Annotated in this window: 406 protein-coding genes and 1 riboswitch (2 of these 407 cut by a window edge); of the genes, 173 read left to right on the top strand and 233 right to left on the bottom strand. The window is 71.4% G+C overall.

What is annotated here, in order from left to right; genetic code table 11:
- Positions 1-92, bottom strand: partial view of an ABC transporter permease gene (locus tag HNR30_RS31255; protein WP_181613631.1) — the start only. The gene continues 721 nt to the left of window position 1, outside the view; 92 of the gene's 813 nt are visible here — the first part of the coding sequence; it begins with the start codon at positions 90-92; its stop codon lies off the left edge, out of view.
- Between the two features lies 1 nt (position 93).
- Complete coding sequence (locus tag HNR30_RS31250) at positions 94-1,020, bottom strand: ABC transporter ATP-binding protein (RefSeq protein ID WP_220134165.1); 927 nt, start codon at positions 1,018-1,020, stop codon at positions 94-96.
- Between the two features lie 170 nt (positions 1,021-1,190).
- Here HNR30_RS31250 and HNR30_RS31245 point away from each other — a divergent pair, with 170 nt between their 5' ends.
- From HNR30_RS31245 to HNR30_RS31225, 5 genes are all read left to right on the top strand, one after another.
- On the top strand, positions 1,191-2,201 hold the full coding sequence (locus tag HNR30_RS31245; RefSeq protein WP_181613629.1) for an ATP-grasp domain-containing protein: 1,011 nt from the start codon (positions 1,191-1,193) through the stop codon (positions 2,199-2,201).
- Between the two features lie 8 nt (positions 2,202-2,209).
- Positions 2,210-2,434, top strand: a complete 225-nt coding sequence (locus HNR30_RS48380; RefSeq protein WP_181613628.1) for a LuxR C-terminal-related transcriptional regulator — start codon at positions 2,210-2,212, stop codon at positions 2,432-2,434.
- An 11-nt stretch (positions 2,435-2,445) separates the two neighbouring features.
- Complete coding sequence (locus HNR30_RS31235; RefSeq protein WP_181613627.1) at positions 2,446-4,080, top strand: FAD-binding dehydrogenase; 1,635 nt, start codon at positions 2,446-2,448, stop codon at positions 4,078-4,080.
- A gap of 70 nt (positions 4,081-4,150) precedes the next feature.
- Positions 4,151-4,453, top strand: a complete 303-nt coding sequence (locus HNR30_RS31230; RefSeq protein ID WP_181613626.1) for an ArsR/SmtB family transcription factor — start codon at positions 4,151-4,153, stop codon at positions 4,451-4,453.
- A gap of 2 nt (positions 4,454-4,455) precedes the next feature.
- Positions 4,456-5,328, top strand: a complete 873-nt coding sequence (locus HNR30_RS31225) for an SRPBCC family protein (RefSeq protein ID WP_181613625.1) — start codon at positions 4,456-4,458, stop codon at positions 5,326-5,328.
- On the opposite strand, the gene HNR30_RS31220 is transcribed toward HNR30_RS31225, so the two are convergent.
- The 5 genes from HNR30_RS31220 to HNR30_RS31200 form a co-directional block, all read right to left on the bottom strand.
- Complete coding sequence (locus tag HNR30_RS31220; RefSeq protein ID WP_181613624.1) at positions 5,309-6,709, bottom strand: chlorohydrolase family protein; 1,401 nt, start codon at positions 6,707-6,709, stop codon at positions 5,309-5,311. The genes HNR30_RS31225 and HNR30_RS31220 overlap by 20 nt on opposite strands.
- 16 nt (positions 6,710-6,725) lie before the next feature.
- Positions 6,726-8,501: a vWA domain-containing protein gene (locus tag HNR30_RS31215; protein ID WP_312894765.1), complete on the bottom strand. Its 1,776-nt coding sequence runs from the start codon at positions 8,499-8,501 to the stop codon at positions 6,726-6,728.
- Between the two features lie 52 nt (positions 8,502-8,553).
- Positions 8,554-9,618, bottom strand: a complete 1,065-nt coding sequence (locus tag HNR30_RS31210; protein ID WP_181613623.1) for an AAA family ATPase — start codon at positions 9,616-9,618, stop codon at positions 8,554-8,556.
- Between the two features lie 159 nt (positions 9,619-9,777).
- Positions 9,778-10,998, bottom strand: coding sequence for an NAD(P)-dependent malic enzyme (locus tag HNR30_RS31205; RefSeq protein ID WP_181613622.1), 1,221 nt, complete (start codon positions 10,996-10,998; stop codon positions 9,778-9,780).
- 121 nt (positions 10,999-11,119) lie between these two features.
- Positions 11,120-11,389, bottom strand: coding sequence for a hypothetical protein (locus HNR30_RS31200; RefSeq protein ID WP_181613621.1), 270 nt, complete (start codon positions 11,387-11,389; stop codon positions 11,120-11,122).
- Between the two features lie 136 nt (positions 11,390-11,525).
- Here HNR30_RS31200 and HNR30_RS31195 point away from each other — a divergent pair, with 136 nt between their 5' ends.
- The gene (locus HNR30_RS31195; protein ID WP_181613620.1) at positions 11,526-17,651 is read left to right on the top strand and encodes an nSTAND1 domain-containing NTPase; all 6,126 of its coding nucleotides are present in this window, start codon (positions 11,526-11,528) and stop codon (positions 17,649-17,651) included.
- Positions 17,648-19,681 carry an MBL fold metallo-hydrolase gene (locus tag HNR30_RS50370; RefSeq protein WP_181613619.1) on the top strand — a complete coding sequence of 678 codons (2,034 nt, stop codon included), beginning with the start codon at positions 17,648-17,650 and terminating at the stop codon, positions 19,679-19,681. The genes HNR30_RS31195 and HNR30_RS50370 overlap by 4 nt, the downstream gene beginning before the upstream one ends.
- A gap of 1,127 nt (positions 19,682-20,808) precedes the next feature.
- Here the strand turns inward: HNR30_RS50370 and HNR30_RS31185 are convergent.
- Positions 20,809-22,479, bottom strand: a complete 1,671-nt coding sequence (locus HNR30_RS31185) for an acyl-CoA dehydrogenase family protein (protein ID WP_181613618.1) — start codon at positions 22,477-22,479, stop codon at positions 20,809-20,811.
- A gap of 30 nt (positions 22,480-22,509) precedes the next feature.
- Between HNR30_RS31185 and HNR30_RS31180 the strand changes: the two genes are divergently transcribed.
- Positions 22,510-23,262, top strand: a complete 753-nt coding sequence (locus HNR30_RS31180) for a PaaX family transcriptional regulator C-terminal domain-containing protein (protein ID WP_181613617.1) — start codon at positions 22,510-22,512, stop codon at positions 23,260-23,262.
- Here the strand turns inward: HNR30_RS31180 and HNR30_RS31175 are convergent.
- The 3 genes from HNR30_RS31175 to HNR30_RS31165 are packed head-to-tail and all read right to left on the bottom strand — an operon-like array spanning position 23,252 to position 26,484.
- On the bottom strand, positions 23,252-24,298 hold the full coding sequence (locus HNR30_RS31175) for a hypothetical protein (RefSeq protein WP_181613616.1): 1,047 nt from the start codon (positions 24,296-24,298) through the stop codon (positions 23,252-23,254). The two genes, HNR30_RS31180 and HNR30_RS31175, sit on opposite strands and share 11 nt — an antisense overlap.
- A gap of 54 nt (positions 24,299-24,352) precedes the next feature.
- Positions 24,353-25,741, bottom strand: a complete 1,389-nt coding sequence (locus tag HNR30_RS31170) for a glutamate-cysteine ligase family protein (protein ID WP_181613615.1) — start codon at positions 25,739-25,741, stop codon at positions 24,353-24,355.
- Between the two features lie 35 nt (positions 25,742-25,776).
- Positions 25,777-26,484: an SDR family oxidoreductase gene (locus HNR30_RS31165; protein ID WP_181613614.1), complete on the bottom strand. Its 708-nt coding sequence runs from the start codon at positions 26,482-26,484 to the stop codon at positions 25,777-25,779.
- Positions 26,485-26,586: 102 nt separating this feature from the next.
- Between HNR30_RS31165 and HNR30_RS31160 the strand changes: the two genes are divergently transcribed.
- Positions 26,587-27,435 (top strand): helix-turn-helix transcriptional regulator, encoded by an 849-nt coding sequence (locus tag HNR30_RS31160; protein WP_181613613.1) that lies wholly within the window; start codon positions 26,587-26,589, stop codon positions 27,433-27,435.
- On the top strand, positions 27,416-28,435 hold the full coding sequence (locus HNR30_RS31155) for a zinc-dependent alcohol dehydrogenase family protein (protein WP_181613612.1): 1,020 nt from the start codon (positions 27,416-27,418) through the stop codon (positions 28,433-28,435). The genes HNR30_RS31160 and HNR30_RS31155 overlap by 20 nt, the downstream gene beginning before the upstream one ends.
- 24 nt (positions 28,436-28,459) lie before the next feature.
- On the opposite strand, the gene HNR30_RS31150 is transcribed toward HNR30_RS31155, so the two are convergent.
- Positions 28,460-28,945 (bottom strand): carboxymuconolactone decarboxylase family protein, encoded by a 486-nt coding sequence (locus HNR30_RS31150; protein ID WP_181613611.1) that lies wholly within the window; start codon positions 28,943-28,945, stop codon positions 28,460-28,462.
- A gap of 19 nt (positions 28,946-28,964) precedes the next feature.
- On the opposite strand from HNR30_RS31150, the gene HNR30_RS31145 reads away from it, so the two are divergent.
- Positions 28,965-29,726 (top strand): SDR family NAD(P)-dependent oxidoreductase, encoded by a 762-nt coding sequence (locus tag HNR30_RS31145; RefSeq protein ID WP_181613610.1) that lies wholly within the window; start codon positions 28,965-28,967, stop codon positions 29,724-29,726.
- Here HNR30_RS31145 and HNR30_RS31140 read toward each other — a convergent pair.
- Complete coding sequence (locus HNR30_RS31140) at positions 29,723-30,793, bottom strand: class I SAM-dependent methyltransferase (protein ID WP_181613609.1); 1,071 nt, start codon at positions 30,791-30,793, stop codon at positions 29,723-29,725. The two genes, HNR30_RS31145 and HNR30_RS31140, sit on opposite strands and share 4 nt — an antisense overlap.
- A gap of 268 nt (positions 30,794-31,061) precedes the next feature.
- Here HNR30_RS31140 and HNR30_RS31135 point away from each other — a divergent pair, with 268 nt between their 5' ends.
- On the top strand, positions 31,062-31,667 hold the full coding sequence (locus HNR30_RS31135; protein WP_312894764.1) for a response regulator transcription factor: 606 nt from the start codon (positions 31,062-31,064) through the stop codon (positions 31,665-31,667).
- On the opposite strand, the gene HNR30_RS31130 is transcribed toward HNR30_RS31135, so the two are convergent.
- From HNR30_RS31130 to HNR30_RS31105, 6 genes are all read right to left on the bottom strand, one after another.
- On the bottom strand, positions 31,608-33,620 hold the full coding sequence (locus tag HNR30_RS31130; protein WP_181613607.1) for a prolyl oligopeptidase family serine peptidase: 2,013 nt from the start codon (positions 33,618-33,620) through the stop codon (positions 31,608-31,610). The two genes, HNR30_RS31135 and HNR30_RS31130, sit on opposite strands and share 60 nt — an antisense overlap.
- Positions 33,617-35,311, bottom strand: a complete 1,695-nt coding sequence (locus HNR30_RS31125; protein ID WP_312894762.1) for an ATP-binding cassette domain-containing protein — start codon at positions 35,309-35,311, stop codon at positions 33,617-33,619. Before HNR30_RS31125 ends, HNR30_RS31130 begins: the two co-directional genes overlap by 4 nt.
- Positions 35,312-35,568: 257 nt before the next feature.
- A complete protein-coding gene (locus tag HNR30_RS31120) occupies positions 35,569-37,185 on the bottom strand; it encodes an ABC transporter ATP-binding protein (protein ID WP_181613606.1) in 1,617 nt (538 codons plus the stop codon).
- 107 nt (positions 37,186-37,292) lie between these two features.
- Complete coding sequence (locus HNR30_RS31115; protein ID WP_181613605.1) at positions 37,293-37,424, bottom strand: SapB/AmfS family lanthipeptide; 132 nt, start codon at positions 37,422-37,424, stop codon at positions 37,293-37,295.
- On the bottom strand, positions 37,396-39,906 hold the full coding sequence (lanKC, locus tag HNR30_RS31110) for a class III lanthionine synthetase LanKC (protein WP_181613604.1): 2,511 nt from the start codon (positions 39,904-39,906) through the stop codon (positions 37,396-37,398). Before lanKC ends, HNR30_RS31115 begins: the two co-directional genes overlap by 29 nt.
- A gap of 68 nt (positions 39,907-39,974) precedes the next feature.
- Positions 39,975-41,036, bottom strand: coding sequence for a sensor histidine kinase (locus tag HNR30_RS31105; protein WP_181613603.1), 1,062 nt, complete (start codon positions 41,034-41,036; stop codon positions 39,975-39,977).
- A 173-nt stretch (positions 41,037-41,209) separates the two neighbouring features.
- Here HNR30_RS31105 and HNR30_RS31100 point away from each other — a divergent pair, with 173 nt between their 5' ends.
- Entirely contained in the window at positions 41,210-42,187 is a 978-nt protein-coding gene (locus tag HNR30_RS31100; RefSeq protein WP_181613602.1) for an aldo/keto reductase, read from the top strand.
- Here HNR30_RS31100 and HNR30_RS31095 read toward each other — a convergent pair.
- Both HNR30_RS31095 and HNR30_RS31090 read right to left on the bottom strand, forming a co-directional pair.
- Entirely contained in the window at positions 42,184-43,446 is a 1,263-nt protein-coding gene (locus tag HNR30_RS31095; RefSeq protein ID WP_181613601.1) for a hypothetical protein, read from the bottom strand. The genes HNR30_RS31100 and HNR30_RS31095 overlap by 4 nt on opposite strands.
- 80 nt (positions 43,447-43,526) lie before the next feature.
- Complete coding sequence (locus HNR30_RS31090; protein ID WP_181613600.1) at positions 43,527-46,022, bottom strand: M14 family zinc carboxypeptidase; 2,496 nt, start codon at positions 46,020-46,022, stop codon at positions 43,527-43,529.
- A gap of 118 nt (positions 46,023-46,140) precedes the next feature.
- Between HNR30_RS31090 and HNR30_RS31085 the strand changes: the two genes are divergently transcribed.
- Complete coding sequence (locus HNR30_RS31085; RefSeq protein ID WP_181613599.1) at positions 46,141-47,034, top strand: glycoside hydrolase family protein; 894 nt, start codon at positions 46,141-46,143, stop codon at positions 47,032-47,034.
- A 129-nt stretch (positions 47,035-47,163) separates the two neighbouring features.
- On the opposite strand, the gene HNR30_RS31080 is transcribed toward HNR30_RS31085, so the two are convergent.
- On the bottom strand, positions 47,164-48,150 hold the full coding sequence (locus tag HNR30_RS31080) for a sulfotransferase family protein (protein ID WP_181613598.1): 987 nt from the start codon (positions 48,148-48,150) through the stop codon (positions 47,164-47,166).
- Between the two features lie 66 nt (positions 48,151-48,216).
- On the opposite strand from HNR30_RS31080, the gene polX reads away from it, so the two are divergent.
- The 3 genes from polX (at position 48,217) to HNR30_RS31065 (ending at position 52,607) form a co-directional block, all read left to right on the top strand.
- The gene (gene polX / locus HNR30_RS31075) at positions 48,217-49,902 is read left to right on the top strand and encodes a DNA polymerase/3'-5' exonuclease PolX (protein ID WP_181613597.1); all 1,686 of its coding nucleotides are present in this window, start codon (positions 48,217-48,219) and stop codon (positions 49,900-49,902) included.
- A gap of 37 nt (positions 49,903-49,939) precedes the next feature.
- Positions 49,940-50,986: a sulfite oxidase gene (locus tag HNR30_RS31070; protein WP_181613596.1), complete on the top strand. Its 1,047-nt coding sequence runs from the start codon at positions 49,940-49,942 to the stop codon at positions 50,984-50,986.
- A gap of 130 nt (positions 50,987-51,116) precedes the next feature.
- Entirely contained in the window at positions 51,117-52,607 is a 1,491-nt protein-coding gene (locus tag HNR30_RS31065; RefSeq protein ID WP_181613595.1) for a WS/DGAT/MGAT family O-acyltransferase, read from the top strand.
- Here HNR30_RS31065 and HNR30_RS31060 read toward each other — a convergent pair.
- Entirely contained in the window at positions 52,545-53,090 is a 546-nt protein-coding gene (locus HNR30_RS31060) for a TetR/AcrR family transcriptional regulator (RefSeq protein ID WP_312894761.1), read from the bottom strand. The genes HNR30_RS31065 and HNR30_RS31060 overlap by 63 nt on opposite strands.
- An 89-nt stretch (positions 53,091-53,179) precedes the next feature.
- Between HNR30_RS31060 and HNR30_RS31055 the strand changes: the two genes are divergently transcribed.
- Together HNR30_RS31055 and HNR30_RS31050 are read left to right on the top strand one after the other, a co-directional pair.
- Entirely contained in the window at positions 53,180-53,743 is a 564-nt protein-coding gene (locus HNR30_RS31055) for a TetR/AcrR family transcriptional regulator (RefSeq protein WP_181613593.1), read from the top strand.
- Positions 53,740-55,236, top strand: a complete 1,497-nt coding sequence (locus tag HNR30_RS31050) for an MFS transporter (RefSeq protein WP_181613592.1) — start codon at positions 53,740-53,742, stop codon at positions 55,234-55,236. Before HNR30_RS31055 ends, HNR30_RS31050 begins: the two co-directional genes overlap by 4 nt.
- On the opposite strand, the gene HNR30_RS31045 is transcribed toward HNR30_RS31050, so the two are convergent.
- Together HNR30_RS31045 and HNR30_RS31040 are read right to left on the bottom strand one after the other, a co-directional pair.
- Positions 55,233-56,153, bottom strand: coding sequence for an alpha/beta hydrolase (locus HNR30_RS31045; RefSeq protein ID WP_312894760.1), 921 nt, complete (start codon positions 56,151-56,153; stop codon positions 55,233-55,235). The genes HNR30_RS31050 and HNR30_RS31045 overlap by 4 nt on opposite strands.
- Before the next feature lie 24 nt (positions 56,154-56,177).
- A complete protein-coding gene (locus HNR30_RS31040) occupies positions 56,178-58,265 on the bottom strand; it encodes an alpha-galactosidase (RefSeq protein ID WP_181613590.1) in 2,088 nt (695 codons plus the stop codon).
- A 92-nt stretch (positions 58,266-58,357) separates the two neighbouring features.
- Here HNR30_RS31040 and HNR30_RS31035 point away from each other — a divergent pair, with 92 nt between their 5' ends.
- Both HNR30_RS31035 and HNR30_RS31030 read left to right on the top strand, forming a co-directional pair.
- Positions 58,358-59,278, top strand: a complete 921-nt coding sequence (locus HNR30_RS31035; RefSeq protein WP_181613589.1) for an aldo/keto reductase — start codon at positions 58,358-58,360, stop codon at positions 59,276-59,278.
- A gap of 72 nt (positions 59,279-59,350) precedes the next feature.
- Positions 59,351-60,193: an EamA family transporter gene (locus HNR30_RS31030; RefSeq protein WP_181613588.1), complete on the top strand. Its 843-nt coding sequence runs from the start codon at positions 59,351-59,353 to the stop codon at positions 60,191-60,193.
- A 109-nt stretch (positions 60,194-60,302) separates the two neighbouring features.
- Here HNR30_RS31030 and HNR30_RS31025 read toward each other — a convergent pair whose 3' ends face one another.
- The 3 genes from HNR30_RS31025 to HNR30_RS31015 all read right to left on the bottom strand — a co-directional run bounded on the left by HNR30_RS31025 (position 60,303) and on the right by HNR30_RS31015 (position 63,639).
- Positions 60,303-61,904, bottom strand: a complete 1,602-nt coding sequence (locus tag HNR30_RS31025) for a monocarboxylic acid transporter (RefSeq protein WP_181613587.1) — start codon at positions 61,902-61,904, stop codon at positions 60,303-60,305.
- The gene (locus HNR30_RS31020) at positions 61,901-62,203 is read right to left on the bottom strand and encodes a DUF485 domain-containing protein (RefSeq protein ID WP_312894759.1); all 303 of its coding nucleotides are present in this window, start codon (positions 62,201-62,203) and stop codon (positions 61,901-61,903) included. Before HNR30_RS31020 ends, HNR30_RS31025 begins: the two co-directional genes overlap by 4 nt.
- Positions 62,204-62,481: 278 nt before the next feature.
- Complete coding sequence (locus tag HNR30_RS31015) at positions 62,482-63,639, bottom strand: trans-sulfuration enzyme family protein (RefSeq protein ID WP_220134163.1); 1,158 nt, start codon at positions 63,637-63,639, stop codon at positions 62,482-62,484.
- A gap of 11 nt (positions 63,640-63,650) precedes the next feature.
- Here HNR30_RS31015 and HNR30_RS31010 point away from each other — a divergent pair, with 11 nt between their 5' ends.
- Positions 63,651-64,658 carry a LacI family DNA-binding transcriptional regulator gene (locus tag HNR30_RS31010; RefSeq protein WP_181613585.1) on the top strand — a complete coding sequence of 336 codons (1,008 nt, stop codon included), beginning with the start codon at positions 63,651-63,653 and terminating at the stop codon, positions 64,656-64,658.
- On the opposite strand, the gene HNR30_RS31005 is transcribed toward HNR30_RS31010, so the two are convergent.
- The 12 genes from HNR30_RS31005 to HNR30_RS30950 all read right to left on the bottom strand — a co-directional run bounded on the left by HNR30_RS31005 (position 64,621) and on the right by HNR30_RS30950 (position 73,818).
- Positions 64,621-66,096 carry a sodium/solute symporter gene (locus HNR30_RS31005; protein ID WP_181613584.1) on the bottom strand — a complete coding sequence of 492 codons (1,476 nt, stop codon included), beginning with the start codon at positions 66,094-66,096 and terminating at the stop codon, positions 64,621-64,623. The two genes, HNR30_RS31010 and HNR30_RS31005, sit on opposite strands and share 38 nt — an antisense overlap.
- Positions 66,093-66,455 carry a hypothetical protein gene (locus HNR30_RS31000; protein WP_181613583.1) on the bottom strand — a complete coding sequence of 121 codons (363 nt, stop codon included), beginning with the start codon at positions 66,453-66,455 and terminating at the stop codon, positions 66,093-66,095. The genes HNR30_RS31005 and HNR30_RS31000 overlap by 4 nt, the downstream gene beginning before the upstream one ends.
- A gap of 11 nt (positions 66,456-66,466) precedes the next feature.
- Complete coding sequence (locus HNR30_RS30995) at positions 66,467-67,204, bottom strand: LytR/AlgR family response regulator transcription factor (RefSeq protein WP_181613582.1); 738 nt, start codon at positions 67,202-67,204, stop codon at positions 66,467-66,469.
- A gap of 33 nt (positions 67,205-67,237) precedes the next feature.
- Positions 67,238-68,410, bottom strand: a complete 1,173-nt coding sequence (locus HNR30_RS30990; RefSeq protein ID WP_181613581.1) for a sensor histidine kinase — start codon at positions 68,408-68,410, stop codon at positions 67,238-67,240.
- Positions 68,410-68,811 (bottom strand): HIT family protein, encoded by a 402-nt coding sequence (locus HNR30_RS30985; protein WP_312894758.1) that lies wholly within the window; start codon positions 68,809-68,811, stop codon positions 68,410-68,412. The genes HNR30_RS30990 and HNR30_RS30985 overlap by 1 nt, the downstream gene beginning before the upstream one ends.
- On the bottom strand, positions 68,808-69,968 hold the full coding sequence (locus tag HNR30_RS30980) for an acyl-CoA dehydrogenase family protein (protein ID WP_181613580.1): 1,161 nt from the start codon (positions 69,966-69,968) through the stop codon (positions 68,808-68,810). The genes HNR30_RS30985 and HNR30_RS30980 overlap by 4 nt, the downstream gene beginning before the upstream one ends.
- A gap of 9 nt (positions 69,969-69,977) precedes the next feature.
- The gene (locus HNR30_RS30975) at positions 69,978-70,400 is read right to left on the bottom strand and encodes a protease inhibitor I42 family protein (protein ID WP_181613579.1); all 423 of its coding nucleotides are present in this window, start codon (positions 70,398-70,400) and stop codon (positions 69,978-69,980) included.
- Positions 70,397-71,332 (bottom strand): YihY/virulence factor BrkB family protein, encoded by a 936-nt coding sequence (locus tag HNR30_RS30970; protein ID WP_181613578.1) that lies wholly within the window; start codon positions 71,330-71,332, stop codon positions 70,397-70,399. The genes HNR30_RS30975 and HNR30_RS30970 overlap by 4 nt, the downstream gene beginning before the upstream one ends.
- Before the next feature lie 5 nt (positions 71,333-71,337).
- Positions 71,338-71,937, bottom strand: coding sequence for a DUF3618 domain-containing protein (locus HNR30_RS46985; RefSeq protein ID WP_220134162.1), 600 nt, complete (start codon positions 71,935-71,937; stop codon positions 71,338-71,340).
- Positions 71,934-72,326: a phage holin family protein gene (locus tag HNR30_RS30960; protein ID WP_181613577.1), complete on the bottom strand. Its 393-nt coding sequence runs from the start codon at positions 72,324-72,326 to the stop codon at positions 71,934-71,936. Before HNR30_RS30960 ends, HNR30_RS46985 begins: the two co-directional genes overlap by 4 nt.
- Positions 72,327-72,394: 68 nt before the next feature.
- Positions 72,395-72,775, bottom strand: coding sequence for a hypothetical protein (locus tag HNR30_RS30955; protein WP_181613576.1), 381 nt, complete (start codon positions 72,773-72,775; stop codon positions 72,395-72,397).
- Positions 72,776-73,020: 245 nt separating this feature from the next.
- Positions 73,021-73,818 (bottom strand): class I SAM-dependent methyltransferase, encoded by a 798-nt coding sequence (locus HNR30_RS30950; RefSeq protein ID WP_220134161.1) that lies wholly within the window; start codon positions 73,816-73,818, stop codon positions 73,021-73,023.
- 363 nt (positions 73,819-74,181) lie between these two features.
- Between HNR30_RS30950 and HNR30_RS30945 the strand changes: the two genes are divergently transcribed.
- From HNR30_RS30945 to HNR30_RS30935, 3 genes are all read left to right on the top strand, one after another.
- Positions 74,182-76,959, top strand: a complete 2,778-nt coding sequence (locus HNR30_RS30945) for an SNF2-related protein (RefSeq protein WP_281389848.1) — start codon at positions 74,182-74,184, stop codon at positions 76,957-76,959.
- Positions 76,960-77,070: 111 nt separating this feature from the next.
- The gene (locus HNR30_RS30940) at positions 77,071-77,868 is read left to right on the top strand and encodes an SWIM zinc finger family protein (protein WP_312894757.1); all 798 of its coding nucleotides are present in this window, start codon (positions 77,071-77,073) and stop codon (positions 77,866-77,868) included.
- Between the two features lie 73 nt (positions 77,869-77,941).
- The gene (locus tag HNR30_RS30935; RefSeq protein WP_246379785.1) at positions 77,942-79,018 is read left to right on the top strand and encodes a phosphotransferase; all 1,077 of its coding nucleotides are present in this window, start codon (positions 77,942-77,944) and stop codon (positions 79,016-79,018) included.
- Positions 79,019-79,022: 4 nt separating this feature from the next.
- Here HNR30_RS30935 and HNR30_RS50365 read toward each other — a convergent pair whose 3' ends face one another.
- From HNR30_RS50365 to ctaD, 10 genes are all read right to left on the bottom strand, one after another.
- Entirely contained in the window at positions 79,023-79,649 is a 627-nt protein-coding gene (locus tag HNR30_RS50365; RefSeq protein WP_181613573.1) for a VOC family protein, read from the bottom strand.
- 189 nt (positions 79,650-79,838) lie between these two features.
- Positions 79,839-80,768 carry a diacylglycerol/lipid kinase family protein gene (locus HNR30_RS30925; RefSeq protein ID WP_181613572.1) on the bottom strand — a complete coding sequence of 310 codons (930 nt, stop codon included), beginning with the start codon at positions 80,766-80,768 and terminating at the stop codon, positions 79,839-79,841.
- A gap of 59 nt (positions 80,769-80,827) precedes the next feature.
- Positions 80,828-83,572: an immune inhibitor A domain-containing protein gene (locus tag HNR30_RS30920; RefSeq protein ID WP_181613571.1), complete on the bottom strand. Its 2,745-nt coding sequence runs from the start codon at positions 83,570-83,572 to the stop codon at positions 80,828-80,830.
- 87 nt (positions 83,573-83,659) lie between these two features.
- Entirely contained in the window at positions 83,660-86,038 is a 2,379-nt protein-coding gene (locus tag HNR30_RS30915) for an immune inhibitor A domain-containing protein (RefSeq protein ID WP_312894756.1), read from the bottom strand.
- Between the two features lie 153 nt (positions 86,039-86,191).
- Positions 86,192-86,530: a fumarate reductase subunit FrdD gene (frdD, locus tag HNR30_RS30910; RefSeq protein WP_181613569.1), complete on the bottom strand. Its 339-nt coding sequence runs from the start codon at positions 86,528-86,530 to the stop codon at positions 86,192-86,194.
- Positions 86,530-86,892, bottom strand: coding sequence for a succinate dehydrogenase/fumarate reductase transmembrane subunit (locus HNR30_RS30905; RefSeq protein WP_181613568.1), 363 nt, complete (start codon positions 86,890-86,892; stop codon positions 86,530-86,532). Before HNR30_RS30905 ends, frdD begins: the two co-directional genes overlap by 1 nt.
- Complete coding sequence (gene sdhB / locus HNR30_RS30900) at positions 86,889-87,650, bottom strand: succinate dehydrogenase iron-sulfur subunit (protein ID WP_181613567.1); 762 nt, start codon at positions 87,648-87,650, stop codon at positions 86,889-86,891. The genes HNR30_RS30905 and sdhB overlap by 4 nt, the downstream gene beginning before the upstream one ends.
- The gene (frdA, locus tag HNR30_RS30895; protein ID WP_181613566.1) at positions 87,647-89,377 is read right to left on the bottom strand and encodes a fumarate reductase (quinol) flavoprotein subunit; all 1,731 of its coding nucleotides are present in this window, start codon (positions 89,375-89,377) and stop codon (positions 87,647-87,649) included. Before frdA ends, sdhB begins: the two co-directional genes overlap by 4 nt.
- Before the next feature lie 3 nt (positions 89,378-89,380).
- Positions 89,381-89,617: a hypothetical protein gene (locus HNR30_RS30890; protein ID WP_181613565.1), complete on the bottom strand. Its 237-nt coding sequence runs from the start codon at positions 89,615-89,617 to the stop codon at positions 89,381-89,383.
- A gap of 12 nt (positions 89,618-89,629) precedes the next feature.
- Complete coding sequence (gene ctaD, locus HNR30_RS30885) at positions 89,630-91,336, bottom strand: aa3-type cytochrome oxidase subunit I (RefSeq protein WP_312894755.1); 1,707 nt, start codon at positions 91,334-91,336, stop codon at positions 89,630-89,632.
- Positions 91,337-91,507: 171 nt separating this feature from the next.
- Here ctaD and HNR30_RS30880 point away from each other — a divergent pair, with 171 nt between their 5' ends.
- Entirely contained in the window at positions 91,508-92,335 is an 828-nt protein-coding gene (locus HNR30_RS30880) for a hypothetical protein (protein WP_181613563.1), read from the top strand.
- Here HNR30_RS30880 and HNR30_RS30875 read toward each other — a convergent pair.
- Complete coding sequence (locus HNR30_RS30875) at positions 92,322-93,209, bottom strand: TIGR01777 family oxidoreductase (protein ID WP_220134159.1); 888 nt, start codon at positions 93,207-93,209, stop codon at positions 92,322-92,324. The two genes, HNR30_RS30880 and HNR30_RS30875, sit on opposite strands and share 14 nt — an antisense overlap.
- Before the next feature lie 49 nt (positions 93,210-93,258).
- Here HNR30_RS30875 and HNR30_RS30870 point away from each other — a divergent pair, with 49 nt between their 5' ends.
- Entirely contained in the window at positions 93,259-94,119 is an 861-nt protein-coding gene (locus tag HNR30_RS30870) for an alpha/beta fold hydrolase (protein WP_181613562.1), read from the top strand.
- 29 nt (positions 94,120-94,148) lie between these two features.
- Here the strand turns inward: HNR30_RS30870 and HNR30_RS30865 are convergent, their stop codons facing one another.
- The 3 genes from HNR30_RS30865 to HNR30_RS30855 are packed head-to-tail and all read right to left on the bottom strand — an operon-like array spanning position 94,149 to position 96,456.
- Positions 94,149-94,631: a DUF2690 domain-containing protein gene (locus tag HNR30_RS30865; protein ID WP_181613561.1), complete on the bottom strand. Its 483-nt coding sequence runs from the start codon at positions 94,629-94,631 to the stop codon at positions 94,149-94,151.
- Between the two features lie 56 nt (positions 94,632-94,687).
- Positions 94,688-95,836, bottom strand: coding sequence for a sensor histidine kinase (locus tag HNR30_RS30860; RefSeq protein ID WP_181613560.1), 1,149 nt, complete (start codon positions 95,834-95,836; stop codon positions 94,688-94,690).
- Positions 95,833-96,456 (bottom strand): LuxR C-terminal-related transcriptional regulator, encoded by a 624-nt coding sequence (locus HNR30_RS30855; protein ID WP_181613559.1) that lies wholly within the window; start codon positions 96,454-96,456, stop codon positions 95,833-95,835. Before HNR30_RS30855 ends, HNR30_RS30860 begins: the two co-directional genes overlap by 4 nt.
- Before the next feature lie 132 nt (positions 96,457-96,588).
- On the opposite strand from HNR30_RS30855, the gene HNR30_RS30850 reads away from it, so the two are divergent.
- The gene (locus HNR30_RS30850; RefSeq protein WP_181613558.1) at positions 96,589-97,782 is read left to right on the top strand and encodes an aspartate aminotransferase type Ic; all 1,194 of its coding nucleotides are present in this window, start codon (positions 96,589-96,591) and stop codon (positions 97,780-97,782) included.
- Between the two features lie 35 nt (positions 97,783-97,817).
- On the opposite strand, the gene HNR30_RS30845 is transcribed toward HNR30_RS30850, so the two are convergent.
- Together HNR30_RS30845 and HNR30_RS30840 are read right to left on the bottom strand one after the other, a co-directional pair.
- Positions 97,818-98,234: a hypothetical protein gene (locus HNR30_RS30845; RefSeq protein WP_181613557.1), complete on the bottom strand. Its 417-nt coding sequence runs from the start codon at positions 98,232-98,234 to the stop codon at positions 97,818-97,820.
- A gap of 80 nt (positions 98,235-98,314) precedes the next feature.
- The gene (locus HNR30_RS30840; RefSeq protein WP_181613556.1) at positions 98,315-98,824 is read right to left on the bottom strand and encodes a hypothetical protein; all 510 of its coding nucleotides are present in this window, start codon (positions 98,822-98,824) and stop codon (positions 98,315-98,317) included.
- A 101-nt stretch (positions 98,825-98,925) separates the two neighbouring features.
- Between HNR30_RS30840 and HNR30_RS30835 the strand changes: the two genes are divergently transcribed.
- Both HNR30_RS30835 and HNR30_RS46980 read left to right on the top strand, forming a co-directional pair.
- Entirely contained in the window at positions 98,926-100,287 is a 1,362-nt protein-coding gene (locus HNR30_RS30835; protein ID WP_181613555.1) for an FAD-binding oxidoreductase, read from the top strand.
- Between the two features lie 48 nt (positions 100,288-100,335).
- Entirely contained in the window at positions 100,336-102,444 is a 2,109-nt protein-coding gene (locus tag HNR30_RS46980) for a serine/threonine-protein kinase (RefSeq protein ID WP_312894754.1), read from the top strand.
- 24 nt (positions 102,445-102,468) lie between these two features.
- Here HNR30_RS46980 and HNR30_RS30825 read toward each other — a convergent pair whose 3' ends face one another.
- Positions 102,469-102,717, bottom strand: coding sequence for a hypothetical protein (locus HNR30_RS30825; RefSeq protein WP_181613554.1), 249 nt, complete (start codon positions 102,715-102,717; stop codon positions 102,469-102,471).
- 117 nt (positions 102,718-102,834) lie between these two features.
- On the opposite strand from HNR30_RS30825, the gene HNR30_RS30820 reads away from it, so the two are divergent.
- The 8 genes from HNR30_RS30820 (at position 102,835) to HNR30_RS30785 (ending at position 111,419) form a co-directional block, all read left to right on the top strand.
- Entirely contained in the window at positions 102,835-103,071 is a 237-nt protein-coding gene (locus tag HNR30_RS30820; RefSeq protein ID WP_312894752.1) for a DUF6343 family protein, read from the top strand.
- 77 nt (positions 103,072-103,148) lie between these two features.
- Positions 103,149-104,342 carry a serine/threonine-protein kinase gene (locus tag HNR30_RS30815; RefSeq protein WP_312894751.1) on the top strand — a complete coding sequence of 398 codons (1,194 nt, stop codon included), beginning with the start codon at positions 103,149-103,151 and terminating at the stop codon, positions 104,340-104,342.
- Positions 104,343-104,450: 108 nt separating this feature from the next.
- Complete coding sequence (locus tag HNR30_RS30810; RefSeq protein ID WP_181613553.1) at positions 104,451-104,912, top strand: hypothetical protein; 462 nt, start codon at positions 104,451-104,453, stop codon at positions 104,910-104,912.
- A gap of 37 nt (positions 104,913-104,949) precedes the next feature.
- Positions 104,950-105,582, top strand: a complete 633-nt coding sequence (locus tag HNR30_RS30805) for a TetR/AcrR family transcriptional regulator (protein WP_181613552.1) — start codon at positions 104,950-104,952, stop codon at positions 105,580-105,582.
- A 14-nt stretch (positions 105,583-105,596) separates the two neighbouring features.
- Positions 105,597-107,129: an acyl-CoA carboxylase subunit beta gene (locus tag HNR30_RS30800; protein WP_181613936.1), complete on the top strand. Its 1,533-nt coding sequence runs from the start codon at positions 105,597-105,599 to the stop codon at positions 107,127-107,129.
- Positions 107,126-108,976: an acetyl/propionyl/methylcrotonyl-CoA carboxylase subunit alpha gene (locus HNR30_RS30795; protein WP_181613551.1), complete on the top strand. Its 1,851-nt coding sequence runs from the start codon at positions 107,126-107,128 to the stop codon at positions 108,974-108,976. Before HNR30_RS30800 ends, HNR30_RS30795 begins: the two co-directional genes overlap by 4 nt.
- Positions 108,973-109,749 carry an enoyl-CoA hydratase-related protein gene (locus tag HNR30_RS30790; protein ID WP_181613550.1) on the top strand — a complete coding sequence of 259 codons (777 nt, stop codon included), beginning with the start codon at positions 108,973-108,975 and terminating at the stop codon, positions 109,747-109,749. Before HNR30_RS30795 ends, HNR30_RS30790 begins: the two co-directional genes overlap by 4 nt.
- Before the next feature lie 2 nt (positions 109,750-109,751).
- Positions 109,752-111,419, top strand: a complete 1,668-nt coding sequence (locus HNR30_RS30785; protein WP_312894750.1) for an acyclic terpene utilization AtuA family protein — start codon at positions 109,752-109,754, stop codon at positions 111,417-111,419.
- Positions 111,420-111,435: 16 nt separating this feature from the next.
- Here the strand turns inward: HNR30_RS30785 and HNR30_RS30780 are convergent, their stop codons facing one another.
- The 3 genes from HNR30_RS30780 to HNR30_RS30770 form a co-directional block, all read right to left on the bottom strand.
- A complete protein-coding gene (locus HNR30_RS30780) occupies positions 111,436-112,101 on the bottom strand; it encodes a lamin tail domain-containing protein (RefSeq protein WP_181613548.1) in 666 nt (221 codons plus the stop codon).
- Between the two features lie 74 nt (positions 112,102-112,175).
- The gene (locus HNR30_RS30775) at positions 112,176-113,051 is read right to left on the bottom strand and encodes an ROK family protein (RefSeq protein WP_181613547.1); all 876 of its coding nucleotides are present in this window, start codon (positions 113,049-113,051) and stop codon (positions 112,176-112,178) included.
- Complete coding sequence (locus tag HNR30_RS30770) at positions 113,048-113,542, bottom strand: ArsR/SmtB family transcription factor (RefSeq protein ID WP_181613546.1); 495 nt, start codon at positions 113,540-113,542, stop codon at positions 113,048-113,050. The genes HNR30_RS30775 and HNR30_RS30770 overlap by 4 nt, the downstream gene beginning before the upstream one ends.
- A gap of 56 nt (positions 113,543-113,598) precedes the next feature.
- On the opposite strand from HNR30_RS30770, the gene HNR30_RS30765 reads away from it, so the two are divergent.
- The 6 genes from HNR30_RS30765 (at position 113,599) to HNR30_RS30740 (ending at position 117,898) form a co-directional block, all read left to right on the top strand.
- Positions 113,599-114,477, top strand: a complete 879-nt coding sequence (locus HNR30_RS30765; protein WP_181613545.1) for a S41 family peptidase — start codon at positions 113,599-113,601, stop codon at positions 114,475-114,477.
- 40 nt (positions 114,478-114,517) lie between these two features.
- Complete coding sequence (locus HNR30_RS30760) at positions 114,518-115,315, top strand: GNAT family N-acetyltransferase (RefSeq protein ID WP_181613544.1); 798 nt, start codon at positions 114,518-114,520, stop codon at positions 115,313-115,315.
- A 68-nt stretch (positions 115,316-115,383) separates the two neighbouring features.
- Positions 115,384-116,385 (top strand): phosphotransferase family protein, encoded by a 1,002-nt coding sequence (locus HNR30_RS30755; protein WP_181613543.1) that lies wholly within the window; start codon positions 115,384-115,386, stop codon positions 116,383-116,385.
- Positions 116,386-116,439: 54 nt separating this feature from the next.
- Complete coding sequence (locus HNR30_RS30750; protein ID WP_181613542.1) at positions 116,440-116,643, top strand: hypothetical protein; 204 nt, start codon at positions 116,440-116,442, stop codon at positions 116,641-116,643.
- A 62-nt stretch (positions 116,644-116,705) separates the two neighbouring features.
- Positions 116,706-117,557 (top strand): helix-turn-helix domain-containing protein, encoded by an 852-nt coding sequence (locus HNR30_RS30745; RefSeq protein ID WP_181613541.1) that lies wholly within the window; start codon positions 116,706-116,708, stop codon positions 117,555-117,557.
- A 77-nt stretch (positions 117,558-117,634) separates the two neighbouring features.
- The gene (locus HNR30_RS30740) at positions 117,635-117,898 is read left to right on the top strand and encodes a hypothetical protein (RefSeq protein ID WP_181613540.1); all 264 of its coding nucleotides are present in this window, start codon (positions 117,635-117,637) and stop codon (positions 117,896-117,898) included.
- Here the strand turns inward: HNR30_RS30740 and HNR30_RS30735 are convergent.
- The 6 genes from HNR30_RS30735 to HNR30_RS30710 form a co-directional block, all read right to left on the bottom strand.
- Positions 117,871-118,509, bottom strand: coding sequence for a TetR/AcrR family transcriptional regulator (locus HNR30_RS30735; RefSeq protein WP_181613539.1), 639 nt, complete (start codon positions 118,507-118,509; stop codon positions 117,871-117,873). The genes HNR30_RS30740 and HNR30_RS30735 overlap by 28 nt on opposite strands.
- A 28-nt stretch (positions 118,510-118,537) precedes the next feature.
- On the bottom strand, positions 118,538-119,722 hold the full coding sequence (locus HNR30_RS30730; RefSeq protein WP_246379602.1) for a bifunctional glycosyltransferase family 2/GtrA family protein: 1,185 nt from the start codon (positions 119,720-119,722) through the stop codon (positions 118,538-118,540).
- Positions 119,723-119,813: 91 nt separating this feature from the next.
- Positions 119,814-121,187: a sensor histidine kinase gene (locus tag HNR30_RS30725; protein ID WP_312894749.1), complete on the bottom strand. Its 1,374-nt coding sequence runs from the start codon at positions 121,185-121,187 to the stop codon at positions 119,814-119,816.
- Positions 121,184-121,879: a response regulator transcription factor gene (locus HNR30_RS30720; RefSeq protein ID WP_181613537.1), complete on the bottom strand. Its 696-nt coding sequence runs from the start codon at positions 121,877-121,879 to the stop codon at positions 121,184-121,186. The genes HNR30_RS30725 and HNR30_RS30720 overlap by 4 nt, the downstream gene beginning before the upstream one ends.
- Before the next feature lie 41 nt (positions 121,880-121,920).
- Complete coding sequence (locus HNR30_RS30715; protein ID WP_181613536.1) at positions 121,921-123,402, bottom strand: phytoene desaturase family protein; 1,482 nt, start codon at positions 123,400-123,402, stop codon at positions 121,921-121,923.
- 50 nt (positions 123,403-123,452) lie between these two features.
- A complete protein-coding gene (locus HNR30_RS30710) occupies positions 123,453-124,343 on the bottom strand; it encodes a LysR family transcriptional regulator (protein ID WP_181613535.1) in 891 nt (296 codons plus the stop codon).
- A 70-nt stretch (positions 124,344-124,413) separates the two neighbouring features.
- On the opposite strand from HNR30_RS30710, the gene HNR30_RS30705 reads away from it, so the two are divergent.
- From HNR30_RS30705 to HNR30_RS30690, 4 genes are all read left to right on the top strand, one after another.
- Entirely contained in the window at positions 124,414-125,427 is a 1,014-nt protein-coding gene (locus HNR30_RS30705) for a YeiH family protein (RefSeq protein WP_181613534.1), read from the top strand.
- A gap of 74 nt (positions 125,428-125,501) precedes the next feature.
- Entirely contained in the window at positions 125,502-126,422 is a 921-nt protein-coding gene (locus tag HNR30_RS30700) for a pseudouridine-5'-phosphate glycosidase (protein WP_312894748.1), read from the top strand.
- Between the two features lie 31 nt (positions 126,423-126,453).
- Entirely contained in the window at positions 126,454-127,380 is a 927-nt protein-coding gene (locus tag HNR30_RS30695) for a carbohydrate kinase family protein (RefSeq protein ID WP_181613532.1), read from the top strand.
- 63 nt (positions 127,381-127,443) lie between these two features.
- The gene (locus HNR30_RS30690) at positions 127,444-129,267 is read left to right on the top strand and encodes a hypothetical protein (RefSeq protein WP_181613531.1); all 1,824 of its coding nucleotides are present in this window, start codon (positions 127,444-127,446) and stop codon (positions 129,265-129,267) included.
- Positions 129,268-129,271: 4 nt separating this feature from the next.
- Here HNR30_RS30690 and HNR30_RS30685 read toward each other — a convergent pair whose 3' ends face one another.
- The 6 genes from HNR30_RS30685 to HNR30_RS30660 all read right to left on the bottom strand — a co-directional run bounded on the left by HNR30_RS30685 (position 129,272) and on the right by HNR30_RS30660 (position 138,539).
- Entirely contained in the window at positions 129,272-132,526 is a 3,255-nt protein-coding gene (locus HNR30_RS30685) for a helix-turn-helix transcriptional regulator (protein WP_312894747.1), read from the bottom strand.
- A 61-nt stretch (positions 132,527-132,587) separates the two neighbouring features.
- Positions 132,588-133,022, bottom strand: a complete 435-nt coding sequence (locus HNR30_RS30680; protein WP_181613530.1) for a GNAT family N-acetyltransferase — start codon at positions 133,020-133,022, stop codon at positions 132,588-132,590.
- Positions 133,023-133,044: 22 nt separating this feature from the next.
- Entirely contained in the window at positions 133,045-134,181 is a 1,137-nt protein-coding gene (locus HNR30_RS30675) for an acyl-CoA dehydrogenase family protein (RefSeq protein ID WP_181613529.1), read from the bottom strand.
- Entirely contained in the window at positions 134,168-135,079 is a 912-nt protein-coding gene (locus tag HNR30_RS30670; RefSeq protein WP_181613528.1) for a hydroxymethylglutaryl-CoA lyase, read from the bottom strand. Before HNR30_RS30670 ends, HNR30_RS30675 begins: the two co-directional genes overlap by 14 nt.
- Positions 135,076-136,986 (bottom strand): acetyl/propionyl/methylcrotonyl-CoA carboxylase subunit alpha, encoded by a 1,911-nt coding sequence (locus tag HNR30_RS30665; protein ID WP_220134158.1) that lies wholly within the window; start codon positions 136,984-136,986, stop codon positions 135,076-135,078. Before HNR30_RS30665 ends, HNR30_RS30670 begins: the two co-directional genes overlap by 4 nt.
- Positions 136,986-138,539: a carboxyl transferase domain-containing protein gene (locus HNR30_RS30660; protein WP_181613526.1), complete on the bottom strand. Its 1,554-nt coding sequence runs from the start codon at positions 138,537-138,539 to the stop codon at positions 136,986-136,988. Before HNR30_RS30660 ends, HNR30_RS30665 begins: the two co-directional genes overlap by 1 nt.
- A 47-nt stretch (positions 138,540-138,586) precedes the next feature.
- On the opposite strand from HNR30_RS30660, the gene HNR30_RS30655 reads away from it, so the two are divergent.
- The 10 genes from HNR30_RS30655 to HNR30_RS50360 all read left to right on the top strand — a co-directional run bounded on the left by HNR30_RS30655 (position 138,587) and on the right by HNR30_RS50360 (position 146,944).
- Entirely contained in the window at positions 138,587-139,183 is a 597-nt protein-coding gene (locus tag HNR30_RS30655) for a TetR/AcrR family transcriptional regulator (RefSeq protein WP_181613525.1), read from the top strand.
- Between the two features lie 75 nt (positions 139,184-139,258).
- Positions 139,259-139,711, top strand: coding sequence for a PadR family transcriptional regulator (locus HNR30_RS30650; protein ID WP_181613524.1), 453 nt, complete (start codon positions 139,259-139,261; stop codon positions 139,709-139,711).
- On the top strand, positions 139,712-140,686 hold the full coding sequence (locus HNR30_RS30645; protein WP_181613523.1) for an ATP-binding cassette domain-containing protein: 975 nt from the start codon (positions 139,712-139,714) through the stop codon (positions 140,684-140,686).
- Positions 140,683-141,537: an ABC transporter permease gene (locus tag HNR30_RS30640; RefSeq protein ID WP_181613522.1), complete on the top strand. Its 855-nt coding sequence runs from the start codon at positions 140,683-140,685 to the stop codon at positions 141,535-141,537. The genes HNR30_RS30645 and HNR30_RS30640 overlap by 4 nt, the downstream gene beginning before the upstream one ends.
- A 114-nt stretch (positions 141,538-141,651) precedes the next feature.
- Complete coding sequence (locus HNR30_RS30635; RefSeq protein WP_181613521.1) at positions 141,652-141,981, top strand: hypothetical protein; 330 nt, start codon at positions 141,652-141,654, stop codon at positions 141,979-141,981.
- A 184-nt stretch (positions 141,982-142,165) separates the two neighbouring features.
- On the top strand, positions 142,166-142,873 hold the full coding sequence (locus HNR30_RS30630; RefSeq protein ID WP_181613520.1) for an ABC transporter ATP-binding protein: 708 nt from the start codon (positions 142,166-142,168) through the stop codon (positions 142,871-142,873).
- Complete coding sequence (locus tag HNR30_RS30625; protein WP_181613519.1) at positions 142,870-143,568, top strand: ABC transporter permease; 699 nt, start codon at positions 142,870-142,872, stop codon at positions 143,566-143,568. The genes HNR30_RS30630 and HNR30_RS30625 overlap by 4 nt, the downstream gene beginning before the upstream one ends.
- Complete coding sequence (locus tag HNR30_RS48360; RefSeq protein WP_246379600.1) at positions 143,559-144,860, top strand: sensor histidine kinase; 1,302 nt, start codon at positions 143,559-143,561, stop codon at positions 144,858-144,860. Before HNR30_RS30625 ends, HNR30_RS48360 begins: the two co-directional genes overlap by 10 nt.
- Before the next feature lie 93 nt (positions 144,861-144,953).
- On the top strand, positions 144,954-145,547 hold the full coding sequence (locus tag HNR30_RS30615) for a response regulator (RefSeq protein ID WP_181613934.1): 594 nt from the start codon (positions 144,954-144,956) through the stop codon (positions 145,545-145,547).
- A gap of 395 nt (positions 145,548-145,942) precedes the next feature.
- The gene (locus HNR30_RS50360; protein WP_181613518.1) at positions 145,943-146,944 is read left to right on the top strand and encodes a helix-turn-helix transcriptional regulator; all 1,002 of its coding nucleotides are present in this window, start codon (positions 145,943-145,945) and stop codon (positions 146,942-146,944) included.
- Positions 146,945-147,460: 516 nt separating this feature from the next.
- Here HNR30_RS50360 and HNR30_RS30605 read toward each other — a convergent pair.
- Complete coding sequence (locus HNR30_RS30605) at positions 147,461-150,355, bottom strand: S8 family serine peptidase (RefSeq protein ID WP_181613517.1); 2,895 nt, start codon at positions 150,353-150,355, stop codon at positions 147,461-147,463.
- A 203-nt stretch (positions 150,356-150,558) separates the two neighbouring features.
- Positions 150,559-151,929, bottom strand: a complete 1,371-nt coding sequence (locus tag HNR30_RS30600; RefSeq protein ID WP_181613516.1) for a hypothetical protein — start codon at positions 151,927-151,929, stop codon at positions 150,559-150,561.
- A 194-nt stretch (positions 151,930-152,123) separates the two neighbouring features.
- On the opposite strand from HNR30_RS30600, the gene HNR30_RS30595 reads away from it, so the two are divergent.
- Entirely contained in the window at positions 152,124-154,343 is a 2,220-nt protein-coding gene (locus HNR30_RS30595; RefSeq protein WP_181613515.1) for a thiamine pyrophosphate-dependent enzyme, read from the top strand.
- Positions 154,344-154,346: 3 nt separating this feature from the next.
- Here the strand turns inward: HNR30_RS30595 and HNR30_RS50355 are convergent, their stop codons facing one another.
- On the bottom strand, positions 154,347-156,008 hold the full coding sequence (locus HNR30_RS50355; protein ID WP_181613514.1) for an LLM class flavin-dependent oxidoreductase: 1,662 nt from the start codon (positions 156,006-156,008) through the stop codon (positions 154,347-154,349).
- 157 nt (positions 156,009-156,165) lie between these two features.
- On the opposite strand from HNR30_RS50355, the gene HNR30_RS30585 reads away from it, so the two are divergent.
- Positions 156,166-157,383 (top strand): MFS transporter, encoded by a 1,218-nt coding sequence (locus HNR30_RS30585; protein ID WP_181613513.1) that lies wholly within the window; start codon positions 156,166-156,168, stop codon positions 157,381-157,383.
- 9 nt (positions 157,384-157,392) lie between these two features.
- Here the strand turns inward: HNR30_RS30585 and HNR30_RS30580 are convergent, their stop codons facing one another.
- Together HNR30_RS30580 and HNR30_RS30575 are read right to left on the bottom strand one after the other, a co-directional pair.
- Complete coding sequence (locus HNR30_RS30580; protein WP_181613512.1) at positions 157,393-157,950, bottom strand: helix-turn-helix domain-containing protein; 558 nt, start codon at positions 157,948-157,950, stop codon at positions 157,393-157,395.
- A complete protein-coding gene (locus HNR30_RS30575; protein WP_181613511.1) occupies positions 157,950-158,588 on the bottom strand; it encodes an alanyl-tRNA editing protein in 639 nt (212 codons plus the stop codon). Before HNR30_RS30575 ends, HNR30_RS30580 begins: the two co-directional genes overlap by 1 nt.
- 68 nt (positions 158,589-158,656) lie before the next feature.
- On the opposite strand from HNR30_RS30575, the gene HNR30_RS30570 reads away from it, so the two are divergent.
- Together HNR30_RS30570 and HNR30_RS30565 are read left to right on the top strand one after the other, a co-directional pair.
- Positions 158,657-160,282, top strand: coding sequence for an ABC transporter transmembrane domain-containing protein (locus HNR30_RS30570; RefSeq protein ID WP_220134157.1), 1,626 nt, complete (start codon positions 158,657-158,659; stop codon positions 160,280-160,282).
- Entirely contained in the window at positions 160,279-162,006 is a 1,728-nt protein-coding gene (locus tag HNR30_RS30565) for an ABC transporter ATP-binding protein (RefSeq protein ID WP_181613509.1), read from the top strand. The genes HNR30_RS30570 and HNR30_RS30565 overlap by 4 nt, the downstream gene beginning before the upstream one ends.
- Here HNR30_RS30565 and HNR30_RS30560 read toward each other — a convergent pair.
- From HNR30_RS30560 to HNR30_RS30550, 3 genes are read right to left on the bottom strand one after another with little or no spacing between them, the layout of a single operon-like run.
- A complete protein-coding gene (locus tag HNR30_RS30560) occupies positions 161,973-163,091 on the bottom strand; it encodes a magnesium and cobalt transport protein CorA (RefSeq protein WP_181613508.1) in 1,119 nt (372 codons plus the stop codon). The two genes, HNR30_RS30565 and HNR30_RS30560, sit on opposite strands and share 34 nt — an antisense overlap.
- Entirely contained in the window at positions 163,079-163,555 is a 477-nt protein-coding gene (locus tag HNR30_RS30555; protein WP_181613507.1) for a nuclear transport factor 2 family protein, read from the bottom strand. The genes HNR30_RS30560 and HNR30_RS30555 overlap by 13 nt, the downstream gene beginning before the upstream one ends.
- Before the next feature lie 7 nt (positions 163,556-163,562).
- Positions 163,563-164,417, bottom strand: coding sequence for an amidohydrolase family protein (locus HNR30_RS30550; RefSeq protein WP_312894746.1), 855 nt, complete (start codon positions 164,415-164,417; stop codon positions 163,563-163,565).
- A gap of 58 nt (positions 164,418-164,475) precedes the next feature.
- Here HNR30_RS30550 and HNR30_RS30545 point away from each other — a divergent pair, with 58 nt between their 5' ends.
- On the top strand, positions 164,476-165,195 hold the full coding sequence (locus HNR30_RS30545) for a M50 family metallopeptidase (protein WP_181613506.1): 720 nt from the start codon (positions 164,476-164,478) through the stop codon (positions 165,193-165,195).
- Here the strand turns inward: HNR30_RS30545 and HNR30_RS30540 are convergent.
- On the bottom strand, positions 165,158-165,694 hold the full coding sequence (locus tag HNR30_RS30540; RefSeq protein WP_181613505.1) for a hypothetical protein: 537 nt from the start codon (positions 165,692-165,694) through the stop codon (positions 165,158-165,160). The genes HNR30_RS30545 and HNR30_RS30540 overlap by 38 nt on opposite strands.
- A 104-nt stretch (positions 165,695-165,798) precedes the next feature.
- Between HNR30_RS30540 and HNR30_RS30535 the strand changes: the two genes are divergently transcribed.
- Positions 165,799-167,496, top strand: coding sequence for a serine/threonine-protein kinase (locus tag HNR30_RS30535; protein WP_181613504.1), 1,698 nt, complete (start codon positions 165,799-165,801; stop codon positions 167,494-167,496).
- A gap of 4 nt (positions 167,497-167,500) precedes the next feature.
- On the opposite strand, the gene HNR30_RS30530 is transcribed toward HNR30_RS30535, so the two are convergent.
- Positions 167,501-168,889 (bottom strand): MFS transporter, encoded by a 1,389-nt coding sequence (locus HNR30_RS30530; RefSeq protein ID WP_220134156.1) that lies wholly within the window; start codon positions 168,887-168,889, stop codon positions 167,501-167,503.
- Positions 168,890-168,967: 78 nt separating this feature from the next.
- Between HNR30_RS30530 and HNR30_RS30525 the strand changes: the two genes are divergently transcribed.
- A complete protein-coding gene (locus HNR30_RS30525) occupies positions 168,968-170,341 on the top strand; it encodes an aldehyde dehydrogenase family protein (protein WP_220134155.1) in 1,374 nt (457 codons plus the stop codon).
- Here HNR30_RS30525 and HNR30_RS30520 read toward each other — a convergent pair.
- From HNR30_RS30520 to HNR30_RS30500, 5 genes are read right to left on the bottom strand one after another with little or no spacing between them, the layout of a single operon-like run.
- A complete protein-coding gene (locus tag HNR30_RS30520; RefSeq protein WP_181613502.1) occupies positions 170,313-171,263 on the bottom strand; it encodes a winged helix DNA-binding domain-containing protein in 951 nt (316 codons plus the stop codon). The two genes, HNR30_RS30525 and HNR30_RS30520, sit on opposite strands and share 29 nt — an antisense overlap.
- 7 nt (positions 171,264-171,270) lie before the next feature.
- On the bottom strand, positions 171,271-173,286 hold the full coding sequence (locus tag HNR30_RS30515; RefSeq protein ID WP_181613501.1) for a transglutaminase TgpA family protein: 2,016 nt from the start codon (positions 173,284-173,286) through the stop codon (positions 171,271-171,273).
- A complete protein-coding gene (locus tag HNR30_RS30510; RefSeq protein ID WP_181613500.1) occupies positions 173,283-174,362 on the bottom strand; it encodes a DUF58 domain-containing protein in 1,080 nt (359 codons plus the stop codon). The genes HNR30_RS30515 and HNR30_RS30510 overlap by 4 nt, the downstream gene beginning before the upstream one ends.
- Position 174,363: 1 nt before the next feature.
- Positions 174,364-175,359, bottom strand: a complete 996-nt coding sequence (locus tag HNR30_RS30505) for an AAA family ATPase (protein WP_220134154.1) — start codon at positions 175,357-175,359, stop codon at positions 174,364-174,366.
- A 7-nt stretch (positions 175,360-175,366) separates the two neighbouring features.
- Positions 175,367-177,547 carry a fibronectin type III domain-containing protein gene (locus HNR30_RS30500; RefSeq protein ID WP_181613499.1) on the bottom strand — a complete coding sequence of 727 codons (2,181 nt, stop codon included), beginning with the start codon at positions 177,545-177,547 and terminating at the stop codon, positions 175,367-175,369.
- A gap of 145 nt (positions 177,548-177,692) precedes the next feature.
- Here HNR30_RS30500 and HNR30_RS30495 point away from each other — a divergent pair, with 145 nt between their 5' ends.
- Positions 177,693-178,889 (top strand): hypothetical protein, encoded by a 1,197-nt coding sequence (locus tag HNR30_RS30495; protein WP_181613498.1) that lies wholly within the window; start codon positions 177,693-177,695, stop codon positions 178,887-178,889.
- Positions 178,886-180,661: a hypothetical protein gene (locus tag HNR30_RS49525; RefSeq protein ID WP_281389847.1), complete on the top strand. Its 1,776-nt coding sequence runs from the start codon at positions 178,886-178,888 to the stop codon at positions 180,659-180,661. The genes HNR30_RS30495 and HNR30_RS49525 overlap by 4 nt, the downstream gene beginning before the upstream one ends.
- Positions 180,662-180,665: 4 nt before the next feature.
- Here the strand turns inward: HNR30_RS49525 and HNR30_RS49520 are convergent, their stop codons facing one another.
- Positions 180,666-180,800, bottom strand: coding sequence for a hypothetical protein (locus tag HNR30_RS49520; RefSeq protein WP_281389846.1), 135 nt, complete (start codon positions 180,798-180,800; stop codon positions 180,666-180,668).
- Between the two features lie 63 nt (positions 180,801-180,863).
- Here HNR30_RS49520 and HNR30_RS30480 point away from each other — a divergent pair, with 63 nt between their 5' ends.
- Together HNR30_RS30480 and HNR30_RS30475 are read left to right on the top strand one after the other, a co-directional pair.
- Positions 180,864-184,115 carry a coiled-coil domain-containing protein gene (locus HNR30_RS30480; protein WP_181613497.1) on the top strand — a complete coding sequence of 1,084 codons (3,252 nt, stop codon included), beginning with the start codon at positions 180,864-180,866 and terminating at the stop codon, positions 184,113-184,115.
- Between the two features lie 96 nt (positions 184,116-184,211).
- A complete protein-coding gene (locus tag HNR30_RS30475; protein ID WP_312894743.1) occupies positions 184,212-185,504 on the top strand; it encodes a threonine/serine exporter family protein in 1,293 nt (430 codons plus the stop codon).
- On the opposite strand, the gene HNR30_RS30470 is transcribed toward HNR30_RS30475, so the two are convergent.
- Positions 185,498-186,682, bottom strand: a complete 1,185-nt coding sequence (locus HNR30_RS30470) for a citrate/2-methylcitrate synthase (RefSeq protein ID WP_181613496.1) — start codon at positions 186,680-186,682, stop codon at positions 185,498-185,500. The genes HNR30_RS30475 and HNR30_RS30470 overlap by 7 nt on opposite strands.
- Before the next feature lie 59 nt (positions 186,683-186,741).
- Between HNR30_RS30470 and HNR30_RS30465 the strand changes: the two genes are divergently transcribed.
- Positions 186,742-187,959, top strand: a complete 1,218-nt coding sequence (locus tag HNR30_RS30465) for a hydroxymethylglutaryl-CoA lyase-like TIM-barrel protein (protein ID WP_181613495.1) — start codon at positions 186,742-186,744, stop codon at positions 187,957-187,959.
- Here the strand turns inward: HNR30_RS30465 and HNR30_RS30460 are convergent.
- The 4 genes from HNR30_RS30460 to HNR30_RS30445 are packed head-to-tail and all read right to left on the bottom strand — an operon-like array spanning position 187,907 to position 195,613.
- Entirely contained in the window at positions 187,907-189,223 is a 1,317-nt protein-coding gene (locus HNR30_RS30460; RefSeq protein ID WP_181613494.1) for an NAD(P)/FAD-dependent oxidoreductase, read from the bottom strand. The genes HNR30_RS30465 and HNR30_RS30460 overlap by 53 nt on opposite strands.
- A gap of 35 nt (positions 189,224-189,258) precedes the next feature.
- Positions 189,259-190,518: an MFS transporter gene (locus tag HNR30_RS30455; RefSeq protein ID WP_181613493.1), complete on the bottom strand. Its 1,260-nt coding sequence runs from the start codon at positions 190,516-190,518 to the stop codon at positions 189,259-189,261.
- 41 nt (positions 190,519-190,559) lie between these two features.
- Positions 190,560-194,489: an AAA family ATPase gene (locus HNR30_RS49515; protein ID WP_181613492.1), complete on the bottom strand. Its 3,930-nt coding sequence runs from the start codon at positions 194,487-194,489 to the stop codon at positions 190,560-190,562.
- Positions 194,489-195,613, bottom strand: coding sequence for an exonuclease SbcCD subunit D (locus HNR30_RS30445; RefSeq protein ID WP_181613491.1), 1,125 nt, complete (start codon positions 195,611-195,613; stop codon positions 194,489-194,491). The genes HNR30_RS49515 and HNR30_RS30445 overlap by 1 nt, the downstream gene beginning before the upstream one ends.
- A 106-nt stretch (positions 195,614-195,719) precedes the next feature.
- On the opposite strand from HNR30_RS30445, the gene HNR30_RS30440 reads away from it, so the two are divergent.
- Positions 195,720-197,210 (top strand): alpha/beta hydrolase family protein, encoded by a 1,491-nt coding sequence (locus HNR30_RS30440; protein ID WP_181613490.1) that lies wholly within the window; start codon positions 195,720-195,722, stop codon positions 197,208-197,210.
- Here the strand turns inward: HNR30_RS30440 and HNR30_RS30435 are convergent.
- A complete protein-coding gene (locus tag HNR30_RS30435; RefSeq protein WP_181613489.1) occupies positions 197,183-198,109 on the bottom strand; it encodes an alpha/beta hydrolase in 927 nt (308 codons plus the stop codon). The two genes, HNR30_RS30440 and HNR30_RS30435, sit on opposite strands and share 28 nt — an antisense overlap.
- 182 nt (positions 198,110-198,291) lie before the next feature.
- Between HNR30_RS30435 and HNR30_RS30430 the strand changes: the two genes are divergently transcribed.
- Entirely contained in the window at positions 198,292-199,734 is a 1,443-nt protein-coding gene (locus HNR30_RS30430) for an LCP family protein (protein WP_181613488.1), read from the top strand.
- Here HNR30_RS30430 and HNR30_RS30425 read toward each other — a convergent pair.
- The 4 genes from HNR30_RS30425 to HNR30_RS30410 all read right to left on the bottom strand — a co-directional run bounded on the left by HNR30_RS30425 (position 199,731) and on the right by HNR30_RS30410 (position 204,105).
- Entirely contained in the window at positions 199,731-200,981 is a 1,251-nt protein-coding gene (locus HNR30_RS30425) for a hypothetical protein (RefSeq protein ID WP_181613487.1), read from the bottom strand. The genes HNR30_RS30430 and HNR30_RS30425 overlap by 4 nt on opposite strands.
- 24 nt (positions 200,982-201,005) lie before the next feature.
- On the bottom strand, positions 201,006-201,986 hold the full coding sequence (locus tag HNR30_RS30420; protein ID WP_181613486.1) for an enolase C-terminal domain-like protein: 981 nt from the start codon (positions 201,984-201,986) through the stop codon (positions 201,006-201,008).
- A 13-nt stretch (positions 201,987-201,999) separates the two neighbouring features.
- Positions 202,000-203,283: an MFS transporter gene (locus HNR30_RS30415; RefSeq protein WP_312894742.1), complete on the bottom strand. Its 1,284-nt coding sequence runs from the start codon at positions 203,281-203,283 to the stop codon at positions 202,000-202,002.
- Between the two features lie 114 nt (positions 203,284-203,397).
- Complete coding sequence (locus tag HNR30_RS30410) at positions 203,398-204,105, bottom strand: TetR/AcrR family transcriptional regulator (RefSeq protein WP_181613485.1); 708 nt, start codon at positions 204,103-204,105, stop codon at positions 203,398-203,400.
- A gap of 99 nt (positions 204,106-204,204) precedes the next feature.
- Between HNR30_RS30410 and HNR30_RS30405 the strand changes: the two genes are divergently transcribed.
- Both HNR30_RS30405 and HNR30_RS30400 read left to right on the top strand, forming a co-directional pair.
- A complete protein-coding gene (locus HNR30_RS30405) occupies positions 204,205-205,626 on the top strand; it encodes an MFS transporter (RefSeq protein ID WP_312894741.1) in 1,422 nt (473 codons plus the stop codon).
- A 110-nt stretch (positions 205,627-205,736) separates the two neighbouring features.
- Positions 205,737-206,855, top strand: a complete 1,119-nt coding sequence (locus tag HNR30_RS30400) for a class I SAM-dependent methyltransferase (RefSeq protein WP_181613484.1) — start codon at positions 205,737-205,739, stop codon at positions 206,853-206,855.
- Here the strand turns inward: HNR30_RS30400 and HNR30_RS30395 are convergent.
- Both HNR30_RS30395 and HNR30_RS30390 read right to left on the bottom strand, forming a co-directional pair.
- On the bottom strand, positions 206,837-207,964 hold the full coding sequence (locus HNR30_RS30395) for a VWA domain-containing protein (RefSeq protein WP_181613483.1): 1,128 nt from the start codon (positions 207,962-207,964) through the stop codon (positions 206,837-206,839). The two genes, HNR30_RS30400 and HNR30_RS30395, sit on opposite strands and share 19 nt — an antisense overlap.
- On the bottom strand, positions 207,964-210,375 hold the full coding sequence (locus HNR30_RS30390) for a DUF5682 family protein (protein ID WP_181613482.1): 2,412 nt from the start codon (positions 210,373-210,375) through the stop codon (positions 207,964-207,966). Before HNR30_RS30390 ends, HNR30_RS30395 begins: the two co-directional genes overlap by 1 nt.
- A 139-nt stretch (positions 210,376-210,514) precedes the next feature.
- Between HNR30_RS30390 and HNR30_RS30385 the strand changes: the two genes are divergently transcribed.
- A complete protein-coding gene (locus HNR30_RS30385) occupies positions 210,515-211,711 on the top strand; it encodes an RNA-guided endonuclease InsQ/TnpB family protein (RefSeq protein ID WP_181613481.1) in 1,197 nt (398 codons plus the stop codon).
- Between the two features lie 38 nt (positions 211,712-211,749).
- Here HNR30_RS30385 and HNR30_RS30380 read toward each other — a convergent pair whose 3' ends face one another.
- Genes HNR30_RS30380 through HNR30_RS30370 form a run of 3 tightly spaced genes read right to left on the bottom strand, consistent with a single transcriptional unit; the run spans position 211,750 to position 215,500 of the window.
- Positions 211,750-212,817, bottom strand: a complete 1,068-nt coding sequence (locus HNR30_RS30380; protein WP_181613480.1) for an ATP-binding protein — start codon at positions 212,815-212,817, stop codon at positions 211,750-211,752.
- Positions 212,814-214,133: a DUF5691 domain-containing protein gene (locus HNR30_RS30375; RefSeq protein WP_181613926.1), complete on the bottom strand. Its 1,320-nt coding sequence runs from the start codon at positions 214,131-214,133 to the stop codon at positions 212,814-212,816. The genes HNR30_RS30380 and HNR30_RS30375 overlap by 4 nt, the downstream gene beginning before the upstream one ends.
- Positions 214,133-215,500: an SWIM zinc finger family protein gene (locus HNR30_RS30370; RefSeq protein WP_181613479.1), complete on the bottom strand. Its 1,368-nt coding sequence runs from the start codon at positions 215,498-215,500 to the stop codon at positions 214,133-214,135. The genes HNR30_RS30375 and HNR30_RS30370 overlap by 1 nt, the downstream gene beginning before the upstream one ends.
- An 85-nt stretch (positions 215,501-215,585) precedes the next feature.
- Between HNR30_RS30370 and HNR30_RS30365 the strand changes: the two genes are divergently transcribed.
- From HNR30_RS30365 to HNR30_RS30355, 3 genes are all read left to right on the top strand, one after another.
- Positions 215,586-215,984 carry a cupin domain-containing protein gene (locus HNR30_RS30365; protein ID WP_181613478.1) on the top strand — a complete coding sequence of 133 codons (399 nt, stop codon included), beginning with the start codon at positions 215,586-215,588 and terminating at the stop codon, positions 215,982-215,984.
- Positions 215,985-215,996: 12 nt separating this feature from the next.
- Positions 215,997-217,529 carry an aldehyde dehydrogenase family protein gene (locus HNR30_RS30360; RefSeq protein ID WP_181613477.1) on the top strand — a complete coding sequence of 511 codons (1,533 nt, stop codon included), beginning with the start codon at positions 215,997-215,999 and terminating at the stop codon, positions 217,527-217,529.
- A 111-nt stretch (positions 217,530-217,640) separates the two neighbouring features.
- On the top strand, positions 217,641-218,933 hold the full coding sequence (locus HNR30_RS30355) for a CehA/McbA family metallohydrolase (RefSeq protein ID WP_181613476.1): 1,293 nt from the start codon (positions 217,641-217,643) through the stop codon (positions 218,931-218,933).
- On the opposite strand, the gene HNR30_RS30350 is transcribed toward HNR30_RS30355, so the two are convergent.
- The 5 genes from HNR30_RS30350 to HNR30_RS30330 all read right to left on the bottom strand — a co-directional run bounded on the left by HNR30_RS30350 (position 218,930) and on the right by HNR30_RS30330 (position 226,008).
- Positions 218,930-219,991, bottom strand: coding sequence for a J domain-containing protein (locus tag HNR30_RS30350; RefSeq protein ID WP_181613475.1), 1,062 nt, complete (start codon positions 219,989-219,991; stop codon positions 218,930-218,932). The two genes, HNR30_RS30355 and HNR30_RS30350, sit on opposite strands and share 4 nt — an antisense overlap.
- 64 nt (positions 219,992-220,055) lie before the next feature.
- On the bottom strand, positions 220,056-221,075 hold the full coding sequence (glnII, locus tag HNR30_RS30345) for a glutamine synthetase (protein WP_181613474.1): 1,020 nt from the start codon (positions 221,073-221,075) through the stop codon (positions 220,056-220,058).
- Positions 221,076-221,184: 109 nt separating this feature from the next.
- On the bottom strand, positions 221,185-222,273 hold the full coding sequence (locus tag HNR30_RS30340; protein ID WP_181613473.1) for a calcium:cation antiporter: 1,089 nt from the start codon (positions 222,271-222,273) through the stop codon (positions 221,185-221,187).
- 91 nt (positions 222,274-222,364) lie between these two features.
- Positions 222,365-225,301 carry an AAA family ATPase gene (locus tag HNR30_RS30335; protein WP_312894740.1) on the bottom strand — a complete coding sequence of 979 codons (2,937 nt, stop codon included), beginning with the start codon at positions 225,299-225,301 and terminating at the stop codon, positions 222,365-222,367.
- Between the two features lie 11 nt (positions 225,302-225,312).
- Positions 225,313-226,008 (bottom strand): hypothetical protein, encoded by a 696-nt coding sequence (locus tag HNR30_RS30330; RefSeq protein ID WP_181613472.1) that lies wholly within the window; start codon positions 226,006-226,008, stop codon positions 225,313-225,315.
- A 183-nt stretch (positions 226,009-226,191) separates the two neighbouring features.
- Here HNR30_RS30330 and HNR30_RS30325 point away from each other — a divergent pair, with 183 nt between their 5' ends.
- The gene (locus HNR30_RS30325) at positions 226,192-226,470 is read left to right on the top strand and encodes a carboxymuconolactone decarboxylase family protein (protein ID WP_181613471.1); all 279 of its coding nucleotides are present in this window, start codon (positions 226,192-226,194) and stop codon (positions 226,468-226,470) included.
- A gap of 9 nt (positions 226,471-226,479) precedes the next feature.
- Here the strand turns inward: HNR30_RS30325 and HNR30_RS30320 are convergent, their stop codons facing one another.
- Both HNR30_RS30320 and HNR30_RS30315 read right to left on the bottom strand, forming a co-directional pair.
- On the bottom strand, positions 226,480-226,923 hold the full coding sequence (locus HNR30_RS30320) for a flavodoxin family protein (RefSeq protein WP_181613470.1): 444 nt from the start codon (positions 226,921-226,923) through the stop codon (positions 226,480-226,482).
- Positions 226,920-227,582, bottom strand: coding sequence for a PQQ-dependent sugar dehydrogenase (locus tag HNR30_RS30315; protein WP_312894739.1), 663 nt, complete (start codon positions 227,580-227,582; stop codon positions 226,920-226,922). Before HNR30_RS30315 ends, HNR30_RS30320 begins: the two co-directional genes overlap by 4 nt.
- 78 nt (positions 227,583-227,660) lie before the next feature.
- Between HNR30_RS30315 and HNR30_RS30310 the strand changes: the two genes are divergently transcribed.
- The 3 genes from HNR30_RS30310 to HNR30_RS30300 are packed head-to-tail and all read left to right on the top strand — an operon-like array spanning position 227,661 to position 229,418.
- Positions 227,661-228,416, top strand: coding sequence for an SDR family NAD(P)-dependent oxidoreductase (locus tag HNR30_RS30310; protein WP_181613468.1), 756 nt, complete (start codon positions 227,661-227,663; stop codon positions 228,414-228,416).
- Between the two features lie 30 nt (positions 228,417-228,446).
- Entirely contained in the window at positions 228,447-228,911 is a 465-nt protein-coding gene (locus HNR30_RS30305) for an RrF2 family transcriptional regulator (RefSeq protein WP_246379596.1), read from the top strand.
- A gap of 51 nt (positions 228,912-228,962) precedes the next feature.
- Positions 228,963-229,418 (top strand): carboxymuconolactone decarboxylase family protein, encoded by a 456-nt coding sequence (locus HNR30_RS30300; RefSeq protein WP_181613466.1) that lies wholly within the window; start codon positions 228,963-228,965, stop codon positions 229,416-229,418.
- A gap of 139 nt (positions 229,419-229,557) precedes the next feature.
- On the opposite strand, the gene HNR30_RS30295 is transcribed toward HNR30_RS30300, so the two are convergent.
- Entirely contained in the window at positions 229,558-230,775 is a 1,218-nt protein-coding gene (locus tag HNR30_RS30295) for an ABC transporter ATP-binding protein (RefSeq protein ID WP_181613465.1), read from the bottom strand.
- Between the two features lie 146 nt (positions 230,776-230,921).
- Between HNR30_RS30295 and HNR30_RS30290 the strand changes: the two genes are divergently transcribed.
- Positions 230,922-231,995 carry a LacI family DNA-binding transcriptional regulator gene (locus HNR30_RS30290; RefSeq protein ID WP_246379594.1) on the top strand — a complete coding sequence of 358 codons (1,074 nt, stop codon included), beginning with the start codon at positions 230,922-230,924 and terminating at the stop codon, positions 231,993-231,995.
- Positions 231,992-232,459: a nucleoside deaminase gene (locus HNR30_RS30285; protein WP_181613463.1), complete on the top strand. Its 468-nt coding sequence runs from the start codon at positions 231,992-231,994 to the stop codon at positions 232,457-232,459. The genes HNR30_RS30290 and HNR30_RS30285 overlap by 4 nt, the downstream gene beginning before the upstream one ends.
- Here the strand turns inward: HNR30_RS30285 and HNR30_RS30280 are convergent.
- Complete coding sequence (locus HNR30_RS30280; RefSeq protein WP_181613462.1) at positions 232,450-232,941, bottom strand: glutathione peroxidase; 492 nt, start codon at positions 232,939-232,941, stop codon at positions 232,450-232,452. The two genes, HNR30_RS30285 and HNR30_RS30280, sit on opposite strands and share 10 nt — an antisense overlap.
- A gap of 192 nt (positions 232,942-233,133) precedes the next feature.
- Between HNR30_RS30280 and HNR30_RS30275 the strand changes: the two genes are divergently transcribed.
- Together HNR30_RS30275 and HNR30_RS30270 are read left to right on the top strand one after the other, a co-directional pair.
- On the top strand, positions 233,134-233,541 hold the full coding sequence (locus HNR30_RS30275; RefSeq protein ID WP_181613461.1) for an aggregation-promoting factor C-terminal-like domain-containing protein: 408 nt from the start codon (positions 233,134-233,136) through the stop codon (positions 233,539-233,541).
- A gap of 314 nt (positions 233,542-233,855) precedes the next feature.
- Positions 233,856-234,455 carry an aggregation-promoting factor C-terminal-like domain-containing protein gene (locus HNR30_RS30270; protein WP_246379592.1) on the top strand — a complete coding sequence of 200 codons (600 nt, stop codon included), beginning with the start codon at positions 233,856-233,858 and terminating at the stop codon, positions 234,453-234,455.
- A gap of 231 nt (positions 234,456-234,686) precedes the next feature.
- Here the strand turns inward: HNR30_RS30270 and HNR30_RS30265 are convergent, their stop codons facing one another.
- Complete coding sequence (locus tag HNR30_RS30265; protein WP_181613460.1) at positions 234,687-235,340, bottom strand: TetR/AcrR family transcriptional regulator C-terminal domain-containing protein; 654 nt, start codon at positions 235,338-235,340, stop codon at positions 234,687-234,689.
- Between the two features lie 65 nt (positions 235,341-235,405).
- Between HNR30_RS30265 and HNR30_RS48330 the strand changes: the two genes are divergently transcribed.
- Positions 235,406-236,386, top strand: a complete 981-nt coding sequence (locus HNR30_RS48330) for a DUF998 domain-containing protein (protein ID WP_246379590.1) — start codon at positions 235,406-235,408, stop codon at positions 236,384-236,386.
- Between the two features lie 220 nt (positions 236,387-236,606).
- Here the strand turns inward: HNR30_RS48330 and HNR30_RS30250 are convergent, their stop codons facing one another.
- The gene (locus HNR30_RS30250; protein WP_312894738.1) at positions 236,607-237,248 is read right to left on the bottom strand and encodes a TetR/AcrR family transcriptional regulator; all 642 of its coding nucleotides are present in this window, start codon (positions 237,246-237,248) and stop codon (positions 236,607-236,609) included.
- A gap of 83 nt (positions 237,249-237,331) precedes the next feature.
- Here HNR30_RS30250 and HNR30_RS30245 point away from each other — a divergent pair, with 83 nt between their 5' ends.
- Positions 237,332-238,450: a ferritin-like domain-containing protein gene (locus HNR30_RS30245; RefSeq protein ID WP_181613459.1), complete on the top strand. Its 1,119-nt coding sequence runs from the start codon at positions 237,332-237,334 to the stop codon at positions 238,448-238,450.
- Positions 238,451-238,776: 326 nt separating this feature from the next.
- Here HNR30_RS30245 and HNR30_RS30240 read toward each other — a convergent pair whose 3' ends face one another.
- Entirely contained in the window at positions 238,777-239,571 is a 795-nt protein-coding gene (locus tag HNR30_RS30240) for an SAM-dependent methyltransferase (RefSeq protein WP_181613458.1), read from the bottom strand.
- A 29-nt stretch (positions 239,572-239,600) separates the two neighbouring features.
- Positions 239,601-242,342, bottom strand: a complete 2,742-nt coding sequence (locus HNR30_RS30235) for a DUF7825 domain-containing protein (RefSeq protein ID WP_181613457.1) — start codon at positions 242,340-242,342, stop codon at positions 239,601-239,603.
- 567 nt (positions 242,343-242,909) lie between these two features.
- On the opposite strand from HNR30_RS30235, the gene HNR30_RS30230 reads away from it, so the two are divergent.
- Both HNR30_RS30230 and HNR30_RS30225 read left to right on the top strand, forming a co-directional pair.
- Positions 242,910-244,604: an ABC transporter ATP-binding protein gene (locus tag HNR30_RS30230; RefSeq protein ID WP_181613456.1), complete on the top strand. Its 1,695-nt coding sequence runs from the start codon at positions 242,910-242,912 to the stop codon at positions 244,602-244,604.
- Entirely contained in the window at positions 244,601-246,424 is a 1,824-nt protein-coding gene (locus HNR30_RS30225) for an ABC transporter ATP-binding protein (protein WP_181613455.1), read from the top strand. The genes HNR30_RS30230 and HNR30_RS30225 overlap by 4 nt, the downstream gene beginning before the upstream one ends.
- Here the strand turns inward: HNR30_RS30225 and HNR30_RS30220 are convergent.
- The 3 genes from HNR30_RS30220 to HNR30_RS30210 are packed head-to-tail and all read right to left on the bottom strand — an operon-like array spanning position 246,421 to position 247,412.
- Positions 246,421-246,729, bottom strand: coding sequence for a hypothetical protein (locus HNR30_RS30220; RefSeq protein WP_181613454.1), 309 nt, complete (start codon positions 246,727-246,729; stop codon positions 246,421-246,423). The two genes, HNR30_RS30225 and HNR30_RS30220, sit on opposite strands and share 4 nt — an antisense overlap.
- Before the next feature lie 17 nt (positions 246,730-246,746).
- The gene (locus HNR30_RS30215) at positions 246,747-247,076 is read right to left on the bottom strand and encodes a DUF202 domain-containing protein (RefSeq protein ID WP_246379588.1); all 330 of its coding nucleotides are present in this window, start codon (positions 247,074-247,076) and stop codon (positions 246,747-246,749) included.
- A 6-nt stretch (positions 247,077-247,082) separates the two neighbouring features.
- Positions 247,083-247,412 carry a YidH family protein gene (locus HNR30_RS30210; RefSeq protein ID WP_181613453.1) on the bottom strand — a complete coding sequence of 110 codons (330 nt, stop codon included), beginning with the start codon at positions 247,410-247,412 and terminating at the stop codon, positions 247,083-247,085.
- A 56-nt stretch (positions 247,413-247,468) separates the two neighbouring features.
- Here HNR30_RS30210 and HNR30_RS30205 point away from each other — a divergent pair, with 56 nt between their 5' ends.
- The 3 genes from HNR30_RS30205 to HNR30_RS30195 are packed head-to-tail and all read left to right on the top strand — an operon-like array spanning position 247,469 to position 251,521.
- Positions 247,469-249,289 (top strand): vWA domain-containing protein, encoded by a 1,821-nt coding sequence (locus tag HNR30_RS30205; RefSeq protein WP_181613452.1) that lies wholly within the window; start codon positions 247,469-247,471, stop codon positions 249,287-249,289.
- Positions 249,286-250,638: an extracellular solute-binding protein gene (locus HNR30_RS30200; protein WP_181613451.1), complete on the top strand. Its 1,353-nt coding sequence runs from the start codon at positions 249,286-249,288 to the stop codon at positions 250,636-250,638. The genes HNR30_RS30205 and HNR30_RS30200 overlap by 4 nt, the downstream gene beginning before the upstream one ends.
- 4 nt (positions 250,639-250,642) lie before the next feature.
- Complete coding sequence (locus HNR30_RS30195; RefSeq protein ID WP_181613450.1) at positions 250,643-251,521, top strand: DUF3500 domain-containing protein; 879 nt, start codon at positions 250,643-250,645, stop codon at positions 251,519-251,521.
- On the opposite strand, the gene HNR30_RS30190 is transcribed toward HNR30_RS30195, so the two are convergent.
- A complete protein-coding gene (locus tag HNR30_RS30190) occupies positions 251,518-251,889 on the bottom strand; it encodes a DUF8711 family protein (protein ID WP_246379587.1) in 372 nt (123 codons plus the stop codon). The two genes, HNR30_RS30195 and HNR30_RS30190, sit on opposite strands and share 4 nt — an antisense overlap.
- A 34-nt stretch (positions 251,890-251,923) precedes the next feature.
- On the opposite strand from HNR30_RS30190, the gene HNR30_RS30185 reads away from it, so the two are divergent.
- On the top strand, positions 251,924-252,532 hold the full coding sequence (locus HNR30_RS30185; RefSeq protein WP_181613449.1) for a maleylpyruvate isomerase N-terminal domain-containing protein: 609 nt from the start codon (positions 251,924-251,926) through the stop codon (positions 252,530-252,532).
- A gap of 528 nt (positions 252,533-253,060) precedes the next feature.
- On the opposite strand, the gene HNR30_RS30180 is transcribed toward HNR30_RS30185, so the two are convergent.
- From HNR30_RS30180 to HNR30_RS30155, 6 genes are all read right to left on the bottom strand, one after another.
- Entirely contained in the window at positions 253,061-254,296 is a 1,236-nt protein-coding gene (locus HNR30_RS30180; protein WP_246379586.1) for an ABC transporter substrate-binding protein, read from the bottom strand.
- A 66-nt stretch (positions 254,297-254,362) separates the two neighbouring features.
- Complete coding sequence (locus HNR30_RS30175) at positions 254,363-255,463, bottom strand: branched-chain amino acid ABC transporter permease (protein WP_181613447.1); 1,101 nt, start codon at positions 255,461-255,463, stop codon at positions 254,363-254,365.
- Between the two features lie 47 nt (positions 255,464-255,510).
- Entirely contained in the window at positions 255,511-256,398 is an 888-nt protein-coding gene (locus HNR30_RS30170) for a branched-chain amino acid ABC transporter permease (RefSeq protein ID WP_181613446.1), read from the bottom strand.
- Positions 256,395-258,236, bottom strand: coding sequence for an AMP-dependent synthetase/ligase (locus HNR30_RS30165; protein WP_181613445.1), 1,842 nt, complete (start codon positions 258,234-258,236; stop codon positions 256,395-256,397). The genes HNR30_RS30170 and HNR30_RS30165 overlap by 4 nt, the downstream gene beginning before the upstream one ends.
- On the bottom strand, positions 258,233-258,997 hold the full coding sequence (locus tag HNR30_RS30160; protein WP_181613444.1) for an ABC transporter ATP-binding protein: 765 nt from the start codon (positions 258,995-258,997) through the stop codon (positions 258,233-258,235). The genes HNR30_RS30165 and HNR30_RS30160 overlap by 4 nt, the downstream gene beginning before the upstream one ends.
- Positions 258,985-259,770, bottom strand: coding sequence for an ABC transporter ATP-binding protein (locus tag HNR30_RS30155; RefSeq protein ID WP_181613443.1), 786 nt, complete (start codon positions 259,768-259,770; stop codon positions 258,985-258,987). Before HNR30_RS30155 ends, HNR30_RS30160 begins: the two co-directional genes overlap by 13 nt.
- Before the next feature lie 120 nt (positions 259,771-259,890).
- On the opposite strand from HNR30_RS30155, the gene HNR30_RS30150 reads away from it, so the two are divergent.
- Positions 259,891-260,148, top strand: a complete 258-nt coding sequence (locus tag HNR30_RS30150) for a ubiquitin carboxyl-terminal hydrolase 14 (protein ID WP_181613442.1) — start codon at positions 259,891-259,893, stop codon at positions 260,146-260,148.
- Positions 260,149-260,209: 61 nt separating this feature from the next.
- Here HNR30_RS30150 and HNR30_RS30145 read toward each other — a convergent pair whose 3' ends face one another.
- From HNR30_RS30145 to HNR30_RS30125, 5 genes are all read right to left on the bottom strand, one after another.
- Complete coding sequence (locus tag HNR30_RS30145) at positions 260,210-262,594, bottom strand: ATP-binding cassette domain-containing protein (RefSeq protein WP_181613441.1); 2,385 nt, start codon at positions 262,592-262,594, stop codon at positions 260,210-260,212.
- Positions 262,595-262,642: 48 nt separating this feature from the next.
- Positions 262,643-263,044 (bottom strand): VOC family protein, encoded by a 402-nt coding sequence (locus tag HNR30_RS30140; protein WP_246379583.1) that lies wholly within the window; start codon positions 263,042-263,044, stop codon positions 262,643-262,645.
- A 74-nt stretch (positions 263,045-263,118) separates the two neighbouring features.
- Positions 263,119-264,708 (bottom strand): cation:proton antiporter, encoded by a 1,590-nt coding sequence (locus HNR30_RS30135; protein WP_312894736.1) that lies wholly within the window; start codon positions 264,706-264,708, stop codon positions 263,119-263,121.
- Positions 264,709-264,741: 33 nt separating this feature from the next.
- On the bottom strand, positions 264,742-265,956 hold the full coding sequence (locus HNR30_RS30130; protein WP_181613440.1) for a CapA family protein: 1,215 nt from the start codon (positions 265,954-265,956) through the stop codon (positions 264,742-264,744).
- 65 nt (positions 265,957-266,021) lie between these two features.
- Positions 266,022-267,293 (bottom strand): hypothetical protein, encoded by a 1,272-nt coding sequence (locus tag HNR30_RS30125; RefSeq protein WP_181613439.1) that lies wholly within the window; start codon positions 267,291-267,293, stop codon positions 266,022-266,024.
- Positions 267,294-267,528: 235 nt separating this feature from the next.
- Here HNR30_RS30125 and HNR30_RS30120 point away from each other — a divergent pair, with 235 nt between their 5' ends.
- From HNR30_RS30120 to HNR30_RS30105, 4 genes are all read left to right on the top strand, one after another.
- Complete coding sequence (locus HNR30_RS30120; protein ID WP_181613438.1) at positions 267,529-269,496, top strand: ATP-dependent DNA helicase; 1,968 nt, start codon at positions 267,529-267,531, stop codon at positions 269,494-269,496.
- A 192-nt stretch (positions 269,497-269,688) separates the two neighbouring features.
- Positions 269,689-270,651 carry an RNA polymerase subunit sigma-70 gene (locus HNR30_RS30115; RefSeq protein WP_181613437.1) on the top strand — a complete coding sequence of 321 codons (963 nt, stop codon included), beginning with the start codon at positions 269,689-269,691 and terminating at the stop codon, positions 270,649-270,651.
- A gap of 80 nt (positions 270,652-270,731) precedes the next feature.
- Positions 270,732-271,130 (top strand): hypothetical protein, encoded by a 399-nt coding sequence (locus HNR30_RS30110; RefSeq protein WP_181613436.1) that lies wholly within the window; start codon positions 270,732-270,734, stop codon positions 271,128-271,130.
- Positions 271,131-271,160: 30 nt separating this feature from the next.
- Positions 271,161-271,586: a nitroreductase family deazaflavin-dependent oxidoreductase gene (locus HNR30_RS30105; protein WP_181613435.1), complete on the top strand. Its 426-nt coding sequence runs from the start codon at positions 271,161-271,163 to the stop codon at positions 271,584-271,586.
- 231 nt (positions 271,587-271,817) lie between these two features.
- Here the strand turns inward: HNR30_RS30105 and HNR30_RS30100 are convergent, their stop codons facing one another.
- A complete protein-coding gene (locus HNR30_RS30100) occupies positions 271,818-272,303 on the bottom strand; it encodes a hypothetical protein (protein WP_181613434.1) in 486 nt (161 codons plus the stop codon).
- Positions 272,304-272,425: 122 nt separating this feature from the next.
- Here HNR30_RS30100 and HNR30_RS30095 point away from each other — a divergent pair, with 122 nt between their 5' ends.
- Complete coding sequence (locus HNR30_RS30095; protein WP_181613433.1) at positions 272,426-275,827, top strand: ATP-binding protein; 3,402 nt, start codon at positions 272,426-272,428, stop codon at positions 275,825-275,827.
- Here the strand turns inward: HNR30_RS30095 and HNR30_RS30090 are convergent.
- The 7 genes from HNR30_RS30090 to HNR30_RS49510 all read right to left on the bottom strand — a co-directional run bounded on the left by HNR30_RS30090 (position 275,790) and on the right by HNR30_RS49510 (position 281,277).
- Positions 275,790-276,545: an SGNH/GDSL hydrolase family protein gene (locus HNR30_RS30090; protein WP_181613432.1), complete on the bottom strand. Its 756-nt coding sequence runs from the start codon at positions 276,543-276,545 to the stop codon at positions 275,790-275,792. The two genes, HNR30_RS30095 and HNR30_RS30090, sit on opposite strands and share 38 nt — an antisense overlap.
- A complete protein-coding gene (aroQ, locus tag HNR30_RS30085) occupies positions 276,542-276,967 on the bottom strand; it encodes a type II 3-dehydroquinate dehydratase (RefSeq protein WP_181613431.1) in 426 nt (141 codons plus the stop codon). The genes HNR30_RS30090 and aroQ overlap by 4 nt, the downstream gene beginning before the upstream one ends.
- The gene (gene aroB / locus HNR30_RS30080) at positions 276,964-278,034 is read right to left on the bottom strand and encodes a 3-dehydroquinate synthase (protein ID WP_181613916.1); all 1,071 of its coding nucleotides are present in this window, start codon (positions 278,032-278,034) and stop codon (positions 276,964-276,966) included. The genes aroQ and aroB overlap by 4 nt, the downstream gene beginning before the upstream one ends.
- 20 nt (positions 278,035-278,054) lie before the next feature.
- Entirely contained in the window at positions 278,055-278,558 is a 504-nt protein-coding gene (locus HNR30_RS30075) for a shikimate kinase (RefSeq protein ID WP_181613430.1), read from the bottom strand.
- Positions 278,555-279,736 carry a chorismate synthase gene (gene aroC, locus HNR30_RS30070; RefSeq protein WP_220134152.1) on the bottom strand — a complete coding sequence of 394 codons (1,182 nt, stop codon included), beginning with the start codon at positions 279,734-279,736 and terminating at the stop codon, positions 278,555-278,557. The genes HNR30_RS30075 and aroC overlap by 4 nt, the downstream gene beginning before the upstream one ends.
- A gap of 47 nt (positions 279,737-279,783) precedes the next feature.
- Positions 279,784-280,428 carry a prepilin peptidase gene (locus tag HNR30_RS50350; protein ID WP_181613429.1) on the bottom strand — a complete coding sequence of 215 codons (645 nt, stop codon included), beginning with the start codon at positions 280,426-280,428 and terminating at the stop codon, positions 279,784-279,786.
- 126 nt (positions 280,429-280,554) lie between these two features.
- The gene (locus tag HNR30_RS49510) at positions 280,555-281,277 is read right to left on the bottom strand and encodes an SseB family protein (protein ID WP_181613428.1); all 723 of its coding nucleotides are present in this window, start codon (positions 281,275-281,277) and stop codon (positions 280,555-280,557) included.
- A gap of 90 nt (positions 281,278-281,367) precedes the next feature.
- Here HNR30_RS49510 and HNR30_RS30055 point away from each other — a divergent pair, with 90 nt between their 5' ends.
- Positions 281,368-281,811 carry an RpiB/LacA/LacB family sugar-phosphate isomerase gene (locus tag HNR30_RS30055; protein ID WP_181613427.1) on the top strand — a complete coding sequence of 148 codons (444 nt, stop codon included), beginning with the start codon at positions 281,368-281,370 and terminating at the stop codon, positions 281,809-281,811.
- A gap of 300 nt (positions 281,812-282,111) precedes the next feature.
- Here the strand turns inward: HNR30_RS30055 and HNR30_RS30050 are convergent, their stop codons facing one another.
- Positions 282,112-283,275 carry an MFS transporter gene (locus HNR30_RS30050; protein ID WP_181613426.1) on the bottom strand — a complete coding sequence of 388 codons (1,164 nt, stop codon included), beginning with the start codon at positions 283,273-283,275 and terminating at the stop codon, positions 282,112-282,114.
- A gap of 72 nt (positions 283,276-283,347) precedes the next feature.
- Between HNR30_RS30050 and HNR30_RS30045 the strand changes: the two genes are divergently transcribed.
- Complete coding sequence (locus HNR30_RS30045; protein WP_220134151.1) at positions 283,348-284,373, top strand: ROK family transcriptional regulator; 1,026 nt, start codon at positions 283,348-283,350, stop codon at positions 284,371-284,373.
- Between the two features lie 26 nt (positions 284,374-284,399).
- Here HNR30_RS30045 and HNR30_RS30040 read toward each other — a convergent pair whose 3' ends face one another.
- The 10 genes from HNR30_RS30040 to HNR30_RS29995 form a co-directional block, all read right to left on the bottom strand.
- Positions 284,400-285,035, bottom strand: coding sequence for a hypothetical protein (locus HNR30_RS30040; protein ID WP_220134150.1), 636 nt, complete (start codon positions 285,033-285,035; stop codon positions 284,400-284,402).
- Entirely contained in the window at positions 285,032-285,595 is a 564-nt protein-coding gene (locus HNR30_RS30035; protein WP_181613424.1) for a TetR/AcrR family transcriptional regulator, read from the bottom strand. The genes HNR30_RS30040 and HNR30_RS30035 overlap by 4 nt, the downstream gene beginning before the upstream one ends.
- Before the next feature lie 33 nt (positions 285,596-285,628).
- On the bottom strand, positions 285,629-286,627 hold the full coding sequence (locus HNR30_RS30030) for an aldo/keto reductase (RefSeq protein WP_181613423.1): 999 nt from the start codon (positions 286,625-286,627) through the stop codon (positions 285,629-285,631).
- Between the two features lie 34 nt (positions 286,628-286,661).
- Positions 286,662-286,982, bottom strand: a complete 321-nt coding sequence (locus tag HNR30_RS30025; protein ID WP_181613422.1) for a plasmid stabilization protein — start codon at positions 286,980-286,982, stop codon at positions 286,662-286,664.
- 56 nt (positions 286,983-287,038) lie between these two features.
- Positions 287,039-288,142, bottom strand: coding sequence for a barbiturase (gene bar, locus HNR30_RS30020; RefSeq protein WP_181613421.1), 1,104 nt, complete (start codon positions 288,140-288,142; stop codon positions 287,039-287,041).
- Complete coding sequence (locus tag HNR30_RS30015) at positions 288,126-289,049, bottom strand: carbamate kinase (protein ID WP_312894735.1); 924 nt, start codon at positions 289,047-289,049, stop codon at positions 288,126-288,128. The genes bar and HNR30_RS30015 overlap by 17 nt, the downstream gene beginning before the upstream one ends.
- 66 nt (positions 289,050-289,115) lie before the next feature.
- Positions 289,116-291,008: a beta-galactosidase gene (locus tag HNR30_RS30010; protein ID WP_181613420.1), complete on the bottom strand. Its 1,893-nt coding sequence runs from the start codon at positions 291,006-291,008 to the stop codon at positions 289,116-289,118.
- Between the two features lie 13 nt (positions 291,009-291,021).
- Positions 291,022-291,855: a carbohydrate ABC transporter permease gene (locus HNR30_RS30005; RefSeq protein WP_181613419.1), complete on the bottom strand. Its 834-nt coding sequence runs from the start codon at positions 291,853-291,855 to the stop codon at positions 291,022-291,024.
- On the bottom strand, positions 291,852-292,796 hold the full coding sequence (locus HNR30_RS30000) for a carbohydrate ABC transporter permease (RefSeq protein ID WP_181613418.1): 945 nt from the start codon (positions 292,794-292,796) through the stop codon (positions 291,852-291,854). The genes HNR30_RS30005 and HNR30_RS30000 overlap by 4 nt, the downstream gene beginning before the upstream one ends.
- A 1-nt stretch (position 292,797) precedes the next feature.
- Positions 292,798-294,015, bottom strand: coding sequence for an ABC transporter substrate-binding protein (locus tag HNR30_RS29995; RefSeq protein WP_181613417.1), 1,218 nt, complete (start codon positions 294,013-294,015; stop codon positions 292,798-292,800).
- A 117-nt stretch (positions 294,016-294,132) separates the two neighbouring features.
- Between HNR30_RS29995 and HNR30_RS29990 the strand changes: the two genes are divergently transcribed.
- From HNR30_RS29990 to HNR30_RS29975, 4 genes are read left to right on the top strand one after another with little or no spacing between them, the layout of a single operon-like run.
- Entirely contained in the window at positions 294,133-295,314 is a 1,182-nt protein-coding gene (locus HNR30_RS29990) for an ROK family protein (protein WP_181613416.1), read from the top strand.
- A gap of 10 nt (positions 295,315-295,324) precedes the next feature.
- Positions 295,325-297,052 carry a DUF2264 domain-containing protein gene (locus HNR30_RS29985; RefSeq protein ID WP_181613415.1) on the top strand — a complete coding sequence of 576 codons (1,728 nt, stop codon included), beginning with the start codon at positions 295,325-295,327 and terminating at the stop codon, positions 297,050-297,052.
- A 49-nt stretch (positions 297,053-297,101) separates the two neighbouring features.
- Complete coding sequence (locus tag HNR30_RS29980; protein WP_181613414.1) at positions 297,102-298,070, top strand: GNAT family N-acetyltransferase; 969 nt, start codon at positions 297,102-297,104, stop codon at positions 298,068-298,070.
- 5 nt (positions 298,071-298,075) lie between these two features.
- Entirely contained in the window at positions 298,076-298,720 is a 645-nt protein-coding gene (locus HNR30_RS29975) for an alpha/beta fold hydrolase (protein WP_181613413.1), read from the top strand.
- Here the strand turns inward: HNR30_RS29975 and HNR30_RS29970 are convergent.
- The 3 genes from HNR30_RS29970 to HNR30_RS29960 are packed head-to-tail and all read right to left on the bottom strand — an operon-like array spanning position 298,717 to position 302,651.
- The gene (locus tag HNR30_RS29970; RefSeq protein ID WP_181613412.1) at positions 298,717-300,315 is read right to left on the bottom strand and encodes a serine/threonine-protein kinase; all 1,599 of its coding nucleotides are present in this window, start codon (positions 300,313-300,315) and stop codon (positions 298,717-298,719) included. The genes HNR30_RS29975 and HNR30_RS29970 overlap by 4 nt on opposite strands.
- 32 nt (positions 300,316-300,347) lie before the next feature.
- Entirely contained in the window at positions 300,348-301,415 is a 1,068-nt protein-coding gene (locus HNR30_RS29965) for a hypothetical protein (protein WP_181613411.1), read from the bottom strand.
- A 51-nt stretch (positions 301,416-301,466) separates the two neighbouring features.
- Entirely contained in the window at positions 301,467-302,651 is a 1,185-nt protein-coding gene (locus HNR30_RS29960) for a pyridoxal phosphate-dependent aminotransferase (protein WP_312894733.1), read from the bottom strand.
- Between the two features lie 25 nt (positions 302,652-302,676).
- Between HNR30_RS29960 and HNR30_RS29955 the strand changes: the two genes are divergently transcribed.
- Genes HNR30_RS29955 through HNR30_RS29925 form a run of 7 tightly spaced genes read left to right on the top strand, consistent with a single transcriptional unit; the run spans position 302,677 to position 308,814 of the window.
- Complete coding sequence (locus HNR30_RS29955) at positions 302,677-304,386, top strand: alpha/beta fold hydrolase (RefSeq protein ID WP_181613410.1); 1,710 nt, start codon at positions 302,677-302,679, stop codon at positions 304,384-304,386.
- Positions 304,383-305,255, top strand: coding sequence for a DUF418 domain-containing protein (locus HNR30_RS50345; RefSeq protein WP_181613409.1), 873 nt, complete (start codon positions 304,383-304,385; stop codon positions 305,253-305,255). The genes HNR30_RS29955 and HNR30_RS50345 overlap by 4 nt, the downstream gene beginning before the upstream one ends.
- Entirely contained in the window at positions 305,215-306,006 is a 792-nt protein-coding gene (locus HNR30_RS29945) for a carbon-nitrogen hydrolase family protein (protein WP_181613408.1), read from the top strand. Before HNR30_RS50345 ends, HNR30_RS29945 begins: the two co-directional genes overlap by 41 nt.
- A 10-nt stretch (positions 306,007-306,016) precedes the next feature.
- A complete protein-coding gene (locus tag HNR30_RS29940; RefSeq protein WP_312894732.1) occupies positions 306,017-306,463 on the top strand; it encodes a hypothetical protein in 447 nt (148 codons plus the stop codon).
- The gene (locus HNR30_RS29935; RefSeq protein WP_181613407.1) at positions 306,460-306,846 is read left to right on the top strand and encodes a UCP033725 family protein; all 387 of its coding nucleotides are present in this window, start codon (positions 306,460-306,462) and stop codon (positions 306,844-306,846) included. Before HNR30_RS29940 ends, HNR30_RS29935 begins: the two co-directional genes overlap by 4 nt.
- A 43-nt stretch (positions 306,847-306,889) precedes the next feature.
- Entirely contained in the window at positions 306,890-307,375 is a 486-nt protein-coding gene (locus tag HNR30_RS29930) for a sigma-70 family RNA polymerase sigma factor (RefSeq protein ID WP_181613406.1), read from the top strand.
- Positions 307,372-308,814, top strand: a complete 1,443-nt coding sequence (locus HNR30_RS29925) for a hypothetical protein (protein WP_181613405.1) — start codon at positions 307,372-307,374, stop codon at positions 308,812-308,814. The genes HNR30_RS29930 and HNR30_RS29925 overlap by 4 nt, the downstream gene beginning before the upstream one ends.
- Positions 308,815-308,821: 7 nt before the next feature.
- Here HNR30_RS29925 and HNR30_RS29920 read toward each other — a convergent pair whose 3' ends face one another.
- Together HNR30_RS29920 and HNR30_RS29915 are read right to left on the bottom strand one after the other, a co-directional pair.
- Entirely contained in the window at positions 308,822-310,300 is a 1,479-nt protein-coding gene (locus HNR30_RS29920; RefSeq protein ID WP_181613404.1) for a carboxyl transferase domain-containing protein, read from the bottom strand.
- The gene (locus HNR30_RS29915) at positions 310,297-311,508 is read right to left on the bottom strand and encodes a CaiB/BaiF CoA transferase family protein (RefSeq protein ID WP_181613403.1); all 1,212 of its coding nucleotides are present in this window, start codon (positions 311,506-311,508) and stop codon (positions 310,297-310,299) included. Before HNR30_RS29915 ends, HNR30_RS29920 begins: the two co-directional genes overlap by 4 nt.
- A gap of 89 nt (positions 311,509-311,597) precedes the next feature.
- On the opposite strand from HNR30_RS29915, the gene HNR30_RS29910 reads away from it, so the two are divergent.
- Both HNR30_RS29910 and HNR30_RS29905 read left to right on the top strand, forming a co-directional pair.
- Positions 311,598-312,140, top strand: a complete 543-nt coding sequence (locus HNR30_RS29910) for a uridine kinase family protein (protein WP_181613402.1) — start codon at positions 311,598-311,600, stop codon at positions 312,138-312,140.
- A gap of 67 nt (positions 312,141-312,207) precedes the next feature.
- Positions 312,208-314,154 (top strand): ligand-binding sensor domain-containing protein, encoded by a 1,947-nt coding sequence (locus HNR30_RS29905; RefSeq protein ID WP_181613401.1) that lies wholly within the window; start codon positions 312,208-312,210, stop codon positions 314,152-314,154.
- Here HNR30_RS29905 and HNR30_RS29900 read toward each other — a convergent pair.
- The 6 genes from HNR30_RS29900 to HNR30_RS29875 are packed head-to-tail and all read right to left on the bottom strand — an operon-like array spanning position 314,139 to position 323,001.
- A complete protein-coding gene (locus HNR30_RS29900; protein WP_181613400.1) occupies positions 314,139-316,112 on the bottom strand; it encodes a PQQ-binding-like beta-propeller repeat protein in 1,974 nt (657 codons plus the stop codon). The two genes, HNR30_RS29905 and HNR30_RS29900, sit on opposite strands and share 16 nt — an antisense overlap.
- A gap of 40 nt (positions 316,113-316,152) precedes the next feature.
- Entirely contained in the window at positions 316,153-317,250 is a 1,098-nt protein-coding gene (locus HNR30_RS29895; protein ID WP_181613399.1) for a DegT/DnrJ/EryC1/StrS family aminotransferase, read from the bottom strand.
- Positions 317,247-317,963 carry an amidohydrolase family protein gene (locus tag HNR30_RS29890; RefSeq protein ID WP_181613398.1) on the bottom strand — a complete coding sequence of 239 codons (717 nt, stop codon included), beginning with the start codon at positions 317,961-317,963 and terminating at the stop codon, positions 317,247-317,249. Before HNR30_RS29890 ends, HNR30_RS29895 begins: the two co-directional genes overlap by 4 nt.
- Positions 317,960-318,610 carry an amidohydrolase family protein gene (locus tag HNR30_RS50340; protein WP_181613397.1) on the bottom strand — a complete coding sequence of 217 codons (651 nt, stop codon included), beginning with the start codon at positions 318,608-318,610 and terminating at the stop codon, positions 317,960-317,962. Before HNR30_RS50340 ends, HNR30_RS29890 begins: the two co-directional genes overlap by 4 nt.
- Before the next feature lie 10 nt (positions 318,611-318,620).
- The gene (locus HNR30_RS29880; RefSeq protein WP_181613396.1) at positions 318,621-320,585 is read right to left on the bottom strand and encodes a PQQ-binding-like beta-propeller repeat protein; all 1,965 of its coding nucleotides are present in this window, start codon (positions 320,583-320,585) and stop codon (positions 318,621-318,623) included.
- Positions 320,575-323,001, bottom strand: a complete 2,427-nt coding sequence (locus HNR30_RS29875) for a ligand-binding sensor domain-containing protein (RefSeq protein ID WP_181613395.1) — start codon at positions 322,999-323,001, stop codon at positions 320,575-320,577. The genes HNR30_RS29880 and HNR30_RS29875 overlap by 11 nt, the downstream gene beginning before the upstream one ends.
- Positions 323,002-323,076: 75 nt before the next feature.
- On the opposite strand from HNR30_RS29875, the gene HNR30_RS29870 reads away from it, so the two are divergent.
- The 3 genes from HNR30_RS29870 to HNR30_RS29860 are packed head-to-tail and all read left to right on the top strand — an operon-like array spanning position 323,077 to position 326,425.
- Positions 323,077-323,796: an amidohydrolase family protein gene (locus tag HNR30_RS29870; RefSeq protein WP_181613394.1), complete on the top strand. Its 720-nt coding sequence runs from the start codon at positions 323,077-323,079 to the stop codon at positions 323,794-323,796.
- On the top strand, positions 323,793-324,512 hold the full coding sequence (locus HNR30_RS29865) for an amidohydrolase family protein (protein ID WP_181613393.1): 720 nt from the start codon (positions 323,793-323,795) through the stop codon (positions 324,510-324,512). The genes HNR30_RS29870 and HNR30_RS29865 overlap by 4 nt, the downstream gene beginning before the upstream one ends.
- Positions 324,509-326,425, top strand: a complete 1,917-nt coding sequence (locus HNR30_RS29860) for an NHL repeat-containing protein (protein ID WP_181613392.1) — start codon at positions 324,509-324,511, stop codon at positions 326,423-326,425. Before HNR30_RS29865 ends, HNR30_RS29860 begins: the two co-directional genes overlap by 4 nt.
- A 35-nt stretch (positions 326,426-326,460) precedes the next feature.
- On the opposite strand, the gene HNR30_RS29855 is transcribed toward HNR30_RS29860, so the two are convergent.
- The 5 genes from HNR30_RS29855 to HNR30_RS29835 form a co-directional block, all read right to left on the bottom strand.
- Complete coding sequence (locus tag HNR30_RS29855) at positions 326,461-327,300, bottom strand: dihydrodipicolinate synthase family protein (protein ID WP_181613391.1); 840 nt, start codon at positions 327,298-327,300, stop codon at positions 326,461-326,463.
- 11 nt (positions 327,301-327,311) lie between these two features.
- Positions 327,312-328,178, bottom strand: coding sequence for a carbohydrate ABC transporter permease (locus HNR30_RS29850; RefSeq protein WP_181613390.1), 867 nt, complete (start codon positions 328,176-328,178; stop codon positions 327,312-327,314).
- Positions 328,175-329,029, bottom strand: a complete 855-nt coding sequence (locus HNR30_RS29845) for a carbohydrate ABC transporter permease (RefSeq protein WP_246379573.1) — start codon at positions 329,027-329,029, stop codon at positions 328,175-328,177. The genes HNR30_RS29850 and HNR30_RS29845 overlap by 4 nt, the downstream gene beginning before the upstream one ends.
- Positions 329,030-329,103: 74 nt before the next feature.
- Positions 329,104-330,357: an ABC transporter substrate-binding protein gene (locus HNR30_RS29840; protein ID WP_181613389.1), complete on the bottom strand. Its 1,254-nt coding sequence runs from the start codon at positions 330,355-330,357 to the stop codon at positions 329,104-329,106.
- Positions 330,358-330,445: 88 nt separating this feature from the next.
- Entirely contained in the window at positions 330,446-331,567 is a 1,122-nt protein-coding gene (locus HNR30_RS29835; RefSeq protein ID WP_246379569.1) for a DegT/DnrJ/EryC1/StrS family aminotransferase, read from the bottom strand.
- A 62-nt stretch (positions 331,568-331,629) separates the two neighbouring features.
- Between HNR30_RS29835 and HNR30_RS29830 the strand changes: the two genes are divergently transcribed.
- Complete coding sequence (locus tag HNR30_RS29830; protein ID WP_312894731.1) at positions 331,630-332,832, top strand: hypothetical protein; 1,203 nt, start codon at positions 331,630-331,632, stop codon at positions 332,830-332,832.
- Between the two features lie 12 nt (positions 332,833-332,844).
- On the opposite strand, the gene HNR30_RS29825 is transcribed toward HNR30_RS29830, so the two are convergent.
- The 5 genes from HNR30_RS29825 to HNR30_RS29805 form a co-directional block, all read right to left on the bottom strand.
- Positions 332,845-333,900 carry a dihydrodipicolinate synthase family protein gene (locus tag HNR30_RS29825; RefSeq protein ID WP_181613387.1) on the bottom strand — a complete coding sequence of 352 codons (1,056 nt, stop codon included), beginning with the start codon at positions 333,898-333,900 and terminating at the stop codon, positions 332,845-332,847.
- Positions 333,900-334,904, bottom strand: a complete 1,005-nt coding sequence (locus HNR30_RS29820; protein WP_181613386.1) for an NAD-dependent epimerase/dehydratase family protein — start codon at positions 334,902-334,904, stop codon at positions 333,900-333,902. The genes HNR30_RS29825 and HNR30_RS29820 overlap by 1 nt, the downstream gene beginning before the upstream one ends.
- Positions 334,905-334,966: 62 nt before the next feature.
- The gene (locus HNR30_RS49505) at positions 334,967-335,839 is read right to left on the bottom strand and encodes a Gfo/Idh/MocA family protein (RefSeq protein WP_181613385.1); all 873 of its coding nucleotides are present in this window, start codon (positions 335,837-335,839) and stop codon (positions 334,967-334,969) included.
- A gap of 101 nt (positions 335,840-335,940) precedes the next feature.
- Positions 335,941-336,321, bottom strand: coding sequence for a hypothetical protein (locus tag HNR30_RS29810; RefSeq protein ID WP_181613384.1), 381 nt, complete (start codon positions 336,319-336,321; stop codon positions 335,941-335,943).
- Positions 336,318-337,841, bottom strand: coding sequence for an AbeC-like domain-containing protein (locus tag HNR30_RS29805; protein WP_181613383.1), 1,524 nt, complete (start codon positions 337,839-337,841; stop codon positions 336,318-336,320). The genes HNR30_RS29810 and HNR30_RS29805 overlap by 4 nt, the downstream gene beginning before the upstream one ends.
- A gap of 342 nt (positions 337,842-338,183) precedes the next feature.
- Between HNR30_RS29805 and HNR30_RS29800 the strand changes: the two genes are divergently transcribed.
- Complete coding sequence (locus HNR30_RS29800; RefSeq protein WP_181613382.1) at positions 338,184-339,017, top strand: hypothetical protein; 834 nt, start codon at positions 338,184-338,186, stop codon at positions 339,015-339,017.
- Positions 339,018-339,053: 36 nt separating this feature from the next.
- On the opposite strand, the gene HNR30_RS29795 is transcribed toward HNR30_RS29800, so the two are convergent.
- The 3 genes from HNR30_RS29795 to HNR30_RS29785 are packed head-to-tail and all read right to left on the bottom strand — an operon-like array spanning position 339,054 to position 343,270.
- Positions 339,054-340,868, bottom strand: a complete 1,815-nt coding sequence (locus tag HNR30_RS29795; protein WP_181613381.1) for a hydantoinase B/oxoprolinase family protein — start codon at positions 340,866-340,868, stop codon at positions 339,054-339,056.
- Entirely contained in the window at positions 340,855-342,885 is a 2,031-nt protein-coding gene (locus tag HNR30_RS29790; protein WP_181613380.1) for a hydantoinase/oxoprolinase family protein, read from the bottom strand. Before HNR30_RS29790 ends, HNR30_RS29795 begins: the two co-directional genes overlap by 14 nt.
- Before the next feature lie 16 nt (positions 342,886-342,901).
- Positions 342,902-343,270, bottom strand: coding sequence for a hypothetical protein (locus HNR30_RS29785; RefSeq protein ID WP_181613379.1), 369 nt, complete (start codon positions 343,268-343,270; stop codon positions 342,902-342,904).
- Between the two features lie 94 nt (positions 343,271-343,364).
- Here HNR30_RS29785 and HNR30_RS29780 point away from each other — a divergent pair, with 94 nt between their 5' ends.
- Entirely contained in the window at positions 343,365-344,027 is a 663-nt protein-coding gene (locus tag HNR30_RS29780) for a thymidine kinase (protein ID WP_312894730.1), read from the top strand.
- 13 nt (positions 344,028-344,040) lie between these two features.
- Here HNR30_RS29780 and HNR30_RS29775 read toward each other — a convergent pair whose 3' ends face one another.
- From HNR30_RS29775 to HNR30_RS29765, 3 genes are all read right to left on the bottom strand, one after another.
- Positions 344,041-344,571 carry a PepSY domain-containing protein gene (locus HNR30_RS29775; RefSeq protein ID WP_181613377.1) on the bottom strand — a complete coding sequence of 177 codons (531 nt, stop codon included), beginning with the start codon at positions 344,569-344,571 and terminating at the stop codon, positions 344,041-344,043.
- Positions 344,572-344,609: 38 nt separating this feature from the next.
- Complete coding sequence (locus HNR30_RS29770; RefSeq protein ID WP_181613376.1) at positions 344,610-345,269, bottom strand: DsbA family oxidoreductase; 660 nt, start codon at positions 345,267-345,269, stop codon at positions 344,610-344,612.
- A 61-nt stretch (positions 345,270-345,330) separates the two neighbouring features.
- On the bottom strand, positions 345,331-346,503 hold the full coding sequence (locus HNR30_RS29765) for an amidohydrolase family protein (protein WP_181613375.1): 1,173 nt from the start codon (positions 346,501-346,503) through the stop codon (positions 345,331-345,333).
- A 60-nt stretch (positions 346,504-346,563) separates the two neighbouring features.
- Here HNR30_RS29765 and HNR30_RS29760 point away from each other — a divergent pair, with 60 nt between their 5' ends.
- Complete coding sequence (locus HNR30_RS29760) at positions 346,564-347,067, top strand: MarR family winged helix-turn-helix transcriptional regulator (RefSeq protein WP_181613374.1); 504 nt, start codon at positions 346,564-346,566, stop codon at positions 347,065-347,067.
- A gap of 69 nt (positions 347,068-347,136) precedes the next feature.
- On the opposite strand, the gene HNR30_RS29755 is transcribed toward HNR30_RS29760, so the two are convergent.
- On the bottom strand, positions 347,137-348,033 hold the full coding sequence (locus tag HNR30_RS29755) for a hypothetical protein (RefSeq protein ID WP_181613373.1): 897 nt from the start codon (positions 348,031-348,033) through the stop codon (positions 347,137-347,139).
- Positions 348,034-348,137: 104 nt separating this feature from the next.
- Here HNR30_RS29755 and HNR30_RS29750 point away from each other — a divergent pair, with 104 nt between their 5' ends.
- Entirely contained in the window at positions 348,138-348,386 is a 249-nt protein-coding gene (locus HNR30_RS29750) for a hypothetical protein (protein WP_181613372.1), read from the top strand.
- A 31-nt stretch (positions 348,387-348,417) separates the two neighbouring features.
- On the opposite strand, the gene HNR30_RS29745 is transcribed toward HNR30_RS29750, so the two are convergent.
- A complete protein-coding gene (locus tag HNR30_RS29745; protein ID WP_181613371.1) occupies positions 348,418-349,266 on the bottom strand; it encodes a helix-turn-helix transcriptional regulator in 849 nt (282 codons plus the stop codon).
- Between the two features lie 138 nt (positions 349,267-349,404).
- Here HNR30_RS29745 and HNR30_RS29740 point away from each other — a divergent pair, with 138 nt between their 5' ends.
- Together HNR30_RS29740 and HNR30_RS29735 are read left to right on the top strand one after the other, a co-directional pair.
- The gene (locus HNR30_RS29740; RefSeq protein ID WP_181613370.1) at positions 349,405-350,184 is read left to right on the top strand and encodes an NAD(P)H-dependent oxidoreductase; all 780 of its coding nucleotides are present in this window, start codon (positions 349,405-349,407) and stop codon (positions 350,182-350,184) included.
- Positions 350,185-350,378: 194 nt separating this feature from the next.
- Positions 350,379-350,882 carry a pyridoxamine 5'-phosphate oxidase family protein gene (locus HNR30_RS29735; protein ID WP_220134148.1) on the top strand — a complete coding sequence of 168 codons (504 nt, stop codon included), beginning with the start codon at positions 350,379-350,381 and terminating at the stop codon, positions 350,880-350,882.
- Between the two features lie 93 nt (positions 350,883-350,975).
- Here HNR30_RS29735 and HNR30_RS29730 read toward each other — a convergent pair whose 3' ends face one another.
- Positions 350,976-351,926 carry a zinc-binding dehydrogenase gene (locus HNR30_RS29730; protein WP_246379566.1) on the bottom strand — a complete coding sequence of 317 codons (951 nt, stop codon included), beginning with the start codon at positions 351,924-351,926 and terminating at the stop codon, positions 350,976-350,978.
- 68 nt (positions 351,927-351,994) lie between these two features.
- Between HNR30_RS29730 and HNR30_RS29725 the strand changes: the two genes are divergently transcribed.
- Positions 351,995-352,645, top strand: a complete 651-nt coding sequence (locus HNR30_RS29725; RefSeq protein WP_181613369.1) for a TetR family transcriptional regulator — start codon at positions 351,995-351,997, stop codon at positions 352,643-352,645.
- Between the two features lie 341 nt (positions 352,646-352,986).
- On the opposite strand, the gene HNR30_RS29720 is transcribed toward HNR30_RS29725, so the two are convergent.
- On the bottom strand, positions 352,987-353,670 hold the full coding sequence (locus tag HNR30_RS29720) for an SRPBCC family protein (RefSeq protein WP_181613368.1): 684 nt from the start codon (positions 353,668-353,670) through the stop codon (positions 352,987-352,989).
- 74 nt (positions 353,671-353,744) lie between these two features.
- On the opposite strand from HNR30_RS29720, the gene HNR30_RS29715 reads away from it, so the two are divergent.
- The 4 genes from HNR30_RS29715 (at position 353,745) to cydB (HNR30_RS29700) (ending at position 357,498) form a co-directional block, all read left to right on the top strand.
- The gene (locus HNR30_RS29715) at positions 353,745-354,566 is read left to right on the top strand and encodes a polysaccharide deacetylase family protein (protein WP_181613367.1); all 822 of its coding nucleotides are present in this window, start codon (positions 353,745-353,747) and stop codon (positions 354,564-354,566) included.
- 16 nt (positions 354,567-354,582) lie between these two features.
- Entirely contained in the window at positions 354,583-355,131 is a 549-nt protein-coding gene (locus tag HNR30_RS29710; RefSeq protein WP_181613366.1) for a hypothetical protein, read from the top strand.
- Between the two features lie 157 nt (positions 355,132-355,288).
- Positions 355,289-356,629: a cytochrome ubiquinol oxidase subunit I gene (locus HNR30_RS29705; protein ID WP_181613365.1), complete on the top strand. Its 1,341-nt coding sequence runs from the start codon at positions 355,289-355,291 to the stop codon at positions 356,627-356,629.
- Positions 356,630-356,631: 2 nt separating this feature from the next.
- Positions 356,632-357,498, top strand: a complete 867-nt coding sequence (gene cydB / locus HNR30_RS29700; protein ID WP_181613364.1) for a cytochrome d ubiquinol oxidase subunit II — start codon at positions 356,632-356,634, stop codon at positions 357,496-357,498.
- On the opposite strand, the gene HNR30_RS29695 is transcribed toward cydB (HNR30_RS29700), so the two are convergent.
- The 5 genes from HNR30_RS29695 to HNR30_RS29675 are packed head-to-tail and all read right to left on the bottom strand — an operon-like array spanning position 357,482 to position 361,908.
- Positions 357,482-358,219, bottom strand: a complete 738-nt coding sequence (locus HNR30_RS29695; protein ID WP_181613363.1) for an ABC transporter ATP-binding protein — start codon at positions 358,217-358,219, stop codon at positions 357,482-357,484. The genes cydB (HNR30_RS29700) and HNR30_RS29695 overlap by 17 nt on opposite strands.
- Entirely contained in the window at positions 358,212-358,937 is a 726-nt protein-coding gene (locus HNR30_RS29690) for an ABC transporter ATP-binding protein (RefSeq protein WP_181613362.1), read from the bottom strand. The genes HNR30_RS29695 and HNR30_RS29690 overlap by 8 nt, the downstream gene beginning before the upstream one ends.
- Entirely contained in the window at positions 358,882-359,853 is a 972-nt protein-coding gene (locus tag HNR30_RS29685; RefSeq protein WP_181613361.1) for a branched-chain amino acid ABC transporter permease, read from the bottom strand. Before HNR30_RS29685 ends, HNR30_RS29690 begins: the two co-directional genes overlap by 56 nt.
- The gene (locus tag HNR30_RS29680) at positions 359,837-360,703 is read right to left on the bottom strand and encodes a branched-chain amino acid ABC transporter permease (protein WP_220134147.1); all 867 of its coding nucleotides are present in this window, start codon (positions 360,701-360,703) and stop codon (positions 359,837-359,839) included. The genes HNR30_RS29685 and HNR30_RS29680 overlap by 17 nt, the downstream gene beginning before the upstream one ends.
- Positions 360,700-361,908: an amino acid ABC transporter substrate-binding protein gene (locus tag HNR30_RS29675; protein ID WP_181613359.1), complete on the bottom strand. Its 1,209-nt coding sequence runs from the start codon at positions 361,906-361,908 to the stop codon at positions 360,700-360,702. Before HNR30_RS29675 ends, HNR30_RS29680 begins: the two co-directional genes overlap by 4 nt.
- Positions 361,909-361,996: 88 nt before the next feature.
- Between HNR30_RS29675 and HNR30_RS29670 the strand changes: the two genes are divergently transcribed.
- Positions 361,997-363,019 carry a LacI family DNA-binding transcriptional regulator gene (locus HNR30_RS29670; RefSeq protein WP_181613358.1) on the top strand — a complete coding sequence of 341 codons (1,023 nt, stop codon included), beginning with the start codon at positions 361,997-361,999 and terminating at the stop codon, positions 363,017-363,019.
- An 83-nt stretch (positions 363,020-363,102) separates the two neighbouring features.
- Here the strand turns inward: HNR30_RS29670 and HNR30_RS29665 are convergent, their stop codons facing one another.
- The 14 genes from HNR30_RS29665 to HNR30_RS29600 all read right to left on the bottom strand — a co-directional run bounded on the left by HNR30_RS29665 (position 363,103) and on the right by HNR30_RS29600 (position 377,277).
- A complete protein-coding gene (locus tag HNR30_RS29665; RefSeq protein WP_181613357.1) occupies positions 363,103-363,543 on the bottom strand; it encodes a hypothetical protein in 441 nt (146 codons plus the stop codon).
- Between the two features lie 62 nt (positions 363,544-363,605).
- Positions 363,606-364,655, bottom strand: coding sequence for a leucine-rich repeat domain-containing protein (locus HNR30_RS29660; RefSeq protein ID WP_181613356.1), 1,050 nt, complete (start codon positions 364,653-364,655; stop codon positions 363,606-363,608).
- A 68-nt stretch (positions 364,656-364,723) separates the two neighbouring features.
- Positions 364,724-367,072, bottom strand: coding sequence for an aerobic carbon-monoxide dehydrogenase large subunit (cutA, locus tag HNR30_RS29655; RefSeq protein ID WP_181613355.1), 2,349 nt, complete (start codon positions 367,070-367,072; stop codon positions 364,724-364,726).
- Entirely contained in the window at positions 367,069-367,560 is a 492-nt protein-coding gene (locus HNR30_RS29650) for a (2Fe-2S)-binding protein (RefSeq protein WP_181613354.1), read from the bottom strand. Before HNR30_RS29650 ends, cutA begins: the two co-directional genes overlap by 4 nt.
- Positions 367,557-368,381: an FAD binding domain-containing protein gene (locus HNR30_RS29645; RefSeq protein ID WP_181613353.1), complete on the bottom strand. Its 825-nt coding sequence runs from the start codon at positions 368,379-368,381 to the stop codon at positions 367,557-367,559. The genes HNR30_RS29650 and HNR30_RS29645 overlap by 4 nt, the downstream gene beginning before the upstream one ends.
- Complete coding sequence (locus HNR30_RS29640) at positions 368,378-369,733, bottom strand: uracil-xanthine permease family protein (protein ID WP_181613352.1); 1,356 nt, start codon at positions 369,731-369,733, stop codon at positions 368,378-368,380. Before HNR30_RS29640 ends, HNR30_RS29645 begins: the two co-directional genes overlap by 4 nt.
- Positions 369,734-369,864: 131 nt before the next feature.
- The gene (locus HNR30_RS29635; RefSeq protein ID WP_181613351.1) at positions 369,865-370,074 is read right to left on the bottom strand and encodes an RNA-binding S4 domain-containing protein; all 210 of its coding nucleotides are present in this window, start codon (positions 370,072-370,074) and stop codon (positions 369,865-369,867) included.
- 9 nt (positions 370,075-370,083) lie between these two features.
- Complete coding sequence (locus HNR30_RS29630) at positions 370,084-370,902, bottom strand: PIG-L deacetylase family protein (RefSeq protein WP_181613350.1); 819 nt, start codon at positions 370,900-370,902, stop codon at positions 370,084-370,086.
- On the bottom strand, positions 370,899-371,930 hold the full coding sequence (locus tag HNR30_RS29625; protein ID WP_181613349.1) for a sugar phosphate isomerase/epimerase family protein: 1,032 nt from the start codon (positions 371,928-371,930) through the stop codon (positions 370,899-370,901). Before HNR30_RS29625 ends, HNR30_RS29630 begins: the two co-directional genes overlap by 4 nt.
- Positions 371,927-372,838, bottom strand: a complete 912-nt coding sequence (locus HNR30_RS29620) for an ABC transporter ATP-binding protein (RefSeq protein ID WP_181613348.1) — start codon at positions 372,836-372,838, stop codon at positions 371,927-371,929. The genes HNR30_RS29625 and HNR30_RS29620 overlap by 4 nt, the downstream gene beginning before the upstream one ends.
- Positions 372,835-373,794, bottom strand: coding sequence for an ABC transporter ATP-binding protein (locus HNR30_RS29615; RefSeq protein WP_181613347.1), 960 nt, complete (start codon positions 373,792-373,794; stop codon positions 372,835-372,837). Before HNR30_RS29615 ends, HNR30_RS29620 begins: the two co-directional genes overlap by 4 nt.
- Positions 373,787-374,629, bottom strand: coding sequence for an ABC transporter permease (locus tag HNR30_RS29610; protein WP_181613346.1), 843 nt, complete (start codon positions 374,627-374,629; stop codon positions 373,787-373,789). The genes HNR30_RS29615 and HNR30_RS29610 overlap by 8 nt, the downstream gene beginning before the upstream one ends.
- 6 nt (positions 374,630-374,635) lie before the next feature.
- Positions 374,636-375,607 carry an ABC transporter permease gene (locus HNR30_RS29605; RefSeq protein ID WP_181613345.1) on the bottom strand — a complete coding sequence of 324 codons (972 nt, stop codon included), beginning with the start codon at positions 375,605-375,607 and terminating at the stop codon, positions 374,636-374,638.
- On the bottom strand, positions 375,604-377,277 hold the full coding sequence (locus tag HNR30_RS29600; protein ID WP_181613344.1) for an ABC transporter substrate-binding protein: 1,674 nt from the start codon (positions 377,275-377,277) through the stop codon (positions 375,604-375,606). The genes HNR30_RS29605 and HNR30_RS29600 overlap by 4 nt, the downstream gene beginning before the upstream one ends.
- Positions 377,278-377,401: 124 nt before the next feature.
- Here HNR30_RS29600 and HNR30_RS29595 point away from each other — a divergent pair, with 124 nt between their 5' ends.
- Entirely contained in the window at positions 377,402-378,562 is a 1,161-nt protein-coding gene (locus HNR30_RS29595) for an ROK family transcriptional regulator (RefSeq protein WP_181613343.1), read from the top strand.
- On the opposite strand, the gene HNR30_RS29590 is transcribed toward HNR30_RS29595, so the two are convergent.
- A complete protein-coding gene (locus HNR30_RS29590; protein WP_181613342.1) occupies positions 378,559-380,148 on the bottom strand; it encodes a PucR family transcriptional regulator in 1,590 nt (529 codons plus the stop codon). The two genes, HNR30_RS29595 and HNR30_RS29590, sit on opposite strands and share 4 nt — an antisense overlap.
- A 109-nt stretch (positions 380,149-380,257) precedes the next feature.
- Here HNR30_RS29590 and HNR30_RS29585 point away from each other — a divergent pair, with 109 nt between their 5' ends.
- The 4 genes from HNR30_RS29585 to HNR30_RS46965 are packed head-to-tail and all read left to right on the top strand — an operon-like array spanning position 380,258 to position 386,267.
- Positions 380,258-381,142: an oxamate carbamoyltransferase subunit AllH family protein gene (locus tag HNR30_RS29585; RefSeq protein WP_181613341.1), complete on the top strand. Its 885-nt coding sequence runs from the start codon at positions 380,258-380,260 to the stop codon at positions 381,140-381,142.
- A gap of 49 nt (positions 381,143-381,191) precedes the next feature.
- Positions 381,192-382,538, top strand: coding sequence for an AllF/FdrA family protein (locus HNR30_RS29580; RefSeq protein ID WP_181613340.1), 1,347 nt, complete (start codon positions 381,192-381,194; stop codon positions 382,536-382,538).
- Positions 382,535-383,914, top strand: a complete 1,380-nt coding sequence (locus HNR30_RS29575) for a YlbE family protein (protein ID WP_181613339.1) — start codon at positions 382,535-382,537, stop codon at positions 383,912-383,914. Before HNR30_RS29580 ends, HNR30_RS29575 begins: the two co-directional genes overlap by 4 nt.
- Before the next feature lie 58 nt (positions 383,915-383,972).
- A complete protein-coding gene (locus tag HNR30_RS46965; RefSeq protein WP_246379563.1) occupies positions 383,973-386,267 on the top strand; it encodes a serine/threonine-protein kinase in 2,295 nt (764 codons plus the stop codon).
- Here the strand turns inward: HNR30_RS46965 and HNR30_RS29565 are convergent.
- Positions 386,231-387,028 (bottom strand): alpha/beta hydrolase, encoded by a 798-nt coding sequence (locus HNR30_RS29565; RefSeq protein ID WP_181613338.1) that lies wholly within the window; start codon positions 387,026-387,028, stop codon positions 386,231-386,233. The genes HNR30_RS46965 and HNR30_RS29565 overlap by 37 nt on opposite strands.
- A gap of 70 nt (positions 387,029-387,098) precedes the next feature.
- On the opposite strand from HNR30_RS29565, the gene HNR30_RS29560 reads away from it, so the two are divergent.
- The 3 genes from HNR30_RS29560 to HNR30_RS29550 all read left to right on the top strand — a co-directional run bounded on the left by HNR30_RS29560 (position 387,099) and on the right by HNR30_RS29550 (position 390,135).
- The gene (locus HNR30_RS29560) at positions 387,099-387,731 is read left to right on the top strand and encodes a TetR/AcrR family transcriptional regulator (protein ID WP_181613337.1); all 633 of its coding nucleotides are present in this window, start codon (positions 387,099-387,101) and stop codon (positions 387,729-387,731) included.
- A 316-nt stretch (positions 387,732-388,047) separates the two neighbouring features.
- Complete coding sequence (locus HNR30_RS29555; RefSeq protein ID WP_181613336.1) at positions 388,048-388,863, top strand: MOSC domain-containing protein; 816 nt, start codon at positions 388,048-388,050, stop codon at positions 388,861-388,863.
- Between the two features lie 12 nt (positions 388,864-388,875).
- The gene (locus tag HNR30_RS29550; RefSeq protein WP_312894728.1) at positions 388,876-390,135 is read left to right on the top strand and encodes an MFS transporter; all 1,260 of its coding nucleotides are present in this window, start codon (positions 388,876-388,878) and stop codon (positions 390,133-390,135) included.
- A 127-nt stretch (positions 390,136-390,262) separates the two neighbouring features.
- Here the strand turns inward: HNR30_RS29550 and HNR30_RS29545 are convergent, their stop codons facing one another.
- Both HNR30_RS29545 and HNR30_RS29540 read right to left on the bottom strand, forming a co-directional pair.
- Positions 390,263-391,813: a bifunctional 3'-5' exonuclease/DNA polymerase gene (locus HNR30_RS29545; RefSeq protein ID WP_181613335.1), complete on the bottom strand. Its 1,551-nt coding sequence runs from the start codon at positions 391,811-391,813 to the stop codon at positions 390,263-390,265.
- Between the two features lie 52 nt (positions 391,814-391,865).
- Complete coding sequence (locus tag HNR30_RS29540) at positions 391,866-393,356, bottom strand: metallophosphoesterase family protein (protein ID WP_181613334.1); 1,491 nt, start codon at positions 393,354-393,356, stop codon at positions 391,866-391,868.
- 114 nt (positions 393,357-393,470) lie between these two features.
- On the opposite strand from HNR30_RS29540, the gene HNR30_RS29535 reads away from it, so the two are divergent.
- Positions 393,471-393,863 (top strand): hypothetical protein, encoded by a 393-nt coding sequence (locus HNR30_RS29535; RefSeq protein ID WP_181613333.1) that lies wholly within the window; start codon positions 393,471-393,473, stop codon positions 393,861-393,863.
- A gap of 3 nt (positions 393,864-393,866) precedes the next feature.
- Here HNR30_RS29535 and HNR30_RS29530 read toward each other — a convergent pair whose 3' ends face one another.
- Positions 393,867-395,510 (bottom strand): serine/threonine-protein kinase, encoded by a 1,644-nt coding sequence (locus tag HNR30_RS29530; RefSeq protein ID WP_181613332.1) that lies wholly within the window; start codon positions 395,508-395,510, stop codon positions 393,867-393,869.
- 19 nt (positions 395,511-395,529) lie between these two features.
- Positions 395,530-397,074, bottom strand: coding sequence for an FAD-binding oxidoreductase (locus HNR30_RS29525; protein WP_181613331.1), 1,545 nt, complete (start codon positions 397,072-397,074; stop codon positions 395,530-395,532).
- Between the two features lie 25 nt (positions 397,075-397,099).
- Here HNR30_RS29525 and HNR30_RS29520 point away from each other — a divergent pair, with 25 nt between their 5' ends.
- The 4 genes from HNR30_RS29520 to HNR30_RS29505 all read left to right on the top strand — a co-directional run bounded on the left by HNR30_RS29520 (position 397,100) and on the right by HNR30_RS29505 (position 400,536).
- A complete protein-coding gene (locus HNR30_RS29520) occupies positions 397,100-397,639 on the top strand; it encodes a TetR/AcrR family transcriptional regulator (protein ID WP_181613330.1) in 540 nt (179 codons plus the stop codon).
- Complete coding sequence (locus tag HNR30_RS29515) at positions 397,602-399,083, top strand: glycerol-3-phosphate dehydrogenase/oxidase (RefSeq protein ID WP_181613329.1); 1,482 nt, start codon at positions 397,602-397,604, stop codon at positions 399,081-399,083. The genes HNR30_RS29520 and HNR30_RS29515 overlap by 38 nt, the downstream gene beginning before the upstream one ends.
- Positions 399,084-399,208: 125 nt before the next feature.
- On the top strand, positions 399,209-400,123 hold the full coding sequence (locus tag HNR30_RS50680; protein WP_181613328.1) for a sucrase ferredoxin: 915 nt from the start codon (positions 399,209-399,211) through the stop codon (positions 400,121-400,123).
- A gap of 101 nt (positions 400,124-400,224) precedes the next feature.
- Complete coding sequence (locus HNR30_RS29505) at positions 400,225-400,536, top strand: WhiB family transcriptional regulator (RefSeq protein WP_181613327.1); 312 nt, start codon at positions 400,225-400,227, stop codon at positions 400,534-400,536.
- 110 nt (positions 400,537-400,646) lie between these two features.
- On the opposite strand, the gene cydB (HNR30_RS29500) is transcribed toward HNR30_RS29505, so the two are convergent.
- The gene (gene cydB, locus HNR30_RS29500; protein WP_181613326.1) at positions 400,647-401,642 is read right to left on the bottom strand and encodes a cytochrome d ubiquinol oxidase subunit II; all 996 of its coding nucleotides are present in this window, start codon (positions 401,640-401,642) and stop codon (positions 400,647-400,649) included.
- An 8-nt stretch (positions 401,643-401,650) separates the two neighbouring features.
- Positions 401,651-403,027, bottom strand: a complete 1,377-nt coding sequence (locus HNR30_RS29495; RefSeq protein WP_181613325.1) for a cytochrome ubiquinol oxidase subunit I — start codon at positions 403,025-403,027, stop codon at positions 401,651-401,653.
- A 123-nt stretch (positions 403,028-403,150) separates the two neighbouring features.
- On the opposite strand from HNR30_RS29495, the gene HNR30_RS29490 reads away from it, so the two are divergent.
- Complete coding sequence (locus HNR30_RS29490; RefSeq protein ID WP_181613324.1) at positions 403,151-403,501, top strand: hypothetical protein; 351 nt, start codon at positions 403,151-403,153, stop codon at positions 403,499-403,501.
- 192 nt (positions 403,502-403,693) lie between these two features.
- On the opposite strand, the gene HNR30_RS29485 is transcribed toward HNR30_RS29490, so the two are convergent.
- Together HNR30_RS29485 and HNR30_RS29480 are read right to left on the bottom strand one after the other, a co-directional pair.
- Positions 403,694-403,927: a DUF397 domain-containing protein gene (locus tag HNR30_RS29485; protein WP_181613323.1), complete on the bottom strand. Its 234-nt coding sequence runs from the start codon at positions 403,925-403,927 to the stop codon at positions 403,694-403,696.
- 85 nt (positions 403,928-404,012) lie between these two features.
- Positions 404,013-404,903, bottom strand: coding sequence for a Sco1979 family transcriptional regulator (locus HNR30_RS29480; protein ID WP_181613322.1), 891 nt, complete (start codon positions 404,901-404,903; stop codon positions 404,013-404,015).
- 142 nt (positions 404,904-405,045) lie between these two features.
- On the opposite strand from HNR30_RS29480, the gene HNR30_RS29475 reads away from it, so the two are divergent.
- On the top strand, positions 405,046-405,492 hold the full coding sequence (locus HNR30_RS29475) for an ATP-binding protein (RefSeq protein WP_181613321.1): 447 nt from the start codon (positions 405,046-405,048) through the stop codon (positions 405,490-405,492).
- A 55-nt stretch (positions 405,493-405,547) separates the two neighbouring features.
- Here HNR30_RS29475 and HNR30_RS29470 read toward each other — a convergent pair whose 3' ends face one another.
- Together HNR30_RS29470 and rsgA are read right to left on the bottom strand one after the other, a co-directional pair.
- Positions 405,548-406,177, bottom strand: a complete 630-nt coding sequence (locus tag HNR30_RS29470) for a phosphoribosyltransferase (protein WP_181613320.1) — start codon at positions 406,175-406,177, stop codon at positions 405,548-405,550.
- Positions 406,178-406,196: 19 nt separating this feature from the next.
- Positions 406,197-407,297, bottom strand: a complete 1,101-nt coding sequence (rsgA, locus tag HNR30_RS29465; RefSeq protein WP_181613319.1) for a ribosome small subunit-dependent GTPase A — start codon at positions 407,295-407,297, stop codon at positions 406,197-406,199.
- Between the two features lie 208 nt (positions 407,298-407,505).
- Here rsgA and HNR30_RS29460 point away from each other — a divergent pair, with 208 nt between their 5' ends.
- Both HNR30_RS29460 and HNR30_RS29455 read left to right on the top strand, forming a co-directional pair.
- Positions 407,506-408,228: a zf-HC2 domain-containing protein gene (locus HNR30_RS29460; protein WP_181613318.1), complete on the top strand. Its 723-nt coding sequence runs from the start codon at positions 407,506-407,508 to the stop codon at positions 408,226-408,228.
- Between the two features lie 10 nt (positions 408,229-408,238).
- Entirely contained in the window at positions 408,239-408,787 is a 549-nt protein-coding gene (locus tag HNR30_RS29455; RefSeq protein WP_181613317.1) for a YciI family protein, read from the top strand.
- A gap of 202 nt (positions 408,788-408,989) precedes the next feature.
- Here HNR30_RS29455 and glyA read toward each other — a convergent pair whose 3' ends face one another.
- The 4 genes from glyA to HNR30_RS29435 form a co-directional block, all read right to left on the bottom strand.
- Positions 408,990-410,240 (bottom strand): serine hydroxymethyltransferase, encoded by a 1,251-nt coding sequence (glyA, locus tag HNR30_RS29450; protein ID WP_181613316.1) that lies wholly within the window; start codon positions 410,238-410,240, stop codon positions 408,990-408,992.
- 15 nt (positions 410,241-410,255) lie between these two features.
- A riboswitch (ZMP/ZTP riboswitch) is annotated at positions 410,256-410,336 on the bottom strand.
- Positions 410,337-410,341: 5 nt separating this feature from the next.
- Positions 410,342-411,283, bottom strand: a complete 942-nt coding sequence (locus HNR30_RS29445; RefSeq protein ID WP_181613315.1) for a YihY/virulence factor BrkB family protein — start codon at positions 411,281-411,283, stop codon at positions 410,342-410,344.
- Positions 411,284-411,337: 54 nt separating this feature from the next.
- Positions 411,338-411,712 (bottom strand): YccF domain-containing protein, encoded by a 375-nt coding sequence (locus tag HNR30_RS29440; protein ID WP_181613314.1) that lies wholly within the window; start codon positions 411,710-411,712, stop codon positions 411,338-411,340.
- A gap of 33 nt (positions 411,713-411,745) precedes the next feature.
- Complete coding sequence (locus HNR30_RS29435; protein WP_181613313.1) at positions 411,746-412,540, bottom strand: TIGR03084 family metal-binding protein; 795 nt, start codon at positions 412,538-412,540, stop codon at positions 411,746-411,748.
- 156 nt (positions 412,541-412,696) lie between these two features.
- On the opposite strand from HNR30_RS29435, the gene HNR30_RS29430 reads away from it, so the two are divergent.
- The 7 genes from HNR30_RS29430 (at position 412,697) to HNR30_RS29405 (ending at position 421,705) form a co-directional block, all read left to right on the top strand.
- Positions 412,697-413,533 carry a hypothetical protein gene (locus tag HNR30_RS29430; RefSeq protein ID WP_181613312.1) on the top strand — a complete coding sequence of 279 codons (837 nt, stop codon included), beginning with the start codon at positions 412,697-412,699 and terminating at the stop codon, positions 413,531-413,533.
- 65 nt (positions 413,534-413,598) lie between these two features.
- Positions 413,599-413,682, top strand: coding sequence for a putative leader peptide (locus tag HNR30_RS50675; RefSeq protein WP_311132608.1), 84 nt, complete (start codon positions 413,599-413,601; stop codon positions 413,680-413,682).
- A 109-nt stretch (positions 413,683-413,791) separates the two neighbouring features.
- A complete protein-coding gene (locus HNR30_RS29425; protein WP_181613311.1) occupies positions 413,792-415,474 on the top strand; it encodes a nitrite/sulfite reductase in 1,683 nt (560 codons plus the stop codon).
- A 136-nt stretch (positions 415,475-415,610) separates the two neighbouring features.
- Positions 415,611-416,339 carry a phosphoadenylyl-sulfate reductase gene (locus HNR30_RS29420; RefSeq protein WP_181613310.1) on the top strand — a complete coding sequence of 243 codons (729 nt, stop codon included), beginning with the start codon at positions 415,611-415,613 and terminating at the stop codon, positions 416,337-416,339.
- A gap of 236 nt (positions 416,340-416,575) precedes the next feature.
- Complete coding sequence (locus HNR30_RS29415; RefSeq protein ID WP_312894725.1) at positions 416,576-417,280, top strand: sirohydrochlorin chelatase; 705 nt, start codon at positions 416,576-416,578, stop codon at positions 417,278-417,280.
- 154 nt (positions 417,281-417,434) lie between these two features.
- A complete protein-coding gene (locus HNR30_RS29410; RefSeq protein ID WP_181613308.1) occupies positions 417,435-421,016 on the top strand; it encodes a CHAT domain-containing protein in 3,582 nt (1,193 codons plus the stop codon).
- Positions 421,016-421,705, top strand: coding sequence for a hypothetical protein (locus tag HNR30_RS29405; protein ID WP_181613307.1), 690 nt, complete (start codon positions 421,016-421,018; stop codon positions 421,703-421,705). Before HNR30_RS29410 ends, HNR30_RS29405 begins: the two co-directional genes overlap by 1 nt.
- On the opposite strand, the gene HNR30_RS29400 is transcribed toward HNR30_RS29405, so the two are convergent.
- The 3 genes from HNR30_RS29400 to HNR30_RS29390 all read right to left on the bottom strand — a co-directional run bounded on the left by HNR30_RS29400 (position 421,702) and on the right by HNR30_RS29390 (position 423,639).
- Positions 421,702-422,352, bottom strand: coding sequence for a hypothetical protein (locus HNR30_RS29400; protein ID WP_181613306.1), 651 nt, complete (start codon positions 422,350-422,352; stop codon positions 421,702-421,704). The genes HNR30_RS29405 and HNR30_RS29400 overlap by 4 nt on opposite strands.
- Positions 422,349-422,828: a SigE family RNA polymerase sigma factor gene (locus HNR30_RS29395; RefSeq protein ID WP_181613305.1), complete on the bottom strand. Its 480-nt coding sequence runs from the start codon at positions 422,826-422,828 to the stop codon at positions 422,349-422,351. The genes HNR30_RS29400 and HNR30_RS29395 overlap by 4 nt, the downstream gene beginning before the upstream one ends.
- A gap of 88 nt (positions 422,829-422,916) precedes the next feature.
- The gene (locus tag HNR30_RS29390; protein WP_181613304.1) at positions 422,917-423,639 is read right to left on the bottom strand and encodes a DUF1707 SHOCT-like domain-containing protein; all 723 of its coding nucleotides are present in this window, start codon (positions 423,637-423,639) and stop codon (positions 422,917-422,919) included.
- Positions 423,640-423,738: 99 nt separating this feature from the next.
- Here HNR30_RS29390 and HNR30_RS29385 point away from each other — a divergent pair, with 99 nt between their 5' ends.
- Together HNR30_RS29385 and HNR30_RS29380 are read left to right on the top strand one after the other, a co-directional pair.
- Entirely contained in the window at positions 423,739-425,085 is a 1,347-nt protein-coding gene (locus tag HNR30_RS29385) for an ankyrin repeat domain-containing protein (RefSeq protein ID WP_181613303.1), read from the top strand.
- Positions 425,086-425,232: 147 nt separating this feature from the next.
- Entirely contained in the window at positions 425,233-426,255 is a 1,023-nt protein-coding gene (locus HNR30_RS29380) for a glycoside hydrolase family 19 protein (protein WP_181613906.1), read from the top strand.
- 52 nt (positions 426,256-426,307) lie between these two features.
- On the opposite strand, the gene HNR30_RS29375 is transcribed toward HNR30_RS29380, so the two are convergent.
- Positions 426,308-427,894 (bottom strand): cellulase family glycosylhydrolase, encoded by a 1,587-nt coding sequence (locus HNR30_RS29375; RefSeq protein ID WP_220134145.1) that lies wholly within the window; start codon positions 427,892-427,894, stop codon positions 426,308-426,310.
- 242 nt (positions 427,895-428,136) lie between these two features.
- Here HNR30_RS29375 and HNR30_RS29370 point away from each other — a divergent pair, with 242 nt between their 5' ends.
- Positions 428,137-430,584 (top strand): glycoside hydrolase family 3 N-terminal domain-containing protein, encoded by a 2,448-nt coding sequence (locus tag HNR30_RS29370; protein ID WP_312894724.1) that lies wholly within the window; start codon positions 428,137-428,139, stop codon positions 430,582-430,584.
- A 552-nt stretch (positions 430,585-431,136) separates the two neighbouring features.
- Here the strand turns inward: HNR30_RS29370 and HNR30_RS29365 are convergent.
- Both HNR30_RS29365 and HNR30_RS29360 read right to left on the bottom strand, forming a co-directional pair.
- A complete protein-coding gene (locus HNR30_RS29365; RefSeq protein WP_181613302.1) occupies positions 431,137-432,186 on the bottom strand; it encodes a maleylpyruvate isomerase family mycothiol-dependent enzyme in 1,050 nt (349 codons plus the stop codon).
- A complete protein-coding gene (locus HNR30_RS29360; protein WP_181613301.1) occupies positions 432,186-432,746 on the bottom strand; it encodes a sigma-70 family RNA polymerase sigma factor in 561 nt (186 codons plus the stop codon). Before HNR30_RS29360 ends, HNR30_RS29365 begins: the two co-directional genes overlap by 1 nt.
- A 115-nt stretch (positions 432,747-432,861) precedes the next feature.
- Between HNR30_RS29360 and HNR30_RS29355 the strand changes: the two genes are divergently transcribed.
- Positions 432,862-434,370: a family 20 glycosylhydrolase gene (locus tag HNR30_RS29355; protein ID WP_181613300.1), complete on the top strand. Its 1,509-nt coding sequence runs from the start codon at positions 432,862-432,864 to the stop codon at positions 434,368-434,370.
- On the opposite strand, the gene HNR30_RS29350 is transcribed toward HNR30_RS29355, so the two are convergent.
- Genes HNR30_RS29350 through HNR30_RS29335 form a run of 4 tightly spaced genes read right to left on the bottom strand, consistent with a single transcriptional unit; the run spans position 434,340 to position 439,220 of the window.
- Positions 434,340-435,143 (bottom strand): ATP-binding cassette domain-containing protein, encoded by an 804-nt coding sequence (locus tag HNR30_RS29350; protein WP_312894723.1) that lies wholly within the window; start codon positions 435,141-435,143, stop codon positions 434,340-434,342. The two genes, HNR30_RS29355 and HNR30_RS29350, sit on opposite strands and share 31 nt — an antisense overlap.
- Positions 435,140-436,792, bottom strand: a complete 1,653-nt coding sequence (locus HNR30_RS29345; RefSeq protein WP_220134144.1) for a dipeptide/oligopeptide/nickel ABC transporter permease/ATP-binding protein — start codon at positions 436,790-436,792, stop codon at positions 435,140-435,142. The genes HNR30_RS29350 and HNR30_RS29345 overlap by 4 nt, the downstream gene beginning before the upstream one ends.
- A complete protein-coding gene (locus HNR30_RS29340; protein WP_181613298.1) occupies positions 436,789-437,730 on the bottom strand; it encodes an ABC transporter permease in 942 nt (313 codons plus the stop codon). The genes HNR30_RS29345 and HNR30_RS29340 overlap by 4 nt, the downstream gene beginning before the upstream one ends.
- Positions 437,727-439,220 carry an ABC transporter substrate-binding protein gene (locus HNR30_RS29335; protein ID WP_181613297.1) on the bottom strand — a complete coding sequence of 498 codons (1,494 nt, stop codon included), beginning with the start codon at positions 439,218-439,220 and terminating at the stop codon, positions 437,727-437,729. Before HNR30_RS29335 ends, HNR30_RS29340 begins: the two co-directional genes overlap by 4 nt.
- 67 nt (positions 439,221-439,287) lie before the next feature.
- Here HNR30_RS29335 and HNR30_RS29330 point away from each other — a divergent pair, with 67 nt between their 5' ends.
- Together HNR30_RS29330 and HNR30_RS29325 are read left to right on the top strand one after the other, a co-directional pair.
- Complete coding sequence (locus HNR30_RS29330) at positions 439,288-439,899, top strand: TetR/AcrR family transcriptional regulator (RefSeq protein WP_312894722.1); 612 nt, start codon at positions 439,288-439,290, stop codon at positions 439,897-439,899.
- On the top strand, positions 439,896-442,064 hold the full coding sequence (locus HNR30_RS29325; RefSeq protein ID WP_181613296.1) for a glycoside hydrolase family 3 N-terminal domain-containing protein: 2,169 nt from the start codon (positions 439,896-439,898) through the stop codon (positions 442,062-442,064). Before HNR30_RS29330 ends, HNR30_RS29325 begins: the two co-directional genes overlap by 4 nt.
- On the opposite strand, the gene HNR30_RS29320 is transcribed toward HNR30_RS29325, so the two are convergent.
- A complete protein-coding gene (locus HNR30_RS29320; RefSeq protein ID WP_181613295.1) occupies positions 442,024-443,139 on the bottom strand; it encodes a family 1 glycosylhydrolase in 1,116 nt (371 codons plus the stop codon). The two genes, HNR30_RS29325 and HNR30_RS29320, sit on opposite strands and share 41 nt — an antisense overlap.
- Before the next feature lie 112 nt (positions 443,140-443,251).
- On the opposite strand from HNR30_RS29320, the gene HNR30_RS29315 reads away from it, so the two are divergent.
- The gene (locus HNR30_RS29315; protein WP_181613294.1) at positions 443,252-443,680 is read left to right on the top strand and encodes an OsmC family protein; all 429 of its coding nucleotides are present in this window, start codon (positions 443,252-443,254) and stop codon (positions 443,678-443,680) included.
- A gap of 44 nt (positions 443,681-443,724) precedes the next feature.
- On the top strand, positions 443,725-445,839 hold the full coding sequence (gene glgX, locus HNR30_RS29310) for a glycogen debranching protein GlgX (RefSeq protein ID WP_181613293.1): 2,115 nt from the start codon (positions 443,725-443,727) through the stop codon (positions 445,837-445,839).
- A gap of 1 nt (position 445,840) precedes the next feature.
- Here glgX and HNR30_RS50335 read toward each other — a convergent pair whose 3' ends face one another.
- Complete coding sequence (locus HNR30_RS50335) at positions 445,841-446,788, bottom strand: NADP-dependent oxidoreductase (protein WP_181613292.1); 948 nt, start codon at positions 446,786-446,788, stop codon at positions 445,841-445,843.
- A 73-nt stretch (positions 446,789-446,861) separates the two neighbouring features.
- Here HNR30_RS50335 and HNR30_RS29300 point away from each other — a divergent pair, with 73 nt between their 5' ends.
- On the top strand, positions 446,862-447,410 hold the full coding sequence (locus tag HNR30_RS29300; protein ID WP_246379557.1) for a TetR/AcrR family transcriptional regulator: 549 nt from the start codon (positions 446,862-446,864) through the stop codon (positions 447,408-447,410).
- A gap of 195 nt (positions 447,411-447,605) precedes the next feature.
- On the opposite strand, the gene HNR30_RS29295 is transcribed toward HNR30_RS29300, so the two are convergent.
- A complete protein-coding gene (locus tag HNR30_RS29295) occupies positions 447,606-448,268 on the bottom strand; it encodes a GntR family transcriptional regulator (RefSeq protein WP_181613290.1) in 663 nt (220 codons plus the stop codon).
- Between the two features lie 47 nt (positions 448,269-448,315).
- Here HNR30_RS29295 and HNR30_RS29290 point away from each other — a divergent pair, with 47 nt between their 5' ends.
- Entirely contained in the window at positions 448,316-449,161 is an 846-nt protein-coding gene (locus HNR30_RS29290) for a fumarylacetoacetate hydrolase family protein (RefSeq protein WP_181613289.1), read from the top strand.
- A gap of 197 nt (positions 449,162-449,358) precedes the next feature.
- On the top strand, positions 449,359-450,153 hold the full coding sequence (locus HNR30_RS29285) for an SDR family NAD(P)-dependent oxidoreductase (protein ID WP_181613288.1): 795 nt from the start codon (positions 449,359-449,361) through the stop codon (positions 450,151-450,153).
- Positions 450,154-450,169: 16 nt separating this feature from the next.
- Here the strand turns inward: HNR30_RS29285 and HNR30_RS29280 are convergent, their stop codons facing one another.
- Complete coding sequence (locus HNR30_RS29280; RefSeq protein ID WP_181613287.1) at positions 450,170-450,955, bottom strand: DUF4253 domain-containing protein; 786 nt, start codon at positions 450,953-450,955, stop codon at positions 450,170-450,172.
- Positions 450,956-451,055: 100 nt separating this feature from the next.
- Between HNR30_RS29280 and HNR30_RS29275 the strand changes: the two genes are divergently transcribed.
- On the top strand, positions 451,056-451,643 hold the full coding sequence (locus HNR30_RS29275; RefSeq protein ID WP_312894721.1) for a L,D-transpeptidase family protein: 588 nt from the start codon (positions 451,056-451,058) through the stop codon (positions 451,641-451,643).
- A 4-nt stretch (positions 451,644-451,647) separates the two neighbouring features.
- Here the strand turns inward: HNR30_RS29275 and HNR30_RS29270 are convergent, their stop codons facing one another.
- On the bottom strand, positions 451,648-452,043 hold the full coding sequence (locus HNR30_RS29270; RefSeq protein ID WP_181613285.1) for a hypothetical protein: 396 nt from the start codon (positions 452,041-452,043) through the stop codon (positions 451,648-451,650).
- A 144-nt stretch (positions 452,044-452,187) separates the two neighbouring features.
- On the opposite strand from HNR30_RS29270, the gene HNR30_RS29265 reads away from it, so the two are divergent.
- From HNR30_RS29265 to HNR30_RS29255, 3 genes are read left to right on the top strand one after another with little or no spacing between them, the layout of a single operon-like run.
- Complete coding sequence (locus tag HNR30_RS29265; RefSeq protein ID WP_181613284.1) at positions 452,188-452,898, top strand: pyrimidine reductase family protein; 711 nt, start codon at positions 452,188-452,190, stop codon at positions 452,896-452,898.
- Positions 452,882-454,012: an ATP-dependent DNA ligase gene (locus HNR30_RS29260; RefSeq protein WP_181613283.1), complete on the top strand. Its 1,131-nt coding sequence runs from the start codon at positions 452,882-452,884 to the stop codon at positions 454,010-454,012. The genes HNR30_RS29265 and HNR30_RS29260 overlap by 17 nt, the downstream gene beginning before the upstream one ends.
- Positions 454,013-454,038: 26 nt before the next feature.
- The gene (locus HNR30_RS29255; protein WP_181613282.1) at positions 454,039-454,395 is read left to right on the top strand and encodes a hypothetical protein; all 357 of its coding nucleotides are present in this window, start codon (positions 454,039-454,041) and stop codon (positions 454,393-454,395) included.
- On the opposite strand, the gene HNR30_RS29250 is transcribed toward HNR30_RS29255, so the two are convergent.
- Positions 454,379-455,080, bottom strand: a complete 702-nt coding sequence (locus HNR30_RS29250; protein ID WP_181613281.1) for a purine nucleoside phosphorylase YfiH/LACC1 family protein — start codon at positions 455,078-455,080, stop codon at positions 454,379-454,381. The genes HNR30_RS29255 and HNR30_RS29250 overlap by 17 nt on opposite strands.
- Positions 455,081-455,129: 49 nt before the next feature.
- Between HNR30_RS29250 and HNR30_RS29245 the strand changes: the two genes are divergently transcribed.
- The 3 genes from HNR30_RS29245 to HNR30_RS29235 are packed head-to-tail and all read left to right on the top strand — an operon-like array spanning position 455,130 to position 459,423.
- Positions 455,130-456,557 carry an aldehyde dehydrogenase family protein gene (locus HNR30_RS29245; protein WP_312894719.1) on the top strand — a complete coding sequence of 476 codons (1,428 nt, stop codon included), beginning with the start codon at positions 455,130-455,132 and terminating at the stop codon, positions 456,555-456,557.
- A 7-nt stretch (positions 456,558-456,564) separates the two neighbouring features.
- The gene (locus HNR30_RS29240; protein WP_181613279.1) at positions 456,565-457,428 is read left to right on the top strand and encodes a tetratricopeptide repeat protein; all 864 of its coding nucleotides are present in this window, start codon (positions 456,565-456,567) and stop codon (positions 457,426-457,428) included.
- Positions 457,429-457,446: 18 nt separating this feature from the next.
- Complete coding sequence (locus HNR30_RS29235; RefSeq protein WP_181613278.1) at positions 457,447-459,423, top strand: acyl-CoA dehydrogenase family protein; 1,977 nt, start codon at positions 457,447-457,449, stop codon at positions 459,421-459,423.
- Here the strand turns inward: HNR30_RS29235 and HNR30_RS29230 are convergent.
- Positions 459,420-459,624: the 3' end of a class F sortase gene (locus HNR30_RS29230; RefSeq protein WP_181613277.1), read on the bottom strand. It continues 473 nt past the right edge of the window; the window shows 205 of its 678 coding nt (coding positions 474-678); its start codon lies beyond the right edge, outside the window; the stop codon is at positions 459,420-459,422. The genes HNR30_RS29235 and HNR30_RS29230 overlap by 4 nt on opposite strands.

Below are 459,624 nucleotides of genomic sequence, written 5' to 3'. Positions count from 1 at the left end.
AGGGAGTACTCCCGGTACAACACCGCGGTCAGGTCGGCGGCCTTGGCGGTCCTGGCCGGGGGCGTGTTCTGGAAGGTCAGCCTGGCGGCCATGTCACCCCTCGTTGTCGGTCATGCGGAGGAAGACCTGCTCCAGCGAGTCGGAGGCGGTCGAGACTCCGGAGATCGCCACCGCGTGGTCCTGGCAGTGCCTCGACAGCCCGGCCAGCACGTCGGGGGCCCTGGCTCCGTCGATGCGCACCAGCGAGTCCTCGGCGGTGGCCGCCAGGCCGGCCGCCGCGGCCCAGGCGGCCACCGCCCTGACCGCGTCGGGGTGCTCGACCGTGACCAGCAGGTGGGTGCTGCCGAACTCCTCGACCAGCTCGCGCGGCTTGGCGAAGCGCACCACCTTGCCGCGGTTGATGACCATCACGCGCTGGCTGTTGCGTTCCACCTCGTCGATGTGGTGGCTGGTCCACAACACCGTCACGCCGTACTCCTCGCGCAGCCACCGCACGAACCTCTCGACCTGCCGGCGGCCGGGCACGTCGAGCCCGGCCGAGGGCTCGTCGAGGATGAGCAGCTGCGGGATCGTCAGCAGCGCCCGCACGAGTTGCAGCCGCTGGCGCTGGCCGCCCGACAGCTGGAAGCAGAAGGTCTGCAGGTGCTCGGTGAGCCCGAGGTAGTCGGCGATCTCCAGGGCCCAGGGGCGTACGTCGCGCCACCGCAGGCCGCGGAAACGCGCGGCGATGCGCAGGTTGTCGAGGGCGGGCAGCATCATGTCGAACGGTCCGGACTGGTGCATGGCGCCGACGCCGCTCTTGGCGACGACCGGCTGGCGCACCGGGTCGGCGCCGAAGACCCTGACCTGGCCGGAGGTGGGCGCGGTGACGCCGCAGATCATCTTGATCAGGGTGGTCTTGCCCGCGCCGTTGGGCCCCAGCAGGCCGATGGTCTCGCCCTCGGCGATCTCGAAGGAGATCCCGTCCACCGCGGGCCGCTCGCTGCGCCGGTAACGTTTGGTCAGCTCCGTTGCGGTCACCACGTCACCACTCATGGTCGAGTATGTGCCGCTCGCGTCGGGGGCGGACAACCCCACAAACGTGGGGCTCCCGAGAACTAGCTACATGTCCTCTATATGCCGAATGACAGAGAAGCGATTGTCTGTCCGGTCCGCGACGATGACCATCGGCACATGGATGAGGTCGGCGCTTGAGCAGCTCTCCGTACACCGTGTACCTGCCCGCCGGTCCTCCCGGCGTCAGCTGGTCCCTGCCCCAGGGGGTCCGTGACACGGTTGCGTTACCCTGCGTCGTCCTGGCCGACCGGGCGGGCTTCTCGGAGTTCGCCGTGCTCCAGCGCGCGCTGCGCGTGGTGGGCGTGCCGAGCGTGCGCATCGACGCGGGCTCGGCCGGCGCGTCGCGGGTGTCGGGCCGGGTGCCCGGCGACGTGATCGACGTCGACGGGCGCGTCATCGTGCCCACGGTGGTGTGGGTGCGCCACTTCACCCCTGAGGCGATCCCCGTGGGAGGGGAATCCTGGTGCGCGTGGATCGGCCAGCTGCCCGCCGTCCACCTGCCGGGCGGAGCTCCGGGACGGCTGGCCCAGCTGGCCGGGGCCGTACGGCGGGGCGTACGGGTGCCGAGCACGATCGTCACCACCGATCCCCCCGGCGCGGCGCGGGAACTGGGGTGCGGCCGGGTGGTGGTCAAGGCGCTCGGCGAGCACTTCGCCGAGGTCTCGCCCGGCGTGCTGGAGGCGGCCTTCCCCCGCATCGCGGCCCCCGGCGACCTGATGCCCGCCGACCGGCCGGTGATCGTGCAGGAATACGTCGAACACGAGGAGGAGCTCAGGGTCTACCACCTCGGCGGGGAACTGCGGGCCTTCCTCGTCGGCAAGTCCGCGCCCGAGGCGATCTGGCGCGACGAGGCGTCCGTGACGGTGCGCCCCGCGCACGTCCCCCCGGACGTCGCCACGGCCGCCCGCGTGCTCGCCGCGGACTGGGGGCTGCGCTACGCCGCCTTCGACTTCCTGCTCACCAGGGCGGGCCCGGTCTTCCTGGAGGCCAACGCCGACGGTGACTGGCGCTGGTTCGAGGCCAGGGCCGGATGCGAGAGCGTCTCCCTCGCCGCCGCGTCCATGCTCCGCGACCTGCACGACCGGTCGTCCGCGCTCGACCTGACGGGCTTCCTGGCACTGAGAACCTTCCGTGGAGGGGAGTAGGGCTGCAGATGGATCACGAGCTCAACGAGCGGGACTTCCTCTTGATCGTCATGCTGGCCAGGGGCTACACCACCACGCGGATCGCCAGGGAGCTGCATCTGAGCAGGTACACGGTGGCGGAGCGGATCAGCAAGCTGCTGGAGCAGTTCGCCTGCAGCAACCGCAGCCAGCTGGTGGCCTACTTCTACGCCCACCGGCTGTTGCACGTGGGGATCTGGCCACCAAGCGTGTAACGTGCGCATTTGTGCACGCGGACGTCATAGTCGTCGGGGCCGGCCTGGCCGGCCTGGTGGCGACCCACGAACTCACCCGGCGCGGCAAGCGCGTCGCCCTCGTCGACCAGGAGGGCCCCGCCAACCTGGGCGGGCAGGCCCACTGGTCCTTCGGCGGGCTGTTCTTCGTCGGCTCGCCCGAGCAGCGCCGCATGGGCGTGAAGGACTCCGTCGAGCTGGCCTGGAACGACTGGCAGGGCAGCGCCGGGTTCGACCGGCTCGACGACGAGGACTCCTGGGCGGTGCGGTGGGCACGCGCCTACGTCGAGTTCGCCGCCGGGGAGAAACGCTCCTGGCTGCAGGGCCTGGGCCTGCGCTGGCTGCCGACGGTGGGCTGGGCCGAGCGCGGCGACCTGCGGGCCGACGGGCACGGCAACTCGGTGCCGCGTTTCCACGTCACCTGGGGCACCGGACCCGGCGTGCTGGAGCCGTTCCTGCGCTTCGGCGAGCTGGTGACCTTCCACCACCGTCACCGCGTCGACGAGCTGATCGTCAGCGGTGGAGCGATCCAGGGCGTGCGCGGCACCGTGCTGGCCGAGGACCACGCGCCGCGCGGGGTGGCCACCAGCCGCGAGCCCGCCGGCGAGTTCACCCTGGAGGCCCCGGCGGTCATCGTGACCACGGGCGGCATCGGCGCCAACCACGATCTGGTGCGCGCCTACTGGCCCTCCCGGCTGGGCACTCCCCCGGACGACATGATCACCGGCGTGCCCGCCTACGTCGACGGCCGCATGCTCGACATCGCCGCCGAGGCCGGAGCCCGCCTGGTCAACCGCGACCGCATGTGGCACTACACCGAGGGCCTGCGCAACTGGGATCCGATCTGGCCCGGCCACGGCATCCGCATCCTGCCAGGACCCTCGTCGATGTGGTTCGACGCGCTCGGCAACCGCCTGCCCGACCCGTGCCTGCCCGGCTACGACACCCTCGGGACGCTGCGCCACCTGCGCACCACCGGCCACGACCACTCGTGGTTCGTGCTCACCGAGCGCATCATCGCCAAGGAGTTCGCCCTGTCGGGCTCGGAGCAGAACCCCGACATCACCTCCAAGGACCGCCAGGCGTTCCTGCGCTCACGCCTGCTGGGCAAGGGCGCCCCCGCTCCGGTGGAGGCCTTCAAGCGGCGCGGCGCCGACTTCGTGGTGGCCGCCACGCTGGAGGAGCTGGTCGAGGGCATGAACAAGCTCACCGACACGCCGCTGCTCGACGCCGAGCACCTGCGGCGGCAGATCGTGGCGCGCGACCTGCAGATCGCCAACCCCTTCAGCAAGGACTCCCAGGTCCAGGGCATCCACAACTCGCGGCGTTACCTCGGCGACAAGCTGGGGCGTACGGCCACGCCGCACCGGATCCTGGATCCCGAGGCGGGACCGCTGATCGGCGTGCAGCTTCGGGTGCTGACCCGCAAGTCGCTCGGGGGCATCCAGACCGATCTCGACTCCAGGGTGCTCGACGCGTCGGGCCGGGCGATCGACGGGCTGTTCGCGGCGGGGGAGGTCGCCGGGTTCGGCGGCGGCGGGGTGCACGGCTACAACGCGCTGGAGGGCACCTTCCTGGGCGGGTGCCTGTTCTCCGGACGCCAGGCGGGCCGCGCCGCGGCTCGCTGACGGGTCCGTGAGCCGCCCGGCGACGGCGGGCGGCTTGGCTTCTATATGCCACATCGGCTATATTGCCCATATGGCATCTACGTTCGAGGTGCTGGCGGAACCGCGCCGCAGGGAGATCCTCGACCTGCTGCGCGGCCGCGAGCGGCTGGTCGGCGAGCTGGCCGACAGCCTCTCGCTCGCCCAGCCGACCGTCTCCAAGCACCTGAAGGCGCTGCGCGAGGCAGGGCTGGTCGAGGTGCGCCACGACGCGCAACGGCGCTGGTACCGGCTGCGTCCCGAGCCGCTGGCAGAGATCGACCGGTGGCTGGAGCCGTACCGGCAGTTGTGGTCGTCGAGCCTCGACGCGCTCGAACACCACCTGGACAGGAGTTGACCATGGAAGCGACCCTGCACACCGTCAACGGCGATCCGGTGCTGCGCCTGGAGCGCCGGCTGGCCCATCCGCCCGCCAAGGTGTGGCGGGCGGTGACCGATCCGACCGAGATGGCCCACTGGTTCCCCGCCTCCGTCGAGGCCGAGCAGCGGCCCGGCGCCGCCATGCGTTTCAGCTTCCCCGGCGACGACGAGGTCACCCACGGCGAGGTGATGGAGGTCGACCCGCCCAAGGTCTACATGTTCCGCTGGGGACACGACGTGCTGCGCATCGAGCTGATCCCCGAGGGCGAGGGCTGCCTGCTGGTCTTCACCCACACGCTGGGCGGGGGCGCCACCGGCAGGCTCGGCGCGGGCCGTACGGCGGCGGGCTGGGACACCTGCCTGGCCGCGATGCTCGCCCGCCTCGACGGCCGCGACGCACCGGAGGAGCGCGACCCGCTCGGGCCGATGGAGCACTACATCGAGGCGTTCGGGCTGGCCGAGGGCACGGTCACCCGCACCGGCGACGGTTTCGAGCTGGCCTTCGCCCACGACATGGTGTGGCGCTCCGCCGAGCGGATCTGGGCCCAGGTCGTAGGGCAGGCGCCAGGCGAGGTCCTGGAGCGCGACGAGCCGCGCCTGCTGGTCTGCGCCCTGTCGCACGACGGCCTGCCCGCCGGGACCGTGCGCTGGGAGATCGTCTCCGATCCCGAGCTGGGCGTGCGCGTCGAGCGGGTCCAGACCGTGCCCGCCTCGCTCGCGTCGCTGGTGCCCGCTCTGCTGTCCGGGGGCCAGGTCGGGCAGGAGCTGCTGTTCGCCGCGGTCATGGGCGATCCCGGCCGCCCCTGGCCGCAGGAGCGTTACGAGCGGCTGGTCAAGCAGTACTCGTCCTGAACGACGGCGGGAAGAGCGTGTCCGGGTCCCTGCGCAGGTGGTCGCGCGTGGAGTAGGCGGCCTTCATGCGGTCGAAGTAGGCCTGGGCCCGCTCGCGCAGGTCCTCGGCGCCGGGGATGACCCGGTCGCGCATGACCACGCGGCCGTCGATCACGACCGTCGTCACGTCCGCGCCCGAGCAGTTCATCAGCAGGGTGCGGATGGGGTCGTCGACCGGTCCTGTGCGGGGCCCCGACAGGTCCACGACGATCAGGTCGGCCTTGGCGCCGGGGGCCAGCCTGCCGAGGTCGTCGCGGCCCAGCGCCCTGGCGCCGCCGAGGGTGGCCGCCCGGTAGTAGTCGGCCGCCGCCCCGGCGTCGAGTCGTCCGGTGACGAGCTTGGCCAGGTTGTTGCCGTAGTCCATGTTGCGGATCATGTCGGGCGGGAAGGAGTCGGTGCCCAGCGCCACGTTGACGCCCGCGGCCCGGTAGGAGTCGAAGTCGTGCAGCGCGTCGCCGTACCTGACCGAGGTCAGCGGGCAGTGCGCGATCCCGGCGATCGCGGCGAGCCTGGGCACGTCGCTCGGTTCGATGTAGCGGGCGTGCGGCACGATCAGCCGGTGGTTCAGCAGGCCGCTGTCCTCCAGCGCGTCGACGGGCTGCCTGCCGAGCAGCCCGGCCTCCCTGGGGCTCTGCATGCAGTGCAGGCGCACCAGGCAGTCGAGTTCCTCGGCGGCCTCGGCGGTGGCGCGCAGGAGTTCGGGGGTCAGCGTCTCGATCCGGCAGGGCAGCAGCGCGCCGCGCAGCCGCCCGCCGTAGGCGCCGTCGAAGTCCTTGACGAAGCGCACCGCGTCGGCCAGGCCGCGTTCGCCGTTGGCCGGTTCCCAGAGCACGCGCCCGCCGGTCACCGGCACGCCGGAGCGGTAGCTGGGGCCCAGGTACATGCGCAGGCCCAGCCGCCCGGCGATCTCGGCGACGCCGGCGAACTCCTCGTAGGACTCCGCCCAGGCGCTGTGGGTCTCGGCGGCGATCGGCATCGCGGTGGTGATGCCGTTGCGGATCAGCTGGGTCAGCGCGTATTCGCGCATGAACAGCGTGTCCTCCAGCGGGAAGACGGCCTGCCTGCGGTGCAGGGCGTAGTCGTCGGACCAGGCCAGGCCGCTGGAGTCGGCGTGCCAGGTGTCGAGGATGGCGTGGTCGATGTCGGCCAGCGCGTCCAGATCGATGAAACCGGGACCGATCAGGGCGTGCCCGGCGTCGATCACCTCGTCGGCCTCGCCGTCGTACGGCCCGCCGGCGTGGACGACCTCGTCACCCTCCAGGACGACGCAGCCGTCGCGGTGGATGACGTGGTCGTCGCCGTCGTGTCCGACGACGAAGGAGGCCTTCAGGAGAATCCGCATAAATAGTGGTATACCACTACCTCATGTGAAAGACCGGTCCCACCGCCCGGAAGGGCAGCCTCGCCCCCTCGGGGACGAGGAAGGCGTGCTCGCGCCTGATCCTCAGCACGTCGCACTCCCCGTCGGTGATGACCAGGATGGGGCCCGCCGCGGGGAAGTCGTCGGCATGCTCCAGCAGGTGGACACCCGGCTGCAGGACCGTGCCTCCCCTGCCGCGCACCCGCACCTTCGAGGCGATCTCCTCGACCGGAAGGTACCCCGCGTCGTAGGCGGCCGCGTCGCAGAAGACCACGCGCGCACGCGGCACGTCGCGGGCGACGGCGTAGGAGGCTATGGCGCCCAGCGCCTTGCCCAGGAGCCGGGCGTTCATGGAGCCGGAGGTGTCGAGCACCACGCCGAAGGTGGCCTGGCGCACGAGCTCCTCCGGGCGCACCCAGCCGGGGCGCGGGATGCCGGGCGTGGACGACTGCCGGCGCGAAGCGCGCGCGTAGGAGCGGCGGCGCTCCGGCGAGGGCACGTGCTCGTCGAACCAGCGCGCCAGCCGCGCGTCCCACGGCAGCGGCGGCTGGTCCAGGGCGCGGATCTCCTGCTCCAGCCCCGACGGCAGCAGCCCTCTGCCGCTGGAGTGGTGGTAGGACAGGCCCGTGCCCAGGGCCCGGCGGTAGAACTCGTCCAGGTCGACGTATCGCCCCGGCGCCCCGGTGTGCGGCAGCGGGTGGCCCAGCACGTCGCCCAGGCCGCGCCCGCGCAGCGTGGCGAGCTTGCGCAGCCGCCTCAGGTCCACGGTGATCAGGTCGTAGACGGCCTCGGCCGACTGGGCCGCCAGGGTCCTGTCGTGCAGCAGCCCCTCGGGCATCTCCCCCACGCCCATCTCGACGAGCCAGCCGTTGATCACGTAGTCGCAGGCGATGTTCCAGTAGTACGGGTCGCGCCCGCCCACCCGCTCGCCGTGCCGCAGCGCGGCGTGCAGCATCTCGTGCGCCAGGACGAACCGCCACTCCTCCATCGACAGGCGGATCAGCGGGTTGACGTAGATCTCTGCGGCCTCGGCGTTGACCGCGGCGACGGAGATGTCCCAGCCGCGCGCCAGCTCGACGTCGGCCACCAGCGTCATGCCCGCGGCCAGCGCGCCGAGCAGCGGGTAGGAGGAGACGAACCAGCGCAGCGCCAGATCCCACGGACCGTCCACATGGCCTTCCGCGGACACGCGCGGCGTGCCCGCCTTGTCGAGCGCGGCCGTCGCGGCCCTGGCCACCCCGCGGGCGAAGGCACTCTGGTAGTCGCGGTACTTCGCGCTCTTCTCGTCGCCGATCGCGAAGTCCGGAAGGCCGATCGGGGCGAACTCGGCGGGCAGGCCGAGGCGGCGCCAGCGCTCCGACAGCGTGGTCTCGTCCTCCGGCGGCAGCTCGACCGGCAGTGGCGCGGGGCAGCGGCCCAGCTTGAGCGTGCGCAGGAACCGGTCGACCGCCACGCAGCAGGCGGCCCGGTAGGCGGGGTCGGGACCCAGGTCGTTCGGCAGGCAGGTGCGCGGGTCGGCGTGACCGAACCCGAGATGGAGCAGGAGGTGGGCGAAGACCCACGCCCACTCCTCGGCCTCGGCCCTGCGCCTGGGGTGGTACTTGACGTCGCCGTCGGCCTCGACGACCGCCCAGGTGTCCTTGTCGAGCTCGCCGTCGGCGGCGGGCCCCAGGCAGGCGCGAACGGCCGACAGCAGGGGGTGCGCGGTGACCATGCCCCAGCCCTTGCGCAGTTCGGCCTGCCAGGGATCGACCTTGGCCTTGCCCCTGCTCACGACGGCCCGCTCAGGACGACTCTGCTCACGACGATTCGCGCAAGGGCTCTGCTCACGACGACCTGGCCTCGATCAGGCGGGGCAGGTCGCGGCCGACCTCGACCAGGAACCAGGTGGGCAGCGCGGGAGCGCCGTTGTCGTCGTTCCTGATGACCAGCTGCGCGCACTCCAGCGAGATCTCCGCCAGCTCCACCAGCAGCGTCTTGGCGCGGAAGGCCAGGTCGCGGCCGCGCTGCGAACCGCCGCGCTTGTCGGCGGGCAACTCCTTCATCAGGCGGGCACGCAGCGTCTCGGCCAGGAAGTAGAGCAGGTCGCGGTCCTCGGGACGGCGCGGCCAGGGCGCCTCGCCCTTGAGGACGGCGTCGAGGTCGTAGGCGTGCCGCACGGTCTTGACGTAGGCGCGGAAGGCCGAGGCGTGGCCCGTGGTGAGCGTGCCGAACGCCAGCATGGCCAGGGTGTCGTCGTCGATGCCCTCGCCGTAGGAGTGCATGACGTCGGAGAGCATGTGCCAGGCGCGGGGCGAGGAGAAGGGCTCCTCGGTCTTGGGCGGCGCGCTCCACAGGTGATCGGGGCGCTGCACCAGGTACTCCACGATCCACGGGTGGATGCCGTTGTCGACGGCCCAGGTCAGCCAGTCACTGGCCGAGGCGCGCAGGTGCACGTGGACCAGGCGGTTGACCAGCGCCGAGGCCATGGGCCTGGCCAGCGCGTTGTCGGTCGCGCGGTTGCCCGCGCCGATCACGACCGACCCCTCGGGCAGCTCGTAGGTGCCGATGCGGCGGTCGAGGATCAGCGAGTAGAAGGCCTTCTGCACCTCGGGGGCCGAGGCGTTGAGCTCGTCGAGGAACAGGCAGTACGGCTCGGCGCGGGCGATCGACTCGGGCGGGGCGAACCTGCTGCGCCCGTCGATCAGCTCGGGCACGCCGATGAGGTCCTCGGGGGCCAGCTGCGTGCCGAGCAGGGTGACGCACTCCAGGCCGAGCGAGGCGGCGAAGTCGCGCACCAGCGAGCTCTTGCCGATGCCGGGCGCGCCCCACAGGAACACCGGACGCACCACCGCGACGTGGAGGAGCACGCCGGGCAGCTGCGCCGGGGTCACGGTGACGGTTGCCTGCATGGGGTCAAGGGTGACGAATCACCAGGTCGATGCGCATCCCGTTTTTCGCCTCCTGACGCCCCGGCAACAAGATCACCATCCTGAACGACACCACCACGGGCGGCTCGACCGTGGACCTCTACCCGACCGTCCAGAGCCCTGCCTCGGCCCTGCGGGCGGTCATGGGCGCGGCTCCTCCGTGCAGGGGAAGCGGGCCACCCCGTCGATCCGGGCCTGGTCGGCGACGGCGGCGGAGACGGCGGGAACGACACGCGGGTCGAACGGCCCCGGGATGATGTAGTCCGCCGACAGGTCCTGCCCGACCACGGCGGCCAGCGCGTCGGCGGCGGCGATCTTCATCCCCTCGGTGATGGCCGACGCCCGCGCGGCGAGCGCGCCGCGGAACAGCCCGGGGAAGGCCAGCACGTTGTTGATCTGGTTGGGGAAGTCGCTGCGCCCGGTGGCGACGACGAGAGCGTGGCACCGCGCGACATCAGGGTGGATCTCCGGCGTCGGGTTGGACAGCGCGAACACGATGGCGTCCCCGGCCATCGAGGCGATCGCCTCCTCCGAGACGGTCGCGCCGGACAGGCCGATGAACACGTCGGCGCCGGCCAGGGTGTTCTCGATGGGCCCGGTGTGGCCTCGGCGGTTGGTGACCTCGGCCAGCTGAGCCTTGTAGGGGTTGAGGTCGGTCCGTCCGGTGTGGACGATCCCCTTGCTGTCGCACACGGTCACGTCGACGGCGCCCGCGTTGATCAGCATGCGGCTGACGGCGATCCCCGACGCTCCCGCGCCGGCGACCACCACGCGCAGCTCGCCCAGCGGCCTGCCCTTGAGCCTGGCCGCGTTGCGCAGGGCCGCGAGCACGACGATGGCGGTGCCGTGCTGGTCGTCGTGGAAGACCGGGATGTCGAGCAGGCCGCGCAGCCGCTCCTCGATCTCGAAGCAGCGGGGGGCGCTGATGTCCTCCAGGTTGATGCCGCCGAAGGACGGCGCGAGCCGTACGACCGTTTCGACGATCTCCTCGACACCGGTGCAGTCCAGGCAGATCGGCACGGAGTCGACGCCGCCGAACTCCTTGAACAGCAGCGACTTGCCCTCCATGACGGGCATGGCGGCCGACGGGCCGATGTCGCCCAGGCCCAGGACGGCGGTGCCGTCGGTGACCACGGCCACCACGTTCGGCACCCAGGTGTAGTCGTGGACGAGCTCGGGCCGCTCGGCGATCGCGGTGCAGACCCTGGCCACGCCGGGGGTGTAGGCCAGGGACAGGTCGGCGGTGTCGCGGACGGGGACGGACGCGCGGGTCTCGAGCTTGCCACCGCGATGGAGGCGGAAGGCGGGGTCGTCGTCGAGCGTCACCAGTGGGCCGGCATCGACGTGCAGGTCTGCGGACATGGAGTCTCCTGGGGGATGGTCTGGCGGGGCCGCATTCAGAGAAATCGCACCCGACACCGCTTGCGGAGATATCAGCTCATGCCATCGTAAAAAGCCGAAACCCGCACCAGACAACCCCTAGTCACCCCGCGAACGCGCCCCCCACCAGCTCGTCGAAGTGGTCGAGCGCCTCCGCGGCCCGGTCGATCCCGCGCAGCGGCCCCCGCTCCACCAGGTGCTCCTCCGCGTACAACCGCGCCACCAGCGCCTTGCGCGTGCCGTACCCGGCCCGCTCCTCCCACCTGGCCTGCTCCAGCAGCAGCGCCGCCGCGTACACGTCGGCCATGAACTGGGCCAGCGGGAACAGCCGCGCCTCGGCGGTCACGGACCCGGCCAGACACTGACGTCTCACCGGTTGCGGTACCGAGGTGAAACAAATCCGGCTCCACACACGATCAACTATCCCAGGCTCCTTGCGCCGCTCGTTGATCACGGAAAGGGCACAAGTTGTGACACACAGCCATTCCGCGTCCTCTGTGTTCGGGGCAATGACTCATCTCCAGGCCCATCATGAAGCGGAGCTCCTGGTCGCCGAGGCCGCCAGTCGGGTGTGCGCTGACGATTTGATGGTGCTTCGTGCGTGTCACCCCGAGTTCAGACAGGTGATTCTTCGCCATGCTGGCCCCGATCTGCGCCGGTTCAGCCGGGCAACCGCGCAAGCGCTGGCCGGGGTGCTCCGTGGTAGCGACCGCAGGCGGCGGACGTCCCTTGTCGACGCGCTGACGCAGACAGTCGCCTTTGCCTTCGCCAACCACGACGGCCTCACCAAAGAAGACTGCATCGCCCTGCTCGACGCCCACACAGCACCTGTGGTGCTGGCCCGGGCCCCGCACATCGCCGAGGCCCTCCGGGCCTGCCGCACGACACCCACATCCCTGATCATGCTGGTCCTCGCCAATGTCTATCGAAAGGACATGCCACTGGCTGGCCTGGCCCTCGCGCTGATGGCCGGAACCACCGGCCCGATGGGGACGGCAGTGGCCCCGGCCTGGGGACACCTGCGACGAACCCACCCAGAGCTTCCCCAGATGCCCTTGTCCATCGGAGAACTACGCGATATGCAACCCCTGATCCCGCCAGCCGCCGGTTCGGAGCCGGAAGCGGTGGTGCCCCCTCGCCCCCCTCGGGCAGCGCCGCTCAGGATGGAGCTTGACACACTGCAGCGAACCTTCCAGGCCGCCGCCGAGGCCGCCGACAGCGCCCGTCGGGCACTGTCGGGTGGACGCCGCCCCCAGGTCGCCGACCTCGACCTGATGCGCCGGTGCGGCGACTCATTCGACCTGCTACGGGAGAAAGTGGAGAATGAGCACGACACGGCGCTGGCCGACGACACGCTCGACGCCCTCGACCAGGTGATCACTGAGCTGGAAGTCTCCGCTTCCAGGGATGCCTTCCAACGGGCGCTGGTGAGCCTTCAGGGCCCTGCACCCCTGGAGCCCGTGCTTCGTGAGGTCCGCGAATACGCCGCGGCGGACTCGCCGATCATCGGTGTGCTGGCGGAGTTGATCCGTCTGTCGGCTGATCCCTCCTCCGGCCAGGGAAGCGGCGCGCTGATTCAGCGTTTCTGCTCCGAAGCGCCGACCTCATGGCTTCCCCTGTTGCCCAATCTGCATTACCTCCGTGTACCGGAGGCGCTTCCGGCCTCTGCTTCTGATGGCTCCTCCGCCGATGCAGTTTCCGGCGACGATTCCGGCTCTGACGGATACGAGCCCGCTCCGCCGGACGATCCCCCAACTCCGCCTCCCGGCCTTGAGGAGATCGCCGCGGAATCGGATGACGGCCTCGGAGCTCTGGACGCGCTGATCACCACATCGATCAGCGCCGAACAGGCCCTGCCAGCAAAGACCCTACACCCTGGCCCTCACGGCGACACGGCCTCCGAGTCGACGTCCGTCCCGGCCCTCGAAGCCACACCCAGCCCGGAACCTGCCACAGCACCCGATGCCCCTCCAGGCCCGGCACAAGCCGAGGAAGATATTGCCTCACACGACCCGGCGCCCACCGCACCCCCTGCTTCAAGCAACTTGACCCCTCCCGCGACACCCGAGGTTTCGTCCAGCCTGGCGCCCGCCTCGACAGCCGACCGAAGCGCCGAGCCGGGCGAGGCCGGATCTCTCGAGGAAGACGCCGTCGAAGCTGAAGCAGCAGCCCTTCGGGCCGGCCGATTCGGGCTGGCCGCCTGGGTCCGAGCGTCAACCGGACGGCCGCAGGCGGAAGTCGACGCTCGACGGTGCGCCGCCATCGCCGGGGAGCTGGCCAGATTCTCCGGAGGCCTGTCGGCTGCCTTCGCCGAATCCGCGTCGGGCCTGTCCATGAAGGCCTTGGCCCACGACCCGGCCGGGCAGTTGCTGGCGTGGGCGGCCTCGCTGCGCAGCGGACTGATCCACCCCACCCCCGAAGCCGCGGAACTGCTGGAGAGCCTTTCCCCCGCGCTGTCCTCCTCCCCCGGACTTCTGGCGCTGCGCGATGGCTTCCTGCGGGTCGCCCAGGCCGGCGCCTACCTCACGCCTGGTATGTCCGGTTGGATGTCCGACGCCTCCCACGCGGAGACCAGGCGCCAGGAGGCCTCAGCCTCCGCCGCCAAGATCTTGGAGGAAGGACCAACCCACAAGATCAAGTTCGCGCTAGCCACGGACGTGTGGAAGTTCCTGCTGTCCAGCGAGACGTCCAGCCTGCACCGGCTGCTCTGCATCGCGGCGCAGGACGATGCGGAGCAAGCCAAGGAGGCCACGCAGAGCTTGGCCCGGCTGCGTTCCGGCGGAGGCATCGCGCGGCTAGTGGACGAGACAACCGGCCTCCGGGCTTCCAGTAGGTACGGCAGCCGTATCAACTACGGGGCCCGGACTAAGCTCGTCGACAAGATCGACAAGGCGCTGGGGCACGTGGCTGACTGGGTGACCGCCATCAGTGAGGTGGAGGCCGCACGGACCGACGACGCGGGTGTGGCCTGGGTCGTCCGGCAGCTGACCGAACTGCGAGAGACGGTATCGGACAACAGGGACCGTGCCCTTGAGGAGCTCAAAGCCCTGGCCACCACCGGGGATCCCGTTCTGGCCGCTGCCGTTCAGTCGGCAGGCAAGCTGGTCGAGAACGCCCTCGCCATGCTGGACGGCCGCCGGCCGGTCCGTTCCGAACCGGCTGTCATGCACCTTCTCAACGGTGACCTGCTGCTGGCGCCGGCCGTACTATTCCGGGCGGACTCCCTGGAACCAGCGAGTCCGCCCGCTCCGGAAGCTGTGCTTGCACTCTGCTCTCCGGGTAACCGTGACTGGCGGACGGCCTTCGAGGTGCGAGCGCGCAGGGGTGACCATGAGGGCACCCGTGTGCTGCTCACTGTGCTCGCCCAAGAGGACTCCCACCTGGCCGCAGAGCTCCAGCGCAGAAGGGAGATCTTGGTTGAGGAGGCCCGCGTTCTCCGCTCCGCACGAGTAGAGGGAGTACGTGACCGCCTGGCCGAGTGGCGACGGGACGGAGTGATCGGCGAGAAGGAGGCTGCCCGATTCTCCGCCCGGCTGCGTGGCCTGAACAGCGACGACCGTGACGACTTCGGAACCGTCTCCGCCGAGCTCGACCTCGTCGAAAGCCAAGCCGACGAAGTCCGGGACCGCGAGATCGCCGCCGAGCTCGCCGCCCTAGATCGGCACAGCGCCGGCAACGCCGATGTGGCCAACGCCGCCCCCAGAATCCGCGCTATGATCGAGAGCGGCGATCTCACCACCGCACGCGAGTTCATCGCCCAGGCAAGGGCCGGCAGGTCGCTCCCGGAGACCACCCTCGTTGTGGACCGGCTGGCGCAATTCTTCCCTGCCTTTCCCCAGGTCTTCGACGAGCTGTCGGTCCGCCGCGGCAGGCACCACGACGCCACTGAAGCGCGCGAGGGAATCCAGCGCCTGAGGCACGCGCTGCAGAGCGGTGGCGAGCTCAGCGACCTCGACCTCACCGCCGCTCTGACCCGCACCGGACTCTCCCTGCGGGAGGTCGTGGGAAACCGTCGCGGCGTGGCCGAGAATGGGCTGCGTACCTGGTACGCCCTCTCCCAGAGTCCCAAGGGCGCCAGCAACTTCACCTCAGCCATCACGGCGGTCCTGCGCATGATCGGCCTGGAAGGAGAGCAAATCCCCCAGCCGCCGGAGCAGAACCGGCAATGGATCACGCTGAGCCCTGTTAAAAGGATCGGCGACCCTCTTCTTCCCGCCTTCGGTTCCCGGATGAGTACGGCGGGAGACCGGCTCAGGCTGCTCCTGGTGTGGAAGCCCTCGGGTCCCCAGCAGGTGACCGAGCTACTCAAGGACCAGCCCGAGGACCAGACCATCCTGGTCTTCTACTTCGGTGTACTGGGTGTCGCCGAGCGCCGCGAACTTGTCGCCCTCACCCGGCGGAGGCCCACCCCGGCGGTGGCCTTTCTCGACCACGCCGCGATCGCGTACCTCGCCTGCCTGCCCCACGCCGACTGGGCGACCACCGTCAGCCTGCTGGCTCCGTTCACCTCCTCCAACCCCTACGCGCCGACCGGCGAGGTGCCCGAGGAGATGTTCTACGGCCGCCAGGACCAACTGCGGGAGGTGACGGCGCGAACCGGCTCGTCTTTCGTGTTCGGGGGGCGCCAGCTTGGCAAGTCTGCCCTACTCCGCAAGGCCGAGAGGAAGCTCCGGGAAACCGACGCCAACCGCCGGGTCATCTCCGACATCATCCAGAACATCGGCCGGGTGGCGCCCGTCTCCGCTGTCTGGCCGATGCTGGCGGGCAAACTCGCGGATGCCGAGGTGCTACCTCGGGCGGCCTCCTCTCTCTCGGAGCCCAAGGAGATCTGCCACAGGGTCCGCGAATGGATCGAGCAGGACCCGGCCCGACAGCTCCTCATCCTCCTCGACGAAGCGGACGAGTTCCTCAACAAGGACGCCCGTGACGCCTCCTTCGCCAACGTGATCGCCCTGCGGAACCTGCGCGCCGAGACCGATGGCAGGGTCAAGGTGGTCTTCGCGGGCCTGCACCAGACCGCCCGGTTCGAGAGTTTGCCCAATCAGCCGCTGGCCCATCTCGGTACTCCGATCGCGGTGGGCCCCCTCGACCCTCAGGACGCCTACAATCTGCTGGTCAGGCCGATGACGGCGCTCGGTTTCCGATTCCCACCACGGCTGGCGGCCCGTGTCATCGCCGAAGCCAACAACGCCCCCGCACTCATCCAGCTCTTCGCCGACGCCCTGCTGACGCGGCTCCGGCGCCACTCTCCACCGCAGGCTCTTCCGTATGACATCACCCGCGAGGACGTGGACGCCGTATGGCGGGACCAGAAGCTGGCACGGGGTTTCCGTGACCGCTTCGAGTGGACTCTAAATCTTGACAAAAGGTACAAAGTGATCGCCTACACCGTAGCGTTTCACACCCTGTCCGCGGATACCGACGTCAGTCTGACCGCCGGAGAACTGCGCAGCGAGTGCCAGAGCTGGTGGCCTCGGGGGTTCGGCGACGCTACCAGCGACGGTTTCCGCGGCCTGCTCGAGGAGTGCGTGAACTTGGGAGTGCTGTCGGCCGAGGGCGAGCGCTACCGGTTGCGCACCCCGCACATCCTGACGCTGCTCGGCGGCGCCGAGGAGGTGGAGTCGGTTCTCCTGCAGGCCGAGAACTTCGACCTGCCGGACTCCTTCGACGCGCAGTCCTATCGGGACGCCTACCGGACCAATGGTGACCGTTCGCCGCTGACCAGCGGGCAGGTCAACAGGCTGCTCAGCCCCCAGAACGTCCTTCACCTGATCGCCGGCTCTCCGGCGCTGCAGATCGACAGAGTTGAGGCCGCCCTGGAAGAGGCCTCCACCAGGCATCGGCAGGCACGCACCCTGCGGGTAGGCGCCAACTTGACGTTCGACGGCGCCGTCCAGCGCGCGGCCCAGCACACCGACCACACCGTCGTGATAGTGGACCTCACGGGCGAACCACACAAGAAGGTGATCGCCATGATCCGTCAGGCGGCTCGAGCGATCTCGATGCCCAGTCTGGGCACGCTGTCCATGGCTCTGGTCACGCCCCCCGAGCATGCTTCGGAATGGCTGACCGCCAGCCGTGCCGCTCACCCCGGCGTGTCCGCCCCCGGGCAGCTGGTCGAGCTTCAACGCTTCAACCGGCCCGGCATCAAACAGTGGATGCATGAGGCCGGGCTCGGATTCCAAGACGAGTCCAGTCAGGACACCTTGCTGCGGATCACTGGTGGCTGGCCTTCACTGATCAGCCGGGTAACCAACGAGCTCGCCCGGCCAAACTCCGACCGCGAGCAGGCGTTGGAACGGTGCCGGGCGTACCTGGAGCGACATCCGGCGGAGTTCGTGCGCTCCACCGGGGTACTCTCCGGCCAGGCCATCGCCGCCGCCTGGGCCACCTTGGTCGAGTGGTCCGAGGTCACCACCCCCGACACCTTGGCGGAAGTGCTCGCCATGACCGGGGCGGACGACGCGACGCACCCGCTCTACCCGGCAAACCTTCAGCAGGAGGGATTCATCGCCGCCTCTGATCTGGTGGAGGTGCTCAGAATTCTGGGAGCCCTGGTGGTGCTGCGCGACGGCATGATGCAGCCAGAGCAGGTCCTGCTGAGCGCGACCCGCAGGATGGGGACGACAGCGTGAACGCTGAACCTCTGGCCTCCATCTTGCGTGAGGCGGCCGTCGTCTTCCTGTCCCGGCCAGGCCTAGCCGGCACGAACGCCGACCCCGACGAGTTCGCCGAGCAAAACCGCAAGGTCATCTCGCACGCGCTGGCCACCGTGCCGGCCTTGCGCAGCCGGGTCTCCGCGTCTTTGTGCACCTCTCGCAGGCCTGCCGACGAGCAGGCGTTGGCCACCGTCGTCCTGTCACCACAGGATGACATGGCCGTCGCGGGCCTGCGCCTGGCGGAGATCCTGACCAGGGAACAGGCGGCTCGGCAGTCTCAGCGCAAACGATTTGCGGAGAAGGCCAAGGACTATCAGGCGCGCCTGGAGACAGCGCGAGGCCGTGAGCGTAACGCCGTCGCCGAACTCGCCCAAATCTCCTCCGCGCTGGCCGAGGTGGAGAAGCGCTCGGAGGAGCTCGACACCCAGGTAGCGGCGCTGCAGCGGCGTCTGGCCGATCCTCGGAGCCTCGCCTCCGCCTTGCTTGGGATTCTCCACCGGGAGTCCTCGCGCGAGGAGACATCGGAGGATCGCGACCCGCGCAACACCGTCGCAGACAAGGTCGCGCCCCTGAGAGGGGAGCAGGCAGCGGCTGCGGCTGGTATCACGCCGGAGGCCCTGTACACCGCGCTCCAGAACCTGATCGCGCCCCGGCTCCCCTCCCGACCTCGAGCAGTCGCCCAGGTTCGAGAACGTCACCTGCGCGTACGTCCGCTGGGCGGGGCGCGGGAGATCGGCGGGTCCTGCATGCTAGTGGAGGCGGGCGGCACCCGAATTCTCATCGACGCCGGGCTTCGGCCCGGTGAGAACGCCGGACCTCCACGGCGCATCGGCATCGCGCTGGAAGGCCACCTTGATGCCGTTGTGGTCACGCATGCCCACACCGACCACTCGGGATTCGTGCCTGCCCTGGCGGAGAAGCTCCCTGGCCTGCGCGTGATCGCCACGCCGGAGACCTGCGCGCTGATGCCGAGGATGTGGGCCGACTCCGCCCGGCTGATGAGCCGTCGTGAGGAGCTTCACCGGCAGTGGGGCTCCGAAGGCGAGGCGCTCTACGGCAGTGACGCGGTCCAGATCGCGACGGAACGATGTGAAGACCTACCTGTTGGCATCTCCCGGACGATCGGTGACTTGAGTGTCGAACTGTTCCCGGCCGGGCATATCCTCGGCGCGGCCGGGGTGGTGCTCGGAGCCGGTGACCAGCGAGTGGTGATCACCGGCGACATCTCCGGTTTCCGCCAGGAGACTGTCGACGGCTACAGCATCCCGGAGTCGGCGCGCGAGCCCGACCTGCTGATGCTGGAGTCGACGTGCTGCTTCGAGGAGCACACGTCGCGGGAGACCCGCGTCAGCGACCTCCTCCGCGCGGTCGAGGATGTGCACGCCGGGGGCGGCAGAATTCTCATTCCGGCCTTCGCGTTGGGCCGGGCCCAAGAGCTCGCCCTGCTGATGAGCAAACACCTTCCGCACGTTCCGGTCCTGGTGGACGGGATGGCCGCCGACATCTCGGCCGCCTTCGAACGCATCACACGAGACCGCGCGAACCCCTTGCGGATTCTCGACGGTCGGGTCCGGCGTGCCCAGCGGCCGGCCGACCTCTCCGTCTTCACCCAGGGCGTTGTGATCACCACCTCGGGGATGCTGACCGGGGGGCCTGCGATCGCCTGGGCGCAGGAGATCCTTCCCGACCCCCGGAGTGCCCTGTTCCTGTCGGGATACCAGGACGAGGAATCAGCCGGGGCACGCCTACTCCAGCTCTCCGAAACTCAGGCGCCCACGGTGACAATCAACGACCGGGGGTTGAAGAAGGACCTCCCGCTTCGGGCACGCGTTCAGATGATGCGCTTGTCCGCACACGCGGACAAGCGAGGACTACTGGAGATCGTGGACGAGGTACGCGCACGTGAGGTCATGTTGGTCCACGGACTCGCGCACCGGCAGCGGGAGTTCGCGAAGATCCTCGACGTCCGGGGACACGTCTGTGCGGACACCAGCGACTGGCACTAGTTCGCGTCCTGGCTTGCGGGGGGTTCTGGCGCCTGCGCGCCACCATCCGAGCCGTGCACCTTGCCACGTGTCGACCTCGTCGGCCTTCCAGGAGGCTCCATCCACAGAGGACGAAACGAACCTTCCCCGAGACCGCTTCGGCGCTCCGCCGCTTCGCCAACCGCTCGTGCGGCATCCGTAGAGCGAGGTCCTAACGGCCGCGCTGAATGCCGTCCACGTCGAGCGTGCGAACCGAGGACGTCACCGCCGCCCGCACTGGGCGACGTCGAGGCCGTCACGAAGGCACATCAAGATCACCCGCCTGCGTACAGGGTCGGCCAACGAACAGAGGGTGGTCCTAGGCACCAGGTTGACCCACACCTGCCAAGGTCCTCCAGGCAAGGCGCCGTTCTCCCGAGCGATCACCATTCCCTCACCGCACTCACTTTTCCATGCCGGGCCAGAAGGGTCCGCCAGGCCAGCTCAGCAGGCCGATCGGATTGCCGACCGTGGACAACAGGCCAGCTCTTTGGGGCCAGCGTCCCGCGATTCAGGTGAGCCGTTCGAAGGACATCCGGAGACGCCCTGCGAATGGTTCGTGTCCGCGAACTCGAGATGCCACCGTGTCACACCCCGGCCATACGCCCACACCACGCCGACTTAAGCCGCGGCGTCCAGCGGGCGGCGTTCTTCTCCAAGGCCTGCTCGCCATAGGAGATCGAAGTCCGGGCACAGGTCGTTTCGGAGCGCGATGGCGATCAGCATCTCCTTGTTTGTCTCGAACATGCCAGAGCAGGTGCCTGCCACCCTCGCGCGGGATCATGCCTTCCCCCAGACCCTCCCTGGCCTTGTCACCCTGTTCCTCAACCAATCGGTCAGAGCCTGCCCTGTAGGGGTGGTCCGCGCTGTCGGCGTCGGTGTGTTTGAACGGGATCAGGATCGGCGCGGCGAGTCTGGCGAGCCGAGCGATTCCGTCCGAATCTCGCGCTTGTCCGTCATTCGCACCTGCCCGACGAGGTCCGGAAGCGGCCACGGGCTACAAGATCGGGGCACAACTCAACTGTTCGTAGCTCTCAGTAGCGTGTGGAGAAACGACGTAGAGTCCGGCCCTGCCCCAGCGGAACCGGGCCGGATTTGATGATCTAACATCAGCCGATGAATGCACCCGAGAGAAGGTCGTCGAAGCGCTCAAGCTCCCCCGTCGGCCAGTCGAGACGGCGCAGAGGACCATGATCAACCAAGTGCTCCTCCGCGTACAACCGCGCCACCAGCGCCTTGCGCGTGCCGTACCCGGCCCGCTCCTCCCACCTGGCCTGCTCCAGCAGCAGCGCCGCCGCGTACACGTCGGCCATGAACTGAGCCAGCGGGAACAGCCGCGCCTCGGCGGTCACGGGGTCGAGGCCGGACCAGACGGTGATCGCCTTGCGCAGGTCCTCGACGCGCTCCCGGACGATGCCGTCGGGCGCCGCCCGCTCGATGCGCTCCAGGAACGGCTCGTGGGCGTTCTCCTTCAGCATCGCCCGCCGTACATCCAGGCAGAGGATGTTGTCGCCGCCCTCCCAGATCGGGTTGACCTGGGCGTCGCGCAGGATGCGCGCCACCGGCCACTGCTCGATGTAGCCGTTGCCGCCGTGCACCTCGATGGCGTCGCTGGCCGCGGTGACGCCGAGGCGGGCGGCGCGCAGCTTGATGATCGCGGGGGCGAGGCGCAGGCGGGGCCCGCACAGGCCGTCGAAGACGAGCGCCTGGGCGGCCTCGACCTCGACGATGAGCTCGGCGAGCTTGCGCCGCATGAGCGGCTGGTCGATCAGCCGCCTGCCGAACGCCTCGCGGGTGGAGGCGTAGCACAGCGACTCCACGAGAGCCCGGCGTGCGGCGCCGGCGCCCATCATGGCCACCCCGAGGCGGGAGGCGTTGGTGAGCTGCATCATCGTGCCCAGGCCCGATCCCGAGCCCTCGCCGGCGAGCAGGAACGCCTCGGCGCCGGTGAACTCGACCTCGGCGGAGGCGACCGAGCGGGTGCCGAGCTTGTCCTTCAGGCGGCGGATGCGTACGGCGTTGCGGGTGCCGTCGCGGCGGTCCCAGAGCACGAGGAAGGGCTTGATGTCGCCGGAGGGCAGCCGGGCGAGCACGACGAAGGCGGAGCCGTTGGCGTTGGAGGCGAACCACTTGAAGCCCGTCAGCGACCAGGCGTCCCCGTCGGCGACGGCGGAGGCCTCCAGGGCGGCCAGGTCGGAGCCGCCGGTGCGCTCGGTGAACATCTGGGCCGCTTCGCCGGAGTAGTAGCCGTTGGCGAAGATCTCCCTGACCCGGTCGCGGACGTCGGCGGGCGCGTGTTTCTCGGCGAGCGAGACGACCATGTCGCCGCCGGTGCCCAGGGCGCAGCCCATGCCGATGTCGGCCTGGTCGAGCAGGTAGGTCCAGGCGGCGCCCATCGCGCGCGGGTCGGCGCCGTGCGCGGAGGCTTCGGCGGCGAAGGCGGGCGAGGTGAAGTTGTCGGCCATGAGGGCCGAGCGCGCGGTCTCGAAGGAGGGCGGCATGACGACCTGTGAGATGTCGCGCCCCCACTTGTCGTACTTGTCGAGGCGCGGCGGGTTGCGGTCGGTCTCCTCCGCGCATTCGGCGATGAGGCCGCCGATGAGCGCCCCGAGCCGGTCGAGGTGCCCGGCGGCCCACTCGTAGCCGTCGCCCAGGTAGCGGCGCATGAGCAGTTGCAGGGAGGGGTCGCACTGCCACCAGTTGCGCCCGGTGGCGCCCTGGTAGTGCTCGGTGGCGTAGCGATCGCTGTGGTCGAAAGGTTCGACGAGATACCGTCCCATGAAGCGAGTGTTACATATACTCGACACGCGATGGAAGAGCGTAATACTTCACTGAGCGCCCGGTCGGCCGTGCTGAGCGCGCTGCTGGGCTGCCATCCGCCGCGGCTGCCCGCGCGGCAACTGGTCAGGCTGGGCGAGCTGTTCGGCATCGCCGAGGGCACCGTGCGCGTGGCGTTGTCGCGCATGGTCGCGGCGGGGGACCTGGTGCAGGCCGACGGCCATTACACGCTGTCGGAGCGGCTCCTCGATCGGCAGGCCAGGCAGGACGAGAGCCGCGAGCCGCACGTCAAGCCGTGGGACGGTTCGTGGGAGATCGCGATCGTCACCGCCGAGCGCCGCGCGCCAGCCGACCGGGCGGCGCTGCGCGACACGATGAACCGGCTGCGCATGGGGGAGCTGCGCGAGGGCGCCTGGATGCGCCCGGCGAACCTCCGGCGCGAGATCCCGGCGGTGGTCAGGGCGCAGTGCACCCTGCTGGCGGGCAGGCCCGACGGCGACCCGACCGCGCTGCTGTGGGATCTGGGCGGGTGGGCCGACCAGGCGCGTGCCCTGGAGCAGGCCCTGGCCCGGGCGGCCAGGCCGCTCGCCGATCATCCCGTACGGCCGGGCGCCCTGGCCGAGGGTTTCGTGCTGTCGGCCGGGGTACTGCGGCACCTCCTGGCCGACCCGCTGCTGCCGCAGGACCTCCTGCCTTCCGGCTGGCCCGGCGACGAGCTGCGCACCCGCTACGACGCGTTCGACCGGGCCTACCGCGAAGTCCTGCTCAGGCACCTCACAGGCTGACCCCGAAGATCGCCCGCCGGTTGCGGAACTCGGTGACGCTCCACAACCGCCCGTCCTGGACGGTCAGGTCCTCCGGCCCGATCACCCAGGGGCGCGCCTTCGACGGGCTGCCCGCCTTGCCGACCACCAGCCTGCCGTTCTTCTGGTGGCGCATCGCCTGGCTGAGGTACCAGGTGTCGTTGTGCGACACCGCGCCCTGCACCATCTCCACGCCCATGGTGTACGCGTCGAGCGGCACCCCCGAGGCGAGCTGCCCCGACGGGGCGAGCTGCCAGCGGGCGACCCTGCCGGTCGTCTCGCCCTCCTTGTACTCCCCCGAGGCCAGCGTGCCGTTCCCGCGGTCGACGCCGACGAAGGAGAAGACCGCCGCCCGCTTGGTCACCAGCTTCCAGGAGTCGGTCTGCGGGATGACGTACCGGTAGCCGAAGGCGTGGAACCTGCCCAGGTGGCGCCCGACGCGCGCGGCGTCGCCCAGGTCGTTCTGCGCCGTGCGGAGGTCGAGCAGGTTGTTGAGGTCGAAGACGCGCAGCCCGCGCGTGGTGTCGGCGACGTAGAGCAGGTCGCCGACCCACCCGCAGCCGCCCGCGTGGATGTCGATCGGCCCGTAGGAGCCGTCGGGCAGCGCCTCGACGAGCAGGCAGTGCTGGTAGCGCAGGGTGCGCGGGTTGAGGAAGGTGACGCGCACGCCCCGCTCGCCGACCGTCACCGGGGGCTTGTAGTACCAGGTCACGGCGAAACAGGGCACGCCCACGCTGCCCGAGTCGTCGCTGCCGGTCAGGCCCTGCGGGTACCAGTCGGGCGTGTCCTCGTCCTTGGGGTCGAAGGCGTACCAGTCGACGGGCTTGGGGGTCATGGTGCCGATGAAGCCCGGCGCCCCCTTGCGGACCGCCGCCCGGTTGCCGCGGGCCAGGACCGCCTCGACCGCCGTCGCCCCGATCTCCCCGGCCAGCTTGGCCGCACCTTCGGCGAGCGTCCCCGTCGCCCGCCCTAAGGTGAACGGCGCCTTGTCGGTCGCCGTGATGCCCGTCGCCGTCATCGGTCCTCCCATGGTGTCGTTGGTTGGACGGGCGAGGGGCACGATAAGTTGCGCCTAGCGCCACATGTGAACCGGGACCCCCGACAGCACCAGCTCCCGATATTTTCGGACCAGCTGTCCGGCGTCGCCCTCGAAGTCGCGCTGCCACGAGGCCCCGGTCCTGCCCAGCCGTACTCTCTGCTCGATGACGCCCAGCGCGCTGTCCACGTCCGACGGGACCACCCCGGCTTCGAGCAGCGCCGCCCTGGCCTCCGGCAGCAGCCGCAGGATCAGGTCGGAGGCCAGCGTCTCGCCGGGCATGTCGGGCCACGACAGCTTGGCCGACAGGCCGTGCATCGCCGCCCGGTAGAAGTTCTGGTAGGCCTCGGCGAACTTGTAGGCGGTCAGGTCGCGCTTGGACCAGGCCAGCGTCAGCCCGAGCAGGAAGGCCGCGTTGGCCGCCATGTCGGCGCAGGTCGGCCCGGCGGGCAGGGCGCGCATCTCGACGCGCAGGTGGCCGCCGTCGGCCGGGTCGTACACCGGGCGGTTCCACTGCCAGATCGTGCCCATGTGCAGCCGCAGCTCGGCCAGGTCCTCGGGAGAGGCGTCGGGCGTCTGCTGCGGCATCACCGGCTCGTAGTCGCGCACCGCCCGCTCGAACAGCTCCAGCGGCGAGTGCACCCAGTCGGAGCCGAAGGTGACCCGGCCGTCGCGGCGGTAGGCGCGCGAGACGTCGCGGTCGTCGGCCGCCTCCTCCATGAGCGCGATGCGGGTCTCCTCCCACAGCTGCCTGCCCAGGAACAGCGGCGAGTTGCCCGCGCACGCCAGCACCGGGCCGATGGCCAGCTGCGCGGCGTTGAAGGTGGCCGCGAAGTCTTCGGGGTCGACCCGCAGGTGCAGCTGCCAGGAAGTGTTGGCGGCCTCCAGGATGATGTCCTCGACGACCAGCTCCAGGTCGTCGATGCGCACGATGAACGGCTCCAGCCGAACCCTGCGCATGCCGCGCGCCAGCGCCCGGTAGCGGCTCTCACCGGTGATGGCGTGGGGGGTGAAGTCGCCGGTGCCCAGCGTCGGCAGGATGCCGATCGGGACGGCGCCGCCGCCGAACCCGGCCGCGGTGCCGTCCACCAGGGTGATCATCTCCTGCAGTTCGTCGCCGAGCGCGCGAAAGGGCCTGCCAGCCAGGGGGACGGGGGTCAGGTTCGCCTCCACGTTGAAGCGGCCGAGCTCCAGCGTCAGCCGCTTGTCCGCGGCCGCTTCGAGCAGCTCGGCGTTGCGCGGCAGCGGGTCGCCCTGCTGATCGATCAGGAAGAACTCCAGCTCGGCGCCGACCGTGGCCGCGCCCTTGCCGAAGCCCGGCCGTTCCAGCATCTCGCGCAGCACCGTCAGCTGGTGTTCCAACCGTTCCGCGAAGGTCGCATAGTCCTGCTCGGAGAATCGCTCTTTATCCAGTTGCTCGCCCATGCCTCCTCTCTGACCTCACAGGAGGCTTCAACACCTCACCAGGGCAAAGCTCCATCGTCCGACTGGTATGAACCTGTTGGCCCGTCCGCGTCGAGGGTGGCCAGCCGTACGGCTGTAGCGGCCCCCTGCTCGGCGCTGCGCGGCCCCGAGTGGTGGTTCAGGTCGGTGGCGCAGTAGCCGGGGTCGGCGGCGTTGACCTTGACGGCGGTGCCGGCCAGTTCCTTGGCGTACGACACGGTGACCATGTTGAGCGCGGCCTTGGAGGAGTTGTAGGCCATGAAGTTGCTCAGGTAGGTGGGCGACTCGGTGTCCAGGGCGAGGGTCATGGAGCCCAGGCCGCTGGAGAGGTTGACGATGCGCGCCGCCTCGGCCTTGAGCAGCAGGGGCAGCATGGCGTTGGTCACGGTGATCACGCCGAACACGTTGGTCTCGTAGGTCTGCCGCACGGTCTCCGCCGGGGTCGCGCTCGGCCGGAAGTCGTCCTGCCAGGTGAGGATCCCGGCGTTGTTGACGAGGATGTCGAGCGCGCCGTGCTCCTCCTCGATCCACTTGGCCGCCGCCTGCACGCTCGCCGGGTCGGTGACGTCGATCCTGACGTACGGCTGGCCGAGGCGCTCGGCCGCCTCCCTGCCGCGCTCGGCGTCACGCGCGCCCACGATGGCGGTGACGCCCTGCTCGGCCAGCAGCCGCGCGATCTCGAATCCGATGCCCTTGTTGGCGCCTGTGATGAGTGCTGTCGTCATGGGGCCAACGGTGCTCGCGCGCGCCGAAGGCCGGGAGAGACCTGCCGAGACTGGGACCGGCGGTACCACCCTCATCCGGCCGAAAAGGCGGAAGATGGAGGCATGAAACGGGACGAGCTCGCCGCATTCCTCCGCAGCAGGCGCGAACGCCTCACCCCCCAGGAGGCCGGCCTTCCTGGAGGCGAACGCCGCCGCACGCCCGGCCTGCGCCGCCAGGAGGTCGCCCAGCTGGCGGGCATCTCGATCGACTACTACATCCGCCTGGAGCAGGCCCGCGGGCCGCACCCCTCGCGCCAGGTGCTGAACGCGCTGTCCAGGGCGCTGATGTTGTCGCAGGACGAGCGTGCCCACCTGTTCCTGCTGGGAGGCCATCCCGTCGGGCCCAGCAGGCGCAGCAACGAGGTGCCCGCGAGCATGCTGCACCTGCTGTCGTTCCTGGAGGAGGTGCCCGCCTACGTGCTGGACGCCGCCTACAACATCGTCGCCTTCAACCCGCTGGGCAGCGCCCTGCTGGGCGACCTGGAGATGTCGCCGGGCAACGACCTGAACGTCATCCGCTGGTGCTTCCTGTACGCCCACACCGACCATTTCGAGAACGAGGACCAGCTGGCCTTCGCCCGCGCCTCCGTCGCCGACCTGCGGGCCGCGCACGGGCGCTATCCCGACGACCCGGAGATCAACGCGCTGGTCACCGAGATGATCGCGCTGAGCCCGGCGTTCGCCCGGCTGTGGGCGGAACACGAGGTCGAGCTGCGCCGCAACCAGAACAAGCGGCTCGTCCACCCGAAGGTGGGACAGATCGATGTGATCTGCCAGATGATGCCGGTGCCCGACCGCGACGACCTGCGCCTGGTGCTCTACACCGCCGAACCGGGATCACCCTCCCACCTCGCCTTGCGCCGGCTGAGGGAGCTGACTCTAAGCTCTCAGGATGCGCGCAGTGATCTATGACCGGTTCGGCGGCGACCTGGAGGTGCGCCAGGTGCCCGACCCCTCCCCGGCCCCGCACGGAGCGGTGATCCGGGTCAGGGCGACGGGCCTGTGCCGCAGCGACTGGCACGGCTGGCACGGCCACGACTCCGACATCACCTCCCTTCCCCACGTGCCCGGCCACGAGCTGGCAGGAGTGGTGGAGGAGGTCGGCTCCGAGGTGCGCGCGTGGCGGCCGGGTGCGCGGGTGACGGTCCCGTTCATCTGCGCCTGCGGTTCCTGCGCGTCGTGCGCCATGGGCGAGCAGCAGGTCTGCGAGCGCCAGACCCAGCCGGGCTTCCACCACTGGGGTTCCTTCGCCGACCTGGTCGCGATCGACCACGCCGACCTCAACCTGGTCGCCCTGCCCGACGAGATCTCGTACGGCACGGCGGCCTCGGTGGGCTGCCGCTTCGCGACGGCCTTCCGGGCGGTGACGCAGGTCGGCCGGGTCCGTCCCGGCGAGTGGGTGGCGGTGTACGGCTGTGGCGGGGTGGGCCTGTCGGCGGTGATGATCGCGGCGGCGGCCGGAGCGCGGGTGGTGGCGGTCGACGTCAACGCCGAGGCGCTGCGCCTGGCCGGGGAGGCCGGGGCGGTCCACCTGGTCGACGCGGGTGACGCGCCCGCGCGGGTGATGGAGCTGACCGGGGGCGGCGCCCACCTGTCGCTCGACGCCCTGGGCAGCGCGGCCACCGCCTCCGCCTCCATCGAGAGCCTGCGCAGGCGCGGCCGCCACGTGCAGGTCGGGGTGCTGACGGGCGGTCCGACGGCGTTGCCGATGGGGCGGGTGCTCAGCTGGGAGCTGGAGATCCTCGGCAGCCACGGCATGGCCGCTCACGCCTATCCGGCGATGCTGGAGCTCATCCTGGCGGGCACGCTGCGGCCGGACCGGCTCATCACGCGCACGATCGGGCTGGAGGAGGCGGGCAAGGCGCTGGCCGAGCTGGGCTCGGTGCCCGGGGTGACGATGATCGTCCCCTGAGCCGCGTGGGTCACCACCGGGCTATCACTCCAGCTGCACGCGGAAGGTGGTCAGCACGCGCGAGAGCATGTCGTAGTGGGCGACGAGCATGACCAGCTCGATGCGGCCGGTCTCGTCGTAGCGCTCGCACAGCTCGGACCAGGTCTCGTCGGTCAGGTCGCCGTCGGCGTGCAGTTCGTCGGCGGCGCGCAGGATCAGCAGGTCCCCGGGGGTGAGCCCGGCGCCGTCGTGCCGTACCGAGGAGATCTCCTCCTCGCTCAGCCCGGCCTCCCGCGCGAGCCGCACATGATGGGCCCACTCGTAGGCGCAGTCCCGGTTGCGGGCGGTGCGCAGGATGGCCAGCTCGCGGTCGCGGGCGGGCAGCGTGCCGTACAGCAGCGCCCCGCCGAAGCCGAGCCAGGCCTCGAAGAGCTTGGGGTGCCTGGCCAGCGTGGTGAAGACGTTGAGCGGGTTCTTGGCGGCGAATCCGGTGCGTTCTGCCGGAGGGAGGGGCTCCACACGGGGTTGCATGGTCGCTATCGTCGCGCACATGAGCGGTCGCTTGGTAGACAGACGCATCCTGGTCGTCGGCGCGGGCACCCGGCCGAGCGACGAGCCCGATCCCCCGGTCGGCAACGGCAGGGCGATCGCGGTGGCGGCGGCGCGCGAGGGCGCCCACGTGATCTGCGCCGACGTCGACGAGGCGGCGGCCGGGCAGAGCGCCGAGCTGGCCCGCAAGGAGGGCGGCACGGCCGAGGTGATCACGGCCGACCTGGCCGACGCCGGGCAGTGCGAGGCGCTGCCGGGCCGGGCGGGGGCGATCGACGGGATCGTGCTCAACGCGGGGATCGGCGCCGGTTTCGCGCTGGCCGGGACGAGCGCCGAGGAGTGGGACCGCGTCTTCGCGGTCAACCTCCGCGCGCACTTCCTGATCTGCAAGGCGGCGCTGCCGCTGCTGGGCGAGGGCGGCTCGATCGTCTTCATCGGCTCGGTGGCGGGCCTGCGCCCGGGGAGCCTGATCCCGGCCTACGACGCCTCGAAGGCCGGGCTCGTCGGGCTGACCAGGCACGTGGCGCTGGAGGGCGCGGGGCTGGGCGTGCGCTCGAACCTGATCGCGCCAGGCCTGATCGACACGCCGCTCGGCCGCGAGGCCTCCCGCCACTGGAAGCACCGGGGCAGGGTGCGCGTCCCGATGGGCCGTCAAGGCACCGCCTGGGAGGTGGCGAGCGCGGCGGTCTTCCTGCTGTCGCGGGAGGCTTCCTACATCACCGGCCAGGTGCTGGCCGTCGATGGCGGCCTCACCCTGGTCTAGAGCTTGTGGATCTTGAGTTTGTCGCCCCACCTGGCGACGGCCTCGTCGTCGGCGAAGGCGATGGCGCGCATCATGTTGCCGCCGTCGCTGCGGCGCACGTTGCGCTCCAGGCGTTCCTTCAGCTGCGGCGACAGGCGCGTGGTGCCCGCCTCGACGGTGTCGCCGTAGTGCGGGGCGTAGGCGACGCCCGCGAACCCCGTCCGGCGCAGCAGGGCCGGCAGGGTCCGGCTGGAGTAGAACATCAGGTGGTTCTTGGTGAAGCCGCTCCACGTGGAGCCGTAGGCCTTCAGCAACAGTGACCTGGCGTTGACGGTGAGGATCATCAGCACGCCGCCGGGGGCGAGCAGCCGGCGGAAGGTCGCGAAGTCCTCCAGCGGCCTGGGCAGATGCGCCAGGACCGACCACAGGGTGACGACGTCGAAGCCGCCCGCGGCGATCTCCGGCACGTCGCCGGGGGCGCCGAAGTAGGCCTTGGCCTTCTGCAGGCGCTCGTTGGCCTGCTGGACGGAGTCGGGCGACAGGTCGACCCCGACCGCGTCGAAGCCGCGCTGCTCGGCCAGTTGCAGGAACAGGCCGGCGCCGCAGCCGAAGTCCAGCAGGCGGCGGCCGGTGCCGTCGTCGAAGACCGGGGTGAAGCTCTCCATGACCAGGCGGTAGCGGCGCTGGCGGTTCTCGGCGTAATCGCCGGTGAGGAACTTGCTGTAGCTGTTGGCGTACAGGTCGCCCAGGCGTTCCGGGCGCACGTTCGGATTGCGGTAGAGGAATCCGCAGGAGGGGCAGCGCACGACGTGGTAACGCCAGCCCTTGCCGCCGGTGGGCTCGAACAGCGGCTGCTGGCGCGATTCTCCGCACATCATGCAGCTCAGGAACTCCTCGATCTCGCCGAGGGGAATACGTTTTCTGTAGTCGTCCAGGGAGATCACCGGCGCTCTGCGCAGCAGTAGCCGCCACTGGAACTCGCGGACCTGGCGTTCACCCGGCCGTACGTAGACACGCTGGCCCCACGGGACCTTGTCGTAGCGCGTGCCGTAGAGCAGGCGATAAACGGTCCGACGCGGAGAGATCATGCGCAGCACCTCACAGGGGAAGGAGGGGCCCCCGATATGCCCGGTATCGCGGAGACTATGCCATATCCCGTCGCGAGACGACCCCTGACTCCCTCTTTCCGGTCACCCGAATTTCGGTTCCGCATGGATTTGTCGACTCCACAACTCCACTCCCTATTGCCCAATTCGCCATTTATAGACGTATTGACGGTAATCACTGGCTTTTCAATACTTGACAGGCTAGTCAGGAGTTAGCCCCATCAGTACTCGGCGAAACCAGAGGACCCCAGTGATCCGCACGTTGCTCGCAGAGGACATGGAACTCGTCCGTGGCGCCATCGTCGCCCTCCTGTCGTTCGAGGACGACATCGAGGTGGTCGCCGAGGTGGACAGGGGCGACCGCGTCCTGGCGGCGGCCCGCGCCAGCAAGCCCGACGTCGCCGTGCTGGACCTGTCCATGCCCGGCAGGGACGGTCTCGAGGCCGCCAGGGAGCTCCACGAGGAGCTGCCGGGCTGCGGCGTGCTGATCCTCACCGGCATCGGCACGCCAGGCATGCTCAAGCGCGCCCTCGACGCCAACGTGGGCGGGTTCATGGCCAAGGACGCCCCGCCCGGCCAGCTGGCCGACTCCATCCGCAAGGTCGCCGGCGGCGGCCGGGTGGTCGACTCCACCCTGGCCATCGCCGCCATGACGACGCCTCAGGCGCCGCTGTCCGCGCGCGAGCTGGACGTGCTCGCCGCCTCGGCCAAGGGCTCGTCCGTCGGCGAGATCGCCAGGCAGCTCTTCCTGGCCCACGGCACCGTCCGCAACCACCTCAGCCGCACGCGCATGAAACTAGGCGCCCGCAGCAGCGTCGACGCCGTCCGCATCGCCCGCGAGGCGGGATGGATCTGACAACCCGGTGTGGTGCGCCAGGAAGGCGAGCGCGTCCGCGGCCAGCTCGACCGACCGGCTGACGGCGCGCGCGCCGTGCCCCACGTCCGGCTCGTGGCGCAGCAGCACCTCACGGGCGCCCGACCACTGGAGGGCGGCGCACATCTTCCTGGCGTGCAGGGGGTCGACGCGGGTGTCGCCGCCGGAGACGGTGAACAACACCGGAGGGTACGGCACGCCCCGCTCCACCCGGTGGTAGGGCGAGTAGCCCATCAGCCAGGCCAGCTCCTCGGGGATCTCCGCCGAGCCGTACTCCCGGCGCCAGGCCGCACCCAGGCCCGAACGCTCGTAGCGTGCCATGTCGAGGATCGGCGCGGCGCACACGGCGGCGGCGAACAGCTCGGGACGCTGGGTGAGCATGGCGCCCACCAGCAGGCCGCCGTTCGACTCCCCCCACAACGCCAGCCGGTCGGGGGTGGTCCAGCCGTCGGCGACGAGCTTCCCGGCCGCCGCGGCGAAGTCGTCGAAGCTGTTCTGCTTGCACTCCCGCATGCCCTGGCGGTGCCACTCCTCCCCCTCGTCGCCGCCGCCCCTGATGCCGGCCACGGCCAGCACGCCGCCCGCCTCCACCCAGGCCAGGGAGTCGGCCGCGTAACCGGGCAGCAGGGTCAGGCCGAAGCCTCCGTACCCGGCCAGCAGGGTCGGGCGCGGCCCGCCGCCGGAAGGGCCTGCCACGACGATCATCCGGACCTGGGTGCCGTCGGCCGAGACGCAGGTGAGCTGGCGGCTCTCCACCCCGGAGGGACGCGTCCCGCCCGCAGGCGCGGCCCACAGATCGGCGCGGCCGGTGCGCGCGTCGTAGCGCCACACCGCCGGCGGGGAGACCGCGTCGGTGTAGGTGAACCAGGCCTCGTGCCCGCCCTCGGGGCGCACGGTCAAAGGTCCGACCGCGCCACGGCCGGGCAGGGCGACCTGGCCGAGCGGCCCGCCCGTGGCCAGGTCGTGCACGCCGATCTCCGCCACCGCGTGCCGTACCCGCGAGACCAGCAGCCGCCCGCCGGACAGGATGGTGAAGCCGCGCAGCACCGAGTCCGGCTCCTCGGCGACGAGCTCGCGCCACCGCTCCGGGGCCTCCAGGTCGGCGACGCACAGGCGGCCCCTGGGCGCCTCGTGGTCGGTCGCCACGTACAGCAGCCCGTCGAGGCCGACCACCGCCGCGCTCCTGGCCAGGCCCGCCTTCTGGACGAGCCGCTGCTCGCCGGTCGCCATGTTGATCAGCCACAGCTCGTTCGGCGCGGCGGGTCCGGGTGCGGCCGAGACGGTGAGCCAGTCGCCCGCCGGGCTGACACCCAGACCGTAGGTGGCTTCCGCCGCGACGCCGAACAGCGGCGTGTCCCTGCCGTCGCCGACCGTGTGCAGATAGACGCCCTCGCGGAAGCGCACGTAGCAGAAGGCCCGCCGTCCCGGCAGCCACGCCACCGGGGAATACCGGCAGCCGCCGATCGGGCCCTCCACGGCTTCCCCCGTGGCCGCGTCCATGACGTGCAGCTCGGAGCGCTCGTCGCCGCGGCGCGACAGCTGGTAGGCGACCAGCGCGCCATCGTGGTCGGGCTGCCACTCGTCGAGCGTGGTCACCCCGGACGGGTCCAGCCGCATCGGGTCCAGGAGCACCCGGTCGTCGCGCAGGAGGACGGGATGTTCCTCGTACGGCATGCGCCGCGTGGTGAAGCAGTGCCCGCCGCGCCACAGCGGAGGGCTCACCGTGCCGACCCTGCCCAGCTCGCCCAGGCGCTCACGGAACCGCTCGCGCCAGGGCAGCGCCTCGGCCCGCGCCCTCCAGAGCTCCTCCTGGGCGGCCAGCCACGCCCGCGTCCGCGGGCTGTCGTGCTCCTCCAGCCAGCGGTAGGGGTCGTGGACGAGGTGGCCGTGAAGGTCGTCCACGATCGGCAGGCGCTCGGCGTCCGGATAGGTCATGAGGATGGCTCCCAGTGTGCGACGAGTTCCGCGTAGCCGGCGGCCGAGCGGACGAGCTCCTCGTGACGCCCGATCCAGGCGCCTCCGTCGAGGAGCAGGACCCGGTCGGCGCGCCTGGCCGAGCTGATGCGGTGGGCGATGACGACGAGCGTGCCGCCGCGCTGGGCGAAGGCCGCCTCCACGCGGGCCTCCGCGGCCTGGTCGAGGTGGCAGCAGGCTTCGTCCAGGATCACCAGGCGGGCGGGTGACAGGTAGGCCCTGGCCAGGGCGACCAGCTGGCGCTCCCCTGCGGACATGGCCCTCGGGTCCAGGTCGGCGTGCGGGAGGCCGGGGGCGCCCAGCTCGGCCAGGGCATGCCGGATCTCCTGCGGGGTGGCGTCGGGGGCGAGGTAGGTGAGGTTGTCCTCCAGGGAGGCGCTGAAGACGTAGGCCTCCTGGGGGATGAGCACGCGGTGCCGGGGGTGCACCTGGCCGGCCGGTGTGCCGCCCAGCTCGACCGTGCCCTCGCCCGGGGTGAGCAGGCCGGCGATGAGGGCGGCGAGGGTGGACTTGCCGGTTCCGCTCGGCCCGACCACGGCCAGGTGCTCGCCTTCCGGCAGGTCCAGGGTGAGGTCGCGGATCACGGGCTCGGCATGCGGGCCGTACGCGAAGGTGACCCCTCGCAGGGCGAGCTCGACCCCCTCGGGTGCGCGGCCCGACAGCGGCAGGGGGGACGGCGGGGCGGGGTGGGACGACGCGGGGTGGGACGACGCGGGAGGCGGCGATGAGGGAAGCGGCGGCGGGGAGTGGGTGATGCGGCCGAGGGCGGCGTGCAGGCGGACGCCGCTCACGCCGACGCCCTCCATCAGGCCGCCGAGCGCCGGGGCGAGCGACTGGGTCAGGTAGGCCAGCGCCCCCACCACCACGCCCGCCTCCACGTCACGCGCGACCGCCAGCACCAGCACCACGGGCAGCCAGGCGCCCACGGCGAGCGCCGCCGTCCTGGCGGCCAGCACCCTGGCTACCCCCTGCGCCGCCTCCGCCTGAGCCCCGATCCGCCGATCCGCCTCCGCCTCCATCGCGCTCTCTGCCCCGCAGGCGGTGATGTCGCGCAGGCCGTGGCAGAGAGAGGTGATCGTCTCGGCGCTCGCCTCGTCGGCCAGCAAGTACCGCGCCTGCCTCCGCGCCAGAGCAGGCAGCGACAGGGCGAACACCGCGACGCCGGTCGCGAACGGCAGCAGCACGGCAGGAGCCAGCGACGGCGCCAGCGTCACCAGCCCGGCGCCCGCGCTCACCAGCGTGAACGCGAACCCCCTGAGGACCGTGACCAGCGCGGCGAAGGCGTCTCTGGCCAGCTCGACCTGCAACGTGGCGCGGGCGAGGGCGGCGCTGTCGGGCGGCGGGCCGTGGAAGGCCCTGGTCGCCTCGCCGAGCACGCCGTCGACCACGCGGTGCAGCAGGTCGTCGCGGAACGGCTCGGCGATGTCGGCCACGGCCAGGATCACCTGGCGTGCCGCCAGCGCCGCGGCGAGCCAGGCGGCGCCGAGCACCGCCAGCCAGCCCAGGCCGGTCATGGGCTTGCCGGCCAGGAACCCCTGGTCGATCGCTCCGGCCACGGCATGGCCGATGAGGAACGCGGGCGCCGTCTCGACGACCGACCACGCGGCGACGCGGCCCAGGGCCGAGGGCCGCCGCCTGAGCGCCGCCCGCACCAGCCCCCACCGCCCACCGCCCCCTGCGCCGCCCTCCCGGCCCAGGGACCCGTCCCGGGAAGCTCCGCCCTGGGAAGCCTCGCCCCGGAGAGCCCCGGCCGAGGCAGCCCCGGCCGACGAAGCCCCAACCGAGGCAGTCCCGGCCGAGGCAGTCCCGGCCGACGGAGCCCCAGCCGACGGAGCCCCAGCCGACGGAGCCCCGGCCGACGGAGCCCCGCCGCGGATGTCCGTGGCCGCGACGGCTCCCGGCTCGCCCGTCACAGGGTCCCCTCCGCGAACACGGCCCGGTAGTCCGGGTCCTCCCACAGTTCCCCGTGCGGCGCCGCGGCCCGGATGCGCCCCTCCTGCACCCAGACCACCCGATCCGCCCGCGCGGCAGTCGTGGCGCGGTGGGCGACCACGAGCCGGGTCCGCCCGCCGTACTGGCCGAACAGCGCGTCGCTCACCCGCCGCTCCGTCACCGTGTCCAGGCTGGAGGTGGCGTCGTCGAGGACGAGCAGCCGCCGGGGCGCGGCCAGGGCGCGGGCCAGCCCGAGCCGCTGGCGCTCGCCGCCGGACATGGGCGTGGCGGTGAGCGGCGTCATGAACCCCTCGGGCAGCAGCCTGACGAACGTGTCGGCCTGCGCGGCACGGGCGGCGCCGCCGAGGTCGGCCCCGCCCATGCCGATGGCGGCGCCCACCGTCTCCCCCAGGAGGACGGGCCGCTCGAAGGCGTAACCCACCGCGGCCCGCAGGCTCTCACGGCTCAGTTCGGGAAGCGGCACGCCGTCGATCAGCACGGTGCCGTGTTCGGGGTCGCGCAGCCGCCCGGCGAGCTCGGCCAGCATCGTCTTGCCGGCTCCCGAGCGGCCGACCAGCGCCACGCAGGATCCTCCTGCCACCACCAGGTCACCGGCGGGGATCCCGCGGAACTCCAGCGTCCCGGGGCCGGGCGGCAGCTCGCGGGTGCCGTGGGCCATCGGCGGCACGGCGAGCACCTCGGCGACGCGGGAGGCCGCGGACCTGGCCCTGGCGAGCTGCCCGACATACCCGAGCGCCCCGCCGAGCGCGGAGCCGAGGACGGCGTAGCGCGCGGCCGCGTACAGCTCCCCCACCGTGAGCTGTCCAGCGGCCAGCAGCCACCCTCCGGCGGCCAGCACCGCCACCTCCAGCACGGGCGTCATCACCCCGGCGCGTACTCCGGCGGCGGCGGTCGCCCGCCACAGGGCCAGCCCGTGGGCGCGCAGTTCCGGCAGCGGCGCGAGGACGCGCTCCGCCTCGCGCCGGGCGGTGCCGGCGGCGGCGATGGTGCGCGCGCCGGTCAGCGCCTCGGCGAGCCGGGCGGCGATCCGTCCCTGGACCTCCTGGTAGGCGCCCGACAGCGCGCCTCCGGTGCGCAGGAAGGCGCGCAGGATGAGCACGATGGCCACGATCCCCGCGCCGAGCGCGAGGGTGAGCCTCGGGTCGATGAGGGTCAGGGCGATCAGGGCTCCGGCGGTGGGCACGACGAGCGCCACGGCGCTCACCATCGCCTCGGGGGCGCGGCCCGCCTCGTCGGCGTTGAGCCCGGCCCGCAGGGTCAGCTCTCCGGGAGCGTGGGTTCGCATCAGGGTGCCGGCGTCCAGCACGTGGCGGACGACCGCCCGCCGGATCCAGGCGGCGGCCCGCGCGCCGGTGAGGCCTCTGGCCAGGACCGCCAGGCATTCGCAGCCGATGACGACGGCGACCGCCGCGATCAGCCAGCCGGGCGCTCCGCCGGTGTCGATGGCGCGTCCGATCAGGTACGGCATGGCCAGTTCCGCTGCCGCCCCGGCGACGGCGGCCAGGGCCAGGAGGACCGGCCATGGCCCGCTGTGCCGTGCGGCGCCCGCCATCAGGCGATCCCCGTCACGCATGGTGGTCCCCGTTGGGCGAGTGGTCCCCGTCACGCATGGTGGTCCTCTCCCGGGGCGCCGGGACCCGGGTCCCGGCGCCCTCAGGTCGTTCGTTCATCGGCGACGCATCAGTGGCACAGAGCGACACTGAGGTTGCTCGGCTTGCCGGAGTTGCACGTGAGAGCGGTGAGCGTGCTGCCGCCACTGGCGACGTCAGTGCTCGTAGGAGCCTCAAGGCCCTGCAGGTCGAGGAGAACCATCGTTCGACACCTCCTTTCCGTGGTCGAGGAAGGGCAGTCCCGCCCGCGGTTCGGCGTGCAGTGACGCCAGTGCGAGCAGGACCCCCGCCGTACCGGTGGCGAGGTCCATGGACAGCCGCAACAGCTGGTCGCCGGGGAAGGCGAGGCCTCCCGCGTACGGCAGGGCGTGCCAGCGCAGCCCTGCCTCTCCGGCGCCGAAGGCGGCGATGATGCCGGCCCGTCCGGTGAACAGGCCGGGCTGGACGAAGTAGCCGGAGCGGGCGACGAGGCGCAGCCGGTCGAGTGCGTCGTCGAGCTCGTCGTCGTGCCGGTGCGCGAGGTAGCGCTCCAGGACGAGCGCGATGCCGGCGGATCCCTCGTCGAGGTAGGGCAGCAGCCGCCAGCCCTGGTTGACCTGGAGCGAGCCGTCGTCGGCCGCCTTGCAGCGCCGCAGGTCCTGGCGCAGGGCGGTGGCGGCCAGGTCGAGGAGGTGCCGGTCGCCGGTGCGTTCGTAGGCGTGCAGGAACAGCAGCGCCGGTCCCGCGGAGCCGTACATGAGCCCGGCGCGGGGGTGGCCGCCGCCGCTGGTCTCCGGCACGTCGTCGGGGCCGCCGAGTCTGTCGGCGCACAGCTCGACGGCGCGGGAGGCCGCGTCGTCGAGCCCGAAGTGGTACAGGACGAGGCCGATTCCGGACAGCCCGGAGAACAGGGCGCTCTCCAGGCGTTCCCATTTCTCCTTGCGGCAGATGTCGAGGAGGTCGAGCGCGTCGTTCCGGTGCCCGAGCAGGTCCAGCACGTAGGCCACGCCGTACAGGCCGTCGTAGAGTCCGAGGCTCCAGCCCGGCTTCGGGGCGCGGGCGCGTTCGAGCAGCCATTCCTGGTGGTCGGGCGGGCAGCCGGCGCGGAGCTGGGCGTAGAACACCCCGGCGGCTCCGTTGGCCAGGCACAGCCCCCTGCCGGGCTGGAACTGGGCGATGTCGCCGGGGAAGAGCCGGTCGTCGCGCCCTGGGGTGGCGCTGGCGGCGATGGCGCGCTGGAGTGCCTGGCGTACCTCCGGCCAGGGGGCCTGGCCGGGCAGGGCGGGCGGCGACCAGGCGTGCTCCCCGGCGATGATGGCGACGTCCCGCTCGACGCGGGCGCCGGGGAAGACGTCGGTGACGATCTGTCCCAGGTGCTCGGCCTTGCCGCGGTGGAGCGGCTGCATGATCGTGCACTGCGGGGCGAAGAGTCCCAGGCGCAGGCAGGCCATGGCGTACCTGTCGACGTCGGCGCCCTCGTGGCCCTGGGGGGCGACGAAGGCGGGGTGGGCCAGCGCGGCCCTGGCGCCGTCGCTCTCCAGCGTGGCGACCTCGTAGTCGATGAGCACCACGCGCCCGTCCTCGGTGAGCAGGACGTTGTCGGGGTGCAGGTCGCCGAAGACGACGCCGCGTTCGTGCAGCATCGCGACGGCCGCCTCGACCTGGCCGGAGACCTCCATCGCCCAGGCCGCGTAGCCGGCCCGTTCCTCCTCGGTGCAGGTGGCCCACGTCAGCGGGAAGCGGCGGACCAGGCGGCGCTGCAGGGTGACGCCGTCGACGAACTCCATGACCAGGAAGCTGTGCTCGCCGACGGTGAAGTGGTCGAGCAGCTCGGGCACGACCGGCAGGCCGGCCAGGCGCTCGAGGATGTCGCGCTCGTGGGCCAGGCGCGCCACGGCGTCACGGCCCGCGGCGTCGAGGCCGGCGTGCGGCCTGGCCTCCTTCAGGACCACCTGCCGCCCGGTGCGCCCGTCCCTGCCCAGGTAGACGCCGCCGCCGTTGGAGAAGTGCAGGACCTGCTCGATCGTGTACGGCAGGCCCTCCATGGTGACGGAGTTCCTGGCCTCCAGATGGGGCGCGAGGAAGGCCGGCAGCGTCGTCCAGGGCGGCACGGTGAAGACGGCCTGCCGCACGTCGGGCACCAGGCGGCCCTGGCCGTCCTCGACGGCCAGCACCCGCTCGCCGCTGTCGGACAGGCAGTGGCGCTCGGCGAAGCCTCCATAGCGCACGTACAGCGGCCCGTCGCCGTAACGCAGGTCGGAGAGAATGTAGGGTCCGCGTATTCCGCGGAGCAATTCGTCGAGGTCTTTCAGGACGAGTTCCAGCTGCGCCTCGTCGGCCGGGTAAATGGTGACGAGTTTCCCGCTGGAGGCGCGCGAGGCGGCCTTCGAGCCGAGCATGACCAGCACCGGGAGACCGCGCAGGAATTTGAAGGCGATGCCCCGGGTGACGCAGTACTCCCATACGGCGGCCAGGGCCTGCTCCGCGTCGTCGGCACGGGCCGACACGTGGATCTTCCAGCCCTGGGGCGGGAGCGGCCGGCCGGACTCGGGTGCGAAGTACACCCAGGTGTCGGTCTCGAAGCGGTTCCAGCCCTCCGGCAGCGGTCTCCGTGCGGCGGCGAAGACGGCCTCCTCGACGTCGCCGCGCGGGACGTCGTAGAAGAGCGCGTCCGCCAGGCAGTAGAGCTCGTACTGATCTGTCACGCCAGAAGAATGACAAATATCTCCACCGCGTCGCTAGTTACGAATTTCACGTTCCGCCGGAGAGATGTTCACGGCGTTTCGTGCGTCTGCCCAAAAGCCTTTGGACGCGGTTTTGTGGCGACGGTGGCACGCAGCAGGAAAAGGCCGTCGTTCGTTCTGTGCGTCTCCAGGGAGCCGCCTATTTCCGCCATTCTTTCCCGGAGGTTGCGCAATCCCTGGCCGGTCCCGTCGCCGGAGGCCCGCAGCCGGTCGTTGACCAGGGTCATCCGGATCACGTCGTCGCACTCGGCCACGTGGATCTCGCACGCCCGTGCGGAGGCGTGGCGCAGGATGTTGGTCACGCCCTCGCGCAGCACGTCGGCCAGCACCCAGGAGATCTCTTCCGGTACTTCGTCGCAGGCCGCCTCGACCACGCAGCGGGCGCCGCTGGCCTCCAGGATGGTACGCGCGGAGCTGAGCTCGGCCTCCAGGCGGACCATGCTGCGGCCGTGCGCCACCGATCTGACCTCGGCCGTCACCCCTCTGACGAGGTCGAGGGCCTCGTCCAGTTCAAGCTGCGCCTTGGGGTCGCCGGTCTCCACCAGCCGCTGCACGAGCTCGATCTTGAGCACCAGCACCGCCAGGCGATGCCCGACCAGGTCGTGCAGGTCGCGGTTGAGCCGCCTGCGTTCGTCCTCGACCGCCCTGCAGACCTCGTCGGCGCGCACCAGGGCCAGGAAGTGGGCACGCGCGGCGAGGCAGACGACCACGTACTCGGCGACCACCAGGGCGGGGACGCAGACCGCCCACACCGCGATCCGGTCATCCTCCGACCAGGGGGTCAGAGCCACCAGGGCGGGGCCGCCGGCCACGGCCGCCACCCACAGCGGCCCGCTGCGCCTCGACTCCGCCAGCAGCAGCAGGCTGACGGCCATCAGGCTCACCACCGAGATCCACGCGCTGCCCAGCAGCACGATCGCGGCGGCCGTCACCGTGAGCTGGCCTGCCACCGGCCACCAGGCGACCCCGCTGCGCCTGACCGCCTGAAGGACCGTTCCCGCGTGCAGGCCGATGAGGAGCGCCAGGGCCACGACCACGATCCACCCCTGGGAGGCGGGGGCCTCCAGCAGCACCAGCCCCCCGAGTGCCACGCAGCCGCTGACGATCGCGAGGGCGCATAATCGCAACGGTGACCACGACGCGACCACTGAGCAGAGCCGGACACGTCGCATAACCTGCGCCCTTCGTCAGCGTGAATCCCGCATGCTCATCCCCCACACTCCCGCAATCAATCGCCACAACCATCCCACCTAGGATGAATCGCATGGAATACACGCGACTTGGTAGCACCGGTCTGAAAGTTTCCAAGATCTGCCTGGGCATGATGAGTTACGGCGACCCCGCCAAACTCGAGTGGTCCCTCCCGGAGGAGCAGGCCGAACCGCTGGTCAAGCGGGCGATCGAGGCCGGCATCACCTTTTTCGACACCGCCGACGTCTACAGCGCGGGCACCAGCGAGGTGATCACCGGCAACGTGCTGCGCCGCCTGCTGCCCCGCCGCGACGACTACGTGCTGGCCACCAAGGTCTTCTTCCCCGTGCGCAAGGGCGTCAACGAGGGCGGGCTGTCGCGCAAGCACATCATGGCCGCCATCGACGCCTCGCTTGACCGTCTGGGCACCGACTACGTCGACCTCTACCAGATCCACCGCTGGGACCCCGAGACCCCCGTCGAGGAGACGATGGAGGCCCTGCACGACGTGGTCCGTTCGGGCAAGGCCCGCTACATCGGGGCCTCCTCCATGGCCGCGTGGCAGTTCTCCAAGGCGCAGTACACCGCCTCCGCCAACGGCTGGACACGCTTCGTCTCCATGCAGAACCACTACAACCTGCTCTACCGCGAGGAGGAGCGCGAGATGTTGCCGCTCTGCCTCGACCAGGGCGTCGGCGTGATCCCGTGGTCGCCTCTGGCTCGCGGCGTGCTCGCGCGCGCCGGTTCCTCCGACGCCGGTACGGCACGCGCCACCAGCAAGGACGCCGGCCGCATCGAGTACCTGTACGGCAAGGACGCCGACCAGCCGATCCTCGACCGTGTGGCGCAGGTGGCCCGCGAGCGGGAGCTGCCGGCCGCCCAGATCGCCCTGGCCTGGCTCCTGCACCAGCCGGGCCTCAGCGCCCCGATCATCGGCGCGACCAAGGACCGCCACATCGACGACGCGGTCGCCGCGGTGGGCGTCTCCCTGTCGGACAAGGAGCTGGCGTTCCTGGCCGAGCCGTACACGCCGCGCGAGGTGCGCGACTAGTTCCCCTTGGCCAGGAGCGCGCCGATCGCGGTGCGCAGCGACGGCGCCGTGGCGTCGCCGAACGGGCCCGACGGGTAGTCCACCACCCAGACGTGAAGCATCTCGGGGGTGCTCGGCATCTTGGTGGTGCCCGCCGGGCACCCGCCGGAGGCGTCCACCACGGCGACGCCTCCCGCCGGCTTGGAGCACAGGTTGTCGTGGGCGTGCCAGCGGGTCAGCGAGCCGCCGACCTGCGGTCCCGGCTTTCCCGGCGGCATGATGAACATCGCGCCCAGCAGGATGTCGCCGCCGCCGGGCTTGCGGTAGAAGACGAGGGACTCGGGGCGGGTGGGGTCGAGCTCGCGGTCGTCGATGATCCAGGCGGGCTTGGTCATGTGGAGCACGCCGCTGGTGTCGATGGACAGCTGGAAGCCCGCCTTGCGTGCCGCGGCCAGGGTGGGCCAGCGGGCGGGCACCTCGCGTGCCGTACGGGCCACCAGGTCGTCGGCGGCGGCCCGCTCGGCCTCGGTCGGCGGCGGGCCGGTGGGGGTGTCGTGATGGTGCTCGCCGCCCGTCTGCCCGTCGGCCGCCTGGCCCGCCGGAGCGGCCTGCTCGTGCTGGTGGGCCGGTGCGGCCTGAGCCTGCGCGTCTCCGGCGCCCGCCGCGACGGGGGCGGCATGGCCTGCGTGGCTGTGTCCGGCGAAGGCGGGCAGGAAGGCGGCGCCGACGGCGAGCGCCACCACGCCCGACAGCAGTCCGGCACCCGTCAGCCGCAGCGACCCGTCGGCGGCGGAGGGCTGAGGCGTGGCGGGCTGTGGCGTGGCGGGCTGAGGCGTGGCGGGCTGAGGCGTGGCGGGCTGAGGCGTGGCGGGCTGAGGCGTGGCGGGCTGAGGCGTGGCGGGAGCGGCGGCAGGGACAGCGGCGGGGGCGCGGTCCGCCAGGTAGGCGCACCCGCTGACCACGGCCAGTTCCAGCAGCGTGGCGAGCACGTCGGGCACGCCCAGCGGCTCGCTCCGCCCCGGCGGCAGCCCGATGGTGCGGCTGAGCGCCCATACCACGGCCACGGCCGCGTTGCCCGCCAGTCCTGCCAGGAACAGGGCGCGGCCGGGCCGCAGCAGCACCGCGAGCGCCCACATCAGTTGCGCCCACCCGACGGCGGCGAAGAAGGCGCCGTGGGCGACGCTCATGGCGAAGTGGTCGGCCAGCACCGCGAAGTGCACGGCTCCGGCGCCGGCCGACAGGACGGCCAGCGCCACGGGCGCGGAGGCACGTGAGCTCATAGGTCGTCCCTACAGCAGAACCAAGCGCTTGACCAGATCCCGGGCGGCCCCGATGCGTGCCGACCGCCCGGGATCCGCCGTTACGGCGTGGTGGCCGGCTGCCCCGAGGTCACGGCGCTCCAGTACAACGCTCCCGCGACCTGGGCGAACAGGCCCTTGGGATGGTTGCGGAACATCGGCTCGGTGCCGAACGCCACGACCGCGGCCCCGCGCTCGTCGAGCCCGCTGATCACCGCGGCCTGGCCGCGAGCCGCCTCGGGACCGCCGCTGCCGTCCTCGTTGGCCCGCCAGTGGCCGGAGACCAGCGGCCCCTCGGTGCTGTACGACTGCTCGGCCTTCACGCCCGCGCCCAGGCCGGTGAACCAGCGCGGGGCGTACACGAACGAGAAGGAGCCGTCGGCCATGCGGACCACCCCGTTGCCGTCGGTGTTCCCGGTGACCGGCGTGGCCTGCAGCAGCCCGGCGTCGGTGTTGAAGCGGGTGCCGGTCGAACCGCGCGTCACGACGCCGCCGGTGGCGAGGTAGGCGTCGAGTGCGGTGCGGGCGGCCGGGTTGAGCTGGGCGTAGGTCAGGCCGGAACCGACGTAGAACACGTCCGTCGTGCTCCAGTCGTAGCCCGCGTTGAGCAGGGCCGCGTTCACCGGGGTGACCTGGAATCCCATCTCGCGCAGGGTGAACAGGTCGTCGGCCGAACCGGCCGCGGTGATGCGGACCGGCGCCAGTGCCGTACCGCCCGCCGTCCCTCGAGTGAAGCGCACGCCGTAGCGGTCGGCGACCGTGCGGGCGGCGGCGCGCGCGGAGGACGGCACGACGGCGGAGCCGTCCTTCCAGGCGACGGCGACGCCCTGCCGGAGCAGGTCGTTCAGTGCCTGGACGTCCTTGCCGTCGGCGAGCTCGAGCGCCAGCGGGCCGCCGCCCGGCGGCACGGAGCCGGTGGGCGAGGCGGCGGCGACCGGCGCGGAGACCACCCGCAGGCGGTTGTCGGTCACCGGCTGGACGGTGGCGCCCCACAGCAGGCCGTGGCTCCAGCCGGAGATGTCGTACATGGCCCCGACGCGCGGGCTGATGTCCTGCCCTGCCTCCAGGATGACGTTGGCCAGGCCGCGCTTGGGCTGGCGCATGTCGACGACGTAGGTGCCCGCGGGGTAATTGGCGCCGCCCGCGCGGAAGGGCAGCAGCGCCCTGCCGACCCGCACGTCGTTGGCGACCAGGAAGTCGACCAGCCGCGCGGCGGCGGGGCCCGGGCCGGGGATGATGTAGGCGCGCGGGAAGGTGGTGCTGTAGACGTCCTCGGGACCGAAGCCGGGCACGATGTCCAGCGGGACCGTCCTGTGCGGCTCGCCCGCGGCGCCGCGGCGGAACCACTCGGCCTGATCCTTGATCAGCTTGTCCGCGTTGGCGGCCACGTGCCGGTTGGTGCCGCGGATGGCGGTGGCGTGGATGTCGGTGTTGATCCGCGACCTGCGCTGCAGCTCGGCCACCGGCAGGGTGTTGTAGGCGTTGTTGTTGACCTGCAGCGGCACCTCGATCGTCTGGGCGATGACCGCTCCGTGGAAGGGCGCGTACTGCGGGGTGAAGATGGGCGGCCAGTCGTCCCAGCCGTCGACGTAGTCACGGAAGGGGATCTCGACGGGGTTCACGCCGTCGGCGGCCGGCGTGTAGCCCAGCCCGTTGATGGCCGACTCCAGGTTCAGGCCGTTGGCCCAGGTGTTGGTGATGAACAGGTCGTACTCGTAGTTGGCGCCGTGCGGCGGCGTGGTCGGCTCGACCAGCGTGCCGTTGACGTAACCGTGCAGGTCCAGCACGGCCACCGGCTGGACGTCGATCATGATCTGCCGCATCGCGCGCACCTCGGGCTGCGAGACGGTGACGAAGTCGCGGTTCATGTCGAAGCCGTTGGCGTTGGCGCGCGTGTTGGCGATGCGCCCGTCGGGGTTGGCCACGACGTTGAAGTACAGGCGCGCCGACTTCAGCAGCTTCACCACGGCGGGGTCGGTGCTGGTGGCCAGCTCCTCGATGACCCGCAGGGCGCCGTCGACGCCCTCGAACTCGTTGCCGTGGATGCTGGAGTTGTAGAAGACCGGGGCCTTGTAGCCGCGCGGCGGGCGGTGGCCCTCCTCGATGAGGCGGCGGCCGAGCTCCTGCTTCCAGTCGTCGGCGGCGCTCTCCGGCGCGGTCACGGTCACCAGGTAGAGGTCGCGGCCCCCGGCGCTGCGCCCGATGACCTCGGCGCTGACGCGGTCGCCGAGCGCCTGGAGGGCGTTGAGCCTGCCGGCGATGGCGTGGTAGGGCGTCAGGCCGAGCTTGATGGCGGCGTCGCCGGGGTTCTCCGGCGGGATGGGCAGCGTGGTCCTGCGCGGGTAACCGCGGTCGTGCCGGAGGGTGACCGCTCCCTGCGATGCGGACCTCTCCGTCGCGGCGAGCGCGGACAGGGGCTCCTCGATCAGCGCGGCGATCTCGTTGCGTTCCGGGCCGTTGCCGGGCTCGCGGTGCTTGGGGGCGGGGTCGGCGGAGGCGGCGGTCGCGGGTGTCAGCAACAATGCGGCGGATAACAGGGTGGTGAAGATGCGACGCATGGTCGAGAATCGCACGCATTGTCGGCCGCGTCCATCAGGGCACTCGCCGATCAAATTTCCTGTAAAATCACTAGGAAATAAAGGAAACAAGTCGAGCGGGAAGGCCTACCCTCACGCCATGCCGATCTCGAGATATCTGCCGTCACCAGAACGCTCCACCGTGGCGATCGCCCCGGCCGTGGCCGGGCAGGGGCACTGGGCGGGCGCGCCCAGTGCCGTCGCCACCGACGAGGGGATCCACCTCGCCTACCGCCTGCGCCGCCCGATCTCCCAGGGGCGCGGGCACGCCGTCGTCGTCGCCCGCTCCACCGACGGCGTGCGCTTCGAGCCGATCCTGACCGTCACCAGCGACCAGATGGACACCGAGTCGCTGGAGCGCCCCTGGCTGCTGCGCACTCCGGAGGGCCGGTGGCGGCTCTACCTGAGCTGCGCCACGCACGGCACCAAGCACTGGCGGGTGGAGGTGCTGGAGGCCGGCTCGCCCGACGCCTTCGACCCCGCCCACCGCAGGACCGTCCTGCCCGGCGACCCCAAGACCGGGGTCAAGGACCCGGTGATCGTACGGCGCGGCGACACCTGGCACCTGTGGGCCTCGTGCCACCCGCTGACCGACCCCGAGGAGGCCGACCAGATGGTCTCCGACTACGCGACCAGCACCGACGGGCTCACCTGGACCTGGCACGGCACCGCGCTCAGCGGACGGCCCGCCACCTGGGACTCGCGCGGCGCCCGGGTCAGCGCGGTGCGCTTCACCGAGGACGGCGTGCTCGCCTTCTACGACGGGAGGGCCAGCGCGGCGGAGAACTACGAGGAGCGCACCGGGGTCGCGCTGGGCACCGACCCGGCGTCGCTCACCCCGGTGGGCGACGCCCCGGCCGCCGCCTCGCCGCACGCCGGGGGCGGGTTGCGGTATCTGGACATCGTGGATCTGGCCGATGGCGGGGTGCGGTTGTACTACGAGTTCACGCGGCCCGACGGGGCCCACGAACTCCGCACGGAACTCCGCGCCTGACGCCCGTCCGGGGGACTTGGGGCCGGAAACGGGCATCTCGTCTCCGGCCCGGTCGAAAGGTCGCGTCTCCGCCCCGGACCGGCGTCTCGCCTCCAGCCCGGGGCGGAAGGTCTCGGCCCCGGCCAGCCCCTACGTCGTCTCCTCCCCCAACCGGCCGTTGCGGGCCTGGCGCTGGCCCGGCGGGCGGGCGCCGACCAGGCCCCCGGAGCGGCGCCTGGGCCGCACCCAGTCGCCGAACTCCTCCCCGGTCACCTCCTGCAGCACCTCGATGTCCGCCGCGAAGTACGGGATCAGCGCCCGCCGCTGCTCCCACGTCAGCGGGCGCCGCGCCGGGCCGCGCCGCTGCAGCAGCGCCTCGACGCGCTCGGCCAGCCGCCCGCCCGCGCCCTCGGGAAGCACCCGCACCCCCGAACGCAGGAGCGCCGACAACACCCGGTGCCGCCCGCCCGCGACGGGGTGGGCGGTCACGTTCTCGCGCGGGACCGCCTCCAGCAGCCCCTGCTCGACCCCGAGGAAGGCGCAGATGCGGTCCAGCGTCTCGGCGGGCCGGTCGATCAGGTCCCGGTAGCGGAAGACCAGCACCTGCTCGCGCGGGAAGAGGGTGTACAGGTGCCGGAGCTGCGCGCCGTACCGGCCGAGGCCGACGTAGTGCCAGAAGGGCGACCACCCGTCGGCCACCCGCTGGGGCTCGGCGGCGCAGGCCTTGACCACGTCGCCGATCGGCTCCAGCCCGGCCGACCACAGGTGGGTCCAGTTGGAGTGCGCCCGCTCGACGGGGTCACGGAGCACGGCGATGAGCCTGGCGCCCGGCACGGCGGCGTGGATGCGGCGCTGGGCGTCGAGGTCGTGCAGATAGAAGGGCGTGGCCTCCCCGGTCAGCGCACCGGGCGGCGCGTCGTCGAAGAGGGCCTCGTAGTCGGCGCGCCGCCAGACGTGCTCGCGGTAGGTCTGGGCGTCGCCCGGTCCGCCGCGAGCGGGCGGCGGCCCGTCGGTGAGGAAGTGCTTGGGCTCCTTGACTCGCGACAGGTGGAGCGCGGGGTGCCTGCTGAGGGCCGCGTGGAGGGCGGTCGTCCCCGACTTGGGGGCGCCGATCACCAGAAAGTTCGGCAGGGGCATGCGATCTCAATACCCCTGTATTCCTACAGATTAACTAGGCAATATGAAGACGCCTAAGCTTGCCCCATGGCACGGGCTAACGAAGAGGCTGCGGCGGCGCTGCAGGAGTACTCCGAGCTGTTCGCGATCAACGGAGGCGATGCCTTCCGGGTGCGCAGCTACCAGAAGGCGGTCAAGGCGATCGCCGGCTTCCCCGAAGACATCGCCACGGTCAACGTGCGCACCGTCCCCGGCGTGGGCGAGGCGATCGCGCTGAAGATCGAGGAGTTCCTCGAGCGCGGCAGCTTCCGCCAGCTCGACGCGCTGCGCGAGAAGGTGCCCGCCGGGGTGCTGAGCCTCACCAAGGTGCCCACGCTGGGGCCGAAGACGGCCATCATGCTCTTCCAGGACTTCGGCATCGACTCCCCCACCGCCCTGGCCGAGGCGATCACGGCCGGGCGGCTCGACGGCGTCAAGGGGCTCGGCCCCAAGACCCTGGCCAACCTGGCCAAGGGCGTCGAGCAACTGGAGCAGTCGGGCAGGCGCGTGCACATCGGCGTCGCGATGAAGCTGGCCGAGCAGGTCATGGCCTCCCTCGACGCCGAGCGCATCGGCTCCGCCGGGTCGCTGCGGCGCATGAAGGACACGATCGGCGACATCGACATCCTGGCCGTGGCCGACCCGGGGATCATGGAGCAGTTCCGCGCCCAGCCGTACGTCGCCGAGGTGATCGCGGCGGGCGACAAGAAGACCTCGATCCGCACCACCGCCGGGGTCGAGGTGGACCTGCGCGTGGTGCCCGCCGGATCGTGGGGCGCGGCGATGCAGTACTTCACCGGCTCCAAGGAGCACAACGTCACCATCCGCGAGATGGCGGTCAAGAAGGGCTGGAAGCTCTCGGAGTACGGCCTGTTCGAGGGCGAGCGGGTGATCGCGGCGGAGTCGGAGGAGGAGATCTACGCCGCGCTCGGCATGCAGTTCGTGCCCCCGCCCATGCGCGAGGACGGCGGAGAGGTCCAGGCGGCGCTGAAGGGCGGGCTCCCGGCGCTGGTCACCCTGGAGGACCTCAAGGGCGACCTGCACACCCACACCGACCTGACCGACGGCGTGGCCTCGCTGGAGGACATGGTCGCCGCCGGTCACGCCCTCGGCTACGCCTACTACGCCGTCACCGACCACGCGCCCGACCTGACCATGCAGCGCATGACGCTCGACAAGGCCCTCGACCAGCGGGCCAAGCTCGCCGACCTTCAGGCCAAATATCCGGACATGAGGCTGCTGCACGGCTCGGAGCTCAACATCGCCCCCGACGGCTCGGTCGACTGGCCCGCCCCGATCCTCCAGGGCTTCGACGTCTGCGTGGCCAGCGTGCACTCCCACTTCACCCAGTCGCGCGACGAGATGACCCGCCGCTTCATCGCCGCCTGCGAGAACCCGAACGTGCACATCATCGGCCACCCGACCACCCGCAAGATCGGCAAGCGCCCGATGGTCGACGCCGACTGGGAGGCGGTGTTCAAGGCCGCCGCCCGCACGGGCACCGCCCTGGAGATCGACTCCTACCCCGACCGCTCCGACCTGCCCTCCGACCTGGTCAGGCTGGCCAAGCACCACGGGGTCAAGTTCTCCATCGACAGCGACTCGCATGCCGTGCCCCACCTGGCCCACCAGCGTTACGGCATCGGCATCGCGCAGCGTGCCTGGCTGACGAGCGACGACGTGATCAACACCTGGCCGCTGGAGCGCCTGCTCGCTTTCCTTGGCCGTTCCTAGAGGATTACATGGTTCTCAGGTAGGGAATAGGTGGTACATGACCACCGTTGTGCGCTCCGCCGTCAAGCCCCTGCCCGAGCACCTGTTCCGGCTCAACGAGATCGGCGCGGAGATGCGCTGGGAAGCGATGGCCGGCCAGGGTTACCACACCCCGGCCGAGCGCTTCTTCGTGCGCAACCACACCTCCACGCCCCTGATCGACGCGTCGACGTGGCGGCTGCACCTGCACGGCGACGGGGTGCGCAGGCCGCTGCGGCTGACGTACAGCGAGCTGCTGGCCATGGCGCCGCGCACGATCGACGCCGCGATCGAGTGCGCGGGCAACGGGCGGCGCTTCTACGCCGACCAGCAGCACGACCGCAGGCCGGGGGCGCAGTGGGGGCTCGGCGCCATCGGCGTGGCCCGGTGGCGGGGAGTGCCGCTGCGCGACCTGCTCCGCGCGGCGGGCCTGCGCCCCGAGGCCGTCGACGTGGTGGCCGCCGGGCTGGACGACCCGTTCGAGCACTACGGGCACGTCCGACGGCCGCTGCCGGTCGGCAAGGCGCTCGACGACGTGCTGGTCGCCTACGAGATGAACGGCCGGCCGCTGCCCGCCGACCACGGTTTCCCCGCCCGGCTGGTGGTGCCGGGCTGGGCGGGAATCGCGTCGATCAAATGGCTGGGCGAGCTCCGGGTGAGCACCAAAAAAGTCGACACGCCTTGGAATACAATCTTTTACCCGAATATCACGGAAATGCCGGTCAAGAGCGCTTTCGAGCTGGCCTGGGATGCCATTGTCCCCGCCGGACGCGCGCACATCCTGCACGGCCGATCGTGGTCGGGCGCGGGGCGGATCGTCCGGGTCGAGGTGAGCACCGACGGCGGCGGCACCTGGCGCCTGGCCGAGCACCGGGGCCGCCACCTGGCGGGAGCCTGGTTGCCGTGGCACCTCACCTGGCTGCCCGAGCGGGCGGGCGCCCAGGTCCTGATGGCCAGGGCCACCGACGAGACCGGCAGGACCCAGCCGGCGGTCAGCGCGGCGAACGCTTTCGGTTATCACTTCGACGCGGTGATCCGTCACCCGATTCGCGTGACCGAGGGATAGACAACTCTCACCACTCCGCTGACCTGCGGCCTTTTCCCGACCATGGTAATTCACCTGAAAGAATTGCGCGGAAACGCCGTCGAAACCGCACGGTGTGACGATGTCGGCAAGCCGACCAGAAGGAGAGGCGATGCCCCAGCTGACCGCGCTCGACGCCCAGTTCCTCCACTTCGAGTCCGCCACCACCGCAGCGCACGTGGCGGGGGTCGCGATCCTCGACCCGGAGGGCGGCACGGTCACCAGGGACGCCCTCGCGGACCTGCTCCGCGAGCGCATGCACCTGTCGCCAGCCCTGACCCGGCGCCTCAAGCGACCGCCCCTCGGCCTCGACCACCCGTACTGGGTGGACGACCCCGGCGTCGACCTCGACCACCACGTCTTCGAGAGCCGCCTGCCCGCGCCCGGCGACGAGCTGCGCCTGGCCGAGCACCTGTCGGCCATCCACGAGCGCCACCTCGACCGCGACCGGCCGCTGTGGGAGATGCACCTGATCACGGGGCTGTCCCACGGCAGGGTCGCCGTCTACACCAAGGTGCACCACGCCGCCATCGACGGCGTCTCCGGCGCCGAGACCCTGGCCGCCCTGCTCGACCTGACGCCCGAGCCGCGCGCCGTGGCACCGATGGAGCCGGTGGAGCGCGCCGAGGCGGGCGAGCCGTCGCTGTCGGACATGCTGACGGGAGCGCTGAGCCGTACGGCCACGCAGGGAGCACGCACGGTGCGCTCGCTGGTCAGGACGGCCGGCGAGCTCGACGCCATGCCCCTGGTGTCGTCGCTGCCCGGCTCCGGCCTGCTGTCGAGGACCGCCCGGTGGCTGGGCGGTGACCGGCGCTCCCGTCCGGAACTGCCCGCCCTGTCGGCGCCCCGCACGATGCTCAACGGCCCGATCACCGGCAGCAGGAGGCTCGCCTTCGGCTCCGTCCCGCTCAAGGACGTCAAGCTGGCCGCGCGGACGTTCGGCGGAAGCGTCAACGACGTCGTCATGGCGGTGTGCGCGGGGGCGCTGCGCTCGTGGCTGGAGGAGCGCGGAGCGCTGCCGGACCGTCCGCTGGTGGCGGCGGTGCCGGTGGCGGTCCGTACGGCCGGCGCCATGGAACGGGCGGGCAACCAGCTGGCGATGATGGCCGTGCCGCTGGCCACCGACGTCGCCGACCCGCTGGAGCGCCTGGCCGAGGTCAGGAAGGCGACCGGCGCGGCCAAGCGCAGGCTGGCGATGTCCTCGGCCAACTGGCTGGCCGAGTTGTGCGAGGTGCTGCCCGCTCCGCTCGCGGGACTGGCCACCCCGGCCCTCTCCCGCGTCGTCTCCGGCGCCTTCCCGCCGATCAACATCCTGATCAGCAACGTGCCCGGGCCGCAGTTCCCGCTCTACCTGTGCGGCGGCCGGGTGTTGTCGTACTTCCCCGTCTCGGTGCTGACCGACCTGAGCGGGGGCGTCAACATCACCTGTTTCTCCTACGACGGCATGCTCGACTTCGGCCTGGTCGCCTGCCCGTCGAAGGTGCCCGACGTGTGGGGCCTGCTGGGCCACCTGCAGAGCGCGATGAAGGAGCTGACCCGCCTACAGGAGACCACCGGCGATGAGTTCCGCCACCGCGTCGGGATCGATCTGGTGTCCGGTTAGCTGGGTGAGCGTCTCCTGATACAGCAGCACGGCGGCGAAGGTGGCGGCGGCCACCTCCAGCCGTGCGCTCTCCCCGCGCGCCGTCGGCAACGCCAGCTCCAGCGCGAAGCGTGAGCGGCGGATCAGCTCGCCGTTGAGGCGCCCGAGGCGCTCCCTCACCGAGACGTGCGTGTCGGCCTCGCGGAACAGGATGCGCCGCATCGCCGGAGAGGCTCGCAGGGGCATGCGCCTGGCCAGGCGCGAGAGCGTGCCCGCGGGGTCGCCGGGCACCGCGTCGATGCGGGTGTCCTCCTCGACCAGCGTGCGCTCGTCGACCAGCGCCACCAGGACGTCGATCTTGCGCGGAAAGTAGTGGAAGACCAGCCCCTTCGGCACCTGGGCCAGCCTGGCGATCACCGAGGTCGGCGTCGCTTCGTACCCGCTGCCCGCAAACAGCTCCTCGGCCGCGTCGAGGATGCGCGTGCGGGCGTCCCCGATTGCCACCACTCGACCATAACCGCGCTCGCCCCCGTCGTATAGAGTGAGACAGTATTGTCGCAAATTAGACGTATTTGTCTTAGGGGGTGGGCGTGATGGCCGTGAGCCGTGAGCAGATCCTCGACGCCGCGATCAGGCACCTCAACGCCTCGCCGACGGCCTCGATGGCGCAGATCGCCGAGGCCGCCGGGATCAGCAGGGCCACCCTGCACCGCCACTTCAGCAGCCGCGACGACCTGGTGGTCGAGCTCGGCCGGCGGGCACTGGACCGCTGGGAGCGCGCGCAGGACGAGGCGGGCATCGCGGAGACCGGCGCCGGCCCCGCCGACCTGCGGGCGACGCTGATGGCCCTGATCGAGGGCGAGGTGGGCGTCGCGGAGGAGCACGGGTTCACCCTGACGGTGGAGACCACGAGCGAGGAACTGCTCGCCCGGTCCGCGGAGCTGGAGCGGCGCGAGCTGGCGTTCATCGAGGCCTGCCAGCGCGCCGGCGTGCTGCGCTCCGACCTGCCCGCCGTCTGGGTCAGCAGCAGCATCTACGGCCTGCTGGTGGCCCTGCGCGAGAGCTTGCGCCGGGGGGAGATCGCCCCGCGGGAGGCGACCCGGCTGATGGTCGAGAGCTTCCTTCGTGGAGCATCTGACAAGGGGGATCTGTCATGAAGTCTGTAGTCGCGCCGCCGCACGCCAGGAGGTGGGCGGCCTTGGCGGTGCTCTCCGCCAGCCTGCTCCTGGTGGTCATGGACATGACCATCCTGAACGTCGCGCTGCCGGAGATCTCGGCCGACCTGAAACCCGGCTCGATCGAGCTGCTGTGGATGGTCGACGTGTATTCGCTGGTGGTGGCCGGTCTGCTGGTCACCATGAGCAGCTTGGGCGACCGGTGGGGGCGCAAACGGATGCTGCTGACCGGCTTCGCCGTGTTCGGCGTCGCCTCGGTGGCGGTGTTGTGGGCGACGACGCCGGCGGCGGTGATCGCGGTGCGGGCGCTGCTCGGCGTCGGCGGTGCGATGATCATGCCGTCCACGCTGTCGATGATCCGCAACCTGTTCACCGACGCCCGGGAACGTGCCACGGCGCTCGGCGTCTGGGCGACCATGGCCGCCCTCGGCGGCGCGCTCGGCCCGATCGTGGGCGGCCTGCTGCTTGAGCACTTCAGCTGGCACGCCGCGTTCCTGGTGAACGTGCCCGTGATGGCCGTCGCGATCATCGCCGGGCTGATCCTGCTGCCCGAGTCGCGCAACCCGAACCCCGGCCGCTGGGACGCCCTGGGCACGGTGTTGTCGATCGTCGGCATGGTGGGCCTCGTCTACGCGATCAAACACCTCGCCAAGGAGGGACTGACCTACCCGCCCGCGCTGATCACGGCGGCCGTCGCCGCCGTGACCCTGACCTGGTTCATCAGGCGCTGCCTGAACCGGCCCGACCCGCTCCTGGAGCTGCGCCTGTTCCGCAGCGGCTCGTTCACCTCCGGCACGATCGCCGCGCTGACCACCTCGATCGCCATGGCCGCGATGATGCTGCTGCTGGCCCAGTGGATGCAGCTCGTCATGGGCTACTCTCCGCTGGAGACCGGCGTGCGCCTGCTGCCGATGGCCGTCGGCGCGGGCATCTTCTCGCCGCTGGCCCCGGCCATCGCCGAACGCATCGGCGCCCGCACGGTGCTGGCGGGCGGCCTGGTCGTGGCCGGCCTGGGCTTCCTGGCGTTGTGGGCGCTGCCGCTCGGCTATCCGAGTGTGGCGGTGTCGCTGCTGCTCATCGGCTCGGGCATGGGCTCGCTGGCCATCGCCTCCGCGGTCATCATGTCGGGCACGCCCGCCGAGAAGGCGGGCAGCGCGGCGGCCATCGAGGAGACCAGCTACGAGGTCGGCGGCACCCTCGGCGTGGCCGTGCTGGGCAGCATCGCCGCCACCGCCTACCGCTCGGAGCTTCCCGCGGGCGCCGCGGAGGCGGCACGCGAGTCGCTCGGCGGCGCGCTGGAGACGGCCGGCGCCATGGGACCCTCGGGCGCGTCGCTCGCCCAGCAGGCGCAGCAGGCCTTCAACGACTCCCTCGTGCTGACCTCCGCGTACGGCGGAGCGCTCATGCTGGTGGCCGCCGCGGTGATCTGGTGGCTCACGCCCAAGGACCTCGACCTGGCCAAGGCCGAGCACTAACCCTGCCTCAGGGCCCGCAGCAACATCGGGCGGGCACGGCGCAGCTCGGCCTGCCAGGTCGCGTGGTTGTGCCCGCCCCGCCCGAAGTGAGTGCTCACCGGGATGTCCAGCTCGCGCAGCCTGGCCACGAAGTCGCGCGCCGCCTCGCGCGCCAGGTTCTCGACCAGGTCGCCCTCGCCCGCGGCGACGTAGAGCTCGACGCCCCTGAGCCGATCGGCCTGGTCGTAGGGGTTGTGGGCGGCCCAGGTGTCCCGCTGGTCGCCGGGGTCGCCCCAGATGCGCTTCCAGTCGGTGCCCGGGCAGGCCAGGCTCGTCGCGAGCATGACCGTCTGGGGCACCCCCGGCCGCAGTATGTGCAGCGCCCCGCTGAAGGAGGCGGCGGCGCGGAAGTGCCCCTTGGCGGCGTAGAGCATGGCGCCCTGGCCGCCCATCGAGTAGCCGGCGATCGCCCGCCTGCCCGAGGCCCGGTAACGCCGCTCCAGGAGGGGCAGCAGCTCCTTCAGGTGGTAGGTCTCCCAGGCCGGGCCGTCGCGCCAGTCGGAGTAGCTGCCGCACCTGCCGCCGTCGGGCATCACGACGATCACGTCGTCGCCCGCGGTGAGCTCGGCGACGTCGGTCTCGGCGGTCCAGGAGGTGTAGCCGTCGAGGCCGCCGTGCAGCAGCCAGAGCTGGGGCCAGGCGCGTGCGGCATCACCTGGCCACCCTTGCGGGAGGAGGAGCCGCACGCCGGTCTCGGCGCCGAGGGCGGGTGACTTCAGGCGCAGCTCCAGGCGCCGGTCGTCGAGCCGCCGCTCCTCCAGCACCTCCAGCCCGGGCTCCGCAGAGGGCGCCGCGACCACGGGCCGCTCCGGCGCGTCATCGGGCCGCAGGCAGAGCACCAGCCAGAGCAGGAGCACGGCGGCCAGACAGGTCGCCACCCACCTTATTGACACAGCGTATAATTACATACGCGTCAGCCGCACCACCAGACTCGCGTAGTCACCGCGCGGCAGCCGATCCAGCGGCAGCCCGTGGGCCAGGAGCACGGCGCCCGAGTGCTCGGCGCCGGTGTCGACGTCACGGTAGCGGGCCTCCGGATCGAGCCCCCGCAGGCGCAGCGGCCACGGCGCGTGACCGAAACGGGTGTTCACCCGGTAGGCGAAGACCACCACCTGCTCCGCCAGGGAGTACTGCACGCCCACCACGGCAGCGTCGGGCGGGGTGAGCCGGTGCACGACGCCGTGCTGCACGACCGGGCGGATCAGCTTGTACTGCGCCACCAGGTCGGCAGCCTCGGCCAGCTCCTCCTGGCTCCACCTGGTCAGGTTGCCGCCCAGGGCGAGCACGCCCGCCATGGCCACGTGGAAGCGGAAGCGCAGCGGCACCAGGCGGCGGGTCAGCGGGTTGGGGCTGTCGGTCACCCACGCGGCCATGGCCCTGACCGGATACACCTGGGTGAAGCCGTGCTGGATGGAGACGCGGTCGACGGCGTCGGTGTTGTCGGAGGTCCACACCTCGTCGACCCTGGCCAGCATGCCCAGGTCGACACGGCCACCGCCGCCCGAGCAGCCCTCGATGCGCAGGTGCGGATGGTCGGCGCGCAGGCGGTCGAGCAGCGCGTAGAGGTTGCGCACGTGCGCGTCCCACAGCCGGTCGGGGTCGCCGGACTGCGGCCAGCCGCCCTCGGTGAACGAGCGGTTGAAGTCCCACTTGAGGAAGTCGATCTCGTGCTCGGACACCAGCCGGTCGAGCCACTCGTGCGCCCACGCGGCCACGTCGGGGCGGCCGAAGTTCAGCACCAGCTGGTTGCGCATGGTGGTGCGGGTGCGGTTGGGCATGTGGATCACCCAGTCGGGGTGGGCGCGGTACAGGTCGCTGTCGGGGTTGACCATCTCGGGCTCCACCCACAGGCCGAAGCGCATGCCGTACGCGTGCACGCCCTCGATCAGCTGGCCCAGGCCCTGCGGGAAACGGTCGCGGTTGACGGTCCAGTCGCCGAGCCCCGCCCAGTCGTTGACGCGGGCGCCGAACCAGCCGTCGTCGAGGACGAACAGCTCGGCTCCCGCCGAGGCGGCCAGCTTGGCCAGGGCCAGCTGGCCGTCGACGTCGACGTCGAACCAGGTCGCCTCCCAGGAGTTGTAGACGATCGGGCGCAGCTCCTGCGGGTGCGGCAGGACGTGCTCCAGGACGTGGGCGTGCCAGGCGTGGCTGACGCCTGCGAAGCCGGCCGTGCCGTACAGGCCGGAGAAGACAGGGCTCGTCCAGGACTCTCCGGGTCCGAGGTGGGTGCGCAGGCCCTCGTGGCCCGCGCCGCCGGTGAAGGCGACGCCGTCGAAGGGGGTGCGCTGCACGGTGATGCGCCAGCTGCCGCTCCAGGCCAGCACCGCGCTCCAGACCTCGCCGTGCTCCTCTGTGGCCGTTCCGTCGTCGAGCATCAGCCACGGGTTGGCCTGGTGGCTGGTGGCGCCGCGGCGGCTGGTCAGGACGGTCTCGCCGACCGGCAGCTCCTCGCGCACGAGCTGGTTCTCCGCCGACCACGCGCCCACGACATGGCTGAGGCGGGTGCCGCGCGGCGGGCTCCAGGAGGCCGAGTCGCAGCGCTGCACCTCGATCGGCTCACCCTCGCCGGTGTGGCGCAGCTCGGTCCAGCGCTCGATCACGTCGCTGTCCTCGCGGACGCGGTAGTGCAGCGTGATCGCCAGGGGGTAGTGGCGGTCGGCGAGCCTGAGCCGCAGGTGGCCGCCGTCGATGTCGTGGCCGTCGAAGCGCCACTCGACGCCGCCCGCTCCGTCGGCGAAGCGCACCTGCAACGAGGCGGGGCCGAACGACGCGCCCGTCTGGGCCGGCAGCTCGGGGTCGCTGGGGCCGCCGTGGAAGCTGCTGATGTCTCGCGGGGCGGGCGCGACGATCTCCGCCGCCTGCTCCAGCGTCAGCGGGGCGCCCCAGTGCACCGCGCGCGGGCAGTCGCCGTCGTCGAGGCGCAGCGCGTAGGACGAGTGGGGAGTACGCAGCAGCCAGAGCCTTCGCTCGGCGTCGTGGAACACGCTCATCCAAGGATTCCTTAATTTATTGACAGCGTTAATAAATCCTACGCACAGCCCCCCTGTCGGTCGCAAGAGGTGCGGTTGTCTAGCCTGATCGGATGACTATGATCGGTGACCTTTCGGTCTCTCCCCTGTGCCTGGGCACCAACGTCTTCGGCTGGACCGCCGACCGCGAGACCTCCTTCGCGGTGCTGGACGCCTTCGTGGGCGCGGGCGGCACCTTCATCGACACCGCCGACGTCTACCCCGTGTGGGCGACCGGCGAGTCGACCTCGGAGAAGATCATCGGCGAGTGGATGGAGTCGCGCGGCAACCGCGACTCCCTCGTGCTGGCCACCAAGGTCGGGATGCTGGAAGGACTGCAGGGCCTGGCTCCCTCGGTCATCAGGACCGCCGTGGAGAACTCCCTGCGCCGCCTGCGCACCGACCGCATCGACCTGTACTGGGCGCACGTCGACGACCACGACATCCCGCTGGTCGAGAGCCTGGCCACCTTCGACGAGCTGGTGCGCGAGGGCAAGGTGCGCCAGATCGGCGCCTCCAACTACGGTCCGGAGCGGCTCGCCGAGGCCCTGCGGATCTCCGCCGCCGAGGGCCTGGTCTCCTACACCGCCCTGCAGCAGGAGTACAACCTGGTCGAGCGCGGCTACGAAGGCGCCCTGCGCGACGTCGTCTCCGCCCACGGCCTGGCCAGCACGCCGTACTTCGGGCTCGCCCGCGGCTTCCTGACCGGCAAGTACGCGCCCGGCGTCGCCGTCGACAGCCCGCGCGCGGGCAAGGCCGCCGCCTACCTCGACACCCCGCACGGCCCTCGCGTGCTCGAAGCCCTGGCCAAGGTCGCCGCCTCCCACGGGACCGAGCCCGCCACCGTCGCCCTGGCCTGGCTCGCCGCGCAGCCCACCGTCGCCGCCCCCATCGCCAGCGCCCGCAACCTGGAGCAACTCGGCCCGATCCTGGCCGCCGCCGACCTCACGCTCGGCGCCGACGAACTCGCCCTGCTCGACGAGGCCTCCGCCTGAGCAACACCACCGGGAGACCTGAGTAACGCGCTACTCAGGTCTCCTTTCTCATGGGGCACGACCATCTGAAGGGTGATCCCGCTGCTTCTGGCCACCCTCTGCGCCCTGGCGTACGGGGCCTCCGACTTCCTGGGTGGCCTGGCCGCCCGCCGCACCAGTGTGGTGACGGTGGTCGTGGCCGCCCAGGTCGCGGGCCTGTTCGTCCTGGCGCCCCTGATCGGGGTCCTGCCGGGGCGGCCGTCGTGGCCCGCTCTGGCCTGGGGGGCCGCAGCCGGTCTGGCGGGGGCCTTCGGGGTGCTGGTGTTCTACCGGGCCCTGGCCGGAGGCCGGATCTCCGTCGTCGCTCCGGCGAGCGCGACCCTGACCGCGGCGCTGCCCGTGGTGTGGGGGCTGGGCATGGGCGAGCGCCCGGTCCCGGCGGCGCTCTTCGGGGTGGCGCTGGCCGTGGCCGCCGTGGCGCTGGTCAGCCACGATCCGTCCGCCAGAGGGGGGCGGGCCTGGGTCGGGCCGATCTGCCAGGCGGCCGCGGTCGGCGTGGGGCTGGGCGGGTTCTCCGTGCTCATCGCCCAGCCCCCGGCGCAGTCGGGCCTGTGGCCACTGGCGGGGGCCAGGCTCGCCTCGATCGGCCTGCTGGTGGTGTTGTGCCTGGCCACCGGCCGCAACCTGCGGCCGAACGGGCCGCGCGCCACCGGGGCGGCGGTGGGCGCGGGCGTCCTGGACATGGCGGCCAACGTGCTGTTCCTCCTCGCCCTGCGCAGCGACGGCCTGCTGAGCATCGTCGCCGTCGTCTCCTCCCTCTACCCGGCCGGCACCCTGCTGCTGGCCCGCTACGTCCTGGGCGAGCGGCTGCGGCCCGTGCAGCTCGCGGGCGTGCTGTGCGCTCTGGGCGCCGTGAGCCTGATAGCGGTCACATGAGAAGGCTGAGCGCCGCAGGCGGCCGGGACCGGCCCCTCGCCCCGGCGGCCGTGAGCCCGGACGCACGGAAGGCCCGGCGGGTGGGGGCCGGGCCTTCCGTTGGACCGGATCAGTGCTTGGTCGCCTGCTCGGCGCCGATGCCGGTCAGGGAGCGGACCTCGATCTCGGCCCACTTGCCGGAGTTGTACTCCTTGCTGAGCACCGTGCCGAGCCAGCCGAAGAAGAAGCCGAGCGGGATCGAGATGATGCCCGGGTTCGACAGGTTCCACAGGACGAAGTCGGCGTCCTTGAACAGCGCCGCCTTGCCGCCGGAGACGACCGGCGAGAAGATCACCATGATGAGGCAGGAGATCAGGCCGCCGTAGATGGCCGACACGGCGCCCGTGGTGTTGAACCTCTTCCAGAACAGGCTGTAGAGGATCGCGGGCAGGTTGCCCGAGGCCGCCACCGCGAAGGCGAGGGCCACCAGGAAGGCGACGTTCTGGCCCTGGGCGAGGATGCCGAGGGCGATCGCGACCGCGCCGATCACGAAGGCCGAGATCCTGGCCACCAGCACCTCTTCACGCTCGGTGGTGTTGCCGCGCTTGAAGACGTGGGCGTACAGGTCGTGCGCGAAGCTGGAGGAGGAGGCGAGCGTCAGGCCCGCGACCACCGCCAGGATCGTGGCGAAGGCCACCGCGCCGATCAGGGCGAGCAGGATGATGCCGCCCGTCTCGCCGAGGAAGTCGGCGCCGATCGCCTCGGCCAGCTGTGGAGCCGCCGTGTTGCCCGAGGTGTCGGTGGCGGGGATCTTCACCAGGGCCGCGGCGCCGAAGCCCAGGACCAGGGTGAACAGGTAGAAGGTGCCGATGATGCCGATGCCCCACAGAACCGACTTCCTGGCGTCCTTCGCGGTGGGCACGGTGTAGAAGCGGATGAGGATGTGCGGCAGACCGGCCGTGCCCAGGACCAGCGCGAGCCCGAGGCTGATCAGGTCGATCTTGCCCATGAGTCCCTGGGCCTCGGTGCCGTACTTCAGGCCGGGCACCGTGATCGCGTCGCCCTTGCCGGTGGCCGTGCCGGCCGCCTCGAGCAGCGCCGACAGGTTGAAGCCGTACTTGGCCAGCACCAGGATCGTGATCAGACCGGCGCCGCTCATGAGCAGCACGGCCTTGACGATCTGGACCCAGGTGGTGCCCTTCATGCCGCCGAAGACCACGTAGATGATCATCAGCACGCCCACGCCGACGAGCACCCAGTTCTTGCCCGCGGTGTCGGTGATGCCGAGCAGCAGGCCGACCAGCGCGCCCGCGCCGACCATCTGGGCGATCAGGTAGAAGATCGACACGGTGATGGTCGAGACGCCCGCGGCGGTGCGCACCGGGCGGGGGCTCATGCGGAAGGCCAGCACGTCGGCCATGGTGAACTTGCCGGAGTTCCGCATCAGCTCGGCGACCAGCAGCAGCGCCACCAGCCAGGCGACGAGGAAGCCGATGGAGTACAGGAAGCCGTCGTAGCCCGACAGCGCGATCATGCCCGCGATGCCCAGGAACGAGGCGGCCGACATGTAGTCGCCGCCGATCGCCAGGCCGTTCTGCGCGCCGGTGAACGACCGCCCGCCGGCGTAGTAGTCGGCGGCGGTCTTGGTGTTGCGGCTCGCCCAGAACGTGATGCCCAGCGTGAGCGCCACGAAGGCCAGGAACAGGACGGTCGCCAGGGTGTGGCCGCTCACTTGGTCTCTTCCTCCACCTCGTGACGGATCTTGTCGGCAATCGGGTCGAGCTTCTTCTCCGCGTGCCTGGAGTAGGCCCACGCGATCACGAAGGTCGAAACGAACTGGAGCAGCCCCAGGATGATGCCGACGTTGATCTCGCCGATGACGTCGATCGCCATGAAGTCACGGGCGAAGCCGGAGAGCACCACGTACAGCAGGTACCAGGCCAGGAAGGCGACGGTCATGGGGAAGGTCCACTTGCGGAAGCGCTGCTTCAGTTCCTGAAACTCGCTGCTTTCCTGGACACGTTCGTACACAGACGTGTCATGTTCTCGGGTTGTCACCGGTTCCTCCCGCTATATGTGATGCAGGTCACGCACAAGGTAAGAGCGCAAACTACCCTCCGTGGAGAGGGAGAGTCCGGCTCTTCGGCGAGTCGCCACCAAATGGCGGTCAGTTGGGGAGGAGATGCGATAAATGGTCGGAATTGTGCGACCAACGGCGGGCCGACCACATCAACGGTCTGTGACCGTCCGTTTCAGCCCGATACGGCCCCCGAGGTCATGCCTCCGAGATCGGCGGCGCTGTCGTCACGCTAGGCGATGAACGTCTCCAGCGCTCCCGAGAGATCGTCGATCAGCGTGTCGGCCGGCTCCAGGCCCACTGCCAGGCGCACCAGGCCGATCGGGATGCCCATGGTGGTGCGCACGCTCTCCTCGATGCTGAGCGCCGGGCCGATGGCCAGGCTCTCGAAGCCGCCCCAGGAGACGGCGATCCTGAAATGGCGCAGGTGATCCAGGAATTTCGAGACCTGGTCGCGATCGTCGGTGTCCAGGACGAAGCTGAACAGGCTGGAGTAGCCCGACAGCTGCCTGGCCGCCAGGTCGTGCCCCGGATGCGCGGGCAGACCCGGATGGTTGACCGAGCGCACCGCCGGGTGCCCCTCCAGGAAACGCGCCACCGCCAGCCCCCGCTCCTGGTGGGCGGCCATCCGCACGGGCAGCGTGCGCAGACCCTTGATCACCTTGGCGGCGTCGTGCGGCGACATCGCGGCGCCGTACAGCATGTACTCCGTGCGCGCGATCGGCCGCACCAGGACGGCCGAGCCGCACACCACGCCGCCGACCAGGTCGCTGTGCCCGCCGATGTACTTCGACAGCGAGTGCAGCACCAGGTCCACGCCCATGGTCAGCGGCTTCTGGAACAGCGGCGTGGACCAGGTGTTGTCCATGACCGTCACGATGCCGCGCGAGCGCGCCCACCCGGTCACGGCGGGAATGTCGAAGAGCTCGTAGGCCATGTACGACGGCGACTCGAAGTAGAGCAGGCGCGTGCTCGGCATGACAGCGCTGTCAGCCGCGGCGAGGTCGGTCACGTGCGTGTGCGTCACGCCGTACTTCTCCAGGTATCGCAGGAACTGCGTGGTCGGCCCGTAGATCGCGCCGAGCACCAGCACGTGGTCACCCGAGGAGACCAGCGAGGAGATCGTCGCCGAGATCGCCCCCATCCCCGAGCCGAAACACTTGGCCCGCTCGGCCCGCTCCAGCGCGGCCAGCTTGCGCTGGGCCAGATCGACCGTGGGGTTGGTGCCGCGCCAGTAGATATAGTTCTCGTCTTCGTCCTTCAGCGCACCCGCCAGGTCGCCCACGGTCTCGAAGGAGAAGATCGAGTTCTCGAACACGGGCGGGTTGACCGCCCCCATCAGCCACGGCTCGTCCTCACCGAGGCGGCCGCAGATCCAGTCGTCGTTCACAGGGGCACAGTATGACAGCCCGCAAGTCGACCATGTCCGACGTGGCACGCCACGCGAACGTGAGCCTCAAGACGGTCTCGCGCGTGGTCAACTCCGAGCCGCACGTCAGCGCCGAGATCCGGCAGCGCGTCCACGACTCCATCAACGCCCTCGGCTTCAGGCGCAACGAGGCCGCCGCCCGGCTGGCGCGGGGCTCGGGCATGCTGACCATCGGGCTGATCATGGAGAACATCTCCAACGAGTTCTACTCCCACCTGGCCAAGGCCGTGGAGTCGGCGGCGGCCGAGCACGACGCGCTGGTGGTGTTCGGCTCCTACACCGAGCGGGTCGAGCGCGAGCGGCTGCTGGTCGAGGCCATGTCGGCACGCGGCGTCGACTCCCTGATCGTGGTGCCCTCCAGCGCCGACCACGGCTGGCTGGCCGAGCATCCCGGGCTGCGCACGGTCTTCGTCGACCGGGCCCCGGCCGGGGTGCCCGACCCCGATGTCGTCGTCATCGACAACCTGACCGGCGGGCGCATGGCCACCGAGCACCTCCTGGCCCGCGGCCATCGCCGCATCGCGCTGCTGTCGGACCAGCGCGAGGTCAGCGCGGTGCACGAGCGCGCCACCGGATACCGCCAGGCGCTCGGCCCTCATCTCGACGAGTCGCTGGTGGTGCACGGCGTGTTCGACCCGTGGCGGGCCTGCCACGAGGCCGCGCGGCTGCTCGGCTCCGGCGATCCGCCCACCGCCTTCTTCGCCACCAACAACCGCGCCGCCGTCGGCGTCCTCATGGCCGGTCGCGACCTGCCGCGGCGGCCCGCCCTCGTCGGCTTCGACGACTTCGCCCTGGCCGAGGTCTTCAGCCCGGGGGTGAGCGTGATCCGCTACGACTTCGCCGAGCTGGCCAGGTCGGCGGTCGACCTGCTGCTGTCGGGCGCCGGCACGGGACGGCTGATCAGGGTCCCGGTCGAGCTGGTCGCGCGCGGGTCAGGCGAGCTCAGCCCCGCGGACGCCAGTCTCCGCGATCCAGCCTGAGATTCTCCGGCGTGTGCAGGCGCACCATGATCGTGGCCACCCCCTTGGGCACCCGGCCGGGCGTGGCCAGCGACACCAGCACCATCACCAGGAAGGCGATCGGCACCGTCCACGCCGCCGGCTGGCTGACCAGCGCGCCGAGCAGCCCGCCGTACGGCCCGCCGAGGATCTGGGCCAGCACCGCCGCGCACGCGAGCCCGCCCCCGGCGAACAGGCCCGCCAGCGCGCCCGTCGAGGTCAGCCGCCGCCACCAGATGCCCAGCACCAGCAGCGGGCAGAACGACGAGGCGGCTACCGCGAAGGCCAGCCCCACCACGTCCGCGATCGACAACGCCCGCGCCCACAACGCCAGCGCGAGCGGCACGGACACCGCCATCAGCGTCGCGATCCTGAACTCCCTGACCCCGCCCTTGAGCAGGTCCTGGGCGATGACACCCGCCACCGACACGGTCAGCCCCGACGACGTCGACAGGAACGCCGCGAAGGCCCCCGCCGTCACCAGGGCGGTGAGCAGGTCGCCGAGCGTGCCGCCGATCATCTCGCCGGGCAGCGTGAGCACCACCGTGTCGGGCCGGTCGAGGGCGGGCGTGTACAGCCGTCCCAGCCAGCCGTACACCGACGGCAGCAGGTAGAAGGCGCCCAGCAGCCCCAGCACCATCAGCGTGGTGCGGCGGGCCGCCCGGCCGTCCGGGTTGGTGTAGAAGCGCACCAGCACGTGCGGCAGCCCCATGGTGCCCAGGAAGGTCGCCAGGATCAGCGAATAGGTCGAATACAGCCCGTACTCATCGTCGCCGGTCAGCGGCTGGGCCCACGCCGGGTCGAGCGCCGACGGAGCGCCGCCGCTCTGCCAGGCGGCCAGCAGGAAGAAGACCGGTACGGCCAGCGCGGTCAGCTTCAGCCAGTACTGGAAGGCCTGGACGAACGTGATGGACCGCATGCCGCCCGACAGCACGTTGACCGCCACCACCAGCGCCACCACCAGCCCGCCCACCCACACGGGCGCCCCGGTGATCGTGCGCAGCACCAGCCCGGCACTCTGGAACTGCGGCATCAGGTACAACCAGCCGATGAGCACCACCAGCACGCTGGCGCTGCGCCGTACCGGCATCGACTCCAGCCTGGCCTCGGCGAAGTCGGGCAGCGTGTAGGCGCCCGAGCGGCGCAGCGGCGCCGAGACCAGCACCAGCAGCACCAGGTAGCCGCCGGTCCAGCCGACCGGCAGCCACAACATGTCGGCGCCGTGGGTGAGGATCAGCCCGGCGATGCCGAGGAACGAGGCGCCCGACAGGTACTCCCCGCCGATCGCCGAGGCGTTCCACAGCGGGCTGACCGTGCGCGAGGCCACGTAGAAGTCGGAGGTCGTACGGCTCAGCCGCAGGCCGAAGGCGCCGATGAGGATCGCCGCCACGATCACCAGCACGACCGCGGTCAGGTTCATCGACGCTCGACCAGCTCGGCGAAGTGCCGCTCGTTGCGTTCCGCCTGCCGGACGTACAGCCAGGCCCCGATGACGAGAGCGGGGTAGATCAGCCCGGCCAGCAGCAGCCACGGCAGCGGGATCGCGCCCAGGCTGACCTCCCGAAGGCCGGGCAGGAGCAGGAACAGCAGAGGCAGCCCGCCCACCACGCAGGCCAGCAGCGTGCAGACGAACATCGCCAGCCGGAACTGGGTGCGCAGCAGCGAGCGCATGTAGATCTCGCCCACGCGGGTCTGCTCGTCGATCTCGCGCGTGACCGGGTAGCGGCGCCTTCGGGCGGCGGCCGTGCGCGGCGAGGTGACCGTGACCCGCCCTTTCACTCCCTGGCCCTTCACCGGCGGGCCCGGCGCACCAGCAGGTCGCGCAGCTCGCGCGTGTGGCGGCGGCTGACGGGCAACTCCGTGTCGCCCACCCGCACCGTGCAGCGGCCCGAGTCGATGTGCAGCTCCTCGATGTGCCGGACGGCGACCAGGTGGCTGCGATGCACCCGGATGAACCCGGCGTTGGCCCAGCGCTCCTCCAGCGTGGCCAGCGGGATGCGCACCAGGTGGCTGCCCTGCGCGGTGTGCAGGCGGGCGTAGTCGCCCTGCGCCTCCACGTAGATCACGTCGCTGCTGGCCACGAACCGGGTCACCCCGCCCAGCTCGACCGGGATGGTGTCGGTCTCCTGCGAGTCCTCGGCGGGCACGTCGGCCGAGACGCACACGCGCCTGATCGCCTCGCGCAGCCGCTCGGGGCGCACCGGCTTGAGCAGGTAGTCCTCGGCCTTCAGCTCGAAGGCGTCGACGGCGTGCTCCTCGTAGGCGGTGACGAACACGACGCGGGGCGGGTTGGCGAACTGCGACAGCAGCCGGCCCAGGACGACGCCGTCGAGGCCGCGCATGCGGATGTCGAGGAAGACGGCGTCGACCGGGCGGCCCTCGGCGATGCCCCGGTCCAGCAGGCGCAGCGCCGCCGCGCCGTCGCGGGCGGTGAGCACCTCGTCGATGCGGGGGTCGGCGCGCAGGAGGTACGACAGGTCTTCCAGAGCGGGAAGCTCGTCGTCCACCGCGAGAACACGCAGGGCCATAGACATGGATGAAAGCGACATTATCCGGCCCGGTCAACGGGCCGAGACCCCTGGGTGATACTTCGGCAACCTCACGTTGACTTTCATCCCGGCGTGCTCGGCCGTCTCGATGACCAGGCCGTACTCATCGCCGTACACCTGGCGCAGGCGCTCGTCGACGTTGGCCAGGCCGACGCCCTCGCCCGGCTCGCCCGCCAGGATGCGCCGCAGCCGCTCGGGGTCCATGCCGATGCCGTCGTCCTCCACGCTGATGCCGCACTCCGAGCCGGCGTCCTCGGCGACGATGGTGATGCGGCCGATGCCGTTCTTGCTCTCCAGGCCGTGCCGTACGGCGTTCTCCACCAGCGGCTGCAGGCACAGGAACGGCACCGCGACCGGCAGCACCTCGGGGGCGATGCGCAACGTCACCTGGAGGTGATCGCCGAAGCGGGCACGCTCCAGGATCAGGTAGCGGTCGATCGAGCGCAGCTCCTCGGCCAGCGTGGTGAAGTCGCCGTGGCGGCGGAAGCTGTAGCGGGTGAAGTCGGCGAACTCCAGCAGCAGCTCGCGGGCACGCTCCGGGTCGGTGCGCACGAACGAGGCGATCGTGGTGAGCGAGTTGTAGATGAAGTGCGGCGAGATCTGCGCCCTGAGCGCGCGCACCTCGGCCTCCATGAGCAGGGTGCGCGAGCGGTCGAGCTCGGCCAGCTCCAGCTGGGAGTCGACCCAGCGGGCGACCTCCTCCGCCGCCCTGACCAGGCCCGCAGAGGAGTGCGGGCCGTAGGCGGCCAGCGCGCCGACGACCCGCTCGTCGGTGCTCAGCGGCACGACGACCACGTGACGGATCGGGCACTCCAGCAGCTCGCAGTCGACGGCCAGGACCTGGGTGCGGCCGTCCTTCAGCGTCGACTCGGCGTGCTCGAAGGAGTCCTTGGCGTGGTGCTCGCCCTCGCCGTCGTAGACGAGCAGGCGCTCGGAGTCGGTGATCGCCACGGCGGCGGTGCCGAGCAGCTCGCGCAGGTGCCGCGAGGCCTTGAGCGCGCCGTCGTGGGTGAGGCCCGCGCGCAGGGGCGGCGCGGCCAGGGAGGCGGTGTGGAGCGTCTCGAAGGTGGCTCGCTCGGCCGGTCCGGCGCCCAGCTCGCGCCTGCCGCGCAGCACCCGCCACAACACCAGCGCCGGCACGCCGACCAGCAGCGCGAGCAGGAGCGCGACGACCACGGGTTCCATTACCGCGCCTTGCGGACGGCGGCGGCGTAGGTCTCGGCCTCCTCGGCCGAGGCGTACTTCGTGCGCGGCCAGAAGAAGCCGCGCAGGCCGTCCTTCTTGTTGCGGGGCACGACGTGCACGTGCAGGTGGGGCACGCTCTGGCTGATGCGGTTGTTCATCGCCACGAAGGTGCCGCCCGCCTGCAGCCCCTCCTCCACGGCGCGCGCCATCGCCTGGACCCGCTCGAAGAACGGGCCGACCTCGGGCAGGTCGGTCAGGGTCTCCACGTGCTCGCGCGGCACCACGAGCACGTGGCCCTTGAAGACGGGCCGGGTGTCGAGGAAGGAGAACGACACCTCGTCGGCGTGGACCACGCAGGCTTCGCGCTCCCCGGCGACGATCTCACAGAACAGACAACTCACCAGCCGACCTTAACCGCTCCCTTGAGCAGTTCCCGAGCGATGACCATGCGCTGGACGTCGTTGGTGCCCTCGCCGATCGCCATGAGGGGCGCGTCGCGGTAGAGCCGCTCCACCACGAACTCCTGCGAGTAGCCGTAGCCGCCGTGCACCCGCATCGCCTCCATGGTGGTCTTCAGCGCCACCTCGGAGGCGAAGTACTTGGCCATCGCCGCCTCGGCGTTGACCGCGCCCGTCTCGCTGCGCGAGGCGGCCCAGTAGGTCATGAGCCTGGCCGCCTGGATCTCGGTGGCCATGTCGGCCAGCTTGAGCTGGATCGCCTGGAAGTCGCCGATCGGCCGCCCGAAGGCCTGGCGCTCGCGCGCGTACCCCAGGGCGGCGTCGAAGGCGCACTGGGCGACCCCGACGGCCCGCGCGGCGATGTTGACCCGGCCCAGCTCCAGCGCCGACAGCGCCTGCTGCATGCCCCGGCCCTCGACGCCGCCGAGCAGCTGCGACCGGTGCACGCGCACGTCCTGCAAGGAGATCTCGCACGTCTCCGTGCCCTTGTAGCCGAGCTTGGGCAGGTCGCGGCTGACCACGTAGCCGGGGGTGCCCGCCTCCACGAGGATGATCGACATGCCGCGATGGGCGGGCGTCTCCTGGGAGGTCTTGACCAGGACCGGCATCGGGTCGGCGTGCCGGGCGTTGGTGATCCAGGTCTTGGTGCCGTTGATCACGTAGTGGTCGCCGTCTCGTACGGCACGCGTCTGGATGCCCTGCAGGTCGGTGCCGGCTCCCGGCTCGGTCAGGGCGATGCCGGTGCGGCGTGCCCCGGTGGCCAGGTCGGCGAGATACCGGTCCTTCTGCTCCTCGGTGCCGTGCTGGGCGATCATCCACGCCGACAGGGAGTGCGAGCCGAGCACGCCCGCCACGCCCATCCAGCCGCGCGCGATCTCCTCGAAGACCAGGGCGAAGGAGACCCGGTCGAGTTCGAGCCCGCCGTAGGAGGCGGGCACGGTCATGCCGAACAGCCCCATCTCCTTGAAGCGCTCGACGATCTCGGCGGGGTAGCGGCCCTCACGCTCCCATTCCGCGGCGACAGGGACGATCTCCTTGTCGACGAACTCCCGAATCGTCCGGCGGAACAGGTGCTGATCGTCGTTCAGCTCGAAGTCCATACCAGAACATTACTCGGTATCGTTCACCGTGACAGAGAAGATCGCCTCCCCGGATTCGGGGGTGGCCTTCGCCCTGTCGGAGCAGCGCCAGCAGTTGAACAGGCGCACCTCGGTGGTGCCCGGCCACTTGGCGTTGAAGACGAAGTAGCCGGTGCCGCCGGAGCCCGGCGCCTCGCCGCCGCTTTCGTACTCCTCGCTGATGTACGAGGCGACCTTGGGGTCGGGCAGCTCCACCAGGTCCCAGTTGTCGCCGACCGAGGGATTGTCGGGCACAGCCAGCGAGAAACGCTGCCCCTTGGTCACCTCGACCCGAGTCGTGGTGCCGACGGCGCCCTCGATGACCGTGCCGTAGTGGCTGACCGCCGACCCCGCGCCGCACCCCGTCAGGCATCCTGTCGCGCCGACGAGCAGGGCCAGCAGTGCACGTTTCACTCCGGCAGGGTATCCGGCTTGGGCGGGTCGCGCGGAACGGCGTACGGCTCGCGGTCGACGGGGTTGCCCATCGCCATGTTGCGCGCCCTGGCCAGCTCGGCGTCGAGCTCGGCCCCGAACAGGACCGCGAGGTTCGACAACCACAGCCACACCAGGAAGACCACGACCGTGGCCAGCGTGCCGTACGTCTTGTTGTAGGAGCCGAAGTTGGCGACGTAGAGGGCGAAGCCGACGGAGACGAGGACGAACAGCAGCACCGCCAGGATGCCGCCGGGGGTGATCCAGCGCACGCCCGGCTGGCGCACGTTCGGCGCCGCCCAGTACAGCACCATGATCAGCCCGGCTGCGATCACGGCGATCACCGGCCATTTGACGATGTTCCACACCAGGACCAGGCCGTCGGACAGGCCCAGCATGTCTCCGGCCACGTCGGCCAGATCGCCCGTGAGCGTCACCGCGATCACGCAGACCGCCAGCAGGACCATCACCAGCAGGGTCAGCCCGAGCCTGAGCGGGGTGAGCTTCCAGATCGGGCGCCCCTCGTCGATGTCGTAGATCGCGTTGGAGGCGCGCACGAAGGCGGCGATGTAGCCGGAGGCCGACCAGAGCGCCACCAGCAGACCGACGATCGCGAACACGCTGAGCGTGCCTGAGGCCTGCTCGATGCCCCGTACCGTCCCCGTCAGCAGATCCTGGACCTCCTTCGGGGCGATGATCGACAGCTGGCCCACCAGGTTGGAGATGTCGTCCTGGCCCAGCAGGCCCAGCAGCGAGACCAGCACGATCAGGGCAGGGAAGATCGACAGCACGCCGTAGTAGGTCAGGGCGGCGGCCCAGTCCTGGATCTTGTCGTTGCCCAGTTCCGCGAAGGTGCGCTTGATGACTCCCCACCAGGCGCCACGCGGTAAGTCAGAGGGACGGCGCGGGGCCATGAGCGTTACTTCTTCCCTCGCCGCATCAACCGGCGCAGGACGACCATCGCCACGACACCCGCGGCGGCGATCAGCAGTTTGGGCCGCTTCTTGGCCTCCTCGACGACCTTGTCGGGAGTGACCTCCTGCAGGCGCTGCTTGATGTCGGCCTTGTCGGCGAGCGCCGAGACGGTGGTGCCGACCTGCTCGCGCGTCTGCTGGACCTGCTCCCTGGCCTGGCGCTCCTCGGGGGTGACCGCGGGATCGGGGGTGGGACCGGTGCTCATGCTCTCCTCCTGGAAAACGGCATGGGAAGGGGGTGGCTCGTCCATCACGCTCCGGGGGGCCGTCCGGGCGTCCTGGTCCATCGCCTTGAGGTCGTCACCCATCGCTCTGACGTTCTCGTCGTCCGCGGGGATGCGCTCGTCGGGGCTGGGCGGCTCGGGGACGAACCGCTCCTCGCCCGTCCGCGCGGCCTGCGCCTCACGGGCGTTCTCCAGCGCCTCCGGCCTGGTCGGCGGGACGTTCACGGACATCTCGTCGGTCGGTTCCCCCACGGTGGCGCGCCGGGCGCCGACATCTCCGGCATGCGTGCCGCCGGCCTGGGAACCACTGGTCTCGGTCATCGCCGTGCCCTCGCCTTCACCTCGTCGACGTCGGCCTTGACGCTCTCGATCGTCTGCTCCGGCTTGAGCGGCGTCGCGCGCTCCACCTGCCGCTTGCCCGTCAACCCGAGGATCGCGGCCACGACGAACAGCACGCCCGCCACCAGGCACGCGGCGGCCCACGCGGGCATCACCAGGGCGAGCGCCAGCACCAGCGCGGCGATCAGGGTGGCGCCACCGAAGAAGGCGGCGAGCCCGGCCGCGCCGAAGAGCCCGGCGCCGAACCCGGCCCGCCTGCCCTTCCTGGCCAGTTCGAGCGTGGCCAGCCGCATCTCGTCGCGCACCAGCTGCGTCAGCTGCTGCGACAGGTCGCCGATCAGGTCGGCAGTGGTCTTGGCCTTGTCATTCACGCACCCCGACTACCCGGAGGACGCCGCCTCTATCACGCGGGGCGTTACTCGCCGGCTCCACAGCGGCGTCACCGGCCGGTGAGGTCGGACTCCACGGCGGCGTCGGCGGCCAGGGCCGGGTCGTTCTCGACCGCGTGCTTCCTGGCGGCGGCCTCCTCGTCGGCCCAGAGCACATCCGTCACGTCGCCGCCCTCCTGGGCGGGCACGAAGACGTCCTCGGGGGTGCGGACGCGCTGGGCGTCCACCGCGTTCGCCTCGGCGCCCGGGTACACGGTGTACGGGACGTTCAGCGAGCCGTACTCGGTGACGGATCCCACGATCGCCTCGTGCGCGCCCACGTAACCGGCCAGCTCGTTGACGAACTCGAAGTGCTCGACATGGTCGACGTGGTCGATGCGGTCGACGTGCCCGGACTGCCTGGGCTGCCTGGACTGCTCGGATTCGGCCATCGGTGCCCCCTCGATTTGCTCAGCCCTCTATGTCTAGCTTTTTCGCGACAAAGGGCCAGCAAAGCGAGGGGCAGGTCAGCGTCGTGAACTACGCAGGAGGAACCCGAGAACCTTCGTCAGAGACGAATCGGGCACCTCGCACCACTCGTCGGGCTTCTTCGGACTCTTGAACGGCGACGGCAGCTCACACGACGGCTGCGTCGGCAACGGCCGCTGGCTGCACCATCCGTCTGTCGGTCGGCTGCTCATATCTCCAATGTAGCCAGCAGATGCGTCAGCGCGGCGACCGATCTGTAAGGATCTGTCCTTCCTGCCAGCTCTTCGCAGGCCAGGAGCTCATCGAAATCCTCCGGCAGTTCCGCCGTGTCCGTCACATCGGTGAACACCCGCACCCCGTACCACGCTCCAACCCTCAGATCCCGTACGGCGAGCCGCCCGGTGAGCTCCTCGCGCCGGTCCGCCCGTGCGGTCACGCCCAGGCGGTTGAGATAACCCTCACCGGAGAACCCCCGCCTCGCCGTACCCCAGTCATGCAGGAGCCCCGGACGCATGGCCAGCGCGTCGCCGTTGCGCACCAGCAGTGACAGCAGCCCGCCGGGTTTCAGCGCCCCCGCCATCGCGCGGATGAGCGGGTCGGGGTCGTCGAAGTACATGAGCACGCCATGACACAGCACCACGTCGAAGCCCCGCGCCTCCACCAGCTCCGGCAGATCGGCGGCGTCGCCATGGACGGTCGTCACCCTCATCCCCGGCTCCACCGCCGCCTCCAGCAGGTCGAGCAGCTTCCTCGAAGAGTCGAACGCCGTGACCTCGTGGCCCGCCCTCGCCGCCCTGAGCGCCTGCGTACCCTGGCCGCAACCGACGTCCAGCACCCGCACCGGGCTCCGCGGCAGGTGGACTGCCAGCTGCCTGGCCACCAGTTCCTGCCTGACCACGTCGCGCAGCCTGCCCAGCTTGCCGATCCACCGCTCCTCACCCGCCGCAAAACCCACCGCGCCCGCCTCCCGCCCCTCACCCATGACAAAGCCCACCGTGTCGCCCATCGCCCGATCCAGTGCTCGGGCCATCCTGCCGTGGCAGGCGAATGATCAGGTCAGCGGGGTGGCGGAGCGGTCGGAGGCTGTCGGTCGAGCCCGGTAGCCTGCCGGGGTGCTGGTTGTGCATGGGGTCTGGACCGCGGCGGGGCTCGCCTTCTGGGGCGAATCCCCCACCACCGCACCCTCGGCCCCCCCGCCCCGCCGGCCCACCCCTTCGCCGCCTCCGTCGAGGCCCTCCGCCTGGCCCTCGACCTGGCGCCCGACTCAGCCCTCGACCCGGCGCCCGACCTGGCCCTCGACCTCCCCGGCTCCACCCACTCCCTCGCCCGGCACCTCACGCTCCTCCTGCCCGGCACCGCGCGCGGCCCGTTGCCCTCCCCCGAGACCGGCCTGCTCCCCACCACCTCCCGCCCCGCCCTGCGCCCGTGGCGGGTGCCCGCCCTCCTCCCCCACCCCGCACAGACGCTCCGCCTCCTCTCCGAGACCCTCCACCTGCTCGCCGAGTCCACCATCACGGCCACCCTGCGCCACTGGTCCGCCGTCGCCGCCTTCGCCCACGACCTGGTACGGCGCGGCCGCGTGATCCCCCAGCTCACCGGCGAGAGCGCGCAGCCGGTCGACATGTGGTCCATCCCGGAGGCCACCGCCGAGGCCCGCTGGTTCCCGGTCCTGACCGGCGCAGACGCGGCCCACTTCCGCGACCTGGCCGTAGCCATGCCCCCCGCCTGCCGCACCGGTGCCGAGGAGCACCCCTCGTCCGCCGTCCTCACCGACGCGCTGGCCACCTTCACCGACGCCGCCGTCCGCGCCCGCCTGACCGAGCCGCTGGCCGTACGCCCCAAGACCCTGGAAGACCGCTGGCTCGCCGCCCTCACAGGCCCCGACGCCGCCTGCCCCGACATCCCGGAGCTGCGCCGCTCGCTGAACGCCTGGCGCGAGGCGGCGGGCGCCGAGGGCGCCACCCAGGTCTGCTTCCGCCTCGTCGAACCCCCGGCCCCCACCCCGCCTGCCACCCCAGACCTTGATCAGGAGGAGCCCTGGTGGCGTGTCGAGCTGGCCCTCCAGCCGCTCGACGACCCCAGCCTCCGCGTCCCCGCCGACCAGATCTGGTCAGGCGCCCCCATCCCCGGCCTCCCCCCGCGCGCCGACCACGAGCTCCTCGCCGGCCTGGGCCGTGCCCTCAGGCTCTACCCCGCCCTCGACCAGGCCCTCCGCACCGCCCACCCCACCGAGCTGCTCCTCGACACCGCGGGCGCCTTCACCTTCCTGCGCCAGGCGGCACCCTTGCTCCACGCCGCCGGCTTCGTCGTCCAGCTCCCCCGCTGGGCGGGCCGCAGCAAGCTCGGGCTCAAGCTCACCACCCGCACCAAGAAGCAGCAGGCCGCCACCAGCCAGGGCTTCGGCCTCCGGCAACTCGTCGACTTCAAGGTCGAGCTGGCCGTCGGCGACGCCACCATCACCGAGGCCGAGCTCACCGAGCTGGCCCGCCTCAAGGTCCCCCTGGTCCGCGTGCGCGGCCAGTGGGTCGAGCTCGACGAACGGCAGCTCAAGGCGGCCCTCCGCGCCGTGGAGACCCGCCGCGAAGGCGAGCTGACCGCAGCCGAGATCCTCCAGCACGTCATCCAGGGCGACGACGGCGAGCTCCCGCTGGTCGAGGTCGACGCCGACGGTGTCCTCGGCGACCTGCTCTCCGGCACCGCCGACCGCCGCCTGACCCCGATCCCCACCCCACCGGGCCTCGACGCGGTCCTGCGCCCCTACCAGGAGCGCGGACTGGCCTGGCTCAGCTTCCTGTCGGAGCTGGGCCTGGGCGGCGTGCTCGCCGACGACATGGGGCTCGGGAAAACGGTCGCCACCCTTTCGCTGCTCGTCCACGAGAAGTCCGGCAGGCCGACGCTGCTGGTCTGCCCGATGTCGCTGATCGGCAACTGGCAGCGGGAAGCCGCCAGATTCGCGCCCGGCCTGCGTGTCCACGTGCATCACGGCGCCTCCCGCGACCCGGCCAAGCTGACGGACGCCGACCTGGTGATCACCACGTACGGCACGGCGCAGCGTGACCTCGACACGCTGAAGCAGGTGGCCTGGCGGCGGGTGGTGTGCGACGAGGCGCAGGCGATCAAGAACTCCGGCACACTCCAGGCCCAGGCGGTCAGGAGCATCACCGCCGAGACGCGCCTGGCGCTGACCGGCACGCCGGTGGAGAACCACCTGGCCGAGCTGTGGTCGATCATGGAGTTCTGCAATCCCGGCCTGCTGGGATCCAAGCAGCGTTTCCGCACCCGGTTCCAGGAGCCGATCGAGGCGCGGCAGGACGCGCAGGCGGAGCAGGCGTTGAAGCGGGCGACGGGGCCGTTCGTGCTTCGGCGGCTGAAGACCGACAAGTCGATCATCTCGGACCTGCCGGAGAAGCTGGAGGTCAAGGAGTGGTGCACGCTCACGCCCGAGCAGGCCTCGCTCTACCAGGCGGTGGTCGACGACATGATGGGGAAGATCGACGGCAGCGAGGGCATCGAGCGGCGCGGGCTGGTGCTGGCGGCGATGGCCAAACTGAAGCAGGTCTGCAACCATCCCGCGCACCTGCTGAAGGACGGCTCGCGGCTGGCGGGACGCTCGGGCAAGCTGGCCAGGACCGAGGAGCTGGCCGCCGAGATCCTCGCGGAAGGGGAGAAGGGGCTGCTGTTCACGCAGTACTCCGAATACGGCTCCATGCTCCAGCCGTACCTCGCCCAGCGCCTGGACCGGCCGGTGTTGTGGCTGCACGGCGGGCTGCCGAAGAAGACGCGCGACCGGCTGGTCGAGCGGTTCCAGCACGACGACGAGCCGATGCTGTTCCTGCTGTCGTTGAAGGCTGCCGGGGTGGGGCTCAACCTGACGGCGGCCAACCACGTGATCCACCTCGACCGGTGGTGGAATCCCGCCGTCGAGGACCAGGCGACCGACCGGGCCTTCCGCATCGGGCAACGTAAGAACGTCCAGGTGCGCAAGCTGATCTGCGCCGGCACCCTGGAGGAGCGGATCGACGAGATGATCGAGCGGAAGAAGGCGCTGGCGGAGCGCGTGGTCGGCACCGGCGAAGACTGGCTGACCGACCTGTCCACGGCGGAGCTGCGCGAGGTGTTCCGCCTGGGCAGCGGAGCGGTGGCGTGATGGCGATGGTGGACGTGGCGGCAGGAGGGGGCCGGAGCGCGATCGCGGGCGATGGCCTGGGCGTGGTGGCACCCAGGGGCCGGAGCCGGGCACCGGGCGGGGGTGGTCGGTGTGCCGGTCGGTAAGGACGGGTGGTTCGAGGCGGGCAAGCCGCTGAAGGCCGACGGGCTGAGGGCCCGCACCCAGCGGGGCAGCATCGGCTCCACCTGGTGGTCGCGGCGGTTCATCGACATCCTCGAGCGGGTCTGCGACAAGGGCCGCCTGTCTCGCGGGCGCGCCTATGCCCGCACCGGTCAGGTGCTCGACCTCGATCTCGCGCCGGGCCTGGTGACCGCCAGGGTGCAGGGTTCGCGGCGCGAGCCGTACACGGTCGAGATCAGGATCGAGGTGTACGGCGAGGCGGTGTGGAGCATGCTGGAGCGGGTGATCGCCGAGCAGGCGGTGCACCGGGCGCGGCTGCTGGCGGGTGAGATGCCCACCGAGATCGAGGAGCTGTTCGCCGCTCACGGCATCGACCTGTTCCCCCGCGATCTCGACCTCGACTGTTCGTGCCCCGACTGGAGCAGGCCGTGCAAGCACGTGTCGGCGGTGCTGTACCTACTGGCGGAGTCCTTCGACGACGACCCGTTCCTGGTGCTGGCGTGGCGGGGACGAAGCAAGGAGGAGTTGCTGGGCTCGATGGAGGAGCCGGGCGCGCCCGTGGTCGAGGACGTGCCGTTCGGCGAGCGGCTGGCCGACTTCTACTCGCCGGGTGCGGGGGTGCCTCGGCCCGAGCTCCGGCCCCCGCCGCCCGCGGGACTGCTGCTGCGGGTGCATCCGCCGCCCGGCGACCTGGCTCACCGGCTGCGGCCCGCCTACGAGGCGCTGGGCGGAAAAGCAGGTGAGGAGGAGCCGGCGGAGCTGGTCTAATGCTTGACGTGGCGGCGGCCACGGGGGCGCCGCTGCCGCTCGCGGACCGATCGGGGAGTTGGCTGAGATCGTGATGGACTCCGAGTGGCTCCTGGACGACTTCGGGGTCGCGGTCGAGCATGCCGTTCGCGTCGAGACGGGTGCCGATGAGAACGCCCTGCTGTGGCGCGTGGTGGCGGGCGACGGGCGGGCCTACGCCGTCAAGCTGTCGCGGGCGGGGGCCGTCGCCGGGCTGGAGCTCACCAGCCGGTTGGGGCTGCCCGGTGTGCCGCGGCCGCTGCTCGCGCGTGATGGCCGGCCGTGGAGTGTGCGGGAGGGGCGGCGCCTGTCGGTGGTGCCCTGGGTGTCCGACCGGCCGGCTTTCCGATCGGGGCTGATGACGGCCGAGCGGTGGCGCGCCTACGGACGGCTGCTCGCGGGCGTGCATGCCACCCCGACGCCGGTGACCGCCGGTGCGCCTCAGCCCGATGACGGCCGGCCCACGAGCTCCGCCCTACCCGTGAGCGGCGAACCGCCCGCAAGCGGCGAACCGCCCGCGAGCGGCGAACTGCCCGTGGGCAGCGGACCGCACGTGGGCAGTGGACCACCCGCAGGCGCCGGACCGCCCGAAAGCGGCGAACCGCTCTCAAGCCCCGGACCATCCCTGGGGGTCGGGCTGCCGTGTATCGGTGATGGGCTGGCCGTGGTGACGGCGTTGGCCGGGGAGGTGCGGCCCGTCGATGGGCCGCTGCTGGACCTTTGGCGGCGGCGGGACGGCGAAGCGAAGGTCGGCGAGTTGCTCGGCGAAGCGGGCAGGCTGGCCGCGGCGCTACGGCCCGCTCCGCTGGTCGTCTCCCATGGCGACCCTCACCTGGGAAACGTCCTGCTCGACGATGCGGAGGGCGTCTGGCTGATCGACTGGGACGACGCCATGCTCGCGCCGCGCGAGTGGGACCTGATGCTGGCGCTCGACCTGCGCTTCTTCGGCGTCACCGAGCGCGAGCGTGCCTGGTTCCTCGACGGTTACGCGGCCGAGGGTGAGCTCGACCTGGAGCGGATCGCCTACTACCGGATCGTCCGGCACCTGGAGGACATCCTGCTCTTCGCCCGCCAGGTGATGCGCGGCCACGACGCCGACCAGGCGATGGGCATCCTGCGCGAGATCCTCTGAACGGTCAGTCGCGCACCAGGCAGAAGGGGTGCCCTGCGGGGTCGGCGTAGATGCGCCAGCTTCGCCTGCCGTCGCCGTCGTCGAGCAGGACGGCGCCGGCGGTCAGGGCTCGTTCGTGTGCCCGGTCCAGGTCGGTGACGCCGATGTCGAGGTGCAGTTGCTGGGGGCGGCCGGGATCGCCCCACTGCGGGGGGCGGTGGTCGGGCACACCCTGGAAGCACAGGACGAGGCCGGTGCCGATGTGCAGGGTCGCCCAGTCGTCGCCGAGCGACCAGCGGCGGTCTGGCCGGTTGACCTCGCCGCCGAGCAGGGCGCGATAGAACCGGGCGAGGGCCAGGGGGTCAGGGCCGTCGAGGACGATGGTCTGCAGGTGGCCGACGGCGACCGCGTCGTCGCTGTCTGGCAGGGCCGGCTCTGCCCCGCTTGCGGACGGCCGGCCACCGGCAAAGGCCGTCTCGCCGCCCGCCGTGGATTCGGTCTCGCCACCCACCGTGGGTCTGTTGCCGCCCGCCGTGGATTCGGTCTCGCCACCCGCCGTGGGTCTGTTGCCGCCGCCCGCCGAGGGTTCGTTCTCGCCGCCCGCCGTGGGTCTGTTGCCGCCGCCCGCCGTGGATTCGTTCTCGCCGATCATGCCTGCATTCTCGCCGATCCCGGACTCCCGATGACGAGCACGCGCTCCTCCGGGAACGACGGCGCCCGCCTGGAGCGCCGACGTCGCGAGCACGGCTCGCCGCCTGCCGCTGAGCCGCGCGTATGCCTGCCGTCCAGGCGCACCAGGACCGGCTGAGTGAAGGGCCCGCCTCACGAGGGCGGGCCCTTCTCAGTTGTCCTCGAACGAGGACGGCACCATGACGCGCACCCCGTTGGGCACCACGCGCAGGGTCAGCGGTGTGCGCAGCCGTACCTCGCCGTCGACGTCGGCCGCCATCGGCGGGTCGGTCTCCAGCAGCATCTCGCGCCCCGTCACGAACGGCCCGCCGGCGAGGCTGCGCCAGCGCCCGGTGGTGGCGCGGGCCAGGGTCTCGCCCAGCAGCCGCAGCTTCTTGCCCGAGCCGAGCTGGTAGGCCACCAGCTTGCCGTTGTCGATGCTGATGTCCTTGGCGACCTGCCAGCCGCCGTGGAAGCGCCCGTTGGCGATGTTGAGCTGGTGGGTGAGCAGTTCGTGGCGCTTGCCGTCGACGGTGATGTAGGCGCGGAAGGGCGTGTGGCCCGGCAGGATCGTCAGGGCGGTCAGGGGGTAGGCGGGCCGGCCGATGATGCGCTTGAGCCATGGCTTGACCTTGCCGGCGACCTCGACGGAGACGCCGAAGGAGGCGAGGTTGGCGAAGGGCCGGTCGCCCGCCATGCCCAGGTCGATGTCGGCGACCTTGCCCTCGGCGAAGACCTTGATGGCGCCGGCGAGGTCGAGGGGCAGGCCCAGGCTGCGGGCGAAGTTGTTGGTGGTGCCGAGGGGTAGCACGCCGAGGGCGACGTCGCGGTGGGCGACGTGGCGTACGGCCGACGACAGGGTGCCGTCGCCGCCGCCGACGATCAGCAGGTCGGGCTGGAGGTCGAGAGCCTTGTCGAGGTGGGCGCGCAGCCGTTTGGGGTTGACGACCGAGTATTCGGCCAGCGGTTCGAAGCCCAGGCCGTGGATCTGGTCGAGCACCTCGAAGTAGTGCTTACGACCGCGGCGCGAGCGCGTGTTGATGACCACCGCGACCCGGCGGTCGCGATGGATGGCCTCGGTGTGCTCGGCCTTGGTTCTCATGAAAACCCATCGTAGGGCCGCCGCCGCCCTGAACATCGAGCGGCGGCGGCCGAAGATCCTTACTGCGGGGCGGCGGCGGGGGTGACGTCGACGATCACGCCGAGGTTGCCGGGGAGCGGCGCCACGAGCTTGATCTGGACGCCGTTCTGCACGCCCGCGTCACCGGGGTTGCCGGTGCCCAGGACGTGACCGCCGGACAGCTGCCTGCCGTACAGCTCGGTGGCCGGGCTGCCGTCGGCGTTGACCACGCGCGTGGTGTAGGGCAGGTGGTCGCGCGAGGGCACGGCCACCGAGGCGTCGCGGTCGCGGTAGTACAGCGTGCCGTCACGCACCTCGATGCCCGGGTACCAGGTCTTGGCGTCGGTGAACTGCTGGACGCCGCGCTGGGCCGGGAAGCTGTTGCAGGAGAGCGTGAAGACGTCGGTGCCGTTGGTGCACGACTTCAGCGGCAGGGTCTTGGCGAACCCGAAGGCGGCGTTCGACGGCTGCAGCCACGCGTTGAGGTTCTTCTGCAACGTGGGGTGGTGGTCGGCGGCCTCGCCGGAGTAGCGCAGCGGCTCGAAGTGGGAGTCGACGGCCAGTAGCGAGCCCTTGGAGCCGATCGAGGGCTGGTCGAACTGCGAGGCGTCCACGTCGTTGACGTCGTAGACGTGGTTGCGCAGCGTGATCAGCAGGCCGGGGGCGTTGTAGCGCACCCGCTCGACGTTCCAGGCGTTGTCGGTGAACCAGTTGGTGTCGTAGGCCCAGTGCAGGCCCTTGTCGAAGCCGTCGGCGGTGCGCCACTCGGCCAGGTAGTACTGCTGGACGTGGGCGACGCCGTCACCCTGCTGCCAGCCCTTGCCGGTGGTGCGCTCGCTGTGGCTGGTGACCAGCGGGGTCCAGCCGTTGAGTCCCTGCTCGACGTCGTCGCTCCACACGGTCGAGGCGCCGGAGGTGAGGGAGAGGTCGTCGACGAACCAGCCGTTCTCCATGAACAGCTCGTCGGTCATGTAGCGCAGGCGCAGCTTGACGGTCTTGCCTGCGAAGGCGGCCAGGTCGACGTAGTCGTGGCGCCAGGCCTGCTGCGAGCCGGTCAGGCCGTACTTCTTGCCGCCGAGGCGGGCCAGCGAGCCGTTGGGGTCGTTGTAGCCGTCGTCGGTGGAGACGAGCGCGCCGCCCTCGGTGTAGATCTTCTGCTCGGCCCAGGTGGCGCCGTTGTCCGTGGAGACCTCGACGAAGCCGAAGTCCCATTCGGCCTCGATGGCGTAGCTGTTCCACATCCAGAACTTCGCGTCGGCCGGGACCTGGAAGGACCGGGTGATGCGCACGTCGGCGTTGGGCTGGTCGTTGCCCGACTGCCAGACCTTGGCGCCGCTGCGCGGGGTGGTCTGGGGGCGGCTGAGGCCGGGCAGGTTGACCCGGATGCCGTCCTCGGTCAGCCTCGGGGTGCGGGAGGCCTGGCCGACGGTGACCAGTTGCCTGCGGTCGCCGGGGTCGATCACCTTGGGGTTGGCCCAGCCGAGGATCCACTTGTCCCACAGGCCCATGTGGGTGGGCATGGACTGGAAGATCGGGCCGCTGTGCGAGCCGTTGGCCATGAGGTCCCAGAAGGCGATGTCGGAGTCGCCGCCGGGGCCCGAGTTGTCGTACAGGTCGGGCAGCCCGAGGTCGTGGCCGTACTCATGGGCGAACACGCCGACGCCGGCGTCCTCGCCCTGGAGGATGTAGTTGGAGATGCGCTTGTCGCTGCCGGGGATGGCCGAGCCGCCGGCCACGTCGGAGGAGTGCGCCCACAGGGCGTAGCTGCCCTGCGCGCCGCCGCCGCCCGACTTGTCGGCGCCCGCGTGCACCAGCACGAGGTGGTCGATGACGCCGTCGGGCTCGTTGTAGTTGCCGTCGCCGTCGGCGTCGGTGATGTCCTCGACGTCGTAGTCGGCCCACGGGAAGGTGGGCTGCTGCTGGGCGAGGGTGGCGACCGCGTCGATGGGCAGCTGCTCGTTGCCGTTGGGGAAGCGCGGGTTGCTCGGGTGTCCCGACATGTCCTGCACGCGCTCGCCGCAGCGGGCGGCGCCGTAGTAGCCCTCGGAGTGCGGGACCTTGATCCAGCCGACCGCCTCGCCGGTGACGGTGTAGGCGCCCTTGGACATCTCCTCGTACATCTTCTTCATGGAGTGGCCGGAGATGTCCACGCCCGGCTTGCCGTCTCGCGGGTCCTTCAGGTCGGGACGCACGCGGGTGGTGATGCCCTTGTCCGAGTACAGCATGTCGTTGTAGTGCTGGGGCGAGAAGTCCGGCACCCACATCGAGAAGTTGTCCTTGCCGCTGGCCGCCGGGTTGGGCAGCTGGTTGTGCAGCGGACCGTTGAGCAGCGTGCCGGCCGGCTCGGTGACGCACGCGGCCGGGTCGAGGAAGTCCTGGCGCTGCACGCCGGAGAAGTCGTCGTTGGCCGTGTCGCTGAACTCCACCAGCAGCGTCAGCAGGCGGGCTTCCTGCTTCTGGGGGCGCTTCTTGTAGATGAACTCGAAGGGGTTCTTGCCGGTGCGCAGTGCCTCGGCCTCGCGCGCGGCCAGGATGCGGGCCGCGACGGGGTTGCCGTCGCGGTGCTTGTTGTCCACCTGTTCGGCACGCAGGCGGGCCTGGGGGTTGGCCAGTGCCGACTTGTCGTCCTCGGCCGCGATCTTCGGCTCGACGTAGTTGGTGTAGTGGTCATCCGCCGACGGGATGTAGCGCGCGACCGTGGTGTCGGCATGCGCACCGGTGCCCGGCGCGGTGAGCCCGGCAGCGGTTAACCCGATCGCGAGGAGGAGCGTTCCTCTCCTGGACAAAGCGTCTCTCTTTCAGCATGTGACATGAGTCAGGAGAGACCGTAAGTTAAACCCGTTATAAAAGAGAAGCACGGTACGAAACTGTGACTATTTCCCCGAAGGGGTGATTCTCACCAGGGCCGTGTTCGCCAGGAGCGGCCCCGCCAGCTGGACCCGCACCCCGTAGGCGAGGGACCCGGGGTCGCCGGTGCCGAGCTTGTGGCCGTTGCCCAGGTCGGTGCCGTAGAACTCCTTGGCAGGGCTACCGTCCGGCTTCACCACGCGCGTGCCGTACTGCCCGCGGGCCGGGATCACGACCGAGGCGTCGAGGTCGCGGTAGTGGAGCAGCCCGTCGCGGGCCTCGAAGCCCGGATACCAGGTCTTGGCGTCGGTGAAGGTGGCGACGCCGTTCTTGCCGGTGGTGAAGGCCGCGTTGCCGACCTGCACGCGCCCCGGCAGGTTGACGCCGTCGGCGCCGCGCAGGGGCTCGAAGTGGGAGTCGACCAGCAGCAGCGCCCCCTTCGGCCCGATGCTGGGCAGCCGGTCGAGCGAGGGGATGAGCACGTTGCCGGTGTAGGCGGAGTCGCGCAGCCACACCAGCAGGCCGGGGGCGTTGTAGCGGAACCGCTCCACCTGCCAGCCGCCGGAGTCCTTGGTGGTGTAGGCGTAGCGCAGGCCGGGGTCGGTGCGCCATTCGGCCAGGTACATGCGCTGGATCTCGCGCGTGCCGTCGTTGAGGCTCCAGCGGCCCCGGCCGGCCGGGGTCCAGGAGGAGCCCGACTCGACGTCGTCGCTCCAGACCGTGCTCTGGCCCGAGGTGACGCTGAAGTCGTCGACGTGCCAGCCGCGCTGGGTGTCGGCGCCGTCGGTGACGTAGACCAGGCGGACCCTGACCGTACGGCCTGCGTAGGGGGCCAGGTCGACGTAGTGGTGCTGCCAGTCGAAGCTCTGCCCGGTCAGCGCCAGGTCGTAGGTGACCTCCTCGCCCTCGGAGTCGAACACGCGCTGGCGGGTCCAGCTCTTCCCGCTGTCGGCGGAGACCTCGACGTAGCCGTGGTCGCGCCCGAAGTCGATCTCGTAGTTGTTCCACATCCACAACCGCGGCGCCTGCGCGGGCACGGAGATCTGGCGGGTGAGCGTGGCCTCGGCCCAGTCCTGGCCCTGCCCCGACCACCAGGTCCTCTTGCCGCTGTGCGGGGTGACCATGGCCTGCTTCTCGGCGGGCAGGTTGATCCGCATGCCCTGGCGGCCGAGCACGTGCAGTCCCTGCCTGGCGCCCGGTTCGAAGGTCTTGGGACTGGCCCAGCCCAGAACCCACCGGCACCACAGGCTGAGCCGGGTGGGCATCGACTGGTAGAGCGGCCCGGTGTGCGAGCCGCTGGCCATCAGGTCCCAGAACTCCACCGACGCGGTGGTGGTGTTGGTGGTGTCGTACAGGTCGGGCAGCCCGAGGTCGTGGCCGTACTCATGGGCGAACAGGCCGACGCCGGCGTCCTCGGGCACCATCATGTAGGTCGAGACGCGCTTGCCCGCGCCGGGGATCTCGAAGCCGCCCGCGACGGTGCTGGAGTGCGCCCACAGCGCGTAGGTGCCCTCCGCTCCCCCGCCGGTCGACTTGTCGCGGCCCGCGTGCACGATCGTCAGGTGGTCGATCACCCCGTCGGGCTCGGCGAAGTTCTGGTCGCCGTCGGCGTCGGTGACGTCCTCCAGGTCGTAGTTCTTCCACGGGAAGGACGGGCCGAGCGCGGTGACGGCGTCGATGACGAGCTGGGCGGGTCCGCGCGGGTTGTCGGGGTGGCCGGCGTTGTCCTGGACGGGGCGGCCGCAGGCGCTCGCGCCGTACCAGGCCTCCGAGTGCGGGGCCCTGACCCAGCCCGCCACGTCACCGGTGACGGAGTAGGCGCCGCCCGACACGTCCTCGTAGTAGCGCCGCAGGCTGCCGCGCACGTCGATGCCCTTGCGCCCGTCGCGCGGGTCGCGCAGGTCGGTGCGCACCCGCTGGGTCAGTCCCGTGGTGCTGTACAGCTGCTGGCGGTAGTGCTGGGGGCTGAAGTCCTTGACCCAGAAGGAGTTGTTGTCCTTTCCGGTGGCGGCCGGGTCGGGGATGCGGTTGTGCAGGGGGCCGTTCTTGACGGTGCCCGCGGGTTCTGTGACGCAGTCCCAGGGCTCACCGCTGGCCGAGCGCGGCCGCTCGAAGCCCGAGAAGTCGTCCTGTGCGCCCTGGTCGAACTCGACCAAAATCGTGAGGAGCTTGCCGCGCTTGGGGCGCTTCACCTTGAGCTGGGCGGGGTCGCGCCCGGTGCGCAGCGCCTCCTGTTCGTGCGCGGCGAGCACCCTGGCCGCCGCCGGGCTCCCGGTGGACGGGAAGGACTCCTCCCGCTGGGGCACGGGTTTGTCCGTCGTCTTCGGCTCGTCTCGCGGCGGCGAGTAGTTCAGGTAGTGGTCCCGGGGAGCGGGCCGGTAGTCCGCGGCGGCCGCGTGCTGCACCGGAACGACAAATGCCGCAATGAGGGATAAGAGTAGAAAAAGGCGCACAAGATCGGACAATAGGCGGCCGATCCCATGCCGTGCCGATATAAGACCCGTTCGCTATGAAGCCCGCTCTTGTGCGCACCTGAACGGCGGGTTAGGCGTCGTGGCCTAGAAGAGCAGGACGGCCGTCACCACCCCTCCCGCCAGCGCTCCCCCGTAACACACCACCGCGAGCAGCAGGTCGATCCTGCCGATGTTGAGCAGCTCCTCGCTGGTGAAACGGATGCGGTGCGCGGCGTGGAAGAGGCACAGGGTGAAGATCACCACGATCGCCAGCCGGACGACCACGTTCTCCGTCAGCGCCGCCACGTCCGGCCGGCCGACCACGCCCGCGGGCACGAGCACCCCGAACAGCAGGATCAGCACCGGCAGGAAGAACGCCGCGGCGACGCCTCCCCCGCTGAACAGCAGCCACAGGTACGGCTCGGCGGTGCGTTTGCGCCGCATCACACCCCCTTGAGGACGAGGAAGGCGACGATCCCCGAGACCACCAGCCACGCCGAGTGGTTGCCGCCCTGGATCATGAAGGCGGGCACCCGCCAGCCGTCCAGCCGGACGACCGTGGCCTTGGGAGCGAGGTTGAGGAAGGTGATCGCGTGGAAGGCGGTCGCGGCGAAGGCGACGACGTTGATCGCGATCATCCAGGGCTCGCCGGCGAACGACGGCGGGCCGCCCGCGTCGATCACGAGCATCAGGTAGACGATCGTCCAGGCCACGAAGACGCTCGTCAGCTCGCGGGCGACGAAGACCGTGTAGGTGCGGTTGCGCAGGAACCACAGGTGGTCGCGCTTGGCGTGGTAGGTCGTCATCGCCTGCTCCACGGCAGGATGGAGCGGATCGCCGCGGTCAGCTTGTAGCGCTGGATCGCCTCGGCCGGGTCGACGTGCTTGGGACAGGCCCTGGTGCACTCCCCCACGAACGTGCAGCCCCACACCGCCTCGTCCAGGTTGAGCAGGTCGAAGCGGTCGCCCTGGTCACGCGAGTCGAGGTTGTAGCGCTGGGCCAGCGCGATCGCCGCCGGGCCGAGGAAGTCGGGGTCCAGCACGTACACCGGGCAGGCCGAGTAGCACAGCAGGCAGTTGATGCACATGGAGTACTGCTTGTAGGCCTCCAGCTGCTCGGGCGTCTGGGCGTACTCCGCGGTCAGCGGCAGTTCCTCGCCCTCGCGGATCAGCCACGGCTGGACGTGCTGGAGCTTGACCAGGAAGTCGTCGATGTCGACCACCAGGTCACGGATGACGGGGAAGCCCTTCAGCGGCTCGATCCTGATCGGGCCGTCGCCGTACTCGGTGAAGAACGTGCCGCAGGTCAGCCTCGGCTCGCCGTTGACGTTCATGCCGCACGAGCCGCAGATGCCCATGCGGCACGACCACCGGAACGACAGCGTGCCGTCGAGGCGGTCCTTGACGTAGTTGAGCCCGTCGAGCACCGCCCAGTCGTCCATGAGGGGCACGTCGTAGCTCTGGAAGACCGGCTCGCCGTCCTGCTCGGGCCGGTACCTGGCCACCTCCAGCCTGATCGTCCTGGCGGCGGCCTGCTGCCGTATCGTCTCCGCGGTGTCCGTCATCGTCCGTAAACCCTTTCGCCAGGGGGCCAGCGGGTGATCGTCACGGGGAGCAGGCCGACTGACGGCGAGCCGTCGGGCGCGCGGTGCACCAGGGAGTGGGCCAGGAACCCGGCGTCGTCGCGCTGCTCGAAGTCGGTGCGCTGGTGGGCGCCGCGCGACTCGGTGCGGTTGAGCGCGCAGGCGACGACGGTCTCGGCGATGTCGAGCATGCAGCCGAGCTCCAGCCAGTTGAGCAGCTCGGTGTTGAAGGCGGTGCTGGAGTCGTCGAGCCTGGCCTCCGACGCGCGCTGCCTGAGCTCGGCGAGACTGTCGACGGCCTTGGCCAGCACGTCGCCGGTGCGGTAGATGCCGGCGGCGCCCTCCAGGGTGTGCTGCATCTCCTCGCGCAGGTCGGCGATACGCTCGCCCTTCTTCCCGTCGCCGCGCAGGTGGGTCAGCCGCCGCTCCTCGTCGCGGCCCTGCGCCTGTACGGCAGGCGCCTCGGCCTGCCGGTGGCTCCTGGCGAATTCGGCGGCCGCCACGCCCGCCCGCCTGCCGAAGACGAGGATCTCCGGCAGCGAGTTGGAGCCCAGCCTGTTGGCGCCGTTGATGCTGACGCAGGCGGTCTCCCCCGCCGCGTACAGCCCGGCGATCGGCGTCGCGCCGTCGAGGTCGGTGTGGATGCCGCCCATCATGTAGTGCACCACCGGCCGGACCGGGATGAGGTCGGTGGCCGGATCGAGGTTCTGGTAGCTGCGGCACAGCTCGCGCACGAACGGGATCCTGGCGTCGATCCTCGCCTCGCCCAGGTGCCGCAGGTCGAGGTAGACGACCGGGCCGTACGGGGTCTCGACGGTGCGGCCCCGGTGCTGCTCGTGCACGAAGGCCTGGGACAGGCGGTCGCGGGGGCCGAGCTCCATGCTGCGCAACTTCGGCGTCGGGGTGGGCGTGCCGAGGTCGTAGTCCTGCAGGTAGCGGTAGCCGTCCTTGTTGATCAGCCAGCCGCCCTCGGCCCTGGCTGCCTCGGTGATGAGGATGCCGGTGAACGGCAGGCCGGTGGGGTGGTACTGCACGAACTCCATGTCCTTCAGCGGCGCGCCAGCCCGGTAGGCCAGCGCCATGCCGTCGCCGGTCTTGATGGCGGCGTTGGTGGTGAAGGGGAAGATCTTGCCGCAGCCGCCGGTGGCCAGGATGACCGAGCGTGCGGGGATGGTCTCGATGCGGCCGGTCCTGATGTCGACGGCCACCGCGCCGTACACCCGGCCGTCGTCGACGATGAGCCGGGTGACGTACCACTCGTCGTACCGCTTGATCTCGCCGTACTTCAGCGTCGTCTGGAAGAGCGTGTGCAGCAGGTGGAAGCCGGTCTTGTCGGCCGCGTACCAGGTGCGTTCCTTCTTCATGCCGCCGAACGGGCGCACCGCCACCCGGCCGTCGGGCTCGCGCGACCACGGGCAGCCCCAGTGCTCCAGCTGGATGAGCTCCTTGGGCGCCTCGGCGATGAACATCTCCACCGCGTCCTGGTCGCACAGCCAGTCGCCGCCGGAGATCGTGTCGTAGCAGTGCTCGTCAAGGGTGTCGTCGACGCCGATCACGCCGGCCGCTCCGCCTTCCGCCGAGACGGTGTGGCTGCGCATGGGGTAGACCTTCGAGACGACCGCCACCTCCAGGGTGGGATCGCACTCGGCGACGGCGATGGCGGCACGCAGCCCGGCGCCACCGCCCCCGACGATGAGCACGTCGATCATGTGTCAGCTCCCGTGGTCGGCTTCTGAGTGGCTGTCCTTGACCCGCTTGCCGTCGTGCCGGATCGCGGCGATGTGGATGCTGCCGTCGTGGTACTCGTGACGGATGCGGCGGCAGCCGCACTCGAAGAACTGGTCGCGGATCAGCAGGCCGTACCCGTCGTCGTCGAGCAGGCGCTCACCGCCGGACTTCTTGCCGCAGGGGGCGGTCTCGGGGGCGAAGGGCGTCTTCGTTCCTGTCATGTGCCGCCTCCACTACGTGCTTTTGTCGGGTACCGGGCCCTTGGTGTCGTCGTCGGGCGCATCGACCTGGCGCGGCTGCGCCTGGCTCGCCTCCCGCGGATAGTGCAGGTCGAAGGCGGGACGCTCCGAGCGGATGGACGGGATGCTGGTGAAGTTGTGGCGCGGCGGCGGGCAGGAGGTCGCCCACTCCAGCGAGTTGGCATAGCCCCACGGGTCGTCGAGGGTCACCTTGGGCGCGCGCTTGGCCGTCCTCCAGACGTTGTAGAGGAAGGGCAGCGTCGAGGCGCCGAGCAGGAAGGCGCCGATCGAGGAGACCAGGTTGAGCGTGGAGAAGCCGTCGACGGCGCTGAAGTCGGCGTAGCGCCGCGGGAAGCCGGCGTTGCCCAGCCAGTGCTGCACGAGGAAGGTGGTGTGGAAGCCGATGAACAGCGTCCAGAAGTGCACCTTGCCGAGCCGGTCGTCGAGCATGCGGCCGGTCATCTTGGGCCACCAGAAGTAGAAGCCGGCGAACATCGCGAAGACCACGGTGCCGAACACCACGTAGTGGAAGTGGGCGACGACGAAGTAGGTGTCGCTGAGGTGGAAGTCGAGCGGCGGGCTGGCCAGGATGATGCCGGTCAGGCCGCCGAGCAGGAAGGTGATCAGGAAGCCGACGCAGAACAGCATCGGCGTCTCGAAGCTCAGATGGCCTCGCCACATCGTGCCGATCCAGTTGAAGAACTTCACCCCCGTCGGCACCGCGATGAGGAAGGTCATGAACGCGAAGAACGGCAGCAGCACCTGGCCGGTGGCGAACATGTGGTGCGCCCACACCGTCATCGACAGGCCCGCGATCGCGATGGTCGCGCCGACCAGGCCGATGTAGCCGAAGATCGGCTTGCGGCTGAAGACCGGGATGACCTCGGTGATGATGCCGAAGAACGGCAGCGCGATGATGTAGACCTCGGGATGGCCGAAGAACCAGAACAGGTGCTGCCAGAGCATCGCCCCGCCGTTCTCGGCGGCGAACACCTGCGTGCCGAGTTTGCGGTCCGACTCCAGCACCAGCAGCGCGGCGGCCAGCACCGGGAAGGCCATCAGCACCAGCATGCTGGTGAGCAGGACGTTCCAGGTGAACAGCGGCATGCGGAACATCGTCATGCCGGGGCAGCGCATGCCGATGATCGTGGTGATGAAGTTGACGGCGCCCAGGATCGTGCCCAGCCCGCTCATGGCCAGGCCCATGATCCATAAGTCGCCGCCGACGCCGGGCGAGTAGACCTGCGACGACAGGGGCGTGTAGGCGAACCAGCCGAAGTCGGCGGCGCCTCCCGGCGTGATGAAGCCGGCCAGCACCATCAGCCCGCCGAACAGGAACAGCCAGTAGGCCACCGCGTTGAGCCGGGGGAAGGCCACGTCGGGCGCGCCGATCTGCAGCGGCATCACGACGTTGGCGAAGCCGGCGAACAACGGCGTCGCGAACAGCAGCAGCATGATCGTGCCGTGCATGGTGAACAGCGCGTTGTACTGCTGCTGGGTGACCACCTGCATGCCGGGCTGGGCCAGTTCGAGCCTGATGAACATCGCCATCAGCCCCGCCACGAGGAAGAAGCCGAAGCTCGTGATCAGGTAGAGGTAGCCGATGACCTTGTGATCCGTGGTCGACAGCCAGGAGGCGATCACCGTGCCCGTGCGCCGCCGCCTGAGCTGGTCGAACGAGGTGTCACGAACCGTCGTCACGGCTGCTCCCTCCATGCTCGCCGATGTGCTGGAGTACGCCCCGATCTACCCATTTGACGCCAACCGGTTCGCGCTGAAAACCCGTATCGCGGGAAATCTCTGGATCTGCCCATCCCTGGGAGCTGTTTACTAGTCTTTGACCGTTTCGCTGAGCGAGCACGGAGGGCGCCCATGGCCAGGACCACAGCAGGGGGCTGCGCTCAGCTGATCGCCCTTCTCGTGGTCCTCGTGGTCATCGGCAACGTCGCGGTGGCGCTCGGATTCCCGGTGTTCGCGCTCCTGTCCGTCGCGGCCGGCGCGGCGTTGTTCGCCTCCAGGGCGGCCAAGGTGCACCGCGAGCACCACGAGCGGCTCGCCCGTGCCAGGGCGCTGGTCATGGAGGCGCTCGACGTCGTCTTCGACCCCGCGCTGCCCGAGCGCGACCGGGCCAGGATCCTCGACGCGCTCGGCCGCGGCAGGTCACCCGCGCCCGACCGGTTCGTCCTGGCCTCCGAGTTGCCGCAGGAGCCGCGCGCGTACGTGACACGGGCCCGCGCGGCCTGCGAGACCGTGACCGGATCCCGCGTCAACGGGATGGGGCTGCTCGACTCGCTGGCCAACGAGTTCGTCCTGCCCCAGCAGATCTGGGAGATCGCCAGGCTCGTGCGCACGCAGGCGGAGCTGGAGGCCGAGCAGCGGCAGGCCAGGCGCGGCGTGGTGACGGAGGAGCTCGAGGCCGTGCTCGGACCGCAGCAGGAGGCGCTCCAGCGCTCGATCGACAGCGTGGCGGAGCGGGTTCGGGCGATGGAGGGCTACGCGCGCAAGGTCGAGGAGGCCGACGCGGCGCTGCGGGCCCGCGACGCCCTGCGGAACAACGACAAGTACCTGGCGTTGCTCGCCCAGACCGACGACGCCGACGGCCTGGCCGCGCTCCGCCTGCAGGCGGCCTCCGCGGCGGACGTGCTGGCGGCCAGTGTCAAGGAGGCGGTCGAGGCGGGACGCACTCTCACCCTCGAGTGAGCAGGTCGCGCAGGGCCTCCTCCAGCCGCGGATGCCCGAACTCGAACCCCGCCTCCAGCAGCCTGCCCGGCACGCAGCGGCGTCCGGTCAGCCCGAGCGCCGGATCGGTGCGCAGGACCCGGGCGCCCAGCTTGACCAGGAACTCGGGGGTCGGCGGCGAGGGCGGCCTGCCGAGCACCCGGCGGAAGGTCGCCATCAGCTCGGCGTTGCGCACCGGATGCGGGCTGGTCAGATGGACGACACCCGCAAGGTCCTGCGAGTCGATGAGGAAGCGCACCGCGGCCAGGAAGTCGGCGACGTGCAGCCAGCTCACCCACTGCCGCCCTGACCCCACCCGGCCGCCCAGGCCCCAGCGGGTCAGGCTCACCAGCCGTTGCAGCGCGGGCGTGCCCGGCTCGAACACGACCGCGGTGCGCAGGATCACCTGCCTGCCGCAGGGCGCCCCCCGGGCCGCCTGCTCCCACGCCCCGGCCACTCCCGCCATCTGCGCGGGCCCGTCGGCGGGCTTCGCGCTCTCGTCGAGCACCGGCTCGCCCGCGTCGCCGTATATCGCCAGGGTGCTGAGCTGCAGCCACAACGCGGGCGGATGAGCGCCCGCGGCCTCGGCCAGGGCGCGGGTCGGCTCGACCCGCGAGCGGGTCAGCAGCTCGACGTTGGCCGGGGTGGGCGGCCGGTCGACGATCTCACCGGCGAGATTGATCAGCACCGATCCCCGCAGCTGCGGCGCCCAGTCGCCGGTGGTGCGGCCGTCCCACAGCAGGGCGCCCGGCGACGGGCGTCTCGACAGCACCACGACCTGGTGGCCGTGCGCGGTCAGGTCCGCCGCGAGAGCGCGCCCGAGCGCCCCCGAGCCCCCGGCGAGAACGATCTTCACATCGGCCAAGTCTAGGTGACTCGCCTTCCGGCCTGGGCAGGTGGGCGGGATGAGGCACCACACCATCGACGTCGACGGCATCGAGACCTTCTACCGCGAGGCAGGACCGGCCGACGCGCCCGTCCTGCTGCTCCCGCACGGCTACCCGAGCTCGTCCTTCCAGTTCCGCCACTTCATGCCCGCCCTGGCCGACCGCTGGCGCACCATCGCGCCCGACCTGCCGGGATTCGGCTACAGCGGCACCCCGGACCCGGACGACTTCGCCTACTCCTTCGCGGGATACGCCGATTTCCTCGACCGTTTCGCCGCACGGCTGGGCCTGTCGTCGTTCGCCCTCTACCTGCACGACTACGGCTCCCAGATCGGCCTGCGGCTGGCCATGAAGGCCCCCGAGCGCATCACGGCGCTGATCATCCAGAACGGCGACATCTACGAGGACGAGCTCGGGCCCAAGTACGGCACGCTGCGGGAACACTGGAATCACCCCACTCCCGGCAGCAGGCAGGCCCTGGCCGACGCGGTCAGCGAGGAGGGCTTCCGCCACGAGTTCGTGGGCGAGGTGGACGATCACCTGGTGGAGCTGATCAGCCCCGACCTGTGGAAGCTGTCGTGGCCGCTGATCGACCGGCCCGTGCGCAGGCAGGTGATGGTGGGCCTGATGGAGGGGCTGAAGGAGAACCTGGAGTGGTTCCCCCGCTACCAGGCCTACCTGCGCGAGCACCAGCCGCCGGCGCTGATCGTGTGGGGGCCGCAGGACGGCTACATGCCCGAGGGCGCCGCCCGCGCGTACCTGCGCGACCTGCCCAAGGCCGAACTGCACCTGCTGGACGGCGGCCACTGGGCGCTGGAGACGAACCTCACCGAGATCGTCGAGCTGACCCGCGACTTCCTCGGCAGGAACGTGACGTGAGCGCCTCCCCCCGGCCGCGTCCGCAGAGGTCAGATCCAGTCCGTGCAGCCCAGCCTGACCCAGTTGCCCTTGGCCGTCTGATGCTCGACGCAGGCCAGCGCCTCGGCGACCGGCGCGTAGACCTGCGGGGTGCGGATGCGCAGGGCCGGGATCGCGTCCTCGCTCACGGCGCGCTCCTCGACGTAACCGGTCTCCTCGTAGTCGTCGACGGGCTCGCGCACGATCGTCACCCGGTAGCCGCCGGGCCTGCTGGGGGCGAACCTGGCCCAGTTGGTCTTGCACGCGGGGCCGTAGAACATGCGCAGCGTGCCGCGCGAGGTCCGCACGACGGCGGTGCCGGACCTGGTGGGGGTGTAGGAGCCGGCGTAGCAGCCGGTCTTGGAGGAGTAGGTGCCGTCGCAGGAGTACCCGGAGCAGAGGGCGGCGGCCGCCCCGGCGGACGACGGGGCGACGGTCGTGAGCCCTGCGGCGGTGATCAGGACGGCCGCGGCGCGAGCGAGAGATCGTTTCATGCCGATCAGTGTCGGCGGACGGTCAGGCGGGTGACAGTCGGGAAATAGAGGGGGATTCAAAGCGGGACACGCAGCTCCACCAGCGTGCCCTCGCCGGGACCCGACTCCACGCGGGCGCTGCCGCCCGCGTCGGCGACGCGGCCCTCGATGGAGCCGCTCAGCCCCACGCCCCTCCGCACGCCCGCCGGGTCGAACCCGACGCCGTGATCCAGCACCCCGACGACCGCGTGGCCGTCGTGCACCCGCGCCCTGACGACCGCGTGCCCGGTGCCCGCGTGCTTGCGCACGTTCGTCAGCGCCTCGCGCACCGCGCCCGACACCGCCTCGACCGTCTCCACCGGCAGCACCGCCCCGGCGGCGCGCAGCCCGGCGGCGTTGAGGTCGACCGCCAGCCCCGCGCGGATCGCCTGCTCGACGACCTCCTCCAGCGCCGCCGTGAGGTTGCTGCCCGAGCTGTCGTGGTCGCCGCGCACGTAGCCGCGCAACCACCGCGCCTCGGCGGCGACGTGGCCCCGCACCCGCTCGTCGGCCAGCCAGCCGTCGCGGACCAGCGCCTCCATCGTCTGCAGCACCCGGTCGTGCAGGACGCGCCCGTTGCGGGTGCGCTCCTGCTCGGCGGCCAGCCTGGCGACCTGCTCGCGGGTCTCGTCGAGCTCGGTGGCGTTGCGGCGCAGCAACGCGGCGATGAACCAGGCGATGCCCGAGTCGACCCAGAAGCCGATGCCGTGCGGCACGGCGCCCAGCCAGAAGAAGCCGCTCCAGGCCTGCATGTACAGGTAGGCGACGACGAGCGGCAGTGTGGCCGCCAGGGCGGCGGGCAGAGTCCGGAAGGCCATGCCGATGCCGATGGAGACCAGCAGCATGTAGGGCAGCATGAAGTCGGGGCCGGAATCCTTGATCGCCGTGCCCGCGACCAGCGTCATGGCCATCGCCGTCGCCGCGGTCAGCAGCGCGTCGGCGGTGATCAGCCAGGCCGGAGGCACCCTCCGGCGGCGCCAGGCGAGCGCGACCACGATCGCGCTCTCGACGCCGAGCAGGGCCAGGGCGGGCGCGAAGCCGGGGACCTGCCGCCGCAGGCCGCTGTCGCCGACATAGTTGAGGGCGATGACCTCGGCGAAGGCTCCGGCTCGGAAGAGAATGACGGTCCAGGCGAGTGCCGTCTCGATGCGCCTGCGCGCCTCGCCACCCGGCGCGACCCGGGTCACCCGCCGCGCTCGATCCGCCGCAGGGCGGCGGCGATCAGCTGGGCCTTGTTGTCGACCTGGAGCTTGCGCCGGATGCGCTCGATGTGGGTGTCGACGGTCGACTTCTTGATGCCCATGCGCCGCGCGATCTGGTCGTAGGTGAAACCCTGCGCGATGTAGGCGAGCGTCTCCTCCTCGCGGGGCGCGAGCCGTACGGCGGGCGCGGGGTCCGGCGCCGGGGCGGCGAGCTGGGCGTGCAGGATGTCGGCCAGGCCCGCCGACAGGTAGAAGCCGCGCGCGGCGACCGTGCGCAGCGCGGTGGCCATGAGCTCGGCCGGGTCGCTCTTGGTGACGTAGCCGCGCGCCCCCGCCCTGATCGCCCTGACCAGGTCGCCGGGCTTGGCGGAGGCGGAGATCACCAGCACGTTGTACAGCGGCGCCAGCTCGGCGATGGCGGTCAGGCACGGCTCGTCGACGCCGAGGTAGAGGTCGAGGATGAGGACGTCGGGTTCCGCCCTGCCGTCCAGCACGCTCACGTCGCGCCCGCTCGCGACCACCTCGAACTCGCCGGTGCCGCGCAGGATGTGCTCCAGGCCGTGGCGGATGAGATCGTGATCGTCGACGACCGCGATCTTGATCATGTCCCACTCCCGCATGAGCCAGCCTGACCCGCAAGATGATCTCATGCCAAGTCCCGTTTTAGGGGGACAGAGCTGGTGTCCACACTCCGGAATGGTCTGAGCCGATGCGCGTCATCTCCTATCCTCTGCTGCATGACTGCATCGCGTGACTACGAGGCCCTCGTCCAGCGTGGCCTGAAGCTCGACCTGACCCGTGGCAAGCCCTCGGCCCAGCAGCTCGACCTGTCCGACGCGATGCTCAAACTCCCCACGACCACCAAGACGGGCGCCGGGATCGACGCCCGCAACTACGGCGACCTCCAGGGGCTGAAGGAGACCAGGGAGCTGTTCTCCGCGGCGCTGCAGGTGCCCGCCGGCCAGCTGGTCGTCGGGGGCAACTCCAGCCTGGCCGTCATGCACGACACGATCGTCTTCGCGCTGCTCGGCACGATGCCCGGCGCCGAGCGGCGGTGGGCCGAGCAGGAGGTCACCTTCCTGTGCCCGGTGCCCGGCTACGACCGGCACTTCGCCATCTGCGAGCGCTACGGCATCAAGATGGTCGCCGTCCCGATGACCGCCGAGGGCCCCGACATGGACGTGGTCGAGCGCCTGGCCGCCGACGACCCCGCCGTCAAGGGCATCTGGTGCGTGCCGAAGTACAGCAACCCCTCGGGCATCACCTACAGCGACGACGTGGTGCGCCGCCTGGCCGCCATGCCGACGGCGGCCGCCGACTTCCGCGTCTTCTGGGACAACGCCTACGCCGTCCACCACCTGAGCGACCAGCACGACCAGCTCGCCGACCTGCTCGCGCTCTGCGAGGAGTACGGCAACGCCGACCGGGCCTTCGTCTTCGGCTCCACCTCGAAGGTGACGCTCGCCGGCAGCGGCATCTCCTTCTTCGGCTCCTCCCCGGCCAACGTGGAGTGGTTCCTGTCGCACACGGCCAAGCAGTCCATCGGGCCCGACAAGCTCAACCAGCTGCGCCACGTGGAGTTCCTGCGTGACGCCGACGGCATCGCGGCCCACATGCGCGGGCACGCCGCGATCGTCGCGCCCAAGTTCGAGCTGGTCGACCAGATCCTGCGCAAGGAGCTGGGCGAGCTGGCCACCTGGACCGCCCCCCACGGCGGCTACTTCATCACGCTGGAGGTGCCCAACGCCGCCGACGTGGTGGCCAGGGCCAAGGCGGCGGGCATCGCGCTGACCCCGGCGGGGGCGACCCACCCCTACGGCCAGGACCCTGACGACCGGTTCATCCGCATCGCTCCCACCTTCCCCGACCTGGAGGAGCTGGAGCAGGCGATCTACGGGCTGACCGTGTGCGTGCGGGCGGCCAACGCCTGACGGCCCGGCTGTGCGGCGCCGGGCCACCGGCGCCGTCAGCAGTAGTCGATGTACTGAATCGCCAGGATGTTGGCCTTGACCCGGTCGCGGTAGTACTTGGCCGAGTCCGAGGTGTCGGCGCTGGCGTAGACGGCGTAGGCGGTCGGGCGGAAGCCCAGGCTGCTGGTGTCACCCGTCGGGAAGAAGGTGACGAACACCTGCACGCTGCTGTTGGAGGCGGCGAAGGTGTACTTCGTGCGCCACCACTCGTTCAGTCCCGCCTTGGTCGCCGCGCCCTTGACGTCGTTGACGACGTTCTTCCAGCAGCTGGGGTCGTTGAAGGTGGTCACCGCCGCGCCGGGCTTGGCCACCGACTCCGAGCCCGCGCCCGCCGTCGCCGAGGGGACCGCCACGGTCAGCAGGGCGGCCGCGGCCGCCGGGGCCAGGACGTAGCGTTTGATCGACTGTCTCATGCTCACTCCTCCGGGATTGCGCCTGCGTCCTCACGATGAGTCGCGTTCCGGGGATGCGCATGAGTAGGCAGGTGCTCAAATCACCGGCGGAAGCCGAAGATGTACTGCCGCGTCTCGCTGGGGTGGAAGGTCACCCCCACGCCCGGCTCGAAGACGATGTTGTCGCGGCGGCAGTAGTGCAGGCTCTCCCAGACCTCGATGGCCCTCTCGCGGGCGGGCGCCTCGGCCAGGTCACGTTTGCGCGCGCCGTACGAGCCGATCACGAACAGCAGTCCCAGGCCCCAGAAGACGCCGGTCAGGCAGAAGGGGGCCAGGAGCACCTCGCCCCAGCTCGACTCGCGGGCCATGGCCAGCACCAGCGAGGTGACCAGGTGCACCAGGGCGGCCACGCCGAGCATGATGTAGCCCTGGTTGCGCGCCCACGGCGTGTAGTGGCGTTGCGGGAACGACAGCCAGATCGCCAGCTGCGTGCGGCTCATCACGTGTTTGCGCGTGACGGGTACGGCGGGCAGGTCGGCCACCTCGCGGTCGCGTGGCATGCGGACACGACCGATCTTGAACGTGGTCCCCGCGGCGACGACGCCAGGCACGGCTGCTACCTGGTCGTCCCCCTTACACACCGGGCAGCTCGTATCCACCCGGGCAAGTCTGGTCTGATCGGACTGTCCACGCAAACCGTAAAGTTGCTCCCGTGAGCTCACTTGACGCACTTGCCGAAAATCTTCCAGAGGGACGGTTGCTGACCGATCCCGATGTGATCGATTCCTACGCCCGTGACAGGACGTTCCTGGAACCCGGCAAGGCTCTGGCCGTCGTGCTGGCCCGTACCCGCGACGATGTGGTGACCACGATGCGGTGGGCGAGCGAGCACCGGGTGCCGGTCGTGCCGCGCGGCGCGGGCACCGGGCTGGCCGGGGGCGCGACGGCCTCCGAGGGCTCGGTGATCCTCTCGCTGGCGCGCATGACCGCGATCACGGAGTTGTCGCCCGCCGACGAGATCGCCGTGGTGGAACCCGGGGTGATCACCGCTGATCTGGACAGGGCCGCACGTGAGCATGGGCTGATGTATGCCCCCGATCCCTCCTCTTATGAGATTTCCACCATCGGCGGAAATCTGGCGACCAACGCCGGTGGCCTGCGGTGCGTGAAGTACGGCGTGACCCGCGACTCGGCGCTCGGCCTGGAGGTCGTCCTGGCCGACGGGCGGGTGCTCAACACCGGGCGCCGCACCATGAAGGGCGTGACCGGCTACGACCTGACCGGACTGTTCGTGGGCTCGGAGGGCACGCTCGGCGTGATCACGTCGGCGACCGTACGGCTGCGCCGTGCGCCCGCGGCGCCCCCCGCGACGTTCGCGGCCGAGTTCGGCTCCCTGCGCGACGCCGCCGCGGCCGTCTCGGCGATCATGGCAGCCGGATGCCAGCCGTCGCTGATGGAGATGCTGGACCGTGCCACGCTGAAGGCCATCGACGACTGGCGCAACATCGGCCTGGAGGACTCCACCCAGGCGATGCTGATCGGCCAGTCCGACGCCGCCGACAGCCAGGCGGCGATCACCGCGATGGGGCGGCTGTGCGAGGCCAGCGGCGCGACCTTCGTCGCCGTGTCGTCGTCACCCGCCGAGGCCGAGGAGCTGATCGCCGTGCGCCGCATGGCCTACCAGGCCAAGGAGCGCCTGGGCGCCTGCCTCGTCGAGGACGTCTGCGTGCCGCGCTCGGCGCTGCCGGACATGATCTCGGCCATCGAGGCCGCCGCCGCCCGCCACGACGTGATGATCTGCACCGTCGCCCACGCCGGCGACGGCAACCTGCACCCGGTCTTCGTCTTCGACCACGGTACGGCCGAGCCGCCCGCACAGGTGTGGGCGGCGGCGGACGAGGTGTTCACCAAGGCGCTCGAATTCGGCGGCACCCTCACCGGCGAGCACGGGGTGGGCGTGCTGAAGCGGCGCTGGCTTTCTCTCGAATCCGGCCCCGTGACCGCTGACGTGCAGCAAGGCATCAAGGCGGTGTTCGATCCGCTCGGCATTCTCAATCCGGGCAAAGCCATCTGATCGTCACTCTGGTAGCGTTTTGCCCCACTTTTACGAGAGGGGTCTGGGGTGACGCAGTACCAGCCGCTGTCGGCGGATGATCCACGGCGGCTGGGCGCCTACGACGTGGTCGCCCGCCTGGGCGAAGGCGGTCAGGGCGTCGTCTACCTCGGCCGGGCGTCCTCCGGCGAGCAGGTGGCGATCAAGCTGCTGCACCGGGCCCTGGTCGCCGACCCGGAGGCACGCGGGCGGTTCCTGCGCGAGGTCGCCGTCGCCCAGCGGGTGGCGCGCTTCTCCACCGCTCCGGTGCTGCACGCCGACCTCGACGGGTCGCGGCCGTACATCGTGAGCGAATACGTGCCGGGGCCCTCGCTGCGGGAGCTCGTGCAGAACGAGGGGCCGCGGCGCGGGGCCTCCCTGGAGCGCATCGCGATCAGCACCGCCACCGCGCTCGCCGCCATCCACCGGGCCGGGATCCTGCACCGCGACTTCAAGCCCGCCAACGTCCTCATGGGGCCCGAAGGGCCCGTCGTGATCGACTTCGGGGTCGCGCGGGCGCTGGACTCGCCGGGGACGACCGCCACGGGGATGAGCGTCGGCACCCCCGCCTACCTCGCACCCGAGCAGCTCAGCGGGCACCCCGTCTCCGAGGCGGCGGACGTGTTCGCGTGGGGCGTGACGATGGTGTACGCGGCGACGGGGAAACCCGCGTTCGGTGCGGACACCATTCCTGCGGTGATGAACCGGATCCTGCACCAGGAGCCCCTGCTGGAGGGGCTCGACGGGTCGTTGCTGGGGCTGGTGGCGGAGTGCCTGTCGAAGGACCCGGCCCAGCGGCCCACGGCTGACCGGCTGGTGCTGCGGCTCACGGGACAGCCGATCCCGGCCTCGGCCATCGAGCCGGTGGCGGCGCCCTCGACACCGCCGGGGATCGCACCGCTGCCGCCCATGCCCCCCGCGCCGCCGCTCGGCGGGCAAGGCCCTGCGCCGCTCGGCGGGCAGGGCCCCGCGCCGCTCGGCGGGCAAGGCCCCGCGCCGCTCGGCGGGCAGGGCCCCTCGGCGGCCGGCCCTGGTGGCGCCGCGTCGGCGGGAGGCGGCGCCACGGAGCCCGGCGCCCGTCACGGAGCCCGTCACGGAGCCCGACCCGACCCCGTGCCTCCACGGGGTCCCGTGCCTCCGGTTGGCCACGTGCCTCCAGTTGGCGGCCCCGCGCCTTCGGCCAGCCCCGTGCCGCCCGCTGTCCCCGATCGGGAGCAGCTCCGTGGGGGTCTCACCCGCGCCTCGTCCCGCCGCCGCCAGGCGCAGCCTCAGCGGCGGGGCCTCATGGTCGCCCTGTCCGGCGCGGCGGCCCTGGCCATCGCCGTGGGCGCCGGAATCGTGATCACCCAGGCGGGCCAGACCTCCCAGGCAGCGGGCCTCGTCGCCGCCGGCGGCCCCACCGCGGAAGGCGGCGCCGCCGGAGGCAACCCCGGCGGCCAGCACTCCAGCGACCCCAACGGCCCCGACGCCCACGGCCCCGACGGCTCCGCCGACCCCACGGACCCGAACTCCGCCGCGGTCTCCCCCGAGCCCTCGGGAACCATCACCCTGGCCCCGCCGAAGCCCACCAGGCGAGCCGTCACCCCGCCCAGCACCAGGCCGACGACCCGCCCGACCACCAAGCCGAGCACCAAGCCGACGCCGACCCGCAAGCCGACCCCGTCGAAGACTCCTTCCAACAGCCCGTCGAAGTCCCCCTCCAAGTCCCCCAGCCCCACGCCCTCCAAGACGCCGACCAAGGCCCCGACACCCACGCCGTCCAAGACGCCGACGGTGAAGCCGACCCCCACCCCCACCAAGACCACGGCCGCCCCCAAGCCGAACCCTTACACGGCGGCGGGGGTCTGCGGCTCCGGCTACAAGGTGATCGACTCACGCGCCCTGGGCACCGTCGCCACCGTCTACCTGCTCTACAACGGCACCAGGAACTGCGTGGTGACGCTGTCGAAGTACGTCTCGGCGACCAAGGTGCCGGCGAGCGCCGTCCTGCAGGTCAAGGGCGGCGCCACCGCCACCGACTCCGGCTCGTTCACGGCGTATGCGGGCCCGGTACGGCTCGCGGCGGCCAAGACGTGCGTCATCTGGGGCGGCTCGTGGGCGGGCAAGACCTTCAAGAGCGGCTGGAGCCACTGCGGCTGACCTCCGGGACCGTGACGGCCCCGGTCAGCCGCCGAGGTCGCGCACCACGTTGTCGAGGCGGTGGGCCAGGAGGTCGAGGCGTTCGTCGGTGAGGTCGCCCGCGGGCATCAGGCGGGCGATCTCCTCCTGCCGCCCCACGATGAGGCCGCGGTGGGCCTCGTCGATCTCCCCTGCCGGAAGGACCAGGCACTCTCCCCTGACGAACACCAGGGTCGCGTCAGGGTCGGGCGATTCCATCAGCCGCCGAACACACTCGCGGTCGACCAGCAGCATGAGCGTCTCCTCCCGCTTCGCGAGCGGAGCCGCCTACCCGGGGCGGCGGGCGGCAAACGAGGGACCGTTTGCCGGGTGGAGGCCGGGTAGGAATCCGGAGAGGAGAGGTGAGCGACCGTGAACCGATCCGACCGGATGTGGGGGTGGCTGTCCCCGACCGGGGAACGCCCGCGTAGCGCGCTGGGGCTGCGGCTCGTACTGGCGGTGTTCGGCCTGGTGATCACCGGCGTGTGCGCGGTGATCGCGGCGAGCAACGGCTGGGTGGCGGCGGCGATTCTCTCCGTGGTGCTGGCGCTGGTGGCCGCGGTTGACCTGGTCGTCGTGCTCCGCCGCAGGCGATCAGAGCGTATCTGACACGACAAGCCTGAGACGGGTCAACAGTCACACTGGTACCGTTTTGCCCCAACTGTGTGCGGGGTCAGGGGGTACCGGTGAGTCAGTTCCAGCCGTTGTCGGCCGGCGATCCGCGGCGCCTGGGCGCCTACGACGTGGTCGCCCGGTTGGGCGAGGGCGGTCAGGGTGTCGTCTACCTCGGCCGCGGCGTCTCCGGCGAGCAGGTGGCGATCAAGCTCCTCCATCAGGCGCTCGTCGCCGATCCCGAGGCCCGTACACGCTTCCTGCGCGAGGTCGCCGTCGCCCAGCGGGTGGCGCGCTTCTCCACGGCTCCGGTGCTGCACGCCGACCTCGACGGGTCGCGGCCGTACATCGTGAGCGAATACGTGCCAGGACCCTCGCTGCGGGAGCTCGTGCAGAACGAGGGGCCGCGCCGCGGAGCGGCCCTCGAACGCATCGCGATCAGTACGGCTACCGCACTGGCGGCCATCCACCGGGCCGGGATCCTGCACCGCGACTTCAAGCCCGCCAACGTCCTCATGGGGCCGGAAGGGCCCGTCGTGATCGACTTCGGGGTGGCGCGGCAGCTCGACTCGCCGGGTGGCACCGCCACGGGGCTGGCCATGGGCACCCCCGCCTACCTCGCTCCCGAGCAGCTCACCGGGGCGCCGGTCTCCGAGGTGGCCGACGTGTTCGCGTGGGGTGTGACGATGACGTTCGCCGCCACCGGGCAGGCGGCGTTCGGGTCGGACAGCATCCCGGCGGTGATGAACCGGATCCTGCACCAGGAGCCGGCGCTGGACGGGATGGAGGGGGCGCTGCGGGAGCTCGTGGCGGTGTGCCTGTCGAAGGACCCGTCGCAGCGGCCCACGGCCGATCAGCTGGTGTTGAGGTTGACGGGGCAGCCGATTCCGGCCGCCGCGATCGAGCCGGTGGCGCCGCCGTCATCGGGGCTCGGGAGCGCCGCGCCGGTGCCGTTCAGGCTCAGCGACCCCGCCCCCGTGCCGCGCCCGGCCCCGGCAGCCCCGCCCACGGCCGCGACGCCCCCGCCCGGGGCGCCGCCGACCGCACCACCGCCCGCCGCCGCCCAGGGACCCTCGGGCCAGAGGCCGGGACACGGGCAGGGGCCAGGACCGGGACATGGCCCGATGCACGGGCCCTCGCAGGGGCACGGGCCGATGCAGCAACACGGCCACGGTTCGGGCCCGTCGCCGTGGTCCGGGCCGCAGCCGTTCTCCGCGCCTCAGCCGATGACGGGCCCCCACAGCGCCGCACCTCACGGCGGACCTTAAGGCGGCGGACCCCACGGCGGTGGGCCGCAGCCTCCCAACCCCTTCTCCCCCGAAGCCTCCCGCCCCACTCCCCTGAACCCCCAGGACGCCGCCCCCGTCCCGCCCCCCGTGCCCGGCCGGGGACTCACGCGGGCCTCCACCGCCCGCGCGAGGGCCGGCAAGCCGCGCCGTACCCTCGTCCTGACCCTGTCCGCCGTGGCCGCGACCGTGGTCCTGGCGACGGCCGGCACGCTGGTGTTCCTCCGCCTGAACGCCCCCGACACCACGGCCCGGCTGGTCGCCTCCCAGAACACCGCGTCCGCCGAGCCGGTGGCCGAGGAGGAGCCGACTCCCACCCCGACCCCCACCAAGACGATCGTCATCCGCCCGACCCGCACCAAGAGGCCGACGAAGACGCCGACCGTCACGGTGCCCACCTACCGCCCCCGGCCGACGCAGAAGCCCACCACGGCCAAGCCGTCGCCCACGCCGACCAAGAAGAAGAAGCGCGACATGATCGACCCGGACTCGGGCCCGACGGGGTCGCCGAGCCCGACCCCGAGTCCCAGCCCGAGCACCACCAAGAGGTGACTTCCCCCGGGCGCCCGCCCGGGGCTAGATTGTTGACGTGATCGTCAAGTCGGAGGCGCTGACCGCTCGCGGCAAGCGGACCAGGTCGGCGCTGGTCCAGGCGGGCCGTGAGGCTTTCGAGGAGCAGGGTTTCGACGCCGTGCGCGTCGACGACGTGTGCGCGCGGGCGGGCGTGTCGCACGGCACGTTCTACACCTACTTCTCCGGCAAGGAGGCGCTGTTCACCGAGGTGACGAGCGCCGTGATGGGTGAGATGTTCGCCGCCAACGTCGTCGGCTCGCTGGCGCCGGGCGATCCGCGGGCGCGCATCGAGGCGGCCAACCGCCTCTACCTGCGCGCCTGGGCGGCCAATTCGCGCATGGTGCGGATGCTGGAGCAGGCGGCGGCGGGCGACGACCGGTTCCGTGCGCTGCTGCTGGAGGTGCGCGAGGTCTTCGTCCGTCGTGGCGCCGACGGGCTGCGGCGGCTGCAGGAGCAGGGCCTGGCCGATCCGTCGCTGGACCCGCGGCTGACCGCGATCATGCTGGGCGGCATGGTGGAGCATTTCGCTCATGTCTGGCTGGATCTGGGTGAGCAGGCCGACGAGGAGACCGCGGTCGCGCTGCTCACGAAGCTCTGGGCGCGGGCCATCGGGTTGACGCCCACGTCAATTACGGAGGTGGCGCCGTGAGCAACAGGGAGGCGATGCTCGCCAAGCTGGCCGAGCTCTCCGGCGAGCTGGCCAAGGCCACCGAGGGTGGCGGGCCGAAATACGTCGAGCGGCACCGCAGGCGCGGCAAACTGCTCGCCCGCGAGCGCATCGAGCTGCTGATCGACCCCGACTCCCCCTTCCTGGAGTTGTCGCCGCTGGCCGCCTGGGGCAGCGACTTCCCCGTGGGCGCCAGCGTGGTGACGGGCATCGGCGTCATCGAGGGCGTCGAGTGCCTCATCACCGCCAACGACCCGACCGTGCGCGGCGGCGCGTCGAATCCGTGGACGCTCAAGAAGACCCTGCGCGCCGCGGACATCGCCCTGCAGAACCGCCTGCCGTACGTGAACCTGGTCGAGTCGGGCGGCGCGGACCTGCCCACCCAGAAGGAGATCTTCATCCCGGGCGGCCGGATCTTCCGCGATCTGACCAGGCTCAGCGCCGCGGGCATCCCGACGATCGCCCTCGTCTTCGGCAACTCGACGGCGGGCGGCGCCTACGTGCCCGGCATGAGCGATCACGTCGTGATGGTCAAGGAGCGCGCGAAGGTCTTCCTCGGCGGGCCGCCGCTGGTCAAGATGGCCACCGGCGAGGAGTCCGACGACGAGTCGCTGGGCGGGGCGGAGATGCACGCGCGGGTGAGCGGCCTGGCCGACTACCTGGCCGCCGACGAGCACGACGCGCTGCGGATCGGGCGTTCCATCGTCAGGTCGCTCAACTGGCGCAAGCTGGGCGCGGAGCCGCGTGCCGTACGCGAGCCGGTGCTGCCCGCCGACGACCTGCTCGACATCGTGCCCGAGGACCTGCGCCGGCCGTTCGACCCGCGCGAGGTGATCCTGCGCATCACCGACGGCAGCCAGTTCGAGGAGTTCAAGCCGCTGTACGGCGGCAGCCTGGTGACCGGGTGGGCGGCGATCCACGGTTTCCCCGTCGGCATCCTGGCCAACGCGCGCGGCGTGCTGTTCAGCGAGGAGTCGCAGAAGGCCACCCAGTTCATCCAGCTGGCCAACCAGACGCGCACCCCGCTGCTGTTCCTGCAGAACACCACCGGCTACATGGTCGGCAAGGACTACGAGCAGCGCGGCATCATCAAGCACGGCGCGATGATGATCAACGCGGTGTCGAACTCGACCGTGCCGCACCTGACCGTCGTGATGGGAGCGTCGTACGGCGCGGGCAACTACGGCATGTGCGGGCGCGCCTACGATCCCCGCTTCCTGTTCTCGTGGCCGAGCGCCAAGTCGGCGGTCATGGGGCCCGCCCAGCTGGCCGGGGTGTTGTCGATCGTGGGCCGCGCCGCCGCCGAGGCGCGCGGGCAGGTCTACGACGAGGAGGCCGACGCGGCGATGCGGGCCATGGTGGAGGCGCAGATCGAGGCCGAGTCGCTCCCGTTCTTCCTGTCGGGCCGCCTCTACGACGACGGCGTCATCGACCCGCGCGACACGCGGACCGTGCTCGGGGTCTGCCTGTCGGCGGTCAACAGCGCCCCGCTTCCCGCGCCTTCCGGGTTTGGAGTGTTCCGGCCATGATCACCCGTCTGCTGGTCGCCAACCGGGGCGAGATCGCCCGGCGCGTCTTCCGCACCTGCCGCTCGCTGGGCGTCGAGACCGTGGCGGTCTTCTCCGACGCCGACGCGGACGCGCCACACGTGGCCGAGGCCGGCCACGCCGTACGGCTCGGCGGCCCCTCCCCCTACCTGTCGATCGAGGAGATCCTGCGGGCCTGCAGCGCTTCCGGATGCGACGCCGTGCACCCGGGATACGGGTTCCTGTCGGAGAACGCCGCGTTCGCGCAGGCGGTCTTGGACGCCGGGCTGACCTGGGTCGGTCCGTCGCCGGAGGCCATCGCCGCGATGGGCGACAAGGTGGCGGCCAAGCGCCTCATGCGGGAGGCCGGGGTCCCGGTGCTGACCGCCGACGGGCAGAGCTTCCCGCTGCTGGTCAAGGCGGCCAAGGGCGGCGGCGGCCGGGGCATGCGGATCGTGCGCGAGCCGCGGGAGCTCGACGAGGCCATGGCCGCCGCGTCACGCGAGGCGCAGGCGGCCTTCGGCGACGGCACGGTCTTCGCCGAGCCGCTCCTGGAGCGGGCCAGGCATATCGAGGTGCAGGTCCTGGCCGACGGGCACGGCACCGTGTGGACCCTGGGCGAGCGGGAGTGCTCGATCCAGCGCCGCCACCAGAAGGTCATCGAGGAGGCGCCCTCACCCGGCATCACCGACGCCGTCAGGGGCCGGCTGTTCGAGGCGGCGGAACGGGCCGCGAGGAAGATCGGCTACGTCGGCGCGGGCACCGTGGAGTTCCTGGTCAAGGACGAGACGATCGCCTTCCTGGAGATGAACACCCGCCTGCAGGTGGAACACCCGGTGACCGAGCTCGTCCACGGGGTGGACCTGGTCGCGCTCCAGCTGGAGATCGCCGAGGGCGCGCGCCTGCCGCAGGCGGCGCCGTCCCCCTCCGGGCACGCCGTCGAGGTGCGCCTGTACGCCGAGGACCGCGACTTCCTGCCGCAGAGCGGGCCGTTGCACCTCTTCGAGATCCCGGGTGACGTGCGGGTCGACGCGGGCGTCGAGTCGGGCTCGGTGGTGACGACGTTCTACGACCCGATGCTCGCCAAGGTCATCGCCTTCGGCTCCAGCCGTACGGCGGCCGTGAGGAAGCTCGTCCGGGCCCTCAAGGACGCCAGGCTCCACGGCATCACGACGAACCGCGATCTGCTCGTGGACGTCCTGGAGAGCGAGGCGTTCCTCGCGGGCGACACCCATACCGGCTTCCTCGACCGGGGCCTCCCACCGAAGGACCCGCCCACCGACGTGTCCGCCCTGGCGGCGGCGCTGGCGGGAGCGGCGGCCAACCGCGAGCGGGCGACGGTCCTGCGGAGCGTCCCCGCCGGATGGCGCAACGTGCGGTCCCAGCGGCGCACGGCCCGCTTCGCCGAGGCGGAGGTGGTCTACGACCCGCTCCCCGAGGGCGTCACGGTGATCAGCGCCACGCCGACCAGGGTGACCATGGAACGCGGGAGCCTGCGGCACACTTTCCACGTGTCCACCTACGGCGACACCGTCCACGTCGACTCGTCGCTGGGTTCCGTACGCCTCACCGCCCTGCCCCGGCTGCCGCGGCCGGTCGTCGAGGTGGCCCCCGGCTCCCTGCTGGCCCCGATGCCCGGTAGCGTGCTGCGCGTCGAGGTCGAGCCGGGCGATCACGTGGACGCGGGCCGGGTGGTGGTCGTGCTCGAGGCGATGAAGATGGAGCATCAGATCGTGGCCCCCGCCTCCGGCGTGGTGTCCGAGGTAGCGGTGGAGAAGGGCCGGCAGGTCGAGGCGGGAGCCGTGCTGGCCGTCATCTCCCAAGGCATCTCCGAAGGGGAGAGGGCATGACACGCCTGGTTCACAAGCAGCTCGACGGCGGGATCGCCACGATCACCCTTGACTCGCCCCCCAACCGCAACGCGCTGTCGGTGCGGCTGCTCACCGATCTCGAGGACCGGCTGAACTGGGCACTGGCCGAGCCGGCCGTACGCGTGATCATCCTGACCGGCACAGGCCGGGTGTTCTGCTCGGGTGCCGACCTGAAGGAGCAGCGCATCGAGCCGGCGCGCGGCGCCACGGACGCGCCGGTGACCGCCTCCTTCCCGGAGATCATGTCGCTGATCTGGGAGTCGCCCAAACCGGTCATCTGCCGTATGAACGGCACCGCCCGCGCGGGCGGCCTGGGCCTGGTGGCCTCCTGCGACTTCGCGATCGCCCCGCTGACCGCCTCGTTCGCCTTCTCCGAGGTACGGCTCGGCGTCGCGCCCGCGATGATCTCCGTCCCGGTGCTGCGCCGGCTGGACGCCAGGTCCGCCTCCGAATACCTGATGACCGGCGAGGTCTTCGACGCCGCGCGCGCCCAGGAGATCGGCCTGATCAACCGGGCCGTCCCCGAGGAGGAGCTCGACGCCACCGTGCGGCACTACGCCGAGATGCTCGTCAAGGGCGGCCCCGAGGCGCTGTCGATCACCAAGCGGCTGCTGCGCGAGCTCCCGTCGGTCTCCTTCGACGAGGGCATGCGCAAGATGGCCGCGCTGTCGGCCCAGCGGTTCACCTCCGACGAGGGCCAGGAGGGCATCGCCGCCTTCATGGAGAAGAGGCCGCCGAAATGGACCCTCTGACGGTGAGGCCGGACCCGGGCGTCCTGCGGATCGCCAACTGCAGCGGCTTCTACGGCGACCGCCTGTCCGCCGCCCGCGAGATGGTCGAGGGCGGCCCCATCGACGTGCTGACCGGCGACTGGCTGGCCGAGCTGACCATGCTGATCCTGGCGGGCAACCGGCTGAAGGGCCGTCCCGGCTACGCGCCCACCTTCGTCAAGCAGATGGAGCAGGTGCTCGGCACCTGCCTGGAGCGCGGCATCAAGGTCGTCTCCAACGCGGGCGGCCTCGACCCGGCGGGCTGCGCCGAGGCGGTCGCCAAGCTGGGCTTCGGCGCCAGGATCGCCTGCGTCACCGGCGACGACCTGACCGGGCGCGACCTCGACCTCACCAACGCCGACACCGGCGAGCCGCTCGACGCCGCCCCCCTGACCGCCAACGCCTACCTCGGCGGCCGCCCCATCGCGGCGGCGCTGGAGGCGGGCGCCGACGTCGTCATCACCGGCCGCGTCACCGACGCCGCGCTGGTCACCGGGCCGGGCATCTGGTGGTACGGCTGGCAGCCCGGCGATCTCGACGCGCTGGCCGGGTCGGTGGTCGCCGGGCACATCCTCGAGTGCGGCTGCCAGGCGACCGGCGGCAACTACTCCTTCTTCACCGAGATCCCCGACCTGGCGCACTGCGGCTTCCCCCTCGCCGAGCTGCACGCCGACGGGTCGAGCGTGATCACCAAGCACCCCGGCACCGGCGGCCGCGTCTCGGTCGGCACGGTCACCGCCCAGCTCCTGTACGAGATCGGCTCGCCCCGCTACCCCGGCCCCGACGTGGTGGCCCGCTTCGACACCATCGAGCTCGCCGACGACGGGCCCGACCGGGTGCGTGTCTCCGGCGTGCGCGGCGAGGCCCCGCCCGCCACGCTGAAGGTCGCCGTGAACCACCTCGGCGGCTACCGCAACACCATGACCCTCATGGTCACCGGGCTCGACCAGGAGGCCAAGGCCCGGCTGGCCGAGGAGGCGATCTGGGCGCGGGTGCCGCGCGAGTCGTTCGAGCGGGTGGACGTCTCCTTCGATCCGCCGCTGCTGCGCATCACGGTGATGTCGCCGGACAAGGCCGTGGCGGGGCGCCGGTTCTCCAGCGCCGTCGTCGAGACCGGCCTGGCCTCCTTCCCCGGCTTCTACGGGCTGACCCCGCCAGGCGACGCCTCGCCGTACGGGATCTACTGGCCGGTCCTGGTCCCGGCGGCCGACGTGCACCCGGTGATCCACCTCGACGGTGTCCCGGTCGCCTATGAGGGGCCGGCGCCACCGCCCTCCGGCGAAGCGCCCGTGCCCGCTCACGTGCCCGTGCCCGGAGGCCCGTCGCCGACGGTCAGGGCCGCGCTCGGCACCGTGATCGGCGCCCGCTCGGGCGACAAGGGCGGCAACGCCAACCTCGGCGTGTGGGTGCGGCAGCCCGCCCACTACGCCTGGCTGGCCGAGGCCCTCACCACGGAGGGCCTCAAGCGGCTGCTCCCCCACCTGGAGCCGTACCGCATCGACCGCTACGAGCTGCCCAACCTGCACGCCGTCAACTTCGTCGTCCACGGCCTGCTCGGCCGGGGCGTCGCGGCCAGCCCGCGCCTCGATCCTCAGGCCAAGGCCCTGGGCGAGGAGCTGCGCGCCCAGGTCGCCGACGTGCCCGCCCCCTGACGGCCGGGCGCGGGCCTCAGGCGGCCCGCCACCGCGGCTGGTCCTCGCCGGCCTTGCGCGTGCATCGCATCAGCGTGCCCTTGGCCGTCGTGCCGTACGCGCCTTCGGGCTTGCAGAACGCGCCGGGGTGCACGTCGGGGTAGGGGTTGTCGATGCTGCCGAGGGGGGCGCCGCCCGGCTCCTGCGTCGGCGTCGGGGTCGGGGTCGGGGTGGGCTTCGGCTTGGCCTTGCAGCCGGTCCACGGGGTGCGCCCGTCGGGCTTGACCGACCACGAGCAGCTGGTGACCGTCTTGCCCGCGGCGTCGCGCAGCGAGGCGACGTCGGTGTCGTTGTTCCAGACGTACCACTTGCGTCCCCAGTAGCGGGTGGTGCCCTTGTCGGTGCCCTGCCCGCTGTTGATCCGCAGGCTGGCGCCCGGGCGCAGGACGGTGCCGTCGGCGAAGCGGTACTTGTAGCCCGTCTTGTCGCGCAGGATCCAGCCGGTCAGCTCCACCGGCGCCTTGGAGACGTTCTTGATGACGGCGTACTCGGCGTTGAGCGTCTTGTTGTCGCGGCGGTCAGGGCCGGGGCTGTCGTAGAAGACCTTGGTGAAGATCACCGTGGGCGCCGCGGCGGCGCTGGAGGCCGCGGGAACGCCTAACAGGGCGGCGGCCACGACCAGGGACATCCAGATGACGCGCACGTGGGTTCCTTTCGATGGGGAATGGCCCAACGTCGCGCTCTGGGGCAGGTGGTGTCAACGGTGACGGGGTGTCCTCATGTGGTCACGGCCGCGATGTAACGCCAGCCCAGGAGACCGGCGCCGAGCAGTCCCGCACGCGTGCCCAGGGTGGAGGCCGCCAGCTCGGGCGCGGCGCGGAAGGTCAGGCGCGCGGCGAGCCGCTCGCGCAGCGGGGCGAGCAGGTGCTCACCGGCCAGCGACAGGCCGCCGCCGATCACGATCCTGCGCGGGTCGAGTAGCAGTGTGTAGGTGGCCAGGGCGACGGCCAGCGCCTCGACGGCCTGCTCCCAGATCCGTACGGCACGCGGCTCGCCGGCCGCCGCGGCCTCGACGACCCGGGCGGCCGACTCCACCCCGTAGGCACGGGCGACGGCGGAGGCCGAGGCGTAGGCGCCCAGGCACCCCCGCTGGCCGCAGGAGCAGGCCAGCCCGTCGGGCCGGACCGGGATGTGGCCGATCTGCCCCGCCCAGCCGCCCGCTCCGCCGTACGGCACGCCGCCGAGCACCACCGCGCCCGCGATGCCCGTGCCGATGGGCAGGTAGAGCACCTCGCCGTCGCCGCCTCCGAAGGCCAGCTCGGCCTCCCCCGCCGCGCGCACGTCGTGACCCAGCGCCACCGGCAGCTCGGTCGCGGTGAATGCCGCCTTCGGCACGTCGCGCCAGCCGATGGCGGCCGAGTAGACCGCGTGGGTGGCGGTGACCAGACCGGGCACGGCCAGGCCGACGGCGACGGGTGAGGCGGCGAGTGCCTGGAGGCCGGCGGCGAACCGGGAGATCTCGGCGATGACCCGCTCCGGGCCGTCGGCGCGCGGGGTGGGCCGTCGTTCCTCGTGCAGGAGCCGCCCGTCCTCGGCGACGAGGCCGCCCTTCATCGTCGTGCCACCCACGTCGATGGCGATCACACTCTTCACCCGGCCGAGGGTAGCTCGTAGACGCCGACGACGATCGCGTGGCGGGGGGCGGAGGGCTCGGTCTCCTCCAGGGCGACCACCTCCTTGATCGCCTCGGTCAGCCGTTCGAGCTGGGCGGCGCTCAGCCGGACGTGCCTCATCACGACGAAGGGGTCGGACGGCGAGGCGGCCACCCCGTCGGCCAGGACCTGCAGGGTGTTCACGATCTGGCCGGTGGCGGCGGGCCCGGTGAAGTGGAAGCGCCGGGCGGCTCGCTCGAAGTACTGCTCGGTGCCGCCGCGCACCCGCCGGGTCTGGCCCGGGCGCACCAGCCCGGCTTCGCGCAGCACCTTCAGGTGGTGGGCGACGCTGCCCTTCTGGCAGTCCAGGGTGCTCGCCAGCTGGCTGATGGTGGCCGGGTCCTGCCCGAGCGCGAACAGGATCCTCTGCCTGAGTGGGTGCCCGAAGGCGTGGTACTGCACCGCGTCGGCGATCTCCAGCTCCTCATCCATGAGTAAAGAGTAAACGACTCTTGACGCTTAATCCAGCCGAATGCTCTACTTCTGCCATGACACCGATCACGCGCCTCAGCGAGCTGCTCACCGAGCACTACGTCTTCCCCGAGATCGCCTCCCAGATCTGCGCCGCCCTCGCCAAGCGCGAGGCCGAGGGCGCCTACTCGGGGCTGAACGACGAGGAGCTGGCCCGCGAGGTCACCCTCGACCTGCAGTCGGTCAACGGCGACAAGCACCTGCGCCTCGTGCACCACGCGGAACCGCTGGCGGACGCGCACGACGACGAGGCCGTCCAGTTCGAGCAGATGCGGGCCTGGGCCCGCACCACCGCCAACGGCATCGGCACCGTCGAGCGCCTCGACGGCAACATCGGCCTGCTCGCGATCAAGCCGCTGATCTTCCCCGCCGTCATCGCGGGAGAGGCCTACGCCGCCGCCATGACACTGCTGTCGGACGCCGACTCCCTGATCATCGACCTGCGCGAGTGCCTGGGCGGCGAGCCCGGGATGGTGACGCTCTTCCTGAGCTACCTGTTCGGCGACGAGCCCGTCGAGGTCAGCGGCATCTACGAGCGCAAGACCGACAGGATCAGGCAGGCGTGGACGCTGCCCCACGTCGCCGGTCGCAAGATGGCCCCCGGCGTCCCGGTCTACGTGCTGACCAGTTCCAAGACCTTCTCCGGCGGCGAGGCGACCGCCTACGACCTCAAGCACAGCGGCAGGGCGACCCTCGTGGGCGAGACGACGCGCGGCGGCGCCAACCCGCGCGACGCCTTCCGGGTCGGCGACCACCTGGAGGCGACCATCCCCGTCGGCGCCTCGGTCAACCCGGTCACCGGCGGCAACTGGGAGGGCACGGGCGTCGAGCCGCACATCGCCACCCCCGCCGGCCAGGCGCTGGAGGTCGCGCTCGAAGCACTGCGACGTGCATAAACGATTTGGCTTCGCCGCCGCGAGCTACCACCATGGGTCCATGCAGATGGACCGCCTGACCTTCGCCGACCTCGACGAGTGCGTGACCCTGGCCAGGAGCCGCGACTGGTCGCCCGAGCGCCTCAAGTGGGGGCTGCTGTTCGAGGTGGGCCAGGTGTACGGCCTGCGCGTCGAAGGCCGCCTGGTCTCCACGGTGGTTTTGACGAACTACGGCGACCGCTACGGCGTGATCAGCATGGTCCTGACCGCCCCCGACCAGGCCAGGAAGGGTCTGGCCAGGGCTTTGACGAAGCACGTGCTGGAGCAGGCGGGCGACCGGGTGTTGTCGCTCACGGCCACGCCCAACGGCAGGCCGCTCTACGAGCAGCTGGGCTTCGAGACCGTCGGCGAGGTGAGCTCCCACGCCGGCGAGTTCACCGGCGAGCCCAGCGGCCGGTCACGTCCGGCCACCCCGCGGGACCTGGAACGAGTCAGGGAACTCGACGCCAAGCTCTTCGAGGCCGACCGCTCGGCCCTGCTCGCGAAGCTGCCGGGCATGCGTGTGATCGAGGACGACGGGGAGATCGCCGCCTACGGCAGCGTGTGGGACACCGGCGACAACTGGGTCGGCGGGCCGATCGTCGCCCACTCCCCCGAGCACGCCCAGGCACTGATCGCCGACCTGGCCCAGGGCAGGCGCGTGCGGCTCGACCTCGACACCCGCCAGGAGGAGATGTCACGGTGGGCGGCGGCCCACGGGGTCACGCCGTTCTTCGCGACGAAGCTGATGGTGCGCGGCGGGCCGCTGCCCGGTGACCGCGACCGGCTGGTGACCTCCGCCAACGTGGCCCTGGGTTGACCGCAGGCCTGGCGTCGCCCTAGATTCTGTCCCGAACAGAACATCGTTCTGGAACGCGAGAGCAGGCCATGACCGCGCAGCACATCGACGTCGAGGCGATCGACCTCTCCGCCCTGGCCACCTGGATGGACGGGCAGGGCCTGCCCAGGGGCCCCATCGAGAAGGCCGAGCCCGTGCTCGGCGGCACCCAGAACGTGATGGTGCGCTTCGAGCGGGCCGGCGTGCCGTACATCCTGCGGCGCCCGCCGCTGCACGTGCGGGCCAAGAGCAACGAGGTGCTGCGCCGCGAGACGCGGATCCTGGCCGCTCTGGAGGGCACCGGAGTGCCCGCGCCCAGGCTGGTCGCGGCGCAGACCGCCACCGAACCGGTCTTCTACCTCATGGAGCCGGTCGACGGCTTCAACGCCTCCACCGGCCTGCCTGAGCGCCACCGCGACGATCCGGCCATCCGTTATCGCATGGGCCTGGAGGCCACGTCGGCACTGGCGAGCCTGGGCCGGGTCGACCCCGAGCGGCTGCCCGGTTTCGGCAGGCCGGAGGGATTCCTCGAACGGCAGGTGCCGCGCTGGATGAGCGAGCTGGAGTCGTACGGCAGGCTCGACGGCTATCCGGGCCCCGACATCCCGCACCTGCACGAGACGGCCCGATGGCTGGAGGCCAACCGGCCCAGGAGCTTCACTCCGGGGATCATGCACGGCGACTACCACCTGGCGAACCTGATGTTCGCCCACGACGGCCCGAGGGTGGCGGCGATCGTCGACTGGGAGATGTGCACCATCGGCGACCCCCTGCTCGACCTGGGCTGGCTGGTGGCCACCTGGCCCTCCTCGCAGCTGCAGATCCCCGGCCTGCCGCAGGCGGAGGAGCTGATCGCCTGCTACACCTCCCTGTCGGACCGCGACCACTCGAACATCGCCTGGTACGTGGTGATGGCCTGCTTCAAGCTCGGCATCGTCCTGGAGGGTACCCACGCCCGCGCCTTCGCGGGCAAGGCGCCCAAGGACATCGGCGACCTGCTCCACCAGACCACCCTCGACCTGTTCGCCCGGGCGAAGGCATGGCAAAACTGATCATCTCTCCCTACAATTGCGAGCAATTGCGGACACTTGTCGGGGAGGTCCCCTATGCGTATGAAGTTCCTCGGATCCACGTCCGAAGCCGGAGCCTGTCCCACCCTCTATGAGACCGACCGCGGGACGATCGTCGTGCAAGGGTTGCACGTCACCGATCCCGAGGCACTGGCGGATCTGCGTGACGTGCTGGAGGGCGAGGTCGCCGTCGAGGTCCCCCGCGAACTCCTCGTCGACATCGCACGCAGGGTGCTGTAAGGATCACGATTACGCGAACACCCCTGGCATGATCGTCGCCAGGGGGTTTAGCCTCTTGGCTCGTGAGCTCCTTCCAGCAGGCCCGGCTCGAGCTGGGCGCCCAGTTGCGGCAATTGCGCGAGGCTGCCGGAATGTCCGGCAAGGAGCTCGCCGAGAGGCTCGGCTGGCAACCCTCGAAGATCTCCAGGCTGGAGAACGGCCGTCAGAGCGCGACCGAGGTCGACGTGCTCGCCTGGACCGGCGCCGTGGGCGCCGCGCCCGAGACGCTGACCGAACTGCGCCGCCAGGCGGGTGAGGTCGAGTCCAAACGGGCCGACTGGCGCCACTGGTCCACCGGCGGCATGGCCGCGACCCAGGAGGACGTGCGCGAACGCGAGGCCAGGACCCAGGTCTTCCGCGTCTTCGAGCCCGGCGTGATCATCGGCCTGCTCCAGGCCGCCGAATACGCGCGCCACATCTTCATGAGCGTCAAGCGGGAGTTCGGCGCCACCGGCGAGATCGACGCCGCGGTGAAGGTGCGCATGCAACGGCAGGAGATCCTCTACGACCGCTCGCGGTCGTTCCGCTTCGTCATGCCGGAGGCGGCGCTGCGCACCAAGCTCGCCCCCGCCGACGTGATGCAGGCCCAGATGGACCGGCTGCTGGCCGTCAGCACGCTGCCGACCATGGAGCTCGGCATCATCCCGTTCGAGAACCAGCTTCCGTCGGTGCCGCTGACCGGGTTCTGGATCTTCGACGAGCGCATGATCATGGTGCCGACCCGCTCCAAGGAGATCAGCTCCACCGAGCGCGCCGACCTGGACTTCTACGCCAAGGTCTTCGAGGAGTACCACAAGGCCGCCGTCTACGGAGAAGAAGCTCGTTCTGTCATCATGCGCGTGAATCACGACTACGCCAAACAATCCACAAATTAACGCCCCGCAATTGCTTGCCCTACCCAGCAAGATCGTGCAATTCTCTGAACCGCGAGATGTTGCGGAGGTGAAGCACGATGCTGGACACCACGATCTGCCTCGAGCGGTTCGCGTGGCACGCTAGCCGGCACGCCGACCTGCGGATCCAGAGCCTCGCCCTGGCGAGCGAACCCGCCTACGTGTCGGTGCGCAACCGCTTCTCGACGACGCTCGCCGAGACGGTGACCTGCTCGCCCGAAGGCAACTTCATCACCTCGTGGGGATACCGCCTGGGCGACACGGGCGACGTCGAGTCCGCCGCCGCCCGCCTGGCCTACCTGCTCGCCGCGCTGCCCGCCTGACTCAGCGCCTCGGGGTCGACACCGACCTCACGCGCCGCCGCCATGCGCGCGTGCTCCAGCAGCCGCTCCTGCGACAACACGTTCGGATGCAACGTGTAGCGGATCACCAGGCCGTCGAGCATCGCGTCGATCCGCTCGGCCGCGCCCGCGGGATCGGGGCAGACGAACTCCTCCGCCGCCACCCCGTCACGAATGACACGTTCCAGGGCGTACAACCAGGTCTGCTCCACCTGCGAGGCGATCTCCCGCACGGCGGGCTCGCGCAGGGCGGTGTTCCACACGTCGAGCCAGAGCAGCCAGCTCTGGTCGGAGCGGGACTCGGGGATGTAGTAGTGGAGCACCCGGTCGAGCCGCGCGACCGCGGCGGTGGGGGCGTTGACCACCTCGTCGAGGGCGGCGTTCTCGATGTCGAGCGTCGCCCGCAGCATGGCGGTGATCAGCTCGTCCTTGGTGGCGAAATGGTAGTGGATCAGCCCACCGCTCACGTTGACGGCTTTGGCGATGTCGGCCACACGGGTGTTGGCCAGTCCCCGTTCGAGGACGATGCGACGGGTGGCCTCCAGAAGCTCTGCCCGGCGGTTGTCGGCCTGATCGGCCCGGCTGTTTCGCACGGGCAAAGACTATCTCGGACGAACCTCATCAAGCTTTCGGGCGGCGGTTGCGCTTGGGGTTGAAAACCCATACCCGAAGCAACAGGAATCGGACCGCCGTCGCGGTCGCGTTCGCCCCCACCACCGCGGCCAGCTCGACCGCCAGCGGGGTGCCCGCGGGGATGAGCGCCAGGCTGACCGTGCTGAGCGTCAGGCCCACGAGGAAGGCGATGGCGCCCTCCAGCTGGTGGCGCAGGGCGCCCGCGGAACCGGTCACGCGGAAGGTGAAGCGCCGGTTGGCGGCGGTGTTGCCGATCGCCGTGATCACCAGGCACAGGGCGTTGGCCGCGAACGGCGTCATCGCGCCGCGCAACACCCAGTAGAGCAGGGAGTAGGTCAGCGCGCTGCAGATGCCCACGAGGGCGAAGCGGGGCAGCTGGTAGGCCATGCCCTCGGGCAGTTGCGCCTGCCGTACGGAGGCCGGGATGGGCAGGCCGGTCGCGTCGGAGAAGGTCCTGCGGATCACTCGCAGCAGGCCGCGCAGGTCGTCGCGGGCGGTCCTGACGATGTCGACCCGGCTGTCGGGGTCGTCGACCCAGTCGACCGGCACCTCGTGGATGCGCAGGCCGTTGCGCTCGGCCAGCAGGAGCAGCTCGGTGTCGAAGAACCACTCCTCGTCCTCGACCGCGGGCAGCAGCGCCTTGGCGACCTCGGTGCGCACCGCCTTGAAACCGCACTGGGCGTCGGAGAAGCCCGCGCCGAGCAGGTGCAGCAGCAGGTTGTAGGAGCGGGAGATGAACTCGCGCTTGGGGCCGCGCACCACCCGCGAGCTCCTGGCCAGCCGGGTGCCGATCGCCAGGTCGCTGTGGCCCGACAGCAGGGGCGCCACGAGCGGCAGGAAGGCGTCGAGATCGGTCGACAGGTCGACGTCCATGTAGCTGACGACGTCGGCGTCGCTGGCCGTCCAGACGCGGCGCAGGGCCCGCCCGCGGCCCTTCTCGTCGAGGTGGACGGCGTGCACGTGCGCCAGCTCCCGCGACAGCCGCGTGGCCAGCTCCCAGGTGCCGTCGGTGCTGGCGTTGTCGGCGATCGTGATGCGGAAGCCGTACGGGAAGCGGCCGGACAGGTAGGCGTGCAGCCGCCGGATGCTGCCGGGCAGCGCCCGCTCCTCGTTGTAGACCGGGACGACCACCTCGACCAGCCGCGTCGTGGTGACGGTCTGCGTGGGATCCAACGGTGCTCCCCGGTCGTGAACAGCGGCCGAACAGAGTTCAACCACATTCGGGCGGGCTCTGTGCGCCATTTTGCCCGATCCTGACCGCTGTTTAGGACCCTGGCAACTTGATCGTCGCGATGGCCCCGCCGCCGTCGGCGTTTCCGAGGCTCACCTGCCCTCCGGCCTCCTCCACCGCCTGGGCCACTATGGCCAGGCCGAGGCCGGAACCGGGCAGCCCGCGAGCCGCGGGCGAGCGCCAGAACCGCTCGAAGACGTGCGGCAGGTCGTCCTCGGGGATGCCGGGACCGTGGTCGCGAACCGTCAGCACCCCGTCGCGCAGGGCCACCTCGACGCGGCCACCGGGACTGAACTTGGCGGCGTTGTCGAGCAGGTTGACCACCGCGCGCTCCAGCGACGCCGCGTTACCCACGACCTGCCAGGGCCGCAGGTCGGCCTCGATCTCGGCGCCGCGCAGCCTGGCCCGCTCGATGGCCGCCTCCACCACGTGGTGGAAGGCCAGCTTGACGTGCGGCTCGTGGTCGGTCTCTCCGCGCGAGAGCATCAGCAGGTCGCCGACGAGGGTGGACAGCTCGGCGAACTGCGCCTTGACGTTGACGAGCAGGCGTTCCTTGGCGCCCGGATCCAGCGCCCTGCCGGTCTGCTCGCTGCGCAGCAGCAGGTCGATGTTGGTGCGCAGGGTGGTCAGCGGGGTGCGCAGCTCGTGGCCCGCGTCGGCGACCAGCTGGTGCTGACGGTCGCGCGAGCCGGCCAGGGCGGCGGTCATGGCGTTGAAGGAACGGCTCAAACGGGCGATCTCGTCGTCGCCCTGGACCGGGATGGTGGTGTCGAGGTCCTGCGTCTCGGCGATGTGCTCGACCGCTTCCGTGAGGCGGCCGACCGGGCGCAGGGCCGTACGGGAGATGAGCAGGCCCACCGTGGTGGCGCCGCCCACCCCGACCAGGGCCACCAGGCCCAGGATCAGGGCGAGCTGGCGCAGGGTGCCGTAGATCTCGCCGGTCGGCATGCCCACGACCACCGCCGCGCCCACACCCTGCTCGCTCTTGCCGATGCTGGTGGCCATCACCTTGAGCGGCATGCCGTTGTCGGTCCTGCCGTCGCGGTAGGGTCCCTGCGTGCCCAGCGGCTGCTTGGCCACGGCGACGTCGGCGGGGTCCGCCTTGATGGCCTGCCCCCCGGCCACGCAGCGGGTGCCGTTGTCGAGGACGAGCTCCCAGACGACGGGGACCGAGTGCGGGCCGGGCTTCTCGCCGCCGGTGTAGGGCACCGGGTCGGCCTGGCAGTGCTCGCCGACGGCGTTGATCTCGTACTTGCGCGGCATGAAGTTGTCGAGCTGGCGGTCCAGCTGCTCGTTGAGCTCGCGTCGCACCAGCAGCCAGGCCGCCGCCGCGCACGCGGCGATGGCCAGGGCTACCGCGGCCGCCACCAGGAGCGTCAGCCGCGAGCGCAGACTGCGGCGTTTCACCGGGGCGCCTTCAGGGCGTACCCGACGCCTCGCACGGTGTGGATGAGGCGCGGCTGGCCGTCGATCTCGGTCTTGCGCCGCAGGTACATGACGTAGACGTCGAGCGAGTTGGAGGTGGGCTCGAAGTCGAAGCCCCACACGTGCCCGAGGATCTGCTCGCGGGTGAGCACCTGCCGCGGGTGCATGAGGAACAGCTCCAGCAGCAGGTACTCGGTGCGCGTCAGGTCGAGCACCTGGTCGGCGCGGGTGACCTCGCGGGTGACCGGGTCCATGCGCAGGTTGTCGAAGGTGAGCGCGTCGGTGTCGGCGCCCGGGCCCGAGCCGAGCGCGCTGCGCCGCAGCAGCGCCCGTACCCTGGCCAGCAGCTCGTCGAGCTCGAACGGCTTGACCAGGTAGTCGTCGGCGCCCGCGTCGAGGCCGGAGACGCGGTCGCCGACCGCGTCGCGCGCGGTGAGCATGAGGACCGGCACGTGGTTGCCGCCCGCCCGCAGCCTGCGGCAGGCGGTGAGCCCGTCGAGGCGCGGCATCATCACGTCGAGCAGCACCGCGTCGTAGCTCTGCCGGCCCAGCTCGTCGAGCGCCGCCTGGCCGTCGCTCGCGGTCGCGACCTGGTACCCCTCGAACTCCAGGCTGGACTGCAGGGCCTCGCGGAGTGCGGGCTCGTCGTCCACCACCAGCAAACGTGCGCTCATGACATCACACGTTAGGCGCACAACATGAGAAGGCTATGAACCTAGCCTCTGAGAAGCTTCATGGCGGCGTTGTGTCCCGGGATGCCGCTCACGCCGCCTCCGCGCGGCGCTCCGGCGCCGCACAGCAGGATGCGCTCGTGCTCGGTCTCCACGCCCCATCCGGCGCCGTACGGCCAGGCCAGGTCGCGGTGGAAGATGTGCCCGCCGGGCAGGCCCGCCTCGTTCTCCAGGTCGACCGGGGTCTTCGCCTCCACGCACAGGCCCTCGGGGCCCCGCAGCAGGCAGTCCTCGATCGGTTCCGCCAGCACCGAGTCGACCGAGCGCAGCGTCGCCTCCAGCGCGGCCCGCCTGGCCTTGACGGGATCGTTCCTGAAGAGCCTGGCGGGCATGTGCAGGCCGAAGAGCGTCATCGTCTCGCCCTCGACGCCGAGGATGGAGCGGTCGGTCAGCGAGTGGCAGTACACCTCCGCGGGCGGCAGCTCGGGGATCAGCCCCCGCGCCGCCTCGCCGTACGCCTTGGCCAGCTGGTCGCGTCCCTCGTTGATGTGGAAGGTCCCGCTGAAGGCCGCGCGGGGGTCGACGCTCGGGTCCTTCAGCCTGGGCAGCCTCGACAGGACCATGTTGACCTTGAGCTGGGCGCCTTCCGGCCGCTGCGGCTCGCGGCCGCTGAGCCGGTCCAGTACGGCGGGCGGCAGGTTCACCAGCACGTGCCGTCCGGTGACCGCGTGCTCGCCCGCCTCGTCGCGGAAGGTGACCTCACCCGAGGGGTCGATGGCGACGATCTCGGCGCCGGTCCTGATCTCGGCGCCCGCCCGCCTGGCGGCCCGCTCCAGGGCTCCGGAGACGGCTCCCATGCCGCCCACCGGCACGTTCCACTCGCCGGTGCCGTTGCCGATCACGTGGTAGAGGAAGCAGCGGTTGGCCAGCAGGTCGGTGTCGGGGTCGGCGAAGGTGCCGATGAGCGCGTCGGTGAGCACGACGCCGCGGACCGTGTCGTCGGAGAAACGTTCGGCGACGACCTCGCCGATGGGCCGCTCGAACAGCTCGCGCCAGGCCTGCTCCCCCACCAGCGCGCGCAGCTCCTCACGGCCGGGCAGGGGCTCCAGCAGGGTCGGCGCGACCTTCTCGGCGACCTGGGCGGTCATGGCGTAGAACTCGCGCCAGGCGCGGTGATCGTGTTCGCCGCCGGTGACCTCACGGAAGGAGGCGGCGGTGCGCTCCTCGTCGTCGTTGTCGACGAGGAGGCCGGTGTCGCCGACCGGGGTGTAGGAGGCGTAGCGGCGGCGGCGCAGGGTGATGTCCAGGCCCAGGTCGTCGACGATCTTCGTGGGGAGGAGGCTGACCAGGTAGGAGTAGCGCGAGAGGCTGGCGTCGACGCCGGGGAAGGCCTGGGCCGAGATGGCCAGGCCGCCGACGTGGTCCTGGCGCTCCAGCACGAGCACCCGGCGGCCGGCGCCGGCCAGGTAGGCGGCGGCGACGAGACCGTTGTGACCGGCTCCGGCGATGACGGCGTCATATGACATTACGGAAAAATACCCCGAACGTCCCGCGATGTGCGAGGAGGGACAGCCGGTCAGGGGCGGGAGGCGATGGTGAGGAGGGTCGCCGCCGGGCCGGTGAGGGCGCGGCCGCGCCGCCACACGGCCCGCAGGGCGCGCACCAGGCTCACCCCCGTCAGGGGCACCTCCACCAGCCGCCCGGTCGCCAGCTCCGCCTCCACCGCGTAGGTGCTGAGCACTGCGGGCGCCGCCCCCGCCTGGGCTGCGCCCTTGACCGCCGAGTTGGAGCCCAGCTCCAGCCGGGGGCTGGCCTGGTGGAAGCCGTTGAACGCCCGGTCCAGGGTGTCCCTCGTGCCCGATCCCCGCTCCCGCACGACCAGCGGCGTGGCCGCCAGCTCGACGCCGCGCAGTGCCGTACGGCGGCGCGTCCACGCGTGCCCCGGCGCCACGACCACCGCGAGCCGGTCGGTGCCCACGACCCGGCTGGTCAGTCCCTCGGGCACGCTCGGACCCTCCACGAAGCCCAGCTCGACCTCCCCCGCGAGCACCCGGGCGATCACCTCGGCCGAGTTGGCCACGTCGAGCCCGACCTGCACGTCGGGTTCCCGCTCCTGGAACTCGGCCAGCCACCGGGGCACGAGGTACTCCGCGACCGTCATGCTGGCCGCCACCCTCAGGTGGGCCGCCTCGCCGTGCCGTACGGCGGCCGCGCCCCGCATGAGCTCGCGCGCCGCCGCCAGCACCGAGGAGGCCCAGCCCGCGACCATGCGCCCCTCGGCGGTCAGCGTGGAGCCACGCGGGGTGCGCTCCAGCAGCGGCAGGCCGAGCCGCCGTTCCAGCCGGGCCAGGCGCTTGCTCGCCGACGGCTGGGCGATGCCCGCGGCCCGCGCCGCCTGGCCCAGGCTGCCGAGCTCGCCCACGTCGACCAGGAGCTTCAGCGAGTCGAGATCTGGCCATTCACTCATAGCCAAAGGCTATGACCTGCCAGGCAGTACATGGCTACTGGCCGGTCACTTTCGGCCCGAGACTCGGGTCATGGCCTCCATCGCGCTCAGCCGTACCCGCCTCCACCTGCCCGGACTCGTGGCAGCCTGCGCGGCGGTGATGCTGGCGACGGTGCTCAGCCGGCTGGTGCCCGCGCTCAGCCCCGCGGTGATCGCGGTGACCGCGGGGGCGACGCTGTCCAACCTGGGATGGCTGCCCGACGCGGTGCGCCCGGGGCTGCAGTTCGTGGCCAAGCGGGTCCTGCGGGTGGCGATCGTGCTGCTCGGGCTGCAGATCGCGGTGCCGGAGGTGCTCGGGCTGGGGGCGGGCACGCTGGGCATCGTCGCGGCGGCGACCGGGACGACGTTCGTGCTCACCCCGCTGATCGCCCGCCGCCTGGGCCTGTCGCCCGGCACCGGCCTGCTCGTCGGGACCGGCGTGTCGATCTGCGGGGCGGCGGCCGTCGCGGCCATGCGGTCGGCGACCGACACCGATGACGACGAGGCGGCGGGGGCGCTCAGCGTGGTGGTCCTGTACGGCAGCGCGGCGATCGTGGTCGTGCCGCTGCTGGCGGGCTGGCTGGGGCTGTCGCCGCAGCAGCTCGGGGTGTGGACGGGGGCGTCGGTCCACGAGGTGGCGCAGGTGGCGGCGATCGGGGCGGCCTCGGGGGCCTCCGTGCTGACGATCGCGGTGACGGTCAAGCTCGCGCGGGTGGTGCTGCTGGCGCCCATGGTCGCGATCACTTCGTTCCGGCTCGCCGCGGGCCGGCGGCAGGGCCAGGAGGGACCGATGGGCACGCGCCAGGCGCCGCCGGTCATGCCCTTGTTCGTGGGGGGCTTCCTGGCGATGGTGGCGCTGCGCAGCCTCGGCTGGGCGCCCGCCCCGGTGGTCGAATCGGCCCCGCAGGTCACCGCGCTGCTGCTGGCGGCGTCGTTGTTCGGCCTGGGCGCGGGCATCGACCTGCGCCGCCTGGCCACCGGCGGACGGCCGCTGCTCCTGCTGGGCGCCATCTCCACGGCGCTCATCATGGCGATATCCCTGGTCGGGGTGACCCTGGCCACGTAGACAAACAGGGAACAAATCATGTCAAAATGCTCGTTCTCGAAGTGCGAGACCAGCTAGCGAGAAACGAGACATACGTGACGCACCACAGCATTCTCCAGCCGTCTGACGAGGTTGCCGCCGCACTGGCCGCTGGCGAGCCGGTCGTGGCCCTGGAGTCCACGATCATCTCGCACGGCCTGCCCCGGCCGCGCAACCTCGAAGTCGCCCGGGAGCTGGAGGGCGTCGTACGCGCCGCGGGAGCCGTGCCGGCCACGATCGCGGTCCTCGACGGCGTCGCCAAGGTCGGCCTCACCGAGACCGAGCTGGAGCGCATCGCGATGGAGGACGGGCTGCGCAAGCTCGGCCAGCGCGACCTGCCGGTCGCCGCCGCACTCAAGGCCAGCGGCGCCACCACGGTCAGCGCGACGAGTTTCCTGGCCGCCCGCGCGGGCGTGCGCGTCTTCGCCACCGGCGGCCTGGGCGGCGTGCACCGCGGCTGGACCGTCGACCAGGACGAGTCGGCCGACCTCGACACGCTGGCCAGCACCCGGCTCACCATCGTCTGCGCCGGCGTCAAGTCGATCCTCGACGTGCCCGCCACCCTGCAGCGCCTGGAGACCCGCGAGGTCACCGTGGCCGGATACCGCACCGACACCTTCCCCGGTTTCTACCTGAACTCCTCCGGCCTGCCGATCGACTGGCGGGTGGAGACGCCCGAGGAGATCGCCGCGATCATGCGCGGCCAGGACGCGCTCGGCGGCCCCGAGACCGCGCTGGTGGTCGCCAACCCCGTCCCCGTCGACCAGCAGCTCGACCCCGCCCTGCACGACCGGGTCCTGGCCGAGGCGCTGGCCGCCGCCGACCGCGACGGCGTCAAGGGACAGGCCATCACGCCGTTCCTGCTCGGCTACCTCGTCAACGGCACCGGCGGCGCGTCCCTGGAGGCCAACCTGGCCGCCGTCCGCGGCAACACCGCCCTGGCCGCGCGGATCGCCGTCGCCTGGGCCACGTCGTGAGCCGCCCGTCCTGCGGCGCGGGGGCGCGGCGATGAGCGCCGGTCTGCTGGTGGTCGGCGACATCGTCACCGATGTCGTCGCCCTGCACAGCGGGCCGGTCGCCTCCGGCACCGACACCGACGCCGACATCTCGCTGCGTCCGGGCGGGTCGGGGGCCAACACGGCCGCGTGGGCCGCCCACTTCGGCGCCGACGTGCGGCTGCTGGCACGGGCCGGCTACGACAGCAGCGGGTGGCACATCTCCGAGCTGGTCAAGACGGGCGTGCACCCGCTGGTCACCGTCGACGCCGACCACCCCACCGCCGTGGTCATCTCGATGGTCGACCTGACCGGCGAACGTTCCATGCTCACCAACCGCGGCGCGGGCGGGCGCCTGTCGCCCGACGACTGGTCGCCCGAGATCCTCGACGGGGTCGCCCACCTGCACCTGTCGGCCTACACCTTCTTCGCCGAACCCGGCCTGATGCTGGCCAGGCGCGCGATGGCCGACGCCGTCGAGCGCGGCGTCACCGTCAGCGTCGACCCGGCCTCGACCGGACCTCTGGAGAGCTTCGGCATCGAGCGGTTCCTGTCGGAGAGTTCGCCCGCGAGCCTGATCATCCCCAATCAGGACGAGGCGCGGCTCCTGACCGGTTCCGACGACCCCGAGCACGCGGCCCTGGCGCTCAGCGAGAGGTACGGCACGGCGGTGGTGAAGATCGGCGCCCGCGGCGCACTGGTGGCGTCGGCCGGGCGTGTAGTGGCGCGAGCCACGGGTATGGCTCGCGAAGTCGTGGATTCCACGGGCGCGGGTGACGCGTTCGCCGCCGGATACCTCACCGCGCGCCTCAAAGGCGCCGGCGACCAGCGGGCGGTCGAGTCGGGAGTGGCCGCGGGAGCCGAGTGCGTGGCACTGGTAGGTGGCCGGCCACGGTACGGTTTGACCACCAAGCACCTTTACCCTATTCACACCGATTGATAGCTTGCGTCATAAGTTGCACCACTAGCCACACGTGCACCACTGGGGAGGGTACGGTCCGCAATGGACGTCGAGTCATCGATCTGCCTGAGCGATCTGGTTCCGGCCCTGCGCTGGAGCCGCCCGCAACAGGTGGCCGAGGCCCTCACCGACCCACGACTGCCCGCCGGCTGGTGGAGCTCGCTGGCGTTGTCCCGCGCCCTGGGCGCGACCGGCATGGACTGGATCTGCGAGCGGCTGGCCAGGCTGGCCGCCTCGCGCTGGGACCACCTGCCGCTCGCTGACGTCCTCCCCGCGCTGCAGGTCCACCACGTGGACCCGGCGCTGACCGGATGGCCCGAGCCGGTGCGCACAGCCGTCACCGGACTCGGCGGCTGGAACCGGCTCAAACGCCTCAGCGCCGCCGACCTGGCCGGATCCGAGCAGGTCATCGGCGCGCTGTTCCGCGAGGTGCTCAACCGGGTGCCGGCGGCCTCTCCGGCCGCCGAGGGGTCCTCGCCCGCCGGGGCTGTCGCGTCGACCGGTTCCGCCGGATCCCCCGTGGCCGCCGCGCCCGCCCCGCAGGCGACGCCGCAGCCCGCTGCCCAGCCTGCTGATGATGAGCCCGTCGTCCTTGGCCCCGAGCACATCATGACCCGCGTCGTCGACGGCCTCTTCCAGTCGTTCGACCGCCTGGAGCTGGCGGTCGCGGTCCACCGCCTCTTCGCCGAGGACCCCGTGAGCCTGCGCGAGCTCGCCCACCGGCTGCTCGTCGACCGTGACGCCCTCTCCATCGCCCAGCGCACCGCCGAGGAGCGCGTGCTGCTCTGGCTGCGCTCCTCGGAGTCCGCGCCCGTCACCGGCCACATGTTCCGCCTGACCGAATGGCTCGGCGCCGCCGCCACGGAAGAACAGCTCGTCGGCGCCGACCCCGAACACCCGGTGATGGTGCCCTCGCTGCGCACCCCGCTCTGGCGTGTCCTGGTCACCCTCATGCCCGACCGGCGCCTGCAGGACGGCTGGCTCGTCGTGGGCAACCTGCGCGGCCTGCAGCAGCGCACCCGCCAGCTGCTCGCCTCCGCGCCGCGCGACGCCGACTACGCCGAGCTCCTCGGCGAACTCGGCGTCCGGCTCCACTCCGCCAAGGCCTGGCTCGAGGCGCTGCCGCCCGAGAGCTCGGCCGACTCCGGCTTCGCCCACGCCCCCTCCGCCGAGGCCCTCGGCTCCCTGCCCCGCCGTACCCCCGGAGCCAACGGCCACCACCACCGCGGCGGCCAGCCCATCCCGCAGGCGCCCGCGATCGACCCCACGGCCGCGCTGGCCGCACTGTCGGCCCTGTCCGGCGGCGGCGGGCGCAACGGCTCGGGCGAGAACGGCCTGCCCGCCAACGGCCTGCCCGAGCGCAGGCCCGGCGCCAACGGCTACGGCCCCAACGGGAACGGCTCCAACGGCTACGGCCAGGCGAACGGCGCACCCAACGGCGTGCCCAGCGGTGCCCCCAACGGTGTCCCCAGCGGGGCCTCGAACGGCGGCGGTCTCGGCGGGTTCGGCGGCATGTCGAGCGCGCTCGCGGGACTGCCCGGCATGTCGGGCGGGCCCAGCACCCCGCCGCCCAGCCCGGCCTCCGACCCGCGCCGCTGGCAGCGCATCGACGTCACCACCGAGCACCTGCGCGGCGGGCCCGTGACCGTGCCCGAGGGCTACGCGGCCCAGCTCGGCATGCGCCCCGGCACCCTGCTGTCGGTGACGGGACCGGGCAACAACGCGGTCGTGCTCGTGTGGCCGGGCGACCGGCAGCCGGTGTTCGACTCGCTGCAGCCGGTGCTGATGAAGCTCAACGCCCGCCCCGGCGACCAGGTGTACGTCACCGTCGACGGCTACCGCCTGGAAGCCCAGCTCACCGGCTGACCCCTCAGCGGGCGTCGCTCTCGTCGAACAGGCCCAGGCGGTGGGCCGTCGCCGCCGCCTCGCCGCGGGAGGCGGCGCCCAGCTTGGCCAGGATGTTCGAGACGTGCACGCTGACCGTCTTCACCGAGATGAACAGCTCGGCGCCGATCTCGCGGTTGCTACGGCCCGTCGTCAGGAGCTGCAGCACCTCAAGCTCGCGCGCGGTCAGGCCCGCCCGGGGGTCGTGGGCGGACGCCATGGCCTGCTCCTGGCCGCCGACCGCCAGCCTGGCCCTTCTGGCCAGGGTGTCGATCTCCGCGAGCAGCGGGGCGGCTCCCAGGCGCTCGGCCAGCTCGCGGGCGCGGCTCAGGCGCTCGGTGGCCTCCTGACGGGCTCCCTCGCCGACCGCCACGTGCGCGCCGCCCACCCGGCAGCGCGCCTCACCGTACGGCTGGCCGAGCGCCTTCCAGGCCTCCGCGGCGGCATCCCAGTCGGCCAGGCCGATCGGGGAACCATCTGCTTCGCCCGCGACGCCGGGAGCGCCAGGACCACCGGCCGAGCCGGTGGCGCCGGGAATGCCGAGGGCACCGGCACCGCCCGTGCCAGATCCGCCCGCCGTACCAGAGCCGCCTGTCGCGCCAGGAAAGCCAGCCGCGCCAGAGCCGCTTGCCGTACCAGGAAGGCCAGCCGTACCGGACCCGCCTGCCGTACCGGGGAGGCCTCTCGTGCCGCGTGCCGTCGGCTCGAAGGCCGATGGCTCGTCGCCCAGGACGCGCCAGCGGAACAGGCCCGCACCCTCGGGGTTCCGGGGAGCCTCCGACGCGCCGCCCGCCGGGCCGTCGGGCACGACGCCCCACACCCCCGAGCCGACCCCGGAGCCGGCCCCCCGCTCCCCCGTGATCGCCACGAAGGTGAGCCGGAGCGCCTCCTGCAGGTCGCCGTCGACCGGCATGCGCCGGGCCACCTCCCGCGCCTCCGGCGGCAGGTCGCCGCCGATCCGGGCGACGGCCACCAGCAGCGGCCAGGCGTAGCGCGGGCTGTCTTCGGGCGCCAGTTCGCGCAGCGCCCACGCGGCACGAGTCCTGGCCAGGTCGGCGCGCCCCTGGGCGGTGAGCAGCGCCACCTCCCTGCGCGCGTGCGGAAGCACGATCTGGTCGCGGAAGCTGCCGTTGGACAGCGCCCGCGTCGAGGCCTTCACCTGCGCCTCGGCCTGCGTGATGTCGCCGCGGGCCAGGGCGATGTCGCCGATCCAGCCCTGCAGGCTGGAGCGGGTGAGCGCGGGCGGCATGAGGTCGAGGGCGTGCTCGATCACTTCGAGTGCTTCGTCCCAGCGGCCCAGGGAGACGAGGGGCTCGGCCAGGTTCATCGCCAGGAAGGTGCCGGTGGCGCGGGCCAGGCCGTGGGCCTCGGCGGCCGACATGTTGCGGCGCGCGACCTTGGCCGCCTGCTCGTGGCGTCCGGCGCCCTCCAGCACGTCGGACTCGGAGATGGCGCTGCGCATCATGGCGTAGAACGCTCCGGCCTCCGCCGCCAGCTCGCTGGCCTGCTGGAAGCCGTCGAGGTGGCGCTCGACGTCGGTGTAGAAGGCGGTCGACCAGGTGAGGGTGGCCAGGGCGTGCGCCTCCGTGCGCTTGTCTCCGGCCTTCCTGGCCAGCTCCAGGGCCTCGCGGGCGACGGCGACCTTCTCCTGCCAGACGTCGCGGCTGTTGAGCGCCGAGGCCAGGTTGTGGTGGACCTGGGCGCGCAGCGACAACGAGCCGTCGGGCGGCACCAGGGCGGCCGCGCGGCGCATGTCTTCCGTGGCGCCGTTCCTGCCATGGCTGTAGCGCAGCATGCCGCGATACATCAGCAGCCGGGCGGCCCGCTCGGGGTCGGGGTCGAGGGAGAGCGCCTCGGTGGCGAAGGCGATGCCCCGGTCGTTCTCGCCGACGATGCGCGCCACGATGACGGCCTGCTGGAGCACGTCGATCTGGTCGGCGCCGATGCGCTCGGCGGCGTCGGGCACCTGGTCCCACAGCTCCAGGACGCGGGAGAGCATGCCGAGCTGCTCGTCGTAGGCGACCGCGGTGCGGGCGACGGCCGCCGCGCGCCAGGCGCTGATCAGCGCCCAGGTGCTGTTGTGGGCGGCGTGCCAGTGGTGGGCGAGCTCGATCGCGCCGCGCGGGGCGGGCAGGATCGTCAGGTCGGCCTCCAGCGCCTCGGCGAAGCGGGTGTGCAGGCGCGAGCGCTCGCCGGGCAGCAGGTCCTCGTGGAGCGCCTCGCGGATGAGGGCGTGGCGGAAAGCGTACTCCTCGCCGTCGACGACGAGGACGTTGCCCGCCACCGCCGGGCGCAGCGCGCCGGAGAAGGTGGTGTCGTCGAGCCCGGCGACCGCGGAGAACAGGTCGTGCTCGATGCGCGCGCCGCCGGCGCAGGCGACGCGCAGCAGCTCCTGGGTCTCCTCCGGCAGCCGTTGCACGGAGGCCAGGAGCAGGTCGCGCAGGGATTCGGGGATCGCCTCCCCTTCGCCGGCCTCGCTGATCAGCGCTTCGACGAACAGCGGGTTGCCCTCGCTCCGGGTGTAGATCAGCTCCAGGTCGGCCGCCGACGGCCTGCGCTCCAGGATGCCGGTGGCCTGCTCGACCACCTCGCGGCGGCTGAGGCGGTGCAGCTCGACGCGGCGCACCCAGGCGACCCTGCCCAGCTCGGCCAGCAGGGGCCGCAGGGGGTGGGTGCGGTGCAGCTCGTCGGAGCGGTAGGTCACCACGATCAGCAGCGGCACGTCGGAGCGCTGGTAGCGCACCAGGAACGACAGCAGGTCGCGGGTGGAGCGGTCGGCCCAGTGGGCGTCCTCGATGATCAGGACGACGGGCTCGCGGTCGGCCAGCCGCTCGAGAACCCCCAGGACCTGCTCGAACAACCGGGCCCTGGCCTCCGCGCCGCCGGAGTCTGGCTCGCCGAACTCGGGCAGCAGCCGGGCCAGCCCTCCGGTGTCGCCGCCGGGCACCAGCGCCGCCACCGCGTCGCGGCCCAGCTCTCTGACCAGGCTGCGCACGACGGCGGTGAAGGGGGCGTACGGCAGGCCTTCCGTGCCGAGCTCGAGACAGCCGCCGACCAGGACGCGCGCGGGCGCGGCCCGCCGGGTGAACTCCTTGATCAGCCGGGTCTTGCCGACTCCCGCCTCACCGCCCACCAGGACCGTGGCGGCCGCCCCCGCGCGTGCGTCAGCGAGCGCCCGCTCCAGGGCGGCCAGCTCTTTCACGCGCCCCACGAAGCGGGGGCTCACCGTATGCACGCTCACGCCTCACAGCATGCCATCGCCCACCGACAGCCTTGCGCACCGTTCACATGGCGGACATGTCCTACCGCAGCACTTTCCGGTAGAAGGTCGCGGAATCCTCGTATCCGAGCGCCCGGTAGAACTCGGGGGCGCGACGGGTCGCCATCGCCACGTAGCCGGCCTCACGCGAGCGTGCCCACTCCTCGAATCCCACCAGCAACGACCGCCCGATGCCCTGGCGTCGCGCGCCCGACTGCACCATGGCCTCCTCCACCCAGGCCACCGGGCCGTTGGCGAACAACGTCAGGTGCACGAACCCGAGCAAATATCCGTGCACCCTGCCGTCGACCACGGCCGCCAGCAGGAGCGCGTCGGGATTGTCGAGCAGCTGGGGCAGCGCGACGTCGAACGCCTCCCGTTCGGGACGGAAGGTGAGCCCGAACTCGCGCGCCAGAGCGAAGATCTCGTCGGCGTCGCCCTTGACGGCCCTCCTGATGTGCAGGGTCTCGGTGGTCATGGAGACGACCTTAACGGGTGTTTCAGAGGTCACCGAGCCCCAGCTGGCGGGCGATGAGCATGCGCTGCACCTCGCTCGTCCCCTCCCCGATCTCCAGGATCTTCGCGTCGCGGTAGAAACGCCCCACGGGGAACTCGTTCATGAAGCCGTAGCCGCCGAAGATCTGCGTGGCGTCACGCGCGTTGTCCATCGCGGCGTTGGAGGCCACCAGCTTGGCGATGGCCGCCTCCTTCTTGAACGGCATGCCCTTCAGCAGGCGCTCGGCGGCGTGGTAGTAGGCCAGGCGGGCGGTGTGCGCCCTGACCTCCATGTCGGCGATCTTGAACTGCATCGCCTGGTAGTGGCCGATCGGGTGGCCGAAGGCGCGGCGCTCGCGCACGTACTTCAGGCACTCGTCGACGCAGCCCTGCGCCAGGCCGACGCTCAGCGCCGCGATCGCCACGCGGCCCTCGTCGAGGGTCTGCAGGAACTGCGCGTAGCCGCGCCCGCGCTCGCCCAGGAGGTTCTCCCTCGGCACCCGCACGTCCGCGAAGGACAGCTCGCGGGTGTCGGAGGCGTTCCACCCGACCTTGGAGTACTTCTTCGACACGGTGAAGCCCGGCGTGCCGCTCGGCACCAGGATGGTGGAGATCTCCCGCTCGCCGGTCAGCGCCGCCACGCCGACCACGCCGGTGATGTCGGTGCCGGAGTTGGTGATGAACGCCTTCGTGCCGTTGATCACCCACTCGTCGCCGTCGAGCACGGCCGTGGTGCGCATGCCGCCCGGCACGTCCGTGCCGCCGCCCGGCTCGGTCAGGCCGAAGGCGCCCAGCATCTCCCCGGCGGCGAGCCTGGGCAGCCAGTGGGCCTTCTGCTCGGCCGTACCGAAGCGGTAGATCGGCATGGCGCCCAGGGAGACGGCGGCCTCCAGCGTGATCGACACGCTCGAGTCGACCCGCGCGAGCTCCTCCAGGGTCAGGCACAGGGCGAAGTAGTCGCCGCCCATGCCGCCGTGCCCCTCGGGGATGGGCAGGCCGAACAGTCCCATGGCGGCCATCTGGCGCACGATGTCGTAGGGGAACTCCTCGCGCTCGTAGTAGTCGCCGATCACCGGCGCCACCACCTCGCGGGCGAAGGCCTCGACGGTCTTGCGCAGCTCCTCGTACTCATCGTTCAGCATCGGGGGTGTCCTTGTCTGCGAGAGCTTGCACGACGCGCGACGGGCTCGGTCGGCCCAGCCGCTCGGCCAGCCAGACGCTTGTGGCGACCAGCTTGTCCAGGTCGAGGCCGGTCTCGATGCCCAAGCCGTGGAGCATCCAGACCAGGTCCTCGGTGGCGAGGTTGCCCGTGGCCGACTCGGCGTACGGGCAGCCTCCGATGCCTCCGGTCGAGGCGTCGATCACGGTGACACCCGCCTGGAGCGCTGCCAGGGTGTTGGCCAGCGCCTGGCCGTAGGTGTCGTGGAAGTGCACGGCCAGCCGGGCCGGGTCGGGGAAGGCGCCGATCAGGTCGGCGGCCTGTCCTGGCGTGCCCACGCCGATCGTGTCGCCGAGCGACAGCTCGTGGCAGCCCAGGTCGAGCAGCCTCGTGCCGACGCGCACCACCTGCTCGGCCGGGGTGCGGCCCTCCCAGGGGTCGCCGAAGACCATGGAGACGTAGGCCCTGACCTTGACGTCGTGCTCCAGCGCCCTGGCGACGACCGGCTCGAACATCTCGAACTGGCTGTCCAGGGTGCGGTTGAGGTTCTTGTTCGCGAACGTCTCGGTGGCGCTGGCGAAGATCGCTATCTCGTCGACCCCGTTGGCCAGCGCGCGGTCGAGCCCGCGGTCGTTGGGGACGAGTACCGGGTAACGGATGCCCGGCTTCCTGCTGATCGCCGCGAGAAGCTGCTCGGCGTCGGCGAGCTGCGGCACCCATGCCGGGTGCACGAAGCTCGTCGCCTCGATCACCCGGTGACCCGCGTCCTCCAGACGTTCGATGAACTCGGCCTTGACCTCGACCGGGACGATCGCCTTCTCGTTCTGCAGGCCGTCCCTCGGGCCCACCTCGTAGACCGTCACGCGCTCCGGCAGCCTCACGGCTCGACCACCACCAGGACGGCGTCCATGTCGACGGACTGGCCCGCCCTGACCGGGACGTCCTTGACCGTTCCCGCGTGCGGGGCGGTCACCGTGTGCTCCATCTTCATCGCCTCCACGATCACGAGCGCCTGGCCGGCGTCGACCTCGTCGCCCGGCTGTGCCTTCACCAGCAGCACCGTGCCGGGCATGGGGCTGCGGACCACCCCGTCGGCGGCCTTGCCCGCGCCCGGCCGGTCGCCCGGGTCGCCGATGCGGTGGCGTCTGACCTGCCAGACCGCGCCCTTCCTGCCCAGCCACAGGCTGTCGCCGTCGCGGGCGGTCTCGAAGCGCGTGGCGCGCCCGTCGACGGTGAGCACGAGCTCGGTTCCGGTACGGCGCGCGGACGCGGTCAGCTCGGCGCCGCCGTCGACCGTCACGACACCGCCGCGCACCAGGACTCGATGCACTCCCTGACGCGACTCCAGCCGCCAGGTCGTCCAGGCCGCCTCGCCCAGCCGCCAGCCGTCGCCCGACGCCCAGGGATCCCCGTCGCCGATCGCCTCCGCCTGGAAGTACAGAGCGGCCGCGACAAGCGCCTCCTCGGCGCCCTCGGACGGGGTCAGTGTCGGCAGCAGGCGCTCGACCAGTCCTGTGTCGAGCTCGCCCGCCCGCACCTGCGGGTGCGTGGTCAGGGCGCGCAGGAAGGGGATGTTCGTCGTCAGCCCGAGGATCGTCGTCTCGGCCAGCGCCCTGTCGAGCGCCTGGAGGGCGCCCTCACGGGTCTCGTCCCGCACGATCACCTTCGAGAGCATCGGGTCGAAGCTGCTGCCCACCACGACGCCCTCCTCGATGCCCGAGTCGACCCGGGCGTCGCGGGGCTCGCGCAGCAGCAGGACCCGGCCTCCGGTGGGAAGGAATCCGCGCGCGGGATCCTCGGCGTACACCCGGGCCTCGACGGAGTGCCCGTTCAGCCGCACGGAGTCCTGGGTGAGGCCGAGCGGCTCGCCCGCCGCCGCCAGGAGCTGGAGCTTGACCAGGTCCAGGCGGGTGACCTCCTCGGTGACGGGGTGCTCGACCTGCAGGCGGGTGTTCATCTCCATGAAGTGGAAGGAGCCGGTGCGCCCGTCGACGATGAACTCGATGGTGCCCGCGCCCACGTAGCCGACCGATCGGGCGGCCTCGACGGCGGCCCTGCCCATCTCCTCGCGCATCTCGGGGGTGACGAAGGGCGAGGGAGCCTCTTCGATGATCTTCTGGTGGCGGCGCTGCAGGCTGCACTCGCGCTCGCCCAGATGCACCACGTTGCCGTGGGCGTCGGCCATGACCTGGATCTCGATGTGCCGCGGGCTGTCGATGTAGCGCTCGATCAGCAGCGTGCCGTCGCCGAAGGCCGCCTGTGCCGTACGGCGGGCGGACTCCAGGGCGGCGGGCAGCTCGCCGGCCGAGCGCACCACGACCATGCCCTTGCCGCCGCCACCGGCGGACGGCTTGATGAGCGCGGGGAACTCCGCCCACGTGAGCAGGTCGTCGCCGGGTTCGGCGGCTCCCGGCACGACGGGGACGCCCGCGGCGGCGACCGTGGCCTTGGCGCGGATCTTGTCGCCCATCGCCTCGATGGCGGCGGGGGGCGGGCCGATGAAGACGATGCCCTCGCCGGCGCAGCGCCTGGCGAACTCGGCGTTCTCGGCGAGGAAGCCGTAACCGGGGTGGATGGCCTGCGCGCCGGAGTCGCGGGCGGCGGCCAGGATCGCCTCCATGTCCAGATATTTCGGTATCTGGTAGGCGCGGTCGGCCCCCGCGACGTGCGCGAGGTCACCCGCGGTGTACACGGCGACGGCGGCGATGCCGAGCCCGTCGAGGGTCTCCATCACGCGGATGGCGATCTCGCCCCGGTTGGCGACCAGAACAGTGTGGAACACGATCATCACATCCGGAAGACGCCGTAGCCGATGGGGTCGAGCGGCGCGTTGGCGGCCGCCGAGAGCGCCAGGCCCAGGACCTTGCGCGTGTCGACCGGGTCGATCACGCCGTCGTCCCAGAGCCGGGCGGTGGAGTAGTACGGATTGCCCTGGTGTTCGTACTGCGCCCGGATCTCGTCGGCGTCGGCGTTGCCGACCGTGGTGAGCACGTTGGCCGCCTGCTCACCGCCCATGACCGAGATGCGGGCGTTGGGCCACATCCACAGGAAACGCGGAGAATACGCGCGCCCGGCCATGGCGTAGTTGCCCGCGCCGAACGAGCCGCCGATCACGACGGTGAACTTGGGGACCCTGGCGCACGAGACCGCGGTGACCATCTTCGCGCCGTGCTTGGCGATGCCGCCCGCCTCGTAGGCCTTGCCGACCATGAAGCCGGAGATGTTCTGCAGGAAGACCAGCGGGATCTGGCGGCGGTCGCACAGCTCGATGAAGTGGGCGCCCTTGAGCGCGGACTCGCTGAACAGGATGCCGTTGTTGGCGATGATCCCGACCGGGTGCCCGTGGATGTGGGCGAAGCCGGTCACCAGTGTCGTGCCGTACTCCGCCTTGAACTCCAGGAAGCGTGAGCCGTCGACGACGTGCGCGATGACCTGCCGCACGTCGTACGGGGTGCGCGTGTCGGGCGGCACGATGCCGTACAGGTCGCGCGGATCGTGCAGGGGTTCTTCCGGTACGGCACGCGCCCACGGGCTGTCCGGGCGCGGCGCGAGGGTGGAGACGATGTCGCGCACGATGGCCAGCGCGTGGGCGTCGTCCTCGGCCAGGTGGTCGGTCACCCCGCTGACGCGCGAGTGCAGGTCGCCGCCGCCGAGCTCCTCCGCGGTGACCTCCTCGCCGGTGGCCGCCTTCACCAGGGGCGGGCCGCCGAGGAAGATCGTGCCCTGGCCGCGCACGATCACCGCCTCGTCGCTCATCGCCGGCACGTAGGCGCCGCCGGCCGTACAGGAGCCCAGGACCGCCGCGATCTGCGGGATACCGCGCGCGGACATGGTGGCCTGGTTGTAGAAGATGCGGCCGAAGTGCTCGCGGTCGGGGAAGACCTCGTCCTGCTTGGGGAGGAACGCCCCGCCCGAGTCGACGAGGTAGACGCACGGCAGGCGGTTGTGCAGCGCCACCTCCTGCGCGCGCAGGTGCTTCTTGACCGTCATCGGGTAGTACGTGCCGCCCTTGACCGTCGCGTCGTTGGCGACGATCACGCACTCCCTGCCCGACACGCGGCCGACGCCGGTGATGATGCCCGCGGCGGGCGCCTGGTCGTCGTACAGGCCGGTGGCCGCGAGCGGCGAGAGCTCCAGGAAGGGCGAGCCGGGGTCGAGGAGGCTGTCGACACGGTCGCGGGGCAGCAGCTTGCCGCGCTCCACGTGCCGCTGGCGGGAACGCTCGGGACCGCCGAGCGCCGCGGCGGTCAGCTTCTCGCGCAGCTCCCGCGCCAGGCGCTCGTTGACCTCGGCGTAGCTGTCCGAACCCCCGCCGGCTTTCAGGACGGGCCAGTCACTCATGGTCGAGATGTTAGTCATCATTAACTCAGGCGTCTACTATGTGAGACATGCGCGAGCAGCCGGACACCACCCGCGTGAGCACCCCTACCCGCAATCGGCGGATGGAGATCCTGCACGCCGCCGCGGAGCTGTTCGCGGCACGCGGCTTCCACGGAGCCTCACTCGAGGACATCGGCGGCGCCGTCGGCGTCTCGGGCCCGGCGATCTACCGGCATTTCCCCGGCAAGGAGGCGCTACTGGCCGAGATGCTGCTGGCCATCAGCTCCGGCCTGCGCGAAGCCGCGGTCACCGTCGTCACCGCCGCCTCCGGGCCGCAGGACGCCCTCGACAGGCTGCTCGACACCCAGATCACCTTCGCGCTCGAGCAGCCGGCGCTGATCACCGTGCACGACAGGGAGCTCGACAACGTGCCCGAGCCGGCGCGGCGGCAGATCAGGCGCCTGCAGAGGCTCTACGTCGAGGAGTGGGTGACCGTCCTCGCGGAGCTGCACCCCGGATGCCCGCCGCCCCGGCTGCGCGCGGCGACGCACGCGCTGTTCGGGCTGCTCAACTCGACGCCGCACAGCGCGGGCGAGCTGGAGCCCGAGGCCATGCGAGGGCTGCTGCGCGGGATGGCGTTGGCGGCGCTGGTTAATATCGCTTAACTTCTTGGCGGCCGTTGTTGTCCGACACTTCTAGATATATCTTTGTGATATCTCGATAGTTGAGGAGAGCATGCCATGCACGCACCGAGTGTGCGGCGCGGCGACGTGCGCGCCGCGCTGCTGTCCCTCCTGGCCGAAGAGCCGAAGAACGGCTACCAGATGATCCGGGACATCGCCGGACGCAGCCGCGGGATCTGGCGCCCCAGCCCCGGATCCGTTTACCCGGCGCTCCAGCAACTGGAGGACGAGGAACTCGTCACCGCCGAGGAGTACGGTGGCAGCCGTACCTACCGGCTCACCGACAAGGGCCGGGCCGAGCACCAGCGCCGCGCCGGCCAGAGCGCCCCCTGGGACGAAGTGGCCCGCACCGTGCCCGAAGACCGGCACGAACTGCGGCTGCTGTGGGGCCAGCTCGGCGAGGCGTTCCTGCACCTCACCCGCTCGGCCAACGACCGGCAGGTCGCCGAGGCCAAGGAACTCCTCAGGTCGACGCGCCGATCGATGTTCAAGATTCTGGCGGAGGACTAGATGACGACCCCTGCTGTGGCCGTACAGGGACTCAAGAAGACCTACGGCAAGGTCGAAGCGGTCAAAGGTGTCAGTTTCGAGGTGGCGCCCGGCGAGGTCTTCGGCTTCCTCGGGCCCAACGGCGCCGGCAAGACCACCACGATCAGCATGCTGTGCACGCTGATCCACCCCACCGGCGGCCAGGCCCGGGTGGCCGGCCACGACGTGGTCACCGCCCGCGACCAGGTCCGCGCCAACATCGGCTTAGTGTTCCAGGACCCGACACTCGACAGCTACCTGACCGCCGAGCAGAACCTGCGCTTCCACGCCGAGTTGTACGGCGTGCCCAAAAGCCTGGTCGGCGAGCGCCTGCGCCAGGTCATGGAGATGGTGGCGCTGTGGGACCGCAAGGACGCCAAGGTGATGACCTTCTCCGGCGGCATGAAACGGCGCCTGGAGATCGCGCGCGGGCTGCTGCACTCACCACGGGTGCTCTTCCTCGACGAGCCCACCGTCGGGCTCGACCCGCAGACCCGCTCGGCCATCTGGGGCTACATCAACAAGCTGCGTCACCGCGAGGACATCACGATCTTCATGACGACGCACTACATGGACGAGGCCGAGTACTGCGACCGCATCGCCATCATGGACCACGGCGAGATCGTGGTGGTCGACTCGCCCGAGGCACTCAAGGCCAGCGTGGGCAAGGACCGGGTGCAGATCCACACGCCCGACGAGGGGGCGGCCATCCTCGCCCTGCGCGAGTGCTTCGGGCTCGAGGCCGCCGTGCACGAGGGGGCGGTGACCTTCGCGGTCGCCTCCGGGGAGGAGTTCGTGCCGCGGCTTTTCGCCGAGCTCGGGCTGCCGATCCAGTCGGTGAGCGTGTCACGGCCCTCGCTGGACGACGTGTTCATGAACTACACCGGGTCGACCATCCGGGACGCGGAGGAGTCGGGGGCGGGCAACCAGTGGATGAAAGCGATGGCCCGCCGATGAGCGCGGAAGCGATCGCCGTACGCGTGCCCGGCCGCTCCTTCGGCCACGACCTGCGCGCCGTCAAAGTGGTGCTGCACCGCGAGATGCTGCGGTTCGTCAGCGACCGCACCCGCATGCTGTCGATGCTCCTCCAGCCCGTGCTGTGGCTCTTCGTCATGGGCACCGGCCTCGGAAGCCTGGTCCAGGGCGCCATCCCCGGCATCGACTACCGCACGTTCATGTACCCCGGCATGATCTCCATGACCGTGATCATGACAGGGATGTTCTCGGCCGCCTCCATCGTCTGGGACCGCGAGTTCGGCTTCCTGCGCGAGATGCTCGTCGCCCCCGTCTCGCGCGGCGCCATCGTCGTCGGCAAATGCCTCGGCGGCGCCATCGTCGCCGTCGGCCAGGGCATCGTCATCCTCGCCATGGCAGGCCTCGTCGGCGTGCCGTACTCCCCGCCGCTCATGCTCACCCTCCTGTTCGAGATGTTCCTCGCCGCCTTCACGATCACCGCGTTCGGCGTCACGCTGGCGGCACGCATGAAGAACATGCAGACCTTCTTCGGGCTCATGCAGATGGCGATCATGCCGATGATCTTCCTGTCGGGCGCCATGTTCCCCCTGGCGAACCTGCCGTCGTGGCTGCACGTGCTGACCACCGTCAACCCGCTGACGTACGCCGTGGACCCGATGCGGCAGGCGGTCTTCGCCGCCGTCTCCGTGCCGCCGGAGGTGGACGCGATGCTCAACCCCGGCGTGCAGTGGTTCGGATGGCAGGTGCCGATCCCGGTGGAACTCGGGCTCGTGGCGGCGATCGGGGCGGCGTTGCTGGGGGTGGCTATCGCGCAGTTCAGGAGGGCTGACTGACGCTTATCGCCTTTCGCCGGGCAGGGGAGGATCTTTGGTGATTCTCTGACACAGAGTCTTTGCGGAGGGTAACTTTCCTGATCGTTCCCAGTTCCTTCCCTCCGAGGAGCGCTCATGAATGTGAAAGCGGAGATCGACAACCTGAAGGGCCGGGTGGCCGTGCTCGAAGCAGTTACCATCAGTGGTGTGCCGGGAGTGAGCATTGCGGAGCGATTCGACCTCGTCCACCTGAGGATCGACCACGTCGCGCAGAACTTGCGCGACCACGTCACGTCCGAGGCGAACCGACTCGAGGCGGCGATGGATCGTCGCTTCGGTGAGATCGATGCGTGGCGCACGACGGTCGACGCGTGGCGCACCACGGTCGACGCCCGATTCGAGAAGATCGACGGCGAGCTGGCGGAGATCAAATCTCTGCTCGTCGCCATGGCCGCCAAGCAGTGACGCACCCCCAACAGCACTGACTCAACCCTGAAGTGGCTCTCCCTCCCCAGGAGAGCCTCTTCAGTCACCGCCACCGGCACAAGCCCTCACGTGCGCCCCCCACCCTCCGATCCTCCAAATGGAGGATGCCCCTCGGCCGCAACGGGCGATGCCGTACGGCAAGCCGCACCGGCACCCTTGGGGCATGGCAACAATCGAGGTCAACGCCCTCACCAAGACCTACGGCGAAATGGTCGCCGTAGACGGTGTCTCGTTCACGGTGCCACCCGGAGAGATCTTCGGCCTGATCGGCCCCAACGGCGCGGGCAAGACGACAACGGTGGAGTGCATCCTGGGCCTGCGCTCCCCCGACGGCGGCTCCGTGCGCGTGCTCGGGCTCGACCCGAGCCGCAAACGTCGGGCACTCGCCCAACGGGTGGGAGCTCAACTTCAGGAGAGCGCCTTGCCCGACCGTATGAAGGTGGGCGAGGCGATGCGCCTGTTCGCCGCCTTCTACGCCCGCCCGGCCGACTGGCGGCAGGTGCTCCGGCGCTGGGGTCTGGAGCACCTGCGCGGCAAGGCGTTCGGTGACCTGTCGGGCGGCCAGCGCCAGCGGCTTCTCCTGGGGCTGGCTCTGGTCGGCGACCCGGAGGTGGTGGTGCTCGACGAGCTGACCACCGGTCTGGATCCCGTGGCCAGACGGGAGACGTGGGCGCTGATCGGGGAGCTGAAGGAGTCAGGGGTGACCGCAGTACTGGTCAGCCACTTCATGGATGAGGCCGAGCATCTCTGCGACCGGGTGGCGATGCTCCGCGGGGGCCGCATCGCCGCCATGGGCACGCCTGCCGACCTGATCTCCCGTGCGGGCGCCACGTCGCTGGAGGAGGCCTACCTGACCGAGGTGGAGCGATGAAGGCGCTGGGCAGGCTGTCGGTCAGCGAGATCGTGCTCCTGGCGCGCGATCCCGGCAGCCTCTTCTTCATGCTCGCCTTCCCGATCATGCTCCTGGTGCTCAACAGCGGCAACGACAACCTGGAGATCCTCTTCCCCAGCTACCTGGCGATGATCCTGGCCATCGGCGGCATCGCCGCCATGCCCGGCATCCTGGCCTCCTACCGCGAGCGCAAGGTGTTGCGCAGGCTGGCGATCACCCCGGTCTCCCCCGTCACCCTGCTGCTCGCCCAGGTCGGCGCCCAGGTCCTGATGGGCCTGGCCGGATCGGTGCTCCTGTTCGCCGTCGGCCTGGTCGCCTTCGACGTAGACTTGCCCGCCCATCCCCTCCCGCTTGCCCTGGCCTTCGTCGCCTGCTCGCTGATGACCTGCTCCATCGGCTTCGTCATCGCCTCGTTCGCCCCGAACGACCGGGCGGCCAACCTGATCGGCATGGTGGTGATGTTCCCCATGATCTTCCTGAGCGGCGCCGCCGTCCCGCCCGAAGCCCTGAACTCCACCCTGCGCCGCATCGGCGACTGGCTCCCTCTCACCCAGGGCGTCCAGGCATTACGCGATGGCTGGTTCGGCACACCCGAGGCTTTCCCGCTCCTCGTGATGGCCGGGATAATCGCGGTGTGCATGGCGATCGCGGGCGCGCTGTTCCGATGGGACTGACCCCGCGCCCCTCCCCCGACCGCTGGATCGTCGCCTTCCACGGGCTCTACTACGGATGCCTCGCGCTCGGCGTGACCATCGACGTCCTCGGAGGCCTCGACCCACTGGCGCTGGTCACGGCGGGCGTGGCGGCCGCCTGGCACTACGCGTTCGTCTACCGCCGCCCCGACCTGCTGGAGCGGGTGCACCCGATGCTCTGGCACTTCATCGTGCTGTGCTCCCTGGCCGTCGTGCTCATGGGCCGCGACATCGCCTACCAGACGGTCATGTTCGGCATGTGCCCGCTGCCGTACCTCATGCTTCCGGGTAAGTGGGCGTACGGCATGGCGGTCACGATGGGCCTCAGCCTGTTCGCCGGCGCCGGATGGCTTCAGCAGATCGGCACCGAACCACGCCTCCTGGGCGCCGCCGTGGCCAACCTCGGCATGCTGGTCCTCGTCGGCCTCTTCGTGAACTACCTGGTCAGGATGGGCGAACAGAGCCGGGCGCTGGGCGTGCTGGAGGAACGTGCACGCCTGGCCAGGGAGATCCACGACACGCTTGCGCAGGGCTTCAGCGGCGTCATCACCCAGTTGGAAGCAGCCGAACAGGCACTCGACGCGCTCGCCACGAGTGACGCCGGCGGGGTCAGGCGCACTGACACCGGGACAGGCGAGGCGCGAAGGGGTGCCCACCCCGCCATCGAAGACCCGACAGGGCAGGACTCGGACGGCGTCGCGCGTGAAGGCGCGGAGCGCGTCACGAAAGAATGCGCAGAATCCGTCGCGCGTGAACGAACAGGAAGCGAGTTGCGCGAGCGTACTGAACGCGATGTCCGCGAGCGCATCATGACGGCCAAGAGCCTGGCCAGAGCAAGCCTGGCCGAGGCGCGCCGCTCCGTGCACGCGCTGCGTCCAGGCCCTCTCGACTCCGATCGCCTCGACGAAGCGGTGCGATCAGAAGCCGAGCGATGGTCACGGCGGAGCGGGGTGCCGGTCACCGCGACGGTGAACGGGCCGCCACGGCCGCTGAGCCCTGACGTCGAGATGGCCGTGCTGCGCGCCGTACAGGAGGGCTTGGCCAACGTCGCCCGACACGCGCGGGCGGGGCGGGCGGTGGTGACGCTGTCGTACATGGGCGAGGGGGTGACCTTGGACGTGGTGGACGACGGCCGGGGCTTCGATCAGGCGAGCAGGCAGGGCGTCGGCCTGGCAGGGATGCGGGAGCGCGCGGCGTCCGTCGGTGGCAGCCTGACGGTGGAGTCGGCTCCGGGCGAGGGGACGGCGTTGTGCCTGAGCGTCCCGCGCGGATAAGGAGTCGAGCTGGCACTTGTCATGGTCCACGCTCGAGAAGGACGGCGTCACCGGGAGGACATGGTGTCTGAGCAATCCGGGCAGCTGAGACTGATGATCGTCGACGATCATCCGGTGGTCCGCGACGGGCTGCGCGGGATGTTCGCCGGGGTGAGTGACATCGAGGTGGTCGCCGAGGCGGGTGACGGCCTGGAAGCACTCGCGCAGGCGCGAGCGTGCCGCCCGGACGTGGTGCTGATGGACCTGCGCATGCCCAACCTCGACGGCGTGGGCGCCATCGTCCGGCTGCGTGAGAATCATCCCGACATCCGGGTGATCGTGCTGACCACGTACGACACCGACAGCCACATCGCGCGGGCGATGGCGGCCGGCGTCTCGGGCTACCTGCTCAAGGACGCTCCGCGAGAGGAACTGCACCGCGCGGTTCGTACGGCGGCGCGGGGCGGCGCGGTGCTGGCCCCCTCGGTGGCGGCGGCGTTGATCAACCTCGAGCGGGCGGCCCCGAGCGGACGGGAGAAGGAGGTGCTGCGACTGGTCGCCAAGGGGCTGGCCAACAAGGAGATCGCCCGCTGCCTGCTGATCAGCGAGACGACGGTGAAGACGCACCTCAAGCATGTCTTCGCCAAGCTGGGCGTCGACACGAGAGCGGCGGCCGTGGCTGTCTCGCTGGAGCGTGGGCTGCTCTGACGGGTGGGTGTGGGATCTTGCCGCGGCTTTCGTTTCGGGGCGAGTGCCAGCCCTGGCCAGGACACGATGTGGGAGGTCGTGCCCAAAACGGACGGTGAAGGCTCGGCCGGCCGTACACGGCGCACCGTGGCCGCAAGGGTGCCGCGCTGTCTTTCTCCGGATGGCGCCGAGGGGCAGTTGTGCCGTGCGCTGAGCTGGCAGCCGCCGACAGCGGGGCGGCCGTGCCGTGTGCCTTGAGGTGGCAGCCGCCGGCAGCGGGGCGGCCGTGTTGGCTTTGAGGTGGCAGCTGTCGACGGTGGGGCGTTCGTACTGCCCGCTGACGATCACTCGGAGGGGCTGGGGTAAGGTACCCACATTTTTCAGGCCGTGTCAGATGAAGCCAGGTCAGGTGGTAGGTGAACGATCAGCCGCTTCTTGCCGCGGTGGGCGTCTCCGGCTTCGACGAGCGGGTCTACCGGCTGCTGCTGAGACAACCGGGCAGGCGGGCGGCGGAGTTGGCCGCGGTGCTGGAGGTTGGGGCGCCGAGGGTGCGGGCCGCGTTGGCGAGGCTGGACGGCAACGGGCTGGTGCGCAGGGTCAGGTCGGGCGTCTATGAGGCGGTGCGGCCGGAGGGGGCGCTGGCCTCGCTGGTCAGCATGCGGCGCATGGAGGCGGAGGCCCGGCTGGCTGAGGTGATCAAGGGGGCCGGGGAGCTGGCGCTGCTGTACGACTCGGGGCGGATGGGGGCGTCCGGTGCTCCGGGGGTGGTGGAGGTGCTGTCCGATCCCCAGGCGGTCAGGCGGGAGTTGATGGAGCAGAACGCGATGGCGAGTTCGGAGGTGCTTTATCTCGACACGCCGCCTTATGTGGCCCGGCCCGAAGGGTACGGGGACTCCAATGCGGTGGAGGAGGCCAACACCAGGGAGTTTCTGGCGCGAGGGGTGGATCTGCGGGTGATCTACTGTCCCGCTTCGTTTCATCGTCCTGGGCGATTGGAGACGCTGCTGCGGCTGGCGCAGGAGGGTGAGCGGTCGAGGATGCTGCCGCATGTGCCGTTCAAGTTGCGGGTGACCGATCGGCGGGCGGCGATGTTGCCGTTGATGGACGGCGTCTACGACCACATCGCCGTGCTGCGTCCGTCGCGGCTGCTCGATGCGTTGATCGAGTTGTTCGAGCTGTATTGGGAGCGGGCTCAGCCGCTGGCGGGTCGGCAGGCGCCGCCCGATGACGGGCCGTCGGAGGAGGAGCAGGTGGTGTTGCGGCTGCTGAAGTCGGGGCTGAAAGACGAGGCGATCGGGAGGCAGCTCGGGGTCAGCACTCGCACCGCCACACGCAAGATCGCGGCCGTGATGGAACGGCTCGGCGCGACGACCCGGTTCCAGGCGGGCTTGGAGGCGGCGGCACGCGGTTGGCTGTGAGGGGGACGCGGGCGGGGCTCGGGCGGGCTTGAGGGCTCGGGCGAGCTTGAGGGCGACTCGGAGCCCGGACCGGTGCGGGCTCGGAGGGGGGCTCCACGGACTCGGCGGACTCGAGGGATCGGGCGCCCTTGAGGGCTCGGCGCACGGATCGGGGTGGGCGCGGGGCGGGCTCGGCCCCGGGGTTCGGGGCGGGGCTCGGCTCCGGCGTTCGGGGCGGGGGCTCGGGTTCGGGAGGCTTGATCGCCGCGCGAAGTAGAAGCAGGTTGCAGGTTGGGGTCGCTGTCCAGTGGGCGCCGGATTGGCCCGCGCAACCGTGGGGCCTCTGCCGTCGCCTTCGCGGCGTGCGCTGCGGGCCGTACGGCATGGCGATGGCTGTGAGCCGCACCCCTCGACGACGGAGTACGGCTCACAGCGACAGGTCAAGGTAGGTCGAGCGGGCCGGGCGGGCCGAGCCGGCTCGTGTCAGGCCAGGACAGGCAGGTCAGGCCAGGCCAGCTCAGGTCAGCTCAGGTCAGGTCAGTTGATCGTCACAACCGTCCCCGTCCCGTTCGGGTACTCGATGTACCCCGTCCCCCGCCTCTCCCCCGCGCCGGTCCACGTGGCCGTCACCGGGAAGGCCACGCCCGGCGTCACCTTCCCCTTGCGCGGCTCGGCCCGCAAGGTCCCCACCGACTGCGCGGTCACGAGGTTGACCTGTGTGCTGTACGGCGTGTCGGTGTTCCCGAGGGTGACGACGACCATGATGTACGTCCGCGCCTTGGGCCGGGCCAGCACTGTGCGGAAGTCCTCCCACCTGGTCACCCAGGCCTCGAACTCCCGCCCGTGCTCTCCTTCGGAGAAGACGAGCGCGCCGACTTCCTGGTCGGAGCCGGGGGTGAGGTGGAAGGCGAGCGCCTTGGCGTCTTCCGGCACCTGGACGGCGATCTCCTTGCCCCAGATCTCGCTGGGGCTGACGGTGCCGGGCACGTGGTCGGCGGAGACCGGGCCGTAGGCGGCGAGGGGGAACTTGTCGACGCCGGGCACGACGTCGAAGGTGACGGAGCCGTCGGTGCCGGTGCCGTTGACCTCGGCGGGTGCCTGGGCGGAGAGCGGGGTGACCACGAGGGGGCTGCGGACGGTGGTGTCGCCGCTGGTCCAGGTGAGCGTTCCGGGGGTGGTGGTGCTGCCGGTCTTGGCGGTCATCTCGATGCGGACGGCGAACTCCTTGGTCTCGCCCGCGGTCTTGAAGACGAGCGTGGACGGCGTGACCTTGGTCTTGAAGCCGGGCAGGTCGAGGGTGGCGTGGTAGACGCCGGGGGTCAGCGCGGTCACCCGGCGGGTGATGGTCCTGGTGCCGAAGAGCCGTCCGACGGCGATGCTGGGGTAGTTCAGGTTGCTGGTGGCGATGGGCGCGACGCCGGTCTGGGTGTCGATGCCGAGCCCTTCGACGTAGCCGAGCCAGTCGGCGTAGGTCGCGTCGTAGACGAGGCCGGGCCGGAGCATGCGGGCGGGGTCGACGTGGCCGGCTCCTTGGGCGTGGAGGTCGGGGGTCTTGGTGTCGTAGGCGGTGGTCATCATCGCCGACTTGATCGAGGAGGGCGACATCGTCGGGTGCTCGCCCAGGTAGAGCGCGGCCAGGCCGGCGATGTGGGGGGTCGCCATCGAGGTGCCGGAGTAGAAGTCGAAGTCCTTGCCCTGGTTGCCGGGGGGCGAGACGGCGGCGAGGATCGCGACGCCGGGAGCGGAGATGTCCGGCTTGAGGAGGTCCGCCTGGTTGGTGGTCGACGGGCCGCGCGAGGAGAAGGCGGCGACCTGCGGGTAGGACGGTCCTCCGGAGGTGGCGGGGAGCAGTGTCGCGGTGGCGCCCTGGGTGGCGGCGTAGGCGGTCAGCGTGCCGGTGTCGGGGTGGTTGATGTGGACGCTGGGCACGGTGTGGGCGTCGCCGAGGGTGTCCTGGTCGCTGGGGTTGCCGAGGATCATGCCTACGCCGCCGGCCCGCTTGACCTCGGCGGACTTGTCGACGCGCGGGGTGACGCCGCGCACGCAGTAGATGATCTTGCCTGCGGCCTTGGCCGGGTCGAGGGAGCCGGCGGCGCACTGGGAGGCGTCGTCGTCGGTGGCCGCGCCGGCCTTCACCGACGTGGCGACGGCCAGGGGGTGCGGGCCGTACGGCGCGGTGACGGTGCTGCTGGCGCCGTGCAGGAGGGTGCCGTCGCCGAGCCGCACGTCGCCCAGGTAGGGGGCGATCGTGGTGGCCGCGACCGTCGTCACCCAGGGCATGGTGTTGTCGAGCGTCGAGGCCGACGGCCCGCTGTTGCCTCCGGCTGCCGCGACGAACACGCCGGCCGCGGCGGCGTGCAGGAAGGCGATGTTGATGGGGTCGAGCACGGGCGACTCGCTCTGCCCGCCGACGGAGTAGTTGATCACGTCGACGCCGTCGGCGACGGCCTGGTCGATGGCGGCGAGGATGTCCGTCGTCGTGCCCTGGTCGTTCCACAGCGCCTTGTAGACGGCGATCGCCGCGCCGGGCGCGACGCCGGAGATCGTGCCGTGGCCGATGCCGTTGACGGAGGCGGCCACGCCGTGGTTGCCCGCCGCGGTGCCGGCCGTGTGGGAGCCGTGCCCGCCGCCGTCGCGCGGGGAGACGTACTCTCCGAGCGCGGCGGGGTCGTTGCCGGCCAGCCAGCCCTTGCCGAAGTATCTGGCGCTGACGAGCTTCTGGTTGCACAGGTCGGCGGTGAACTCCTGCCCGGTCTGGCAGGTGCCGGTGAAGGTGCTCCCGTCGGCCTTGCGCATCACCGTGGTGGTGCCCGACCGGTAGGGCCGGTACGGATCGGCCTGCGTGGGCGGCTCGTCGCCGAGCTCGGGACCGGCGAAGGAGGGGTTCTCCGGCCAGATGCCGGTGTCGATGACGCCGACCACGATGCCCTTGCCCGCTTCCGCCGTACCTCCGAGCGCGGACCACAGCCCGCCCTCGCCGGACAGGCCCAGGAAGTCGCTGGAGTTGCGGTCGTCGAGCGCCTTGTGCAGGCGGTCGGGCACGACGGAGACGACGCCTGCGGTCGTGTGCAGCCTGACGGCCTGGGCGGGGGTGAGCTCGGCGGTGAAGCCGTTGGAGACGACCGAGTAGTGCCCGGAGGCGGTGGCGCCGACGCTCGCGGCCACCTGGTCGTGGCGGCTGGTCAGGCGCTCGCGATAGCGCTTGGCGTCGGGGCTGGTCGTGTCGACCTTCCTGCCCTTGCCCGGCTTGGTGGCGGCGATGCCGGCGACGCCGCCGTCGTAGGTGGCCAGGGGTCGCTCGGCGAGGGTGACGATGTAGGTGGAGGGGTCGCCTGCTGGTGCGGGTTCGGCGATCGCCGGGGTCGCGGCGGCGGTGACCGCCAGCGCCGCGGCGAGGGCCAGTGCGCGGTGGGCGCGAGGGGTACGGGACATTGCTCCTCTTGGGGGAGGTACGGCTCTTGCGCCCGCCCGGTCATGATCTCTCGGGGGGCCGCAGAGCAGTCAACGACCTGTGAGGACACGCTGTCGAGAGATCATGGTGGCGCGTTTGGCCAGGTGACCAATAGCGACACCGCGGACGGCAGACGAAAGGGCCCTCCCCCGCGAACGGGAGAGGGCCCTCGGTGGAGCTGCCGTTACCGCTTGACCTTCACGTAGTCCTTGCGGCTGCTGTCGCTCTTGGCCTCCGCGTCACCGCGGAAGTAGAACTTCCAGTAGCCCGACTTCACGGCCTTCACCTTGGTGTGCAGGTAGCCGTTGTCGTTGGACCAGGTGGTCTTGACGAAGCGCCACTTGCCCTTCGACCAGTAGTACAGGCCGACCTGGGCCTCGTAGCCCTCCCAGCGGCCGTCGTGGACGAGCAGGCGGCCCTTGAAGTGCAGCCACTTGCCCTTCTTGACGGGCTCGGGGTAGGCGTTGAAGCTGACGATCGAGCTGCTCATCTTCGAGGGGGGCGGCGGCGGCGTCGGGCGCTTGACCGTCACCCAGTCGGGTGCGCTGGCCGAGCCCTCGACACCGGAGGCGCCGGCGAAGACGGCACGCCACCAGCCGGAGGCCACGGCGGTCGCGCGGGCCCAGTAGCGCCCGTCATGGCCGGTGGTCGCGGTGGTCACGTGCTCCCAGTGGTCGGAGCCCGAGCGCTTGAACTGGATGGCGACGCGGTAGCCGGAGTCGCCGTCCCAGCCGCCCTTGCCGAAGATCTGCAGGGCGCCCTTGAAGTTGAGCCGGTCACCCTTGTCGACAGGCTCGGGGTAGGCGTCGAGGCTCAGCCGGCTCGGGGCGTCGGCTTCCTTGACGGCCACGCCGTCGCTGTCGCTGGTCGAGGCGTTGGCGCCGGAGTTGCCCGCGAAGTGGGCACGCCAGTAGCCGGTGGCCTCGGCCTTGACGGCGGCCTTGAAGTGGCCGCTGCCGCCGGTCGTGACCGTGGTCACGTCGGCGTAGGCGTCGGTGCCCTTGGCGCGGAACTGGATCTTCACGGGCTGGCCCTCGTAGCCCTTCCAGCCGCTGCGCTCGCGCAGCAACTGGCCGGTCACGGTGAGGGTGGCGCCCTTGGCCACGACGTCGGGGTCGGCGTCGAAGTCGACGATCTTCGTGTCGAGCTTCGACTTCAGGGCGATCGCGAAGGTCGCCGTGTTGGTGTTGTTGCCGTCGGAGTTGGCCGCCGTGGCCGCGACGGTCCAGGTGCCGACGTTGTCGGCGTCGAAGACCGCGGTGGCGCGCCAGAATTCCTTGCCGCCGCCTTCGTCGACCTTGTACGGCCCGCGCACGTCGGACGGGCTGCCGGGTCCGGTGAGCTTGAGCGAGGGGGTGCCCTTCGCTCCGGTGGTGTCGAAGGTGACCGTGACCTTGACCGGCGCCGCGGTGACGTCGATGGGAGAGGCGGGGCTTACGGCCAGCTTGGACATCGCGGGTGGTGCCGTGGTGGCGGCGTTCGCGGCAGGTGCCAGGGCTAAAGCCCCGGCGCCCATGGCGAGCGCCACAACTACGGCCCGGATGCGGTGAAACATTCGGGTTCCGTCCTTCCCTAGGGATGATCCCGTGGGTTGAACGCGGCATTGAGGGTGCCACGCTTATCTTCAGTAGACGCCTGGGAAGCCGGATTGGTTGAAAAGTCTGACAACCTGTTATTAATTCCTGTCAAACCAAGCCGGGCACAACATGTCACCTCGCAAGTACCCTCAGGGCATGCATAATCGGGCATGTGGCGCGCGACACTGTTGAGACTCAGTTCATCCAGGCGGTTGAGGCGCTGAGCGCGGGCGTGACCCGTGGCGCCCGTGAGCCGGTCCGTGAAGGCACGACGCTCACCGGCGAGGAGGCCCGCAGGCTCTTCCAGTTCCAGCTCGGCAGCCGGCTGCTCGACGTGGCCGCGCGGTGGTTGCGCGAGCAGAACGAGGGCTTCTACACCATCGGTTCCTCCGGGCACGAGGGCAACGCGGCGGTGGCGGCGGCGCTGCGGGTGAACGACCCCGCCCTGCTGCACTACCGGTCGGGCGCCTTCTACCTGACCCGTTCCGCGATGGCCGACCGCCTGCCCGAGCAGGGGCTGCGCGACGTGCTGCTGGGCTTGGTGGCCTCGTCCAAGGAGCCGATCTCGGGCGGCAGGCACAAGGTTTTCGGGCATCCCGACCTGGCGGTCATCCCGCAGACCTCCACCATCGCCAGCCACCTGCCGCGCGCGGTGGGCGTGGCCTTCGCCATCGAGCGGGCCCGCGCGCTGGGCCTGCAGTCGCCCTGGCCGGCCGACGCGGTCGCGGTGTGCAGCTTCGGCGACGCCTCGCTCAACCACGCAAGCGCCCAGACCGGGCTGAACACAGCTTCCTACGCGACCTACCAGGGTCAGGCGGTGCCGATCCTGTTCGTCTGCGAGGACAACGGCATCGGCATCAGCGTCAAGACGCCCAAGGGCTGGGTGGAGGCCGCCACCCAGCGGCCCGGGATCACCTACATCCAGGCCGACGGCTGCGATCTGGCCGCCGCCCACGACGCCGCCCGGCGTGCCGTCCAGCATGTGCGCGAGCAGCGGGCGCCGGTCTTCCTGCACCTGTCGACGGTCCGGCTGATGGGTCACGCGGGCTCGGACGTGGAGTCGGCCTACCGTACGGCCCGCGAGATCCGCTCCGATCTGGAGCGCGATCCGCTCGTGGCGACGGCCAGGCTCCTCGTCGAGTCGGGCCAGGCGAGCGCCGACGAGCTGGTCAAGATGTACGAGTCGGAGCGCGAGCTGGTGCTGCGCATGGCGCTCGAGGCCGCCCGAAGCCCGCGGCTGGGCTCGGCCCGCGAGGTGATGGAGCCGCTCGCGCCGCGCAAGGCCGACCTCATCGCCAAGATCGCGCCCGTGTCGGCGGAGCCCGCCGCGCGTGAGCGCACCTTCGGCGGCGTGCTGCCCGAGCACGGCAAGTCCGTGACGCTCGCGCAGGCGATCAACCACACGCTGGCCGACACCCTGACGGTCTACCCCGGGATGATGATCTTCGGGGAGGACGTCGCGAAGAAGGGCGGCGTCTACGGCATCACCCGCGGGCTGCAGAAACGGTTCGGCCCCGGGCGGGTCTTCGACACCCACCTCGACGAGCAGGCCATCCTCGGCCTGGGGCTCGGCGCCGGGGTGGCGGGGCTGCTGCCGGTCCCGGAGATCCAGTACCTGGCCTACCTGCACAACGCGCTCGACCAGATCCGCGGCGAGGCGGCCACGCTGTCGTTCTTCTCGCGTGGCGCGTACGTCAACCCGATGGTCGTCAGGGTGGCCGGGCTCGCCTACCAGAAGGGTTTCGGCGGGCATTTCCACAACGACAACGCCATCGGGGCGCTGCGCGACATCCCGGGCCTCGTAGTCGCGGCGCCCGCCCGTCCCGACGACGCCGCGGCCATGTTGCGCACCTGCCTGGCCGCCGCGCGCACGGAGGGCTCGGTCTGCGTCTTCCTGGAGCCGATCGCGCTCTACCACACCCGTGATCTCTTCGACGAGGGCGACGGCGGCTGGCTCGCGCCGTACGTGCCGCCGAACCGGTGGGCCGAGACCCACGTGCCGATCGGGCGGGCGCGATCCTACGGCGACGGGCGCGACCTGACGATCGTGACGTACGGCAACGGGCTGCGCATGAGCCTTCGCGCTGCCGTACGGCTGACGCAGGAGGGTTACAGCTGCCGCGTGCTCGACCTGCGCTGGCTGGCTCCGCTCCCGGTCGAGGACCTGATGCGTTCGGCCGAGCTCACCGGCAAGGTGCTCATCGCCGACGAGACGCGGCGCAGCGGCGGCGTGGCCGAGGGCATCGTGGCCGAGATGCTCGACGCGGGCTTCACGGGCGCGATCGCGCGGGTGACCTCGTCCGACAGCTTCATCCCGCTGGGCGACGCGGCCAATCACGTGCTGCTGTCGGAGGAGGAGATCGAGCGGGCCGCGCGCAAGCTGCTGACCTGAGAATCAGTAAGGACTGGCCCCGCCGAACATCTCGGTCACGCGGGACGCCAGCGTCATGTCCCCCTTGATCCTGATTTTTCCTGACATGAGGAGGCCGGCGGGGTTCGTCGTCCCCGCGATGATCCGCAGGAAGTCGGCGGCCCGCAGCTCCAGCCGCAGCGCCGGCGACCGGGTGGCTCCCCGGAAGGCCCGCGCCCGCGCGCCCCTGACCATCAGGGTCCAGGTCTCGGCGGGCTGGAGGGCGAACTCGATCGCCCCCTGGAACCCCGCCGACCTCGACTCGTCGAAGGCCCTGGCCATCAGCGCGAACATCACCCGCTGCTGGCGCGGGCCGAACCATCGTTCCAGGTCGGTGTCCTCCCGCCCCGACACGAGTCTGGCCAGCGCGTTCTGCCCGCCGCGCCGGGCCCGCTTGCGGGCGCCCGACCACATCTCGCGCGGATGCGGCGCCCCGCGGTGCCGGATGCGCGCGGTCTCGCCCGTCTCGTCGATCAGGTACGGCGAGGCGAGCGTCCTGGCCGGTGAGCGCCTGGCCATGGCGGCCTCGATGGCCGGGGCGAGCCGCTCGGCCTTGGCCCGCTCGCGCGCCTCTCGTTCCTCGGCGAAGACGGGCAGCACCTTCTTGCCGAACAGTTCCAGGCTCTCGCAGATGTGCTCGTGCCGGTTGGGTCCCGCCTGCAGCACGAAGATCATCTGGTCGACGCCGGCCTCCTCGTAGCGCCTGATCAGCTCCACGAGCTGGGCGGGGCTGCCCAGCGCCCCGGCGAGCGGGTCGGTGCCGCGCGCCCCGAGATGGGGCCGGTCGCGGGAGAAGTCGTCCCAGATGCTCCCGTGTCCGGGCGCGTGCTCGCCCTGACCGTAGTAGTGGGCCAGGGCGTAGGCGAAGAACCCGGCCCCGAGGCCGCCGCGCTCGCGGGCGACGGCGGGGTCCTCGTGGCACATCATCGGCAGCACGCAGGCCAGGTTGGGGTTGACCGCGAAGCCCGCGGGCACGCACTCCTCCGATTCCAGCAGCCTGTAGTACTCCTGCGACCACTGCCGCGCCTCCTCCGGGTGCACGAAGGCGAACGACAACGCCCCGATCCCGTTGCGGGCGGCCAGCAGGATGGTCTCGCGCCGTGAACACGCCACCCAGAGGGGAGGATGCGGCTTCTGCACCGTCTTCGGGATCACGTTGCGCGGCGGCATCTTCAGGTGCGGCGAGTCCCAGCCCGCGAAGGGCTCCTCCACGAACATGCGGGTGATCGCGTCGAGCGCGTCGTGCCACATCTCCCGCTTGCGGTCGCGCGGCACCCCGAACCCGCCCAGCTCGGCGGCGGCGCTGCCCTCCCCCGTCCCGAAGTCGACGCGCCCTCCGGAGACCAGGTCGAGCGTCGCGACCCGCTCGGCGACCCTGGCGGGGTGGTTGACCGGCGGCGGGATCTGCACGATGCCGTGGCCGAGGCGGATGTTGCTGGTGCGCTGTGAGGCGGCGGCCAGGAACACCTCGGGCGCCGAGGAGTGGGAGTACTCCTCCAGGAAGTGGTGCTCGACCTCCCAGACGTAGTCGAAGCCCATCCGGTCGGCCACCTCGACCTGGTCGAGCGCGTCGGCGTAGAGCCGCTGCTCGGTGCCGGCATCCCAGGGGCGCGGTAACTGGTGCTCGTAGAAGATTCCGAACCGCACCTCAGGCCTCCCGGACTAGGTCAAGGTCCACGGCTCGACCGTCTCCCGAACTGGATTCGACGTCAATAGACCGCCACGGAAGGGGTTGTCAGGTAGACCCTTACATGGCTAGCCTCGTCAGGCACATCCTGACACACTCAATCACAAAGAGGCCCCCGTGTGGCGTAACCGCGACTTCCGGCTGGTCTGGCTCGGGCATTCGTTGTCCGACTTCGGCAGCGGCGTCTCCCAGCTGGCCTTCCCTCTCCTGGCGCTGACGCTGACCGGCTCGCCCGTCGTCGCGGGCCTGGTCGGCGCCGCGCGGGCCCTGCCGTACCTGCTCCTGGGGCTGGTCGCGGGGGCGCTCGTGGATCGCTGGGACCGCAAGCGGGTGATGATCGTCTGTGACCTGTGCCGCGGGGCCAACATCGCCACGATCCCGGTGGCGTTGTGGCTGGGCGAGCCGGGAGTGGCGCACCTGGTGATCACGGCCTTCCTGGGCGGCGTCTTCTACGTGTTCTTCAGCGCGGCCGAGGAGGGCTGCCTGCCGAACATCGTCAGCAAGGAGCAGCTCACCGCCGCCGTCTCCGCACGCGAGACCGCCTCCTCCGCCGTCAACGTGTTCGCACCCACGCTCGGCGGCGCCCTGTTCGCGCTCGGGCGCGGCCTGCCCTTCCTCTCCGACGCGCTGTCCTACCTGGCCTCGGCCCTGTGCCTGTCGTTCGTGCGCGCCCCGTTCCGGCGCGACGACGCGCACGCCACCGCGAGAGGCGGCCTGCGCGCGGAGATCCTCGACGGCCTGCGCTGGCTGGCCAACCACTCCGCGCTGCGCCTGATCGCGGTCACAGCCGCCGGCCTGCAGATCGCCATCTCCGGGATCGCCCTCGTGGTGATCGTCACGGCCCGGCAGGCCGGAGCCTCCCCGACGGCGATCGGCGTCATGTTCACCGCCATCGGCGTCGGCGGCGTCGCGGGCGCCCTCGTCGCGCCCTGCGTGAAGAAGCGCCTGGGCCTCGGAGGGACGCTGCTGTCCGTTCTGTGGGCGCAGGCCGCGTTGTGGATCCTCATGGCCTTCTCCACCCATCTCGTGGTGATCGCGGTGATTCTCGGGCTCTTCACCGTCTCCATGCCGCTGTTCGGCATCGCCGCCCTCAGCTACCGGCTCGAGGTCACCCCCGACCATCTCCTCGGACGGGTGGGCACCGCCTTCAGCATGGTGATCTGGGGCGCCACCCCGGTCGGCACCGTCCTGGCGGGCTGGCTGCTCGATCGGCTCACCCCCATGACGACCTCGCTGGTGTTCGCTGGCTGGGTGGTGGCGCTCTCCGCCGTCGCGAGCCTCGGAAGCGGCCTGCGCGGTCTCGGGCGGCGGGTGGACGACGCCGCCGCCGGCTAGGGGCGGGGCTCATCCGAGGTTGGCCGGGGAGGCGATCACGACCGTCACGTCGGCGGCCAGCGCGCCCGTCCGGTAGGCGTGCGGCGCGTCGCCCGCGAACGCCAGCATGTCCCCCGCCGCCAGTTCGCGCAGGTCCTCCGCCGGCCCGGCCCGGAGCGCGCCCGAGGCGACCAGCAGGTGCTCGACGGTCCCCGGCGCGTGGGGCACGCCCTCGACCGCCGTGTCCGCGGGCAGGCGCAGGCGCCACAGTTCGAGGCTGTGGCCGCCGCTGATGCGCCGCAGCAGTTCGCGCGTCGGCTCGTCCCGCGCGGCGGGGGTGGCGCGCAGGTGGACCGTGCCCGGCGAGCCGTCGCGGGTGAGCAGGTCGGTCAGCGGGATGGCGAGGGCGACGGCGATCGAGTCGAGCGTGTCGATCGTGGGGTTGGCCGTGCCCGCTTCGAGCTGGGAGAGGGTGGCCTTGCTTAGTCCGGTGCGCCTGGCCAGTTCGGCCTGGCTCATGCCGCGCTGCTGTCTGCGCTGCCGTACCTGGGCTCCGGCCGCGGCGGCGGCGCTGCTGCGGTTCGTCATCACGCCGTGCCGGACGGGGCGTGCGTGGCGGTGTAGGAGACCCGGGTGCGGCCCTTCCTGGCCTTGACGGCGGTGACGCGCACCGACGCCAGGTCGCCCAGGCTGCCGACATGGGTGCCGCCGCACGGGGCGGCGTGCAGGTCGCCGAGCCGTACGATGCGGTGCCCGTCGTCGGACAGCTCGGCCGCGACCTTGAGGTCGTCGGCGATCGCCCGGTCGACGAACTCCTGCAGGCTCCGCGCGCCGGCGGTCTCGACGAAGTCGAACTCGACCCTGGCCTGGCCGGGGAAGTGGTTGCCGGCCGCCATGGTCCAGCCCTGGGCGCGGCCCGCCGCCTCCACGAGGTGACCGGCGGTGTGCAGGGCGGCGTGCAGGAGGCGCAGGTCGCGGTCGACGCGGGCGCGCACCGGCCGGCCGACGGCGAAGGCCCCCTCGACGACGACCAGGCCGCCGGCGTGGTCCTTGACGGGGTGCACCTCCTGGTCGCCGAGCCAGGCACGGTCGGCGGGCTGGCCGCCGCCCTGGGGGTGGAAGATGTTGTCGCGCACGGCCGCCCAGGTCAGGCCGTCGGAGGCGACGATCTCGGTGTCCAGCTCGGTGAGGTAGGTGTCATCGAGATACACATTATGCTGAACCATACGTTCACCATATCGAACGGTCGACCCTTGACCAAGAGCTGGTCATGCCATGGCCTAGCGTGATCTGCATGAAGGCGGCCTTCCGATATCTCTGCTGGCTGGCCTGGTCCCAGAAGGGCCGTGTCGCGCTCGGGGCGACGCTGGGCTCGCTCTGGATGGTCGGGCTGACCCTCCCCCCGTACCTCCTCTCGCGGGCCATCGACGACGGCCTGGCCACGGGCGACGCGAGCGCGCTGACCGCGTGGACCGGGGCGCTGCTGGCCACCGGCGTGGCGACCGCGTGGCTGGCGGGCATGCGGCACCGCACGATGACGAAGATCCGGATGGACGCCAACTTCCGCACCGTCGGCCGCCTGGTCGAGCAGGTGAACCGCCTGGGAGCCTCGTTGACCGGACGGCTCTCGGCCGGGGAGGTCGTGACGATCGGGATCGGCGACGTCATCACCATCGCGGCCTCGCTGACCGTCACCGGTCCCGGCGTCGGCGCGGTGCTCAGCTGCGTGGTGGTGGCGCTCCTGCTCCTGCAGGTCTCGGTGCCGCTGGCGGTGGTGGTGCTGGTCGGCGTGCCGGTACTGGTGGTCGCGGTCGGCCCGCTGCTCAGGGGGCATCTGCGGGTGCAGGGTGACTACCGCGACAGCCAGGGCGGGCTGACCGGCCGCCTGGTCGACGTGATCGAGGGGCTGCGCGTGCTCAACGCCTTCGGCGGCAAGCAGGCCTACGCCGAACGTTTCCGTCACGAGTCGGCGGGACTGCGCGAGCAGGGCTACCGGGTGGCCGCGCTGACCAGCTGGATCAGCGCGCTGGGCACCGGCCTGCCCGCGTTGTTCCTGGCCGCGGTCACCTGGCTGGCGGCCAGGCTCGCCGCCGAGGGCACGATCACGGTCGGCGAGCTGGTCGCCGTCTACGGCTACATCGCCATGCTGATCGTCCCGCTGTCGTTCTTCATCGAGGGCGGCTACCAGATCTCGCACGGCCTGGTGGCCGCCCGCCAGGTGACACGTTTCCTCGCCCTCGAACCACCCGCGCCGGGCACCGCGCCCGCCCCCGGCGAACCGGCCTTTCTGCACGACCCGCTCTCGGGCCTGGAGGTCGCGCCCGGACGGCTGACCGGCCTGGTCAGCGCCCGCCCCGAGGAGTCGGCCGCGGTGCTGGAACGCCTGGGCGGGTTCGAGCCGGCGGCCACCTGGGACGGCACGCCGGTCGGCGAGATCGCCGGGGTGCGCGCCCGTGTCCTGGTCGCCGACCACGACGCCGCCATCTTCACGGGAACGTTGCGCGAGGTGCTCAGCGGCCGCGGCGAGCACGATGACGAGAGCCTGTGCGCGGCCCTGCACGCCGCCGCCGCGCAGGACGTCGCCCACCACGGGCTCGACTCGGTGATCGAGGCGGGCGGCCGCAACCTGTCGGGCGGCCAGCGCCAGCGTGTACGGCTGGCGCGGGCGCTGCTGTCCGGCCCCGACGTCCTGCTGGCCGCCGAGCCCACCTCGGCGCTGGACGCCACCACCGAAGCCCTGGTGGCCGAGAGGCTGCGTACGGCACGCGACGGACGCACCACCGTCGTCGCCACCACCTCCCGCCTCCTGCTCGCCCAGGCCGACACCGTCTGCCTGCTGCGCGACGGCCGCGTGGTCGAGACCGGCACCCACGACGACCTGCTCGGCTCCAGCCCCGTCTACCGGGCGGTGCTGGCGTGAGCGAGAGCCTGCCCGTCGCCGGGCGCGAGCAGGTCAGGCGCGCCGCGGTGCGCCTGGTCAGGCAGGACCTGCGCGGATTCCTCACGACCCTGGTGCTCAACGCCCTGGCGGCGGCGGCCGCGCTGGTCAGCCCGTGGCTGCTGGGCCGGATCGTCGACCACGTGCGCGCCGGGCAGCCGGTCGACGCGCTGGCGGCGTGCATCGTGGCGGCGGCTCTGGCCAGGCTGCTGCTGTCGCGCTGGGCCGAACTGGCGGGCACGCGCTTCAGCGAGCGGGTCCAGGAGCGGGTGCGCGGGCAGTTCCTCGACCGCGTGCTCGCCCTGCCGTACGCGACGGTGGAGCACGTGCGCACCGGCGACCTGGCCGCGCGCGGCACCACCGACGTGGCCCTGGTCGGGCGGACCCTGCGCGACGCCGCCCCCGCCGTGCTCGTCTCGTCGCTGCAGGCGCTCTTCCTCGTGGCGGCGGTCTTCCTCGTCAACCCCCTGCTGGGCGCCTGCGGCCTGGCCGGGATGGCCGGGATGGTGCTGGCCTCGCGCTGGTACCTGCGCCGCGCCAGATCCGCCTACCTGGAGGAGGGCGCGGCCCGGTCCGCCCTGGCCGAGCAGCTGGCGGCCAACGCCGCGGGCGCCCGCACGATCGAGGCGCTCGGCCTGCAGGAGCGGCGGGCCGGCATCGCCGCGGACGCGGTGGAGCACAGCAGGCGCACCCAGCACCGCACGCTGTTCCTGCGCAACGTGCTCTTTCCCGCGGTGGACGTGTCGCAGGTGCTCCCGGTGGTGCTGGTCCTGCTGCTGGGCGGGCTGCTGCTGCCGGGCGGGCAGGTGAGCCTGGGCGCGGTCGTGTCGTGCGCGCTCTACCTGCTCCAGCTCAGCCAGCCGCTGGAGACGATCCTGATCTGGATCGAGCAGTTGCAGAGCAGCGGCGCCGCGTTCGCCCGTGTCGAGGGCGTGGCCGTACGCTCTCCCGCGACGGTCGGCGCGCGGCGGCCCGAGAACGATCGCATCGTCGTGCGCGACGCGCACTACGCCTACGACGGCGACGACGTGGTGGCCGGGGTGGACCTGACCGTACGGCCGGGCGAGCACCTGGCGATCGTGGGCCCCTCCGGCGCGGGCAAGACCACGCTGGGCAAGCTCCTGGCGGGCATCGACCGCCCCCGCCTGGGCACGGTCACGGTCGGCTCGGTGCCGGTGGCGGACCTGCCGCCCGACGTGCTGCGCGAGCAGGTCGTCCTGGTCACTCAGGAGCAGCACCTGTTCCTGGGCAGCATCCGCGACAACCTGCTCCTGGCCGATCCGTCGGCCGACGACGCCCGCCTGGACAAGGCGCTGGCGGCCGTCGGGGCCGACTGGGTGGAGTCGCTCGACGCGCAGGCCGGCCCGCTGGAGGGGGCCAGGCTGCAGCAGCTGGCGCTGGCCCGTGTCGTGCTCGCCGACCCGCACACCGTGATCCTCGACGAGGCGACCGCCCTGCTCGACCCCCGTACGGCACGGCGCGCCGAGCAGGCGCTCGCCGCGGTGCTGGAGGGCAGGACCGTCATCGCCATCGCCCACCGCCTGCACACCGCCCGCGACGCCGACCGGGTGGCGGTGATGGACGCGGGACGCCTGGTGGAGGTCGGCACCCACGACGAGCTGGTCGCCGCGGGCGGCGTCTACGAGCGGTTGTGGGCCTCCTGGGAGGGCGGTCAGAGCCAGTCGCGGCGCTTGAAGACGAAGTAGAGGATCACGCAGACGGCTCCCATGAGCATGACCGCGAAGGGGTAGCCCAGGACCCAGTGGGTCTCGGGCATGAAGTCGAAGTTCATGCCGTAGATGGTGCCGACGAGGGTCGGGGCGAAGAGGATGGCCGCCCAGGCGGAGATCTTCTTGACCTCCTCGCCCTGCCGGATGCTGGCCTCGGTCATCTTGGCCATCTCGTCGTTCTGCGCCTGGGTGACGAGGGTGGCGTTGACGGTGAGGATGTCGTTGAGGTTCTGGCGGAAGTCGGCCACGCGCTCGGAGACCGTGATCGCGTGGTCGCTCACGTCGCGCAGGTAGGAGCGCAGGTCCTCCTCGGCGCCGTACTTGCCGGCGCCCGCGATGAGCCCCTCGATCATGGGGACCAGGGGGCGGGTGGCCCGCTGGAACTCGATGACCTCCTGCGACAGCTCGTAGACGCGCCGGGAGACCGCCGGGTCTCCGCCGAACACCTGGACCTCGATCTCGTCGATGTCCTTCTGGAGGCCGGCGACGACGGGCGCGTAGCCGTCGACGACGGCGTCGAGGATGGCGTACAGCACCGCCTGGGCTCCCTGGCGCAGCAGCTCGGGGTCGGACTCCATGCGGCGACGGACCACGCCGAGGTCGGGTGACTCGGCGTGCCGTACGGTGATCACGTAGTTGGGGCCGACGAAGACGTGGACCTCGCCGAAGGCGACCTCCTCCTCCTCGTCGATGTAGCGCGCGGCGCGCAGCACGACGAAGAGGGTGTCGCCGTAGCGGTCGGCCTTGGGCCGCTGGTGGCCCACGATGGCGTCCTCGAGGGCCAGCTCGTGCAGGTCGAACTCCTCGGCGAGCTTGGCCAGCTCCCAGTCCTTGGGGCGGTAGAGGCCGATCCAGGCCATGCTGCCGGGGGTGTTCTTGAGCGCGGCGAAGGCGTCGGCGAGGGAGCCGGGCGTGTCGATGCGGTAGCCGTCGACGTAGAGGGCGTTGTCGATCACGCTGGGCCGGTACGGGAGTTCGTCCTCCTCGCCTCGGGGGTCCATCGACTCCTCGGGGGCCTGCTCGCGCTGGCTGCCCCGGAGGAAGCGGCTCACCCTTGCCATGCCACCTCCTCCAGAGCCTGCCTGGCCCGGTCACGGATGCTCTTGCGGAAGCCGGGTGTCCAGCCGAGGATCAGCCCCGCCGGCTTGCCCAGGGCGCTGCGCGACCAGTGCTTGAAGTCGAACGCGTCGTGGTGGCGGATGATCTGCTCGTCCTCGAAGCGGAAGAACGACTCGATGGGATTGTCGACCTCGCGGCCGGTCCCGGTGAAGGTGTAGTGGGCGCGCCAGCGCGCGGTGGCGGAGCGGTCGTCGGCCGTCACGTCGTCGAACTCGGCGCGCAGCCCGCCACGGCCCCCGAGCTGCAGCTGCCACATCGCCATCACCTTGTCGCGTCCCTCGACCTCCTGGAAGATCGGGTCGCCGAAGCTGACCTCGGGGTGGTACAGGGCGGCCATGGCGTCGAGGTCGCCACGGCTGAGTGCGTCGAAGAAAGCGCGTACGAGCGCCACATGCCGGTCGTTCACGTTCCTATCAGATCATGTCCGCACCATTGTCCCAGCACACGGCCCTCACCCAAGCCTCGCCGAGGTCGAGCCGGTCAAGGGCGTGCAACTGGTGGGCATACGGATGGGGGATGTTCGGGAAGTCGCTGCCGAGCACCACCTTCCCCGCCAGTCCGAGCTCAAGCAGGCGCGGGCGGAGCGCGGCGGGGAAGGGCATGCCGAGCTGGGCGAAGTCGGTGAAGGCCATGGTCGTGTCGAGGGCGGCCCGCTCGTAGCGTCCGGCGAGGTCGAAGAAGTCGGCGTACTCGGGCATGCCGAGGTGGGCGATGACCACGCGCAGGCGGGGGTGTTGTTCGAGGACGGCGGCGATGGGCGAGATGCCGACGTATCCCCCCGGCACCGGCACCGAGCTGGCGTGCACGACGACCGGATGGCCGAGGTCGGACAGCAGTCCCCAGACGGGGTCGAGTTCGGGCAGGGCCGGGTCGAAGGCGCCCACCTGGAGGTGGATCTTCCAGACGCGCGCCCCGTCGTCGAGTGCCTGCCGTACGTAGGACAACACGCCGGGCTCGGGGTAGAACGTCGCCGACGGCAGGCATTCCGGCAACTCACGGGCGAAGGCGAGGCTCCAGGCGTTGAGGTCGGCGGCCATGCCGGGCCTGTGGGCGTACGGCAGGGCGGTGAAGTGGCGCACCCCCATCGAGCGCAGCAGCTCGACCCGCTCCTCGACCGGCCACTGGTATGTCACCTTCCAGCCGTTTCCCATGAGCGGTCCGCCATGGTGGAAGTGATGCCAGACGCGGCGTTCCATCCGCTCGGGGAGGAAATGGGTGTGCAGGTCGATCAGTCCCGGCAGGCCGAGCGAACGCCACCAGGCCGGCACATCAGAATCATGTTCTAGGGCCACGACACGGACTTTACCGGGATAAGGTCATTTCTCGATGGACGAGCTCTGGGGCCACCTCACCGCGACACAAGACCCGCCCGCCGCCTGGGTCGGGCTCGTCGCGGCCCTGGCCGCGCTGCTGATCGTCGGCCTGCGCATCACCTGGCCGCTGTCGCGCGGGCTGATCACGATCGCGCACGAGGGCGGTCACGCCCTCGCGGCCCTGCTGACGCGGCGCAAGCTGCAGGGCATCAGGCTGCACTCCGACACCTCGGGCGTCACCCTGACCAGGGGCAGGCCCAACGGCCCCGGCATGGTCCTGACCGCCCTGGCCGGCTACATCGCGCCGTCGCTGCTGGGCCTGGCCGCCGCCTGGCTGGTCGCCGACGGCAGGATCACCCTGCTGTTCTGGGCGATCCTGCTGTTCCTGTTCTGCATGCTGCTGCTGATCAGGAACCTGTACGGCGGGCTGATCCTGCTGGTGACCGGGGGCGCGGTCTTCGCCCTGGCGACCTACCTCCCCGACAACGGCCAGCAGTTCGCGGCGCACCTGGCCGTGTGGTTCCTGCTGTTCGGCGGGGTGCGGCCGATCGTCGAGCTGCAACGCAAACGCCGCCGCAGGCAGGCGCCCGACTCCGACGCCGACCAGCTGGCCCGGCTGACGTTCCTGCCGGGCGGCTTCTACGTCTTCTTCTTCCTGCTGGTCTCGACCGCCTCCGTGGCGGCGGGCGGCTGGCTCATGATCCTCCCAGCTCTTGGCGTCCCTTCTCGGTGAGGTTGCCCTGAAGGTCGACCAGGCCCTGCTCCAGCCGCTCCTTGACCTGCTTGAGCGCGGTGACCGGGTCGTCGGAGTACTCCACCTTGTTCGGGTCGTAGACGCCCGCCTGGCGCAGGCGCTCCAGCTCCTGCTGGGCCTGGTCGCGGTTCTCGGTGAGCTTGATCTTCAGGTCCTCGATCGCCTGGCCGGCCGCTCCGCTGGCCGAGGCCGCGGCGGAGGCCAGGTCGGAGGCGGCGGCGCTGGCCTGGTCACGCAGCTCCGACGCCTTGGCCTCGGCCGACGCGCGCAGCTCGGAGGCGCGGGCCGACGCGGAGGCGGCCACGTCGGCGCCCTGCGACATCAGTTCCGAGGCTCGGGCGTTGGCGCTGTCGAACACCGACGGCAGAGCGCTGGCCCCCTGGCTGGCCCTGGCCTCGATCCCCTGCTGCTGCTCGGCCGAGCACGCCACGGACAGGAGCCCGGCGGCGGCCAGTGACAGCACGAACGTCTTGCGCATGAGTTATCCCCCCGAATAACCGCTGTTCAGATCACAAAAACACCTATGCCCCCTCGATTCCCACTAAAATCACGCAGGGCAGGGGGAGCACGGGGGGACATCGAGTGCAGCCAGTCGACCACGCGCCCGGATACCGGGTGCTCGACGAGGCCGGGCGCGGCGGATTCGCCGTCGTCTACCGGGCCTACCAGGAGAGCCTCGACCGGGTCGTCGCACTCAAAGTGTTGTCGGTCGACCGGGTCGACCAGCGCACCATGCGCAGGTTCCAGCGGGAGCTGCAGCTCACGGGCCGGCTGACCGGCCACCCGAACGTCGTCACGGTCTTCGACACCGGCATGACACGCTCGGGCAAGCCGTACATCGCCATGGACTACTTCGAGAACGGCTCCCTGCGCGACCGGGTCTCACGCGAGGGCGCGTTACCGGTCGCCGACGTGCTGCGGGCCGGGGTGAAGCTGGCCGGGGCACTGGCGGCCGTGCACGAGGCGGGCGTGCTGCACGGCGACATCAAGCCGCAGAACATCCTCATCTCCCGCTACGGCGAGCCGGCGATCGCCGACTTCGGCGTCGCCAGGGTCGTCGACTCCTCCGAGGTCACCGCCTCGGGCAACGCCTTCACCCCCCTGCACGCCGCGCCCGAGGTGCTCAGCGGGCAGCCGCACACCGCCTCCACCGACCTGTACTCCCTCGGCTCGACCCTCTACCACCTGCTCGCCGGGCAGCCCGCCTTCCACAACCCGACGGACGGGTCGATCGCGCCGCTGATGTTCAGGGTGCTCAGCAACGAGCCGCCGCCGATCGCCAGGGCCGACGTGCCCTCGGCGGCCGTTCAGGCGGTGGTGCGGGCCATGGCCAAGAAGCCGCACGAGAGGTACGGCACGGCACGCGCGTTCGCGCGGCGGCTGCAGGAGGTCCAGGCGGAGCTGGGGCTGCCGGTGACGGACCTCATCGGGTCCGAGCCGATGCCTGGCAGCGCCACCGTGCCCCGTCCCGCCGCTCCGGCCCCGTCACCGGAACCGGTGCGCGGGCCCGGTCCGGGCGCGCCGCCGCGTTCCTTCGGAGCGGCCTCGGCGTGGTCCCCCGAAGCCTCCCAGGCACGCGGCCCGTCGAGCCCGGCCGTCCCCGCGGCGCCCGCGTCCTCCCCTGTCCCCGCGGCGCCCGCGTCCTCCCCTGTCCCCGTGAGCCCGGCGGCCCAGGACCCCACCCCCGTTCCGGTCCTCGACCCCATCCGCGCTCCCCAGCCCCACGCCCCCGTCCCCCCGGCCGTCCCTCCGGCCGTCCCTCCGCGTTCCGCGCTCAGCAGAGCCGCCGCCGGCACTCCGAGCGGCCCCGGATCCAGGCTGAAGGTGATCATCGGCGCCACCCTCACCGTGACGGTCGTCGGCGGCGCCGCCGTGGCCTTCCTCCTCACCCGCGACCCCCGGACGCCGCCCAAGGAGCACCTGACCGCCCCCACCACCCCGGCCGCGACCGCGAAGCCGGACCCCACGGTCGACGCCAGGGCCCTCGACGCGCTGCGCCCCCGCCGGGTGACGGTCGCCGCCGACAACGGCGTGACCGTCCAGCTCAGGTGGACGCTGCCGGCCAACGCCCGCGGCTATCCCGTGGTGGTGCAGCGTGCCCCCGCCGAGAACGGCCCGGCGCTGACCGCGCTGGAGCAGGGCGCCACGAGCACCAGGGTGTCGGGCCTGACGAAGGACGTGGGCTACTGCTTCCAGGTGGGCGTGGCGCTGCAGATCTCCGAGGAGAGCAAGGTCGCCTGGTCCAGGCCCGCCTGCATCAGGGGCGCCATCCCGCAGTGACGCCTCACCGCCCGGGCACCCGCCTGGGCAGGATGAGCACCGCCATCACCCCGCTCAGCACGATCACGAGCATGCCCACGAAGACGTTGTGCACCGCCTCGGCCAGCGCCTGCCGTACCTGCTCCAAGCCCTCGCCGCCGCGCTGCAGGGCGCGGGCGGCCTCGTCGACCGAGCCGTGGCCGGCCAGGGTGGAGTTGGCGACGCCCGCCAGGACGGCGGTGCCGAGCGCGCCGCCACCGATGCGGAAGAAGATCACGCTGCCGGTGACGACGCCGCGCCGTTCCCAGCCGACCGTGTTCTGCGCGCCGAGCAGCATGGAGACCGACAGCAGGCCGAGCCCCGCGCCGTTGACGAAGGAGCACACGCCGGCGTAGAGCACGCTGGGCCGCATGAAGACGAACATGACCGCGGAGACCAGGATCAGCACCAGCCCGCACAGGGCGGTGTCGCGGAAGCCGATGCGCATGTAGAGCCTGCTCGACAGCGCCACTGAGATCGGCCAGCCGATCGACTGCACGGCCAGGGCGAAACCGGCGGCGATGACGCCCGCGCCGAGCACGCCCTGCGCGAAGGTGGGCAGGTAGACGCTGGGCCCGACGAGCACCATGCCGACGACGGCGCTGCCGAGGAAGGAGCCGAGCAGGACCCTGTCGCGCCAGACCCAGGGCGGGATGATCGGTTCCTTCGCGCGCCGTTCCCACCAGCCGAACCCGGCCAGGACGGCCACGCCCGCCGCGACCAGCCACCAGGCGCTCTCCTGCAGCCCGAGCATGAGCGCGACCACGCCGGCGGCCAGCAGGAGGGCTCCGGGAACGTCGATGCGGGCGGGGCGGCGTTCGACGTCCTCGGTGAGGAAGACGACGATCGCGGCGATGGCGGCGGCGCCGACGGGCAGGTTGGCCAGGAAGATCCAGCGCCACGAGGCCAGCTCGGCCAGCAGGCCGCCGACGGCGGGGCCGACGAGGGCGCTGACCCCCCAGACGGAGGAGAGCAGGCCGCTGATCTTGCCGCGCTCCTCCAGGGGGTAGAGGTCGGCGGCGATCGTCTGGACGATCGACTGGATGGCTCCGGCGCCCACGCCCTGGACCACCCGGGCGACGATCAGGACGGGCATGCTCCAGGCCAGGCCGGCGAGCAGCGAGCCGACGAGGAAGATGACCATCCCGGTGGCGATCATGGGCTTGCGGCCGAACTGGTCGGCGAGCCTGCCGTAGATCGGCGTGCAGACGGCCTGGGCGAGCATGTAGCCGGCGATGACCCACGGGAACAGGGAGAACTGGCCGAGGTCGCGCACGATCGACGGCACCGCGGTGGCCACGATCGTGCCGTCGATGGCGGCCAGCGCCATGGACAGCATCAGCCCGGCCGCGACCGGCCCCCGCCTGGCGGTCATCGGTATCGTCAATTCCTTCCCAAGACCCCACCAAGATCTCATATCCGGAGCCGCCCGTTTCGTGACATCGGGTACGGCTTGGTCGTGAATGCCGACGTGCTGGTCGCCGATCTGCGCACCACCTTCAACCGCGGGCGCACCAAGCCGGTGACCTGGCGCGTGGAGCAGCTCAGGGCGCTGAACCGGCTGCTCAAGCAGGAATCGGCGGTGCTGGAGCGCGCGCTCGGGGCCGACCTGGGCAAGAGCCCCGCCGAGGTCGCCACGACCGAGACCGGCTTCGTCGCCAACGAGATCGACCACGCGCTCAGGAACCTCAACACCTGGCTGCGGCCCGAGCGCTCCAAGGTGCCGGCCTTCATGCTGCCGGCCAAGGCACGCGTGGTCCGCGAGCCGCTGGGCGTGACGCTGATCATCGGCGCGTGGAACTATCCGGTCCAGCTGACGCTCGCGCCGCTGGTCGGCGCGCTGGCGGGCGGCAACTGCGCGATCGTCAAGCCGAGCGAGCTGTCGGAGCGGACCGCGGCGGCGCTGGCCCGCCTGCTGCCGAAGTATCTGGACCCGGAGGCGGTCAAGGTCGTCAAGGGCGGCGTGCCGGAGACCACGGCGCTGCTGGAGCAGCGCTTCGACCACATCTTCTTCACCGGGAGCGCGCCCGTCGGCGTGATCGTGATGACGGCCGCCGCCCGCCACCTGACGCCGGTCACGCTGGAGCTGGGCGGCAAGAACCCGTGCATCGTGGAGCCCGGCGTCGACCTGGCCGTCACGGCCCGCCGCATCGTGTGGGGCAAGTTCCTCAACGCCGGCCAGACCTGCGTCGCGCCCGACTACCTGCTGGCCGTCGGCCAGAGCGCCACCGAGCTGGAATCCCACCTGGCGAACGCCATCAGGGAGATGTACGGCCCCGACCCGGCCACCAGCCCCGACTACGGCAGGATCGTCAGCGAGCGCCACTTCGACCGCGTCGCCGCCTTCCTGCGCGACGGCCGCGTGGTCACCGGAGGCCAGGCCGACAGAGGGAACCGCTACATCGCGCCGACCGTGCTGGCCGAGGTCGATCCCGGCGCCCCCGTCATGCGGGAGGAGATCTTCGGGCCGGTGCTGCCGATCATCGCGGTGCCCGACCTGAGCTCGGCCATCACGTTCGTCAACGAGCGCGACAAGCCGCTGTCGTTGTACGCCTTCACCGCCTCCGAGCAGTCGCGCAGAAGGCTGCTGGCCGAGACCTCGTCGGGCGCGGTGGGCTTCGGCCTGCCCGCCGCGCACCTGGCCGTGCCCGGGCTGCCGTTCGGCGGGGTCGGCACCAGCGGGCAGGGCGCCTACCACGGGAAGTACTCGATCGACACCTTCACCCATGCCAAGGCCGTGCTCGACAAGCCGCTCAGCCCCGACACCTGGCGCCTCGCCTACCCGCCCGTGGGCCGGCTCAAGGAGCGGATGCTGCGCTTCCTGTGAGGAAGCGGCGCACGTCGGCCAGCTCGTCGTCGAGTGGCGGCAGCCCGGTGAAGGCGTCGACCTCGCCGGACCTGGTCCAGGTGCCCTGGATGACGCCGCCGACGAGGATCACCGCGCGGAGCATGCCGCCCCCGGGGAAGACCCGCTTGACGTGCTGCGGGGCCAGGATGCTGTCGCGGTCGCGCCAGCCCATCAGGTATTCGTCGAAGGCGGGCGCGAGCCGTACGGGAACCTCGGGCCCGTCCACCGGCTCGCCGGAGGGCGGCCACGCCTTGCGTGCCTGCCCCAGCGGCAGGCCCGCCCAGGCCGCCAGGTCGTGCGGCTCGGCGGGCACGTGGGCGCGGCGGTAGCGCACGCCCAGCTCGGCCAGCGCGCGGTCGCGGTCGGCTTCGAACACGATCGGCGCGCCCAGCCAGTCGGCGGTGTGCACATAGGTGGGCTTGCCGTCGCGCGGCGGCCCGTGCACGGCCAGGCCGTAGGAGGCGGCCAGGCCCACGAGGTGCACGATCCCCTGGCCGGTGGCGCGCCCGCCGAGCCGCGTCTCCAGCTCGGCCTTGGTCAGCGGGCCCTGGCCTTCGAGCGCGCGCTCGATGAGCGGCAGCAGGTCGTCGCCGGTGACGCCCTCCTGCCCCAGCCGCCGCATCGTGGAGGCGCGGCGGGTCGTCGACAGGGACAGCAGCCAGGGCAGGTCGTCGTGGTGGATGTAGTGGAGGGTGCCGCGCGGGCCCCAGGCGCGCACGATCTCGCGGCGCTCCACCGCCCGCTCGACGTCGGCGACCGTCACCGTGGCCGAGCGGGCGCGGAAGGCCAGGAGGGCGGAGGGGAGGTCCTGCGCCTGGACGGCCAGCAGGTGGCGCACGATCTCGCCGGCGCCCAGGCCTTCGGGGCGATGCAGGAGCTGCGCTGCCGTCCGTTGTCTCACGCGGCCATCATTTCAGGAGCAACCGACGTTTCAGCCGGGCCTTGAGCGGGGTGCTCCCGCGTACGGCACGGCGGACCGCGTCACTGTGACGCCAGGCCTCGTCGGCCGCCGCCCCCGCCATGTCGCCGGGGGCGTAGCGCGCCACGTTCGACAGGTCCGCCAGCGGCTTGAGGTGGCGCACGACCTGGTCGGGCTGCCGGGCGACGACCTCCTCCGCCGTGAGCGCGCGCTGCCGCCGTACGCCCAGGTCGTCGCAGGTCTGCTGCCAGGCGCCGAGCACCCTGCCCCCGGCGTCGGCGGCGGCCCTGCGCCGCCGCCTGCGCCACCAGGGCAGCATCAGCGCGACCAGCCCGTAGAGCGCCGCCAGGGCGACCGGGATCGGCACCCACCACGGGCCGCCGTCTCCGGGCGTGCTCTCGGTGCTGTCGGCGCCGCCCTTGCTCTGCTGGGGTTTGTCCGTCGTGCCCTGAGTGAACTCGCCCTCCAGCTGCTGGCTCTCCTCGATCGCCTGGGAGACCACGTCGTGGTCGTCCTTGGCGCCGCTCTTGCCGGGCGTCGGGTAGAACGGGCGCCAGCCCAGGCCCTCGAACTTGATCTCCGCCCAGGCGACGACGTCTCCCGACATCACGTGGTACCTGCCGTCGCGCTCCGCGCCGGGGCGGAAGCCGACCACCACCCGCGAGGGCAGCCCCAGCGTCCTGGCCATCAGCGCGAACACCGAGGCGAACTGCTCGGAGGTGCCGCGGTGGGTGGTCTCCAGGAAGAACTCCAGGCCCTTGAGCGAGTGTCCCGGCGGCGCCGTCAGATCGTTCTTGGCGTTCTCCCTGAGGTACTTCTGCAGCCGGTAGGCCTGCTTGATGGGCGCGTCGGCGCCTTCGGTGGCACGCTGGGCCAGACGGCGGAAGAGCTGCTCCTGCGGCCCCGGCGGGAACAGCAGCAGCTCGGGCTCGGCGGCGGGCCTGGCGTCGAGCAGGTCCTGCCTGCCCGGCTTGGCCAGGCGCGAGGTGACGCGATACGTGAAGCCCCTGGCGGGCTGCTCCGAGGCCAGCAGGGCGCCGCTGTCAGGGTCCACGATCAGGCCGGGCACCCCCTCGACCTCGCTGGGGCGCTCCGCGGCGGGCAGCCAGGCGCCGGGCAGGCCGTCGAAGACGATCTCCTGGCGCACGATTTCGGCCGCGCCGCCCCATTCGCCCTGCGGCACCCGGCCGCCGGTCGGCTGGAAACGGGCGCCCGAGGTCCAGCGCACGCCGTCGTACCTGTCGAGCACCGCCAGGCGCCAGTTCTGCGGCCGGTCGGCCTTGACGGTGAACAGCGGCCTCGTGGGCACCTGCAGCCAGGCCGAGACCCGGTCGAGCGGGCTGACGCCGTCGACCCGCTTCGGCGGCGGCAGCTCGGCGTGCTGCCTGGGGTTGTACGGCTCGGCGGCGATGGGCAGCAGCGGCCCGGTCGCGTAGGCGGCCAGCGCGATCACCGGGATCAGGGCCAGCAGCCAGCTCACCGGGCGCTCGTCGCGCACCGTCGCCAGCAGGGCGCAGAGCACCAGCACGGCCGCGCCCGTCGTCAGGTTCTCGCCCTCGCCGTCCACGCCCAGCAGCACCGCGACGCCGTACACGACGATCGCGGGCACGGCCGGGGCGAGCCTGGCGCGGGTGCGGACGAGAGTCTCGGCCGCGACCGTGGAGGCGATCCAGACCAGGGTGTGCACCAGGACGAGCAGCCGGGGCTCCGGCTGGGCGGGCAGCAGCGTGGTCAGCAGCGCCTGCCAGGAGTCGGCCAGATCGGCGGGCAGGCCGAGCGGCAGGCCGCGATAGAGCGGAACCGTCGCGGCGAACCACAGGACCACGCCGCCGAGCAGCGACAACCACAGCGGCCGGGCCCGGAGCAGCAGGGCCAGGAGCGGCGGGACCACGGCGGCAGGGGCGACCACCAGGAGCAGGTCGGGGGCGGGGAAGACCCGGTGGAAGGCCCATCCCGCCGCCGCCGACAGCAGGGCGACGACCAGCAGGCCCAGCGGTGTCCTCATCGCTGCCTCCACAGGCCGGGCAGCTCCTCCAGGGAGGTCAGCGGCATCGTCGTCACACCGGGCGCGCTCACGCGCTCCGCGCCGAGGTGGACGCAGATCACCCGGTCGAAACGGCGGCGCACCCCGGCCAGGCGCCCGGCCTCGGCCGGGTCGGCGGTGACGAGAACCAGCGAGCCGCCGCCGCGCGCCAGCCGTACGGTCTCGGCCACGGCCTTGTCCCCCGCCGTCACCAGCGCGAGCCGGTCCAGCACCAGGTCGGCGTCTGCCTTGGTCTCGGCGAGCGGCCCCTCGCCCGTGAGCAGGCGCACGGGGAAACCCGCGCGGGCCGCCGCCAGCGCGACCGAGGCGGCCACGTCGACCGCCGTCTCCCGCAGGGAGCGGGTGTCGAGCACGACGGTGGTCGTGGGCAGGCTGGCGTCGATGAGCTGGCGGACCATCAGGGTGCCGGTGCGGGCGCTCGACCGCCAGTGGATGTGCCGCAGGTCGTCGCCGACGACGTACTCGCGCAGCGTGTGGAAGGTGACCGTGCCCGCCGGGGCGTTGTCGCTGGTCGGGCCCTCCAGGTGGTGGGCCCGGCCCGAGGGGGCCACGGGCAGGGCCACCGTGCGGGGGCGCACCAGGAGCGTGGCCGCGGCGCCGTACTCACGCACCCGCCTGGTCAGCCCGAACGGGTCGGCGCGCACCAGGCGCAGCGGCCCGACGGGGATCTCGCCGCGCCGGTCGGTGGGCAGCGGATAGGTGATCACCTTGGGCGTGTTGCGCGGCAGCCGCGGCAGGTCCACGCCGTGCTCGACGTCGCCGAAACGGTCGTGGGCGCGCAGGCCGCTCAGCGCGAACCTGCCCACGTTGCGCACGTGCAGCACCGCCACCGCCGCCTCGCCGCGCGGCACCTTCAGCGGGGTGACCTCGCGGCGCACCTCCAGCCGGGGCTTCGGCGCGCTCCACACCAGCGCCCCGGCCAGCGCGAGCAGACCACCGGTGGCCAGGACCGACAGCTCGGGGTAGCCGAGCGCCGCGGCCAGCGTGTAGAGGAGGGCGGAGGCGACCAGGGTGCCCCAGCCGAGCGGGGTCAGCATCCTAGGCCGCCTGCGGCACCGGCACCCCGGCGAGGATCTCGCCCAGCACATCAGGCGCCGTGCGGTCGTTCAGCTCCGCGTCAGCAGTCAGCAGGAGGCGGTGGGCGATCACCGGGATCGCCAGGGCCTTGATGTCCTCGGGGATGACGAAGTGGCGTCCCGCCGCGGCCGCCTTCACCCTGGCCGCCCGCAGCAGCGCCAGGCTGGCGCGCGGGCTCGCACCGAGCTTGGTGTACGGGCTGTGCCGCGTCGCGGCCACGATCGCCACGATGTAGTCGTAGACCGGGTCGGCCACGAAGATCCGGGTCGCGAAGTCGATCATCCCGGCCACGTCGGCCGCCCTGGCCACCACCGGCAACTGCTCGACGGGCGGGCCCGACGGCATGCCCTTGAGCACCTCGACCTCGTGCTGGTGATCGGGGTAGCCGACGGAGATCTTCATCAGGAACCGGTCGAGCTGCGCCTCCGGCAGCGGATAGGTGCCGTCCATGTCGACCGGGTTCTGCGTCGCGACCACCAGGAACGGCCGCGGTACGGCATGCGGCTCGGCGTCGACCGTCACCCGCCGCTCCTCCATGACCTCCAGCAGCGCCGCCTGGGTCTTGGGCGAGGCCCGGTTGATCTCGTCGCCGAGCACAATGTTGGCGAAGACCGGGCCCTGGTGGAACTCGAACCTCTGGTGCGCCTGGTTGAAGATCGACACGCCGGTGATGTCGCTGGGCAGCAGGTCGGGAGTGAACTGGATGCGGCGGTAGAGGGCGTCCACGCTGGCGGCCAGGCTCCTGGCCAGCGTCGTCTTGCCGGTGCCGGGGACGTCCTCGACGAGCAGGTGACCCTCGGCGAGCAGGCAGATCAGGGCGAGCTCGACGGCCTCGCGCTTGCCGCGGATGACACGCTCGATGTTCTGGGCCAGGTGCTGGAAACGCTGGGCGAAGTGGGCCGCCAGCTCCTGCTGCTGGTAGGCATGGCTGGTCTGCTCGCCGTACTGGATGGACAAGACTCTCCTAGTCGGTGCACTCGAACAGCGGGGCGGCGGGGAAGCCGCCTCTGGGGGTGCGCATCAGGGTGTCGCTGATGTACGCCGTGCCGCCGTTCCACTCGATGCGGTCCCAGATGTCGCTGGTCTCACCGGATTGGTCCTCGGTCACGGACTTGCCCCTGGCCTGGCAGATGACGGTGATCGACTGGTAGGTGCCCTTGGGGATGCTGCCGCAGTCGCCCGACCCCGACGGGCTGCACCTGATCAGCGAGTTCGTCTGGTCGTTGTGGGCGTTGGAGTACGCGTTTCGCGGATAGGTGAGGTCGGCCGTCGCCGAGGCCGCCTCCGGGCTCTCCCCCGCCTCGTTCTTCGCCTTCAGCTTGAACTCGTACTGCTTGTTGTTGGCCAGGTCCCCGACGCTGAACGAGGTCTCCTTCAGCTCCTTGGACGCCGCCCCCGACAACACGTAGGTCACGTCGTTGCCCGCGTTCGCCGGGGCCGACCAGCTCAGGTCCGCTCCCCGGTTCTTCGCGGTCGCCTTGAAGCCCGACGGGGCGCCGGGCGCGACACAGGGGCGCGCGCCCGCGCTCGGGTCGGACTCGATCTCGCCGCCCTCCCAGTGGGCGACGACGACGAAGGTGTACTCCTTGGCGCAGTCGCCGCCCTTGACCTCGAACTGGAACGGCCCGTCCGCGTCGACGGACGAGGGCGTGACGTCGCCGCCCGCTCCCTTGAGCGTGTACTTGGTGACCTTGCCGCCGGTCGACGGGCTGAAGTTCACGTCGATTTTGCCCGGTCCCGACCTGGCGCTCACGGAGCCGGGCTTGCCCGGCGGGGTGGGCGTGGGGCTGGGGCTCGGTGACGGGCTCTGCGTCGGGGTGGGCGACTCGGTGGGCGAGGGAGTGGGGGTCGGCGACTCCGTCGGGGTGGGGGTGGCCGTGGGCGTCGGCTTCTTGGGCTTCTTCGACGGCTCGCCCTCGTCGTCGTCGGCCTTCTTGGTCGGGTCGGGACGGCCGGTCGGGTTCTGGTCGTGGTTGTCGCGCGTCGGCTCCGGCTTGGGCGTCGGCGTCGGCTTGGGGGTGTTCGTGGGCCCCGGGACGTCGGTGTCGTCCTTGTCGATCGCGTGCTTGCGCCCTTCGGGGTCGATCACGACCGCCCGGTCGCCGCCCTGGTCGTTGGCCCACAGCAGGCCGTCCTTGACGAAGACCTCCAGCGGGCCCGGCTGGTCGGCCACCTGCAGCGTGGTGGGCGCGCCCTTGGCCGCGCTGTCCCACACGATGAGCCCGCCGGTGCTGGAGTCGGGCACGTAGACGCGGCTGCCGAGCACCTGCGGCACGCCCAGCTCCAGCGGGTCCTTGGCGGGGAGCTTGGTGGTGAGCACCGCGTTCGACATGGTGTCGATGACGACCAGCAGGCCGTCGGGTCCCGGCGACAGGAGCGGCACCAGGCTGCCCTCGGTGGTGGCGGGCGCCAGCACGCCGCCCTTGGCCGCCTGGGCGACCTCCTTGGGCAGGGTGATCTCGCCCGCCCCGCCGTCGGCGCCGATGACGACCGCCGTCGCGGCGCGGGTGTTGACGATCACCGGCAGGCCGCCGGCGATCGTGATCGACAGCTCCTCGCCGGGCTCGCCGACCTTGACCGGGCGCTCGGCCACGCCCGCGCTCACCGGTACGGCCTCGCCCTTGGCGGTGACGGGCACCCACAGGCGTCCGCCGCCGTCGATGCGGGCGGCTCCCAGCGGGCCGGGCAGCGCGACCGGCGTGCCGACGGAGTTGAGCGTCAGCGGGTCGATCTGCTGGACCGTGCCCGCCGGGTTGACCGCGTAGGCGCTCGGGCCTGACAGCACGAGCTGCAGGCCCGCCGCGCCGAAGTTGCGGGTCTGGGCGACGTCGAGCTGGCTGGGCTCGATGCGGCTGACGAACCCGGTGGACTCGTCGACGAGCAGCACGTTGCCGCCGTCCTGGACGACCTTGAGCTGCTTGCCCGCCTTGTGGTCGATGTAGCCGTCGACCTCACCGGACAGGCCGTTGACGTGCACGACCTTGCCGCGCAGCTGCGTCCACAACCAGGCGCCGACGTCGGCGAGCTTGGGGTTGGCGCTGGAGACGCCAACACCGAAGATCGCTGCGGCGACCACTAATCCCGCGACGACGACGGCGGCGATCGTGGCCGTCGCTCTGTCCCCGCGGAGCGCACGGATCCCCATCCGTCACCCACCCCGTCAATATCCTGATTTATCCCCCAAACAACGGAGGAAACGATAGCGGTCAGTTGTAGTGCAGGCCGCTATGTTTTCCCTATCGGGTCAACGGCGTCTGAGATTGTCGGACGCAGGCCGTACCTTAGAGCCCGTGCCTGAGGAGCTCCTGACCCTCGACGCCGCCCTGTCCGACGAGGCGGTCCTGTCGACCTATCGCCGCATGTTCGCCGCGCTGGCCCGCGACGGCGGCGCGGTCGTCGACGACCCCGCCCTGGTCGACATCGCGGAAACCCTGTTCGCGGCGTTCGCCGAAGCCGGCGAGGAGTGGCTGACCCACGAGCAGATGCGCTTCGTGTGCCGCGCCTACCCCTCCGACCAGTTCGAGAACCGCCTGCGCGTGCTGCGCTCGCTCGGCGCCATCCGCGAGGTCTTCCCCAAGCCCAACCAGCTGCGCTACCGCGCGTCCTTCACCAGCGTCGTCGGGCTCATGTTCATCCGGCGCATGATGGACGACGGCGGCCAGTCCGAGATGCACCGGCTGCTGGCCCTCGAAGACCTCAACGTCGCCGACCCCCGCACCACCATGGAGGAAGCGCGGCAGTCGGCCGCCAACCTCACCCGCGCCTTCCGGCTGTGGGCCCTGGAGCTCATCACGCTCACCACCGGCACCATCGAGGAGCTGCGCGAACAGGCGCCCAAGCTGTGGGGCACGGAAGAGATCGCCCAGCGCGCCCAGGGGCTCCACGCCACCATCCTCACCCGCTGGCCCGCGCTCGACCGCGTCTGCACCGAACTTCGCGCCGCGATCTACTCCTACAGCGACGCCTCCCGCCGCGCCGCCGGACGCCTGGCCGACTCCGCCGGCACCACCCGCAACCTCACGTTGCTGCCCACCGAGACCTGGCGCACCTTCGCCCAGACCGCCTCCCGCTCCACGCTCGCGGGAGTGCTCGACGGGTTCCTGTTCGACGCCCCCGCGCCTTGGCACGATCCAGCGGCCATCGCCCGCGCCGTCGACGAGGCCCCGCGCCCCGCACCCGCCCAGCCCACTCCCCCGCGCTCCGCCCTGCCCGACCCCGGCCCCTCCTCGTCCCTGGCCGAACCACCGGGCAACGAACGCCTCATCACCCTGGCCGAGACGCTCCTCGGGCCGTCGCCGAAGGTGGCGCTGGCCGACGTCATCGGCGCCGACTGGCCGTCGGTCCGGCGGCTGCTCGCCGACCTCACCACGATCGACCTGCGGCCCGAGCTGCCCTACCGGCTGGTGTGGACCGACACCCTGTCGGTGCGGCCCGAGGGGGAGCCGACGTGGTTGTCGCACGGGTTCCTCGAGAGGGAGGACGCATGACCACCGACGCCCCCCAGCCGCCCACCCGCCGCCCCTCGGCCTCGGCCCCCGCGCCCGCCTCGGTTTCCGCCTCGCCCTCCGCCACGGTCTCCGCGTCGCCTTCCGCCCCGCCTCCCGCCTCCGTCTCCTCCGATGTCACCCACGCGCACGTCCTGATCCGCTCCGGCGGCCCGCTCCGCCTCGCCGCCGGCGCCCCGGCCCCCGCCGGCACCGTACGGCTGTCGCACACCGACTCCACGGGCCTGGCCCTCAGCGTGTGGCCCGACGGCGCGACACCCTCCGTGCTGGAGGAGCACCAGATTCCCGCCATGCCCGTCGAGCGCTCGGGCGAGACCCGGCGGGTGCTGGCTGCCTGCCTCAAGTGCTGCTGGAGCGACCTGTCCGTCGACCCGTGGCCAGGCATTCCCGCACCTGCCGAGCTCGTGCTCGACACCTACCGCGCCTTGATCGGCCGCTCCGACGACCTGATGCGCAACTGGGCGATCGGCGCCCTGCGGCGGATGCACGATTCGGCATGGGTGGTGTTCACGGACGGGGTGGTCATGCTGGGACCCCGGTGCGCGACCTGGCCGGTGGAGGCCCACGCGCAGTTGAAGGAGCTCGTCCGCCGCCTACCGGAGCCCCAGCCACTGGCCGGCGCCCTGCCATATTCCCCGCCTGCGGAGACACCACCCGCACCCGACACCACGGACTCCACCAGCGCGGCCCCCGTCGAAACGACGACCGCCGCCAACGCCACGGAACCCACCACTGGCATTACCGAGCCCGCCACCGACACCACGCCCACTGTCGAACTCACGGCCCAGCCGGCCGTCACCACCGAACCCACCGTCGCCACCGAGCGAGCCGCCCCAACCATCGCCACCGAGCCCACCACCGAGCCCCCGGCCGAGCCCACCGACGTGCCCCCGCCCTCATCCGGCGCCGCCTCGGCGAGTCGAGGTACGGCGGAGCCCGGCGCCCATGTCGCCGCCAAGCCCGCCACCGAGACGACCGACGCAGCCGAACCCCCCATTTCACCCCCACCCGGCGCCGCCTCCCCGAGTCGAGGAACAGCAGAGCCCGGCGCCGCGTCGGCGAGTCGAGGTACGGCGGAGGCCGGTGCCGCCCAGCCGCCACCACTGCCGCCCGGCTCCTTCCTCGGCGGTCGAGTCGAAGGAGGCGAGTCGGCGGCCTTCGACGACATCCTCGACTCCTATGACGAGCGGAGCCGGGCCGAGCTCGTCGCCGCGTTCATGGCCGTCGAGAACGCCGCGGAACCCGTCCAGGAAGCCCGCTTCGCCGCCCTGCGCGACCCGGCGCTTCGCAAGGCGCTCTCCGACATGCTCGCCCGCCGGGGCCGCGTCCTCATCCCGCACCGCGAACGCTGGACCACCGGCTATGACGACCGCTGGAGCGCCACCACGCTGGGCGAGAGCGAGCGCGCGGTCCTGACGCTGGTGCTCGTGCACTCGGTGGCCATCCCGCGCGCCGAGGGCGTGCTGCCGGAGGACACCTGGCTCTCGCCTCATCCCACCCCGGCGGAGGAGCTGCGCCGTCACACGCAGGTCCCGATCGGCGAGCTGGAGTCGGCCCTGCGCACGCTGCGTCATGCCGGTCTGCTCGCGACGGTGAAGTCCGGCGAGGAGGCGGGCGGTTACGTGCCCGGCCCGCAGTTCCATCGCCTCACTCCGGCGGCGCGGCGGCGGCTTCAGGAGGAGCTGATCCTGGCCGCGGGACCGCAGACCCCGCTGGCCGCGGCCGTACGAGCGCGACGGTCGGCGGCCAGGTGACCAGCTACCAGGTGACCAGCAAGACGACGGCGGGCGGGCGCGACCGCACGATGACGGCGTGGCCGACCGCTGGCCGCACGACGACGACCTGGCCGACCGCTAGCCGCGCTACGACGACCTGGCCGACTGGCGGCCGCACGATGATGACTTGGCCGGACGTGACACGCCGGTGCGACGGGTGGAAAGGCAACGGGGGTAAGCGGTGACGCAGACGGAGAACATCGTCGGTGACAGGGTGCTGATCGCTGTACAGGCGGTCAACATCTCGCGCCTGTCCACGCACCCCGTCCCGACCGTGCCCGGCACTCTCATCGTGGTCGCGGGGGCCGGGCCGAAGGACTCCAACGGCGCCGGCAAGTCGTCGTTCATCGCGTCGATCACGGCGCTGCTGGGCGACGAGCAGTGGCGGTTCGCGTCGGGCGCGAAGGCGGTGTCGGAGCTGCTGTTCAACGCCGAGCTGGCCAGCGGCGCGGGCAGCAGGCAGTGGGCGAGCGCGAACCACGGCTACATCGTGGGCGTGTTCGGCCACCCGCAGCACGGCGTCCCGGCGCCGCAGGAGGCCGTCCCGGCGCACCAGGATGCCGACGCGGTGCCACATGATGCCGACGCGGTGCCCCAGCAGGCCGACACTCCGCACCAGCAGGTTGAGCGGGTGCCCTACGAGGCTGAAGAGGTTCCGCCGCAGGGCGGCGCGGTGCCGCAGCAGACCGGGCCTGGCGGCGGGGGCGACACGCTGTTCGAGCAGCCGCCCGCCGAGGCGGTGACGGTGTGGTTGAAGGTCAACCAGGAGGCTCCGCACCTGGAGATCCGGTGGAAGGACGGGGTGCACCTGGCGGCGGCGCATTCCGAGGCGGAGCGGGTGGCGCGGGCCGACGAGTTGTGGGCGTCGTTGCCGCGGTCGGCGGGGCGGCGGGACGTGGTGGCGCGCGATCTGACGAAGGTCCTGTACGGCGACCGCGTGCGCTGCGTGTCGTTCCTGTCGACGTCGGTGCGCAGCAAGGTGGCCACGAACCTGCTGTCGCAGCCGCTCAACGAGATCTCCCCCGAGCGGGTCTTCGAGGCGATCGCGGCGCTGACCGGGCTCGACTCGGAACTGGAGCTGGAGCGCGAGGCCCGGCGCGACGAGCATGCCAGGCGGGTCAAGGCCGCGGAGGCGGGCGATCGGCTGGCGGAGTTCGAGGCGGAGTCGCGGGCGCTGGTGGCGACGTTCGACCGGCGTGATCAGGCGCGTGTACGGCTGGCGGAGGCGTTGCGTTGCTGGCGTGGCCGCCAGACGCGGCGGCTGGCCGACGCGGCCGGCCGTGACGAGCAGCTGGCCGCGCAGCTGGAGGGGCATCGGGCTGCCGAGGCGCGCGCGGTGGAGGCGATCGCCCTCGTCAAGGCGGAGATCGCCACGCTGAAGGACGACACCATGGACCGGAGGCTGGTCGACGCGCGCCGGGAGCTGGCGGCGTCGCAGGCTCGCGTGGCGAAGATGGAGTCGGACCGGGCGGTGGCGGAGAACTCCGCCGACGAGCTGCGCGGCATGATCCCCGGGCTGGAGGAGACGCGCCGGCTGGCCGACGGGCGCGATGTGCCGGCGGCCGAGCGTGAGCTGGGTGAGGCGCGGCGGCGGCTGAACGACGCGTTGAAGGCGCTGGGGGTCGCCGATCGCGAGGTGGCCTCGGCGCAGGCCGCGCTCGACGACGCCGAGGGTGGTCCGGCGGCGGCTCAGCTCAACGCCCTGGTGGCGGCGGGGCTGTCCGCGACGGGGCTGCTCGACGCGCTGGACGTGGCCGAGCAGGCCCGCGACGACGCCCGCGAGCCGGTCGCGGGCCGTGACGTGGGCCGGGACGTGGGCCGTGGCGTGGGCCGGGACGCGAGCGCAGCTGGTGCCGGCGCCCACGAGTCGGACGACGGCTCCCGAGAGTCGGCCATGGTCGACACCACCGTGGGGCTTGATCTCAAGGGGCTGCGCGGGTGGCCGACCGAGCATGCCGTCATCGTCGACGCCTCCGATCTCGAAGGGGCGGCCAGGGCTCTGGCCGGGTTGCCTGGTTCCGTCCTGGTGAGTTCGGCCGGGGTGAGCGTCGTCGGGGCGTTCGACGGTGTGGCCACCGGCCGGGAGGCGCGCATCAAGGCGGCCGAGCTCCGCCTCCATCGCGCCAAGGACGCCCAGGAGGAGGCCGCGCAGGCCGTACGGCAGGCGGAGGAGTCGGTCGCCGAGGGCCAGCAGCGGCTGGAGGGCGCCAAGGCCGGGGTACGGCTGGCCGAGCTCGAGGGCAGGCTGGCCGAGCGGCGTGCCAAGCTGGCCGAGCTGACCGAGGCGCTCAACGAGCTGGTTCCCCAGGTGGCGACGGCCGAGCAGGAGACGAGCACGCTCGACTTCCGCGCCCGCACCCGCGACATGGAGATCGAGCGCCTGGAGGGTCGCCGTCACCGTCACGAGGGCGAGCGCGACCAGGCCCGCGACCTGGCCGCGCAGGTGGCCAGGGAGCGTGAGGGGCTGAAGCTGGAGGAGCTGGTCCACGACTGGAACGGCTCGGTCGAGGGCGCCAGGGAGTGGATCGCGGCGCTGCCGGAGGAGGAGCGCCCGCGCACCTCCGACGAGTGGTGGCGCATCGCCGAGCGTCACTTCGACCAGGCCTTCCGCGACACGTTCGGCGGCGACGACGAGGTGCCGGAGGAGCTGGCGTTCCTGATGTCGGAGCGGGCCGGGCGCACCTCGCGCGAGCAGGCGACGTTCGCCGCTGTCTGCGGGGTGCTGGCGTCCTATCTGCGCGGTCAGGAGGAGTACGAAAAGCACCAGCGCCGCCAGATCGAGACCCAGCTGTCGACCAGGCAGCGCGACCTGGCCGCGGCGACCAAGGGCGCGGAGGAGGCGGCGCAGTCGACGGCCGTGCACCGGGCGGCGCTGACGGCGGCGATCAGGGCCAGGCTGGTGCGGGTGGCGGAGGAGTTCGAGAAGCTCGACACCTCCTACGGCGGCTACGGCGCGACTCTGGAGTTCCCGGTGCCGCCCGCGCCCGCCGATCCCGAGCAGCGATGGCAGTGGCGGGTCACGCCGAAGTGGAAGCGCGGCGAGGGCCAGGGCTTCGTGCCGTACAACCGGCGCGCCAACACCGCCCTCATGGACGAGAAGGCGGTCAAGCTGGTGTGCGCGGCGGCGATCGCCTCGTCGGGCGGCGGGCACCTGTGCCTGGTCCTCGACGAGCTCGGCCGCAACCTCGGCAAGGAGCACCGCCGGGAGGCGGTGGCGCTGTTCAGGCGCATCGGCGAGACCTACGGCATCACGGTGATCGGGGCGCTGCAGGACGACATGGAGCCGTACGCGATCGACGCCTGCGGGCAGTACATCAAGCTGCGCCGCTCCAGCGACGCCATGCCGTACAACGAGCCGCCGATCATCGTCGGCCACGACCAGCACGCCGAGCGGGTGAAGGCGCTGGCGGCCTACGTGGACAGAAGCGCGTAGCGCGGCAGAGGCGGCGTCTTGGTCGAAGCTCCAATTCTTCGCCAAACGCCCGCGTTGCACCCATAGCGACCGGGGTGTTGCCGCGAGGCTGGACGCGTGTACGCCGCTTCGGAAGCCGAGGGGCATCGCGCGATGGCCCTGGCCCTGAAGGTCGGCGAGCTGCTGCTGGGCAGCGGCGAGGCGACGGAGCGGGTGGGCGGTGCGATGCGCCGCATCACCGAGACGTACGGCCTGCGCAACGTCGAGGTCGATGTCAACCTGTCGGCGCTCACGCTGTCGCAGGTCCCGGAGGACGGGCGGGTGGCCACGACGGCGGAGCGCCGGGTCAGGCGGCGCCAGCCCGACTACGACCGCCTGATCGCGGTCCACGACCTGGTCGGTGAGATCGCCTCCAGGCAGCTGACGCTGGCCGAGACCCACGAGCGGCTCAGGGAGATCACCCGCAGGGCGCCCGTCTACCCGGGCTGGGCGGTCACCGTCTCCCTGGCGCTCATCTCCGCCTCGGCGGCGGTGCTGATCGGCGGCGGCGTGGTGGTGGCGATGGCGGCGTTCGTCGCCACCGTGCTGGGCGACCGGGTGAGCGCGTGGCTGGCACGCCGCGGTGTGGCCGAGTTCTTCGGCCTGGCGACCGCGGCCGCGCTGGGCGCTCTGGTCGCGGTCCTGCTGATCTGGCAGGAGGTCAACGTGCAGGCCTCGGCGGTCGTGGTCGGCGCGGTGATCGCCCTGCTGCCGGGCCGTCCGCTGGTGGCGTGCGTGCAGGACGGCATCGCGGGCGAGTACGTGACCGCGACGGCGCGGCTGACGGAGATCGTCTTCATCGTGGCGGCGGTGATCTCGGGGATCAGTACGACGCTTGTGGTGGCGGTGAAGCTGGGCGTGCCGATCACGATCGACAACGTGCCCACGGCGCCGCTGTCGGCGGCGTTCCCGCAGCTGGCGGGGGCGCTCGGGGTGAGCTTGACGTTCGCGGTCGCGTTGCTGGTGCCGCCGCGCCATCTGCTGGGCGGTGCGCTCGGCGGGCTCTTGATCTGGGTGGGTTTCGTGTTTCTGTCCCACCACGGGTTCCCGTCCCTGGTGTCCACGACGATCTCGTCGGCGCTGGTCGGCGTGCTCGGCACCGCCTACGCGCGGCGGGTGAACGTGCCGTCGATGGTGTTCGTGATCCCGGCCATCGGCCCGCTGCTGCCGGGAAGCGTGTTGTACCGGGGCATGCTGGAGATGAGCCTGGGCGAGCTGTCGAACGGCACGCTGCACCTGATCGAGGCGCTGTCGATCGCGTTGTCCCTGGGAGCGGGGGTGATCCTGGGGGCGGAGATCCTGCGCGCCTTCCGCGGGCGTGACCTGGCCAGGCGCATCCGGCCGGCGTCTCGCCGTACCCGCGGTTACTGATCCGCGCCCGGGTGCCGGCCGGTGTAGACGGCGCGCGGTCTCAGGAGCGTACGGCCCGCGTACTCCTCCATGGCGTGGGCGAGCCAGCCCGCGGTCCTGGCGACGGCGAAGATCGCTTCGCCGGATCCCGGGGTCATGCCGCCGACGGTGACCAGCGTGGCCAGGGCGAAGTCGACGTTGGGGGCGGGCAGGCGCCTGCGGCGCAGCTCGTCCATGACGGCACGGGCCGACTGCAGGCGCTCGTGGCCGGGGGCCGCCTGCTCGATGAGCTCCATGAGCACGCCCGCTCGGGCGTCGCCGTGCTTGTAGACGGTGTGGCCGAAGCCGGGGATGCGCTCGCCCCGCCGTACCCTTTCGGCGATCACGCGGGCGGCGCGGCCGGGGTGGCCGACCTCGGCGAGCAGGCGTTCGGCGGCGTAGGAGGCGCCGCCGTGCCGGGGGCCGCTGAGCACGCCGAGGCCGGTGAGCACGACGGCGTAGGGGTCGGCCCTGGCGGAGGCGGCCACGCGGGCGGCGAGGGTGGAGGCGGCCAGCTCGTGATCGGCCAGCAGGACGAGCGCCGCCTGGAGGGCGGTCAGCAGGCCGGGGTCGGCGGGGCTCGGGCCCAGGCCCCGCCAGAGCCGCTCGGCGACGGAAGCGGTGGACGTGGCGCCGGCGTGCGCAGGGGGGAGGGCGTCGACGAGGCCGGCGATGAGGCGGTGGCCGGTGGCGGCGACCGAGGCCGGGTCGAGGTGGAAGCGCAGCGAGTCGGTGGCCCCCAGCACCGTGGTGATCACCTGGAGCCGCTCGATGGGCAGCAGCTGCTCGGGCACCGCCTGCCGCGCCGCGGCGACCGCCTCCGGCACGCTCTCCCACACGCCCGGCGCCGCCCACAACCAGCCGGCCACCTCCTCGAAGGTGCACTCCCTGGCCAGCTCGAGAGCGTCGCGCCCACGATAGTAGGGCCGGTCCTCCCCCAGCAGCGTGATCGACGACTCGATGACCAGCTCCGACGGGCTGGGCGGCCGACGGGGCCGTCCCTTCCTGGCCAGTTCCTCGATCTCGGCGGGGTCGAAGAGGCTGCGCTTGCCGTCGTCGCCGCGCCGCCGCCTGAGCACGCCCCTGCTGACGTAGGCGTACAGGGTCGCCTGCTTCACCCCGAGCCGCTCCGCCGCCGCGGCGGCATCGATCCACTCCATAATAGGTTGATTATAATCAACATTGATCCACGTTGAGAAGTGCTGTCAACGTGGAAGGCATGCCACGTATCCATTTCCTTGACGTCACCAACCGCGACGGCGTGCAGACCGCCAGGACGGGCCTGTCCAAATTCGGCAAGACCATGGTCAACGTCTACCTGGCCAGGCTCGGCGTCGCCCAGTCGGAGATCGGCTTTCCGTTCCTGTTCCACGAGCAGCCCTACGTGCGCGCCCAGGTGGCGCTGGCGGAGGCGGGCGCGCTGGGTGGTCTGCGGCTGTCCGGATGGTGCCGAGGGGTGCGGGCGGATGTCGACAAGGCCCTTCCGCTGGGCCTGAAGCACTACAACCTGTCCATCTCGACGTCCGACTACATGATCCAGAACAAGTTCAGGGGCAGGCTCGACCGCAGGGCGATCATCGGCGAGATGACGGCGGCGGTCCGCGCGGCCAAGGACGGCGGCGCCGAGACGGTGGGCGTCAACGCCGAGGACGGCTCACGCACCGACGAGGGCTTCCTGCTGGAGTTCGCGCTGGCCGCCAAGGAGGCGGGCGCCGACCGGGTGCGCTACTGCGACACCATCGGCGGCGAGAGCCCCGGCCACATCCGCGAGCGCTTCGCCGCGCTGGCGAGCGCCACCGGCATGCCCATCGAGACGCACTGCCACAACGATCTGGGCATGGCCGTGGCCAACTCCGTCGCGGGCGCGCTGGGCGATCTCGAGGCGGGTCAGGACGCGTGGATCAACACCTGCGTCAACGGGATCGGCGAGCGGGCGGGCAACGCCGACCTGCTCTCGACGATCCTGGCCTTCCGGCACGGCTTCGGCCTGGAGAAGACCGAGATCGGCGACGCGCTCGACCTGTCGTGGGCGCGCAGGTTCGCGTTGTGGGCGAGTTACGCCTTCGGCCAGCCGCTGCCGTACAACCAGGTCGGGGTGGGGCGCAACGCCTTCGCCCACGAGTCGGGCATCCACGCCGACGGGGCACTGAAGGATCACGGAAACTACGAGCTGTTCGACGAGGCGGCGCTCGGGCCCTTCCCCGCCGACTGGCACGGCAGGGAGGGGCGGGTGGTGCTGACCGGCGAGTACGGCGGAAAGGCCGGCTTCCGGCACGTCATGGAAGGGCTCGGCGTCGAGGTCGTCGACGAGGAGCTCGCCTTCCAGCTGGTGCAGCTGTGCAACGCGATGACCGGCCGGCCCCTCACCGACGACGAGCTGCGCCTCATCGCGGCCTACCCGCGGGAGCTGGCGCTGCTGTTTCCAGGGCAGCTCTGAAGTCGTCGCCCGCGTGCTCGATGCCGGTCAGGTGGACGGCCTCGCGGCGGAAGAGCATCGCCAGGGTCCAGTTGCCCAGCACCTTGGCCTTGTGGCTGAAGGTGGGCACCCAGCCGAGGTGGTAGGCGCGGTGCGCCAGCCAGCCGAGGAAGCCGGTGAGCTTGATGCCGTAGACCTGGGCGACGCCCTGGTGGTGGCCGAGCCCGGCGACCGAGCCGAGGTAGGCGTGCCGGTACGGCTTGAGCCCCCTGCCCCTGACGTAGGCGGCGAGGTTCTTGGCCAGGTGCTTGGCCTGCCGTACGGCATGCTGGGCGTTGGGCGCGGTGAACTGGCCGGGTTCCTTGGTCAGATCGGGCACGGCGGCTCCGTCGCCGGCGGTGAAGGCGTCGGGCACGCCCTCGACGGTCAGGTACTCCGTGGCCTTGATGCGCCCCGCGTGGTCGAGGGGCAGGTCGCTGGCCTGGGCGAGCGGGTTGGGCTTGACGCCGGCCGCCCACACCAGGGTCCCGGCCTGCAGGCGGGTGCCGTCGGCCAGGGCGACCAGGCCGTCCTGCGCCGAGGTGAGCGTGGTGTTGAGGTGCACGTCGACGCCGCGCCTGGTCAGCGCCTCGACGGTCCACTCGCCGAGCGTGCCGTCGAGCTCGGGCAGGATCCTGCCGGTCGCCTCGACGAGCAGCCAGCGCGGCTTCAGCTCCGGGTGGCGGCGCACCGCGTCGTCGGCCATGGCCTGCAGCTCGGCGAGCGCCTCCACCCCGGCGAACCCGCCGCCGACCACGACGAACGTGAGCGCTTCCTCGCGCACGGCCGGGTCGTCGGTCGAGGCGGCCAGCGCGATCTGCTCGAGCACGTGGTTGCGCAGGTGCACCGCCTCGCCCAGCGTCTTGAAGGCCACCGCGTGCTCGGCCAGGCCGGGGATCGGCATCGGGCGGCTGACCGAGCCGGCCGCCATCACCAGGATGTCGTAGCCGACCACCCGGGCCGGGCCCTGCGCGGGCTGGAACTCCACGCTGCGGGTGAAGTGGTCGACGCGGGTCACCCGGCCGGTCAGCACCCTGGCGTGCTTGAGCACCCGCTCCAGCGGGGCGGCGACGTGGCGCGGTTCGATCGCGCCGCCCGCCGCCTCCGCGAGGAAGGGCTGGTAGGTCATGTAGCCACGGGGGTCGATCACCGTGACCGTCGCCTCGCCCCTGCGCACCAGCCGGCGCAGTCCGAGAGCCGTGTACATGCCGACGTATCCGCCACCGACGATCAAAATGTTCTTCATGCCAGGAAGACGGGGCAGCCCTCACCTTTGTGACATCACAGGCGCGTTTTTCTCGTCTCCGGCAGGATCAGCACGCTGACCAGGCTCAACACCGCCATCGCCGACACGTAGCCGCCGATCGCGAGCGAGCCGAGGCCGCTCGCCTGCATCTGGGTGGCCACCAGCGGCGGCACCGCCCCGCCGACGACACCGCCGAGGCTGTAGGCGAGCGAGGCCCCGCTGTAGCGGTACTCCGTGAGGAACAGCTCGGGCAGGTAGGCGCCCATCGGCCCGTACACCAGGCCCATGACGAACAGCGCGCCCGCCATCGCCATCGCGACGGCCGCCGTCGCCCCGGTGTCCATCAGCGGGAACATCACCGGGCCCCACACCACCGCGGCCAGCGAACCGGCGATGAGAGTACGGCGACGCCCGACCCTGTCGGAGATCAGGGCGGACACGACGATGCCCGCGGCCATGAACACCACGGCGACCAACGAGATCAGCAGCATGGTGTCGCGCTCGATGCCCAGCGTCCTGGTGCCGTAGGCCAGGCCGTACGTCGTGGAGGTGTAGAACAGCGTGTAGCCGATCACCATGGCGCCCGCGCCGAGCAGCACCCGCCCGCCCTGCGCACGCAGCAGCGCGGCCACCGGCACCCGCGCGATGCGACCCTGCTCGACGGCCTCGCGGAAGACCGGCGTCTCGGCGATCCGCACCCGGATGTAGAGGCCGACGACCACCAGCAGCAGGCTCGCCACGAACGGCACCCGCCAGTGCTCGGTGCCCGCCAGCATGAACGCCACGGTCGCGCCGACGAAGCCCACCGCCGGGCCGAGCTGCGGGAAGATCGCGTACCGGCCCCGCTCGCCGGGCGGCGCGTGCTCGGTGGCCAGCAGCACCGCCCCGCCCCACTCACCGCCCAGGCCGATGCCCTGCAGGAACCTCAGCGCCACCAGCAGCGCCGGCGCGGCCACCCCGATCGCCGCGTAGTCGGGCAGCAGGCCGATCGCCACCGTCGACAGGCCCATCACCAGCAGCGAGACGACCAGCACGGAGGTGCGGCCGACCCGGTCGCCCCAATGGCCGAAGATCGCCGAGCCGAGAGGGCGGGCGACGAAGGCCACCGCGAACGTCGAGAACGCCGCGAGCGTGCCGGCCAGCGGGTCGAGCTGGGGGAAGAAGGCCTCGTTGAAGACCAGGGCGGCGGCGGTGCCGTAGATGAAGAAGTCGTAGAACTCGATCGCCGTGCCGGTCAGGCTGGCGATCGCGATCCTGGCGGTGCTGGGACGGACAGCGGCGGGGGCTTGGATCATGCTCCATCATTACCCTACGCAGTGATCCGACCACCCTGAGTTCAGCCTGGAACCGTCACCGACACGGTCGAGCCCGTGCGCGTCTTGGAGACCCTCAGCTGGGCCGGGACGCGGGTGCGCAGCTCGGCCACATGGCTGACGATTCCCACCGCCCGGCCGCCGTCACGCAGGCCGTCGAGGATGTCGAGCACCCCGTCGAGCGTGTCTTCGTCGAGCGTGCCGAACCCCTCGTCGACGAACAGGGTGCCGATCTCGGCGCCGCCCGACTCGGCGGCCACCACGTCTGCAAGGCCCAGCGCCAAGGCCAGGGAGGTGATGAAGCTCTCGCCGCCCGACAACGTCGCAGGGTCGCGGTCGACGCCCGTCCAGCCGTCGGCGACCCGCAGCCCCAGGCCGCCACCCGCCCGGCCGCGCGCCCCAGCCGTCTTCCGCAGGTCGTGCTGAAGCTGGTAGCGGCTGCCCGACATGTGGTCGAGCCGCTCGTTGGCCGCCTCGACCACCTGCCGCAACCGCTCGCCCAGCACGAACGACGACAGGCTCATGCTCCACTGGTTGTCGCCCGAGGTGCCGCTGGCCAGCGCGGCCAGCCGCTCGGCCAGCCGATGGCGCTCGGCCGCCGGCGCCCACGCCGCCAGGCAGGCGGCCAGCTCGTCGTGCAGGGTCGCCAGGCGGCGCTCCCGGCTCACCGCACGGTCGCGCGCCGAGACGCAGGCGGTGTGGTGGCGCTCGCGCTCCTCCAGCTCGGCGTGCAGCGCCCGCAGGTCGGGCACCGGCTGCGCGGCGGCCGCCACCAACTGGGGGTCGGCCAGGGTGCTGGTGACGGCGGCGTGCTGCGCGTCGAGCTCGCGCAGCCGCTCAGCCCTCGCCTCCCGCTCGGCCGGCGTACGCGCGGCGTCCTGGGCATCGGCCGCGCTGTCGAAGCCCGCCTCCTTGGCCGCGGTCTCGGCCTCCTCGACGGCCTTGAGATGCTCGGCCACGGCCGTGCTCGCGTCCTGGGTCGCGTCGAGCGCCTCGCGGAGCAGCTCGGCCTCGTCGCCCAGCCTGGACAGGCGCGCGGCCAGGGTCGGGTCATCGCCCCTCGCCGCGTCCAGGCGGGCCGTCAGACGTCCGGCGTCGGCGCTCAGCTCTTCCCGGCGAGTACGGCAGGCGGCCAGGCGGGCGGTGACGCGCTTGGAGTCGTCGTCGAGGTGGAGCTGCTGGGTGCGCAACCGCTCGGCCTCGGCGGCCAGCCCGTCGAGGCGCGCGGCCGAGTGGCGCAGGCGCGCGAGGTCCTCCTCGGCGACGCCGAGCAACCGGCGCCCTTCGGCTTCGGGGAAGGGCGGCTCGCTCCTGCCCGCCGCGCGTGGCGTCTCACCCACGTGGGCCAGGGGAGAAGGCACGGCGGCCTCCGCGGCCTTGGGCGACTCCCCGGCCTCGGGCGGCACACCGGTCTGAGACAGCGGCGCGGCCGGAAGCGGCCCATCGGTCTGAAGCGGCTCCGCGGGCGCCGTGTCGTGTGGCGCGTTGGCGGATGACGGGTCGTGCGGCGGTTGAGCGGCGTGAGGGGGTGGCGTGGTCAGGCGGGTGAGGAGGCGGGAGCGTTCGGCGTGGAGCTGGGTGCGGTGCGTGCGGTGGGCGGCCAGGGCCTCGCCGACGGCGCGGGCCTGCTCGCGCACCCGCTCCCGCTCGGCCTCCACCCGATCCAGCTCCCCGAGCAGCGACGGCTCCTGGTCGGCCACAGACTCCAGCCGGTCGAGCTCCTCCCGCGCCAGGATGAGCGCCTGCTCGGCCTCCTCCGGGTCGAGGTCACCCGCCGCCTCGGCCAGGCGCGAGCGCAGGGCGGCCACCGCCACCTCGGCGGCCTCGCGTTCGGCGTGCGCCTCCTCGTGGGCCGCCTCGGCCGCGTGCTCGTCGTCGGCCGACGGCGCGCTGGGGGCGGGGGCGGCAGGGCTCGGGTGGTCCTCCGAGCCGCACACCGCGCACGGGTCGCCCTCGGCCAGGTCACGGGCCAGCTCGGCCGCCATGCCCTCCACGCGGGCCTGGCGGATGTCGAGCCATCGTTCGCGCGACTCCTGGGCGCGGTCGACCAGCTCCTGCAACGCGCCGGACGCCGACTCCAGCTCGGCGGTCAGGATCTCTCTGCGCCTGGCCGATTCCAGAGCGGAGGCCGCCGACTCCGCCGCGGCACGGGCGGAGGGTACGGCGGCGGCCTGGGCCCGGACCTCGCCCAGGCGGGCGGTGACGGCGGCCATGCGATCGGGCAGTTCGGCGTCGAGCGCGGACACCTCGGCCTCACGCTCGGCCAGAGTCTCCAGTTCGGTGGCCAGGTTGAGCAGGTCTCGCTCGACGGCGATGAGGTCGCGGGCGGCGGCGACGACGGCTTCGGCGGCGGGGATGCGGGCGGCGTCGAGCCTGGCCTCGGCGAGGGCGCTCTCGACCTCGCGCAGGCGTTGCGGGAGGGCGGCCAGGCGGGTGGTGATGGTCTCGTCGGCGGTGGTGAGCTCGGCGAGCTCGGCTTCTGTGCGGCTCAGGTCGCGGCGGACGACGAGGAGCCTGGCTTCCTCGGTGAGGAGTTCGGAGAGCCTGGCCATCTCGCGCTGCCGGTCACGCTCGAGCTGGGCCAGCTGCTCGGCGAGATGCTCGGCGGCGTGGTGGGCGTGCTGGACCTGCCCGGTGGCGTGCCCGGTGGCGTGCTCGGCGGCGTGCTCGGCGGCGTGCTCGGCGGCGTGCTGAGCCGGGCGCTGGGCGTCGTGCCGCGGTGCGTGGTGGGCGTGGTCGTCGGGGTGGCGGGGCAGGAGCTGGCGTGCTCTGGCGACGGCGTCGGCGGCGAGGGTGCGGGTCTTGCGTACCGCCTCCGCGCGCTGGCGGGCGCCGGCGATCAGGGGGAGCACCCGGTCGGCTCTGGCCGCGTCGTCGAGGATGGCCACCAGGTCGGCGCGCTCGTCCGCGCGCTCGTCGAGGGTGTGGCGCAGGGTGAGCGCCTCGGCGTGCCTGCGCTGGCGGTCGGCGAGGGTGGTGGCCTGGTCGAAGGTGAGCCGCGCGGCGCGCAGGGCACCCTCGGCGGCGGTGGCGGCCTCGGTCGCCCGGGTGGCGGCGGCTTCGGCCTCGGCGTGGACGGCTTGGGACCAGGGCAGCTCGTCACCGGGCGCGCCTGCCGTACCGGTGGAGGCGCGGGGGCCGGCGGGTGCTGGACCGGAGACGGCAGAAGCGGCAGACGGCGACCCGGCGGACGGCGACCCGGCAGACGGCGACCCGGCGGACGGCGACGATGCCAACCCCGACGACGATGCCAACCCCGACGACGCCGCCGTGAGGAGGGCCTCGCCTGCTGCCTCCTCGATCCGGTGCACCGCGAAGTCGACCTGCTGCCGCAGCTCCTGCTGCCCGCGCCAGGTGAGCTTGCGCTGCTCCGCGAGCCACGCCTCCGCCTGCGTGAACACCTTGACCGTGAACAGCCGCTCCAGCAGCCGCCGCCGCTCGTCGCCGTCGGCGCGCAGGAAGCGCGCGAAGTCGCCCTGCGGCAGCATGGCGACCTGGCAGAACTGGTCGCAGTTCATCCCCAGCAGCCCGCCGACCAGGTCGCCGGCCTCGTCGGCCCGGGTGGTGAGCCCGTTCCACGAGGTCTCCCCCGCCCGCTCCGAGACGATGACCTTGGCCTTCTCCTCCGTGAACCCGCTCCCCCGCAGCTTGGGGCGCAGCCAGGCGGGCGAGCGCTCGATGCGCAGGCGGCGCCCCCTGATGGTCACGTCGAGCACGACGGAGGGGCCGACGTCGGCGGGCGCGTGGTCGCAGCGCAGCGAGCGGGCGCTGTTGCGCTGGCCGGGCACCTGCCCGTAGAGGGCGTAGCACAGGGCGTCGAGGATGGTCGTCTTGCCCGCCCCGGTGGGTCCGTGGACGAGGAAGAGCCCGGCTTCCGCCAGGGCGTCGAAGTCGACCCGCTCGGTGCCGGGGAAGGAGCCGAAGGCGGTCAGGGTGAGCAGGTGGGGCCGCACTAGGAGTTTGCCTCCTTGAGCCGGGAAGCCTCGATGGCCGCACGCAGCAGCGCCTCCTCGTCGGGCGAGGCGGCTTCGCCGCGCACCTCTCGCACGAAATCGAGGGCGACCTCGCTCTCCGGCCGCCCAGCGAGGCGGGGCAGCGGGACGGCCGGGGTGGCCCCGACCGGGTCGAAGGAGAGCGCGAGGGTGTGCGGGAAGCGGGCGCGCAGGCGGTCCATCGCCGCCTTGGGGCGGACCGGGTCGGTGAGGGTCACCTGCAGCCAGTGGCTTTCGTGGTCGGAATAGCGGGACGAGGTGAGCAGGTCGTCGAGCATGCCGCGCAGCCGGCCGACCGGGCGGGGCACGGGCGCGGCGACGAAGTCGGCCGAGGCGAGGCCCGAGGAGCCGAGTTCGACCAGCCAGCAGCCCTTGACCTGGCCGGCCTCCGAGAAGGAGTAGGCCAGGGGCGAGCCGGAGTAGCGCACGGTCGGCGACATCCGCTGCCGCCCGTGCAGGTGGCCCAGCGCCACGTAGGAGACGCCGTCGAAGGCCTGCAGCGGCACGTGGGCGACGCCGCCGACGCTGATGTCGCGTTCGCTGTCGCTGGCCTCGCCTCCGGTGACGAAGGCGTGGGCGAGCACGACGGACGGTCCGCCGTGCCGTACGAGGTCGGTCCTGACCTTGTCCATGGCGTGGCCGAGGGCCGCGGTGTGGGTGCGCGACTCGAGCTCCCAGGGGCCGCGCACCAGCTCGGGTTCGAGGTAGGGGATGCCGTAGAAGGCCACGCCGCCGATCTCGATCGGCTCCCAGGAGCGTGACGGGTCGGTGCGCAGGTGCACTCCGGCCGCGTCGATCAGGTCGGAGCCGAAGCCCAGGCGCCGGGCGGAGTCGTGGTTGCCGCTGATGACCACGACGCGCACGCGCTCGGCGACCAGGCGCCGCAGGGCCTCGTTGCACAGGGCGACGGCGTCGACGGGCGGCAGTGCCCGGTCGTAGACGTCTCCGGAGATCGCCACCACCTCGACCCGCTCGGCTCTGACCGTCTCGACCAGGTGGTCGACGAAGGCGGCCTGCGCCTCGAGGAGGCTCTCCCGGTGGAAGGAGCGTCCGAGGTGCCAGTCGGAGGTATGCAGCACGCGCATGTCCCAGGAAGCTAACAGGTATCACTGACAAAGGTGGTCCCAGCGACACGCCACGCGGGAGTAGCCTTGAAGATCAGCGGGCAAAACGACATACATGGGGAGGCCGATGGGCGCCGGTCGTGGCACCTTGGGCGTGGCCGCCGGACTGGTACTCCTGGCTCTGGCGACCCTGGGTTACGCCTTGCCTCCTGCCTTCGACCCGCCTCCCCTTCAGGTGGACGCGGCCTTCCAGGCTCTGCCCGAGCAGCCGGAGAACGAACGCAGGCCGGTCGTGGCGGCCGATCCCTACCGCACCGAGAAGATCACGATACCGGCCGTCGGCCAGCAGCTCCAGGCGACCGTCCGCGCGCCCGCGACGCCGGGACGCCATCCGGCGATGGTCTTCATCTCCGGCTCCGGCAACGGCTCGCAGGAGGAGTTCGTGCCGCAGGCCGAGTTCCTCGCCGCGGCCGGGGTGGTGACGCTGGCCTTCGACAAGCGCACGGTCGGCTACAACTTCCGCGACCGCGACTTCTCGCTCCTGGCCGACGACGCCCTGCGCATGATCAAGTATCTGCGCAGCCGCCCCGACGTCGACCCGAACCTGGCCGGGATCTGGGCCGTCAGCGAGGGCGGCTGGGTGGCGCCGATCGCCGCCGCCGACCCCGCCGTGGGTTTCGTGGTCCTGATCTCCTCGCCCAACGTCTCGCCGCTGCGCCAGGTCGCCTGGGCGCTCAACGAGCAGCTGCTGCGCCTGCGCGCGCCCGCGGGCGTGCGCGATCTGCTGACCAGGGCGATGGGCAACTTCGGCTTCGACTTCCTGCGCCACGACGCGATGCCGGCGCTGCGGCAGATGCGTCAGCCGGTCCTGGCCCTGTACGGCACGACGGACCCGTCGATCCCCTTCGTCGAGAGCACCCAGGCGCTCACCAAGGCCCTCACCGAGACGGGCAACGACAAGTTCACCATCCGCTTCCTCGACCAGGCCGACCACGCCATGCGCATCGCCGGGGGCCCGTTCGCCCCCGGCTACCTGGAGACGCTCGCCAACTGGATCAAGGCCCTGCCCGGCGCCGCCAAGCCCGCGCTGCCGATCGCCGGCGCGACCCCCACGCAGCGTTTCCAGGCCAGCGACGTGCCCGCCGCGCCCTGGTACGCCGGGGGCACCATGCTGGGGCTGACGATCTGCCTGGCCGCCGTCGGCTACGTGGCGGGACCGTTCGCGGAACTTGTCGTACGGCTGCGCGGCCGCCCCCTGACGCCCGCGGCGCACAACGCGGAGTTGTGGGCGCCGATCCGGCGCAGGCTGCGCCGCATGGCCTGGACCGGGCTGGGGCTGCTCGCCTCGGTCATCGCGTTCATCACGCTGCTGGTGATGTTCTCGGTCAACCAGGCGGGCGCCTGGCCCGCGGTGCTGTCGGGGTGGCTGATCGTGCGCGTGCTCGCCGTACTGATGCTCCTGCAGGAGGTCACCGCGGTCGCGACGGTCGTGTCGGCGCTGCGTGACGGCATGCGGCCCACGCGCGGCCAGCACGTCGCGATCGCGGGCGTGCTGGGCGGCACCGGCCTGCTGCTGGTCGCGGCCGCCTACTACGGGCTGTTCTCGTTCCCCTGGTAGGAGACGTAGGCCGCCATCCAGCGGTCGATCTCGGCGAAGACCTGCTTGCGCACCGGCTCGGCCGACAGGACCAGGTCGTGCACGCCGTCCTGGACGCGCACGCACGTCACGTGCGGGCCGAGGCAGGGCGCCCAGCGGGCGATCTGGCGCGGGTCGAGCACGATGTCGGCGCTGCGCGCCTCGGGCACGAAGTCGCGCACCCGCAGCCCCGTCGAGGAGCTGAGCACCAGGACGGGGACGTCGACCGCCAGGCCGCCGTGCAGCCGCCGCTGCGCCCGGCGGATCGCCGCCAGCCACATCGCGTGGACGGCGAAACCGCCGTGGGGCTTCATCTCCAGGTCGTAGTCCCACTCGCCGCCGTGGTCGCGGTGCAGGCTGTAGCCGTACGCCATGCTGACGCCGAGGGGCAGGGCCCTGGCGGAGTACGACAACGGGCCCCTGAGGACATCGGCGGCCAGCCGCAGCGGCGTGGGCACGTTGAGGTCGAAGAAGGGGCTGTTGAGCACCAGTCCGTCGACGAGTCCCCTGCCGCGGACCCGGTCGGCCCAGAGCGCGGCGGTCAGGCCGCCGGTGGAGTGGGCGTTGACGGTCAGCTCGTCGTGGTCCTGGCGGATGATCCGGACCGCCTCGTCGATCTCCGGGAAGTAGTCGGTGATGCTCTTGATCAGGCCGCGGGTCTGGTGCGGCAGCAGCGACCGGCCGTATTTGCGCAGGTCGAGCGCGTAGAAGTCGATACCTTGGGCGAGATAGTGCTCGGCCAGGTGGTCTTGGAAGAAGTAGTCGGTGAAGCCGTGGATGTACAGAACCGCCCGCCGCGACCCGGTCCGCCGGGAGATGAGAGTGGCGACGACCTCACCCTCGAAATCCGCGGGCATGCGCAAAACGGTGATCTCGTACATGGGACACACGGTATTCCACGGAAGCTGGGCGCATGATGGAGGGGAGGCGCTTCAATACTGGGGACCGGCGTTCGCCGGATGTTAACTCTCCCCTTAGCTCACATTTGAGGGTATTTCCGTATGCTCCTGGACGGAAAACGGGCCTACGGTAAAACGTACGGGGCAGCAGGAAAGGCGTGATGATGACCTCTGGGGCAGTTCTGGGGTGGACACTGCTCTCGATCGTCGCGCCCGGAGCCGCGCACCTGCGGGCGGGATGGCGCAAGACCGGGCTCACCCTGCTCTCCATCTACTTCGCCGGCATCCTCGCCCTGCTGGCGCTCGCCCTGTTCCAGGGCGTCGACCTCGCCGGAAGCATCGCCGCCAGCAGCTCGCTGCTCATCACCGTCACGGTGGGCGCCGCCGTCCTCGGCCTGGCCTGGTTCGCGCTCGTCGTGCACTCCTTCATCGTCCTGAAGCCCAGCAAGCTGCCCCAGAACGGCCAGATCCTCGTCGGCACCGTCGCCGGGCTGATGGCCGTCCTCGTCATCGCCCCCTTCGGGCTGACCGCCCAGTCGCTGTGGGTGGGCAACGACACGCTGAACGACATCTTCACCGGCCCCGCCTCCTCCAGCGGCCGGGAAGCCGCTCCCGTAAAGCGCGAGGACCCGTGGGCGGGACGCACCCGCGTCAACATCCTCGTCCTCGGCGGCGACGCCGACGACCACCGCTCCGGCGTGCGCACCGACAGCATGCACCTGGCCAGCATCGACGTGAAGACCGGCAACACGGTGCTGTTCAGCCTGCCGCGCAACCTCGAGTTCGTGCCCTTCAAGCCCGGCACCCCCATGGCCGAGCGCTTCCCCCAGGGCTTCCAGCTGCCCGGCGCGAGCCGCGCCACCGACGACCTGCTCAACAGCGTGTGGGAGTACTCCGACGCCCACCCCGAGATCTTCGGCGGGCGCAAGAACATGGGCCCGCAGGTGCTCAAGGAGACGATCGGCCACATCCTCGGCGTCGACATCGACTGGTACGTCCTGGCCAACATGTGGGGCTTCGCCCGCCTCATCGACGCCATCGGCGGCGTCACCCTCACCGTCGAGACCGACGTGGTGTTCGGCCGCTACAACGAAGGCCTCGTCAAGGCGGGCACGCGCAGGCTCAAGGGCGCCGACGCCATGTGGTACGCCCGCTCGCGCACCAACAGCGACGACTACACCCGCATGCGCCGCCAGCGCTGCGTCATCGGCGCCCTGCTCGGCCAGGCCGACCCCGCCACCGTCCTGTCCCGCTTCACCGCCGTCGCCAAGGCGACCAAGCAGCTCATCAGGACCGACATCCCCCGCGCCTGGCTGGAACACCTGGTGCCGCTAGCGCTGAAGGTCAAGGGGGCGAAGGTGCGCAGCGTGCAGTTCGTGCCGCCGTTGATCAAGACGTACTCGGCCGACTGGGAGAAGATCCGGACGATCGCGGCGAAGGCCCTCAAGGAGTCGGCCACCCCGCGCCCGGTCGCCGCCATGGGCAGCCCGTCGCCCTCGCCGTCGCCATCGGCGTCGATGTCGAGCAGCAGGACCGCCACGCCGTCACCCACGCCTAGCCGGACCAACCCCGCCACCGACCTCACGGAGGGGTGTGGGGGGATCTAGAGCTCGTACGGCAGGCCGTTCTCGATCTTGGCGGCCAGCTCGTGGAGGTCGATGGTGTCGCCCGCGGGGCCGACGAGCTCGCGGAGCTTGTAGGGATGGGGTGAGGTGTAGCCGCGTTTGCGGAGGGACTGCTCCAGGAGGGGGACCAGGGCGCAGACGCCGGGTGTGGGGTGGGGGCAGGACATGTGGCCGTAGCGCCAGTCGAGCTCGCCACCGCGTCCGGCCGCGACGAGGTCGACCACGTCCTGAGGGGTCGCCTCGGCGCCGATCAGCTCGGTGGCCGCCTGGGTCACCAGCGCGGCTATCCCGCTCGAATCGACCGGCCCGTCGTCGACGCGGAAGGCGTGGGAAGGCGGCGCGCCCTTGAGGTCCTCGTCCTGCGCCCAATGCGCGGCGGCCCGGCACAGCCGGTCCTCGACCTTCTCCGCCAGCCGGAAGAACACCGTCGGGCCCGGGGTGCTTGTGATCGGGCCGTCCGGCCAGCCGAGCTCACGTGCCAACCCGCGAGCGGCCGGTGATGGAGGCGGCGGCTCGACGCGGTCCAGCAGCCGGTCGTGCTCGACCTTCCACCGGAAGAGCTTGAACAGATCGGCCGGATAGGTGCCTTGGTAGACGAATCGCGCCATGCACCACAGGAACGCCGCCTCGACCTGCCATCGCCGGCGCAGGGCGACTCCCAGCCTGTCACCGCCGACGATCTTGCCCGCCGCCTCCCAGTGTCCGCGCCGCAGCCGCTGTACGGCATGGGCGGCCTGCTCGTCCGTCGTCGTGAGCCACGCGTGTGTCAGGCACGCGTCGAGCCAGCCGCTCCGCCTGTACACGAACTCCATGGTCAGCAGCGTGCGGAGATCGTCTCGCGACAGCCCGATCAGCAGCGGCATCCCGAGGATGACCCGGCCCTTCCGCGCGCTCATGACGGCCACGCCGGACAGCCTCATCTCCCGCACCACGGCAACTCCGGCCAGCCCGGCGGCCTCCGAGACGAGGGCGGCCAGCTCAGGGTGCTCCGCGGGGATCAGCACCGGGTTCCGCCACCGATACCCCGCCCGCCCCGCGTTCCAGAGCAGGGCGAGCGCGGCCAGGCCCATCAGGCCCATCAGCATCCACCTCAGCGGCCCGACGACCAACAGGCCGGCGGCACCCACCGGGACGATCACCATCAGCCCCGTCGAGCGGACCATCCAGCCCGGCAACAACACGCTCGGCTTGACCCGCAAAATGATCTTCAACATCTGCCATCGCGACACGCGGCACACCATGGCACAAACAGATCAAACCCGGAAAGCCTCCCGAGCCAGCTTCCGAGCCTTCACCTCGTCGATGTCATGCCCCAGCCCCGGCTGCGTGAACGGCACCGCCACCACCCCGCCCGCGGCCCCCACCGCCGGGTCGACGATCTGCGCCTGCCTGGGCGGCTGCGTCACGTCGCACGGCAGCGTGCAGCCCGGCAGGCTGGCGATGGCGACGGCGGCGGCGCGGGCCAGGCCGGTGCCGCGGCCTCCCGCGCAGACGATGTCCCAGCCGTTGGCCGCCGCCCTGTCGTGGGCGCGCCTGGCGTCGCTGAGGGTGGGGTAGGCGGCCGGGCGCAGGATGAGGGCGCGGGCGGCGCGCAGGGTGAGGTAGTCCTCCAGGAGCGGCCCCTCGACCGCGACCTTGGCGGCGACCTGGTCCTGGAGGGCGGCGTGGGAGCCGACGTCCTCCAGGGGGAAGGGCCGCTCGATGACCTCGATGCCGTAGGAGTCGAGGGCGACCAGTTGCTCGTCGGTGGTGTAGCTGGAGTGGCAGTCGACGGCGAGGGTGAGGGCGGGGAACGCCTGCCGTACGGCTCGGACGGGTTCGATGTCCCAGCCGGGGCGGATGTCGAGGGTCACGTGCGTGTAGCCGCCGCAGACCTGCTGGTTGACCTGGGTGACCAGGTGTTCGGGCGTGGGGTTGAGCCCGAGGCGGACGGTGGCGGTGAGCGAGGTGCGGCTGCCGCCGAGGGCGTGGGCCAGAGGGACGCCGCGCATCCGGGTCCACAGGTCCCAGCAGGCCATGTCGATCGCCGGATGCCCGCCCGGCGCGGAGTCGGGGTGTTCCCAGTCCGCGTCGAGCAGGGCCTTGGCGTCGTCGATCGGTTCGTCGGGCGCGTCGACCAGCTCGCCCCAGCCGGTCATCCCCCCGTGCTCGGTGAGCTTGACGAGCAGGCTCTCCACCCGCCTGCCGTATGGCAGGACGACACGGAGCAGCTCAAGCTCCCGGACTCGCGGCATGCATCCCCCTATGTCACTGGCTCCTGTCCAGGGTAAAGCGTGGCGCGACGAGGAAGCCCACGACGGTCATCGCGAAGGCGAGGGCGTAGCCGACGATGTAGAGGCCGCTGGTGGCGGTGAACAGCGCTCCGGTGAGGGCGACGGCGACCACGACGAAGACCGATTCGCCGACGCCGAGCGCTCCGCTGTTCTTGCCTTCCTCGCCGGGCTTCGACAGCTCCAGGACGAGGATGGAGACGGTCGGGTACAGGGCTCCGATGCCGAGGCCGGTGACGATCCAGGCGAGGTAGGCCAGGGCGATCGGGACCTGGGAGATCAGGACGAGCGACATGAGGGCGATGCCGGCGCCGATCATCGCGATGCCGCCGCGCAGCGCCATGGCGTGGCTGATCCAGCCCTTGCCCTTGATCCAGGAGCCGGCGGCCCAGCCGAGCGCGCCGACGGTGAGCACGACGCCGGCTCCCGCCAGGCTCATGCCGCGCTGGTCGCGCAGCATCAGCGGGACGAGGACCTCGGCGGCGAACATGGATCCGGCTGCCAGGCCGCGCAGGATGACCGCGGTGGGCAGGCCGCGGGCGGCGCGCAGCGTGCCGGGCGGCAGCAGGCGGGGCAGCGCGACGGCGAGCAGGACCAGTCCGCCGAGCAGCACGATCAGGTGGGTCGCCGCGCCGTACTGGATGACCGCGGCGGCGACGGCGGTCACGACGGCCCACACGAGCTGGCGGCCGAGGCCGGGTGAGGGCTCGGCCATGCCGCCGCGCAGGGCGGGGTCGGCGGTGCCGCGCCACAGGGCCAGCGCCGCCGGCGCGGCAAGCACCGGGACGCCGAGGAAGATGTAACGCCAGTCGAGCTCGGAGGCGACCACTCCGGCGATGGCCGGGCCGACCAGGGAGGGCACCACCCAGGCGGTGGAGAACAGGGAGAACACCTTGGGATGCAGCACGCCCGGGTAGACCCGGGCGACCAGAACGTAGATGGCGACGTTGAACAGGCCTCCGCCGAAGCCCTGCACGAAACGGCCCGCGACGAACAACTCCATCGTGGGCGCGGTGCCCGCGATCAGCAATCCGGCGACGAAGGCGGCCAGGCCGGTCCACATGGGGGCCAGCGGGCCGAGCGTGTCGCTCCATCGGCCGCCGAGCACGGTGGCGATCACCCCGGCGGCCAGGGCGCCGCTGAAGGCGAGGTTGTACAGGTGCATGCCGCCCAGATCCTCGCCGATCTTCGGCATGGCGGCGGCGACCGCCATGGCCTCGAAGGCGACCAGGGTGACAAGGGCGACGAGCGCGACGCTCACCGCCCGATACTTCCGGCCAATCACGCTGTCGTGGGCCTCAACCGGTGCTTCCATCACTGCTGTCATGCGCACGAACCTACGCACGGGCACCGGCGGGCACATCGGGCCGTGGTCCTAGGACCTGAGGCGGGCCTCCATTCCGGCGATGAGCAGATCGATGCCGAACTCGAACCGCTCGTCGTCGCCGTCGGCCATGAGCGTGTCGACGTGCGCCGCCATGGCGGGGTACTGCTCGGGCGAGAGCTGGCGGTAGTAGGCCTGGATCATGCCGAAGAACTGCTCGAAGTACTCCTCCGGGCTCAGGTTCCCGGCTCGCACCCGCGAGCCGTGCAGCGCGCCCTCATAGGCGTCCCCGGCGACGTAGAGGGAGAACCGGTCCAGCCCGAGCGAGGCGTCACGCGGTGAGAACCCGGCCTCCAGCAGCAACCGGAACATGAACTCCCCGATGCGCAGCCCGTTGGGCCCGGTCGGGATGTTGATGAGCGCCACCTTGGCGATGTCGGAATATTTCGTCATCACCCGCCGCGACTCCCGCATCACCTGCCTGATCTGCTCCTGCCAGCGTGAGGCGTCGAGCTCGGGCAGCTCGATCTCACCCATGACCCGCTCCAGCATCAGCTCCAACAGCTCGTCCTTGTTGGCCACGTGGGCGTAGAGCGAGGCGGGCCCGGTATCGAGCGCCTGGGCGACGGCTCGCATGCTCACCTGGTCGAGGCCTTCCTCGACGACGATGCGCAGACCCGCGCCCACGATCGCGTCCTGGGTGAGCTGGCGGCGCCTGGGCTTGCGGGTGGTGCGCCAGGGCGGGGTGGGCGTCTCCATGACGAACACTGTACTTGACACGAACACTGTTCGCTAATAAAACAGTGTTCGCAACGAACACCGTTCGCCTAAAGAACAACGTTCCACAAGGAGCCCCCCGTGACTCTTCTCCACACCTCCTCCCCACCCGCCTACCGCTGGCGCTGGGTCGCCCTCTTCGTGATCCTCGCCGGTGAGGTCATGGACCTCCTCGACGCGCTGATCACCCAGATCGCCGGCCCTGCCATCCAGAAGGACCTGGGCGGCAACGAGGGCATGCTGCAGTGGCTGGTCGCCGGATACACGCTGGCCATGGCCGTCGGCCTGATCACCGGTGGCCGCCTCGGCGACCTGTACGGCCGCAAGCGCATGTTCGTCATCGGCGCCGCCGGCTTCACGATCGGCTCGCTGCTGTGCGGCATCGCCGTGAGCCCCGAGATGCTCGTCGCCGCCCGCGTCACGCAGGGCCTGTTCGGCGCCGCGATGTTGCCGCAGGGCCTGGGCATGATCAAGGCGATGTTCCCGCCGGACGAGGTCGGCAAGGCCTTCGGCGCCTTCGGCCCGGTCATGATGATCTCCAGCGTCGGCGGCCCCATCCTGGCCGGCTGGCTCGTCACCGCCGACGTGTTCGGCCTCGGCTGGCGCATGATCTTCCTGATCAACCTGCCTCTGGGCCTCGCGGCCGTCGTCGCGGCGATCAAGTACCTGCCCGAGCACCGCTCCGACGACGCCTCCAGACTGGACGTCCTCGGCATGCTCCTGGTCTCCGCCGCCGCCTTCCTGCTGATCTTCCCGCTCATCCAGGGCCGCGAGCACGGCTGGCCCGCCTGGACCTGGATCTCCCTGGCCGCCTCCGCGCTCGTCTTCTGGATCTTCGGCCGGTACGTCTCACGCAAGAAGAGCGACCCGCTCATCACCCCCAGCCTGTTCCGCAAGCGCGCCTTCACCGGCGGCCTGGTCGCCGGGCTCGCCTTCTTCACCGGCATGATCGGCCTCAGCCTCGTCTTCATGCTCTACATGCAGGAAGGCCTCGGCTACAGCGCCTTCAAGGCCGGCCTCACCGGACTGCCGCAGGCCATCGGCTCCCTCGCCGGCTTCGGCATCGCCATGTCGCTGCAGGCCCGGCTGGGCCGTACGCTCCTGCAGATCGGCACCGTCGTCTCCGCCCTCGGCGCCGTCACCCTCGGCCTCACCGTGCACCTGGCGGGCCTCGACGTCAGCCCCTGGCAGCTCGCCCCCGCCCTGGCCCTCGTCGGCATCGGCATGGGCATCACCATGGCGCCCTTCTTCGACATCATCCTGGCCGGGGTCGACGAGCACGAGTCGGGCTCCGCCTCGGGCACACTCACCGCGGTCCAGCAACTCGGCAGCGCCCTGGGCGCCGCGGTCCTGCTGACGATCCTGTTCAACCTGCTGAAGGACGCCTGGAGCTTCACCGACGCCCTCCAGGTGGTCATCGGTGTCGAGATCGGGCTGCTCGTGCTGACCGGCCTCGTCTCCTTCCTGCTCCCGCGCAAGGCCCGTGCCGAGATCGGCCACTGAGCCCCGCGCGCACGGCCCCGGTCCCCTCACGGGCCGGGGTTTCTGTGCATTAGTGCAAGGTGAGTGTTTCTGCACAGTCGCCGTCTCCCGCGCGTCTTACCGTGGGCCGAATGACGAACTCACAGGCATTCGCCGACCGGCTTTTCACCGCCGCGCTCGGCGCCATCGACGTGCTCTCCATCCACCTGGGTGACCGGATGGGCTGGTATCGCGCCCTCGCCGAGCACGGGCCGGCGACCCCGGCCGAGCTCGTGGCGCGGGCGGGCGGGGCCGGGAGGTACGCCACGGAGTGGCTGGAGCAGCAGGCCGCCACCGGCATCCTGGACGTGCGGCCCGACGGCAGGTTCGTGCTGCCCGAGGGGGCGGCCGAGGTGCTCACCGATCCTTCGAGCCTCACCTATCTCGCTCCGCTGGCCCGCATGATCTCGGCGGCCGCCGTCCAGCTGCCCGCCCTCCTGGAGGCCTATCGCACGGGTGGCGGGGTGCCGTGGGCGGCCTACGGGGCCGATATGCGGGAGTCGCAGGCCGACATGAACCGGCCATGGTTCGAGCACGCCCTGCCCGCCGCGCTGGCAGGCGTCGCCGACCTGCATGCCCTGCTCAGCCGGCCGGGGGCACGGATCGCCGACCTGGGATGCGGGGCCGGGTGGTCGACCATCGCGCTGGCCAGGGCGTATCCAGGGGCGCAGGTGACCGGGGTCGACGTCGACGCGCCCTCGATCGACCTGGCCCGGAGCAACGCAGCCCTCGGCCCGGCCCGGGGCGACGCCACCAGCGACCCGGCCCGGAGCGACGCCCTCGACCCGGCCAGGAGCGACGCCTCCCCCGCCGGCGGGCTCTCCTTCCGCCTGGCCGACGCCACCACCCTCGAACCCGGCCGCTACGACGCGGTCTTCGCCTTCGAGTGCGTGCACGACCTGTCCCGTCCCGTCGAGACCCTGGCCGCGGCACGGCGCGCGCTGGCGCCCGGCGGCCAGCTCATCGTCATGGACGAGGCCGTCGCCGACGCCTTCACCGGCCCCGCCGACGAGGTCGACAGGCTCATGTACGGCTTCAGCCTCCTCGTCTGCCTGCCCGACGGCCTGGCCCACCAGCCGTCGGCGGGCACCGGCACCGTCATGCGCCCCTCCCGGCTGCGGACCTACGCCCAGGAGGCCGGCTTCGGCGACGTCGAGGTCCTCCCGATCGAGGGGTTCGGCTTCTGGCGCTTCTACCGCCTGCTCGCCTGAAGCTCCGCCCACCGGTTGAGGTCACGCCGCTCGATGGCCGCCGCCATCAGATCGGGGAAGGCGTCGGGGGTGCAGGCGAAGGCCGGCACCCCCAGCGCCGCCAGCGCCGCGGCGTTCTCGTGGTCGTAGGCGGGCGCACCCTCGTCGGACAGCGCCAGCAGGACGACGACCTGCACACCCGCCTGCGTCATCGCCGCCACCCTGCGCAGCATCTCCTCCCGGATCCCGCCCTCGAACAGGTCGCTCACCAGGATGAAGATCGAGTCGGCGGGCCGGGTGATCAGCCCCTGACCGTACGCGATCGCCCGGTTGATGTCGGTGCCGCCGCCCAGCTGCGTGCCGAACAGCAGCTCGACCGGATCGTGCAGCTGATCGGTGAGGTCGACGACCGCCGTGTCGAACACCACGAGCGACGTCTTCAACGACCGCATCGACGCCAGCACCGCGCCGAACACGCCGGAGTAGACCACCGAGGCCGCCATCGAACCGCTCTGGTCGAGACAGAGCACCACCTCACGCTGCACCCCGCGCTGCCGCCTGGCGTACCCGGTCAGCCTCGCGGGCACGACCGTCCGGTGCTCGGGCAGGTAGTTGCGCAGGTTGGCGCGGATGGTGCGGTCCCAGTCGATGTCGGCGTGACGCCTGGGCCGGTGCGTCCTGGCCGCGCGGTCGAGCGCGCCGCCGACCGCCGCCCTGGTGCGCTGCTCCAGGCGCCGCTCCAGCTCGCCCACCACCTGGCGGACCACCCGCCTGGCCGACTCGCGGGCCTCGTCGGGCATGACGGCGTTGAGCGCCAGCAGGGTGCCCACCAGGTGCACGTCAGGCTCCACGGCGTCGAGCATCTCCGGCTCCAGCAGCAGACGGGTCAGCTCGAGCCGTTCGATCGCGTCCTTCTGCATCACCTGGACGACACTCGCCGGGAAATAGCCCCTGATGTCGCCCAGCCACCGGGCCACCTTCGGCGCCGACGACCCCAGGCCTCCCCTGCCCTCGTAGACCGCGCTCAGGGCGCCGTCCATCTGGGCGTCGTCGCCGCGCAGCGCCGTCCCCGTGCCGTCGGCCTCGCCGCCGCCCAGGACCAGCCGCCATCGCCGTACACGCTCGTCCATCAGGCGTCGCCCCTTCCCAGGATCATCCGGACCGTCCGTACGGCGGCCGCGGCCCGGTCGTCGTCGAGCTCCTCGGCATCGGCGCCCTGGTGGCGCTCACCCTTCACCCGCTCGCCGATCGCCCGGCGCTCGGGGGCGGCGAACGTGCCGAAGGTACGGCGCAGCAGCGGCAGGACCTCGACGAACTGGCCGGCGTCGAGGGCGGCCAGCCACGAGTCGAGCAGGGCCAGGAGCTTGGGGTCGTGCACCAGCAGCAGGCCGCCGCCGGCCAGGAAGCCCTCCACCCAGGCCGCCACCCTGGCGGGGGCGTGGCCCCTGGAGGTCGCCCTCGCCATCCGGGCCTCGACGTCGCCGAGCTCGCCGGCGTCGAGGAGGATCCTGGTGAGGCGGCCTTCGATCAGGCCGTGGAGGTCGCGACGGTCGCACATGCCTCGCAACGTCATCAGCCACCTGCTCCCGGGCGTCGCCCCCGGCACCCCCTCGCCCCCCGCGCCAGGCCCCACGCCCGGGGCGATCTCCTGCCCGATGCCCTGCCCCACGTCCGACCCGACACCCGGCTCCACGTCTGGGGCGGTGGGCGGGGCCGGGGGGCGGGTGGTGTCGGTGAGGAGGGCGACGGCGCCGTGGACGCGGTCGACGTGCCGCAGCAACGCCGCCGCCGCATCGTCGTCGAGCCCGCCCGCCGCCACCGGCAGCCCCACGCAGATCCGCTCCAGCATCGACCGCACGATGCCCGCCAGCCCTTCGGCCGAGGTGCCGCGCACGTCGCCGTAACGCTGGGCCCTGACCATCGCCGGCAGCGCCGCCATCAGGTGCGTGACGTCGGTGTCGAGCGCCGACCTGGCCGACAGCGCCGCCAGCACCTCGGGCAGGGCGCCCGGCAGCTCGGCCACCAGGCACGCCTCGACCAGCCCGGCGAGCTCGGCCAGCGACGGCCCTCCACCCGACGGACCGGCCGCCGACGGCGTCCCCTGACCACCGGGCCCCCGCGTCCCCTGCCCACCAGGGCCCCCGGTCGACGGACCGCCGGGCGAGGAGCCCACGGCCCGCCCGTCGGGCGTCCGCGCGCCCGACGCCAGGTCGCGCACCCGCTGGGTGGCCGCAGCCTCCACCGTCACGCCCAGCGCCGCCGCCTCGATCAGCCGCAGGTCGAACTCCGGCCGCCACCCCAGCGCCCACGTCTCACGGAAGGTGCCCCTGCCCCGGGCCTCCCGCCGCACCCCCCACTCCACCTCGAGCAGCCCCAGCCGGTGCAGCAGCCGGCTGCGCCCCAGGTCGAGCCCCTTCCGCAGGTCCAGGTCGATCTCCCGTTCCCCCGCCTCGGCCCGCAACCGCAGCCGCCGCTGCTGCTCGCGCAGGTCGCGCTGCAGCGGCACCATGGGCACGCCGTCGCCCACGACCCCGATCCTGTCGCCCACCACGAGCCGCTCGCGCACGAGCTCCAGCGGCAGCTCGTCACCCTCGCACAACACGGCGCGCGCCGCCTCGGTCACCTCTCCCAGCCCCGCCAGCGGTCGCCCGCGCAGGGCGGCCAGGCCGTGCGCGAGCCGTACGCCCTCGATGACGTGCGCCGAGGAGACGCCCAGCCCTTCGGCGCGCAGAAGTGCGGCGACCCCGGCGAGCCAGCGTTCGATGGGCCGGTCGGGCACGGTGAACAGGTGGTGGTACCAGCCGGGCGAGGTGATGCCGGCGCCGTAGCCGCTCCACGACGCCAGCCGCCCGTAGGTCCACGGCACCCAGGTCAGCTCGGTCCTGACCTTGGCCATCCCGCGCAGGAGGGCGTTGTCGGACTGGGCGGAGGGCAGGGGCCCGGTCAGCGCGGGCACGTGCCAGGCGCCGCACACGACGGCGATCCGCTCGAAGCCCTCCTTCGTGGCGGCGCGGAGGGTGCGCCGCATGTACGCCTCTCGCCGCGCTTCCCGCTCGCCTGGCTCGTGGCCTTCGCGCACGGCGGCCATCGCCTCGGCCACCACGGTGAACGGCGTGTCTCCTCGGTGCTCGACGACATCCTCCCACCATCGCTCGGGGTCGTCGTAGCCCGCCGCGGCCGCCAGGGTGCCGATCGGGTCGACGCTGAGCTCGTCGGCGCGTTCGCCGGGGGCGGCCAGGGTGTGCGCGGCGGGGAGGTCGCAGAAGCGCACGCTCACGCCGTTCGCCGTGCCGTACGCCATGGCCTGCCATTCGGGCGAGAACGCCGCGAACGGCCAGAAGGCGGCGCGGGTCGCGTCGCCCGGCACGTGCGCCAGCAGCGCCACCGGCGGGTCCAGCGCGGGCAGCAGCGGGACGAGCGGGTCGGCCTCCGGCGGGCCCTCGATGAGGATCACGTCGGGCCGCAGCCGCTCCAGCTCGGTTCGTACGGCACGCGCCGAGCCCGGCCCGTGGTGGCGCACGCCGAGCACGTGCACACTCATGGCGCCTCCCCGGGCGCCGCGTGGTTCACCGAATACCTACAGCGTGGAGGCCCCGTCCTTCAGGGCGGGGAGGAAAAGCCGCACGATGCGGCACTGTGATCTCCTGGTTGTGTCGGTGGCGGTCGGTAGGTTGGCCGGCATGTCCCGCTACCGGCTCCAGCCGACACCTGCCCAAGAGGCGGCGTTGGCCGAGCATTGCGGGCACGCCCGGTTCGTCTGGAATCTGGCGGTCGAGCAGCACGCGCACTGGCGTCCCGGCCGGAAGGGCGCGCCGGGGTTCGCCGAGCAGTGTCGTCAGCTGACCGAGGCGCGAGCGGACAATCCGTGGCTCGCGGCGGGATCGGTGACCGTCCAGCAGCAGGCGTTGCGTGACTTCGCGCAGGCCATGGCGCACTTCTTCGCAGGGACGCACCGGCAGCCGACGTGGCGCAAGGCCGGACGGCACGAGGGGTTTCGGATCATCGCGGTCAAGGCGGGCGATGTGCGCCACCTGTCGCGGCGCATGGGCGAGGTGAAGATCCCCAAGGTGGGGTGGGTGCGGTTCCGCTGGTCGCGTGCCGTACCTGACGGGGTGAAGTCCTACAGGGTCACCCGTGAGGCCTGCGGCCGCTGGCACGTAGCGTTCGCCGCGATCCCGGAACCGATCCCCGCCCCTGGAACGGGTGAAGTGGTGGGTGTGGACCGGGGTGTGGCCGTGTCGGCGGCACTGTCCACCGGGCAGTTGCTGAACGTGCCCGGCCTGCGCGAGACGGAGAAGACGCGGCTGCTGCGGCTGCTGCGCAAGCTGGCCCGTGCCCGGCGCGGCTCGAACCGGCGCGGCAAGGTTAAGCAGGCCATCGCCCAGCTGCGGGCACGCGAAACAGACCGGCGCAAAGACTGGATCGAGAAGACCTCGACCGGCCTTGCACGCCGGTTCGACATGATCGCCGTCGAAGACCTCAACATCTCGAACATGAGCCGTTCGGCGCGGGGCACCCGGGCCGTGCCCGGCCGCAACGTGCGTCAGAAGGCGGGCCTGAACCGGGGCATCCTGGCCAGCGGCTGGGGCCGGCTCGTGACTCGGCTGGAGCACAAAGCGCCCGGCAGAGTGGTCAAGGTCAACCCGCGTTACACATCGCAGACCTGCAACGTCTGCGGGCACCGCGCGGCCGAGTCGAGAGAGAGCCAATCTCGATTCGCCTGCGCGGCCTGCGGACACCAGGCACACGCCGACGTGAACGCGGCACGCAACGTCCGAGATACCGCCGCAGGGCATGCGGTGGCTGCGCGGGGAGGCCCGCTGCTGGGCGAGCCTGCGAACCGTGAACCTCAACGCGGCCGCCTCCTCGTGGGGTAGTTGCTGTTGAAATCCCCTTCGTTCACGAGGGGAGGATGTCAAGAGATCTCCCGGCACGCCCGGTAGAAGTCGCGCCAGTCCGCCCGCTCGCGCACGACCGTCTCCAGATACTCCCGCCACGCCACCCGGTCGGAGACCGGCTCCTGCACCACCGCGCCCACGATCCCGGCGGCCACGTCGGAGGCCCGCAGCACCCCGTCGCCGAAGTGCGCGGCGAGTGCGATGCCGCTGGTCACCACGGAGATGGCCTCGGCCGTCGACAGGGTGGCGCTGGGCGACTTGAGCTTGGTGCGCCCGTCCTCGGTCAGCCCGTTGCGCAGCTCGCGGAAGACCGTCACCACGCGCCGGATCTCGGCCTGTCCGGTGGAGGTCTCGGGCAGGTGCAGGGCGGCGCCGAGCTCGCCCACGCGCCGCGCGACGATGGCGACCTCCTCCTCGGCGCTCGCGGGCACGGGCAGCACCACGGTGTTGAACCGCCGCCGCAGCGCGGACGACAGCTCGTTGACGCCGCGGTCGCGGTCGTTGGCGGTGGCGATGAGGTTGAAGCCGCGCTGCGCCTGCACCTCCAACCCCAGCTCAGGGACGGGCAACGTCTTCTCCGACAGCACGGTGATCAGCGCGTCCTGCACGTCGGAGGGCATGCGTGTCAGCTCCTCCACGCGCGCGATGCGTCCCTCGGCCATGGCGCGCATGACAGGGCTGGGCGTCATCGCCTCGCGCGAGGGCCCTTCGGCCAGCAGCCGCGCGTAGTTCCAGCCGTAGCGGATCGTCTCTTCCGAGGTGCCCGCCGTGCCCTGGACCAGCAGCGTCGAGTCGCCGCTGATCGCGGCGGCCAGATGCTCCGACAACCACGTCTTGGCCGTGCCCGGCACGCCGAGCAGGAGCAGTGCCCGGTCGGTGGCCAGCGTGGCGACGGCCACCTCCACGATGCGGCGCGCGCCCACGTACTTCGGCGTGATGCGCTCCCCGTCGCCGAGGAGGTAGGTCGTGACCGCCCACGGCGACAGGCGCCATCCGGGAGGCCGCACCCGGTCGTCGTCCTTGGCCAGCAGCGCCAGCTCCTCGGAGTACAGATCCTCCGCGTGCGGCCGCAACACGGTGCTCATGACAGCTCCTCCCTCATCTTCGCGCGGAAACGCAGCACGCCCGCGACCTCGGGGACACCCGCCGCCAGCTCGTGCAGGGCGGGGTCGATGCGCTCGGCGGCGATCCTGGACAGCTCGCCCAGGTTCCACGGCTGCAGCGTCGCGGTTTTGACGATCTTGTTCAGTACGGCTACCGCCAGCCCGGCCTGCCAGGGCGGCGCGACCCCGCCCAGAACCATGATCAACTGGTTGTCGAGATCGTGACGCTCGGCGAACGCGGCCGCCAGGGCCTGCTGCTCCAGCGGCGGCAGCGCGACGAGCAGGTCGGCGATCGGGTCCCACGCGAACATCGCCCGCGCCCAGGCCGGGTCACGCTGCAGGATCGCCGCCCGCACCCAGCCGAGACGCACCTCCGTCTCCCAGTCGGAGATCCTCTTCGCGACGAGCTCCTCGGGCGGGTGTGTCCAGATCGACAGCGGCGCCCTGGCGATGAGCTGCTGCATCCACCACGCCCGCTCGCCGGTGCCCGCGGGCGGCTTGGCGCGCACGCCGTCGCGCTCCATCGCCCGGTCGCACTCCAGCGGCGGGATCACGACGATCTCGCTGCGGCCCACGGTCACGCACTGTCGTACCCGCTCGGCCATGCGTACGGCCAGCGCCGAGCCGGGCAGCTTCGCCAGGAGGTTGGCGGCCTGCTGGCGCACCTCGCGCCTGCGGTCGTCGAGCGCCGCCTCCAGGAACGGCTCGTCGGCGAGCGACAGCCTGGTGTCGAACAACTCCAGGAACGCCGCCCTGTCGTCGGGCGTCTCCTGCTCCCAGGTGCTTTCCAGCAGGCGCCTGGCCTCGTCGGGGTCGGCCGCGCGCAGCTCCTTCAGATGGGCCCGGCGGTCGGCCCTGCCGCCCAGCTCCCAGGCCTCGCCGGTGGGCTCTTCGAGAAGGTACGCCCAGGCGGGGTTGCGCTCGGCCAGCCACCTGCCGCGCTGCCCGGCCAGGACGCCGAGGTGTTCGCGGATCGAGCGGTCGCGCTGGCCCTTGTCGAGCAGCTCGGGCAGCCGGTGCGGCGGGACCCGCCTGCCGCCGGCGGCTGCCAGCTCCAGCCACTCGGGCAGCAGCCTGGGGTGCTCGCCCGCCAGGATCGCCGCCAGCCGGTCGGCCGCCGCCAGGCCCACCTTCTCCTGGCTCTCCTCCGCCGCCGCAGGGCCTTGCGCCGGCGGTCCGGGTCTGCGGCCCGCGCGTTGCCGTACGACCTCGACGGCCGCGTCGGCCAGCAGGTCTCCGGTGTACGGCCGGCGGTCGGTGCCCACGAGCGCCGCCGACACGAGCTCCTCCCATGGCATCACAGCAACACCACCCGCCCGTCCTCGTCCCAGGCCGACAGGGGCCGCAACCCGTCGGGTGTCCACTCCACGGCCACGGTCACCGGATGGCCGCCCGAGAGCGCGATCAGCCTCCAGGGGACCGGCTCGGCCGGATGCCAGGGCAGCCCGGCGACCTGCCCGGCCTCCGGCACGACACCGGCCAGCACCAGCGGCCAGGAGTCGATCCACGGATCGCCCGCCAGCGCCCCTGCCACCTCGGCCAGCGCCTCCTCTGGGGTGAGGGCCGGGGGCACGGCGGACAGGGCACGGCCCGGCTCTCCCTCCACGAGCAGGCCTCCCAGCGGGCTGTGCCGGTGGGCGAGGATGGCGCGCACCGGTGAGGCGCCCGGGTAGAAGGCGAGCTCGGCGTCGATGGCCGTGCCCGGCACGAAGGACGCGTCAGGCGCCTGCCCGGGCGGCGCGAAGGTCAGCACGAGCGCCGCGCGCCCGGTGTCGCGCCCTCGCAGCCACACCCGGCGCGCCGACACCCGGTCGAGCTCCTCGTCGCGCCGCCCGAGCACGTCCCACACGTCGCGCACCCTCGCACCGGCCAGCACCACATCGCGGTTGACCGTGAAGCCCACCCGCTGCATGACGGTCCTGGCCAGGTCGGCGGGGAGCTCGTCGCGGCGCCGGTAGGCCACGACGAGCAGGTGGAGCAGGGCGTATTCGGCCAGCAGCCGCGATGGCCAGCCGTCGCGCCCGAGCACGTAGGCGAGCCGCCCCGCGATGCCCGCCGCTCCGGGCGCCTGGGCGTCGACGAGGCGCTTGGACAGCCCGTGCCAGTCGTCGGGATCGGCGGCGGCCAGCCCCTGGCGCACCTGGTCGGCCAGCCACCGCTCCAGGTCGGTGAGGCCGATGGCGACCCGCGCCTGCCGCGCGCTCTCGACGACGCCCGCGGGCCCGGGCCCCCGCCCCCCGGAAGCGGCGGGCACGGAGGGCGTGACGTCGGCGGCCCCGGACTCAACGGTCCCCGAGCCGGATCCGGCGTCGAGGCGCGCCGCACGGGCCTCGGCACGCGTGATGCGCTGCCCCACCCACTCGGCCGCCCACGGAGGTAACGGCACCTCGGGCAACCCCTCGCCCGACCACAGCAGCAACAGCCCGAGCACGTGCTTGCACGGCACCTTCCTGCTGGGGCAGCTGCACAGATAGGCGGGCTCGTCGAGGTCGACGCACGTGTGGTAGGGCCGGGCGCCGCTTCCCCGGCAGGTGCCGAAGACGATGTCGTCGGTGACGCCGCGCAACATCCACCTGGCAGGCGAGGCCACCCCCTGGCCGGCCGTGCGGGACGAGGCGTCGGGGGCGAGCGCGAGGACCTGATCACGGCTCCACCGTTGGATCACTGGGAAACACTATCCACGCCGACCGACAACCTGACCCCCGCGAACGCCGCGCCGATCGGCATCTTTAACTGGGATCATTCCTGATATGTCGGATATCGGGACAGTTCGCCCGCCCCTCGCCGAAGCCCTCGACCTCCTCCCCCACCCCGAAGGCGGCTGGTACCGCGAGACCTACCGCTCCAGCCACACCATCGAGGCGCACGGCGGCATACGGGCCGGCGCCACCGCCATCTACTTCCTCCTCATGCCCGGCGAGCAATCGGCCCCCCACACCGTGCGCTCCGACGAGCTGTGGCTCTGGCACCGGGGCGGCCCGCTCCACCTGACCATCGGCGGCCGGACCGTCACCCTGGACGAGAACAGCCCCCAGGCGCTCGTCCCCGCCGGAGTCACCCAATCCGCAAAACCTGCGGCGAACCAGGAGGTTCTCGCGAGTTGTGTCGTCTCACCGGGATTCGACTTCGCAGACTTTTCGTTGGAGTGATGTCATAGGTCCATGACTCGGCACATCGTCTCCGTCGTCGGGGGCAAGGACGCCCCCAGCACCGGCACCTACGCCTCGACCAATCCGGCCCAGCTCAGCGAGACCGTCGCCCAGGTGGGCCTGGCCGACGCCGACACCTTCGCCGCCGCCTGCCGTACGGCCAAGGAGGCCCAGCGGGAGTGGGCCAGGGTTCCCGCACCGGTCAGGGGCCGGGTGATCGCGAGCATCGGCCGGCTGGTCGAGGCGAATGCCGAGGCCCTGGCCAGGCTCGTCACCAAGGAGATCGGCAAGCCGTACGCCGAGGCGCTGGGCGAGGTGCGCGAGATCGTCGACACCTGCGACTTCTTCCTGGGCGAGGGCCGCAGGCTGTACGGCCAGACGGTGCCGAGCGAGATGCCCGACAAGAACCTTTTCACCTTCCGCAACCCGGTCGGGGTGGCGGCGGTCATCACGGCGGGCAACTTCCCCGTGGCGGTGCCGAGCTGGTATCTGGTCCCGGCGCTGGTCGCCGGCAACGCGATCGTGTGGAAGCCCGCCGAGTACTCCGCGGCCAGCGCGTTCGCGATGTACCAGCTGTTCGTGAAGGCGGGACTGCCCGAGGGCGTGCTCAACATCGTCTTCGCCGACGGCAAGGAGACCTTCGAGGGGCTCGAGAAGGCCCTGACCGAGGGCACGGTGCACAAGGTCGGGTTCACGGGTTCGTCCGAGGTGGGGCGCAGGATCGGCGAGCTGTGCGGGCGCCACCTGCAGTCGCCGTGCCTGGAGCTGGGCGGCAAGAACCCGATGGTGATCATGCCTGACGCCGATCTGGACCTGGCGGTGGAGGGCGCGCTGTTCTCGGGCTTCGGTACGGCCGGGCAGCGCTGCACCAGCCTGGGCACGCTGATCGTGCACAAGGACGTGCACGAGGAGTTCATCGAGCGCTTCTCGCGTGCCGTGCAGAACGCCAAGATCGGCGACCCGGCCAAGGACGTGCTGGCGGGCCCGCTGCTCGACCAGAAGTTCGCCGACCGCTACGAGGAGTTCCTCACCTGGATCCAGCCCCACCACGAGGTCTCGGGGCCGACGGGGCGCATCACGGCCGACAATCCGCGCCACGAGTTCGACGGCGCCCACGGCCTCTACTACCACCCGGTCGTGGTCGACAACGTCAGGCCCGACGACCGCATCTTCCTGGAGGAGACGTTCGGCCCGATCGTCGGCGTGACGACGTTCACCACGCTCGACGAGGCGATCGAGCTGGCCAACCGGCCCGGTTACGGCCTGTCGAGCTCCATCTACACCACCGATCCGCAGGCCGCCTTCCGCTTCCGCGAGGGCATCTCGGCGGGCATGGTCAGCGTCAACAACTCCACCAGCGGCGCCGAGGCCCACCTGCCGTTCGGCGGCAACGGCAAGTCGGGCAACGGCAGCCGCCAGTCGGGCATCTGGGTGCTCGACCAGTTCACCCGCTGGCAGGCGATGAACTGGGACCATTCGGGCCGTCTGCAGAAGGCGCAGATGGACGTCGCCGACATCACGCCCGATCTGGAGTTCCGGATCTAACAAAACGACACCCGGATGGTAAGAATCTCCACCCCGCCGGGAAGCACGGGGCTTCCCGGCGGGTGACGCGCGTGTCACTATGTGCGAACCGTCGACTACGGGGAGATACCGATGCGCACTGATGTCTCATTAGCGACCATCCGTCTCAAGGCCGGCTTCCCCTGCCGCTGGAGTGTGTGGACCGACGACGGCAAGGGCTGGTATCCATCGGGGGCGTCACCGGCGCGCGACCTCGACGGCCTGCCGTACTTCCACGGCGACGACGTCGTCCTGCGGGTCCCGGCGCGGCCGCTGACCGTGCGGGCGGCGCGGGGCATGGAGTACGGCTTCGCGCAGACCACGCTCGTCCCCGGCGACGGGGAGACGCTGGTGGAGCTCTCCCCCACGAGGCTCTACGACGCCGCGGCCATGGGCTGGTACGGCGGCGACCTGCACGTGTGCTTCAACCGTCCCACCCAGTGGGTGGCCGCCTCCCAGCACGGCGAGGACCTGCACGTGGTCAACCTGCTCCCGCAGGACGCCGAGAGCGGCGACTGGGCGGGACGCAACCTGCCCTGGTCCGACGAGACCCATGTGGCGCGCGTGGGGCTGGCGACGAGCACGCAGGAGTTCGACGACTGGCCGCCGACGACCGACGCCCTGCGGCGGCTGCGTGAGCGCGGCGCCCTGATCGGGTACGCCAACGCCTTCGGCGGCCCGGTGGAGACGCCGCAGCAGCTGCTCAAGTCGGGCGATCCGGGCCACGACTCGCGCATGGCGGTGGTCGACGCCGCGCTCGGCCTGGTCGACAGCTTCTCCTCCGTGATCGCCTCGGCGCGGGCCTACCGGCGGCTGGTCGGCGCGGGCAACCGCATCGCCGCGGTCGCGGGCACGGCGCACCGGCTGGGCCCGATCGGCCGTGAGCGCACCTACGCGCACGTCGACGGGCCGCTGACCGCCGAGTCGTACGCGGAGGCGGTACGGCGGGGCCGCACGTTCGCCACCACCGGCCCCTTCCTGGAGCTGGAGGTCAACGGCCACGGACCGGGCTCCACGCTCGACCTGACGCCGGGCGAGCCCGTCCGGGTGACCGCCCGCCTGATCGGCCCGCAGACCGAGCGCATCCGCGTCCTGACGGCCGACGGCGAACTGGTCTCGGGCCCCGGCCACGAGGTGAGCGCCGACATGCCGGTCGTGTGGCCCACCTACGTGGTGGCGGTGGCCGAGGGCGAGGGCCTCGTGCGTGCCCACACCAGCCCGGTCTACCTCGACGTGGAGCACCGCCGGGTGGCGCGCGAGGAGGACGTCACCTTCTGCCTGCAGTGGCTGGACCTGCTGGAGGAGCTGATCCGGGACCGCGTCGCCCCCGGCAGGCTGGCGACGTTGTCGGAGGCCAGGCGGGTGTACCAGTCACGGCTGGTCTAGGCGGGCCACAGTGGTTCGCTGAGGGTCTGCCCGCGGGTGTCGCGAAAGGTGGCGCGGCCGGAGCCGACCTGCCAGACGCCGTTGTCGGGGCAGGTGGTGCCGCCTACGGCGAACGTGTCGGGTCCGATGGGCGTCATCGGGCAGACCGTGCCGCCCCGCCGTACGACACGGTTGTCGACGTGGATGTCGAGCGTGTAGCCGACCCACCAGCCGCGCGCGGTGACGGGCCGGTCGGGGCGCAATGCGGTGACCTGGTCGCCGGTGACGAGGTCGAGACCGCTGGCGCTCGGGCGCAGCAGGGCGGTCGCGGTGGTGCACCCGCTGGGCGCCTGCTGTTCGACGGTGACGGCCTGCCCCTCGGCCGAGACCGGGGTCAGGACGGCGGTGCACGCGCGCAGCGGGTAGGTGGCGCTCCCGGTGGAGTAGCCGGGAGTCAGCGACAGGCGGACGACGTACTGCTCGCCGGAGGAGGTCACGCCCGTGCCGATCCACTGGCCGCCCATGGCCTCGGGGACCGGCGCGCCGACCTGGGTGGTGACGCGCAGGATCAGCTGACCGGCGTGCGGCGCCAGGAAGATCAGGGCGGCCACGAAGCCGAGGGCGGACAACACGCGCAGGCCACGCACCAGGTCGTTGGGACGCGGCCGGGACGGCGGTGGCTGCCGCCACGTTTCCGGCTCGGGCCGGGCTTCCGGCGGGGGCTGCGAGGGGGTCGGCGGGTCGGCGGGAGGCGGCGGCTTGGAGGGGCCGGGGCGCGGCGGTGGCGGGTTGTCCCAGGGTGAGCGCCACTCGGGCGGGATGTGGGGACGGCGTTCGAGGCCGAGGTGGCGGTTGTAGTCGTCGCGGAAGTTCAGCAGGATCCGCAGCGCCAGGTTGGCCAGCCGGGTGATCTGCTCGGCCTGCTCCAGCCGCTCGCTGTCGCGGTGTTTGTCGGGGTGCCAGGCCAGGATGAGGCGGCGGTGCGCCTGCTTGATGGCGGCGACGTCGCTGTCGGTCGGGACGTCGAGGACCGCATAGGCGTCCTGCCCCTGTAAATCGCGGAACAGAGGGTTCGCCATGAGGCACGCTAACGCAGAAAACGCCCCCACCGGAAGGTGAGGGCGTTTCAGACCGAGATCGGTTCTAGACCAGGCCGGCCTTCTCCAGGGCGGCGCAGCAGGTGTCGACCAGGAGGCGGGTCACCACGTACGGGTCGACGTTGGCGTTCGGGCGGCGGTCCTCGATGTAGCCCTTGCGGTCGACCTCGACCTGCCACGGGATGCGGACCGAGGCGCCGCGGTTGGAGACGCCGTAGGAGTACTTGTTCCACGGGGCGGTCTCGTGGTGGCCGGTGAGGCGGGACTCGATGCCGGCGCCGTACTGCGTGACGTGCTCGAGCGGCTTGTCGTTCTCGCCCAGTGACTCGCAGGCCACGATGATGGCGTCGTAGTTCTCGCGCATCGCCTTGGTGGAGAAGTTGGTGTGCGCACCGGCGCCGTTCCAGTCGCCACGGGCGGGCTTGGCGTCGAGGGTGGCCTCCACGCCGAACTCCTCGGCGGTGCGGTAGAGCAGCCAGCGGGCCACCCACAGGTGGTCGGCGACCTCAAGGGTGGTGGCCGGGCCGATCTGGAACTCCCACTGGCCGGGCATGACCTCGGCGTTGATGCCGGACAGCTTCAGGCCGGCGGCCAGGCAGCGGTCCATGTGGAGCTCGACGATCTCGCGGCCGAAGATGACGTCGGCGCCGACGCCGCAGTAGTACGGGCCCTGCGGGGCGGGGAAGCCGCCCTCGGGGAAGCCCAGCGGGCGCGAGCCCTTGAAGAAGGTGTACTCCTGCTCGATGCCGAACCAGGACTCCTGCTCGGCGTAACGCTCGGCGACCTCGCGGGCCAGGGCGCGAGTGTTGCTGGGGTGCGGGTTGCCGTCGATCTCCTCGACCTCGCACAGCACGAGCCGGTTGTCGCCGCCGCGGATCGGGTCCGGGCAGACGAAGACCGGGCGCAGCACGCGGTCGGAGGAGTGGCCCTCGGCCTGGTTGGTGCTGGAACCGTCGAAGCCCCACACCGGCGGCTGCTCGCCGTCGGCCACGATCTTCGTCTTCGACCGGAGCAGCGCCGTGGGCTCGGTGCCGTCAATCCAGATGTATTCAGCCTTGTAGCTCACGGAACTCTCCTTCAGCGTTTACGTGCCACGCTGAAGACAACCAGCGTGCCGTTTCCCGGGTTTTGCCCGAATGTGAACGCGGTGTAAATCGTGACCTGTGTGACCGACCTCACGGCGTGACGGCGAGGAAGAGGAACGCCCCGAAGATGGTCAGATGCACCGTTCCCTGCATGAGGGTGGCGCGGCCAGGAGCGACGGTCAGCGTGGTCACCACGACCGTCAGCGCGAGCATGACCATCTCCTTGCCGCCCAGGCCCAGGGTGAGCGGGCCGTCCAGCCAGATCGAGGCCACCGCGATCGCCGGGATGGTCAGGCCGATGCTGGCCAGCGCCGAGCCGAGCGCCAGGTTGAAGCTGGTCTGCACGCGGTTGCGCTTGGCGGCGCGAACGGCCGCCACGGTCTCGGGCGACAACACCAGCAGGGCGATCACCACGCCGACCACCGAGGCGGGCGCGCCGATGGCGTCCACCGCGCCCTCGATCGCCGGGGAGACGGTCTTGGCCAGCCCGACCACGCAGACGAGGCTGACCAGCAGCAGCGCCAGGCTGATCCAGGCACGCTGCGCCGACGGAGGCTCGGCGTGGTCCTCCTCCTCGCCGTGGCCGGGCGGCAGGAAGTAGTCGCGGTGCCGTACGGTCTGCATGACCACGAAGACGCCGTACAGCACGAGCGAGGCGACGCCGGCGAAGGCGAGTTGCGGGCCTGAGAAGGTCGGTCCGGGCGTGCTGGTGGTGAAGGCGGGCAGCACCAGGGAGAGCGTGGCCACCGCCGACAGGGTGGCCAGCGTCGCGGTCACGCCCTCGACCTTGAACTCGACCACCCGGTGGCGCAGCCCGCCGACCAGCAGGCACAGGCCGACCACGCCATTACAGACGATCATGAAGGCGGCGAAGACCGTGTCACGCGCCAGCGCGCTGGTGTCACCGCCGCCGCCGGTCATCAGCATCAGGATCAGCCCGACCTCGATGACCGTCACCGCGATGGCCAGGATCAGCGTGCCGAACGGCTCGCCCACCCGGTGCGCCACCACCTCGGCGTGGTGCACGGCCACCACGACGGCGGCGATGAGCGCCACCGCGTCGATCGTCGTCAGCACTCCGTTCTGCTCGGCGCCGTAGGTCAGGGCCAGCACCAGCAGAGCCAGTGGAGGAACGATGACTTCCCAGCGCAACCAGCTGCTACGGAGCGTATCGATCATGCGGCCACCTTATCGGTGCGACCTGAACGAGCCCTGGCAACACGGACGGCCGCCGCCCCCGCGTCGGGAGCGGCGGCCGCCAATGACCGCTCTAGGGTTCCTTCCTCCCGTCGTAGCCGAGCAGGCGCATCGCCGTCTCCGGATCCATGGCGGCTGCCAGCAGCTGGGCGCGGGCGTTGGCCCGGTCCCTGTCCTGCTCGGCCCTGGCCTGGGCGGACCGCATGTTCCTCACCATGATCATCGCGACGCCGATGCCCACGATGACCGCGACGACGATGATGAACAGCACGGCGAGCAGCCCGGGCGAGGCCACGCCCGAGACCGCGGACGACGCCGCGCCCGGCAGGCCTCCCGTGGCCACCAGCGCGCCGACCACGGCCACCGCGACCAGCGCGAACAGGCTGCCGACGACCACCAGCACGCCCTTGCCCCGGCTCCTGGGCGTCTCGGCGGCGGGCGGTGCGGAGGCGGCGAGCGGCGTGGCGCCCGGGATCGGCTGGGGCTCGGCGGCCCATGGCACGAACTCCGGCTGCCTGCCGTTCTCCGAGAGCGCGACCGGCGTGTGGGGCGGCGGCGCGATCACCACCTCGGTCGCCATCGGGGCGACGGCGACGTGCGCCGGCGCTCCAGGAACGGTGGTGACCATGGCGGCGTACGATTCCTGCTCCTCGACCGCGCCCGGCAGCTCGCGCATGACGGGGCTGTGCTCGCGGTGGGCGCGTGCCGCCTCCTCGTGGTACTCCTCGATCTCGGCGAACAGCTCGTCGGACTCGTAGATCGAGCCGTCGACCAGCGTGCCGCGCCGCCGCTCGAAGATCGCCACCACGTCGTCGCCGTTGAGCGTCTTGTGCGTCTCCAGGGCGTGAGCCAGGCAGAGCACGTCTCGGCGGTGCTCTCGCAGCAGGTCCTCGGCCATACCCATGAGGCGCACCAGGTTCCACTCGATGCGCTCGCCGAGGACGTGCGGCGATTCCTCGTCGGCGGGGCGCCTGCCGGAGTCGCCGCTGCCGGTGAAACCGATGGAGATCGGCCCGCCGGTGGGCCGCTGCCTGGGCATCGCCTTGCCACCGCCCATGATCTCCAGTTGCTGGAGCGCCGGTAGCGAGGTGACACCGGTGCCCATGCCCCAGTGCGATTCCATCAGGGCGGTGAGGAACGTCGCCGAGTGCAGGTCTCCCGAGACGCCGGAGGAGTTGTCCTCGCCGAAGAACATGCGCTCACCGGCCAGGGAGGCCAGCGAGACCATGATGTCGGCCTCGTACTCCGACTTCCAGCGGGTGAACTGGTCCTCCGGCTTGATGGAGGCGACCATGCCCAGGTAGTCGGCGCCCTTCTCGATCGTGGCGACGTCGATCTCGAGGTGGTAGCGGGTGCGGTAGGCGATCACCGCGTGGCAGGCCTCGTGGACGGCGACCGCGTGCCTCTCGCGCTCGATGTACTCCACGTCCTCGGGCGGTCCGAGCTGCTTGAGCCGCTTGGCGCGCAGCACGTCGGCCCAGGTGATCACGTCGCGGCCGTCGCGGATCGCGGTGATCAGGGACTCGTTGACCATGTCCTTGATCGTGGCGCCCGTGGCGTACGGGGTGATGGTCGCGAGCTTGTCGATCTGCTCGGGTGTCAGGTTGTGCTCGACCTTGGCGAAGTAGCCCTCGTAGGTGCGCACCCGTCCGGCCTTGGAGGGGTAGCCCACCTTGTAGATGCGGTCGATGCGGCCGGGGCGCAGGAGCGCCTCGTCGAGGACGTCGGGCATGTTGGTCGCCATCATGACGAGGATGCGGTACTTGGGCGGGGGCTTGGGCCGCATGCCCAGGGCCCGCCGTACCAGCCGGTTGAAGAAGCCGCGCGGCTTCTTCAGGCCCGACAGCTCCGTGAGCAGCGCCTGCAGCGTGCCCATGTCGCCGCCTCCGCCGTTCATGCCGCCGCCCATGATGAAGCGGCGTTTCTCGACCGGCTCGTCCTGCGGGGTCCTGAACGTCAGCCTCGACCTGCTGTCCTCGGCCAGGTAGTTGAAGCCGTGGCAGCCGGTGTGGGTGAAGCCCGCTCCCGGCTGCGGCTGGCCGGCCAGCCTGCCGCGGCGTCCGAGCGAGTCGGCCTCGTCGAAGAAGACGATCACTCCGCCGTAGCGCAGCGCGAGCTTGCGCAGCTTGCGGAAGAGGCCCTTGACCTTGAGGATGCCGATGCCCATGAACATGTTGATGAAGGCGCCGGGGTCGACGAAGACGTACGGCTTGCCGGTCTCGCCCGCGACCGCCTCGGCCATCAGGGTCTTGCCGGTGCCCGGCGGGCCCCACAGCAGCAGGCCGCCCGGCACGTAGCCGCCCTTGTCCTCGATCGCCTCGGGCCGCTCCAGGAAGACGATGTTCTCCCGGACCCGCTCGACCACGTGGTCCTGGCCCCACACGTCCTTGAACCGGGTCTTGATGTCGTCGGGGAAGTAGGTCTCGATGCCGCCGCGCGACAGGAACCAGAACAGTCCGACGAACTGGAAGATGACGAAGAAGAAGGCGAAGGCCAGCTGCGCGACGTACGGCAGGGCCATGAACAGCAGCGCGGGCGCCTGGAAGATCGCGATGAACGGGCTGGTGTCGAGCACCGCTCCGAGCACCAGGGCCAGCACGGTGACGAAGAAGGCGACCTTGGCCCATCTGGAGACGCGGAAGCGGGTCCAGTCGCTGAAGCGGCGTTTGCTCCAGCGTTCGGTGCCGCCGAAGATCGTCTTGCTCCAGAAGTGGTGGTAGCCGGAGGATTTCTCGCTGATCAGGAAGTGGAGCTGGCGCAGCACCTCGATGCCGAGGAACCAGAAGATCCACTGGTGTTCCGCCGCGATCGAGCGCAGGGCCTCGACGAAGGGCATGATGCCCTGGTAGTCGGCCATGGTCTTCCAGGTCAGGATGAGGAAGGCCACGGTGAGCAGGATCAGGAACTTGATGCGGTCCCACATGGGGAGCTTCTTGCGATACTCCCTGCCGGAGTCGTCGGGACCACTGTCAGGAGCGCGCAGTCCCTCGTGATACGTCGTCTGGTTCACGTGCGCCCCTTTTAACCCGGCATCCGGATCAGCTTGAAGGAGTCCTTGATTTTGTCGAACTCACCCGCCCGGGCCCTGAAGCACAGCGAGTGGCAGCTGATGACCAGGGCGGATACCGTGGCGCCCTTCTCATCCAGCAGGGACGTCAGATCGTAGGTCTGCACTTTCCCTTGGAATTCGTAGTTGAAGCGGACGTGGACGCCTCGCGCGCCGCCTTCCAGGGACAGGAGATCGTCGGCGAGCAGCTCGAACTTCGTGAAGCGCATCTCACGGCCCGCCATGGCGGCCTGCTGCTCCAGCGCGCCGCGCAGGTCCTTGGTCACCGGTAGGAAGAAGTCGCGCAGCCGGTTCATCGAGATGGCGCCGACCTGGTCCTCGGTCAGCTTGTGCACGGTGGCGTAGACGAAGGGTTCCGTCGAGCTGATGAGATGCTCGGGTGTCGGTTCCGTCGCCTGGTCGAAAGCCGTCGACCAGACGCGTTGCTTGGCCAGCCGCGCCGATTCCGATTCGGGATTGTCGCCGCTCAGGAACAGGTCGATGCCGTAGGACTCGACCTGGGCGAAAGTGGCGGGCACCTTGAAGTAGGTGGTTCCCTCCCGATCCCGCACGTAGGTGAACTCGTTCTGGCCGCATGAGGCGGCCCCTGTCATCACAAGGACCGCGATCGTGATCGCGGTCAGCCGTTTCCAAGCCCATAATGCTGTCACCAGGGCTTACCTCCGCTTTAGGCCCAACGAGGTCTTTGTGCCCTGTTTCATGCGGGTTAGTGCGCCTGGAAGCTGATAAATCTTGACCAAATCTTGGCCGTACCTTGGCTTTACCTGTGACAGAGCGGTCATGGAGCCGGTGAAGGGTGTAACGCGTGAGGCGCTCACATCCGACTTCCCAGTATGGACGACCCTCTCGCCGAACGCCGCTTCGTGGACGTGTGGTCCCGCCCCGAGCTCAGCGACCGCGACAGGCGCCTGGTCCTGGTCGGCCTGCTCGTCGCCCAGGGCCTCGACGACGAGCTCGAGATCCAGCTCGACGCGGCACTGCGCACCGGCGACCTGACGCCGGGCGAACTGCGCGCCGTGGTCGCCCTCGTCGTCCACTACGCGGGCGCCTCGCGCGGCGCGCGTCTGGACCGCCAGGCGCAGGACCTCATCGAACGAACCGCCAGGGGCTGACGGGCGCGCCTACGGGGCGATGGTCGCGGCGAGCGTGCCGCCCAGCTCCCAGCAGGCCTCCAGGTCGGGCTTCGACGGAGGGCCGAGCACGACGACCGGCCGGGCGACCGGCGCCCAGCCCAGGCCGGAGGCGATCGACTCCACCGCGTTGACGGCGCCCGTCGTGTCGTTGTTGCCGTGCACGTACAGCCCGTACGGCAGGCGCCTGGTCTCCTCCAGGCAGGGATAGTAGACGCCGTCGAAGAAGTGCTTGAGCGCCCCCGACATGTAGCCGATGTTCGCGGGAGTGCCCAGGACGATCCCGTCGGCGGCGAACACGTCGGCGGCCGTCGCCTGGAGCGCGGCCCTGCTGGTCACCTCCACCTCCGGCACCTCGCGCGCGCCCCGCCGTACCGCGTCGAACAGCTCGTGGGTGGCGGGCGAGGTGGTGTGGTGCACGATGAGCAGCCTCACGAGACGGCCTCGACGCGGTAGAGCGGGCCGCGCAGGCTCAGGGCGTACAGCTCGCCCTGGTTGTCCTGGCCGAACGACGACAGCTGTCTCACGGTGCCCGCCCTGCTTCCCTTGCCCGGCCTGCTCGTGGGAGTCGTGTTGACCCAGCCCGCGCAGAAGTCACCGTAGACGAACCGGCCGCGCAACCACGGGATGGCGGCGCCGCGATAGACGTATCCGGCGATGACCGAGCAGTTGCCGTAGTTCTCGCCGCCCTTGGACGAGGCCCGCCGGACGTCGACCTCCTCCCACCGGTTCTGGCCGACGTCGCCGATCCACAGGTCACCGGTCTGCCGGTCGAAGCTGAACCTCCACGGGTTGCGCAGGCCGTACGCCCAGATCTCCGGTCTGGCGCCCCGCCGTGCGGCGGCGAAGGGGTTGCCGGGCGGGATCTCGTACGGCCGGGCGCCCCTGGGGTCGATGCGCAGGATCTTGCCGAGCCAGGTCGACAGCTTCTGTCCGTAACCGTGCGGGTCTCCCCCGCCGCCGCTGGGGTGGAAGGCGACACCCAGCAGGCCGCGCTCGCCGCCCGTGCTCGCCTCTCCGGACAGGTCGACGACCGTGCGCTGCCTGGCCTTCGACCTGGGTGGCTGTCGGGCTCGCGGCCAACAGGGTGGCACCGGGCGCTTTTCCCACGCCTCCATCCTGCCCGCGCGGGGCCGGGGTTCCCCACGAAGACGCCCAGTAGATTGCTGGACATGCCAACCGCACTCATCACCGGCGCCACGGCGGGCATCGGCGCCGCCTTCGCCCGTCGCCTCGCCGCCGACGGTTTCGCTCTCGTCCTGGTGGCCCGCGACGCCCAGCGCCTGGCCGAGTCGGCGGAGACCCTCAAGCTCAGGTACGGCACGGCGGTCGAGACCCTGCCCGCCGACCTGGCCACCGACGAGGGCCTGGAGCTGGTCGAGCAGCGCATCCGTGACGGGATCGACCTGCTGGTCAACAATGCCGGTTTCGGTCACCGCACGGCCTTCCTGGAGACCCCGGTCGCCGACGAGGTGGCGATGCTGAAGGTGCACTGCGAGGCCGTGCTGCGCCTGACGCTCACCGCCGTGCCGGTCCTGAAGGCGCGCGGCCGTGGCGGGATCATCAACGTGGCCTCGGTGGCGGCCTTCTTCAACCGCGGTAGTTACAGCGCCTCCAAGGCGTGGGTGGTCAACTTCTCGGAGTCCGTCGCGGCCGGGGTCGGTTCGCCGCGGGTGCGGGTCATGGCCCTGTGCCCGGGTTTCGTCCGTACGGAGTTCCACGCGCGGGCCTCGATGGACATGTCGGGCACGCCGGAGTTCCTGTGGCTCGACGCCGACGACGTGGCCAGGACCGCCATGCGCGATCTGGCGCGGGGCGTCAGGGTCAGCGTTCCGGGCGCGCTCTACAAGGCCATCGTGGCCTTCGGCACGCTGGTGCCGAAGTCGCTGCAGCACGCCGTCAACGCGAGGCTGGGTCGACCCGAGTAATCCTGGACATGTAATATCCAGGATATGCGGATGAGCGAGGGCGTCGAGTGGGCGCTGCACAGCTGCGTGAACCTGGCCTGGATGGAGGGCCGGGCCGTCACCGCCGCCCGGCTCGCCGCGCTCTACTCCCTGCCCGCCGCCTACCTCAACAAGCAGCTCCAGCTGCTGGCCAAGGCGGGCATCCTCACCTCCACGCCGGGCCCGCGCGGCGGCTTCCGCCTCGCGCGCCCGACCTCGGCGATCACCCTGCTCGACGTGGTGACCGCCATCGAGGGCGGCGAGGACGCCTTCCGCTGCCAGCAGATCCTCCGCGAGGGTCCCGGCGGGCGCGACGACGTCGACTACCGGCGCACCTGCGCCGTGTCGATCGGCATGCGCAAGGCGGAGCTCGCCTGGCGGCGCGAACTGGCCGCCCAGACGATCTCCGACGTCATCGCCCAGGTGGAGCGCCACAATCCAGACGCTCCCTCACGCACTCGCGGGCAGCTCATGTGAGCTTGCCCGTCGGTTAATTCTGGATATTTTTCATCCCGATTGGAGAGAATCATGCAGCCTCGTCTCAACGCCTTCGAGCTGGTGCCCGACATCTACAAGGCCATGAGCGGCGTGGAGGCCGCCATGCGGCGCAGCTCCCTGCCGCGCACCACCTACGAGCTCGTCAAGCTGCGGGTGAGCCAGATCAACGGCTGCGGGTACTGCGTCGACATGCACGCCCGCGACCTGAAGGCCTCCGGAGAGAGCGACGAGCGGCTGTGGTCGGTGGCGGCCTGGCGCGAGGCGCCGTACTTCACCGACGCGGAGCGCGCCGCCCTCGGCCTGGCCGAGGCGGCGACCCGGCTGGCCGACAACCCGGACGGGGTGCCGGACGAGGTGTGGCAGGCGGCCGAGAAGGAGTACTCCCAGGAGACCCTGGCCGCGCTGGTGATGGCGATCGCGACCATCAACTTCTGGAACCGCATCGGCGTGACCACGCGGCTGGTGGCGGGCTCGCACAAGCACTGAGCCCCTTCACCGCACAGGTGGCGGCGTTCGACGGCATGAGCAGGCCCCCGCTGCGGGAGGGGGTCGCGGCGGGGGCCTGGGGCAGGGGGATCACCGGATCGGGCCGGTTTCGCGGGGAGCGATCCGGCCCGGTCGGGCGTCAGCGGCCGATGTTGGCCTCGTGGCCGATGGCCAGACCCGACTCCTTGTCGAAGAAGTGCAGGTTGTGGGTGTCGATGACCAGGTCGATCGACTGGCCGGGGCGGACGTGCGAGCGAGCGTTGACGCGCGCGGTCCACAGCGACTTGTCGCCGGACAGCGGCAGCGCGGACTCGTCCTCGTCGCCGGTGTCGGCGGCGGCGACGGTGTCCTTGTGCTCGACGGGCGGGGCGTCGATGAGGAAGAGCACGTTGATCTCGGAGCCGAGCTCCTCGGTGACCTCGGCCTTGACCGGGAGGGTCGCCCAGCCGTTGGCGTGCGAGCCCGCGGAGGCGGCGTCCTCGAAGTCGGAGGGACGGATGCCGAGGATGACCTGGCGGCCGATGTACTTGTCGAGGCCCGGCTTCTCGGCGAAGGTCGACTCCGGGATGGAGAGCTTGATGCCCGCGAAGGTGACCGAGGCGCCGCCGTCACGCACCAGCTCGGCGGTGGCGAAGTTCATGGACGGCGAGCCCATGAAGCCGGCGACGAACAGGTTGACCGGCTTGTCGAACAGGTTCTGCGGGGTGTCGACCTGCTGGAGCAGACCGTCGCGCAGCACGCAGACGCGGTCGCCGAGGGTCATGGCCTCGACCTGGTCGTGGGTCACGTAGACGGTGGTCGTGCGCAGGCGCTCGTGCATCTGGTTCAGCGAGGCGCGCATCGACACACGCAGCTTGGCGTCGAGGTTGGACAGCGGCTCGTCCATGAGGAAGGCCTGCGGGTTACGCACGATGGCGCGGCCCATGGCGACACGCTGGCGCTGACCACCGGACAGGGCGGCCGGCTTGCGCTTGAGGTACTGCTCCAGGCCCAGCATCTTGGCGGCGTCGTTGACGCGCGAGGCGATCTCGGCCTTAGGCATCTTGCGGAGCTTCAGACCGAAGGCGAGGTTCTCCTCGACGGTCATGTGGGGGTACAGCGCGTAGTTCTGGAAGACCATCGCGATGTCGCGGTCCTTGGGCGGCAGGTGGTTGACCACCTTGTCGCCGATGGAGATCTCGCCGCCGCTGATGTCCTCGAGCCCGGCGATCATCCGGAGCGCGGTGGACTTACCGCATCCAGAGGGGCCGACGAGCACCATGAACTCGCCGTCCTTGATCTCAAGGTTGAGCCCGTTGACGGCCTTGACGCCGCCCGCGTACACCTTGTCGACGTTGCTAAGAACGATGGATGCCATAACAGTCCTTCGCGCTACCGGGGGATTACCTCGGCTTGGATACGTTTTCATGCATCTCACCCGAAACGGACATCTATGTCAAGAGGACCTGGACTGTTATCCCCCTGAGCTCGACCGCGATGGAACGTCATGATGGAATCGTTTCCATGGAGCGGGTGACGATCAAGGAAGTGGCCGAGGCCGCGGGCGTCGGGGTGGCCACGGTGTCCCGGGTGCTGTCCGGCGGCTCGGCGAGCCCCGAGACACGCGAGCGCGTGCTGGCCGTGGCCGCCCAGCTCGACTACCGCCCCAGCGCGCTCGGCCGCAATCTGCGCCAGCGCCGCACCGGCGGCATGGGGCTGCTGGTGCCCGACCTGACCGACACCTTCTACGGCCGGCTGGCCGAGGGCGTGCTGTCCTGCGCGCGTACGGCGGGCGAGCCCGTCATGGTCGGGTCCACGGGAGGCGACCCCGAGCAGGAGGCCGAGCTGATCGGCATGCTGCTGGAGCAGAGCGTCGACCGGGTGATCGCGGTGCCCGCGGGCGGCCCCGACGCGTGGGCACCGGCGATCCGGTCGGGCATGACCGTCGTCTTCGCCGACCGGCTGCCCGGCGAGCCCGCCTCGGAAGACTCGGAAGACTCGGAAAGCGGCTACGACGAGCCGCTCGACGAACTGGAGGCCCTCGACGGGCTGCCCCGCCGCGCCAGGACACCCGCGGCCCCCGACCTGCCCGCCGTCCTGGCCGACGACCGGGCCGGCATCCGTACGGCGGTGCGCTACCTGCGCGGGCTGGGGCACCGCGAGATCGCCTTCCTCGGCAACACCGGCCACGCGAGCCGGGTGGCCGCCTTCCGGGAGGCGACCGACGACGGGCTGGTCGTGCTGGCCGAGGTGAGCCGCGACGCGGCCTACGCCGCCGCCTCCGGCCTGTTCCAGAGCAACCCCGACGTGACCGCGGTGCTGGCGGGAGGCAACGTGCTGGGCGAGGCGGCGGTGCTGGCCGCCAGGGAGCTCGACCTGCGCATCCCGCGCGACCTGAGCCTGATCATGTTCGACGACGTGCCGTGGGCGGAGCTGTGCGCGCCGCCGCTGACGGTGATCTCCCAGCCCGCGCGCGACCTGGGTTACCGCGCCGCCGAGCTGGTGCTGCGGGCGGACGGCCGTCGCCGCCCGCGCAGCGTGCTGCTGCCGACCGAGCTGATCATCCGCGGGAGCTGCGGTCCTAGACTGAAGAAGTGAACGATGAGGATCTGCGCTATTTGAGGCGTTGTGTGGAGCTGGCGGGCCAGGCCCTGGAGAAGGGCAACTTCCCGTTCGGCTCGGTGCTCGTGAGCGAGGGCGAGATCGTCGCCGAGGGGCACAACGAGGAGTCCAGCGGCGACTACACCCGCCACCCCGAGTTCGAGCTGGCCCGGTGGGCGGCCGGGAACCTCAGCCCCGATCAGCGGGCGGCCGCCACCGTCTACACCTCGGGCGAGCACTGCCCCATGTGCTCGGCCGCGCACGGCTGGGTCGGGCTGGGCCGCATCGTCTACGCGACGTCGTCGGAGCAGCTGACCGCCTGGCGTGCCGAGCTGGGCGCGCCGGAGTCGCCGGTGCGGGCGCTGCCGATCCGCGAGGTCGTGCCGGGCGCGGTGGTGGAGGGCCCGGCGCCGGAGCTGGCCGACGAGGTCCGGGCCCTGCACGCGCGCGTCTACGCCTGAACGAGCTTCTCGATCGCTCCGGTGACCTCGGGGTCCTCGGGCTCGGTGCGCGGGCGGAACCTGCCCACGACGGCACCGGAGCGGTCCACCAGGAACTTCTCGAAGTTCCACTGGATGTCGCCGGACTCGCCCGCCGCGTCGGCGGCCCGGGTCAGCTCGGTGTACAGCGGGTGGCGGCCTTCGCCGTTCACCTCGGCCTTCTCCAGCAGCGGGAAGTCGACGCCGTAGGTTGTCGAGCAGAACTCCTGGATCTCCTCGGCGCTGCCCGGCTCCTGCCCCATGAACTGGTTGCACGGCACGCCCACCACGGTGAACCCGCGGGGGCCGTAGGTCTGCTGGAGCTTGACCAGACCGGTGTACTGCGGGGTCAGCCCGCACTTCGAAGCGACGTTGACGACCAGTACCGCCTTGTCACCGGCCAGCTCGGCCAGGGTGGTGGGGGCGTCGTCCAGGGTGCGCAACGGGATCTCACGGAGACTCATGCGCCCAACCCTACTTAACGACCTTCGCGCGAAAACTGTGACCCGTTCCACATTTTTCCGATAAATCCCCTGGCGGGCGACAAATCAATCATGAGCTAGCCGATCTTCAAACGCATGATCGAGTAGCGGCGCATGGACGGCATGCGGGAGGGTGTCGCGGTCCCTCACGAGTCCATCCGAAAGGGAATCCTCATGCCCACGCTACGCCGTACCAGCGCTCTGATCGCGGCCGCCACACTGGTGGCGGCCGGAACGACGGGCACCGCGTCGGCCGCCGAGGCGCAGACGGCCGGAATCAAGGAACGCAATAAGGCGATCGCCCGCCCCATGGTGGCCAAACGCGGCTGGAGCCGCACCCAGTTCCGCTGCCTGGAGAAGCTGTGGAACCGCGAGAGCGGCTGGCACCACAGAGCAGGCAACCGATACTCAGGCGCCTACGGCATCCCCCAGGCGCTGCCGGGCCGCAAGATGGCCAGCCACGGCGGAGACTGGCGCACCAACCCCCGCACCCAGATCTCCTGGGGGCTTTCCTACATCAAGAGCAGGTACGGCGCGCCGTGCCGAGCTTGGGGGCACTTCCTCGCACGCGGCTGGTACTGACCCCATTCCTCACCCATTGGTCAACCACCACCCCCCTTGAGGTAGGTCAACCACCCGAATCGGTCATGCGCCCCCAGCCCGCGGCAAACACCCTTCCAGCCGCGTAGCTCGTGCACGGTCGCGGCGCGCGCCGCCGTACTAGAACCGCCTCTAGAGCACGTCGCGGGCCTGCCGGGCCGTCCGAAGTCTGGGCGGTACCAGATCCCGGCCAGGCCACGCGGACCCTCCTCGCCCCAGCCAGGGGCGCAGGAGGAGCCAGGCGCCGCAGGAAGAACCGGCGCCTGTCCGCACGCGACCGGACAGCAAGGATCGATTTGGACAGCAAACGCGCTCTGTGCGGCACGCTCGCCATCGTCGCCCTGACCGTTGGGGCGATGGAGACGGGCACCGCGACCGCCGAAACGGACACCGAGTCCGCCACCGCGGTCCACTTCCGGAGCTGGGAGGCCGACGCCGGATCCGGCGAGGCCCGTCAGGGTGTCTGGCGGACCGACGACGGAACGACGCGGATCCATCGCAGGACCTGGCGCACCCACGCCAAGCCCACCATGGTCCGCGCCGGCGCCTGGCGCACGCCCACCCAGCCGGAAGCCCGGGTCAAGAGGCCGGGCAAGGCCAGGAACAAGGAGATCGCCCGCGGGCTGCTACGGCAACGCGCATGGTCCTCCGGACAGTTCCAGTGCCTCAACAGCCTCTGGACCAGGGAGAGCAACTGGAACCATCGGGCCCACAACCGCTCGTCCGGCGCCTACGGCATTCCCCAGGCGTTGCCTGCGGGCAAGATGTCCGGCGCGGGAAGGGACTGGCGGCACAATCCGGCCACCCAGATCCGCTGGGGCCTGAAGTACATCAAGCACCGCTACGGGCGCCCGTGCGGGGCTTGGGGGCACTTCAGGTCGCACAACTGGTACTAGCAGCCGCTCGGGGGAAGGAACGGCTGCTTCGCAGGGGGTCGATCGCTTGACGCGATCGGCCCTCTGCTTCGTTGGGCCACTTCGCTGGGCCACCTCGCTGGGCCACATCGTTGGGCCACCTCGCTGGGCCACATCGCTGGGCCACATCGCCGGGCCACATCGCCGGGCCACATCGCCGGGATCACCTCGCCCGGGGCCACTCCGTTGAGCGCCTATGGGCCACGATCGACGCTAACGGTCCACTCGTCTCCCACCACCCGCCTGCCCCTCTTCACCGAGCGCCACCGCCGTGCCGTCGATGATCAGCCGCAGCCCATGCTCGAAAGCCTCCTCCCCCATCGTCCCGCCACCCTCACGGATCGCCCGGAGCAGCGTGGACTCCATCCCGCCCTCCAGCAGCCCGGCGACCTCCGCGACACTCGTCACCGCCTCCCGCTCCGCCTGCTCCCGCAGCACGAACCCGTTGACGTAACTGGTGCAACTGGCCAAGGTGCGCAACGCCAGCACCGGCGCGAACCCGCACGCCACCAACGCCGTGAGCTCCCCATCGAACTGCCTGATCGTCCCCGGTCCCAGACTCCCCGCCATGGTGATCACCCGAGCCCCGTCACGATGAGCCAGCAAGGCGCCCCGGTAAGCCCGAGCCCGCCGCCCCAGCCAGTCCCGCCACCCCTCCCCCTCACGCGGCGGCCCCATCCCCGCGGCCACCACGATCGCATCCGCCATGCCGTCAAGCAGCTCCTGCTTGGTGCGGATATGCCAGTAGAGCGCCGGCGACTGCACCCCCAGCTCACCGGCGAGCCTGCGCACGGTGAGCCCGTCGAGCCCGACGTCGTCGAGCAACCGCAGTGCCGTCTCGATCAGGGTCTGCCTGGTGAGCGCCATGGTTTGACACCTTAGCAGCGCTAAGGAAGGATGAGCCTCCTTAGCACTGCTAAGGAAGGTGGATCATGAGTGCCCTCCTGCGTTGCGGCGTGATCGCCGGTCCCTTCTTCATCGCCATGGTCCTGATCCAGGACTACACACGTCCCGACTTCGACCCGCGCAAGCATCCGCTGAGCCTGCTGAGCCTCGGCGACCTGGGCTGGATCCAGATCGCCACCTTCGTCATCACCGGCGCGCTCTTCATCGCCTCGGCGATCGGCATGCGTCCGATCGCGGGCAGATGGGGCCCGCTGTTCATCGGCACCTTCGGCGCGGGCCTGATCACCGCCGGCATCTTCCGCACCGCCCCAGGCTGGGGCTACCCGCCCGGCACCCCAGAGGGCCTCCCCGGCGCATCACCCACGCGTGACGCCTCACCCCTCCCCGGGACTTCGGCCCTTTCCGAAACTTCGGCCCACCCCGACACCTCGCCACTCCCCGACATCCCGCCTCCCCCTGGGATGTCACCACTCCTCGAAACCTCGCCCACCCTTGGAACCTCGCCCACCCTTGGGACCTCGCCCAGCCTTGGGACCTCGCCCACCCTTGGGACCTCGCCCGTCACCCCACCTCCACCAACCACCTCACTACCGTTGGACACCCCACCAATCACCTCACCGCCACTGAGCAACCCGCCCACCGACTCCATCGACCTCGCCTACGTGCTGCACGGCGTCGGCTTCTTCATCGTCCTGATCTCACTCATCGCCGCCTGCGTCGTCTTCACCCGGCGCTTCGCCATCGCCGGCGACCGACCTTGGGCGACCTTCTGCGCAACGGTCGGCGTGGCGCTGCCAGTCATCTACGCCCTGTCCGGCGTCCTGTCGCGAGGCGGCACCGACCCACAACCGCTCAGTCTTCTACTGCGCTTACTGGCCGTGATCGGCTGGAGCTGGGCATCGCTACTGGCGGCCCGCCTGCACAGACAGACCCGCCCTGCTGCCCACGCCCCCATCCTGCGGCCGTCGACCACTCGCGAGCCAAGCCCGCCCCCTTCGGCCACGTGAGACCCTCGGCGACCCTGGCTCTATCCGCAAGCCCAGTCAGCACCTGCCAGCTCCCAGAACCAGGCGGCACCCTCACCCCCGGCGAGCACGGACGGCGCTCACCCAACCCACGCCCTAGGACGACTCCCTCCACGCCGCAAGCGCACAGAGCGCCCCTCTGCCCGAGCTCAGATAGCGGCGGGGCCTCACCCAGATGGCGCGCCCTTCCACCTCCACAAGCTCAGACGGTGCCCTGCCGGCGCCTTCTCGGATGAACGGCGATCGCCTGAATGAGCAGTTCGATCCCGAACTCGAACTCCTCCTCGTGATCACACTGCCGCAGCAGCGGCGCCAGCTCGCTCACGTGGGGGAACAACGCCGGATCCACGTCCTGGCCGACGACCGACTGCATGTGGGTCGGCGCGAAGGTCGGCGTCACCCCCACCTCACGAAGCAGCGACCCCACGATGTAGGCGATGAAGATCCGCAACATCCGCACCGCGTCGTCCCCGTCGAACCCGGCACTCCGCAGCGTCGCCAGCGCCCGCTCCACCGGGAGCAACCCGGCCGTGGAGTGCAGTTGGCGGCTGACGACCACCATCGTGGAGCGCGGGTAGTGGTGGGCGATCTGCCGGAAGGCGTGGGCCTGCATGCGCACCCGGTCGCGCCACGGCGCGTCAGGGTCGTCCCTGAATTCGATCTTCGAAAGTACGGCTTCCGCCACGCCTTCGAGCAGGGCGGCCTTGTTCGGCACGTGGTTGTAAAGCGACATCGCGCCGACCTGCAGATCAGCAGCGATGCGCCGCATGGAGACCGCGTCGGCCCCCTCGCGCTCGATCAGGGCGATCGCCGCGTCCACGATCATGCTGCGGTTCAGGGGCACGGAACCATTCTATTGACGTACGTACAGCGTACGTGTCACCGTGAGCACGTACGGCGTACGTACCTCTCCGGGAGGCCCTTCCTATGTCGACGCACGAGCTGTACACCATCCCCGCCTCGCTGGCGACCTGGGACGTCGAGATGTCCGGCTCGTCGCGGTTCACCTGGGAATACGACGACGGCCGCGACCGCATGCTCGCCCTGTACCAAAAGGGCAAGGACAAGCAGTGGGACTCCACCAAGCGCATCGACTGGGACCTCGAGGTCGATCCGTACAACGTGCTCGGCATTCCCGACCAGACCATCGCCATCTACGGCACGCCGCTGTGGGATCGCATGTCGGAACAGACACGCCAGGAGGTGCGCCGCCACAGCGCGGCCTGGCAGTTCTCCCAGTTCCTGCACGGCGAGCAGGGCGCGATGATCTGCTCGGCCAAGATCGTCGAATCGGTGCCCGACCTCGACTCCAAGTTCTACGCCGCCACCCAGACCATGGACGAGGCGCGCCACGCCGAGACCTACGCCCGCTTCCTGCAGGAGAAAGTGGGCCTGGCCTACCCCATCAACGAGCACCTCAAGGCGCTGCTCGACTCCACCCTGTCCGACTCGCGCTGGGACATGCCGTACCTCGGCATGCAGGTGCTCATCGAGGGCCTGGCCCTCGCGGCGTTCGGCGTGATGCGCGACATCACCACCAAGCCCCTGCCCAAGCAGATCCTCGCCTACGTGATGCAGGACGAGGCCAGGCACGTGGCCTTCGGGCGCATGGCGCTGCGTGAGTACTACCAGAACCTCTCGGAGAGTGAGCTGCGCGAGCGCGAGGACTTCGTGATCGAGGGCTGCTACCTCATGCGCGACCGGCTGCGCGGCAAGGAGACGTGGGAGACGATCGGGCTGTCGAAGTCCGAGGTGGACGAGGCGATGGAGGCCGTCGACAAGTCCGAGTACCTCCGCCTTTTCCGGTCGCTGCTGTTCAGCCGGATCGTGCCCTGCGTCAAGGACATCGGCCTCTGGTCACCGCGCCTGCAGCAGGCGTACGCGGACATGGGCGTGCTGGAGATGGCGGGTCAGTCGCTCGAGGCGCTCATGAAGCAGGACGAGGACATCGCCGACCAGCTCGACGCCGAGCGTTTCGCCGCCGAGGAGGCGGAGCGCGCGGAGGAGGTGGCGGAGACGATCGCGATGGGCGATCCGGAGAGCTGACCCGTTCAGCCCTGTCCGTTGCGGGTCTTGGTGCTTCGCAGCACAGCCGCCTGGCCGCCCACAGAAACCGGCCAGGCGGCCGCGTCTCACCGCCCTGCCCGGCGCACGCCTCACACCGACGGGTTTCGCAGACCTCTGCCAGTGACTGGCCGAAAGGCCGCGACACAGCCATCGGCCACGCAGCCGCTGCACTGGAGCAGGCGTACGCCATAAGCGGAGGATGGGGCGGGGGCCTCGAGAAGAGGTGGGCGGGCGGACGGCGCAGGCAGGCAACACGCAGACGGGCGGCGCTGAGTTCGGGCAAAGGCGGAGGTACGCGCCTTGCCTCAGGGCTTCTCCGCCAGCCCGCCCATGAGCAGCCGCTGCCAATCCTCCAGTTCCCCCTCGATCGGCTCCTCCGGCCGCCACTGCGGCACGAACACCACGCCCGGCTCGGCCAGCGAGTAGCCGTCGAAAAGCTCCTCGATCTCCTGGGCGGTACGGAAGCGCCCTGAGCCGATCCCGGCGATCAGGATGCGCTCGGCGATCTCGCTGTTGGGCCCCGTGCGGGCGAAGTGCGTGATGAAGACGTGGCTGCCCGCGGGCATCCGGTCCATGAAGGACGTGACGACCCCTCGGGGGTGCTCCGCGTCGTCGAGGTGGTGCAGCACCCCGCAGAGGATCACCGCGACCGGCTTGTCGAAGTCGAGCATCGCGCTCACCTGCGGGTCGGTCAGGATGGACGCGGGGTCTCTCATGTCCGCCTGGATGACGACGGTCTTGTCGTTCTCGGCGAGCAGGGCACGCCCGTGGGCGAGCACGATGGGGTCGTTGTCGACGTAGACGACTCTGGCGTCCGGGTTGATCGCCTGGGCGGCCTGGTGCACGTTCTGCTGGGTGGGAAGGCCGGAGCCGATGTCGAGGAACTGCGTGATCCCGCGTTCGGCGGCGAGGTAGCGGATCGCCCGCACCAGGACCGCGCGGTTCTCCAGGGTCGCGGCTCGGGCGTCGGGGTTCAGGGCGAAGAGCTGGTCACCCACGGCCCGGTCGGCGGCGAAGTTGTCCTTGCCACCGAGCATGTAGTCGTAGACGCGGGCGATGCTCGGGATGTCCGGATTGACGGCGGTCTGTAAGGGATCCACGTGATCATCCTAGGGACGCGGGTGATCCTTCATAAGGGCATGAGCGCGGCCGCCAGTGCGCGGGCTTCCAGGACGGTTCGGCTGCCGCCCTTGCGTGCGGCGAGATGGGTCAGCTTCGGCGACCATGCCGGTGACGCGGGTGTTCGGGCGCAGCGGGTGGCCAGGGCGAGCAGGTCGGCCAGGCCGGTGCGGGGTTTGGCGCCAGGCTGCGGCAGGAGGGCGGTGAGCGCTTCCGTCAGCACCTGCCACGCCTCGGCCGGGGCGAAGGCCGCCACCTGGTCGAGGACGCCGGTGACCCTGCCGAGGACGACGGCGTTCAGGCCGACCAGCTCTCCGATCAGCCGGCCGAGATCCGCGGCCGGTAACTCGCCTCGGGCGATCAGGGTCAGGACGGCGTCGGCGGCGGCCGCTCGCTGTTCCGCCCGCTCGTGGCCCATGCCGATGGCGAGGGCGCCGGCGGTCGCGGCGCCGACGGGGCCGCCGCCGTGCATGGCGGCCGCGAGGGTGCCGACCTGCCCGTCGGAGCTGTCCATGCGGGAGGGGAGGTACTTCAGCAAATACGCGGCGACGACCTCCCGGTGCGACGGCATGGTCCACGGCCACCAGGCCAGGTCGAAGATGGTGTGGCCGTATCCGGCGGCCGGTTCGAGGTCGAACAGGTAGGCCAGGTCGGGCGGGCAGTCGCCGGGCGGGGTCACGCGGGCGTGCAGTTGGGGGCGCATCCACGCGTGCGGCTCGAGCTGGTCGGTGCCGCAGGTGACCGTCGGCCGTGGCGCTCCGCCGTACAGGCGTGCGGCGAGCTGTTTCCCGGCGTCGGAGGTGAGGCGTCCCGCCCGTTCGGCCAGGGCGGGGTCGGGGTGCGGGGGCAGGCGGAGCATCGCCTGCAGGAAGTCGTTCGCGAGCGGTTCGGCTCCGGCGAACCGCTCCAGTCGGTCGATGAGAACATCGGGGTCGAGGTGACCGGTGGGGTGCGTCGGCGTCGCCAGGAGCAGCGGGACGGTGTCGCCGCGTTCCAGCAGGTGGACGACCTCGCGGAAACGTCGCTGGACGAGCAGGTGCGGCTGGGGACCTGGCTGTTCTGCTCCGAGCGCCCGCGTGAGGCGGCGGCTGCCCTCGGGGTTCACCACCGCGAGGGCGCAGCGGGCGAGGAGAGTCTGCGGGTGCTCGTCGAGCCAGCGGTCGGGGTAGATCTCTCCGCCCGAGTCGCGGACGAAGGCGGTGGTCTGCCAGATGGCGAGCGCATTGGCCACCGCCGTCCTGTCGCGGTGGGTCAGCTCGACGAACGCGGCGAGCAGGCGTTCGTACGCGGCGGGCGTGCGTGGCCGGCCCGTGCTCTCGAAGGCCGCGGCGAGCCCGGAAGGCGACTCGATGGGCGGCGGCAACGGCGGCAACGGGGACAACGGCACCAACGAGGGCGACGAGGGCAACGAGGGCAATGGGATCCACGAGGACGACGAAGACGATGGAGACGACGAGGGCGGCGAGGACGAGGGCGACAGGGCGGCGAAGACCGCAGAAGGTGGCTCTTCCGGCAGCTCGTCGACGTCGAACGGGCCGTAATGCCCGGCGAGCGTCTCGCGCAGATCGGCGGGCAGCTCGGGAGCGGCTGCGCGCACAGCCACGACCCCGGCTTCGCCCGCGTGCGGGGCGAGCACGGCCGCCAGCCGTACGGCACGCGCCCGCAGCACCGCGTCGGCCTGGCAGAAGGTGGAAGCCAGGGCTTCGAGGGAGCCGTCCGGGTGCAGGCGCCCCCTTCTGCCGATCCACTGAAGCGCGGCGGTGACGTATTTCTTCTCCGGGCGGAAGGCGAGGGCCTGCACGGCCTCGACGTACAGGCCGGGGTCGATGCCGCCGGCCTCTTCCACGCGGCGAAGCTCGGTGACCGCGAGCCGTACCAGCGGGGAGCTGCCGGTGGCGAGCACGCGGACGAGGTCGAGAACGGGGATCTCCTCCGGTGTCGGGTGGAGCTCGCGCCACAGGGTGACGAACGGCGCGGTTTCGGAGGCGCCGCCTCCTCTGAGGAACCGGCCGGCGCAGCCGTCGAGGAGCACTTTCCGTGGCACGGCGCCGGCGTGTGCCAGCGCCGCGAGCCGGTGCACGATCACGCTCCCGGCTGACGGGTCGTGCTCCCAGGTCAGGGCGGCGAGGACGCCGTCGGCGTGGAAGAGGCGCGGCACCATGGCCGCGAGCAGAGGGTCACGGGCGTCGACCGGAAGCGGATAGAGATCATCGGCTGGGCGGCCGGGGCCGGGCGGGGCGGTCGCGAGGTGCCGCGTCGGGGTGACCTGCCTCCATGCCCACCCTGCCACGAAGGCGTCGTTCGCCGGAGGTTCGTCGCCCAGCTCCACGACGAGCCGGGCGACCAGGTCCCAGCCCGGCATGCCCTGCGGCCACGACTGTCCGGGGCCGGGCAGCCGTGCGGCGAGCCGGCCGATCAGGTCGCGGCGCCAGTCCGCCGGGCGGTCGGCGACCGCGGCGGCGAGGTCGGCGGCGCTGCTCTCAAGCCTGGCCGTGAAGCGCAGCTCGCGACGGCTCAGCCAGGCCGCCACCTGGGCGGCGCTTCGCAGGCTCGCCGCACCCGCCACCAGCACGGCGAGGGCATGGCGCCGGGCGAAGGCCCAGGGGTGGTCCTCGCCGGCAAGCAGCTCGGCCACCCGCCCGGCGACGTCGCGCCGCCGGGCGGGCGGGAGGATGTGGAGCCGGGCCAGCAACGCGCCGATGTCGGCGCCCTCGATCAGGCGGAGGATCTGCCGCCACACCTCGTCGCTCATGGCCGAACCCTAGGGAGCGGCTCCGACAAAACGCGCCCGCTCCCGCTCCCGCTCGGAGGTCGGCGTCCGGTTCGACGGCCAGCGCCTCGCGCACCCAGCGCACGGCTTCGTCCGGCACGGTGTGGACGGGCCGGGCCGCCAGGGCGGCGCCGTGGTGAAGGGCGGCGCCGTGGTGAAGGGCGGCGCCGTCGGCCAGGGCGGCGAGGGCGGCCTGGATGTCTCCCGCGCCGTCGAACAGCGCCTCGTCGACCTCGGGTTCCAGCAGCGCGGCGTAGAGGCCGCCCGTGGTGGCGGCCAGGCGGGCGCAGGAGAAAGGTCGAGGCGGAGATGTCCGCGAGCGCGTGTCTACAGCCCGGCGAGGCCGCGCCGGTCGGGCTCGCCGGTGACGGGGCGGGTTGTCGGGGAGTCGTAGGGCTTCGTCTACGCGCCCATTACGGTGCAGGCCGCAAGTAGGAAACTGCATCCCCGCACGAAAATGGGTTGATCCCACGTATTAGCCTAGAAGGGATGCCTCCCGATACCCATTCCCCCAGTCGTCCCCTGCTCGCAACCAACTCCCTCTGGCGGATGAGATCCTATCTCCGCCCCTACGCCGGCAAGCTCGTCCTGATCTGGACCTCCGCCCTCCTGAGCATCGGAGCGAGCATCGCCTTCCCCCTCGTCGGTGAAGCGGTCATCGACGGACCGGTCAGCCGTGACGATCCCGCCGGACTCCTGCCCCTCGCCCTGCTCGCCGTGGGTGTGGGCGTGGCCGAGGCAGTGCTGATCTTCACCCGCCGGTGGATGCTCGTCGGGCCGGTGCTCGGCCTCGAGACGAAGATCCGTGACGATCTCTACGAGCACCTGCAGCGGCTCCCGATGCGCTTCCACGGTGAGTGGCAGTCCGGCCAGCTGCTGTCCAGGGCCACCACCGACCTGTCGATGCTCAGAAGGTTCCTGGGTTTCGGCCTGCTCTTCCTGTTCATGAGCGTCATCCAGATCGCGGTCGTGACCGGGGTGCTGCTCAGTAAGTACTGGCCGCTGGGCCTGCTGGTGCTGGGCTCGGCGATCCCCATCGTGCTGCTCAGCCTGAAGTTCGAGAAGCAGTACATCAAGGTCTCCCGGCAGGTCCAGGACGAGCAGGGCGACCTCGCCACGCTCGTCGAGGAGTCCGCGCTGGGCATCCGCACGATCAAGGCGTTCGGCCGCGCCAAGCACGTGTTCGGCACCTACGACGACAGCGCCACTCAGCTGCATGCTTCCACGATGCAGCGGGTCCGCCTGTCGGCGAAGTTCTGGACCTTCCTCGAGGTCATCCCCAACGTGACGCTCGCCCTGGTGCTGCTGATCGGCGCGTGGGCGGTCGGCACGGGCGCGATCACTCTTGGAGCGCTCCTGGCCTTCACCACGCTGATGCTCTCGCTGGTGTGGCCGATCTCCGCGCTCGGTTTCCTGATCGCCATGGCCCAGGAGGCGATGACCAGCGCCGACCGCGTGATGGAGGTCATGGACACGCCTCCGTCGATCGTCGACGGCTCCGGCACGGTCGCCGAGCCCAGGGGGCACCTGAGGCTCGAAGGCGTCGGGTTCGCCTACGACGACAAGCGGCTGCTGCACGACGTCTGGCTCGATGTACGGCCCGGCGAGACGGTGGCGCTGGTCGGCGCGACGGGGTCGGGCAAGACGACCCTGACCGCCCTGGTGCCCCGCCTGCTCGACGTGACCGAGGGCCGGGTGACGGTCGACGGCCACGATGTCCGCGATCTGCGGCTGAGCGCCCTGCGCGAGATCGTGGCGACCGCCTTCGAGGAGCCGACCCTGTTCTCCATGAGCGTTCGCGAGAACCTCACGCTGGGGAACAAGGAGGCCACGGATGAGGAACTGGAAAGCGCCATCCAGACTGCTCAGGCCGGATTCGTGCACGATCTGCCCTGGGGTCTCGACACCCGCATCGGCGAGCAGGGCATGTCCCTGTCGGGCGGGCAGCGCCAGCGCCTGGCCCTGGCGCGTGCCGTCCTGTCGAAGCCCAAGATCCTCGTCCTCGACGACACGCTGAGCGCGCTCGACGTCGAGACCGAGGCGCTGGTCGAGGAGGCGCTCAAGCACGTGCTGCGCGACGCCACCGGCATCGTCGTGGCGCACCGGGCCTCCACGGTGCTGCTGGCCGACAAGGTGGCGCTGCTGCAGGACGGCACGATCACCCACGTGGGCACACACCAGGAGCTCCTGGAGACCGTGCCGCAGTACCGCGAGCTGCTGGCCGCCGAGGAGGTGCTGGCATGAGCGTGCAGGCGACCGACTGGCGCGGCGTGGCGGCGGAGAACCAGGACGACCTCGACGAGAAGGTCTCCATCCTGCTCCGTAAACGTTCTCGGCGGCTGCTGGCCGACCTCATCGGGCCGCGCAGGCGGAGCATCTACCTGCTGATCACGATGATCGTGATCAGCAACGCGGCCCGCCTGTCGATCCCCCTGCTCGTCGCCTACGGCATCGACCAGGGCATCCCGCCCATGACCAGGGGCGAGGGACCGCGGACGCTGATCATCGCGGTGACCTCGATCCTGGCCGCCGCGGGCGTGCAGGCCTACACCCGGCAGTACTTCCTGAAGCTGTCGGGCCGCATCGGCCAGGACATCCTGCTGGAGCTCAGGAGGAGGGTCTTCGCCCACTTCCAGAAGCTGTCGCTGTCCTTCCACGAGAAGTACACCTCCGGCCGGGTCATCTCCCGCCTCACCTCCGACGTCGAGGCCATCGCCGAACTGCTGCAGCAGGGCTTCGACGGGCTGGTGACCGCGGTGCTGACCATGTTCGGCACGGCGGCGCTGCTCGTGGTGATGGACGTGCACCTCGGCCTGGTGGCGTTGCTGCCGCTGCCGATCCTGCTGCTGTTCACCCGCTGGTTCCGCAACCAGTCGACGATCGCCTACCGGCGCACCCGCGAGACGGTGGCCCTGGTCATCGTGCACTTCGTGGAGTCGATGACCGGCATCCGCGCGGTGCAGGCCTTCCGCCGCGAGCCGCGCAACCAGGAGATCTTCGGCAAGCTCAACGACGACTACCGCGACGCCAACGCGCGCGGCATGCAGCTGATCGCGATCTTCATGCCGGGCATCAAGCTGCTGGGCAACCTGACCATCGCGGGCGTGCTGATCTACGGCGGCTACCTGGTGCTGCAGGGCGAGCTCATGGTCGGCGTGCTCACCGGCTTCCTGCTCTACCTGCGCCAGTTCTACGAGCCGATGCAGGAGATCAGCCAGTTCTACAACACGCTCCAGTCGGCCGGCGCCGCGCTGGAGAAGTTGTCGGGCGTGCTGGAGGAGGAGCCCGCGGTCGCCGAGCCGTCCGCCCCCGCGGCGCTGCCCAGGCCCAAGGGCCAGGTCCGCTTCGACCAGGTGCGCTTCGCCTACGTGGAGGACCGCCCGATCCTGCCCGGTCTCGACCTGACCGTCCCGGCCGGGCAGACCATCGCGCTGGTCGGCTCGACGGGAGCGGGGAAGACCACGCTGGCCAAGCTGATCTCCCGTTTCTACGACCCGACCGAGGGCCGGGTCCTGCTCGACGGCGTCGATCTGCGTGACCTCGAGGAGGGCACGCTGCGCCGCGCGGTGGTCATGGTGACGCAGGAGAACTTCCTGTTCAGCGGCACCGTGGCCGACAACATCAGGTTCGGCAAGCCCGAGGCGACCATCGACGAGGTACGGCAGGCGGCCGAGGCCATCGGCGCCCACGACTTCATCGTGGACCTGCCCGACGGCTACGACACCGAGGTCGGCAAGCGCGGCGGCCACATGTCGGCCGGACAGCGGCAGCTCGTCGCCTTCGCCCGCGCCTTCCTCGCCGACCCGGCGGTGCTCATCCTCGACGAGGCCACCTCGTCGCTGGACGTGCCGAGCGAGCGGCTGGTGCAGCGGGCGCTGCGTACGATCCTGGCCGACCGCACCGCGCTGATCATCGCGCACCGGCTGTCGACGGTGGAGATCGCCGACCGGGTGCTGGTCATGGAGCACGGGCAGATCGTCGAGGACGGCCCGCCCGGGGAGCTCATCGGCTCCGACGGCCGCTTCGCGGGTCTGCACCGGGCGTGGCTGGAGAGCCTCGCCTAGAGGTAGAAGGGTCTCGGTGGCGCCGGGCTGCGCAGCAGCGACGCGTCAGGCGCCACCGGCTCGCCCTGCCGTACGACCTCGGGATGTCGGCGCAGATAGCCCGATGGGAAGGTCGTCACCTGCTGGCACCCGCACCTGACGCAGGACGCCTCCGCCGACGGCGGTGGCACCCGCACTCCGTGCAGCGTCCAGAATTCGTTGTCGTGGCCGTGCCGGTCGGTCTCCGTGAGGACGATGAAGTCCTCTTCCCATACGTGCCAGCAGCGCCGGCACTCGAACGGCACGGTCCGGTTCTCCGTGTCCATCCTCCCAGTGTCCGCCCTCATGCCCTGAACAGCAAGAAGACCCCCGACGCCGCCACCACGGCGAGCGTCCCGACCCACGCGAGCAGAGCGTCGGCCTTCTCCTCGAGCGACCTGCCCTCGTGCAGCGCCTCCTGCACGCGCCTGAACCTGGTGCCGGTGCGCACCAGCAGCACTCCCCCGCACAACGCCGCCACGGCGAAGGCCACGACCGCCAGGACCGGCATCCCGGTGCGCAGCGCCGCCCCGGCCGCGCCCAGCCCGCCCGTCGACAGGGCCACGGCGCACCGCACCCAGGCCAGGCGGGTGCGCTCGCTCTGCAGCCCCGGGTCCCAGATCTCCATCGACATGGGTGCTCACGCCGCCAGGATGATCAGGACGAGCGCCACCACCGCGACCGCCGCCACGCCGTACCCGAACACCGCGGCCAGTGCCGGCGGCGGCAACGGGGTCTCCTGGCGCAGCGCCCGCTGGATGTTGCGCCAACGCGGGTAGGCCAGCCCCGCCGCGAGAGCGGCGAGGGACACGAGCATGACACCCAGGACCGTACGCACCCACGGGACGAACACGGTGTCGGGGATGGCCGCGATCGCCACCCCGCCTGCACTCAGGGCCAGCGCGGTGCTGATCCACGTGAGGAACGTCCGCTCGTTGGCGAGGGTGAAACGAGGGTCGGGCTCTTTCATATCACAACGTTAATTCAGCGGCATTTCCCCTAGAGATGGCGGGTTACGATCGGTGAGTGGCCGATGCAAACGTGTCCACACAGCAGGCCGAGCAGGGCAAACCCACCTGGCGCGATTTCGTCCTGCCTCCCTTCCTGGCCGCCTTCTTCGACAGTGTCACCGAGGTGCTGGCCCCTCTTCCGCCGTGGGCGAGAATCCTGGTTTTCCTTTCCACCGGTCTTGCGTGGTATGGCGCGAAACGCATCAAACACGTATGGAAAACGCTCTCGACCTTACGGAAGTCGGCTCCCGGACTGCTGGGCGCCGCCCGGATCGCGGTCGCCGTCATGGCCGGGATCGGGGTCGCGTTCGCCTTCTCCCTCATCGTCGATCTGAGCACTCCGGAACCCTGCGCCCCCGCCACCGAGATCCGCATGATCACGGCGGCCGAAACGCTCTGGCATCTCACCGAGAAGGCCAGGCAGTACGAGAAGGAGCAGCTCGCCGACGGGTGCGCGCCCGTACGGGTGACCGTGGCGGAGGCGCCCGCGCTTGGCCGCCTCATCGACGCGCTCAACAGCGACTGGGAGCGCCAGGACACCGGCGGCACCGAGCCGTACGTGCGCCTGGAAGGGCTGCAGCCCGACGGATGGATCGCCTCCAGCGAAGGCGAGGCGCAACTGGTCGAGGCCGCCGTCCGTGACCCAGGACTGCTCACGATCGGGGCGCCGGTGGCGGGCGACCAGCTGGTCCTGGCCATGCTGCCCGGCGCCGCCCGGCGGGTGGAACGGGAGCTGAAGGCGGCCGAGGGCGTCGAGCTTCGCCAGGCCTGGCAGGTCGTGACCGGGAAGCTGGGCATGCGGGTGGCCAGGCCGTACCCCGAGACCTCCGGCGCGGCGCTCAGCGGCGCGGCCGACATGCGGGAAGCGGGCCTGGAACAGGCCGAACGCGGGATGTTGCGGGCGCCGCTGCCCAGCCTCACCGTCACCAAGCTGCTGTGCGCCTTCCACGCCAGGAGGTCCGAGCAGATCGCCCTTTTCATCCCCGCGCACAGCGTCGCCGACTACAACGACGCGCAGCTGACGGCGCAGGCCAAGCGCGAAGGTTGTCCCGAGATCGGGCTCTTCGGCAGCGACCGGCTGGAGGCGGTCAGGCTCCAGGGCATGCACGCGCTCGACTACCCGTTCGTCTCGATGCGGTGGCCGCGCCAGCACTCGGCGGCGCGGCAGGCGGTCGTCGACCACTTCGCGTCGTGGTTGCGGGCGCATCCCCTGTTCAGCGAGTCAGCACCGCCCGACTCCTACGAGAGCAGGTCACTCACCGAGACCCGTCGCAGGCTCGACACCGAGATCAGGCCGTCGTTCGGCCTGCACGTGCTGGTCGACATGTCGGGCTCGGCCCGCGAGCTGCTGCGCGCGCCCGCCTCGGCCGCGATCCGCGCCCTGCCCGACGTGCTCGGCCCGAAGGACCGCGTGAGCGTCTCCGGCCTGGCGGCGGGATCGCGCGCGGGGCCTGCGCGGCTCGACGAGCTGGCCCGCGAGGCGAGCCTGGAAGAGATGGACGAACCCGCCAGAGCCGTCGAAGCCGCGCAGTTCCGGGGCTGGGACGCCGCGATCTCGGCCGCCCTGGAAAAGGTCGGAGGCGACGAGCCGCACGCGGTCGTGGTGCTGACCGACGGCAGACTCGACAACGAGGAGCCCGGCGACGCCGCCACGACGGTCGGGCGGGCGCTGCAGCGCGCCGAATCGGTGACGGGCCTGTCGGTGCTGGTCGTCGGGGGCGGCACCTGCCGCGTCACTCAGCTCAAGGGTACGGCCAAGCCGTACGCCTGCCGCGCGGTCGCCGAGGTGCCCCAGGCGCTCGCCGACACCGTGCTCACCGCGAAAGGGTGGCGATGAGCCGCACGAGGATGACGATCGCGGCCCTCGTGGCCGGGCTGCTGGCCGGATGGGTGTGGTTCTACCAGCCGCTGCCGTTCCAGCGCGAACCGCTGGCGGGAGCCGTCACCGGGGCGCCCACCCAGGTGAGCGCCGCGCCGGTCCCCGCGCCGAACGCGGGCGCGTGCACGCCGCGCGCCGGGCTCACCGTCGCCACCGGCGACGACATCAGCCGCGGCAGCCACCGGCGCGACGTGATCGCCGACTGGAGCGCCGATCGGAAGATCTCCGCCACGATGCTGGAGGTCTCCGGCAGCACCGACGTACGGCGAGCCCAGCTCGCGGCGGCCGCGCAGGCGGGCAGTTGCGAATACGACATCCTCGTCCTGGACGTGGCGCACGTCGCCGAGTTCGCCGAGTTCGGCTACATCAAGCCGATCGACCTCGCCGACGACAGCCGCTTCCTGCCCGGGCCGCTGGAGGCGGGCAGGTACGACGGCAGGCAGTACGGCGTGCCGTTCGCCGCCGACGCACCCCTGGAGTTCGCCAGGAAGGACGTGGACACCACCGGATGGGCGCTCCAGCTCGACGACGCGGAGGCCGGCACGATCAACATGCTCGAACTGGCCGACGTCCTGGACGGCGACCGGGTCGCGCTCGACAGCGCCGGATGGCAGGCACTGCGCGACTACCAGCGCACAGCAGGACGCGAGCCGGTGCTGGCCGAATCCCTCTCCTACGACGAGGACTCCAGCCTGAAGGCCTTCCGCGACGGCAGGACCCACCTGGGCAACCAGGTCACCCACATGCGCAACTGGCCCATCGCCTTCCACCGGCTGGCCGCCGACCCGCTCATGCGCCGCCAGGACGGCACGCTCGCCTTCCAGATCCGCGCGCCACGGCGAGGTGTGCTGGGCGGCTCGGTGCTGGCCGTCTCCGCCCACGTCGGGCCCGAGCGCGAACGGCAGGCCCTGCAGCTCATCGAGGACCTCACGCGACACGACGTGCAGCTGCGCCTGTTCGCGTGCGGCGGCTACGCGCCCGTCCTGTCCTCCGTCTACGCCGTCTACGCCGCGGGCCACGGCCCCGACTGCGCCGCGCTGCTCCAGCTCCCCAGGCCCACCGCCGCCTCCGAAGTGGTGGAGATCGGCCCCGCCGAGCTGAAAGACCTCGCGGCGCAGATCAAGACGTCGGTCGACCGCTCGGTCATGCGCCCGCGCACCGCCTACTACTCCCAGTTCAGCCAGGCCTTCCGCAGCTGCGCCACCGGCGTGATGAACCGGCGCGTCAGCGAACAGGTCTTCCTCGACGCGGCCGACTCCCTCACCCAGGCCCTCAGCGGCAGGACCGTCAAGGACCCGCCATGCTAGGAGCGTGGACTTCCTCAACGCCCTGACCGACGCCCAACGCCAGGCCGCCCAGCACCCCTTCGCCGATCCCCGCCGCCTCCAGTGGACCTACCTGCCCGGCGCCCGCCCCGGCGTGCCCCTGCTCGGGCTCCCGGCCGCCGCGCGCAAGGCCGCCCACCGCCTGCTGGCCTCGGTGCTCACCCGTCACGCCTTCGCGCAGGCGGTGACGGTGATGGCCATGGAGGAGGTCATCGACCTCGACGAGGGCGGACGCCGCGGACGTCACAGCGACGACTACTACCTGGCCGTCTTCGGCGACCCCGCCTCCCCTGCCTGGGCCTGGCGTTTCGAGGGACACCACCTGTCGGTCACCACGACGTACGTCGACGGCCGCCGCGTGGTCGGGCCCGTGTTCATCGGCGCGCGACCCGTCTCCGTCCTGTACGGCACGGCGCCGGTCATCCGGCCGCTCCCCCTCGAAGAGGACCTGGCCCGCGCCCTCCTCGCCGCCCTGACACCCGCCCAGCGCTCGATCGCCGTCGTGGACGCCACCGCACCGGACGACATCCTCACCGGCGACGCCACCGAGGTCACCGAACTGTCACCTCCGGGAGTCCGCGCCGCCGACCTCGGCCACACGGCCCGCGACCTGCTCACCCGGCTCGCCTCGGTCTACGCCGACCGCCTGGACCCCGCCGTCCGACCCGCCCTGTCGGACCTGTCGTTCGCCTGGGCCGGGCCCACCGCGCGCGGCCTCGGGCACTACTACCGGATCCAGGGCGCCGACCTGGTCATCGAATACGACAACACCCAGGACGGCGCCACCCACGCGCACAGCGTGCTCAGGCGGCCCGGCGCCGACTTCGGCGCCACCCTGCTCGCCGAGCACCTGTCACGCTCCTAGGTGCAGGCCTTGCGCAGCTCGTCAAGGTAGGTGACGGTCTCGCTGCTCACCTTCTGGACCGTGTCGACCGCCTCGTTGACCGAGCTCACGTTGATCTTGCCGAGCTCGGCGGCGAGGTTGTCGGTGGCCTCCTTGATCGTGGTGTTGGACGCCTTGTCGGCCAGGTCGTTGAGCTTGGCGGCCGAGTCGTCGAGCGCCTTGTTCATGGCCTCGGGGTCGTCCTTGAGGCGGGTCAGCTCGGCACCCAGATCGGTGAGGATCTTCGGGGCCTCCAGGCAGGCCTGAGCCTTGTCGATCGTGTTATTGATCTCGCTGCAGCCGGTCAGGAGGATGGCCGCAGCCGCGGTCATGGCCAACATTCGCTTCATGCCCCGGACCCTACCCAACGCTTAGGGTGGGTGCATGGATGGGAAGATCGTTCTTAGCGTCGCGTCGGAATGCGGCGACTACCTCGACTCGGTCGCCGGGGAGAAGTGGTCCGAGACCGGCGTGCCGGGAATGGAGTGGAACGTCGCGCAGGTCGCGGCGCACATCGGCGAGACCGTGCTGTGGTACGCCACCGACCTGGTCGCCGGCGACCGCGAGCTGAGCACGATGGAGATGCGGGTGCGGCCCGAGTCGGCGCCCGAGGACCTGGTGGCCACCCTGCACACCTTCGCCGCCGTCCTCGCCCACGCGGTGGACGGGGTGGGGCCCGACGTGCGGGGATGGCATCCTGACGGGCTGGCCGACGCCTCCGGGTTCGCGGGGATGGCGTGCGACGAAATGCTCGTGCATACCGCCGACATCGGGGCCGGGCTGGGCGTGCCGTTCGAACCGTCCGCGGACCTGGCCTCGGCCACGCTGCTACGGCTGTTCCCGTGGGCTCCCACCGGGACCGACCCGTGGCGGACGTTGTTGTGGGCCAACGGACGGGCGGACCTGCCGGGGCTGGAGCGGCAGGCGGGGTGGCGCTGGCACTGCGCACCGCTGTCGGAGTGGGACGGGACGAACCCTCGGGTGGTGTCGTAGCGGCGGCGGAAGGACTGCTTCGACCCGCCGACGTGTCGCCCTCAGGGAAGAGGAGACAACTTCTCTCTGGTCAATTAGTGGAACTCCAAAACGCCGAGACGATTACCACTCTTCCGGCTCAATGAGCTCGATGGAGTCAAGTGCGCGCAGATAGAGCTGAGCGAGTTTCCACTTTGGGAACAGGCGCGAACAAGCTCCGACCCGACCTCGCAGGCCACCGTCCAACCCAGCTACTAAAGCAGGCCACAGGCGCGCGCAAGCGTGCTGGAGCCCTCTTCCGCCTGCTATGTCGATCGCGAAACTATCGTGAGTCTCAACGCCGCGACGAAATGGCCCGTCTGCCCAGACCGGCGCTTCCGCCACGCGCTGGATAGCTAGCCGTGGTCGCCAGCAAGCAGTCAGGGCGCGCGCCACGACACCTGGCTCGCACGCCAGAACGGCCGCCCAACCCCGCCCGCGACGGACGGTCACTGCCAGACGCCCCCGGCCCGAGCAGGACCGGGGGCGGGCGGTGGGGCAGAGAAGAGACTAGAGCTTCTGGAAGCAGGGACCGTCCATCGTGTACCCCTGCGCCGTGGACCCGGTGTAGAAGTCCTTCACCATCGACACCCCGGTCGGTGCCGCCTCGTCGACCTTGTTGATGAGCGTCTGTCGGAACGTCGCCGCGTTGGCGTCGCCGGCGAAGTTGCCCGCGTCCGCCGGCAGCATGCCCTCGTAGTCGACCGTCGCCAGCGACTTGACCGCCGCCAGCAGGCCCTTACGGGACACGTCGCCGCCGGCGACCATCTTGTCGAGCGCCGCCTTCATCGGGTAGGACCAGGCCCATCCGGAGGTGTAGCCGTCGTTGGGCGTCACGTTGGGCAGGGCGTCGCGCATGGCCTTGTGGCCGGGGGTGTCGGAGCCCCACGACTTGCCGGGCGACGACTGCTCGTACAGGGCCTTGAGCGCGGGCGCCGCGGGCGACTTGAGCAGCGCCGGGTTCCAGGTGGGGCCGGTGCCGATGAAGCGGCCCTTGTAGCCGGCGGCGGCGGTCTGGCCGACGATGGTGGCCATGTCGGCGGGGCCGGTGGTGATGATGACGACGTCGGGCTTGTTCTTGGTGATCTCGGTGATGGCGCGGCCCTGCTCGGTGGCTCCCGGCGGGGTTTCGAGGGCGGTGAACGTCACGCCGGCCTTCTCGGCGGCGATCTTGGCGCCGGCGGCGGCGTCGGCGCCGTAGTCGCCGGCCAGGTGCACGGCCATGATGGACTTGGGCTTGTAGGTCTCGACCGCGTAGTCGACGGCGTTCATCGACTCGATGCAGTAGTTCGACCCGGTCTCGACGATGACGTCCTCGAACTCCCAGGCCGAGGTCCAGGAGGCGGGGGCGGCGACGATGCTGTTGGCCTTGAGGTCGTCGATGATCGCGGCGGTGGTGGGTGAGCCGAGGGTCTGGGCGAGCCCGAGCACCTTGTCCTTGATCTCGTTGTAGACCTGGCGGTGCGTCTCGGGGTTGTACTTGTTGTCGCGTACGTAGGCCTGGACGTCGACCTCGTACTTGCCGCCGATGCCGCCGGCCTCGTTGACGCGCTTCCAGAAGGCCTTCTGGGCGTCGGTGATGGGCACGGCCAGCGCCGCGAACGGCCCGGCGGTCAGGTCGGAGATGGTGCCGAGGTAGATGCAGCCCTTGTTCTTGTCCACCGCGAGCGGGCACGGTTCGCTGGTGATGCCCGGCGCGTTGGCCGCCGCCGTACTCTCGGTGGAGGACTCTCCTCCCCGGAACATGCCACAACCGGACAGAAGCCCGACTATCGCGATATATCCGATCAGTCGTTTCATTGCAGGGGCTCCCTAATACGAGAAGGGCCAGCTCTTCCAGTAGTTGCGCACGCGGATCCAGATCCCGAAGAGCCCGCGTGGTTCGAAGACGAGGAACAGCACGATCAGCAGGCCGTACAGCACGGTCTCGACCTGGAACACGTTCGGCGTGACGGTGGTGTCGCCGCTGATGAAGGGCACGAAGCCCGGCAGCGCGCGGGTGAGCGGCTGGATGAGCACGATGAACAGCGCACCCATGATCGATCCGGAGACGGTCGCCACCCCGCCGATGAGCACCATCGCGATGAACTGCACCGACAGCAGCAGCGAGAACGACCCGGGTTCGACGAACCCGGTCATCACGTACAGCAGCCCGCCCGCGCACCCGGCGTAGAACGAGGAGATGCCGAACGCCAGCACCTTGTAGCGGGTGATCGGCACCCCGATGACCTCGGCGGCGATGTCGCGGTCGCGGATGGCCGAGAAGGCCCGGCCGATGCGCGACCTGGCGAGGTTGCGCGCGGCCACGGCGAAGATGATCAACATGATCAGCATCAGCGTGTACAGGGACTGCTCGCGGGTGCCGAGCGGCCCGTCGACGTCGAGGCGGGCGCCGAAGAGGGTGGGCACCGCCGACTGGCGGCCGACACCCGGCCCGCCGGTCAGGTGGTCCCATTCCTTGAAGATGTGCTCGCCCAGGAAGACCAGGCCGAGCGTGACGACCGCCAGGTACAGCCCGCGCAGCCGTACGGCGAGGGGCGCGACCAGCACGCCGGCGAGGGCGGCGAGCAGTCCGGCCGCGGGCAGCCAGATCCAGATCTCCGTCAGCCCGAAACCCAGGTTCCGGCCGTCGACGGGACCTGACAACGCGGCGGCGGTGTAGGCGCCGATCGCGACGAAGAAGGCGTGGCCGAGGGAGATCTGCCCGGCGTAGCCGGAGACGATGTTGAGCCCGATGGCGCCGATGGCCAGGACGAACGCCCCGGCCAGGACCTCCAGCGAGCGGTCGGCGAGCATGCCCGACAGCAGGAAGGCGGCCAGGACCAGCACCAGCGTCCAGATCCGCTTGGCGGTGGTGTCGAGCAGGGCCATGTCCTGGCCGTAGGAGGTGTAGAGCAGGGGGCGCCCGCGCACCCTTCGAGACCGGCCGGTCGGTATGTCCGAATCACGGCTGAGCGTGGTCATACGCGCTCGACCTCCCTCGTGCCGAAGAGCCCGTACGGCCGGACGAGCAGGACCAGCAGCATCACCACGTACGGCGAGACCACGGCGAAGTTCTGTCCCAGCCACGGCGCGATGTCGCCCTGGTAGCTCTGGAACAGCGACTCCACGACGCCGATCGTCAGCCCGCCGATGACCGCGCCGCCCAGAGAGTCGAGCCCGCCCAGGATGATCGCCGGCAGCGCCTTCAGCGCGATGATCCAGGTGAGCTGCTCGACGCCCTGCCCGGTACCGACGAACATGCCGGCGATCGCCGCCAGGAAGCCCGCCAGCCCCCACGACAGGGCGAACACCGCGCCCACCGAGACTCCCTGGGCCAGGGCCGTCTCCTGGTCGTAGGCGGCGGCCCGCATCGCCAGGCCGTACCTGGTGTAGCGGAAGAACGCGAACAGCAGTCCGACCAGCACCGCGGTCACCGCGAGCATGGCCAGCCAGCGTTCCTGCACGACCAGCGGCCCGATCGAGACCTGGTCGAAGCCCCACGGGTCGCCCATCTGCCGCACGTCACGGCCGATGTAGTGGTTGACCACCACCCGGATGACCACGTCGATGCCCAGCGTGATGATCGCCACCACGAACACGGGACGGCCCACCATGGGCCTGATCGCCACGCGTTCGATGCCCAGCGCCAGCAACGCGATCATGAGAGCGGCCAGCGGCACGGCCAGATAGAACCCGGTCACCTCCACGAGATAGGACACGGCCACGGCGCCCGCGAGCATCAGCGCGGGCTGCGCGAAGCTGATGACCTTGGTCGCCTTGTAGATGATCACGAAGCCGAGGGCGAGCAGGGCGTAGACCGACCCGTTCCCCAGCCCCCTGACGACGGTCTCGAGCAGACCTTTCAACGACGGTACATCCCTTCCACGAGGTCCTCGAAGAGCCGGGCGATCGCCGAGCGCTTGACCTTCTGCGTGGGGGTCAGCTCGCCGTCCTCGTGGTCGAGCTCCTTGGGCAGGAAGGCGAAGAGCTTGATCTGCTCGACCCGGTTGAACTGCTCGTTGACGCCGTTGACGATGCCCTGTACCAGCTCGCGGACCTCGGGCTTGTCCGACAGGTCGCGGTAGGTGGTGTACGGCAGGCGCCGGCGCCGCGCCCACTCCCCCACCACGTCGAGCTCGATGCCGATGAGCGCGGTCAGGTAGGGCCGGCGGTCGCCGATGACGACGGCCTCCTTGATGTACGGCGAGGCCTTCAGGGCGTTCTCCATCTCGCTGGGCGCCACGTTCTTGCCGCCGGCGGTGATGATGATGTCCTTCATGCGGTCGGTGATCCGTACGTGCGTGCCGTCGACCCACTCGCCCACGTCGCCGGTGTGCAGCCATCCGTCGTCGTCGAGCACGTCGGCGGTGGCACGGGGATTGCCCCAGTATCCGGCGAAGGTTCCGGGGTGGCGGGTGAGGATCTCGCCGGTCGCCTCGTCGATCTTCAGCTCGATGGCGTCGTGCGGTTCCCCGACGGTGCCGAGCTTGACGCGTCCCGGCCGGTTGGCGGTGGCGATGGCGGTGTTCTCGCTCATGCCGTACACCTCGTGCATGCGCACCCCGATGCCCATGAAGAACTTGAGCACGTCGGGGGCGATCGGCGCGGCGCCGGAGGAGGCGTAGCGCACGCGGCGCATGCCGAGCCGCTCGCGCAGCGCGCGGAAGCAGAAGATCCAGCCGACGGTGTACAGCACGCGGGTCGCGGCGGTGTGGGTGCCGCCGGTGCGGACCAGGGCGTCGCCGACGCGGTCGGCCACCCGCAGCCAGAAGCGGGTCGTGGTGCGCTTGAACCAGGAGGCGGAGTCGAGCTTGATGTTGACCTGGGCCAGCACCTTCTCCCAGATGCGCGGCACGCCGAACAGGATGGTGGGCTGCACCTCACGCAGGTTGGCCTGGACGGTCTCGATGGACTCGGCGAAGTTCACCTGCACGCCCGCGGCGGAGTTGAACCAGACCGTGAAGGCCCGCTCGGCCACGTGGCACAGGGGCAGGTACGACAACGTCTGGTCGCGCTCGTTCGGCGGCGGCGAGGTGAAGCCGCCGCTCTTGACGAGGACCTCGACCGCGAACTCCACGTTGGCCACGGTCAGCATGACGCCCTTGGGCGGTCCCGTGGTGCCGGAGGTGTAGATCAGGGTCATCACGTCGGAGGGCCGGGTCTCGGCCATGCGCTTGGCGACCGCGCCCGGATGCTCGCCGCGGTGCTCCACGCCGATGAAGAGGAACTCGTCCCAGTGCAGCAGGCGCGGGTCGTCGTAGCGCCCGCGGATGCCGCGTGGCTCCAGGTAGACGATGCGCTCCAGCGCGGGGCACTCGCCGAGCACCTCCAGGGCCTTGTCCACCTGTTCCTGGTCCTCGGCGATGAGGATCTTCGCGCCGGAGTCGGCGAGCAGGTAGGCCACCTCCGAGGCGGGGTTGGTGGGGTAGAGGCCCACCGTGACGCCGCGCACGGCCACGATGCCGAGGTCGGCGTAGAGCCATTCCGGCCGGTTCTCCGAGTGCACGGCGACCCGGTCGCCGGTCTCGACGCCCAGCGCGAGCAGGGCGTGGGCGACGATCTCGACCTGGTTCCAGTACTCCGCCCAGGTGATCTCCTGCCAGACGCCGAAGTCCTTGTGGCGCAGGGCGACGGCGTTCGAGGATGCCCGGTCGCGCACCCGGGTCACGATGGTCTCCACGGTCTGAACAGTCGTGATCGTCATGCGGCCCCTCCCAGGTAGGCCTCGATGACCTTGGGGTCCTGCTGCACCTGCGCGGGCGCGCCGAGCGCCACCGGCTTGCCGAAGTCGAGCACCAGCACCCGGTCGGCCAGGTCCATGACCAGGCCCATGTCGTGTTCGACGAGCACGATGGGGATGCCCAGCTCGTCGCGGATGTCCAGGACGAACCTGGCCATGTCCTCGGTCTCCTCCAGGTTCATCCCGGCGACCGGCTCGTCGAGCAGGAGCAGCTTGGGCTCCATGGCCAGGGCGCGGCCGAGCTCGACACGTTTCTGAATCCCGTACGGCAGCAGCCTGACGGGGTGGCGCCGCCACACCTCCAGTTCGAGGAAGTCGATGATGTCCTCGACCCTGGCTCGTGCCTGCAACTCCGCCTTGCGCGCCCTGCCGTACCACAGGACGGCCGACAGCGCGCCGTAGCGGAAGTGGTGGTGGCGGCCGAGCATGAGGTTGTCGAGGACGGTCAGGTTGTCGAAGAGCTCGACGTTCTGGAAGGTCCTGGCCATGCCCATGGCGGCGATCGCGTGCGGGGGCTGGCCGAGCAGGTCGCGCTCCAGGAAGCTCACCGTGCCCTGCTGGGGCCGGTAGACGCCGGAGAGCACGTTGAAGATCGAGGTCTTGCCCGCGCCGTTGGGTCCGATGATCGCGAACAGTTCCTTGTCGGCCACCTCGAAGCTGACGCCGCTGATGGCCTTCACACCGGCGAAGCTGAGGTGCACGTCGTCAAAGGTCAGGACAGCCATCGCTTGCGCCTCTTGTAGTGCTTGACGTCACGGAAGGACTTGGCGGCGCCTTCCGCGCCGAGTCCGAGGTAGAACTCCTTGATGTCCTCGTCGGACAGCAGGTCGGCGGCGGGTTTGTCCATGACGATCTTGCCGGTCTCCATCACGTAGCCGTGGCTGGCGATCGACAGCGCCATGGTGGCGTTCTGCTCGACGAGCAGCACCGTGGTGCCCTGCTTGTTGATCTCGACGATCAGCTCGCGGATCTGCCCGACCAGCGCGGGCGCCAGGCCCAGGCTGGGTTCGTCCAGCAGCAGCACTTCGGGGCTCGCCATGAGGGCCCGGCCGACGGCGAGCATCTGCTGCTCGCCTCCGGACAGGTAGCCCGCGACTCCTCGCCTGCGGCCCTTGAGGACGGGGAAGAGCCCGTAGACCCGTTCGAGGTTGGCGTCGATCTGTCTGGCCCTGGTGTGCGCGCCGACGCGCAGGTTCTCCTCGACGGTGAGCTCGCCGAGGATCCGGCGCCCCTCCATCACCTGGCTGACGCCCTTCTGCACGACCTGGGCGGGTCTGAGATGGTGGATGGGCTCGCCGTTGAGGGTGATGGAGCCCTTGGTGATCTCGCCGTCGTGCACGTCCAGCAGGCCGGACAGGGCACGCAGCAGGGTTGACTTGCCCGCGCCGTTGGCTCCCAGCAGGGCCACGATCGCCCCCTTCGGGACGGTGAGGCTGACGCCTCGCAGCACGAGCATGACGTCGTCGTAGACGACTTCGAGGTTGCGCACGTCGAGCACACGAGCTCCTAGCACTGTGTCCTACGTCACTCCCCCGTGACGACAGGGTCCCCATCACCAAGCGCTCGATCAATAGGCGCGACCAAATTGGAACCTTGCTCTGGTCGTAATCTTCTTCCTATGACAACTTGCGAGCATCTTTCCGAGGCCGGCGACGCGCCCGCGCGCACGCCGGAGGGCTGCGAGGAATGCCTGGCCAGCGGCGGTCGCTGGGTGCACCTGCGTCGGTGTCTGGAGTGCGGCCACATCGGCTGCTGCGACTCCTCGCCCGGCAAGCACTCCACCGCCCACTTCCACGCCGAAGGGCATCCGGTGATCCAGTCCTTCGAGCCCGGCGAGTCGTGGCGCTGGTGCTTCGTCGACAGCCAGATCGGCTGACCGGTCCTGAGAACACAGAACGGCCCTGCCTGTTCAGGCAGGGCCGTTCTCGGGTCGTGCGTCAGGCGCCGACGTAGGCGGCCAGGTGCTCGCCCGTCAGGGTGGAGCGGGCGGCGACCAGGTCGGCGGGGGTGCCCTCGAAGACGATCTTCCCGCCGTCGTGGCCGGCGCCGGGACCCAGGTCGATGATCCAGTCGGCGTGCGCCATCACCGCCTGGTGGTGCTCGATCACGATCACCGACTTGCCCGACTCCACCAGCCGGTCCATCAGCGCCAGCAACTGCTCCACATCGGCCAGGTGCAGCCCGGTCGTCGGCTCGTCGAGCACGTACACCCCGCCCTTGTCGGCCATGTGCGTGGCCAGCTTCAACCGCTGCCGCTCCCCGCCCGACAACGTGGTCAGCGGCTGGCCCAGGCTGATGTAGCCGAGCCCGACATCGGCCAGCCGCTCCAGGATGGCGTGGGCGGCGGGCGTGCGGGCCTCTCCCGCGGCGAAGAACTCCACGGCCTCGCTGACGGGCATGGCCAGGACCTCGCTGATGTCCTTGCCGCCCAGGTGGTATTCGAGCACCGAGGCCTGGAACCGCTTGCCCTCGCACTCCTCGCAGGGATTCTCGACGCCCGCCATCATGCCGAGGTCGACGTAGACGACTCCGGCGCCGTTGCAGGTCGGGCAGGCGCCCTCGGAGTTGGCGCTGAACAGCGCGGGCTTGACGCCGTTGGCCTTGGCGAAGGCCTTGCGGATCGGGTCGAGCAGCCCGGTGTAGGTCGCCGGGTTGCTGCGCCGCGATCCCTTGATCGGCGCCTGGTCGACCGAGACGACGCCCGCGGAGGCGGGGATGGAGCCGTGGATGAGCGAGCTCTTGCCCGATCCCGCCACGCCGGTGACGACGCAGAGCACGCCGAGCGGGATGTCAACGGAGACGTCGCGCAGGTTGTGCCGGGTGGCGCCGCGGATCTCCAGCTTGCCCTTGGGGGTGCGCACCTGCTCCTTGAGCGCGGAGCGATCGTCGAGGTGGCGGCCGGTGACCGTGCCGCTGGAGCGCAGGCCGTCGAGGTCGCCCTCGAAGCAGACCGTGCCGCCTGCCGTACCGGCGCCGGGGCCGATGTCGACGACGTGGTCGGCGATCGCGATGGCTTCGGGCTTGTGCTCGACGACCAGCACCGTGTTGCCCTTGTCGCGCAGGCGCAGCAGCAGGTCGTTCATGCGCTGGATGTCGTGCGGGTGCAGCCCGATCGTCGGCTCGTCGAAGACGTAGGTGACGTCGGTCAGCGCGGAGCCGAGGTGGCGGATCATCTTGGTGCGCTGCGCCTCGCCGCCCGACAGGGTGCCGGCGGGGCGCTCCAGCGACAGATAGCCCAGGCCGATCTCCACGAAGGAGTCGAGGGTGTGCAGCAGCTTGCCGAGCAGGGGCGCGACCGACGGCTCGTCGAGGCCGCGGATCCACTCGGCCAGGTCGCGGATCTCCATCGAGCAGGCGTCGGCGATGCTGATGCCCTTGATCTTGGAGGAGCGGGCCTCCTCGCTGAGCCGGGTGCCGTCGCAGTCGGGGCAGGTGGTGAAGGTGACCGTGCGCTCGACGAACGCGCGCACGTGCGGCTGCAGCGACTCGACGTCCTTGGAGAGCATCGACTTGCGGATCTTCGGGATCAGGCCCTCGTAGGTGAGGTTGATGCCCTCGACCTTGATCTTGGTGGGCTCCTTGTGGAGCAGGTCGTGCAGCTCGCGCTTGGAGAACTTCTTGATCGGCTTGTCCATGTCGAAGAAGCCGCTGCCGGAGAAGATCCGGCCGTACCAGCCGTCCATGGTGTAGCCGGGGATGGTCAGCGCGCCCTCGCCGAGGGACTTCTCCTCGTCGTAGAGCTGGCTCAGGTCGATGTCGTTGACGACGCCCATGCCCTCGCAGCGGGGGCACATGCCGCCGACGATCTTGAAGTCGCGGCGCTCCTTGACGGTCTTGCCGGCCTTCTCGATCTGGACGGCGCCCGCCCCGCTGATCGAGGCGACGTTGAAGGAGAAGGCCTGGGACGAGCCGATGTGCGGCTGTCCCAGCCTGCTCCACAGGATGCGCAGCATCGCGTTGGCGTCGGTGGCGGTGCCGACGGTGGAGCGCGGGTTGGAGCCCATGCGCTTCTGGTCGACGATGATCGCCGTGGTCAGGCCGTCGAGCACGTCGACGTCCGGCCGCGCCAGCGTCGGCATGAACCCCTGGACGAAGGCGCTGTAGGTCTCGTTGATCAGCCGCTGCGACTCCGCGGCGATCGTGCTGAAGACCAGCGAGCTCTTGCCCGAGCCCGAGACCCCGGTGAACACCGTCAGCCTGCGCTTGGGAAGCTCGATGCTGACGTCCTTGAGGTTGTTCACGCGCGCCCCGTGCACGCGGATCATGTCATGGCTGTCGGCAGCGTGCAGCGCGGGCGACTGCGGGTCCGTGCTCTTGCTCATCGTCTCTCCGTCCATGGGTGGGGTTCGCCTCCCCGGCTCCGTCGGCGCCTACCGGTCCTGGAGCAACCCCAGAACATTACCGTCCGAATCGATCACGGTTGCCACCACGCGACCAGGGCCGACCTCCCGCACGGCCTCCTTCACGCTCGCCCCCGCGGCCGTCAGCTCCTCGAGCTTGGCCTCGATGTCGGCGACGTGCCAGTAGGCCACCGGGCCCGTCATGCCCTGGTCCGCTCCGCCCGGGACCAGCCCGATGTGCTGTCCCCCGACGTCGTAACCGACATAGTAGGGCGAGTCAGCCGTCGGCTGCTCGCCGAGCAGAGCGGTGTACACCTTCTTCGCCTTCTCCAGATCGGACACCGGGTGAAGGACGGTCTTGATGCCCTCGGTCATATCGAGTCCTGCCGTTTCGCGTCGAGGGCCCACCCGCTCGTGACGGATGGTGCCCATGGCGTTCACGCTACGTGGGGGCTCTCGGACCGCGCTTCTCGATTCGTGACCGGTCTGGTCAAAGCCTGACCTGCTCAGCGCTCCAGGATGGCTTCCTCGAAGTCGAGCTCGGCCATGACGCGGCGCAGCACCTCGTCGTCGATCCGCCGGGTGTCGCGCAGCCGGACGAACACCCCTCGCTCGGCTTCGAGCATCTCCAGCCGCAGGCGGCGGTACAGGGTGCTGGGCGTCTCCGAGCCGTCCTGGCCGGTGCCGCCGCCCAGGCGCTCCCAGGCGTTCAGGGCCCGGCGCTCGGTCTTGGCCTGCAGCTGCGAGACGACGTCGGCGGCGATCTCGTCGGTCAGGCCCTCGCGCTCGATCGCCGCCTCCAAGGCGACGGTGCCGGCGGCGATCGCCTCCTGCTTGGCCGCGGCCTCGGTGAGGTTGTCCTGGAACTCCTCCTCGGCGGAGGAGATCTTCAGGCGCCTGATCAGGATCGGGAAGGTGAGCCCCTGCACGAGCAGGGTGCCGAGCACGGTGGTGAAGGTCAGGAAGGCGACCAGGTCGAGCTGGGGGTACTGCAGGATGAAGATGAACGCCGCGGCCAGCGAGACGACGCCTCGCATGCCCGCCCAGCCGACGACCACCACGTGCGACACCGGTGGCCGGTTCTTCTGGAAGTAGGAGAACGGGGCGAGCCAGACGAAGCGGGCGAGCACGGTGACGGCGAAGACGGCCAGCGCGTACCAGGTGAGCTGCCAGCCGGAGTAGCCCTTGGGGATGACCTGGAGGAACAGCAGCCCGATGAGGGCGAAGACGATCGTCTCCAGGAAGAAGTCGAGCACCTTCCAGACCCCGTCGGCCACCAGCCGGGTGCCGAAGCCCATGCGGTGCATGCGGTTGCCGATGTAGAGGCCGACGATCACGACGGACATGACGCCGGAGGCGTGCACCATCTCGGCCGCCAGGTAGGAGGCGAACGGGATGAGCAGCATCACGGTGTTCTCCACCAGCGAGTCGCGCAGCCGTTCTAGGACCCAGCCGAAGACCACCGCCAGCACGATGCCGATGACCGCGCCCACGACGGCCGAGTAGAGGAACTGGCCCGTGGCGCTCAGCAGGGTGAAGGCCTCGCCGCTGATGGCGCCGAGCGCCACGCGGAAGGCGGTCAGCGCGGTGGCGTCGTTGAACAGGCTCTCGCCCACGAGGATGGTCAGCGCGCGGCGGGGCAGGCCGAGGCGGCGGCCCACCGCCACCGCCGCCACCGCGTCGGGCGGCGCGATGACCGCGCCCAGCACGAAAGCGGCAGCCATCGGCAACGAGGGCACCATCCAGTGCACGACCAGGGCGACCACTGTCATGGTGAACAGCACCAGCCCGACCGACAGGAGCGCGACGGGCTTCTTGACGTCGCGCAGGCGCAGGTAGGAGCTGTCGAGGGCGGCCGAGTAGAGCAGCGGCGGCAGGAAGACGAACAGGATGAGCTCGGGCTCGCTGACGAAGATGTCGAGCACGAGGTCGTCGGGCAGCAGCGGCGAGGCCAGCAGTCCCGCCAGCACCAGCAGCAGCGGCGCGGGCCAGCCGCGGCGCCTGGCCGCCCAGGCCACCGCCAGGCCGCCGCCGGCCAGGAGCAGCACCTGAAGCACCGTCGCCAGCTCGATGCCGGACTCCACGCCAGACTCCACGCACGACTCCCTACCTCGGCAACCCCGATGGAACTATTTCAGCAGCGGCACCCGCTCGCCCAGCGACCTGACCACCTGGGCGACGGCTGGTGACCGCGTGACGGCCAGCCGGATCGGCGGACCAGCACCGATCTTCGTGGGCGCGAACGACGGATGCACTCTCCATCCATCCGCGGTTCGCTCGAAGCGGAACCAGGCGATCGCCCCCTCGTGCGTGGCCGCGATCCCGGCCGACGGGTTGGCCACCTGGTTGCCCAGGCCGTAGGCGACCCATTTGTCGCCGATCCGCTCGAACGGCTGCACCACGTGCGCGTGGTGACCGACGACCAGGTCGACCGACGGCGAGGCCAGCAGAGCCTTGGCGACCCTGCGCTGCTCGGCGGTGGGCCGGTGACGGTACTCCTGACCCCAGTGCAGGCTGACGACCACCACGTCGGCGCCCTCCCGCCTGGCGCGGGCGGCCGCCGCGGCGATCCTCTTGGGAGCCAGGCCGACGTTGACCATCCACGGCTTGCGCGCGGGGAGGGGCAGTCCGTTGGTGCCGTAGGTGTACGACAGGTGCGCGACCTGCACGCCGTTGGCGTTGTAGAGGGTGATCAGCCTGGCCTCGTCGGCGGTCCGCGCCGACCCCGCGTAGCGCAGGCCGGCGCGGTCGAGGGCCTCCAGCGTACGGACCACGCCAGGCTCGCCCTGGTCGACGGTGTGGTTGGAGGCGGTCGAACAGCCGTCGTAGCCGATGCTCTTGATCGCGGTGACGACCTGCGGAGGGGCGCTGAAGGTGGGGTAGCCGCTGAACGGTCCGCGCCTGGGGGCCAGCGGGGTCTCCAGGTGGCACAGGGCCAGGTCGGCGCCGGAGATGACACGGCGCACGCCGGAGAACATCGGCAGGAAGTCGGGACGGCCGCCGCCGTCGGAGCGCGCCTGGGCGACCAGGGGCTGGTGCAGGAGGATGTCGCCGGTCATGGCGAGCGTGAAGGAGTCGGCGAACAGCGGTTCGCCCGGCTGGGCGACCGGCACGGCCTCCTGCCTCGGCGACGTCGTCTGCCAGGCGACGGTCGTCTGCGTTCCCGGCAGCGACAGGCTGGGCGCGGCGAAGAACGGGGCCACGCCGGCGCCGTGCCAGCCGGGGCGCGCCAGGTCGGTCCTGGCGGCCAGCGCCGGGGCGGACTTCAGGGCGGGGGCGCCGACGAGGCCGGCGGGCAGGCTCACGGCCGCCAGCAGGGCCACCCGGGCAAGATCCTTGCGCACGGGACGCAGGCTAGAGCCTGCACCCGCCCGCGCCGATCACGGATTGCCCACGCTTGGCGTAAGCGCTACCAGTTCCTGTCGTCGTACTGCTGTTCCGGCCGCAGCCGCTCGCCGGTGACGAACATCTCGTCGTTGACGTAGGGGCGCGAGATGCCGGGCTCGGGCTGCTGCTGCGGGGTGGCCAGAGCGAGCAGCGAGTCGACCGGGTTGGGAGCCTGCGGCGGCTGCTGCTGGGGCTGGTCCTGCGCACGGGAGCGCCGGCCCGCGCCCGGGATGCCGTGCATGGGCGTGCCGAGGCCCGGCGTGCTCGGCCCGGGAGCGGGCTGGGCGGCCATCTGCTGGCCGGTCTGGTGGCCGGTGTAGTGCTGCTGGGATCGCTGGCCGAACGGGTCCTGCTGACCGAAGGGATCCTGCTGGCCGAACGGATCGGGCTGCTGGCCGTACCCGCCCTGGCCGTAGGGGTCGGCCGGGCGCTGCTGCGCGGCGAACGGGCCGGTGGCGTGGTGCGGCTGCGCGGCGAAGGGGTCGGACGCGTGCTGCGTCGCGAACGGGTCGTGGCTCGGCTGGGTGCCCGGCTGGGTGCCCGGCTGGGTGCTCGGCTGGGGCGCGAAGAGGTCGCCCTGCGGTGCCGGGCGCTGCTGGCCGTAGGCGTCGGCGGGCTGCCGCCCGTAACCGCCCTGGCCGTACGGGTCGCCCTGGCCGCCGTGGCCGCTCTGGCCGTACGGGTCGCTGTGGCCGTACGGGTCGCCCGGAGCCTGGCCGTACGGGTCCGCGGAGCGCTGGCCGTACGGCTCGGCGGGCGGGGTGGCCAGCCCGAGCGGGTCGGAACGCCGGATCTGGGGCTCGCCGGGAAGCTGGTAGACCGCCTCGCCCGTGGCGGCGGCGGACATCGGCTCGGCGTAGTAGGAGTCGCGCGGCGCCGTGGTCTCACCGAAGGAGGCGACCAGCTTGTCGGGCGGCGCGGGAGTGCCGCGGGCGACGAGCACGTCGCTGGGCGACATGGCGGCCGTCGGGCGCTCGTCGAGGTGGCCGGGGGGCTGGCCGGGCGGGAAGCCCTCGGGCGGGCGGTTGTACTGCCCGGTGCCGGGGATCGGCTCCTCGCCGGTCGCGCCGACGGCGGGCTGCTCGCCGGTGGCCTCCGCGTAGCCGTCGTCGAGAGTGTCGAGGAGGCGGCCCACGTCGTCCATGGGCATACGGAAGCTTCCGGTGCACATCTCGCCTCGCCACAGGCTCAGCACCAGGGTTCCCTCGTGCCAGGTGACCCGAAGGCACCGCTCCTGACCTCGGGCATCGAAGAACACTTCGCCGAACGACGGCAGGGGCACAACTTCCGACATGGAGGACATTTTTCCTTTACCAGCCCGTATTCGTCCACTCAGCCTCTGAAAACCCTGCAAAATCGGGCTTCTCACCGGTCACAGGAAGATCTTTATTGAACCTTCCGGTCGTTTCGTCAGTGTGCCACGGGGGGACGCGAACCGGGTCCAGGACCGCCAGGATGCGTATGTCCCGGGTCACGGTTGTCCACAGACCGGCCCGGAGCGGGGTGCGGATCGGGGTAGCGTTGTCGCCGTGCCGGACTCCCTCCTTCCCCCTGTCGAAGAACTTCTCAAGGCCGCCGTCTCCGCCCTCGGCGGGAGCGAGAGACCAGGCCAGGTGAGCATGGCGCGTGCCGTCCAGCACGCGATCGACAAAGAGGAGCATCTGGCCGTCCAGGCCGGCACCGGCACCGGCAAGTCCCTGGCCTACCTCGTGCCGTCGATCCGCCACGCGATGGGCTCCGACACCACCGTGGTGATCTCGACCGCGACCATCGCGCTCCAGCGCCAGCTCGTCGACCGCGACCTGCCGCGCCTGGCCGAGACGATGGCCAAGGAGCTTCCCCACGAGCCGTCGTTCGCGATCCTCAAGGGCCGGCGCAACTACCTGTGCCGCTACAAGGTCACCGCGGGCTGGCCCGACGACGACGAGGGCGACCAGCTCTTCGACCCGCGCGAGGTGAGCGCCACCGGGCGCATGGTCCAGCGCATCCAGGAGTGGGCCGAGACCACCGAGACGGGCGACCGCGACGAGCTGGTGCCGGGCGTCAACGAGCAGGCCTGGCGGCAGTTCTCCGTCAGCGCCAAGGAGTGCCTGGGCGGCCAGCGCTGCCCCAGCGCCGGCGAGTGCTTCGCCGAGCTGGCCAAGGAGCGGGCCGGCGAGGTCGACGTCGTGGTGACCAACCACGCCCTGCTGGCCATCGACGCCATGGAGGGCATGGCGATCCTGCCCGAGCACGACGTGGTGGTCGTCGACGAGGCCCACGAGCTCGTCGACCGGGTGACCTCGGTGGTGACCGACGAGCTGTCGGAGAACTCCGTCTTCCTGGCCGTGCGCCGCGTCGCGCGCCTCATCGACCAGCCGATCTCCGACCGGCTCCAGGAGGCGGGCGAAGACCTCAAGGCCCTGCTGGCCGCCGCCCCCTCCGGCCGCATCGACGAACTGCCCCAGGTGCTCGGCCTCACCCTCGCTCTGGTCCGCGACTCCGCCCACGCCTGCATCACCGCCCTGGGCTCGCGCAACGCCGACAAGGACGACCCCGAGAAGGGCGGCCAGCGCAAGATGGCCTTCGCCGCGCTCGACGAGGTCCACGACACCGCCGTGCGCATGCTCGACGCCTACGGCCACGACTCCGAGGTCGACCGCGCCGAGGTGGTCTGGCTCGAAGCGGGCACCGACCGCCGCCCGCCCATCCTCCGGGTGGCGCCCCTCGGCGTCGGCGGCATGCTGCGCGACAAGCTCTTCGGCGACCGCACGGTGGTGCTCACCTCCGCCACCCTCGCCCTCGGCGGCACCTTCGACGGCCTGGCCAAGCAGTGGGGCCTGGCCGACGGCGAGTGGGAGGGGCTCGACGTCGGCTCGCCGTTCGACCATCCGCGCGCCGGCATCCTCTACGTCGCCAAGCACCTGCCCCAGCCGGGCCGCGACGGGCTGCCCGAGGCCTACCTCGACGAGATCGCCGAGCTGATCGGGGCGGCGGGCGGGCGCACGCTCGGGCTGTTCTCCTCGATGCGCGCCGCCAAGGCCGCCACCGAGGCGCTGCGCGAGCGCATCGACGTGCCGCTGCTGTGCCAGGGCGACGACTCGACCATGCTGCTGGTCAAGCAGTTCGCGGAAGACGAGCCGACCTGCCTGTTCGGCACGCTGTCGTTGTGGCAGGGCGTCGACGTGCCCGGGCCCTCGCTGCGGCTGGTGATCATCGACCGGGTGCCGTTCCCCCGGCCCGACGACCCGCTGACCTCGGCCCGGCAGCGCCACGTGGCGGCTCGCGGCGGCAACGGGTTCATGGCGGTCGCGGCCAACCACGCGGCGCTGCTGCTGGCGCAGGGGGTCGGGCGGCTGCTGCGGTCGCAGGACGACAAGGGCGTGGTGGCGGTGCTCGACCCCCGGCTGGCGACCGCGCGCTACAGCGGCTTCCTGCTCAACTCCCTGCCGCCGTTCTGGCGCACCACCGATCCGGCGGTGCCGCGGGCGGCGCTCAAGAGGCTGGCGGGCGACTAGGGTCGGGGCGCACAGGAATGGCGGGGGCGACGGTCGCGGGCGACGGGCGCGGGTGAAGGTCGCGGGCGGCGACGACGGGCGACGGACGGCGTCGACGGGCGTCGACGGGCGGGCGACGAGCAGGCGACGAGCGGGCGACGAGCAGGCGACGAGCGGGCGACGGGCGGGCGACGGGCGGGCGAGGTGGTGACCATGGACGGTGGGGGCTTCTCCGAACTGGCCGAGCGGCACAGGCACGAGCTGCGAGTCCACTGCTACCGCATGACCGGCTCGTTCACCGACGCGGAAGACCTCGTCCAGGAGACGATGCTGCGCGCCTGGAAACACCGCGCCACCCTCACCGATCCCTCGTCGCTGCGCGCCTGGCTCTACCGCATCGCCACCAACGTCTGCCTCGACGCGTTGTCCACCCCCTCGCGCTCCCGCGAGATCGTCATGACCGCCGACTCGACCGGCGGTGACGCCCGCTCGCCGCTGGCCGAGATCACCTGGCTGCAGCCCTTCCCCGACCGCCTGCTCGACGAGGCCGAGCGGGGCCCCGAGGCGGTGGCGATCGCCAGGGAGACCGTCGAGCTGGCGTTCCTGGCCGTCATCCAGCACCTGCCCGCCCGCCAGCGAGCGGCCCTGATCCTGCGCGACGTGCTGGGCTGGCCGGCCGACCAGGCGGCCGGAGCGCTGGAGATGAGCCTGCCCGCCCTCAAGAGCGCCCTGCAGCGGGCCAGGGAGACCCTGCGCACCACCCTGCCGCCCGACCGCCACGAGTGGGGCTCGGCGGCGGGCGAGCGGGAACGCGAGGTGCTGCGCCGCTACATCGCCGCCTCGCAGAGCGCCGACGTCGACGAACTGGCCACGCTGCTGCGCGACGACGCCCGCCAGGCCATGCCGCCCGCCAACCTGCTCTTCGACGGCAAGGAGGCGATCATCACGATGTGGCACGAGGCGCTCGCCGGCGGCCATGCCGGCGACGAGTGGCGCACGGTGGAGATCGCCGCCAACCGGCAGCTCGCGGTCGCCAACTACACGCGCGGGCCGGGCGAGACCCGCTTCACCGCGATCAACATCGACGTGCTGCGCTTCGAGGGCGGCCTGATCGCCGAGATCACCACGTTCGGGGCCGATCTGCTGCCCGCCTTCGGCCTGGAGACGATCCTCTAGAAAATCTTGGAAAAGACCGATTCCTTTCTCCGCGCCGCCCGGTCTTACGGGTATCACTGACGAACGAAGGGAACGGCATCATGTCCGACGTCAAGGCACTCGACCGGCTCGTGGGCACCTGGAAGGTCAGCGGCGGCGCCGAGGGCACCGTCACCTACCGCTGGATGACCGGAGGCCACTTCCTCCTGCAGGACGTGGAGCTCGGCGGCGAGAGCGGCCTGGAGGTCATCGGTCACGACAAGCCCTTCGGGGCGGAGACGCCCGACCCGGAGATCAAGTCGCGCTACTACGGCAGCGGCGGGAGCACCCTGGCCTACGTCTACGAGATCGACGGCGACGAGCTGACGATCTGGGGCGGGTTCAAGGGCTCGGGCGCCTGCTACCGGGGCACGTTCAGCGCTGACGGCGACACCCTGACCGGAGCCTGGGAGTACCCGGGTGGCGGCGGCTACGAGTCGGTCGCGACCCGGGTCCGATAAGACCGGCATGGCCGGGTTAGGGTGATCGTCATGGACGAGATCCACGACAGCCCGACCGGCTGGGTCGCCAAGCACATCAAGCAGTACGTGGAGTCCGACGGGGCCAAGGGGCACCAGTTCCATGGTGCCCCGACCCTGCTGCTGACCACCACGGGACGCAAGAGCGGCCTGCAGCGCCGTACCGCGCTCATCTACGGCCGCGACGGCGACGACTACGTCATCGTGGCATCGCTCGGCGGCTCGCCCACGCACCCGCTGTGGTATCTGAACCTGGTCGACGAGCCCAAGGTCGGCGTCCAGGTGCAGGCCGACCGGTTCGACGCGGTCGCGCGTACGGCCACGGCCGAGGAGAAGGCCCGGCTGTGGCCGCGGATGGTCGAGGTGTGGCCCGCGTACGAGGGCTACCAGAACAAGACCAGCCGCGAGATCCCCGTGGTGATCCTTTCCAGGCGGTAGGGACCCGATCCGGCCGGATCCGGCGCGAGCGTGGACATCCTCGCGGCCTCGGCCTCATGAACCCCTTGATGAGGCGCGTGGCGAACGTGAGATGTCCACGCCCGAGGCCCCGGAGCCATTGACCAGATGACCCTGGGAGCCCGCACCGGAAGCCGGCCGAGCCCCGGTCCTTCCGGCCGGCCTCCAAGGTTCCAGGCTAGAGGCGGCCGCTATAGATCCCCTATAGGTCGCTCAGCCCCTGCCCGTGATCTTCAGGACGACGCGGTAGTCGTACTTCGTCTGGTACTTGCCGCTGACCCGCTTGGTGGTGGAGAACGCGTATGAGCCGACCTGCAGGTTCTTGCAGTCCTTCCACGTGACGCGGAACGAGCCCAGGTTCGTGCCGCCTCCGGCCGCCGGGGGCTTCACCTCGCGCAGGCTGAACCGCGCGTCGCTGTCCTTGTCGACCGTCGTGGCGGCGTTGTCGAAGGCGGCGCTGTAGAAGGTGTCGCCGGTCCTGAACTTCTTGTAGAAGCCGTCGCCGGGGTAGAGGTTGCCGCCCGCCTTGATGCGGATCTCGTCCCGCCCGTCGCGCTCGGCGATGTCTCCCGCGTACACCGAGTAGACCGAGACGGAGCAGTAGGTCGCCTTCGAGCCCGCCGCGGCTGCGTGGGCGGGGACGGCGGGGACGAGTCCGGCTGTCAGGACGATCCCGCAGAGGATGGGGCGTAGGCGCATGAAGGGTCCTCCCGTAGGGTTGCTGGCCCCAGGCTGCGGAGCCGACCGTCAGCGTGCCGTTAAAGGCCAGGTCAGCCGGGGCGCGTGGACGGGTCGTACGGACCGTTCTAGCGTCCCGTCGTATGGGAGACCCGCTCAGGATCCTGCTGCTGGGCCCGCCGCACCTGCTCCTGGGAGACCGGCCGCTGCCGATCAGATCGGCCAAGGCCCGCGCGCTGCTGTACTACCTGGCCGCCACGCGGACGCCGCGCTCGCGTGCCGAGCTGGCCGGGCTGCTGTGGGGTGAGCGCCCGGACGCGCGTGCCCGCGGCAGCCTCCGGCTGGCCGTCCTGGAGCTGCGCCGCGACGCGGGCGCGTGGCTCGACATCTCCCGCGACCAGGTCGCCCTGCGGCTGGGCGCCGGCTGCTTCGTCGACCACGCGGCGCTCGCCGGCGACCCCGGCGTGGAGCAGGCCCTGCGGTGGTGGCGCGGCGACTTCCTCGACGGGGTCGGGCTCGACGACGCGCCCGCGTTCACCGCCTGGCTGGAGGGCGAACGGCAGCGCACGCGGCTGCTGCTGCGCCAGGTCGTGCTGCGCCACGCCGGCCGTCCCGACGCCGCCCTGGTACGGCTCGCGCGGGTGCTGGCCGCACTCGATCCGCTGGACGAGGAGGCGGGCAGGCTGCTCATGTCGGCCCTGGCCGGGACGGGGAACCGGGCGGCGGCGCTGACCACGTACGAAGCTCTGCGGCGCAGGCTGCGGGAGGAGCTCGGCGTGGCTCCCGCGCCGCAGACCGTGGCGCTGCGGGAGGAGCTCGCCCGGGTGCCGGGGCGTCCTCCCGGCGCGGCCGCCCTGACCTCGCGGGCCGCGCTTCCCGTGCCCCGCACCTCGCTCGTGGGGCGACAGGCGGAGATCGAACAGGTGCTGGCCCTGCTCGGCACCGAGCGCCTGGTGACCTTGCACGGGCCGGGTGGGGTGGGCAAGACCCGGCTGGCCATCGCGGTGGCGCAGCGGTGGGGCGGGGCGGGCGAGCGGGCCTTCGTGTCGTTCGTGGGCGTGCACGCGGAGGCGGTGGTCACGACACTGGCCAGGCGGCTCGGCGTCGATCTGTCGCCGCCCCGCTCGGCGGAGGATCTGCTGGTCGCGGCGCTCGCCGACCGGCCGGTGTTGCTGGTGCTGGACAATCTGGACCATCTGCCGGGGTTCGACGTGGTGATCGCACGGGTGCTGCAGGCCGCTCCCGGTGTCCGGATGCTGGCCACGAGCAGGCGGCGGCCTGCCGTACCCGAGCAGGTGTGCGTGGCCGTACGAGGGCTGGCGGGCCCGCCCGCGGAGGCCTTGTTCGCCGAGCGGGCACGCGCCCTCCTCCCGCAGATCGAGGCCCCTGGCGGCCCCGGCGGTCAGGCCCGCGGCGGCCCCGGTGGTCAGGTCCCTGGCGGTCCCGGCGGTCAGGTCCCTGGCGGTCCCGGTGGCCAGGTCCCCGGCGGTCCCGGTGGTCAGGTCCCCGGGCCCGGAGGGTCGTCGGCGCTGGTGGCGGCGGTCTGCGCGGCCACCGGCGGGTTGCCGCTGGCGATCGAGCTGGCCGCGAGCCTCCTGCGCGCGCTCCCCCTGGAGGAGGTCGCCAGGCGCCTGGCCACCGACCTCGACCTGCTCGCCGCCCATGAGTCGGCACCGCGCCGCCGCCACGGATCCCTGCGCACGGTCTTCGAGGCGTCCTGGCGCCTGCTGGACCCACCGGCCCAGCAGGCCCTCGCCGCCCTGTCGGTCTTCCGCGGCGGCTTCACCCTCGACGCGGCCCTCGAGGTGGCACGCACCTCCTGGCGCGTGCTGATGCGCCTTGTCGACCACTGCATGATCCACCTCGACCCGGCCGGGCGTTACCACCTCCACCCGATCATTCAGCAGTACGCCGGATCGCACCTGTCGTATCGCGCGCGGCCCGAGGTCGTGGGCAGGCACACCGCCTGCTTCTCCCGCCTCCTGCACGGCCACGCCGTCGAGAACGGGCTCGACACCGCGGCCGCCCGCGTCCTCGGCGCGGAACTGGACAACCTGCGCCTGGTCCTGGAACGCGGCGACGGCGACGCGGCGTTCCTGGACCGGTACTGGACGTTGTGCCTGCGGCTGAGGTTGTACGAGGAGGGCCTGGCGGTGCTCTCCCGGCGGCTGGAACGCACCGCCGACCCGCCCCGGCTGCGCGCCCGCTGGCTGCGGCTGAGCGGCGCGATGCTCTACCAGCTCGGCCGCGACCCTGACGCGGTCGGACACGCCGAGGCCGCCCTGCGCGCGGTGGGCCTGGGCTGGCCCGCGTCGGCCCCTGCCCTGGTGACGGCGCTGGTCCGGGACGTGCTCGGCCATCTGTGGCAGCGGGCGCGTGCTGGCGGGCACGATCCCGTCGCGGCGGAGGCGGCGCAGGCGCTGGCCTTGATCGCGCTGCTGGCCTACCGTCGTCACGACCTGCTCGCCATGCTCGCCGCCTCCGCCGGTCAGGCGAACACGGCATGGCGGTCGGGGGACGCGGCGCTGCGGGCGGAGGCCTGCGCGCACCTGGCGATCGCGCTGCGGGTGGCGGGCAGCCGCCGCCTCGCCGACCGGATCGGCCACCGCGCCGACACCGACCTCGTACGGCACAGCGCGCCTCCCCCCGGCGTCCTGGGCCACGGTGACGCCGCCGATTGGGCCCGTCTGGCCCGTGGCCTGTCCCACCTCAACGCCGGGCGGCTGCGGGAAGCCCGGCTGGTCCTCACCGAGTGCCGCGAGCGCACCGTGGACCCCCGGCTGGCCGAGACCTGCGCGGGCCTGCTCGCCGAGACCGCCATCTGGCAGGGTGACTTCGCCACGGCCCGCGACCTGTTCGACGAGACGGCAGAGCTGGCCGCGTCGCGGGTGGGTGACGAAGTGGGCCGCCACTGGTGCCTGACGGGCGCGGCGGAGACCCTTCTACGCCTCGACGGGACCGACCCCGGTGAGATCCGCGCGGTCCTGGACCGGGCACGCGCAGCCGAGGAGCGCCGCCGTACGCACGGAGCGCTCCTGGGGGTGCGCGACGATCCGGCGGCGCGGCTGGTCCAGGAGATCCGCCTCCTCACGGCGACCGCCAGGCTGCACGCCCGGCAAGACCCGCGTTCGCCGGCGGAACCCAGGCTCCAGGCATCGCTCGCCGCCGTCGACCACATCCTGGAGCTCGCCGCCCGTCTCCCGCGTACGCAGCCCGGCATGATCGAATGCTGGTCCGGTCTGGCGGAACTGGCCTGGATCCACTGGATCCACACGAGCGCCCCCGCCACGCCCGACCGCGCGGCCCGCCGCCGCCTGCGCGTGCTCGACCGCCACCTGGCGCGCTACATCAACCGCTACCCCGGCGCCGCCGCCAGGCTCGGCTGGGGCAGAGCCCTGCTCCATCAGGCCCGCGGCCACCACCGCGGAGCGGACGCCCACGCCGGCCGAGCCCTGGCCGCCGCCACCCGCATGAACGTCGCCTACGACGCCCGGCGCGCGGCCGCCGTCAGCTCCAGGGACCCAGCTCAGGCCGCTTGGCCGTGACGCCGTCGCCCGAGGAGGTGCCGCGCAGCCGCCGGTTGATCCACGGCATCAGGAACTCCCGCAACCACCGCGCGTCCTCGCGGCGCCGCTGACGCGGGTCGACCGCCTGCTCGGGCCAGGTGTAGCGCCAGGGATGCTCGCTCGGCACCCCCAGCAGGTCGAGGATCCGGGCCGCGACCAGCCGGTGCCCTTCGGAGTTGAGGTGGATCCGGTCGGAGCACCAGGCGCGCCTGTCGCGCAGCCCCTGCATCGACCACTGGTCGACGACGAGGCATCCGTTCAGGTCGGCGATGGAGCGCACGTGCAGGTAGTACAGGGCGAACTTGCCCCGCATCCGCCGCATCAGCGACATGTCGCGCGGGTCGACGCCGGTGAACAGCAGCACCTCGGCGCCGGTCGAACGCAGCTGGCGTACGGCTGACGCCAGCCGCTTGGCCAGCTGGTCGGGGTCGCTGCCCGGACGCATCAGGTCGTTGCCGCCCGCGCAGAAGCTCACGAGGTCGGGCGCCATCTTCACGGCCAACGGCAGCTGGTCGTCGACGATCTGGTCGAGCAGCTTGCCGCGTACGGCCAGGTTGGCGTACTCGAAGGCGGGGTCGTGGGCGGCCAGCACCTCGGCCACGCGGTCGGCCCAGCCTCGGAAGGTGCCGTCGGGGTAGGGGTCGCCGACGCCCTCGGTGAAACTGTCGCCCAGGGCGACGTAGCTGCGGGGCGTCACAGGGCGGCCAGGGCCCGCAGGGCCAGGACGTAGGACTGCATGCCGAACCCGGCGATGGTGCCGGTCGCCACGGCCGAGACCACCGAGGTGTGGCGGAACTCCTCGCGCGCGTGGGGATTGGAGATGTGCACCTCGATGAGGGGCGCGGTGCGCTGCGAGGCGGCGTCGCGCAGGCCGTACGAGTAGTGCGTGAAGGCGGCGGGGTTGAGCACGACGGGGATCTTGCCGTCGGCGGCCTCGTGCAGCCAGCCGATCATGGTGGCCTCGTCGTCGGTCTGGCGCACCTCGACGTCGTAGCCCAGCTCCTCGCCGGTCTTCCGGCAGAGCTTCACCAGGTCGTCGAAGGTCTCGGCACCGTAGATCGACGGCTCGCGGGTGCCGAGCCGTCGCAGGTTGGGGCCGTTGAGGACCAGGACTCTCATCGCGACACCTCGTAGTAGGCGGCCTCGAGCATCTCCTCGCCCGGGTCTTCGAGCCGGCCCGGCCTGGCCAGGTCGTCGAGGACCACGAAACGTTGCTTGGCGCCGCGGTTCTTCTTGTCGAGCCGCATGTGGTCGCGCAGGTTCTTCCACGCGTCGCGGCGGTAGTGGGTCGGCAGGCCGACCGAGGTCAGGATGTCGCGGGTGCGGTCGACCAGGTCGGCGCGCCCGTCGAGGCGGCCCAGCTCGGCGGCGAACATCATGCCGATGGCGACGGCCTCGCCGTGGCGCATGTGGTAGTGCTCGTGGCGCTCGATGGCGTGGGCGAGGGTGTGGCCGTAGTTGAGGATCTCGCGCAGGCCCGCCTCGCGCAGGTCGGCGCCGACCACGTCGGCCTTGACCCTGATCTTGCGCTCGATGAGCTCGCGGGTGTGCTCGCCCGCGGGCGTGGTGGCGGCGTCGGGGTCGTCCTCGACCAGCATGAGGATCGTCGGGTCGGCGATGAAGCCGCCCTTGATGATCTCGGCCAGCCCCGCGACGTAGTCGTCGCGCGGCATCGACGTGAGCGTGGCCAGATCGCACAGCACCCCGGTGGGCGGCAGGAACGTGCCGACCAGGTTCTTGCCCTCGGGGGTGTCGATGCCGTTCTTGCCGCCGACCGCCGCGTCGACCATCGCCAGCAGCGTGGTGGGCACCAGCACCACCTTGACGCCGCGCAGCCAGGTGGCCGCGACGAACCCGGCCAGGTCGGTGGTCGCTCCCCCGCCGACGCCCACCACGGCGTCGGAACGGGTCATGCCGTAGCGGCCGAACGCCGACCACAACCCGGCGGCGACCTCGACGGACTTGGCCGCCTCGCCGTCGGGCACCGGCAGGTCGACGACCTCGAACCCGGCGTCGGTCAGCGCGGCCACGACCGGGCGCGACAGCTCCGGCAGGCTCGCGGGGTGGATCACCGCGACCGTGCGCACGCCCGCGCCCAGCAGCCCAGGCAGCTCGCCGAGCACGTTGGTGCCGACCACCACGTCGTAGGGCTGGTCGCCGCGCACGGTGATGCGGGTCGCGGGCACGTTGTCGTGGACGGGGACGCTCATCGGGACAGGCCCTCCACGATCTCCTCGACCAGTTCGACCGGCTTGCGCCCGTCGGTGACGACGGTCAGGACGGCCAGGCGCTCGTAGACGGGCCGCCGCTCCTCCATGAGCTTCTTCAGCTGGCTGCGCGGGTTGAGCACCAGCAGCGGCCTGGCCGAGCCCAGGCCGACCCGCTGCACCGCGTCGGCCAGGCCGACCTGCAGGTAGACGACCGGGTGACCGGCCAGCAGGTCCTGGGTCGCCTCGCGCAGGATCGCGCCGCCGCCCAGCGACAGCACGCCGTCGTGCTCGGCCAGCGCCTGTCGTACGGCCTGGGCCTCCAGCTCGCGGAACCGCTCCTCGCCGTCCTCGACGAAGATGTCGCCCACCGGCTTGCCCGCGGTCGCCTCGACATCGGCGTCGGTGTCGCGATACTCCACGCCGAGACGCTCGGCCAGCAGGCGGCCGAGGGTGGACTTGCCCGAACCGGGCGGGCCGATGAGAACAGCCTTGAGAGTCACTTGATCACCATGGAAGACAGGTAGCCGGACAGGTTGCGGGCGACTTCCTCGACCGAGTCGCCGCCGAACTTCTCGAGGGCCGCGTCGGCCAGCACCAGCGCCACCATCGCCTCGGCGACGATGCCGGCGGCGGGCACCGCGCAGACGTCGGAACGCTCGTGGTGGGCCTTGGCGGCCTCGCCGGTCTTCACGTCGATCGTCGCGAGTGCCCTGGGCACGGTCGAGATCGGCTTCATCGCGGCGCTGACGCGCAGGATCTCGCCGTTGGTCATGCCGCCCTCGACGCCGCCCGCGCGGTTGGTGATGCGCTTGACGCCGTCGGCGGTGGTGTACTCGATCTCGTCGTGGGCGCGCGAGCCCGGCCGGTGGGCCGTCTCGAAGCCGTCGCCGACGCCGACGCCCTTGATCGCCTGGATGCCCATGAGGGCGGCGGCCAGGCGGGCGTCGAGACGGCGGTCCCAGTGGGTGTAGCTGCCCAGGCCGGGCGGCAGGCCGTACGCCAGGACCTCGACGACGCCGCCGAGCGTGTCGCCGTCCTTGTGGGCCTTGTCGATCGTCTCGACCATCGCCGCGCTGCCGCCGGCGTCGAAGCAGCGCACCGGGTCGTCGTCGATGCGGGCCAGGTCGGCCGGGGTCGGCAGCTCCAGGCCCGTGGTGAAGGTGCCGCCGATGGAGACGACGTGGCTGAAGACCTCGACGCCGAGCGCCTGCTTGAGGAACCGCTTGGCGACCTCGCCGAGGGCGACGCGGGCGGCGGTCTCTCGGGCGCTGGCCCGGTCGAGCACGTTGCGGGCGTCGTCGAAGCCGTACTTCTGCATGCCCGCCAGGTCGGCGTGACCGGGGCGCGGGCGGCTGCGGGGGGCGTTGCGCGCCATGCCTTCGAGCTCGGCCGGGTCGACCGGGTCGGCCGCCATGACCTTCTCCCACTTGGGCCACTCGGTGTTGCCCACGCGGATGGCCACGGGGCTGCCCATCGTACGGCCGTGCCGTACGCCGCCCACGATCGTGACCTTGTCCTCTTCGAACTTCATCCGCGCGCCGCGGCCATAGCCGAGCCTGCGGCGGCGCAGGGCCTCGTCGATCGCCTCGGTGGTGACCTCGACCCCAGCGGGGAGGCCCTCCATGATGGCGACTAGTTCGGGCCCGTGGGACTCTCCGGCGGTCAACCAGCGCAACATGCCGTCAAGTCTTCCAGATCAGACCCTGTGCACCGTCCGCGAGGCCACTAGGTGAGACAGATGGCGCCCAGAGCGCCGAGCAACATGAAGGGGCCGAAGGGGATGTCCGTCTTCTTGTCGCGCTTTTTCACGACCATCAGCCCGATCCCGTACAGCGCCCCCAGCACCTGCCCGCCCACCCCGGCGATCATCCACGCCTGCCAGCCGAGCGACCCCGCGACCAGCCCGATCAGCAGCGCCAGCTTCACGTCGCCCAGCCCCATCGCCTCGGGCCTGACGAACCACAGGACCCCGTAGAAGGCCGCCAACGCCGCCGCGCCGATCAGCCCGGCCACCACCTGGCCGGTCGGGATCAGCAGCAGCGCCGTGATCGCCGCGGCGGGCAGCGTGATCACGTCGGGCAGCCGGTAGGTCCGCCAGTCGATCAGCGCCAGGAGTGTGCCCGCGATGCCCGCGAAGACCAGGGCCAGGAGGTACGGCTCGGCGGCCCGCCACGCGATGAGCGCCACGACGGCGGCGGTGCCCAGCTCGACGAGCGGCGGCCACGCGGGGACCGGAGCGACCAGCGCCGCCCTGGCCGCCCGCCGCGCCTCGGCACGGGTGTCGGCGGGATCGGCCTCGAAGGCGGCGGCGACGGGGCGGAGGTAGACGCCGGCGACGAAGCCGAGCAGGGCGAGAAGGGCGATCGTCACCGTCCCGACCCTAACGGGTGAGCCGGGGCCGGGGTCGCGCTATGCGCGACGGGGAGGGCTTCATAAAAGGCGCGGTGCTGCGGCGCGCTGTGGGCCGGGCGCGGGCATCGATGCGGCGGCGTGAAGTCAGCGGCGGCGGAACCAGCCGCGGCGCTTCGGCGCCTCCACCGGACCCGGCACTCCCCCGGCGCCCGGCACCCCCTCGGCGCCCGGCACCCCCTCGGCACCCGGCACCCCCCCGGCACCCGGCACCCCCTCGGCGCCCGGCACCCCCTCCGGGCTCGGAGACTGCTCCCCCGACGCCCGCTCGCCCGCCTCATGCCGGCCCGCCTCACCCTCTCCCGCGTCGGGCGCCTCGGCCATCCGGGCCACGGTCACCCCCTCGACCTGCGACAGCGTGCCCGACTCGATCGCGGCCATCACCTCGAGCACCTGCCCCTCGATGACGAACGGCACCGGGCCCGCCACATCGACCACCACGGCGGCGGCCCCCTCGTGCACGGCCGCCTGGCACACCGACAACAACGTCGACTGGATCGGCCGCGCGTCGGCACGCCACCTCATCAGCGCCCCGGCCCCGGTGAAGGCCAGCACCGCCTCCCTGCCGTCCTGCCCGACCAGCTTGGGCAGGGCCATCTCGCTCTCCTTCTCCTGCTTCAGCCCGTGCGCGCCGACCTCGGACTCCGTCAGCAGGGCCACCACGGGCACCAGCAGCCGGGAGCCGTTGAGGGCGGTCAGGACGGCGGTGGCGTCGGCCGTACCGGCGGAGAAGGCGGACAGGGCGTCGGCGACCTCGGTCGAGGTGCTGCCGTCGTCGCTCGGGACGAGAGGCTGGGGAATGCTCGGCACAAACGTCGAGGCTACCGCCGTTCCCGGCGCCTCCACGTCAGCCGGGCCGCCGGCCGTACCCCCCACCCGCCCGGAGCGGATAATGGCCTCATGCGGATCTCGGTGAGCGCGGACAGCCTCGACGGGGTGGCGGAGAAGGTCGTGGCCGAGCTGCGCCGGCGCGGCCACGAGGTGGTCACCCACGGCGCGCTGAACCCCGGCGAACGCGACGACTGGGCCTGGGCCTCGGAAGCGGCGGCCCGCGACGTCGGCGAGGGCCGGGCCGACCAGGCGGTGGTGTGCTGCTGGACCGGCACGGGCGCGGCCATCGCGGCGAACAAGGTGACGGGCGTGCGGGCCGCACTGTGCGGCGACGCCTACACCGCCACCGGCGCCCGCACGTGGAACGACGCCAACGTCCTGGCGTTGAGCCTGCGGCTGACGTCCGAGGTCGTGCTGGCGGAGATCCTCGACGCGTGGTTCACCGCAGGCCCGAGCGACGACGAGACAGACCTGGCGAACATCGCCCACCTGTCGGAGATCCCGCGGCCCTGAATGTCGGTGCCGCCGAGTCGTCACGAGCGGGTGGCGGGCTGGAGGCTCTTCCCGGACATGACGGCGCGGCGGCGCGGGGCGAGAAGGCGGGCGGGGTGCCCCCAGGCGGGGCAGTGGCGGCCCAGGCGGGGCAGTGCCGGCCCAGGCGGGGCAGTGCCGGCAGTGGCCCGGTGGCCCGGTGGCCCGGTGGCCCGGTGGCCCGGTGGCCCGGTGGCCCGGTGGCCCGGTGGCCCGGTGGCCCGGTGGCCCGGTGGCCGGCGGAGGACCTTGCGGAGCACGGCGCATCCCGGAGCAGGGGGCTCAGCGGAGTGCGGGTTCCGGGGTCTGGGCCGGGGCGGGCTTGGGGCGCAGGGCGCCGGCGAGGGCTGACATGGCGACGAGGATGACGGCGACCAGGGTGAACGCGGCCGGGTAGGAGAACGCCCCCGCCGCCCATCCGGTGATCGCCGGGGCCGTCAGGCCTGACAGGTAGGTGATGGTGGCGACCCCTGCCACGCCCTCGCCGGGTGTCGCGCCCGTGCGGCCGGCGGCGGCGAACACCAGGGGGACGACCACCGCGACTCCCAGCCCCAGCAGCGAGAAGCCGGCGATGGCCAGGGCCGGGGTGCGGGCCACGACGACGAGCAGGGCGCCGATGGCGGCGGTGGCGCCGCTGAGCCTGACGACCGTGACGGGGCCGAAGCGCTGCACGATGCGGTCGCCGGCGAGGCGGGTGCTCGCCATGAACAGCATGAAGATCGTGTAGGTGGCGGCGGCCATGCCGGGGCCGGCGGAGGCGACCTCGGTGACGTACACGGCGGCCCAGTTGGCGCTGGCGCCCTCGGCGAAGGTGCCGCAGAAGCCGACGACGCCGATGGCGGCGATGGCGCGGGTGGGCAGGGCGAAACGGCGGGGCGCGGGGACGTGGGCGCCCGCGGGTCCGTCGGCCAGGAGGCCTCGGCCGGCCAGGACGCCTACTCCCAGCATCACTACCGAGACCGCGGCAAGGTGGAGGCGGGCGTCGAGGCCGAACTGGGCGGCCAGGACGCCGAGGCCGCCGCCGGCCAGGCTGCCGACCGCCCACATGCCGTGCAAACCGGAGATGATCGGGCGGCCGAGGTGTTTCTCGACGACCACGCCGTGGGCGTTCATGACGACATCGGACATTCCGGCGGCGGCGCCGTACAGCAGGAACGCCGCGAACAACCAGCCGGGTGCGGGAGACAAGGCGGGCAGCAACACTCCGGCGCACCACAGGGCGATCAACAGGCGGCTGGTCGCGCGGGTGCCGAACCGGTGGGCCAGGCGGCTGGCGGTCGGCATGGCGAGGAAGGCGCCGATCGAAGGGCACAGGAGGGCGAGGCCGAGGGTGCCGGGTCCGAGGTCCAGCTGGTCCTGGATCCACGGGATGCGGGTGGACATGCTGCCGGCGACCATGCCGTGGACGGCGAAGACCAAACCGATGGAGCGGTGATGCGAGTTCATGCCTAGAAATTAACAGGAAGGGTTCCTGATGAAAAGACCTTTTAGGCAGGAACCCTGCTTATTATGGGAGGCGTGAAGACCGCCACCCCTTCGCTGGCCCGGGCGATCAACGACCGGCTGGCCCTCGACCTGCTGCTCGAGCACGGGCCGCTCACCGCGCCCCAGCTTCGCGAACTCACCGGGCTGTCGCGGCCGACGGTGTCCGATCTCATCGAACGGCTCCAGGCGCATGGGCTCATCGAGGTGACCGGCGAGTCCGGCGAGGACCGCCGGGGGCCGAACGCCAAGCTCTACGGGCTGGTGGCCGGGCTGACCCACGCCGTGGGTGTCGACGTGCGGCGCAGCGCCGTTCACGTCACGGTCGCCGACCTCACGGGACGGGTCGTGGGTGAGGCGCGCAGCACGCTCGGACCGGGGACCGCCGATCTGGCGGCGGAGATCGCCGCGACGGTGCGGAAGGCGGCGGACGGGCGGGACCTGAAGTCCGTCGTGCTGGGGGCGCCCGGACTGGTGCACCCGCACACCGGGGAGGCACGGGGCGAAGGGGTGCCGGGCTGGCGCACCGACCTGCGGACGGCGGTGCAGAAACTGCTGCCGGAGGTCGAGACGGTGCTGGAGAACGAGGTCAACGTGGCGGCGATCGCCGAGCACCGGCTGGGCGCCGCGTCCGGGCGTGATGACTTCGCGCTGATCTGGCTCGACGACGGCGTCGGTGGAGCGATCGTGCTCGACGGGAAGGTGAGGCGGGGGGCGTCGGGCGGCGCGGGCGAGGTCGGGCTGCTGGAACTCGACGGCGAGCCGTTCTGCTGCGCGATCGAGCACACCCGGGCGCTGGGCACGGCTTCGGAGGAGCTGGTGGAGCTGGTCGCCGCCAGCGTCTTCACGGTGGCGTCGGTACTGGATCCCGGGCTGGTGGTGCTAGGCGGGTCCATCGGGCGGGCGGGCGGGGCCGAGCTGGCCGCGCTGGTGCAGGAGAAGGTGGCCGCGCGGTCTCCGGCGCCGACCGAGATCCGGGCGAGCACGGTCGAGGGGAACGCGATCTTGCAGGGCGCCGTGCTGACGGCGCTGGCGCTGGCGAGGGATGCCGCCTTCGGGTGACGGGAGGCCCACCTTCGGGGCACCGGTCAGCGGGGGGCCTGGTCCTCGGGGAGCAGGTGGGCCAGGAGGAGCTTGATGAGGAGGAGCGGGCCGAACCAGGACAGGGCCGCGGGCAGGGCGGGCAGGAGGGCGAGGCTCAGGGCGGTGGCGGCGAAGGCGGCGGGGCGCTTCAGGGGCGCGGGCGTGAACTCCACGGCCAGGGCCGCGGCCAGGGTGACCAGGTAGATCGTCGCCGCCGCTCGCCACGTCACTCCGGGCACGGCCCAGGCCAGGAGGAAGGGCTGCACGTGGACGGCCACGAAGAGCAGGTGGCGGCGGGCTGTGCGCCCTGGGCGGTGGAACCACCGTTTGGCCGAGGTCGTGGCGTTCACGACGGCTCCGCCGTACAGGTCGAAGGCCACCAGGGCGATCAGGGCGACGGCGAGGGCGGGCAGGGCGGCGCGGACGGCCAGGAGGGTGGCGACGGCGGCGCCCGCGAAGGCGACGGCGAAGCTGAGTGACACCTCGCCGAGCGTGGCGCCCGGGGCGACGAGCCGGTCGGTGAGGCGCGAGAAGCCCCGACGCGGGTCGGTGGAGCGCGAGAAGCCCCGATGCGGGCCGTCAGGGGCGGTGAGCGGGTCGGTGGGGCGCGCGAGGTCCTGATGCGGGCCGTCGGGGGTCATGCGCGGATTCCTTCCACGCACACGTCGATGACCGGGCCGGCGAGGGCGGGCAGGTCGAGGCCGGGGTCGACCAGCCACTGCACCAGGCAGCCCTCGATCGCGGCCACGATCACCACCGCGTGCGCCCGCCCGATCCCGGGCCGCAGCTCCTCCCCCGCCTCCTCCAGCAGCTCCCCGATCATCTCGCGGTAGTCGCGGTAGAGGGCGGCCATGTCGAGCGGCGCGGCCGTGGACCACAGGTCGACCAGCACCCGCGCGTGATCGGGATGCTCGGCGAGCATCCCGAGGGTCCCCCTGATCAACGCGGACAGCCGCTCCAGGGGCGGCCCGTCGCCGAGCGAGGCCAGCACCCGCCCGGCCCGCTCCGCGTAGGCGGCGAAGACGCCTTCCAGGACGGCGTCGCGGCTGTCGAAGTACAGGTACACGCTGCCCTTGGCGATGCCTGCCTCGGCGGCGATGTCCTCGGTCCTGGAGGCGGCGAAGCCCTTGCGGGCGAAGACCCGCACCGCCGCCTCCAGGATCGCCTCGCGTTTGGCCGCCCTGTCGACTCGTTTCGGCATGAACCGTATTATGACTGACTGGTCAGTCACAGGTCAACGGCGCGACGACCTCGCGAGCACGTCATACGGGTACGGCAACGGCCGATCGCTCACCGCCGTCAGCCGCGCCACCTGCTCCTGGCTCAGCTCCCACCCCGTGGCCCCCAGGTTGTCGCCGAAGTGCTCCAGGGTGCGCGCCCCCACGATCGGCGCCGTCACCCCCGGCTGCTGCAGCAACCACCGCAACGCGACCTGCGCCACCGTGCGCCCCGCCTCCTGGGCCACCGCCGCGGCCTCCTCCAGCACCCGCCAGGTGCGCTCGGTGGCGTAGGTGTCCCAGTCCTCCGACCAGTTGTTCCTGCCCGCCTCCTCCACCCGGGTCCCTGCCGGCGGCGCGTCCATGCCCCGGTGGTACTTCCCGCTCAGCCACCCGCCGCGCAGCGGGCTCCAGGGGATGACGCCGAGCCCCTCGTTCGCGCACACGGGCATCAGTTCGAGCTCGGTCTCCCTGTCGAGCAGGTTGTACAGGGGCTGCAGGCTGACGAACGGCTCCCAGCCGCGGTGGCGCTGCAGGTCGACGCCCTTCTGCAGTTGCCAGCCCGACCAGTTGCTGACGCCCAGGTAACGCACCTTGCCCTGCCGTACGAGCAGGTCGAGCGTGCCGAGGGTCTGCTCCAGCGGGGTCACGTCGTCCCAGCCGTGCAGCTGGTACAGGTCGATGTAATCGGTGCCGAGGCGGCGCAGGCTGCCCTCGACCGAGCGCAGGATGTGAGCCCGGGTGAGCCCCTCCCTGTTGCCGCCCGGGCCCCAGCGCACCTTGGTGGCCACGATCACGTCCTCGCGCGGCCGGCTCTTCAGCCACCGCCCGAGGATCTCCTCCGAGACCCCGGAGGAGTAGACGTCGGCGGTGTCGATGAAGTCGCCGCCCGCCTCGGTGAAGGCGTCGAGCATGGCGTGGCTGGTGCGCTCGTCGCTCTCGCGGCCGAAGGTCATCGCCCCGAGGCACAGCTCGCTGACTTTCAGGCCGCTGTGGCCCAGTAAGACTTGTCGCATGGGGGCGACGCTAGGCACTGGAGCGCACTCCAGGTCAAGACAGCGCCTTCTCCAGCTGGGCCTTGGTCATGCTGGACCGTCCGGGGATCTTGCGCTTCCTGGCCTCGGCGTACAGCTGGTCCTTGGTGCGTCCGCCGGCCCCTTTGTGCGAGCGCAGCCCGCCGCGACGCGACGAGGAGATGTCGTCCGTCGAGGTGCGGCTGGCGGTCTTCGACTCCCCCGCTCTGGCGCGCTCCTTGTTGACCGTGCGGGCCGCGATCTCGGTGGCGCGCTTGTCGCTCTCGCCGCGCTTCTTGGCGCTGTCCTTGATGTGCTCGTACTGCCGTTCCCGTTTCGGGCTGGAACCGCGAGGCATGGTCGTCTCCTTTCCTCGCGGTTCCCCTTCCCGGTGTGCCTGACGATATGCCCAGGTCAGTCCGTCGACAGGTCCACGATGGCCGCCACCGGGCCGCCACCGGAGGGTCCCTGGTGGACGGCGGCGACCGAGACGAAGACGGCCGGATCGCCGGTGACGGAGGCGGTGACGCCGCCGACGGCGGCCTTGATCTGCCGGTGCCAGTGCACGTCGGAGTCGTCGAGCATGATGTTGCGCCGGGCGCGCACCCGGCCCGACGGGTCGGCCTCGCACTTGAGGAAGACGTTGACGAGGCGGTCGCCGAGGTCGCTGTGGTGCGGGCGCTCGGGCAGGTCGAGCCCGGCCGAGCGGATGGCCTCCCAGATGCCGTCGGCGTCGAGCGCGTCCTTCATGACCGAGTGCCCGATGCGGTAACGGCCGCCGATGCCGCGCACGTTGCCGACGACGACGATCTGCGCGCGGTCGAGTTCGACGCCGGAGGAGCAGGAGGCGACCGAGGAGTACAGCGACAGGTCGCGGAAGATCTGCCCGGCGGTGGGCATCTCGATCTCGCCGAGCGCCACGGCGATGCCGAGCGCGGTGGTGGCGTTCGACAGGTCCATCGAGGGGCCGGTGTCCTCGATGACGGTCTCCTTGCCGCGGCTGCGGGCGTCCTCGATGGTGGCCAGGGTCAGCAGGGGCGTCTTGGTCTGCACGTAGTGCACGTCGGCCGGGTCGGTGATGCCGGCGACCTTCATGGCCTCGCGCACCCCGGCGGCGACCTTCTCCACCATGGCGGGCCTGCCGATGTCCTCGGGCAGGATGATGTCGCTCATCGCGACCCCGACCGACAGGCGCGGCTCGTCCGACGGGGTGACCGTGGACGGGTCGGCGGTGGCGAAGATCGTGGCGTGCGGGCTGAGCACGCCGTCGGTGCCGCCCGACCAGACCAGGGGCACCGACGACGGCGACGGGTGGCCGTGGCGGGCCAGGACGTCGCGGAAGGCGGTGTCGGCCAGGATGCGGGTGTAGTCGTTGACGCCTCCGTTGCCCTCGGTCTTGCCGATGACGGCGAGCACCCGGTGCGCCTCGATCACGCCCTCCTCGATGAGCTTGGACAGCCCGGAGGCGTCGGTCACGCTCTCGATCATGACTTTGCGCACTTCAATCGGATCCGGCATCTCTCTCCACTCTCGTCCCGATGGTTCCGGTCAGGGCGCCGCCCAGCGACTCCAGCCCGGTGATGACAGCCAGGCGACCGCCCGCCCCCACGAAGCGCAGCGCCGCCTCCACCTTGGGACCCATGCTGCCCCCTGCGAAGTGCCCGGCGGCGTGCAGGACACGCAGCTCGGACACGGAGATGGGGCCGAGCGGCCGAGGATCGGGACCGCCGAAGCCCACGACGGCGTTCGGGACGTCGGTGGCGATGATCAGCACGGAGGCGTGCACGGCGCGGGCCAGCAACGCCGCCGCCAGGTCCTTGTCGATGACGGCCTCGATCCCCGCCAGGGAGCCGTCGTCCAGCCGTACGACGGGCACTCCCCCGCCTCCCGCGGCGACCACGGTGTACCCGGCGTCCATGAGCACCTTGACGGCCTGCGCGTCGAGGATCTCCAGCGGCTCGGGCGAGGCCACGACGCGGCGCCAGCCGCGCTCGAAGGAGCGCCAGCTCTGCCCGAGCTTCTCGAAGATGCGCGCCTCGGTCTCGGGGAAGTAGCGCCCGATCGGCTTGACCGGGTCGAGGAAGGCGGGGTCGCCCGCGTCGACCAGCGTGCGGGTGACCACGGCGGCGCTCCGGCCCTGGAGGCTGTTGAGGATGAGCGTGCCGATGGTCGCCTGTGTCTGGGCGCCGCACCAGTCGAGCGGCACCGGGGGCACCACGGAGGCGGCCAGCTGGTTCTTCAGCAGCAGGTTGCCCACCTGGGGGCCGTTGCCGTGGGTGAGGATCACCTGGTGCCCGGCGGCGACGAGCGCGCGCACGTGGCGCATGGCCCGCTCCACGGCGGCCTGCTGGTCGCGCGGAGAGGCTGTGCCGTCGGGCCCGGTCATGGCGTTGCCGCCGAGCGCGATGAGGATCCGTTCACCCACGGTGACGACGCTAGCGAGCCCTCACGTGGTGTTCATGGGCAATCTCTGCCCACTAAACCGCCCTTGTTAGGCAAGCCGGTACAGATCTCCCGGCTCCTCCAGTCCCACGGTCTGGCCGTCGAGCGAGACGGAAGCGGCCACGCTCGAGCCGAGGTAGCCGTTGACGCCCTTGACCAGCAGATCGTCGAGCCGGCCGCCGACGATCCTGATCACCGCGGCTCCGCCCCTGGCGGCGACGACCTCCAGGGAGCGCGTGCCGTACTGCACGCGGACGGTTCCGGCGTTGTCGTCCTGGACCAGGACGGTCAGGTAGGCGACGTCGCGATCGGGGTGCCTGCGCACGTAGACGTCGGCCGAGCCGGCGACCACGCGGGCGGGCGGCTCCGGCAGCGCGGGGACCTGCGTGCCGAGCGCGTCGGCGAGCACCGTGCACGGTTCGAGGTTCTCGTCGAGCACCGGCACCTGCCCGAGCACCTCGATCGCCGCGCCGGAGCGGGCCAGGGCCTCCTGGACCGAGCGGTGCATGAACCGGCCGCCGGGGATGGTGATCCGCTCGTGCCCGGCGACGTCGGTGGCCAGGTCGGCGATGCGGTAGTCGTGCCCGGCAGCCCGCATGCGGGCGTGGAAGGCACGCAGCGCCTCGCCGTTGTCCATCACGTCCCAGGCCGCGATGCCCGACCAGGGACGGTAGAGCCCGAAGCTGCCGCCGACGACGGGCGTGCTCTCCAGGAACTCCACGCCGTGGCGGGCGAAGAAGTCCGCCAGGGCCCGTACGGCAGGCGCCTTGACGGTGGCGGTGCCGTCCGCGGCGATCGGCGAGCAGTCCGGGTACGGCGAGGCGGTCTGCGAGTCGAGTTCCCGCGGCCAGCCGGAGGTGGAGACGCCGGTGTAGACGTTGAAGCCGGTCGCCCCCGCCGCCAGCGCCAGCAGCGACTGGTGGAAGGAGGTGGTGGCGTCGCCGTAGGCCGGGTCGTAGAGCTGGGAGAAGCCCCAGTTCTCCTCCAGGTTCGGCCCCGGCGCGAGTTTGGCGGCCGTGACGTAGCGGAAGTGCGCGTCGGCCTCGGAGGAGACCACGCCCATCCAGTTGGTGAAGCCGTAGGCGATGCCGCCCCACGACGACGGGTCGACGCGCACCAGCCAGTCGTCGAGGTCCTCGACGGTCGGCGGGTTGAGGTTGATCACCGTGGGCACCCGGCAGCCGACCGCCTCGGCCCAACGCCGGTAGACGGTCGACAGGTAGACCGCGTGGTAGCGGCCCCAGTCGGCCAGCAGCATCGGGTCCTCGCCCGCCGAGCGCGGCGGCTCGTGGCGGCCGGTGGTGGCGCGGAAGAACTCCACCGAAGAGGGGCTGAAGTCGTAGGCGGTCACCGGGCGCGCGCCGTTGGTGTAGATGCCCTCGTTGGCGATCTGCATGAGGATCACCGGGCCCTCGGGCCAGGTCGCGGCGTCCAGCACCTTGGAGCCGACCGCCGACAGCCACTCCTGGACCAGGCCGGCGAACGGCTCGGCCAGCGGCGCGGGCAGCGGCTTGCCGCCGGGTCCCGAGCCGTAGAACCAGCGCGAGGCCTTGCCCTCGACGTCCAGCAGCGGCTCGATGGCCGGGTCGGCGTCGGGGCAGACCCAGTCGGGCAGCCCTCCGTAGTCGACCTCGGCGTGGATGAACGGACCCGGCTTGGCCACGACCTTCAGCCCCAGCCGGTGGCACAGCTCCAGGAAGCCGACGACGTTGCGCGACGGGTGGGTGTGCCCGGTGAAGTCCGGCGGGCTGTCGGCGAGCGGCTGGTGGTGGCGCCACGGGATGTAGCTGGTGATCACGTCGATCCCCAGCACGTCGCGCAGCGCCGTCAGCCGGTCGGCCCAGACCTCCGGCCGGTCCCGGTAGTAGGGATAGTCGGCGCTGACGAGCACCCTGGCTTCGCCCTCGATGACGGTGACCCCGTCCCGTACCTCGATGGACACGCTTGCAGACTCCTTAGGCCTTGAGACCGGTGAAGGCGATTCCCGCCAGGATTCGCCGCTGGAAGATCAGCAGGACGACGATCACGGGGATGACCGCCAGCGTCGCGCCCGCCATGATGTAGTAGGCCCGTCCGCCGTCGGGTGAGGCCACGAGCTGCTGCAACGCCAGCGGGAGCGTGTAGAGCTCCGGGTCGTTGAGCACCACGAGGGGCCAGACGAGGTCGTTCCAGTGGAACAGGAAGCTGGTGATCGTCACGACGGCCAGCACCGGCTTCGACAGCGGCAGGATGACGCGCCAGAAGATCTGCATGCGCCCGCCGCCGTCGATCAGCGCCGCCTCCTCCAGCTCCTTGGGAATGGAGAGGAAGAACTGCCGCAGCAGGAAGATGTCGATCACCGAGGCGATGTTCGGGACGATCAGGCCCCACGGGGAGTCGAACATGCCCAGCGCCTGGGTGACGTGGATGCGCGGGATGAGCAGCGTGATGGTCGGCACCATCATGCCGCCCAGCAGCAGCACGAAGATCTTGTCGCGGCCGGGGAAGGGGATGCGCGCGAAGGCGTAGGCGGCCAGCGCGTCGACCAGCAGTTTGGCCGGGACGAGCACGAGCGTGATCCAGACGCTGTTGAGGAAGGCCTGGCCGAGCCCGCCGATCTCCATGACGTAGGAGTAGTTCTCGAGCGTGCCCGCCCACTCGCCGGTCTCCTTGTCCAGCGGCAGCAGCTGCGGGACCTTGGTGTAGATGTCGGAGCCGTGCTTGAAGGAGGTGGCCAGCATCCACAGGAACGGCACCACGGAGATCAGCGTCAGGATGATCAGCGCGCCGTAGATCGACAGCCGTCTCACGCCGCCTCCTGCTTGACGAACTTGAACTGCACCGCAGTGATGATCATGATGAAGACCAGCAGGATGAACGACATCGCGCAGGCCGCGCCCATCGCGTCGTAGCGGAAGGCGAACAGGTACAGGTGGAGCACGTAGGCCAGGCCCGACTGCTCGGGGCCGCCGGTGACGCTGCGTCCCGCGCCACTGAAGATCACGTAGACCAGCCCGAAGACCTGCAGGGCCGCGATGACGCCGGTGACCAGCAGGTAGAAGGTGGTCGGCCGGAGCATCGGCATGACGACCTTGCGGAAACGCTGGAAGGCGTTGGCCCCGTCGATGGTGGCCGCCTCCAGGATCGAGCCGGGGATGCCCTTGAGGCCCGCCAGGAAGATGATCATGGCGATGCCGCACTGCCAGGCCGAGATGAAGGCCAGGGCCGGGATGACCAGCTCGGGAGTGTTGAGCCAGTTCTGCCCGGGGATGCCGAACACTTCCAGCACGCTGTTGATCAGGCCGTAGCGCGGGTCGTAGAGCCAGCGCCAGATCGCGCCCACGGCCGCCTCGGCGGTGACCACGGGCAGGAACAGCAGCAGGCGGAAGAGGTTGGAGCCGCGCTTGATGGCATTGATGAGCAGCGCCTGGATCAGCGCGGTACCCAGGGTGAGGGGCACGGCGATGATCGTGTACTGCAGCGTGACCTGGACGGACTTCCAGAAGTGCGGATACTTCACCTCGTCGGTGAACAGGTCGACGTAGTTCTGGAACCCGACCCAGCTCGCGGTGGTGCGCAGGTTCCAGTCGGTGAAGCTGTAGTAGAGGGCCGACAGGGCGGGATACAGCAGGAAGACCACGAAGTAGACCAGCGCGGGGGCGATGAGCAGCCACGCGATCACGTGGTCCCTGCGCCGTCCAGGGGCCGAGCGGCGGCGACGCCGCCCGGCCACGACCGGAGTGCTGCTCATGTCAGCTGTTCCACCCGAGCAGCGAGCGGGTCTTGTTGGCCGCGTCGGTCAACGCCTCCTGCGCGGTCATCTTGCCCAGCAGCGCCGACTCGATCGCCGGGGCGATGATCTCGTCGTTGATCTGGATCCACTCGGGTACGGCGGGGCGCGCGTGCGCCACCTTCAGCTGGGCCAGGAAGGCCTCGTGCTCGGGTCCCGAGCCGACGGCCGTGGCCTTGGTGTGGACGGGGAAGCCGCCGAGCGCGTCGGCCAGCGGTCCGTTGTTGGTCTCGTTGGTGATGAACGTCAGCCACTTCCAGGCCAGGTCCTGGTTCGGGCTCGTCTTGTAGACGACCGCGTTCTCGCCGCCGATGTTGCCGGCGGGCTCGGTCTTGTACGGCAGCGGCGCGACGCTGAAGTCGAGCTCGGGGAACTGCTCGCGGATGGTGGGCACGTCCCAGGGACCGGAGATCATCATGCCCGCCAGGCCGTTCTGGAACGGCTGGTCGGAGTCGGTGATCTTGCGCGGCGAGGACTTGAGCAGGTCCACCCACAACTGCAGCGCCTCGACGGCCTGCGGCTGGTCGAACAGGATCTTCTTGCTCGCGACGTCGGCCATCTCCAGGCCGTTGCCCGCGACGATGCCGGGGAACATCCATCCGCCGTAGCCGTCGCCCTTGGGCACGACCATGCCCGCGACGTTCGGGTCGGCGGCGTGGACCTTCTCGCTGGCGGCCTTCATCTCGTCCCAGGTCGTGGGCGGGGTCGGCACCAGCTTCTTGTTGTAGAACAGCGCCACGCCGGTCTGGTCGAGCGGCAGGCCGTAGTACTTGCCGTCGGTGCCCAGGTTGGTGTCGTAGGCGCCCTTGAAATAGGTGCCCTCGGACACCGTTCCGGCCGGCAGCTCCACGATCGTGCCGTCCTTGGCGTACTTGGAGACCAGCGGCTGGTCCAAGGTGCTCACGTCGGGCCCGGTCTTGCTGGAGATGGCGCTGCCCAGCTTGGTGTTGAAGTCGTCCTTGGGGATCTTGACGATCTTGACGGTGACCCCGGGGTTGGCCTTCTCGAAGTCCTTGCGGATCTTCTCCACGACCTCGCCCGCCTGCGGGGTGCGGTCCTGGTACATCCAGTAGGTCAACGTCCTGCTCTCCGCGGCCTGCCCACCGCCGCCGCTGTCGCCGCTGCCGCAGGCGGTTAATGCGAAGGCCAGAACCGCCGCCGCCGCGATTGCTCGGCTCATGTCGTCTCCTTATCGACTGGGGGTGGCTCCAGACGATAATCTAAGCCTTGAAGAAAGTCATGAAACGCTTTGGTAACAGCGCGGTCATCTATCCTCGCGTCGTGAAAGGTTGCATCCATGAGCAGGTCTGAACGTAAGACCGTCCGAGACCTGCGCCGCGGCAACCGCGCGATGCTGCTGAGGGAGCTGTACTTCGCCGGCGAGACCAACCGCCACGCCCTGAGCGCCGCGACCGGGCTGAGCGCCGGATCGGTCAGCACCCTGACCGCCGACCTGCTCGCGGAGAACATGATCGTGGAGTCCGGCCAGGTCGACTCCGACGGCGGGCGCCCACGCGTGCTGCTGCGGGTCAACCCCGACTACGGCTACGTGGTCGGGGTCGACGTCGGCGAGACCCACGTCAGGGTGGAGCTGTTCGACCTGGCGATGACCGTGCGGGCCAGCGCCTACTACGCGTTGCACACCGCCAGGCACGACCCCGAACTGGTGGCGCGCCACCTGCTCATGGGCGTCGACAGCGTGGTGGCCGACGCCGCCGTGCCGTACGACAAGGTGCTCGGCATCGGCGTCGGCGTGCCCGGCATCGTCGAGGGCGGCCCCGACGCCCTCGTGCACGCCACCACCTTCGGCTGGGACTCGGTGCCCTTCGGCGCCCTGCTGCGCCGCGGCACCTCGCTGCCCCTGTTCGTCGACAACGGCGCCAAGACGATGGGCCAGGCCGAGCTGTGGTTCGGCTCCGCCCGCGACGCCGGCGACGCCGTGGTCGTCTTCATAGGGTCGGGCGTGGGATGCACGCTCGTCACCGACGGCTCCATCTACCGCGGCGCGGGCCGCGCGGCCGGGGAGTTCGGCCATCTGAAGATCGTCGCGGGCGGCCGCCCCTGCCGTTGCGGCGGCCAGGGCTGCCTGGAGGCCTACGTCGGCGCTGAGTCGATCATCGACAGGGCCGGGATCACCGCCGACGCCGCCGACCAGGAGCCGACCCTGGCCCGCCTGATCCGCGAGGGCTCGCCGGTGGTGGAGGAGAGCGCCGACCTGCTCGGCATAGGGTTGTCCAACGTGATCCACCTGCTCAACCCCGAACGCGTGGTCATCGGCGGCTGGGCGGGACTCATGCTCGGCGGCGCGCAGCTCGCCCGCGTGCAGGCCTCGGCCGCCGCCAACACGATGAGCTCCTTCCCCCCCGTGCCCATCGTGCTGGGCCGCCTGGGAGCCGACGCGGTCGCCATGGGCGCGGCCACCCTCGTCGTCGAAGAACTCCTGCGCGGCACCCCCGCCTCCATCCCCGCCACCGCGTGAAAGCGAGCCCATGGACAACCCCCTCCGTACCCGCGACGACCTGCAGGACGCCGTCCGCGCGCTCTGCGAGCCCCTGACCCACAGCCCCGGCGGCGCCCGCGTCAAGGTCGGCACCACCGCCGCCCACTTCGACCCGGAGGCGGCCGAGCTCGAGGGGTTCGCCCGCCCGCTGTGGGGGCTGGCCCCGCTGGCCGCCGGAGGCGGGGAGTACGCCGACTGGCCCGTCTACCTCGACGGCCTGACCAGCGGCAGCGACCCGGGCCACGCCGAATACTGGGGCGAGGCGCGCGACCACGACCAGCGCCTGGTGGAGATGGCCGCGATCGGCTTCGCGCTGGCACTGGCGCCCGAACGGTTCTGGGCCCCGCTGCGCCCGGCCGCGCAGGAGCGGCTGGCCGCCTGGCTCGGCCAGATCAACCACCGCACCCCGGCCGACAACAACTGGCACTTCTTCCGCGTCCTGGTCAACCTCGGCCTGGAGAACGTGGGCGCGCCCCACGACCCCGAGGGCACCGAGAAGGCGCTCGACCGGCTGGAGGAGTTCTACCTCGCCGACGGCTGGTACTCCGACGGCGCCACCGAGCAGCGCGACTACTACATCCCGTTCGCGATGCACTTCTACGGCCTCATCTACGCGGGCCTGCGGCCCGGCACGCCGCGCGCGGCGCGATTCCGCGAGCGCGCCGAGGCGTTCGCCCGCGACTTCGCCACCTGGTTCGCCGCCGACGGCGCCGCCGTGCCGTACGGCAGGAGCCTGACCTACCGCTTCGCCCAGGCCGCCTTCTGGGGCGCCCTGGCCTTCGCCGGGGTCGAGGCGCTGCCCTGGGGCCAGGTCAAGGGCCTGCTGCTGCGCCACCTGCGCTGGTGGCGCGGCAGGCCGATCTTCCAGACCGACGGCACACTGTCGATCGGGTACGGCTACGCCTGCCTCAACATGGCCGAGGCCTACAACTCCCCCGGCTCGCCGTACTGGGCCATGAAGGCCTTCCTGCCCCTCGCCCTGCCCGAGGAGCACCCCTTCTGGCAGGCCGAGGAGGAGGCGATGCCCGAGGTGCCCGCGCTGCACGCCCTGCCGCACGCGCGCATGGTGATGATGGCGGGCCCGCACGTCACCGCGTTGTGCGGCGGCCAGTGGGCGAGCTGGAACCCGCGTCACGTGGCCGAGAAGTACGCCAAGTTCGCCTACTCCTCCCACTTCGGCTTCAGCGTGCCGACCGGCTCCGTCGGCCTGCGGCAGGCGGCGGCCGACAGCATGCTCGCCCTGTCGGACGACGGACGCCACTGGCGGGTGCGCGAGGAGTCGGAGTCGAAGATCGACGGTCACGTCGTGCACTCGCGGTGGAGCCCGATGCCCGGCGTCGAGGTGGAGACCTGGCTGATCCCGCATGCCCCCTGGCACCTGCGCGTGCACCGGCTGACCTGCGACCGCACCGTGCACAGCGCCGAGGGCGGCTTCGCCGCCGACCGCAACGGCGCCGTCGTCGAGGCCGGCGCGGGCTCGGCCAGGGCCGGGGTCAGCGGCATCGTCGACCTGGGCGGAGAGCGCGCGGGCGAGATGATCGTCGTCGATCCCAACACCAACCTGATCGTGCCGCGCACCGGGCTGCCGTCGTTGCTGGGCGAGCACCCGCCGGGCGAGCACTGGCTGGCCTGCGCCGTGCTGGCCGACCCCGACCCCGCGGCCTTCGAGGCGGCCTGGGCGCAGCCCCCGACCGCGGCGGACCTGCCACCGCGCTGAGGCGGAAAACCGGTGGACCGCGCCCGGCGCGCCGGTGTCTCCTGACCCCATGGACATCGTGCCGCTCGAAGCCGCTCGTATCCCCGAGTTCCACGCCGTCTTCTGCGCGGCCCACGCCGGCAGTCCCCTCCCACCGGTCGGCCTGCGCCGCTTCACGGTGTGGGCGACGACCGGCTGGAGCGGCAGCGACGTCCGGGTCGTGGTGGCGGTGCGCGACGGGGCGATCATCGGCGGCGCGGGCCTGATCCGCCCGCTCGCCGACAACACCCACCTGGCACGCCTGTCCAACCTGGCCGTGCATCCCGGGCACCGGCGCCAGGGCGTCGGCACCGCCCTGGCACGCCACCTGCTCGACGGGTGCGACCGCAAGACCGTCATCGCCTCCTCCAGCGTGACGGGCCCGGCGGTGCCGTTCGCCCGCGCCCTCGGCATGACCGAGGCGATGCCGGAGGCGATCCGCTGCCTGGACCTGGGCCGGCTCGCCGACGACCACCTCGACCGGCTGCGTTCGGAGGCCGTACGGCACAGCCACGGCTACACCCTGGAGCAGTGGTCAGGCCCCACGCCCGAGCACCTCCTGCCCGACCTGGTCACGCTCGCCGAGAGCATGAACGACGCCCCGGTCGGCGACACGGGCATGGAGGACATGGTGTGGGACGTCGACCGCGTCCGCCAGTACGAGGAGGCGTACGCGCGCAGCGGCGAGCGCGCCTACGTCACCCTCGCCCGCCACGCCGCGACGGGCCAGGTCGCCGGCTTCACCCGCATCTTCGCCGAGGACGACCGCGACGACGGCTACGCCGACCAGGAGGACACCACGGTGCTGCGCGAGCACCGCGGCCACCGGCTCGGCCTGCTGGTCAAGCTGGCCAACCTGGAGCTGCTGCGCGCCGAGCGGCCCGAGATCACCAAGATCCTGACGGGCAACGCCGACTCCAACCGCCCTATGCTGGCCATCAACGAGATGATGGGCTTCGAGATCGTGGACAGGTGGGTCGAGTGGCGACTGCAACGGTGAACGGTGTGACCCTCGACTACCGCGAGCTGGGCTCCTCGACCACTCCACCGCTCGTCCTGCTGCACGGCCGCACCGCCAACCACAACGACTGGAACGGCGTGGTGCGCCCTCTGGCCGAACGGTTCCACGTCTACGCCGTGAGCATGCGCGGCCACGGCGACAGCGCCTGGCCGGGACACTACGCCTTCCAGGAGATGGCCGACGACATCGCGGGATTGCTCGACCTGATGGGCGTCGAGCAGGCCGCGGTCGTCGGCCACTCGCTGGGCGGCGTCGTCGCCTACTTCCTGGCCGCCACGCACCCTTCGCGCGTCGGCCGCCTGGTGCTGGAGGACCCTCCCCCGCCGCTGCCGCACCCCCACCGGCCCCCGCTCGTGCCCTCCGAGGAGTGGACCGGCTTCGACCACGCGATGATGTTCGCGACCGAGGAGCAGTTCGTCCGCTCCGACCCGGCCTGGCCGGGGCTGCTCAAGCAGATCACCGCGCCGACGCTGGTGTTGTCGGGCGGTTCTGCCAGCCACGTCGACTCCCCGGCGGTCGCCGACCTGATCCCCGGCGCCCAGCTGGTGACGATCGAGGTGGGGCATCTGATCCACTTCGACGACCCCGACGGGTTCCTGCGAGAGGTCCTGCGCTTCCTGGAGGCTTAGGCCCGCGTGCCGCGGGCCCGTACGGCACGCGCGAGCAGCACTCCGGTGATCAGCGCCAGCCAGACGGCCGCCAGGCCGCGGCTCACACAGGTCGCCGCGAGGACGATTCGCCAGTAGGCGGTGTCGCTCTGCTCCGTGATGACACCCGCGATCCACCCGAGGTCGCCCGCGAGCATGGTCAGCCCGGCCAGCGCACCTGCCGCGCAGGCGGTGACGCTCACGCGCGCCGACAGCAGCCCGGCCGCGAGGAACAGCAGGCCCTGCAGGATGGCCGCGGTCGCGCCCGCCATCAGCTGGGGCATCACCTCGTAGCCGTCGAAGGCGAAGTCCCACACCAGCTGCAGGGCGACCGTGGCGGTCAGGCCGACGACGGCGACGGCGACGCCGACCGCGGCGCGCCACAGGGCGGCGGCCAGAGCGGGGACGGCGAGCAGGAGGGCCACGTTGCGGATGGTCTCCCAGCGGGTCCAGCCGAACCTGGGCATGGTCTCGCCGTCGACGGCGAAGCGCAGGGCCAGCAGCGCCATGATCAGCGAGGCGAGGACGGCGGGGATCGCCAGGACCAGCGCGCTCGCCGCGACCGGCACCGACGGGAGGCGCAGGGCGCCGGGCGCGGGCGACGGGGTGGCGGGAGCCGAGGTGACGAAACGCGTGGGAGGCGCCGTCGACCAGGCGGGGCGGGGGTCGGCGGAGCGGAGGTCGGCGGGACGGCTCTCGGCGGGACGGCTCTCAGCGGGACGGCTCTCAGCGGGGCGAGGGTCCGCGGGGCGGCGGGGGCCGGGGAGCGTCGGGGCCTTCAGGGTGAGCGGTTCGCCGAGGAGGCGCTGCAGCAGGGCCTCGGCCGCGGGCCGTACCTCGGGCTCCTTGGCCAGGCACTCCTGCAGGATCGGCCGTAACCCGCCGGGCACCGCCGTCAGGTCGGGCTCGCGGGTGAGGATCGCGTGCATGAGCGACGGCAACGTCTGCCCGCGGAAGGCCTGCTGCCCGGTCGCCGCGTAGACCATCGTGCTCGCCCAGCTGAACAGGTCGGCCGCGGGTGTGAGCCGCCCGTCGTGGAACTGCTCGGGCGCCATGAACGCGGGCGTGCCGACGATGGAGTGCGTCGTCGTGTGGTCGAGCGCCCTGGCGATGCCGAAGTCGATCACCACGGGCCCCTCGGGACCCATGATGACGTTGCTCGGCTTGAAGTCGCGGTGCACGATGCCCGCCCGGTGGATGGCCGCCAGCGCCGTCAGCGTCGCCACCGCCAGGCGCTCCAGCCCGCTGCCCGCGCGCGGCCCCTCGCCGCGCACGAGCATCTCCAGCGACGGCCCCGGGATGTATTCGCTGACCAGGTAGGGCCGGTCGGCGGCCACGCCGACGTCGATCACGCGGGCGGTGGAGAACGGCGCGACCCTGCGCGCGGCGTCGGCCTCGCGCACGTAGCGGCGGTGCGCCTCGCCGTCGCCGACGCGGGCGTGCAGCAGCTTGACCGCCACCTGGCCGCCCTCCGGCGTGCGTGCGAGGTAGACCGAGCCCTGCCCGCCCCGGCCCAGCACGCCGGTCAGGTGATAGGCGCCGATCTCGCGGGGGTCGGCCGGGTCCAGAGCCTGCACGAGTCGACCCTATGACCGCGAGGGCGACGCCGTCATCCGGTCGCCCGGACGATCACCGCGCGGCGCCAGCCGCCGCTGGCGGACAGCTGTCCGGCCGCCCATCCCCCGGCGGCCATCGCCTCGATCGAGGTGAACTGCTTGCCAGGCGCGCCGGCCAGCGCGGGCAGCGGGGTGAGCGCCACGGGGGCTGCGCCCGGCCGGACGAACCAGCTCTGCCTGAGGCCGTAGCCGCTGGTCGCGTAGATGATCCGGCCCGGTCCCGCGTCGGCGACGCGCGGGCAGCAGTACTTCTCGCGGGCCGGGATCTTCACCTTGGACCAGCGTTTGCCGTCCCATCGCAGCAGGATCGAGGTGGCGGTCGGCTCCGGCTCGACCTCGCCGTGGTTGAAGGTGTGCTCGCCCACCGCCCAGGCGCCGGCGATGTGGTGGATCAGCGCCTCGGCCTCGGGTGCGGGGATGGCGAAGCGGTAGGTGGGGGTGGGGGTCAGCGTCCAGGTGGTCCCCTTGAGGAGCATGGCGGCGGGCTGGGCCTCCATGTCCTTGCCGACGCCCGGTCCCGAGGTGCGGTAGCCGGCGGCCCACAGGGCCTGGCCGGAGCGGCTCAGCGTCCGCGCGCGGGCGGGCAGCTTGACGGTGCTCCACGTGCTGCCGTTCCAGCGGGCGAGGGTGTCGTCGCCGTCGGCGATCCACAGGTCGGCGGCGCCGCGGGTCTCGGCGTCGAGGACCTCGTCCAGGGCGGGGAGCGCGCCGACCCGACGCCAGGCCTTGCCGTCGAAGCGGTGGACCTGCGTGGTGATCAGCCACACGTTCGCCGGTCCGGAGGCGGCCAGCCTCGGGGCGGAGCCGGCGGGGGCCGCCGTGGACGGCGCCGTCTGCTGGACCCACTTGACGCCGTCGAAGCGGGCCAGCAGCAGCTTCTCGCCTGCCGTACCGACGGCCCAGCCGTCCTTGGGCCCGGTGGTGACGATGTCGGTGAACCGGCCGTCGGGCGTGGGGTCGGCGTAGGAGTGGCGCCAGCCCGGCGCCTGGGCCGAGGCGGGTACGGCGGGTGCGGCCAGGGCGGCGAGGAGGAGCAGGGTGAGCAGGAGGGCGCGTGCCATCGGTCAACGGTAGGCGAGCGCCTCCCGCGCCACCAGGGTAAATGCACGTAGTCAGCGGCCCAGGACCTTGAGCCTGGCCACCGCCTCGTCGATCACCTCGTCCTTCTTGCAGAAGGCGAAACGCACGAAGTGGCTGCCGCGCTCGGGGTGGTCGTAGAAGACCTGGGTCGGGATGGCGACCACGCCGGCCAGCGCGGGCAGGTCGCGGGTCAGCTTCAGGCCGTCGGTGTGGCCGAGGGGCCTGATGTCGGTCTGCACGAAGTAGGTGCCCAGCGGCTTGAGCACCTCGAATCCGGCGGCGCGCAGGCCCTCCATGAGGCGGTCGCGCTTGCCCTCCAGTTCGGCGCGCAGGCCCGCGACCCAGTCGAGCTCGTGGCGCAGGCCGTGGGCGACGGCCAGCTGCCAGGGGGCGCTGGAGGTGAAGGTGAGGAACTGCTTGACCGTCTGGACCGCGCGCACCAGCGGCGCGGGCGCGCAGATCCAGCCGGTCTTCCAGCCGGTGACGGAGAAGGTCTTGCCAGCCGAGGAGATCATGACGGTGCGCTCGCGCATGCCGGGCAGGGTCGCCAGCGGGATGTGCTCGGCTCCGTCGAAGGTCAGGTGCTCGTAGACCTCGTCGGTGATCGCGGTCAGCCCGAACTCCTGGCACAGCCCCGCGATCTCGGTGAGCTCGTCGCGGGTGAAGACCGTGCCCGTGGGATTGTGCGGCGAGTTGACCAGGATGGCGCGGGTGCGCGGGGTGATCGCGGCGCGCAGCTCCGCCGGGTCGAAGGTGAAACGCCCCTCGACCGGCCGCAGGGTGACCGCCACCAGCCTCGCGCCGGCCAGCGCGATGGAGGCGGCGTAGGAGTCGTAGTACGGCTCGAACGCGATCACCTCGTCGCCCGGCTCGCACAGCGCCAGCACGCTCGCGGCGATGGCCTCGGTGGCGCCGACGGTGACGAGGATCTCGCCGCCGGGGTCGTAGGCCAGGCCGTAGTGGTCGCGTCGGTGGTCGGAGACGGCCTGGCGCAGCTCGGGGACGCCGGGCCCCGGAGGGTACTGGTTGGCGCCCGAGGCGATCGCCTCGGCCGCGCGGGCCAGCATCGACGCGGGCCCGTCGGTGTCGGGGAAGCCCTGGCCCAGGTTGATCGCACCCGTCTGGACGGCCAGCGCGCTCATCTCGGCGAAGATCGTGGTCCCGAAGCCGCGCATCCGGGCGACGAGGGGGTTCGGCGTGGCGCTATCAGTACTCACGTGGCCAGAATATTAGGCTCACCTCGTGATCTCCCGGCTTGTGCTCGCGCTGTCGTTCCTGTTATCCGCGCCCGCGGCCCCGCCCGAGATCGAATGGCAGGGCGGCTGCCCCGTCGCGGTGCCGAGCGGCACCCGTTGCGGCTTCCTGGTGGTGCCGGAACGCCGCGACAGACCCGGCAAGACGATCAAGGTGGGCTTCGCCCGCTTCTCCTCCCCCTCGATCCGCCGCAAGTCCGACCCGGTGGTCTTCACCGCGGGCGGGCCCGGCGCCGCGACATCGCAGCTCATCGGCACGCTGCGCCAGATGTTCCCCGACCGCGACGTGATCGCCCTGGAGCAGCGCGGCAGCCGTTTCTCCCGCCCCAGCCTCGGCTGCCCGGAAGCGGTCACGCGTCTCCTCGACCACCTGATCCCGCCTTCCGGCTCCGGCGAGCCTCCTCCGGAAACCTGCCTGGGACGGCTGCGCGAGGAGGGCGTGGACCTGCGCGGCTACACCACCGAGGAGATCGCCGCCGACGTCGTGGACCTGCGCCAGGCGCTGGGCTACCCGCAGTGGAACCTGTTCGGCGTCAGCTACTCCACCCGCTCGATGCTGCGGGCCGCCGCCCTGGACCCGGAGGGCACCCGCGCCGTCGTGCTCGACTCCTTCCTGCCCGAAAGTGTCGCCTGGTACGACGACGCCGAGCGCAACCTCCTCGACGTCATGGCCGCGCTGGGCGTGCGCGAGCGCTTCGAGCGGCTGGCCGCCCGCCTCGACGCCGCGCCGCTCTTCGTCGAGGCGCCCGACCCGCTGACCGAGGGCAGGCTCACCCTCACGCTGAGCGGGGGCGATCTGATGACCATCCTGGGCGAGGCGATCCGCGACGCCCGGGTGGCCGCGGCGCTGCCCGCCCTGATCGACGCTCTGGAGCACGGACGTCGCGAGGTGCTCCAGCCGATCCTCGACCGGGCGGCGCCGGCGCTGACGAGCTACGACTGGGGCCTCTACCACGCCGTGCAGTGCCAGGACGAGGTGCCGTTCAACGAGTTCGCCGCCGAGCCGCGCCTGTTCACCGCGCTGGAGGACAGGCGCACGTGCAAGGAGTGGAAGCTCAAGGCGAGCAAACCCGCCGAAGCGAGCACCGAGGCTCCGGTGCTGGTCGTCTCCGGGACGCTCGACCCGACCACGCCCAGCCGTACGGCCAGGCCGGCCGCCGGGCGGTTGCCCGCCGCCCGCTTCGTGGAGTTCCCCGGCGTCGGCCACGGTGTCTTCCTCACCAGCGTGTGCGGGCAGCGCACCATCGCCGCCTTCGTCGCCGACCCGGCCGCACCCGCGGCGGCGCCGTGCCCCGCGCCCTACGAGCGGGTCGAGGCCGGCGACGTGCACCTGACGGCCGCGCCGTACCGGCTGATGAGCGAGCCGTGGCTGGCCGCGCCGCTGGCGCTGTTCGCCCTGATCGCGGTGCTGCAGCTGGTGGCGGGCGGCGGGCACGGCTGGGCGCTGACCGCCTTCGCCGGGCTCAGCGGCCTGGCCTTCGCCGGGCTCACCCTCCAGATCGTCTACGGCCAGCTGGAGGAGAACGAGGTCGTGCTGGCGCTCGGCGTGCCGGCGGCGGTGTGGCCGGTCACGTGGCTGGCGATCCTGTCGGTGCTGCTGTCGGCGCTGTCGCTGCGCTTCAGGCGGCGATGGCCGCAGATCACCTCGGCCGTCGTCGGCGCCGGATTTCTCATATGGTGGTTCGTCTGGGCGATGTGAGCAGGATCCGGGAGCTCGACGCGCTCCGCGGCTTCGCGGTGTGCGGCATCATGCTGGTCAACACCTGGCAGCACAGCCAGACCTCGGACCCGGTGATCGAGACGCTGTTCCAGGGCCGTTTCTACCCGATCTTCTCGGCGTTGTTCGGCGTCAGCTTCGTGCTCATCCTGCGCACCGGCTCGCGCTGGGTGCTGCTGCGGCGGCTGGTCTGGCTGCTGTGCTTCGGGCTGATCGTGCGCATGTACTACCCGGGCGAGGTGCTCACCGACTACGCCGTGTGGGGCGCGGTGGCGTTGCTGCCCGCGTCGTTCGTGCCGGGGCCGCTGGTGGCGCTGCTGTCGGCGGCGGCCCTGTGGGCGGGGATGCGGGTCGGCGGAGGCGCCGCGCTCATCCCCGGCCTGCTGCTGGCCGGGATGGCCGTGATGGAGCTGCGGCCCTCACGCCGGTGGCTGCTGCCCGCCTTCGCCCTGTCGGCGGTGATGTCGGCCACCTTCACCTGGTTGTGGCTGGCCGAGCCGGAAGGGGCGCCGCTCAGCTCGTGGACTCTCTACAGCCTGGGCGCGCTCACGGGCGCCGCCGCCTACGCCACCGGCTTCCTGCTCCTGCCGCGCATGCGGATCTTCGAGCCGATGGGCCGCATGGCGCTGACCAACTACGTCTCCGGCACCGTCGTCATCACCTTCGTCACCCAGCCGGTCCTGGTCGTGGCCGGGATCACCATCGTCGCGCAGGCGCTGATCAGCTGGTGGTGGCTGCGCGCCTTCCGTTACGGCCCCCTGGAATGGGTCTGGCGCTGTCTGACGAGGCTCGAACGGGTATCTTTCCGACGTGACGACCATCGCCCTGTGCCAGATCCCGGTCTCCCCTGATCCCTCGGTCAACCTCAAGCGCGCTCAGGAGGCGCTCGCCCACGCGCGCGGCGCCGACCTGGCGATCTTCCCCGAGGCCACCCTCACCAGGTACGGCACGCGCATCACGGAGCTGGCCGAGCCCCTCGACGGCCCCTTCGTCACCGGCCTGGCCCAGGCGGCGCGCGAGCACGGCATCGCCGTCATCGCCGGGGTGTTCGAGCCGGGCGACGACCGCGTGCACAACACCGCCGTCGCCCTCGACGCCGACGGCGCGCTGCAGGCCGCCTACCGCAAGATCCACCTGTTCGACTCCTTCGGCGCCTCGGAGTCGTCGCTCGTCGCCCCGGGCGACCGGCCGACCGTCGTCGAGCTGGCCGGGCTGCGCGTCGGCCTGGTCACCTGCTACGACATCCGCTTCCCCGAGCTCACCCGCGCCCTGGTCGACCAGGGCGCCGACCTGTTCGCGGTGATCGCGGCCTGGGGGTCGGGCGTGCTGAAGGAGGACCACTGGATCACCCTCGTGCGTGCCCGCGCCCTGGAGAACACCATGTGGACCGCCGCGGTCGGGCAGGCACCCAACCCGCAGGAGTCGCCCGACGGCTTCGGCATCGGGCGCAGCATGCTCGTCGACCCGCTGGGCGTGGTCCGCGCGGATCTGGGCAGTGGAGCCGGCGTTCAGCTTGTACGGATAGACCCGGAACTGACGGCTTCGGCCCGGAGAACACTGCCGTGCCTGGAACACCGCGTGCTGGGAGTCAACAGATCGTAAAGTAGGGATCGTGAGCGGAACGCAGATGCAGAAAGTGGTGCCACCGCATCTGCTGGTGCCCTACCTGTCAGGCAAGCGCACCATCGTGTCCGGCTACGTCTACCGCGTGCAGGACTGCGCCAGGCTCACCACGCCCAAGCAGCTCTACCACGGACTCGACCTGTCCTTCGACGGCAGCCAGCTGACCGCCGCCGTGCCGGAGCTGTACGTCATGCGCTGGTACGCCCGCGACGTCGACACCTACGCCGTGCCGTACGGCCCGCACATGGGCGGCGACTGGAGCGACGTGGCCCCCTTCGCCGGCAACGGATTCACCACCTCGCGCGACCACGTCGTGCCGCAGTTCCACACCATGCCCATGCCGATCCCGGCGGGGGCGCAGATCATGCACGTGACCGGCGAGCGGTGGCGCTCCTTCGCCGAGTACGACGGCCTGACCTGGCGGCCGGCCGCATGAGCGCCATCATCTCCAACGGCTTCGTGGCCAAGTACGGCGACGACAGCTTCCCCGCGGCGCTCGGGCCCGACAGCGACCAGGTCGTGCTCTTCAGCGAGTCGGAACGCGACGGCTTCGAGCAGGCCTCGGGCTACTGGCGGCGCGGCGTGCACCGCTCGGAGCTGGAGTGGCTGGTGCTGGTGCGCACGGTCGGCGCGTTCGGCGGCGAGCCCTGCGTGGTCCTCGACGAGGACGAAAGCGGCCTGCACATCGCCTATCTCGGCCACAGCGGCATGAAGGCCGAGGCCCTGGGCTACTGGATGGTCGACCACGGCGCCTACGAGGTGATCGTCCCAGCTGAGGAGGTCTTCTCCATCAGGGTGGAGCGGATACCCGTTCCTTAACCCGTGTCAACGCACACGCGGTTCGCGTGTCTCTAAGAGCGTGATGGAATCCCCGACGGTGGCGCGCGAGACCCCCTCCTTCGCAGAGCTGTTCGCCTCGCAGTACGCCGCCATGGTGCGGCTGGCCGGCCTGCTCGGCGCCGACGACCCGGAGGACATCGCCCAGGAGGCCTTCGCCCGGCTGCACCGCCGCACCCTGCGCGACGCCGGCTCCAGCCTGGCCTACCTGCGCTCGACCGTCTGCAACCTGACCCGCAACCGCATACGGCACCTGCGGATCGCGCGGTTACGCAGGCCGGAACCCCCCGAGCCGGTCCCCAGCGGGGAACACCAGGCGCTCGTGGCCGAGCAGCACCGCGAACTGCTCGGCGCCCTCGACCGCCTGCCCCGCCGCCAGCGCGAGGCGCTCGTGCTGCGCTACTGGCTCGACCTGTCCGAGCGGGAGATCGCCGAGGCGATGGGAGTCTCCGCCGGCTCGGTCAAGACCCACATGAGCCGCGCCCTGGCCACCCTGAGGGGAACGCTGTGAACGACATCGAGGAGCGCCTGCGCGCGGCGCTGCACGCGCGGGCGCAGACCTACGACATCAGCCCCGGCGCCTGGCACGAGGTGCGCCGCCGCACCGAGCGGGGCGGGCGCGCGCGGTTGTGGCTGCCGGCGGCGCTGGCCGTCGCGGTGGCGGCCGCCCTGGTGGCGCCCGCCGTGTCGCGGACCGATCCGCCGCGGCCGGACGCCGCAGCGGATCCGGTGATCGACCAGCTCACGGCAGGCAGCAGCCCCCTGGGCGGGCCGGTCACCCTGGACGATCCCTCCGGGGTCGAGTTGTGGTTCGCCCGTGGGCGCCAGGGCGAGGTGGAGGTGTGCTTCCGCATCGACAGGCCGCGCTCGGGCGGCTGCCGGATCACCGCGGGCTTCGAGCTGAGCTCGCAGCAGGCCCTGTACATGGGCACCACCGAGGTGGCGGGTGCCGAGGAGTTCGTCGACTACGGGGTCTTCCGCGGGGAGCCTGCCACCGTCACCGCGCTGACCAGGGACGGATCGGTGGTCGAGGGCAGCATGGAGCAGCCGCCCGGGGCGCCGATGCCGATCTGGTCGATCCCGCTGAAGGCCGCCGACCAGGTCGGCGAGATCCGGTTCACCGGCGCGGAGGGCGGGCAGCTGGCCGTCCTCAGGCGCGCGTCGCTGCCCGATCCCCCGGCGCCGGCGGACCCGGCGTTGACCCTGCCGGGCGGGCTCCTGGCATATCGCGCCGAGGGGCCGGAGGACGTGCTCTTCACCCGCCGGGGCATGCCGCTCGGCAGGACCCCGCTCGACCCCGTCCAGACGCCGCGCCTGATCCCCGGCGAGGGCTTGCTGTTCGGCGTCGTCTCCGGGGCGACCGCCCACGTGACGGTCACCTTCCACGACGGCGAGAAGGGGGTGGACACCGTGCCCGATCCCTGGGGGCTCGGGCTGGCCCTGTTCGCCCTGCCGGACGGGGAGACGGCCATGACCTCCTGGGCGGGCCTCGACGCGTCGGGCACCGAGCTGTGGCGGGTGCGCACCGAGGTGGACGAGGAGTACTTCACCAGGTGGCGGATCGGCGAGCCGGTCACCGTGCCCGGCAGCGAGGGTTCCGTAGGCGGGCCCTTCCGGCTCTGGTGGGCCGACGTGCCTGGCCAGGGGCGGCAGGTCTGCGGCACGCTGGGCTGCGTGCCTTCCTCTCAGGACGCGCTCGGCCCGTCGGGCGCCAGGATCACCACCTACCTTCCCGAGGGAGCCGAGGTCACGAGGTACGGCGCGGCCGGCGAGGGCTGGACGTCCGTCACCGCGGTCGCCGCCGACGGGCGGCGCTTCCCCGGCAGCTTCGTGCGGCCACCGGGGGCGGCGTACCGGCTCTGGTTCCTGCGCTACCCGCGTGACGCGCGGATCGCCGCCATCGCCGTGGGTCACGGGGACGGCGAGAAGGAGCGGCTGCACCCCCAGTGAGCGGGCCCTAGCTGTAGCGGGACAGGCGGGCCGTGCGGCGCTCGGCCGGGTCGCGGGCGAGCAGCCCGGCGATCTCGTACTCCAGGGTGGCGCCCACCCGCTCGCAGAACGCGCGCGGCTCGTAGGCGGCGTCGGGACGTTCGGGGACGACGCGGTCGACGATGCCGGCGGCGCGCAGGTCGGTCGCGCGCACCCGCTGGGCCTGGGCGATCTCCGGGGCGAAGTCGACGCTGCGGTAGAGGATCGCCGAGGCCCCCTCGGGAGGCAGCGGCGACAGCCAGGCGTGCTGCGCGGCCACCACCCGGTCGGCCGGCAGCAGCGCCAGCGCCCCGCCACCGGCGCCCTCGCCGAGCAGCAGGCAGACGGTGGGGGCCTCCAGCATGACCAGGTCGGCCAGGCAGCGGGCGATCTCGGCGGCCAGCCCGCCCTCCTCCGCCGCCTTCGACAACGCGGCGCCGGCGGTGTCGATCACGGTCACGAGCGGCAGGCCGAGCTCGGCGGCCAGGCGCATGCCGCGGCGGGCCACGCGCAGCCCGGCGGGACCCAGGGGCGCGATGGCCCGCTGCCTGCGCCGGTCCTGGCCCAGGACCACGGCGGGTGCGCTGCCGAACCTGGCCAGCGCCAGCAGCAGTCCGGGGTCGTGCTCGCCCTCGCCGGTGCCGTTGAGCGGGGTGACCTCGCGCGCGGCGAGCTTGAGCAGGGCGCGCACGCCGGGCCGGTCGTCGCGCCTGGAGCGGGTGATGGCCTCCCACGCCTCGACCGGCCGCAGGTCCTCCTCGGGCTCCTCCGGCCGGGGCTCGGTCAAGGCGTCGTCGCGGCACAACACGTTCAGGGCGCGGATGGCCACGGCGCGCGCGTCGGCGGCGTCGACCACCGCGTCGACCAGCCCGTGGCTGAACAGGTTCGCCGCCGTCTGCACCCCCTCGGGAAAGGGGTAGCCGTGCAGCGACTCGAACACCCGAGGGCCCAGGAAGCCGATGAGCGCCTCCGGCTCGGCGGCCGTCACGTGGCCGAGCGAGCCCCAGCTGGCGAACACCCCGCCGGTCGTCGGGTGCCGGAGGTACACCACGTACGGCAGCCCGGCGCCCCGGTGCAGCTGGACCGCCGCCGTGATCTTGACCATCTGGACGAAGGCGGGCGCCCCCTCCTGCATCCGGGTCCCCCCGCTGGCCGGGGCGGCCAGCAGCGGCAGCCGCTCGGCGGTGGCCCGGTGGATCGCCCTGGCGATCCGGTCGGCGGCGGCCACCCCAATCGACCCGGCCAGGAAGGCGAACTCGCTGACCACGATGGCCACCCGCCGCCCGTCGAGCAGCCCCTCGCCGGTGATCACCGACTCGTCGCATCCCGACTTGGCGCGAGCCGCGGCCAGCTCCTCGGCGTAGGAGGATCCGGGCGGCGCCGGGTCGGCGATCGGGCCGTCCCACGAGCGCCACGAGCCGTCGTCGAGGACCGTGGCGATCAGCGTGCGCGCGTCGGGACGGCTCACCTGCCCCCCTCGGTTTCGTCCGCGGCCGTGGATCTGTGCTCGCCCCCCGATGCCGCCTCCTGCTCGGCCCTGGCCAGCCAGTCGAGGACGGCGTCGCGGTCGGCCCCGAGCTGCGGCGGCGCCGTGTGGTGGAATCCGGGGTGGTCGTCGAAGCGCAGCGGCGGACCCGGCAGCTCGATCGTCCCCAGCACGGGGTGCTCGACCTCGACGAGCAGGCCCTGGGAGCGGGTCTGCTCCCAGGCGTAGACCTCGTCGATCGAGCGGATGGCCCCGGCCGGGATGCCCAGCTCGGCCAGGCGCTCCAGCCAGTGGGCGCGGTCGTGGGCGGCCAGGGCCTTCTCGATGTCGGCGATCAGCTCGTCGCGGTGGGCGAACCGTTCGCGATTGGTGGCGTAGCCGGGCTTGTCGAGGTCGAGCAGGGCGGCCACCTTGCGCCACTGGTTCTCGTTGGCGACGGCGATCTGGATCATGCCGTCGGCGCAGCGGAAGGCGCCGTAGGGAGCGATGGAGGCGTGGTGGTTGCCGCCCGCGCGGGGCACCTGGCCGCCGACGGTCCAGGCGGTGCCGTGGTAGGAGTGCACGCCGGTCACGGCGGCCAGCAGCGAGGTGCGCACGACGGTGCCGTGTCCGGTGCGCTCGCGTTCGTACAACGCGGCGGCCACGCCGTAGGCGCCGTGGATCCCGGCCAGCAGGTCGGCGATGGAGGCGCCCACGCGGTACGGCTCGCCGGGGCCCGGACCGGTCAGCGACATGAGGCCGGCCTCGCCCTGGGCGATCTGGTCGTATCCGGGCCTGCCGCCCTCGGGGCCGTCGTGGCCGAAGCCGGTGATCGACAGGATCACCAGGCGCGGGTTGAGCTCGTGGAGCCTGCCGACGGTGAAGCCGAGCCTGTCGAGGACGCCGGTGCGGAAGTTCTCGATCAGCACGTCGCTGCGCCGGACGAGCCGTTCGATGAGCTCCTTGCCCTCGGGGGTCTTGAGGTCGACGGCGATCGACTGCTTGTTGCGATTGGCCGCCAGGAAATAGGTCGAAATATCACCCGATGGTCCGGCGAACGGCGGTCCCCATCCCCGTGACTCGTCCCCGCCGTCGGGATGCTCCACCTTGATCACCCTGGCGCCCAGGTCACCCAGCATCTGGGCGGCGTGCGGGCCCGCCAGCGCGCGAGACAGATCAAGGACGACGATGTCACCGAGGGGTCCGTGCAAGGTCAGCCTCCACGTGGGTCGAAGCCACCATCATCCCTCATGCCCGGCGCTGCGGCTCCGGCCGGTCCTGACGTGGGAAGATCGGCCCGATGGTGAACTTCGCCGAGCTGGCGTCCCGCATCCGCTCCCTGGCTCCGTCGTGCGGACCGGCGCGGCTGGTCGCCGTCGACGGGCCCGCGGGATCCGGCAAGACCACCTTCGCCCTGGCTCTCGGCGAGGAGCTGGGCGCGCAGGTGGTGCGCAGCGACGACTTCCCCGTGCCCTGGGACGAAGGGCCTGGCGCCTGGTTCCCCGCCCTGGAGCGGGCGGTGCTCGTCCCGCTGGCCGCCGGCCGTACGGGGAGCTTCCGCCGTTACGACTGGGTGCGCGACGCCTACGCCGAGGTGGTGACCGTCCCGCCCGCGCCGGTGCTCCTCATCGAGGGCGTCGGTACGGCCAGGCGTTCGGCCGCCCACCTGCTCGCCTGGACCGTGTGGGTCGAGGCCCCCGAGCCCGTGCGGTGGCGGCGGGTCGCCGAGCGCGACGGCCCCGGCCTGGAGCGGCAGTGGCGCACCTGGTTCGCCGCCGAGCGCGAGTGGTTCGCCGCCGACGGCACCCGGGAGCGCGCCGACGAGATCGTCACGACGGCCTGACGCCCTTGCCAGGCCCTCCGCCGAAGATTACGGTCAAGACCGTATCATCGATCCTTTGGAGGATGGCATGCTCCCCAAGCTGGCAGTGCTCCTGTTAGCTTTCTCCCTCACCAGCGCGGTCCAGGCCGAATCCGCATCAGCCGCTCCACCGACCGGCTGCGGCTTCTCCACCCTCGGCACCCTCCCCCTCACCGGCGCCACCACGGCGGGCACCGCGCTCGACCGAAGTCACCCGGCGGGCCCGCGCGTCTACTCGGTGACCTCCAGCGCCTCCGGCCCCGCCCAGCTCGGCATCCGCGACGCCCTCGACGGCAGCCTCATCGCCGAGCGACCGCTGCCGCTCGCCCTGGGCTCGTGGGCCGTCTCCGTCGCCCCCGACCACAGCGTCTACGTCGGCAGCTACAACGCCACGGCCGGCGCGATGGGCCGCCTGTTCCGCTACCTGCCCGACCAGGACAAGGTCGTGGAACTGGGCATCCCCATCGCCACCGAGACCTTCGTGTGGACCGTGGCCGCCACCGCCGACGCCGTCTACGGCGGCACCTCCCCCGGCGGCAAGCTGTTCCGCTACGACCCCGCCACCGGCACCACCACCGACCTGGGCAACCCGGTGCCCGGCGAGCAGTTCGTCCGCGACCTGGCCGTCGGCCCCGACGGCACGCTCTACGCCGGCATGGGCGCCTCCAGCATGAAGATCGCGGTGGTCGGCGAGACCGGCACGACCGTCATCGACCCGCCCGTGCAGGGCAGCGGCTACGCCTACGACCTCGACGTGGTCGGCCGCCACCTGCTCGTGCGCTTCGGCCGCAGCGACGGCACCAACCCCATGGGCGTCTACGACCTGGAGCGCCGCGTCTGGAAGGACGTGGTCGACGACGTCGACAGCCTGACCGTCGGCGGCGGCAGGCACGGGCGCCACGCCTACCTCTTCCAGCACGAGGAACTCGTCAGATACGACCTCATCACCGGCACGATCACGAAGCTGGGATTCACCGACTACGGCGGCGCCGCCAGAACCCTCGGCTGGGTCGGCGACACCCTCATCGGCACCGGCTCGACGGGCCGCCTCTGGCACTACGACCGCAAGAGCGGCAAGGGCAGGCTCCTGGAAGGCACGCTGACCGGCCAGCCCGTCAGCATCCGCTCCCTCGGCAACGGCCCCGACGGCCGCGTCTACGGCGGAGGCTTCTTCACCGGCGGCCTGGCCGCCTACGACCCGGCGACCGGCGAGTCCCAGTTCTGGCCCAACGTCGGCCAGAGCGAGGGCATCACCACCCACAAGGGCAAGCTCTACCTGGGCGTCTACCCGGGAGCCCGGATCTACGAGTTCGAGAACGGCACCCCGAAACTGCTGGCCAACCTGAGCGAGCAGGAGCAGGACCGCCCGTTCGCGATGGTCTCGGCGGGCGACTGGCTGGCCTTCGGCACCGTGCCCAAGTCCGGCACGCTCGGCGGGGCGCTCAGCCTGCTCGACCCCGCGACCGGCGCCCTCAGGGTCAGGCGCGGCATCATCCCGGGCCAGTCGGTGATCGGCCTGGCCTACCGCGACGGCGTCGTCTACGGCGCCACCAGCGCCTTCGGCGGCATCAGCACGCCCCAGGGACAGGGCACGCTGTTCGCCTACGACATCGCCACCGACGCGCTCAAGTGGCAGACCGTCCCGGTCGAGGGCGACCTGTCGCTCGGCTCGATCACCTTCGACGACCAGGGCAGGCTGTGGGGCCTGACCCCCGACGCGCTCTACGAGGTCGACCCGGCCACCGGCCGGACCCTGCGTGTCTCCAAGCACGGCACCTACCCTTGGTCCACCGCCGTCCAGGTGTGGCTCGACACCAACATCGTCTTCCACAACGGCTACCTGTGGGGCAAGGTCCAGGGCAAGGCCTACCGCATCGACCGGGCGACGATGGCGCTGAGCCTCATCGCCCGGCCGATCTCCAACCTGCTCAAGGGCCCTGACGGGCACCTGTACCTGTCACGCAACGAGAACTTCTACACCTACCGGATCTGCTGAAGCCGGAACAGCCGGGAACCCTCGGCGAAGTAGACGTCCCCCGACCTGTGCACCGCGAGGTGGTGCACAGGTCCTTCCTTCAGTACGGCATGGCGGCGCGTGCGCGGGTCGAGCGAGAACAGCGACTGGCCGGCGTGCGCGCCGTACAGCTTGCGGTCCTGGCGGTTGAAGGCCAGCTGACCACTGGCGCTCTTCGACGCCGACAGCGTCACCCGCGACACGACCTTGCGGCTGCCCGGGTCCACGCCGAACACCTCGCCGCCGGCGATGCCCCACAACCGGCCGCGGTCGTCGAACGTCAGCGCCGGGATGGCGGGCTTGCCGGGCGCCGGGACCATCTCCCACAGCAGCCTGTTCTGCGCCACCGACCAGGCGAAGAGCCTGGCCTCCGTCTGGGTGGGCGGCGTGGCGCTCTGGCCGCTGTAGATCGAGGTGCCGCCGTAGACGACGCCGTCGCGGTAGGCCAGCGAGACGATGCTCTGGTCGGGGATGACGTGGCGCTGCGACGTGACGTTCTCGCCGTCGTAGAGCGCCAGCACGCCGCCGAGGTGGCCCAGGTCGGGCATGGTGCCCACGGCCAGGTAGCGGCCCGCCGAGACCATGGCGCGCGGCCGGATCTGGTGGTCGGCGGCGAAGTCGAAGAGCCGCGCGGGGTTGGCCGCGGGCCCCGGCTCCGGGCTGGGAGAGTACTCGGTGCTGTTCCACGGCAGCGCGGGGTCGTAGCCGTACACGCGGGCCTCGGGGTAGGCGCCGACGTACAGCTTGCCGTCGTGGGTGGTCATGTCCTCGCTCTGGGAGAAGGTGTGGAACTCCTCCCGCTCCCCGCTCTGCGGGTTGATCGCGGCGAAGCCGCCGTTGAGGAAGCCGCCCAGGTAGACGCGCCCGTCGGGCCCTTCCGACATCGCGGTCACGTCGATGGGCTCGCCGCGCACGCCGGTCTGCACGAAGCTCCTGGCCCCGGTCTCGGGGTTGTAGCGGAACATCAGGCCGCGCCACAGCAGGCCCACGATGCTCTTGCCGGGGTAGTCGGGCAGGCCGAGCTCGGCCCAGCCGATGCCGCGCGTGTTGGAGACCCGGCCGGTGAACGGCATGCCGGTGGAGGTGACGGTGCGGGTGCGCGGGTCGTAGCGGACCAGCTCGCCGCCCTTTACAAAGTAGATTCGCCCCTCGGCGTCGGGAGGCGAGACGTCCAGCCCGTGCGCCTGGTCGAGGGCGTCCACCCACTGGCGGGCGGCGATGTCCCACACGTGCAGCGGGCCGGGGGTGGCGCCGCCGTAGCGGACGTAGAGGTAGCCGTCGACGGCGTTGACGTCGTAGGCCCACTTGCCCACCGGGTCCAGGCCGGGCGGGGTGGGCAGCTCGACCGACTGGCCACTGGCGACGTCGACCTCGAAGACCTTCGCGGGCGCCTCGGTGCCCGCGTAGATCTTGCCGCCGGTCACCGACACGCTGCGGACGTAGGCGTGGGTGGCCGACAGCTTGCCGTAGTCGCGTACCCCGGTGGCCGGGTCGTAGCCGAACAGCCGGCCGCCCGGCGAGGTGCCGCCGTAGACCGTGGCGCCCTCACCGGCGGCGACCGACCAGATGAAGTTCTCCGAGGCGATGGGCCGCCCCAGGTCCTGCACGCCCGCGGCCGTCCACCGGTACAGCCGCCCGTCGCCGTAGGAGCCGACGTAGACGCTGCCGTCGGGGGTGGCCTCGACGGCCCACGAGCCGCCCGCCTCCGGCAGGTCGTAGCGGGCGACCTCGGCTCCGGTGGCCGGGTCCACGGCGTTGAGGTGGGCGGGGGCGCCCGACGAGGCGCCCCAGAGCACCGTCCTGCCGTCCGGCCCGGGGGCGACGGTGCCGCCGATCAGCAGCACGTCTTGCAGGGGGACGCCCAGGTCCTGGATCCGGTCGCCGGGCGAGGCGTGCGCGGGTGCCGCCGAGGCGGCAACCACGAGCAGAGCCACTAACACGCGTCGAATAAGGGTCATGACCGGAATCTAGAGCATGGAATCAGGTTTCGGCTAGGACCGTATTTAGGTTCTCAGAGATCTCGCAGGCGCGACCCGGATCGGCCATCAGGATGTTCTGGCGGATCCACACGACAGAACGCGCGGCCTCCTCGGCGGCGGGGCAGTCGGTGACCCGCGCGCCCGCCTCCACCAGGGCGGGCATCGACCCCAGGGCCGGGTATCCGCCGTCGAACACCGGCGACCCGAGCACCCTGGCCTTGTCCACCGATGGATCGAGCCTGAGCATCAGCAGGTGCCGCGAGTCGCGCGTGGTGCCCTCCGGCCGCGGCACCCGCTCGACGGGCAGGCCGTCGAGGTCCAGGGCGTCGCAGAAGGCGTTGCGCCGGTCGATCTCGTCGTCGAGCCGGTCCAGCCACGGCAGCAGCAGCGCCGCCTGGATCTCGGTCAGGCGCAGGTTCCAGCCCACGTTCGGATGGCCGTACCAGGCGCCGCAGAGGCCGCGGCCGACGTTGCACACCGACCAGACGGCCTCGTGGACCGATTCCTCGCGACAGGTGATGAGACCGCCCTCCCCCGCCGTCATCGCCTTGCTCGCCTGGAAGCTGTAGACGCCCGCGTCGCCCAGCCCGCCGACCGGGCGATCCCGGTAGGTCGCGCCGTGCGCCTGCGCGGCGTCCTCCACGACGGCCAGGCCGTGACGTGCGGCGAGGGCGTTGAGCTCGTCCATCGGCGCGGGGCTTCCCGCCAGGTGCACGGGCATGATCGCCGCCGTGCGCGGCGACAGCGCCGCGGACACCGCCTCGGGCGACAGGTGCAGGTGGACGGGGTCGACGTCCGCGATCACCGGGACGGCTCCCGCGAGCAGGACCGAGGTGGCCGAGGCGACGAAGGTGTAGGCGGGCACGACGACCTCGTCACCCGGCCGCACCCCCAGGCCCTTCAGCGCGGCGAACAGGCCGAGCGTGGCGTTGCCGACCGCCACGCCGTACGGCACGCCGGACCTGGCGGCGAAGGCGGCGGTCAGCCGCGCGACCACGTCGCCTCCCTGGGTGGCGCCCCACAGGCCGCTCTCCAGCACGTCGTTGACCAGTTTCCGCTGCGCGTCGTCGAGGGGCGGCGGCCATGCGGGCCAGTTCATGAGCTCAACTCCAGGATGCGGGCGAGGTTGCCGCCGAGCACCAGGGCGCGGTCGGCGTCGGAGAGCGGGGCGAGCGCGACCCGGCCGTAGCCGACGCGCAGGTCGAGGAAGCAGGCGTCGGAGCCGTACACGACCTTTCGAGCGCCCGCGAGCTCGACGAGGCGGGCGATCCAGCGGCCGGTCGCCTTCGAGCCGCAGGTCTCCAGGTAGAGGTTGGGGTGCTCGCCCGAGAAGCGCGCGGCGCGCGCGAAGCCGTACGGCCACAGCCCTGAGTGCCCCATCAGCAGCGGGATCTCCGGGTGGCGCCGCGCGACCTCGGCGAACTGCGACGGGTCGCTCCAGGGCGAGTCGGTCTGGCCGTGGGAGAGCACGGGCAGGCCGAGCTCCCAGACCGGCTCGTAGCGGGGGTCGTCCAGGCGGCACTGGTGCACGTCGGGGTGGATCTTGACGCCCCACACGCCCTCGGTGACGAGCGGGGTGCGGTGGTGGGGGTTGTAGACCTGCCAGACGCCGAACCTGCCGGGGAAGTCCCTGGCCGCGGCCAGGGCCAGCTCGTTGCCGGCGACGGCGTCGGGGCCGACGGCGAGCAAGTGGCTGATGCCGATCATGTCGATGCCGACGCGGTCCATCAGCTCGACCATGCCGGCGGCGGTCGGTTCGGGGATGAGGAAGTCGGGCCAGCTCCCCAGATGCCCGTGCGCGTCGATGATCACAGCAGGTCACCCCCGGAGGCGATGAGCTCGATGTCGTCCTGGGGCAGGTCGAGGTGGTCCAGCAGGAAGCGGGGGCCGCAGTCGTCCATGACCGGCGCCCCGGTGCCGAACACCAGCCGCCGCGCCCCGAACCGCCCGGCCAGCCACTCGACGCCGCGCTGGGTGTTGACCGTGCCGATCTCCAGCCAGACGTTGGGCGCCTCGGCCATGAGCTCGGCGACGGCGCGCAGGCGCCGGTAGCCGGGGTTGAGCACCAGCAGTTTGGGGACCTCCCCGGCCAGGCGCAGGAGCTGGCCGGGCGAGCTCTCCTCCAGGTCGACCGCGACCGGCACGCCGAGCGCGCTGACCGTCCGCAGGGCGGCGGGGCCGGTGAGATCGAAGCGGTGGCGTTCGGGGCACAGCCGGACCATGACGCCGCGGCTCTCGCAGAAGCCCGGCACCACGACCGGCACCGGGATCAGCCGCGGGTCGTCGATCCGCCGGAGGGCGTCGTTGCCCGCCTGGGGATCGTGGTAGAGGCTGAGCGTGTGGGTGACCAGGGCCTGGTCGATGCCCAGCCGGTCGAGGTCGGGCCGCGGGTCCTCCGGCAGGTCGTCGAAGGGATGCGGCCCGATCAGGCGATGCGCGTCGAGCACGAGTTTCGGCACAGACCGAAACCTAGCTTTGGGCGGCGGGGATAGTCAAGGCCGGGCACCCGGGGTCCAGCCGGACCTTGGCCAGGTCACGGCCGATGATGGTCCAGGCGTTCCACGACCCCGGCTCGAACTGCAACTGGGGAGCGGTGTGCCATTCGTCGCCGAGCCCCGTGGCCAGGAGCCTGGCCTCCTCCCCCAGTTCGTAGGCGTTGCCGCCGCCGAAGAAGGTGGAGGTGAACAGCCGTCCCCTGTGATGCTGGAGCTCGCCGTGGCCCGAGAGCAGTCCCTGGCGGACCACGGTCCTCGTGCGCGGGTCGAAGGCCGCCCAGGCGCCGAGCACCCGCTTGTAGACCGCGTAGACCAGGCCGTCGTGGACCTTGAGGTCCTGGAAGGTGCGGTGGCCGGGCAGCGGCTCGGCCTCCCACAGGACGCTGCGGGTGCGCAGGTCGAAGGCGGCCAGCGCGGCCGTGGTCCTGACCGGGGTGCCGCCTCCTCCGAGCACGTCGCCGCCGAGGTAGACGATGCCGTTCGGCGAGTCGACGGCCAGCGTCATGAGGCTCTGGTCCCGGATGACGTCGTGGTGGACCTCCATGTGGCCGGTGTCCGGGTCCACGATCGTCAGCGCGCCCTTGAGGTTGGCGCCCGTGGGAGCGGAGGCCACCAGGAGAGTGTCGGTGACCGGGTCGTGCTCGATGTCCCAGGGCCTGGACTGGCCGTGCCCGATGGTGCCCAGGGTGCGCACCTCGTCGGTGCGCACGTCGATGGAGATGACCTGGCCCGTGGGGTACATCGCGGCGTAGACCTTGTTGCCCCGGCGCGTCATCGCCTTCGGCTCGCCGACGACACGGATGCGCCGCCGCTCCCCGGTGCGCAGGTCGAGCACCTCGACGGCGAAGTGGCCGCCGATGTAGAGCGCCCGGTTGGGCACCAGGAGCATGCTCTGCACCCGTTCCGCGCCCGCGGGGAAGCCGATGTCGAGCAGGTCGTCGGCCCGGGTCGCCCCGGTGGCCAGGTCGAGGGTCCACAGGATGCCGCTGCCTGACAGGCCGGTCAGCGTGCCGCCGTCCAGGTGGAGCAGCCGGGTCTCCTCGCCCACGGCGGGCGGCGCGGCGACCTTGGTGAGGGCGGTGTCGCCGGTCCGGTAGCGGAAGAGCGCGCCGTCGGGGCGGGCGGTCAGGTAGACGCCGCCGTCCGGCGCGGGGGCGAAGGCGTCGATGGCGCCCGCCCCGGAGGGGATCGTGCGCAGGTCGGTGCCGTCCTTGCGCACGTCGAGCAGGGACGAGCCGCTCGACGCCAGCACCCGCTCGCCGTGCAGGGCGATCGTGCCGACCGCCCCCGGCCCCTGGGCCAGCTCGCGTACGGCTCCGCTGACCCGGTCGACGGCCATCAGCCTGGTCTTCTCCAGCAGGCCCGCGTAGACGGTCGTGTCGTCGGCGGCCACCGCGCGTACGTAGTGCTCGCCGGAGACCAGCACGCCGTAGCGGCGGACCGCGCCCGTCGAGGGCTCGTACTCCCACACCCGGCCGTCGGAGGAGGTGCCCAGGTAGAGGGTGCCGTCCGGGGCGGCGGCCAGGCTCCAGACGAAGCCGCCCTGGGCGCCGAAGGAGCGGATGTGCGTCACCTGGCCGCTGGCCAGGTCGAAGCTGTACAGGTCGGGCACCGGGTAGGTGCCGATGTAGAGCTTGCCGCCGGAGACCGCGGTGGCCCAGCCGCCCTCCGGCTCGCCGGCCGCGGGGCCGTCGGGCAGCGTCGCGGTCCTGGTCACCTTGCGGGTGGCCAGGTCGATCTCCGCCACGACCGGCGGCTTGGGCCCGCGCGAGACGACGTAGGCCCTGCCCTCGTGGACGGTGGCGCCCACGATCGCGCCGGTCGTGGAGGCGGTTCCGTAGGTCTGGTGTCCCGGAGGCTCGCAGGCGGTGGCGGCTTCGGCGGGCGAAGCCGTCAGCAGCGCGGCCAGCAGGGGGATGACGGCGAACCTAGAGCGCATAGCGGTACAACCTTTCGCCGGCCTTGTAGTAGAGGTGTCCGTAGCGGTCGGCCGTCAGGCCGTCCATGCCCGCCACGGTGTGCAGCACGGTGAGCGTCTTGCTCGCCTTGTCGATCCTGAAGAGCTGGTCGCCCAGCGTGCCGTAGACGGCGCCATCGACCTCCAGGAGGACCGCGTCGCGGAACGCCCTGCCCTGGTTGTTGACGTAGTCGGGGTCGGCCAGGACCCTCTTGACCGTGGGATAGGTGCCGGTGGCCGGGTCGAAGACGAACAGCCAGCCTCCCGACATGCCCCAGAGCAGGCCGTCCACCTCGGTCAGCGCGGTGATCGCGGTGCGGGCGGTGATGGCGGCGGGCAGCGGATGGGTCCTGATCTGGGTGCCGTCGTAGGAGAACAGGGTCGCCTCGGCTCCCGGCAGGTAGACGGGGGTGACGCCGAGCGCGCCGCGGGTGGAGGTGCCGCCGTAAACGCGGCCCGCGGCATAGGCCAGGGAGACGATCGCCTGGCCGGGCACGGCGCAGATCGTGGTGCCGCCGCTGCCGGCCTTCCAGATGGTCAGGCCGCCGCTGCGCTTGCCGTACTTGGGCACTCCGCCCATGTAGACGGTGCCGTCGGGCGCTCCGGCCAGCGCGTACGGGCGGTCCTGCGGCGGTGGTCCCTGGTTCTGGCCGCAGTCGTGCTCGATGTCGCCCGCCTGGCCGCCGGTGTACAGCAGCGCCGGCGGCCAGGTGCCGGTGTACTGGTAGAGCTTGGACGACGGGTAGACGCCGATGTAGAGCTTGCCGTCGAGCGCCTGGATGCTGTCGGTCTGGTGCAGGCCGTGGAGGGTCTCGGTGTCGGGCTTCAGGTCGTCGGCGTCGCCCTTGAGCGGGTTGTAGACGCCGGTGCCGCCGGTCAGGTAGCCGCCGGTGTAGATCTTCCCGTCGGGGCCCGCGCCGAGGGCGTTGATCGCGGCGGGCAGGATCGGGGTGCCGTCGAGGGCGTTGTTCGACCAGGCGCCGGTCGCCGGGTGATATTTCAGGATCTTGGTGCTGCCGGTGCCCGCTCCGAGCCCGGCCAGCGTGCCGTCGGCCAGCCAGGTGTAGCCGGTCACGTCCATCTCGGGCCGGACGGCGGTGGAGTTCACGGCCTTGGTGGCCAGGTCGTAGGAGGTCAGCGCGCCGTCCCGCAGGAACCAGACCTTGCCGTCGCGCGCGGGCGACAGGTGCAGCGCCGCGTCGGTGATCGTGGCGTCGGTGGTGGCGCTGTAGGTGCCGTCGCCGTCCGCGGTCACCGTGAGCACCAGCAGCGTGCCGTTCACCTGGGCGAACAGCTTGCCGCCCGTCCAGGTCACGTTGCCGACCATGGAGTTCACGCTGTACGGCTCCGGCAGCAGGTTGGACTTGTCGCCCGTGACGTTGTCGAACCGCACGAGCGCCGCGCTCTCGCCGCCGACGCCCAGGTAGGTGGCGTTGGCCTGCTCGTCGTGGTCGAGGGTGCGGACGTACTCCTCGTCGCTCCAGATCGGCACGCTGCCGATCGTGGTGAAGGCGCCGTTCTGGTACTTGAAGTAGCGGCCGTCGTTGTAGGTGCCGCCGTAGACCTTGCCGCCGGCTCCGGCGTCCAGGTCCCAGATGAAGGAGTGGCCGCTCTCGGCGCTGCCCAGGTTCGTCACGCTCGTGCCGCCCGGCGTGTAGCGGTAGAGCTTGGAGGCCGGGTAGGTGCCCAGGTAGATCGAGCCGTCGGTCGCGGTGGTCGCCGCCCAGCCGCCGGTCGCGCCCGGGATCGGCACGGTGCGGGTGACGGTCTCCGAGGCCAGGTCGATGACGGCCAGTTGCGGCGACGTCGCCGCGGTGCCGGTGTAGAGGGCGTAGGCCGTGCCGCCCGCGAACGTGGTGGCGTTGGGGACCGTGCTCTCGATCTGCACGCCCAGGTCGGTGACGTCCTTGGTGATCAGCACGTCGTCCCAGTAGGCGGTGCCGGTGTTGGCCACGCCCGAGTAGAGCAGGACCGAGACCCTGGCCGTGCCCGTGGGAGCCGTGCCGCTCACGCTGATCTCGCCCGACTGGGTGCCGGGGGTGTGGGCGCTGCCGAGCAGCGTGCCGGAGGCGTCGCGGAAGCGCAGGTACAGGTCGGCGGAGCCGCTGGTGATCCAGACCCTGGCGTGGGCGCGGTAGCGGGCGCCCGCCGTGGCGGGCAGGCCGGGCTGGCTCTCCCTGCCGTAGGCCTTGGTGGTGTCGAGGTCGTCGAAGCGGGCGACCGTACGGCCCTCGTAGGTCGTCGCGGTGACGCCTCCGGGGCTGTGGGAGCCGCTCCAGCCGGTCAGCCCGGCGTCGAAGTCGCCGTTGGCGACCTGGAGATCCGCCGCGTGGGCGGGGGCTGCCAGGAGAGCGGTGCCGACCGATAAGGCGATGAGGATTCTGCGGAGTCCGGCCACGGGCGAGCCTTTCACTCTTGCTCAATTATGGCCCAGACCGTAATCTTTCGCGCAGAAACCGTCAAGGGAGGATTCGTGTTCGACGCTGGGAATCTGATCGGCGAGCTGGAGGTGACGCTCGACATCGACGTGCTCGTCGGCGCCCATCCCGACAGGGACGTGCCGCGCCCCGTCCTCGACGTGCTGGGCGAGCACCCGATCCGCCACGCGGCGGCCGCCTCCCTGCGCGCCGCCCTCTTCGACGTGGAGTCGGGCAACGACGAGATCCTCGCACGCCGCGAGTTCACGCCCGTCGCCGCGGTGGACCTGCGCGACCCGATCGGGGCGGCGCGCGAGCTGGAGCGGGTCGCGGGCCTCGGCGTGCGGGCCGTGCGGCTCTTCCCCGAGGAGCAGGGCGTCGAGGCGGGCTTCCCCAGCGTGCGGCACGTCGCCCGGCGCTGCGCCGCGCTCGGCCTGGCCGTGCTCACCGGCGGAGACGTGCGCCGCTTCTGGCAGCCGCTGTCGGGCCTGGGCCTCGACGTCGTCTTCCTCGACACGCACTTCTACCACCTGGGCGACTTCCTGGTGGCCGCCCAGGAGGAGCCCGGCTTCCACACCTCCACCCGCCTGCTCAACTCCCCCGACGCGCTGGAGATCGCCGCCGCCGAGACGGGCGCCTCCCGGCTGCTGTACGGCTCGCGGGCGCCCTTCTACGAACCCCTGGTCCCCCTGCTGAGGCTGGCCACCAGCGGGCTGAAGCCCGACGAGGTCGCCGCCGTGGCCGGAGGCAACGCGAGGAGGCTGCTGCACCCATGATCATCGATGTGCACGCCCACTGGGGCCCGTGGTTCTTCACCATGGACGTCGCCGAGGCCAACCACGCCACCATGGACCGCTACGGCATCGACCTGGCCATCGTCTCGGCCACCGAGGCGGTCATCTACGACGCGCCCGCGGGCAACCGGGCGCTGGCCGAAGCGCTGACGGACCGGCTGTACGGCTACGTCACCGTCAACCCCCGCCGCCTGGCCGACGCCGAGCGTGACCTGGCCGCCTACCTGCCGACCGGCCGCTTCGTCGGCGTCAAGATCCACACCGACTACACGGGCTCGCCGGTGACCTCGCCCCAGATGCGCCGGGCGCTGGAGCTGGTGGCGTCGTACGGCGTGCCCGCGCTGGTGCACACCTGGGGCGCCTCCGTGCTGGACCTGGCCCGCGTGTGCGAGGAGATCGACGGCCTGCGGGTGATCGCCGGGCACATGGGCGCCGACGGCTTCCGCCACGCCATCGAGGCCGCCCGCGCCTGCGAGCGCCTCTACCTCGAACCCTGCTGGTCGCACTTCCCCGCCGGGCGCATCGCCGAGGTGGTCGCCGCGGTCGACCACCGCCAGCTGCTCTTCGGCACCGACGCCACCCTGATCGACCCCTCGTCCGCCTACGGGGCCGTCGCCGCGGCCAGGCTCGAGCCCGGCGTGGCCGAGCTCATCGCCTGGCGCAACGCCGCCTCCCTGTTCAACCTGGAGATCCCATGATCCGTCGCCGCCGCCTCCTCCAGCTCGGATTAACCGCGGGACTGCTGCCCGCCCTCCCCGCCCAGGCCGCCACGGCGTCGCCCGGAACGGTCACCGACCTCGGCCCGGCCAGCGTCGCCAGCCCGCTGGGCAACGGCGAGTTCGTCGGGAACGTGCTCTACGCCGGCTCGCGCGGCCTGTCACCCAACGTCGTCGGCGCCTACGACCTGGACGCCGACCGGGTGACCGCGCACTTCGACATCCCCACCGGCATCGGCGTCTGGGCGATGTGCAAGGTCGGCACCGACGTCTACGCGGGCACCCACTCCCGCTCCGACCTGTACAAGATCGACACGCTGACCGGGCAGGTGACCAAGGTCGGCTCCTACCCCGACCACTTCATCTGGACCATGGCCGCCTCCCCCGACGGCAAGGTCTACCTCGGCTGCTCCGAGCCCGGCCGGGTCTGGGAGTACGACCCGGCCACCGGCGCCAGCCGCGACCTGGGCCAGCCCGCTCCCGGCGAGGCGTACGTGCGCAGCATCCAGGCCGACGCCACCCACGTCTACTGCGGCATCGGCGCCAACGCCCACCTCATCGCGATCGACCGGGCCACCGGCGGCAAGCGCGACCTGCTGCCCGCCGAGGTCGCCGACCGCGACTGGGTCTCCAGCATGTCGATCTCCGACACCCACATCGCCGGAGGCATGAACTCCCTGGCCGAGCTGCTGGTGCTCAGCAAGGCCGATCCCAGCGCGTACAAGGTCGTCAAGGCCACCGCGCCGGGCGAGAAGTACATCGTCTCGGTGCTCGTCCACGACGGCTCCGTCTACTTCGCCGGACGGCCCACCGGCACCTTCTACCGCTACCACCTGGAGTCGGGCGAGCTGGAGGTGATCGGCGTGCCGTACTTCGAGGCCGCCACCCACCGGCTGCTGGCCCACGAGGGCCGGATCTACGGCGTGCAGGACAACGCCGTCTTCGTCTACGACCCGGCCACCGGCTCGCTGGAGTACCGCAACCTGGTGCAGCGCGGGCTCAGGGCCGCGCCGGAGGAGCCGATGTCGGTGCACTCCGACGGCGGGCGCGTCTACGTGGGCGGCAAGAGCGGCGCCGACATCCACGACCTGGCCACCGGCTCGGTCGTACGGCTCGGCATCCCCGGCGAGCCCAAGACCATGCTGACCCTCGCCGGCACCACCTACCTCGGCGTCTACACCCAGGCGGCGCTCTACTCCCACGTGCCTGGACAGCAGGAGGCCACCCTGCTGCTGCGCGCGGGCAACCAGCAGGACCGGCCGCGCGACCTGGCCTACGACGAGCACACCGGCCTGATCGTCATGCCCAGCCAGCCCGAGCCCGGCCACATGAACGGCGCCCTGACGCTCTACTCGCCGGGCACCGGCGACCGCGTGACCTACCGGCCGGTGGTCGAGCGGCAGACCGTGTACTCGGTCGCGACCCGGCGCGGCGTGGCCTACCTCGGCACCCTCACCCAGGAGGGCCTCGGCCTGCCCCCGGTGACCACCACCGCCCGGCTGGCGGCCTTCTCGCTGACCGCGCGCAGGCTGCTGTGGCAGGTCGAGCCGGTGCCCGGGGCCAGGTCCATCACCGGGCTGGTGAGCACGCCCCACGCCCTGTACGGCATCACCAACACGGGCGTGCTGTTCGAGTACGACCTGGAGGCCGGGGCGGTGACCAGGACGCTCAAGGTCAGCGCGCGCGGCGGAGACCTGGCCCTGCGGGGACGCACCGCCTTCACCGGCGACCTGGACGCGGTCTATCGAATCGACCTGCGGCGCTTCACCGCCACGACGGTCGTCTCGGGACTCGGCGGTCAGTGGTTCGGCGGCGAGCCGAAGCTGTCGCTGGACCCGTCGGGTGACCACGTGTTCGCGATCAAGGGACGCAACCTGGTGCGCATCACGGTGTGACGGGCCGCTTCACCGACCCCCATCCCCCGCCGAGGTCAGGCGGGGCGGTGGGGGTCGTACGCGTGCCCGGCCGGGATGCGCCCCTCCTGGGCCGCCAGGGCCAGCATGCGCCGCACGTAGCCCTCCATCGGCTCGACGAATGTCTGTCCTGCCAGCCGGTCGAGCTCCGCCGAGGCCGCCTCGAAGGCGCGCAGGTCGTCGCCGCGGAAGGCGCGCATCACCGCCGCCGTCACCCCGACCCGGGCGGCGGCCAGGCCGACCAGGGCCGCCTGCGCTCCCCACAGCAGAGAGGGGCCGAACATGCGGTCCTCCCCGGTGATGGCCAGGCGGCCGGCGGCGCGGGTGACGGCGATGGCGTCCTGGCAGGCCATGGCGTCCGACAGCAGGGCCACCTTCAGCCCGGCCACGCCGGGGTGGTGCACCAGCTTGTCGAGGACGGCGGGCGGGCAGGGGCTGGTGTAGAGATCGAAGGCGATCATGGGCAGGCCGGTGGCGCGCCACACCTCGTCGTGCTCGGCCAGGCGGTCGTCGGGCGACGGGAAGAGCATCACGCCGGAAGCGCCCAGCTCGGCGGCGGCCCTCGCCTGACGCTCCGCCGTACCTTCCGTCCCGCCGACGCCCACGACGACGGGGACGCCGAAGGAGACCGCGAGCTCGATGAGCTCGCCGCGCAGCCGCTCGCCGAGGAAGGGGCCCCGGCCCGTGTGCGCCAGGACGGCCAGTCCGTCGGCTCCGTCGTCGAGCAGCGAGGCGTAGTAGCGCCGCACCACGCCGAGGTCCACCTCGCCGCCTGCGGTCATCGGGGTCGCGGCCGCGGCCAGCAGCCTGCCTCGCAGCAGATCACGCAGCCGGGCGGCCGCCGGGGAGATGCTCATGAAGCGACAGACTATTTCAAGCCGGTCATCGCGATGCTGTTGACCAGGTACCTCTGCAGCAGGAAGAAGACCAGCAGGCACGGCAGCACGGTGATCGCCGCCGACGCCATGAGCAGCGTGATCTGCATCTCCTCGGTGCGCAGGATCGTCAGCCCCACGGTCAGCGTGCGGGTCGCGTCGCTCTGCCCGATGACCAGCGGCCACAGGAAGTCGTTCCAGTGCCACAGGAAGACGAAGACGCCCAGCGTGGCCAGGATCGGCTTGGTCAGCGGCACCACGATCGTCCAGTAGATGCGCAGCTCCGAGGCGCCGTCGACCTTGGCCGCGTCGAACAGCTCGTCGGGCAGCCCCAGGATGAACTGGCGCATCAGGAAGACGGCCTGGGAGTTGGCCAGGGTGGGCACGATCAGGCCCCAGAAGGTGTCGACGCCGCCGAGGTCGGAGACGAGGACGTAGGTGGGGATGAGGGTGGCCTGGAAGGGGACCATCATCGTGGCCAGGAAGGTCCACAGGACGGCGTCGCGGCCGGGGAATCGTTTCTTGGCGAAGGCGTAGCCGGCCATGGAGGCGGTGATGAGGATGATCACCACGGAGACGACCGAGTAGATCGCCGAGTTGGCCGTCCACTCCAGGAACCCGGAGGTCTCCAGGACCTGGAGCATGTTGTCGAGGGTCAGTCTCGACGGCCAGCCGCCCGGGACGGTCGGCTCACCGGCCGGCGAGAGCGCCACGATGAACATCGCCACGAACGGGCTGACCGTCAGCACCGACAGGACGGCCAGCAGCGCCACCAGCGGCCACGACCTGCCGGCCCGGCGGGGGCGGGCGGCGGGGGTGTTCGCCTGCCGTACGGCGGGGCGGGAGTCGGTGATCGTCATGTGTTCTCCCGTCCGAGCAGGCGGCGCTGGATGAGCGAGACGATCAGGATGATCGCGAACAGCACCATGCCGAAGGCCGCGGCGTAGCCGAACTCGAAGCCGCGGAAGCCCTTGTCGTAGATGGCGTAGATGAGGGTGTAGCTGGCGCGGGCGGGTCCGCCGCCGGTCATCACGTAGATGGTGTCGAAGACCTGGAAGCCGCTGATCGTCTCGATGACGAGGACGAAGAAGAGCGCCGGCTTCAGGAGCGGGAGCACGATGCTGCGGAAGCGCTGCCATGCCGAGGCGCCGTCGACCCTGGCCGCCTCCAGGTACGAGCCGGGGATCGCCTTCAGGCCCGCCAGCAGGATGAGCATCGAGTAGCCGAAGCCCTTCCAGGCGCTGACCAGGGCCAGGGCGGGCAGGACGAGCTCCGAGCGTTCCAGGAACATCACCGGGCCCAGGTCCAGCTTGGCGAGCAGGCCGTTGATCAGGCCGTTGTACTCATAGATCCAGCGCCAGATCACTCCGGCCAGCACGAAGCTGGTCACGTAGGGCAGGAAGAGCATGCCGCGCCACAGCCCGCGCATCGTCACGACCGCGTTGAGCAGGAGCGCCGTGCCCAGGGAGAACAGCACGGTCATCGGGACGTAGACGGCCACGTAGACCAGCGTGGTCTTCAGGCTGATCCAGAAGGTGGGATCGTCGAGCATCCGGGCGTAGTTGTCGAGGCCGGTGAACTCCCACTCGCCGCCGATGTTCCAGTTCGTGAGGCTCATTCCGGCCGCGCCCAGCGAGGGGAAGATCCGGAAGATCAGGAACAGCACCAGCATCGGCAACACGAACAGCAGCCCGGTTACCGGATCTCTCAAGCGTTGACGCACTTCGCACCTTTCAGGGGGATCCGGCCGGCGGCCCGTGCAGGGGCCGCCGGCCGGAGCTGAACTCAGCCGCCGCTGGCCAGAAGGGTATTGGCCTCCTGGGCCGCACCGTCCAGAGCGGTCTTGGCGTCTTCCTTGCCGAGCAGCGCCGCCTGGAGGTGGGCGGCGACGATGCCCATCACCTGGCGGGCCTTGGGGTGGGTGTCACCGGGGAAGGCGAACTCCAGCGACTTGGCGAACTCCGCGGCCGCGGGGGTCTGGCCGGGGATGGTGACGTCGGTGCGGGCGGAGAAGAAGCCCGACTCCTTGGCCAGGTCGGCGGCGACGGCGGGCGAGGACAGGTAGGCGGCGAACTTCTTGGCGGCCTCCTTGTTCTCCGAGTGCTTGGCCATCACCAGGCCGCCGGGGATGCCGAAGGCGACGCGCTTCCTGCCTTCGAGCGGCAGCCCGATGCCGACGTTCTCGTCGCCGATGACCTTGCCGAGCTGGACGGCCTGCAGGGCGGTGGCCGCGTGGTACATGGCCGACTGGCCGCCGGCCAGGGCGCCGCCCTCGATGTCGTTGCCCTTGGAGGCGGTGTTCTCCGGAAGCCCGCCCGCGGCCTTGAGGTCGAGCAGGAACTGCAGCGACTCCACGCCCTCGGGGCCGTTGAAGGCGACGGTCTTGCCGTCGGCGGCGAAGATGGAGCCGCCGTTGGCCCAGAAGATCGGGTAGAAGCTCTGGTTCAGCGACACCTCGGGCTTGCCCGGGTAGTCGAGGACGGCGACCTTGTTGGCCGCCAGCTTGGGGGCGGCCTCCTTGAGCTCGGCCAGGGTGTCGGGGATCTCCGTCACACCCGCGTCGGCGAAGAGCTTCTTGTTGTAGATCGGCGCCGTGATCGTCTGGTAGACCGGCACGCCGTACAGCTTGCCGTCGACGGTCAGGGCGGCGAGCGAGTTGGGCAGGTAGGAGGCCTTCTCGGCGGCGATGATGTCGTCGACCGGTTCGAGCGTGCCCTGCTGCGCGTACTGGGGGATCTGGTCGGGCCCGAGCACGACCAGGTCGAAGCCCTTCTTGGCGGCCAGGGCGGTGGTGACCTTCTCCTGGCGGCCCTCCCAGGGCTGCATGTCGATCTTCAGATCCACGGACGTGTTCTTGGCCTCGAAGTCCTTCTCGACCTTCGCCCAGAACGCCTGGCTCTTGGCCTGGTCCCCGATCACCGGGTACATCCAGAGCGTGACGGTGCTCTTGTCCGACCCGGAGCCGCTGCCCCCGGATCCGCACCCGGCGAGCACGATTCCCAGGGCGGCCGCGAGGCCGGCTGCCGCGAGCTTCCTCATCGGCGCCATCCTTTCCTTCATAATACCGGTCCTGACCGAAACCTAGTGACCGGGAGACAGGGGGTCAATGCTTGATACATGAACGTAACTACGGACCGGTCCGGATAACCTTCGCGATCAGCGCCACGTGCTCCGGGGTGTAGTGCTCGTTCCACTCGACGACCAGCAGGGTCCTGCCGACCAGCTCCTCCGCCACCGGGCACGGGCGGGGCTCGTAGCCCTCCAGGGGGTAACGCGACGTGCCGTAGATCGGGGCGTCCCAGACCGGCGCCCGGTTCAGCGGAGCCTCCAGGTAGCCGGCCCTGGCCGGGACCCCCGCCGCCCGCAGCCGCTCCGCCAGGGCGGCGGCGTCGGGCACGATGAGCGGGAACAACCACCAGGCGTGACCCTCCGGACGCGGCAGGACCACGTCGGGCAGGCCCTCCAGCAGGCCCAGGAGCTCCAGCGCGGTCGAGCGCCTGGACCTGACCACCCCCGGGAGCTTGGCGAGCTGGGCGCGGGCCACCGCGGCCTGCAGCTCGGTCATCCGGTAGTTGAGCCCGAAACTGGCGTGCGAGCGTCCGGCGGCCCTGTCCCAGCCCTTGTCGGCGAACAGGCGCATCCGGCGGGCCAGCTCGTCGGAGGAGGTGACGGCCAGGCCGCCGTCACCGCAGGTGATGTGCTTCCACTGCTGCAGGCTCAGGCATCCGACGTCGCCCACGCCGCCCACGGGCCGCCCGTCGGGCAACACCGACGACCAGGCCTGGGCGCAGTCCTCGATCAGCATCACCCCGGCGTCGGAGGCCAGCTCACGCAGCTCGCCGAGCCTGGCCGGAGCCCCGAACAGGTGCACCGCCATGATGGCCCTGGTCCGGGGGCCGATGAGCCCGGCGACGGCCGCGGGGTCCAGATTGCCGTCGGACGGGTCCACATCGGCGAAGACAGGGACGGCGTTCTGCGCCAAGATGGGGGCCACGGTCCCGAAATCCGTGATCGGCGTCGTGATGATCTCGTCACCGGGATCAGGCGCCGCCGCCACGACAGCCAGGTGGAGGGCCGCGGTGCCGGAGCTCGCGCTGACCGCGTGCCGTACCCCGTGCAGCTCCGCGACCTCGCGCTCCAGGGCGCGGGCCTCGGTGCCCCAGACGGAGTTGAGCATGCCCGAGCGGATCACCCGCTCCGCGGCGGCCACCTCCTCATCGCCGAGGGTGCGGCCATCGGGCTCGGCCATGGTTGGAAAGTGGAGCTCCATTAGTTAGCCTTTCGGTCTGGACCGGAACAAAGGAGGCGTGGGTGGGCATCGTCATCGGGGTCGTCGGACCGCATGATCTGGTCGACGACGTCGCTGCGACCTGCGAGGAGCAGCCGGGCGTCAGCGCGCTGCGCCTCGACTACGACCACGAGTCGCAGGCCACCTCGATCGTCGAGGCACACGCGAGCGCCGTCGAAGGCTGGCTGTTCACCGGCATCGTGCCGTACATGCTGGCCCGCGACGCCGACCTGCTCACCCGGCCGGCCGCGTTCGTCGACTACTCCGGCGCCACGCTCCTGTCGGCCCTGGTACGGCTCCAGCACGAGGGCCACGACGTGACCCGCCTGTCGATCGACACGCTGGCCACCGGCGACGTGACCGCCACCTTCACCGAGGCGGGACTCCCCGTCGGCCAGGTGCGCACCATGCCCTACCGGGCAGGCGTCACCTCGGCCAAGACCGCAGCCTTCCACCGCAAGTCGCACGCGGCGATCACCTGCCTGAGCTCGGTCTACGAGGAACTGCGCGGCTCGATGCACGTCCACCGCCTGGTCCCCTCCGTGCACTCGGTGCGCGTCGCCCTGCGCCAGCTGCTGCTGACCGCCGAGGGCCAGGCGACCGAGGACGCCCAGATCGCCCTCGGGCTGATCGAGGCCGACAGCGACGAGGGACTGCTGCGCGAGGCCACCGCGCTCGGCGGCACCCTGGCCGCCTTCCGCGGCGGCACGCACCTGCTGGTCACCACGCGCGGGCCGCTCCACGACGCCACCGGCGGCTTCTCGGCGCTGCCCATGCTGGCCAGGCTGACCGGCGCGGGCAACCGGGTGGTGCGGGTCGGCTTCGGCCTGGGCCGCAGCGCCGCCGAGGCCGAGAGCCTCGCACGCCGGGCACTGAGCCGCGCCCGCCGCATCGGCGACGTGGCGGCGGTGCTGTCGCTGCGCGCCGACACCGACATCGTGCTGGAGTCGGTGGGCACCGCCCCCGCACCCGAGCAGAACCTGTCGGTCATCGCCCGCCGGGTGGGGCTGTCGGTGCCGACGCTGGAGAAGCTGCTGGAGGCGCGCGAGGCGGCCGGCGGCGAGCCGCTGACGACCAAGGAGATCGCCGAACGGCTCGCGGTCCAGCAGCGTACGGCCCGGCGCATGCTCTACCGGCTGGAGCTGGCCGGACTGGCGGAACGCACCGGCAACCTCACCAGCGGCTCCAGCGGCCGCCCGCTCACGCTCTACCGGCTGACGATCTGACATCGGTGGCCGCTACTTGAGCCAGCGGTCCAGGCCCTCGGCGACGAAGTCGTCGTCGCGAAGCCACGGGTAGGCCGCCCAGACCCGGTCGATCTCGGCCAGCTGGCCCGGCGACAGCTCCTCCTGCGGATCCAGGCACCACCGGCCGGCCAGCAGCCCCTGGCGGCGCAGGATCTCGTGGATGCCGGGGATGCAGCCGTGGAAGCCGTTGGCGGAGTCGAAGATGGCGGCGTTGGCGTCGGTCAGGTGGCCGTCGAGCGACAGCAGCCGCCTGGTCGCCGCGTCGTCGCCCGCGCGGGCCCGCCTCGCCTCGTCGAGCAGCTCGACCGCCCGGCGCACCCACACCGCCCACTGGCCCAGCAGCCCGCCGACGAACTCGACCTCCACCTCGCGTCCGTCGACCACGACCCGGTGCGGGGTGATCAGGTCGGCCAGGATGTGATCGTCGTTGCCGGTGTAGAGGGCCACCTCGCCCTCGCGACCCGAGCGGCAGACACCGTGCAGCACGTCGAGGGTGCGGTAGCGGTCGAAGGGGGCGACCTTGATGCCGGCCACCGCCTCGATCGAGGCCAGCCTGGTCCAGAAGTCGCGCGACAGGGCGCGGCCGCCCACGGCGGGCTGCAGGTAGAAGCCGATCACCGGCAGCACCTCGCCGACCGCGCGGGCCCGCTCGATCAGCTCGTCCTCGTCGGCCTCCCGGTAGGGGCTGAGCAGCACCATGTGGTAGCCCAGGTCGCGGGCCAGCTCGGCCTCGGCGACCGCCTGCGCGGTGGGCCCGGTCGCCCCCGCGACCAGGACCACGTCGCGGGAGTATTCGCGGGCCGTCTCGGCGGCCAGCTCCAGCACCGGGGCGAGCAGCGGCGTGCCGTGGATGGCGAACTGCGTGGTGTGCACGCCCACCGCCAGCCCGCCCGCGCCCGCCTCGACGTAGTAGCGGGTCAGGGCCCGCTGCCGCCGCTCGTCGAGCTCGCGCTCGGCGGTCAGGGCCAGCGGGTGCGCCGGGATCACCAGCCCGCGGCGGAAGAGCTCGCGCACGCTCGTCTGCGCCTCGGGCGCCGTCGACAACATCAGAACTGCCCATCCCGTCGTTCGAACTTGGTCGGCTTGCCCAGCAGCGGACCGCCGCCGGCCACCCAGCGGGCGGTGTGCTCGATGAGCTCCTCCGGCGTGATGCCGGGGTAGCCGTAGGTCCTGTGGCACCTGCCCGCGTTCGACAGCAGCGCCGTGGGCGCCTCCTGCCCGGTGAAGACCGGCTCCTTGCCGAGCGCGGCGCCCAGGGCCGTGGCCGCCTGCCGTACGGAGACCAGCTCGGGCCCCGTCACGTTGAGCACGTACGGCGGGGCGGCGGAGGCGTGCTTGAGCGCGCGCAGCGTGACCTCGTTGGCGTAGCCCTGCCAGACGACGTTCACCTGCCCCGTGGACAGGTCGACGGGCGTGCCGTCGAGCACCTTCTGCGCCAGGTCGACCAGGACCCCGTAGCGCATCTCGACGGCGTAGTTGAGGCGGATCAGCGCCAGCGGCGTGCCGTACCTCTCGGAGAAGTGCTCGAAGATGCGCTCGCGGCCCAGGCAGCTCATGGCGTACTCCCCCACCGGCCCGGTCGGGGAGTCTTCCGTGCTGCCGCCGCTCGTCACCGGCACGAGCGGGTAGACGTTGCCCGTCGACAGGGCGGCGATGCGGCTGTCGCGGAAACGCTCGGCGACGCGGCCGGGCAGGTAGGCGTTGGTGAACCAGGTGGCGTGCTCACGCCCGGACGTGCCGAACTTCGCTCCCACCAGGAAGACGACGTTCTTCGCGTCGGGCAGGTCTCTGAGCGCCCGCTCGTCGGCCACGTCGGCCCTGACGACGGTGGCGCCCTCGGCGGTCAGCGCGTCGGCCAGGCCCGGCTCGGAGAACCTGGACACGGCGATGACGTTCCTGGCCCCCGCCCTCAGCGCCAGGCGCACCAGGCTGGGACCGAGTTTGCCACCCGCGCCCAGGATCATCAGGTCACCGTCGAGCTCGGCCAGATCCGCGGTGAGTGCGGCGCTGGGTTCCGCCAGGCGCTCTTCGAGTTCGGCAACGTTAAGCAACCCCGACTCCTCTCATTTACGGTCCAGACCGTAACTAGGAGGGGGTTGCGGTGTCAATGCCTCTACGCCTCCCGCGCGCTGACCAGGATGTCGAGGATGGCCCGGGTCTGCTCCCACGGGACCGGGCTCGGGGCGCCGCCGACCATCGCGAGGAAGGCGTCGATGGTGCCCTCGTAGCCGAGGTCTCCGGCGATGACGATCTCGTCGGCGCCCGTGCGGGTGTGGACGGTGACGGTGTAGGACTCCTCCTCGCTGACACCGAGCACCTCGACCGTGCCGGGGATGCCGCTCCCCCACCACTGCATCGCGATCACACCGGTGTCCTCCGAGCGCAGGGTGTCGTAGTGCCTGATCGCACCGGCCGCGCCGACCAGGCTCACCTCGGGGCCGAGCAGCGCCACCAGCAGCTCCACGCCGTGCACGCCCATCGTCACCAGCGTGCCGCCGCCCTCGCCCGGGGTGTCCTGCCAGGGGTTGTATCCGGTCGCCCAGATGCCGACGTCGTGACGCACGGTCGCCCGGACGGCCAGCACGTCGGCGGGATCGATCACGCGGTCGCGGAAGGCGGGCGCGAAGCGCAGCACCGAGCTCGACAGCACCCGCTCGGCGCACGGCCTGATCAGGTTGTCGATGGCGGTCAGCTGGTCGCGGGTGGCCGCGGCGGGCTTGTTGATGAAGACGGGCACGCCGGTGTCGAGCACCGGGCCGAGCGCGGCGGGCACCTGCGGCGTGGGCACGGTGAGCACGATGCCGTCGAGGTCGCGCGCCAGGAGCTCCTCCAGGTCGCCGGCCACCGCGGCGGACGGGTGCTCGCCGGTGAAGGTGGCCAGCCGCTGCGCGTCGGGCTCCCACACGGCCAGCTCGCCATGACGGGCGAGCGTCCGGGCGTCGGCGTAGGGGTGGCTGGTGGCCAGTCCGGCCATGGCGATGCGCACGGTCTTCCTCCTGAGCGGTGGGAGTTAGACGATAGCGGCGGCAACGCCGGGCGGACGGACGGCCCGGCCAGAGCGGCGTGCGGACCAGACGGACGGACGGCTCAGCCGAACAGGTCGCGGATCTGGTTGACGACCTCGACGATCGTCGTGACCTCGCCCGCACGCACCGACAGGCGGCGCAGCGCATCCAGGATCCTCGACCGGTCGGGGTCGGCCTCGGCCAGCTCCTGTCGCACGTCCTGGGCGTCACGGCGGGCCCGCTCCGGCTCGTCCACCTGCTCGGCGTGCTCGGTGAGCAGCTGCTCCAGCCGGTCGAGCAGCGCGGCGAGTTCCGTGCCCTGCGCCGAGCCGATCGTGGTGACGCTCGCCACGGCGTGCGGGCCGACCGCGACGGGGCCGCTGACCACGCCGCCGTGGATGTTGACGACGTTGACGCCCCCGTTGACTCCCCCGTTGGCGGCGTTGTTCATGGTGTTGCTCATTCCGCTCCCCCTGCGCGCTGGTTGGCCGTGGCCGCGGCGTTGTGGCCGACGGCGATGGGGCCCGCCGAGGCGTTCTCGGCCAGGTTGACGGTGTTCATGGTCACGCTGGCGGCCTGCAGCCGGTAGGCGCCGGTGTCGACCTGCCGCTCCTCCAGGAAGTCGAGCACAGCCTCGGTCAGGCGCTGCTCGATCATCCGCGTGTACTTGGCCGCGTCGAGCGTCTGCACGTATGTCTGCATGGTGGCGCTCGCGCCGAGCTCCCGGACGCTGAAGCGTGCCCCGTAGGGGTAGACCAGGTGTTCGGCGGGGTCGGGAATCGACATGCTCCGCCGTACGGCCTGCAGACCCGAACGGGCCAGGCGCCACGGAGCCGCCACGATGTCGCGCAGGAGACCCAGGCGCACCACCTTCACCGCCTCCCAGGCGATGCGAGATCTGCCCGCTTTGGGCAGAGCGTCCACCACATGGTAGGACGCGGCCGCGGGAGGCAGATGTGTGACCACGAACTGGGTGTAGAGCATGCGGCCTTCGACGGCGAGATAGATGAAGGCCGACGTGAGCGCCTCCTGGTCGGAGGCCGGCGCCACCAGAACACCGCCGGCGTCGCGGATCTCCTGGCCGGTGTTGCTGATCGTGACCCGCTGGTAGTAGCGCACCCCGCCCTGAGGATGGCGGATGATGGCGGCGATCTCCTCGGGGGTGGCCCGGTGGCGCGGCAGGCCGTCCTTGTCGAGCATGGGATGCGGCGCCTGGTTGCCCGCCCAGTCCGCGACGGTGAACACGCCGCGCACCACCACCTGGTCGCCGAGGTCGAGGTTCTGGATGCTCTCGCGTGGGTGCAGGACCCGCGCGCGCATGTCGGCCAGCCTTTCCCGCACGAAACCGTGCAGCTCCACGGGGTCGATCTCGACCGGCCGGTCCTGGATCCCGCTGCGTGCGGTGGGCGTGCCGCCCTGGCGCAGGCGGTCCAGTTCCACCGCGATGGACCAGCTGCGTGCCACCCGCCCGGCGCCCATGAACGGGTCCTCCGTGGCGTACATGGTGAGGTTTCCCCACTGGGCCTGGTCGATGTAGGCCAGGCGGCTGCGCAGCCTGTAGTCGGTCGCGTACGCGGGCGGCGCGGGACTGCCGGGCCGCAGACCGCCGGCGAGCGTGAGGTAGACCGCGACGCGGTAACCCAGGGCGACGCCCAGCGTCGCCAGGGAAATCAGCAGCGCCCCGAAGAAGACGTTGAGCAGGCCGGCCTCCACATCGGCAGAGCCGGTCAGCGGGTCGTAATCCACCCCCCACGTCCCGCCGACGAGGAGCACCACCAGGCCCACGTAGAGCAGCATGAGCATCGCCAGGAGGGCCAACACCACGGAGAAGGCGCGCATGACGAACCGGGCGCTCCCGGTCCACTTGACGGTCAGCAGCGCCACGGGCAGCAGGAGCAGCACCCACATGGTGGTGGAGATCGGCATGATCATCATCCCCACCATGAGGCAGCCGGTGATGATCCCGTCGCGGACCAGCAGCATGGAGCGCGACCGCCGGCAATGATAAATAACTGGAATGAGGTCGAAACCCCCATAAGAAGGTGCAACTGCCCTAAAGGGGTCCTGCAATGTTTCGGCCAGGACGCGATCACGGAATTTGACGTCCAAATATGCCGCCGCGCTGAGGTACCGCGTGGTGTTGCCCATGGACCTGCCGCCCAGGGGCGCGTCCTGCAGAACGCCTGCCACGGTCTGATTCGTCATCCTCGCCTCACCTTCGCAACAGGCAAAGCTTAAGAAAGACGGATCACACCTCTGTTGCTTGTTATCAAATAGCCTCAATAATTCCAGGGCTCGAGCCGCAATCTTCCAGAGGATTGGTTCATGCAGGATTCGGTATCCAACCGGTCGTGCGGGCGGTGCGGGGCCGTCCTCGGGCCTCCGGCCACCTGCCCGCGCTGTGGCGTCCCGTCGGCCCAGGCGCCGCCCCCGCCGCCCGCGGACCTGGTGCGTCACCGGCGTCAGCGGCGCAGGCTCCTGTCGCGGCTGCTGCTCGGCGGCGCGCTCGTCGCGGTGGCCGGGCTGGTCTCCTGGTGGATCCTGTCGGGCAGCGCACCCTCCTCCGTGGCCGGCGAGGCCCAGGCGCGGGAGGCGGGAACGGGGCAGCAGCCCCTCCCCAGACCCCCGTCGCCCGCCGGACAGACGGCCGAGCCCACCACGGAGGCCGAGCCGGGCACGGAGGCGGGCCACACGGAGCAGGAACCTGCCGACGGGCAGGATGCGAGGCAGGCCGAGGCCATCGAGTCCCTGCTGTCGGGCAGCCATGCGAGCCGCAGCAACCTGGGCGACGCGATCGCCGCGGCCAGCAGCTGCGAGCGTGCCGGGGTGAGGCGGATCGCGGAGATCACCGCCGGCCGCCGTGACCAGCTCGCGCAGGCGAAGCGGCTGGAGGTCGGATCGCTGCCGGACGGGGAGGCGGTCAAGAGCGCGCTCGTCGAGGCGCTCGACGCCTCGCACCGCGCCGACGCCGCCTTCCACGCCTGGGCGCGGCGCTACCAGGCGGGTGGGTGCGCGGGGAAGGTGTCACGTGATCGCGACTACCGCCGCGGCCTGGCGCACTCGGAGAGCGCGCAGACGGCCAAGGAACGCTTCGCCGACGCGTGGCGGCCTCTCGCGCGGACCTACGACCTGACCGCCTGGGCGGCGGACGAGATCTGAAGCCGGTGGCACGCCGGCGGCTTCAGAACCGGCCGCCTACAGTTCGTCGACCTCCGCGTTCGTACGGCCGGCGGCGAGCTTCGGGTAGCCGGGCCCGCGGTCGAAGAAGGCACGCTTGCCCGCCCTCATCGTGGTGCGCAGCTCGGCGGTGCCGACCTCGTCGACGCGGCCGTCCTCCAGCACCACGCCATAGTCGCCGAGCGCTCCCGCGATCGACACCTTGCCGTCGCGCACGTCGGCCGCGACCTTCCTGGGGTCGCGGTCGTACGGCGAGCCCCAGCCGCCGCCCCCGGTCGTGCGGATCCTGATGACCTCGCCCGCCTTGACCGGGTGGTCGTCGACGAGCCCCTCCATCTCCTTGCCGTTGACGTCCACCCGGAAGGGCCGCCCCGCCAGGCCGCCGTTGACGCCCCAGCACGACAGGATCGACCGGTCGGCGATCGACATGTACGACGCGTCTCGCAGCATCCTGATGTGCTTGTCGTAGCCGAGCCCGCCGCGGAACTCGCCGGGCCCGCCAGAGTCGCACGCCAGCGCCAGCCGCTCCACGCGGAAGGGCCAGCGGGCCTCGGCGAACTCCACCGGGATGTTGCGCGAGTCGGGCACCACGTGGATGGTGTCCTCGCCGTCGGCGTACCAGCGGCCGCCCGAGCCGCCGCCCAGCACCTCGCGCATCAGGTACGGCACGCCCTCGGCGTCGGAGCCGTGGACGCCGGTGTAGCGGATGGTCTCCTGGTCGGCGGGCATGCGTCCGCCGGTCGCCTTGGCCAGCACCCCGGCCAGCACGCCCAGAAGCCTGAGGATGACGAACGTCCTGGCGTTGGTGGGCGCGGGGAAGACCGGCGTGAGCAGGGTGCCCTTGTCCGGGAAGACCATCTCGATCAGCGGCACGACGCCCTCGTTGACGTCGAGCTCGGCCATGCGCTCGGGGGTGTCGGCGAGGTTGCGCAGGATCGGGGCGAGCCACTTCTTCAGGAACACGCCGTCGGCGTAGTCGCCCGCGTGGTTGATCGGGCCCTTGGCCTGGGGCGAGGTGCCGGTGAAGTCGATCGTCAGCGGCGCGGCCTGCGCGTGGTCGACGGTCAGGGTGATGCGCTGGGTGTGCAGGCGGGGTTCGTCGACGCCGTCGTGCTCGGCGTAGTCCTCCCAGACGTAGGTCCCTGCGGGGATCTTGGCGAGCAGTTCGCGGCGGAAGGTCTCCGTCGTCTTGTCGATGATCGCGTCGAAGCAGGCCTCGACGGCGGCTCTGCCGTACCGGTCGAACAGCTCGGTGAGGCGGCGCGCGCCCATCAGGCAGGCCGAGCACTCGGCGTCGAGGTCGCCGGCCAGGGAGTCGGGCATGCGCGAGTTGCGGGTCATGATGCGCAGCGCCGCCTCGTTGGGCACGCCCTGGTCCCACAGCTTGATCGGGGGGACCATGAGGCCCTCCTCGAAGACGGACCTGGCGTGGGAGGGCATGCTGCCGGGCACGGCGCCGCCGATGTCGTCGTGGTGGCCGAAGGCCTGCACGAATGCGACCACCTGGCCGTCGTGGAAGACGGGGACGGTGACGCACAGGTCGGGCAGGTGGCCGATGCCGCCTTCTGAGAGGTAGACGTCATTGTGGAAGTAGACGTCGCCGGGCTTCATCGTCTCGACCGGGAAGTCGCGGACGATGGGCTGGACGAGGGCGCTGTAGCTGCGGCCGGTGAGCTTGCGCAGGCCGACGTCGTGGATGCCGGCGCGGAAGTCATGGGCGTCGCGGATCATGGGGGATCGCGCGGTGCGGGCGATGGCCGTCTCGACCTCCTTCTCGACGCTCGCCAGCGTGCCCTCGACGATTTCCACCAGGATCGGATCAGCTGTGGTCACGTCGGATCTCCAGGTTGCCGAACTCGTCCACCGTCGCGGTGAAGCCGGGGTGGATGGGGACGGTCGAGCCGTACTCCTCGATGACCGCGGGGCCGGTGACCGTGGCGCCTGGGCCGAGGGCGCGGCGCTGGTGGATCGGGGTCTCGTGGTGGCGCTCGAAGTGCACCGTCCGCGTCACCGCGGGCTCGGCGGGCTGTGCGCTCTCGTCGAGCAGGTCCTGCGCCACCCTGCGGCGGATCGGGGGGCGGGTGATCGGCCCGATGCCGGAGACGCGGAGGTTGACCCACTCGACGGCGTGGCGGGGATCGTCTCGGTACGCGTAGCCGTACAGCCTCTCGTGCGCCTCGTGGAAGCGGTCGAGCACCTCCTCGCGCCACTCGTCGGTGAGCTCGCCGGCCGGGGCGGTCACCCTGACCTCGTAGGCCTGGCCGTAGTAGCGCAGGTCGGCGCTGCGGGCGAACACGGGCTCGTCGAAGCCCTCGCGCTCCAGGGCGGTGGCCGCCTCGCGTTCCAGCGAGCCGTAGAGGTCGGCGGCGCCGGCGAGTGACAGCTCGCGGGTGACGTAGGTGCGCACGTAGTCGTTCTTGACGTCCACGGTGAGCAGGCCGAACGCGGAGACGGTGCCCGGGTCAGGCGGCACGATGACGGCGGGCAGGCCCAGGATGTCCATCAGGCGGCAGGCCAGCAGCGGGCCGGAGCCGCCGAAGGTCACCAGCGGGAAGTCGCGCACGTCGAGGCCGCGCTTGACGGTGATCTGGCGGATGGCGTTCGACTGGTTGAAGGCGCTGATCTCCAGGATGCCCTCGGCCAGGCGCTCGGGGGTGAGGTCGAGCTTCCCGGCGAGCGCGGTGATCCCCGCCCGCGAGACCTCGACGTCGAGGGGGATCTCCCCGCCGAGCAGGTGCGGCGGGATACGGCCGAGGAAGACGTGGGCGTCGGTCACGGTCACCTCGGTGCCGCCGCGCCCGTAGCAGAGCGGTCCGGGGTCGGCCCCGGCGGACTTGGGCCCGACCTTCAGCGTGCCCTCGGGCGAGATCCAGGCGATGGAGCCGCCGCCCGCGCCGACGGTGACGATGTCGATCATCGGGATCTTGCACGGGTACCGGCCGACCGAGCCCTCGGTGGTGATGGAGGGCTCGCCGTCGACGACCACCGCGACGTCGGTGGAGGTGCCGCCGCCGTCCAGGGTGATCACGCTGGGGTGCCCGGCGGTGGAGGCGATGAGCGCGGCGCCGAGCGCTCCGGCGGCGGGTCCGGACAGCACCGTGGTGATCGGCTGGTGGACCACTTCGGCGGCGCTGAGGATGCCTCCGTTGGACTTCATCACCGAGAACTGCCGTCCCAGACGCTGGGAGAGGTTGGCGAGGTAGCGCTGCATCGCGGGCTTGACGGCGGCGTCGACCAGGGTGGTGACCGAGCGTTCGTACTCGCGGTACTCCCGCAGCACGTCGCTCGACAGGCTCACCACGGCTTCGGGGTGCTCTCGGGCGATGACCTCGCGCATGCGCCGCTCGTGGGCGGGGTTGGCGTAGGAGTGCAGGAAGCACACGCCGATCGAGGTCACGCCGCGTCCCCTGAACCAGCGGGCGGCCTCGACGGCCTGCGCCTCGTCGAACGGCCGCACCTCGCCGCCGCGGTGGTCGAGCCGCCCGCCGACGGTCCTGACGCGGTGTACCGGGACGATGCGCGGCGGCTTGACCCAGAAGTAGGAGTTGCCGTAGCCGTCGGGCACGCTCTGCCGGGCGATCTCGAGGATGAACTCGAAACCTTCCGTCGTGATGAAGCCGAGGTCGTCGATCCGGTCCTCGAGCAACTGGTTGGTGGCCACGGTGGTGCCGTGCACGACGGAGGCGTCGTCCACGTCGCCGACCTTGGCCAGGCCGGTCATGAAGCCGTCGGCCGGGTTGGCGGGGGTCGACGGGGTCTTGACGGTGATCAGGTCACCGGTGTGCTCGTCGACCGCGACCACGTCGGTGAACGTGCCCCCGGTGTCGACGCCGATACGCAGGCTCCGCATGGCTCAGTATCTACTTCTACTGATTCCTGCGCCTACCCAGGACCTCATCGATCACCCGGGGCGCGTGTTCCGTGCCCACGTAGGCCGCGAGCCGTACGACCAGTTCCTGCGATCTGGCCAGCTCGGCCTCGACCTTGGCCTTGCCCGACTGGCCCGCCTGGATGCCGAAGTAGGCGCCCATGATGGTGCCGACCACGCCGGCCAGGCCCGCGAAGAGGACCACCGACTCCTGGGTGGCGAAGACCGCCGCGCCGAAGGCGGCGAGAATGGCCACGATCCCGATCACGACGACCAGGAAGCCGTAGCGCCAGCGCACCTGGTCGGCCTGCTGCGCGGTGAGGTCGTCGGTGCGCATCATGGCATCGAGCGCTGTTTCCGTTGGCAAGGTTCCTCCTGTTGCTCTTGGGACAAATCTTCCACGTAGTGACAGGAGTAGCCAACCGCCTTGGTAGTCTCCCGATGACCATAAAGGGGGATCAGTGCAGTTCAATCGGGTTAGCCAGCTTCGGTTCTTCTATGGGCCGATGGACTGCGGGAAGTCCACCCTGGCCCTCCAGATGAACTACAACCACCACCGCCAGGGGCGGCGCGGGCTGGTGCTCACCAAGCACGACCGCTCCGGCGGGCCGCAGGTCACGAGCCGGATCGGGCTCGGGCTCGAGGCCATCGAGGTCACCGACAGCATGGACCTGATCGAGCTGGTCAAGCTGAACGACGGCGTCGACTACCTCATCTGCGACGAGGCCTGCTTCTACTCGGTGGAGCAGATCGAGCAACTCGCCGATCTGGTGGACCAGCAGGGCGTCGACGTCTACGCCTTCGGCCTGGCCTCCGACTTCCGCTCGGTGATGTTCCCCGCCGCGCAGCGCCTGTTCGAGCTGGCCGACGAGGTGTGCCGGTTGCAGGTGGAGGTGCTGTGCTGGTGCGGGCGCGCCGGGCAGCTGAACGCCAGGATCGTCGACGGCGTCATGGTGCGCACCGGCGAGCAGGTCGTGATCGGCGACACCGTGCCCGACACCTCGGAGCCCGCCCCCGCTCCCCTGCCGGACCTGGAGATCTCCCAGCCGGAGGTGCGCTACCAGGTGTTGTGCCGCCGCCACCACCGCGAAGGGAACCTGGGGCTCTCCCCGGCTTGGGAGTAGGCCGGCTCCTCCCTCAGCCGCCCGGGGTCGCGGACGGCTCGGTGACCACCGCGCCGGTGACCGCGTCCACCTTGACCTCGCCCACCACGCGGTCCTCGCCGATCAGCTCGACCTCCCAGAGGGTGCGCCCGTCGTCCTGCTCGAGCTGCGCGGTCACGACGGGCTTGCCGGGAACGGCCTGCCTGGCCTTCTCCACCGCCTGCGTCATGCTCAGCTTCACCGCGCTCAGCTCGGCCTTGGCCTCGGCCGCGTCGTCGGCGCCCTCGTCCTGGCGTGCCGTGATCTGCCCGCTCTCCGCGTCGATGCGCAGGTCGGTCACCTTGCCCGCCTGCGTGTACACGCTCGCCAGCCACACCGGCGGAGGCGCCTGGCCACGCGTGAACTGCAGCAGCGTGGGAGTGCCCTCCTTCGCCGCCACCGCCGCGGCCTCGTCGAAGTCGATCTGCACGGACGGCGTCGGCGTCGGGACCGTCGCGCTCATCCCGGCACCGGTCTCGGCGCCGCATCCGGCCAGGGCCAGTACGGCGAGCAGCCACCATCTCATGAGCGGCTCCTACCCGGAGCCGCCCCAAGACAAGGTCATCAGACGGCGCAGTATCCGTCGTCGCAGCCGTCGCCGGCGGGAGCCAGCGGCACCTGGCCGGTGCGCTCGGCCACCTCGTCGATGACCTGGTCGAACACCTCGTCGGGCTGCGCGCCCGACACCGCGTACTTGTCCTCGAACAGGAAGTACGGCACGCCGGTGATGCCCAGGTTCCGCGCCCTGGCCAGCTGCTCGTCGACCTGCGCCGCGCCCTCGCCGCTGTCGCTGACGCCCACCTCGGCCGCGAGCTTGGCGAGCACGTCGGGGTCGCCCACGTTGAGCCCGTCGGTGAAGTGCGCCCTGAACAGCGCGTCGGCCATCTCGTGGCCCTTGCCCTGATCGGTGGCGACCTCGATGAGCCGGTGCGCCTCGAACGTGCCGGTGTGCACGGCCTGGTCGAAGTTCATCTCCAGGCCCTCCTGCGCGCCGACCTCACGGACCCGCGAGGTCATCTGGGCCACGTTCGGCCCGAACTTCTGCGCGAGCGCCTCCAGGAGCGGCTGCCCCTCGCTGGTGGCCTCCGGGCTGAGCTGGAACGGGCGGAAGGTCACCTCGACCTTGCCGCCCTTGGCGCGGAAACGATCGGCGGCCTTGGCGAAGCGCACGTGGCCGATGTAGCACCAGGGACAGACGACATCTGAGAAGATCTCCACTTTCACGTCAATGGACAACCATGTGAGGTTTGTCCAGATTCCCGGAGTGGCCCGGAGCCTGCCGTGGTCAGGTGAAGGCCAGGTCACGAGCCGAGCCGGCGAGGGCGTCCAGGACTTTCGGCAGGTCGTCGCGGAGCAGCCGCCCGCCGCGCTTGACCACCTTCCCGCCCACCAGCACGGTGTCCACCGCCCGGGTGTCGGCGGCCAGCACGATCGTGGCGATCGGGTCGTGCACGGGCGCCAGCCCGGCCAGGTCCGTCCGCATCAGGATCAGATCGGCCTGCTTGCCCACGCCCAGGGACCCTGCGACGTCACCCACTCCCGCCGCTCGCGCACCGCCGATCGTGGCCATCCGCAGCACGTCGCGCGTCGACAGACCCGGCAACATCGCGGTGGTGCGCATGATGCCGAACATGTCGCCCGGCCCGCACATCACCGTGTCCGCGCCGAGCGCCACCGCAACGCCAGCCTCCTGCGCCGCGACGATCGGCGGGGCTCCCATGCCGAGCCTGGTCTCCACGACGGGCGACACCGACAGCGTGCCGCCGGAGTCCGCGATCCGCTTCAGCCCCTCCCCCGTGAACGCCGCGCCGTGCACGTAGTTGGTCCGCTCGCCGTACAGTCCGTCGTTGCGCAGGTGCACGCTGACCGGCAGGCCCAGCTCACGCGCGACCTCCAGCTCTCGCTCCGCCGCCTCCGGCCCGATGAACTCCGGCCCGCGGGCGGCCAGCATGGTCGTGATCCGTCCGCTCACGCGCGCCGCCTCGCCCCGGAGTGTCCCGAGCGTGCCGCAGTAGCCGAAGACGGGGCGGACGCCCGATTCCAGCAGTGCGTCCACGGCCGCGTCGGTGTGGTCGGGGGTGAGCTGGATGTGCGACCAGTCCAGGACTGTGGTGATTCCGGCGTCGAGGCACTCGAGTGCGCCGGCCAGGTTGGCGGCGTGCACGTCCTCGGGCCGGTAGCGGTGGGTGACGCCGTTGATGACCCGCTCCAGGTAGTCGCCGAAGGTCATGTCGCCGCCCGCGGCGCGCAGTCCCGCCTGCCAGGTGTGACGGTGGCCGTCGACGAACCCCGGCATGACGATCATGCCGGTCGCGTCGATGACCTCGGCGTCTTCCGCGTACGGCAGAGCGGGGCCCACGGCGTCGATGCGCCCGTCCACGACGCGCACATCGGCGACGCCCAGGACGACGGGAGCCGGTTCGGTGTCGATGACAGTGCCGTTCTTGATGATCAACATGATTTTAGCTTAGTGAAAAGCTTTCTTAAAAGCAATATGGAAGGCTTGTAGCCTCGGAGGGTGCACAAGGACGAGATCGACGAGCTGGCCGCCGGATGGGCACGGAGCCTGCCCCCGCCGATGGTGGCCACCCTCGAGCTCAGCAAGCGCATCTCGCGCATCGGCGGCCTCTTCGAGCAGGCACTCAAGGCGGAGCTGGCCGAGCTGGGGCTGACCTACGCCGAGTTCGACGTGCTGGCCGCGCTGTACCGGGCCGGTCCTCCGCATCGCATGAAGCCCAGCGACCTGGCCAAATCGCTCTACCTCACCTCGGGGGGCACCAGCAACGTGCTCCAGCGGCTGGCCTCGGCGGGATACGTGGAGCGGGAGGACAATCCCGGCGACGCGCGCAGCCGGTGGGTCCAGCTCACGGCCGAGGGGCGGCACATCGCCGCACAGGCGCTCGACGCGTCGGTGCGCGCACACGAGGAGGTGGTCGCGGGCGTGCCGGAGGAGTCGGTACGGCAGGCGGCGGACGCCCTGCGCGAGGTGCTCGCGATCGTGGGCAGACGCCGCTTCCGCTGACCCTCGCCGGGAGAGAGGCTCCCGCTGACCCGCGCGCTTCCGCTGACCCTCGCCGGGGAATCGCCCTCGTTAACCGTCGGCCAGCTCCCGCAAACGATGCGGCAGATACCCCGAATCGTCCACCAGCGCCGAGGCACCGCGCCACCATCCGAACCACTCGGCGCTGCGCCACATCCAGTCGACCCGCTCGATCGCCGCCACCACCTCACCCACGGTGCGCCAGCGCTCCCCGAGCAACTCCGACGTCGCCCCATGCCGCGACGCCCAGTCGTAGAGGATCTTCACCGCCTCCTCGGGCACCTCCCGCGCATACGGGTCGGGCTCGTCCCCCGGCAGCGGATGCGGCCCCAGCCCGGCGGCCACCCCCCAGCTCCACTGGGTCTCAGCGGGCCGCGAGTAACGCAACGACTGGAAGTCCAGGTTGGACCCCAGATCCTCGTCCGGCCGCCGCGTCACCACCGCGTCGAGCCGCCCTCCCGCGTCGAAGTGCACCACCAGCCGCTGTCCCGGCTTGGCGCCGTCCGGCAGATCGAAACGATCCTCGGCCTGCCACGAGTTCAGGTCGACCTGGGCGACCGCCGCACCCCACAACGCGTCGGCCGCGTCGTCGGCGATCCAGGCGGCCAGCATCTCCAGCACCGTCAGATCGGTCCACGGCTCGATCGCCGTAGCCGTGTCGAGCACCTCCTGAGGCGCCGGCAACTTCGCGCCGCGCGCCTGGGTCCACCACTGCTCCCCCAGCTCCCGCGTGCCCACGAGCAGCGCGGCGATGGAAGCCAGCTCGGCCGACCGCCGGGTGAGGGAGGCGCCGAGTGCGAGCACCACGCAGCGATCAGTGCGGTCCGGCCCGATGACCGGCCGCGCGTCGTCGATGAGCAGCGACGAGGTCGGCCGCTCCTCGCCGAGCAGATTCTGAATGACTCGTCTTGCCTCGATGCGGGCGTCTTCAGCACGTGCCTGGCGCATATGCCCACGCTACGCCGGGAGATCCTTTTCGGCGAGGCCTTGCAGCGGTCATACCGCTGTGTTGCCCTCCGGATCCTTGACAAGGTTCGGTAAGGTACCCGTTCATGACCTTTGACATGGATCATCAACTTTCGCCCCTACCTTGGCAGACGCGGGTGGAGATGGTTCACGATCCGATCATGGCGTGGGCGGCCGTCGAGGAACCGACGCCGCAGGAGTGGCTCATCCTTGAGGTGTGCGTGGCCGTGGTGGCCGTCTCCACGGTGGCGATGGTGTGGCTGTACCGGCGGGTTCTGAGCAGCAAGCGGCGGGAGTACGCCGTAACGCGATCATCGCCGGGATCAGGCCAGTGAGGCGTTTGCGGCGGCAGGCATGCGTCGTTGGTTACTCCATGACCTGCGCGTTCACTGCGGGATGCGCGTCACCGCTGTCCATGCCCAGGCCCGCGAGCAGACGCAGCCCGTCCTCGGCGGGGCTGCCGGGGGCTGCGGACAGCACCAGCACCTCCATGCCCGATTCATCCGGTAGTGCAAAGTTCTCCTGGTGCAGCTCCAGCAGTCCGACCAGCGGGTGCCGGAACGCCTTGCGTCCGTGTGTGCGGGCGCGCACGTCCGCGCGGGCCCAGAGGCGGCGGAAGCGCTCGCTGCCCATCGCCAGTTCGCCGATGAGTGAGGCCAGGCGAGGGTCCTCGGGGTATTTCCCGGCGGCCAGGCGCAGATGCCCGACCACGTCCAGGGTGCATCTGTCCCAGTCCGCGTACAGGCCGCGCTCGGCCTCCTCAAGGAAGATGTGCCGGGCGGTGTTCAGGCCCGGGATCGGCCGGCCGTAGAGGAGCCGGGCGAGGCGGTTCCCTGCGAGGACGTCCAGGCGGTGGTCCATGATCAGCGCGGGTGCGCCGGCGACCATGTCGAGGACGCGCAGCAGCTCCGGCCGGACCCACCCGCCCGGCGCCTTCGCGTGGCGGCGGCGCTGCCGGGCAAGCCGGTAGAGGTGCCCGCGTTCGGTCCCGTCGAGGCCGAATACGCGGGCGAGCGCGTCGAGGACCTGCTCGGAGGGCTGAGTCGCGCGGCCCTGCTCCAGGCGTACGTAGTAATCGACGCTGACCCCGGACAGGTGCGCGACCTCTTCGCGGCGCAGCCCCTCCACCCGGCGGCGACTGTCGGCGGGGATGCCGGCGGCAGCCGGGTCGACCCGGGAACGCCGGGTCCGCAGGAATCCCGCGAGATCGTCCATGCACCCAGTGTGGCATCGGCGGTGCCCGTGAAGGTGGTCCTGCCATTACCAGGAAGTCCCGTCCACTGGAAGAGGCGCCCCTGAATTCCAGGCGCCGCGGCTCCCAGAATCGGAGGCACCCGATCTGAAGGAGTTCCCATGAAGACGCTGATCGTCTACGCCCACCCTGAGCCGAACTCGCTCAACGGCTCGCTGAAGGATCTCGCGGTGTCGTCCCTGGAGACCGCCGGGCACGAGGTACGGGTGAGCGATCTGTACGCGATGAACTGGAAGGCTGTCGTGGACGCCGCGGACTACGGCCCCGACGCCTCGAGTCCGCTGAAGGTCGCCCTGGACTCGGGCCGGGCTTTCGACGCCGGGACGCTCACCCCGGACGTCCTCGCCGAGCAGGAGAAGCTGCTGTGGGCCGACACCATCATCTTCCAGTTCCCGCTGTGGTGGTACACGATGCCCGCGATCCTCAAGGGCTGGGTGGACCGGGTGTTCACCTACCACTTCGCGTACGGCGTCGGCGAGCACAGCGACACCAGGTACGGCGAGCGCTTCGGCGAAGGCACCCTCGCGGGCAGGAAGGCTCTGCTGTCGGTGACCGCCGGCGGACCGGAGTCGCACTACGCCGCTCGCGGGATCAACGGCCCCATCGACGATCTGCTGTTCCCGATCCACCACGGCATCCTCTACTACCCGGGCATCGAGGTTCTGCCGCCGTTCGTGCTGTACGGCACCGACCGGATGACCAGCGAGGACTACCCGGACGTCGCCAAGGCCTGGGAGCAGCGCCTGCTCACCCTGGAGTCGACTGAACCGATCGCCTTCCGACCGCAGAACTTCGGCGACTACGAGATCCCCTCGCTCCATCTGAAGGAAGGACTGGAGCCCGCGGGCCGCACGGGTTTCGGGCTGCACGTACGCGGCTAGGAGCCGTCCGGGAGTTCGGATCACGCGGTTGAGGTGAAGAGCTCCGGATCGACCCGCTCGCGCGATCCGGTGAGCGTCCAGGCAGGACACTTCCACGAGGCTGCCGGGAAGGGTGGACCAGGCGATCACAGCAGCGGAGTCCTGGTCCACCCCATCCATCAGGTCGGTTCCCGCGAACTAGGATCTGGACAGTAGTGATCATCGGAGATGACGGGAAGTGGAAACCGATGTCTGGCGAGTTGTTCGATGCGGCGCTGACGCTGTTGCGAGCCAACCCCTATGGCTTCTTGACCACGGTGAACGACGGGCAGCCGCATAGTCGGCTCGTCCAGCATGTCGGTGTTGACGCCGACGGGACCGTGTGGATCGGGACCAGTCCGGCATCTCGCAAGGCGGCCGAGATCTCACGTCATCGGATGGTGACCTATGCGGTCGAAGACAGGGCTGCCTTCGCCTATGTGTGCTTGCAAGCGGACGCCGAACTGGTCCGTGACAAGGATGAACGGGTAGCCCGGTGGCAGGACGGGTTGGAGGCATTCTTTCCGGACGGCCCGGCGGGGAACGACTTTGTGCTGATCCGGTTGCGGCCGCACAGGGTCGAACTCATGGACTTCGTCCGCAAGGTCCACCCCGACCCCTACGGGCTGGTTCCCGCCGCCGTCGAGCAGCGGGAAGGCTCATGGGTGCCCAGCTACTGACGGCCAGTGGGCAGCCCCTGGCGGATGGGCTCCACCTGTAGGGCACCCTGTCCACGATCTACGGCTGGAGCCGGCCTCCTGGGGAGGGGACCGTCAGGTGAGGTCGAGCACCGCCTTGCCGTGCAGACGGCGTTCCGTGAGGGCGCTCACCGCCTCGGTCGCGTCGTTCCAGGTGCCGCGCCACGTGATCTCGGGGCTCAGCACCGCGTCCGCGACCTGCTGGGCCAGCCAGGCCAGGTCCCTGTCCAGTCCGTCGCAGAACAACAGCATGAACGTGACGATCGAGCGATCGTCACGTCCTGGTCCACTGAACAGGGCGCCGTAGGGAAAGCTCTCGCCGTCACCCGAGGAGTGCCCGACCGCCACCAGGGTGCCTCCCTGACCGAGCTGATCGAAGGCTTCCACCAGTTGCGGGCCGCCCACCATGTCGAGCACGCCATCGAACCCGCCGCCGGCTTGCGCGGGACCAGTGACGACCTCGTGGGCGCCCAGAGCGCGCAACGCCTCGCCATGCTGAGCGGGGTCGCCGGTGGAGGCGACCACCTGTGCGCCGCCGAGCCGGGCGAGTTGGACGGCGTAGCGGCCGACGCCTCCGGTGGCGCCGGTCACGAGGATCCTGCGTCCCAAGATGGGCCCGATCCGGTGGAGCGCGCGCAGCGCGGTGCCGGCCGCGACCGGGATGGTGCTGATCGCGCCCGGCTCCGCGTGCTCGGGCGCCACGCCGATCCAGTCGGTACGCACAGCTCGGACCTCGGCCCAGCCGCCGCTCTCCTCGAGGGTCACGACGGGGGTCCCCACGGCGGGCCCTGACCCGTCCGCCGCCGCCTGGACGACGACTCCGGCGGCGTCCCATCCGAGCACCGTCCCCTCTGCGGCTGTCTCGATGCCGTGTTTGACCTCGCCGTAGTTGAGCGAGGTGGCCGTGACCCGGACCAACGCCTGGTTGGGGGCGGGCACAGGCTCGGCCACTTCCCCCACCCGCAGGCCACCGGGGACGGAACGATCAACGATCAGGGCGCGCATGGCGATCCTCTCCTCAGACATTCCACACAAAGTGCTACTGAGGAGCATAAGCCTATGAGGAGCGTTTGCGTACCCGTTACACTTGGAGGATGACCGCCGACATCTCCCCCGCGTCCGCGCCGGAAACGCTCTCGCTGCGAGAACGGAAGAAGCTCAGAACCAGGGCGGCGCTGGTCGACACAGCCCTCGCGCTCTTCACCGAGCGCGGCTTCGACGGAGTGACCCTCGACGAGTTGTGCGAAGCCGTCGAGGTCTCCAAGCGCACCTTCTTCCGGAATTTCGCCAGCAAGGAACAGGTCGCCTCCGCTCCGCTGGAGGCGCTGTGGGACGGCTTGCGCGACGACGTCGAGCACCTGTCCTTCGATGGCGCGCCCGTCCTGGAGGTGTTGCAGGAGGCGCTGCTCGTGAGCCTCGCACGCATGGACGACAGCGGAGCCTGGGTGACCCGCGTACGGCAGAGCCGGGAACTGGCCGAGCTCACGCCATCGATCACCGCCTACGGGCTCCAGTACTGCGACCGCACCAGCGCCGCCATCGAGGCGACCTTGCAGCGCAGGCTGAGCCTGGACCCGGCAGACCCACGGCCGAGGCTGGCACTGGACCTGCTGGTCGCGTCATTCCACGCCGCGCTGCGAGCCTGGACCGCCAAACCCGGCACACCCACCCACGCGGCTCTCGCGGCCGAACTGCGGTCGGTCTTCGCGGTCCTGCCCGGTGCACTCACCTTCAGCAGGGCCTGACCAGCGGGTGCAACGCGATGTCCACGCTGACTGAGCCCCGCCCATGTACGCCCAGAAGCCGGTCCGCCAGCTCGATCTCGAGCGCACGGCGCCCGCACTCCGGAAGGCGCCGGCGCAAGAATCGCTGGAAACATCCCGACTCTGACCACCTGATCGCCTATGACCACCGACCAGACTTGGGGCCTCCTCGTTTCAGGCCCGCCGGACTTGGGCGCCCATCGGGGAGCCGAGGGGCAGATCCCTTCGCCCGGGGGCGTGGGGGTGGGCCGCAGACGCACCCCCACACTGAGCACTGCCCGAGCATGAAAACGCCGTAGGCGGCCCCGGCGAGGACCTTGCCGTCAGTGGGGGCGGCGGCGGCCGAGGAGCCAGCCGACGGCGACGCCGGCGAGGGCGGTGAGGGCGCCGAGGCCGAAGGCGGCAAGAAGGGCGTTGGGCGAAGGCGAGGCCGTGGGCGTCGCGGCGGGGCGGTGGAAGACGGTGGGAGGCGATGCCGCCCCGGTGGACGCGACGGAAGGCGCCCCGGTGGGTGTGAGCGCGGTGGTGTCAGCGTCAGCCGGGGCAGCAGCCGAGAGAGGACCGCCCTCCGGTGCGAGCAGCACCGCCTCCACCGCCGCGAAGAAGTCCCCCGCGGTCCGTTTGGCGACGGCCCCCAGCATGCGCTGCCCCACCCCGCCGATGACCCCGCCGACGACGGCCTCGGCGTCGTAGTCCACCCGGGTCCCCCCGTCGGCGTCGCTCAGCCGTACGGCTACCGTCGCCTCCACGGTCCCGGGCGCGCCGGCGCCCCGCGCCTTGAGGACGAAGCTGTCCGGCGGCAGCGGCGACGACAGCGCCACTTCCCCGTCGTACACGCCTTTGATGGTGGCGACTCCGGCGCTGACGGTCATGCGGTAGGTGTCGGGCCCGATCTCCTCCAGGCGCTCGCACCCGGGGATGGTGCGCACGAGGACCGCCGGGTCCTGGAGCGCGGCCCACACTCGTTCTCTGTCGGCGCCGATCACGGCACTGCCTGCGACCTTCACCCAGCACACTCTAGGGTTCGCCGCCCGCGTCGCTGAACGGCAACATGTGCCATAGGCCTTTAGACTCCAAGACCATGTTCTGGGGGCGGGTGGCGGCGTGCGGTGCGCTGGTGGTGCTGACGGGGTGTGCTCAGTCGGTGGCGCAGGGCACGCAGGGTGGTTCGACGGTCGAGGCGACGCCGGAGGGCGGCGCGCCGACGCGGGCGGCGGGTCCTGCGGGGGCGGTGCCGCGGGCGGGCGAGGTCGGCAGGATCACGTCCGAGGTGATCAGTTCCGTGCCGACGAAGCGCAAGGTCGTGTTTCTGACGATCGATGACGGGTGGGAGCAGGATCCGGGTTTCGTCCGGCAGGTGCGGGAGCAGGGGATCCCGATCACGGTGTTCGCGACGCGTCAGGCGGTGGAGGCGGAGGGCACGCCGGATCAGTCGGGGGGCACGGCGAAGTTTGTGGGGGCCGGCAAGTGGGGGTATTTCAGGGAGTTGCGTGATGCGGGCGTCTCGATCGAGAACCACACGCTGACGCATCCCAATCTGCGCCTGCTCGGCCCGCAGGCGCAGCGGCAGGAGCTCTGCGGCGCCTCCAAGGTGATCAAGAAGGAGATCGGCGTCAGGCCGGTCCTGTTCCGCCCGCCGTTCGGCAACTACAACCAGGCGACGCTCGACGCGATGCGTGCCTGCGGCATGAAGGCGCTGCTGCTGTGGACGGCGACGGTGCAGCCCGGAGGGAAGATCGCCTACCAGGTGCCCGACAAGCGGCTGCGCCCAGGCGACATCCTGCTGCTGCACTTCCGGCCCAATCTCGACCGTGACTTCCGGATCCTGGTGAAGAAGATCAAGCGCCGGGGTTTCGAACTCGGCAACCTTCAGGCATATCTGAGGGCCGCCGGCGTGAAGTAGCGCCTAGATTGCCCGTATGAGGCGCTGGGCTCTGGCAGCAGGCATCGTCGGCACCGTCTCGAGCATGCTCTTCCTCATCGCCTACGCCGCCCGCTCCCCCGCCGTCGGCGTCGCCGCCGAGATCACGGGGGGCCTGTCGGCGGCGTGCGTGATCCCGCTGGCCGTACGGCTGCCGCCCGGCGGGGTGGTGCGCGTCCTGGGCGTGATCGGCCTGGTCGTCGTCACCCTGGCCAGGCCCGCGTTGAGCGCTTTCCCGGCGGCGTGGTGGTGGCCGGTGCTGTTCCTTTCCGTGGTCGCCGGCTACCTCCTGGTGCACGCCTGGCTGATCGGCGTGGGCCGTCGCTCGCCGGGGCTGAGCCGGGTGACGCGCCGGTGGGCGGTGGCGTGCGGCGTGCTGGTGATCTTCTCCGTGGTCGCCGTCCTGGTCACGAGCTTCCTGGTGCCCGTGCATCCGGCCGCCAACGTCGTCGTGGCCGTGCCCGGGCTGCTCGCCTGGTTGTCGATGCCGCTGTGGTTCCTGCGATTGTCCGCCGAGCGGCGGATCGGGGTTCAGCCCGCCGGGTGACGCGCCCGCGAGGGCCTGCGGGAGACAGTGGAACCCTCGGCGGGGGCGCATGTGAGGAAGATCGCAGTTCCCCTCCATCGCATTGCTCTACAAGTCGTAGTACTACTGGGGATAGATGAACTACAGCTTGTAGAGCTCCAGAGCCCGTGAGGGGAAAATGGACGCGTTGGATCTTGCGCGGTGGCAGTTCGGCATCACCACCGTGTACCACTTTCTGTTCGTGCCGCTGACCATCGGTCTCGGCGTTTTCGTGGCCGGGCTGCAGACCGCCTGGCACCGCACGGGCAAGGAGCACTACCTCAAGCTGACGAAGTTCTTCGGGAAGCTCTTCCTGATCAACTTCGCGATGGGCGTGGTGACCGGCATCGTGCAGGAGTTCCAGTTCGGGATGAACTGGAGCGAATACTCGATCTTCGTCGGCGACGTGTTCGGCGCGCCCCTGGCCCTGGAGGCGTTGCTCGCCTTCTTCCTGGAGTCGACCTTCATCGGCCTGTGGATCTTCGGCTGGGACCGGCTGCCCAAGCGGGTGCACCTGGCCACGATCTGGATCGCGGTGATCGGCTCGAACCTGTCGGCCTACTTCATCCTCGCGGCCAACGCCTGGATGAAGCACCCGGTGGGCTACGAGGTGGTCGACGGCAAGGCCAGGATGACCGACATCTGGGCGGTGCTCACCAACGACACCGCGCTGGCCCAGGTGCCGCACGTGGTCGCGGCCTCGTTCATCGTGGCGGGCGGCTTCGTGCTCGCGATCTGCGGCTACCACCTGATCAAGAAGACCGAGGGCGAGTGGCGCAGCGCGATGCGCGGCGCGCTGGTGATGACCGCCATCGCGGGGGCGGTGGTCGCGGGCACCGGCGACATGTCGGCGCAGCTGCTCCACACCCAGCAGCCGATGAAGCTGGCCGCGGCGGAAGGGCTCACCGAGACCGTCGACGGCGCGCCGTTCACGATCGTGCCCGGCGTGGAGGTGCCCAAGCTGCTGAGCCTGCTGGCCGCCCACGACCCCGACGCGACGGTCAAGGGCACCGAGGACCTGCAGCGGGAGTTCGAGGCGAAGTTCGGGCCCGAGGACTACACGCCCAACATCCCGGTCGTCTTCTGGTCGTTCCGCCTCATGCAGGGCTTCGGCATGGCGACGGTGGGCCTGGCCGCACTCGGCCTGCTCCTGACCCGCAGGCGCAGGCAGCCGCCGCCGTGGTTCAACCGGATGCTCCTGCTGGCCCTGCCGCTGCCGTGGCTCGCGGTCATCTTCGGCTGGCTGCTCAGCGAGATCGGCCGCCAGCCCTGGACCGTCATGGGTGAGCTGCTGACCGCCGCGAGCGTCTCGCCCGGCGTCACCACCGGCCAGGTGGCGACGAGCCTGGCGATCTTCACCGTCCTGTACGGCGCGCTCACGATCGCCGAGGCGGTCCTGCTGGTCCGGCACGTCAAGCGCGGCCCCGACAAGAGCGCGCAGATCGAAGAGCAGCGCGAACCCGTCCTGATGGGATACTGATCATGATCGAATTGTGGTTCGTCGTCATCGCCTTCCTGTGGACCGGCTACTTCGTCCTGGAGGGATTCGACTTCGGCGTCGGCCTGCTCGCCCCCTTCGTCAGCGGTGACGAGGACGAGCACAAGCAGGCGCTGCAGACCATCGGACCGGTGTGGGACGGCAACGAGGTCTGGCTGATCAGCGCGGTGGGCGCCACGTTCGCCGCCTTCCCCGCCTGGTACGCGGGACTGCTGTCGTCGTTCTACATCCCGCTCGTCCTGGTGCTGACCGGGCTGATCGTGCGCGGGGTGGGCCTGGAGTGGCGCGGCAAGGTCGCCAACACCCGCTGGGCGGACCTGGGCATCGTGGTCGGCAGCGCGCTGCCCGCGTTCGTCTGGGGCGCCGTCTTCGCCCAGGTGCTCGGCTACGGCCCGGTGCTGGGCGGATTGTTCTCGCTGGCCGCCAGCGCCCTGCACGGTGCGATCTTCCTGGCGCTCAAGACCGACGGCGCGGTACGGCGGCGCGCACGGGTCGCGGCTCTGGTGACCGGGTTGGTGGCGGTGCCGCTGGCGGCCCTGGCGCTGCCCGCGCTCGGCCCGGTCGCGATCGCCGCCCTGGTCGCCCTGATGGGCGCGCTGGTGCTGATCTGGCAGCGCCGCGAGGGCTGGGCCTTCACCGCCACCGCCGGGGCGATCGTCCTGGTGTCGGTCGCGGTCTTCGCCGGCCTGCGTACGGCGCCGCTGCCCGGACTGACGCTGGAGGAGGCGGCCTCGGGGCCGTACACGCTCGGCGTGCTGACCTGGATCGGCCTGGCGATCCTGCCGTTCATCCTGCTCTACCAGGGCTGGACGTACTGGGTGTTCAGGAAGCGCGTCAGCCTGGCTCACTAGCCACGCCGCCACCGAGGTAGAGGCGGCCCAGCCGGGGATCGGCCAGCAACTCCCCGGCCGGGCCGCTGATGTGCACCCGGCCGAGGTCGAGCACGCAGCCGAGGTCGGCCATCTCCAGCGCCCGCCGCGCGTTCTGCTCGACCAGCAGCACGGCCACCCCGGTGCGCCGCATCAGGTCGATCTGCTCGAAGACGGTCGTGGTGGTGCGCGGGTCCAGCCCCATCGAGGGCTCGTCGAGCAGGATCACCTTGGGCTGCAGCATCAGCGCGCGGGCGAACTCGACCTGTTTCTGCTGCCCGCCCGACAGCAGCCCGGCGATGGTCGCCCACCGCTCGGCCACGACGGGGAAGAGCTCCTTGACGCGGGCGATCCGCTCGCGCACGACCGCCTGGTCGCGCAGCGTGTAACCGCCCAGGCGGACGTTCTCGGCGACCGTCATCTCCCTGAAGACGCTGTGCCCCTGCAGCACGTGGGCCAGGCCCCTGGCCAGCAGGGCCTGCGGCGGGAGCCCGGTCACCTCCGCGCCCTCCAGCAGCACCTCGCCCGAGCGCGGGGCGAGCAGGCCGCTGGCCACCTTGAGCACGGTGGACTTGCCCGCGCCGTTGGGCCCGACCAGGCAGACGACCTGCCCGGCGCGGACCGTGACGGACAGGCCGCGCAGCACCGGGTCCGCCCTGCCGTACCCGGCCACGAGGTCGCGCAGGACCAGGACGTCAGACACCGAGGTAGGCCTCCAGTACACGGGGGTCGGACCGCACCTGCCGGGGAGGCCCCGCGCAGATGGGCGCGCCCCGGTCGAAGACGATCACGTGGTCGCTCATGCCCATCACCATGTCCATGTTGTGCTCGACGACGAGGAAGGTGTGCCCCTCGGCGTTGAGCTCGCGGATCAGGGTGACCAGGCGCTCGATGAGCGCCGGGTTGACCCCGCCCGCCGGTTCGTCCAGCAGGATCAGCTCCGGCTCCGCCATGAGGACCGCCGCCAGTTCCAGGAGTTTCTGCTGGCCGTACGACAGCTCGCGGGCCTCGGCGGTCTCCATGTGCTCGATGCCGGTACGGCGCAGCCAGCCGCGTGCGCGCTCGATCTCGGCGGGGTTGCCGATGCCCGCGAGCAGCTCGCGCAGCCTCGTCCTGCGGACGGCGACCAGCATGTTCTCCAGGACGGTCATCCGCGGGAAGATCCTGCACAGCTGGAAGGTGCGTCCGAGCCCGAGGTGGGCGATGCGGTGGGGCGACCTGCCGGTGATGTCGGTGTCGCGGTAGTGGACGGTGCCGCTGTCGGGCTTGATCAGCCCGGTGACGAGGTTGAAGAAGGTGGTCTTGCCCGAGCCGTTCGGCCCGATCAGCGCGTTGATCTTCCCGGGGAGCACCTCGACGGTGGCGTCACGCACCGCCGTCACTCCGCCGTAGGACTTGCGGAGCCCGGCGGTTGTGATCACGTCTCCACCTCCTCGCGAGGATGCCCTCGGGCATGAACAGGACGACCAGCACCAGCAGGACCCCGGTGGCGGTCAGGTGGATCTGCGTCTCCCCCAGCGCGATCAGGAAGTACTCGCCCGCCGGGGCCACGATCAGCGCGCCGAGCAGCGGCCCGAGCAGGTGGCGTCGCCCGCCCAGCAGGCTCATGAGCACCATGGAGGCGCCGAAGACGACGGAGAAGACGAAGATCGGGTCCAGGGAGCCGAACCACAGCGCGTACAGGCCCCCGGCGAGGGCGACGAACAGCGCCGACAGGGCGAAGGCCACCACCTTGTAGGCGGCGGTGGGCACGCCCAGCGACTCGGCCTTGTCCTCGTCCTCGCGGATGGCCCGCAGGCCGCTGCCGTACCTGGATCGGGAGATCAGCCACCAGGCCAGCAGCACGGCCGCGAGCAGGGCCAGGAACAGGTGGTAGAAAAGCAGGTGCGTCTGGCCCCTGTGCAGCCCGGCGAAGGGCGAGGGCACCTGCAGCGCGACGGAGCCGCCGGTGAGCGAGCGCCAGCCCTGCGCGAGCAGGTTCATCGCGGACACCAGCGCGATCGTGACGATCACGAAGGACGCGCCGCGCACGCGGACGGCGGCGACGCCGACCAGCGCCGCGAAGAGCGCCACGCCCGCCGTCGAGACGCCCAGGGCCAGCGGCCACGGCCAGCCGAGGCGGGCGACCAGCAGGCCGGTGCCGTAGGCGCCGAGGCCGAAGAAGGCGGAATGACCGAGCGAGACGTAGCCGGACAGGCCGCCCAGGATGTTCCACGAGGTGGCCATCGCCGCGTACATCACGGTCAGCACGCCCGCGTAGACCAGGTAGTAGTTCGGCACCAGCCACGGGTAGGCCAGCGCGGCGGCGACGAGCAGCAGGCTAGAAACGATGCGCAAGCCGTCCCCCGAACAGGCCCTGGGGCCGCAGCAGCAGCGTCACCAGCAGGAAGGCGTAGAACATCAGCGTCGCCCAGGTGGCGTCGACGGTGACCAGTACCAGCCCCTCGACCACGCCCAGCAGGATCGCCGCCAGTGCCGCGCCGAGCACGCTGCCCAGCCCGCCCACGACGATGATCGCCATCAGCTTGCCGATCCACGCCCAGTGCGAGGCCGGGAAGAACGGCGTGACCAGCGCCAGCACCGTGCCGCCGACCGCGGCCGTGGCCAGGCCGACGCCGAAGCCGTAGCCGGCGACCCGCTCGGTGCGCACGCCCACCAGCCTGGCCGCCTCCGGATGCTGGACGGTCGCCCGCAGCGCCCGGCCGAACCTGCTCTTGACCAGCAGGGCGAAGAGCGCCGTGAGGGTGATCACCGCGATCCAGAAAGCGATGATCTTGTCGTACGGCAGATGCACCTCGCCGAGGCTCAGCGACCTCGTCGCGTAGTCCATCGAGACCGACTTGTACGACCCGGTGTAGATCGTGCCGAGCAGCCCTTCGACGGTCAGCGCCAGCCCGAAGGTGAGCAGCACGCTCATCATCGGGTCCAGCCCCCTGATGATCACCCGCTGGAGCAGCACGCCGAGGCCGAAGAAGAGCGGCACGGTGATCGGCATCGTGGCCAGGGGGTCGAGGCCGAAGCCGGTGTGCAGGGAGTAGGTCAGGTAGGCGGCCAGGAACAGGAAGGCGGGGTGGGCGACCATGACCACCCGCATCACCCCGAAGTACAGCGACAGGCCCGCGGCCAGCAGGGCGTACAGCCCGCCCGTGAGCAGGCCGAGGGCCAGTCCCTGGAGGAGGAGCGTCACCACGCCTGCTTCGGGAAGACGATGTCGGCGGTCTTGGCCTCGGCGGGCAGGACGATCTCCACCTTGCCGCCGACGTACTGCTGGATCATGTGCGCCTGCTCCGGCCTGCCCTGCTCGTCGAAGGAGAGCGGCCCGACGACGGTGTCGAAGGTGCCCTGGCGGATGTGGTCGGCGAGCTTGTCCTGGCATTCCCTGGTCGGCTCGACGCACTTGACCGCGTTGACGGCCGCCTCGACCACCTGGCCCACGGTGAAGCCGTTGGCGGCGTCCTCGTGCGCGTCGCCGCCGAACTTCGCCTTGTACCTCTTGACCAGGTCGGCGTTGCCGGGGAAGTCGGTCGTGGGCGCCCAGCCGACCGGCGAGAGGACGTGCTCGGCGGCGTTCTTCACCGCCGCGGGGAACTCCGGCAGGGTGGGGCCAGTGGAGAAGGCCGCCAGCTTGGGCTGCACCTTCAGCTCCTGGAGCGCCCGGACCAGGCCGACCGAGTCCTCGAACTGGGTGCCGCCGACCACGATGTCGGGCTCGGCGGCGGCGATCTTGGCGGCGATGGGGCCGAAGTCGGTGGTGTCGGGCGGGTAGATCTCGTCGACCACCGTCGTGATGCCGGCCGCGGCCAGCTTGTCGCGCAGGCCGTACGCCGTGCCCTGGGCGAACGGGTCGTCGAGGCTGGCGTACGCGGCGGTCTTGGGCCGCTGCCCCTCCGGAAGCTTGGTGATGTACTCGGCCAGGTAGTTGTAGTGGTCGCCGGCGATCGCGGGCGCGGCGTAGAACAGGCGCTTGAAGCCCTGCTCGAAGACCTCCTTGGCGGCTCCCGCCGGTTCGACGAAGAGCATGTTGTACGACTCGGCGACCTTGGCCGCGGGGATGACCAGGCGCGAGGAGAACGGGCCGAAGACCAGGTTGACCTTGTCCTGGGTGATCAGCGATTCGTAGTCGGAGCTGACGCGGTTGGGATCGGAGGCGTCGTCGCGGAAGATCAGCTCGACCTTCCGTCCGAGCAGGCCGCCCTTCTCGTTGACCGTCTCGGCCCAGAGCTGGTAGCCCTCCTGGATGCCCTTGCCGGGTTCGGAGAAGTCGCCCGACAGCGGCAGCGAGACGCCGATCCTGACCGGGCCGGTCCGCGGGGCCGTCCCCGGTTCGTCGGTCTTGGCGCACGCGGCCGCCAACAGGGCGCAGGTAACGGTGATCGCCAGGATTCTTGCCATCGAGGGGACCTCCTGCTGGCACGAAAGCGCTTTCGGAAGCGCTTTCGGCTAACATTGCACGAGGAGTGCCCGATGACAAGGGGGCCGCATGGAGCGCCCGCCCCGCCTGATCGACGTCGCCCGCGCAGCCGGGGTCTCCCTCGCGACCGCCTCCCGCGCCATCACCGGCAGCCACGGCGTCAGCGCCTCGCTCGCCGCCCACGTGCAGGCGGTCGCCGCCCAGATCGGCTACGTGCCCAACAGCCACGCCCGCGCCCTGGCCGGAGGGCAGACCTCCATCGTCGGCCTGGTCGTGCACGACGTCGGCGACCCCTACTTCGGCGAGATCGCCCGCGGCGTGCTGCGCGAGACCGAGCAGCGCGGCTATCTGGCCCTCATCAGCCAGACCGAGCGCGACCCGCAGGCCGAACTGTCACGGGTGCGCGCCCTGCGCGCGCACCGCGTCACCTCGATCGTGCTGGCGGGCTCCGGCTACATCGACGCCTCCGCAGAGAACCCGCTGGCCGCCGAGATCCGCTCCATCACCGCGAGCGGCGGCCGGTTCGCCGTCATCGGCCGCCACCACCTGCCCGTCGACGCCGTCCTGCCCGACAACGCCGCGGGCGGGGCCACCCTGATGCGCCACGTGCTGGACCTGGGCCACCGCCGCATCGGCGTGGTCGGAGGACCGGCCAACCTGACCACCGTCGAGGACCGCCTCGCCGGGCTGCGCGGCGCGGCCGAGGCGGCCGGGCTCGACTGGGGGCGGGTCCCGGTCGTGGACGGCGACTTCACCCGCGAGGGCGGGGCGCGGGCGGTCGCCGAGCTGGTCGGCGCGCATCCCACGCTCACCGCCGTGATCGCGCTCAACGACCCGATGGCGGTCGGAGCGCTGTCGTGGTTGCTGGGGTCGGGGCGGCGGGTGCCGTCGGAGGTGTCTCTGGCGGGGTTCGACGACATCCCGCTCGCCGCCGACGTCTACCCGGCGCTGACGACCGTGCGGCTGCCGATGGTGGCGATGGGGCGGCAGGCCCTGGACCTGGTGCTCAAGCCGCCCGCGGCCCGTCCGCGCCGCCGCCGCACGGGCCACGAACTGGTCGTGCGCGCCTCCACGGGCTCGGCGCCGTCGTGAGTCCGCGCGGCCGTCGCCCGGCGCCGTCGTGAGCCCGCTCGGCCTCGGCTGGCCGGCGCCCTCGTGAGCCCGTGGCCCCTGGCCTAGTAGCCCGCCGGTGAGGCCATCGGCGTGTGGGTGCGGTGGTCCTTGAGGTGCAGGTCGCCCCCGAGCCGCTCCTTGATCCGGTCCAGCACCTTACGGTCCGACAGCGCCGTCCACAGGGGCCCGACGAGGTGCGGGTTGTACTCGGGCGCGGTGTCCATCCAGGCGTCCTTGCCCGCCTGCGTGGAGAAGGTGCTCAGGAAGAACTCGCCGTCGGAGGTCTTGCAGTGCCCCGTGCGGATGTCCGTGGCGTCGACCTGGATGCGCGGCTCGCAGCCGACCTTGGCGGCGAGCTGCTCGACGGTCAGCGCCTCGGCGTTCGCGGGCGCCGCCTGGTCGGCGGCGACGTAGGGACCGCCGTCGCCGGAGGGACCGGGTGAGCAGGCCGCGCAGAGCACGGCCGTGACGGCGAGAGCGGCTGTACGCGGAAATGTCGTCATGTCCGGGGGTACGCAGCCGTCCCGAGCACGGTTCAGTCGAGCACGGTTCAGTCGAGCACGGGTCAGTCGAGTACGGCCACTCCCCTGCCGCGCAGGGCCTCGACGAGCGCGCGGCTGTCGTCGAGCTTGTTCCATCGCAGGTCGAGCCGCTCCAGCTCGGGCAGCTCCGCGAGGCTCTCCGGCAGCGCCCTGAGCCGGTTGTTGCGCAGGTCGAGGTGACGCAGCCGGCTCAGCCGCGACACCCACCCCGGCAGCTCGGCCAGCAGGTTGTCTCGCAGGTTCAGCTCCCGCAGCGCCCCCAGCCCGGCGAGCTCGGCCGGGAGCGAGGTCAGCCGGTTGCCGCGCACGTGCAGCTCGACCAGCCGCCGCAGCCCGCCGAGCGACGCGGGAAGCGCGGTCAGCCTGTTGCCGTCGGCGCGCAGCTCGCGCAGGGCGGCCATGCCGCCGATCGTGGCGGGCAACGCCGTGAGCCGGTTGTCGCTGACGTTGAGGTAGGCCAGCCGGTCCAGCCCGCCGAGGGAGGCGGGCAGCTCGGTGAGGCGGTTGTCGCCGACGTAGAGGTAGTCGGTCAGGCCGAGCCGCCCGAGCTCCTCGGGCAGGCTGCCGAGCAGGTTGTGGGCGACGTCCAGCATGCGCAGCGAGCGCAGCCCCCGGATGTCGGCGGGCAGGTCGGTGAGCTGGTTCTGGGCGAGGTTGAGCGACTCCAGCGAGGGCAGGCGCCACAACTCGCCCGGGACGGTTGTCAGCCGGTTGCCGCCCAGCGACAGGTGTCTCAGCCGCTGCAGCCCGCCGAGGCGGGCGGGGGCGGTGGTGATCGCGTTGCCGTACAGGAAGAGGACCTCCAGCCCCGGCGGGCAGGACGGCACGTCGGACAGCTCGTTGCCGTCGGCGTGCAGCGCCCGGAGCGCGGGGAGGTCGCCCAGTTCGGCGGGCAGGCAGGCGAACCTGTTGCCGTCGAGGCGGAGCTCCTCGAGGGCGGCCAGCTTGCCGATGGAGGGCGGCAGCTCGGCGAGGTCGTTCCAGGCCACGTCGATGAGGCGCAGCCCGGGGTGGTCGGCCGGATCCTCGGGCAGCCGGGTCAGACCGGCGCCAGGGGCGCGGAGCTCGATCATGGAATCAGCGTATCGGCACATCCCGGCGGAAGCAGACCCGCATCGGCCCGCGCGACCGGGGCGGCGCGCTAGCCGCGCAGGTGGAACAGCTCCGAGGGTGAGATCGGCATGCGGTCGATCGCGATGCCCTCGGCGTCCTCGATCGCGCCGGCGATCACCGCCGACACCGGGATGACTCCGGCCTCCCCCGCCCCCTTGATCCCGAGCGGGTTGAGGGGTGACGGGGTCTCCAGGTGGGCGGTCTCCACGCGCGGCACCTCGGTGGCGTACGGCATGAGGAAGTCCATGAACGAGGCGTTGAGCAGCTGGCCGTGCGCGTCGTAGACCATGCGCTCGTACAGCGCGCCGCCCACGCCCTGGGCGACGCCGCCGTGGATCTGCCCCTCGACGATCATCGGATTGATCAGCCGCCCGCAGTCGTGCACCACCGCGTATCGCAGGATCTCGACCTCCGCGGTGTCGGGGTCGACCGCGACGATCGCGGCGTGCATGCCCGAGGCGAAGGTGGAGCGCACCGGCGAGTAGTAGTCGCGCCCCTCCAGCCCCGGCTCCTCGCCCTCGGCGACCGGCGGCAGGTCGGGCGAAGCCGTGCCCGCGAACTGGGTGGCGCGCTTGGCCTCCTCGTCGAAGGCGTAGCGCAGCGGGTTGGCCAGCACCGCCACGGTGGCCAGCGGCACGGCCGCCCCGGGAGCGCCCTTGACGTGCACGACGCCCTCGGTGATCTCCAGGTCGTCGGCGGAGGCCTCCAGCGCGTCGGCGGCGATGCGCAACGCTTTCTCGCGGACCTTGCGGCAGGCCAGCGCGATGGCGTTGCCGCTCATCACGGCGGCGCGCGAGGCGAAGGTGCCCACCGCGTAGCCGAAGCGCCGGGTGTCGCCGGTGACGACGCTGACCCGTTCGATCGGCACGCCGAGCTCGGTCGCGGCGATCTGCGCGAAGACCGTCTCGTGTCCCTGGCCCTGGCTGGTCAGGCCGGTGGAGACGTGCACGCGGCCGTCGGAGGTGATCTGCACGTGGCCGCCTTCGTACGGCCCGACGCCGGTGCCCTCGACGTAGCAGCCGATCCCGATGCCGACGCCCGGGCGGCGCTCGAAGGAGTCCCAGCCGATGAGCTCCTTCAGCATGCGCAGCATCTCGGGGTAGTCGCCGCTGTCGTAGATCAGCGGGCGGCCGTCCTGGAAGACCATGCCCTGGTCGTAGGGGAAGTCGGCGGGCTGGATGAAGTTGCGCTCCCGGACCGCGGTGCGGTCGGCGCCCAGATACTGGGCGATCTTGTCCATCGTGCGTTCCATGCAGAACACGCCCTGCGGGCGCCCCGCGCCCCGGTACGGGGTGACCTGCACGGTGTTGGTGTAGATCGAGGAGAACTCCACCCGGTAGGAGCCCAGCTTGTACGGCCCGAGCAGCTGCGTCGAGGTGATGATCGGCACGATGATCCCGTAGGGCGTGTAGGCGCCGTGGTCGTGCAGGATGGTCACCTCCAGCCCTTCGACCCGGCCGTCGTCGTCGAAGCCGACCCGGACGAAGTGCACCTGGCCGCGCTCGTGCGCGCTGGAGACGAAGTGCTCGCGCCGGTCCTCGGTCCACTTGACCTCGCGGCCGAGCGTCATCGCCGCCCACGGCACGAGGATCTCCTCGGGCCACGGGTGCACGATCTTCACCCCGAAACCGCCGCCGACGTCGGGGGCGATCACCTCGACGTTGGGCAGGGGCAGGTCGAGCTTGGCCGCGATCGCCATGCGCACGCTGGTGGAGGTCTGCGTGCTGGAGTAGACACGCAGGTCGGTGCCGTCCCAGCGGGCGTAGACGCCACGTCCCTCCAGGGGCATGGAGGCGCTGCGCTCGATGTCGAGCCGGAAGGCCAGGGTGTGCGCCGCCTGCTCGATCGCCTCGCGCGCCCCCCTGCCGTCGGCGGCGGGCACCTCCTGCACGAAGTGCGCGCCCAGGTTGCCCGGCACGTCGTCGTGGACGAGCTGCGCGCCCTGCGCCGCCTCCTCGATGCCGACGACCGGTTTGAGCAGCTCGTAGTCGACCCTGATCAGGTCGCACACGTCCTCGGCCAGGTAGCGGTCCTCCGCCACGACCATCACGACCGGCTCGCCGACGTGGCGGACGGTCTCCTTGGCCAGCGGGTAGGCGGTGCGGCCGTGGGTCAGCGCCGGGTGCGGGATGAGCAGCGGCAGCGGCTGGGCGAGCCTGCCCGGCAGGTCCTCCCACGTGTAGATGGAGATGAGCCCCTCGGCGTCGAGCGCGGCGCTCACGTCGATGTCGCGGATGCGGGCGTGCGCGTGCGGCGAGCGCACGAACGCCACCGCCACCGCGTCGTGCCCCAGGTCGTCGAGGTAGCGTCCCTGCCCGGTGAGCAGCCGCGGGTCCTCCAGCCGCTGCACCTTCTCACCGAACAGCCGCGTCGTCATTCGGACTCCTCCGCCATGAGCTCCGCCGCCCGGTGCACGGCCTTGACGATGTTCTGGTAGCCGGTGCACCGGCACAGGTTGCCGGAGATGCCCTCGATGACGTCGTCGTCGGTGGGCGAGGGGTTGTCCCTGAGGAACGCGGTGACCGTGCACAGGAAGCCGGGCGTGCAGAAGCCGCACTGCAGGCCGTGGCACTCGGCGAAGGCCCGCTGCACCGGCGACATGCCCCCCGGGCCCGCCAGCCCCTCCACGGTGGTCAGCTCGCGGCCGTCGACGGTGACGGCGAAGGTCAGGCACGAGCGCACCGGCTCGCCGTCGAGCAGCACCGTGCAGCAGCCGCACACGCCGTGCTCGCAGCCCACATGGGTGCCGGTCAGTCCCAGATCGTGGCGGAGCGCGTCGGACAGCAGCCTGCGCGCCGGGACCCGCGCCTGGCGGGCCACCCCGTTGACCACCAGGGTGATCTCGTGCCGCTCCTCCTGGGTCACTGGGCCGCCTCCCTGGCCGCGTCGGTGAACGCCCGCTCGGCCAGCACCCCGACCAGGTGGCGCCGGTAGGCCGCGCTCGCGTGGATGTCGCCCTCGGGGTCGGTCCGCTCCTGTACGGCACGCGCCAGCTCGGCGGGCGTGCCGCCCTCCAGCTCGACCAGCTGGGGCGTCGCCGCGACACCGATGCAGGCGGCCCTCGCGGCGGCGATGCGGCCGTCGTCGCCGAGGGTGACGACGGCGCAGACACCGGCCAGGGCGTAGTCGCCGTGCCGTCGCGCGAGCTCGTGGATGGCGAAGCCGGACCTCGGCGGCAGGCCGGGGAAGAACGCGGAGACGGCCAGCTCGCCGGCTCGCAGGTCGGACTCCAGGGGGCCGACGAAGAAGTCGGCCGCCGCCACGTCACGCACGCCGCCGAGGCTGGCCAGCCGTACGGACCCTCCCAGCACCGCGAGGACGGCGGGCAGCTCGGCCGCCGGGTCGGCGTGCACGAGGCTGCCGACGACCGTGCCGCGGTTGCGGATCACCGGGTGCGCCACCAGCTTGAGCGCCCGCCGCAGCGGCGCGGGCCCGGAACGCTCCACCCGCGAGTGCCGGGCCAGCGCGCCGACGCGCACGCCGCCCCGCTCGTCCTCGATGGTGTCGAGCCCCGGCACCCGGTTGATGTCGATCACATGCGACGGCGAGGCCAGCCGCATGTTCATCAGAGGGATCAGGCTCTGGCCTCCGGCCAGCACCTTGCCGCGCGCCCCCGCCCCGGCCAGCGCGTCGAGCGCCGAGCCGAGGTCGAGGGGCGCGTGGTACGTGAACGGGGGTGGTTTCACCCGGTGGACTCCCTGATCTCGGCGGGCCTTCGCGCGATCCAGCGCAGCAGGTGGTAGCCGCCCACGACGACGATGGTACCGAGCGCGATGCCCTCCAGGGTGAACTCTCCCGTGATCATGTGCTTGACCGGACCGATCGCCAGGATGATGCCCGCGCCGATCGGGACCATGTTGACCGGATCGGCGAAGTCGACCCGGTTCTCGATCCAGATCTTCGCGCCCAGCAGGCCGATCATGCCGTACAGGATGACCGTGACGCCGCCCAGCACGCCTCCGGGCGTGGCGGCGACCAGCGCGCCGAACTTGGGGATGAGGCCGAAGGCGATCGCGATGACGCCGGCGATGTAGTAGGCGGCCGTGGAGTAGACCTTGGTGGCCGCCATGACGCCGATGTTCTCGGCGTAGGTGGTGGTCGGCGAGCCGCCCACGGCGCTGGTGACCACGGTGGCGACGCCGTCGGCGGCGACGGCGCGGCCGACGTAGGGGTCGACGTCGGTGCCGGTCATCTCGCCGACGGCCTTGACGTGGCCGATGTTCTCGGCGACGAGCGCGATGACGGCGGGCAGTACCAGGAGCACCGCGCTGAAGCGGAAGTCGGGGGCGTGGAAGTCGGGCAGGCCGAACCAGGGGGCGTCGGCCAGGCCGGAGAAGTTCACCCGCGGGTGGGTGTCGACGGCGCCGGTGCCGGCGTTGTAGGCGGTGATGTCGCCGAAGACCCGATCGGCTCCCCACGACAGCACGAAGCCGAGGATGAGGCCGATCAGGATGCCGATGCGCCCGATGAAGCCCTTGAAGGCGACGATGACCACGAAGGTGATCAGCATCGTGACCAGCGCCATCCACTGGTCCTGCGGCCAGTAGACGTCGGCGACCACGAAGGCCAGGCCGAATCCGATCAGCATGACCACCGCGCCGGTCACGACAGGCGGGAAGATCCGGTGGATGATCTGCACCCCGAGCACGTGCACGGCCACGCCGGCCAGGGCCAGGACGAGGCCGGCGACCAGGATCGCCCCGGTCACGATGGCGTCGACCCCGGCGGTGTCGCCGCCGAACAGCGCCCTGATCGCCAGGACGCCGCCCACGAACGAGGCGCTGGTGCCCAGGTAGCTGGGTACCTTGCCCTTGACGATCAGCAGGAACAGGATCGTCGCCACGCCCGACATCATGATCGCGACGTTCGGGTCCAGCCCCATGACCAGGGGGAAGACGAACGTCGCGCCGAACATGGCGACCACGTGCTGGGCGCCGAACCCGATCATCCTCGGCCAGGAGAGCCGTTCGTCCGGCTTCACCACCTCGCCGGGGGCCAGATGTTTTCCGTCACCGTGTTTGGTCCAACCCATAACCATGGAGCGCGTCCCCTCTGGTCACTGGCCCCCGAACTCGCATTGTTGCGGGCACATTAGGCCCGATCGTGCCCGCCTACACCGGCATGATCTGCCAAATCTGGGAGCGTGACCAGAGGTCGCCTTGCGCACAGTCACGAAACGTGGATGCTGAACCCGTCGCCGCTGACCACGGAGCCGGAGCGCACCTTGCGGGTCTTGCGGAGCTCCACCTCACCGTCGACCATGACCAGCCCCTCGGAGATCAGCTGCTTGGCCATGCCGCCGGTCTCGGTGACGCCGCAGTATTTGAGCAGGTCGCACAGGGGGATGAAGTCGGAGCTCAGCTCGAAGTCCAGGTCCACGGGTCAAGACTAGTCGCCCAGCATGGGCACCAGTTCCCGCAGCTCCTCGTCGCTGTAGGAGCGGTTGCCGCGGGCCAGGTGGAAGGTCTCGGCGAACTCCGCTCGCGCGTCGGGGCCGTACCACCTGGTCAGCGACTCGCGCATCGAGGCGTCGGCGTGGAAGTACTCGCTCCAGTTCTTGAGGATGAACTCGCGCCTGCCCGCCCAGTCCTCCGGCACCTCCTCGCCCCAGCCGTTGGAGTGGGGGGCGAACTCGTAGAACTGGGTGGCGTGGGCGTCGCAGCCGAGGAGCTTGTCCTCCAGCACCTGGCCGATGTCGATCGCCAGGTCGTGGCGGTGCAGGTCGTGGGTGCCGTAGTCGACCATCTGCAGGTGCAGCGGCCGCCTCTTCAGGGGCGCGACGGTGGGCAGGATGTTGCCGAGGACCACGAACGGCAGGGCGTCGCGGACGGCGACGCCGGAGGCGCGGTTGTCGGGGTGGCCGCCGCCGTCGGCGTGGAAGCTGATGACGACGTCGGCGCGCCATTCGCGGATGCTGCGGATGACCGCCTGCCGTACCTCCAGGGTGGGGATGAGCGAGCCGTCGTCGATGTCGAGGATCTCGTACTGGGCCACGCCGAGGCGGTCGGCGGCGAGCGCGGCCTCGCGGGCCCGGCGGGCGACCAGGGTGGGCGCGTCGAGGACGTGGTGTCCGGCGGATCCGTTCGTCAGGGTCATGAACTTGACCGCGTGCCCCTGCCGGGCGTAGAGCGCGGCGGTGCCGCCGGCGTACTCCTCGGGCTCGTCGGGGTGGGCGGCGATGACGATGACGCGAAGCGTGCGCTTCATGAAGTGCTGTCCTCCAGGAGTGCGGTGAGGTGGTCGGCGGAGCGGCGGATGAACGCCTTCTCCCAGTCGGGTCCGAGCGGCGGCGCGTAGTAGGCGTCGGCGTCGGGGATCCGCCCGTCGCGCATGAGCCGCTCGCTCTCGACGGTCAGGCGTACGAGCTCCAGCACGTCCGCCATGGGCAGGTCGGGGTGGGCCCGCTGCCAGACGGGAAGGAAGAGCTGGATGCCGTTGCGGTCGCGGCTGCCCGTGTTCTCGATGGTGAGGTTGACCCGCGGGTCGAGTTCCTTCAGTACGGCACGCAGGTCGATGACGCCGTCGCCGCAGGCGCGGATCTGGCGTTCCACGCCGTCGGGCGTGAAGTAGAGGACCAGATCGCGCAGGTGCGTCTGGTGGGTGTAGGGGGCGACGCGGCGGGCGGCGGCGACCGGGTCCTCGCCGCGCACGACCACGTTGGCCAGGTCCATGGTGATGCCGAGCACGTCGGGGCCGACGTCTTCGACGAGGGCGACGAGCTCGTGGGTGGTGATCTCCTCGTGGGTCTCGAGGTTGATGCGGCAGCCGAGGTCGCGCAGCATGGGCGCGGCCCGGTGCAGCAGGCGCCGGGTGGCCTCGAGCTGCTCGCTCCAGGTGACGTCGGTGCGGAAGCGGTCGATGGCGTGCAGGCCCCAGTCATATCGCTGGTAGTTGGCGGTGTCGGCCCACAGTTCCGTCATGCCGGCCGCGCGGGCGGCCTCGGCCATGCGGCGCAGTCCCAGCAGGTAGTCGCCCTCGCCGATCTCGCGGATCGTGGGCTCCTCCGAGGTGTTGAACGGGTTGACCTTGCCGAGCCCGGTCTCCAGGTACAGGCCCTTGTCGTCGGCGATCTCGCGCAGGTGCTTGAGGTAGCCGGGGTCGAGGGTGGGCGACATCTCCAGGATCGTGCGGAAGAACACCCCGTCGTGGCCGAGGTCGGCGCACTCCCGCAGCAGGCCCTCCGGCCCGAGCTCGGCGGCTCGCGGGAACTTGCGCCCGCAGATGCCGATCTTCACTGGTTCTCCTTTCCCAGGGCGTGGCAGCGTGCCCAGTGGCCGTCGGCCACCCGGGTGACGGGCGGCATGGTGGTGCGGCACAGGTCGGTGACCAGCGGGCAGCGCGCGGTGAACGGGCAGCCGGTGGACGGGCGCGGGCCCGTGGGCCGCGTCACGGTGGACGACGAGCCTCGCCGCGGGTTGGGCACGGCCGCCAGCAGCAGCCGTGTGTAGGGGTGGGCGGGCTCGCCGGTCAGCACGCGGGCGGGCCCGCCCTCGACGATGTGGCCGCCGTACATGACGAGCATGCGCCCGCCCAGGTAGCGGGCCGAGGCCACGTCGTGGGTGATGTAGAGGAAGGCCGTCTCCCGCTCGTCGCGCAGCCGCTCCATCAGGTTGAGCACGCCGATGCGGATGGAGACGTCGAGCATGGAGACCGGCTCGTCGGCCACGACCAGGAGCGGCTCGACCGCGAAGGCCCTGGCGATGGCGACGCGCTGGCGCTGGCCTCCCGACAGCTCGTGCGGGTGCCGTACGGCCAGCGACGGGTCGAGGCCGACGGTCTCCAGCAGCGCCGCGACGGCTTGTGGCGCCTGCTTGCGCGTCGCGCGCCGGTGCAGCAGCAGCGGCCTGGTCAGGTGGTGGCCGATCGTCCTGGCGGGGTTGAGCGAGCCGAACGGGTCCTGGAAGACCATCTGGACCTTGGAGCGGTACGCCAGTTCGGGCACGGTGGCCGAGCCTTCCAGCAGGACACGCCCGGTGGTGGGGGCGAGCAGGCGGGCGACCATGCGGGCGGTGGTCGACTTGCCGCTGCCCGACTCCCCGACCAGCGCGACGATCTCGCCGCGCTCCAGCGAGAAGGAGGCCTCCCGTACGGCATGCGCCTCGCCGAACGTGCGGCCCAGGTTCTCGACATCGAGCAGGCTCATGCGCCCACCTCCCAGCAGGCCGCCCGGTGAGCGGGGGCGATCTCGACGAACGGCGGGGTCTCGCGGCAGCGGTCGCTCGCCAGCGTGCAGCGCGCGGCGAAGCCGCATCCGGCGGGCGGGTCGATCAGCGACGGCGGCGAGCCGGGGATGCCGGTCAGGCGTTCGCCGTCGTCGTCGATGGAGGGGAAGGAGGCGAGCAGGCCGCGGGTGTAGGGATGGGCCGCGGACTCCAGGAAGGATCGGGCGGGCGCCTGCTCGACGATCCGCCCGCCGTACATGATGGCGATGCGGTCGGCGACCTCGATGAGCAGCGAGATGTCGTGGGTGATGAACAGGACGGCGAAGCCGAGCCGTTCCCGCAGCGCGGTGATCTCCTCCATGATCTCCCGCTGGAGCACGACGTCGAGCGCGGTGGTCGGCTCGTCCATGATGACGAGCTTGGGCTCCAGGGCCAGCGCGATGGCCAGGGCGGCGCGCTGGCGCATGCCGCCCGACAGCTCGTGCGGGTAGGAGCGCAGCCTGGCCGGGTCGATGCCGACCAGCGTGCACAGCTCGGCCGCCCGCTCCAGGGCCCGCGCCCGGCCGAGGCCGGTGTGGGTGCGGATCACGTCGGCGAACTGCGAGCCCAGGCGCATGACCGGGTTGAGGGCGTTCATCGCGTTCTGGAAGACCATCGCGATCTCGCTCCACCTGATCGACCTGAGCCGCCGGTCGTCCAGCTCCAGGATGTCGCGTCCGCCGAGCCGTACCGATCCCGAGGTGATGACGGCGGGGGCGCGCAGCAGGCGCGGGATGGCCAGGGCCAGGGTGGACTTGCCGCAGCCCGACTCCCCGGCCAGGCCGAGCACCTCGCCCGGCGCGACCTCGAAGCTGACCCGGTCCACGGCGCGGGCGGCGCCGCGCAGGCCCCGGTACTCCACGGACAGGTCCTCGACGGCGAGCAGCGCGTCAGCCATGGCGCAGCACCTCCGTGGCGCGGCGGGCGCCGCCGGGGGCGCGCAGGCGCGGGTTGGTCGCCGCGTCGAGGGCGAAGTTGAGCAGCGCCAGCGATCCGGCGGTCAGCGCGATCGCCAGGCCGGGCGAGACGAAGGTCCACCACGCGCCCTGCAGCAGCGCGGAGTCGTTCTGGGCCCAGAAGAGCATGGTCCCCCACGAGGTCTGGCCGGCGTCGCCGAGCCCGAGGAACTCCAGCGCGGATCCGGCGGTCAGGGCGAAGACGACCTGGCCGCACAGGTAGGCGGCGATGACCGACCACAGGTTGGGCAGCAGCTCGGCGGCGATGACGCGCAGCGGACGTTCACCGGCGACCTTGGCGGCGGCGATGAAGTCGCGCTGGCGCAGGCTGAGCGCCTGGGCGCGGATCAGCCTGGCGCCGAACGCCCAGCCCGTGATGATCAGCACCATGGCGATGGTGGCGGGTCCCGGCGGCAGGAAGGCGGCGAGCACGATGATCAGTGGCAGTCCGGGGACGGTCAGCACGATGTTGACCACCAGCGAGATCGCCTCGTCGGCCAGCCCGCCGAAGTAGGCGGCCAGCAGCCCGACCAGGACCGCGACCAGCGTGGTGCCCACGCCCACGGACAGGGCCATGAGCAGCGAGCCGCGCCCTCCCCACACCAGCTGGGCGAAGACGTCCTGGCCCTGGCCGTTGGTGCCGAGCCAGTGCGCGGCCGAGGGCGCCTCGAAGGCTCCTGCGGTGGCGGCGGCCGGCCCGTCGGGGGCCAGCAGCGGCGCGGCGAGGCAGGCCAGCGCCAGCACGGCCAGTATCGCGCCGCCTGCGGCGGATTTCATCGGCGATCACCTCACCCGGGGGTCGAGCAGCACGTAGGCGACGTCCACCAGCAGGTTGACGACGAGGATGGAGACCGTGATCAGCAGGAACAGCGCCTGCATCAGCGGGTAGTCGTGGGTGGTCACGGCCTGGTACAGCTGGTAGCCGAGACCGGGGTAGGAGAAGACGACCTCGGTGAGCAGCTGGCCGGCGAAGACGTTGCCGATCGACAGGCCCAGCAGCGTGAAGGTGGGCAGGATCGCGTTGCGCGCGGCGTAGGAGCCGACCACCCGGGGGGTGCTCAGGCCCTTGGCCTCGGCCATCAGCAGGTAGTCCTCGTCGAGCACACCGATCATGGTGTTGCGCATGTTCAGCACCCAGCCGCCGATCGAGACCAGGACCACGGTCCCGGCGGGCAGCACGAGGTGGGCCAGCACGTCGGCGGCGAAGGCGGCGTTGAGTCCCGGCTCCACGTCGAAGCCGTAGGCCTGGCCGAGCGGCAGCAGCTGCCACTGCACGGCGAACAGGTACAACGCCAGCAACGCCATGAAGAAGTACGGGAACGACCCGGCGAACAGCGCGACGGGCGGGGCGATGGAGTCGAAGCGGCTGCCGCGCCGCCAGGCCGCCACCGCGCCGATGACGCTGCCGATGGCGAAGCTCAGCAGCACCGAGACCAGGCCCAGCAGGAGCGACCAGCCGAACCCGGTGCCGATCACCTCGGTGACCGGGGTGGGGAACTGCGACAGCGACACTCCCAGCTCGCCCCTGAACAGGTGGCTCAGGTAGGTGGCGAACTGCTGCCAGAGCGGGGCGTCGACGAGCCCGTAGGCGTCGCGCAGCGCCTGGAGGTCCTCGGCGGTGAGCTGGCCCGAGTAGGTGGCGACCAGGGTGGTGGCCGGGTCGCCCGGCATCAGCCGGGGCAGGAAGAAGTTAAGCGTGACCGCGACCGCCCCGGCCGCCAGGTAGAACAGCACCCGCCGGGGCAACCGGCTCAACGGGCCGCCTTCAGCTTGGGGTAGACGAGGTAGGTGGTCGGGAAGAGCGGGTCGTTGGCCAGCGGCGCGTAGGCGTTGTCGGCGCTGGGGAAGCCGGTGTAGCGCTTGGTGACGAAGGCTCCCCAGTCGGGCTGCTCGTAGAGCGGGATGGTGGGCAGCTCGGCGACGTAGATGCGCTGCAGGTCGGCGGCGATGCGCTTCTGCTCGGCCTCGTCGCTGGTGGCGGCGAAGGCGGTGAGCAGCTTGTCGGCCTCGGCGTTGCCGTACCTGTGGAAGTTGTTGGTGGAGACCTCGCCGACCGGCTTGACCGTCGCGGTGGAGAGCATGTCGCGGAAGTAGCCGTACGGCGTCGCGCCGCGTTTGCCCGCGCCGAGGGTGAGCTGGAACTTTCCGCCGTAGACGGTGGAGGACCAGTTGTCGAAGCCCACGGTCTTGACGTTGGCGGTGATGCCCGCCTGGGCCAGGCTGGAGCTGACGATGCCGGCGACGGAGATCCAGTCGGTCCAGCCGGTCGGCACGATCAGGTCCCACGCGGCGGGCTTGCCGTCGGGGGTGGTGCGCTTGCCGTCGGCGCCCTTGGCGAATCCGGCGGCGTCGAGGGCGGCGTTGGCGGCGGCCAGGTCGAGGGTGACCGTCTTCTTGCCCTCGGCCAGCACCGACTCGTCCAGCCAGCCGGGGTAGGCCTGGCTGGGCAGGCCCACGGCGTTGGCGACGTCGCTCTTGCCCCACAGCGCGATGTCGACCATGCGGGCGCGGTCGAGGGCCATGCTGAAGGCCTTGCGCACGGCGGGGTCGTCGAAGGGCTTGAGGGTGGTGTTGACGACCAGGTTGACGTCGGCGGTCCGCGGCCACCAGTAGTGGTGGTTGGCGGGGTCCTTGGCGACGAAGGTCTTGTCGGGGTCGGGCACGACCGCGCCCCAGTCGATCTGGCCGCTGAGCACGGCGGCGTTGATCTGGTCCTGGCCGGTGTAGCCGGACAGGCGCAGGCCGGGGATCTCGACCTTCTGCCAGTACTTGTCGTTGCGCTTGAGCTCGTAGCCCTGCGGGCGGAAGGTCGACAGGACGAAGGGTCCGGTGCCGACGGGGTTCTGGTTGGTCTCGGTGACGGGGTCGGCCACCTTCTCCCAGATGTGCTTGGGCACGATGCGCTGGCTGACCAGGTCGTAGAGCGCGGGGGTGATCGCCTCGCGCAGGGCGATGACGACGGTCTTGGCGTCGGGCGCGGTGATGGTGTCGACGTACTGCGCCAGCGGGGTGGCGGCCTCGCCGACCAGGCCCTTGTGGGTGCGCATCAGTTCCAGGGTGAACAGCACGTCGGCGGAGCCGAACGGCGTGCCGTCCGACCAGGTGACGCCCTCGCGCAGGGTGAGCGTGAGGGTCTTGTTGTCGGCCGACCAGGTGTGACCGGTGGCGAGCGAGGGTTCGAGTGTGCCGGTGACGTGGTTCCAGATCATCAGCGGCTCGTAGAGGGCGTTGCGCGTGGCCCAGCGTGAGGTCGCGGCGAACGGGTTGAAGTTGCGGGCGAGGGTGGCGCCCTGCTCGGCGATGATCGTCAGCAGCGGGCCTTGGCTCTGCGGCTTCTGGGGTTCGGTGGTGCCGGCGCATCCGGCGAGCAGGAACGCGCCGGTCGCGATCGCCAGAGTCCGCCGGGAGATCGAGTTGGGGGCCATCGGTGCCTCCCGGGCACTTTCTAGTACGAACAGTTAGTTATTATCAAGTAGTCCTGTACGGCCTTGCACGTCAAGAGCCTGAAATATTTCACTAACGAAGTGTTAGAGAGTTAGACTGCGGCGCATGCACGCGCTGCCGTCCGGGTCCCCAGGGGTCCTCCGCTCGCTCAACGAGCGCTCCGTCGTGGCCCACCTCGTGGACGCCGCGCCCCTCACCCGCGTCGACCTGGCCGAGCGCACCGGACTGGCGCTGCCCACCGTGAGCCGTGCCGTCGCCAACCTCGAACGCGCGGGCCTCGTCACCGCCGTCGGCCACGACACCTCCCGCAAGGGCCCGGCGGCGGCGCTCTACGACGTGCGGCCCGCCGGCGGCGGCGCGGGGCTGTCGGTCGTCATCTCCCCCGTGCGCCTGCAGGTCTCCCTGATCTCGCTGCGCGGCGAACGCCTGGCCCTGGTCGAGCGCGAGCCGGAACCGCTGCCCGCGGGAGCGCCGCTGGCCCAGCAGATCGGCGCCCTGGCCAGGCGCGCCTTCGCCCAGGCGGGCGGCGGCCCCGAGCAGGTCTGGCACACCGTGGTGGCGGTGCCCACCATCGTCGACGCGGCCGGCTACCTCCACCGCGACCTGCCCTCCCCGCTGCCCGACTTCCACCAGGACGCCGTCGTCCGCATCCTGGCGATCACCGGCGGCGCGAGCACGGTCGAGAACGACATCAACCTGGCCGCGCTCGGCGAGGGCGCCAGAGGCGCGGCCCGCGGCCTGGAGCAGTACGTCTACCTGTGGGTGGCGCGCAGTGTCGCGATGGGCATCGTGCTGGGCGGCCGGGTGCACCGCGGTTCGCGTGGCGCGGCCGGAGAGATCTCCCGCATGCCGATCGGCGACGGCGACCCCGCCGACCCGGCGTTGTGGGAGTCGGGGCCGCTGCACCACGCCGTCTCCGAGGCCGCGCTGCGCGAGCGCACCGGGATGGACGCCGAGGAGCTGTTCGCCGCCGCCGCCCGGGGCGACGGCCGCGCCGGTGAGCTGGTGGCCGGGCTCGCCAGGTACCTGGCCCGCGCCGTGGCCTCGATCGTGCCGGTGCTCGACCCCGAGCTGGTCGTGCTCGGCGGCACCGTGGGCGGCCGTCCCGAACTGCTGGAGCCCCTGCGCGCGGAGCTGGCCACGCTGGCCCGCCTGGTTCCCGCCGTCACCCGGTCGGCGCTGGGCGAGGAGGCGGTGCTCATCGGCGCCGAGGAGGTCGCGCTGCGCTCCCTGCGCGAGGAGCTGTTCCAGCGGGTGGCCGGCTAGATCCCGCGCATGCGCAGCACGTGCAGGGCCAGCGTCAGGTTGAGCCGCAGGTGGTGGTCGGCGGTGAAGTTGCCCAGCAGGCGCTCCAGCTTGCCGATGCGGTAACGCAGCGTGTTGTAGTGGAAGTGCAGGCGCCGAGCGGTCTCGGCCACGTTGAGATTGGTCTCCAGCAGCACCTGCAGGGTGCGGCGCAGGTCGGCGTTCTCCGCGTCGTCGTCCGAGGCCAGCGGTCCGAGCGTCTCGCGCACGAAGGCGTGCAGCTCGTCGGTGTCGCTGACCAGCGACAACAACCGGTAGACGCCGAGCTGGTCGAAGTGGGCGACCGCGGCCGGGCCGTGCAGCTGGCGGCCGACGCGCGCGGCCTTCAGCGCCTGGGCGTAGGCCTCCGGCAGCGCCTCGGGACGCGAGCACAGGCGCGAGGTGCCGGTGGAGAACGTCGCGGGCAGCGCGTCGGTGAAGGCGGTGGCCGCGTCGCGGGCCACCTTCGCGCAGTCGGCGCCCGCGTCGAGCACGGCGACGACCTCGTTGGAGAAGCCCGCCACCGCTCCGCGTGAGTCGTGGCGGCGCAGCGCCGCCGTCCAGGCGGTCACCAGGCGGTCCTGGGCGGTGCGCTCCTCGCCGAACAGGTCGAGCTCGGCCACCAGGACGGTCACCGGGCGCTCCAGGTCCCAGCCGAAGGCTCGGGCGCGGGCGGTGATGCGCTCGGCGCCGCCCGCGCGGCCGGTCAGCACGTCGCGCAGGAAGTCGGCGCGATACTTCGACTCGACGGCGTTGACCGCGTCCTGGCGGGTGACGACCAGCGCGGCGACCGTGGCGGCACGTTCCAGAATGCCGACGTCGCTGTCGTGGATGGTGCCCGCGGGGCTGTGGGCGACGATGCGGCCGTGGTGGTGGCCGCCGGCGACGACGGGGACCCAGGCGAAGGTGGGCGAGCTGCCTGCCGTACCCGACAGGCGGGGGACGGCGGCGCGCAGGGCGGCGACGTGGTCGGCGGGGCCGGCCGCGGCCAGCACGCGGCCCGAGCCGTCGACGGCGGCCACCGCCACGTCGAGCAGGCCGGAGACCTCGTTGGTGACCTCGTTGAGCCCGCCGCCCGCCAGCACGACCTGCACCAGCGCGCGGTGCGCCTCCTCCGCGCGCACCAGGACGGCGGCCTGGCGGTTGAGGATGTCGGTGAGCACCTGGTTGAGGATGTCGTCGAAGCCCACGTCGTTGGGGAGCAGGATGAGCGGGAAACCGAGCCTGTCGGCCTGCTCGACCATCTCCTCGGGCAGCTCGTCGACGTAGCGGCCGAGCTTGATCGCCAGCGCGGCCAGCCCGCGCTCGTCGAGGTCGGCCACGAGCCTGCCCAGCGACTGCGGCGTGTTGCGCAGGGGGTATCCGGTGGTCAGCAGCAGTTCGTGCGGCTTGACCCAGGCCAGGATGTCGGGCACCTCCATGACGTTGAGCCGCTGCACGATGCGGCCCAGGCCGCTCTCCCCCGCGATCAGCTTGGCCTCGGCGAGGGTCGAGACGCCCAGGACCTCGCCGACGGAGACGCCGTGGATGATCGTGCCGGTGCTGGCCAGACGGACAGGGGGCTCCATGGGGCGATTGTGGCCTGTGAATCGTCTGTCAGGAAGAGCCCAAAGGTTAAGACTTTGTTGTCAGATTTCTCCGTACGGGGAGTAATCAGCGGCGTTCTACGTTCGTCCCGTGACTGTGACGGCCCAGAAGGGCGCCCCCCGACGGGTGCGCACTCCCGTGACCGGCGCGGCCAGTGCGGCGGTACGCCCCGTCCTGGAGGCTCCGCGCCGGCCCGCACGAGTCCTGGCGGTCTTCCCGGCGGGCGCGTACCTCGAGGTCAGGACCGAGCTCGAACCCTCGGTGATCGCCGTGATCACCGGCACCGCCACCCGCCTGCCCAACGCGCTCCTGCTGCCCGGCCCGCTTCCGCGCCTCACCGTCGGTGACGAGGCGGTGGTGGGCGACGGCGCCGTCGAGCTGGGGCCGCTGTCCATGCGGGTGCGCCGGTGGTGGGATCCCGCCCCCCACACCGGCCGCGTCGATCCGGTACGGCTGGAGCGGGCCCTGCCGGCCCTGGCCCCCGACGGCGGCGAGGGGCTGGCGGGCAACGGCAACATCGAGCTGCTCACCCGCGCCTGCCGCACCGGCTGGCTGCTGGGTGTCCTCACCGCCGCGGAACAGCTCGTGGGCCTGGGGCCCGGGCTCACCCCGAGCGGCGACGACGTGCTGGCCGGACTGCTGGTGACGCTGCGGCACATCGGCAAGTCGGCAGGGGTGGGGCAGGCGGTCAGGGTGGGCGACTGGCTGGGCGCCACGGTGACGTACGACGCCCGCACCCGCACCACCCCCATCTCCGCCACCCTGCTGCACTGCGCCGCGCAGGGAGCGGCCAGCCCCGAGGTCTGCGGCGTGCTGCGCGCCGTGGCGGGACGTACCCCGCTGGAGCCCGCCCTGTCGCGGCTGCGGCGCCTGGGCCACACCTCGGGCTCCGACCTGGCGCAGGGCATCGCGATCGGGCTGGAGGCGGTCCTGGGCATGGCCGGGCGCGGCGGGCTGAGCGGAGAGGCCGCATGAACGGACGGGAAGCGGTTCCTGGCGGAGCCGGCCGCGGCGGGGTGGCCGCATGAACGAGCTGGTGACCCTGCGGCGGGGCATCTACCACGACTCGGTCAGCCTGATGCGGGTCAGCAAGGCCCTGTCGGACCTGCCGGGCGTGGAGGTCGCGATCGTCGCCATGGCCACCACGCTCAACGTCGGCCTCGCCCGCGACCTCGGCTTCGAGGTGCCCGCGTGCGAACCCTCCGACCTGCTCGTGGCCGTACGCGCCGACGACCCGGCGGCCGCCGCCGACGAGCTGGACCGGCTGCTGGACGCGCTGTCGCGCCAGTCCGCCGCCCAGGCGGCCGATCTGCCGCCCCGCACCACCCGCGCCGCCGCCCGCAGCGTGCCCGCCGGGCTGGCGCTGGTCTCCGTACCCGGCGAGCACGCCTTCGCCGAGGCGCTCGACGCCCTGGAGGCGGGGCTCAACGTGATGATCTTCAGCGACGGGGTGAGCCTGGAGCAGGAGGTCAGGCTCAAGGCGCTCGCCCGCGCCGCCGGACTGCTGGTGATGGGGCCCGACTGCGGCACCGCGGTGATCGCCGGCGCCGGGCTGGGCTTCGCCAACGTGCTCAAGCCCGGCCCCGTCGGCGTGGTCGCCGCCTCCGGCACCGGCGCCCAGCACGTCACCTGCCTGCTCGACCGGGCGGGCGTCGGGATCACCCACGTGCTCGGCGTGGGCGGGCGCGACCTGTCGGCCGAGGTGGGCGGGCTGGCCACGATCCAGGCGCTGCGCATGCTCGACGCCGACCCGGCCACCGAGCTGATCGTGCTGATCTCCAAGCCGCCGGACCCGTCGGCGTCCGCCACCGTCCAGGCCGTCGTCGCGGAGCTGTCCACGCCCGTGGTCCAGGCCATGCTCGGCGCCACCGACCTCACCTCCGCCACCGCCGAGGCGTTGCGCGTGCTCGGCCGTGCCGTACCCGAGTGGCCCTCATGGGAGCCTGACTCGGGCGGGCGGGCGGCCGGAGGGCGGCTGCTGGGACTGTTCTCCGGCGGCACCCTCTGCCAGGAGGCGCGGCTCGTCGCCGGGCACGGCGACTTCACCGACTTCGGCGACGACGCCTACACCAGGGGCAGGGCGCACCCGATGATCGACCCGTCGCTCCGGCTGGAGGCCCTGGACAAGGCCGAGGAGGGCGACACGGTCCTCATGGACGTCGTGCTCGGCCACGGCGCCGACCCCGATCCCGCCGCGACCCTGGCGCCCGCGATCGCGGCCGCCCCGGCGCGGGTGGTGGTCTGCCTGGTCGGCACGGAGGGCGACCCTCAGGGCCTGGGCGACCAGGTCTCCGCACTGACACGGGCCGGGGCGTGGGTGTTCACCTCCAACGCGGACGCGGCCAGGTTCGCAGGAGGTGGAGCCCGGTGAACAGCCTGCTCGACGGCGTCCCGAGGGTGATCACGGCGGGGGCGTCGCTGCTGGAGGAGTCGCTGCGCGCCCAGGCGATCGAGACCGTGCCGGTGGCCTGGCGGCCGCCGCTGCCCGGCACCGAGGAGGCGCTGGCCAGGGTGCTGGCCGATCCCCGGCGGCCCGAGGCCAACGCGCGTGCCGTGCAACGGCTGCTGGCCGCCCACCCACAGCTGGTGGGCGTGGTCCGGGCCTCGGAGATCCTGCCGGAGCGCACCTTCCTGCACGCCGGGCCGCCGATCACGTGGGAACGGGCCTCCGGTCCCATGCGCGGGGCCCTGATCGGCGCGATGCTCCTCGAAGGGCACGCCGACGATCCCGAGCAGGCCGGGCGGCGCATCGGCACGATGACGCTCGACTCCTGCCACCACCATCGCACGGTCGGGCCGATGGCCGGGCTCGTCAGCCCGTCGATGTGGCTGTTCGAGGTGCGCGACGCCGTGCACGGCGGCACCGCCTACTGCTCGCTCAACGAGGGGCTGGGCAAGGTGCTCAGGTACGGCGCCTACGGTCCCGAGGTGCTCGACCGGCTGCGCTGGATGGACCAGGTGCTCGGTCCCGCGCTGCGCGACGCGCTGCTCAGGACGGGGCCGATCGACCTGCGGGCCCTGATCGCGCAGGCGCTGCAGATGGGCGACGAGCTGCACAACCGCAACCGGGCGGCGACCAGCCTGCTCCTGCGCGAGCTGGCGCCCGCGATCGTGGAGGCCGCGCCCGGGCACGCCGCCGAGGTGCTGCGCTTCATCAACGGCAACGACCACTTCTTCCTGAACGCGGGCATGGCCGCGGGCAAGGTCTGCACCGACGCCGCCCGCGACGTGCCGGGCTCCAGCCTGGTCGTGGCGATGGCGCGCAACGGCACCGACTTCGGTGTGCAGCTGTCGGGGCTGGGCGAGCGGTGGTTCACCGGTCCCGCGGGCGTGCCCGACGGCCTCTACCTGGGCGCGTACGGTCCCGACGACGCCAATCCCGACATCGGCGACTCCACGATCACCGAGACGGGCGGGCTGGGCGGCTTCGCGATGGCCGCCGCCCCGGCGATCGTGCGCTTCGTCGGCGGCGAGGTCGCCGACGCGGTCAACGCCACCCGGTCGATGTACGAGATCACACTCGCGGAGCATCCCGTCTACCAGATACCGGGGCTGGGTTTCCGGGGGACGCCGATCGGAATAGACGTCACCTTGATCGCGAGAACGGGCATCCTCCCGGTGGTGAACACCGGCATCGCCGGACGGGTCGCCGGCACCGGGCAAGTCGGTGCTGGCCTGGTCAAACCACCCGTCGAGGCCTTCACCACGGCACTCACGGCACTGGCGAATTCGATTAGTCCCCAATAGAGGGGCAACTTTCGCATTACACGGCAATGCCGTTATTGTGGCCAACCATTGACCATTCATGCGGAGAAATGGGGGGCCCGAGATGTCGGCCGACCGCATGCTCAGCGGGCAGGACTCCCAGGGTCACGCCTCGAGCCAGGGTCGCCTCGTCGGCAACCGCTACCGGCTCATGTCTCCCGTCGGCCGCGGCGGCATGGGCATGGTCTGGCACGCCCACGACGTGCTGCTCGACCGCGACGTCGCCGTCAAGGAACTGCTGCTGCCCTACGGGCTCGACCAGGCGGGCAAGCAGGTCGCCCACCGCCGCATGCTGCGCGAGGCGCGCTCGGCCGCGCGGCTGACCCACCCCGGCATCGTCACCGTCCACGACGTCGTCGAGGAGGACGGCCGCCCCTGGATCGTCATGGAGCTGGTGCGCGCCTGGTCGCTGGAGCAGGCCGTACGGCAGAGCGGCCCGCTGCCCGTCATCCAGGCGGCCGAGATCGGCATCCGCGTCCTCGACGCCCTGCGCCACGCCCACGCCGCCGGCATCCTGCACCGCGACATCAAACCCGGCAACGTGCTCCTCACCACCGACCGGGTCGTGCTCACCGACTTCGGCATCGCCGCCATCGAGGGCGACGTCACCATCACCCAGACCGGGCTGCTCATGGGCTCGCCCGCCTACATCCCGCCGGAGCGGCTCTCCGGCCAGCCCATCGGGCAGTCGGCCGACCTGTGGTCCTTCGGCGCCACGCTGTACGCCGCCGTCGAGGGGCGCCCGCCGTTCGAGGGGCCCGACGCCATCGCCGTGCTCGGCGCCGTGCTCACCCAGGAGCCGATCAGGCCCCAGCGGGCCGGGGCGCTGATGCCCGTCATCGAGGGGCTGCTGCGCAAGAACCCCGCCGAGCGCCTGCCCGCCGCCCAGGTGGCCGAGATGCTGGAGCGGGTGCTGCGCTCGCACGGGTCGCCCAGCTCGCGAGCCGGGCGCGACGCCATCCCGACCGCCGCCGACTCCACGCCCATCGGGCTGCTGCCGCCGCTCGACCAGCCGTCGGGGCCGCTGCCCTCGCGCATCATCGAGACGCCCTCAGGGCCGGTGCGCGTGCCGTACGACCCGAACGCGGTGCAGGGCTTCGACCCGCTGGCCAGCCCGTCGTCCGAGCAGCGCACCGACCGGCTGACTGGGTACGACGCCTTCCGCAGCGCCTCGGGTCCGGTGACCGGCGCGTCAGGGCCGGTGCCCTACGAGGCGCTGCGCAGCCCGTCGGGGCCCGTCCCGCAGGAAGGGCCGGGCAGCCCGTCGGGGCCCGTGCCGTACGAGGGACTCCGCAGCCCGTCGGGGCCGGTGCCGTACGAAGCCCTGCGCAGCCCTTCGGGACCTGTGCCCTACGAGGCACTCCGCAGCCCTTCGGGGCCGGTGCCGTACGAGGCCCTGGGCAGCCCGTCCGGCCCCCAGCGCGGGCCCGCCGCCGAGCCTGGCAGGCCCGACCCCTACGAGGAGTTGCGCAGCCTTTCCGGGCCGCAGCCCGCCGCCCCCAAGCCGCAGCCGATCCTGCCGCTGACCACGAGCAGCAGCACCACGGGCGGCAGGACGACGGGCGGCACCCCGTGGCCGCTCGCCTCCTCCGACGACCTGGCCGCGCACTCGCGCGACCTGACCCGCGACGCCGAGTCCGCCGTCACCCACACCGGCGGCCAGCAGCGCATCGGCAGCCGCCGGCGCGCCGAGGAGCCGCCTCCCAGCGGCAACGGCTGGATGCGCGACGGCAGGCCCACGCCCCGCCTGATGCTGGCGGGGGCCGCCGCGCTGGCCGCGGCCACCCTCGCCGTCGTGATCATCGCGACGGGCGGCGACTCCGGCGGCCAGAACACCGCGAGCCCGTCGGCCTCCGCCAGCGAGACGGTCACCGAGCAGCAGGGCCCTCTGACCACCGACGTGCCCGACGGCTACAAGGAGCACGTCCAGGCCGGTTTCGCGGCGGCCGTGCCCGCGGCCTGGAAGGTGAGCACCTCGGGCGGCGAGACCGTCTTCACCGGGCCCAAGGACTCCGGGATGAAGATCACCGTCCGCTCCGGTCCGGCCGAGAACGACGGCGGCCTGGCCAAGCTCACCGCCGAGGAGCGCGCGGGCGGCGTCGACGACTACATCCAGGTGCAGCTGCAGGAGATCGACTTCCGCGGGTGGAAGGCGGCCGACTGGGAGTACACCTACCGGCTGTCCAACGGGGTGCCCATGCACGCCCTGGCGCGCTACGTGTCGGTGAACGACAGCAAGGGCTTCAAGATCGTGTTCACCATGTCCGATCTGCACTGGGACGACCAGGCGGAGCTGCGTCAGGTGTTCCTGGACTCCTTCGGCCCGAGGAGCTGACCGAGGGCGCGGTCCAGGAACGCGCGGACCGCCCCGATCAGCTCGGCCCGGTGGTCCGACAGGGCGTGGTCGGTCGGCCACTCGTGCCGCTCCGCCCAGCCGTACGGCTCCAGCATCGGCCGGTGGTGCGCCACCACCGGGGCGACCGTGTCATGTGAGGCGCCGATCAGCAGCACCGGGCGCCCGTCCAGCGCGGGAGCCAGCGCGGCCAGGCTCCACCCGTGCGCCTCGATCTCCTCGACCAGGGCCGCTCCGCTGGTGCCGCGCAGGGGCAGCAGGTCACCGCCGAAGAAATCCTCGTAGTGTTCCCGCCGTGCTTCGTCCAGGGGGAGCGGGAGCGTGCCGAAGTCGAAGGCCGCGACCGACACCACCGCGCGCACGCCGGGGTCCTCGGCCGCGGCGTTGAGCGCGGCGAACGCCCCGAAACTGTGCCCGACCACGGCGAGCCGCTCGGGGTCGAGGCGGTGCCGCTCCGCGAAGTCCTTCTCGCGTACGGCACGCGTCACCCGCAGGGCGTCCTGCAGCGCGTTGCTCCAGCTCCAGGTGCCGCCGACGCCCCAGGAGCCGCGGTAGTGGAAGACCAGCGTGGCGTAGCCGTCGCGGCGCAGGGCCTGGGCGAGGTCGCCGTTGCGCTCGTTGCCGGGGAAGCCGTGCATGATCACCACGATCGGGTGGGGGCCGGGGCCCGCCGGCAGGTGGAGCACGCCGAGCAGCTGCTCGCCGCCGCTCTCGACGGTGATGGAGGGGGTGGTGGCCGTCATGGTCGCCTCTCTTTGATGGAACCGATCGGTACCATAACAGGCTCCCGAACCGGGCGGTACCATCTATGCCGTGCCCGTCACCAAGGGAAGCCCACTCGACCCCGCCCGCACCCGCGCCGCGGTCCTGCACCGCGCGACCGCGATCTTCTACGCTCGCGGCCTCGACGGCGTCGGCGTGGCCGAGCTCTGCTCCACCATGGGCATCTCCAAGGAGACGCTCTACCGGCACTTCGGCTCCAAGGAAGGGCTCATCGAGGCCGTACTGAAGGAGCGCAGCGAGCGGGTCACGCGATGGCTGTCGGAGGCGGCCGAGGCGGCGGGGAGCGACCCGCGGGCGCGGCTCGCGGCGGTGTTCGACGCGCTGGCCTCGTGGCACGGGGAGCCCGGGTTCCGCGGCTGCGCGATCCTCAACGCCGCCACCCAGCACCATGGGGCGGGCGGCCCCGATGAGGCCGGGCAACACGGTGCTCCCCGGGAGGTCGCGGCACGGCACCTGGAACGGCGGCTGGCGCTGCTCACCGACATCGCACGCGACGCCGGAGCGGCCCAGCCCGAGGTGCTGGGGCGCCAGTTCCTCATGCTCGTCACCGGGGCTACCATCGTGGCCGACCACCACCCCGGCACCCCGGACGCCGCCCGCCACGCCCGCACCGCCGCCCTCGCCCTCCTCGACGCCGCCACCCACCCCGACCACCGCCCATAAGGCGACCCACGACATCACCGACGCGGATCACGACACCCCCCACGGCCCGGGGTGACGATGCGGCCCACGAGGCGGGTCACAGCGCAGATCACGACGCCGCTCATGACACGGACCACGGCGCGGGACGCGGCGCCGCCCATGACGCGGGTCGACGACGCTGGTCCACGGCGCTGGTCACGGGCGTGGGCCACAGCGGCGCCCATGAGGCCGTCTCCGCCACCGCCCGTGAGGCCGTCTCCGCCACCGCCGTGAGGCCGCCGGTGAGGCGGACGCCCGCCGCTGACCCGGGCGTCCCGGGCCGTGTACCGTCGGGCTCATGAGGCTCGCGAGCATCCACATTTATCCCGTCAAATCAACTCAAGGCCACGACCTCGACGTCGCGGAGGTCCTGCCCTGGGGCCTGGCCGGAGACCGCCGCTACCTGGTGACCGACGCCGACGGCGAGATGCTCACCGCCCGCGAACACCCCCGCCTGCTGACCGTGCGCGCGGAGCTGACCGGCGACACGATCACCCTCACCGGCCCGCACGCCGCGCCCCTGAAGGTGCTGCCGTCGTCCCGCCGCCGCGAGACCAAGGTCTGGAGGACCCCCGTCGAGCTGACCGACGGCGGCCAGGACGCCGCAGAGTGGCTCGGCGCCCTGCTCGGCCTCCCCGCCCGCCTCGCCTGGCTCGACGACCCGACCCGCCGCCCGGTCAACCCCGAGTACGGCACCGCCGACGACCGGGTCACCCTGGCCGACGGCTACCCCGTGCTGCTGGCCTCCACCCGCTCGCTGGCCCAGCTGAACGACTGGATCGCCGAGGAGGCCGCCGAGCGCGGCGAGGAGGTGCCCGAGCCGCTGCCCATCTCCCGCTTCCGCCCCAACCTGGTGGTCGACGGCGTCGAGGAGCCCTTCGCCGAGGACTCCTGGACGAGGATCCAGGTGGGCGACGTGAGCTTCCGTGTGGTCAAGGCCTGCGACCGCTGCGTGTTCACCACGATCGACGCGCGGACGCTCAAGAAGGGCAAGGAGCCGATCCGCACGCTGTCGCGCCACCGCAAGTGGGACGGCAAGGTCTGGTTCGCGATGAACCTCATTCCGGACACCACGGGGGCCGTGGTCGTCGGCGACCGAATTCAGGTGCTATGACACACTTTGCTCGTGAAAGCAGCCCCCGCTAGCCACGGCGTCGAGCAGTTCAAGTCCGTCCAGCGGCGCACCCTCGCGGTGCTGTCGCTGTCGCAGATCATCGGCGGCCTCGGCGTGGCCGTGGGCCTGGCCTTCAGCTCGCTGATCGTCGAAGACCTCTCGGGTTCGGTGACGATCAGCGGGTTCGCAGGAACCGCGATGGTGCTGGGCTCGGCGCTGTTCGCCCTGCCCATCGCCAAGGTCGCCACGATCTCCGGACGCAGGGCCAGCCTCGCCCTCGGATACGCGTCGGCGGCGGTCGGCGGCGCGGTGGCCACGCTGGCCATCGGCCTCGGCTCGTGGCCGCTCGTCCTGGTGGGATTCCTCCTGATCGGGGCGGGCAGCACGACCAACCTGGCCGCCCGCTACTCGGCCACGGACCTGTCGCCCAAGGGCACGACCGCGCGGCACCTGTCGCTCGTGGTCTGGGCGACCACCATCGGCTCGGTCGCCGGACCGAACCTGGCCCAGCCCGCCGACGCGATCGGCAAGAACCTGGGGCTGGCCGAATACGCCGGACCCTTCGCGTTCGCGACGTTCGCCTTCCTGGTCGCGCTGCTGTTCCTCTTCTTCTTCCTGCGTCCCGACCCGCTGAAGCTGGCCCGCACGGTCAGCACCGGCGGCGGCGAGGTGCCCAAGCGGGTCATGCGGGCGGGCTGGGACGCCATCCGCTCCTCCGCCGGGGCACGCGCCGCGGTGCTGGCCATCGCGATCAGCCACACGGCGATGGTCTCGATCATGTCCATGACGCCCGTGCACCTCAAGCACGGCGGCGCGACCACGGGCATCATCGGCCTGGCCCTGAGCCTGCACATCGCCGGCATGTACGTCTTCTCCCCGCTCGTCGGCTGGCTCGCCGACAAGGCGGGCAAGATCCCGGTGCTCGTGCTGGGCATGGCGATCCTGCTCGGCTCGGCCGTCCTGGCCATGACCGCCGGGGAGCACAGCGTCGGCCAGATCACCGCCTCGCTCATCCTGCTCGGCCTGGGCTGGTCGTGCGGGCTGGTGGCGGGCTCGGCACTGCTGACCGAATCGACCCCCATCGGGCAGCGGGCGTCGGTGCAGGGACTGTCGGACCTGCTGGTAAGCGTGTGCGGCGCGACGGGCACGGTGGTCGCGGGGCTGATCGTCGGCGGGCTGTCGTACAGCGCGCTCGGCATCGCGGTGGGCATCGTCGTCACGGCCACGGGCGTCTGGCTCGCCGCCCGCAGACGCGCCCTGACAGCCCCGTAGCCCGGGGACCGTCACCGGCCCCCGGCGGGGACTTACGGGACTGCGAGCGGCGGACGGGCCGACGGCGGGTGGTGCACGGCGGCGGGTGGTGCACGACGGCGGGTGGTGCACGACGGCGGGCGGTGCGTTACTTGGCGTCGGCGTAGCACTCCACCGCGACCGCCTCCATCGGAATCCGCACCGGCGTGGCCCCGAACAGCAGCCGCGTCGCCTCCTCCGCCGCCTTGCCGACCGCGGCGATCACCTCGCCGCCCTGCTCGGCCGGGCAGTGCACCATCACCTCGTCGTGCTGGAAGAACACCAGCCGCGCCGCCTCCGGCAGCAGCCCGCGCAGCACCGCCATCATCGCCAGTGCCCACTCCGCGGCCGTGCCCTGCACGACGAAGTTGCGCGTGAACCGCCCCCGGTCGCGCGCCGCGCGCCCGCCCTCGGGCCCCGACACCAGCGAGCGCCAGCGGTCGGAGGGCGGCGGGGAGGTACGGCCCAGCCAGGAGCGCACCACGCGCCCCTCCTCCCCCGCCCGGGCCGCGTCCTCGACGAACTGGTAGGCCTGGGGGAAACGCTGCCGCATGACGGCCAGCAGTTTGGGGGCGTCGCCGCTGGTGCCGCCGTACATGGCCGACAACATCGCGATCTTCGCATTGTCGCGCTCGCCGCCGAAGGACTGCGCAAGCGCGGCGTACAGGTCGATCTCCCCCGCGGCCCGCGCCAGCCCGCCGTCGCCCGCCATGGCGGCGAGCACGCGCGGCTCCAGTTGCGCCGCGTCGGCCACGACGAGGGTCCAGCCCGGCTCGGCCACCACGACCTTGCGCATCGACTTGTGGATCTGCAGCGCGCCGCCGCCGTTGGTCGCCCACCGCCCGGTGACCACACCGCCGACCACGTATTCGGGCCGGAAGCGCCCGTCGCGCACCCACTGGTCGGCCCAGGCCCAGCCGTGGAAGCTGTGCAGCCTGGCCAGCTCCTTGTAGGCGAGCAGCGGCGCGATCGCCGGATGGTCGATCTGCTTCAGCTCCCACGACCGTGTGGACTTGAGGTCGACCCCCGCCGCCTTGAAGGCCTTGATCACCTGCTGCGCGGAGTCGGGGTTGATCGCGTGCCCGAAGATCGCGGCCAGCTCGTCGGCCAGGGCCTGGAGCTTGACCGGCCGCATGCCCCTCATCGGCCGCGGGCCCAGCTTCTCGGTGAGCAGCGCGTCGTGCAGGCGCCGGTTCCACGGCATGCCGGCCTCGGCCATCTCCGCCGCGATCAGCCCGCCCGCCGACTCGGCCGCGACCAGCAGCCTGAACCGGCCGGGCTCGGGCAGCCGCTCGATGCGGGCGAGCTGGTCGGCCAGCACCTCCTCGATCGCGGAGACGCCGAGCGGCTCGGCGGGGAACAGCGTGTCGGCTCCCGCGTCGTTCTCGTGCGGCTCGGGCAGCCCGTGGAGGCGCGCGTGCGCCGCCTTGGCCGAGCGCGCCGCGCCGTACCGGCCCTCCGCCGCGAGCAGCAGCCCCTCGGTCAGCGCCAGGTCGTGACAGCGGCTCACCCGCACGCCGTCGCGCACCAGCGGTGTGTACGCCTCGCGGGCGTCGGCCCACACCCAGCGCGGGCGGTCGTGTTCGAGCCTCCGCACGGCGGCCGCGACGTCGTCGGGGCGGTCGGCCCCCACGTGGCTGGGTGTCAGCGGTACGTACACGCTCCCACTGTGGCAGACGCCTCCGACAAGCCGGGTTGCGGCGCCGGGGCCGTCATCGCAGGCTGATCACCACCTCGTCCTCCATCGGCGGCTCCAGTTCCTGCGTCAGGCACCCGGTCGCGGCGAAGCAACGGATGGTGACGTCCGAGGGCGTGACCGCCACGTGCAGGAAGCTCTTGAAGAACGGCGGGGTGTCCCAGTCGGACAACTCCGACAGGAACCGGTGGAACACCTTGTCGACAGGCAGCCGCAGCGGCCACGGCCAGGCACCCAGGATGCGCGCCGCCCACCTCATCCGCCGGGTGATCGTCACCGGCTCCTCGACCGGCCGGACCGGCTTGATGCCGATCTGCTCGGCCATGATGCAGACCGCCTCCTGCGGGGTGAGGTAGAGCCAGCGCATGCGCAGCCGCTTGGCGTACAGCTGGCTGTAGAACGACAGCGAGTCGCCGCGCAGCGGGTAGCACCGGTACTCCTCCTCGTGCACCCCGCCCACGTCGACACGCCGCACGGTGTGGGTGGCGTGCATGAACGCCCCGGAACCGCCCGCGACGAGATACTGGATCACCCGGTCGCCCACCTTGACCGGGTAGCGCTGGTAGTTGTGCACGTCGCCGCCGATGGCCGCCACGTAGTTGTGGGCGGGATCGCGCACGATGTCGTCGATCGTCCCGCCGCCCTCCAGCGGTGAGGGCGTGTAGTCGTTGCGCCGGTAGATCGGCTTGCCGGTGATGAGGATCTTCGGCCGGGGATCGGCGGAGGTGCGGCGCAGCCACGCGACCTGGTCCTTGTCGAGCTCCCCGCGGATCCCGGTGTCGACGCCGACGAGCAGCACGTGCGGCGTCTCGATCACCCAGTACGGCGCCGGCTGCACGGCCTGCTGCTCGGGCAGTCCGCGCATGGTGCGTGCCTGGGCCAGGGCGGCCTCGTCGATCCTCTCCGGCTTGCGCCACAGTAGCCCGCGCAGCCCCCGGTCGGGCTGGGGCTTCAGCGGCGGCGCGTCGCAGAAGACCCGCATGAACCCGCCGAGCCCGTCGTACCAGTCGTGGTTGCCCGGCACGGCGTAGATCGGCGCCCGGTAGTCCTTGTACGGGCGGAAGAACTTGTCGCAGTACTCGTTGCCCGAGCCGGTCGGATAGATCACGTCGCTGGCCACGACCGCGAAGGCCGTGTCCTCGCCGATCCTGCCCATGCCCGGCACGACGGCGTACTGCGACGCGTCACCCTCGCCAGGGTCGCCGAGCAGCAGGAACGAGAAGCTCTCGCCCACCTGCGGCCGGATCCTCAGCTCCGGGTCGAAGTCCGCGCGGCTTCGCTGGTAGTCCATCCACCGCCTGCGCACCTCCCCCGACGGGTCGCCGAACAGCCCCGCCAGGATCTCGTTGCGCGAACGCCACAACGTCGCCGGGTTCAGCCAGGAGAAGCTGCGGTCGTTGGGCCGCAGATCCTTGAACGTTCCGACCTGCTGGCACCGCCAGCCGGCACCCGCCTCCGAGACCCTCGAAGAGACCTGTTTCCCGCGCTCCGCCGCCAGCTCGACCATGGCAATATCTTTACCTTGATCTTGCCGAAACGCATCCTTTCCCGCCAACTCTGCGTGCATCTGACGACACAGCGCGATACCCTCGACGCTCAGGGCTGGCATGGGTGGATTCATATGGCCAGAAACGGGTTCAACGAACGCACCTCGGCGCGTGTCGACGCCGTCGAGGGTCTCCTCGCTTACGCCTCGACCCAGTCACGATGGAGCCGCCAGGCCATCGAACGGGTCTGGGAGGCGGTCGCGCTCAGCCGCGAGCTGGCGAGAACCGACCCCGGGGCGCACACGGCGCTGCTCGCGCGTTCGCTGCGCACGGCGGCGCGCCTGATGCTCCGCCGGCGTCGCCCTGACGACGCCCTGCCGTCCGCGGAGGAGGCCGTGAGGCTGGCCAGGGCGGTGGGGGGCGCGCCGCTGATCCTGGCGCTCGGATGCCTGTCGGAGGTCCTCACGGCCCTGGGCCGCCACGAGGAGGCGGCGGTGGCCATGATCGAGGCCGACAAGCTCACCTGACCGCTAGAACCACGACACCCGGTAGTCGTCGATCGTGGCCTTGGCGTCGGCCTCTCCGGCGTGCGTCAGCTGCACTCCCACGCTCGGCTGCTTGCCGGAGACCGCCTTCAGCGTGTCGTCGGCCGTGACGGCGAGGGTGCCGTTCACCCACAACGCGAGCCGTATGCGCTCCCCCTCCCGCGCGCACTGGGCCTGCAGCCGTACCTTGCCCGGCTTGAACCCCGAGACCGGCGCGTCGGCCGTCAGGTCCCAGCCGTCCTTGTCGACGGACTTGCGGATCCTGGCCCGCCCGTCCTGCCGGATCTCCAGGTCGTACGACGCGCCCTGCCCGTCGTGGAGGTGGTTGCAGTACAGCCCGGCCCTGGCGCCGGGGCTGCCCTCGATCAGCACGGTCGCCTCCATGAGCAGCCGCGACGGGAAGTTGGCGTTGATCGGCGGCCGTGACCAGGAGCCCGCCCCGCCGCTGGCGGTGAGGACGAACTGGCCGGGCGGGTCGGAGTAGGAGCCGCCCGAGTCGGTGACCCAGCCCGACTCCACGGAGTCGAAAGCCTCGGTGTAGAGCACGCCGTCGGCGGCGGGCGGCCCCGAGGGGCTCATCACCACGAAGGCGGTCGCGGCGACCGCGAGGAGGGCCGCGGCGCCCGCGCCGATCGCGATCCATCGGCCGGTCCTGCGCCGGGGCGGCACGGTGGCGGCCTGGGCACCGGACGGGCCGCCTGGCTGGCCGCCCGATGGGGCGGCGGCGGTGGGCGGCGGGGTAGTGAGTGAGGCGAGGTCGATGCGCAGCGTGCCGGCCACCGCCTGGGCGTCGACCCTGGTGCTGCCGACCAGGCGTCCGGCCAGGTCCTGGGCGGAGGGGCGGTTGGCGGGATCCTTCTCCAGGGCCGCGGCCACCAGCGGGCGCAGCCCGGGTTCGACGGCCTCCAGCGAGGGCTGGTCGTTGACGACCCTCATGAGCGCCTCGGGCACCGTGCGCGCCGCGAACGGCGAGCGGCCCGTGGCCGCGGCGAACACGACGCAGCCCCAGGCGAAGATGTCGGCCGCCGGGGTGAGGTGGTGATCGTTGATCACCTCGGGAGCCATGTATTCGGGCGTGCCCAGCAGGCGACCCGTCACGGTCTTGCCGTGTCCCAGGTCGAGGGCGCGGGCGATGCCGAAGTCGATGACGCGGGGGCCGAGCGGCGACAGCAGGACGTTGGCCGGTTTGAGGTCGCAGTGCACGACGCCCGCGCCGTGGATGGCGGTCAGCGCCGTCGCCACCCCGACGGCGAGCGCCTCCAGGTTGGAGCCGGTCAGCGGCCCGCCCTCGCGCAGCACCCGGCCGAGGTCGGGCCCGGCGACGTACTCGGTGACCAGCCACAGCGGCGCCGCGTCCAGCCGGGAGTCGAGCACGGGCGCGGTGCAGAACCGCCGCACCCGGCCCGCCGCCGCGACCTCGCGGCGGAACCGCTCGGCGAACTCGGGGTCGTTGGCCAGGTGCGGGGTGATGACCTTGATCGCCACCGGCCCCTGCGGCCCCTCGGCGAGGAAGACGGATCCCATGCCGCCCTGCCCCAGCCGTCCGGCGATCCGGTACGGGCCCAGCTCGACGGGATCGCCTTCACGGAGGGCTTGTACGGCAGGCGGCCCGTAGGCGGCGGCACTCATGGCGGGACATAGTAGACGATTAAGGAATCAGCACGCCCGGGTTGAGGATTCCGGCCGGATCGAGCCGTTCCTTGACCGCGCGCAGGATCTCCACGCCCAGGGGGCCGATCTCCTCCGCGTAGGCCTCCCGGTGGTCCCTGCCGACGCCGTGGTGGTGGGAGATCGTGCCGTCCGCTCCCACGATCGCGGCGTTGACCTGCCGCTTGGCCGCCTCCCACGTCTCCAGGCCGGCGCTGGTGACGACGGTGAAGTAGAGCGAGGCGCCGGTCTCGTAGACGTGCGAGATGTGGCACATGACCAGCGGGTTGCCGAGAGCTGCGAGCAGCGTGAGCCGTACGGCGTCGTAGAGCCTGGGCAGGTTGGACCAGAAGGTGGCGGTCTCCAGGGTCTCGACGGTGGCACCGGCCGCCAGGAGCGAGTCACGCAGGTACGGCGCGGAGAACCGGCCGTGCGCCCATGCCTGTCCTGGCTCCTCGCCGAGGCAGGCGCCGCCGTGCTCGGCGAGGACGGCGCGCGTCGCCTCCCACCGCGCCCGATCGGCCGGGGTGCCGGACGAGCCCTCGAAGCCCGCGATCGCCAGGCAGCCGCCCTCTCCCCCGCCTCCGATCGACTCGGGCTTGGCCAGCCCGATCATCGTCTCCGTCTCGTCCGACAGCCGGAGCACGGCCGGCAGCAGCCCCCGCTGTGCCAGCGACCGCATCGCCGCCGCCCCGTCCTGGAAGGCGGCGAACCTCCACCCCTCGTACTCCTGGACGGCCGGCACGCGGCGGACCCGCAGCCGCAGCGACGTGATCACCCCGAACGCCCCCTCGGAGCCGAGGACCAGCTGGCGCAGGTCGGGTCCCGCGGCCGACCGGGGCGCGCGTCCCAGCTCCAGCGTCCCGCCGGGAGTCGCCACGGTGAGCCCCACCACCATGTCGTCGAACCGGCCGTAGCCCGCCGACGCCTGGCCGCTGGAGCGGGCGGCGGCGAACCCGCCGAGCGTGGCGTACTCGAAGGACTGCGGGAAGTGCCCCAGCGTCAGGCCGTGCTCGCCGAGCATGCGCTCCGCCTCCGGCGCCCTGACGCCCGGCTCGAACACCGCGACCATCGAGTCGGCGTCGACGCAGATCAGGCGGTCCAGCCGTGCCAGGTCCAGGGCGATGACGCCGGCGAATCCCTCGCGCTCCGGCGCGAGGCCGCCGACCACCGAGGTGCCGCCACCGAAGGGCACGACGGCGATCCGCTCGGCCGCGCACACCCGGAGGACGGCGAGCACCTCGTCGTGGGAGCCGGGCGAGACGACGGCGTCCGGCGCGTCGGATCCGTCCCCGGCCAGCATGCGCATCAGGTCGGGCGTGGACTTGCCCCGGGTGTGGCGGACGCGCGCCTCCCGGTCGGTGCTGACGCGGGTGATCGCCCGCAGCTCGTCGAGGGCGGGCAGGCCGGGCTCCGCCAGCCGCACCTGCTCCATGGCGACGGGCGCCACGGGCGGTCGCACGCCGAGGAGGTCGTGCAGCAGCTTGACGATCGGCTCGGGCAGCTCTCGGGCCTTGGCCGGATCGCCCCAGCCCTGCCAGTTCATCGCATCCACCTCTACACTGTGACACATGACGTCAATTCGTCACAACGACGGCGTGCTGGATGCCGCTCTGGCCTGTGTGCTCGCCCATGGCGTGCGCCGTACGACGCTGACCGACGTGGCGCGCCGGGCCGGGATCTCGCGCATGACCATCTACCGCCGCTGGCCCGACGTGCGCACGCTGGTGGCCGATCTGATGACCCGCGAGTGGACCCGCGTGTTCCAGGGCCTGGAGGTGTCGGACCCGGTCGAGGCGGTGGTGTCGGGGGTCAGGGCGATGCGGGAGCACCCGCTGTGGCGCAAGATCGTCGAGGTGGACCCCGAGCTGCTGCTGCCGTACCTGACCGACCGGCGCGGCGCCGCGCACGAGGCGATCCTGCAGGTCCTCGAACCCGTCGCCGGCTCTCCCGCGCGGGCCCGCGCGGTGCTGCTGACCGCGCAGTCGTTCCTGATCTCCGCTCCCACGATGCTCGGCCCCACCACCCTCGACGAGCTCGACACCGAGCTCCGCACCCTGCTGGAGGCATACCTTGGACAGCTCTCTCAACGCCGCCAGGCGGGCGGCTGACCTGCGGCGCGTCGCCGAGGAGACGGTCGACGTCCTGGTGGTCGGGCTGGGCGCGACGGGCGCGGGCGCGGCCCTCGACGCCGCCTCGCGCGGACTGACCGTCGCCGCGATCGACGCGCACGACCTGGCCTTCGGCACCTCGCGCTGGAGCTCCAAGATGATCCACGGCGGGCTGCGCTACCTGGCCAAGGGTCAGCTCGACGTGGCCCACGAGAGCGCCGTCGAGCGCGGCATCCTGCTCACCCGCACCGCCCCGCACCTGGTCAAGGCCTCGCCGTACCTGCTGCCCCTCACGCCGGACGTGCCCGCTTCGCAGGCGGCGCTGGTGATGACCGGCTACCGCCTCGGCGACGCCCTGCGCGCCGCCGCGCGTACCCCGCGCCGCGCGCTGCCGGGACCTGCGCGCCTGCGCACGGGCAGGGCGCTGGAGCTGGCGCCGGTGCTGCGGCGCGAGGGCCTGCGCGGCGGGCTGCTGTCATGGGACGGCCGGCTGGTCGACGACGCCCGCCTCGTGGTGGCCGTCGCCCGCACCGCGGCCTGGTGCGGCGCGCGCGTCCTGACCCGCTGCCGGGCGCTGCGCCTGTCGTACGGCCAGGCGGAGGTGCGCGACGAGCTGACCGGTTCGACGCTGACGATCCGCGCCCGCGTGATCGTGAACGCGACCGGCGTCTGGGCGGGCGGCCTGGCGCCTTCCGTACGGCTGCGCCCTTCGCGTGGCACCCACCTGGTGCTGCGGCCGGGGGCGCTGCCCGGGCTGCGCGGCGGGCTGCACGTGCCGCTGCCCGGCAGTTCCAACCGTTTCGCCCTCGTCCTGCCGCAGGCCGACGGCCGTGTGTACGTGGGCCTGACCGACGAGCCCGTCGACGGCCCGATCCCCGACGTCCCCGAAGCGCCCGAGTCCGACGTCGCGGCCTTGCTGGAGGTGCTCAACTCCGTCCTGGAGGCGCCGCTGACGCGTGCCGACGTGGCGGGGGCGTTCGCCGGGCTCCGGCCGCTGCTGGAGGCGGAGGGACAGACGGCCGACCTGTCGCGCAGGCACGCCGTCCTCGACGAGGACGGGGTGGTGACGGTGGTGGGCGGCAAGCTCACGACATATCGGCGGATGGCGCAGGACGCGGTGGACCGTGCCGTGGCGCTGCGTTTCCTGAACGCCGGGCCGTCGGTGACGGCGTCGCTGCCCCTGGTCGGCGCGCGCGGTCCGATGGCACCCGACGGCGTCCCCGCCCGGCTGGTGGCGCGCTACGGCGCGGAGGCCGCCGACGTCTGGCGTTTGGCCGAAAAGCACCCCGAGCACGACGGACTCCTGGCCGAGCTCATGTGGGCCGTCCGCCACGAGGGCGCCCTGGACGAGGACGATCTGCTCGACCGCCGCACCCGCGTCGGCCTGGTCCCCGAGGACCGCGCGGCCGCCCTCCCTCTGGCACACGCGGCGCTGCACGCGTGACAAGGGCAAATGCCTGGGCATGAATGCGATAAGCCCCGGGAGTTGTTTTCACCCCTCCCGGACAACCCCCCACCCGATAGGTTAGCCTTGCCTAAGTTAATCAACGGATTCGGGGGGACCGGAACGTGCCCAGAGGCTGCGACCATCCGGACGGGTGCCACACGGGCGCCCTACCGACCTTCGCGAGTGCGACGGTCGGGGCCCGGTCGTGGCTGCTGGTCGAATACAGCGGCCCCTGGGCGGATCGGGTGGAGAATTCAAGTCTCCCCGATGGAATCGCCAAACTCGTGCGCCGGGCCACCGAGAGGGGCATCAGGCCGCAGCTGATCCGCCGCCCCGGCCGCCGGACCCCTCTGTCGGACCAGGGCATCCGTGTGCTAGTCGCGTACGCGGCAGGAGAGGAACCCTGGCTGGCCCAGGGAATCGTCGCAGGTCCCGATGATCTTGACCTTGACGCCGTGATGGCGGGAGTGGTCCCAGAGTCCTGCATACTTGAAGACGAGCCGGTATTTCTGGTCTGCACGCACGCCAAGCGCAATGCGTGCTGCGCCCGCATTGGACTACCCCTCGCTCGGTCGCTGGCAGAGTTTTTGCCGGACAGAGTGTGGGAAACGTCACACGTTGGCGGCGATAGGTACGCCGCCAACCTCGTGTGCTTGCCACACGGACTTTATTACGGCAGCATGTCTCAGGCTGCCGCGTTGTCGGCGGCTAGCGCGTACCGGTCGGGCGAGATCATCCTCGACCGTTACCGGGGACGCGCAGGCATCCCTGAGCCATTGCAAGCCGTTGAGCATTTCGCCCGAATCCATACGGGTGTGCTTTCGGTCTGCGGTGTGTCCGTGGAATCCTCCAGGTTGGACGGCGACGTCACCGAAGCCATCGTGCGCTGCGGAGACGTGCGGCTCCAGGTTGTGGTTGAGCCATCGGTGTTCCAAGCACCGTGTGGTACGGCTTGCGCCGAAACGATCACGACCTATCGGCTGATCTCGCTGGACAGGCTTTCGCCTGTGCGGTACGTCACGCCCGTCCTCACTTGAGCAGGGAACATCCCGGCAACCCTTTGCGTTGGAGCAGTGACGCCAAAATGCGTCCAATGCGGCTCATCAGACCAGAAATACTCTCAAGAAGGTGGATTCTCATGTCTCAGGTACGTCGGCAGCTCACCCGCCCGCGCCCCAGCTGGGGTTGGCAGGATGATGCCGCGTGCCGGGGTGAGGACCTCGTGCTGTTCTTCGGCCCCGATGGGGAGCGGCAGCCCGAGCGTGACAACCGCGAAAAGAAGGCCAAGGCGATCTGCGGCGCTTGCCCGGTGCGCAACGAGTGCCTCGACTACGCGCTGTCCCGTCCGGAGAAGTACGGCACGTGGGGCGGTTTGAACGAGGACGAGCGCGCTTCCGAGCGTCGTCGTCGTATGCGTCGCGCCGCGAGCGCCGGCATCTCCGCCGCCTGAGTTTATCCCGGTACGAAAAGAAGCGTGATCACGCAGTTGTCCCGATGATGCCTGCCCGGATCCGGCGACGGACCCGGGCGGACGCGAACCCGGTCGGGACAACTGCCTGATCAAGCCGGGATGTCCTGAACGCCGATCCTGCGGCGGAAGACCCAGTACGACCACGACTGGTAGACCAGCACCACCGGTAGGAAGATCACCGCCACCCAGGTCATGATGCCCAGCGTCTTGGGCGAGGCCGCGGCGTTGGTCACCGTGAGGCTGTTGGCCGGATCCAGCGTCGAGGGCAGGACATCCGGATAGAGCACCACGAACAAACTCGCCACAGCGAGCCCGATGGCGGCCGCCGACAGGCCGAACGACCATCCCTCGCGTCCGGCGACCACCATCCCGAGCGCTCCCACGAACGCCAGGGCCGCCAGCGCCGCCATCACGATGGTGACCGCGCTCCCGCTCCGCACCTGGGTCCACACGAGGAACGCGACCGCGAGCACCGCCGCGACCACCCCCGTCTGCAGGGCGATCGACCTGGCCCGCACGCGGATCTCCCCCACCGTCTTCAGCGAGACGAAGATCGCTCCGTGCGTGGCGAACAACGACAACGTCACCAGCCCGCCGAGCAGCGCGTACGGGTTGAGCAGATCCCAGAAGGTGCCGACGTACTCATGCGAGGCGTCCAGCTTCACCCCGCGCACGATGTTGGCGAAGGCCACGCCCCACAACAACGCGGGCACGAACGAGCCGAACACGATGGCCTTGTCCCAGTTGGCCCGCCAGCGATCCGAGTCGCGCTTGCCGCGGTACTCGAAGGCCACGCCGCGCAGGATCAGCGCCACCAGGATCACGAAGAGCGGCAGGTAGAAGCCGCTGAACAGGCTGGCGTACCACTCGGGGAAGGCGGCGAACGTCGCGCCGCCCGCCGTCAGCAGCCACACCTCGTTGCCGTCCCAGACGGGGCCGATCGTATTGATCATCACGCGGCGCTCGACGCCGTCCCTCGACAACACCGGCAGCAGCATGCCCACACCGAAGTCGAAGCCCTCCAGGACGAAGTAGCCCACCCAGAGCACGGCGATCGCGATGAACCAGACATCATTGAGCGTCATCACTCCCCCTAGTACGCGAACGCCAGCTTGTCGGCGTCGCGGGGCTCCTCCTCGGGAGGCGGCCCCGCCTTGCCGTACTTGATCATCAGGCCGACCTCGACGACGGCCAGCGCGCCGTACAGGAGGGTGAAGCCGATCAGCGAGATCAGCACCGTGCCCGAGCCGACCGCCGGAGAGACCCCGTCAGGGGTCTGCATCACGCTGAACACCAGCCACGGCTGGCGGCCCATCTCGGTGAAGATCCAGCCGAAGCTGTGCGCGAGCGAGGGCAGGATCACCGCCCACACCGCGCCGCGCCACAACCAGGGCTTGTCGGGCAGGCGGCCCTTGCGGGTGACCCAGAGCAGCACCAGCGCCACGAGCGCGGCCAGGGCCCCGAAGCCGATCATGAGGCGGAAGCCCCAGTAGGTGACCGGGATGTAGGGACGATAGTCGCCCGGCCCGAACCTCTGCTCGTACTGCGCCTGCAGGTCGTTGATGCCCTCGACCTTGCCGTCGAACGATCCGGTGGCCAGGTACGACAGGAATCCGGGGATCTCCAGGGAGAAGATCGGCTCGGTGCCGTCGAGGGTGCCGATCGTGAACAGCGAGAACGGCGCGGGCTGCGCGGTCTCGTAGAGCGCCTCGGCGGCGGCCATCTTCATCGGCTGCGTCTCGGTCATGATCTTGCCGAGCGTGTCGCCCGAGACGAAGACCAGCGCGAACGAGATCAGCGCGGTCCACGCGCCCAGCCGGAGCGAGGGGCGGAAGACGTCGAGGTCACGCTTGCGGCCCAGGTGGTAGGCGGAGACCGCCATGAGGATGACGCCGCCGGAGAGCCACGCGCCGAAGATCGTGTGCGGGAAGGTCGCCAGCACGACCTTGTTGGTGAGCACCGCCGCGAAGTCGGTCAGCTCGGCCCGGCCGTTGCGCTCGGCGAAGCCGACCGGCCACTGCATGAAGGAGTTGGCCGCGAGGATGAAGTAGGCCGACAGCATGGTGCCGATCGCCACCAGCCAGATGCACATCAGGTGCAGGCCCTTGGACAGGCGGTCCCAGCCGAAGATCCACAGTCCGAGAAAGGTCGACTCCAGGAAGAAGGCGAGCAATGCCTCGATCGCCAGGGGCGCGCCGAAGATGTCGCCGACGAAGCGTGAGTACGAACTCCAGTTCATGCCGAACTGGAACTCCTGCACGATGCCGGTCACCACGCCCATGGCGAAGTTGATCAGCAGCAGCTTGCCCCAGAACTTGGCCGCCCGCTTGTAGGCGGGCTTACCGGTGCGGAACCAGGCGGTCTGGATCAAGGCCACCAGCAGCGACATGCCAATGGTGATCGGCACGAAGAGGAAGTGGTACACCGTGGTGATACCGAACTGCCATCTCGCCAGATCCAACGCGTCCATGACGATCACGATAGGTGTGCTAACGAACACTCTATGTCAGGACACGCCCGTGACATCTGTCGCGGCGGAAGCGTGACGCCTGAACGAGACCTCCCCTGCGCCGCGAGACGCGACCATCGCCGTGTGACAACCGACGCGGACGCGGGCGCGGCGATCGCCCTGCGCAAGGCCTACGGCCGAGTCAAGACCGCCGACGGCGTCGACCTGACCTGGTCGCGCCCGGTGCTGGAGCGCCATGCGCGACTCACCGAAGGCGGCAGGACCGTGCCGCTCGCCACCCGCTACCTGGCCGAGGCGCAGGACTTCGCCGACTGGGGGTGCTCATGCGCGAAGGGCGGCCGAGGAGGCGCGAGACCGAGAAGTGACGGCCGATGCGTGCCACCGAACGACGGGGCAATCGATGCGTGCGACCGAGCGACAGGCGGTCGACGGGAGCCGCCGAGCTACAGGCGGTCGACGGGGAAGCCGCGGTGAAGGTGGCGGCTGGTGGTGAAGCCTCCTGGTGCCCCGAACGCGGGGCTGCCCGGTGGGTTTCGGACGGCCGCACCCTGCCGGTGCGGCCCGCCGATTGGCTGCGGGCGGTGGGCGGCCGGACCGGGAGGGCGGTCACGGACACGCGAGGGGTGCGGCACGCCGGGTGGGCCGAATCCCGGCGGGCGACCGCTGTCAGGCGATCAGATCGTCGAACTCACCGTCCTTGGTGCCCAGGACAAACGCTTCGATCTCGGCGCGGGTGTAGACCAGGGCCGGGCCGTCGGGGAAGCGGGAGTTGCGCATGGCGACTTCGCCGGTGGGCAGCGGGGCGAGCTCGACGCAGTTACCGTTGGGGTTGCTGCGGGTGCTCTTACGCCAGGTGACCGGCAGGTGGGTTGCGGCGATTCCGTTATGGATGCCCTGCATGGGGGATGGCTCCTCCGTGATTACGAATGCACGTGCATCCGAGGATAGGGCAGAGAACTGATCTTCATATACCGGATGACCAAAATCAGCCTCGGAGGGCAGCGATGAACTGGTGGGTCTCCTCAGGCGTCAGAGCCTGGGTGCTGAGCCGGTTCATGACCTCGGTGTAATGCTCCGACTCGGCGGGTTTGTCCAGATAGAGCGCGGAGGTGAGCTGCTCCATGTAGACGACGTCGGGCAGCTCGGGCTGCGGGAAGCGCAGCAGCGAGAAGGGGCCGCCCGCCGCGGCGTGGCCGCCACGGTCGAACGGCATGATCTGCAGCGTCACGTTGGGCAGGGCCGCCATCGCCAGCAGGTGATCGAGCTGGTCGCGCAGCACCTCGGGACCACCCGGGCTGCGCCGTACGCACGATTCGTCGAGGACGGCCCACAACCTCAGCGGATGGTCGCCGGTCAGGCGGCGCTGGCGGGTGATGCGGACCGAGACGCGGCGGTCCATCTCGGTGATGGTGGCGCGGGCGTGGTCCAGGGCGATGACGGCGCGGGCGTACACGGGGGTCTGCAGCAGGCCGGGCACGAACTGGTTCTCGTAGGTGCGGATGGCCGCGGCGGCCCCTTCGAGCCCGATGTAGACCTCGAACCAGCCGGGCAGCACGTCGGAGTACTTGTGCCACCAGCCCGGAGCGTTGGCCGTGCGGGCCAGCTCCAGCAGCGGGGCGCGCTCGTCGGGGTCGGTGACACCGTAGAGGGTCAGCAGGTCGGCGACGTCGCGTTCCTTGAAGCTGACCTGGCCGAGCTCGAGGCGGCTGATCTTGGCGTGGGAGGCGCGGATGGAGTAGCCGGCGTCCTCGCGGGAGATGCCGTTGGCCACGCGCAGCTTGCGCAGCTGGGTGCCCAGCAGGATGCGCAGGACGGTGGGGCCACCCTGCGTGAAATCCAGGACCGAACCTTCCCCGACGTTCTCCGCCGCGCCCATGGCCGCTCCTTGATCGTGAGTGCCAAGTGTTCCACGGTGCACGTGCAAATGGAATATGCATCCGTAAATCACGAAAAGTCTTGCATCGGCAACCTCGTGACATAAGTATGGTCACTGAGATCACGCCTAGACGGGGACCGCGATGACGACCTCCGCCGCCAGACCGCAAGCCGCCGCCGGTCCGGCACCGCCCGAGTGGTTACAGACCGTCCTGTCCGACACCTCGCCGGACGGTGAGCTGGCCGTGTTCGACCAACCCTCGCCGGTCTCGGCCGCCAGGGTTTTCGTCGCCACGGTGCTCACCCAGTGGCAGGTCACCGACAGTGTCTACGACGCCCAGCTGGTGGTCACCGAACTGATCACCAACGCCATGCGCCACGGCGGCGGGGCCGCCAGCCTGGCGCTGGTGCTGCGTGGCACGCACGTCGGCTGCGCGGTCAGCGACCACAGCACGGCACCGCCCGTTCCGACCACGCCCGACTACTTCGCCGAGTACGGCAGAGGCATGCACCTGATCCAGGCGCTGTCGATCTGCTGGGGCTGGTACCCGATGACCCACGGCAAACGGGTCTGGGCGGTCCTGCGCTGATTCCCCATAGACCCCGCCTCGGGAACGCCGGCATGACCCCGCCGGTGAGCCCGGCTCACCGCTGCTCCAGGAGCGACAGCACGTCGCCGTCGCTGAGCTGGCCGAAGCTGCCGTACCACTGACCCACCGCGCGGAAGCCGGCGGGCGTCGCCAGCACGACCACCTCGTCGGTCTCGGCCCGCAACGACCTGACCGTCTCCTGGGCGGCCACGGGTACGGCCAGCGTGAGCCTGCCGGGCTTGGCCGCCGCGACCGCGCGAAGCGCCGCGCGAGCCGTCACCCCGGTCGCCAGGCCGTCGTCGACGACCACGACCTCTCGCCCGGTCAGCGGGGGAAGCCGCCGCTCCCCGCGGTAGGCGCTCACCCGCCGATCCAGCTCGCGCAGCTCCCGCGCCACCACCTCGCTCAGGTCGCGCTCGGTGAGCCCGAGCCGGTCCATGAGCTTGGTGTCGAAGACCGGCTCGCCGCCCTCGCAGACGGCGCCCACCCCCAGCTCGGGGGTGGGCGGGTAGCCGATCTTGCGCGTCACCAGGACGTCGAGCGTGCCGCCCAGCCGCCGCACGATCGGGACGGCCACCGGCACCCCACCGCGTGGCAACGCCAGCACGATGGGGTCCCGCATGCCGTGCAGCCGCTCGGCCAGCAGTGCGCCCGCCTCGGAGCGGTCGGCGAACAGGTGACCCATGCAGGGGGTCTACCCGCGGCTACCGTCCGCGATTCTTGTAGTGCGTGCGCAACTGCTTGGTGATGGACTTCCACTTCGCCTGCTGCTCCTTGCGGAGCCGCGCGTCGCCGCGCGAGGCCATCCAGGCCGCCTCACGCTGCAGCTTGCGCCAGCTCTCCAGCCGCCGCTCGGGCAGCTCGCCGCTCTCCAGCGCCTCCAGGACGGCGCAGCCGGGCTCGCCGTCGTGGTTGCAGTCGTCGAAGCGGCACTGCTCGGCCAGTTCCTCGATGTCGGCGAAGACCAGGTCGACGCCTTCCGACATGCCGTACAGGCCCACCCGGCGGATGCCGGGGGTGTCGATGACGAGTCCGCCGCCGGGCAGCGTGATGAGCTCGCGGTGCACGGTGGTGTGACGGCCGCGGCCGTCGCCCGCGCGCACCTGCTGGGTGTCCATGACCTCGCCGCCCGCCAGGGCGTTGACGAGCGTGGACTTGCCCGCGCCCGAGGGCCCGAGCACGACGGCGGTGCGCGAACCCTGGAGGTAGCCGGAGACCAGCTCGACGCCCTCGCCCTGGAGCGAGGAGACGGCGTGCACGTCGACGCCGGGGGCGACGGCGCGCACGTCGGCCAGGAGCTCGTCCAGGCCGTGCTCGAACAGGTCGGACTTGGTGATCAGGACGACCGGCGTGCCGCCGCTCTCCCACGCCAGCGCCACGAGCCGCTCGATGCGGCCCAGGTCGGCGAAGTCGGTGGAGTGCATGGACGGCTCGGCCACGAAGACGATGTCGACGTTGGCCGCCAGGACCTGGCCCTGGCTGTCGCCGGACAGGCCTCCGCGCGAGTCGCGGCCGACGCCTCCTCGGACGAAGGCGGTCGTGCGCGGCAGCACGGCCTCGAGTTCGTAGCGGCCTTCCGGCAGCATCCTGATCGCGGCCCAGTCGCCCACGCACGGCAGTGCGACCGGGTCGGTGGCGGCGGCTCGCCGCACGTCGGCGCTGTAGCGCGCCTGGTGGTGCCCGTCGGCGGCGATGACCTCGGCGGCGCCGCGGTCGACCCTGGCCACGCGGGCCGGGACGGTGTCGGCGGGGAGCTCGGCGGCCATGGAGTCGGTCCAGCCGAGCAGGGAAAGATCAAAAGACAACGGGATGCACCCTTGCAGGAAAGGGTGTCTTTCAGGCAGACACCCGGAGGTTGATGGACGAAGGCATGGTCATGACAAAGACCCGCATGCTGTCGTCACCTCCCTGGTCGTCGTGCCTGCCAGAAACTGTAGCAAACTCTTGAACCCCGGTGCGCCCCGCGCCCGTACTACCAGCCATGGGGACGCTCTTGGGGATGGGGCGATCGGCGTGATCGCTCGGGTCGAACACACCGACGTGGGCGCGTACGCCCTCGGGCTGCTGGACGTGGCCGACGCTCTGGCGTTCGGCGAGCACCTGGAGGGGTGCCCGCCGTGCGTCGTGGAACTGGCGCAGCTGGAGGGCGTGGCCGCGTTGCTGGACCGCGCCAGGCCGGTCATGCTGCTGCGCCGCAGGGCCGAACGCAGGCGCAGGTACGGCAGGGCGGTCGCCGGCGTGGCCGCCGCGCTCGCCCTGGTCGCCGGTGGCACGGTCCTCGGCTTCGCGATGGACGGCGGGCCACACGCGGTCGCGGCGCAGGACGGCGCGGCGAGCCCGATGGCGGCCCAGCAGGGCGAGGTCGGAGGCGCCGTGGCCCTCGACCACGCGCACCGCCCGGCCGAGGCGGCCTACCTGATCGGCACCCCCATCGAGGGCGTCGGCTCCCCCGGTGTCGGCGGCGCCGTGGTGCTGGAGGCCAAGACCTGGGGCACGCACGCGGTCCTGCGGCTGGCGGGTGTGAAGGGGCCGCTCACGTGCGAGCTGGTGGCCGTGTCGCGGACCGGCGAGCGCAGCGTCGTCACGGGCTGGGCGGTGCCGGAGCCGGGGTACGGCGTGCCGGGCTCCCCCGACCCGCTGTTCGTCCATGGCGGCAGCGCGCTGCCGATCGGCGCCATCGACAGGTTCGAGGTCACCACCTCGGCCGGTGACAGACTGCTGACCGTGAAGGTGTGATCATTCCGGGATGGAGTTCTTCTGCTATCACCGTGATCGTCCCGGCTCCGCGGAGCTGCGTGACGTGTTGCTGGAGGCGCATTGGTCCTACATGGACGGCTTCGAGGCGGAGCTGATCGCCCGTGGCCCGACCCTGGACCTCGACGCCGACGTCGCCACCGGGAGCGTGCACATCGTCGACCTGCCCGATCCCGGCCGGGCGCGGGCGTTCGCCTTCGACGAGCCCAACTACCAGGCCGGGGTGTACCGGGACGTGATGGTGCGCCGGTGGCGCAACGTGCTGGGGCGCACGATGTGGGAGTTCCCCGGCGGCAGGGAGGGCGGCAACCGCTACCTGGTGCTGGGGCTGGGCGCGGGGCGGGCCGCCGACCTCACGCCGCCGCCCGGCCACGACGGGCTGATCGCCTACGGGCCGCTGCTGTCGGACGACGGCGAGGCCTGGCTGGGAACGGCGGTCCTGCTGCTCGCGCCGGACCCGGAGGCGGCACGGGCCGTGCTCACCCCGGATCGGTATGCCGCCGTCGAGGTGCACGACTGGGTGTTCGGCGGCCGCCGCTGACCGACCCACACACGGGGACCGCCGCTGACCGACTCCACACGGGCGATCGGCGCTGACGGGCGCTCACGCGAGCGGGCGGCGCTGACGGGCCTCACGCGAGCGGGCGGCGCTGACGGGCCTCACGCGAGGGGACGGCGCTGACGGGCCTCACGCGAGAAGCCCCCGGCGGTCGGGCGACCGGCGGGGGCTTCTCGGCGTCTGTTTACAGGCCGGGCGCGGGGAACTGCGAGGTGAGCTCGCTGACCTCGGCGTGCACGCGGCTGATGACGTCTTCCGCGTCGCCCTTGGCCAGCGCGGTGACGACCTCGTCGATCCAGGCGCCGATCTGGCGCATCTCGGCCTCCTTCATGCCACGCGAGGTGACCGAGGGGGTGCCGATGCGGATGCCGGAGGGGTCGAACGGCTTGCGGGTGTCGAACGGCACCGTGTTGTAGTTGGTCTCGAGCCCGGCCCGGTCGAGGGCCTGGGCGGCGGGCTTGCCGCCGATGCCCTTGGGGGTCAGGTCGAGCAGGATGAGGTGGTTGTCGGTGCCGCCGGAGACCAGGTCGAAGCCGCGGCTGGACAGCTCTTCCGCCAGGGCCTTGGCGTTGGAGACGACCTGGTGGGCGTAGGTCTTGAACTCGGGCTGGGCCGCCTCGTGGAGCGCCACCGCGATGGCGGCGGTGGTGTGGTTGTGGGGGCCGCCCTGCAGGCCGGGGAAGACCGCCTTGTTGAGGGCGGTGGCGTGCTCGTCGGCGGTGGCCATGAGCATCGCGCCGCGCGGGCCGCGCAGGGTCTTGTGGGTGGTGGTGGAGATGACGTCGGCGTGGCCGACGGGCGACGGGTGCGCGCCACCGGCTACGAGACCGGCGATGTGGGCGATGTCGGCGGCGAGCACGGCGCCGACCTCGCGGGCGATGGCGGCGAAGCCCTCGAAGTCGATGGTGCGCGGGATGGCGGTGCCGCCGCAGAAGATCAGCTTGGGCCGGTGCTCGAGGGCCAGCTCGCGCACCTCGTCCATGTCGACGCGGCCGGTGTCCTTGCGCACGCCGTAGCGGACCGGGTTGAACCACTTGCCGGTGGCGCTGACCGACCAGCCGTGGGTGAGGTGGCCGCCGAAGGGCAGGCCCATGCCCATGACGGTGTCGCCCGGCTGGAGGAAGGCCATGTAGATCGCCAGGTTGGCGGGCGAGCCCGAGTAGGGCTGCACGTTGGCGTGGTTGACGCCGAAGACCGCCTTGGCGCGCTCCTGGGCGAGGGTCTCGATCTGGTCGATGACCTGCTGGCCCTCGTAGTAGCGCTTGCCGGCGTAGCCCTCGGAGTACTTGTTGGTCAGGACCGTGCCGGTGGCCTCGAGCACCGCCTTGGAGACGTAGTTCTCCGAGGCGATCAGCTTGACCGTGTCGGCCTGGCGTCGCTCCTCAGCCGTGATCAGCTCGGCGAGCTGGGGATCGACGTTCGCGAGAGAACCCATGAAAACTCCTCGTCATGCGGGGACCCAGGCGCTCGGCCCCCGCTCGGCCCGCTCCCCGGTGGTGCCCCACCTTCTGTGCGCCAGTCGCGCCCTAGACCTTATCAGCGGGTGATGCGGCTGGCGGAACTCGGCCAGAGCCTGTCGACCTCGGCGTTGAGCAATGCCCCGATAAGCACCGCGAGGGCCGTGATGTACAACCACAGCAGCACGGCGATGGGGGCCGCCAGCGAGCCGTACACGCTCACCGGGGACAGCCAGGAGGCCAGCACCGCGCGCAGGACCGCGGCGCACACGATCCAGAGCACCAGCGCCAGGATCGCCCCCGGCAGCTCGCGGAACCAGCGGGTGCGCACCGGCACGCTGATGTGGTACAGCATCGTCAGGAAGAGCACGGAGCCGCTGATGACGACCGGCCAGTAGAGCAGGTCGACCAGGACCGCGTAGTCGCGGAAGGCCGAGCGCAGCAGGTCGGGGCCGATCAGCATGACGGGCATCACCACCACGCCGATCAGCAGCGCGATGATGTAGAGCCCGAAGGACATGAGGCGGGTGCTGATGATGCCGCGTTCCTCGCCCAGCCCGTAGGCGACGGAGATGAGGTCCACGTAGACGTACAGGGCCCGCGAGCCGGACCAGAGCGCCAGCAGGAAGCCCAGCGAGATCAGCGGCACGCTGTGGTTGGGATTGAGCACGTCGTCGAGCAGTGGCGTGAGCACCTGTTCGATGGCGTAGTCGGTGAACAGGTAGTCGGCCTGCTCCAGGACTCCGGCGCGGATCGTCTGGATCACGTCCTCGCCGAGCAGGCTGCTCAGCGGCGCGAGGACGGCCAGCAGGCCCAGGACGAACGGCGGCAGCGAGAGCAGCGCGAAGAAGGCCGCCTCGCCCGCCAGTCCGGTGACCCGGTAGGTGACGCCGGCGTTGACGGTGGCGCGCACGATGGACCAGGACCGGGTGTCGAGCAACCAGCTCAACCGGGTCCTGACGTCTTTGAGCGGCCTGCGCTTGCCTCGCGGCGGCCGTGTCCTCGCGTCCGTGGATGTCATCTCGCGCCCCAGCTTACGACCTGGTGAGGCAGCTACCCGGAAGCGTGGCCGCTATCAGTCAATGTCGACGATTCGTGCACCCAGGGGCAGAAGAGAAACGGGGATCATCTTGAGATTGGCGATGCCGAGCGGGATGCCGATGATCGAGACGAACAGCGGGATCGACGTGATCACGTGGCCGATCGCCAGCCACCAGCCCGCGAAGACGAGCCAGATGATGTTGCCGAGCGTCGACATGATCCCGGCGTCGGGGTCGCGCTCGACGGTCCGGCCGAAGGGCCACAGGGCGTAGGCGGCGATCCTGAACGAGGCGATGCCGAACGGGATCGTCACGATCAGGATGCAGCAGACAACGCCCGCGACGGCGTAGCCGATCGCCAGCCAGATCCCCGCGAAGAGCAACCAGATGACATTCAGGATGGTCCGCATGATGAACAGTCTTTCATCACGCTCTGTAGCAGATCATCCGGTATCCCCCTGATTCGCCCCTGACGCCCTCCCGGAGCCGGGAGGACCGGCGAAGGCCTGCGCGATGCCCATCCACTCGGCCGCCGCCTCACCCGTGGTCTCCAGCCCGGTGTCGTCGCGGTGGATGCGCTGGGTGACGACGAGGCAGAAGTCGAGCGCCGTCCCGCTCACGCGATCGGCGGCGTCCTGCGGCCCGTGCGTCCACGGCGTGCCGTCGGGCAACGACAGCTCCACCCTGACGGGCCGCGAGGGCGGCTGCAGGCCGCGCACGGCGTAGCTGTAGGGGCGGGCCTGGCACCCGATCAGCGCCACGTGACGCAGCCGGGCGGTGGGCCTGCGCTCGACCTTCACGGCGTCGGCCACGTCCTGGCCGTGCGCCCACGTCTCCATCAGCCTGGCCGTGACGAAGGAGGCCGCCGACATGTCGGGCCCGTACCAGGGGACGCGGTCCTTGGCCCCCAGCGTCGCGAAGGTCTCCAGCATCGTCGCCCTGGCCCTGGAGAACCACTCCGCGACCTCCTCGGCCAGCAGGATGCGGCTCTCGTCGACCTGGTCGTCGACGAACTGCGCGCTCACCTCGGCCAGGGAGGCGCGGAACCCGATCGGGTCCGCCACGGCCCTGGTCGCCGCCTCGTCGAAGTAGGCGAGATGGCTCACCTGGTCGCGGATCGCCCAGCCCTGCGCCGGTGTGGGCAGCTCCCAGTCGTCCGAGCGCAGCGGGCGCAGCAGGTCGTTCAGGTCGGCCGTCTCGGCTCTCAGGTCGTCCAGCAGTTCGCCGATTAAGTCCATGAGCGATGCTGTACAAGTGATATGCGAAAAATGCAAGGAGCGCCGGCACGAGGAGTGCAAGGGCGGCTCGTGGTGTGACTGCCAGCACCTGAGCGCCGTCGAGGCCGAGGAGTCTCCGCTCGACTGGCCGCGCCAGGGTTAGCTATCGTCTCGCGGGTGCCGGGTGATCGTTCCGCGTTAGCCGTACGGCTGCTGGCCGTGCTGGCCACGGCGATGCCCTTCGTCGCACCGCTGGTCGAGTCGGTGGTTGCCGTGTCGGGCCGGGTCCAGGATCCGGTCCACGCCTTTCTCATCAGCGAGGCCGTCGTCGTGGCCACGCCCTCGCCGCTGGAGCTGCTGCCGTACGACCTGCGGACGCATCTGCCCGTGATGCTGCCCTTCTTGCTGGCCACGATCTTCCTGTCGGAGCTGGTCGGCGCGCGTCACGCCGTGCACCGGGCGGCGGCCGCCATCCTGCTCACCGCCGCGTTCTCCGCGCAACCGGCGTCGGTCGCCTGCTACGGGGTCGCCCTGGCCGCGACCCTGGCCGCGGGGAAGGCCCGTCCGAGCGGCCGGCCCCCCGGGCGCGCCGACTGGGCGTTGTGGCCCGCCGCCCTGGCGACGGCCTCACTGCCCTCCTTCGACCAGGCAGGGGGCGGGCTACGCTTCGTGCCCGACGACGTCCTGCTGGAGCTGTACCTCCAGGTCACGCAAACGGAGGCCGCCACTCTCGTCGTCGCCCTGCTCGGCCCCGTCGCCATGGCCTCGATCCCGCTGCGCTCCCCCGCCGTCACCGGCGCGGGAGCGGCCCTGCTGGCGCTCGCCTCGCTCTCGGCCACCCTCTCCTGCCTCCCGCGGTGGGCGCCCGGCGCGATCGTCTGGCCCGGCCTCGCCGCCGCCGTTCTGGTGCTCCTGACCCGCGCCCGGCTCCCTCGGATGGCCCGTCCGGCGCCGGATGTGATGCTGCTGGCCGGAGGCGTCGCGGTGCTCCTGCTGCTCTGGCTGGTGCTTTGAGGTAGAACGTCCAGAGTGTGGACCCAGTCTTGGACATCCCGGAACGCCAAGGTATCGTTTGTTACATGCCAGCGGATCCCATGCTTGTCGGTCGACGCCACGTCGATCTTCAGCGTGTCCGCAGCGCGATCTGTTGCGACGCCCGCTAAGCCCTTCCCAGTCGAAGTTGGGCGCGTCGCACGCCACCCCGCCTGACCCCTGCACTCGATGACGAGGCAGGAGGCAAGCCGCGCGCGCCCGTAACCCAAAGGACGCGCAATGACCCCGCCGAACAGCACGGCTGCCAGTCGACACCACAAGCGCCCGCGCGGCGAAGGCCAGTGGGCCCTCGGTTACCACGAGCCGCTCAACAAGAACGAAGAGAACAAGAAGAACGACGACGGGCTCAACGTCCGCCAGCGCATCATCGACATCTACAGCAAGCGCGGTTTCGACTCGATCGACCCCGCCGACCTGCGTGGACGGATGCGCTGGTACGGCCTGTACACCCAGCGCAAGCCCGGCATCGACGGCGGCAAGACCGCCATCCTCGAGCCGGAGGAGCTGGACGACCGTTACTTCATGCTCCGCGTCCGCATCGACGGCGGCCAGCTCTCGCTGGAGCAGCTCAGGGTCATCGCCGACATCTCCAACGACTACGGCCGCGGCACCGCCGACGTCACCGACCGCCAGAACATCCAGCTGCACTGGATTGAGATCGAGGCCGTGCCCGACATCTGGGAGCGGCTGGAGGCGGTGGGCCTGTCGACCACCGAGGCCTGCGGCGACACCCCGCGTGTCATCCTGGGTTGTCCGCTGAGCGGCATCGACACCGAGGAGCTGATCGACACCACCGCGGCGATCCGCGAGGTGCACGACCGGTTCATCGGCGACCCCGCCTACTCCAACCTGCCGCGCAAGTTCAAGTCGGCGATCTCCGGCTGCCCGGCGCACTGCACGGTGCACGAGATCAACGACGTGGCGTTCGTGGCGGTCACCAAGGACGGCGAGGTCGGCTACGACCTGTTCGTCGGCGGCGGCCTGTCGACCAACCCGATGTTCGCCAAGCGGATCGGGGTCTTCGTCCGCCCCGACCAGGTGGCCGACGTCTACGGCGGCGTCATCGGCATCTTCCGCGACTACGGCTACCGCCGCCTGCGTCACCGCGCGCGGATCAAGTTCCTCGTCAACGACTGGGGCGTGGAGAAGTTCCGCGAGATCCTCGAGACCGAGTACCTGAAGGAGCAGCTGCCCGACGGCCCCGCGCCGGAGGAGCCGCGCGGCAACCGGCGTGACCACGTCGGTGTGCACCAGCAGAAGGACGGCAACTTCTACGTCGGGTTCGCGCCGAAGGTCGGCCGCCTCGACGGCGACAAGCTGCACCTGATCGCGAACCTGGCCGAGAAGTACGGCTCGCGCCGCGTGCGCGCCACGGTCGAGCAGAAGATGGTCATCCTCGACGTCGCCCCCGACCAGGTCGAGGGCCTGGTGGCCGAGCTGGAGGCCAACGACCTGAAGGTCAGTCCCTCCACCTTCCGCCGCCAGACGATGGCCTGCACCGGCATCGAGTTCTGCAAGCTGGCGATCGTCGAGACCAAGGCGACCGGCATCCACCTCATCGAGGAGATGGAGCGCCGCCTGCCGGACTTCAAGGACCCGCTGACGATCAACATCAACGGCTGCCCGAACTCCTGCGCCCGCATCCAGGTCGCCGACATCGGCCTGAAGGGCCAGCTGGTCGTCAACGACAAGGGCGAGCAGGTCGAGGGCTTCCAGATCCACCTGGGCGGCTCGCTCGGCACCAACGCCAACTTCGGGCGCAAGGTGCGCGGTCTGAAGACCACCGTGGAGGGCCTGCCCGACTACGTCGAGCGGGTGGTCACGAACTTCGAGTCCCAGAAGAAGGAAGGCGAGAGCTTCTCCGACTGGGTCCAGCGGGCGGACGAGGGGGATCTCAAATGAGCACTCGCGCCGTGCCGTTCCACTGTCCTTACTGCGGTGACGAGGACCTGGAGCCCTACGAGAAGGACGGCGGCTGGTACTGCCGCTCCTGCGCCCGCGCCTTCAAGCTGACTTTCCTTGGAATCGGAGTAAAGATATGAGCGTCGTCGACCTCGAACTCACGTTAAGAGAGCAGCGCGGCACCCTCGACCTGCAGAGCATCGTCGAGTCCGCCGCGTCGTACCTGGAGGGCGCGTCCGCCCGCGAGATCATCCGCTGGGCGGCGGCGACCTTCGGCGACCGGTTGTGCCTGACCTCCTCGATGAGTGACGCGTTGCTGATCGACCTGGTCAGCCGCGTCAAACCCGGTGTCGACGTGTTGTTCATCGACACCGGCTACCACTTCGCCGAGACCGTCGGCACCCGTGACGCCGTCGAGGCGGTCTATGACGTCAATGTGATCAATGTGAAGCCTTCGCGCACCGTCGCGGAGCAGGAGCGGGATCTCGGCCCGCGGTTGTTCGGCCGCAATCCCGACCTGTGCTGCTATCTGCGCAAGGTGGAGCCGCTGAACCGCGCGCTGGAGCCGTACCTGGCCTGGATCTCCGGCATCCGGCGCGACGAGTCGCCGGCGCGGGCCGGCGCCAAGGTCGTGGAGTGGGACTCCAAGCGCCAGATGGTGAAGGTCAACCCCATCGCCGCCTGGACGCAGGAGGAGGTCGACAACTACATCTCCGACAACGGCGTGCTGATCAACCCGCTGCACTACGACAACTACCCGTCGATCGGCTGCGCGCCGTGCACGCGGCAGGTGGCCGACGGCGAGGACCCGCGCAGCGGGCGGTGGCAGGGTTTCGGGAAGACCGAATGCGGCCTGCACCTCTGAGCCACGAGACCGCGCCGTTGGCAGGCTGCGCGGACTCGTTTCCGCCGTCGGGTGGGCATTCACCCGCGCGGCGTGCGGTCGTGGGGGGGGGGGGGGGGGGGGGGGGGGGGGGGGGGGGGGGGGGGGGGGGGGGGGGGCGCGGCGGGGCGCGGGGGCCGGGGGGGGGGGGGCCCCCCCCGGGGGGGGGGGGGGGGGGCCCCCGGGGGGGGGGGCCCCCCCCGACGGCCCTTCCCCTGGTGGCCGTCGCCCACGGCTCGCGCGACCCGCGTGCGGCCAGGACCGTGGAGTCCCTGCTCGACGCCGTACGGCAGGCGCGCCCCGGCCTGGTGGTGCGCTCGGCCTACCTCGACCACGCCGGTCCCCGCCTCCCCGAGGCGCTGGCCGGGCTCGACGAGGCGGTCGTGCTGCCGCTGCTGCTGACCGAGGCATACCACAGCCGGGTCGACCTGCCTGCCGCCATCGCCGAGGTGCGCGCCGCCCGCGGCGGGCCCACGGTGCACTACGGCACGACGCTGGGCCCGCACCCGCTGATGACCGCCGCCCTGGAGCGCCGCCTGGCCGAGGCCGGCGTCGCCAGGGACCGTGACACCGCTGTGGTGCTCGTCTCCGCGGGTTCCAGCAGCGCCGAGGCCAACGCCGTGATCGGCGCCATGGCCCGATCGTGGCACGGCTGGTGGGGTGTGACCGCCGCCTACGCCTCTGCCGCCGACCCCACGCCCGCGCAGGCCGTGGCCCTGCTGAAGCGGGCGGGCGCGCCGAGGATCGTCGTCGCCCCCTACCTGCTGGCGCCCGGCTACTTCGCCGACAAGGTGCGCCACAGCACGCTGGAGGCGGGCGCCGACGCCGTCGCCGACGTGCTCGGACCGGCGCCGGAGCTGGTCGAGGTGCTGCTCGCCCGCTACCGCCAGGCGATCCGCCGCTCGGAGCGGGTGCCCGTCTGACGTCCGCCAAGGGCGGGCCCGTGACCGGAACGCCGTCCGCCCAGAGCGGGCCCATGACCGGAACGCCGTCCGCCCAGAGCGGGCCCATGACCGGAACGCCGTCCGCCCAGGGCGGGCCCGTGACCGGGACGCCGTCCCGTCGTAGGGTCCGGGCATGGACCCGGTCGAACGGGCGATCGCGCTGGCGGGCCGCGACCCGCGCGAGGGCCTGGCCGCGATGGACGAACTGCTGGCCCAGGACGGCCCGCCGGACTCGCGCGCGGCCCTGAGCTACAACCGCGCCGCCGTGCTGCGCCTCATGGGCAGGAACGGCGAGGCGGAGGAGGCCTACCAGCAGGTCGTCGCCGAGTTCGAGGGCCACCACGACCAGGGTGTGCGGTTCTGGGTGGCGCTGGCGTTGTTCAACCACGCCTCGCTCATGCTCGACGAGGACACGGCCGAGGACAGGTTGCCCGCCCTGGTGGCCAGGTTCCACCGCCACTACCACGACAGCCCGGACCCGCGCCTGCGCAGGCGGCTGCGCCGGGTGATGGCGTGGGAGATCGAGCACTTCGAGGCGCTCGGGGAGGCGGAGCGGGCCGCCGCCTCCCGTGCCAGGCTGCACGACCTTCTGGGCTCCGCCTGCCTGCACGTGCTCACCCTGCTCGACGGCGAGGGCTCGGCGGAGACGGTCATGGCGGTGCTCGAGCGCCTCGACCCGCTGCTCGACGACGTGCGCGAGCTGGGCGGCTCGCCGCAGGAGGAGTGGATCGCGAGGGTGCTGGCCAGGCCCGAGCTGCTCTCGATGATCACCATCATGGCGTTGCGCGGGGTGAGCGACGGGCGGGTGCCGGGCGTGGAGGGCGACGACGACCAGCGGCTGGTCGACGCGGGCATGCGGGCCGTGGCCTCCGTCTACGACTACCTGACGCGCGATCCCGAGGCCTACCGGCTGGGCGGCGGCCCGCTGGAGGAGTTGCTGAACGCCGTCGACGTCGCGTTGGGCATGGCCGACGCGATGGAGCTGGCCAGGCAGCCGATTGTGGTCGCCACGCTGTCGCCGTTCTACGTCCAGGCGTTGTGCCGGGAGTCGATGGCGCTGCTGGTGGCCGGGCAGTGGCGGCGGGCGCTGCGCCTCCACCAGCTGCTGCTGGCCGCCGTGGCCGGGCTCCCGGCGTCGGAGACGGGTCACGCGATGGCCCGGCTCGCGCGCTTCCGCTGGTTGTTCGTGGCCCGGCAGGTGCTCGGGCAGCTGCCCGATGCCAGGGTGCTGCGCAGCGCCGCCGAGGCCGGGCGGTTCGTGCTGGAGTCGTTGGACGAGGGCTCGCCTCAGTACGCCGAGGTGCTGCTGGCGCTCGGAGCGCTGCACGCCGAGCCGTACGGGGCAGGACGGCCGGTCGAGCTGTTCTGGGCGGACCTGCGCCGCTGGCTGGAGCGGCTGGGCGAGGAGCCGCTCGATCCGGTCGAGGGCGACGACGGCGACACGGCGATGCCGCCGGTCGGCGAGGCGATGGACGTGGCCGAGGGCCATCTGCGGCGGGCTCTCCCGATGGCGGCCGACGTGCAGGTGGCCCACGTCATCGGGGCGCTGCTCGGAGTGCTGGCCACCCGGGCCGTGCTCGGGCAGCGGCCCGACGAGGCGGAGATGCGGGAGCTGGCCGAGCGCATGGCGCTGACCGCCGACGGCGAGCTTTACCCGCAGCTGCTCGTGCACGCGCTCGTGGCCCTGGACCGGATGCCCGGCGACGAACTCGTGGAACGTCCCGTCGAGCGGATCGCCGCCGAGCAGGGGCGCGACGCCGCCATCGGGGTGCTCACCGGCCTGGCGCAGCTGCTGGCGCGCCACGATCCGGCACGCGGGCGGGCGTTGTTCGCCAGGTCGGCGGCGTTCGTGCTGGGGCTGGAGGAGGAGCAGCGGGTGCGGTTGCTGCTCCTGCACGCGGCGATGCTGCTCGACCGCGACACCGACGCGGCGGCCGGGTCCTGGGACGCCGAGCGGCACACCCTGGCGCTCGTCGCCGCGGCCGAGTCGGGCGTGCGCGAGGCCATCGACCTGGAGGGCGCCCTGGCCTGGATCGCGCTCCTCGACGATCTGCCGCAACCCTTCGGCGAGCGTCACCACCACGCGATCGCCTACCTGGCGGCCGGCTGGCTGACACGCCTGTCGAGCGCCGCGTCCGAGGCGGGCAACCGGGCCGACGCCGTCACCGCGCAGGTCGGCGCCTGCGCGGGGTTCCTGTCGCTCGGCCTGGCCGACGCCGCCCAGGAGTCGCTGACGATCATCGCCAGGCTGGTGGCCGATCAGGAGGGCCTGGCCAGGACCCTGGCGGGCTCGCTCGGCCAGGTCGCGTTGTGGGCGGAGAACCTGGTCGGCGCCCGTGCCACGCCCGTGCTGCAGACCATCTGGGCCCATGCCGTGCACTCCGAGCGCGACGACGTCGACGCCCTGTTCGCCTGCCTGCAACTGGCCAAAGGGGCCAGATTCGCGGCGGCATGGCGCGGGCGCGTGCCGTACGACTGGGAGGCCGACCCCGAGGGGCGGCAGCTCCTGGAGGCGGTCTCCAGGGCGCCGGAACGGCCGCGCGACCACCTGCTCGACTCCGTCACGCTCGTCACGCCGTACTCCGAGCGGCTGGAGAGCCGCGCGCCGGTGCGCGAGAACCTGGAGCTCACCTTCGACGCGCGCGTGCAGCGCGCGATCTCCGCGCGGGCGCGGGCCGGGCCGCACCTGCTCGACAGCGCTGCCGTCACCGCCGCGCTGCCGGAGGGCACGGTGCTGCTGTGGATGTACCTGGGCGTGATCGTGGTCTGCACCCGTGACACGGTGGCCGTGACCACGCAGCCGGGGCTGGCGAGCGAGGCCTACGAGGTGCACGCCGAGCGGGTGCGCCTCCTGGACGACGTGCAGCTGCGGGCGAGCCTGATCCGCAGCGCGGTCCTGGCCGAGCCCGGACCCGGCCGGGCCTACTCCCCCGCCCAGGCGGACGCGCTGGACGCCGGCTGGTTCCTCGGGCCCGCCGCCGACCTGCTGCGCGAGCGGGCAGGCGGTCACCTGCTGGTGGTGCCGCACGGCCCCTTCCACTTCGCGCCGCTGCACCTGTGCCACCTCGACGGCAGGCCGCTGGCCGACTCCTGGACGGTCACCTATCTGCCCAGCCTCGCGCTGCTCGACCAGCCGGTACGGCAGGCGGCGGGCAGGACGCGCGCGGCCGCGTTCGGCTTCCCGCGCGGCGAGTTCGGATTCGAGCCGATCCCCGAGGCGGAGGAGGAGGCGCTGGCGATCACCCGCGGCGCGCTCGTCGGCGACCGCGCCACCAGGCGGAGCGTGCTGCGCGCGCTGACCCGCTCCGGCCGCTTCCACCTGGCCACCCACGGCCTGCACAACGTCACCGCGCCCGCCTTCCAGTGCCTGTACGCCGCCGACGGGCCGATCAACGCCTACGAGCTGCAACGCCTGGACCTCGGCGGGCTGGACCTGGTCACCCTGTCGGCCTGCGAGACCGCGCTGGGCAGGTACGACCAGGGCGACAACCTGCGCGGCATCCCGGCGGCCCTGCTGTCACGCGGGGCGCGCACGATCGTCGGCACGCTGTGGCCGGTGGAGAGCACGACCTCGCGCGACTTCTTCACGACCTTTTACGCCTCGCTGGAGGCGGGCAAGCTGGCCGCCTTCGCCTACGCGCAGCGGCAGACCAGGGCCGCGCACCCGGAGTACCGTGACTGGGGGGCCTTCTACTACACGGGTGAGTGGCGCTGATGGAGCTCGATGCACCTGACCTGGCCTGGTTACCGGCGACGATGACAGCCGACGCCCGGGTGACGCGTGGCCGCCCCAGGCCGGCGCCCGTGCGCGGGGCCGTCACGCTGGGCCGCCCGGTCGTGCAACCGCTCACCGAGGAGCTGGCGGCCGGTGACCCGCCGCTGCGCGCCTTCCTCGCCGAACAGGGCGGCGCCTGGCGTTTTCACCTGGTCCACCTGGGCTGCAGCTTCCTGCCGGAACCGGGCGCCCGCTTCGCCCAGGCCTGGCTGACCGTACGGCTCGCGCGCGCCGACGGCGTGCCCGAGCCGGTCCCGATCGCCTGGTCGCTCGACCCGCTGCGCTCCGAGCGGCCGGTGGAGCAGACCACGACGGTCAAGATCGGCGCCAAGGCGGTGCTGGAGGCAGGGGTGGAGGTCAGCACCACCGGGTCGCGCACCGAGGTCTTCCTGACCGCCTACGGGCTGCAGGAGGACACGTGCACGTGGGAGTTCACCCGCACCGCCAGGGAGGAGATCCGCGGCGGCCAGCGCCTGGCACTGGTCGCCAGGACGCCGGGCCGGGCGCTCGCCGTGGGCGAGGTGGAACTGCGCGCCACGCTGGTGCGCAGGCGGCTCGGCGTCCTGCCGTACCGGGTGGCGCTCGACGGCGGTGAGCCGCTGACCTTCCGCCTGTCCGGGGAGTCCTAGCTGGGCGGCAGGCAGACGAACCTCGGCTCCGACGGCGTGGTGCACGGGTGAGGCCGTTGCTCCATGACTCTGATCGTCCAGGCCGCCGGGTAGGGCGTGACGGAGGCCAGCACCTTCCCTGCCTCCCCGCCGGCCGCACCCGACGGGACCACGGCCGCCTCGACCACGCTGACGCCGCCCCTGCCGGTGACGGGGATGGCATGCCAGGAGGTCTGCCAGGCGTCGCACGACGTGCTGAGCGCCAGGCCGCCGTCGATCCACACGTACGCGTGCGTGCCGGGACCGCAGTCGAGCATCACCACGAGCTGCCCGGTCGACGACGACACGGTGAACGACTGTTTCCTGCCGCCCTCGGTGAAGGTCTGCGACGTGCCGATGAGCCAGCGGGACGGAGCGATCGACTGCGTGGGCGACGTCGTGGCGGCCGTCGTGGTCACCTCCGGCGGAGCGCCGGTCAGGCGCAGGCCGGCCGCCGCGGCCAGCACGACGCCCAGACCGGCCAGAAGGCCCGCGCTCGCGGTCCTGAGGCGGGCGCGTCTGATGCCGCGTGCCTTGTCGGCGACGTCACCGATGTTCACGCCCCTGTAGGGAACATCCGCGCTGTCGTCGCGCAGCAACGCGCGCAGTTCCTGCTCGACATCGTTCATCGCAACTCCATCGCGTGCTCGGCTCGCAACCTGGCCAGCGCCCTGCTGGCCTGGGTGCGCACGGTCACCGGAGAGCACCCCAGGATGGCCGCGATCGCGTGGTCGGACAGGTCCTCGAAGTAGCGCAGCACGAGGACGGCACGCTGCCTGGGGGGCAGCGCCGCCAGCGCCGTTCGCAGGGCCTCGCGCGCGCCCACGTCGGGCTCGGCGCCGCCGGGGAGTTCTGGCAGCTCACCCGCGGGCACCTCGCCCCTCCAGCGGCGCCGCCACCAGGAGGCGTGGGTGTTGGCCAGGATCCTGTAGACGTACGGATCGGGGTCGTCGCCGACCCTGCGCCAGGCCAGCCAGGCCTTGGCCAGCGCCGTCTGGACGAGGTCCTCGGCGCAGGGCCAGTCGCGGCACAGCAGGTAGGCGGTCCTGAGCAGGCGGGCGGAGCGCTGCTCGACGTAGCGCTCGAAGTCGCCTCGTTCCCGCATGGGCTGTCCTGTTCGGCTCGGGGATGCTCACTGGGAACTACGCCCGAGGCCCCGCGGGATGTTGCACGCCGCGTGGAAGGAGGTTCGGTCAGTCGTCGGAGTAGCGGCGCCCGATGCCGTAGTGGCCGTCGCCCTGGCGCCAGCCGCCCGACTGCCAGCCCCCCGACTGCCAGCTGCCGGAGTGGCCGTCGCCGCCCATCAGCTCGCGCCAGTGTTCGCGCCAGCCCGACAGGGCGCGCTTGATCGGCTCGGCCTTGGAGTCGCCGATGATGCGCACGTCACCCATGATCGCGTAGGCCTTGACCCTGACCACGGGGACGTCCATGCCGGGAGGGGCCTCGACGACGTTGGTCTTCTTGTCGCCCATGATGGCGATGCCTTCGAGGTCGACGTCGACCCCGTCGGGGACGATGATCTTGACGTCGCCCATCACCGCGGTGGCCACGATGTCGACCGTGTTGCCGCGGACCTCGGCCTCGCGCAGGTCGAGGACGACGTCGCCCATCACGGCGCACGCGCCGAGCTCGCTCTCGATGCGCCACTTGCCGCGGCGTTTGGTGTCGCCCATGATCGCCACGTACCAGCGGCGCTTGCGTACCGGCGCCCCGCTCGCCTGCGGCAGCGGCGCACGGGCTCCGGCCGCCGGCAGGTCCTGGGTCAGCAGGGCGAGCTGGGCCTGGGTGGCCGCGGTGTAGGCGGCCTCGGTGCGTTCGGTCAGCTCGACCAGCGTCAGGCGCCCGTCGACGGAGGCCTGCTTGAGCTGTTCGACGACGGCCTCGCGCTCGGCATCGGAAGCCCGTACTTCACTCATAAACGCAACATATCGCGTTTCGGGGCCTTTGCGGGTCCTCCGAAGGGAGGACTTGTGTCATGCGACGAACTGTTCACCGGCCAAGCTAGGGTCGCTGTCATGTATGAGGAAGAGCTCTACCGGGCCGCGCTCGACGGCGATGTGGCGACCGTGGCCGACCTGCTCAACCGGGGCGCCGACCCCGGCCAGGCCGGGCCGGAGGGTCTGCCGTTGTGCGCGGCGGCCGCGTGGGACCGGGTGGACGTGATCAACCGCCTGATCGAGGCGGGCGCCGACGTCAACGGCACGGAGGCCGACGGCTGGCAGCCGCTGCTGTGGGCCGCGGCCAACGGCAACGCCGACGCCGCCCAGGCCCTGATCGACGCGGGCGCCTCGGTGGCCGCCGCCAACACCGGCGGCGACACCGCGCTCACCCTCGCCGCCCGCCGCGGCGCGCTGGGCGTGGTGCGGGTGCTGCTCGACGCCGGCGCCGACCCGCAGGCCTACGACGGAGACGGCGACAGCCCGCTCGACATCGCCGCCGACTGGGTGGGCGTGCACCTGGAGAGCGCCCTGCTCGACCAGATCGGGCAGGACGGCTGGGAGTACGTCGTGGCCAGGCAGTTCGCCAAGGACGGCACCGAGCTGGTCACCGTGGCGGGACGCGCACCCGACAGCGAGGAGAGCGAGCAGGTCCAGGCGCAGCGCGGCCACGCCGCGATCACCACCCTGCTCGAGGACGCCACGGGCGTCGTCTCCCCCGTCGCCCAGCTGGTCGCCCGCGCGCTGGCGCACCGCGACACCGACGAGGACGCCGAGACCTGGTGGGTGGTCGCCGACTCCCTGTCCAGGCGCGGCGACGAGGCGACCTACGAGGAACTGGCCGCATTGTGCGTGAGCGAGGACGCCCGCGAGCGCGAGTTCGGCGTCGACGCGATCGCCCAGTTCGGCGTGGAGGAGGACGGCGAGAAGCCGTACGTGGAGCGCACGCTGCCGCTGCTGCAGAAGATGGCCACCACCGAGGGCAACCCCCAGGTGCTGCGCTCGGTGCTGGCCGCGCTCGGCCACCAGGGCGACCCACGGGCCCTGCCGCAGGTGCTCGACATCATCGGCCGCCCCGGTCACCGCCGGACGATGACCGACGCCATCGCCCTGGCCGACGTGCTGCCGCCAGGCAACGCCGAGGGCCTGGCCATCCTCGTCGAGATGACCACCGACGAGGAGGACGAGGTGCGCGACTGGGCCACGGCCGGGCTGGCCGGGCTCGACGTCGACACGCCCGAGGTGCGCGAGGCGCTGGCCGCCAGGCTCGACGACGAGGACCTGCACACGGTGGCCGAGGCCACGCGCGGGCTGGCCCAGCGCGGCGACCGGCGCGCCGAGCTCGGGGTCAAGCGGGTGCTGGCCGAGAGCGACGACGAGTACGCCAGGGGCCTGGCGGTCGATGCGCAGGCGACGCTGACGTGAGCGAGGCCCCCGCCCGGTCGCCGGGCGGGGGCTTTTGGGCCTTGTCAGGGCCACTCACTCGCGCTAATTCTTAGGAAACTTTCCTAAAGGAGTGGTCGGGTGAAGAGCATCTACGCCTTAGTCACCACCGCCCTGCTGGCGCTCGCCATGCTGACGGTGCTGCCGATGACCGCGGCACAGGCCGCCGCATGCGCCACCGCCTGGAGCTCCTCGGCGGTCTACACCGGCGGCATGCAGGCCTCGCACAACGGCCGCAACTACACCGCCAAGTGGTGGACCCAGGGCGAGACCCCGGGCGGCGCCCAGGTCTGGCGCGACGACGGCGCCTGCACCGGCGGCGGAGGTGGCGGCGGAACCACCTGCAACTACCCGAACTGGGTGGCGGGCACGCAGTACAACGTCGGCGCCATCGTGCGCTACACCGACGGCAACCACTACATCGCCGTCCACGCCAACCCCGGATACGACCCGGTGATCAGCCACTGGTTCTGGGACCCCTACACCTGCTCGGGAGGAGGCACTCCGACGCCCACGAACCCGCCCGACCCCTCCGGCTTCGTCGTCAGCGAGGCCCAGTTCAACCAGATGTTCCCGAGCCGGAACTCCTTCTACACCTACAGCGGCCTGACCGCCGCCCTGTCGGCCTACCCGGCCTTCGCCAAGACGGGCAGCGACACGGTGCGCAAGCAGGAGGCCGCGGCGTTCCTGGCCAACGTCAGCCACGAGACCGGCGGCCTGGTGCACATCGTCGAGCAGAACACCGCCAACTACCCGCACTACTGCGACGCCACCCAGTCCTACGGCTGCCCGGCCGGCCAGGCCGCCTACTACGGGCGCGGGCCGATCCAGCTGAGCTGGAACTTCAACTACAAGGCCGCGGGCGACGCGCTCGGGCTACCGCTGCTGACCAACCCGTGGCTGGTGCAGCAGGACGCCTCGGTGGCCTGGAAGACGGCGATCTGGTACTGGATGACCCAGAACGGCCCCGGCACGATGACGCCGCACAACGCCATCGTCAACGGGTACGGCTTCGGTGAGACGATCCGCAGCATCAACGGCGCACTGGAGTGCAACGGCGGCAACCCCGCCCAGGTGCAGAGCAGGGTCGCCAAGTACCAGCAGTTCACGCAGATCCTCGGGGTCACCCCCGGTGGCAACCTGACCTGCTGACAGACCGTGGGGTACGGCAGGCGGCCCGCCTGCCGTACCGCCTCGATGCTCGTCAGGAGCAGGCCGCGCCGGTCGGCTGGCCGGAGGAGGGCCCGTTGGCCGTGAAGCCGACGGTGACGCTCTGGCCGGGCGCGAGGTTCGGCGCCCAGCCGGGCCCCTTGGCCGTCCAGGTGGAGCCCGACGTGGTGACCGTGGCGTTCCAGGCGTTGTTCAGGGTCACGCCCGCGGGCATGGTCCACTGCGCGGTCCAGTTGGCGATGCTCGACGTGCCGCTGTTGGTGACGGCCATCTCGCCCTGGAAACCGCCCTGCCAGCTGTTGGTGATCTTGTAGGCGAAGGTGCACGTGCCGGGGACGGGCCCGGTCGGTGTGGGCGACGAGGTGCCGGTCGGGTCCGGGTCGGGGTCGCCGGACGGCGGGATCAGGTAGGGCTGGAGAATGTCCTGCTTGTCCTGGTTGATGGAGATCCAGTCGTCCTTGGCAATGCCGCCCGTGTCGCCGGAGTTGGGGTTCCACGACCAGTACGTGAACGACATGCCGTTGACACCGGTGCCCAGGTACTTCATCAGTTCCTGGAGCCAGACCTTGTCGACGTTCGCGGTGAGGGTGGTGCCGAACTCGCCGAGCATGATCGGGGCGATGTTCTGCTTGTACAGGTAGCCCCAGTACTTGTCCCAGATCGCCGGCAGGTTGGCCGGGTAGTTCGGGGCGTCGAACCAGGTCTGCCGGTAGACCGAGGTGGCGTAGTCGTGCGGCGAGTAGACCAGGCGGTTGGGCACGCTGAGTCTCACGGGGAACTGCCCCGCCTTGCTCAGGTTGCCACCCCACCAGCCGCAGTCCTCGTCGTTGGACGTGTCGCCGTCCCACACGTTGGACAGCCCGCCGCTCGGGCAGCTCACACCCTCGACGAAGATCAGCCAGTTCGGGTTGACCGACAGCACCGCGTTGCCCGCCCGCTCCGCGGCCAGGCGCCAGTCACGCGCCGGGTCGCCGCAACCCCAGCAGGCGCCGGTGGCGTTGGGGTTGGTGCCCTCGGCGTGCGGCTCGTTGTGCAGGTCGGCGCCGATCACCGTGGTGTTGCCCGCGTAGCGCTGGGCGAGCGCCTTCCAGTCGTTGATCCAGGTCGTCTCGGGTGTGGCCGCGACGTACCAGAGCGCCGACTGGCCCGCGGCGGTCGGCCGGTGCCGGTCGAGGATGACCCGCATGCCCTTGTCGCCCGCGTAGTCGATGACCTTGTCGAGGATCTGCAGGGGCGAGAGGCCGACGAGGTCGGGGTTGACGAAGTCGTTGATCCCGGAGGCCGTGGCGCCCGGCTTCAGGGCGTCGTTGGAGTACGGCACGCGCAGCGTGTTGTAGCCGAGCGAGGCCATCTTGTCGATCTGCGCCCGCCACGTCGCGCTCGACCACAGGCCGTGGAAGGTCTTGTTGTCGGTCTCCATCCCGAACCAGTTGATGCCGGTCAGGCGGACCGTGGTGCCGGTGCTGTCCACGATCTTGTTGCCGGAGGTGCGCAGGTAGCCGGTGCCGGTGTCGGCCGTGGCCGGTGCCGAGAGGGTCAGCGCGACGGCGGCGCTCGCGGCCGCCACCGCCACACCGACCATGCCCGTCAGCATCCGCCTGTAGGCCGGAGCTCGTTCCATGAGGTTGTTCGCCTTTCGCCTTCCGCAGAAACGCGGTCATGGTGTGGTCGCGGGTCCGGAGGAGGCAATGAACGGGCGGCGGCGTCCGGGGCTGACCTGGGGCACGAGGCTGAAAGTTTCATCCGTTTCGCGGCGTGCGGGCGAGGCCGGGGGTTCGGAGGTTTGCAGGACCTCGGCCGCGGCTTACAGTCCGGCAGTGGGAGCGCTCCCAAACTCTCACCCTCCGTCCGTAAGGGGCGACCGTGCGATCCACTCTGCTCGTGCTCTGCCTGCTCATGGCAGGGCTGTTCCTCCCCTGGCCCGCGGTCGCCGCGGCACCGCCCATCGGCACCGCCGCCGTAGCGGCTCTGCCGTACCAGGACCCGAGCCTGCCCGTGCCCACGCGGGTCGCCGACCTGCTCTCCCGCATGAGCCTCGACGACAAGCTCGGCCAGATGACGCAGGCCGAGCGCGGCTTCGTCTCGGCCGGCGAGATCACCTCCTACCGCCTCGGCTCCGTGCTCTCGGGCGGCGGCTCGGCCCCCTCGCCCAACACCGCGAGCTCCTGGGCCGACATGTACGACGCCTTCCAGCGTGCCGCGATCGCCGCCCCGCTCGGCATCCCGCTCCTCTACGGCTCCGACGCCGTGCACGGCCACAACAACGTGGTCGGCGCGACGATCTTCCCGCACAACATCGGCCTGGGCGCCACCCGCGACCCCGAGCTCGTCGGGCGCATCGGCGGCGCCGTCGCCAGGGAGGTCGCCGGCACCGGCGTCGACTGGAACTTCGCGCCCTGCGTGTGCGTCGCCCGCAACGACCGCTGGGGCCGCACCTACGAGTCGTTCGGCGAGAAGCCCGAGATCGCCTCCTCGATGACCACGTACATCACCGGCCTCCAGGAGGGCGGCGCCCGCGTCCTGGCCACCGCCAAGCACTACCTCGGCGACGGCGGCACCACCAACGGCACCGACCAGGGCAACACCGACCTGCCGGAGACCGAGCTGCGCGCCATCCACCTGCCGCCGTTCAGACAGGCGGTCGAGCGCGGGGTCGCCTCCGTCATGCTCTCCTACAGCAGCTGGAACGGCGCCAAGCTGCACGGCCACCGCTACCTCGTCACCGACCTGCTCAAAACGGAACTCGGCTTCGGCGGATTCGTGGTCTCCGACTGGAACGGCGTCGACCAGATCGACGGCGCCACCGGCCTGTCGGCCACCGACGTGCGCACCGCCGTCAACGCCGGCGTCGACATGGTGATGGCCCCCGAATCGTGGAAGTCGTTCATCAGCCTGCTGCGCACCGAGGTCCAGGCCGGGCGCGTGGCGACGACCAGGATCGACGACGCCAACCGCCGCATCCTCACCAAGAAGTTCGAGTACGGCCTGTTCGAGAAGCCCCTCACCGACCGCTCCCTCACCGGCTCCGTCGGCAGCGCCGCCCACCGCGCCATCGCCAGGGAGGCGGTCGCCAAGTCGCAGGTCCTGCTGAAGAACAGCGGCGGCATCCTGCCGCTGGCCACGGCGGGCGGCAAGATCTTCGTCGCCGGCAAGAGCGCCGACGACATCGGCAACCAGAGCGGCGGCTGGACGGTGTCGTGGCAGGGATCGTCCGGGCCGATCACGCCCGGCACCACGATCCTGCAGGGCATCCGCGCCACCGTCGACTCGTCCACGACCGTCACCTACGACCGGACCGGCTCCGGCATCGACGGCACCTACCGCGCCGCGATCGCCGTCATCGGCGAGACCCCGTACGCCGAGGGACGCGGCGACCGGACCGGATCCATGGGCCTCGACTCCGAGGACCAGCAGACGCTCAACACCCTGCGCGCCTCCGGGGTGCCCGTCATCGTGGTGCTGGTGTCGGGACGGCCGCTGGAGATCTCGTCGCACCTGCCCGACTGGCGCGCCCTGGTCGCCGCGTGGCTGCCGGGCACCGAGGGGCAGGGCGTCGCGGACGTGCTGTTCGGCCGGGTGCCCCCGACCGGGAAGCTGCCCGTCACCTGGATGACCAGCGCCTCCCAGCAACCCATCAACGACGGCGACGGCAAGCAGGCGCTGTTCCCGTACGGGTTCGGGCTGACCTACTCCTCCGAACCGGAGGACACCACCCCGCCCACCGCTCCCGGCACACCGGCGTCGTCCGAGGTCACGGCGAGCTCCGTGAAGCTGTCGTGGGCGGCCGCGAGCGACAACGTCGGGGTCAGCGGGTACGAGGTCGTGCGGGTGCAGGGCGGCACCGAGACCGCCGCCGCGAACGCCACTTCGACATCCACGACCGTGTCCGGCCTGACGGCGAACACCCCCTACACCTTCGCCGTCTACGCCAGGGACGCGGCCGGCAACCGCTCACCCCGATCCGCCACGGTGACGGTCACCACCTCCGGCGGCGGCACAGGCGGCGGGTGCACCGCGTCGCCGGTGGTGCAGAGCCAGTGGGGCGGGGGGTACGTGATGCAGGTGGCCGTGGCCAACCCGGGGACCTCGGCGATCAGCGGGTGGACGGTGACCTTCACCCTCCCGGCCGGGCAGACGATCAGCGGGTCGTGGAACGCGGCGTTCACGGTGTCGGGGTCGGTGGTGACGGCACGGAACGTGGCCCACAACGGGACAGTGGGGGCGTCGGGGTCGACGTCGTTCGGGTTCCAGGTGAGCCGGGGCGGCGGAGACTCGGCGGTGGCTTCCGGGTTCGGGTGCACGGCTGCGTGAAGTGGTGAGGGAGCCGAGCCGACGGCACTCACTCGTGACCGTCGGCTCGGCCCATCCGGCACGGCTCGTCTATTGCCGGTGCAGTCGAGGGCACGTGTGATCGCGGCCTGGACCGGGTGGTCGGTCTCCGATCCGATCAGGTCCAGGCCGGCGGTCAGGACCCGGCCGGGCAGCGATTCATCGGTGTGCACCAGGCAGCCCAGCAGGTCCGAGCCGATCCTCCGCTCGACCACGTCGTGCGACGTCACCAATGGTGAAACCCAGCTCCCGGCCGGTCCGCTCATTCTGTGCGGCCTTCGTCACCAGCCGCCACGCGTGGCCGAGGTCGCCCTCCCCGGCCCGTTGGACCGCTTTGGTGATGAGTTCCATGGGCTGGTCGCCTCTTTCGAGCGGATGGCCCCATCGGCGTCCGCCCTCGACGACGGCGACGACACGGGGGTCCGGGGGCCGGCAGGCCCCCGGCTGGGGGTCTTGGGGGGCTCGGCCCCCCAAAGGAGGGGAGCCCGGAGGCGCGACTGGCGCGGAGCGCCCGGGTGCCGCAGGCCCGTGCCTTCAGGGGCCGGAGAGGGCCGGGGCGGTGCGGATGACTTCGCGGGCCAGTTCGAGGTCGCCTTCCAGCTCCGCCGAGAAGCGGTCCAGTTCGCCGGCCCGGCCGAGGAGGAAGCAGAAGTCGACGACGTCGGCGGTGATGTGGGCGTCCGGGGGGCGGGTGGCGGCGGGGTCGGAGATGCCGAGGGGCATGGTCCAGTCGCCGCCGCCGTCGCCGGTGAGGTGGAGGCCGAGGACGCGGCCGCTGCCGTCGATGCCGGACATGAGCATGGTCCAGGGCAGGAGGCGGGCGCACAGGTCGGCGGCGGGGTGGATGTGGGCGCCGATCGGGCGGGGCAGGCGGAGGGCGGCGACGCGGGCGGCGTCGTCGGTGTGGACCCAGGTTTCCAGCATGCGGCCGAGCACGTGGTCGCCGACGGGGGCGTCGAGGCCGTCGACGGTGGCGGGGGTGTCGCGCGGGAGGGTGGACAGGTGGCGGCACAGGGCGTCGGCCTGGGCGCGCCAGTCGCGGCGGGTCTGTTCCGGGCTGCGGGTGCGTTCGTAGGCCTGGACGTCGGCGGTGCGGCCGAGGGCGTCGACGGCGCCCAGGGGCGGGCCGAGGACGGGGGCGCCGACGGAGGCGGCGAGCAGGCCGTCCTTGGCCGCGAGGTGGGCGATGAGTTCCTGGAGGGTCCAGCCTTCGACGATGACGCGGTTCCAGTCGTCGTCGACGGCGGCGCCGAGGAGGGCGTCCATGGCGGCGACGCGGCCGGCGTACGGCTCGGCCCAGGCGGCGGTGCGTTCGGCGGGGCGGCGGCGGGCGCGGGCTCCGGCGAGAAGCTGGAGGCGGAGGGAGTTCCCCCCGGGGAGCGGGTGACCTCCAGGGAGCGGGTGACCCCCGGGGAGCGGGTGACCCCCGGGGAGCGGGTGACCCCCGGGGAGCGGGTGACCTCCAGGGAGCGGGTGGCCGTCGGGGTGGGTGGCCGGGTCAGGCGGGGACTCGTCCGTGGGGGCGGGGTCCGGGTCGGCCGCCTCGAGCAGCGCGTCCAGGTAGAGACGCTCGACCGGGTCCATCACACCTCCTCCTCGGCCAGTTCCTCGGCCAGTCTTCTCAATGCCATCCGTATCCGCGACTTGGCGGTGCCCTCTGGCACCCCTAACTCCTCCCCCACCTGCCGGTAGGTGCGCCCGCCGAAGTAGGCGAGCTGCACCGCCTCCCGCAGCGTGTCGGGCAGTTTGGTGACCGCCTGCCGTACTCTCTTCGCCTCGTCGGCGGCGAGCACGCCGTCTTCCAGCCGTTCGGGTTCGGGTTCGAAGAGCCGGGGCCCGAGGCTGGAGACGCGGCGGCGTTCCTCGGTGCGCACGTGGTCGACGGCGCGCCGGTGGGCGATGGTGGCCAGCCAGGCCCTGAGCGTTCCCTTGCCGGGGTCGTAGGCCAGGGGCCGTTCCCAGAAGGTGAGGAAGACCTCCTGGGTGATGTCCTCGGCGACGACACGGTCGCGTGTGACGCGGACGGCCAGGCCGTAGATGAGGGCGGCGAAGCGGTCGTAGACCTCGCCGAGGGCGGTGTCGTCCCCGCCGACCACGCGCTGGTGCAGCAGGCGGTCGTCGTAGGGCGCCTCCACTGGCACCACACTCCCAGAGTGATCCGCTGACGCCACGGTCCGAGCATGTCACTATTCGCCGGAAAAGTTGACATGGATGACCAATCGCGATTTTCTACCAACTGGTAGAAAATTGGAGGCTCCTGTGTCGCTCGTCCCCCTGCCGCTCCTGAGCACCCCGCGTCCCGGCGGATCACCTCCAGGCGAGGTCATCCGCATCTCCCCCGACCCGGTCGCCGGGGCCGCCGCCGACCTGATCACCAAGCTGTACGGCACGCGTACGGAGATCACCGGCGACGATCCCGACCTGCGGTTCGTGCGCGCCCCCGTCGACCAGCCCCCTCCCCAGGGCCTCGACCCCCTCGGCCAGGCGGAGGGCTACGAGCTGGTCACCGGCGAGCACGGCGGCGTCACGGTCACCGCGCCGACGCCCGCCGGGTTGTTCCGTGGCGCCACCACCTACGCCCAGTTGCTGGCCGGGGGCGTGCCCGGCATCCACGTCCGTGACGCGCCCGCCTACGCGTGGCGCGGCCTGTCGCTCGACGTGGTGCGCCGGTTCTTCCCCGTCGAGCAGGTGAAGCGGGTGGTGGATCTGCTGGCGCTGTACAAGTTCAACGTCCTGCACCTGCACCTGAGCGACAGCCAGGCCTGGCGCCTGGAGATCCCCGGCATGCCGGAGCTGACCGATCCCGCCCACTGGCCGGGCGGCGCGGGTTCGCGCAACGGCGAGGGCCGCCAGCATTACACGGTCGCCGACTATCAGGAGCTCGTCGGCTACGCGGCCGAGCGGTTCGTCACGATCGTGCCCGAGCTGGACATGCCGGGTCACACGCAGGCGGTGTTGTCGGCCTATCCGGAGCTCGGCGAGCGCCCGCATCCGATGCTCGGCCACCTGGACCCGGCCAGGGCCATGGGGTTCGTGGAGGACGTCATCGCGGCGACGCCGGGCCGGTGGCTGCATCTGGGCGGCGACGAGGCGTTCGGCATGCCGCACGAGCTGTACGCCGCGTTCATGACGGAGGCGCTCGCCAGGGCGCGCAAGGCGGGCAAGCGGGTCGTCGCCTGGCAGGAGGCGGCCAGGTCGGGCAGCCTCCTGCCGCAGGACGTCGTGCAGTGCTGGGTGGGCAGGGGCGACGAGTTCGACGCGGAGAAGATGCGCGAGCAGGTCCCGGAGGAGTACCACCCGCTGCTCGGCGTCGTGGCCGAGTCGTTCGCCCGCTCGCCGCAGGACACCCCCGACGCGGTCGCCCAGGGCGCGTGGATCCTCGCCTCCCCGAGCAGCGTGCTCTACCTGGACCGCCGCTACGCCGAGGAGTCGGCGGACCCGGCGCAGAACGGCGAGCGTCCCGGCATGCCCGCCTACACCCTGCGCAGTTGCCGGGAGTCGTTCGACTGGATGCCGGGGACGCTGGAGGAGATCCCCGAGGGCGCCCGCCTGGCGGGGGTGGAGGCGGCCGTGTGGTGCGAGAGCGTCAAGGGCTTCGACGACCTGGCCTTCCTGCTGCTGCCCCGGCTGAGCGCGATCGCGGAGAAGGCATGGACGGCCGGGCCCACCACGTGGGACGACTACCGAGACCGGGTCGGGAGCCACCCCGCGCTGTGGCGGGCCCTGGGCTGGGAGGCCTACTTCAGGTCGAGCGACATGAACGCCTGACGCCGCGCCCGCTGCTCGGCCACGTCCGCGACGGGCGCGGCCAGCAGCAGGGAGCGGGTGTAGGGGTGCGCCGGCTCGCCGCGCGCCCCGAGCTCCTCCACGATCCTGCCGTCGCGCAGCACGGCGATCCGGTCGCTGACGAAGCGCACCACGGCCAGGTCGTGGGAGACGAACAGATAGGACACCCCGGTCTGCTCCTGGATCTCCCGCAGCAGGTCGAGCACGGTCTTCTGGGTGGTCAGGTCGAGTGCGGAGACCGGTTCGTCGCAGACGATCAGCCGGGGGCCGATGGCCAGCGCGCGGGCGATGGCCACCCGCTGGCGCTGGCCGCCGGAGAACTCCCGTGGCAGCCGTGAGGCCGCGTCGGCGGGCAGGTGCACCCGTTCGAGCAGCGTGGCCACCCTGGCGCGGGCGCCGGGCATCCCGAGGAGCGGCTCGGCCAGGGTGTCGCCGACGGTGCGCGAGGGGTTCAGCGACGTGTACGGGTCCTGGAAGATCACCTGGAGGTCGCGGGCGAGCTCGCGGCGGCGGCGCCGGGGTGCGTGCTCGATGCGCTCGCCGCCGAACGTGATCGTGCCCGACTCGACGGGGACCAGGCCCAGGACGGCCCGGCCGACGGTGGTCTTGCCCGAGCCCGACTCCCCCACCAGCCCGAGCGTCTCGCCGGGCGCCACCGACAGGTCGATCCCGCGCAGCACCTGGGTGCGCGGTGCGCGCCAGCCTCGTCCGGGGTAGGAGACCCGCAGGTCCTCGACGGTGAGCAGGGCGTTCACGTGACCTCCAGCGGCAGCACCGCGTCGAGCAGCATGCGGGTGTAGGGATCGCGGGGCGTGTGGAGCACCTGCCGGGCCGTACCGGTCTCGACGATGCGGCCCTCGCGCATCACCGCCACCCGGTCGCACAGGTCGGCCACGACGCCCAGGTTGTGGGTGACCAGGAGCACGCCGAGGCCGTTGTCGCGCTGCAGCCTGCGCAGCAGCCCGAGCACCTCGGCCTGCACGCGTACGTCGAGCGCGGTGGTGGGCTCGTCGGCGATGAGCAGCTTCGGCTCGCACGACATCGCTCCGGCGATGAGCACGCGCTGGGCCATGCCGCCGGAGATCTCGTGCGGGTAGGAGTCGAAGACCCGGCGCGGGTCGCGGATCTCGACGAGGGAGAGCAGGTCGAGGGCCTTCCGTACGGCTTGCGCCCGGCCGAGCCGCAGTTTCACCCGCATCGGCTCGACGAGCTGGCTGCCCACGGTGAAGGCGGGGTCGAGGTTGCTCATGGGCTCCTGCGGGATGTAGGCGACGACGGTGCCGCGCAGCTCCCGGTGCCGTTTCTCGGGCAGGCCGACGATCTCGGTGCCGTCGACGGTGATGCTCCCTCTGCTGACCCTGCCGGTCTCGGGCAGGATGCCGAGGATGGAGAAGGCGGTCTGGGTCTTGCCGGAGCCCGATTCGCCGACCAGGCCGAGGATCTCGCCCGCGTGCACGTCGAGCCCGACGTTGTGCACGACCTCGCCCGAGGGGTAGGCGACGGCCAGGTCACGCACCGACAGCAGCGCCGCGCGCTCGCCGGGTCCGGCCGTGGGTGCGGCCGGGGTGACCGCCGGAGTGACCGCCGTGGGTACCGCCGGGGTGACCGTGCGCGGCCGCGAGCCGGGGTCCTCCAGCGTGTCGCGCAGCCCCGCCGCGAGCAGGACGAGCGCCCCGCTGGTGAGGCCGAGCGCGAGTCCCGGCCAGAGCATGAGCACCGGATCGCGCTGCATGTTCTTGAACGCCTCGTTGAGCATCGCCCCCCAGGTCGGCGTGTCGCCGCTGCCGATGCCGAGGAACTCGAGCCCCGCCTGCAGCCCGATGGCGATGCCCGCGACGAGCGCGATCTGGATGATGATCGGCGCGCGGACCACGATGAGCACGTGACGCCAGATGATGCGGGCGTCGCTCAGCCCTGACACGCGGGCGGCGTCCACGTACAGCTCGCCGCGCACGCCCGCCACGATGCCGCGCACGAGGCGGTGGAAGCTGGGCGCGATGAGGAAGCCGAGCACCACCATGAGCACCCAGACCGTGGAGCCGAGGATGGCGCGGGACGCCAGCAGCACGACCATGGCGGGCAGGGCCATCACGAGGTTGACCAGCCAGCCCGCGGCGGCGTCGAACCAGCCGCCGTAGTAGCCGGCCAGCAGCCCGGACGGGATGCCGAGCGCCAGGGCGACGAGCAGGGCGATGAGGGCGCCGCCGAGGGTGTTCTGCCCGCCGTACAGGAGCCTGGCCAGGATGTCGCGCCCGGCGGAGTCGAAGCCGAGCGGGTGGCCGGGCGCGGGCCCTTCGAAGGCGTGGCGCAGGCTGGACACGTCGGGTCCCGCCGGGCTGATCACGGGGGCGAGCAGGACGGCCAGCACGATGAGGCCGAGCACGAGCCCGGAGATCCACTTCATCGCAGCCTCGCCTTCGGGTTGAGCCAGCCGATCAGGATGTCGACGAGGAGGTTGATGACGATCACTCCGATGACCGAGATCATGACGAGCGCCATGATGATCGGGATGTCGCCCCGGGTGGTGTAGCCGACGGTCATGCTGCCGATGCCGGGCAGGCCGAAGATCTGCTCCACCAGGACGGCGCCGCCGAGCAGGCCGACGAACTGCATGCCGAGCACCGACAGGGCGGGCGCGGCGGCGTTGCGCAGCACGTGGCGCAGGATGATGCGCCGCGGCGGCAGCCCGCGGGCGCGCAGGGTGCGCACGTAGTCCTGGCGCAGCACGTCGATGACCGAGCCGCGCACCTGCTGGGCCACGCCCGCGACGGAGCCGACCGACAGCGCCAGGATCGGCAGCGTGACGGTCGACAGCCAGCCGGTGAACGACTCCTCCAGCCCGATGTAGCCGATCGCGGGGAACCAGCCGAGCTCGACCGCGAAGAGCCAGACCATGACGAGGGTGACCAGGAAGCCGGGCAGGGCGTAGCCGGTGACGGCGAGGATCTGGACGAACCGGTCGACCCGGCCCCGCCGTACCCCGGCCCAGAGGCCGAGCAGGAGCGACAGCAGGGCGGTGACCAGGGTGACGCCGGCCATCAGGCTGAGCGTGACCGGCAGCCGGTTGGCGATGGCCCGCAGCACGTTCTCGCTGGTGAACCAGGAGGTGCCGAAGTCCCCGCGTACGGCTGCCGCCAGCCAGTCGAGGTACTGCACGAGCGCGGGCCGGTCGAGGCCGAGCGCGGCGTTCTTGGCGTCGACGAGCTCCTGGGCCGCGCCCTGGCCGAGCAGCTGGCGGGCCACGTCGATGTGCGGGATGGACAGCAGTGTGTAGGAGAGCATCGAGATCACCAGGGCCAGGGCCGCGCCCGCCGCCACCCTGCGGACGACGAAGCCGGTCATCCGGCCGGGGCGTAGTTGTAGATCGACGGCACGGCCATGCCGTCCTGCGGGGTGATGGTGACGCTGCCGTCGGAGACGTGCAGGTAGGTCATCCGGTAGAAGGGCAGGAACCAGCCGTCCTCGACGAGGTGGCGGTTGAGCGCCTGCAGGTCGGCCTGCTCGCCCTTGGCCTGGATCTTCGGCAGCAGCTTCTTCACCGTGTCGTCGCTGTAGCCGAACATGTTGAAGGCGCCGGGCAGGACCAGCTCGCCCACGACGACCCAGTCGGCGGGCGACTGGCCCATGTTCATGACCATCCCGGAGTAGGCCCGGTCGCGGAAGATCTTCTGGATGGCCGAGCCCGCGTCCACGTCCTCCCAGACGAGCTTGACGCCGACGGCCGCGAGGTCGGTCTGGAGGGAGGCGGCCAGGGCGTCGGAGACGATGGCGGGGATGCGGGGCAGCTTCAGCTCGAACGGCTCCTTGATCAGCTCGCGCGCCTTGGCCTGGTCGAAGCCGTAGAAGGTGTCGAGCTCGGGCAGGTAGCCCTTGGTGGCGGGGCCGAAGACCTGGCCGGTGATCTGGCCGCGGCCCTGGCGGATCTTGTCGAGCATGGTCTGGCGGTCGATCGCGTGGTTGAGTCCCTGGCGCACCGCCGGGTCCTTCAGGCGGGGGGTGACCATGCCCGCGCGGTCGAAGAGCAGGATGCCCTGGAAGTCGAAGTCCTGCTTGACGGTCTTGACGCCGGCGGCGCCCTCGACGGCGATCTGCTGGTCGGCGTCCTGGATGAGGGCGGCGTTGAGCTGCTTGGTCCTGATGCCGTTGACGATGGCGGTCTCGTTGTCGAAGTAGCTGATCGAGACGGTGTCGTACGGCAGGCGCGTGCCCCAGTACTTGGCGGTGCGCTTGAAGACCCACTTGGTGCCGATGACGGTCTGGCCCTGGTCGAGCTCGTAGGGTCCGGTGCCGCCCGGCTGGGTCTTGAGCTGCTCGCCCTTGGCGAAGTCGGCCGGGTTGGCCATGAGGCCCGCCGCGTCGCTGAGGTAGTACAGCAGCGCGGGGTTGGGCTGGGCGAGCTTGAGGGTGACGTGGGTGGCGTCGACCACCTCGATCGTCTTGACGTCGTTGAGCGTCTTGGCCTGCGCGCCGCCGCCCTTGACGAAGCGCTCCATGTTGGCCTTGACCGCGGCGGCGTCGAAGGGGCTGCCGTCGTCGAAGGTCACGTCGGCGCGGAGCGTGAGCTTGAGCTCGGTCATGGCGGCGTCGTAGGTCCACCCGGTGGCGAGCATCGGGCTGAAGGTGCCGTCGGGCTCGCGCTTGACGAGCGTGTCGTACACGGCCTGGAAGAACGGCAGCGCGCTGCCGTTGGCGTCCTTCGGGTCGAGGCTCTGCGGCAGCGTCATGGTGGCGATGGCCAGGGACTTCTCCGCCGGTGCGCCCGGCTGGCTCGGCGTGCCCGAGCAGGCCGCGAGCAGGGCGAGGAGGGGCAAAAACGCGGCTGTTCGCTTCATTCCGCGAAACCTACCACCTGGTAGATTTGCTGGGAAGTCGCTTTCTACCAAGTGGTAGGTTTGCCCTGTGAACGAGCCGACACCCCGCCGGGGCACCAAGGGCGAGCGCACCCGCGCCCGCATCCTCGACTCAGCCATGGAGCTGTTCTCCCGCTCGGGCTTCCACGCCGTCTCGCTGCGCGACATCGCCGCGCACGCGGGCATGACCCATGCCGGGCTGCTCCACCACTTCCCCGGCAAGGACGAGCTGCTGATCCAGGTGCTCACCCGGCGCGAGGAGCTTGCCGCCCAGCAGGTGCTGGCCTCCGCCCACGCCAGCGAGCTCGGCCCCGCCGAGATCGTCGTGCGCCACCTCGACCAGATCGCGCACAACGCCGAGACCCCCGGACTCGTCGGCCTGTTCGTCAAGGTCTCGGGAGAGGCCGCCGACCCCGGCCACCCCGCCCACGACTACTTCGTCGAGCGGTACCGGCGGCTGCGCAGGCGCACGGCGCGGCTGCTCGCCGTCCTGTTCGAGCAGCACGACCCGCCGCTCAAGCACGACCCCGGCGCCGTCGCCCAGCAACTGCTCGCCCTGGTGGACGGGCTGCAGACGCAGTGGCTGCTCGACCCGGCCGAGGTCGACATGCGCGCCTCGGTCGTGGCCTTCTTCGCCCAGCTCGGATTGGACCTGGAATGACCTCACTCGACGACAGGGCCGCCCTCACCTCGGGCAGCGATACCTGGCACACCACCGCCGCCGAAGGGCTGGTGCCCGCGCTGACCCTGTCGGACGGCCCGCACGGCCTGCGCAGGCAGGCGCAGGCCGAGGGCGACGCGCTCGCGCTGCGCAAGAGCGTCCCCGCCACCTGCTTCCCGCCCGCCGTCGCGCTGGGCTCGTCGTGGGACGTCGAGCTGGCCACCCGGGTCGGTGCCGCCCTGGGCCGCGAGGCCTCGGCGCTGGGCGTGGACGTGCTGCTCGGGCCCGGCATCAACATCAAGCGCTCGCCGCTGTGCGGGCGCAACTTCGAGTACTTCTCCGAGGACCCGCACGTCACCGGCGCCCTCGGCGCGGCCCTGGTGACCGGCATCCAGTCCGTGGGCGTCGGCGCGTGCGTGAAGCACTTCGCGGTCAACAACCAGGAGACCGACCGCATGCGCGTCAGCGCCGAGGTCGACGAGCGCACGCTGCGCGAGATCTACCTGAGCGCCTTCGAGCACATCGTCCGTACGGCCAGGCCGTACGCGGTCATGTCGGCCTACAACAAGATCAACGGGGTCTACGCCTCCCACCACCGGTGGCTGCTCACCACGGTGCTGCGCGAGGAGTGGGGCTTCGACGGCCTGGTCATGAGCGACTGGGGCGCCGTCAACGACCGGGTCGCCGCCCTGGAGGCGGGCCTGGACCTGGAGATGCCGCCCACCGGCACCGACGACGAGATCGCCGAGGCGGTGCGCTCGGGACGGCTCGACGAGAAGGTCCTCGACGAGAGCGTGGAACGGCTCGTACGGCTCGCCGAGCGCGTGTCGGCCCGCCTGCGCTTCGACGGCTGGGACACCGGCGCCCACCACGAACTGGCCCGCGAGGCCGCACGCGCCTCGGCCGTGCTGCTGAAGAACGAGGGCGACGTGCTGCCGCTGACCGGCGGCTTCTGTGTGGTCGGCGAGCTGGCACGCACGCCCCGCTACCAGGGCGGCGGCAGCTCGCACGTGGTGCCGACCAGGCTCGACAACGCCCTGGAGGCTCTGGGGAGCCCTGGTTTCGCCGCCGGATACCGGCTTGACGGCCAGGCCGACGCGGGGCTCGTCGCCGAGGCCGTGGAGCTGGCCGCCCGCCACGAGGTGGCCGTGCTCTTCCTCGGCCTGCCCGAGCCCCTGGAGTCGGAGGGCTTCGACCGCACCACCATCGACCTGCCCGCCGACCAGCTCGACCTGCTGCGGGCGGTGTCCTGTGCCTGTCCCAGGACGGTCGTGGTGCTCTCCAACGGCGGCGTGGTGTCGGTGTCGGGCTGGCAGGAGCACGCCACGGCGATCCTGGAGGGCTGGCTGCTGGGCCAGGCGGGCGGCTCCGCGCTGGCCGACCTGCTGACCGGCGTGTGCAGCCCGTCGGGCAGGCTCACCGAGACGATCCCGCTGCGGCTGCAGGACGTGCCCTCCTACCTGCACTTCCCCGGTTCCGACGGGGTGGTGCGCTACGGCGAGGGCCGCTACGTCGGTTACCGCCACTACGACTCTGCCGACGTTCCCGTGGCCTACCCGTTCGGCCACGGCCTGACCTACTCGCGTTTCGCCTACTCCGGCCTCGTCGTGGACGGCAGGCGGGTGGAGGCGACCGTCACCAACACCGGCGAGCGGTTCGCCCACGAGGTGGTCCAGCTCTACCTGGGCTTCCAGGGCGACCGGCCGCGCCACGAGCTGCGCGGCTTCGCCAAGGTCGGTCTGGAGCCCGGAGAGTCGGCGACCGTCGCCTTCGAGGTGACCGAGCGCGACCTGGCCTCCTGGTCGGTCTCGCGCGGCGGCTGGGCGGTGGAGGCGGGGACCGTGACGGTCGAGGTCGGCGCCTCCTCCCGCGACATCCGGCTCACCGGGGAGCTGGCCGTCGAGGGCGACGGTCACACCGCCGAGCTGACCCGGATGTCCACGCTGGGCGAGTGGCTGGCCCACCCCGTGGGCGGGCCGGTGCTGCGCGAGCTCATGGCCGAGCACGTGCCGTGGCTGGCCGAGGCCGGTCCCGCGCTGCTCGGGATGGCCTACGGCGTGCCACTGATCAAGTTCCGCACGTTCGGCATCGGGCTGAGCGCCGAGGTCGTCGACGCGCTGGTGGCTAGATGCGCCGGCTCCCCAGCCAGCGGGCGCTCGGCTTAGCCGTACGCGCGAAGCTGTCCCGGTCCACCTCCACCAGGCCGAAGGTGGGCCGGTAGGAGCCCCACTCGTAGTTGTCGAGCAGCGACCAGTGCAGGTAGCCGCGCACGTCGGCGCCCTCGGCCATGGCCGCGCGCAGGCCGTCGAGCGCCTGGCCGGTGTACTCGATCCGCTCGGCGTCGTCGGTGGTGGCGATGCCGTTCTCGGTGACCAGGATCGGCACGCCCGGCGCCTTAGCGGCGGTGTAACGCACGGCGTTGCCGAGCGCCGCCGGGTAGTACTCCCAGCCCGTGAGCGTCTTGCGGCAGTCGCCGGCCACGGGCAGGGCGCCGCCCGTGCCGACCAGGACACGGGTGTAGGCCTGCACGCCGATGAAGTCGTCGCCGCGCGCGGCCTCGATGAAGACGTCCTCGCGCGGGCGCGCCCAGGCGTCGCGCTCGGCCTCGGCACCCGGCAGCGCCTCGAAGTTCTGGTTGGCGATGGTCCAGCCCGACCTGAACCCCGCCAGTACCTCGCGGGCCGCCCGGTGCGCCTCGATCAGGGCCTCGGTCATCGCCGGGTCGGGGGCGGGCATGGCTCCCGCCACTCCCCCGCCGCCCTCACGCAGGCTCGACACCATCGCCACGAGGTTGGGCTCGTTGATGGTGCACACCCACTCGACGCCCTCCAGGATCGGCACCACCGCCTCGGCGTAGGCGCGGAACCGGTCCGCGCCGCCCTTCCAGCCCTTGAACCAGCGGGGGCTGGTGAAGTGGTGCAGCGTGACGACGGGGGTGAGCCCGCGCTCCAGGCAGCCCTCGACGATCCGCCGGTAGTGGCCCAGGGCCGCCTTCGAGAACCGGCCCTCCTCCGGCTCCACCCGCGCCCACTCCACGCTGAACCGGTAGGCGTCGAACCCGAGCTCGCGCAGGAGGTCGAGGTCCTCGGGCCAGCGGTGGTAGGCGTCGCAGGCGTCGCCGCTGCGCTCGGGGAAGGGGCCGCCGGCGGAGTTCTCCAGCGCCCACAGGTCGCTGGAGACGTTGTTGCCCTCGGTCTGATGCGCGCTTCCGGCCGCACCCCACAGAAAGGTGTCATTCATGGGCAAAACCTACCACGTGGTTAGTTTTATTGGCCGGGCGCTGACGATCGTGCCCGCACGCCCGCGATATGTTCGGTGCTGAAGAGCATCAGCGATTGAAAGGGATATCGGCATGGCGACGACTCGCACCGCCACCACCCAGTGGAAGGGCGCCCTGCTCGACGGTTCCGGCACCGTCTCGCTCGACTCCTCCGGGGTCGGCACCTTCGACGTGTCCTGGCCCTCGCGCGCCGAGGCGGCCAACGGCAAGACCTCGCCCGAGGAGCTCATCGCGGCGGCTCACTCCTCCTGCTTCTCCATGGCGCTCTCGCACGGCCTCAACGGCGCCGGCACCCCGCCGCAGTCGCTGGAGACCCGCGCGGACGTGACCTTCCAGCCGGGCGAGGGCATCACCGGCATCGTGATCAGCGTCAAGGGTCACGTGCCCGGCATCACCGCCGAGCAGTTCCAGGAGGCGGCCGAGACCGCCAAGGCGAACTGCCCGGTCAGCAAGGCGCTGACCGGCACCACCATCACGCTCAACGCCGAACTGCTGAGCTGATCCACTCTCCCCGCCGTGCCTCTCGCATGAGACAATCGGGACGCATGCGAGAGGTATGGCCGGGCGAACCGTATCCACTCGGCGGCACGTGGGACGGTGTGGGAACCAGTTTCTCCATCTTCTCCGAGGTCGCCGAGCGGGTCGAGCTGTGCCTGTTTCACGACGACGGCAGCGAGGAGCGCCTCGACCTGCCCGAGGTCGACGGCTTCGTGTGGCACGGCTACTTCCCCGGCATCGTGCCCGGCCAGCGCTACGGCTACCGCGTGCACGGGCCCTACGAGCCCTCGCGCGGCAAACGCTGCAACCCCGCCAAGCTCCTGCTCGACCCCTACGCCAAGGCGATCGACGGCGACCTGGTGTGGAACGAGGCGGTCTTCCCCTACTACTTCACCGATCCTGACAAGATCAACTCTGTCGACAGCGCTCCCTACATGCCGAAGAACGTGGTGATCAACCCCTTCTTCGAGTGGGGCAACGACCGGCCGCCGCGTACGCCGTACCACCAGACCGTGATCTACGAGGCGCACGTGCGCGGGCTGACGATGCGCCATCCGGCCGTGCCCGCCGAGCAGCGCGGCACCTATGCCGGCGTCGGCCACCCGGCGATCATCGACCACCTGCTGTCGATGGGCGTCACCGCCGTCGAGCTGATGCCCGTCCACCACTTCGTGCCCGAACACTTCCTGGTGGCCCGCGGCCTGACCAACTACTGGGGCTACAATACGATGGCCTACCTGGCCCCGCACGGCGCCTACTCCAGCGCGGGCACGCGCGGCCAGCAGGTGCTGGAGTTCAAGGCCATGGTGCGGGCGCTGCACGAGGCGGGCATCGAGGTCATCCTCGACGTGGTCTACAACCACACCGCCGAGGGCGACCACATGGGGCCGACGCTGGGCTTCCGCGGCATCGACAACCACGCCTACTACCGGCTGCACGACGGCGACCGGCGCTACTACCTCGACTACACCGGCTGCGGAAACTCCCTCAACGTCAGAAGCCCGCACGCGCTGCAGCTCATCATGGACTCCCTGCGTTACTGGGTGCTCGACATGCACGTCGACGGCTTCCGCTTCGACCTGGCCGCCGCGCTCGCCCGCGAGCTGCACGACGTCGACCGGCTGAGCGCCTTCTTCGACCTCATCCAGCAGGATCCGGTGATCTCGCAGGTCAAGCTGATCGCCGAGCCGTGGGACGTCGGCCCGGGCGGCTACCAGGTCGGCAACTTCCCGCCCCTGTGGACCGAGTGGAACGGCAAGTACCGAGACGCGGTGCGCGACTTCTGGCGCGGCCACGCCGTCCTGCCGGAGTTCGCCTCCCGGCTGTCGGGCTCCTCCGACCTGTACGCCTCCAGCGGCCGCCGCCCGGTCGCCTCGATCAACTTCGTCACCTGCCACGACGGCTTCACCCTCACCGACCTGGTCTCCTACGACCGCAAGCACAACATCGACAACGGCGAGGACAACCGCGACGGCACCGACGACAACCGCTCGTGGAACTGCGGCGCCGAGGGGCCCGTGGAGGACCCCGAGATCGTACGGCTGCGCGAACGCCAGCGCCGCAACCTCCTGGCGACCCTGTTCCTGTCGCAGGGCATCCCCATGCTCTCCCATGGCGACGAGCTCGGACGCACCCAGCGCGGCAACAACAACGGCTACTGCCAGGACAACGAGCTCACCTGGATCGACTGGTCCAGGATCGGGCTCGAGTCCGGCATGCTCGACTTCGTGCGCACGCTCTCGAGGCTGCGCCGCCGCCACCCGGTCTTCCAGCGCCGCCGCTTCTTCCGCGGCAGCACCGAAGGCAGGCGCGACCTGGTGTGGCTCACCCCCGCGGGCACCGAGATGACCGCGGGAGACTGGCAGACCGGCTATGCCAGGGCGATGGGCGCCTACCTGAACGGCTCGGCCATCACCGAGCCGGGGCCGCGCGGCGAGCGCATCGTCGACGACTCGTTCCTGCTGCTGATCAACGCCCACCACGAGGACATGACCTTCACGCTGCCCGGGGCCGAGTTCGGCGAGTCGTGGATCACGGTGCTCGACACCAGCGACGAGACGCCCCGCGACGAGCCCTTCCCCGACGAGCACTGGCCCGCAGGGGCCATCGTGGCGGTCACGTCGCGCAGCCTCCAGGTGCTGCGCCAGCCGCGCAAGGACTGACCTACACCTCCAGGACGATCTTGCCCTGGAGGTGGCCGCGAGCGGCACGCTCGTGCGCCCGGCGGGCCTGGGCGAGCGGGTGGACGCTGTCGATGCCGACCACCAGGCGTCCCGCGTCGATCAGCTCGGCCAGCTCACCCAGCTGGCGGCCGCTGGAGCGCACCTGCGCGCTGACGATGGAGACGCTTCGCTCCGCGGCGCGCTCCGGGCTGAGCCTGCCGATGGGGAAGACGGCCGCGAACGTGCCGCCCGGCCGCACGACGTCGAGCAGGCCGTCCATCGCGTCGCCGCCGACCGTGTCGATCACCACGTCGGCCAGCCCCGCGGGGACGGCCTCCTTCGTGTAGTCGATGAACCGGTCGACGCCGAGGCTCTCCAGGAAGGCCGCGTGCCTGCCGGAGGCGACGGCGATGACCTCGTTGCCCTGATTCTTGGCCAGTTGCACCGCGAAGTGTCCCACGCCTCCCGCCGCGCCGTTGACCAGCACCGTCCGGCCCGCCGGCGGCCGTACGTGGTCGACGGCGTACTGGTAGGCGGTCAGGCCCGCCATCGGCACGGCCGCGGCCCGCACGTGGTCGAGGCTGCGCGGCTTGCGGGCCAGCTGGCCGGCGGGAACGGTGACGTATTCGGCGTACGCGCGCCCGCCGGGCCCTCCGGGCGCCGGAGGGAAGCGGATGAGCGCGTAGACCTCCTCGCCCTCCCGCCACTCCCCCGAGCCCTCGACGACCACGCCGGAGACGTCCGTGCCGGGGATGTGCGGCAGGGGGAGGGTGGGGCGCAGGTCTTCGGGGATGGTGGCGAACCCGGTGCGGGCGTACCAGTCGGGCGGGTTGACGCCCACCGCGTTCACCTTGACCAGCACCTCGCCCTGAGCCGGTCGCGGCGTGGGCACCTCCTCGTGGACGAGCACGCCGGGGCCGCCGAACTCGTGGAACCTGATGGCCTTCACATCTGCCTCCTATAATCGGATCAGTGTTCCGGATAATAAGCGGAGCACTGTTCCGTTTGTCAAGGGAGTGCCGATGGTCCGAGCAGACGCCGAACGCAACCGCGCGCGCATCCTGGGGGTGGCCCGCGCCGTCGTCGCCGAGCAGGGCACCCAGGCCTCGCTGCGCGACGTCGCCCGGCGCGCCGAGGTCGGTCTCGGGACCCTGTATCGGCACTTCCCGACCCGCGAGGCGCTGCTGGAGATGTTGCTGCGCGAGCGGTTCGACGAGCTGGCGCGGCACGCGCGGGAGCTGGAGGACGGGAGCGACGCCGGCGAGGCCCTGGCCCGGTGGCTCGGGGAGTTCGTCCAGGGCGGCACCTACCGGGGCGTGGCCACCACCCTGATGGCGACGCTCAACGACGAGGAGTCGGCGTTGCACGCGGCCTGCCTGTCGATGCGGCAGGCAGCCGGGCGGCTGCTGGCCCGCGCGCAGGAGGCGGGCGCCGTGCGGGGCGACGTGGACGCGCTCGACCTGTTCGCGCTGGCCAACGCGGTGAGCTGGATCGGCGAGCAGTCGGACGGCCTGGCCGAGCGGCGCGGCCACCTGACGGCCCTCGTCCTCGACGGCCTGCGCCGGACCTGAACCGAGGTCAGCTCAGGAGGCGGCCTGCGCCGGACCTGAACCGAGGTCAGCTCAGGAGGCGGCCTGCGCCGGACCTGAACCGAGGTCAGCCCAGGAGACGGCCTGCGCCGAGCCCGACCGGGCTCGTGACGGGGCCCGATCCGGGCTCAGCTCAGGCGGGGCGCGTCCCGTGGCGGGGCCTGACCCCGGCTCAGCTCAGGCGGGTGTGTCCGTGGCGCCCTTGATCAGGAGGCGGGCGGTGTGGGAGATGTGGTGGCGCAGCCGCTCGGCCGCGCTCACCGCGTCGCGCTCGACGACCGCCTCCAGCAGCCCGCGGTGCTCCAGCGCGATCTCCTCCTCCGACTCCTGCCCGTAGGACACCGCCCACGTGCGATACAGCTCCGCCTCCTCCCGCAGACCGCACGCGATGGAGCGCAGCCGCCGGTTGGGGCAGCCCTCCAGCAGGGCGAGGTGGAAGGCGGTGTGCGCGGCCGACCAGGCCGCGCTCGGATGCTCGCGCGAACCCTCGCCGAAGAACGGCGTGCGCGCGAGCACGTGGTGGGCGGCGACCACGGCGGCCTCCCACGCCATGTCGCCCTCGCGCACCGCCATGGCGAACACCAGCGGTTCGACCTCCCGCCGGGCCGAGGTCAGCTCGGCCAGGTCGCCGTACGACAGGGAGACGACGGTGAAGCCGTGGTTGGACTGGCTGGCGACCAGGCCCTCGGTGACCAGGCGGGTGAGGGCTTCGCGGGCGGCGCCGACGCTGGTGCCGTAGCGGGCACACAGGTCAGGAAATTTCAGGCGCTGTCCTGGAGTGAGCCGACCGCCCAGGATGTCGGTGCGCAGCCGCTCGTAGATCTCCCCGCTCTTCCCCATGGCCGCCCACGATAGCAACTTTCGAAAGTTTCCGTTAGATTCGAGCCATGCGTATCGCGAACCTCTCCTCCAGGCTCGTCCTGATCACCGATGACGCCAAGGCGGTCGACGTCGAGCGGGCCAGCGGCGGCCTGTTCTCCGCCGACCCGCAGGCGGTCTACGCACGCTGGGAGGAGTTCCGCGCCTGGGCGGCCGGAGCCGAGCTGCCGGAAGGCGCCGCCTTCGACCAGGCCGACCTGGGCGCGCCCGCGCCGAGCCCGCGCCAGATCCTGGCCGTCGGCCTCAACTACCACGCCCACGCCGCCGAGTCCGGCTTCGAGGCGCCCGACACGATTCCGCCGCTGTTCACCAAGTTCGCCAGCGCGATCTCCGGTCCCGTCTCGTCGGTCAGGCTGCCGGAGAAGGGGCACACCGACTGGGAGATCGAGCTCGTCGCGGTGATCGGCCGGGAGGCCTACCAGGTCCCCAAGGACGAGGCCTGGCAGTACGTGGCGGGCCTGACCGCCGGGCAGGACCTGTCGGAGCGCATCACCCAGATGGCCGGGCCGTCACCGCAGTTCAGCCTGGGCAAGTCGTTCCCCGGCTTCGCGCCGATGGGCCCCTACCTGGTGACGCCCGACGCCTTCGACGACCCCGACGATCTGGAGCTGACCTGCTCCATCGACGGGCAGGAGATGCAGCGAGGCAGGACCAGGGACCTGATCTTCTCGGTGCCCGCGCTGGTGGCCAAGCTGTCGGCCGTGCTGCCGCTGCTGCCGGGCGACGTGTTGTTCACCGGCACGCCCGCGGGCGTCGGGCTGGGCCGTACACCCCAGCGCTGGCTCGCCGACGGCGAGGTGCTGGTCTCCCGCATCGAGGGCATCGGGGAACTGCGCCAGACCTTCCACGCGTGACCGCGCGGGCGGGCCGGTAGCGCACCTGTCCCGGCCCGCCCGCCGGAGCATCCCCTCACACGCTCCAACGTAGGCGCCGGTGCTTTCGAACCGCTTTCCGCGGCTTTCCGCCACGGAAAGCCAGGTCCGATTCCCGCTGGAACGGCAGGTCCGATCGCCGCCGGTCATCTCCCGCCGTCGCTCGTAGCGTGGTTGCCATGGATCTTCACCTTTCCGGCCGTGTCGCGATCGTCACCGGCGCTTCCAAGGGCATCGGCCTGGCCGTCGCCCAGACCCTCGCCGCCGAGGGCGCCCACGTGGTCGCGGCCTCACGCAAGAGCGTTCCCGAGTTGTCCGGCGATATCGTGCACGTCCCTGTCGACCTCATGGACCCGCTGGCACCCCAGCATCTGGTGGACGTGGCGGTCGAGCGGTTCGGCCGGCTCGACGTGCTGGTCAACAACGCCGGAGGCCCGCCTCCCGGTGTTTCGCTGCCGCGTTTCTCGTTCACGGCGCCGACCGACGACGACTGGCGCACGATGTTCGAGTTCAACCTATTCGCCGTGGTCAGGATGATCCGCGCCGCGGTGCCCGCCTTGCTGGAGAACGGTGGCGGCTCGGTCGTCAACGTCTCGTCGGGCAGCGCCCGCCTGCCCGCCCCGATGAACGTCGACTACAACGCCGCCAAGGCCGCGCTGAACAACCTCACCAAGGCACTGTCGGAGGAGTTCGCGCCGCAGGGCGTGCGCTTCAACACCGTCTCGCCCGGTCCGGTGCGCACCGCGTGGTGGACGGAGGAGGGCGGCGCGGCCGACATCCTCGCCGCCGCGACGGGCAACGACCGCGACGCGGTGATCGAGCAGGTCGCCCCCGAGATGATGAAGCTGTCGACGGGACGGCTCGTCGAGCCGCAGGAGATCGCCGACGTGATCGCGCTGCTGGCATCGCCGCGCTCGGCGGCGACCACGGGAGCGGACTTCGCCGTGGACGCGGGCTTCCTCAAGCAGGTGTGACCGGCCTTCAGGCAGGTCAGTCCCACCAGAACGCCCAGGAGTTGGAGCCGACCAGGTCGGCGGCGTAGTCCTTGAGCGTGGGGGTCGTGCGCTGCTGGATGTTGTCCATGCAGACGACGAAGTGCTCGGCCGCCACGTGCAGGGCGTGGTCCAGCGTCTCCGGTGGCGCCGACACGCTGAGGTGCAGCGTGTCGGGGCCGGCCGCCACCACCCGGGCGCCGAACCGCTCCTCCCAGCTCAGGAGCATCGACACCAGCGCGGGCGTCTCGTGGTAGTTGATCGCCCCGTTCCATCCCATCGCGCACAGCGCCTCCGCCCCGCGCCGTGCCGCGACCAGCCCGAGGTAGGAGCGGCGGTCGTCGAGCTCGCCCGCGTACCAGTCGGCCACGCGGCCGGGGTCGGCGGCCGAGTCCCCCTTGGGCGCCAGCCCGGGGCACTCGCGCCCGAACGGCTCCAGGTCCTCCAGGTCGTAGTCGGGGTCGTCGTCGTCCTCGGCCACCCACTCGGCCCACATCGCGGCCATGAAGGCGCCGGCGTCGTGCAGCCCCACCTCGCCCAGCGACCAGGGGGCGTCCTGGCCGGGCTCCCAGCCGTCGTCGAGCAGCAGCAGCGGCCACAGGCCCGAGCGGTGATGCTCGGCGCGGAAGGCCGCCCACTGCTGGCCTGTCGTCAGACTCGCGCTCACCCAGAGCTGCAGGCCGCGGGTGCTCATCCCCTCGGGCAGCGGCGTCGCCAGCGCCCGATCGGCGCCGCCGTCGAGAAAGAGCACGGCCAGCTCCGGCGGTAGGCGCATGTCATCCATAACGGCATTCTTCCGGTAGGGCTCGCGGCGATCGGGCAGACCCCCCTGTGTGGGGCGCTTACTCGTGGCACTGATCCTTGCACTGACATCCTGCCGTCCCGTGGCGGCCGATTCCGCCCGGCTCGGCAGCCTGCTTCCGGGTGACGAGGGCGCCGAGGTCGTCGCCCTCCAGGAACGGCTGTCGGAACTGGGCTACTGGCTCGGCACGCCCGACGGCAGGTACGGCACGAGCACCAAGCAGGCCGTCTACGCCCTGCAGAAGGCGGCGGGCCTGCCGCGCGACGGCGAGTTCGGGCTGCGCACCTCCCTGGCCCTCGACGAGGGCGTACGGCCCGCGGCGACCACCTTCTCCGGCCGCTTCGCCGAGGTCCACCTGGCCACGCAGCTCCTGCTCCTGGTCCAGGACGGCCGCGTCGAGCACGTCGTCAACGCCTCGACGGGCAGCAGGGCGACGGCGACGCCCCCGGGCGACTTCACCGTCTACCGCGCGGTCGACGCGTGGGACTCGGGACCGTACGGCCCGCTCTACCGGCCGCGCTACTTCGTGGGCGGCGTCGCCGTGCACGGCTACCGTTCCGTGCCGCCCCATCCCGCCTCGCACGGGTGCGTGCGGGTGAGCATCGCGGCGATGGACTGGTTGTGGAGCAGCGGCTGGCTGGAGCTGGGCACCCCGGTCACGGTCCGCTGAGCCTTCAGAGCCGGGCGGCCGTGAGCAGCACCAGGACGAAGGTGGTCAGCCCGGCGAGTCCGTGGACGGCGACGGCCAGCAGCGGGAAACGTTGCTCGGCGCCCCGCGCGTGCCGCCCGCCGCCGAGCCATCGCGTGAACATCGTGAACCCCAGCAGCGCCGCGACGGTCAGCACGGCGAAGGCGAGCCAGGCCACCCCGCCGTCGCCGGTCAGCAGGAAGATGGTCCAGCACGCCAGGGCGCTGACCGCGAAGGTGGGATGGCTGAAGATCAGCGCGGTCGGGAATCTGGTCACCTTGGTCTTCTGCTGCCGCAGCCCGCCCCCTGACAGCCAGAGGTAGAGCAGGTACGCACCGACGAGGGCAGTGATCAACCACGTCACAACCGTGACCAGACGCACCCTAGCCTCCCTGGAGTCCCCGATCGCCTCCCGCCACGTAAACACATCAGCGCACGTACGTCACGAGTTACGCGAAAGTGCTATCCGACCGCCAAAAAGGTCCTCGCCCCCGGGTCCGCAATCCCTGTGTGCCAAGGTAGAGGGGTGCGTCGCATCCATCCCGACATCGAGGACGATCCGGACATCACGCAGGCCTACGCGTATCCGTCCGACCGGTGGCTGCGCCTGAACATGGTGGCCAGCGCCGACGGGGGCGCCTGGGTGAAGGGCCTGTCGGGCGGGTTGTCCAGCAAGGGCGACCGGGTGATCTTCGGGGTCCTGCGCCGCCTGGCCGACGTGATCATGGCGGGTGCCGCGACCGTGCGCACCGAGGGGTACGGCCCGGCGAAGGCGAAGCCTGACAGGCAGGTCCCGCCCCCGATCGCCGTGGTGACCCGGCGCCTCGACCTCGACCTGGGCAGCCCGCTGTTCACCGAGGCCAGGTCGACGACGATCGTCGTCACCTGCGAGTCGGCCCCGCGCGACCGCAGGGACGAGGCGGCCAGGCTGGCCGACGTGATCGTCGCGGGCGACGACAAGGTCGACTTCGCCTCGGCCCTGAGCCAGTTGCGCGAGCGGGGGCTGGGCAAGATCCTGTGCGAGGGCGGCCCGCGGATCAACGGCCAGCTGGCCGCGGCCGGCCTCGTCGACGAGTTGTGCCTGACGACGAGCCCCCTGTTGATCGGCGGCGGCGCGGCGCGCATCCTGAACGGCGAGGCTTCGCACGTCCCGCTCCGGCTGGGCCAGGTGCTGGAGGAGGACGGGGTCCTCTTCTGCCGCTATCTACGGGAGGACACCCATGACGCAACCACCTGAGGAGATCCAGCTCGACCTGCCGGTGCTGCCTCCGGTGGCGCCGATGCTGGCCAAGCCGGTCAAGGCCATGCCCAAGCAGGACAGCGATCTCTACTTCTACGAACCGAAGTGGGACGGCTTCCGCTGCATCGTCTTCCGCGACGGCGACGAGGTCTTCCTGGGCAGCCGCAACGAGCGACCCTTCACCCGCTACTTCCCCGAACTCGTCGAGGCGGTCAGGCGCGAGCTGCCCGACAAGTGCGTGGTCGACGGCGAGATCGTGCTGCGCAAGGCGCAGGAGCTCGACTTCGTGATGCTCCAGCAGCGCATCCATCCCGCGGCCAGCAGGGTGAAGATGTTGTCGGAGGAGTATCCCGCCTCGTTCATCGCCTTCGACCTGCTGGCGCTGGGCGAGGAGAACCTGATGGAGGCGCCGTTCAGCGAACGCCGCGCCAAGCTTGAGGGGATATTTCCGGAAAGGGGTGGCTCGATCAGGCTCACCCCGGTCACCCAGAACCACGAGCGCGCCGAAGAGTGGTTCGAGATGTTCGAGGGCGCCGGCCTCGACGGCATCATCGTCAAGCCGGGCGACCAGCCCTACGTCCCCGACAAGCGCACGATGTTCAAGGTCAAGCACGACCGCACCGCCGACGTCGTCGTCTGCGGCTACCGCGAGCACAAGACGGGACCGATCGTCGGCTCGCTCCTGCTGGGCCTCTACAGCGACGACGGCAAGCTGCACCATGTGGGCGTGGCCGCGTCGTTCCCGATGGCGCGCCGGGCCGAGCTCGTCGACGAGCTCAAGCCGTACCTCGCCAAGCTCGGCGAGCACCCGTGGGGCGAGTGGGCCGACCAGGCGATCCGCAACATGGGCCAGCCCGCCGCCACGCCCGCGACGGGCGGACAGCGCATGCCGGGGGCGGTGTCGCGGTGGAACGCCAAGAAGGACCTGTCGTTCATCCCGCTCCGCCCGGAGCTGGTGATCGAGGTGGCCTACGACCAGATGGAGGGCGACCGGTTCCGCCACACCGCGCAGTTCCGCCGGTGGCGGCCCGACCGCACGCCCGAGTCGTGCACCTACGAGCAGCTGGAACGCCCGATCAGCTACAACCTGGACGACATCCTCGCGCGATAGGCCGGACCGTGGCGTAATATCGCGACATGACGACCCCCTCGCCCGGAGACGAGCTCCGGGCCGCCGTCTCCGCCCGTCGTGACCTCGGCCCCGACTTCGAGGACGCCATCGTCGAATCGTTCCTCGACAAGATGGGCAAGGAGGTCGACAGGCGCGTCGACGAACGCCTGGCCTCGGTGCGGCCCAGCCACGCCGACCGCCGTTCCGACGGCATGCGCCTGGCGCTGGCCATCGTCTCGATGTCGCTGGGCACGATCCTGTCGATCGTGACGATCGCCGTCAGCTACAGCCTCTTCGCCCTGGTGATCATCTGGGGTGCCATCGCCATCGTCAACGGCGTCTTCAACAACCCGGGCGGCGGCGGTCCTAAGCCAGCCAGATGAGCCCGGCGAAGCGTCCGGCGACCCGCTCCCTGCGATGGGAGTAGAGCTCCTCCGCCTCGATGGTGCAGCGCGCGTCGTGCCGTACGTCTGACACGCCCGCCGCGCGCAGCTGGGCCTCGATGCCCGCCCGCAGGTCGAGGGCGGGCGTGCCCCACGACGTCTCGGAGCGGGCGGCGGGCACCGCGGCGGCGACCCGCTCGCGCAGCTCCTCCGGCACCTCGTAGCAGCGCCCGCAGGCTCCCGGACCGACGAAGGCCACGAGCTCGGCGGCCCCCTTGGCCCGCATCGCCTCGACCAGCGCCGTGGCGATGCCCGCCTCGGTGCCGGGGCGTCCCGAGTGGGCGGCGCCGACCATGCGGGCCTTCGGGTCGGCCACCAGGACGGCGGGGCAGTCGGCGCCCAGCGAGGCCAGCGCCAGCCCCTGGACGTCGGTGAAGACCCCGTCGAGCGGCGGCGCACCGGCGCCGAAGGGGGCGGTGACGTAGGCGACGTCGGCGGAGTGCACCTGGTGCATGAAGACGATCGCCTCGACCCCGAGCTCGCCGGCCAGGGCCGAGCGGTTGGCGGCGACGGCGCCGGGCGCGTCGCCGACGAGCCCGCCGAGGTTGCGCGAGCCGTACGGCGGGGCGCTCACGCCGCCGTGCCGGTCGGTGACGGCCACGTGCACACCAGGAGCCAGAAGCATGCCTGCCACCTTATTACCATCCGAATCAAGCAAGCGTATGCTTGGGCAGGTGATCGACTACCGCAACCTCATCGGCGGCAAGGTCCAGCCCGCCGCCGACGGCAGGACTCTCGACTCGGTCAACCCGGCCACCGGCGAGGTCTGGGCCCGCATCCCCCGCAGCGGCCCCCAGGACGCCGAGCAGGCCGTCGCCGCCGCCCGCGCGGCCTTCCCCCGCTGGTCGGCCATGCCCGCGCTGGGCCGGGCGCACTTCCTGCGCAAGGTCGCCCGCGTCTTCGCCGACCACGCCGACGAGCTGGCCAGGCTGGAGACCACCGACAACGGCCGCATCCTGCGCGACACCCTGAAGAAGGACCTGCCCGGCATGGCCTTCCTCTGGGAGCTGGCCGCCGGCCAGGTGCTCGACGCGGTCAAGGGCGACACCGTGCTCATGGGACCCGACACGCTCGGCCTGACCAGGCGCGAGCCGTACGGCGTGGCTCTGTGCGTCATCCCGTGGAACTCCCCCGTCTCCACCTTCTCCGCCAAGGCCGCGTTCGCGCTGGCCGCGGGCAACACCGTGATCGTCAAACCGGCCGAGCAGGCGAGCGTGTCGACGCTGCGGCTCGGCGAGCTGCTGGCCGAGGTCTTCCCGCCCGGCGTGCTGAACATCGTCAGCGGCCTGGGAGAGGAGGTCGGCGAGGCTCTGGTACGGCACCGCGGCGTCAACAAGATCAGCCTCACCGGCTCGACGGAGACGGCGCTGCGCATCACCCGGAACGCCGGGGTCAAGCCGATGACGTTCGAGCTGGGCGGCAAGTCGCCCAACATCGTCTTCGACGACGCCGACCTGGACAAGGCGGCCGACGGCGTCACCGTCAACTCGGTCTACACCGGCAACGCCGGCCAGGTCTGCGTGGCCGGCTCACGCATCCTCGTCCACCGCCCGATCTGGGACGACTTCATCGCCAGGATCGCCGGGAAGGCCGCGGGCATCACCCTCGGCGACCCCCTCGACCTGGCCACCGACATGGGGCCGATCGTCTCCCAGGCGCAGTACGAGCGGGTCGTCTCCTACCTGGAGCTGGCCGAGAAGGAGGGCGCGGAGCGGGTGTTCGGCGGGCGGTACGGCTCCGACGTGGTGCCGGGCGACGGCTACTGGGTCGAGCCCACGCTCTACACGACGACCGACAACGGCCTGCGCGTCTGCCAGGAGGAGATCTTCGGCCCGGTCGCCGTGGCCATCCCCTTCGACGACGAGGCGCAGGCCGTGCGCATCGCCAACGACTCGGCCTACGGCCTGGCGGCCGGGGTCTGGACGCGTGACCTGGGACGGGCCCACCGTCTCATCCGCGATCTCGACAGCGGCACGGTCTGGGTGAACACCTTCCGCCAGATGCCGCCGGGCCTGCCCTTCGGCGGCGTGAAGGACAGCGGCTACGGCCACGACGCGGTGCTGGAGTACACCAGGCAGAAGGCAGCGATCATCCAGATATAGTCCGTGCATGGCAGAGCTCTCCGTGGAGCAGGCCCGGGCCTCCGTGCTGCGCAGCCGCGCCGATTCCTACTTCGCCCTGGAGCGCTACGAGGCGGCGGTCACCGACCTGACCGAGGCGATCGAGCTCGACCCCGACGACCCGCGCTCCTGGCGGCTGCGCGGGGAGAGCCGCCGGCTGCTCGGCGAGTTCGACGCCGCGCTGGCCGACTTCGACCAGTCGCTGCGCCTGGAGCCGGGCGACGCCTACGCCCTGGGCTCGCGCGGGCAGGTGCACGCCGCCCTGGGCGCGCTGGAGACGGCGCTCGACGACTACGAGCACGCGCTCGCCCTGGAGGCGGGCATCGACTGGATCATCCACGAACGTGCCCAGGTGCTGGCCGCGCTGGGCCGCTTCGAGGACGCCCTGGCCGCGCACACCGAGCTGATCACCCTGTACGGCACGGCCGACGCCTACGCCCACCGCGCCGACCTGCTGCAGAACATGGAGCTCTACCCGGAGGCCGTCGACGACTACTCACGCGCCCTCGCGATCGACCCGGAGCACGCGCGCTCCTACGCCCAGCGCGGCGAGTCGTTGCGCATGCTCGACCGCCACGAGGAGGCGCTGGCCGACCTCGACAGGGCACTGGAGCTGGAGCCCGACAACGAGCGCACGCTGGGCAGCCGCGGCGCGGTGCTGAGCGACCTGGGCCGCGTCGAGGAGGGGCTGGCCGACCTCGACCGCGCGATCGAGCTCGACAAGACCTACGTCTGGGCCTACCAGGTCAGGGGCGAGCTGCTCCAGGAGCTCGATCGGCACGAGGAGGCCATCGCCGACTTCTCGCGGGCGCTGGAGCTGGAGTACGGAGACCGTGGACAGCTGACCGAATAAGCTTCTAGATTCGTGCGCATGGGCATCGGCTTGACCGAGGAACACCGCGCACTCGCCGCCTCAGTCCCCGGCCTGGCGGGCCGTCCCGAGCTTCGGGGCGTGCACGTCGCCGAGGAGTACGGCGGGCAGGGCGGCGGACTGCTGGAGCTGTGCGTCTGCCTGGAGGCGCTGGGCGAGCTGCGGGCCTCGGGACCCCTGCTGCCCTCCGCGCTCGCCGCGGCGGTGCTGGGAGCCGGGCACGGCGAGCTGCTGCGCGGGCTGGTCGACGGCTCGCTGACCGCGGCCGTCTCGATCGGCGGCCGGGTGCTGGGCTCCGCCGGGGCCGACCTGTTCCTGCTGCCCGTCGACGAGGGCTGGGCCGTGCTCGACCGGGACGACGTGCGGGCCGAGCCCGCCGAGTCCATCGACCTCGACCGCGAGCTGTGCACGGCGGAACCCCTCGTTGTGCCGCGGGAGCGGATGCTGGGCCAGGTGCCCGTGCGCGAGCTGGCCGCGGTGCTGCTGGGCGCCGAGTCGTGCGGCCTGGCCGCGTGGTCGGTGCGCACGGCAGCCGAGTACGCCAAGGTGCGCGAGCAGTTCGGGCGGCCGATCGGGCAGTTCCAGGGCGTCAAGCACCGCGTCGCCGGGGCGTTCGTCGCCCTGGAGCAGGCGCGGGCGGCCGTGTGGGACGCGGCCAGAGCCCTCGACGCCCGATCCTCCGCGGCAGAGGCGCCGGAACCCGAGGCGCGGCTGGCCGTCGGAGTGGCCGCCGTTCTCGCGCCCGAGGCGGCCGTGCGCTGCGCCGCCGACGCCATCCAGGTCCTCGGCGGCATCGGCTTCACCTTCGAGCACGACGCCCACCGCTTCTACCGCCGCGCCCTGTCGAACCGCATGCTCGCCGGCGAGTGGTCGGAGGCGGTCGCCACCCAGGCGATCGCCGGAACCCGCCGGGCGATGGAACCCGACCTGCCCGAGGAGGCCGAGCCCTTGCGCGAGGAGCTGCGCGCGCACGCCGCCGGGCTGGCCGCCCTGGAACCCCTGGAGCGCCTGGCCCGCTTCGCCTCCGAGGGCTGGATCATGCCGCACCTGCCCGCCCCGTGGGGTCGCGCCGCCTCCCCGCTGGAGCAGGTGATCATCCACCAGGAGTTCCCCAAGCGCCCCAACCTGGGCATCGCCGCCTGGGCCGTACCGTCGATCGTCAGGTACGGCACGCGCGAGCAGCAGGAGCGGTTCCTGCCGAAGACCTTCACCGGCGAGATCGTCTGGTGCCAGCTGTTCAGCGAGCCCGGCGCGGGCTCCGACCTGGCGGGCCTGACCACCAAGGCCGTCAGGGTCGAGGGCGGCTGGTCCATCACCGGCCAGAAGGTGTGGACCTCGCTGGCGCAGTACGCCCACTGGGGCATCTGCCTGGCCCGCACCAGCCCGGAACGGCCCAAGCACGAGGGCATCAGCTACTTCCTGGTCGAGATGGCCTCCCCCGGCGTCACGGTCAGGCCGCTGCGCGAGATCAACGGTGACGAGATCTTCAACGAGGTCTTCCTCGACGACGTCTTCGTCCCCGACGACCTGGTCGTCGGGGAGGTCGACCAGGGCTGGCGGGTCGCCCGCGACACGCTCTCGCACGAGCGCGTCGCGCTGGGCGACTCGTGGGGGCCCGGCTCGCAGCACACCGACATGGCCCGCCTGCTGGCCGGACACGAAGGCCTGCGGCCGCCGGACCTCGACAGGGCCGGGCGGTTGTGGGCACAGGGCCAGGCGATCTCGGCGCTGAACCTGCGCATCATGACCTCGCAGCTGGCCGGGGCCGATCCGGGACCCGCGGCGAGCGTGCGCAAGTTCCTGGGGATGCGCCACTCGCAGGAGATCTCGGAGTTCTGCTGGTCGGTGGCGCCGGAGTCGTCGCACTGGCAGCGCATGATCCTCACCACCCGCGCGTTCACGATCGGCGGCGGCACCAGCGAGGTGCAGCTCAACATCATCGCCGAGCGGGCGCTCGGCCTGCCGCGCGATCCCTAGGACTTCGGGCGGTGGGCCAGCGCCAGGTGGGCGTAGACGATCGTGTTGTCGCGGTAGCTGCCCGCCGTCCGGTCGAAGGCCCCGCCGCACGTCACGAGGCGAAGAGCCGGGTAGCCGACCTTGCCGTACACCTTCCCGGCCGGGAAGGAGTCCTTGGGTGTGTGCTCGATCCGGTCGACCACGAACACGGCCACCGACCGG

It is taken from the genome of Nonomuraea soli (genome assembly GCF_013761175.1).
Taxonomy (GTDB): domain Bacteria; phylum Actinomycetota; class Actinomycetes; order Streptosporangiales; family Streptosporangiaceae; genus Nonomuraea; species Nonomuraea soli.
Note: the sequence above shows the minus strand (reverse complement) of the source record. Positions and strands in the feature narration are given on the sequence as shown.

Coding starts and splice junctions, on each gene's coding strand:
- HNR30_RS30325 (WP_181613471.1), top strand. CDS start 226,192: ATGGACGACCCTCTCGCCGAACGCCGCTTCGTGGACGTGTGGTCCCGC.
- HNR30_RS30400 (WP_181613484.1), top strand. CDS start 205,737: ATGACGAACTCACAGGCATTCGCCGACCGGCTTTTCACCGCCGCGCTC.
- HNR30_RS30570 (WP_220134157.1), top strand. CDS start 158,657: ATGAAGGCGGCCTTCCGATATCTCTGCTGGCTGGCCTGGTCCCAGAAG.
- HNR30_RS31070 (WP_181613596.1), top strand. CDS start 49,940: ATGACCACCGTTGTGCGCTCCGCCGTCAAGCCCCTGCCCGAGCACCTG.
- HNR30_RS30645 (WP_181613523.1), top strand. CDS start 139,712: ATGACGACCCCTGCTGTGGCCGTACAGGGACTCAAGAAGACCTACGGC.
- HNR30_RS31165 (WP_181613614.1), bottom strand. CDS start 26,484: ATGACGACAGCACTCATCACAGGCGCCAACAAGGGCATCGGATTCGAG.
- HNR30_RS29530 (WP_181613332.1), bottom strand. CDS start 395,510: ATGAGTGCCGCCGCCTACGGGCCGCCTGCCGTACAAGCCCTCCGTGAA.
- HNR30_RS29565 (WP_181613338.1), bottom strand. CDS start 387,028: ATGACGGCCACCACCCCCTCCATCACCGTCGAGAGCGGCGGCGAGCAG.
- HNR30_RS30465 (WP_181613495.1), top strand. CDS start 186,742: ATGCCACGTATCCATTTCCTTGACGTCACCAACCGCGACGGCGTGCAG.
- HNR30_RS31140 (WP_181613609.1), bottom strand. CDS start 30,793: ATGATCTCTCCGCGTCGGACCGTTTATCGCCTGCTCTACGGCACGCGC.
- HNR30_RS29455 (WP_181613317.1), top strand. CDS start 408,239: ATGGAGTTCTTCTGCTATCACCGTGATCGTCCCGGCTCCGCGGAGCTG.
- HNR30_RS30225 (WP_181613455.1), top strand. CDS start 244,601: ATGAGCGTGCAGGCGACCGACTGGCGCGGCGTGGCGGCGGAGAACCAG.
- HNR30_RS30220 (WP_181613454.1), bottom strand. CDS start 246,729: ATGGACACGGAGAACCGGACCGTGCCGTTCGAGTGCCGGCGCTGCTGG.
- HNR30_RS30650 (WP_181613524.1), top strand. CDS start 139,259: ATGCACGCACCGAGTGTGCGGCGCGGCGACGTGCGCGCCGCGCTGCTG.
- HNR30_RS30890 (WP_181613565.1), bottom strand. CDS start 89,617: ATGACAGGAACGAAGACGCCCTTCGCCCCCGAGACCGCCCCCTGCGGC.
- HNR30_RS30530 (WP_220134156.1), bottom strand. CDS start 168,889: ATGACCGCCAGGCGGGGGCCGGTCGCGGCCGGGCTGATGCTGTCCATG.
- HNR30_RS50675 (WP_311132608.1), top strand. CDS start 413,599: ATGCCAGCGGATCCCATGCTTGTCGGTCGACGCCACGTCGATCTTCAG.
- HNR30_RS29425 (WP_181613311.1), top strand. CDS start 413,792: ATGACCCCGCCGAACAGCACGGCTGCCAGTCGACACCACAAGCGCCCG.
- HNR30_RS29990 (WP_181613416.1), top strand. CDS start 294,133: ATGAGCAGGTCTGAACGTAAGACCGTCCGAGACCTGCGCCGCGGCAAC.
- HNR30_RS30755 (WP_181613543.1), top strand. CDS start 115,384: ATGACCGCGCAGCACATCGACGTCGAGGCGATCGACCTCTCCGCCCTG.
- HNR30_RS30210 (WP_181613453.1), bottom strand. CDS start 247,412: ATGAAAGAGCCCGACCCTCGTTTCACCCTCGCCAACGAGCGGACGTTC.
- HNR30_RS46985 (WP_220134162.1), bottom strand. CDS start 71,937: ATGACCGAGACCAGTGGTTCCCAGGCCGGCGGCACGCATGCCGGAGAT.
- HNR30_RS29620 (WP_181613348.1), bottom strand. CDS start 372,838: ATGAGCCTGCTCGATGTCGAGAACCTGGGCCGCACGTTCGGCGAGGCG.
- HNR30_RS29470 (WP_181613320.1), bottom strand. CDS start 406,177: ATGGGTCACCTGTTCGCCGACCGCTCCGAGGCGGGCGCACTGCTGGCC.
- glyA (WP_181613316.1), bottom strand. CDS start 410,240: ATGGGTTCTCTCGCGAACGTCGATCCCCAGCTCGCCGAGCTGATCACG.
- HNR30_RS31130 (WP_181613607.1), bottom strand. CDS start 33,620: ATGACCTATCCGGACGCCGAGCGCCTGCCGATCGTGGACGACCTTCAC.
- HNR30_RS30990 (WP_181613581.1), bottom strand. CDS start 68,410: ATGGAACCCGTGGTCGTCGCGCTCCTGCTCGCGCTGCTGGTCGGCGTG.
- HNR30_RS29315 (WP_181613294.1), top strand. CDS start 443,252: ATGGCGACGACTCGCACCGCCACCACCCAGTGGAAGGGCGCCCTGCTC.
- HNR30_RS30340 (WP_181613473.1), bottom strand. CDS start 222,273: ATGATCGATACGCTCCGTAGCAGCTGGTTGCGCTGGGAAGTCATCGTT.
- HNR30_RS30185 (WP_181613449.1), top strand. CDS start 251,924: ATGGATGGGAAGATCGTTCTTAGCGTCGCGTCGGAATGCGGCGACTAC.
- HNR30_RS29980 (WP_181613414.1), top strand. CDS start 297,102: ATGGACATCGTGCCGCTCGAAGCCGCTCGTATCCCCGAGTTCCACGCC.
- HNR30_RS29580 (WP_181613340.1), top strand. CDS start 381,192: ATGAACGAGCTGGTGACCCTGCGGCGGGGCATCTACCACGACTCGGTC.
- HNR30_RS29930 (WP_181613406.1), top strand. CDS start 306,890: ATGGAATCCCCGACGGTGGCGCGCGAGACCCCCTCCTTCGCAGAGCTG.
- HNR30_RS29485 (WP_181613323.1), bottom strand. CDS start 403,927: ATGCAGGGCATCCATAACGGAATCGCCGCAACCCACCTGCCGGTCACC.
- HNR30_RS30245 (WP_181613459.1), top strand. CDS start 237,332: ATGTCGACGCACGAGCTGTACACCATCCCCGCCTCGCTGGCGACCTGG.
- HNR30_RS30880 (WP_181613563.1), top strand. CDS start 91,508: ATGGCCAGGACCACAGCAGGGGGCTGCGCTCAGCTGATCGCCCTTCTC.
- HNR30_RS29525 (WP_181613331.1), bottom strand. CDS start 397,074: ATGAACTGGCAGGGCTGGGGCGATCCGGCCAAGGCCCGAGAGCTGCCC.
- HNR30_RS30280 (WP_181613462.1), bottom strand. CDS start 232,941: ATGAGTCTCCGTGAGATCCCGTTGCGCACCCTGGACGACGCCCCCACC.
- HNR30_RS30100 (WP_181613434.1), bottom strand. CDS start 272,303: ATGCGCCTACGCCCCATCCTCTGCGGGATCGTCCTGACAGCCGGACTC.
- HNR30_RS29520 (WP_181613330.1), top strand. CDS start 397,100: ATGACGTCAATTCGTCACAACGACGGCGTGCTGGATGCCGCTCTGGCC.
- HNR30_RS29235 (WP_181613278.1), top strand. CDS start 457,447: ATGGGCATCGGCTTGACCGAGGAACACCGCGCACTCGCCGCCTCAGTC.
- HNR30_RS29835 (WP_246379569.1), bottom strand. CDS start 331,567: ATGGCCGAGCCCGATGGCCGCACCCTCGGCGATGAGGAGGTGGCCGCC.
- HNR30_RS30950 (WP_220134161.1), bottom strand. CDS start 73,818: ATGGGCGACACGGTGGGCTTTGTCATGGGTGAGGGGCGGGAGGCGGGC.
- HNR30_RS30845 (WP_181613557.1), bottom strand. CDS start 98,234: ATGAGACAGTCGATCAAACGCTACGTCCTGGCCCCGGCGGCCGCGGCC.
- HNR30_RS29290 (WP_181613289.1), top strand. CDS start 448,316: ATGCGTATCGCGAACCTCTCCTCCAGGCTCGTCCTGATCACCGATGAC.
- sdhB (WP_181613567.1), bottom strand. CDS start 87,650: ATGACGGACACCGCGGAGACGATACGGCAGCAGGCCGCCGCCAGGACG.
- HNR30_RS31040 (WP_181613590.1), bottom strand. CDS start 58,265: ATGAGCGTGTTCCACGACGCCGAGCGAAGGCTCTGGCTGCTGCGTACT.
- HNR30_RS31205 (WP_181613622.1), bottom strand. CDS start 10,998: ATGTCCGCAGACCTGCACGTCGATGCCGGCCCACTGGTGACGCTCGAC.
- HNR30_RS29495 (WP_181613325.1), bottom strand. CDS start 403,027: ATGGACGCGTTGGATCTGGCGAGATGGCAGTTCGGTATCACCACGGTG.
- HNR30_RS29345 (WP_220134144.1), bottom strand. CDS start 436,792: ATGAAGTGGATCTCCGGGCTCGTGCTCGGCCTCATCGTGCTGGCCGTC.
- HNR30_RS31230 (WP_181613626.1), top strand. CDS start 4,151: ATGGCATCTACGTTCGAGGTGCTGGCGGAACCGCGCCGCAGGGAGATC.
- HNR30_RS30375 (WP_181613926.1), bottom strand. CDS start 214,133: ATGCCATGGGAGGAGCTCGTGTCGGCGGCGCTCGTGGGCACCGACCGC.
- HNR30_RS29280 (WP_181613287.1), bottom strand. CDS start 450,955: ATGGATGACATGCGCCTACCGCCGGAGCTGGCCGTGCTCTTTCTCGAC.
- HNR30_RS30680 (WP_181613530.1), bottom strand. CDS start 133,022: ATGACCACCGAGACCCTGCACATCAGGAGGGCCGTCAAGGGCGACGCC.
- HNR30_RS30660 (WP_181613526.1), bottom strand. CDS start 138,539: ATGAGTGACTGGCCCGTCCTGAAAGCCGGCGGGGGTTCGGACAGCTAC.
- HNR30_RS30380 (WP_181613480.1), bottom strand. CDS start 212,817: ATGAGCACCGTGTTGCGGCCGCACGCGGAGGATCTGTACTCCGAGGAG.
- HNR30_RS30050 (WP_181613426.1), bottom strand. CDS start 283,275: ATGAACTCGCATCACCGCTCCATCGGTTTGGTCTTCGCCGTCCACGGC.
- HNR30_RS29905 (WP_181613401.1), top strand. CDS start 312,208: ATGCTCCCCAAGCTGGCAGTGCTCCTGTTAGCTTTCTCCCTCACCAGC.
- HNR30_RS29675 (WP_181613359.1), bottom strand. CDS start 361,908: ATGGCAAGAATCCTGGCGATCACCGTTACCTGCGCCCTGTTGGCGGCC.
- HNR30_RS29660 (WP_181613356.1), bottom strand. CDS start 364,655: ATGATCGAGCTCCGCGCCCCTGGCGCCGGTCTGACCCGGCTGCCCGAG.
- HNR30_RS30605 (WP_181613517.1), bottom strand. CDS start 150,355: ATGTCCCGTACCCCTCGCGCCCACCGCGCACTGGCCCTCGCCGCGGCG.
- HNR30_RS29715 (WP_181613367.1), top strand. CDS start 353,745: ATGTTCTGGGGGCGGGTGGCGGCGTGCGGTGCGCTGGTGGTGCTGACG.
- HNR30_RS31185 (WP_181613618.1), bottom strand. CDS start 22,479: ATGGGACGGTATCTCGTCGAACCTTTCGACCACAGCGATCGCTACGCC.
- HNR30_RS30655 (WP_181613525.1), top strand. CDS start 138,587: ATGCGCGAGCAGCCGGACACCACCCGCGTGAGCACCCCTACCCGCAAT.
- HNR30_RS29475 (WP_181613321.1), top strand. CDS start 405,046: ATGACGACCTCCGCCGCCAGACCGCAAGCCGCCGCCGGTCCGGCACCG.
- HNR30_RS29395 (WP_181613305.1), bottom strand. CDS start 422,828: ATGCGGGAACGAGGCGACTTCGAGCGCTACGTCGAGCAGCGCTCCGCC.
- HNR30_RS29340 (WP_181613298.1), bottom strand. CDS start 437,730: ATGACCGGCTTCGTCGTCCGCAGGGTGGCGGCGGGCGCGGCCCTGGCC.
- HNR30_RS29480 (WP_181613322.1), bottom strand. CDS start 404,903: ATGGGCGCGGCGGAGAACGTCGGGGAAGGTTCGGTCCTGGATTTCACG.
- HNR30_RS30445 (WP_181613491.1), bottom strand. CDS start 195,613: ATGCGCGTGCTGCATACCTCCGACTGGCACCTCGGACGCTCCTTCCAC.
- aroC (WP_220134152.1), bottom strand. CDS start 279,736: ATGTTGCGCTGGTTGACCGCCGGAGAGTCCCACGGGCCCGAACTAGTC.
- cutA (WP_181613355.1), bottom strand. CDS start 367,072: ATGACGACGCGGCTGTTCGGTGAGAAGGTGCAGCGGCTGGAGGACCCG.
- polX (WP_181613597.1), top strand. CDS start 48,217: ATGGCACGGGCTAACGAAGAGGCTGCGGCGGCGCTGCAGGAGTACTCC.
- HNR30_RS30235 (WP_181613457.1), bottom strand. CDS start 242,342: ATGAGCGACGAGGTGTGGCGGCAGATCCTCCGCCTGATCGAGGGCGCC.
- HNR30_RS29250 (WP_181613281.1), bottom strand. CDS start 455,080: ATGCTTCTGGCTCCTGGTGTGCACGTGGCCGTCACCGACCGGCACGGC.
- HNR30_RS29440 (WP_181613314.1), bottom strand. CDS start 411,712: ATGCGGACCATCCTGAATGTCATCTGGTTGCTCTTCGCGGGGATCTGG.
- HNR30_RS30850 (WP_181613558.1), top strand. CDS start 96,589: ATGACTGCATCGCGTGACTACGAGGCCCTCGTCCAGCGTGGCCTGAAG.
- HNR30_RS30870 (WP_181613562.1), top strand. CDS start 93,259: ATGAGGCACCACACCATCGACGTCGACGGCATCGAGACCTTCTACCGC.
- HNR30_RS30115 (WP_181613437.1), top strand. CDS start 269,689: ATGGACGGTGGGGGCTTCTCCGAACTGGCCGAGCGGCACAGGCACGAG.
- HNR30_RS29965 (WP_181613411.1), bottom strand. CDS start 301,415: ATGGCACGCGCCCTCCTGCTCACCCTGCTCCTCCTCGCCGCCCTGGCC.
- HNR30_RS29410 (WP_181613308.1), top strand. CDS start 417,435: ATGGACCCGGTCGAACGGGCGATCGCGCTGGCGGGCCGCGACCCGCGC.
- HNR30_RS30675 (WP_181613529.1), bottom strand. CDS start 134,181: ATGCTGAACGATGAGTACGAGGAGCTGCGCAAGACCGTCGAGGCCTTC.
- aroQ (WP_181613431.1), bottom strand. CDS start 276,967: ATGAGAGTCCTGGTCCTCAACGGCCCCAACCTGCGACGGCTCGGCACC.
- HNR30_RS30095 (WP_181613433.1), top strand. CDS start 272,426: ATGGGAGACCCGCTCAGGATCCTGCTGCTGGGCCCGCCGCACCTGCTC.
- HNR30_RS29775 (WP_181613377.1), bottom strand. CDS start 344,571: ATGAGATGGTGGCTGCTCGCCGTACTGGCCCTGGCCGGATGCGGCGCC.
- HNR30_RS29380 (WP_181613906.1), top strand. CDS start 425,233: ATGCTGACGGTGCTGCCGATGACCGCGGCACAGGCCGCCGCATGCGCC.
- HNR30_RS31150 (WP_181613611.1), bottom strand. CDS start 28,945: ATGCAACCCCGTGTGGAGCCCCTCCCTCCGGCAGAACGCACCGGATTC.
- HNR30_RS30385 (WP_181613481.1), top strand. CDS start 210,515: ATGTCCCGCTACCGGCTCCAGCCGACACCTGCCCAAGAGGCGGCGTTG.
- HNR30_RS29855 (WP_181613391.1), bottom strand. CDS start 327,300: ATGAGCATCTCCCCGGCGGCCGCCCGGCTGCGTGATCTGCTGCGAGGC.
- HNR30_RS31100 (WP_181613602.1), top strand. CDS start 41,210: ATGGAATACACGCGACTTGGTAGCACCGGTCTGAAAGTTTCCAAGATC.
- HNR30_RS29255 (WP_181613282.1), top strand. CDS start 454,039: ATGACGACCCCCTCGCCCGGAGACGAGCTCCGGGCCGCCGTCTCCGCC.
- HNR30_RS30690 (WP_181613531.1), top strand. CDS start 127,444: ATGGACGTCGAGTCATCGATCTGCCTGAGCGATCTGGTTCCGGCCCTG.
- HNR30_RS31085 (WP_181613599.1), top strand. CDS start 46,141: ATGCCGATCTCGAGATATCTGCCGTCACCAGAACGCTCCACCGTGGCG.
- HNR30_RS30145 (WP_181613441.1), bottom strand. CDS start 262,594: ATGAGCAAGAGCACGGACCCGCAGTCGCCCGCGCTGCACGCTGCCGAC.
- HNR30_RS31225 (WP_181613625.1), top strand. CDS start 4,456: ATGGAAGCGACCCTGCACACCGTCAACGGCGATCCGGTGCTGCGCCTG.
- HNR30_RS30105 (WP_181613435.1), top strand. CDS start 271,161: ATGGACGAGATCCACGACAGCCCGACCGGCTGGGTCGCCAAGCACATC.
- HNR30_RS31035 (WP_181613589.1), top strand. CDS start 58,358: ATGACTATGATCGGTGACCTTTCGGTCTCTCCCCTGTGCCTGGGCACC.
- HNR30_RS29610 (WP_181613346.1), bottom strand. CDS start 374,629: ATGAAATCCGCCGCAGGCGGCGCGATACTGGCCGTGCTGGCGCTGGCC.
- HNR30_RS30630 (WP_181613520.1), top strand. CDS start 142,166: ATGGCAACAATCGAGGTCAACGCCCTCACCAAGACCTACGGCGAAATG.
- HNR30_RS29765 (WP_181613375.1), bottom strand. CDS start 346,503: ATGTTGATCATCAAGAACGGCACTGTCATCGACACCGAACCGGCTCCC.
- HNR30_RS30695 (WP_181613532.1), top strand. CDS start 126,454: ATGAGCGCCGGTCTGCTGGTGGTCGGCGACATCGTCACCGATGTCGTC.
- frdD (WP_181613569.1), bottom strand. CDS start 86,530: ATGCGGCGCAAACGCACCGCCGAGCCGTACCTGTGGCTGCTGTTCAGC.
- HNR30_RS29590 (WP_181613342.1), bottom strand. CDS start 380,148: ATGGAGCCCCCTGTCCGTCTGGCCAGCACCGGCACGATCATCCACGGC.
- HNR30_RS29320 (WP_181613295.1), bottom strand. CDS start 443,139: ATGAATGACACCTTTCTGTGGGGTGCGGCCGGAAGCGCGCATCAGACC.
- HNR30_RS30715 (WP_181613536.1), bottom strand. CDS start 123,402: ATGTCATATGACGCCGTCATCGCCGGAGCCGGTCACAACGGTCTCGTC.
- HNR30_RS29840 (WP_181613389.1), bottom strand. CDS start 330,357: ATGAGGAAGCTCGCGGCAGCCGGCCTCGCGGCCGCCCTGGGAATCGTG.
- HNR30_RS31080 (WP_181613598.1), bottom strand. CDS start 48,150: ATGCCCCTGCCGAACTTTCTGGTGATCGGCGCCCCCAAGTCGGGGACG.
- HNR30_RS30430 (WP_181613488.1), top strand. CDS start 198,292: ATGACCTCTGGGGCAGTTCTGGGGTGGACACTGCTCTCGATCGTCGCG.
- HNR30_RS31145 (WP_181613610.1), top strand. CDS start 28,965: ATGAGCGGTCGCTTGGTAGACAGACGCATCCTGGTCGTCGGCGCGGGC.
- HNR30_RS30980 (WP_181613580.1), bottom strand. CDS start 69,968: ATGGACTTCGAGCTGAACGACGATCAGCACCTGTTCCGCCGGACGATT.
- HNR30_RS29555 (WP_181613336.1), top strand. CDS start 388,048: ATGAGGCTCGCGAGCATCCACATTTATCCCGTCAAATCAACTCAAGGC.
- HNR30_RS30365 (WP_181613478.1), top strand. CDS start 215,586: ATGTCGGATATCGGGACAGTTCGCCCGCCCCTCGCCGAAGCCCTCGAC.
- HNR30_RS30230 (WP_181613456.1), top strand. CDS start 242,910: ATGAGATCCTATCTCCGCCCCTACGCCGGCAAGCTCGTCCTGATCTGG.
- HNR30_RS29435 (WP_181613313.1), bottom strand. CDS start 412,540: ATGGACTTAATCGGCGAACTGCTGGACGACCTGAGAGCCGAGACGGCC.
- HNR30_RS30515 (WP_181613501.1), bottom strand. CDS start 173,286: ATGAGGACACCGCTGGGCCTGCTGGTCGTCGCCCTGCTGTCGGCGGCG.
- HNR30_RS30500 (WP_181613499.1), bottom strand. CDS start 177,547: ATGGGGATCCGTGCGCTCCGCGGGGACAGAGCGACGGCCACGATCGCC.
- HNR30_RS30395 (WP_181613483.1), bottom strand. CDS start 207,964: ATGGACGAGCGTGTACGGCGATGGCGGCTGGTCCTGGGCGGCGGCGAG.
- HNR30_RS29985 (WP_181613415.1), top strand. CDS start 295,325: ATGGACAACCCCCTCCGTACCCGCGACGACCTGCAGGACGCCGTCCGC.
- HNR30_RS30470 (WP_181613496.1), bottom strand. CDS start 186,682: ATGGAGTGGATCGATGCCGCCGCGGCGGCGGAGCGGCTCGGGGTGAAG.
- HNR30_RS29705 (WP_181613365.1), top strand. CDS start 355,289: ATGGACGCGTTGGATCTTGCGCGGTGGCAGTTCGGCATCACCACCGTG.
- HNR30_RS48360 (WP_246379600.1), top strand. CDS start 143,559: ATGGGACTGACCCCGCGCCCCTCCCCCGACCGCTGGATCGTCGCCTTC.
- HNR30_RS48380 (WP_181613628.1), top strand. CDS start 2,210: ATGGATCACGAGCTCAACGAGCGGGACTTCCTCTTGATCGTCATGCTG.
- HNR30_RS29335 (WP_181613297.1), bottom strand. CDS start 439,220: ATGAAGCGAACAGCCGCGTTTTTGCCCCTCCTCGCCCTGCTCGCGGCC.
- HNR30_RS30740 (WP_181613540.1), top strand. CDS start 117,635: ATGCTGGACACCACGATCTGCCTCGAGCGGTTCGCGTGGCACGCTAGC.
- HNR30_RS30665 (WP_220134158.1), bottom strand. CDS start 136,986: ATGATCGTGTTCCACACTGTTCTGGTCGCCAACCGGGGCGAGATCGCC.
- HNR30_RS30540 (WP_181613505.1), bottom strand. CDS start 165,694: ATGCGCAAGACGTTCGTGCTGTCACTGGCCGCCGCCGGGCTCCTGTCC.
- HNR30_RS29935 (WP_181613407.1), top strand. CDS start 306,460: ATGAGCGCCATCATCTCCAACGGCTTCGTGGCCAAGTACGGCGACGAC.
- HNR30_RS30855 (WP_181613559.1), bottom strand. CDS start 96,456: ATGATCAAGATCGCGGTCGTCGACGATCACGATCTCATCCGCCACGGC.
- HNR30_RS30750 (WP_181613542.1), top strand. CDS start 116,440: ATGCGTATGAAGTTCCTCGGATCCACGTCCGAAGCCGGAGCCTGTCCC.
- HNR30_RS29895 (WP_181613399.1), bottom strand. CDS start 317,250: ATGAACTGGCCCGCATGGCCGCCGCCCCTCGACGACGCGCAGCGGAAA.
- HNR30_RS31055 (WP_181613593.1), top strand. CDS start 53,180: ATGGCCGTGAGCCGTGAGCAGATCCTCGACGCCGCGATCAGGCACCTC.
- HNR30_RS31155 (WP_181613612.1), top strand. CDS start 27,416: ATGCGCGCAGTGATCTATGACCGGTTCGGCGGCGACCTGGAGGTGCGC.
- HNR30_RS30560 (WP_181613508.1), bottom strand. CDS start 163,091: ATGGCAAGGGTGAGCCGCTTCCTCCGGGGCAGCCAGCGCGAGCAGGCC.
- HNR30_RS30760 (WP_181613544.1), top strand. CDS start 114,518: ATGCAGATGGACCGCCTGACCTTCGCCGACCTCGACGAGTGCGTGACC.
- frdA (WP_181613566.1), bottom strand. CDS start 89,377: ATGATCGACGTGCTCATCGTCGGGGGCGGTGGCGCCGGGCTGCGTGCC.
- HNR30_RS29745 (WP_181613371.1), bottom strand. CDS start 349,266: ATGGACGATCTCGCGGGATTCCTGCGGACCCGGCGTTCCCGGGTCGAC.
- HNR30_RS30160 (WP_181613444.1), bottom strand. CDS start 258,997: ATGGCTGTCCTGACCTTTGACGACGTGCACCTCAGCTTCGCCGGTGTG.
- HNR30_RS30545 (WP_181613506.1), top strand. CDS start 164,476: ATGGACGAGCTCTGGGGCCACCTCACCGCGACACAAGACCCGCCCGCC.
- HNR30_RS29445 (WP_181613315.1), bottom strand. CDS start 411,283: ATGACATCCACGGACGCGAGGACACGGCCGCCGCGAGGCAAGCGCAGG.
- HNR30_RS30800 (WP_181613936.1), top strand. CDS start 105,597: ATGCTCGCCAAGCTGGCCGAGCTCTCCGGCGAGCTGGCCAAGGCCACC.
- HNR30_RS30600 (WP_181613516.1), bottom strand. CDS start 151,929: ATGTTTCACCGCATCCGGGCCGTAGTTGTGGCGCTCGCCATGGGCGCC.
- HNR30_RS31005 (WP_181613584.1), bottom strand. CDS start 66,096: ATGAACCTGACCGCGGTCGTGCTGGTGATCGTGGCGGCGATCCTCATC.
- cydB (WP_181613364.1), top strand. CDS start 356,632: ATGATCGAATTGTGGTTCGTCGTCATCGCCTTCCTGTGGACCGGCTAC.
- HNR30_RS29750 (WP_181613372.1), top strand. CDS start 348,138: ATGACCTTTGACATGGATCATCAACTTTCGCCCCTACCTTGGCAGACG.
- HNR30_RS30165 (WP_181613445.1), bottom strand. CDS start 258,236: ATGACGATCACGACTGTTCAGACCGTGGAGACCATCGTGACCCGGGTG.
- HNR30_RS29670 (WP_181613358.1), top strand. CDS start 361,997: ATGGAGCGCCCGCCCCGCCTGATCGACGTCGCCCGCGCAGCCGGGGTC.
- HNR30_RS29640 (WP_181613352.1), bottom strand. CDS start 369,733: ATGGTTATGGGTTGGACCAAACACGGTGACGGAAAACATCTGGCCCCC.
- HNR30_RS29880 (WP_181613396.1), bottom strand. CDS start 320,585: ATGCGCTCTAGGTTCGCCGTCATCCCCCTGCTGGCCGCGCTGCTGACG.
- HNR30_RS29505 (WP_181613327.1), top strand. CDS start 400,225: ATGTCTCAGGTACGTCGGCAGCTCACCCGCCCGCGCCCCAGCTGGGGT.
- HNR30_RS31180 (WP_181613617.1), top strand. CDS start 22,510: ATGGAAGAGCGTAATACTTCACTGAGCGCCCGGTCGGCCGTGCTGAGC.
- HNR30_RS29860 (WP_181613392.1), top strand. CDS start 324,509: ATGATCCGTCGCCGCCGCCTCCTCCAGCTCGGATTAACCGCGGGACTG.
- HNR30_RS30455 (WP_181613493.1), bottom strand. CDS start 190,518: ATGATCCAAGCCCCCGCCGCTGTCCGTCCCAGCACCGCCAGGATCGCG.
- HNR30_RS30765 (WP_181613545.1), top strand. CDS start 113,599: ATGACACCGATCACGCGCCTCAGCGAGCTGCTCACCGAGCACTACGTC.
- HNR30_RS30390 (WP_181613482.1), bottom strand. CDS start 210,375: ATGAGTGTGCACGTGCTCGGCGTGCGCCACCACGGGCCGGGCTCGGCG.
- HNR30_RS30825 (WP_181613554.1), bottom strand. CDS start 102,717: ATGCTGCTGGTCGACCGCGAGTGTGTTCGGCGGCTGATGGAATCGCCC.
- HNR30_RS29810 (WP_181613384.1), bottom strand. CDS start 336,321: ATGAGCAACACCATGAACAACGCCGCCAACGGGGGAGTCAACGGGGGC.
- HNR30_RS31115 (WP_181613605.1), bottom strand. CDS start 37,424: ATGGTTCTCCTCGACCTGCAGGGCCTTGAGGCTCCTACGAGCACTGAC.
- HNR30_RS30410 (WP_181613485.1), bottom strand. CDS start 204,105: ATGGAGACGCCCACCCCGCCCTGGCGCACCACCCGCAAGCCCAGGCGC.
- HNR30_RS46965 (WP_246379563.1), top strand. CDS start 383,973: ATGCGGAGAAATGGGGGGCCCGAGATGTCGGCCGACCGCATGCTCAGC.
- cydB (WP_181613326.1), bottom strand. CDS start 401,642: ATGACGCTCAATGATGTCTGGTTCATCGCGATCGCCGTGCTCTGGGTG.
- HNR30_RS30970 (WP_181613578.1), bottom strand. CDS start 71,332: ATGGCCCCGCGCCGTCCCTCTGACTTACCGCGTGGCGCCTGGTGGGGA.
- HNR30_RS30110 (WP_181613436.1), top strand. CDS start 270,732: ATGTCCGACGTCAAGGCACTCGACCGGCTCGTGGGCACCTGGAAGGTC.
- HNR30_RS29665 (WP_181613357.1), bottom strand. CDS start 363,543: ATGACGACATTTCCGCGTACAGCCGCTCTCGCCGTCACGGCCGTGCTC.
- HNR30_RS30640 (WP_181613522.1), top strand. CDS start 140,683: ATGAGCGCGGAAGCGATCGCCGTACGCGTGCCCGGCCGCTCCTTCGGC.
- HNR30_RS29825 (WP_181613387.1), bottom strand. CDS start 333,900: ATGTTGTCGACGGCGCCCGAGGCGCAGACGAGCGTGCGCGAGCTCTTC.
- HNR30_RS30305 (WP_246379596.1), top strand. CDS start 228,447: ATGAGCGAGGGCGTCGAGTGGGCGCTGCACAGCTGCGTGAACCTGGCC.
- HNR30_RS29400 (WP_181613306.1), bottom strand. CDS start 422,352: ATGAACGATGTCGAGCAGGAACTGCGCGCGTTGCTGCGCGACGACAGC.
- HNR30_RS31010 (WP_181613585.1), top strand. CDS start 63,651: ATGACAGCCCGCAAGTCGACCATGTCCGACGTGGCACGCCACGCGAAC.
- HNR30_RS30360 (WP_181613477.1), top strand. CDS start 215,997: ATGACTCGGCACATCGTCTCCGTCGTCGGGGGCAAGGACGCCCCCAGC.
- HNR30_RS31170 (WP_181613615.1), bottom strand. CDS start 25,741: ATGGGCGAGCAACTGGATAAAGAGCGATTCTCCGAGCAGGACTATGCG.
- HNR30_RS30925 (WP_181613572.1), bottom strand. CDS start 80,768: ATGAGAACCAAGGCCGAGCACACCGAGGCCATCCATCGCGACCGCCGG.
- HNR30_RS30150 (WP_181613442.1), top strand. CDS start 259,891: ATGACAACTTGCGAGCATCTTTCCGAGGCCGGCGACGCGCCCGCGCGC.
- HNR30_RS30180 (WP_246379586.1), bottom strand. CDS start 254,296: ATGTTCCGGGGAGGAGAGTCCTCCACCGAGAGTACGGCGGCGGCCAAC.
- HNR30_RS30580 (WP_181613512.1), bottom strand. CDS start 157,950: ATGACGAACCGCAGCAGCGCCGCCGCCGCGGCCGGAGCCCAGGTACGG.
- HNR30_RS30770 (WP_181613546.1), bottom strand. CDS start 113,542: ATGGATGAGGAGCTGGAGATCGCCGACGCGGTGCAGTACCACGCCTTC.
- HNR30_RS30955 (WP_181613576.1), bottom strand. CDS start 72,775: ATGGCCGAATCCGAGCAGTCCAGGCAGCCCAGGCAGTCCGGGCACGTC.
- HNR30_RS30140 (WP_246379583.1), bottom strand. CDS start 263,044: ATGGGCACCATCCGTCACGAGCGGGTGGGCCCTCGACGCGAAACGGCA.
- HNR30_RS30575 (WP_181613511.1), bottom strand. CDS start 158,588: ATGGTTCAGCATAATGTGTATCTCGATGACACCTACCTCACCGAGCTG.
- HNR30_RS31210 (WP_181613623.1), bottom strand. CDS start 9,618: ATGCAGGCAACCGTCACCGTGACCCCGGCGCAGCTGCCCGGCGTGCTC.
- HNR30_RS31050 (WP_181613592.1), top strand. CDS start 53,740: ATGAAGTCTGTAGTCGCGCCGCCGCACGCCAGGAGGTGGGCGGCCTTG.
- HNR30_RS30790 (WP_181613550.1), top strand. CDS start 108,973: ATGACACGCCTGGTTCACAAGCAGCTCGACGGCGGGATCGCCACGATC.
- HNR30_RS30215 (WP_246379588.1), bottom strand. CDS start 247,076: ATGTCGATGGAGATCTGGGACCCGGGGCTGCAGAGCGAGCGCACCCGC.
- HNR30_RS29375 (WP_220134145.1), bottom strand. CDS start 427,894: ATGGAACGAGCTCCGGCCTACAGGCGGATGCTGACGGGCATGGTCGGT.
- HNR30_RS29910 (WP_181613402.1), top strand. CDS start 311,598: ATGGTGAACTTCGCCGAGCTGGCGTCCCGCATCCGCTCCCTGGCTCCG.
- HNR30_RS30865 (WP_181613561.1), bottom strand. CDS start 94,631: ATGAAACGATCTCTCGCTCGCGCCGCGGCCGTCCTGATCACCGCCGCA.
- HNR30_RS29800 (WP_181613382.1), top strand. CDS start 338,184: ATGCAGGATTCGGTATCCAACCGGTCGTGCGGGCGGTGCGGGGCCGTC.
- HNR30_RS29600 (WP_181613344.1), bottom strand. CDS start 377,277: ATGGCCCCCAACTCGATCTCCCGGCGGACTCTGGCGATCGCGACCGGC.
- HNR30_RS30300 (WP_181613466.1), top strand. CDS start 228,963: ATGCAGCCTCGTCTCAACGCCTTCGAGCTGGTGCCCGACATCTACAAG.
- HNR30_RS30355 (WP_181613476.1), top strand. CDS start 217,641: ATGCGCACTGATGTCTCATTAGCGACCATCCGTCTCAAGGCCGGCTTC.
- HNR30_RS30720 (WP_181613537.1), bottom strand. CDS start 121,879: ATGAGCGCACGTTTGCTGGTGGTGGACGACGAGCCCGCACTCCGCGAG.
- HNR30_RS29385 (WP_181613303.1), top strand. CDS start 423,739: ATGTATGAGGAAGAGCTCTACCGGGCCGCGCTCGACGGCGATGTGGCG.
- HNR30_RS29725 (WP_181613369.1), top strand. CDS start 351,995: ATGACCGCCGACATCTCCCCCGCGTCCGCGCCGGAAACGCTCTCGCTG.
- HNR30_RS29995 (WP_181613417.1), bottom strand. CDS start 294,015: ATGAGCCGAGCAATCGCGGCGGCGGCGGTTCTGGCCTTCGCATTAACC.
- HNR30_RS30190 (WP_246379587.1), bottom strand. CDS start 251,889: ATGAAGCGAATGTTGGCCATGACCGCGGCTGCGGCCATCCTCCTGACC.
- HNR30_RS31065 (WP_181613595.1), top strand. CDS start 51,117: ATGCCCCAGCTGACCGCGCTCGACGCCCAGTTCCTCCACTTCGAGTCC.
- HNR30_RS30035 (WP_181613424.1), bottom strand. CDS start 285,595: ATGCCGAAACGAGTCGACAGGGCGGCCAAACGCGAGGCGATCCTGGAG.
- HNR30_RS31160 (WP_181613613.1), top strand. CDS start 26,587: ATGAAACGGGACGAGCTCGCCGCATTCCTCCGCAGCAGGCGCGAACGC.
- HNR30_RS29595 (WP_181613343.1), top strand. CDS start 377,402: ATGCACGCGCTGCCGTCCGGGTCCCCAGGGGTCCTCCGCTCGCTCAAC.
- HNR30_RS29365 (WP_181613302.1), bottom strand. CDS start 432,186: ATGGACCCGGTCGAGCGTCTCTACCTGGACGCGCTGCTCGAGGCGGCC.
- bar (WP_181613421.1), bottom strand. CDS start 288,142: ATGCCGGATCCGATTGAAGTGCGCAAAGTCATGATCGAGAGCGTGACC.
- HNR30_RS30200 (WP_181613451.1), top strand. CDS start 249,286: ATGAGCCGCACGAGGATGACGATCGCGGCCCTCGTGGCCGGGCTGCTG.
- HNR30_RS29730 (WP_246379566.1), bottom strand. CDS start 351,926: ATGTCTGAGGAGAGGATCGCCATGCGCGCCCTGATCGTTGATCGTTCC.
- HNR30_RS30935 (WP_246379785.1), top strand. CDS start 77,942: ATGGACTCCGAGTGGCTCCTGGACGACTTCGGGGTCGCGGTCGAGCAT.
- HNR30_RS30635 (WP_181613521.1), top strand. CDS start 141,652: ATGAATGTGAAAGCGGAGATCGACAACCTGAAGGGCCGGGTGGCCGTG.
- HNR30_RS30350 (WP_181613475.1), bottom strand. CDS start 219,991: ATGGCGAACCCTCTGTTCCGCGATTTACAGGGGCAGGACGCCTATGCG.
- HNR30_RS29405 (WP_181613307.1), top strand. CDS start 421,016: ATGGAGCTCGATGCACCTGACCTGGCCTGGTTACCGGCGACGATGACA.
- HNR30_RS30705 (WP_181613534.1), top strand. CDS start 124,414: ATGGCCTCCATCGCGCTCAGCCGTACCCGCCTCCACCTGCCCGGACTC.
- HNR30_RS48330 (WP_246379590.1), top strand. CDS start 235,406: ATGAGTGCCCTCCTGCGTTGCGGCGTGATCGCCGGTCCCTTCTTCATC.
- HNR30_RS30615 (WP_181613934.1), top strand. CDS start 144,954: ATGATCGTCGACGATCATCCGGTGGTCCGCGACGGGCTGCGCGGGATG.
- HNR30_RS31095 (WP_181613601.1), bottom strand. CDS start 43,446: ATGAGCTCACGTGCCTCCGCGCCCGTGGCGCTGGCCGTCCTGTCGGCC.
- HNR30_RS30510 (WP_181613500.1), bottom strand. CDS start 174,362: ATGCTGACCCCGCTCGGCTGGGGCACCCTGGTCGCCTCCGCCCTCCTC.
- HNR30_RS29710 (WP_181613366.1), top strand. CDS start 354,583: ATGAGGCGCTGGGCTCTGGCAGCAGGCATCGTCGGCACCGTCTCGAGC.
- HNR30_RS29240 (WP_181613279.1), top strand. CDS start 456,565: ATGGCAGAGCTCTCCGTGGAGCAGGCCCGGGCCTCCGTGCTGCGCAGC.
- HNR30_RS30440 (WP_181613490.1), top strand. CDS start 195,720: ATGGGCGCCGGTCGTGGCACCTTGGGCGTGGCCGCCGGACTGGTACTC.
- HNR30_RS29300 (WP_246379557.1), top strand. CDS start 446,862: ATGGTCCGAGCAGACGCCGAACGCAACCGCGCGCGCATCCTGGGGGTG.
- HNR30_RS30275 (WP_181613461.1), top strand. CDS start 233,134: ATGCCCACGCTACGCCGTACCAGCGCTCTGATCGCGGCCGCCACACTG.
- HNR30_RS29535 (WP_181613333.1), top strand. CDS start 393,471: ATGGCCAGAAACGGGTTCAACGAACGCACCTCGGCGCGTGTCGACGCC.
- HNR30_RS29325 (WP_181613296.1), top strand. CDS start 439,896: ATGACCTCACTCGACGACAGGGCCGCCCTCACCTCGGGCAGCGATACC.
- HNR30_RS29540 (WP_181613334.1), bottom strand. CDS start 393,356: ATGGTCGAGCTGGCGGCGGAGCGCGGGAAACAGGTCTCTTCGAGGGTC.
- HNR30_RS30435 (WP_181613489.1), bottom strand. CDS start 198,109: ATGTACGAGATCACCGTTTTGCGCATGCCCGCGGATTTCGAGGGTGAG.
- HNR30_RS29420 (WP_181613310.1), top strand. CDS start 415,611: ATGAGCGTCGTCGACCTCGAACTCACGTTAAGAGAGCAGCGCGGCACC.
- HNR30_RS30710 (WP_181613535.1), bottom strand. CDS start 124,343: ATGAGTGAATGGCCAGATCTCGACTCGCTGAAGCTCCTGGTCGACGTG.
- HNR30_RS30905 (WP_181613568.1), bottom strand. CDS start 86,892: ATGACGACCTACCACGCCAAGCGCGACCACCTGTGGTTCCTGCGCAAC.
- HNR30_RS30460 (WP_181613494.1), bottom strand. CDS start 189,223: ATGAAGAACATTTTGATCGTCGGTGGCGGATACGTCGGCATGTACACG.
- HNR30_RS31175 (WP_181613616.1), bottom strand. CDS start 24,298: ATGACGGCGACGGGCATCACGGCGACCGACAAGGCGCCGTTCACCTTA.
- HNR30_RS30310 (WP_181613468.1), top strand. CDS start 227,661: ATGCCAACCGCACTCATCACCGGCGCCACGGCGGGCATCGGCGCCGCC.
- HNR30_RS29805 (WP_181613383.1), bottom strand. CDS start 337,841: ATGCTGCTGGTCCGCGACGGGATCATCACCGGCTGCCTCATGGTGGGG.
- HNR30_RS49525 (WP_281389847.1), top strand. CDS start 178,886: ATGACCACCGACGCCCCCCAGCCGCCCACCCGCCGCCCCTCGGCCTCG.
- HNR30_RS29285 (WP_181613288.1), top strand. CDS start 449,359: ATGGATCTTCACCTTTCCGGCCGTGTCGCGATCGTCACCGGCGCTTCC.
- HNR30_RS30995 (WP_181613582.1), bottom strand. CDS start 67,204: ATGGCCCTGCGTGTTCTCGCGGTGGACGACGAGCTTCCCGCTCTGGAA.
- HNR30_RS31220 (WP_181613624.1), bottom strand. CDS start 6,709: ATGCGGATTCTCCTGAAGGCCTCCTTCGTCGTCGGACACGACGGCGAC.
- glgX (WP_181613293.1), top strand. CDS start 443,725: ATGCGAGAGGTATGGCCGGGCGAACCGTATCCACTCGGCGGCACGTGG.
- HNR30_RS50365 (WP_181613573.1), bottom strand. CDS start 79,649: ATGATCGGCGAGAACGAATCCACGGCGGGCGGCGGCAACAGACCCACG.
- HNR30_RS29615 (WP_181613347.1), bottom strand. CDS start 373,794: ATGGCTGACGCGCTGCTCGCCGTCGAGGACCTGTCCGTGGAGTACCGG.
- HNR30_RS29755 (WP_181613373.1), bottom strand. CDS start 348,033: ATGCGCCAGGCACGTGCTGAAGACGCCCGCATCGAGGCAAGACGAGTC.
- HNR30_RS30795 (WP_181613551.1), top strand. CDS start 107,126: ATGATCACCCGTCTGCTGGTCGCCAACCGGGGCGAGATCGCCCGGCGC.
- HNR30_RS30265 (WP_181613460.1), bottom strand. CDS start 235,340: ATGGCGCTCACCAGGCAGACCCTGATCGAGACGGCACTGCGGTTGCTC.
- HNR30_RS31195 (WP_181613620.1), top strand. CDS start 11,526: ATGACTCATCTCCAGGCCCATCATGAAGCGGAGCTCCTGGTCGCCGAG.
- HNR30_RS29740 (WP_181613370.1), top strand. CDS start 349,405: ATGAAGACGCTGATCGTCTACGCCCACCCTGAGCCGAACTCGCTCAAC.
- HNR30_RS30030 (WP_181613423.1), bottom strand. CDS start 286,627: ATGCGACAAGTCTTACTGGGCCACAGCGGCCTGAAAGTCAGCGAGCTG.
- HNR30_RS31120 (WP_181613606.1), bottom strand. CDS start 37,185: ATGCGTGACGGGGATCGCCTGATGGCGGGCGCCGCACGGCACAGCGGG.
- HNR30_RS30025 (WP_181613422.1), bottom strand. CDS start 286,982: ATGCCTCGCGGTTCCAGCCCGAAACGGGAACGGCAGTACGAGCACATC.
- HNR30_RS29390 (WP_181613304.1), bottom strand. CDS start 423,639: ATGAGTGAAGTACGGGCTTCCGATGCCGAGCGCGAGGCCGTCGTCGAA.
- HNR30_RS29295 (WP_181613290.1), bottom strand. CDS start 448,268: ATGGGGAAGAGCGGGGAGATCTACGAGCGGCTGCGCACCGACATCCTG.
- HNR30_RS29790 (WP_181613380.1), bottom strand. CDS start 342,885: ATGCGGAGCCTGCGTATCGGCGTCGACACCGGGGGCACGTTCACCGAC.
- HNR30_RS30625 (WP_181613519.1), top strand. CDS start 142,870: ATGAAGGCGCTGGGCAGGCTGTCGGTCAGCGAGATCGTGCTCCTGGCG.
- HNR30_RS30420 (WP_181613486.1), bottom strand. CDS start 201,986: ATGCCGCGAGTCCGGGAGCTTGAGCTGCTCCGTGTCGTCCTGCCATAC.
- HNR30_RS30040 (WP_220134150.1), bottom strand. CDS start 285,035: ATGACCCCCGACGGCCCGCATCAGGACCTCGCGCGCCCCACCGACCCG.
- HNR30_RS30000 (WP_181613418.1), bottom strand. CDS start 292,796: ATGAGCAGCACTCCGGTCGTGGCCGGGCGGCGTCGCCGCCGCTCGGCC.
- HNR30_RS29260 (WP_181613283.1), top strand. CDS start 452,882: ATGACGCAACCACCTGAGGAGATCCAGCTCGACCTGCCGGTGCTGCCT.
- HNR30_RS29865 (WP_181613393.1), top strand. CDS start 323,793: ATGATCATCGATGTGCACGCCCACTGGGGCCCGTGGTTCTTCACCATG.
- HNR30_RS30295 (WP_181613465.1), bottom strand. CDS start 230,775: ATGGCATCCATCGTTCTTAGCAACGTCGACAAGGTGTACGCGGGCGGC.
- HNR30_RS29630 (WP_181613350.1), bottom strand. CDS start 370,902: ATGAAGCGCACGCTTCGCGTCATCGTCATCGCCGCCCACCCCGACGAG.
- HNR30_RS30125 (WP_181613439.1), bottom strand. CDS start 267,293: ATGTCGGAAGTTGTGCCCCTGCCGTCGTTCGGCGAAGTGTTCTTCGAT.
- HNR30_RS29850 (WP_181613390.1), bottom strand. CDS start 328,178: ATGACGATCACCGACTCCCGCCCCGCCGTACGGCAGGCGAACACCCCC.
- HNR30_RS30055 (WP_181613427.1), top strand. CDS start 281,368: ATGCGGATCTCGGTGAGCGCGGACAGCCTCGACGGGGTGGCGGAGAAG.
- HNR30_RS30290 (WP_246379594.1), top strand. CDS start 230,922: ATGGAGCGGGTGACGATCAAGGAAGTGGCCGAGGCCGCGGGCGTCGGG.
- HNR30_RS31090 (WP_181613600.1), bottom strand. CDS start 46,022: ATGCGTCGCATCTTCACCACCCTGTTATCCGCCGCATTGTTGCTGACA.